The organism is Dyella sp. 333MFSha, from assembly GCF_900102405.1.
Classification (GTDB): Bacteria; Pseudomonadota; Gammaproteobacteria; order Xanthomonadales; family Rhodanobacteraceae; genus Luteibacter; species Luteibacter mycovicinus.
The window spans coordinates 172063-627587 of record NZ_FNBR01000001.1; the positions used below are offsets into that span (position 1 = coordinate 172063).

The 455525-nt window shown below is 65.0% G+C and carries 418 protein-coding genes, 15 tRNA genes, 1 other RNA gene and 2 pseudogenes (2 of these 436 only partly in view); 249 read left to right on the plus strand and 187 right to left on the minus strand.

The window, feature by feature from the left end:
• Both BLT40_RS00745 and BLT40_RS00750 read right to left on the minus strand, forming a co-directional pair.
• On the minus strand, positions 1-600 hold the 5' portion of the coding sequence (locus BLT40_RS00745) for an ABC transporter permease (protein WP_090350760.1). The gene continues 1884 nt to the left of window position 1, outside the view; 600 of the gene's 2484 nt are visible here — the first part of the coding sequence; its start codon is at positions 598-600; the stop codon falls past the left edge of the window.
• Complete coding sequence (locus BLT40_RS00750; protein WP_079521106.1) at positions 597-1283, minus strand: ABC transporter ATP-binding protein; 687 nt, start codon at positions 1281-1283, stop codon at positions 597-599. Before BLT40_RS00750 ends, BLT40_RS00745 begins: the two co-directional genes overlap by 4 nt.
• Here BLT40_RS00750 and BLT40_RS00755 point away from each other — a divergent pair.
• From BLT40_RS00755 to BLT40_RS00765, 3 genes are all read left to right on the plus strand, one after another.
• Positions 1282-1893: an arylesterase gene (locus tag BLT40_RS00755; RefSeq protein ID WP_090350761.1), complete on the plus strand. Its 612-nt coding sequence runs from the start codon at positions 1282-1284 to the stop codon at positions 1891-1893. The genes BLT40_RS00750 and BLT40_RS00755 overlap by 2 nt on opposite strands.
• Positions 1894-2011: 118 nt before the next feature.
• Positions 2012-2740, plus strand: coding sequence for a response regulator transcription factor (locus BLT40_RS00760; RefSeq protein ID WP_036111366.1), 729 nt, complete (start codon positions 2012-2014; stop codon positions 2738-2740).
• A gap of 26 nt (positions 2741-2766) precedes the next feature.
• On the plus strand, positions 2767-3759 hold the full coding sequence (locus tag BLT40_RS00765) for a sensor histidine kinase (RefSeq protein ID WP_090350763.1): 993 nt from the start codon (positions 2767-2769) through the stop codon (positions 3757-3759).
• A gap of 46 nt (positions 3760-3805) precedes the next feature.
• Here the strand turns inward: BLT40_RS00765 and BLT40_RS00770 are convergent, their stop codons facing one another.
• Genes BLT40_RS00770 through BLT40_RS00780 form a run of 3 tightly spaced genes read right to left on the minus strand, consistent with a single transcriptional unit; the run spans position 3806 to position 7258 of the window.
• Positions 3806-4387, minus strand: a complete 582-nt coding sequence (locus tag BLT40_RS00770) for a response regulator transcription factor (protein WP_079521108.1) — start codon at positions 4385-4387, stop codon at positions 3806-3808.
• Positions 4384-5664, minus strand: a complete 1281-nt coding sequence (locus BLT40_RS00775) for an ATP-binding protein (RefSeq protein WP_239709097.1) — start codon at positions 5662-5664, stop codon at positions 4384-4386. Before BLT40_RS00775 ends, BLT40_RS00770 begins: the two co-directional genes overlap by 4 nt.
• 58 nt (positions 5665-5722) lie before the next feature.
• Entirely contained in the window at positions 5723-7258 is a 1536-nt protein-coding gene (locus BLT40_RS00780) for a peptide MFS transporter (protein WP_090350764.1), read from the minus strand.
• A 285-nt stretch (positions 7259-7543) separates the two neighbouring features.
• Between BLT40_RS00780 and BLT40_RS00785 the strand changes: the two genes are divergently transcribed.
• From BLT40_RS00785 to BLT40_RS00800, 4 genes are all read left to right on the plus strand, one after another.
• Positions 7544-7918 carry a diacylglycerol kinase gene (locus tag BLT40_RS00785; RefSeq protein ID WP_036111379.1) on the plus strand — a complete coding sequence of 125 codons (375 nt, stop codon included), beginning with the start codon at positions 7544-7546 and terminating at the stop codon, positions 7916-7918.
• Positions 7919-7986: 68 nt separating this feature from the next.
• Positions 7987-8637, plus strand: coding sequence for a LemA family protein (locus tag BLT40_RS00790; RefSeq protein ID WP_036111381.1), 651 nt, complete (start codon positions 7987-7989; stop codon positions 8635-8637).
• Entirely contained in the window at positions 8637-9539 is a 903-nt protein-coding gene (locus tag BLT40_RS00795; protein WP_079521111.1) for a TPM domain-containing protein, read from the plus strand. The genes BLT40_RS00790 and BLT40_RS00795 overlap by 1 nt, the downstream gene beginning before the upstream one ends.
• 5 nt (positions 9540-9544) lie before the next feature.
• Positions 9545-10039, plus strand: a complete 495-nt coding sequence (locus BLT40_RS00800; protein WP_343123886.1) for a TPM domain-containing protein — start codon at positions 9545-9547, stop codon at positions 10037-10039.
• Positions 10040-10310: 271 nt separating this feature from the next.
• Here BLT40_RS00800 and BLT40_RS00805 read toward each other — a convergent pair whose 3' ends face one another.
• Entirely contained in the window at positions 10311-10571 is a 261-nt protein-coding gene (locus BLT40_RS00805; RefSeq protein WP_090350768.1) for a hypothetical protein, read from the minus strand.
• Between the two features lie 682 nt (positions 10572-11253).
• Here BLT40_RS00805 and BLT40_RS00810 point away from each other — a divergent pair.
• Positions 11254-11484: a hypothetical protein gene (locus BLT40_RS00810; RefSeq protein ID WP_090350770.1), complete on the plus strand. Its 231-nt coding sequence runs from the start codon at positions 11254-11256 to the stop codon at positions 11482-11484.
• Positions 11481-14390: an N-acetylmuramidase domain-containing protein gene (locus BLT40_RS00815; RefSeq protein ID WP_090350772.1), complete on the plus strand. Its 2910-nt coding sequence runs from the start codon at positions 11481-11483 to the stop codon at positions 14388-14390. The genes BLT40_RS00810 and BLT40_RS00815 overlap by 4 nt, the downstream gene beginning before the upstream one ends.
• A 757-nt stretch (positions 14391-15147) precedes the next feature.
• Here BLT40_RS00815 and BLT40_RS00820 read toward each other — a convergent pair.
• The 4 genes from BLT40_RS00820 to BLT40_RS00835 form a co-directional block, all read right to left on the minus strand.
• Entirely contained in the window at positions 15148-15906 is a 759-nt protein-coding gene (locus BLT40_RS00820; RefSeq protein WP_090350773.1) for a hypothetical protein, read from the minus strand.
• A gap of 378 nt (positions 15907-16284) precedes the next feature.
• Positions 16285-19317: a TonB-dependent receptor gene (locus BLT40_RS00825; RefSeq protein WP_090350775.1), complete on the minus strand. Its 3033-nt coding sequence runs from the start codon at positions 19315-19317 to the stop codon at positions 16285-16287.
• Positions 19318-19573: 256 nt separating this feature from the next.
• Positions 19574-22453, minus strand: a complete 2880-nt coding sequence (locus BLT40_RS20710) for a TonB-dependent receptor plug domain-containing protein (protein WP_090350777.1) — start codon at positions 22451-22453, stop codon at positions 19574-19576.
• Between the two features lie 95 nt (positions 22454-22548).
• Positions 22549-24498 carry an alpha/beta hydrolase family protein gene (locus BLT40_RS00835; protein ID WP_079522246.1) on the minus strand — a complete coding sequence of 650 codons (1950 nt, stop codon included), beginning with the start codon at positions 24496-24498 and terminating at the stop codon, positions 22549-22551.
• 131 nt (positions 24499-24629) lie between these two features.
• Between BLT40_RS00835 and lgt the strand changes: the two genes are divergently transcribed.
• Together lgt and BLT40_RS00845 are read left to right on the plus strand one after the other, a co-directional pair.
• A complete protein-coding gene (lgt, locus tag BLT40_RS00840) occupies positions 24630-25457 on the plus strand; it encodes a prolipoprotein diacylglyceryl transferase (RefSeq protein ID WP_036111397.1) in 828 nt (275 codons plus the stop codon).
• A gap of 13 nt (positions 25458-25470) precedes the next feature.
• Positions 25471-26265 (plus strand): thymidylate synthase, encoded by a 795-nt coding sequence (locus tag BLT40_RS00845; protein ID WP_079522244.1) that lies wholly within the window; start codon positions 25471-25473, stop codon positions 26263-26265.
• A 32-nt stretch (positions 26266-26297) separates the two neighbouring features.
• Here BLT40_RS00845 and BLT40_RS00850 read toward each other — a convergent pair whose 3' ends face one another.
• Entirely contained in the window at positions 26298-27206 is a 909-nt protein-coding gene (locus BLT40_RS00850; RefSeq protein ID WP_143025808.1) for a hypothetical protein, read from the minus strand.
• A gap of 133 nt (positions 27207-27339) precedes the next feature.
• Here BLT40_RS00850 and BLT40_RS00855 point away from each other — a divergent pair, with 133 nt between their 5' ends.
• Positions 27340-29460: a TonB-dependent receptor gene (locus BLT40_RS00855; protein ID WP_218124506.1), complete on the plus strand. Its 2121-nt coding sequence runs from the start codon at positions 27340-27342 to the stop codon at positions 29458-29460.
• 87 nt (positions 29461-29547) lie between these two features.
• Positions 29548-29763: a hypervirulence associated TUDOR domain-containing protein gene (locus BLT40_RS00860; RefSeq protein WP_079522240.1), complete on the plus strand. Its 216-nt coding sequence runs from the start codon at positions 29548-29550 to the stop codon at positions 29761-29763.
• Positions 29764-29872: 109 nt separating this feature from the next.
• Here BLT40_RS00860 and BLT40_RS00865 read toward each other — a convergent pair whose 3' ends face one another.
• Positions 29873-30931 carry an SDR family oxidoreductase gene (locus BLT40_RS00865; RefSeq protein ID WP_079522238.1) on the minus strand — a complete coding sequence of 353 codons (1059 nt, stop codon included), beginning with the start codon at positions 30929-30931 and terminating at the stop codon, positions 29873-29875.
• An 83-nt stretch (positions 30932-31014) separates the two neighbouring features.
• Between BLT40_RS00865 and BLT40_RS00870 the strand changes: the two genes are divergently transcribed.
• The 3 genes from BLT40_RS00870 (at position 31015) to BLT40_RS00880 (ending at position 32927) form a co-directional block, all read left to right on the plus strand.
• Entirely contained in the window at positions 31015-31398 is a 384-nt protein-coding gene (locus BLT40_RS00870) for a winged helix-turn-helix transcriptional regulator (protein ID WP_036111412.1), read from the plus strand.
• Between the two features lie 108 nt (positions 31399-31506).
• Entirely contained in the window at positions 31507-31995 is a 489-nt protein-coding gene (locus tag BLT40_RS00875) for a dihydrofolate reductase (protein ID WP_079522236.1), read from the plus strand.
• Entirely contained in the window at positions 31995-32927 is a 933-nt protein-coding gene (locus BLT40_RS00880; protein WP_079522235.1) for a Nudix family hydrolase, read from the plus strand. The genes BLT40_RS00875 and BLT40_RS00880 overlap by 1 nt, the downstream gene beginning before the upstream one ends.
• An 86-nt stretch (positions 32928-33013) precedes the next feature.
• Here BLT40_RS00880 and BLT40_RS00885 read toward each other — a convergent pair whose 3' ends face one another.
• From BLT40_RS00885 to uvrA, 4 genes are all read right to left on the minus strand, one after another.
• A complete protein-coding gene (locus BLT40_RS00885; protein WP_079522233.1) occupies positions 33014-33769 on the minus strand; it encodes an enoyl-CoA hydratase/isomerase family protein in 756 nt (251 codons plus the stop codon).
• A 14-nt stretch (positions 33770-33783) separates the two neighbouring features.
• The gene (locus tag BLT40_RS00890) at positions 33784-35244 is read right to left on the minus strand and encodes a DUF4139 domain-containing protein (protein ID WP_090350780.1); all 1461 of its coding nucleotides are present in this window, start codon (positions 35242-35244) and stop codon (positions 33784-33786) included.
• Between the two features lie 65 nt (positions 35245-35309).
• A complete protein-coding gene (locus tag BLT40_RS00895; RefSeq protein WP_090350781.1) occupies positions 35310-35735 on the minus strand; it encodes an acyl-CoA thioesterase in 426 nt (141 codons plus the stop codon).
• The gene (gene uvrA, locus BLT40_RS00900) at positions 35732-38719 is read right to left on the minus strand and encodes an excinuclease ABC subunit UvrA (protein ID WP_090350783.1); all 2988 of its coding nucleotides are present in this window, start codon (positions 38717-38719) and stop codon (positions 35732-35734) included. The genes BLT40_RS00895 and uvrA overlap by 4 nt, the downstream gene beginning before the upstream one ends.
• 201 nt (positions 38720-38920) lie before the next feature.
• Between uvrA and BLT40_RS00905 the strand changes: the two genes are divergently transcribed.
• The 4 genes from BLT40_RS00905 (at position 38921) to cgtA (ending at position 41546) form a co-directional block, all read left to right on the plus strand.
• On the plus strand, positions 38921-39439 hold the full coding sequence (locus tag BLT40_RS00905; RefSeq protein WP_036111435.1) for a DUF2059 domain-containing protein: 519 nt from the start codon (positions 38921-38923) through the stop codon (positions 39437-39439).
• 356 nt (positions 39440-39795) lie between these two features.
• Complete coding sequence (gene rplU, locus BLT40_RS00910) at positions 39796-40110, plus strand: 50S ribosomal protein L21 (protein WP_036111437.1); 315 nt, start codon at positions 39796-39798, stop codon at positions 40108-40110.
• A 20-nt stretch (positions 40111-40130) separates the two neighbouring features.
• Positions 40131-40388 (plus strand): 50S ribosomal protein L27, encoded by a 258-nt coding sequence (gene rpmA, locus BLT40_RS00915; protein WP_036111438.1) that lies wholly within the window; start codon positions 40131-40133, stop codon positions 40386-40388.
• Positions 40389-40478: 90 nt separating this feature from the next.
• Positions 40479-41546: an Obg family GTPase CgtA gene (gene cgtA / locus BLT40_RS00920; RefSeq protein ID WP_090350786.1), complete on the plus strand. Its 1068-nt coding sequence runs from the start codon at positions 40479-40481 to the stop codon at positions 41544-41546.
• A 214-nt stretch (positions 41547-41760) separates the two neighbouring features.
• Here cgtA and rpsT read toward each other — a convergent pair whose 3' ends face one another.
• Positions 41761-42024, minus strand: a complete 264-nt coding sequence (gene rpsT / locus BLT40_RS00925; RefSeq protein WP_036111443.1) for a 30S ribosomal protein S20 — start codon at positions 42022-42024, stop codon at positions 41761-41763.
• A gap of 210 nt (positions 42025-42234) precedes the next feature.
• Here rpsT and murJ point away from each other — a divergent pair, with 210 nt between their 5' ends.
• The 6 genes from murJ (at position 42235) to BLT40_RS00955 (ending at position 49497) form a co-directional block, all read left to right on the plus strand.
• Positions 42235-43842, plus strand: a complete 1608-nt coding sequence (gene murJ / locus BLT40_RS00930) for a murein biosynthesis integral membrane protein MurJ (protein WP_090350788.1) — start codon at positions 42235-42237, stop codon at positions 43840-43842.
• Between the two features lie 100 nt (positions 43843-43942).
• Entirely contained in the window at positions 43943-44899 is a 957-nt protein-coding gene (locus BLT40_RS00935; protein ID WP_090350789.1) for a bifunctional riboflavin kinase/FAD synthetase, read from the plus strand.
• A gap of 48 nt (positions 44900-44947) precedes the next feature.
• Positions 44948-47806, plus strand: a complete 2859-nt coding sequence (gene ileS / locus BLT40_RS00940) for an isoleucine--tRNA ligase (RefSeq protein ID WP_090350791.1) — start codon at positions 44948-44950, stop codon at positions 47804-47806.
• Positions 47807-47881: 75 nt separating this feature from the next.
• The gene (lspA, locus tag BLT40_RS00945) at positions 47882-48388 is read left to right on the plus strand and encodes a signal peptidase II (protein WP_036111449.1); all 507 of its coding nucleotides are present in this window, start codon (positions 47882-47884) and stop codon (positions 48386-48388) included.
• 48 nt (positions 48389-48436) lie between these two features.
• On the plus strand, positions 48437-49378 hold the full coding sequence (gene ispH, locus BLT40_RS00950; protein WP_036111451.1) for a 4-hydroxy-3-methylbut-2-enyl diphosphate reductase: 942 nt from the start codon (positions 48437-48439) through the stop codon (positions 49376-49378).
• Between the two features lie 43 nt (positions 49379-49421).
• Positions 49422-49497 (plus strand) — tRNA-Thr (locus BLT40_RS00955).
• 101 nt (positions 49498-49598) lie between these two features.
• On the opposite strand, the gene BLT40_RS00960 is transcribed toward BLT40_RS00955, so the two are convergent.
• A complete protein-coding gene (locus BLT40_RS00960; RefSeq protein ID WP_090350792.1) occupies positions 49599-50036 on the minus strand; it encodes a hypothetical protein in 438 nt (145 codons plus the stop codon).
• Positions 50037-50132: 96 nt separating this feature from the next.
• Entirely contained in the window at positions 50133-50897 is a 765-nt protein-coding gene (locus BLT40_RS00965) for an SDR family oxidoreductase (RefSeq protein WP_090350794.1), read from the minus strand.
• 113 nt (positions 50898-51010) lie between these two features.
• Between BLT40_RS00965 and BLT40_RS00970 the strand changes: the two genes are divergently transcribed.
• Together BLT40_RS00970 and BLT40_RS00975 are read left to right on the plus strand one after the other, a co-directional pair.
• Entirely contained in the window at positions 51011-51436 is a 426-nt protein-coding gene (locus BLT40_RS00970; RefSeq protein ID WP_090350796.1) for a winged helix-turn-helix transcriptional regulator, read from the plus strand.
• A gap of 37 nt (positions 51437-51473) precedes the next feature.
• Positions 51474-52022, plus strand: coding sequence for a GNAT family N-acetyltransferase (locus BLT40_RS00975; RefSeq protein WP_090350797.1), 549 nt, complete (start codon positions 51474-51476; stop codon positions 52020-52022).
• Positions 52023-52180: 158 nt separating this feature from the next.
• Here the strand turns inward: BLT40_RS00975 and BLT40_RS00980 are convergent, their stop codons facing one another.
• Entirely contained in the window at positions 52181-52441 is a 261-nt protein-coding gene (locus BLT40_RS00980; protein WP_051943396.1) for a hypothetical protein, read from the minus strand.
• Positions 52442-52554: 113 nt separating this feature from the next.
• Positions 52555-52737: a hypothetical protein gene (locus BLT40_RS00985; RefSeq protein ID WP_036111460.1), complete on the minus strand. Its 183-nt coding sequence runs from the start codon at positions 52735-52737 to the stop codon at positions 52555-52557.
• Between the two features lie 207 nt (positions 52738-52944).
• Here BLT40_RS00985 and pilV point away from each other — a divergent pair, with 207 nt between their 5' ends.
• From pilV to BLT40_RS01030, 9 genes are all read left to right on the plus strand, one after another.
• Complete coding sequence (gene pilV / locus BLT40_RS00990; protein WP_255363906.1) at positions 52945-53427, plus strand: type IV pilus modification protein PilV; 483 nt, start codon at positions 52945-52947, stop codon at positions 53425-53427.
• An 11-nt stretch (positions 53428-53438) separates the two neighbouring features.
• On the plus strand, positions 53439-54563 hold the full coding sequence (locus BLT40_RS00995) for a PilW family protein (protein WP_079522209.1): 1125 nt from the start codon (positions 53439-53441) through the stop codon (positions 54561-54563).
• 5 nt (positions 54564-54568) lie between these two features.
• The gene (locus BLT40_RS01000) at positions 54569-55249 is read left to right on the plus strand and encodes a pilus assembly PilX family protein (RefSeq protein WP_079522207.1); all 681 of its coding nucleotides are present in this window, start codon (positions 54569-54571) and stop codon (positions 55247-55249) included.
• Between the two features lie 20 nt (positions 55250-55269).
• Entirely contained in the window at positions 55270-60816 is a 5547-nt protein-coding gene (locus tag BLT40_RS01005) for a pilus assembly protein (protein WP_143025809.1), read from the plus strand.
• A gap of 5 nt (positions 60817-60821) precedes the next feature.
• Positions 60822-61241, plus strand: coding sequence for a type IV pilin protein (locus BLT40_RS01010; RefSeq protein WP_079522203.1), 420 nt, complete (start codon positions 60822-60824; stop codon positions 61239-61241).
• 20 nt (positions 61242-61261) lie between these two features.
• Positions 61262-61678: a DUF4124 domain-containing protein gene (locus BLT40_RS01015; RefSeq protein WP_176167844.1), complete on the plus strand. Its 417-nt coding sequence runs from the start codon at positions 61262-61264 to the stop codon at positions 61676-61678.
• Positions 61679-61692: 14 nt separating this feature from the next.
• Positions 61693-62280 carry a GspH/FimT family pseudopilin gene (locus tag BLT40_RS01020; protein WP_079522199.1) on the plus strand — a complete coding sequence of 196 codons (588 nt, stop codon included), beginning with the start codon at positions 61693-61695 and terminating at the stop codon, positions 62278-62280.
• A 48-nt stretch (positions 62281-62328) separates the two neighbouring features.
• Positions 62329-62403: transfer RNA gene (locus BLT40_RS01025), tRNA-Val, on the plus strand.
• A 98-nt stretch (positions 62404-62501) separates the two neighbouring features.
• Positions 62502-62834: a lipid-A-disaccharide synthase N-terminal domain-containing protein gene (locus BLT40_RS01030; protein WP_036111467.1), complete on the plus strand. Its 333-nt coding sequence runs from the start codon at positions 62502-62504 to the stop codon at positions 62832-62834.
• Between the two features lie 24 nt (positions 62835-62858).
• On the opposite strand, the gene metH is transcribed toward BLT40_RS01030, so the two are convergent.
• The 3 genes from metH to BLT40_RS01045 are packed head-to-tail and all read right to left on the minus strand — an operon-like array spanning position 62859 to position 67572.
• Complete coding sequence (metH, locus tag BLT40_RS01035) at positions 62859-65558, minus strand: methionine synthase (protein WP_090350801.1); 2700 nt, start codon at positions 65556-65558, stop codon at positions 62859-62861.
• Positions 65555-66637 (minus strand): homocysteine S-methyltransferase family protein, encoded by a 1083-nt coding sequence (locus tag BLT40_RS01040; RefSeq protein WP_090350803.1) that lies wholly within the window; start codon positions 66635-66637, stop codon positions 65555-65557. Before BLT40_RS01040 ends, metH begins: the two co-directional genes overlap by 4 nt.
• The gene (locus tag BLT40_RS01045; RefSeq protein ID WP_090350805.1) at positions 66634-67572 is read right to left on the minus strand and encodes an ArsR/SmtB family transcription factor; all 939 of its coding nucleotides are present in this window, start codon (positions 67570-67572) and stop codon (positions 66634-66636) included. The genes BLT40_RS01040 and BLT40_RS01045 overlap by 4 nt, the downstream gene beginning before the upstream one ends.
• A gap of 165 nt (positions 67573-67737) precedes the next feature.
• Between BLT40_RS01045 and BLT40_RS01050 the strand changes: the two genes are divergently transcribed.
• Positions 67738-68904, plus strand: a complete 1167-nt coding sequence (locus BLT40_RS01050) for an acyl-CoA dehydrogenase family protein (RefSeq protein ID WP_309868540.1) — start codon at positions 67738-67740, stop codon at positions 68902-68904.
• Positions 68905-69031: 127 nt separating this feature from the next.
• Here BLT40_RS01050 and BLT40_RS01055 read toward each other — a convergent pair whose 3' ends face one another.
• Genes BLT40_RS01055 through BLT40_RS01065 form a run of 3 tightly spaced genes read right to left on the minus strand, consistent with a single transcriptional unit; the run spans position 69032 to position 74244 of the window.
• Positions 69032-72358, minus strand: a complete 3327-nt coding sequence (locus tag BLT40_RS01055; RefSeq protein WP_090350807.1) for a multidrug efflux RND transporter permease subunit — start codon at positions 72356-72358, stop codon at positions 69032-69034.
• 12 nt (positions 72359-72370) lie between these two features.
• Entirely contained in the window at positions 72371-73591 is a 1221-nt protein-coding gene (locus BLT40_RS01060) for an efflux RND transporter periplasmic adaptor subunit (RefSeq protein WP_090350808.1), read from the minus strand.
• Positions 73588-74244 carry a TetR/AcrR family transcriptional regulator gene (locus tag BLT40_RS01065; RefSeq protein WP_090350810.1) on the minus strand — a complete coding sequence of 219 codons (657 nt, stop codon included), beginning with the start codon at positions 74242-74244 and terminating at the stop codon, positions 73588-73590. Before BLT40_RS01065 ends, BLT40_RS01060 begins: the two co-directional genes overlap by 4 nt.
• Before the next feature lie 270 nt (positions 74245-74514).
• Between BLT40_RS01065 and BLT40_RS01070 the strand changes: the two genes are divergently transcribed.
• The 3 genes from BLT40_RS01070 (at position 74515) to BLT40_RS01080 (ending at position 81394) form a co-directional block, all read left to right on the plus strand.
• Positions 74515-79434: an NAD-glutamate dehydrogenase gene (locus BLT40_RS01070; RefSeq protein WP_079522189.1), complete on the plus strand. Its 4920-nt coding sequence runs from the start codon at positions 74515-74517 to the stop codon at positions 79432-79434.
• Positions 79435-79636: 202 nt separating this feature from the next.
• Complete coding sequence (locus BLT40_RS01075) at positions 79637-80395, plus strand: NAD kinase (protein WP_036111490.1); 759 nt, start codon at positions 79637-79639, stop codon at positions 80393-80395.
• Between the two features lie 63 nt (positions 80396-80458).
• Positions 80459-81394, plus strand: a complete 936-nt coding sequence (locus tag BLT40_RS01080) for a 5'-nucleotidase (RefSeq protein WP_090352485.1) — start codon at positions 80459-80461, stop codon at positions 81392-81394.
• A gap of 24 nt (positions 81395-81418) precedes the next feature.
• Here the strand turns inward: BLT40_RS01080 and BLT40_RS01085 are convergent, their stop codons facing one another.
• From BLT40_RS01085 to BLT40_RS01110, 7 genes and pseudogenes are all read right to left on the minus strand, one after another.
• The gene (locus BLT40_RS01085; RefSeq protein WP_090350812.1) at positions 81419-81730 is read right to left on the minus strand and encodes a hypothetical protein; all 312 of its coding nucleotides are present in this window, start codon (positions 81728-81730) and stop codon (positions 81419-81421) included.
• 170 nt (positions 81731-81900) lie between these two features.
• Positions 81901-82722, minus strand: coding sequence for a hypothetical protein (locus BLT40_RS01090; RefSeq protein WP_143025810.1), 822 nt, complete (start codon positions 82720-82722; stop codon positions 81901-81903).
• A gap of 125 nt (positions 82723-82847) precedes the next feature.
• Positions 82848-83024: pseudogene (locus tag BLT40_RS20485) on the minus strand (hemolysin); the annotation flags it as partial.
• The gene (locus BLT40_RS01095) at positions 83024-83836 is read right to left on the minus strand and encodes a hypothetical protein (RefSeq protein WP_090350816.1); all 813 of its coding nucleotides are present in this window, start codon (positions 83834-83836) and stop codon (positions 83024-83026) included. The gene BLT40_RS01095 and the pseudogene BLT40_RS20485, both read right to left, overlap by 1 nt.
• 289 nt (positions 83837-84125) lie before the next feature.
• Complete coding sequence (locus BLT40_RS01100; protein WP_090350818.1) at positions 84126-85364, minus strand: hypothetical protein; 1239 nt, start codon at positions 85362-85364, stop codon at positions 84126-84128.
• Positions 85364-87730 (minus strand): type IV secretory system conjugative DNA transfer family protein, encoded by a 2367-nt coding sequence (locus BLT40_RS01105; protein ID WP_090350820.1) that lies wholly within the window; start codon positions 87728-87730, stop codon positions 85364-85366. The genes BLT40_RS01100 and BLT40_RS01105 overlap by 1 nt, the downstream gene beginning before the upstream one ends.
• A gap of 73 nt (positions 87731-87803) precedes the next feature.
• Positions 87804-88679, minus strand: coding sequence for a DMT family transporter (locus BLT40_RS01110; RefSeq protein ID WP_036111503.1), 876 nt, complete (start codon positions 88677-88679; stop codon positions 87804-87806).
• Between the two features lie 139 nt (positions 88680-88818).
• On the opposite strand from BLT40_RS01110, the gene BLT40_RS01115 reads away from it, so the two are divergent.
• The 3 genes from BLT40_RS01115 to BLT40_RS01125 all read left to right on the plus strand — a co-directional run bounded on the left by BLT40_RS01115 (position 88819) and on the right by BLT40_RS01125 (position 92872).
• Positions 88819-89988 carry an acyl-CoA dehydrogenase family protein gene (locus BLT40_RS01115; RefSeq protein ID WP_079522183.1) on the plus strand — a complete coding sequence of 390 codons (1170 nt, stop codon included), beginning with the start codon at positions 88819-88821 and terminating at the stop codon, positions 89986-89988.
• A gap of 10 nt (positions 89989-89998) precedes the next feature.
• Complete coding sequence (locus BLT40_RS01120) at positions 89999-90535, plus strand: GNAT family N-acetyltransferase (protein WP_090350822.1); 537 nt, start codon at positions 89999-90001, stop codon at positions 90533-90535.
• Between the two features lie 63 nt (positions 90536-90598).
• On the plus strand, positions 90599-92872 hold the full coding sequence (locus BLT40_RS01125; protein ID WP_090350823.1) for a thiamine pyrophosphate-dependent enzyme: 2274 nt from the start codon (positions 90599-90601) through the stop codon (positions 92870-92872).
• 13 nt (positions 92873-92885) lie between these two features.
• On the opposite strand, the gene BLT40_RS01130 is transcribed toward BLT40_RS01125, so the two are convergent.
• The 6 genes from BLT40_RS01130 to BLT40_RS01155 form a co-directional block, all read right to left on the minus strand.
• A complete protein-coding gene (locus BLT40_RS01130) occupies positions 92886-94607 on the minus strand; it encodes a sensor domain-containing diguanylate cyclase (RefSeq protein ID WP_079522178.1) in 1722 nt (573 codons plus the stop codon).
• 156 nt (positions 94608-94763) lie between these two features.
• Positions 94764-96923: a polyphosphate kinase 1 gene (gene ppk1, locus BLT40_RS01135; RefSeq protein ID WP_090350825.1), complete on the minus strand. Its 2160-nt coding sequence runs from the start codon at positions 96921-96923 to the stop codon at positions 94764-94766.
• A 99-nt stretch (positions 96924-97022) separates the two neighbouring features.
• Complete coding sequence (gene murB, locus BLT40_RS01140; protein ID WP_255363907.1) at positions 97023-98063, minus strand: UDP-N-acetylmuramate dehydrogenase; 1041 nt, start codon at positions 98061-98063, stop codon at positions 97023-97025.
• Positions 98060-99088 (minus strand): quinone-dependent dihydroorotate dehydrogenase, encoded by a 1029-nt coding sequence (locus tag BLT40_RS01145; protein ID WP_090350827.1) that lies wholly within the window; start codon positions 99086-99088, stop codon positions 98060-98062. The genes murB and BLT40_RS01145 overlap by 4 nt, the downstream gene beginning before the upstream one ends.
• Positions 99088-99855: a class I SAM-dependent methyltransferase gene (locus tag BLT40_RS01150; protein WP_090350829.1), complete on the minus strand. Its 768-nt coding sequence runs from the start codon at positions 99853-99855 to the stop codon at positions 99088-99090. The genes BLT40_RS01145 and BLT40_RS01150 overlap by 1 nt, the downstream gene beginning before the upstream one ends.
• Before the next feature lie 15 nt (positions 99856-99870).
• A complete protein-coding gene (locus BLT40_RS01155) occupies positions 99871-101406 on the minus strand; it encodes an L-piperidine-6-carboxylate dehydrogenase (RefSeq protein WP_090350831.1) in 1536 nt (511 codons plus the stop codon).
• Between the two features lie 176 nt (positions 101407-101582).
• Here BLT40_RS01155 and BLT40_RS01160 point away from each other — a divergent pair, with 176 nt between their 5' ends.
• Positions 101583-101846 carry a DUF2188 domain-containing protein gene (locus BLT40_RS01160; RefSeq protein ID WP_090350833.1) on the plus strand — a complete coding sequence of 88 codons (264 nt, stop codon included), beginning with the start codon at positions 101583-101585 and terminating at the stop codon, positions 101844-101846.
• An 11-nt stretch (positions 101847-101857) separates the two neighbouring features.
• Here BLT40_RS01160 and BLT40_RS01165 read toward each other — a convergent pair whose 3' ends face one another.
• The 6 genes from BLT40_RS01165 to BLT40_RS01190 form a co-directional block, all read right to left on the minus strand.
• Entirely contained in the window at positions 101858-102406 is a 549-nt protein-coding gene (locus BLT40_RS01165) for a hypothetical protein (protein ID WP_079522167.1), read from the minus strand.
• A 10-nt stretch (positions 102407-102416) separates the two neighbouring features.
• Positions 102417-103610 carry a hypothetical protein gene (locus BLT40_RS01170; protein ID WP_079522166.1) on the minus strand — a complete coding sequence of 398 codons (1194 nt, stop codon included), beginning with the start codon at positions 103608-103610 and terminating at the stop codon, positions 102417-102419.
• Positions 103611-103686: 76 nt separating this feature from the next.
• Positions 103687-108648 carry an RHS repeat-associated core domain-containing protein gene (locus tag BLT40_RS01175; protein ID WP_176809064.1) on the minus strand — a complete coding sequence of 1654 codons (4962 nt, stop codon included), beginning with the start codon at positions 108646-108648 and terminating at the stop codon, positions 103687-103689.
• A gap of 289 nt (positions 108649-108937) precedes the next feature.
• Positions 108938-109957, minus strand: coding sequence for a hypothetical protein (locus BLT40_RS01180; protein ID WP_090350837.1), 1020 nt, complete (start codon positions 109955-109957; stop codon positions 108938-108940).
• A 200-nt stretch (positions 109958-110157) separates the two neighbouring features.
• Positions 110158-115368, minus strand: a complete 5211-nt coding sequence (locus BLT40_RS01185; RefSeq protein ID WP_090350839.1) for an RHS repeat-associated core domain-containing protein — start codon at positions 115366-115368, stop codon at positions 110158-110160.
• Between the two features lie 56 nt (positions 115369-115424).
• Positions 115425-116441 carry a hypothetical protein gene (locus BLT40_RS01190; protein ID WP_090350841.1) on the minus strand — a complete coding sequence of 339 codons (1017 nt, stop codon included), beginning with the start codon at positions 116439-116441 and terminating at the stop codon, positions 115425-115427.
• A 200-nt stretch (positions 116442-116641) separates the two neighbouring features.
• On the opposite strand from BLT40_RS01190, the gene BLT40_RS01195 reads away from it, so the two are divergent.
• Both BLT40_RS01195 and BLT40_RS01200 read left to right on the plus strand, forming a co-directional pair.
• Positions 116642-116718 (plus strand) — tRNA-Arg (locus tag BLT40_RS01195).
• A gap of 27 nt (positions 116719-116745) precedes the next feature.
• Positions 116746-118122 carry an FAD-containing oxidoreductase gene (locus BLT40_RS01200; RefSeq protein WP_090350843.1) on the plus strand — a complete coding sequence of 459 codons (1377 nt, stop codon included), beginning with the start codon at positions 116746-116748 and terminating at the stop codon, positions 118120-118122.
• Positions 118123-118127: 5 nt separating this feature from the next.
• Here the strand turns inward: BLT40_RS01200 and BLT40_RS01205 are convergent, their stop codons facing one another.
• The 5 genes from BLT40_RS01205 to BLT40_RS01225 all read right to left on the minus strand — a co-directional run bounded on the left by BLT40_RS01205 (position 118128) and on the right by BLT40_RS01225 (position 124514).
• The gene (locus BLT40_RS01205; protein ID WP_090350845.1) at positions 118128-119558 is read right to left on the minus strand and encodes an esterase/lipase family protein; all 1431 of its coding nucleotides are present in this window, start codon (positions 119556-119558) and stop codon (positions 118128-118130) included.
• A 54-nt stretch (positions 119559-119612) separates the two neighbouring features.
• Positions 119613-120959 carry an exodeoxyribonuclease VII large subunit gene (gene xseA, locus BLT40_RS01210; protein WP_090350846.1) on the minus strand — a complete coding sequence of 449 codons (1347 nt, stop codon included), beginning with the start codon at positions 120957-120959 and terminating at the stop codon, positions 119613-119615.
• Positions 120960-121057: 98 nt separating this feature from the next.
• Positions 121058-122665 (minus strand): carboxyl transferase domain-containing protein, encoded by a 1608-nt coding sequence (locus BLT40_RS01215; RefSeq protein WP_090350848.1) that lies wholly within the window; start codon positions 122663-122665, stop codon positions 121058-121060.
• 124 nt (positions 122666-122789) lie between these two features.
• Positions 122790-123176 carry a hypothetical protein gene (locus BLT40_RS01220; RefSeq protein ID WP_079522154.1) on the minus strand — a complete coding sequence of 129 codons (387 nt, stop codon included), beginning with the start codon at positions 123174-123176 and terminating at the stop codon, positions 122790-122792.
• 162 nt (positions 123177-123338) lie between these two features.
• The gene (locus tag BLT40_RS01225; protein ID WP_079522152.1) at positions 123339-124514 is read right to left on the minus strand and encodes a thiolase family protein; all 1176 of its coding nucleotides are present in this window, start codon (positions 124512-124514) and stop codon (positions 123339-123341) included.
• 263 nt (positions 124515-124777) lie between these two features.
• Between BLT40_RS01225 and BLT40_RS01230 the strand changes: the two genes are divergently transcribed.
• Entirely contained in the window at positions 124778-127612 is a 2835-nt protein-coding gene (locus BLT40_RS01230) for a S8 family peptidase (protein WP_090350850.1), read from the plus strand.
• Between the two features lie 9 nt (positions 127613-127621).
• Here BLT40_RS01230 and BLT40_RS01235 read toward each other — a convergent pair whose 3' ends face one another.
• The 18 genes from BLT40_RS01235 to BLT40_RS01320 form a co-directional block, all read right to left on the minus strand.
• Positions 127622-128779, minus strand: a complete 1158-nt coding sequence (locus BLT40_RS01235; protein ID WP_079522149.1) for an isovaleryl-CoA dehydrogenase — start codon at positions 128777-128779, stop codon at positions 127622-127624.
• An 80-nt stretch (positions 128780-128859) separates the two neighbouring features.
• Positions 128860-130974, minus strand: a complete 2115-nt coding sequence (gene yccS, locus BLT40_RS01240; protein WP_090350851.1) for a YccS family putative transporter — start codon at positions 130972-130974, stop codon at positions 128860-128862.
• A 70-nt stretch (positions 130975-131044) separates the two neighbouring features.
• A complete protein-coding gene (gene fabG, locus BLT40_RS01245; RefSeq protein ID WP_090350853.1) occupies positions 131045-131773 on the minus strand; it encodes a 3-oxoacyl-ACP reductase FabG in 729 nt (242 codons plus the stop codon).
• On the minus strand, positions 131770-132246 hold the full coding sequence (locus BLT40_RS01250; RefSeq protein WP_090350855.1) for a hotdog family protein: 477 nt from the start codon (positions 132244-132246) through the stop codon (positions 131770-131772). Before BLT40_RS01250 ends, fabG (BLT40_RS01245) begins: the two co-directional genes overlap by 4 nt.
• Complete coding sequence (locus BLT40_RS01255) at positions 132243-133421, minus strand: beta-ketoacyl-ACP synthase (protein ID WP_090350857.1); 1179 nt, start codon at positions 133419-133421, stop codon at positions 132243-132245. Before BLT40_RS01255 ends, BLT40_RS01250 begins: the two co-directional genes overlap by 4 nt.
• A complete protein-coding gene (locus tag BLT40_RS01260) occupies positions 133418-134140 on the minus strand; it encodes a class I SAM-dependent methyltransferase (RefSeq protein WP_079522141.1) in 723 nt (240 codons plus the stop codon). Before BLT40_RS01260 ends, BLT40_RS01255 begins: the two co-directional genes overlap by 4 nt.
• Positions 134141-134158: 18 nt before the next feature.
• On the minus strand, positions 134159-134599 hold the full coding sequence (locus tag BLT40_RS01265; RefSeq protein ID WP_079522140.1) for an acyl-CoA thioesterase: 441 nt from the start codon (positions 134597-134599) through the stop codon (positions 134159-134161).
• Positions 134589-135542, minus strand: a complete 954-nt coding sequence (locus BLT40_RS01270; protein ID WP_079522139.1) for an LpxL/LpxP family acyltransferase — start codon at positions 135540-135542, stop codon at positions 134589-134591. Before BLT40_RS01270 ends, BLT40_RS01265 begins: the two co-directional genes overlap by 11 nt.
• A complete protein-coding gene (locus BLT40_RS20490; RefSeq protein ID WP_254857297.1) occupies positions 135535-136707 on the minus strand; it encodes an ApeI family dehydratase in 1173 nt (390 codons plus the stop codon). Before BLT40_RS20490 ends, BLT40_RS01270 begins: the two co-directional genes overlap by 8 nt.
• The gene (locus BLT40_RS01280; protein ID WP_079522138.1) at positions 136695-136964 is read right to left on the minus strand and encodes a phosphopantetheine-binding protein; all 270 of its coding nucleotides are present in this window, start codon (positions 136962-136964) and stop codon (positions 136695-136697) included. The genes BLT40_RS20490 and BLT40_RS01280 overlap by 13 nt, the downstream gene beginning before the upstream one ends.
• A complete protein-coding gene (locus BLT40_RS01285; protein ID WP_343123888.1) occupies positions 136961-137728 on the minus strand; it encodes a lysophospholipid acyltransferase family protein in 768 nt (255 codons plus the stop codon). Before BLT40_RS01285 ends, BLT40_RS01280 begins: the two co-directional genes overlap by 4 nt.
• Positions 137725-138459 carry a beta-ketoacyl synthase chain length factor gene (locus BLT40_RS01290; RefSeq protein ID WP_079522260.1) on the minus strand — a complete coding sequence of 245 codons (735 nt, stop codon included), beginning with the start codon at positions 138457-138459 and terminating at the stop codon, positions 137725-137727. The genes BLT40_RS01285 and BLT40_RS01290 overlap by 4 nt, the downstream gene beginning before the upstream one ends.
• Positions 138456-139682 carry a beta-ketoacyl-[acyl-carrier-protein] synthase family protein gene (locus tag BLT40_RS01295; protein WP_090350860.1) on the minus strand — a complete coding sequence of 409 codons (1227 nt, stop codon included), beginning with the start codon at positions 139680-139682 and terminating at the stop codon, positions 138456-138458. Before BLT40_RS01295 ends, BLT40_RS01290 begins: the two co-directional genes overlap by 4 nt.
• The gene (locus tag BLT40_RS01300; RefSeq protein WP_090350861.1) at positions 139682-140944 is read right to left on the minus strand and encodes a beta-ketoacyl-ACP synthase; all 1263 of its coding nucleotides are present in this window, start codon (positions 140942-140944) and stop codon (positions 139682-139684) included. The genes BLT40_RS01295 and BLT40_RS01300 overlap by 1 nt, the downstream gene beginning before the upstream one ends.
• Positions 140941-143292 (minus strand): MMPL family transporter, encoded by a 2352-nt coding sequence (locus BLT40_RS01305; RefSeq protein ID WP_090350863.1) that lies wholly within the window; start codon positions 143290-143292, stop codon positions 140941-140943. Before BLT40_RS01305 ends, BLT40_RS01300 begins: the two co-directional genes overlap by 4 nt.
• Positions 143289-143897, minus strand: coding sequence for a LolA family protein (locus BLT40_RS01310; RefSeq protein ID WP_090350865.1), 609 nt, complete (start codon positions 143895-143897; stop codon positions 143289-143291). Before BLT40_RS01310 ends, BLT40_RS01305 begins: the two co-directional genes overlap by 4 nt.
• A complete protein-coding gene (locus BLT40_RS01315; RefSeq protein ID WP_079522130.1) occupies positions 143897-144682 on the minus strand; it encodes a glycosyltransferase family 2 protein in 786 nt (261 codons plus the stop codon). Before BLT40_RS01315 ends, BLT40_RS01310 begins: the two co-directional genes overlap by 1 nt.
• An 8-nt stretch (positions 144683-144690) precedes the next feature.
• On the minus strand, positions 144691-144960 hold the full coding sequence (locus BLT40_RS01320; RefSeq protein WP_051943409.1) for an acyl carrier protein: 270 nt from the start codon (positions 144958-144960) through the stop codon (positions 144691-144693).
• Between the two features lie 494 nt (positions 144961-145454).
• Between BLT40_RS01320 and BLT40_RS20495 the strand changes: the two genes are divergently transcribed.
• Positions 145455-145586, plus strand: a complete 132-nt coding sequence (locus BLT40_RS20495) for a hypothetical protein (protein WP_255349722.1) — start codon at positions 145455-145457, stop codon at positions 145584-145586.
• Positions 145587-145617: 31 nt separating this feature from the next.
• Here BLT40_RS20495 and BLT40_RS01325 read toward each other — a convergent pair whose 3' ends face one another.
• The 3 genes from BLT40_RS01325 to BLT40_RS01335 all read right to left on the minus strand — a co-directional run bounded on the left by BLT40_RS01325 (position 145618) and on the right by BLT40_RS01335 (position 148224).
• Positions 145618-146292: a hypothetical protein gene (locus BLT40_RS01325; RefSeq protein ID WP_143025811.1), complete on the minus strand. Its 675-nt coding sequence runs from the start codon at positions 146290-146292 to the stop codon at positions 145618-145620.
• 295 nt (positions 146293-146587) lie between these two features.
• Entirely contained in the window at positions 146588-147691 is a 1104-nt protein-coding gene (locus BLT40_RS01330) for a Glu/Leu/Phe/Val dehydrogenase dimerization domain-containing protein (protein WP_036111602.1), read from the minus strand.
• Between the two features lie 191 nt (positions 147692-147882).
• Complete coding sequence (locus BLT40_RS01335; protein ID WP_051943411.1) at positions 147883-148224, minus strand: YXWGXW repeat-containing protein; 342 nt, start codon at positions 148222-148224, stop codon at positions 147883-147885.
• 154 nt (positions 148225-148378) lie between these two features.
• On the opposite strand from BLT40_RS01335, the gene BLT40_RS01340 reads away from it, so the two are divergent.
• The 4 genes from BLT40_RS01340 (at position 148379) to BLT40_RS01355 (ending at position 154284) form a co-directional block, all read left to right on the plus strand.
• Entirely contained in the window at positions 148379-149293 is a 915-nt protein-coding gene (locus tag BLT40_RS01340) for an alpha/beta hydrolase (protein WP_255363908.1), read from the plus strand.
• A 37-nt stretch (positions 149294-149330) separates the two neighbouring features.
• The gene (locus BLT40_RS01345) at positions 149331-149828 is read left to right on the plus strand and encodes a DUF2199 domain-containing protein (RefSeq protein ID WP_176809065.1); all 498 of its coding nucleotides are present in this window, start codon (positions 149331-149333) and stop codon (positions 149826-149828) included.
• Between the two features lie 110 nt (positions 149829-149938).
• Entirely contained in the window at positions 149939-153391 is a 3453-nt protein-coding gene (locus tag BLT40_RS01350) for a methylmalonyl-CoA mutase family protein (protein ID WP_090350873.1), read from the plus strand.
• Positions 153392-153474: 83 nt separating this feature from the next.
• Complete coding sequence (locus BLT40_RS01355) at positions 153475-154284, plus strand: alpha/beta hydrolase (protein WP_090350875.1); 810 nt, start codon at positions 153475-153477, stop codon at positions 154282-154284.
• Here BLT40_RS01355 and BLT40_RS01360 read toward each other — a convergent pair.
• Positions 154281-154688, minus strand: coding sequence for an ExbD/TolR family protein (locus BLT40_RS01360; RefSeq protein ID WP_090350877.1), 408 nt, complete (start codon positions 154686-154688; stop codon positions 154281-154283). The two genes, BLT40_RS01355 and BLT40_RS01360, sit on opposite strands and share 4 nt — an antisense overlap.
• 221 nt (positions 154689-154909) lie before the next feature.
• Here BLT40_RS01360 and BLT40_RS01365 point away from each other — a divergent pair, with 221 nt between their 5' ends.
• A complete protein-coding gene (locus BLT40_RS01365) occupies positions 154910-155749 on the plus strand; it encodes a DUF3014 domain-containing protein (RefSeq protein ID WP_176809066.1) in 840 nt (279 codons plus the stop codon).
• A 106-nt stretch (positions 155750-155855) separates the two neighbouring features.
• Here the strand turns inward: BLT40_RS01365 and BLT40_RS01370 are convergent, their stop codons facing one another.
• Positions 155856-156776: a peptidylprolyl isomerase gene (locus BLT40_RS01370; protein WP_090350879.1), complete on the minus strand. Its 921-nt coding sequence runs from the start codon at positions 156774-156776 to the stop codon at positions 155856-155858.
• A gap of 88 nt (positions 156777-156864) precedes the next feature.
• On the minus strand, positions 156865-158289 hold the full coding sequence (locus tag BLT40_RS01375) for an aldehyde dehydrogenase family protein (protein ID WP_090350881.1): 1425 nt from the start codon (positions 158287-158289) through the stop codon (positions 156865-156867).
• A gap of 98 nt (positions 158290-158387) precedes the next feature.
• On the opposite strand from BLT40_RS01375, the gene BLT40_RS01380 reads away from it, so the two are divergent.
• The 3 genes from BLT40_RS01380 to BLT40_RS01390 all read left to right on the plus strand — a co-directional run bounded on the left by BLT40_RS01380 (position 158388) and on the right by BLT40_RS01390 (position 163463).
• Positions 158388-159275, plus strand: coding sequence for a LysR family transcriptional regulator (locus BLT40_RS01380; RefSeq protein ID WP_090350883.1), 888 nt, complete (start codon positions 158388-158390; stop codon positions 159273-159275).
• An 81-nt stretch (positions 159276-159356) separates the two neighbouring features.
• Complete coding sequence (locus BLT40_RS01385) at positions 159357-161585, plus strand: DUF5916 domain-containing protein (protein WP_255363909.1); 2229 nt, start codon at positions 159357-159359, stop codon at positions 161583-161585.
• Between the two features lie 36 nt (positions 161586-161621).
• A complete protein-coding gene (locus BLT40_RS01390; protein WP_090350885.1) occupies positions 161622-163463 on the plus strand; it encodes a glycoside hydrolase family 15 protein in 1842 nt (613 codons plus the stop codon).
• Here BLT40_RS01390 and BLT40_RS01395 read toward each other — a convergent pair.
• The 3 genes from BLT40_RS01395 to BLT40_RS01405 all read right to left on the minus strand — a co-directional run bounded on the left by BLT40_RS01395 (position 163460) and on the right by BLT40_RS01405 (position 166567).
• Positions 163460-164650 (minus strand): DUF1501 domain-containing protein, encoded by a 1191-nt coding sequence (locus BLT40_RS01395; protein WP_090350887.1) that lies wholly within the window; start codon positions 164648-164650, stop codon positions 163460-163462. The genes BLT40_RS01390 and BLT40_RS01395 overlap by 4 nt on opposite strands.
• A gap of 8 nt (positions 164651-164658) precedes the next feature.
• Positions 164659-166167, minus strand: coding sequence for a DUF1800 domain-containing protein (locus tag BLT40_RS01400; protein WP_255363910.1), 1509 nt, complete (start codon positions 166165-166167; stop codon positions 164659-164661).
• Between the two features lie 100 nt (positions 166168-166267).
• Entirely contained in the window at positions 166268-166567 is a 300-nt protein-coding gene (locus tag BLT40_RS01405; protein WP_036111635.1) for a hypothetical protein, read from the minus strand.
• 98 nt (positions 166568-166665) lie between these two features.
• Between BLT40_RS01405 and BLT40_RS01410 the strand changes: the two genes are divergently transcribed.
• A complete protein-coding gene (locus BLT40_RS01410) occupies positions 166666-167262 on the plus strand; it encodes a class I SAM-dependent DNA methyltransferase (protein ID WP_036117284.1) in 597 nt (198 codons plus the stop codon).
• On the opposite strand, the gene BLT40_RS01415 is transcribed toward BLT40_RS01410, so the two are convergent.
• Positions 167259-168038, minus strand: a complete 780-nt coding sequence (locus tag BLT40_RS01415) for a CPBP family intramembrane glutamic endopeptidase (RefSeq protein WP_176809067.1) — start codon at positions 168036-168038, stop codon at positions 167259-167261. The two genes, BLT40_RS01410 and BLT40_RS01415, sit on opposite strands and share 4 nt — an antisense overlap.
• A gap of 122 nt (positions 168039-168160) precedes the next feature.
• On the opposite strand from BLT40_RS01415, the gene BLT40_RS01420 reads away from it, so the two are divergent.
• Positions 168161-169738 (plus strand): hemolysin family protein, encoded by a 1578-nt coding sequence (locus BLT40_RS01420; protein ID WP_036111640.1) that lies wholly within the window; start codon positions 168161-168163, stop codon positions 169736-169738.
• A gap of 45 nt (positions 169739-169783) precedes the next feature.
• Here BLT40_RS01420 and BLT40_RS01425 read toward each other — a convergent pair whose 3' ends face one another.
• Positions 169784-170215 (minus strand): MAPEG family protein, encoded by a 432-nt coding sequence (locus BLT40_RS01425; protein ID WP_090350890.1) that lies wholly within the window; start codon positions 170213-170215, stop codon positions 169784-169786.
• A 103-nt stretch (positions 170216-170318) separates the two neighbouring features.
• Here BLT40_RS01425 and BLT40_RS01430 point away from each other — a divergent pair, with 103 nt between their 5' ends.
• Complete coding sequence (locus BLT40_RS01430; RefSeq protein ID WP_090350893.1) at positions 170319-171209, plus strand: KPN_02809 family neutral zinc metallopeptidase; 891 nt, start codon at positions 170319-170321, stop codon at positions 171207-171209.
• 10 nt (positions 171210-171219) lie between these two features.
• Positions 171220-171564, plus strand: a complete 345-nt coding sequence (locus BLT40_RS01435) for a YkgJ family cysteine cluster protein (RefSeq protein WP_090350895.1) — start codon at positions 171220-171222, stop codon at positions 171562-171564.
• A 69-nt stretch (positions 171565-171633) separates the two neighbouring features.
• On the opposite strand, the gene BLT40_RS01440 is transcribed toward BLT40_RS01435, so the two are convergent.
• Positions 171634-173499: a DEAD/DEAH box helicase gene (locus BLT40_RS01440; protein WP_090352489.1), complete on the minus strand. Its 1866-nt coding sequence runs from the start codon at positions 173497-173499 to the stop codon at positions 171634-171636.
• A gap of 148 nt (positions 173500-173647) precedes the next feature.
• On the opposite strand from BLT40_RS01440, the gene fghA reads away from it, so the two are divergent.
• Together fghA and rimJ are read left to right on the plus strand one after the other, a co-directional pair.
• Positions 173648-174496: an S-formylglutathione hydrolase gene (gene fghA, locus BLT40_RS01445; RefSeq protein WP_090350897.1), complete on the plus strand. Its 849-nt coding sequence runs from the start codon at positions 173648-173650 to the stop codon at positions 174494-174496.
• Positions 174493-175047 carry a ribosomal protein S5-alanine N-acetyltransferase gene (gene rimJ, locus BLT40_RS01450; RefSeq protein ID WP_090350900.1) on the plus strand — a complete coding sequence of 185 codons (555 nt, stop codon included), beginning with the start codon at positions 174493-174495 and terminating at the stop codon, positions 175045-175047. Before fghA ends, rimJ begins: the two co-directional genes overlap by 4 nt.
• Positions 175048-175089: 42 nt before the next feature.
• Here the strand turns inward: rimJ and BLT40_RS01455 are convergent, their stop codons facing one another.
• From BLT40_RS01455 to BLT40_RS01465, 3 genes are all read right to left on the minus strand, one after another.
• Complete coding sequence (locus BLT40_RS01455; protein WP_079522113.1) at positions 175090-176502, minus strand: DEAD/DEAH box helicase; 1413 nt, start codon at positions 176500-176502, stop codon at positions 175090-175092.
• Between the two features lie 228 nt (positions 176503-176730).
• On the minus strand, positions 176731-177393 hold the full coding sequence (locus tag BLT40_RS01460) for a class I SAM-dependent methyltransferase (protein WP_090350902.1): 663 nt from the start codon (positions 177391-177393) through the stop codon (positions 176731-176733).
• 62 nt (positions 177394-177455) lie between these two features.
• A complete protein-coding gene (locus BLT40_RS01465) occupies positions 177456-177731 on the minus strand; it encodes a hypothetical protein (protein WP_079522111.1) in 276 nt (91 codons plus the stop codon).
• A gap of 128 nt (positions 177732-177859) precedes the next feature.
• Here BLT40_RS01465 and BLT40_RS01470 point away from each other — a divergent pair, with 128 nt between their 5' ends.
• The gene (locus tag BLT40_RS01470; protein ID WP_079522110.1) at positions 177860-179095 is read left to right on the plus strand and encodes an MFS transporter; all 1236 of its coding nucleotides are present in this window, start codon (positions 177860-177862) and stop codon (positions 179093-179095) included.
• 53 nt (positions 179096-179148) lie between these two features.
• Positions 179149-179637 (plus strand): FKBP-type peptidyl-prolyl cis-trans isomerase, encoded by a 489-nt coding sequence (locus BLT40_RS01475; RefSeq protein ID WP_036117288.1) that lies wholly within the window; start codon positions 179149-179151, stop codon positions 179635-179637.
• Positions 179638-179777: 140 nt separating this feature from the next.
• Here the strand turns inward: BLT40_RS01475 and BLT40_RS01480 are convergent, their stop codons facing one another.
• Positions 179778-180230: an organic hydroperoxide resistance protein gene (locus tag BLT40_RS01480; protein WP_079522109.1), complete on the minus strand. Its 453-nt coding sequence runs from the start codon at positions 180228-180230 to the stop codon at positions 179778-179780.
• 126 nt (positions 180231-180356) lie between these two features.
• Positions 180357-180878 (minus strand): C40 family peptidase, encoded by a 522-nt coding sequence (locus BLT40_RS01485; RefSeq protein WP_090350904.1) that lies wholly within the window; start codon positions 180876-180878, stop codon positions 180357-180359.
• A 188-nt stretch (positions 180879-181066) separates the two neighbouring features.
• Here BLT40_RS01485 and BLT40_RS01490 point away from each other — a divergent pair, with 188 nt between their 5' ends.
• From BLT40_RS01490 to hutG, 3 genes are all read left to right on the plus strand, one after another.
• Positions 181067-182326 (plus strand): NAD(P)/FAD-dependent oxidoreductase, encoded by a 1260-nt coding sequence (locus BLT40_RS01490; protein ID WP_090350906.1) that lies wholly within the window; start codon positions 181067-181069, stop codon positions 182324-182326.
• 67 nt (positions 182327-182393) lie between these two features.
• Complete coding sequence (gene gorA / locus BLT40_RS01495) at positions 182394-183755, plus strand: glutathione-disulfide reductase (protein ID WP_218124508.1); 1362 nt, start codon at positions 182394-182396, stop codon at positions 183753-183755.
• 16 nt (positions 183756-183771) lie between these two features.
• Entirely contained in the window at positions 183772-184566 is a 795-nt protein-coding gene (hutG, locus tag BLT40_RS01500; protein ID WP_090350909.1) for an N-formylglutamate deformylase, read from the plus strand.
• A 16-nt stretch (positions 184567-184582) separates the two neighbouring features.
• Here hutG and BLT40_RS01505 read toward each other — a convergent pair whose 3' ends face one another.
• Genes BLT40_RS01505 through asnS form a run of 6 tightly spaced genes read right to left on the minus strand, consistent with a single transcriptional unit; the run spans position 184583 to position 189847 of the window.
• On the minus strand, positions 184583-185005 hold the full coding sequence (locus BLT40_RS01505; RefSeq protein WP_090350911.1) for a RidA family protein: 423 nt from the start codon (positions 185003-185005) through the stop codon (positions 184583-184585).
• The gene (locus BLT40_RS01510) at positions 184995-186446 is read right to left on the minus strand and encodes an aldehyde dehydrogenase (RefSeq protein WP_090350913.1); all 1452 of its coding nucleotides are present in this window, start codon (positions 186444-186446) and stop codon (positions 184995-184997) included. Before BLT40_RS01510 ends, BLT40_RS01505 begins: the two co-directional genes overlap by 11 nt.
• A 7-nt stretch (positions 186447-186453) precedes the next feature.
• Positions 186454-187242: an SDR family oxidoreductase gene (locus BLT40_RS01515; protein WP_090350915.1), complete on the minus strand. Its 789-nt coding sequence runs from the start codon at positions 187240-187242 to the stop codon at positions 186454-186456.
• Positions 187243-187270: 28 nt separating this feature from the next.
• Positions 187271-187603, minus strand: a complete 333-nt coding sequence (locus BLT40_RS01520; RefSeq protein WP_090350917.1) for a hypothetical protein — start codon at positions 187601-187603, stop codon at positions 187271-187273.
• Between the two features lie 7 nt (positions 187604-187610).
• On the minus strand, positions 187611-188423 hold the full coding sequence (locus BLT40_RS01525; protein ID WP_051943425.1) for a MalM family protein: 813 nt from the start codon (positions 188421-188423) through the stop codon (positions 187611-187613).
• A 20-nt stretch (positions 188424-188443) separates the two neighbouring features.
• Positions 188444-189847, minus strand: a complete 1404-nt coding sequence (gene asnS / locus BLT40_RS01530; RefSeq protein WP_079522101.1) for an asparagine--tRNA ligase — start codon at positions 189845-189847, stop codon at positions 188444-188446.
• A 124-nt stretch (positions 189848-189971) separates the two neighbouring features.
• Between asnS and BLT40_RS01535 the strand changes: the two genes are divergently transcribed.
• From BLT40_RS01535 to radA, 10 genes are all read left to right on the plus strand, one after another.
• The gene (locus tag BLT40_RS01535; protein WP_079522100.1) at positions 189972-190298 is read left to right on the plus strand and encodes a HesB/IscA family protein; all 327 of its coding nucleotides are present in this window, start codon (positions 189972-189974) and stop codon (positions 190296-190298) included.
• Between the two features lie 136 nt (positions 190299-190434).
• Positions 190435-190857: a 30S ribosomal protein S6 gene (gene rpsF / locus BLT40_RS01540; protein WP_036111682.1), complete on the plus strand. Its 423-nt coding sequence runs from the start codon at positions 190435-190437 to the stop codon at positions 190855-190857.
• 15 nt (positions 190858-190872) lie between these two features.
• Positions 190873-191103, plus strand: a complete 231-nt coding sequence (gene rpsR, locus BLT40_RS01545) for a 30S ribosomal protein S18 (RefSeq protein WP_029214018.1) — start codon at positions 190873-190875, stop codon at positions 191101-191103.
• Between the two features lie 78 nt (positions 191104-191181).
• Entirely contained in the window at positions 191182-191628 is a 447-nt protein-coding gene (rplI, locus tag BLT40_RS01550) for a 50S ribosomal protein L9 (RefSeq protein ID WP_036111689.1), read from the plus strand.
• A 422-nt stretch (positions 191629-192050) separates the two neighbouring features.
• The gene (locus tag BLT40_RS01555) at positions 192051-193277 is read left to right on the plus strand and encodes an alginate export family protein (protein WP_143025812.1); all 1227 of its coding nucleotides are present in this window, start codon (positions 192051-192053) and stop codon (positions 193275-193277) included.
• A gap of 120 nt (positions 193278-193397) precedes the next feature.
• Positions 193398-194828, plus strand: a complete 1431-nt coding sequence (locus BLT40_RS01560; protein WP_036111694.1) for a replicative DNA helicase — start codon at positions 193398-193400, stop codon at positions 194826-194828.
• Positions 194829-194869: 41 nt separating this feature from the next.
• Entirely contained in the window at positions 194870-195628 is a 759-nt protein-coding gene (locus BLT40_RS01565; RefSeq protein WP_090350920.1) for an SGNH/GDSL hydrolase family protein, read from the plus strand.
• A 157-nt stretch (positions 195629-195785) separates the two neighbouring features.
• Positions 195786-196754, plus strand: a complete 969-nt coding sequence (locus BLT40_RS01570; protein ID WP_043694981.1) for a CsgG/HfaB family protein — start codon at positions 195786-195788, stop codon at positions 196752-196754.
• A gap of 95 nt (positions 196755-196849) precedes the next feature.
• Positions 196850-197938 (plus strand): alanine racemase, encoded by a 1089-nt coding sequence (gene alr, locus BLT40_RS01575; RefSeq protein WP_090350923.1) that lies wholly within the window; start codon positions 196850-196852, stop codon positions 197936-197938.
• Positions 197939-198016: 78 nt separating this feature from the next.
• A complete protein-coding gene (radA, locus tag BLT40_RS01580; RefSeq protein WP_090350925.1) occupies positions 198017-199411 on the plus strand; it encodes a DNA repair protein RadA in 1395 nt (464 codons plus the stop codon).
• Positions 199412-199438: 27 nt separating this feature from the next.
• Here the strand turns inward: radA and ccsA are convergent, their stop codons facing one another.
• Complete coding sequence (gene ccsA / locus BLT40_RS01585) at positions 199439-200236, minus strand: cytochrome C assembly family protein (RefSeq protein WP_036111707.1); 798 nt, start codon at positions 200234-200236, stop codon at positions 199439-199441.
• Positions 200237-200364: 128 nt separating this feature from the next.
• Here ccsA and ffh point away from each other — a divergent pair, with 128 nt between their 5' ends.
• The 5 genes from ffh to rplS all read left to right on the plus strand — a co-directional run bounded on the left by ffh (position 200365) and on the right by rplS (position 203828).
• Complete coding sequence (gene ffh / locus BLT40_RS01590) at positions 200365-201747, plus strand: signal recognition particle protein (protein WP_036111710.1); 1383 nt, start codon at positions 200365-200367, stop codon at positions 201745-201747.
• A 99-nt stretch (positions 201748-201846) separates the two neighbouring features.
• Entirely contained in the window at positions 201847-202098 is a 252-nt protein-coding gene (rpsP, locus tag BLT40_RS01595) for a 30S ribosomal protein S16 (protein ID WP_036111712.1), read from the plus strand.
• On the plus strand, positions 202098-202613 hold the full coding sequence (rimM, locus tag BLT40_RS01600; RefSeq protein WP_036111715.1) for a ribosome maturation factor RimM: 516 nt from the start codon (positions 202098-202100) through the stop codon (positions 202611-202613). Before rpsP ends, rimM begins: the two co-directional genes overlap by 1 nt.
• 17 nt (positions 202614-202630) lie before the next feature.
• The gene (gene trmD / locus BLT40_RS01605; protein WP_036111718.1) at positions 202631-203413 is read left to right on the plus strand and encodes a tRNA (guanosine(37)-N1)-methyltransferase TrmD; all 783 of its coding nucleotides are present in this window, start codon (positions 202631-202633) and stop codon (positions 203411-203413) included.
• Between the two features lie 10 nt (positions 203414-203423).
• Entirely contained in the window at positions 203424-203828 is a 405-nt protein-coding gene (rplS, locus tag BLT40_RS01610; protein ID WP_036111719.1) for a 50S ribosomal protein L19, read from the plus strand.
• A 56-nt stretch (positions 203829-203884) separates the two neighbouring features.
• On the opposite strand, the gene BLT40_RS01615 is transcribed toward rplS, so the two are convergent.
• The gene (locus BLT40_RS01615; RefSeq protein ID WP_043694971.1) at positions 203885-205948 is read right to left on the minus strand and encodes an EAL domain-containing response regulator; all 2064 of its coding nucleotides are present in this window, start codon (positions 205946-205948) and stop codon (positions 203885-203887) included.
• A 98-nt stretch (positions 205949-206046) separates the two neighbouring features.
• Positions 206047-207072 (minus strand): EF-P beta-lysylation protein EpmB, encoded by a 1026-nt coding sequence (epmB, locus tag BLT40_RS01620; protein ID WP_090350927.1) that lies wholly within the window; start codon positions 207070-207072, stop codon positions 206047-206049.
• An 87-nt stretch (positions 207073-207159) separates the two neighbouring features.
• On the opposite strand from epmB, the gene efp reads away from it, so the two are divergent.
• From efp to folE2, 7 genes are all read left to right on the plus strand, one after another.
• Complete coding sequence (gene efp / locus BLT40_RS01625; protein ID WP_036111726.1) at positions 207160-207738, plus strand: elongation factor P; 579 nt, start codon at positions 207160-207162, stop codon at positions 207736-207738.
• 120 nt (positions 207739-207858) lie between these two features.
• On the plus strand, positions 207859-209202 hold the full coding sequence (locus tag BLT40_RS01630; RefSeq protein ID WP_036111728.1) for a TRZ/ATZ family hydrolase: 1344 nt from the start codon (positions 207859-207861) through the stop codon (positions 209200-209202).
• Positions 209195-209476 carry a YciI family protein gene (locus BLT40_RS01635; protein WP_090350930.1) on the plus strand — a complete coding sequence of 94 codons (282 nt, stop codon included), beginning with the start codon at positions 209195-209197 and terminating at the stop codon, positions 209474-209476. Before BLT40_RS01630 ends, BLT40_RS01635 begins: the two co-directional genes overlap by 8 nt.
• Positions 209477-209479: 3 nt before the next feature.
• Complete coding sequence (gene ubiG, locus BLT40_RS01640; protein ID WP_090350933.1) at positions 209480-210193, plus strand: bifunctional 2-polyprenyl-6-hydroxyphenol methylase/3-demethylubiquinol 3-O-methyltransferase UbiG; 714 nt, start codon at positions 209480-209482, stop codon at positions 210191-210193.
• Positions 210190-210870: an HAD family hydrolase gene (locus tag BLT40_RS01645; RefSeq protein ID WP_079522923.1), complete on the plus strand. Its 681-nt coding sequence runs from the start codon at positions 210190-210192 to the stop codon at positions 210868-210870. The genes ubiG and BLT40_RS01645 overlap by 4 nt, the downstream gene beginning before the upstream one ends.
• Positions 210867-211703: a squalene/phytoene synthase family protein gene (locus BLT40_RS01650; RefSeq protein WP_090350937.1), complete on the plus strand. Its 837-nt coding sequence runs from the start codon at positions 210867-210869 to the stop codon at positions 211701-211703. The genes BLT40_RS01645 and BLT40_RS01650 overlap by 4 nt, the downstream gene beginning before the upstream one ends.
• A gap of 97 nt (positions 211704-211800) precedes the next feature.
• Positions 211801-212724, plus strand: a complete 924-nt coding sequence (folE2, locus tag BLT40_RS01655) for a GTP cyclohydrolase FolE2 (RefSeq protein WP_090350940.1) — start codon at positions 211801-211803, stop codon at positions 212722-212724.
• A 122-nt stretch (positions 212725-212846) separates the two neighbouring features.
• Here folE2 and BLT40_RS01660 read toward each other — a convergent pair whose 3' ends face one another.
• The 4 genes from BLT40_RS01660 to BLT40_RS20155 form a co-directional block, all read right to left on the minus strand.
• Positions 212847-213602, minus strand: coding sequence for a M23 family metallopeptidase (locus BLT40_RS01660; RefSeq protein WP_255363968.1), 756 nt, complete (start codon positions 213600-213602; stop codon positions 212847-212849).
• A 32-nt stretch (positions 213603-213634) separates the two neighbouring features.
• Positions 213635-214999 carry a dihydroorotase gene (locus BLT40_RS01665; RefSeq protein WP_090350945.1) on the minus strand — a complete coding sequence of 455 codons (1365 nt, stop codon included), beginning with the start codon at positions 214997-214999 and terminating at the stop codon, positions 213635-213637.
• A complete protein-coding gene (yidD, locus tag BLT40_RS01670; RefSeq protein WP_239709171.1) occupies positions 214992-215255 on the minus strand; it encodes a membrane protein insertion efficiency factor YidD in 264 nt (87 codons plus the stop codon). The genes BLT40_RS01665 and yidD overlap by 8 nt, the downstream gene beginning before the upstream one ends.
• Before the next feature lie 73 nt (positions 215256-215328).
• Positions 215329-215910 (minus strand): hypothetical protein, encoded by a 582-nt coding sequence (locus BLT40_RS20155; protein WP_176809068.1) that lies wholly within the window; start codon positions 215908-215910, stop codon positions 215329-215331.
• Here BLT40_RS20155 and dksA point away from each other — a divergent pair.
• Complete coding sequence (gene dksA / locus BLT40_RS01680; RefSeq protein WP_079522918.1) at positions 215897-216385, plus strand: RNA polymerase-binding protein DksA; 489 nt, start codon at positions 215897-215899, stop codon at positions 216383-216385. The genes BLT40_RS20155 and dksA overlap by 14 nt on opposite strands.
• A gap of 183 nt (positions 216386-216568) precedes the next feature.
• Here the strand turns inward: dksA and BLT40_RS01685 are convergent, their stop codons facing one another.
• On the minus strand, positions 216569-217000 hold the full coding sequence (locus tag BLT40_RS01685) for a SufE family protein (RefSeq protein WP_036111755.1): 432 nt from the start codon (positions 216998-217000) through the stop codon (positions 216569-216571).
• Complete coding sequence (cysS, locus tag BLT40_RS01690; RefSeq protein ID WP_090350950.1) at positions 216997-218376, minus strand: cysteine--tRNA ligase; 1380 nt, start codon at positions 218374-218376, stop codon at positions 216997-216999. The genes BLT40_RS01685 and cysS overlap by 4 nt, the downstream gene beginning before the upstream one ends.
• Positions 218377-218580: 204 nt before the next feature.
• Between cysS and BLT40_RS01695 the strand changes: the two genes are divergently transcribed.
• The 11 genes from BLT40_RS01695 (at position 218581) to BLT40_RS01750 (ending at position 230549) form a co-directional block, all read left to right on the plus strand.
• Positions 218581-219141, plus strand: a complete 561-nt coding sequence (locus BLT40_RS01695; RefSeq protein WP_036111763.1) for a glycine zipper 2TM domain-containing protein — start codon at positions 218581-218583, stop codon at positions 219139-219141.
• A 754-nt stretch (positions 219142-219895) separates the two neighbouring features.
• The gene (locus BLT40_RS01700; RefSeq protein ID WP_090350952.1) at positions 219896-220930 is read left to right on the plus strand and encodes an N-acetylornithine carbamoyltransferase; all 1035 of its coding nucleotides are present in this window, start codon (positions 219896-219898) and stop codon (positions 220928-220930) included.
• Positions 220931-220967: 37 nt separating this feature from the next.
• Complete coding sequence (locus tag BLT40_RS01705) at positions 220968-222173, plus strand: argininosuccinate synthase (protein ID WP_090350954.1); 1206 nt, start codon at positions 220968-220970, stop codon at positions 222171-222173.
• 9 nt (positions 222174-222182) lie between these two features.
• Positions 222183-223280 (plus strand): acetylornithine deacetylase, encoded by a 1098-nt coding sequence (locus tag BLT40_RS01710; RefSeq protein ID WP_090350956.1) that lies wholly within the window; start codon positions 222183-222185, stop codon positions 223278-223280.
• Positions 223270-224586, plus strand: coding sequence for an acetylglutamate kinase (locus BLT40_RS01715; protein WP_079522914.1), 1317 nt, complete (start codon positions 223270-223272; stop codon positions 224584-224586). Before BLT40_RS01710 ends, BLT40_RS01715 begins: the two co-directional genes overlap by 11 nt.
• A gap of 6 nt (positions 224587-224592) precedes the next feature.
• Positions 224593-225540 (plus strand): N-acetyl-gamma-glutamyl-phosphate reductase, encoded by a 948-nt coding sequence (argC, locus tag BLT40_RS01720; RefSeq protein ID WP_079522913.1) that lies wholly within the window; start codon positions 224593-224595, stop codon positions 225538-225540.
• Between the two features lie 10 nt (positions 225541-225550).
• Positions 225551-226843 (plus strand): argininosuccinate lyase, encoded by a 1293-nt coding sequence (locus BLT40_RS01725; protein ID WP_079522912.1) that lies wholly within the window; start codon positions 225551-225553, stop codon positions 226841-226843.
• 113 nt (positions 226844-226956) lie between these two features.
• Positions 226957-228072: a glutamate 5-kinase gene (gene proB / locus BLT40_RS01730; RefSeq protein ID WP_090350958.1), complete on the plus strand. Its 1116-nt coding sequence runs from the start codon at positions 226957-226959 to the stop codon at positions 228070-228072.
• Between the two features lie 11 nt (positions 228073-228083).
• Entirely contained in the window at positions 228084-229349 is a 1266-nt protein-coding gene (locus BLT40_RS01735) for a glutamate-5-semialdehyde dehydrogenase (protein WP_090350960.1), read from the plus strand.
• A gap of 431 nt (positions 229350-229780) precedes the next feature.
• On the plus strand, positions 229781-230137 hold the full coding sequence (locus BLT40_RS01745) for a hypothetical protein (RefSeq protein ID WP_036111787.1): 357 nt from the start codon (positions 229781-229783) through the stop codon (positions 230135-230137).
• Between the two features lie 73 nt (positions 230138-230210).
• Entirely contained in the window at positions 230211-230549 is a 339-nt protein-coding gene (locus tag BLT40_RS01750) for a hypothetical protein (protein ID WP_036111789.1), read from the plus strand.
• 150 nt (positions 230550-230699) lie between these two features.
• Here BLT40_RS01750 and BLT40_RS01755 read toward each other — a convergent pair whose 3' ends face one another.
• The 12 genes and pseudogenes from BLT40_RS01755 to BLT40_RS01805 all read right to left on the minus strand — a co-directional run bounded on the left by BLT40_RS01755 (position 230700) and on the right by BLT40_RS01805 (position 242667).
• Entirely contained in the window at positions 230700-231401 is a 702-nt protein-coding gene (locus BLT40_RS01755; RefSeq protein ID WP_090350962.1) for a hypothetical protein, read from the minus strand.
• Positions 231398-232678 (minus strand): kynureninase, encoded by a 1281-nt coding sequence (gene kynU, locus BLT40_RS01760; RefSeq protein WP_090350965.1) that lies wholly within the window; start codon positions 232676-232678, stop codon positions 231398-231400. The genes BLT40_RS01755 and kynU overlap by 4 nt, the downstream gene beginning before the upstream one ends.
• An 18-nt stretch (positions 232679-232696) precedes the next feature.
• Positions 232697-233194: a hypothetical protein gene (locus tag BLT40_RS01765; RefSeq protein WP_139382846.1), complete on the minus strand. Its 498-nt coding sequence runs from the start codon at positions 233192-233194 to the stop codon at positions 232697-232699.
• A gap of 105 nt (positions 233195-233299) precedes the next feature.
• The gene (locus BLT40_RS01770; protein WP_036111806.1) at positions 233300-234325 is read right to left on the minus strand and encodes an amidohydrolase family protein; all 1026 of its coding nucleotides are present in this window, start codon (positions 234323-234325) and stop codon (positions 233300-233302) included.
• Positions 234326-234508: 183 nt separating this feature from the next.
• Positions 234509-236578, minus strand: coding sequence for an FUSC family protein (locus BLT40_RS01775; RefSeq protein ID WP_079522905.1), 2070 nt, complete (start codon positions 236576-236578; stop codon positions 234509-234511).
• A 115-nt stretch (positions 236579-236693) separates the two neighbouring features.
• Positions 236694-237257: an elongation factor P-like protein EfpL gene (gene yeiP, locus BLT40_RS01780; RefSeq protein WP_090350967.1), complete on the minus strand. Its 564-nt coding sequence runs from the start codon at positions 237255-237257 to the stop codon at positions 236694-236696.
• Positions 237258-237280: 23 nt separating this feature from the next.
• Positions 237281-238048, minus strand: coding sequence for an SDR family oxidoreductase (locus BLT40_RS01785; protein ID WP_090350969.1), 768 nt, complete (start codon positions 238046-238048; stop codon positions 237281-237283).
• A 96-nt stretch (positions 238049-238144) separates the two neighbouring features.
• Positions 238145-238714, minus strand: coding sequence for a GNAT family N-acetyltransferase (locus BLT40_RS01790; protein WP_090350971.1), 570 nt, complete (start codon positions 238712-238714; stop codon positions 238145-238147).
• Positions 238711-239154 carry a GNAT family N-acetyltransferase gene (locus BLT40_RS01795; RefSeq protein ID WP_255358871.1) on the minus strand — a complete coding sequence of 148 codons (444 nt, stop codon included), beginning with the start codon at positions 239152-239154 and terminating at the stop codon, positions 238711-238713. The genes BLT40_RS01790 and BLT40_RS01795 overlap by 4 nt, the downstream gene beginning before the upstream one ends.
• Before the next feature lie 42 nt (positions 239155-239196).
• Positions 239197-239682 (minus strand): annotated as a pseudogene (locus tag BLT40_RS20500) (GNAT family N-acetyltransferase); the annotation flags it as partial.
• A 79-nt stretch (positions 239683-239761) separates the two neighbouring features.
• Positions 239762-240661: a hydroxymethylglutaryl-CoA lyase gene (locus tag BLT40_RS01800; RefSeq protein WP_090350973.1), complete on the minus strand. Its 900-nt coding sequence runs from the start codon at positions 240659-240661 to the stop codon at positions 239762-239764.
• Between the two features lie 11 nt (positions 240662-240672).
• Positions 240673-242667 (minus strand): acetyl/propionyl/methylcrotonyl-CoA carboxylase subunit alpha, encoded by a 1995-nt coding sequence (locus tag BLT40_RS01805; RefSeq protein WP_090350975.1) that lies wholly within the window; start codon positions 242665-242667, stop codon positions 240673-240675.
• Positions 242668-242856: 189 nt separating this feature from the next.
• Here BLT40_RS01805 and BLT40_RS01810 point away from each other — a divergent pair, with 189 nt between their 5' ends.
• Entirely contained in the window at positions 242857-243339 is a 483-nt protein-coding gene (locus BLT40_RS01810; protein ID WP_036111821.1) for an FKBP-type peptidyl-prolyl cis-trans isomerase, read from the plus strand.
• Between the two features lie 130 nt (positions 243340-243469).
• Here BLT40_RS01810 and BLT40_RS01815 read toward each other — a convergent pair whose 3' ends face one another.
• Together BLT40_RS01815 and BLT40_RS20165 are read right to left on the minus strand one after the other, a co-directional pair.
• A complete protein-coding gene (locus BLT40_RS01815) occupies positions 243470-244537 on the minus strand; it encodes a phospholipase A (protein WP_036111825.1) in 1068 nt (355 codons plus the stop codon).
• Positions 244538-244757: 220 nt separating this feature from the next.
• Positions 244758-245258 carry an EF-hand domain-containing protein gene (locus BLT40_RS20165; RefSeq protein ID WP_090350977.1) on the minus strand — a complete coding sequence of 167 codons (501 nt, stop codon included), beginning with the start codon at positions 245256-245258 and terminating at the stop codon, positions 244758-244760.
• A gap of 156 nt (positions 245259-245414) precedes the next feature.
• On the opposite strand from BLT40_RS20165, the gene BLT40_RS01825 reads away from it, so the two are divergent.
• A complete protein-coding gene (locus BLT40_RS01825; protein WP_090350979.1) occupies positions 245415-246641 on the plus strand; it encodes a winged helix-turn-helix domain-containing protein in 1227 nt (408 codons plus the stop codon).
• Here BLT40_RS01825 and BLT40_RS01830 read toward each other — a convergent pair whose 3' ends face one another.
• Complete coding sequence (locus BLT40_RS01830; protein WP_079522900.1) at positions 246642-247124, minus strand: hypothetical protein; 483 nt, start codon at positions 247122-247124, stop codon at positions 246642-246644.
• A gap of 329 nt (positions 247125-247453) precedes the next feature.
• On the opposite strand from BLT40_RS01830, the gene BLT40_RS01835 reads away from it, so the two are divergent.
• From BLT40_RS01835 to BLT40_RS01850, 4 genes are all read left to right on the plus strand, one after another.
• On the plus strand, positions 247454-247663 hold the full coding sequence (locus BLT40_RS01835) for a cold-shock protein (RefSeq protein WP_036111834.1): 210 nt from the start codon (positions 247454-247456) through the stop codon (positions 247661-247663).
• Positions 247664-247967: 304 nt separating this feature from the next.
• Positions 247968-248171: a transcription antiterminator/RNA stability regulator CspE gene (locus BLT40_RS01840; protein WP_036111837.1), complete on the plus strand. Its 204-nt coding sequence runs from the start codon at positions 247968-247970 to the stop codon at positions 248169-248171.
• A gap of 97 nt (positions 248172-248268) precedes the next feature.
• On the plus strand, positions 248269-249132 hold the full coding sequence (locus tag BLT40_RS01845; protein ID WP_090350981.1) for an alpha/beta hydrolase family protein: 864 nt from the start codon (positions 248269-248271) through the stop codon (positions 249130-249132).
• Between the two features lie 10 nt (positions 249133-249142).
• A complete protein-coding gene (locus tag BLT40_RS01850; protein ID WP_090350983.1) occupies positions 249143-250012 on the plus strand; it encodes a pirin family protein in 870 nt (289 codons plus the stop codon).
• Positions 250013-250022: 10 nt separating this feature from the next.
• Here the strand turns inward: BLT40_RS01850 and cqsA are convergent, their stop codons facing one another.
• The 4 genes from cqsA to BLT40_RS01870 all read right to left on the minus strand — a co-directional run bounded on the left by cqsA (position 250023) and on the right by BLT40_RS01870 (position 254381).
• A complete protein-coding gene (gene cqsA / locus BLT40_RS01855) occupies positions 250023-251348 on the minus strand; it encodes an alpha-hydroxyketone-type quorum-sensing autoinducer synthase (RefSeq protein WP_217699795.1) in 1326 nt (441 codons plus the stop codon).
• A 205-nt stretch (positions 251349-251553) separates the two neighbouring features.
• Positions 251554-252594 (minus strand): response regulator, encoded by a 1041-nt coding sequence (locus tag BLT40_RS01860; RefSeq protein ID WP_051943431.1) that lies wholly within the window; start codon positions 252592-252594, stop codon positions 251554-251556.
• Positions 252591-253988, minus strand: coding sequence for a sensor histidine kinase (locus BLT40_RS01865; RefSeq protein ID WP_051943433.1), 1398 nt, complete (start codon positions 253986-253988; stop codon positions 252591-252593). Before BLT40_RS01865 ends, BLT40_RS01860 begins: the two co-directional genes overlap by 4 nt.
• Before the next feature lie 3 nt (positions 253989-253991).
• The gene (locus BLT40_RS01870; protein ID WP_176809069.1) at positions 253992-254381 is read right to left on the minus strand and encodes a cytochrome c; all 390 of its coding nucleotides are present in this window, start codon (positions 254379-254381) and stop codon (positions 253992-253994) included.
• A gap of 95 nt (positions 254382-254476) precedes the next feature.
• On the opposite strand from BLT40_RS01870, the gene BLT40_RS01875 reads away from it, so the two are divergent.
• On the plus strand, positions 254477-255268 hold the full coding sequence (locus BLT40_RS01875) for a tRNA threonylcarbamoyladenosine dehydratase (protein WP_255363911.1): 792 nt from the start codon (positions 254477-254479) through the stop codon (positions 255266-255268).
• 44 nt (positions 255269-255312) lie between these two features.
• Positions 255313-255555: a GIY-YIG nuclease family protein gene (locus BLT40_RS01880; protein ID WP_036111852.1), complete on the plus strand. Its 243-nt coding sequence runs from the start codon at positions 255313-255315 to the stop codon at positions 255553-255555.
• Here BLT40_RS01880 and BLT40_RS01885 read toward each other — a convergent pair.
• Positions 255552-255953, minus strand: a complete 402-nt coding sequence (locus tag BLT40_RS01885; RefSeq protein WP_079522895.1) for a DUF3224 domain-containing protein — start codon at positions 255951-255953, stop codon at positions 255552-255554. The genes BLT40_RS01880 and BLT40_RS01885 overlap by 4 nt on opposite strands.
• A gap of 89 nt (positions 255954-256042) precedes the next feature.
• On the opposite strand from BLT40_RS01885, the gene BLT40_RS01890 reads away from it, so the two are divergent.
• The 3 genes from BLT40_RS01890 to BLT40_RS01900 all read left to right on the plus strand — a co-directional run bounded on the left by BLT40_RS01890 (position 256043) and on the right by BLT40_RS01900 (position 260120).
• Entirely contained in the window at positions 256043-256894 is an 852-nt protein-coding gene (locus BLT40_RS01890; protein WP_079522894.1) for a 2OG-Fe(II) oxygenase, read from the plus strand.
• Positions 256895-256983: 89 nt separating this feature from the next.
• Positions 256984-259215: a M1 family metallopeptidase gene (locus tag BLT40_RS01895; RefSeq protein WP_176809070.1), complete on the plus strand. Its 2232-nt coding sequence runs from the start codon at positions 256984-256986 to the stop codon at positions 259213-259215.
• On the plus strand, positions 259212-260120 hold the full coding sequence (locus tag BLT40_RS01900; RefSeq protein ID WP_090350990.1) for a hypothetical protein: 909 nt from the start codon (positions 259212-259214) through the stop codon (positions 260118-260120). The genes BLT40_RS01895 and BLT40_RS01900 overlap by 4 nt, the downstream gene beginning before the upstream one ends.
• A gap of 10 nt (positions 260121-260130) precedes the next feature.
• On the opposite strand, the gene BLT40_RS01905 is transcribed toward BLT40_RS01900, so the two are convergent.
• The 3 genes from BLT40_RS01905 to BLT40_RS01915 all read right to left on the minus strand — a co-directional run bounded on the left by BLT40_RS01905 (position 260131) and on the right by BLT40_RS01915 (position 261591).
• A complete protein-coding gene (locus BLT40_RS01905) occupies positions 260131-260673 on the minus strand; it encodes a GNAT family N-acetyltransferase (RefSeq protein ID WP_036111861.1) in 543 nt (180 codons plus the stop codon).
• Positions 260674-260689: 16 nt separating this feature from the next.
• Positions 260690-261151, minus strand: a complete 462-nt coding sequence (locus BLT40_RS01910) for an SET domain-containing protein-lysine N-methyltransferase (protein ID WP_043694877.1) — start codon at positions 261149-261151, stop codon at positions 260690-260692.
• A 98-nt stretch (positions 261152-261249) separates the two neighbouring features.
• Positions 261250-261591 (minus strand): ComEA family DNA-binding protein, encoded by a 342-nt coding sequence (locus BLT40_RS01915; protein ID WP_090350993.1) that lies wholly within the window; start codon positions 261589-261591, stop codon positions 261250-261252.
• A 196-nt stretch (positions 261592-261787) separates the two neighbouring features.
• On the opposite strand from BLT40_RS01915, the gene BLT40_RS01920 reads away from it, so the two are divergent.
• From BLT40_RS01920 to BLT40_RS01935, 4 genes are all read left to right on the plus strand, one after another.
• Complete coding sequence (locus BLT40_RS01920; protein ID WP_036111867.1) at positions 261788-263230, plus strand: M20 family metallopeptidase; 1443 nt, start codon at positions 261788-261790, stop codon at positions 263228-263230.
• Positions 263227-263940, plus strand: a complete 714-nt coding sequence (locus BLT40_RS01925) for a YggS family pyridoxal phosphate-dependent enzyme (RefSeq protein ID WP_090350995.1) — start codon at positions 263227-263229, stop codon at positions 263938-263940. The genes BLT40_RS01920 and BLT40_RS01925 overlap by 4 nt, the downstream gene beginning before the upstream one ends.
• Before the next feature lie 276 nt (positions 263941-264216).
• The gene (locus BLT40_RS01930; protein WP_090350997.1) at positions 264217-264933 is read left to right on the plus strand and encodes a C40 family peptidase; all 717 of its coding nucleotides are present in this window, start codon (positions 264217-264219) and stop codon (positions 264931-264933) included.
• A gap of 972 nt (positions 264934-265905) precedes the next feature.
• Complete coding sequence (locus tag BLT40_RS01935) at positions 265906-266673, plus strand: pseudouridine synthase (protein ID WP_079523040.1); 768 nt, start codon at positions 265906-265908, stop codon at positions 266671-266673.
• Between the two features lie 51 nt (positions 266674-266724).
• On the opposite strand, the gene kbl is transcribed toward BLT40_RS01935, so the two are convergent.
• Positions 266725-267930, minus strand: a complete 1206-nt coding sequence (kbl, locus tag BLT40_RS01940; RefSeq protein WP_176809071.1) for a glycine C-acetyltransferase — start codon at positions 267928-267930, stop codon at positions 266725-266727.
• Positions 267921-268943: an L-threonine 3-dehydrogenase gene (tdh, locus tag BLT40_RS01945; protein WP_090352495.1), complete on the minus strand. Its 1023-nt coding sequence runs from the start codon at positions 268941-268943 to the stop codon at positions 267921-267923. The genes kbl and tdh overlap by 10 nt, the downstream gene beginning before the upstream one ends.
• Positions 268944-269113: 170 nt before the next feature.
• Between tdh and BLT40_RS01950 the strand changes: the two genes are divergently transcribed.
• Positions 269114-271267: a S46 family peptidase gene (locus BLT40_RS01950; protein WP_090351000.1), complete on the plus strand. Its 2154-nt coding sequence runs from the start codon at positions 269114-269116 to the stop codon at positions 271265-271267.
• 83 nt (positions 271268-271350) lie between these two features.
• Complete coding sequence (locus tag BLT40_RS01955) at positions 271351-273513, plus strand: S46 family peptidase (RefSeq protein ID WP_079523038.1); 2163 nt, start codon at positions 271351-271353, stop codon at positions 273511-273513.
• Positions 273514-274082: 569 nt separating this feature from the next.
• On the opposite strand, the gene BLT40_RS01960 is transcribed toward BLT40_RS01955, so the two are convergent.
• Positions 274083-275066, minus strand: a complete 984-nt coding sequence (locus tag BLT40_RS01960; RefSeq protein ID WP_090351002.1) for a hypothetical protein — start codon at positions 275064-275066, stop codon at positions 274083-274085.
• Positions 275067-275146: 80 nt separating this feature from the next.
• Between BLT40_RS01960 and miaA the strand changes: the two genes are divergently transcribed.
• The 6 genes from miaA to BLT40_RS01990 all read left to right on the plus strand — a co-directional run bounded on the left by miaA (position 275147) and on the right by BLT40_RS01990 (position 281410).
• The gene (miaA, locus tag BLT40_RS01965; protein WP_090351005.1) at positions 275147-276127 is read left to right on the plus strand and encodes a tRNA (adenosine(37)-N6)-dimethylallyltransferase MiaA; all 981 of its coding nucleotides are present in this window, start codon (positions 275147-275149) and stop codon (positions 276125-276127) included.
• A gap of 90 nt (positions 276128-276217) precedes the next feature.
• Positions 276218-276478: an RNA chaperone Hfq gene (hfq, locus tag BLT40_RS01970; protein ID WP_036111888.1), complete on the plus strand. Its 261-nt coding sequence runs from the start codon at positions 276218-276220 to the stop codon at positions 276476-276478.
• Between the two features lie 94 nt (positions 276479-276572).
• Positions 276573-277880 (plus strand): ribosome rescue GTPase HflX, encoded by a 1308-nt coding sequence (gene hflX, locus BLT40_RS01975; protein WP_043694853.1) that lies wholly within the window; start codon positions 276573-276575, stop codon positions 277878-277880.
• Between the two features lie 161 nt (positions 277881-278041).
• Complete coding sequence (locus BLT40_RS01980) at positions 278042-279184, plus strand: protease modulator HflK (protein WP_052191338.1); 1143 nt, start codon at positions 278042-278044, stop codon at positions 279182-279184.
• Complete coding sequence (gene hflC, locus BLT40_RS01985) at positions 279181-280050, plus strand: protease modulator HflC (RefSeq protein ID WP_036111893.1); 870 nt, start codon at positions 279181-279183, stop codon at positions 280048-280050. The genes BLT40_RS01980 and hflC overlap by 4 nt, the downstream gene beginning before the upstream one ends.
• Positions 280051-280102: 52 nt before the next feature.
• On the plus strand, positions 280103-281410 hold the full coding sequence (locus BLT40_RS01990) for an adenylosuccinate synthase (protein WP_036111897.1): 1308 nt from the start codon (positions 280103-280105) through the stop codon (positions 281408-281410).
• 61 nt (positions 281411-281471) lie between these two features.
• Here the strand turns inward: BLT40_RS01990 and BLT40_RS01995 are convergent, their stop codons facing one another.
• The gene (locus BLT40_RS01995) at positions 281472-282527 is read right to left on the minus strand and encodes a sterol desaturase family protein (protein ID WP_090352496.1); all 1056 of its coding nucleotides are present in this window, start codon (positions 282525-282527) and stop codon (positions 281472-281474) included.
• Positions 282528-282611: 84 nt separating this feature from the next.
• Here BLT40_RS01995 and BLT40_RS02000 point away from each other — a divergent pair, with 84 nt between their 5' ends.
• From BLT40_RS02000 to BLT40_RS02025, 6 genes are all read left to right on the plus strand, one after another.
• Positions 282612-283238 carry a GNAT family N-acetyltransferase gene (locus BLT40_RS02000; protein WP_090351007.1) on the plus strand — a complete coding sequence of 209 codons (627 nt, stop codon included), beginning with the start codon at positions 282612-282614 and terminating at the stop codon, positions 283236-283238.
• A complete protein-coding gene (folC, locus tag BLT40_RS02005; RefSeq protein ID WP_090351009.1) occupies positions 283235-284512 on the plus strand; it encodes a bifunctional tetrahydrofolate synthase/dihydrofolate synthase in 1278 nt (425 codons plus the stop codon). The genes BLT40_RS02000 and folC overlap by 4 nt, the downstream gene beginning before the upstream one ends.
• A gap of 87 nt (positions 284513-284599) precedes the next feature.
• Entirely contained in the window at positions 284600-285655 is a 1056-nt protein-coding gene (locus tag BLT40_RS02010; protein WP_090351011.1) for an SPOR domain-containing protein, read from the plus strand.
• A 39-nt stretch (positions 285656-285694) separates the two neighbouring features.
• The gene (locus tag BLT40_RS02015) at positions 285695-286330 is read left to right on the plus strand and encodes a CvpA family protein (protein ID WP_036111908.1); all 636 of its coding nucleotides are present in this window, start codon (positions 285695-285697) and stop codon (positions 286328-286330) included.
• An 11-nt stretch (positions 286331-286341) separates the two neighbouring features.
• Positions 286342-287820 carry an amidophosphoribosyltransferase gene (purF, locus tag BLT40_RS02020; protein WP_036111911.1) on the plus strand — a complete coding sequence of 493 codons (1479 nt, stop codon included), beginning with the start codon at positions 286342-286344 and terminating at the stop codon, positions 287818-287820.
• A gap of 6 nt (positions 287821-287826) precedes the next feature.
• On the plus strand, positions 287827-288669 hold the full coding sequence (locus BLT40_RS02025; RefSeq protein WP_255363912.1) for a ferritin-like domain-containing protein: 843 nt from the start codon (positions 287827-287829) through the stop codon (positions 288667-288669).
• A 31-nt stretch (positions 288670-288700) separates the two neighbouring features.
• Here the strand turns inward: BLT40_RS02025 and BLT40_RS02030 are convergent, their stop codons facing one another.
• The 9 genes from BLT40_RS02030 to BLT40_RS02070 form a co-directional block, all read right to left on the minus strand.
• A complete protein-coding gene (locus tag BLT40_RS02030; RefSeq protein ID WP_090351014.1) occupies positions 288701-289429 on the minus strand; it encodes a UDP-2,3-diacylglucosamine diphosphatase in 729 nt (242 codons plus the stop codon).
• Positions 289426-290163, minus strand: coding sequence for a peptidylprolyl isomerase (locus BLT40_RS02035; RefSeq protein WP_079523041.1), 738 nt, complete (start codon positions 290161-290163; stop codon positions 289426-289428). The genes BLT40_RS02030 and BLT40_RS02035 overlap by 4 nt, the downstream gene beginning before the upstream one ends.
• Positions 290164-290213: 50 nt before the next feature.
• A complete protein-coding gene (locus BLT40_RS02040) occupies positions 290214-291731 on the minus strand; it encodes a Ppx/GppA phosphatase family protein (RefSeq protein WP_090351017.1) in 1518 nt (505 codons plus the stop codon).
• A 105-nt stretch (positions 291732-291836) separates the two neighbouring features.
• Positions 291837-292340 carry a hypothetical protein gene (locus tag BLT40_RS02045; RefSeq protein ID WP_090351020.1) on the minus strand — a complete coding sequence of 168 codons (504 nt, stop codon included), beginning with the start codon at positions 292338-292340 and terminating at the stop codon, positions 291837-291839.
• Entirely contained in the window at positions 292337-293434 is a 1098-nt protein-coding gene (locus BLT40_RS02050) for an MGDG synthase family glycosyltransferase (protein ID WP_079523029.1), read from the minus strand. Before BLT40_RS02050 ends, BLT40_RS02045 begins: the two co-directional genes overlap by 4 nt.
• A gap of 44 nt (positions 293435-293478) precedes the next feature.
• Positions 293479-295554 (minus strand): polyphosphate kinase 1, encoded by a 2076-nt coding sequence (gene ppk1 / locus BLT40_RS02055; protein ID WP_079523028.1) that lies wholly within the window; start codon positions 295552-295554, stop codon positions 293479-293481.
• Between the two features lie 99 nt (positions 295555-295653).
• Positions 295654-296931: a phosphate regulon sensor histidine kinase PhoR gene (gene phoR, locus BLT40_RS02060; protein ID WP_043694837.1), complete on the minus strand. Its 1278-nt coding sequence runs from the start codon at positions 296929-296931 to the stop codon at positions 295654-295656.
• Positions 296932-296990: 59 nt separating this feature from the next.
• The gene (phoB, locus tag BLT40_RS02065; RefSeq protein ID WP_036111931.1) at positions 296991-297680 is read right to left on the minus strand and encodes a phosphate regulon transcriptional regulator PhoB; all 690 of its coding nucleotides are present in this window, start codon (positions 297678-297680) and stop codon (positions 296991-296993) included.
• 68 nt (positions 297681-297748) lie between these two features.
• Positions 297749-299401, minus strand: coding sequence for a M48 family metalloprotease (locus tag BLT40_RS02070; protein WP_090351026.1), 1653 nt, complete (start codon positions 299399-299401; stop codon positions 297749-297751).
• Between the two features lie 159 nt (positions 299402-299560).
• Between BLT40_RS02070 and grxC the strand changes: the two genes are divergently transcribed.
• The 4 genes from grxC (at position 299561) to BLT40_RS02090 (ending at position 302464) form a co-directional block, all read left to right on the plus strand.
• A complete protein-coding gene (gene grxC, locus BLT40_RS02075) occupies positions 299561-299830 on the plus strand; it encodes a glutaredoxin 3 (protein WP_036111935.1) in 270 nt (89 codons plus the stop codon).
• Entirely contained in the window at positions 299830-300234 is a 405-nt protein-coding gene (locus BLT40_RS02080; RefSeq protein ID WP_090351028.1) for a carboxymuconolactone decarboxylase family protein, read from the plus strand. The genes grxC and BLT40_RS02080 overlap by 1 nt, the downstream gene beginning before the upstream one ends.
• A gap of 132 nt (positions 300235-300366) precedes the next feature.
• Positions 300367-301389: an isocitrate dehydrogenase gene (locus tag BLT40_RS02085; protein WP_036111939.1), complete on the plus strand. Its 1023-nt coding sequence runs from the start codon at positions 300367-300369 to the stop codon at positions 301387-301389.
• Positions 301390-302113: 724 nt separating this feature from the next.
• The gene (locus BLT40_RS02090) at positions 302114-302464 is read left to right on the plus strand and encodes a hypothetical protein (RefSeq protein WP_090351031.1); all 351 of its coding nucleotides are present in this window, start codon (positions 302114-302116) and stop codon (positions 302462-302464) included.
• A 293-nt stretch (positions 302465-302757) separates the two neighbouring features.
• Here the strand turns inward: BLT40_RS02090 and BLT40_RS02095 are convergent, their stop codons facing one another.
• The 6 genes from BLT40_RS02095 to BLT40_RS02120 all read right to left on the minus strand — a co-directional run bounded on the left by BLT40_RS02095 (position 302758) and on the right by BLT40_RS02120 (position 307864).
• Positions 302758-303216 (minus strand): hypothetical protein, encoded by a 459-nt coding sequence (locus BLT40_RS02095; protein ID WP_090351033.1) that lies wholly within the window; start codon positions 303214-303216, stop codon positions 302758-302760.
• Positions 303217-303288: 72 nt separating this feature from the next.
• The gene (locus tag BLT40_RS02100) at positions 303289-304236 is read right to left on the minus strand and encodes an aspartyl/asparaginyl beta-hydroxylase domain-containing protein (RefSeq protein ID WP_036111945.1); all 948 of its coding nucleotides are present in this window, start codon (positions 304234-304236) and stop codon (positions 303289-303291) included.
• A 76-nt stretch (positions 304237-304312) separates the two neighbouring features.
• Positions 304313-305107, minus strand: coding sequence for a bifunctional hydroxymethylpyrimidine kinase/phosphomethylpyrimidine kinase (gene thiD, locus BLT40_RS02105; protein WP_079521134.1), 795 nt, complete (start codon positions 305105-305107; stop codon positions 304313-304315).
• A 241-nt stretch (positions 305108-305348) separates the two neighbouring features.
• Positions 305349-306737 (minus strand): PhoH family protein, encoded by a 1389-nt coding sequence (locus tag BLT40_RS02110; RefSeq protein ID WP_090351036.1) that lies wholly within the window; start codon positions 306735-306737, stop codon positions 305349-305351.
• Between the two features lie 82 nt (positions 306738-306819).
• A complete protein-coding gene (locus BLT40_RS02115; protein WP_090351039.1) occupies positions 306820-307281 on the minus strand; it encodes a peroxiredoxin in 462 nt (153 codons plus the stop codon).
• 22 nt (positions 307282-307303) lie between these two features.
• Positions 307304-307864, minus strand: coding sequence for a glycine cleavage system transcriptional repressor (locus tag BLT40_RS02120; RefSeq protein ID WP_036111955.1), 561 nt, complete (start codon positions 307862-307864; stop codon positions 307304-307306).
• A gap of 180 nt (positions 307865-308044) precedes the next feature.
• Between BLT40_RS02120 and dapA the strand changes: the two genes are divergently transcribed.
• The 3 genes from dapA to BLT40_RS02135 all read left to right on the plus strand — a co-directional run bounded on the left by dapA (position 308045) and on the right by BLT40_RS02135 (position 310723).
• On the plus strand, positions 308045-308938 hold the full coding sequence (dapA, locus tag BLT40_RS02125; RefSeq protein ID WP_079521096.1) for a 4-hydroxy-tetrahydrodipicolinate synthase: 894 nt from the start codon (positions 308045-308047) through the stop codon (positions 308936-308938).
• A 29-nt stretch (positions 308939-308967) separates the two neighbouring features.
• Positions 308968-309552: a hypothetical protein gene (locus BLT40_RS02130; RefSeq protein ID WP_079521095.1), complete on the plus strand. Its 585-nt coding sequence runs from the start codon at positions 308968-308970 to the stop codon at positions 309550-309552.
• Between the two features lie 208 nt (positions 309553-309760).
• Positions 309761-310723 (plus strand): hypothetical protein, encoded by a 963-nt coding sequence (locus tag BLT40_RS02135; RefSeq protein WP_079521094.1) that lies wholly within the window; start codon positions 309761-309763, stop codon positions 310721-310723.
• Between the two features lie 122 nt (positions 310724-310845).
• On the opposite strand, the gene BLT40_RS02140 is transcribed toward BLT40_RS02135, so the two are convergent.
• Positions 310846-311130: a hypothetical protein gene (locus BLT40_RS02140; RefSeq protein ID WP_090351042.1), complete on the minus strand. Its 285-nt coding sequence runs from the start codon at positions 311128-311130 to the stop codon at positions 310846-310848.
• A gap of 38 nt (positions 311131-311168) precedes the next feature.
• Between BLT40_RS02140 and BLT40_RS20170 the strand changes: the two genes are divergently transcribed.
• The 3 genes from BLT40_RS20170 to BLT40_RS02155 all read left to right on the plus strand — a co-directional run bounded on the left by BLT40_RS20170 (position 311169) and on the right by BLT40_RS02155 (position 313479).
• The gene (locus tag BLT40_RS20170; protein WP_176809073.1) at positions 311169-311423 is read left to right on the plus strand and encodes a hypothetical protein; all 255 of its coding nucleotides are present in this window, start codon (positions 311169-311171) and stop codon (positions 311421-311423) included.
• A 100-nt stretch (positions 311424-311523) separates the two neighbouring features.
• Positions 311524-312447, plus strand: a complete 924-nt coding sequence (locus BLT40_RS02150; protein WP_139382688.1) for a hypothetical protein — start codon at positions 311524-311526, stop codon at positions 312445-312447.
• 216 nt (positions 312448-312663) lie between these two features.
• A complete protein-coding gene (locus BLT40_RS02155) occupies positions 312664-313479 on the plus strand; it encodes a hypothetical protein (RefSeq protein WP_090351045.1) in 816 nt (271 codons plus the stop codon).
• 355 nt (positions 313480-313834) lie between these two features.
• On the opposite strand, the gene fdxA is transcribed toward BLT40_RS02155, so the two are convergent.
• Together fdxA and BLT40_RS02165 are read right to left on the minus strand one after the other, a co-directional pair.
• Entirely contained in the window at positions 313835-314158 is a 324-nt protein-coding gene (fdxA, locus tag BLT40_RS02160) for a ferredoxin FdxA (protein WP_090351047.1), read from the minus strand.
• 29 nt (positions 314159-314187) lie between these two features.
• Positions 314188-314263: transfer RNA gene (locus tag BLT40_RS02165), tRNA-Glu, on the minus strand.
• A gap of 183 nt (positions 314264-314446) precedes the next feature.
• Here BLT40_RS02165 and pcnB point away from each other — a divergent pair.
• The 7 genes from pcnB to BLT40_RS02200 all read left to right on the plus strand — a co-directional run bounded on the left by pcnB (position 314447) and on the right by BLT40_RS02200 (position 321468).
• Positions 314447-315811 (plus strand): polynucleotide adenylyltransferase PcnB, encoded by a 1365-nt coding sequence (pcnB, locus tag BLT40_RS02170; RefSeq protein ID WP_079521091.1) that lies wholly within the window; start codon positions 314447-314449, stop codon positions 315809-315811.
• Positions 315808-316293 (plus strand): 2-amino-4-hydroxy-6-hydroxymethyldihydropteridine diphosphokinase, encoded by a 486-nt coding sequence (gene folK / locus BLT40_RS02175; protein WP_255363913.1) that lies wholly within the window; start codon positions 315808-315810, stop codon positions 316291-316293. Before pcnB ends, folK begins: the two co-directional genes overlap by 4 nt.
• Positions 316294-316362: 69 nt before the next feature.
• Entirely contained in the window at positions 316363-317190 is an 828-nt protein-coding gene (gene panB / locus BLT40_RS02180; protein ID WP_090351050.1) for a 3-methyl-2-oxobutanoate hydroxymethyltransferase, read from the plus strand.
• A 10-nt stretch (positions 317191-317200) separates the two neighbouring features.
• Positions 317201-318046, plus strand: coding sequence for a pantoate--beta-alanine ligase (panC, locus tag BLT40_RS02185; RefSeq protein ID WP_036111978.1), 846 nt, complete (start codon positions 317201-317203; stop codon positions 318044-318046).
• A 137-nt stretch (positions 318047-318183) separates the two neighbouring features.
• Complete coding sequence (panD, locus tag BLT40_RS02190) at positions 318184-318564, plus strand: aspartate 1-decarboxylase (protein ID WP_036111981.1); 381 nt, start codon at positions 318184-318186, stop codon at positions 318562-318564.
• Positions 318565-318818: 254 nt separating this feature from the next.
• The gene (gene pgi, locus BLT40_RS02195; protein ID WP_090351052.1) at positions 318819-320453 is read left to right on the plus strand and encodes a glucose-6-phosphate isomerase; all 1635 of its coding nucleotides are present in this window, start codon (positions 318819-318821) and stop codon (positions 320451-320453) included.
• A gap of 157 nt (positions 320454-320610) precedes the next feature.
• Positions 320611-321468 carry a hypothetical protein gene (locus BLT40_RS02200; protein ID WP_143025813.1) on the plus strand — a complete coding sequence of 286 codons (858 nt, stop codon included), beginning with the start codon at positions 320611-320613 and terminating at the stop codon, positions 321466-321468.
• 13 nt (positions 321469-321481) lie between these two features.
• Here the strand turns inward: BLT40_RS02200 and parE are convergent, their stop codons facing one another.
• Both parE and BLT40_RS02210 read right to left on the minus strand, forming a co-directional pair.
• The gene (parE, locus tag BLT40_RS02205) at positions 321482-323371 is read right to left on the minus strand and encodes a DNA topoisomerase IV subunit B (RefSeq protein WP_090351057.1); all 1890 of its coding nucleotides are present in this window, start codon (positions 323369-323371) and stop codon (positions 321482-321484) included.
• A gap of 124 nt (positions 323372-323495) precedes the next feature.
• Positions 323496-325295 carry an aminopeptidase P family protein gene (locus BLT40_RS02210; protein WP_090351060.1) on the minus strand — a complete coding sequence of 600 codons (1800 nt, stop codon included), beginning with the start codon at positions 325293-325295 and terminating at the stop codon, positions 323496-323498.
• 104 nt (positions 325296-325399) lie between these two features.
• Between BLT40_RS02210 and BLT40_RS02215 the strand changes: the two genes are divergently transcribed.
• The 8 genes from BLT40_RS02215 (at position 325400) to truD (ending at position 332850) form a co-directional block, all read left to right on the plus strand.
• Positions 325400-327091, plus strand: a complete 1692-nt coding sequence (locus BLT40_RS02215; RefSeq protein ID WP_036111996.1) for a CTP synthase — start codon at positions 325400-325402, stop codon at positions 327089-327091.
• Positions 327092-327188: 97 nt separating this feature from the next.
• Positions 327189-327572: a hypothetical protein gene (locus BLT40_RS02220; RefSeq protein ID WP_036111998.1), complete on the plus strand. Its 384-nt coding sequence runs from the start codon at positions 327189-327191 to the stop codon at positions 327570-327572.
• Positions 327573-327582: 10 nt separating this feature from the next.
• Positions 327583-328881: a phosphopyruvate hydratase gene (gene eno / locus BLT40_RS02225; RefSeq protein WP_043694793.1), complete on the plus strand. Its 1299-nt coding sequence runs from the start codon at positions 327583-327585 to the stop codon at positions 328879-328881.
• A gap of 23 nt (positions 328882-328904) precedes the next feature.
• Positions 328905-329234, plus strand: a complete 330-nt coding sequence (ftsB, locus tag BLT40_RS02230) for a cell division protein FtsB (protein WP_036117324.1) — start codon at positions 328905-328907, stop codon at positions 329232-329234.
• A complete protein-coding gene (gene ispD / locus BLT40_RS02235; protein WP_090351063.1) occupies positions 329234-329923 on the plus strand; it encodes a 2-C-methyl-D-erythritol 4-phosphate cytidylyltransferase in 690 nt (229 codons plus the stop codon). Before ftsB ends, ispD begins: the two co-directional genes overlap by 1 nt.
• Positions 329923-330396, plus strand: a complete 474-nt coding sequence (gene ispF, locus BLT40_RS02240) for a 2-C-methyl-D-erythritol 2,4-cyclodiphosphate synthase (RefSeq protein WP_090351066.1) — start codon at positions 329923-329925, stop codon at positions 330394-330396. The genes ispD and ispF overlap by 1 nt, the downstream gene beginning before the upstream one ends.
• Positions 330393-331820 (plus strand): magnesium transporter, encoded by a 1428-nt coding sequence (gene mgtE / locus BLT40_RS02245; RefSeq protein WP_079521084.1) that lies wholly within the window; start codon positions 330393-330395, stop codon positions 331818-331820. The genes ispF and mgtE overlap by 4 nt, the downstream gene beginning before the upstream one ends.
• 10 nt (positions 331821-331830) lie before the next feature.
• The gene (gene truD / locus BLT40_RS02250; RefSeq protein WP_090351069.1) at positions 331831-332850 is read left to right on the plus strand and encodes a tRNA pseudouridine(13) synthase TruD; all 1020 of its coding nucleotides are present in this window, start codon (positions 331831-331833) and stop codon (positions 332848-332850) included.
• A 6-nt stretch (positions 332851-332856) separates the two neighbouring features.
• Here truD and BLT40_RS02255 read toward each other — a convergent pair whose 3' ends face one another.
• Entirely contained in the window at positions 332857-333399 is a 543-nt protein-coding gene (locus BLT40_RS02255; protein ID WP_090351074.1) for a Smr/MutS family protein, read from the minus strand.
• Between the two features lie 116 nt (positions 333400-333515).
• Between BLT40_RS02255 and surE the strand changes: the two genes are divergently transcribed.
• The 4 genes from surE to BLT40_RS02275 are packed head-to-tail and all read left to right on the plus strand — an operon-like array spanning position 333516 to position 336644.
• Positions 333516-334298: a 5'/3'-nucleotidase SurE gene (gene surE / locus BLT40_RS02260; RefSeq protein WP_090351076.1), complete on the plus strand. Its 783-nt coding sequence runs from the start codon at positions 333516-333518 to the stop codon at positions 334296-334298.
• Positions 334298-334981, plus strand: coding sequence for a protein-L-isoaspartate(D-aspartate) O-methyltransferase (locus BLT40_RS02265; RefSeq protein ID WP_036112029.1), 684 nt, complete (start codon positions 334298-334300; stop codon positions 334979-334981). Before surE ends, BLT40_RS02265 begins: the two co-directional genes overlap by 1 nt.
• 29 nt (positions 334982-335010) lie before the next feature.
• Positions 335011-335619, plus strand: coding sequence for a YqaA family protein (locus BLT40_RS02270; RefSeq protein WP_036112032.1), 609 nt, complete (start codon positions 335011-335013; stop codon positions 335617-335619).
• A gap of 29 nt (positions 335620-335648) precedes the next feature.
• On the plus strand, positions 335649-336644 hold the full coding sequence (locus BLT40_RS02275) for a peptidoglycan DD-metalloendopeptidase family protein (RefSeq protein WP_090352502.1): 996 nt from the start codon (positions 335649-335651) through the stop codon (positions 336642-336644).
• Here BLT40_RS02275 and panE read toward each other — a convergent pair.
• Genes panE through BLT40_RS02290 form a run of 3 tightly spaced genes read right to left on the minus strand, consistent with a single transcriptional unit; the run spans position 336637 to position 338251 of the window.
• Complete coding sequence (gene panE, locus BLT40_RS02280; RefSeq protein WP_090351078.1) at positions 336637-337566, minus strand: 2-dehydropantoate 2-reductase; 930 nt, start codon at positions 337564-337566, stop codon at positions 336637-336639. The genes BLT40_RS02275 and panE overlap by 8 nt on opposite strands.
• A gap of 5 nt (positions 337567-337571) precedes the next feature.
• Positions 337572-337949, minus strand: a complete 378-nt coding sequence (locus BLT40_RS02285; protein WP_090351081.1) for an Mth938-like domain-containing protein — start codon at positions 337947-337949, stop codon at positions 337572-337574.
• A gap of 5 nt (positions 337950-337954) precedes the next feature.
• Positions 337955-338251 carry a YhbY family RNA-binding protein gene (locus tag BLT40_RS02290; protein ID WP_036112039.1) on the minus strand — a complete coding sequence of 99 codons (297 nt, stop codon included), beginning with the start codon at positions 338249-338251 and terminating at the stop codon, positions 337955-337957.
• Between the two features lie 84 nt (positions 338252-338335).
• On the opposite strand from BLT40_RS02290, the gene rlmE reads away from it, so the two are divergent.
• The 9 genes from rlmE to BLT40_RS02335 all read left to right on the plus strand — a co-directional run bounded on the left by rlmE (position 338336) and on the right by BLT40_RS02335 (position 343567).
• On the plus strand, positions 338336-338986 hold the full coding sequence (gene rlmE / locus BLT40_RS02295) for a 23S rRNA (uridine(2552)-2'-O)-methyltransferase RlmE (RefSeq protein ID WP_036112043.1): 651 nt from the start codon (positions 338336-338338) through the stop codon (positions 338984-338986).
• Positions 338983-340911 (plus strand): ATP-dependent zinc metalloprotease FtsH, encoded by a 1929-nt coding sequence (ftsH, locus tag BLT40_RS02300; RefSeq protein WP_176167763.1) that lies wholly within the window; start codon positions 338983-338985, stop codon positions 340909-340911. Before rlmE ends, ftsH begins: the two co-directional genes overlap by 4 nt.
• 185 nt (positions 340912-341096) lie before the next feature.
• Positions 341097-341173 (plus strand) — tRNA-Arg (locus tag BLT40_RS02305).
• Positions 341174-341318: 145 nt separating this feature from the next.
• Positions 341319-341395: transfer RNA gene (locus BLT40_RS02310), tRNA-Pro, on the plus strand.
• A gap of 24 nt (positions 341396-341419) precedes the next feature.
• Positions 341420-341496 (plus strand) — tRNA-Arg (locus tag BLT40_RS02315).
• A 14-nt stretch (positions 341497-341510) separates the two neighbouring features.
• Positions 341511-341587: transfer RNA gene (locus BLT40_RS02320), tRNA-His, on the plus strand.
• Between the two features lie 28 nt (positions 341588-341615).
• Positions 341616-341691, plus strand: a tRNA-Lys gene (locus tag BLT40_RS02325).
• A gap of 94 nt (positions 341692-341785) precedes the next feature.
• On the plus strand, positions 341786-343438 hold the full coding sequence (locus BLT40_RS02330; RefSeq protein ID WP_090351084.1) for a phosphoethanolamine transferase: 1653 nt from the start codon (positions 341786-341788) through the stop codon (positions 343436-343438).
• 44 nt (positions 343439-343482) lie between these two features.
• Positions 343483-343567, plus strand: a tRNA-Leu gene (locus tag BLT40_RS02335).
• 73 nt (positions 343568-343640) lie between these two features.
• Here the strand turns inward: BLT40_RS02335 and BLT40_RS02340 are convergent.
• Complete coding sequence (locus BLT40_RS02340; protein WP_255363969.1) at positions 343641-344927, minus strand: MFS transporter; 1287 nt, start codon at positions 344925-344927, stop codon at positions 343641-343643.
• Between the two features lie 192 nt (positions 344928-345119).
• Here BLT40_RS02340 and soxR point away from each other — a divergent pair, with 192 nt between their 5' ends.
• From soxR to fabV, 10 genes are all read left to right on the plus strand, one after another.
• Positions 345120-345554 carry a redox-sensitive transcriptional activator SoxR gene (gene soxR, locus BLT40_RS02345; RefSeq protein WP_036112049.1) on the plus strand — a complete coding sequence of 145 codons (435 nt, stop codon included), beginning with the start codon at positions 345120-345122 and terminating at the stop codon, positions 345552-345554.
• A gap of 141 nt (positions 345555-345695) precedes the next feature.
• Entirely contained in the window at positions 345696-346988 is a 1293-nt protein-coding gene (gene tig, locus BLT40_RS02350) for a trigger factor (protein ID WP_036112052.1), read from the plus strand.
• 49 nt (positions 346989-347037) lie between these two features.
• Entirely contained in the window at positions 347038-347670 is a 633-nt protein-coding gene (clpP, locus tag BLT40_RS02355; protein WP_036112054.1) for an ATP-dependent Clp endopeptidase proteolytic subunit ClpP, read from the plus strand.
• A gap of 105 nt (positions 347671-347775) precedes the next feature.
• On the plus strand, positions 347776-349071 hold the full coding sequence (clpX, locus tag BLT40_RS02360) for an ATP-dependent Clp protease ATP-binding subunit ClpX (RefSeq protein WP_036112057.1): 1296 nt from the start codon (positions 347776-347778) through the stop codon (positions 349069-349071).
• A 171-nt stretch (positions 349072-349242) separates the two neighbouring features.
• Positions 349243-351753 carry an endopeptidase La gene (gene lon / locus BLT40_RS02365; RefSeq protein ID WP_036112059.1) on the plus strand — a complete coding sequence of 837 codons (2511 nt, stop codon included), beginning with the start codon at positions 349243-349245 and terminating at the stop codon, positions 351751-351753.
• A 311-nt stretch (positions 351754-352064) separates the two neighbouring features.
• Positions 352065-352337: an HU family DNA-binding protein gene (locus tag BLT40_RS02370; RefSeq protein ID WP_036112061.1), complete on the plus strand. Its 273-nt coding sequence runs from the start codon at positions 352065-352067 to the stop codon at positions 352335-352337.
• A gap of 18 nt (positions 352338-352355) precedes the next feature.
• Positions 352356-352430: transfer RNA gene (locus BLT40_RS02375), tRNA-Val, on the plus strand.
• Between the two features lie 9 nt (positions 352431-352439).
• Positions 352440-352516: transfer RNA gene (locus BLT40_RS02380), tRNA-Asp, on the plus strand.
• 86 nt (positions 352517-352602) lie between these two features.
• On the plus strand, positions 352603-354513 hold the full coding sequence (locus BLT40_RS02385; protein ID WP_090352503.1) for a SurA N-terminal domain-containing protein: 1911 nt from the start codon (positions 352603-352605) through the stop codon (positions 354511-354513).
• A 146-nt stretch (positions 354514-354659) separates the two neighbouring features.
• On the plus strand, positions 354660-355865 hold the full coding sequence (gene fabV, locus BLT40_RS02390) for an enoyl-ACP reductase FabV (protein ID WP_036112063.1): 1206 nt from the start codon (positions 354660-354662) through the stop codon (positions 355863-355865).
• 48 nt (positions 355866-355913) lie between these two features.
• Here fabV and BLT40_RS02395 read toward each other — a convergent pair whose 3' ends face one another.
• Positions 355914-357206, minus strand: coding sequence for a lytic transglycosylase domain-containing protein (locus BLT40_RS02395; protein ID WP_090351089.1), 1293 nt, complete (start codon positions 357204-357206; stop codon positions 355914-355916).
• Positions 357203-357970, minus strand: coding sequence for a hydroxyacylglutathione hydrolase (gene gloB, locus BLT40_RS02400; RefSeq protein WP_090351092.1), 768 nt, complete (start codon positions 357968-357970; stop codon positions 357203-357205). The genes BLT40_RS02395 and gloB overlap by 4 nt, the downstream gene beginning before the upstream one ends.
• 141 nt (positions 357971-358111) lie before the next feature.
• Here gloB and BLT40_RS02405 point away from each other — a divergent pair, with 141 nt between their 5' ends.
• Genes BLT40_RS02405 through dnaQ form a run of 3 tightly spaced genes read left to right on the plus strand, consistent with a single transcriptional unit; the run spans position 358112 to position 359999 of the window.
• Positions 358112-358804 carry a methyltransferase domain-containing protein gene (locus BLT40_RS02405; protein WP_036112069.1) on the plus strand — a complete coding sequence of 231 codons (693 nt, stop codon included), beginning with the start codon at positions 358112-358114 and terminating at the stop codon, positions 358802-358804.
• A 26-nt stretch (positions 358805-358830) separates the two neighbouring features.
• On the plus strand, positions 358831-359280 hold the full coding sequence (rnhA, locus tag BLT40_RS02410; RefSeq protein WP_090352504.1) for a ribonuclease HI: 450 nt from the start codon (positions 358831-358833) through the stop codon (positions 359278-359280).
• Entirely contained in the window at positions 359277-359999 is a 723-nt protein-coding gene (gene dnaQ, locus BLT40_RS02415) for a DNA polymerase III subunit epsilon (RefSeq protein WP_090351095.1), read from the plus strand. The genes rnhA and dnaQ overlap by 4 nt, the downstream gene beginning before the upstream one ends.
• Before the next feature lie 84 nt (positions 360000-360083).
• Here dnaQ and BLT40_RS02420 read toward each other — a convergent pair whose 3' ends face one another.
• Positions 360084-360791, minus strand: a complete 708-nt coding sequence (locus BLT40_RS02420; protein ID WP_079521024.1) for a PP2C family protein-serine/threonine phosphatase — start codon at positions 360789-360791, stop codon at positions 360084-360086.
• A 144-nt stretch (positions 360792-360935) separates the two neighbouring features.
• Between BLT40_RS02420 and BLT40_RS02425 the strand changes: the two genes are divergently transcribed.
• The 3 genes from BLT40_RS02425 (at position 360936) to BLT40_RS02435 (ending at position 362664) form a co-directional block, all read left to right on the plus strand.
• A tRNA-Ser gene (locus tag BLT40_RS02425) sits at positions 360936-361025 on the plus strand.
• Between the two features lie 289 nt (positions 361026-361314).
• Complete coding sequence (locus tag BLT40_RS02430) at positions 361315-361665, plus strand: hypothetical protein (protein ID WP_090351097.1); 351 nt, start codon at positions 361315-361317, stop codon at positions 361663-361665.
• Between the two features lie 114 nt (positions 361666-361779).
• Positions 361780-362664 carry a hypothetical protein gene (locus BLT40_RS02435; RefSeq protein WP_090351101.1) on the plus strand — a complete coding sequence of 295 codons (885 nt, stop codon included), beginning with the start codon at positions 361780-361782 and terminating at the stop codon, positions 362662-362664.
• Between the two features lie 46 nt (positions 362665-362710).
• Here BLT40_RS02435 and BLT40_RS02440 read toward each other — a convergent pair whose 3' ends face one another.
• The 4 genes from BLT40_RS02440 to BLT40_RS02455 all read right to left on the minus strand — a co-directional run bounded on the left by BLT40_RS02440 (position 362711) and on the right by BLT40_RS02455 (position 366241).
• Positions 362711-363646, minus strand: coding sequence for a DUF6236 family protein (locus BLT40_RS02440; RefSeq protein WP_090351103.1), 936 nt, complete (start codon positions 363644-363646; stop codon positions 362711-362713).
• Positions 363647-364021: 375 nt separating this feature from the next.
• On the minus strand, positions 364022-364774 hold the full coding sequence (locus BLT40_RS02445; RefSeq protein WP_176809074.1) for an ATP-binding protein: 753 nt from the start codon (positions 364772-364774) through the stop codon (positions 364022-364024).
• A complete protein-coding gene (locus BLT40_RS20175; protein WP_176809075.1) occupies positions 364767-365402 on the minus strand; it encodes a Mu transposase domain-containing protein in 636 nt (211 codons plus the stop codon). The genes BLT40_RS02445 and BLT40_RS20175 overlap by 8 nt, the downstream gene beginning before the upstream one ends.
• A gap of 230 nt (positions 365403-365632) precedes the next feature.
• On the minus strand, positions 365633-366241 hold the full coding sequence (locus tag BLT40_RS02455; protein ID WP_090351112.1) for a hypothetical protein: 609 nt from the start codon (positions 366239-366241) through the stop codon (positions 365633-365635).
• A 438-nt stretch (positions 366242-366679) separates the two neighbouring features.
• On the opposite strand from BLT40_RS02455, the gene BLT40_RS02460 reads away from it, so the two are divergent.
• Positions 366680-367384: a hypothetical protein gene (locus BLT40_RS02460; protein ID WP_143025815.1), complete on the plus strand. Its 705-nt coding sequence runs from the start codon at positions 366680-366682 to the stop codon at positions 367382-367384.
• Positions 367385-367731: 347 nt separating this feature from the next.
• Positions 367732-370341: an AAA family ATPase gene (locus tag BLT40_RS02470; protein WP_090351119.1), complete on the plus strand. Its 2610-nt coding sequence runs from the start codon at positions 367732-367734 to the stop codon at positions 370339-370341.
• Between the two features lie 25 nt (positions 370342-370366).
• Here BLT40_RS02470 and BLT40_RS02475 read toward each other — a convergent pair whose 3' ends face one another.
• Together BLT40_RS02475 and BLT40_RS02480 are read right to left on the minus strand one after the other, a co-directional pair.
• Positions 370367-371113 carry a hypothetical protein gene (locus BLT40_RS02475; protein ID WP_090351122.1) on the minus strand — a complete coding sequence of 249 codons (747 nt, stop codon included), beginning with the start codon at positions 371111-371113 and terminating at the stop codon, positions 370367-370369.
• A gap of 162 nt (positions 371114-371275) precedes the next feature.
• Positions 371276-371917 carry a hypothetical protein gene (locus BLT40_RS02480; protein WP_090351124.1) on the minus strand — a complete coding sequence of 214 codons (642 nt, stop codon included), beginning with the start codon at positions 371915-371917 and terminating at the stop codon, positions 371276-371278.
• 125 nt (positions 371918-372042) lie between these two features.
• On the opposite strand from BLT40_RS02480, the gene BLT40_RS02485 reads away from it, so the two are divergent.
• Positions 372043-372342, plus strand: coding sequence for a helix-turn-helix domain-containing protein (locus BLT40_RS02485; RefSeq protein ID WP_090351127.1), 300 nt, complete (start codon positions 372043-372045; stop codon positions 372340-372342).
• Positions 372343-372373: 31 nt separating this feature from the next.
• Entirely contained in the window at positions 372374-372970 is a 597-nt protein-coding gene (locus BLT40_RS02490; protein WP_090351129.1) for a hypothetical protein, read from the plus strand.
• A 77-nt stretch (positions 372971-373047) separates the two neighbouring features.
• Here the strand turns inward: BLT40_RS02490 and BLT40_RS02495 are convergent, their stop codons facing one another.
• The 4 genes from BLT40_RS02495 to BLT40_RS02510 form a co-directional block, all read right to left on the minus strand.
• Complete coding sequence (locus BLT40_RS02495) at positions 373048-373452, minus strand: hypothetical protein (protein WP_090351132.1); 405 nt, start codon at positions 373450-373452, stop codon at positions 373048-373050.
• 29 nt (positions 373453-373481) lie between these two features.
• The gene (locus BLT40_RS19875) at positions 373482-374084 is read right to left on the minus strand and encodes a hypothetical protein (protein WP_143025816.1); all 603 of its coding nucleotides are present in this window, start codon (positions 374082-374084) and stop codon (positions 373482-373484) included.
• A 99-nt stretch (positions 374085-374183) separates the two neighbouring features.
• The gene (locus BLT40_RS20180) at positions 374184-374357 is read right to left on the minus strand and encodes a hypothetical protein (RefSeq protein ID WP_176809076.1); all 174 of its coding nucleotides are present in this window, start codon (positions 374355-374357) and stop codon (positions 374184-374186) included.
• Positions 374358-374708: 351 nt separating this feature from the next.
• Positions 374709-375572 carry a hypothetical protein gene (locus tag BLT40_RS02510; protein WP_090351138.1) on the minus strand — a complete coding sequence of 288 codons (864 nt, stop codon included), beginning with the start codon at positions 375570-375572 and terminating at the stop codon, positions 374709-374711.
• Between the two features lie 420 nt (positions 375573-375992).
• Here BLT40_RS02510 and imm40 point away from each other — a divergent pair, with 420 nt between their 5' ends.
• Entirely contained in the window at positions 375993-376337 is a 345-nt protein-coding gene (gene imm40, locus BLT40_RS02515; protein ID WP_090351141.1) for an Imm40 family immunity protein, read from the plus strand.
• A 76-nt stretch (positions 376338-376413) separates the two neighbouring features.
• On the opposite strand, the gene BLT40_RS02520 is transcribed toward imm40, so the two are convergent.
• From BLT40_RS02520 to BLT40_RS02530, 3 genes are read right to left on the minus strand one after another with little or no spacing between them, the layout of a single operon-like run.
• Complete coding sequence (locus BLT40_RS02520) at positions 376414-377043, minus strand: TetR/AcrR family transcriptional regulator (protein WP_090351144.1); 630 nt, start codon at positions 377041-377043, stop codon at positions 376414-376416.
• On the minus strand, positions 377040-378578 hold the full coding sequence (locus tag BLT40_RS02525; RefSeq protein WP_090351149.1) for an FAD-dependent oxidoreductase: 1539 nt from the start codon (positions 378576-378578) through the stop codon (positions 377040-377042). Before BLT40_RS02525 ends, BLT40_RS02520 begins: the two co-directional genes overlap by 4 nt.
• A gap of 58 nt (positions 378579-378636) precedes the next feature.
• A complete protein-coding gene (locus tag BLT40_RS02530; RefSeq protein ID WP_090351152.1) occupies positions 378637-379308 on the minus strand; it encodes an LAPAL motif-containing putative phage structural protein in 672 nt (223 codons plus the stop codon).
• A 191-nt stretch (positions 379309-379499) separates the two neighbouring features.
• Here BLT40_RS02530 and BLT40_RS02535 point away from each other — a divergent pair, with 191 nt between their 5' ends.
• The 3 genes from BLT40_RS02535 to BLT40_RS02545 all read left to right on the plus strand — a co-directional run bounded on the left by BLT40_RS02535 (position 379500) and on the right by BLT40_RS02545 (position 380213).
• Positions 379500-379748 (plus strand): hypothetical protein, encoded by a 249-nt coding sequence (locus BLT40_RS02535; protein ID WP_139382678.1) that lies wholly within the window; start codon positions 379500-379502, stop codon positions 379746-379748.
• A gap of 73 nt (positions 379749-379821) precedes the next feature.
• Positions 379822-380001, plus strand: a complete 180-nt coding sequence (locus BLT40_RS02540; RefSeq protein ID WP_090351155.1) for a DUF3606 domain-containing protein — start codon at positions 379822-379824, stop codon at positions 379999-380001.
• On the plus strand, positions 379998-380213 hold the full coding sequence (locus BLT40_RS02545; protein WP_036112102.1) for a hypothetical protein: 216 nt from the start codon (positions 379998-380000) through the stop codon (positions 380211-380213). Before BLT40_RS02540 ends, BLT40_RS02545 begins: the two co-directional genes overlap by 4 nt.
• A gap of 127 nt (positions 380214-380340) precedes the next feature.
• Here the strand turns inward: BLT40_RS02545 and BLT40_RS02550 are convergent, their stop codons facing one another.
• Entirely contained in the window at positions 380341-381216 is an 876-nt protein-coding gene (locus BLT40_RS02550) for a hypothetical protein (protein WP_143025817.1), read from the minus strand.
• Positions 381217-381352: 136 nt separating this feature from the next.
• Positions 381353-381595, minus strand: coding sequence for a hypothetical protein (locus tag BLT40_RS02555; protein WP_036112106.1), 243 nt, complete (start codon positions 381593-381595; stop codon positions 381353-381355).
• A 158-nt stretch (positions 381596-381753) separates the two neighbouring features.
• Between BLT40_RS02555 and BLT40_RS02560 the strand changes: the two genes are divergently transcribed.
• Positions 381754-382461 carry a methyltransferase domain-containing protein gene (locus BLT40_RS02560; RefSeq protein WP_052191327.1) on the plus strand — a complete coding sequence of 236 codons (708 nt, stop codon included), beginning with the start codon at positions 381754-381756 and terminating at the stop codon, positions 382459-382461.
• On the opposite strand, the gene BLT40_RS02565 is transcribed toward BLT40_RS02560, so the two are convergent.
• From BLT40_RS02565 to BLT40_RS02575, 3 genes are read right to left on the minus strand one after another with little or no spacing between them, the layout of a single operon-like run.
• Positions 382446-383960: a porin gene (locus tag BLT40_RS02565; RefSeq protein WP_090351160.1), complete on the minus strand. Its 1515-nt coding sequence runs from the start codon at positions 383958-383960 to the stop codon at positions 382446-382448. The genes BLT40_RS02560 and BLT40_RS02565 overlap by 16 nt on opposite strands.
• A 26-nt stretch (positions 383961-383986) precedes the next feature.
• Entirely contained in the window at positions 383987-385015 is a 1029-nt protein-coding gene (locus BLT40_RS02570) for an alpha/beta hydrolase (RefSeq protein ID WP_090351162.1), read from the minus strand.
• Positions 385012-386340 (minus strand): dicarboxylate/amino acid:cation symporter, encoded by a 1329-nt coding sequence (locus tag BLT40_RS02575; RefSeq protein WP_090351164.1) that lies wholly within the window; start codon positions 386338-386340, stop codon positions 385012-385014. Before BLT40_RS02575 ends, BLT40_RS02570 begins: the two co-directional genes overlap by 4 nt.
• Positions 386341-386455: 115 nt before the next feature.
• Here BLT40_RS02575 and BLT40_RS02580 point away from each other — a divergent pair, with 115 nt between their 5' ends.
• Positions 386456-389089, plus strand: a complete 2634-nt coding sequence (locus BLT40_RS02580) for a hybrid sensor histidine kinase/response regulator (RefSeq protein WP_090351167.1) — start codon at positions 386456-386458, stop codon at positions 389087-389089.
• 9 nt (positions 389090-389098) lie between these two features.
• Here the strand turns inward: BLT40_RS02580 and BLT40_RS02585 are convergent, their stop codons facing one another.
• Positions 389099-389752: a response regulator gene (locus BLT40_RS02585; RefSeq protein WP_043694740.1), complete on the minus strand. Its 654-nt coding sequence runs from the start codon at positions 389750-389752 to the stop codon at positions 389099-389101.
• 102 nt (positions 389753-389854) lie between these two features.
• Here BLT40_RS02585 and BLT40_RS02590 point away from each other — a divergent pair, with 102 nt between their 5' ends.
• A complete protein-coding gene (locus BLT40_RS02590) occupies positions 389855-390871 on the plus strand; it encodes a YihY/virulence factor BrkB family protein (protein ID WP_079521009.1) in 1017 nt (338 codons plus the stop codon).
• An 83-nt stretch (positions 390872-390954) separates the two neighbouring features.
• Positions 390955-392238, plus strand: coding sequence for an Nramp family divalent metal transporter (locus tag BLT40_RS02595; RefSeq protein ID WP_043694737.1), 1284 nt, complete (start codon positions 390955-390957; stop codon positions 392236-392238).
• Positions 392239-392252: 14 nt separating this feature from the next.
• On the opposite strand, the gene BLT40_RS02600 is transcribed toward BLT40_RS02595, so the two are convergent.
• Entirely contained in the window at positions 392253-393206 is a 954-nt protein-coding gene (locus BLT40_RS02600) for an NAD-dependent epimerase/dehydratase family protein (protein WP_090351169.1), read from the minus strand.
• 90 nt (positions 393207-393296) lie between these two features.
• Here BLT40_RS02600 and BLT40_RS02605 point away from each other — a divergent pair, with 90 nt between their 5' ends.
• Together BLT40_RS02605 and BLT40_RS02610 are read left to right on the plus strand one after the other, a co-directional pair.
• Positions 393297-394220, plus strand: a complete 924-nt coding sequence (locus BLT40_RS02605) for a LysR family transcriptional regulator (RefSeq protein ID WP_090351172.1) — start codon at positions 393297-393299, stop codon at positions 394218-394220.
• Between the two features lie 17 nt (positions 394221-394237).
• A complete protein-coding gene (locus tag BLT40_RS02610) occupies positions 394238-394642 on the plus strand; it encodes a DUF6165 family protein (RefSeq protein WP_090351177.1) in 405 nt (134 codons plus the stop codon).
• Here BLT40_RS02610 and BLT40_RS02615 read toward each other — a convergent pair whose 3' ends face one another.
• Positions 394643-395719, minus strand: coding sequence for a glycosyltransferase family 9 protein (locus tag BLT40_RS02615; protein ID WP_255363915.1), 1077 nt, complete (start codon positions 395717-395719; stop codon positions 394643-394645).
• Between the two features lie 43 nt (positions 395720-395762).
• On the opposite strand from BLT40_RS02615, the gene BLT40_RS02620 reads away from it, so the two are divergent.
• The 8 genes from BLT40_RS02620 (at position 395763) to BLT40_RS02655 (ending at position 400824) form a co-directional block, all read left to right on the plus strand.
• Positions 395763-396491: a 3-deoxy-D-manno-octulosonic acid kinase gene (locus BLT40_RS02620; protein ID WP_043694727.1), complete on the plus strand. Its 729-nt coding sequence runs from the start codon at positions 395763-395765 to the stop codon at positions 396489-396491.
• Complete coding sequence (locus tag BLT40_RS02625) at positions 396488-397246, plus strand: MBL fold metallo-hydrolase (protein ID WP_079521004.1); 759 nt, start codon at positions 396488-396490, stop codon at positions 397244-397246. The genes BLT40_RS02620 and BLT40_RS02625 overlap by 4 nt, the downstream gene beginning before the upstream one ends.
• A gap of 80 nt (positions 397247-397326) precedes the next feature.
• Positions 397327-397417: transfer RNA gene (locus tag BLT40_RS02630), tRNA-Ser, on the plus strand.
• A 230-nt stretch (positions 397418-397647) separates the two neighbouring features.
• Positions 397648-397744: signal recognition particle sRNA small type (ffs, locus tag BLT40_RS02635), an RNA gene on the plus strand.
• 76 nt (positions 397745-397820) lie between these two features.
• Complete coding sequence (gene dnaX, locus BLT40_RS02640; protein WP_090351179.1) at positions 397821-399521, plus strand: DNA polymerase III subunit gamma/tau; 1701 nt, start codon at positions 397821-397823, stop codon at positions 399519-399521.
• A complete protein-coding gene (locus BLT40_RS02645) occupies positions 399518-399841 on the plus strand; it encodes a YbaB/EbfC family nucleoid-associated protein (RefSeq protein WP_036112141.1) in 324 nt (107 codons plus the stop codon). The genes dnaX and BLT40_RS02645 overlap by 4 nt, the downstream gene beginning before the upstream one ends.
• 19 nt (positions 399842-399860) lie before the next feature.
• Entirely contained in the window at positions 399861-400463 is a 603-nt protein-coding gene (gene recR / locus BLT40_RS02650) for a recombination mediator RecR (protein WP_036112145.1), read from the plus strand.
• A 16-nt stretch (positions 400464-400479) separates the two neighbouring features.
• Entirely contained in the window at positions 400480-400824 is a 345-nt protein-coding gene (locus BLT40_RS02655) for a histidine triad nucleotide-binding protein (RefSeq protein WP_036112147.1), read from the plus strand.
• Between the two features lie 59 nt (positions 400825-400883).
• Here the strand turns inward: BLT40_RS02655 and BLT40_RS02660 are convergent, their stop codons facing one another.
• From BLT40_RS02660 to BLT40_RS02675, 4 genes are read right to left on the minus strand one after another with little or no spacing between them, the layout of a single operon-like run.
• Positions 400884-401480, minus strand: coding sequence for a Slp family lipoprotein (locus BLT40_RS02660; RefSeq protein WP_043694719.1), 597 nt, complete (start codon positions 401478-401480; stop codon positions 400884-400886).
• Positions 401481-401522: 42 nt separating this feature from the next.
• Positions 401523-403514: a transglutaminase TgpA family protein gene (locus tag BLT40_RS02665; protein ID WP_090351182.1), complete on the minus strand. Its 1992-nt coding sequence runs from the start codon at positions 403512-403514 to the stop codon at positions 401523-401525.
• The gene (locus BLT40_RS02670; protein ID WP_090351185.1) at positions 403511-404467 is read right to left on the minus strand and encodes a DUF58 domain-containing protein; all 957 of its coding nucleotides are present in this window, start codon (positions 404465-404467) and stop codon (positions 403511-403513) included. The genes BLT40_RS02665 and BLT40_RS02670 overlap by 4 nt, the downstream gene beginning before the upstream one ends.
• Entirely contained in the window at positions 404467-405408 is a 942-nt protein-coding gene (locus tag BLT40_RS02675) for an AAA family ATPase (RefSeq protein WP_079520999.1), read from the minus strand. The genes BLT40_RS02670 and BLT40_RS02675 overlap by 1 nt, the downstream gene beginning before the upstream one ends.
• Positions 405409-405413: 5 nt before the next feature.
• On the opposite strand from BLT40_RS02675, the gene BLT40_RS02680 reads away from it, so the two are divergent.
• The gene (locus BLT40_RS02680) at positions 405414-407033 is read left to right on the plus strand and encodes an ArnT family glycosyltransferase (RefSeq protein WP_255363916.1); all 1620 of its coding nucleotides are present in this window, start codon (positions 405414-405416) and stop codon (positions 407031-407033) included.
• Positions 407034-407037: 4 nt separating this feature from the next.
• Here BLT40_RS02680 and BLT40_RS02685 read toward each other — a convergent pair whose 3' ends face one another.
• Positions 407038-407607 carry a Maf family protein gene (locus tag BLT40_RS02685; RefSeq protein WP_255363970.1) on the minus strand — a complete coding sequence of 190 codons (570 nt, stop codon included), beginning with the start codon at positions 407605-407607 and terminating at the stop codon, positions 407038-407040.
• A gap of 13 nt (positions 407608-407620) precedes the next feature.
• Entirely contained in the window at positions 407621-408067 is a 447-nt protein-coding gene (locus BLT40_RS02690; RefSeq protein ID WP_090351190.1) for a hypothetical protein, read from the minus strand.
• A gap of 235 nt (positions 408068-408302) precedes the next feature.
• Between BLT40_RS02690 and BLT40_RS02695 the strand changes: the two genes are divergently transcribed.
• From BLT40_RS02695 to BLT40_RS02830, 28 genes are all read left to right on the plus strand, one after another.
• Positions 408303-408740, plus strand: a complete 438-nt coding sequence (locus tag BLT40_RS02695; RefSeq protein WP_308847004.1) for a YceD family protein — start codon at positions 408303-408305, stop codon at positions 408738-408740.
• Positions 408741-408758: 18 nt separating this feature from the next.
• Entirely contained in the window at positions 408759-408953 is a 195-nt protein-coding gene (rpmF, locus tag BLT40_RS02700; protein WP_036112167.1) for a 50S ribosomal protein L32, read from the plus strand.
• Positions 408954-409042: 89 nt separating this feature from the next.
• A complete protein-coding gene (locus BLT40_RS02705) occupies positions 409043-410011 on the plus strand; it encodes a beta-ketoacyl-ACP synthase III (protein ID WP_090351193.1) in 969 nt (322 codons plus the stop codon).
• 211 nt (positions 410012-410222) lie between these two features.
• Positions 410223-411173 carry an ACP S-malonyltransferase gene (gene fabD / locus BLT40_RS02710; RefSeq protein WP_090351195.1) on the plus strand — a complete coding sequence of 317 codons (951 nt, stop codon included), beginning with the start codon at positions 410223-410225 and terminating at the stop codon, positions 411171-411173.
• Between the two features lie 43 nt (positions 411174-411216).
• The gene (gene fabG, locus BLT40_RS02715) at positions 411217-411960 is read left to right on the plus strand and encodes a 3-oxoacyl-ACP reductase FabG (protein ID WP_090351197.1); all 744 of its coding nucleotides are present in this window, start codon (positions 411217-411219) and stop codon (positions 411958-411960) included.
• A gap of 170 nt (positions 411961-412130) precedes the next feature.
• Positions 412131-412370 (plus strand): acyl carrier protein, encoded by a 240-nt coding sequence (gene acpP, locus BLT40_RS02720; RefSeq protein ID WP_029213434.1) that lies wholly within the window; start codon positions 412131-412133, stop codon positions 412368-412370.
• A 155-nt stretch (positions 412371-412525) separates the two neighbouring features.
• Positions 412526-413815, plus strand: a complete 1290-nt coding sequence (gene fabF, locus BLT40_RS02725) for a beta-ketoacyl-ACP synthase II (RefSeq protein WP_090351200.1) — start codon at positions 412526-412528, stop codon at positions 413813-413815.
• Between the two features lie 25 nt (positions 413816-413840).
• Positions 413841-415166, plus strand: coding sequence for an aminodeoxychorismate synthase component I (locus tag BLT40_RS02730; RefSeq protein WP_090352507.1), 1326 nt, complete (start codon positions 413841-413843; stop codon positions 415164-415166).
• On the plus strand, positions 415163-415999 hold the full coding sequence (pabC, locus tag BLT40_RS02735; RefSeq protein ID WP_090351202.1) for an aminodeoxychorismate lyase: 837 nt from the start codon (positions 415163-415165) through the stop codon (positions 415997-415999). The genes BLT40_RS02730 and pabC overlap by 4 nt, the downstream gene beginning before the upstream one ends.
• The gene (mltG, locus tag BLT40_RS02740; RefSeq protein ID WP_090351205.1) at positions 415996-417027 is read left to right on the plus strand and encodes an endolytic transglycosylase MltG; all 1032 of its coding nucleotides are present in this window, start codon (positions 415996-415998) and stop codon (positions 417025-417027) included. The genes pabC and mltG overlap by 4 nt, the downstream gene beginning before the upstream one ends.
• Positions 417028-417082: 55 nt before the next feature.
• Positions 417083-418018 (plus strand): DNA polymerase III subunit delta', encoded by a 936-nt coding sequence (holB, locus tag BLT40_RS02745; RefSeq protein ID WP_090351207.1) that lies wholly within the window; start codon positions 417083-417085, stop codon positions 418016-418018.
• Between the two features lie 63 nt (positions 418019-418081).
• The gene (locus BLT40_RS02750; protein ID WP_176809077.1) at positions 418082-419044 is read left to right on the plus strand and encodes a PIG-L deacetylase family protein; all 963 of its coding nucleotides are present in this window, start codon (positions 418082-418084) and stop codon (positions 419042-419044) included.
• A gap of 34 nt (positions 419045-419078) precedes the next feature.
• Positions 419079-419438 (plus strand): PilZ domain-containing protein, encoded by a 360-nt coding sequence (locus BLT40_RS02755; RefSeq protein WP_036112194.1) that lies wholly within the window; start codon positions 419079-419081, stop codon positions 419436-419438.
• 320 nt (positions 419439-419758) lie between these two features.
• Positions 419759-420115, plus strand: coding sequence for an NADH-quinone oxidoreductase subunit A (locus BLT40_RS02760; RefSeq protein ID WP_036112196.1), 357 nt, complete (start codon positions 419759-419761; stop codon positions 420113-420115).
• Positions 420106-420660 carry a NuoB/complex I 20 kDa subunit family protein gene (locus tag BLT40_RS02765; RefSeq protein WP_036112197.1) on the plus strand — a complete coding sequence of 185 codons (555 nt, stop codon included), beginning with the start codon at positions 420106-420108 and terminating at the stop codon, positions 420658-420660. The genes BLT40_RS02760 and BLT40_RS02765 overlap by 10 nt, the downstream gene beginning before the upstream one ends.
• 14 nt (positions 420661-420674) lie before the next feature.
• Positions 420675-421403 (plus strand): NADH-quinone oxidoreductase subunit C, encoded by a 729-nt coding sequence (locus tag BLT40_RS02770; RefSeq protein WP_079520989.1) that lies wholly within the window; start codon positions 420675-420677, stop codon positions 421401-421403.
• Positions 421404-421430: 27 nt separating this feature from the next.
• Positions 421431-422660, plus strand: coding sequence for an NADH-quinone oxidoreductase subunit D (locus tag BLT40_RS02775; protein ID WP_239709167.1), 1230 nt, complete (start codon positions 421431-421433; stop codon positions 422658-422660).
• A gap of 21 nt (positions 422661-422681) precedes the next feature.
• Entirely contained in the window at positions 422682-423209 is a 528-nt protein-coding gene (nuoE, locus tag BLT40_RS02780; RefSeq protein WP_036112204.1) for an NADH-quinone oxidoreductase subunit NuoE, read from the plus strand.
• Between the two features lie 10 nt (positions 423210-423219).
• Positions 423220-424563 carry an NADH-quinone oxidoreductase subunit NuoF gene (nuoF, locus tag BLT40_RS02785; RefSeq protein ID WP_036112206.1) on the plus strand — a complete coding sequence of 448 codons (1344 nt, stop codon included), beginning with the start codon at positions 423220-423222 and terminating at the stop codon, positions 424561-424563.
• Complete coding sequence (gene nuoG / locus BLT40_RS02790; protein WP_090351212.1) at positions 424560-426872, plus strand: NADH-quinone oxidoreductase subunit NuoG; 2313 nt, start codon at positions 424560-424562, stop codon at positions 426870-426872. The genes nuoF and nuoG overlap by 4 nt, the downstream gene beginning before the upstream one ends.
• 3 nt (positions 426873-426875) lie before the next feature.
• On the plus strand, positions 426876-427898 hold the full coding sequence (nuoH, locus tag BLT40_RS02795; RefSeq protein ID WP_036112211.1) for an NADH-quinone oxidoreductase subunit NuoH: 1023 nt from the start codon (positions 426876-426878) through the stop codon (positions 427896-427898).
• Between the two features lie 5 nt (positions 427899-427903).
• Entirely contained in the window at positions 427904-428395 is a 492-nt protein-coding gene (nuoI, locus tag BLT40_RS02800; protein ID WP_036112213.1) for an NADH-quinone oxidoreductase subunit NuoI, read from the plus strand.
• A gap of 19 nt (positions 428396-428414) precedes the next feature.
• A complete protein-coding gene (locus BLT40_RS02805) occupies positions 428415-429074 on the plus strand; it encodes an NADH-quinone oxidoreductase subunit J (protein WP_090351215.1) in 660 nt (219 codons plus the stop codon).
• On the plus strand, positions 429071-429376 hold the full coding sequence (gene nuoK / locus BLT40_RS02810; RefSeq protein WP_036112219.1) for an NADH-quinone oxidoreductase subunit NuoK: 306 nt from the start codon (positions 429071-429073) through the stop codon (positions 429374-429376). The genes BLT40_RS02805 and nuoK overlap by 4 nt, the downstream gene beginning before the upstream one ends.
• A 4-nt stretch (positions 429377-429380) precedes the next feature.
• Complete coding sequence (gene nuoL / locus BLT40_RS02815) at positions 429381-431435, plus strand: NADH-quinone oxidoreductase subunit L (protein WP_036112222.1); 2055 nt, start codon at positions 429381-429383, stop codon at positions 431433-431435.
• 14 nt (positions 431436-431449) lie between these two features.
• Entirely contained in the window at positions 431450-432961 is a 1512-nt protein-coding gene (locus BLT40_RS02820) for an NADH-quinone oxidoreductase subunit M (RefSeq protein WP_090351218.1), read from the plus strand.
• Positions 432962-432974: 13 nt separating this feature from the next.
• Positions 432975-434435: an NADH-quinone oxidoreductase subunit NuoN gene (gene nuoN, locus BLT40_RS02825; RefSeq protein ID WP_036112228.1), complete on the plus strand. Its 1461-nt coding sequence runs from the start codon at positions 432975-432977 to the stop codon at positions 434433-434435.
• A 240-nt stretch (positions 434436-434675) separates the two neighbouring features.
• A tRNA-Met gene (locus BLT40_RS02830) sits at positions 434676-434752 on the plus strand.
• Positions 434753-435034: 282 nt separating this feature from the next.
• Here the strand turns inward: BLT40_RS02830 and BLT40_RS02835 are convergent.
• On the minus strand, positions 435035-436780 hold the full coding sequence (locus BLT40_RS02835) for an FAD-dependent oxidoreductase (RefSeq protein ID WP_090351221.1): 1746 nt from the start codon (positions 436778-436780) through the stop codon (positions 435035-435037).
• A 391-nt stretch (positions 436781-437171) separates the two neighbouring features.
• Entirely contained in the window at positions 437172-438395 is a 1224-nt protein-coding gene (locus tag BLT40_RS02840; RefSeq protein ID WP_090351224.1) for an MFS transporter, read from the minus strand.
• A gap of 499 nt (positions 438396-438894) precedes the next feature.
• Between BLT40_RS02840 and BLT40_RS02845 the strand changes: the two genes are divergently transcribed.
• From BLT40_RS02845 to BLT40_RS02860, 4 genes are all read left to right on the plus strand, one after another.
• Positions 438895-440256, plus strand: a complete 1362-nt coding sequence (locus tag BLT40_RS02845) for an ankyrin repeat domain-containing protein (RefSeq protein WP_090351226.1) — start codon at positions 438895-438897, stop codon at positions 440254-440256.
• A 154-nt stretch (positions 440257-440410) separates the two neighbouring features.
• Positions 440411-440872 carry a YccF domain-containing protein gene (locus BLT40_RS02850; protein ID WP_036112241.1) on the plus strand — a complete coding sequence of 154 codons (462 nt, stop codon included), beginning with the start codon at positions 440411-440413 and terminating at the stop codon, positions 440870-440872.
• A gap of 70 nt (positions 440873-440942) precedes the next feature.
• A complete protein-coding gene (locus tag BLT40_RS02855) occupies positions 440943-441725 on the plus strand; it encodes a hypothetical protein (protein WP_090351229.1) in 783 nt (260 codons plus the stop codon).
• A 33-nt stretch (positions 441726-441758) separates the two neighbouring features.
• Positions 441759-442715 carry a PKD domain-containing protein gene (locus tag BLT40_RS02860; RefSeq protein ID WP_090351232.1) on the plus strand — a complete coding sequence of 319 codons (957 nt, stop codon included), beginning with the start codon at positions 441759-441761 and terminating at the stop codon, positions 442713-442715.
• A 132-nt stretch (positions 442716-442847) separates the two neighbouring features.
• On the opposite strand, the gene BLT40_RS02865 is transcribed toward BLT40_RS02860, so the two are convergent.
• Positions 442848-444698 (minus strand): glycoside hydrolase family 35 protein, encoded by a 1851-nt coding sequence (locus BLT40_RS02865; protein WP_090351235.1) that lies wholly within the window; start codon positions 444696-444698, stop codon positions 442848-442850.
• A gap of 142 nt (positions 444699-444840) precedes the next feature.
• On the opposite strand from BLT40_RS02865, the gene BLT40_RS02870 reads away from it, so the two are divergent.
• The 6 genes from BLT40_RS02870 (at position 444841) to BLT40_RS02895 (ending at position 450949) form a co-directional block, all read left to right on the plus strand.
• Positions 444841-445308 carry an antitoxin Xre/MbcA/ParS toxin-binding domain-containing protein gene (locus BLT40_RS02870; RefSeq protein ID WP_036112250.1) on the plus strand — a complete coding sequence of 156 codons (468 nt, stop codon included), beginning with the start codon at positions 444841-444843 and terminating at the stop codon, positions 445306-445308.
• A gap of 363 nt (positions 445309-445671) precedes the next feature.
• Positions 445672-448155, plus strand: coding sequence for a protease pro-enzyme activation domain-containing protein (locus BLT40_RS02875; RefSeq protein ID WP_090351238.1), 2484 nt, complete (start codon positions 445672-445674; stop codon positions 448153-448155).
• A 165-nt stretch (positions 448156-448320) separates the two neighbouring features.
• Positions 448321-448845 carry a 2'-5' RNA ligase family protein gene (locus tag BLT40_RS02880; RefSeq protein WP_176809078.1) on the plus strand — a complete coding sequence of 175 codons (525 nt, stop codon included), beginning with the start codon at positions 448321-448323 and terminating at the stop codon, positions 448843-448845.
• Between the two features lie 255 nt (positions 448846-449100).
• Complete coding sequence (locus BLT40_RS20430) at positions 449101-449304, plus strand: hypothetical protein (protein WP_218124510.1); 204 nt, start codon at positions 449101-449103, stop codon at positions 449302-449304.
• Between the two features lie 86 nt (positions 449305-449390).
• Positions 449391-449954: an isochorismatase family protein gene (locus BLT40_RS02890; protein WP_043694666.1), complete on the plus strand. Its 564-nt coding sequence runs from the start codon at positions 449391-449393 to the stop codon at positions 449952-449954.
• Complete coding sequence (locus BLT40_RS02895; RefSeq protein ID WP_090352508.1) at positions 449954-450949, plus strand: GlxA family transcriptional regulator; 996 nt, start codon at positions 449954-449956, stop codon at positions 450947-450949. The genes BLT40_RS02890 and BLT40_RS02895 overlap by 1 nt, the downstream gene beginning before the upstream one ends.
• Before the next feature lie 7 nt (positions 450950-450956).
• Here BLT40_RS02895 and BLT40_RS02900 read toward each other — a convergent pair whose 3' ends face one another.
• A complete protein-coding gene (locus tag BLT40_RS02900; protein ID WP_079520975.1) occupies positions 450957-451586 on the minus strand; it encodes a GIY-YIG nuclease family protein in 630 nt (209 codons plus the stop codon).
• Positions 451587-452084: 498 nt separating this feature from the next.
• Between BLT40_RS02900 and rimP the strand changes: the two genes are divergently transcribed.
• The 3 genes from rimP to infB form a co-directional block, all read left to right on the plus strand.
• Positions 452085-452630: a ribosome maturation factor RimP gene (gene rimP / locus BLT40_RS02905; protein ID WP_036117358.1), complete on the plus strand. Its 546-nt coding sequence runs from the start codon at positions 452085-452087 to the stop codon at positions 452628-452630.
• Positions 452631-452674: 44 nt separating this feature from the next.
• The gene (gene nusA / locus BLT40_RS02910) at positions 452675-454189 is read left to right on the plus strand and encodes a transcription termination factor NusA (protein ID WP_036112267.1); all 1515 of its coding nucleotides are present in this window, start codon (positions 452675-452677) and stop codon (positions 454187-454189) included.
• Between the two features lie 133 nt (positions 454190-454322).
• A protein-coding gene (gene infB, locus BLT40_RS02915) for a translation initiation factor IF-2 (RefSeq protein WP_090351246.1) crosses the window boundary here: on the plus strand, positions 454323-455525 show its 5' end (the start). The gene runs 1719 nt beyond the window's last position; only the first 1203 of its 2922 coding nucleotides appear in the window; its start codon is at positions 454323-454325; its stop codon lies off the right edge, out of view.

Sequence of the window (455525 nt, forward strand, 5' to 3'; positions counted from 1 at the left end):
GCCGACGGACAGGAGCCCGGCCTCCGTCGCGTCGTCGAGATTCATCAGCGCACGCGGCGCGAGAGCGAACAGCTCACCGCCGTCGGGCTGGCGGACGAGTTCGGCGCTGACGCGAAGGTCGCGTCCCCCCACCTGGACGGTCTGGCCGGCGTGAATGCCGAGGCCGACCATGGCCCGATGATCGAGGAAGAGTTCGCCGCGTCCGGGACCGTGGGCACTGCGGTCCTTGCCGTCGGCACCGCGGACTTCCAGCGTGCCGCGCAGCGGGTAAGCCGCATCCGTCGCCTGGACATCGAGCAACTGGCTGTGTTCGCCTACGAAAGCCACGCTGCGAAAGGCCGCGCCGCGCGATGCCGTGAGTCCGTCGTCCTGTGCCGAACGAAGCATGGGCTCAGGCAGTGGCGCAGGCGCGGATACGCCCAGATCGCCACCGATCAGTTCGGCGGCGCTCGCGAGGATGCCCCGTTCGATACGGGTGGACAGCGTGGCGACCACGCCGAGCGCGATGACGGCAAGCACCAGCGACGCGGCGAGCGTGCGCAGTTCGACCAGATGCCATTCGCGGCGCAGCGTACGCAGGGCGAGCCGTGCGACGTTCATGCAGGAACTCCGAGGCGGCCTTCATGCAGTTCCGCCGAGCGGGCGCAGCGCGCCGCCAGGCGAGGGTCGTGGGTGACGAGGATGAGCGTGGTCGCATGCTGCCGGTTCATTTCGAAGAGCAGGTCGCCGATGTGTTCGCCCGTGTGCTGGTCGAGATTGCCGGTGGGCTCGTCGGCAAACAGGATTCGCGGCCGGTGGACGAACGCGCGCGCGAGCGCCACGCGCTGCTGCTCGCCGCCTGACAGCTGCGCGGGATAATGCCGGCGCCGTGCAGCCAGGCCCACCGAGTCGAGCGCGGCGTGGGCGCGTTCCCGCGCCGAGTCGTCGCCTTCGAGCTCCAGCGGCAGCATCACGTTCTCTTCGGCCGTCAGCGCCGGGAGCAGATGGAACGACTGGAACACGAAACCGACCAGACGTCGGCGGATGGCGGCGCGAGCTTCTTCGTCGACCGCCTCCAGTGCCTGACCGTCGATCCGCACGCTGCCGGATGTCGCCACATCGAGGCCGGCCAGCAGGCCGAGCAGGGTGGTCTTTCCGGAACCGGACGCGCCCACGATGGCGAAGCTCTCACCGGCGGCCACGCGGAGGTTGACGCCGGAGAGGATGTCGAGTCGTCCCTCCGGGCCGAAAACCGACTTGCTAACATCGGTCACTTCGAGAAGAACACGGGAAGAATCGCTCATGCGTCGTTGCCTGGTCCTGTTGCTATGGGTTTGCTGCGCCATCGCCTCCGCGGCGGATGCGCCACGTAAGGTGCTGGTGCTCGGGGACTCGTTGTCGGCGGCACACAACATTCCGGTGGATGCCGGATGGGTGCGCCTGCTCGACGCTCGCACATCGAAGATGGCGACGCCGTGGACGATGGTCAATGCCAGCATCAGCGGCGAAACCTCGCTTAGCGGCCGGAACCGTCTGCCCGGCCTGCTCAAGACTCAGCGTCCCGGGGTGGTGGTGATCGAACTGGGCGCGAACGATGGGCTGCAGGGATTGCCCCTGGGTCAGCTGGCGGCCAACCTCGACGTCATGATCGATGCGGCAAAGGGGGCGGGCGCCAATGTCCTCCTGCTGGGGATCGAACTCCCGGTCAACTACGGCCCGCAGTACCGCGACGGCTTGCGGAAGGTTTATGCCGACGCCGCCGCGAAGCATAAGGTGCCTCTGCTTCCCTTCCTGCTCGACGGCGTGGCGCTGGATCCCGGCCTGATGCAGGACGATGGCCTGCATCCGACAGCCAGGGGCGAGCCCCGTGTCGCGGAGAATGTGTGGAAAGTGCTTACGCCGCTACTTAGGTAGACGACGCCACGTGCACGTCCTCGTACGCAGAATGAATGCTCAATTTCGGTCTTCACACGGTACTCACTGGTCCGGCCGTTAACTCTTCACATTTGTGAATCAGCGTAGGAGTGGAGCGATGAGCAACCGCGATGAACAGGCAGGCCTGATCCTTCTGGTCGAAGACAACCGCCAGATTGCCGAGATGGTCGGCGAGTTTCTGGAGCGCAGGGGCTATTCGGTCGACTACGCCGCGGATGGCGTCAGTGGCCTGCACCTGGCCGTTTCGAACAGCTACGACGTCATCGTGCTGGACCTGATGCTCCCGGGCATGGACGGTCTGGATGTGTGCCGCAAGCTGCGCAAGGACGGCAAGAAGTCCACGCCGGTCCTGATGCTGACGGCTCGCGACACCCTGGAAGACAAGCTGGTCGGCCTCGAGGCTGGCGCCGACGATTATCTGGTCAAGCCGTTCGAGGTCCGCGAGCTGGAAGCCCGTCTTCGCGCGCTGATCCGTCGCGACCGTCGTCAGGTTTCGTCCGAGGTTCTCAACGTGGGCGACATGACGCTGGACACCGCCACGCTGCGCCTCACCCGCGGCGGGCAGGAACTGACCGTCTCGCCGATCGGCCTCAAGCTGCTCGCCATCCTCATGCGCGAATCGCCGCGCGTGGTCAGCCGCCGTGACATCGAGCGCGAGATCTGGGGCGACACGCTGCCCGATTCCGACACCCTGCGTTCGCACCTGTACAACCTGCGCCGCGTGATCGACAAGCCGTTCGACCGTCCGCTGCTGCACACGATCCACTCGGCGGGCTACCGTCTGGCCGATCTGGATTCCGAAGTCGCCGCGTCGCAGACGGCATGAGGAACATGCAGGACCAGGCATAGTCGATGGAAGGCAGCAAATCGCGGGGGACCACCCGACGGGGCTCGTTCAAGGCCCGTATCGCGGTGGTCTTCACTCTGCAGACCCTCGTCGTGGTCATCGCTTCGGTGATGGCTGCGAACAACGTCGCGCCCATCGGCGCGGCGATCGCCATCATGCTCTCCTCGGGCGGGCTGGCGTGGCTGGCCGTGTCCCGCGAATGGCTGCCAGTGGCGGCCCTTGCCAAACTGCTCGATGGCTGGGATTCCGAACGGCCGGACATGGCGGCGCTGGACGAGCAGAAGGGCAGGAAAGCGGACGGCGACATCTCCAAGCTTCTGCGCGGACTGCACGGTCTTGCCTCCCGCATCGAAGGCTACAGCGAACGCGAGCGCAACTTCACCCGTGACGCCAGCCACGAACTGCGCAGCCCGCTGACCGTCATCAAGATGTCCTCGGACATGCTGGCCGACGAAACCGATCTGTCGGATTTCGGCCACCGGTCGCTGGAGCGCATCCGCCGCTCGACCCGCGAACTCGAAGCGCTGGTCGAGGCTTTTCTGATCCTCTCGCGCGAGTCGGATCAGGGGCTGGCCGAGGAAGATTTCATCGTCAACACCGTGCTTCGCCAGGAAGTGGACTACGCGCGGGAGCTCATCGCGGGGCGTCCGGTGGAACTGATCCTCGACGAGCCGGCGACGTTCGCCCTGCATGCGTCGCCGCGGGTCTTCGCGGTGCTCTGCGGACAGCTGATCCGGCACGCGCTTCAGCAGACGGACCAGGGCACGATCGTGGTCACCGTCATGCCGGGCAGTGTCAGCGTGATCAATCCCGCCGTCGACACGACCCCCGATCCGGGGACACGTCGACATGCTTCGGTGAATCCGCACGGTTTCGACCTGGCGATCGCCCGGCGTCTGTCCGACCGCTTCGAATGGCCCCTCGAAACCCGCGCGTTGCCGGGTGCGAGCCGTGTCTCGAGCGTCCGCTTCCCGAACCCGCAAGCGGTCGAAGCGTAAGGCGCGGGCAGGCGTTGCCGCCGCGCCACGATCTTCCTGCGTTAAATCACGACTCGTCCGGCCGCTCACGCACGGGGTGCTTGCTCAGCTTGCGCTGCAGCGTGCGTCGATGCATGCCCAGACGACGCGCCGTTTCAGAGATGTTCCCTTCGCACTCGGTCAGCACGCGCTGGATGTGTTCCCACTCCAGACGACGCAGCGGCAGCGGCGCGTCCGGCGCGTCGACCAGATCGTCGGCATCCATCGGACCCGAATCGCCGTCCAGCAACGCGCGAACGACGGCGTCCGCATCCACCGGCTTGGCAAGGTAGTCATGCGCGCCCCGCTTGATCGCCTCCACCGCCGTGGCGATGGACGCGTAGCCGGTCAGCAACAGCACGCGGATGTCCGGAACCAGCGACTGAAGTTCGGGAATCAGGCGCAGGCCGTTCTCGTCACCCAGCTTGAGGTCGAGCACGCAGTAGCGAGGCTGGTGGCGGCGGGTGAGCGCGCGCGCATCGTCCACGTTGTCCGTGGCGATGACCTCGAAACCGCGCGAGGTGAGCGCACGCCCGAGCACGCGGGCGAACGTCGCGTCGTCATCGACGATCAGCAGGGGGCGGCCGCCGGGTTGGGCGATATCGTTCATGTATGGTCTCCGATGACCGAAAGGGGAAGGCGCAGGCGCATCTGCGCGCCGTGGCCAGTGTTGCTTGCGGCAAGCTCGCCGTCGAGGCGTTCCGCGGTGGCTTCCGCCAGCGCGAGCCCGATGCCGAGACCGGTATCCTTCTGCGACAGGCCGAGCGTACCCAGTTCGTCGAACTCGTCAAATCCCGGACCCTCGTCCGTGACGACCAGCTCCAGCCAGGGGCCGACGATGCCGATCGCCAGCGAGACCGCCGTACTCTCGTTCATGGCGGAGGCGTCGGCGGCGTTGTTGAGCAGGTTGATCAAGGCGTGGCGTAGCCCGGGCGGCGAGCGCAGCGCGACACGCCCGGCCCCGGGTTCGACGGACAGGCTGACTTCGGCCTCCGGACGGAGCAGCTGAAAGCGCTCCATGACGCCGTGGATAAACTGGTCGAGGGTGATCCGTTCCGGCACCTGGGACAGCTGCGCCTGGCCGAAAGCGACCATTTCGCGAAGGATGGTCCGGCAGCGTTCGACCTGGCCGTCGAGCAGGTCGAGGTCGTCACCCAGCGCGTTGTCGCCCGCATGCTCGCGGCGGATCTCCGGAAGCAGGGTGCGCATGGTCGACAGCGGCGTATTCAGTTCGTGCGCGGCACCTGCTGCCTGCGTGGCGATGGCGAGGATGCCCTCGTCGCGCAGGGCACGTTCGCGTACGCGCTGCACTTCGCCTTGCTGCACGCGGATCGCCTTGGCCAGATTGCTGATGAAGACGCCGAGCAGGACCGCCATGATCACGAAGTTGACGCCCATACCCGCGACGTACAGGTCGAAATCCTGGGCTTTATCGCCCAGCGTCGGCAGCGGCAGGTGATAGGGCACCAGCAGCACATAGGCCACACCGGTCAGGATCGCCACAAGCGACACGCCGGCGATGGACAAGGCGGCCGCGGACAGCGCGATCGGTACCAGCAGCAGCGCGACGAACGGATTCGAGGCGCCACCGGTGAAAAAGAGCAGGTAACCCAGCACCAGCGTATCGGCGGCGATGTGCACGATGGCCTCGCCCTCGCTCACCTTCCACGGCATACCGAGGCGGAACGCGGCGGTGGCGGCGAAAACGGCCAGGATGCAGACACCGATCATCAACGGCAGCAGCGGCACGTCGAGGCGGAGCAGGGTGACGCAGGAGAGGATGGCCACGCTCTGGCCCGCGATGGCGCAAAGGCGGAGCCAGGCGAGCGTACGCGCTAGTGCGAAGGGACCGGAGCGGGACGATGGCGAATGCAGGGTGTCGCTCACGGGTTATCGATCTCGTTGCAGGAAGGAGGGCCGCCCGCGTGGGGCGGCCCTCACCGTTTTACAGGTCTTCGTTGTGAACCGGCGGAACCGGCGGCACGTTGGCCAGCGCGTGGTTCAACGACAGCTTTTTCATCAGCGGCAGCATGGCCACGGCGATGGCGACGCAACCCACGCCCACGAAGCCCAGCTTGTTGAACAGGCTGGTGTAGATGCGCAGCGATTCCAATGGGTCGGAGATGTTGTCCGGGATGGCGGCATAGTTGGCCACCACGCTGCCCATGTACTGGGCCACGCCGGAGGCGACGTAGTAGGCGCCCATCATGAAACCGCCCATGCGTGCCGGCACGTAGCGCGCGATCATGGCGAGGCCGAGGCCGCTGACCAGGATTTCGCCCAGCGAATAGAACCCGTAGCCCCACACCATGTACCAGGACGAGATCTTGCCGGCGATCGCGGTGGTGGCGCCCAGACCGTACATGAAGAAGCCGACGGCCACGGCGACGAAACCCAGGGCGAACTTGGCGGCGACCGGAAAGTCCTTCCCGCGACGACCGAGGGCGTTGTAGATCCAGACCAGGATCGGCGACAGAACCACGATCCAGATGGCGTTGAGCGACTGGAACTGCTCGGGGATCCACGTGAGGATGTGCAGGCCGAACAGGCTGAAGTCGAGGTCGACGTTGCGCTGCGCGAACAGGTTCAGCGAGGTCGACATCTGCTGGTAGAAGATGAAGAAGAAAATCGTCTGGATGGTCAGCACCAGTGCGGCGATGAGGCCGGCGCGCTCGCCGGTTTCGCTGGCGTAGATGAGGTACGCGAAAATGCCGAGGATGACGACGCCCGCGATATAGACGCAGGCCTGCGCGACGCTCTGGTTCTGCAGGATGTACGACGACGCGGCGATGATCAGGATGCCCGCGCCGATGATGCCGAGCACGTTCTTCGCCACCGGCGGGTGTTCGTCCGGTGCCGAGCCGACGTGGGCCAGGGTGCGGCGCATGAAGAAGTAATTGATCAGACCGAGGATCAGGCCGATGGAGCAGACGCCGAACGCGGTGTGCCAGCCCAGTGCGTCGCCGTAGTGCTCGCCGACGTAGTCGCGGATCCAGGGCGTCAGGATCATCGAGATGGTCGAGCCGACGTTCACCGCCATGTAGTAGATGGTGAATGCGCTGTCGATCTTGACCTCGTCGCCTTCGTAGATCTTACGTACGAGGTTGCCGGCGTTGGGCTTGAACAGGCCGTTGCCGAGGATGATCACGCCGAGAGCGACGTACAGGAAATAGGTGTTGTTGGTCGGAATCCACAGCAACGCGTAGCCGACCATGAGCACGACGGCACCGGTCAGCATGGTGCGGCGGGTGCCGAGGAATTTGTCGCCGATCCAGCCGCCGATGGCGGGGGTCGCGTAGATCAGGGCGGAAGCCGCGCCCCAGACGAGATTGGCGTCGACATCGGGGAAGCCGAGCTTTTTCACCATATAGGTGACCATCAGCACCTGCATGCCGTAGAAGCCGAAGCGCTCCCACATCTCGATGAGGAAGACGGTGCTGAATGACTTGGTCTGTGAAACGGGCGGGTTCTGGGTTGCCATGTATTTTCCGGACGCATTGGAAACAGCGAACGGGCCCGTAGGCCCGCTCCCATCGCCGTGACCCTGAACGGAGTCACAACCGTTCAAGCGTAATACAAATGGTCCGCCCCGTTGTGTTGCAGCGCCAGAGGGGCGCGGCGATTCGCCACGGAAAAGTCGTCCCCCGCCCCACCTAAGCCGGCCCGAAGCCGGGCTGTGGCATCATACGAGGCTGACTCACAGCCCCAGGCCGGCTCCGTGCTCCCGACCCTCATCCTTCCGTCCGTTTTCGGAGCCTGACCCGTCATGGCGACCACCGTCCCGCGCGGGCCGCGGCAGATCTTCGCGGCTTTCCAGTGGTCCATGAAGGGCCTGAAAGCCTGCTACAAGCACGAGGCCTCGTTCCGGCTTGAGGTTTTTCTCGCCGTTGTGGTCATCCCTCTGGGCCTGTGGCTGGGTCAGGGCGGCGTGGAAAAGATCGTCCTGATCACCTTCCCGATCCTCGTCCTGTCGGCGGAGTTGCTCAATTCGGCCATCGAGGCCGTGGTCGACAAGGTCAGCCCGGAATTCCACGAACTGGCCGGGCGAGCCAAGGACATGGGGTCGGCCGCGGTGTTCCTGCTGCTGGTCATGGTCGCCGTCAGCTGGGCTCTGGTCCTGGTACCGCGCTACCTCGGCTGACTCGTCCACGCTTTTTCTTGCGGCTTTGGGTTAAGTTGTGCCCCGCACACCCCAAGGAATCCACCGCCATGAAAAACATTCTCCGCGCATTCGCCCTCGTCACCCTGGCCGGATTCCTGTCCGGGTGCGGCTACAACGCCATCCAGCGTGAAGACGAAGGCGTCAAGGCGGCCTGGTCCGAGGTACTCAACCAGTACCAGCGTCGCGCCGACCTCGTCCCCAACCTCGTCAACACCGTGAAGGGCTACGCCCAGCACGAAGAGCGCGTACTCACCGAGGTGACCAACGCCCGTGCGAAGGTCGGCTCGACCCAGATCACCCCCGAACTGGCCAACGACCCGGAAGCTCTGGCCAAGTTCCAGGCCGCGCAGGGCCAGCTCTCCGGCGCGCTCTCGCGCCTGATGGTCGTCAGCGAAAACTACCCGCAGCTCAAGGCGGACGGTTCGTTCCGCGATCTGCAGGCCCAGCTGGAAGGCACCGAGAACCGTATCACCGTGGCGCGCAACCGCTACGTGCAGGCGGTGCAGTCGTATAACGTGCTGATCCGTTCGTTCCCGAACAACCTCACGGCCAAGGTCATGGGTTACAAGGTCAAGCCGAACTTCAGCGTCGAGAACGAGAAGGCCATTTCCACGGCGCCGACGGTCGACTTCAACGCGGCACCGGCTCCCACGCCCGCCCAGCAGAACCCGGCCCCGGCAGCCTCGGCCGCCCACTGATGCGGCGGTTCGCGGCGCGGCTCCTGCTCGCCGTCTCCCTGCTGGCGCCGTCTTTCGCGGCGCTGGCGGCGGACGACCCGGCGGTGCCTACCCTGTCGAAGCACGTCACGGACCTGACCGGCACGCTTTCCGCCGATCAGGTCTCGCAACTCGATGCGCGTCTGACCGACCTAGAAAAACAGAAGGGTGCGCAGGTCGTCGTGCTGATGGTGCCGACGACCCAGCCGGACGACCTCGAGAGTTATTCGCTCAAGGTCGCCGAGACGAACAAGGTAGGACGTAAAGGCACCGACGACGGTGTGCTGCTCCTGCTCGCCAAGAACGACCGGCGCGTGCGCATCGAAGTCGGCTACGGGCTGGAAGGCGCGCTGCCCGATGCCATCGCATCGCGGATCATCCGCGAGTACATGGCGCCGAAGTTGCGTACGAACGATTACTACGGTGGCATCACCGAAGCGCTCAACGCGATCACGCAGATCGTGCAGGGCGAAGCGTTGCCCGCGCCGGTCGCGCCGGATGAAAGCCACGAGCGACGTCGCGGTGGCGGCGGCAGCCTGTTGCTGCCATTGCTGTTCGGCGTGCTGTTTCTTCGCGGCATCCTGGGCCGCGCGTCACTCGGCGTGCGCGCGCCGGTGGGCGGCGTGATCACGGGGGGCCTCGCGTGGCTGTTGCTTGGCTCACTCCTCGGTGGCGTCATCGGCCTCGTCGCCGGCGCGCTGTTCATGGCCGTGCCCCTCGGTGGCGGCCGTGACATCGGCGGCGGTGGCTGGGGCGGTTTCGGCGGCTGGGGCGGCGGCGGTGGATTTGGCGGTGGTGGCTTCGGCGGGGGTGGCGGCGGAGGCGGCGGCTTCAGCGGAGGCGGCGGCAGTTTCGGTGGCGGCGGATCGTCGGGGAGTTGGTGATGGACATGCAACGTATCTTTACCAACATCTTCGGCGCGTGGTTCCAGATCGGGCGGCAGTTTCCGGCGTCCGCGCTGGATGCGATCGCGAAGACGGTCGCGGCGGGTGAGGGCATGCATCGCGGCGAGTTGCGTGTGGTGATCGAGTCGCGCCTGCCGGTGTCGGCGGTCGCCTCCGGTGTCACGGCACGCGCACGTGCCGCGATGTTGTTCTCGCACCTGCGCGTATGGGACACCGAAGACAATTCGGGTGTCCTGCTTTACGTCCTGCTGGCCGAGCACCGCATCGAGATCGTCGCCGACCGCGGCATCGCACGCGTGGTCGCGCCCGGCGAGTGGGATGCCATCACCGCGCACATGCGCGATGAGTTCGCCAGAGGCCACTACCGCGAGGCCGTACAAACCGGCGTCGCCGAAGCCGGCGCACTCCTCACCCGCCACTTCCCCAGCGACGGCAAACCCCGCGAAAACCAGCTCCCCGACCGCCCGTTGGTCCTGTGACCAAACGTTCGAAGATGCCGTACCTGTAGGAGCCCGCCCTGCGGGCGAAAAGCTTGCCTCGTGGCAAGGGGCGTCGCCGCCTGCCATTCCTGTCGCTAAGTCCTCCTCCGGCCTTCGCCTACGTGCGGAATCGCTCCAGGAACGCCAGACGCCGACGCCCCTCCGAACGCTGACGCCACCTGGCTCATGTAGGAGCGAGCCTGCTCGCGACCCCTCAGCGCTCAACAAGGCGAACGAAGCACTGCCTCCACCGATGCCGGCGGTTCCAACATCAAACCCTGTCCCACTCCATCTTCACGTGAGCCTGCGCCGCGCACTGCACACCCATCGTAATCAACGCACCGACACCTCCCAGCGCAAGCAACGTGCGCTGTCGCTCGGGAATTTCGTCCTCCTGCAGCGACTCCACGAGCAAATCCGTGATGCCCCGCGCGTACTGCAACAACTCGTTAGCGTCATTCAACAATGCGTTGACGCTCGCCTCGGGGTCGATACAAAAACTTCCTTCGCCAACCGTTCCAAACTTTTCCATAGTCATCTCCATGCATGCCGCACAAAGCCCCGCTCTGGTAGGAGCCAGCCCTGTTGGCGATTCACCCCGCCCCGAGTTGTGGCACGCCAAAACGCAAAGGCGTGCCACCATCGCTCGCACGATGAGCCTCATCGGCCTGTCCGTGACCGGACGCCGGGCGGTGTGTTCAAGAAGTGGTTCGCAACGCCAGTCGCTGTCTTGCGGCCACACGGCAACGCGCCGGATAGCTACGGCAAGAAAAAACTCAACCAGCAACGGCCGGCGCCGCGGTTCTTCAACCGTGTCTGCGAGATCGGCAGACGGCCCGGTAACCGTTGAGGGGAGTGCCGCCGGGAAGCGACACGCGTGAGAATGCCTTAGTATTTGGCATAGCCATGGTCAACCTTCGTCGTTGATTAGGGTCAGCGGACCTTGTGGTGCGTCAACACCCTAGGTCCGCGCTCACCGCTCTGAGCGATGGTTGCCTGCGATGCGTGGATTGCGATCCCGCAGGCAACGTGTACAAACTAGCAAATCTTTCGGTGATTTGTCCTGAAAGCTTTGCCCTACAAGCGAGCGACGTTGCAACGTCGCAACGCAAGTTGATTGCCGCGAAACATAGTTTGATTTTTCAGAATTCTTCTAGAGCCAAGCGCGTCCTTTGCTTGTTAGCGTGACGTCCCCTTTTCGTGCGGGCGTCAACATGCATCTCGGCTCGGACATCGGCGACTACTTCATCTCGCGCTTCAAAATCGCTGATCGGCGTTCGCACGCGCACTTCGCAAACCGTCGCGAACGCGCCCGGGACAGCTCTGGGCAGAAGGTCCACTCCATCAGCAACGAGTGCAACGCTCACATCGATACGCCGAGACCGTGCATGACCTTCGTCGACACGACGACGCCGAATTTGCACAGAATGGAATCCACCTCATGACGACGCCTCATCACCCGCGCACCACTCCGGCAGCTGCGGTGGAGCACCCAACTACCGCGACGAAGCACTGGGCCTATCCATTCGCCCTTCGCGACGCTTCCGCGCCCAACGACCTGCATCACCATTTTCAGGCCGTCTCCGCCATGCCGGTCGGCATGTTTCCCATCGCGTGCTCGGGCTTCCTCAACGGCAGCGTATTTTTCGGTGAGGAATGTACCGGTCTCACGATCGACGAGGGATTTCGTTGCCTCGCCGATGGCGAGGTCGTGGCGTACCGACTCGACCGCACGTTGCACACACTCACCTACGACCCCGCGCACGTCGTCCTGTATTCGCTCGGCTTTGTACTGGTAAGACATCGCATGGACTTGCCGCCGGGGCCACCGCGCGAGCCAGCGCCGCAAGGCAACCCGCCGATCCATCCCCGGGTAAATCCCCCGGTGGAGGAAGCGATGAGCGGGATCGACATCTACAGCCTCTATTCGTACAACCGACCGCTGGACCGTTACGAGGAAGATGCAGACGGCTTCCTGAAGGTCGTGCTCCCCTTCTGGAAGGGATCCCACAAGTACCGCGTCGGCAGCCGTGCGAGAGATTCGCAGCTTCTTCCACCGGTGGTGGAGAGGTATCCCCGTATCTATGGCGCCCCGCCGCCGGCGCCCGATCCGGATGCCCCGGTTCGGGAGCGCGCCATCGGTCTACGTGTACGCCAGGAAAGCAATAGTCGTGGCGCCGTCATCGGCTTGCTCCCACGTGGCTGCATCCTCACCGTGCGCGGCGAGGCGACGAGCGGCTGGGCACAGATCGCCGAAATCGAACGGGGCTCGGCCTTGCCTTACACGCTCGACGAGCGCGTCGACGAGCGCGCCGTCGCCAATGGCTGGGTCTACCTGGGTGAACTGGAGCGCACCGTCACGCCCTCGCCCGTCGATGAGGTCGTCGTCCTCGACCCGCCTTGCCCGGTCAAGGCGGGTGATCTACTGGGGTTTCTCGGAGAAAATCCGGGCAAGCATCAGGCCGAACCGCAGGGCGGGGTGCCTCGCCTGAAAGCGCGTGTGGCGATCGAGGTCTTTGCCGGTGCGGAATTCCCTGATTATCTGGCTGAAGCACGACGGCGAGTGGCGGCGCTTCCCGAAGCCGAGAAGCCCATGTTGATTGTCGAAAAGGGTGCGAAGCTGTGTCGGGGTCCGCGAGCTGCCGAGATGACGCTTACCCCGGGTTATGTCCTGGTTCCCCCGGCCGGCGTATCGACGACGGGGAGCTTCGTTTACGGCTCCATTCATCGCATCGAACGGGTGCCGGTGCATTCCGCAGTTCCGCGCGATGCGATGATCCGAGGCTACACAAAAGCGGACGGCACCGACTGCATCGGCAGCGCTCACTACGATCGATTGAGCCAGGCGAAAAAAGCGCTGTACACCCAGCGCGAGATCCTGATACCCGACGGGGATACCGCGCCGCGCTGGGCACTCCGGGATCGGCCGGCCAATGCCAATATGGCCATCTGGGACGCGCCGCCCCTCAGTAAGGACGACGCCACGCTTACCGTGGGTTTCCAGCTTTCGTGTAACCGTGGCCAGTTGAACAGCCTGGACGCTTCGCGCCGCTTCATCGACATCGATGGCTCCCATTGGTGGCAGATCGAGGTCGGTGACGAGGAGAACTCATGCTTACTGGGCTGGGTGTGTTCAAAAGATCACCCGGGGACGCGCTGGGAGAGCCCGCACGCGTGGCCCGGATTCCATATTACGGACGCGACGATGTTCGAGCCGATGGCCGCACTTCAGCGAAACGTTTGCCTGATGGGCGACGTGCTCGACGAACACCGGGAGGAGTTTGAACCGGTGATGACGGCACTCGGCGCCAGCAACTTCATCACGAACCTGGAGCAGATCATCGGTCTGGTCGGGACGCGCAAAGGGTCGGTTGTCTCGTCGGATATCGGCGAGGCTCAGCAACGTCCGTGGATCGCTCATCGCGTCAGCCGTCAGATCGTACGCTTCGAGAGTCAGTGGAGCAGTGGTATCGATCGATGGACGCAGTTGAACCCGTACATGAATGCCGATTGGCATGTGGATATGGAGCGGCAGGAGAAGAGTGGTTGGTGGAATGAGGTGGCGGGGAAGCTGGCGGGGTTTCCCTCGGACGCGACAGTGCACCACATACATCCGTTTGGGTGGGTTGATAATTTTTCGAAGCCCATCAGTCGCTACCCCCAAATAACGATCAATGGCGAAAAGGTCGTTTTACCATTTCTAGAAATGTGCGTCGGCAGCGAGCTCTCCAATCAAGACTTTATTGATGCGGCGGAGTTTCTCGCGTGCGAACCGGAAGTCATTCAGGCAATCGCCAAAGTCGAGACCGGCGAAACCGGCTCCTTCTTCTTACCAGGTAGATCACTAGCTGCGGACGACGACATAGTTCCGACCATACTCTACGAGCGACACATCTTTCATAAGCTAACAGGCGGGTCCTATGACCGGATCGATCCGGAGATAAGTGACGCTGCAAGATACGTGAAGCAACTAGCGGATGGCGAGCACGAGTCGCCGAAAAGGATGCGCTATGGACCTAGTTCGGGACAATACGCGCGACTCATGAGGGCATACGCATTAGCGCCGGACGCTGCCCTAATGTCAGCATCATGGGGTCGATTCCAGTTGATGGGTTTTAATCACCTGGCGTGCGGACACGATGCAGTCACTGCGTTTGTTGGGGCATTGAGCAGAAGTGAATCAAGTCATCTGCGGGCTGCTGTGTCGTTCATGAAGCAAAATCCCCTTCTATTAGATGCTATCCGAAGGAAGGATTGGGTCGCTATTGCAAGACAATACAATGGCAGGTATTACGACGATTATGACGTACGAATGTCAAGGGCGTATGACGCCATCAAAGCGAAAAAATAAACTGATTCCCACGCTACTTTTAGGTTTGCACGTTATGCATGTTGCGCATGCTGGCGACAATTTCTGTCGCACAGACGAAGCGGAAATATTCTCGTGTGGACTGCAGAACGAGAAAAAGGCATCGCTTTGCAAGAGTGTCGGAGCTACAAATGAATCGCTTACTTATCGCTATGGCAAGTTTCCGCTTGTTGAGATGGAGTTCTCAGGGCAAATATCAAAGAATGGCCCGTTTTTCTACTCCGAGCTTCAGCAGCGACTATCCTCGTATTTTGAGCTTGGATTCACGAACGGCGACTACCGTTACAGGTTGGTGCGTGAGTGGGATGAAAATGATGAAAGGCCGACGTATCACCTATTCGTAGGATCGCTCAAGAAGGAGAGTAAGAATCTGCATCTTCGCTGTGTAAGGGACATCGTCGACAAGGGTCTTCGAGACCAAACGGGCGTCTCGTGTGACCCAGGCATGATTGTAGGTTGCAGCTACATTGATCGAAAAGATGCGGGTTATGCGATGTAGCTATGCAAAAGAAGAGCCATCCAAAGCCACGCCGACGTCCGACGATATCAAGCCCGTTGCCACGGGGGAGCCCATCTGCGAACCATGCCTTCGTGAAGCAGCGGCCAAATGAAAAGGGCTTATCGAGCGCGAATAGTTCAAGCGAGGCCCTCAGATGGCTGAGTTCGGCAAGGTGCGTCTGTGTGTGTATACAGCCGGCGTCAAAACGGAAGCTTCAGGCTTGGTGCGCGTTGTGGTCTGTCAGCGACCGGGGGGCAGGGCGTATATGGATTTCGTGGTATCGAAGGCGACATCGAATGCTTCGGTTTTGCCGTTCGCAAAGGTCTTCACGACGTGCAGCGGGAAAAAGTCTTTAGCAGCCGCGTCTTCCTTCACGCTGATGTCGTATTTGACGCCTTGCGCCTTTTCGGTCACCTGCGGAATCTTGCTGATGTCTGTTATGCGGCCTTTGATGGCGGCAATGATGCTGTAATCCGCCACAGTTACGCCTTGCCAGGTGCCCCCGCTAGTGAAGAGCCAGCCGTAATCACCCGAGTTGCTCAGCTTGATCAGTCGCGCCCGCGTGCACCCACAATCACCGGCGCTGCCGTAATCCGTGCCGCTGTCATTTGCCTCGTAGATCCATCCCTGCTTGCCACCAACTTTAATCTTGAAGGCACCCATCAGCCCGGGCTCGACCTGGCTGTAACCGTACCGGGCGTCGCCGCGAATATCGGTCGCGCTGAACGTGTTCAGGTACAGGGTTTTTCCAGGAGGGCCCTCGACGATCTGTGGCGTGCCGGGCCGCATGCAGTAGTCGGCCGATTCGCCCTGGTCATCCTTCCAGGTAAAGGCCCAGCAAGCGTTCTTCGCGTCGTAGTTTTGACCGTAGGTCGCGTCCATCACGGACTTGACGAGCTTGGCGACGTCATCCTTGCCAGCTTGTTGCGCCGAAGCGCTTGCAGCGACACCGAACGTGCCAAGCGCCAGTGCAGCCGCGATTGTCGTATTGAAGTTCATCCAGTGCCCCTCCTTTTTCCATGCCCGTCTACACGCAGGGCGACGGGCACAAGCTAGCAAAAATAGGTAGATCACGTGGCGAGGTGTTGGGCAAACTTGCGATCCGATTCGACCCGGAGCGCAGCCACTTGCTCGTCCCTCAATTCAACGCACCGTCCGAAGGGAGCCGTCGGCTGCCGTGCCTGGAGCGTTTCCGCACGAAGGCGAAGGCCGTAGGAGGACGTAGCGACAGGCATGGCAGCCGACGGCTCCCTCGCTACAGCGCGCAAAGGCAAAAGCGACGGCGAAGCCGAGCCCGCCAGACCACAAAAAAAGGGCCGCCCAACCGGACGGCCCTTCTTCATAACGCGTCACCGAAGCGGCGACGCAACCCAACCCTTACAGGCTGAAGTCGTACTGCACCATCAGACGGAAGTAACGCGGCGTCTGGTAGTAGCTCGGCACACGATAGGTCGACGAATAGAACGTCTGACCCGCGCTCTCGCCGATCTCGTTGATCGCCGTCGGCTTGTCGTTGTTGAGCAGGTTGATCATGTCCAGCTGAACCGTCAGACCCTTGGCCGCGGCCGGGGTGTAGACGACGTTCGGGCTGAGCGTCCAGGTCCAGGGCAGACGCTTGGCGCGACCGCGGCCCGAGATCTTGCCTTCGCAGTAGAAGAACTCGGAGTTGTAGCCCGGGATGCCGCCGACGGTTTCATCGCCGCCGCCGAAGCAGCTGGTCGGACGACCGGACTCGAGCAGACCGTTCACGCCCACCGACCATTCCGGGGTGATCTTGTAGCCGCCGTAGATCTTGAAGCTGTGGCGACGATCGTTCGGCAGGTAACCGGTCGCGCCGGTCATCAGTTCCGGGTAATCGAACGCGCTGGTCGTGCCGGTGTCCATCTGGCCGTTGTCCGAGTTCACCAGACCTTCGGTGTTGCCACGGTTCTTCGACCAGGTGTACGACGCGTTGACGTACCACTTGTCCGACGCCTTCTCGGCCGACAGGGTCACCGACTCGTACGTGCGCTTCGCCTTCGTGCCGAACGCCGTGCCCGGGAGCGTGACGTTACGCAGCTGGCCGCTGCCGTCGAGATCGACGTCCACGGAGACCTTGCTGCCCGGGTTGTAGATGAAGCAGCCCGGCATCGTCGACGGCGGGGTGAACTGGTCGCCGTTGGCGTCCATGTTCAGGCCGAGCGACTGACCGTACGCGTAGAACGGACGCCAGTCGCACGTGTCGTCGATCGCGTTGTTGAGCTTGCGCCACGTCGCCTTCGCGCCGACGACCCAGTCGTTGAAGAAGTCGTTGTCGCTGGTGATGCGGTGCTGAAAGCCGAGGATGTACTCATCCTGCGAGTACGGCTTCAGGTCCTTCGTGGCGACCGAGCGCGGGTCCGGCGTGCTGCCGTTCTCGCCATTGACGATCTGCTGCGGGCCGAGGGCGGCACCCAGGGTCGGCACACCCGTCACGCTGTCGACACCCGAATAAGCGAACGGCTGCGAGGTGTAGTACGAGGCGGTAGCGGCGCGCAGGGCGACGTTGGCGGCGATCGGCAGCGAGTAGCGACCGGCGGTACCGAACACCTTGGTGGTCGAATCGCCGAAGACGTCCCACGAGAAGCCGAGGCGCGGCTGCCAGATGTTGCCCTGACGGACGAAGTTCTCGCCGGCGCCGTTCTTGTTGTTGAACGAGTCGTTGCGCACGCCGATGTATGCGAGGACCTTGTCGCTCACCTGCCAGTTGTCCTGCAGGAACCAGGACTTCTGGTCGATCGCGACGGAGCCGCCGGTGCGGTAGTTGTACACCGAGACGTAGTCGTTACCGGCCGGGCCGAGGTTGCCGGCGGTGTCGGTGCGGTAGTAGTACAGCGCGCCGCCCGCATAGCTCTGGCCGGAGTCGGACTTCCACTTCTCGCGCGAGAAACCGCCGGAGAGGTCGTGGTCGCCGATCTTCCAGTCGAGGTCGACGCGGTAGGCCGTGCGCTGGTCCTCGCCGTTGAACCGGTCGATGGTGCTGGACAGGTAGCACGACGCGTACGGATCGGTCACGCCGCTGGCCGTGCTCGTGCGACGGTCGATGACGTACGGGCAGCCGGTGTTGGCGCCGTTGATGTTGCCGTCATACGTGGTGCGCGTGCCGTCGGCGCTGACATAGTCCGAAGAGTTCTTGCTCTTCATCTTGCCCCACTGCGCGGACAGCGTCAGGTCGTCGGTGAGGTAGCTGGTGTACTTGAAGACGTTGACCGCACCGCCGGTCTTGACGTTGCGACGACCGAGGAAATCCGTGGTGGACGGCTTGCCGTCGTCACCGATGGCCTGGTTGTAGTACTGGTTCGTCGTGTGCTTCGTATTGTTCATCCCCGTCCACTCGAGGATGTTCGAATCATTGATGTTCCAGTCCATCTTGATCAGATAGAACGGATCGCTGTACGTATTGCGCTCGGCCGGCTTGGTCGAGGTGGTCGCCTGGTAATTGGTTTCCGTCTCGCGATGCGACTGGAAAATGCCGTAGAAGAACAGCTTGTCCTTGATCAGCGCGCCGCCCAGCCATGCCGAGTAGACGTTGTCGTTGTCGCTGTTCTTCTGGTACGTGCGATACAGCGCACCGTCCTTGGTGTACGTGGTCGGCTGCTGCTCGCGGCCGAATGCCGGGGTGTACACCCAGCTGGCGCCGCCCTTCCACTCGTTGGTGCCACGCTTGGTGATCACCGAGGTGACGCCGCCGGTCGAGAAACCGTACTGCGCGCCGTAGCCACCGGTCTGCACGTCGAGCTGCTGGATGGCCTGGAACGGCACTTCCGAGAACGACAGGTTGTTGTACAGGTTGGTGACGTTGAAGCCGTTGACGTAGTAGCTGTTCTCGGCGACCGAGGCGCCACCGAACGACGGCAGGTTGCCGAACGCGGAGTCGCCCTTGACGGTGCCCGGGGTCAGCGCGGCCACGTCGACGACGTTGCGCGGGACCGGCAGCGAGTTCAGCTGGTCGGCCGTGAAGCTGGTGCGCGACTCGACCGAGGCCACGTCGATGGCCGACAGGGCGTTGGCGGACACGGTGACCGTGTCCAGCGCGGCGGCGCTGGTGTCGGCCGACGGCGCGTTGAAGTTCACCTGCGCGGACTGGCCGGCGACGACGTTGATGTCGCGCGTCGAGACGGTCTGGCCGTTCTGCTGCACGTTGATGCGGTAGCTGCCGATCGGCAGCGACGACGCGCGATAGCGGCCGTCTTCGCCCACGACCACGGTGCGCGAGGCGCCGGAGCCGAGGTTCTGGATCTGGATGGTCTGCGAGGCCGCGGCGCTGCCGTAGATGTCGCCGACGGTGCTCTGCGCGTGGGCCGAACCGGCCAGCAGGCAGGCGCCGAGCGCCGAGACAAGCGCCGTGCGCTTCAGCACGCCGGAGCGCGCGAACAGGGTGTTGCTTTTCATGAGGTAAAACTCTCCCTGGCCCTGCTTTGCGGCAAGGCTGAACAGCTTGTAGAAGCGCCGCTGACGGCACTCGTTGATGGGGGTATCGAAGGGCCTGGAGTGTGGGGACACTCACGTCGCGCCGACCCTGGGCGCTATGCGACGTAACGGGAACATAACGCGGCTGTCATATGACCGCAAGGATTTGAGAACGATTCCTATCCGAAATTACGGATGCGATTGGATCGTTCGAAATGGGGTGGATCTTGCGAGTGGCTCAGAACCGCTGCTGGTAACCCACGTAGAAATAACGGTCGACATCGTATGCCGGGTTGTACGGCGGGCTGCCGCCGCCGGCCGCGGAGACGTTGTAGAACAACGGTCCCTTGCGGGCGAAAACGTTATTGATGCCGACGCGGAAACTGCCATTCCACGGTGCCTGCCAGCGTAGCTGCGCATCGTGGAACGCGACGCCGCCCTTATGGCTGATTCCGGTGGCGCCCGTCAGTGCGTTGACCTTCTCGGGGCGATTGCACTCGACATCGGCCGACCAGCAACTGTCGTTGAGTCCGGAGAAATATCGCACCGTCCACGTGGCGCCGAAGCGCTTCAGCGACCAGTCCAGCGACAGGTTGGAACGCACGCGGTAGAGGCCCTGCACCCCATCCATGTACCCGGCCAGGTGGCGCGGCGCGGCGCCGGGGCTGCTGACCTGCGTGTAGTCCTTCAGATAGGTGCTGTCCGAAAGCAGGGCGAATTCGCCGAAGTGGGTGACGGGGAACCGGTAATGCAGGCCCAGATCGTAGCCTTCCGTGCGCAGCGAGCCGAGGTTGGCCAGGCTTTCGTCGAGCGAGGTGATGGTCCCGTTCGTCGCCCTCGTGAAGCGGCCGCAGTACGCCGGGTCGTTACCGACGTAGCAGAAATTGAGGATGTCACCGGCCAGGATCGGGGTGATGACGTCCTCGATGTCGACCTTGTAGTAATCGAGCGTGACATCCAGACCGTCGATCTGGCTGGGGCTGTAGACCAGTCCGGCGGTGCGGGTGATCGACGACTCGGGCTTGAGCGCGGGATTGGCGCCAGCGCTGAACGCGTTCGGGTTCTGCCCGCCGGTCGCCGAGTTGATCTGCGCGCCCGACTGATCGGTCTGGCGATAGCTGGCCGGGACGCCCGAGGCGACACAACGCGCGGCGACGGCGGCGTTGCCCGCGGCGGCACCGTACGCGCTGTCGCACGGATCGAGAAAGCTCTCGAAGCTCTCGCTGGTGCCGGCGTAGAGATCGGCCACCGTCGGCGCACGGAATCCTTCCGCATACGTCCCGCGCAGCAGGAGATCGTCGAACGGCTTCCAGCGGAAGCTGTACTTGTCGTTGGTCCGGCCGCCGAACGCGGAGTAATGCGAGTAGCGCGACGACACGTTGACCGCCAGCTCATGGGCAAGCGGCAGGTCGGCGAGCAGCGGCACGTCGAGCTCGACGTAGGCTTCGTTGGCGATGTAGCCGCCCGCCGTGGGCGCGCTGGCCAGTTGCGTGGTCAGCCCGGCGGAGTCGGCGGGGTAGGGCGTGTACCGGCCGGTCTCGTTGCGGTGCTCGATGCCGCCCGCGACACGCAGGGTGCCTGCCGGAAGGTCGAGCACGCCACCGGTGAGGTTGGCGATGACGTCGTTGGTGCGCGTGGTCTGGTGTGACGTGCCGGTGGAGGTCACGTAGTTCCATGCGGCGTCCGGCGTGCCGCCGGGCCCCGCCAGAATGTTCCAGGGCACGCAGCCGGCCGCGCGATCGGCGGCTTCCGCGCAGGCGAGCCGACCATCGACCGTCGTCGTCGCGCCGAGTGCCTTGCGCGCATGGTCGAGGTCGATGTTGCCGCTGGTGGTCCGGCTGGCACGCGCTTCGGAGTAGGCATAGGTCACGTCCCAGTTCCAGGTGTGCTCACCCCACTGGAACGTGCCTTCGGCGCCACCGTCCAGGTGCATCGTCTTGCTTTTCGCCCAGGTGATCCGGGGGATTTCCGTCAGGCGGCGGAAGAAAGACGTGTCGTAGCCTGGAAACGGGTTATAGGCGTTGTTCGCGTCGATGACCAGCGGTTCGCCGCGACCCGAGCCGCTTTCCAGCGGATAGCCCGCAGCCTGCCAATGCGTGTCGCGCACGCCGTAGCTGGCCATGCCGCGCAGGGTGATGTCGTCGGTCAGGTTGTAGCGACCCGTGCCGAACAGGTTGCGCAACTTGCTGCCGGCCCGGAACGTCATGTCGCGCGTGGTGGCGTATTTGTCCGCATTGCTGTCGACGTCGTACGGGTGGTAGTTGGCCAGGTTCGCGGTATCGCCGACCACACCGCCGGCGTGGTTGATCACATACGCGGTGCCGGGCGAACGCGGGTCGATCACGCCTCCATAGGGACCCATGCCGAAGCCGCTGTCGGCATGGCGGGGGCCGTCCGGCGAGGCGGTGAGCGAACGCTTGGCATCTCTGAGATCGTCGCCGTCTTCGTAGCTGGCGCCGAGGATGATCGAAGCGTTCTGCGTGCTCTTGCCCCAGGTGAAGGTGCCGTTCTTCTGCGCGCCGTCGCCATGACCGTTGACGCCGTACTGCACGTCGGCCGTGGCGCCTTCGAAGCGGTCCGTGGTGATGATATTGACCACGCCACCGATCGCGTCGGACCCGTAGATCGACGACGCGCCGTCCTTGAGCACTTCGATGCGCTCGACGATCGACACCGGGATGGTGGAGATGTCGGTGAGGCCACCGAGGCTGGTCGTCCAGCGCCGGCCGTTGACGAGCACCAGGGTGCGCACGGCGCCGAGGTTGCGCAGGTTTGCATAGCGACCACCGGCGTCACCGCTGGAGGACAGGGTGTCCTGCGGGGTGACTTCGGGGGTGCCCGCCGAGGGCAGCCGGGCAATGATGTCGCTGAGGCTGGTGAGCCCCGTGGCGCGGATGGCCTGGCGGTCGAGGGTGAAGACAGGTTGCGCGGTCTCGACGTCGGTACCGCGGATACGCGAACCGGTCACCGTCACATTGACCGGTGCCAGCAGTTCCGCCGAGGACGGCGAGCTTTGTTGTGCGCTGGCGGCCGGAGCGAGCAGGCAGGCCCCGAGCGCGATGGCGAGCGCCGCGTGTCGACCTGCGACGTGGCGCCTCTGCCCGGAACTCACTTGCATACCCTGAAGCCTCCCAAGCCCCCGTCACACCCCACTCGGGCCGGACGATCACGCGAAGATAACGCGTGCGACGTGACGGGGGCAACCGGCGGAAGTCACGACCCTATGTTCTTCGCCAGGAACGCCTGCAGGCGGTTGTAGAACTCCTCGATGTTCTCGGGCTTGACGAAACCATGCTTCTCGTCCGGCTTGGTCAGCGTTTCATACGGTTTGTGTGCCGCGTCGAGGGCGGCCTTCATGGCCTTGAACTGGGCGAAAGGCGCGCGTTCGTCGTCTTCGCCGTGGACGAGGAAGACGGGCACGTCGATCTTGTCGGCCAGGTGCGTCGGCGAATTGGCGGCAAGGTCGGCCTGATCGCGGCCGATCACCGTGGTGAGGTAGCTGCGGCCGGATTTTTCGGTTTTGATGTCGCCCTTGTTGTACATCATGTCGAGGTCGTAGACGCCGTCGTAGGCGACCGCGCACTTGAAGACCCCCGGCGCGCGTATGGGCGTCATCAGGGCCGAATAGCCGCCGAAGCTGGCGCCGAACACGCAGACGCGGGCGGGGTCGGCGAAGTGCTGGCCGATCGCCCACTTCACGCCGTCGATCAGATCCTCCTGAATGCGGGTGCCCCACTTCAGGAAGCCGGCTTTTTCGAAGTCGCTGCCGCGCCCGCCCGAGCCGCGATAGTTGACCTGCAGGACGAGGTAGCCCCGGTTGGCGAGAAACTGCGCGTCCGTATCGTAATACCAGTCGTCCGAGATGCCGTGCGGGCCGCCGTGGGGCAGCAGGACCATCGGCAGGTTCGCTTCCGGACGGCCCTTGGGGAAGGTGAGGATCGCCTCGAGTTCCATGCCGTCGCTGGCCTTGAAACGCAACGGGCGGCGTTCCGCCATCTGCGCGGGATCGATCCACGGCTTGGCGTCGAACAGCTTGCTGACCTTGTACGTCTTCGTGTCGATCAGCATGTAGCGGCCGGGCTCGCGATCGCTGACGACGGCAAACATCAGCTGGCCGCCGTCGCGGCTGAAGTCGACGAACTTGACGAAGCTGCCGGGGAATTTCTGCGACAGGGCCAGATGGAGCTTGGCGATGGGCGCCTGCGGGTCGATGTATTCGGCCTTCGGGATGCCGGTGTCGGTCACGGTACCGAAGGGGCGGAGCGGGGCGGGCGTCCACAGGCCATTGGCGGAGACCCAGCCGAAGTCGTCCTTGCGGATCACCTTCAGGTTGCCGCCATCCTCGTCCTGTTCGACGAATTCACCGCCCTGGCCACCGGGGCTGTACTCGGCATAGATGCGGTTGCTGCTGTTCGCGACGGATGCGACGGGCAGGAACGCGTGATGGTCCGGGTTACGAGCCACTTTCGCCCAGCCCGTGCCCTCGCGGTGGTACACGGTCCACTTGAAGTCGTCGCCCGTGCCGAAGGCGTAGTGTGCCGTGCCATCGGGCGCGATCATGAAACGCATGTCGCGGTCGCCGATGTCGGCCATCAGCCGGCGTGCGCTCGATTGCGCGTCCACGTCGTAAAGCGTGCTGTGGCCCTGATCGTTCCAGAGGGTGGCGCGCATGTAGAAATGGCCGTTCGCTTCGATGGGCGCACCTTCGATGGTGCCCCAGCCGCGATCCAGCGAGCGCGTGCCGGCGCGCTTTCCGTAATTCTCGTAGCCGAACAGATAGTCGGCATTCTTGCCGTCGACGTCGATCGCCATCAGTTCGCCCGTGTACGAGGCGGCGCCGATGGAACCGTCCACCTTGCCCCGCGCCACCACGAGCCGGGTGTTGCTAGCCCAGATCATGCCGGCGGGCATTTCGTACGGCGGCATGCGGATCAGCGTGACGGGCTTGCCCATCTCGCCCACGCGATAGATCGCCAGGCCATGATTCTTGCCATCGGGATCGTGATACGCCATCGAGACATACTGCCCGTCCGGAGACAGGCTGGGCTCGGTCAGCGGCATGCGGCGCGCGAAGTCCGCTACCGGAATCAGATTCGCGGCGCTGGCGGCGGTCGTGGCGAGGCAAAGCGCGGCCAGCAGCGGCCGCACGAAACGGTGGTTCATCGGAATCTCCCCTGGTGATGCATCCATGTCGGCACCATCCCCCCGGACGATGCCCCGCGCCGGGATATAGCCCATTCGCGCCGGTACGGCAAGGCGGTACACTTGGCGTCTGCGTTTGACCCAGGCCGTCCATGAGCACTCCGTTCGTCGTCAATTTCGATCCCGTCGCCCTCTCGCTGGGCCCTCTTCAGGTCCACTGGTACGGTCTGATGTACCTGGGAGGCTTTCTCGGTGGCTGGTCGCTGGGTGAGTACCGCCGTCGCCAGGGCCGTCTGCCGGTCAGCTCGGAGCGCCTGGGCGACCTCATGTTCTATCTGATGATGGGCGTGGTGCTGGGCGGACGCGTCGGCTACATGCTGTTCTACACGCCGATCAACTGGATCTGGACCGACCCGGTGGCGCTGTTCCGCGTCTGGGACGGCGGTATGTCGTTTCACGGCGGTCTGATCGGCGTGGTGCTGGCCGGTCTTTTCTGGTCGCGACGCAACGGCATCAAGCTCTTCGACACCATCGACTTCGTGGCGCCGCTGGTGCCGCTGGGACTGGGTCTCGGCCGTCTGGGCAACTTCATCAACGGTGAGTTGTGGGGCAAGCCGACCGACCTGCCGATCGGCATGATCTTTCCGCATGCGCCCGACGCCTTGCCGCGGCATCCGAATCCGCTGTACGAATTCGCGCTCGAGGGCGTGGTGATGTTCGTGGTGCTGTGGATCTTTTCGATGAAGCCGCGCCCGCGCTATGCGGTCTCCGGCATGTTCGGCCTGCTTTACGGTTGCTTCCGCTTCATCATCGAATTCGTGCGCGTACCGGACGCACAGCTGGGTTACCTCGCCTTCGGCTGGGTGACCATGGGCCAGATCCTCTCGCTGCCGCTGATCGCGCTCGGCATCCTGCTGCTGGCGCTCTCGCGCCGCGCACCGTACGCGCCTGTCGCGCCGGTGGCGGCGACAGCCACCTGATACCCTCGACGCCATGCAGCCTTACCTCGAACTCCTCCGCCATGTCCTCGACCACGGCGCCGAGAAATCCGACCGTACCGGCACAGGCACGCGCAGCGTGTTCGGCTGGCAGATGCGCTACGACCTGTCGAAGGGCTTTCCCCTCGTCACGACGAAGAAACTGCACATCAAGTCGATCGTCCACGAGCTGATCTGGTTTCTGCAGGGCGATACCAACATCGGTTACCTGAAGGACAACGGCGTCCGTATCTGGGACGAATGGGCGGATGCCAACGGCGACCTCGGTCCCGTCTACGGGCGCCAGTGGCGCGCGTGGCCGACGGCCGACGGCAAGGTGGTCGACCAGATCGCCTGGGTCGTGGAAGAGATCAAGCGCAATCCCGACTCGCGCCGGCTGATCGTCTCGGCGTGGAACGTCGGCGAATTGCCGAATATGGCGCTGATGCCGTGCCACACGATGTTTCAGTTCTACGTGGCCAATGGCAAGTTGTCGTGCCAGCTGTATCAGCGTTCGGGCGATATCTTCCTCGGCATTCCGTTCAACATCGCGAGCTACGCATTGCTGACCCACATGATCGCCCAGGTCACCGGGCTGGAAGTGGGCGACTTCGTGCACACGCTGGGCGATGCGCATCTGTATTCGAATCATCTCGAGCAGGCGACGACGCAGCTGGCGCGTGAGCCGCGTGCCTTGCCGAAGCTGGTGCTGAACCCGGAGGTGAAGTCGATCTTCGACTTCCGCTTCGAGGACGTCGCGATTGCGGATTACGATCCGCATCCGGCGATCAAGGCGCCTGTGGCGGTCTGAGCGGTTCGCCGATCGCGCGTCGCCGCATGGGTCTAGCGCTTCGCGGGCGGTAGCTTCGCGATCAGCCTGGCGCGGAAGATTCCGGCGAGCCGGTGAAAGCCGGCCTCGGTCGGATGCATTTCGTCGTGCCACAACGCGGGATCCGTCAGGTTGCCTCGCAGGTCCACGTAGTCGAAGGCGCCACCCAGCGCCGCATCCTGTTTCACCGGCTCCAGTACCCGCTCGACGAAGCCGTCGATCAGCAATCGCGCGAACTGCTGCCACTCGGGTAATCCACCGACGATGACGTTGGCGACGTTCGGCCCGATCCACGGTCCGGTCGATTTCTTCAGGACACCCGCCGCGCCGATATCCAGTCCGAGCGTCGCCTCGACGCCGATCTTTATCGGGTAATCGTAGGTGTGCGCGAGGATGGGAATGTTGGGGCGTGCGGCGTGGAAGGCTCCGACGAAGTACGCGTAGGCCTTGCGTACCTCTTCGAAACGGCCGGTCTGCGCGACGACGTCGTATGCGGCTTTGGCGCTCAGGTTCGATTTGCCGGCGAGCGCGGCATGCAGCCAGGTGTCGACGAAATCGTTGCCGCCCGCACTGAGCAACACCATGTCGAACTCATAGTGCCTGAACCAGCCGAGAAGATCGCTGACGTTGTCCTCGGTGAACATCGAGCGTCCTGGATGCGCCGTCTGCGGTGCGGCCTGATCGCCGCTGCGCTCCACACGGAAGAACAGGCCGCCCTGACCCAGTAGCGGTACGCCATTCGCCGCGTCCGCCGGGGCGGGCGAAACGATCCAGTCCAGCAGGTTCATGGCCAGTGGCGTGGCGAACCACGAGTCTCCCTCGCACAGGATGACCGGGATCCTGTCGAGGCGATGCTGGGCCTTGAGTCCCATGTACATCTGGCGGAACTGACCCCGTTGGGACAGTGCGGACGACTGCGACATGGTCGATGTCTCGGGCAAGGGTGCCTGCATTTATACGCCGCTCGATCCTGTGTAGCGGTGCTGCACCGCAGCGGTTGCCCTGACGCCACGGTTTACATATGCTATTGCGAATTATTCGCATTTAGAGATTGCCGTGACCTGTTACCGCCTGGCGCCCCGTCGCGCCCGTTTTCTGCTGGGCGCGTTTTGCCTCACCACGGCGTTTCATGCAAGCGGCGCGCCGGACGAGGACACGCCAGATACGTCTGCAGACAAGACGACCACCCAACTCACCGCCGTGAGCGTCGTGGGCCAGTCAGGGGGCTTTCGCAACCCATCGCCGCCCGGGATCGACAAATCGTCGCTCACCATCGAGCAGACGCCGCGTACGGTGACGGTCGTCACGCGCGAACTGCTCGACGTACAACAGGCGCAGACGCTTGCCGACGCGCTTCACAACGTTCCCGGTGTCGTCAGCAACAACTTCGGCCGCCGCGGCTGGGACGACCTGATCATTCGTGGCCAGACCGCGTCGGACTCCCTGTTCGTCGACGGGCTGCGCACGGCGGCCTCCAATCGCGTAGCCGAGCAGCTGTTCGGGTACGAACAGGTTGAAGTCCTCAAGGGCCCCGCATCGCTGGTGTATGGCCTCGTGCTTCCCGGCGGCGTGGTGAACATGGTCAGCAGGCGACCGCAGCCGGATGCCTTTGGCAGCGTCGACGTCACCGCAGGGAGCGACGGGCTGCGGCAGGCCAGCTTCGACGTCGGAGCGCCACTATCCGCCAACGGACGTAGCGCCGTGCGCGTGAATGGCCTTGCGATGAACTCCGACGATGCCACGCAGCATGTGTGGTTCCGGAATCGATGGATCGCGCCATCGCTGTCTCTCGATCTGGGCGAGGACACCGACTTCGTGCTTCTGACGAGTCTGCAGGAGCGCCATTACGTCCGGCAGCAGGGGCTTCCGCTCGTGGGCTCGATAAAGGCCGATAAGTACGGCGCCATCCCGCGCGACACCTTCATGGGCGAGCCCGGTCAGGAGCCTTACGACGGGCGTCAGACGCGGGTCGGCTACGCGTTGACGCACCGCTTCAGCGACGGATGGACATTGACCAACAACCTGCGCGTGCAGGACTTCACCCTCGACGGCCAGCTCGTGGCCAACGGCGCGATGAACGCCGACCAGCGCACGGTGAAACGGACGGGCACGGACCAGCATTACAGCGGCAGGACGCTCGTCGTCGATTCCCGTCTGATGCGTTCCTTCGAAACGGCACATGTGTCGCACGAGGTCACTCTGGGCGTGGATTACATGGACTCTCGCGAGGACGCTGTATCGCGCACCTGCACGGTCGCCGCCCTCGATGCCTACCTGCCTGTCTACGGTGCCCCGATCGTGTGCCCGGCGAAACCGCGTACCGACACGCGTACCGACGTCAACATGGTCGGCGTGTATGCACGGGATCAGCTCACGGTGGGCGAGGCGTGGCACGTTACCGCGGGTCTGCGTCGCGACCGTACCTGGACGGCGACCGACAACCATCTCACCGGTACGCACGAGAACGACCCCGCGAGTGCCAACACCGGCTCACTCGCCGTGATGTATGACCTGGCCTCGTCCGTCCATCCGTATCTGAGCTACGCCACGTCGTTTTATCCGAACACCGGCACGAACGTGCAGGCTCGGCCCTTCGCTCCTGAGAAAGGCAAGCAGTGGGAGCTGGGCCTGAAGTTCGATCTGATGCAGGGCCGGATGCTCGTGACGACGGCGCTATACGATCTCCGCCGCCAGAATGTGCTGCAGGACGACCCGGTGAACGAAGGCTATTCCATCGCCATCGGGGAGCAGCGCACGCGCGGCGCCGAACTCGGCGTCACGGCCGATCTGGGCGGTGGCCTCAGCCTCAACGGTGGCTATGCGTATACGCAGGGGCTGATTACGGACGACGGCGGCGAAGTGCCTTCGACCGACGGGGAGCGCATCAACAATGTGCCGCGTCATAGCGCCACGTTGTTCGCGCGGTACCAGTCGCCCGGCTCGCCCTGGTCCTTCAATGGAGGCTTCCGGGGTGAAAGCTCACGGTTCGCCTACTCGTACACGCTGCCGGGCTATGTCGTTGCCGATGCCGGCATCGCCTGGGATGCGCAGCGCTGGCATCTCGCCTTGTCGCTGAAGAACGTCTTCGACAAGCATTATTACGCCGGCGGTCTTGCGGCCGCGGTCGCGCTGGGCGACGACCGCAGCACGATGTTCAATGTGGGCTATCGGTTCTGACGTTTCAGGCATAAATCATGGCGTGATGACGCGCAATCCACACGGCCGCGGGGATCGTTGTCGCACCGAACCGATCAGGAGTGGCGCATGGCTTCTCTCAAGCGTGGCGACAACGTGCAATGGGACACCTCTCAGGGTAAGACGAAAGGCAAAATCGTTCGCAAACTGACCAGCCCCTCGAACATCAAGGGGCATAAGGTCGCCGCCTCGCCCGATAATCCGGAATACCTGGTAGCAAGCGACAAAACGGGTGCGAAGGCGGCGCATAAACCGGGCGCGCTGAAGAAGGTGCGCGATTCCTGAGCGAGCCCTGCTCACGTTACTTCTGTCGTCATACGATCCTCCCGCGCGGCGATGCGACGATGTATCGCCACCGTCGGCGCGGGAGGTTGAGGGCCGTCGCACACGGGGCTCAGGGAATGAACCGCTCCGCCCGCAACCGCGCGAACGCATCGAAGAACGCGTCGTCGGTCGGCTGATAGTCCAGAAAGCCCATGCGCCGGCTCTTCGACATATCCGTGACCACTTCGATGGGACGACCCAGGTCGGCGTCGCTGTGCCACGCGGACACGAGACGATGCATGTCCGGTTCGGCGAGGCCATGCTCAGCCACGATGCGCTCCCAGACCGGCGCATCCGCTTCCATCTGTTGTTCCAGCGGAACGACAGTGCCGTCGAACGGCGCCGCCTCGATGCCGAACCATGCCGCGATCCGCGACCACATCCAGCTCCAGCGGAAGACGTCCCCGTTGACCACGTTGAAGGCTTCGTCGGCGGCGGCAGGCGTCGTCGACGCCCACAGCAGGTGCCGGGCGAGCTGGCGCGCGTCGGTCATGTCGGTGAGGCTCTGCCATTGCGCGGCCGATCCCGGAAAGCGGAACGGACGACCGGTGGCTTTGCAGATCGACGCGTACACGGCAAGCGTGGTGGCCATGTTCATGGCATTGCCGACGGCGACGCCGATGACGGTATGCGGACGGTGCACGCTCCAGTGGAAGCCGTCCCGCTTCGCGGCGGTAAATACCTCGTCTTCCTGGGCGTAGTAGAAATTGTCGACATCGAGACGGCCCTGTTCCTCACGGAACGGTGTCTCGGGCAGCACGCCCTTGCCATAGGCCTCGAACGGTCCGAGATAGTGCTTCAGGCCGGTCACGAGGGCGACGTGCTTCACGCTGCCGGCCGGACGCAGTCCGTCGAGCAGATGTCGGACCATCGCGCTGTTGACCCGGATGTTCTCCAGTTCGTTGGCCTGACGTGCCCAGGTGGCGATGAATACATGCGTGGGTGTCACACCTTCCAGCGCGGCGCGCGTCGCGTCCGCATCGGTCAGGTCGGCCGCGATGGGCGTGACACCGTCACGAGCGCCCGGGCGGCGGGCGAGGGCGGAGACCTTCCAGCCGTTCGCCACGAGGAGTTCGGTCAGGGCGCTGCCGATGATGCCGCTGGCGCCGACGACGAGTGCATGGTTCATGGGGTTACTCTATGCAGGGACATCCCCCCACCATAAAGGCGCGGATGTCCCCTTCCAAGAAGGCACCAAAAGGTAACCCGCTGATGAAACCCGGCTCCCCCGACAGTGAGTGGCTCGAAGACTGCGCCCCCCGGCGCGTACTCGAGCTTTTCGCGACCAAGTGGACCAGCATGATTCTGCATGCGCTGCACGCAAGGCACGGCGGCAGCGCACGTTCGGGGGTGTTGCTGCGCAGCCTGCCCGGCATCTCGAAGAAGATGCTCACGCAAACGTTGCGCGAGCTGGCCGATAGTGGGCTGGTCAACCGTGAGGTTGAGGAGGCGGTCGTGCCGCCCAGTGTGATGTATTCGCTGACGCCGCTTGGCCAGCGGCTGGTCGAGCCGATCGAAATGATCTACGACTGGGCCCGGGCCAACGAAGGCGCCCTCGACGCGCTGCGGCCCCGGGCCACGTCCCGACGCCGTTAGCCTCGCGGAATCAAACGAGCGTTAGTTCCCCCCTTCGCCGGGGAGGACTACCATTCGCACCGCACGGGCGCCGTCGCCCGCCGTTTCCCCATTTTTGAAGGATGCTCCATGGCTGTTCACCTGGTTGCCGCGCTCGACGAAAACTTTGCCATCGGCAAGCAGGGAGGCCTTCCCTGGCACCTCCCCGACGACCTGCGCTATTTCAAGAAGCTGACAACGGACAAGGCTGTCCTGATGGGTCGCAAGACGGCGGAATCGATCGGCAAGGCGCTGCCCGATCGCGTCAATTACGTGCTGTCGCGCAAGGGCGAGGCGCCGTTCCCGGGCCAGATCACCGTGCGCTCCGTGCAGGAGGCCCAGGCCAGCTGCAATCATTCGGGCCTGATGGTGATCGGTGGCGGTGAAGTCTTCCGCGAGGCGCTGCCGTACGCGCGCACGCTGTACCTGACCTGGGTCTACGCCGCCGTGGACGGCGCCGATGTGTTCTTCCCGGGCATCGATTTCAAGGAATGGGCTGAAGTGTCCCGCGTGCATCACGCCGCGGACAAGGAGCATGCGTTCCCCTTCGACATGGTCGAATACGTCAGGAACGTCTGATGCACGTCGTCGCCGGCGTCCTCGTCGATGGCGCCGGACGGATCCTCATCGCCCAGCGTCCGCCGGGTAAACATCTGGCGGGTATGTGGGAGTTTCCCGGCGGCAAGCTGGAAGCCGGCGAAACGCCCGCTGTCGCCCTGGCGCGGGAGCTGGACGAGGAGCTGGGTATCGCGGCGGATCCGCTGTCCTTCGAGGCGCTGATCCGCGTTCCCTGGCGCTACGGCGATCGGGACATGCTGCTGGAAGCGATCCGCGTTTACGCCTGGACGGGTGGGCCGCAGGCGCTGGATGCTTCCGCGATCGAATGGGTCGATCCGCATCGGCTGGATGAGGCGCGTCTGGCGCCCGCCGATCGTCCTGTCCTCGCGGCCGTCCGGTTGCCCGCGCACTATCCGGTCACACCGGCGGATGCATCGGTGGCCGTAGCGTCCGCGGCGCTGCATGCCGCCCTGGCGCGCGGAGAGCGGCTGTTGCAGCTTCGGTTGACAGACGAGCCCGTCGAGGCGACGCGCGGGCTGGCTGCATCGATACAGGACGATCTGCGCCGCTTCGGCGCCACGCTGCTGCTCAATCGCGATATCGAGGGTGCGCTGCGGCTGGGATCGGGCGTGGGTGTGCACCTCTCGTCCGCCCAGTTGCGCTCGCTGCCCGAGCGACCGTTGCCGCTGGGGCAGGTCGTCGGTGCTTCCTGCCACGACGCCGAAGAGCTGACGCTGGCCTCCCGGCTGGGATGCGACTTCGCGACGCTGTCGCCGGTCTTGCCGACGCGCAGTCATCCGGATGCCGAACCGATGGGCTGGCCGCGGTTTGCGCGGCTCGCGGAAGCCGCTTCGTTACCGGTTTATGCCTTGGGTGGGCTGGGACCGGATGATGTGGCCGACGCTCGGATGCATGCGGGGCAGGGTGTAGCGGGGATTCGCGGGTTTTTGTGATTGCGGCATCGGGCGTTCTTGCCCGCAGCCACATCGCGCGCAAGGCGCGCTCCTACAGGTAGGAGCGCGCCTTGCGCGCGATGCTGTTATTTCGATTTCAGCCGAGCCACGAGGGCCTGCAGCACCGCCTGCGTCTCATCACCAAAGAAGTCGTCGATAAACCCCGGATCGAGCAGATCGGTGGTGTCGCCCCATACCTCCAGCAGATCCGCCCGCGCAATGGCACGCGTGCGCAGCATCGCCTTCGGCGGCAGCTTCAATAGCTCGCCAAGCCAGATCACGGCACGCTGCACGACCTGCTCGACCGCGGAAAGCTCGTCCACCAGGCCGATCGCATGGGCCTCCTCCGCATCCACCATCGTGCCGGATACCAGCAAGCGCTCCGCACGATACGTGCCGACGATGCGCCGCATCGCGAACTGAATCGGCTCGGGCACGGACAGGCCGACCTGAACCTCGTTCAGACCGATCTTGTAGATGCCATGCGCCATGATCCGGTAGTCGCAGAACAGCGCGAGCACCGCGCCGCCCGCCGGGCTGTGGCCGGTGATCGCCGCCACGGTCGGCACCGGCGAGGACGCGATGGCGCCGCAGAGGGCGAAAAACGCGTTCCAGAAATCGGTGACACCCGCGCGATCGCGCTGAAGCAGGGAAGGGACGTCGACGCCCGCCGAAAAGATGCCCTGCGCGCCGGACAGCACGATGCCGCGCGCACCGTTGCCGGGCGCGGCGGCGACGGCCTCGTGCAAGGCCTGCACGAGGCCGGTGTCGAGCGCATTGACCGGCGCGCGCGCCAGGCGGATCTCGTGGATACCGCCGTCGTGCGGAAGAATATCGAGCATCGTCGTATCTCCTCTTACTTCACGTCGCCGGGCGACCAGGTGTAGCGCAGCGTGTAATCGAGCGTGGCTGAACCGTTCGCCGGCACGTCCACGTCGAACTCGAGCCCGTCGGGCGTGTTCTTCGTCGGCTTGACGGACGACGATACGACCGTCCATGCGCGCCAGCGGGCGGGGTGCTCGCGCAGGGTCACGGTGCGTTTCGTATCGCCCGCATTGGTCAGGACGATCCGTGTGCCCTCGTCGATCCGACGCTCCGTGTCACTTGCGGTGAACGAGGTTTGTTCGCGCTTTGCCGTCAGGTCGAAAGCATTGCCGAGGGTGATGGTTGCATCCTTGTTTTTCGGCGTGTCGTCCAGCCGGCCCTCGCCCAGCAATTCGGCGTTGCCATCGCGGTCGACGGTGAGCACACGGACGTACCCGGCCGGCAGCGCGTCGAACGCCTTGAAGCCCACGGTTGATACGATCGGCGTGCCTTCCGGCGGCTGGCCGATATCGCGTTCCAGGCGAGGACGTGAGTTGTAATAGCGTATGCCCGTGTCGTAGACCGCCTTGCGCTCGCACGCCAGCGTGCGACTGTCGTAGAGCGGAGTCTGCGTGACGCTGCCAACGGGCAGATCCACTGCCGCCGGCAGCGTGTACGTGCGCAGGTCGCCGAGCGTAGCCTGCTGGGGCGCGGCATCCATCATGGCCATGGGAGCCGGTGCCGCGGCGGCGCGGGCCATGAACATCTTCGGCTGAGGCGCGGATTTCGCCCGGTTGGCGTCGCCGGAGACGAGCTTGAGCGAGACGTCCTTCCAGTCGCGTCCGCTTCGGTTCGCGATGCTGGCGGCGGCGTCGAAAGTCATCTTGCAGGTGTCGCCCGGTGCCAGGGTCGCGACATAGGCGCCGCGCCAGCCCAGTCCGGAGGTGGGGTAGTCGAGATGGGCGGTGCTGCTGCCCGCCGCCGACCCCGCAACGCGCACCTGCAGGGTCGAGCCGCGGGCGAAGTCGGTAGCGTCGGCGGCACGCAGGGCGGCGTAGTTCCGGATCAGGCTGGCCTGCCCGCTGGCTTCGCGGATGACCAGCGCATCGCCGCCGCGGACGAGAACGCCGCTGGCGATGGTCTGGCCGCCGTCACCGATGGCGGTGACGTTGCGGCCCACGAGGCCGGCGACCGCACCGTCGAAGCCCTGACCCAGGAGCAGGCGCTGCGAGACCACGCGGGTGTCCTTGTCGGGGAAGCGCAGGGAAAGCGCTTCGCTGTCGAGGGCGGAGGGCAGCCCGTCGATGGCGAGATCCTGCGTGCCACCCTTCAGGTCGAAGACGCGACGTTCGTGGACGACGGCATAACCTTCGGCGGACACGGCATCGCCGTTGGTCGCGAATAACTGGTCGCCATCGGCGCGGTACAGCGTGAGCGAGGTGCGCTCACCCGCGGCGAAGGCGGGGAAGGCGACAGCACTGGCGATCGCCAGGACAAGGATGCGACGCGACATGATTCATTCTCTCCATGATTGCCCACGCGGATCATACTGGGGAGAAGTGAACCAGGGCTGCTACATCACCCCGCGGCATCCCGGACCGCCTGCGGAATCGGCACCGGCCGACCGGTCTTCGGATTGATCCAGACCATGGTGACGCTGCCGTCGCAATGGATCTTCGTCGCGTCGTCGCTGGTCACGATGCGGTGCCCCACCGTCATGGAACTGGTACCGATCCGGTTGACGTACAGCTCGACCTGGATGTCCGCCGGCCATTCGATCGGCAGGCGGTAGTTGAGTTCGCTGTGTGCCATCACCGGCGCGCCGTCCTCGCCGTACCACTTATCAGGGAGCTGCTGCAGCCACTTGATGCGGGCCTCCTGCAGATAGACCAGATAATTGGCGTTGTTGACGTGGTTGTACGCGTCCAGATCCTGCCAACGGACTTCCATCGGTGTGATGAAGAGTGGCGTCGGTGCGGGCGGGTTCGAGGCTTCGGTGGTCATGCGCGTTTCTTCTTTTTCGCCGCCGGGGCGGTCTTTGCCGTGGAGGTCTTGGCAGGTGCTTTCGTGGCGGCGGTTTTCGCAGGGGCCTTGGCGGGCGCCTTGCCGGCAGGAACCTTGCCGGCCGCTGGCTTCGCCGTGGCTGGTTTCGCCGTGGTGCGCGCCGGTTTGAGGTGTGTCTTGAGGAACCGTCCCGTGTGCGACTCCGCTGTCGCGGCCACCGTTTCAGGCGTGCCGCTCACCAGGATGCGTCCACCGCCGGCACCCCCTTCGGGACCGAGGTCAACCAGCCAGTCGGCCGTCTTGATCACGTCGAGGTTGTGCTCGATGACCACCACGGTGTTGCCGTGGTCGACCAGCTTGTGCAGCACGTCGAGCAGCTGTTCGATGTCGTGGAAATGCAGGCCCGTGGTCGGTTCGTCGAGGATGTACAGCGTGCTGCCCGTGTCGCGCTTGGACAGCTCCTTCGACAGTTTGACGCGCTGCGCTTCACCACCGGAGAGCGTGGTCGCGCTCTGGCCGAGCTTGATGTAATCCAGGCCCACCGCGCGCAGGGTTTCGAGCTTGCGCGCGATCACCGGCACGTTCTCGAACAGCTTGAACGCGTCTTCCACCGTCATGCCGAGAACGTCGGCGATGGTGTGGCCCTTGTAGAGGACCTCCAGCGTCTCGCGGTTGTAGCGCTTGCCGTGGCAGACGTCGCAGGGCACATACACGTCCGGCAGGAAGTGCATCTCGACCTTGATCATGCCGTCGCCTTCGCAGGCTTCGCAGCGGCCACCGCGGACATTGAAGCTGAAACGGCCCGCCTGGTAACCGCGCTGACGCGACTCCGGCACCTGCGCATAGAGCTCGCGCAGCGGCGTGAACAGCCCGGTATACGTCGCCGGGTTGGACCGCGGCGTGCGGCCGATCGGTGACTGGTCGATATCGACGACCTTGTCGAACAGCTCCAGGCCCTCGATGGACTCGTGCGCTGCCGGCTGCTCGCCCGCACCGTTGAGTTCCATCGCGGCAAGGCGATAGAGCGTGTCGTTGATCAGCGTCGACTTGCCCGAGCCGGACACGCCTGTAACGCACGTAAACGTACCGACGGGGATGCGCACATCCACGTCCTTGAGGTTGTTACCGGTCGCGCCCTTGAGTTCGAGCCACTTGTCGTCGCGCGCTTCGCGGCGCTTCTTAGGGACGTCGATACCGCGCTCGCCCGTGAGGTACTTCGCCGTCACCGACGCCGGGTTGGCGAGCACCTGCTCGAGCGTGCCTTCGGCGACGATGTGACCGCCATGCACGCCGGCACCGGGGCCGATGTCGAGCAGGTGGTCGGCCGCGCGGATCGCGTCCTCGTCATGTTCGACGACGATCACGGTATTGCCCAGGTCGCGGAGGCGGGTCAGGGTGCCCAGCAGGCGTTCGTTGTCGCGCTGATGCAGACCGATCGACGGCTCGTCGAGCACGTACATCACGCCCACGAGCCCGGCGCCGATCTGGCTGGCCAGTCGGATGCGCTGGGCTTCACCGCCGGACAGGGAATCGGCCTGACGGTCGAGCGTGAGGTAGTTGAGGCCGACGTCGTTGAGGAAGGTCAGCCGCTCGCGGATTTCCTTCACGATCTTGACCGCGATCTCGCCGCGCCAGCCGGGCAGCTTGAGGCCTTCGAAGAAGGCCAGCGCACGGTCGATCGCAAGCGAGGTCAGCTCGGGAATCGCGTGGTCCGCGACGAACACGTTGCGCGCCGAGGGATTCAGACGCTGCCCGCCGCAATCCGGGCAGGGGTGATCGGCGATGTAACGCGCCAGTTCCTCGCGGACGGCGGCGGACTCGGTCTCGCGATACCGGCGCTCGAGATTCGGCAGGATGCCCTCGAACTTGTGCTCGCGGGTGACCTTGCCGCCACGCTCGGTGATATAGCGGAACGGAATGACTTCCTTGCCCGAGCCGTTGAGTACGGCGTTCTGCACCGACTTCGGCAGCTCGCGCCACGGCGTCTCGGGATCGAAGCCGTAGTGCTTGGCTAGCGAGACGATCAGCTGGAAGTAATGCGCATTGCGGCGGTCCCAGCCACGCACGGCACCGCCGGCCAGACTGAGCTCCGGATGGCCGACCACGCGCGTGCCGTCGAACACCTGGGTCACGCCCAGGCCGTCGCAGGTCGGGCAGGCGCCGACGGGCGAATTGAACGAGAACAGGCGCGGCTCGAGCTCCGGCAGCGAGTAGTCGCACATCGGGCAGGAGAAGCGCGACGAGAACAGCTGCTCGTCGGCTTTCTTGTCGTCCATGTCGACGAGGACGACGATGCCGTCGCCCAGGCGCAGGGCGGTCTCGAACGACTCCGCGAGGCGCTGCTTGATGTCGTCGCGCGGACGGAAGCGGTCGATCACGGCTTCGATGGTGTGCTTCTGACGCAGCGTCAGCGGCGGCACGGCGTCGAGGTCGTAGACCTCACCGTCCACGCGGGCACGGACGAAGCCCTGGGCGCGCAACTGGTCGAAGACCTGCACATGCTCGCCCTTGCGCTCGCGGATGACCGGGGCCAGCAACATCCAGCGCTTCTCGGGATCGAGCGCCATGGCCGTGTCCACCATCTGGCTGACCGTCTGGGCCTCCAGCGGAATGCCGTGATTCGGGCAGCGGGGCGTACCGACCCGCGCGTAGAGCAGGCGCAGATAGTCGTACACCTCGGTGATCGTACCGACGGTGGATCGGGGGTTGTGGGAGGTCGACTTCTGCTCGATCGAGATGGCCGGAGAGAGGCCTTCGATCGTGTCCACGTCGGGCTTTTCCATCATCGAGAGGAACTGCCGCGCATAGGCGGACAGTGACTCGACGTAGCGACGCTGGCCTTCGGCATAGATCGTGTCGAAAGCCAGCGAGGATTTACCCGAACCGGACAGCCCCGTGATGACAATGAGCTTGTCACGGGGCAGGTCGAGGTCGATGTTCTTGAGATTGTGCGTGCGGGCGCCGCGGATGCGTATGCTGTCCATGTGCCGACATAAATGGGGGAAGCCCCCGACTATACCAAGGGTTTTTCGCCTTCATTCGGCGTCGACTTTTGACGGTTCATCACATTTGTTATTCCCAACGGGTCGGGGCTGCCGAAGGTGGGTCTGCACGATGGCGGAGGTCGGCTACCATGGCCTCCACCCCGGGGAGGGGCGAGTCACCCATCCGAAGAGGAAACACGCATGCGTAAGTGGACAGGGATCGCGGCCGGCCTGATGCTGGCGGCTTGTACGGGTCAGGCGTTCGCCGCGGCGCCGACCGAGCAGCAGGTGCGCCAGCTGATGGACGTGGTCGGCATGGGCCGGATGCTCAGCCAGATGAACAGCCAGATGGCGGGCGTGATGCAGAGCGCCCTTCCGTGCGTGCCGGCCAGCTACTGGCAGGGCTTTGTCGACGCCAACGCGACCAACCAGCTGATCGGCCGCATGGTGCCGGTCTATCAGAAGCACTTCACTTCCGAAGATATCGACGGCCTGCTCAAGTTCTACCGTTCGCCGCTCGGTCAGAAGGTGATCACGCAGATGCCGGCGACCATGGCCGAGGGCATGCAGATCGGTAAGCAGTGGGGTCAGGAGCGAGGCCAGCAGATGATCGCCCAGCTGCAGACGCAGGGCACCCTGAATCCGCAGGGCCAGTGCCCGGCCAGCGGTGCGGCCGCCAAGCCCGCGCCCGCACCGCCCGCCGCCACAAAGAAAAAATAAGCCCCCTACGCCGTAGGAGCGCGCCCCGTTAAGCGGTAGGAGCGCGCCCCGCGCGCGAACCCTCAGGCCCACCCCGGCGAACGATGCCTTGCGCACCATCAAGCCGGCTGTCCGGCCTCACGAAGCGGCTTCGGCTTCGAGCCGGACGTTCCCGGCGGGTCGCGCACGGGGTGCGCTCCTACAGTAAGTGTATGCCAGGCAAGGTTTTTTCGATTTTGCTGCCGATCAGGCCCTGCTGCACCCTTTCTCCCTTAACCACCTGATTGACCTTGCCTTTTCCCCTTGGCTATAATTCGCAGTTCGCACGACCCGTAACACCCTAAAAAGAACTACATAAACAGCAACAGGAAATAACCATGAGCTACGCAGTCATCAAGACCGGTGGCAAGCAGTATCGTGTGATGGCGGGCGAAATCCTGCGCGTCGAACTGCTCACCGCTGAAGTCGATTCCACCGTCCAGTTCGACCAGGTCCTCCTGGTGGGCGAAGGCGAGTCGATCACCGTCGGCGCCCCGCTGGTCGCCGGTGCCACCGTCAGCGCGAAGATTCGCGCCCACGGCCGCGCGGATAAAATCCGCATCGTCAAGTTCCGTCGTCGTAAGCACTACAAGCGTACGCAGGGACATCGTCAGCATTACACCGAAATCGAGATCACGGGCATCAACGCCTGATCTGCCGGAGGATATGAGTCATGGCACATAAAAAAGGCGTAGGTTCCAGCCGTAACGGTCGCGATTCGAACCCGAAGTATCTCGGTGTGAAGATCTATGGCGGCCAGGCTGTTGAAGCCGGCAACATCATCGTTCGTCAGCGCGGTACCAAGTTCCACGCTGGCGTGGGCGTCGGCCTCGGCCGCGACCACACCCTGTTCGCGCTGGTCGATGGCACGGTTGCCTTCAAGACCCGTGGCGACAAGGGTCGCAAGTTCGTCGACGTCGTCCAGGCGTAAGCCTTCCCCGACGCGATAACGAAGGCCCCGCCCACGGCGGGGCTTTTCGTTTGTAAAGCGGCATCACTTCTTCACCCAGGTTCCCCTTCCATGAAATTCGTCGACGAAGCGCAAATCAGAGTCTCGGCCGGTGACGGCGGCAACGGCTGCGTCAGCTTCCGTCGAGAGAAATTCATTCCCTTTGGTGGGCCGGATGGCGGTGACGGTGGCAGCGGCGGTTCCGTCTGGCTGGTGGCCGACGAGGGCCTCAACACCCTGGTCGACTTCCGTCACATGCGTTCGTTCAAGGCCAAGCGCGGTCAGGCGGGCATGGGTAGTCAGATGTACGGTAAGGGCGCCGACGATGTCGATGTCCGCGTGCCTGTCGGCACCATCATCATCAACGTCGACACCGACGAAGTCATTGGCGATCTCACGGCTCATGGCCAGCGTCTGAAGGTGGCGCAGGGTGGTCGTGGCGGTCTGGGCAATATCCATTTCAAGAGCTCGGTCAACCGTGCTCCGCGCAAGTTCACGCCAGGTACGCCGGGTGAGGTTCGCGACATCAAGCTCGAGCTGCGTCTGCTCGCGGATGTCGGCCTGCTGGGCTTCCCCAACGCTGGCAAGAGCACCTTCATCCGTGCGGTATCGGCGGCTACGCCGCGCGTGGCGGATTATCCGTTCACGACGCTGCACCCGAACCTGGGTGTCGTGCGCATCGGTACCGACCAGAGCTTCGTGATCGCCGATATTCCCGGCATCATCGAGGGTGCGGCCGACGGCGCCGGCCTCGGTATCCAGTTCCTGCGTCACGTATCGCGTACCAGCCTGCTGCTGCATGTGGTCGACATCCAGCCGATCGACGGCTCGGATCCGGTGGAGCAGGTGCGTACGATCGAAAAAGAACTCGCCAATTTCGATGCCGAGCTGGTCGAGCGCCCGCGCTGGCTGGTGATCAACAAGTCGGACGTCATTGATGACGAGGACGAGCTGAAGGCGAAAGTCGACGAGATCATCGCGCGTCTGGAATGGACGGCGCCGTGGTTCGTGGTCTCGGCAGCTGGCGAGATCGGTACGCGTGATGTGTGCCTGCAGGTGCAGCAGTTCTTCGATGCCGAGCGGGCGAAGCAGCGCGATCGCAGCGAAGAGCGCGATGACGTGAGGCTGCGCAGGGAATAAAAGGCAATGCGGGCTTAATGAGCCCGCCCGACCTGTAGGAGCGCGCCCTGCGCGCGAGCTCTTCACCGGGCGCCGGAAGATTGCACGCCGGCGCCCGGCGTTCGGCCTCAAAAGATGTCGCGCGCGGGGCGCGCTCCTACGGGAAACAAGAAACGGGGAAACAAAAAAGCCGGCGTAAGCCGGCTTTTCTGCAAACAGCGATGTCGCGCAGGCTTTATGCCAGGTCGCGGATCTTCGCGTTCAGGCGGCTCTTATGGCGAGCAGCCTTGTTCTTGTGGATCAGGCCGCGGGCAGCGTAACGATCCATCACCGGCACGGCGATGGCGTACGCGCTGACTGCGCCAGCCTTATCCTTGGCGTCGATCGCCTTGACGACCTTCTTCAGTGCGGAACGCACCATGGAACGCGCGCTGACGTTGCGCAGACGGCGCTGCTCCGACTGACGCGCACGCTTCTTCGCGGACTTGATGTTGGCCAAGGTGAAGCTCCAGAGTTCGGTTGGTTTTAAGAAAGACGCCCATTTTGATGCCAAACGCCGGGCGCGTCAATAGCTTAGAGCCCGCACGGGCGTACCCGACGGGTGATCGGGCGAGGCGCCCGGGAATTTCCAGACTGCGGACTGTCCTCCGCCGGGGGCGCGCTGTCAAACTAGGGGTTTGGTCCAGCCTCCAAGGCAGCCCCTCCCCGGATGAAAACCCCCAGCCTTCTTCGCGGCATGCTCTCCTTCAGCAGCATGACCATGGTGTCCCGCGTGCTCGGCCTGGTGCGCGATATGGCGATCAGCCATTCCTTCGGCGCCAATGCCGCGACCGACGCCTTCTGGGTCGCGTTCCGCATCCCGAACTTCATGCGCCGCCTGTTCGCCGAGGGCTCCTTCTCGACCGCGTTCGTGCCGGTTTTCACCGAGGTCAAGGAGACACGTACGCATGAGGACCTGAAAGACCTCATGGCGAAAACGTCCGGCACGCTGGGCGGCATTCTGCTCATCGTGGTGGCGCTGGGTGTGATCTTCGCGCCTCAGGTGACGGCGTTGTTTTCGCCGGGCGCGGTGGACGACCCCGCGAAATTCGGCCTCACCGTCGACCTCCTGCGGCTGACGTTTCCGTTCCTCCTGTTCGTCTCGCTGACGGCGTTGAGCGGCGGCGCGCTCAACAGCTTCCATCGTTTCGGCCTGCCGGCCCTGACGCCGGTAATTCTCAACTTGTGCATGATCGGCGGTGCCCTCTGGCTGGCGCCGCATCTGCATACGCCGATCATGGCGATGGGCTGGGCGATCCTGATCGCGGGCTTCCTGCAGCTGGTGTTCCAGTTGCCGACGCTGCGCCGCCTGGATCTGTTGTCCATGCCGCGCTGGGGCTGGAAGTCGCCGGATGTGCGCCGGATCATGACCCTGATGGTGCCGACGCTGTTCGGCTCGTCGGTGGCGCAGATCAATCTTCTGCTGGACACCGTGATCGCGTCGCTGCTGATCGCCGGTTCGCAGAGCTGGTTGTCCCAGGCCGACCGGTTTCTCGAGCTTCCCCTGGGCGTTTTCGGCGTGGCGCTGGGCACGGTCATCCTGCCTTCGCTGTCACGCCACCATGTCGCCACCGACAAGGATGGCTTCTCCCGGGCACTGGACTGGGGTCTGCGTACGACGCTGCTGATCGCGGTGCCGGCCATGTTCGCGTTGATGCTCCTGTCGTTCCCCCTCGTGGCGACGCTGTTCCAGAACGGCCGTTTCACCGCCTTCGATACCAAGATGGCCTCGATGTCGATCACCGCGCTGAGCTTCGGCCTGCCGGCCTTCGCCCTGGTCAAGGTGGTGCTGCCCGCGTTCTACGCGCGCAAGGACACGAAGACACCCGTCCGCGCGGGCGTCGCGTCGCTCGTTGCCAACATGGTCTTCAATGTCGGCTTCCTTGCCCTCCTGTTCTTCCTCTGGGCCACGCCGGAGCAGAAGGCCGGGTCGTGGATGGCGGCGCTCGCCGCCATCCCGGGTCTGCACATGGCGCTGGGCATGGCCAGCGCTCTGGCCAGCTACCTCAACCTTGCGCTGCTCTGGCGCTGGCTGGGTAAGGCCGGCGTATACACCCGCCAGTCGGGATGGGGCCGGCATATCGCGCGGCTGGCCCTCGCCTGCGGGGTGATGATCGCGGTGCTGCTGACCGGCCTGCATATCTGGCCGGAATGGAGTGGCGTGGAGAAGTGGGTGCGCGTCTGGCGCCTGGCCATCCTGGTGGTGGCAGGGGGCGGGGCCTACGTGGCGGCCTTGTTCGCCCTCGGATTCCGTCTGCGCGACCTGCGCGCGCGTTGAGCGGTTCGTCCGGGGTCTCCGCGTCGCATTGTGCGGCGCAATGGGGCCGCTATACTGGCCCGATGGCTTTTATTCCGCATCGATTCCAGGGCGCTCACGCATGACGCTGCGACTGCACCGCGACATCGACGGACCGTGCCTCGCCCCCCAGGGCAGCGTGGTTGCGATCGGCGCGTTCGACGGCCTTCATCTGGGCCACCAGGCCATTCTCGCCGAGGTCCGGACACGGGCGGAGGCGAAGGGCCTCACGCCAGCCGTCATCTCGTTCGAGCCGCTGCCGCGCGCCTTCTTTTCGAAGGAGCCGGTGCCACGTCTGTCCGGCGTCCGCGAAAAAGCGGAGGGCATGACCGCCGCCGGCATCGCCGAACTTCTGTCCCTTCGCTTTGACGAAGCGCTGACCCAGATGTCCGCCGAGGATTTTGTCCGCCGCGTCATCGTCGGCCGGCTGGCTGCCCGTGAAGTCTGGGTGGGCGAAGACTTCCGCTTCGGTCACCGCCGCGGCGGCGACTTCGCCCTCCTGCGGTCGATGGGTGACGAACTCGGCTTTACCGCGCACGCGGTCTCGCCGGTGATGGTCGAGGGCGAACGCGTGTCTTCCAGCAAGGTGCGCACCCTGCTGGCGGAAAGCCGCTTCGCCGACGCCGCGACTCTGCTCGGACGGCCCTTCATCATCGAAGGCCATGTCGAGCACGGTAAGCAGCTGGGCCGTACGCTCGGTTATCCCACCGCCAACGTGCACCTGCCCGAGCGGGTCAGTCCCGTGCGCGGCATTTTCGCCGTGCGTATCGGTGTGGGCGAGGGCCCTTGCAGCTGGCCCGGCGTGGCCAGCCTGGGTGTCCGCCCGACCGTGAACGAGGTGGCGGAGCCGTTGCTCGAAGCGCATCTGTTCGACTTTTCCGGCGACCTCTACGGTATGCGCATCGCGGTGGAGTTCGTCCGGAAACTGCGTGACGAAGAAAAATTCGACGGCCTCGACGCCCTGACCGCGCAAATGCGCCAGGACGAGATCGCCGCCCGGCAGGCCCTTGGCATGAACCCCATACTTGTCGATGCATGACGGAACGCGCCTGACGCGCGTCCGCCCCGAAACCCACGGTTGCCAGCGATGACCCAGGATTACAAAAACACCATCAACCTGCCGCAGACGGACTTCCCGATGCGCGGCGACCTGCCCAAGCGCGAGCCGACCTGGCTCGCCACGTGGGAGCGTGTGGGCCGCTATGCGCAGATCCAGGCGAAGGCCGCGGGTCGTGACAAGGTGTTCGTGCTGCACGACGGCCCGCCGTATGCCAACGGCGCCATTCACCTCGGCCACGCGGTCAACAAGGTGCTGAAGGACGTCGTCGTCAAGTCGAAGCTGATGGCCGGCTACCGCGCACCGTACGTGCCGGGCTGGGACTGCCACGGCCTGCCGATCGAAATCGCCATCGAGAAGAAGTTCGGCAAGGCGGGCGATAAGCTCGACGCCGCCGCGTTCCGGCAGAAATGCCGCGAGTACGCGATGGCGCAGATCGACCTGCAGCGCGCCGACTTCAAGCGTCTGGGTGTGCTTGGCGACTGGGAAAAGCCGTACCGCACCCTCGACTTCACCTATGAGGCCGACATGATCCGCGCGCTGGCGCGGATCGTCGATAACGGCCATGTCGTGCGCGGCGCCAAGCCCGTGTACTGGTGCTTCGACTGCGGTTCCGCACTGGCCGAGGCGGAGATCGAATACGCCGAGCGCACGTCGCCGGCCGTCGATGTCGCCTACGACGCCGTGTACCCGAAAGACCTCGGTGCCGAGTTTGGCGTCGACGTGGACGACGCCATCGTCGCCGTGCCCATCTGGACGACGACGCCGTGGACGCTGCCGTCCAGCCAGGCCGTGTCGCTGGGTGGCGAGATCGAATACTCGCTGGTCGAAGGCCCGTCGCGCGATGGCAAGCGGGTGCTGCTGGTGATCGCCTCGGCGCTCGCCGCGAAGGCGCTCGCCCGTTATGGCATCGAAACCGCCACCGTGCTCGGCCACGTCCAGGGCGCGGTGCTCGAGAACAAGCCGCTGCGTCATCCGTTTTACGACAAGCAGGTGCCGGTCATCCTCGGCGATCACGTGTCGGACGAAGACGGTACCGGTGCGGTGCACACCTCGCCCGATCACGGTGCGGAGGACTTCGCCGTCGGCCAGAACTACGGCATCGGCACGCTCAATTACGTCGACGGTCGCGGCGTCTATCGCGCCGACCTGCCGTTGATCGGCGACGTGTCGCTCGCCGGCACGCACATCTGGAAGGCCAACGACCAGATCGTCGAGCTGCTGCGCGGCCATGGCATCCTGCTCGCTTTCGCCAAACTCACGCACAGCTATCCGCATTGCTGGCGCCACAAGACGCCGGTGATCTATCGCGCCACCCCGCAGTGGTTCATCGGTATGGAAACGGCCGGCCTGCGGAAGACCGCGCTGAGCTCGATCAAGTCCGTGCGCTGGGTACCGGGCTGGGGTGAAGAACGCATCGCTGGCATGGTCGAGGGCCGTCCCGACTGGTGCATCTCGCGTCAGCGCACGTGGGGCGTGCCGATCACGCTGTTCATCGACAAGAACACGCATGAGCCGCATCCGGACTCCGTCGCGCTGATGGAGAAAGTCGCGAAGAAGGTCGCGCAGGAGGGTATCGACTGCTGGTTCACGCTGGATCCGCGCGAGCTGATCGGCGACGACGCGGACAACTACGAGAAAGTGACCGACGTGCTCGACGTCTGGTTCGACTCGGGTACGAGCCACTTCGCCGTGATCGGCGCGCGTCCTGAGCTGCAGGCGGGTGACGCGAGCGAATACAAGGTCATGTATCTCGAGGGCTCGGATCAGCATCGCGGCTGGTTCCAGTCGTCGCTGCTCACGTCGGCGGCCATCCACGGCCGCGCGCCATACGATCATGTGCTCACCCACGGCTTCACCGTGGACGCGCAGGGCCGCAAGATGTCCAAGTCACTGGGCAACGGCATCGAGCCGCAGGACATCATGAAGACCCTCGGCGCGGACATCCTGCGTCTGTGGATCTGCTCGACCGATTACCGCAACGAGATGTCGCTGTCGGACGAGATCCTGAAGCGCGTGGCGGACACGTATCGTCGCATCCGCAACACGGTCCGTTTTCTGCTCGGCAACCTCGATGGCTTCGATCCGGACAAGCACCTGCTTGCCACGGACGCGTGCCTCGATCTGGATCGCTGGGCGGTGCAGCAGGCGGCCGATACGCAGGCGGCGATCGTGGCCGCGTACGAGCGCTACGACTTCCCGGAGATCGTGCAGCGCGTGCAGAACTTCTGCACCACCGAGCTGGGCGCGCTTTATCTGGACATCACCAAGGACCGGCTCTACACGATGCCGACCGACAGTCGCGGTCGCCGCAGCGCACAGAGTGCGATGTATCGCATCGCCGAGGCGATGGTCCGCTGGCTGGCGCCGATCATGACCTTCACGGCGGAAGAGGCGTGGGTCCTGCTGCCCGGAACGCGTGATGAATCGCCGCTGTTCGAGACCTGGTACGAGGGTCTGGACACGCATCAGGACGGTGAAACGCGCGGCTGGTGGGGCAAGCTGCTCGCCATTCGCGAGACCGCGTCGCGCGCGCTCGAGGGCATGCGTAAGGCCGGCCAGATCGGCGCGTCGCTGGACGCGACCCTGACGCTGCACGCGGACAAGGAAACCCAGGTCGCTCTGGCCGCGTCCGCTCCGGAGCTGCGGTTCTTCTTCATCACCTCGGCGGTCACGCTGGCGGACCTCGAGGGTCGGCCGGCCTCGGCCGAGCGCGTCGAGCTCGAGGGGGCGGAGGTGTATGTCGCCGCCGCGGTCAGCGAGGACGTGAAGTGCATCCGTTGCTGGCACCATCGTCCCGACGTCGGTGTCGACCCGGCTCACCCGGAGATCTGCGGTCGCTGCGTCGAGAACGTCACGGGGCAGGGCGAAGATCGCCGCTGGTTCTGACGAGCCCGTCCGACCCGAACCACCCGTGCCGCCACCCTGGCGGCGCGGGACGCTCCGCTTCACATGGCTGAATGCATGACTGTACGTCCCAAACCGAACGCCTTGTCCTGGCTCTGGCTAGCCGCCGCCATGATCGTGCTCGACCAGCTGAGCAAGTGGTGGGCCCTTACGGCTCTGCAGCCGGCCGAGACACCGCATCCGGTGATCCCCGGCATCCTGAACTGGACGCTGACCTTCAACACAGGCGCCGCATTCAGTTTCCTGGCGGACAGCGCCGGGTGGCAGCGCTGGTTCTTCGTCGTCCTGGCCGCCGTCATCAGCGGCACGCTGGGCGTCTGGCTGTCGCGTACGCCGCGGAACGACTGGCGCACGGCGCTGCCGTTGGCCCTGATCGTCGGTGGGGCGCTCGGTAACGTCATCGACCGCCTCCATGCGGCCAAGGTCACCGATTTCATCCAGGTATTCATCGGCAGCTATCCCTTTCCGGTCTTCAACGTCGCGGATTCGTCCATCTGCGTGGGCGCGGCGGCCCTGATCGTGTTCAGCCTGTTCAGCGGCCCGCAGAAGCCCGACGTGCGATAATCGCGGGGTCCGGCGGCTTCGGCCGCCACCGCTCATCTCGAGGTCCCCTTGGACATCCTTCTCGCCAATCCCCGTGGTTTCTGCGCCGGCGTCGATCGTGCCATCGCGATCGTGGAGCGCGCCCTGGAGTCATACGGCGCCCCGATCTACGTCCGCCATGAAGTCGTCCACAATCGGTTCGTGGTCGAGCGCCTGCGCGCCGATGGCGCCGTGTTCGTGGAAGAGCTGGACGAAGTGCCCGACGGCTCAACGGTGATCTTCAGCGCGCACGGCGTGCCCAAGGCCGTCCGTGAAGAAGCCGACCGCCGCGCCCTGAATGTCTTCGACGCCACATGCCCCCTGGTTACCAAGGTGCACATGGAGGTGGCGCGGCTCGGCCGCGCCGGTCACGACGTCATCCTGATCGGCCACGCCGGTCACCCGGAAGTGCAGGGCACGATGGGCCAGTGGAACCGCGCGAATGCGGGTCGTATCTATCTGGTCGAATCGGTCGAGGATGTCGCCGATCTCTCGCCGTCGCAGCCCGACAAGCTCGCCTTCGTCACGCAGACCACGCTCTCGGTGGACGACACCATCGCCATCATCGCGGCGCTGCGTGCGAAGTTCGTCGCCATCGAAGGTCCGCGCAAGGACGACATCTGTTACGCGACGCAGAACCGGCAGGACGCCGTGCGCCGTCTCGCCGACGCCGTGGACCTGGTGCTGGTGGTCGGTTCGATCAACAGCTCCAACTCCAATCGGCTGAAAGAGCTGGCGGAGAAGCAGGGCGTCACCTCCTATCTGATCGACGGCGCCGAGCACATCGATCGCCAGTGGCTCGAGGGCACGACCCGCATCGGTGTCACCGCGGGCGCGTCCGCGCCCGAGAAACTGGTGCAGGAAGTGATCGCGCGGCTGCAGTCGTGGGGCGCGGGCAGCGTGCGTGAGCTGGACGGTGAAGCCGAAAACATCACCTTCGCGCTGCCCAAGGAACTGCGTCTGGCCAGTTGAGGGCTTGCGCCTCGGGCCAAGCTTCCCTAGAATTCCGCTTCTCGCCGGAATAGCTCAGTTGGTAGAGCGCGTCATTCGTAATGATGAGGTCGTAGGTTCGATTCCTATTTCCGGCACCATGATTTCTCCCGAACTGCCGCCGAGCGGTTCCGGGGACAGCAAAAAACCCGCTGATGCGGGTTTTTTTGTGCCTGCGTGACCCGCGCCGCCTGCGCGGGGCTTATGCGGCGAGGCGCGGTTCGTTCGAGAGGTAGCGCAGACCGATCGCCAGCGCCATGTCATAGCTGGCCATGGTGTTGCCCGGTACCACGACGCTTGCCAGGCAGGGATGGCCGGGGACGAGTTCCGACGCATCCGATGCATCGCTGTCGTCGTGCACCTCGATGTAGGGCACGGGTAACGCGGCGAGCGCATCGCGCAGCTGGGCGACATCGCCGTCGGGTACATCGTTGGCGTCGACATCGATCAGCACCAGGTCCGCATGGTCGGATGCCGATCGCCCGATATGACCCGTCAGCTCGGGAAAGTCGCTGCACGGACGCCACAGCAGGTCGACGCCCGAAGCCTGAGCACGCTCCCACAAACGCCACATGGCGTTCTCGGCGCATGTGGCGCTTGTGGGCCCGTGACGCGGTGCGGTGATCACGACGATCGACATCGGTGGCGACTCCATGGAGGGGAGGCCAGTATCCGGGCGTCGTGCGTAAAAACGCTGCGCAAGCGAGGCGCTTTTCGGGTAACGACGTCGTAAATATTACGTCCGCTGCCTGACCATCTCGTCATTGAACTGCTTGAAGAAGCCGTCGAACTTGCCGCTTGCTTCGGCGAACCGCAACGGCTTGACCCGCTCGACCAGGATCTCGTGCGCGTCCGGCTGCGATTCGATCAGCGTCATGACTTCGGCGATGAATTCGTCCAGCGGCATCGCGTGCGGATCGTTCTTCTGGTGTTCGCCCATCAGTTCGGTCTGGACATAAGGCGGCACGATCTCCAGCACCGTCACGCTCGTGTCTTTCAGCTGATAGCGCAGGGAATTCGTATACGAATGGATCGCAGCCTTCGTGGCGCAGTACGTCGGCGTCAGCGACAGGGGCATGAACGCGAGGCCCGACGACACGGTGACGACGGTCGCTTTCGGCTGCGCCAGCAGGTGGTCGATCAGCGCGGCGTTGAGCCGGATGGGGCCGAGCAGGTTGGTGGTGATCGTCGACTCGGCGGTATCCGTCACACCGGACTTCGTGTCCTCGGGACGCATGATGCCGGCGTTGTGGATGACGACATTGAGGGCCGGATGCTCGCGCTTCACCTGTTCGGCGAAACGCACGATCGCCGCGGGGTCCTCGATGTCGAGAAGGGCGGATGCCATGCCCGGGTTCGCCGCCGTGGTCTCGTCGAGTACCGACTGGCGCCGCCCGGCGATGATGACCTCATTGCCATGCGCATGGAACGCTTCCGCCAGCGCACGGCCAATGCCCGAGCCGCCGCCGGTGATGAGGATCGTATTGCCCTTGATGTCCATGAGTTTCTCGCTGGTGGGAAGAGAGTTGGCAGGCTAGACTCGTTACGAACCAATGGAAAGTAGGATCCCTAAAGTTCCATACTTACCATCCGGTAACCATGAGGAATGGCGCCATGTCCGCGACATCGAAATCGAAGCCACGCTACGACGAACCCTGTCGTGCGTTGGGTGAAGAGCGCACCGAGCCCGAACTCGATGCGCTGGTGAGGGACATCATCGGGCGGGTCGCCGACCGCTGGACCATGATCTGCCTGGAGGTCCTTGCCGACCATGGCCGTCTGCGGTTTGGGCGCCTCGCCGATGTTATGGGTGACGTCAGCCAGAAGATGCTGACCAAGACCCTGCGCCAGATGGAGGCCGATGGCCTGGTGACTCGCACTGTCTACCCCGTCGTGCCGCCACGCGTCGAATACGAGTTGACGCCGATCGGTCTGAGCCTGGGCGCCGCGTTCTGCAGCGTCTGGTTATGGGCGGAAGAGCATCACGACGCGATCGTCGCCTCTCGAGCCGCTTTCCAGGCGCGCGAATCGGACGGCTGATCGACTACGCTTGGCTTTCCACAGAGGGGGCGAAGTCATGGAAGGCAGGTTCGAAACCGCGCGGTTGTACGTCGATGGCCTGACATCCGGCGATGCCGCCCTACTGTTTGCCTATCGTGGCGACGAGGCCGTCGCGCGTTACCAGGGCTGGCGGCCTGCGGACGAAGCCGAGGCGGCGGACTTCATCCGCAGCCAAGCGGCTCAGGTGTTCGGTGAGCCTGGCAGCTGGTGCCAGCTGGCCATCCGCGATCGTGTCACCCAAGAGCTTCTTGGCGACCTCGGCGTGCATTTTCCCGCGGGAACGGACGATCCGATCGAGTTCGGCATATCGCTCCGGCGCGAAAAACAGGGCATGGGCTACGCACGCGAAGCCATGGCAGCCGCCCTCGATCGTGCCTTCCGGGAGTGGGGCTACCGCCGTGTCATCGGCTCGGTCGATCCTCGTAACGTCAGCAGCATTGCCTTGCTGCAGTCACTAGGATTTCGCCAGGAGGCCCATCACGTGGAAAGCTACCGTTTCCGCGGCGAGTGGGTCGATGACGTCATCTACGCGCTGCTGGCGCGCGAGTGGTTCGGACGACCCTGACCCGGCGCTCAGTCGCGCATCAGGCCGGGCAAGTCGTTTGGGTCCCTGGGCGGGGCGCGCGTCTACCGTTCTATAGCCGGAGGCCATGCATTTTTGCGCCTGAACGGCAGTGCGATATGCACTTTCGGGAGCCCGTGGGCTCCCACGACCCGGACGAATCAGGCAGCGGCGAGCCGAGCCAGCACGGCAGCGCTCGGCGGCGCGAGATGACCCAGGGCGGCAGGCGGGAGAAAACGCCAGTCCGTCAGGCGGCGAGGCAGGCGTGCATCCCGCCAGGCGTCGCGCAGGCTCAGCGCGGCCGCCTCAGCGGTGTCGAAGCGACCGATTTCCGTCGTGTCGCGCAGGGCACGCCAGCGGTGCCCATGGCGGACGATGCGAAAGACGGCATTGGCGGCGGTGAATACGTATTGCGCGAGCACAGGAACACTCCAGGTGGACCAGCGGTATTGTGGCCGCCGGTCCGTGACCGCTTTGTTATCCCGAGGCTACGTCGCGGTGTCGGCGCGTAACCCGTTGTGAACCGCGGTCGGGCCTACTTCGGTGCCTTCGCGGGGACGAACGGCGACACCGGATCGCTGCCATCCATACTTTCCTCGAGGGCGTGGTCGAGGTTGTCGCTGGCCTTGTCCTTGCGCGACTGCTTCTCGGCCGCGGTTTCCTTGTGGTCAGGCTGGCCGTGGTCCGGATGGGTGACGTCCTGGCGGTCGTGGGTCATGGCGTGGATCCTCTGCAGGTGATGTCCCCATGGAGCGCCGATCGGCGTGAACACCGCGTCGGGCGGCCGTCGAGATGCCGCTTATCGGCAATTTCTGACCGCGTGTCGGCGATAACTTGCAGCCGGAAGTGGCTCGACTAGTCTGCAAAGTGCCGGATAGGGTCCAGCAGGGGGTTCAGGGTGAGGAAGTCGCCGTCGCGTCGCGCCGTGGAAGGCGTGTCGCTTATCGAAGTCATGGTCGCGATCCTGGTGTTCAGCATCGGGTTGCTGGGTATCGCCATGCTCCAGATGCGCGGAGCGCAGTTCACTAAGGAGTCGGGCTCGCGCACGAGCGCGATCATCCTGGCGCGTAGCCTGGCGGACGCGATGCGGGCCAATCCCGGCGGGGCTCACCCGGCGGGTGGGGTGGCTAACAGCGCCTACTTGTACGACGGTTCGACGGCCTATACCGCGAAGGATTGTGCCAGCACGACACTCGGCACGCCCTCGGATATTGCAAAGCGTGACATTGCCTGTTGGCGTGTCGCGTTGGGCAACGCGCTGCCTGCGCCCGCGGACGATAAGCCGCTTGCTGCGGTCACGGCGAACAAAGATCTCGGTACGTTGATCATTACCGTGTCCTGGACCGGGGTCGCCGACGATAAAACATCGGACCCCAACCAGTCCTACTCTTTCAGTTACCTGCAGTGACAGGCCGCCCGATGCGTATGACTGCTCGCCGCTCCGAGGGCTTTTCACTCGTCGAGCTGATGATCTCCATGGTCCTTGGTCTCATCGTCGTGGCCGGCCTCGTCAGTGTCCTGATGGGGAGTCGGCAAGCCTATGGACTTCAGCAGGGCAACAACTTCAACCAGGAGAACATCCGATTCGCCGCCGCCCGCCTGGCATGGTCGCTGCGAATGGCCGACTTCTGGGGAGGCGTCAAGCCATCGGCTATCGCCCCGACCACAAATCGCGATGGCATCGGCAACAGTGGCTGCACCGCTGACTGGGTGCTCAGCGTAGGGGATTCAGGTTCGCACCAGAACGGGATTCACGGCTACGACGGTGGCGACAAGTTTCCCATCAGCGACTGTGTTCCCGACCAAAATTACGTGAAGGGATCGGACGTCGTCGTGCTGCGCTACGCCGACACTCATGGTTATGATCCTGAGAAGGGAGCCGATACGCCCCGTTTCGACTCCACCGACCCGGCGGTCGTACCGAATCAGACAAGCATTTTCGTCGTTTCGGGCGTGGGTCAGCAGGCGTCGTTGCTTCGTCGGGACGACGCGGTTCCTAAAAGCACGTTACCTACCGCGACAGGGCGTTACGTCTACCCCTATCAGCTCGAGATGTACTACCTGCGGCCTTGTGCTGACCCCGGCGACGATGGCCTGTGCGGCACCAACGACGACGGAGACCGGGACGCGCGTTCGCCCTCACTGGTGCGGATGCGCCTCGATGCGACGGGCGGGCTCGTCTCCGAAGTCGTCGTCGATGGGATCGAGCAATTGAGTTTCGAGTACGCCGCCGCGGCGGGTTCCAATCCAGGACGATTCACGATGGCCAGTGTAGCCGACTGGGCATCGGTGACTCAGGTCCGGGCCACCTTCGTGGCTCGCTCGACCGTTCGCGATGTCCGTATGCCCCACAGTGCAACCCTGCTTCTCAGCCCTCACTGTGCTTACTCCGTTGCCAATGACGGGTCGATCGACTACCCGGAAGTCGCCGATACCAATGTCTGCAAGAAAGCGCCGGCAGGGGCGTACGGTGACCATCCGCAACAATACGTGCGAAGCCTCAACACGCAGGTCGTGTTGCTTCGCAACCGCGTCCGAGGCTGATTCCGATGTCGATACGTTCTCCTGGCTCCCAGCGTGGCATAGCCCTGTTCGTCGGCATGGTGTTTCTGGTCGTGCTATCGATCGTCGCTGTTGTAGCGATGCGCGGTACCCTGGTTGAAATGCGAATGGTGACTAATACCGCGCGACATGAGACTGCCTTCGAGGCGTCTGAAGCCTTGCGCAGTGTCCCTGTGTCGCTGTTTGACGAGCACGTCTATGCACGCGGCTGGCCCGCTTCGTTCAACGGCGATGTTCCCGACTCGGAATTTACGTATTCGACGGATATTCCTGCCAGCCTGCTGGCGGAAGCGAAGTCTGCCTTGCAGACGGACTGCTCAACGAATAAGCCATCGTTGTTCTATGGGCAGCTTCAGCCGGCCTGCGGCGATCAGCCTAAAGAGACGCTGTACAACCCTGCCACCTGGCGGCCCGACATGATCATCGCCATCTGCGACACCGGAACGAAATCGTGCTCCGGGGACGTGAAGGCATCCGTCGCGATCGTCCCAGACGGCACAACGCTCGGCGAAGGTGCGGGCGGTGCACAGGCCGCCGGATATCGCGGCCTCGGAATCGGAGCCGCGAACGGCGGCGCCGAAATGTATTTCGAAGTTCGTAGCATTGCGACGGCTCCAGGTGACGGCGCGGCCACGACGCACACTCAATATCACCAGATGATTCACTGATGGATTCCAGGATCCCGCCGATGAAAAGCTTTAGTTCCGGCCGCCATGGCTTACTGCTCGGCCTGCTCGTTTGGGTGTCGGCGATCGGCGGTGCATCTCTCGTGCACGCCGACGCGCTGTCGGACGCTACCAGACAGCGTGCCGCGAACTACGCGATCGACCCGCCACTGGGTGTTGCCGGCGCGGCTCCGCTGGTGATGATCAATCTGTCTCGCGATCATCAGCTGTTCTACAAGGCCTATAACGACTTCACCGATCTCGATAACGACGGAACGCTGGATACGACGTATAAAAATGCGTTGACCTATGCCGGTTACTTCGACTCGAAGAAGTGCTACATCTACAATACGGATGGTTATTTCACCCCGGATACGGCCGTCGACAAGACCACGGGCTATTGCACCAAGCAATGGTCGGGAAATTTTCTGAACTGGGTGTCCATGACGCGTATGGACGAAGTTCGCAAAATTCTCTACGGCGGCCTGCGGTCCACCGACGACACCAACAAGACCATCCTTGAGCGCGCGTTCCTGCCCGCCGACGCGCATTCGTTTGCCAAATATTACAACGGCAGCGATATCGCAAAACTCACTCCGTACGATCCGATTACCGCGGCTCCGATGCTCAAGGCATCGTCAGGGTCGGTGTTCAGCAGTCAAAGTGCGGTACAGGGGGTCTATAGCGTTGACGTCTGGGGCGTGGTCATCAAGATCGGTAACGCCATGGATCCGCGCGTCGGCGATCAGATCAGAATCGAGACCAGCGACAATCAGGTGCTTGAAGCACCCGTGCGTGCGGTGACTGTCAACGGAACCACGGCGAGCGTTACGCTTCATGTGGAAGATGGCATGATCTGGTCCATGGCAAGCGGGTCGAAGGTGAATATGGCCTGCGCCCATGGCACTCGTACCGCGTCGGGCAAGACGTACCCCACGACGGATTGCACGACATCGGTAAACAAGCTGGTGAGCGCATCGACGTGGACAGTCTCAAACCTGAGCCGGGCAGGCATTTCGTTTTGCAACTCGTCTCCCGTGCCAAGCAACATCGAGGTCTCACAGAAGTCGACCGCACTTCCCCTGATCCGCGTCGCATTCGGAAACTATGCATTGTGGGCGGCGAACGAAAAGCGTCAATGCCGCTGGAGCGGTGAAGCAAGCAGTAGCGACCTTCAGAGCGGCTTTGTCGATGGATTTCGTAGTAACGGTAACCGCTCCGCTTACTCGGGTCTGGGCGCATCCGCCGAGAACGCCACGAAGTCTGGCGACAATACCGAGTTCGTCGCACGTGTGCAGGTTTGTGTGAGCAAGGACAAGCTTGGCTCCGAGAACTGCAAGCAGTATCCCGACGCGTTGACTGCCAGCAATGCCTACAAGCCGGTCGGTTTGTTGCAGAAATACGCGGAAACCGGAAACATCAAGTTCGGTCTCGTTACGCCAACGTTCGATCACAATGCGTCAGGTGGCGTGGTCCGCGCGGCGTTGCCAGGCCCGGGTACGAACGACGGCGACTTCATCAGCAATGAGATCGATCCCAAAACCGGTCAGTTCCTCACTGGAACCGCGGCGTCGAAGGGGATCATCTCGAATATCAACGCGCTTCGTATCTACGGCTATATCTACAATATCGATAACAATTACGGTGCCGGTTACACAAGTGGCGACAAAACGGTAACGATTCCGTCGAACAACTGCACGTTCCAGTACATCGGGATCGGTAAGGCGAAGGACGACACGAACCGTATCGTCGCCGAGGGGAGCTGCTCTTCCTGGGGCAATCCGATGGCGGAGAGCTACATTGAAACCTTGCGGTATCTCGCTGGAAAACAGCCGAACTCGGCGTTCGCCAGTGGAAGTGAGGACAAGGACCTTGGCATGTCCGTGGTCGCCACGTGGAATGATCCGATCAGTGCGGCGAATTTTTGTGCGGCACTGAATGTCATCAATTTCAACGCCAGCTCGCTCAGCTACGACACCGATGATGTCGCTGGGTTCAGCGATCTGGGTAGCGGAAAGACAGCAGTTCAATGGACGGATGCGATCGGTAGCGCCGAAGGCATCACCGGTAAGCCATGGTTCGTCGGTAACTCGGGAACCGCGGGTGAGGCGGGTGCGGATCTGTGCTCAGCGAAAACTGTCACCAGCTTCGCCTCGCTCACGGGTGTGTGCCCCGAAGTGCCTGCGCTGAAGGGGGGCTATCTGATGGCTGGCGCCGCTTACGGCGCGCATGTCATGCCCATCCGGAAACTGGGCAAGGACGCGTCGGGAAACGACGTCGTTCCGGCGGATGACCGCACATCGCTGAAGGTCACAACGTTCGGCGTTCAGCTGGCCACCAATACGCCACAGATCCGCGTGACGGTGCCGGGAACGACCAAGTCCGTGACTATCATCCCGGCGTATCGACTGACGTATCCGAGCGGCGGCAAAACGCTGATCGGCGGTGGTGCACTTGTCGATTTCAAGGTTATCAGCCAGACAGCCACGGCTACGAAGGCGACCGGTACGTTCTACGCCGTGTGGGAGGATAGCTTCGCAGGCGGCGACTACGATCAGGACATGTGGGGCATCATCAGTTACGAGATTACGGCTACGCAGGTGAAGATCACCACGAAGGCCGTGGCAGCGTCGACGAACCAGGGCCAGGGCTTCGGCTATATCGTATCCGGCACCAGCCAGGACGGACCCCATTTCCACACGGGTATTTACGGCTTCAACTACGACGATGCACAGAAGCCGAAGATCTACGACGCGACAGGCACTACCTTGCTTAACGGCAGCGGCTCGGTTGCGGCCGGTGGCGGCTGCAATAACTGTCAGCTGAGCGATCAGGCGACCATGGCGGTCTATCCGATCGGCACAACCAATGCCGGTACGTTGAGCGACCCGTTGCTGTACGCATCCAAATGGGGCGGCTTCCGTGCCGATCCCTCCAAGGCGGATGGTACCGATACGCCGGCGAACGATCTGAATCCCCTCGATACCAGCAAGTGGGACACGGCCGGCAAGGGCACGCCGGACAATTATTTCCTCGTCAGCGATCCCGGAAAGCTGGAGGCATCGCTGGACGCGCTGTTCCGCAAGATCCTGGCGAAAATTTCGTCGGGCACGGCGGCCGCGACTGTGGCGACGAGTGCCAATGGTACGGGCGTGACATACACCGCACTGTATGAGGCGGAGCGGACCGACTCCGCGGGCAGGCGCGCCACCTGGATCGGCGCGCTGTCCGGGTTGTGGACGGATCAGTACGGTCTGCTTCGTGAGGACGGCAACCATAACGGCATGCTCGATGACTACAACACGGACCCTGTCATCACCGAACAGTACCTGGCCAGCGGGCAGCGTACCGTGGCGACACGCTACACCAGTCTGAAGAAGGATACGTACGAGCCAGGTACCGGCACGCAGGTTGAGCTGTCGGACCTCAATTATCTCTGGAATGCGCGCGCCACATTGTGGGATCCGACGCTCAATACGGCTACTCAGCGGAAATATTCCGATCCGTTCGGCCTCACGACGGGGCGATATATCTTCACCTGGATCGATGTCAACGGTGATGGTGTGGCGGATGCCAGCGAGATCATTCCCTTCACGTGGGATACGAGTGGCAAGACCGGTATCAACACGACCAACTATCGCTACCTGAACAGCGGTGATACGACCGAGGCAAAAAATATCGTCAGCTGGATTCGGGGCACCGAAATCTCGACGATGCGCAATCGGACCGTGGATTACGGCACAACCTCCGATCTGACGAAGCGTGTCACGCGCCTCGGCGACATCATCAATTCCACGCCACTGGTGGTGAGCGAGCCGGCTGAGTCGTACGACCTGCTTTACAACGACACCACCTACGCCTCCTATCGCGCCGCCTATCGCAATCGGCGACAGATGGTTTACGTCGGAGCCAATGACGGCATGTTGCATGCCTTCAACGGTGGTTTTTACAACACCAGCTGCCGCGCATTCACCACGCAGCCCAACAATAAGGTTTGCACGGCGACCGATCGCGACCTGTCTGGTGGCACCGTGACCTCGCGTACGGCTCATCCGCTCGGCGGCGAAGTCTGGGCGTACGTTCCCGCTAACCTTCTGCCACATCTACGCTGGTTGACCGACCCGAACTATCGGCACACGTACTACGTCGACGGCACTCCGATCGCGTTCGATGCCAAGGTGTTCAAGGGCGGAGACGACGATGCGACGCACGTGGGCGGCTGGGGCACGATCCTCGTCGTGCCGTTCCGGCTGGGCGGCGGCAAGATTGACGTCAATACGTCCACGGACAGTACGAAGACGACGACGAAGACTTTCGATTCCTCATTCGTGGTGATGGATATCACGGATCCGGAAATTCCGCCGACGGTGCTCGGCGAGCTTAATTTCCCTGGGGAGCGGGCGCTTTCGACCCCTGCCGTCGCGATGATCCGCGATGTCACGTCCGGTACGCCTAACAAGTTTTTCCTCGCCGTCGGTTCAGGGCCGACCGATCCTTCGCGGGTCGCGTCGGCGGACAACCTCACGGTGAAAATCTATGATGTAGCCACCTTGGCTACGTCGCATTCGGCGGTCGCGCTCAAGACGTTCGACCTGGGTAGTGCTGACGACGCCGGTAAGAAGAGCTTTGCCGGCGATCTGATCGCTTCCGATTTCAATCTGGACGGTAAGGCGGAGGGTCTTTACTTCGGCAGCGTCCTGGACACCGGGTCGGACGATTTCGGCGGGCAGCTCTGGAAAGTGACGATCAACGGCGAGCAGGATCCGACGAAGTGGTCCGCTGGCAAGATGTTCGACATTACGGGTGGTACAGGTAACGGCTATCCCATCACTGTCCGTCCGACACTAGGCCGCAACGACCGCGGCGCGCCGATGGTCTTCTTCGGCACGGGGCGCATGTACACGACGCGTGACAAGGCGACATCGGCGCAGCAGCGTATCTACGGCGTTATCGACACCACGCTTCTGGCGGCCGGCGATCCTCAGGCCAAAACGAAACTCGGCGTTTCGACACTGGTCGATGTCACGGCGCTGAACGTCTACGGTGACAAAGCCCAGACGGTGGACAATGTTCCTAAGGACGGACTGATCCCGAAGGACACCAATAACTTCAAGTCCCTTGAGGCGGTTTTCGACGACCCGAAGGTTGCGGGCTGGTACCGGAATCTCTCGACGGCGCCCAGCAGTCCCTCGGAACGTGTGGTTAGCGCGCAAGCGCTCCTCGGTGGGCTTCTGCTGACATCGACCTACGTGCCGGGTACCTCCATCTGCACCGGTCTGGGCACCGCTAATCTTTTCGGTCTCAATTACAAGACGGGGACGGCGGACCCAGCGGCATTCTTTGGTACGACGGGCGGTAATCAGCTTGCATCACCGTCGCTGCCCCTCGGGCAGGGCATGCCTGCGCCGCCAAGTCTCCATGCCGGCGATACGACGAACGACCGTAACGGAAGCAAGAAAGTGACTGCGTGCACGCAGACCTCGACGGGCGCGATCATCTGCAAGGATGTGACGACTCTTAATCCTGTGACCAGCGGCGAGACGTCCTGGCGCGAGCCTCTTGGGAAATAACGATCATGGTCAGATCCGGGAAAACCCGTGGCTTCACGCTCATCGAACTGGTGATTGTCGTCCTCATCGTCGCCATCCTCGCGGCGGTCGCGATACCGTCCTACCGGCGTTACGTCGTGCGCTCCCACCGGGTGGATGCAAAGACGGCGCTGGTGGACCTGGCAGCCCGCCAGGAGCGTTTCTATTATTCGAACAACAAGTACTCAGGTAGCCTCAGCGACTTGAATGCCAACGGAACGATGGCGGGCTCGCTATACGAGGTGAGTATCGCCAGCGCATCGACAAGTGCTTACCTGGTTCAGGCCAAGGCACTAGGCACGCAGGCCAAGGGGGATACTACGTGTGCGACCCTTACCCTGAACAATCTCGGCGCGCAGGGATCGACGGGCGATACGGCAAACGATCCGCAGTGCTGGAGTAAGTGACGATGCGACCCCGGGTTTTCATGTTCATCGCGTTTGTCACCGTTTCGTGCGGCGCGACTGCCCAGAGCGTCTATAAATGGACCGATCCGCAGGGGGTCGCGCACTACACGGATCAACCGCCACCCTCCGGCAACGCCGCGCGCATTCAGTTGAAGACCCGGAGCGAGCCGGTGTCGCCTGCCGATGCGGGGGGCGGACCCGGGGCCGGAATCACGTCATCGGCGACTCCGTCGGCGCTTGCGACCGCCGAAGCAGCGGCCCAAAAGCGGAATTGCGAGCGTTCGCGAAATAATCTGTCGACGCTGTCGAGCGGCGCGATGCTGGTGGACAGCAGCAATCCCAATACCGCGAAGCGCCTGGACGAGGCGCAGATCGCGGAGGCGAAGCGTGCTGCGGAGGCCGATGTGGCCGCCTATTGTGGGGCGGGCAACAAGTGACCAGGGTGCCGGCAATGAAGAAGCGAAAAGGATTTACCCTCATAGAGCTGATGGTGACGGTGCTGGTGCTCGCCATTCTGGTGGGCATCGCGGCTCCCTCGTTCGTCGACTTCATGCGTCGCAACCAGGTGACATCCCAGGCGAACGAGTTTCTTGGTGCGCTCCGCCTTGCGCGTGCTTCGGCGATCGGTCAGAACGGCTTCGTTTCGATTTGTCCGAGCAACAATCCCAGTGACGCTAATCCGTCATGCCTGGATAGCGACGACTTCAGCGTAGGCTGGATCATGTATTCGTCCACGGCGGCCAAGAAAGTCTACGAGAGCACCGACAAGCTATTGCGCGTCGCTCAGGCGGTACCGGCGGTCTCGCTCCGTGTGCCGACGGGTGCGAAGGTGATCACGTTCGATGCGCGGGGCGCGTCATCGGTCGGGACGTTCCGGGCCTTGCTTTGTGCCCGCCACGGGTCCGGTGAGCCCGGGCAGAGCACAGTCCGTGTTACGGGGCGCCGATTCGACGTTCAGGCATCGGGCCGCGCGGGTGTCGCACCTTTGGACGGCTCCGCGTCCTCCGATCAGGCCGAGGCCTACTGCAAACCCGCATAGGCCCGTTGACGACGGACACTTCGATCCGTAGAATCCCCGGCTCGCGATGGGCGGTTAGCTCAGCGGTAGAGCACTGCCTTCACACGGCAGGTGTCACAAGTTCGATCCTTGTACCGCCCACCATCGGATACTGAAAAACCCGGCCTCGCGCCGGGTTTTTTTTGGCTTTCTCTGTGCTTCCCGCCAGTACAATGCGCCGGTTGCCGCCCCTGGATCCCGCCATGCACGAAGCCCTCGCCGATCTGCACCTGCTGACCCTGACGCCCTGGAAGATCATCGGCCTTCTGGGCACGATCCTGTTCACGGCCCGGTGGTTCGTCCAGTTTTACGCCACCAGGAAGAACAAGCAGGTCACCGTGCCCATGTCCTTCTGGTACCTGTCGGTCAGCGGCAGCATCCTTACCCTGGCGTACTTCATCTGGGGCAAGAACGACTCGGTTGGTATCATCCAGACCGCGTTCCCCATGCTCGTCTCGTTCTACAACGTCTTCGCGCATCTCAGGAACCGCGATACGAAGGAACGAGTCAAGCCCGGCGGCGCCGAGGACAACTGACGCGGCGGCAGTCGCGCCGCCCTTTCAGTCGGGGTCGTAGTCCAGATACGGGGCCAGCCAGCGCTCCGCTTCGGTCCGGTCCCAGCCTTTGCGCTTCGCATAGTCGTCGACCTGCTCGCGGGTGAGGCGGCCCACCACGAAGTACTGGCTGGCCGGATGCGAGAAGTACCAGCCCGATACCGCCGCGGTGGGATACATCGCAAAGCTGTCGGTGAGCTGCACGGTGGTGTGCGTCGTCGCGTCCAGCAGATCGAACAGTGTGCGCTTCTCGCTGTGCTCGGGGCACGCGGGATAGCCGGGGGCAGGGCGGATGCCCCGGTAGGCTTCGGCGATCAGGGAGTCGTTGTCCAGCGACTCCTCGGGCTCGTAGCCCCAGAACTCCTTGCGGACGCGTTCATGCAGGCGTTCGGCGAAGGCTTCCGCCAGCCGGTCGGCCAGCGCCTTGAGCAGGATCGACGAATAGTCGTCGTGACTGGCCTCGAAGCGCGCCACGTGTTCATCGATGCCGATGCCGGCCGTGACGGCGAAGCCGCCGACCCAGTCCTGTACGCCGCTGTCCTTAGGTGCGACGAAGTCGGCCAGACAGAAGTCGGGACGCTCCACCGGCTTGTCGACCTGCTGGCGCAGGTGGTGCAGCATCGCTACCGGCTTGCGCTTGCCCACGCCGGGATCGGCGTAAACCTCGATGCTGTCGCCGCTCTGCGCCGCCGGCCAGAAACCGATGACACCCTTGGCGGTGAGCCATTTCTCAGCGATCAGCCTATCGAGCATCGCCTGCGCGTCGTCGTAGAGCTCCGTCGCCTGGGTGCCGACGATTTCGTCGGTGAGGATGGCGGGGAACTTGCCGGCGAGTTCCCATGCGTTGAAGAACGGCGACCAGTCGATGTAACGGCGCAACTCGGCAAGGTCGTAGTCGTCGAAGACGGTGATACCGGGCGCACGCGGCGTCGGTGGCGTGTACGTCTCCCAGTCGCCCTGAAAGCGTTGCGCGCGTGCCTTGGTCAGGGGTACCAGCTGCTTACCCGTCCCGCGGCCCCTGTGGCGCTCACGGACCTCGGCGTATTCGGAGCGCACCTTGGCCATGAAATCGTCGACGAGGTCCTTGCTGACCAGCGACTGTGCGACGCCGACGGCGCGCGAGGCGTCTTTCACCCACACGGTGGGCGATTTGTAGTGCGGTTCGATACGCAACGCCGTGTGGGCGCGTGAGGTCGTGGCACCGCCGATCATCAGCGGCACATGAAAATCCTGGCGCTGCATCTCGCGCGCGACCTGGCTCATCTCTTCAAGCGACGGCGTAATCAGTCCTGAGAGGCCAATGATGTCGGCGTTCTCGGCACGCGCGACGTCGAGAATTTTCTGCGTCGGCACCATCACGCCAAGATCGATGACCTCGAAGTTGTTGCACTGGAGCACCACGCCGACGATGTTCTTGCCGATGTCGTGGACATCGCCCTTGACCGTCGCCAGCACGATCTTGCCGTTGTTCTTCGTCGCGTTCCCCGAGATCTTCTTTTCTTCTTCGATGTACGGGATGAGGTGAGCTACCGCGCGCTTCATGACACGTGCCGACTTCACCACCTGGGGCAGGAACATCTTGCCCGCACCGAACAGGTCGCCGACGACATTCATGCCGGTCATCAGCGGACCTTCGATGACGTCGAGCGGACGTGCCGACAGCTGCCGCGCCTCTTCGGTGTCCTCCACGACGTACTGGTCGATGCCATGCACGAGGGCATGAGTCAGGCGTTCGATGACGGGCTTTTCGCGCCAGGCCGCCGTCTCCACGGCGACTTCCCCCTTGCCGCCTTTGTACTTGTCGGCAACCTCGAGCAGGCGCTCCGTGGCATCGGCGCGGCGATTGAGTACGACGTCCTCGACGCGCTCGCGCAATTCCTCCGGCAGGTCGTCGTAGATCGACAGGCCGCCGGCGTTGACGATACCCATGTCCATGCCCGCGGCGATCGCGTGATACAGGAAAACGGAGTGGATGGCCTCACGGACCGGGTTGTTGCCGCGGAACGAGAACGACACATTGGAGACGCCGCCGGAAATATGCGACGCGGGGAATCGTTTTTTCAGTTCGCGCGTGGCCTCGATGAAGTCCACCGCGTAGTTGTTGTGTTCCTCGATGCCGGTCGCCACGGCGAAGATGTTGGGATCGAAAATGATGTCTTCCGGCGGGAAGTTCACCTCGTTCACCAGCAACTCGTAGGCGCGCGAGCAGATCTCGATCTTGCGCTCCTTCGTGTCGGCCTGGCCGACTTCGTCGAAGGCCATGACCACGACGGCGGCGCCGTACTGGCGCACCTTGCGCGCATGCTCGAGAAACGCGTCGACACCTTCCTTCATCGAGATGGAATTGACGATGCCCTTGCCCTGCATGCAGCGCAGGCCGGCCTCGATCACGCTCCACTTGGAGGAGTCGACCATGATCGGTACGCGTGCGATGTCCGGCTCGGAAGAGATCAGGTTCACGAAGCGCGTCATCGCGGCTTCGGAATCGATCAGGCCTTCGTCCATGTTGATGTCGATGATCTGCGCACCGTTTTCGACCTGCTGACGCGCGACATCCACCGCTTCTTCGTAGCGGCCCTCCTTGATCAGCTTGCGAAACTGCGCCGAACCGGTGACGTTGGTACGTTCACCGACGTTGATAAAGTTCAGGTCCGGCGTGAGGACCAGCGGTTCGAGGCCGGAAAGGCGGGTGTATCGAATGCTCATGCGGCTTGCGCGGTATCCCTGGGCTGACGCGGCGGATACGGCGCGACAGCGGCTGCGATGGCGGCGATATGCGCCGGCGTGGTGCCACAACAGCCACCGATGATGTTGATCAGGCCTTCCTCGGCGAACCCGCGGATCGTTTCGGCCATGCTCTCGGGGCTTTCGTCGTATTCGCCGAACGCATTGGGCAGGCCCGCGTTCGGATGGGTGCTGATGGCGCTGCCGGCAATGCGCGAGAGCATCTGCACATGCGGGCGCAGATCTTCCGCGCCGAGTGCGCAGTTCAGGCCGACGGACAGCGGCTGGATGTGTTCGACCGAGTAAAAGAACGCCTCAGCCGTCTGTCCCGAGAGCGTGCGGCCGGAGCGGTCGGTGATGGTGCCCGAGATCATGACGGGGACGCGCGCGCCGAGCGTGTCGAACAATTCGCTCAGGGCGAACAGCGCGGCTTTCGCGTTGAGCGTGTCGAAGATCGTCTCGACCATGATCGTATCGGCGCCGCCTTCGATGAGCGCGCGCGCGGCTTCCACGTAGTTGGCCTTGAGCGACTCGAAGTCGATGTTGCGAAAGCCCGGGTCGTTCACGTCGGGAGAGATCGACGCGGTACGGCTGGTCGGCCCGAGTACGCCGATGACGAAGCGCGGACGGTCCGGCGTGATCGCGGTCATCGCGTCGCAGGCTTCGCGGGCGATCCGCGCGCCTTCGCGGTTCAGTTCGGGCACGAGGTGTTCGAGATGATAGTCGGCCTGACTCACGCGCGTGGCGTTGAAGGTATTGGTCTCGACGAAGTCCGCTCCCGCTTCGAGATACGCGGTGTGCACGCCGCGGATGATGTCCGGCTGCGTCAGCAGGAGCAGGTCGTTGTTGCCCTTCAGATCGCATTCGCCCGGGTGGTCGTGATCGTGCGTGTGCGCGCTGTCGAGGCCGCCGGCGAAGCGATCGCCGCGATAGCCGGCCTCGTCAAGCTGGTGTCCCTGCAACATGGTGCCCATGCCGCCGTCGAGGATCATGATGCGTTCCGCGAGTCCCTTCTGAATCAGGGCGACACGATCGGGATGGAGCCAGGGCAGGGTGCTCATGGGGTGCCTCCGGGCTTGCGCGCAAGCAGGCTGATGACTTCGAAATGGGGTGAACGGCGCTCGCGGCTCAGGCGCTCGCAGCTGACCACGTCCAGACCGGCTTTCCGCGCCAGGGCCGTCAGGGCGTCGCAGGTGAAGCCGAGGTTGCGATGATCGAACGGCTCGACCACCGCGCGGTGGTCGTGTTCGCCAAGGGTGGACGCCAGCACGCGGCCTCCGGGCTTCAGCACCCGCGCCACCTCGCTGAATACGGCGTCGGGACGCTCCGAATAGGTGAGGGCGTGCAGCAGCAGGACAAGGTCGAAGCGACCGTCCTCGAGGTCCAGCGCGTGCATGTCGCCCGTACGCACGTCGACATTGCGGAAGGCGGTCAGCCGCTGCCGAGCGGCGTCGACGACGCGTTCCGAACTGTCGATGCAGACGATCGAGTGGGCATGCGGTGCGAGCAGCTCCGCCGTGACGCCGTCGCCGGAGGCGATATCCAGGACATCGCCGGTCGCCAGTAACTGCAACAGCGAGCGCGCCAGGGTTTCCCAGGTGCGACCCGGCGAATAATGACGCTCCATGTCGCCGGCGACGGTATCCGCCCAGCCTTCGGCCCGGGCCCGTTGGGCGAGAACCGCGGGAAGCCGTTCCGCATCCTCCTTGAGCAGGGCATCGCTCAGTGTGTCACGCAGGGAGGCCACCAGGGCGGCCAGCGTGGGATCCGCCTCGGCATTGGCCCGATAATAGGCCGACACGCCGGCTCGGCGGTCACGCACCAACTCGGCCTCCTTGAGCTTGGCCAGATGGGTCGACACGCGCGGCTGGGCCAGGTGCAGCACCGCCGCCAGCTCGGCGACGGTCAGTTCCTCGCGGTCCAGAAGGGCGAGCAGGCGGACGCGGGTCGGGTCGGCCAGGAGTCGGAGCACCGTGGAGGCCGTCGACAGATCCATCCTGCATCCTTATATCGCGATAGAAAGATGCGTAAGGATGAGGCCCGCCCCGGCCAGCGTCAAGGCCGCATGTTGCAGTGCAGAGCGGCAAGCTCTCGAACGACCGTTAGAATGACCGGCTAGTCCCCACCCCAAGACTTGCCGTCCTTCCGGCCGGCGCGAGGAATGTCCATGGATTTCCGCTTTACCGACGACCAGCTGTCGATTCAGTCCATTGCCCGCGACTTCGCTCAGAAGCGCATCGCCCCGGTCGCCGCCGAGTTCGACGCGAAGGGTGAGTTTCCCCTGGAGAACATCCAGGAAATGGGTCAGCTGGGCCTGATGGGCATCGAAGTGCCCGAGGAATACGGCGGCGCCGGCATGGATCCCGTGTCCTACGTGCTGGCCATGGTCGAGATCGCCGCGGCCGATGCCGCCACCTCGACGATCATGTCGGTCAACAATTCGCTGTTCTGCAACGGGATCCTCAAGAACGGCACGGAAGACCAGAAGCAGAAGTACGTGCGCGCCATCGCCTCCGGCGAGGCCATTGGCGCCTATGCCCTGACCGAACCGCAGTCCGGCTCCGACGCGTCCAACATGCACACGCGCGCGGTGAAGAATGCCGACGGCGACTGGGTCATCAACGGCAAGAAGAGCTGGATCACCTCCGGTCCGGTCGCCCGCTACATCGTGCTGTTCGCGGTGACGACGCCCGGTATGGGTGCGCGTGGCGTGTCGGCCTTCATCATCGACACGAAGCGGGCGGGTTTTCTCGCCGGCAAGACGGAGCCGAAGCTCGGCATCCGCGCCTCGGCCACCTGCGAGATCGAGTTTCACGACTACATCTGCCCGCAGGAAGACATGCTCGGTGAAGAGGGCAAGGGGTTCGGTATCGCCATGGGCGTGCTGGATGCCGGTCGCATCGGTATCGCATCGCAGGCGGTGGGCATCGCGCGTGCCGCGTACGAAGCCACCCTGCAGTGGTCGCGGGACCGCAAGGCGTTCGGTCACCCGATCGGCACGTTCCAAATGACTCAGGCCAAGATCGCCGACATGAAGTGCAAGCTGGATGCGGCGCTGCTGCTGACCCTGCGTGCTGCGTGGACCAAGGCCCAGACCGATAAGAACGGCGGCCGTTTCGGTACCGAGGCTTCTATGGCCAAGCTGGTGGCGTCGGAGGCGGCGATGTGGATTACCCATCAGGCCGTGCAGATCCACGGTGGCATGGGCTACTCGAAAGAAATGCCGCTGGAGCGTTATTTCCGCGATGCCAAGATCACGGAGATCTACGAGGGTACGAGTGAGATTCAGCGGCTGGTGATTGCGCGCTCGGAGACGGGGTTGCGCTGAGCAATCATCGACTCGAGCGGACACGAAGGGGCCCCGGTTATGCCGGGGCTTTTTTTTTAAGGCCGCCGCGGCGACGAAAAAAAGCCCGGCTTTCGCCGGGCTTTTCATAGGTACTTGCCTTCCGACCTTACGGTCGATCGGTGCCGCGTCGCGGATCCGAATCGAAGGCCCGGACATCGCCGACGTTCGGAGCATGCGGATGGAGGTTGGTCGGGCCATTCGGGCCGTCGCCACCACCGTTGCCGCCGCCGTGCGGATCGTGGTCGTCGTCATGACCGGCGTGCGGCATCTTGTGGGACACCTCATCCAGCTTGTCACCCAGCATGCGGCGAACCGAGGTGTAGAACACCGGGATCAGCAGGAGGCCGAAGATGGTGGCGAACAGCATGCCGCCGATCACGCCGGTACCGATGGCGTGGCGGGAGTTGGCGCCCGCACCGGTGGAAATGGCCAGCGGCAACACGCCGAGGATGAAGGCCAGCGAGGTCATCAGGATGGGGCGCAGTCGCAGGCGGGAGGCTTCCACCACCGCGTCGCGAAGCGTCTTGCCGGCCTGCTGCTGTTCGACCGCGAACTCGACGATCAGGATGGCGTTCTTCGCGGCCAGGCCGATCACGGTGATCATGCCGATCTTGAAGAAGATGTCGTTCGGCAGGCCGCGCAACATCGAGAACACCACCACACCGAGAAGGCCAAGCGGCACCACCAGCAGCACGGCCACCGGAATGGACCAGCTTTCGTACAGGGCGGCAAGGCAGAGGAACACGATGACGATGGACAGCACCATCAGCGCGGTGGCCGAATTACCCGCCAGGATTTCCTGGTAGGACTGGCCGCTCCAGTCGTAACCGATGCCCTTGCCGAGCTTGTCGTTGACGATTTTCTCCATGGTCGCCATGGCCTGACCCGTCGACGAGCCCGGCGCGTTGTTACCTACGATCTCCACGGCCGAGTACCCGTTGTAGCGGGTCAGCGTCGGTGCGGCCATCGTCCACTTCGAGTGAACCACGGTGGACAGCGGGATCATCCTGCTGTCGGTGGCCGTCGATGCGCTGGCGACCGTGCTCGTCGTCGAGGACGTGCTGCCGGTGGAGGAGGTCAGCGTGCTCGGGGTGTAGATGTGTGCGAACGCGTCCGTACCCATGCGGTAGGGGGCGTCGGCCTGCATCATCACGCGCTTCACGCGGCCGCCGTACTGGAAGTCGTTGACATAGACCGGCGCCAGCGTGAGCTGGATGGCCGTGTAGATGTCGCTGACCGACAGACCCATCGTCTGAGCCTGCGTACGGTCCACGTTGAGCTGCAGCAGCGGAGCGTCTTCCAGCGTGTTCGGACGGACACCCACCAGGGATTTGTCCTGCGCCGCGGCACCGAGCAGCTGGTTACGCGCCTGGGTCAGCTCGGCACGATCCTGGCCGGCACGGGCCTGCAGGAACATGTCGACGCCGCCGAACTGCGACAGACCGCGGATGGTGGGCAGGTTGACCACGAAGATCGTGGCATCGCTCACCGCCTGCATCTGGCCGTTCGCTTTGCCGAGGAACTCCGGCACGGTGATGTCGCGATCGGCCCAGTCCTTCATGCGAATGAAGACCATGCCGACGTTTTCACCCTGACCCACGAAGCTGAAGCCGGAAATCTGGAAGACACCCTCGACTTCCGGGTTCTTCAGCATGATGTTGCGGATCTGCTCCTGCACCTTCTGCGTACGGGCAAGACTCGAGCCCGGCGGGAGCTGCACGATCGCCAGCGCATAACCCTGGTCTTCGTCGGGGACGAAGCTCGACGGCAGCCTGGTGAACAGGAAGCCGGCCAGCGCCGCGATCAGCACGAACACGATCATCCAGCGCGGACCATGGCGCACGGCGGAGTCGATGTGACCCGAGTACGTATGCGTGGTCCAGTCGAAGACCTGGTTGAACTTGCGGTAGACGACGTTCTTGCGCTTGTCCGGCTCATGCTTGAGCAGGGTGGCGCAGAGGGCCGGCGTGAAGGTGACGGCGAGGAACGCCGAGAAGCCCATCGAGACCGCGATGGTCAGTGCGAACTGCTTGTAGATGATGCCGGAAGCGCCGGGCTGCAGCGCGGACGGAATGAACACCGCCGCCAGCACCACGGTGATCGCCACGATGGCGCCGGTGATCTGGCCCATCGCCTTGCGCGTGGCTTCCTTCGGAGGCAGGTGCTCCTCCGTCATGATGCGCTCGACGTTCTCGATCACGACGATCGCGTCGTCGACCACGATACCGATGGCCAGCACCATGCCGAACAGGGTCAGCTGGTTGATCGTGAAGCCCAGCGGCGAGAGGCCGATGAACGTACCGAGCAGGGCGACCGGGATGACCAGCGTGGGGATGATCGTCGCGCGGAAGTTCTGCAGGAAGATCAGCATCACCAGGAAGACGAGGATGATCGCCTCGACCAGGGTATGCACGACTTCCTCGATCGAGATCACCACGAACTTGGTGGACTCGTACGGGGCGAACCACGTCACGCCGTCCGGGAAGCTCTTGGACAGGTCGTCCATCTTCGCGCGAACCGCCTTGGCGACGTCCAGCGCGTTGGCGCCGGGCAGCAGCTGCACACCGAAGGCGCCGGTGGGGATGCCGTTGTAGTCGGTGGCGAATCCGTAGGTCTGCGGTCCGAGCTCCACGCGCGCCACGTCCTTCAGGCGGACGACCGTACCGTCGTTGTTCGCACGGAGGATCACGTTGGAGAACTCTTCGGCCGAGGTGAAGCGGCCTTCCGCCGAGACGGTGGCACTGAAGCCCTGACCGTCGGTCGCCGGATCGGTACCGAGCGAACCCGCCGCGAACTGCACGTTCTGCGCGGCCAGTGCCGACTGCAGGTCGGTGGCCGACATGCCGTAGCCGCGGAGCTTGTCGGGGTTGAGCCAGACGCGCATGCCGTACTCGGCACCCAGCTGGCGGGTGCTGCCCACGCCGGGAATACGAGCGACCTGGTCGAGCACCTGCGAGGACACGATATCCATCAGGCGATGGCTGTCGATGGCCTTGTTGGTCGAGGTCAGAGCGATGAACATCAGGAAGTCGGGATTGGCCTTGGCCACCACGACGCCCTGCTGGGTCACTTCCGACGGGAGGCGCGGCGTCGCCAGCGACACCTTGTTCTGCACCTGCACCTGCGCGATGTCAGGGTCGGTACCGGTGTCGAAGGTCAGCGTGACCGTGGCCGTGCCCGACGAACTGGACTGCGAGCTGAAGTAGATCAGGTGGTCGATACCCGTCAGCTGCTGCTCGATCACCTGTGTCACGGTTTTTTCGGTCGTATCCGCGCTCGCACCCGGGTAGGTCGCCGTGACGGTGACCTGCGGGGGAGCGATGTTCGGATACGACTCGATACCCATGTTCAACAGGGAGATCGTGCCGCAGAGGCTGATCAGGATCGCCAGCACCCACGCGAAGATGGGGCGGTCGATGAAGAAACTCGGCATGACGAAACTCCCTTACTGCTGGCCGGCCGGCGCGGCGGGGGCGCCCGCCTGAGCCGGTGCAGCAGCTTGCTGGGCGGGGCTGGCCTTCACGGGCGAGTTTTCCTTCGCCTTGGGCACGCCCTGAACGATGACCCTGTCGCCCGGCTTCAGTCCGCCGGTGACGACCCAGTTGCTGCCCGAGATGCGATCGGTCTGGACCGGGCGACGGACGGCGGCGGAATCGATGGTCTGCTCCTTGCCGTCCGCGTCCTTCACCGTGGCCTTGTCGACGACCATCACATAGGCCGAGTTGGCGTCGCGCAGAACGCCGGCCTGGGGCACCAGGTAGACGTTGTGCAGGCTGCCGAGGTTGGCCTTGACCGTCACGAACTGGCCCGGGAGCAGGCGCGTGCCGGTGTTGGTGACCAGGGCGCGCAGGTCGACGGTGCCGGTCTGCGGGTTCACGGTGGCGGACGAGAAGTCCATCGCGCCCTGCTCACCGAAATCGGAACCGTCGGGAAGCTGGATGCGGACCGTGGACTGGCTGGTGTCGCTGAGCGTGACATTGCCCTTGGCGGCGGCCCCGCGCATCGTGTCGAGGTCGCTGACGGACATGTTGAAGTTCACGTAGACCTTGTCGATTTCGTCGACCTGGGTCAGCAGCGTGGTGTCGCTCTGGCCGACGAGTGCGCCTTCCGTGACCTGCTGGCGGCCCGCACGACCGTCGATCGGCGAGACCACATCGGTGAAGCCGAGGTTGATCCGGGCCGACTGGACGTTGGCTTCGGCCTGCTTGACCGAGGCGTTGCCGGTGCGCTCGTTGGCTTCGGCCGTATCCAGATCCTGACGGGAGATGTAGTTCTTGCCGATCAGCCCGCGCGAACGGTCGGCCGTGGCCTTGTAGTTGGCCGCGGCGGCCTTGGCGGAAGCCAGGGCGGCAAGCTGGGCGTTGAGTTCGGCGGTCAGCGGCTGCGGATCGATCTGGAACAGCTTCTGGCCGGCCTTCACGTCCGTGCCTTCGTCATACAGGCGCTTCAGCAGGATGCCCGGCACGCGAGCGCGCACATCGGCGGTGCGGAAGGACGAGACGCGACCGACCTGATCCTGGACGAGGGGAACGTCCTGAGGCTGAACGGTGACGACGCCGACTTCGGGCGGAGGCGGCTGCTGGGGCGCCTCCTGCTTGTGGCAGGCGGCAAGCGCCGCGGTGAGGCCGAGGGCCATCAGGGACGTGCGCAGAGGCAGGGGATTCATGAAAACTCCGTTCCTATTCCAGGTTTCTTAATCTTTCGCGGCCGGTCATCCGTGGGGATGTCGTACGCGTGCATAAATACGGTTACCGCATGTCTCGCCCACTCGTCCTGCGCCTTCTGGCCCCTCGCCCGCATGCCGAAGAGGCGACGATCCCCCTCGAGCCCATGCAACATGGCCAGGAACAGCTCGGCGGCCACCTCCGGGTCGTCCCGGCGCATCTCTCCCGCATCCATCGCTTCAGCCATGCAACGCGACAAACGCACCGCGACCGTACCGATCGCCGTGCGGAAGAACGTCTTCGCAGCGGCCGGGAAGCGCGGTGCTTCCGCGATCAGCATCCGGCCCAGCGCGACGTGCTCGTGATCCATCACGTAGGTATGGTGCGCCTGTGCCAACGCATACAGCGTGTCGGCCAGGCCGCGGCTCTCGGGTGCGAGGCTCGCGTGCAAAGGGTGGGCGAGTTGTTGGACGGCGGCGTGAAACAGGGTGTCCTTGTTCTCGAAATGCGCGTACACGGTCTGCTTGGACACGCCCGCCTCGCGTGCCACCGCCACCATGCTGACGCGGTAACCGTCGCGCAGGAAAAGGGCGCACGCCGCCTGAAGCACCCGCTGCTGGTGATCCGAAGCGGGGCGTGACTCCAGGTGCGACATTAACTTTACCTGCTGGACTATACCGTCCAGTTTAGAATCTCCCTCGGACCAGCGTCAACGGGCAATAGCGCCATTCGCGCGCGAATTGTTGCGTTGCAGCTTCGAGTCGGCACGAAGCCATGCTGTCCGTTTCCCGAAACAGTGCACGGATAATGTCGCGGCGCAGTGAAAACGCACCGTATCCGTTATGTCTGACGGTGTGGCTACATGCCACGTGTGGGAGCTATGCTTTCACGGATTTCTTTCCCGTCCCCACATCGATATCCGCCCATGAATGCGATTCGCACCGCCGAAAGCGGCCAGTTCGAAGCCCTCGTCTTCGATGAACTGAAAAAGATCGACTACCCCGCGGAGCGCCTCAACGAGGCGCGCTTTTTTATCCAGGCCTTCTTCGAGCGCATCGCGCCGGCCGATCACGCGCTGCACGCTCCCGACCGCTGGGCCGCCCTGATCGCCGACCTGCTGACCTTCGCGCGTGAGCGCACGCCGGGCAAAGCGAAGGTCCGTGTCTACAACCCGGGCCTGTCCGGCACCCGCGCCGTGGTCGAGGTCGTCACCGACGACATGCCCTTCCTGGTCGACACCGTATCGATGGTGGCCGCCGCGCACGCCGACGTGCACGCGATCATCCACCCGGTCGTGCCGGTGGTCCGGTCCGCCGCCGGGGTGCTCGAGTCGATCGGCGCCGGCGAGAAGACCGAGTCGCTCATGCGTTTCGAAATCGACCGCATCGACGACACCGAACTGGAGACCCTCAGGGCCAACGTCGAGACCGCGCTCCACGACGTGCGCGAGGCCGTCGACGACTGGCGTGCCATGCGCGGCAAGATGAACGAGATCGCCGACGATCTTGGCAGGCGCTCCCTGCCGTACACCGCCGACGAGGTCCGCGAGGCCAGCGACTTCCTGCGCTGGGTCGCCGACGACCATTTCACCTTCATGGGCTACCGCGAGTACGAAGTGGCGCCGGGGCAGGGCGACGAGGTGCTCAAGACCGTCGAGGGCTCGGGCCTGGGCATTCTTCGTGCCGCCGAGCGCTCGCTGGCGCCGCGATCGCTGCGCACCCTGGTGGCCAGCGAACTGCCGCGCTCGGGTTCCACCGACGCGATCATCCTGACCAAGACCAATGCCCGTTCGCCGATTCATCGCGCGGGCTACATGGATTACATCGGCGTCCTCAAGTTCGACGACACGGGGCGCCCGGTCGCCGAACAGCGTTTTCTCGGCCTGTTCTCGTCCAACGCGTACATGGCCCACCCGCAGCATGTGCCTCTGGTGCGCGACAAGTGCGAAGCGGTGATGAACCGTTCGGGCCTGAAGCGCGATTCGCATTCGGGCAAGGCGCTGCGGCACATCCTCGATACCCTGCCGCGCGAGGAGCTTTTCCAGTGCAGCACGGACGAGCTCTACGCGCTGGCCACCGGGCTGCTCGAGCTGGCGCAGCGCACGCGCACGCGCCTGTTCATCCGCCGCGACAGCTACGGCCGGTTCTTCTCGTGCCTGGTGTTCATCCCGCGCGACCGGTTCAACACGACGGTTCGCGAACGGGTCGAGAACGTCCTGCGCGACGCGTTCCACGGTGAACACGTGGATTCCGCCGTGCTCATGGGCGAAGCCGCGCTGGTTCGCCTGCACGTGGTGGTTCGTCCGCGCATCGGCGACCACCCGGTTTACGACGCCGTCAGCATCGAGTCGCAGATCGCGTCGATCGCGCGCAACTGGTACGACGACCTGCGCGATCGTCTGATCGCGACGGTGGGCGAGCAGGAAGGCATCATCCTGGCCAACCGCTACGGCAAGCTGCTGCCGGCCGGCTACGTGGACGAGGTGTCGCCGCAGGTCGCCGCGGCCGACGTGCGCGCCCTGGCCGGCCTCGACGGCCCCGATGCCATCAGCATGTCGTTCTACCATCCGTCGCACCGTCCGGAAGAACTCCGCTTCAAGGTGTATCGCTCGGGTTCCGATATCGCGCTGTCGGAGGTCCTCCCGCAGCTGGAAAACCTCGGCCTGCGCGTGCTCACCGAGCACATGTATGAAGTGAAGGCCGGCGACAGCCGCCTGTACATCCAGGATTTCGAAGTGCAGCCGGTGGGTCGTCTCGCCTTCGAGGTCGAGCAGGTCGGCACCTTGTTCGAAGACGCCTTCGAGCAGATCTGGCGCGGCAACGCGGAGAACGACGGCTTCAACCGTCTCGTGCTGGGCGCGAAGCTCGGCTGGCGCCAGGTCGCCGTGTTGCGCAGCTATACCAAGTACCTGCAGCAGGCGGGTGTCGCGTTCTCGCAGGCGTACATGGAAGACGCGCTCAATCGCTATCCAGCCATCGCGGGTCTGATCGTCGAGCTGTTCAACGCACGCTTCGACCCACGCCGCGAAAGCCTCGACGCCACGGAGCGCGCGTGGGCCGAGAGCATGTTGTCGCACGAGATGCACACGCTGATCGGCGCGGAGATCCTGTCGGCCCAGCCAGGTCTCATCGGCAACCTCATCGCATCGCTGTCGCGTCCGCGCGACGAGCAGGTGGCGGCGGTCGAAGAAGCGATCAACGCGCTGCTCGACAACGTGTCCAGCCTCGACGAAGACCGCATCCTGCGCAGTTACATCGCGCTGGTGCACGCCACGCTGCGTACCAGCTTTTTCCAGGCCTGGGACGGGGTGTTCCGCCCGTACATCAGCTTCAAGTTCGATTCGCACCAGGTGCCGGATCTGCCCAAGCCGGTGCCGTTCCGCGAGATCTTCGTCTACGCGCCGCGTGTCGAGGGTATCCATCTGCGCTTCGGTGCGGTGGCACGTGGTGGCCTGCGCTGGTCCGACCGTCGCGAGGACTTCCGTACCGAAGTCCTCGGTCTGGTGAAGGCTCAGATGGTGAAGAACACGGTCATCGTGCCCGTGGGTTCCAAGGGCGGCTTCTTCGTGAAGCGTCCGCCCGTCGGTGGCGATCGCGATGCGCAGCTCGCCGAGGGCATCGCCTGCTATCGCATGTTCATCAACGGCCTGCTCGACATCACCGACAACCTCGTCGAGGGTGCGGTGGTACCGCCGCATGACGTGATCCGTCACGACAACGACGATCCGTATCTGGTCGTCGCCGCGGACAAGGGCACGGCCACGTTCTCCGATATCGCCAACGCGATCTCGACCGAACACGGCTTCTGGCTCGACGACGCCTTCGCCTCGGGCGGCTCCAACGGCTATGACCACAAGGGCATGGGCATCACGGCGAAGGGTGCGTGGGAGTCGGTCAAGCGCCACTTCCGTGCGCTGGGTCGTGACTGCCAGACCGAAGATTTCACGGTGGTCGGCGTGGGCGACATGTCGGGCGACGTGTTCGGCAACGGTATGCTGCTCTCGGAGAAGATCCGCCTGCTGGCCGCCTTCGACCATCGCCATATCTTCCTCGACCCCAACCCGGACTCGGCGACGTCCTTCGCCGAGCGTGCGCGCATGTTCGCGCTGCCGCGCTCGTCGTGGGAGGACTATGACAAGTCGCTGATCTCGGCCGGTGGCGGCATCTGGCCGCGTACGGCGAAGTCGATCCCGGTGTCGCCGGAAATCAAGGCCGTGCTGGGCATTCGCAGCGACGCGACGCACATGGCGCCGACCGACCTGCTCTCGGCGATCCTCAAGGCGCCGGTGGATCTGCTCTGGAACGGCGGTATCGGCACCTACGTCAAGGCGACCAGCGAAACGCACGCGGACGTCGGCGACCGCGCCAACAACGCGCTGCGCGTGAACGGCAACGAGCTGCGCTGCAAGGTGGTGGGCGAGGGCGGCAACCTGGGTATGACCCAGAAGGGTCGCATCGAAGCCGGCCAGGCCGGGGTGCTCCTCAATACCGATTTCATCGACAACTCGGCTGGCGTGGATACCTCGGATCACGAGGTCAACATCAAGATCCTGCTCAACGATGCCGTCCAGCGCGGCGAGCTGACCTTCGAGGGCCGCAACAAGCAGCTGGCCGAGATGACCGATGAAGTCGGCCGCCTCGTGCTGTGGGACAACTATCGTCAGAACCAGGCCATCACCGTGATGGAGCACCAGTCGGTGCGTCGTCTCGGCTCGATGGCTCACTTCATCAGCACGCTCGAAGCCGAAGGCATGCTCGACCGTGCGGTGGAATCGCTGCCGACGGCCGCCGAACTGGCGGAGCGCAAGCTGCGCGGTCAGGGCCTGACCCGTCCGGAACTGTCCGTGCTGCTGTCGTACGACAAGATCCGGCTGTTCCAGCAGCTGCTGGATTCGGACGTGCCGGAAGATCCGTATCTTTCGCGCGAACTGGTCCGCTACTTCCCCGTGCCGCTGCACGAGAAGTACGCCGAGCACATGCAGCGCCATCGCCTGAAGCGCGAGATCATCGCCACTGCGGTGACCAACTCGACGATCAACCGCATGGGCGCGACGTTCATGATGCGCATGCAGGAAGACACGGGCCACGGTCCGGCGTCGATCGCCAAGGCGTACACCGCCGCACGCGAAATCCTCGATGCGCGCGAACTGTGGGCCGAGATCGAGAAGCTCGACGGCAAGGTCGCGGAAGACACCCAGATCGACGCGATCCTACAGATCTGGTCGTTGCTGCGTCACCTGACCCGCTGGCTGCTCAACCGTCCGGGCGGCACGCTCGACATCGCCGCCAACGTCGATCGTTTCGCCAGCGAAGTGACCGTCTTGCGCAAGGCGCTGCCCGATGCCCTGACCGATACCGGCCGTGGCGACTTTGGCGCGAGCCAGGAGAAGTGGGAAGGCCTCGGCGTCCCCGGTGAACTGGCGGTCCGTCTTGCCCGCGTACCGGTGCTGCGTGCGGCGCTGGACATGGTCGAAGTGTCGAAGCAGAGCGGCAAGGACATGGCGACGGTCGCCCGTGTGTTCTACGAGCTGGCCGAGGCACTGGACCTCGACTGGCTGCGTGGGCAGATCGAGGCCCTGCCGGTCGAAGGTGCCTGGCACGCGCAGGCGCGTGGTTCGCTGCTGGACGAGCTCAACGCCCAGCATCGCGCCCTGGCCCTGCAGGTGCTTTCGGTCGCCGGCGACCGCACGGACATCAGCCCGGTCAAGGCCTGGCTGGAGCGGGACGATGCCACGCTGAAGTACACCCGCGCGATGCTGGCCGAGATCCTGACCCAGAATGCGGACTACCCGATCGCCTCCGTCGCGGTCCGTCGTCTGGCACAGCTGGCGCAGATTCCGGTGTAAAAAGGCGGGCTCCCATCAGGGCGAGGCATCGCCTTCCTGGTGGGAGCCACATCGCCGGGGGAGAGCCCCGGTCTTGTGGGAGCCGGCCTGCTGGCGATCCCGCGGCAGCGGGCAACCCCACAGGAAGCTGCGGCAACTTCAGCCTATCCGACTCCGCCATTTAAGGACTAAGCTCCGGACTGGATCCGGAAGCCCACACCTCATGCGCCTAGCCTTTGTCGCCAGCGAAACCGAAGTGGCCCAACGCGCCCGTGCGGCGCTAGTCAAACGCTACAAGGGCGTCGAACCCGAAGACGCCGAGATCGTCGTTTCTCTCGGGGGCGACGGCTTCATGCTTCGCACCCTCCACGCCCACCGCACCCTCGGCCTGCCGTTCTACGGCATGAAGCTGGGTCGCCTGGGTTTTCTGATGAACCAGCACGACCTCGACCACCTGCCCGAACGTATCGAGCGGGCCCATCCGGCCGTGCTGCATCCGCTGGAGATGCATAGCGTCTGCTGCGACGGTGTCGAACACCGCGCGCTGGCCTTCAACGAAGTCGCGCTGCTACGTCAGAGCAACCAGGCGGCTCATCTGACGGTCAGCCTCAACGGCGAGATGAAGCTCGACGAGCTTGTCTGCGATGGCGTCCTGGTTTGCACCCCGGCCGGCTCCACCGCGTATAACCTGTCCGCCCATGGTCCCATCCTCCCCCTGGACGCCAACGTGCTGGCCATGACGCCGATCAGCCCGTTCCGGCCGCGGCGCTGGCGCGGCGCGATCCTGCCCCACGCCACCCGCGTCACGTTGCACACCAAGGATCCGAACAAGCGCCCGATCAGCGCCACGGCGGATTTCCACGAAGTGCGCGACGTCCGCTCGGTCGAGATCAAGCAGTCGCGCCGGAACGCGGTCCGCCTCCTGTTCGATCCGGAGCACAATCTCCAGCAACGCATCCTCGACGAACAATTCGCCCCCTGACCGGAGGCGAACCTGTAGGAGCGCGCCTTGCGCGCGATGGCCTTTAGCCCCAACCTCCATCCCATGAACGCCCCCGAAGAAAGCCAGAACGCCCACAACGACGCCTCAGTCAGCGACAACCGCCTCGTCGTCGCCATCTCCTCGCGAGCGCTCTTCGACATGGAAGACAGCCACGACCTGTTTGAGCGCGACGGCCTCGATGCCTACCGCGCCTTCCAGATCGAGCACGAGAACGACCTGCTGAAGCCTGGCGTGGCTTTTCCACTGGTGCAGAAGCTTCTCGGCCTGAACGCGTTGTCCGGCGACGTTCCGCCGGTCGAGGTGATTCTCCTGTCGCGCAACTCCGGCGACACGGGTCTGCGGATCTTCAACGCGATACAGCATTACAAGCTGGGTATCTCGCGGGCGGCGTTCACCAGCGGAGCGCCGACCTCCGATTACATCGCCCCGTTCCGGGCGGATCTGTTCCTCTCAGCCAATGCGGAAGATGTGGGCCGCGCGTTGCGGGCGGGCGTCGCCGCCGCGACGATCCTCCCGTCGACGGCGCCGCAGCGTTCCAGCGAACAGCTTCGCATCGCCTTCGATGGTGACGCCGTGATCTTTGGCGACGAAGGCGAGCGTGTCTCGAAGGAGCAGGGCCTGGATGCGTTTCATCGCAGTGAGTCGGAGCTTTGGGCCGAGCCACTGTCGGGCGGCCCGTTCCGTGGTTTCCTGGCCGCGCTGCATCGCCTGCAGGCGGCGTTCCCGGCGGAGACCTCGCCGATTCGTACGGCGCTGGTGACGGCGCGTTCCGCCCCGGCGCACAAGCGCGTGATTCTTACGCTTCGCCGCTGGGGTGTTCGCATCGACGAGGCGTTGTTCCTCGGTGGTCGTGACAAGGGGCCGTTCCTCGATGCCTTTGGCGCCGATATCTTTTTCGACGACTCCCCGGCCAACGTGGAGTCGGCCCGCCGGCATGTGGCGACGGGGCATGTGCCGCATGGGGTGTCGAACAGCTGAGGCCGCTTGGTCCCGCTAGTGAGATCAGAGGCCCATCACAGGCCCTTTCTGAGTCACCGCGGCCTGCTGGCTCGCTTGCTGCATGGAGGCATCGAGGGCTTGCTGTTGTAGGGTGGCATCCCATTGCTGTCCTTGGGCGAGACTCCGCTCCATAGGCGGTGCGGGTGAGGCCAGGTCGAGTGTGGCGATAGACCCCGGGCGGATCCCCGTGCACACGATGCTCCGCCCCTGAACATCGACGTCACACAACTCACTTGCGTCGCGTATGTTCGATTGACGCGCGACAAGCGCCATCTGTGCCGCCTTATCGTTCGGAACTTCCATGGGGAGCTGCATCGGTGACGTCCTTCATCTCGGTAAACGACAGGGTCGTGCTAACTGTCCGTAGCCGTCGTTCCCTGGAAGCTGGGCAAGATAATTCCGATACAGCTCGCGGTTGCCTTGCACGGCGTGGCTTCTGAGACTCTCGAGGTCGGAGCTGTCGAGTGTGTGCGGTTGCTGCGACATTAGCGAACCTCTCGGTCTTTGAGTGTTTTTCTGACGAACGCCTCGAGGCGTTGCCAGTTCGGCATCACGACCCTCAGGTAGCTGAGAGTCACCACGACGCGATACTCGGGCATGAGGAACTGGTGCCTGCAAGTCGATCGGCTGCCTCCGTCTCGTGCATCGACAATACGGCCGTTTTCGATCCCCGCGCCGTCCTGGATCAAATGAGAGGAACATTCAATGAAGGTGGTCGGCACTCCATTCGGCCCCATGCGGACGAACCAGTCCGCATTCTGGCTCGGCGTTGGCGGCCGCGCTCGCTCTCCATACCGCTTCATGTAGTAAGTGCGGAATTTGTCGAAGTCGACATAATAGGGAGTCAGCCCGTAGATGGGGTTTTGTTCGATCCGTTGATCGAGATTCGTCGCCGGATGCATGCGCTGGCGTGGATCACCCGGATCCACAGGTTCGACAGACCTGCGGAGGTGCGTCTGATACTCGGCGTCGGTAAGTTGCTTCACCGGGTCGAGGTCGATGGCGATGTTGTTGAGGAAGTACTCTGGTGTGTCGTGATAGTCGATGCCCATGGGAAGTGGCTGCAAAGAAGGCCACTGCACGTTCAACATTAGCCCACCATCGGAATCCGGCCCCGATTGCTGGTAGTACATGCTTTTCGGAAAACGAAAGCGGTGAGGCCCGAGCTTCGCGTCAACAGTCGGTACGGCCGCTTCGGTTTCATCGGGGGGAGCTAGCGGAGCAAGCGATGATGGCGAATCTCCGGGATGCACAGGGGCCGCGCTGAGCGCCGCAAGAAACGCAATCAAAGACTTGGAAACAGGCATGGCCCCTCCTTGGTCGATCGTCTGGGGTGGCGGCGTGTTCGGCTTCCGCGATGAGGTCAAGGTATGGCGAATGACGGGCGTCGGCACCGACGGGGTCGCCACGATCTGCTCGCCCGCGGGCGGTGCGCATATGCGTTTGCTGTGGCGCCGGGCATGTTGTCATTCCTCACAACACCAAGTGCAAGCCGCCGCTACCCGTCATTTCCGGGAAGCTCGGCGAGGTACTTCCAATAAAGCTCACGATTTCCCATATTGGCGTATATGGGTAGGACGTCGAGATCTTTATTCGTCAGCCCATTCATTATTTCGCCTTCGTTGCTTTCAACGTCTTACGCACAAACATCTCCATTGTTTGCCACTCGGGCAAGATCACCCGAGGGTAGCTGAGGGAAACGAGCAGTCCGTACTCAGGCACCAGAAATTGATGCCTACACGTCGCGCGGCGCGAACGGCCTGGGATGTCGACAATTCTCCCGGATTCGATCCGCACTCCATCCGTTTGAGCGACCGGGGTGCACTTGATTACCGTTGTCGGGATGCCATCCACGCCTATGTGAACATACCAGTCGTCATTCTGTATGGGGTCGGGAGGTCTGACGTGAGTGCCGTAGGTCGTGATGTAGAAGTCTCGAAATTTCTCGAAATCCACCGAATAGCGTGTCAGGCCGTGAGATGTATCGCCTTGTATTCGTGCGCTGAGATCGTCAAGGACCTTTTCGCTCGGTGTGGGTTTCTCCGGGTCTAATGGCTCGATCATTCGGCGGAGTAGTGCGCGGTACTGGTCATCTGAAAGATGCTCCACCGTCGATAGATCAATGCTTATGTGGTTGATGAAATTGTCGTTGCTGTCGTGATAGTCGACGCCGAGGGGGAGCGGTCGCAGATGAGGCCACTGTACGTTGAGCATCACCCCGCCATCCGCATCGGGTCCCGATTGCTGGTAGTACAGGTTTTTCGGAAAACGAAAGCGGTGAGGCCCGAGCTTCGCGTCAACGGTCGCTTCGGTTTTATCGGGGGGAGCTAGCGGAGCAAGCGACGATGTCGACTCTCCGGCATGCACGGAAACCGCGCTGAGCGCTGCAAGAAACGTAATCAAAGACTTGGAAACGGGCATGGCCTCTCCTTGGTCGATCGTCTGGCGCGGCGGCGTGTTCGGCTTCCGCGATGAGGCTGGTCGGCGATGCGGGTATCGACGCGAGGTGGCCGTCGTCGCGATGGGCGGCAACGAACTGCTTCAATGCATCGGACTCATGCCTCGCCAGCGCTTCATCGCGTGGCGCATGGACGACGCAGACTGTGAAACGGCGGTCGAGCGTGAGGTCGTTGTTGCCGCAGCGATGCGATGGGGCACGTGCCGCACCGCGTGTCGAACAGCTGAATCGGCTCGCTCCCGGACGCCGGGATCAGAGGCCCATCACGGGCCCTGTCCGGGTAACGGACGCCTGCTGACTTGCTTGCTGCATGGAGGCATCGAGGGCTTGCTGTTGTAAGGCGGCATCCCATTGCTGTCCTTGGGCAAGGCTCCGCTCCATAGGCGGTGCGGGTGAGGTCAGGTCGAGCGTGGCGACAGACCCCGGACGGATCCCCGTGCACACGATGCTCCGCCCCTGAACCTCGACGTCACACAACTCACTTGCGTCGCGTATGTTCGATTGACGCGCGACAAGCGCCATCTGTGCCGCTTTATCGTTTGAAATCTCCATGGGGAGCTGCATGCGAAGTGATGCGTAGAGCGGGTCCGAATGGGCGCCCGGCAGACTTGTTCGCGGGTGGGCGTCTGCCATCGGATGAGGCGATCCGATCAGCCGGCCGGGGTCGTCGGGATGGAAGTCCTTACGAGCGGCCTCCCTTTCCAGGCGAAGACTCCGCGTATCCTCCAGCTCCCGCAGCAGCCTGGGATCGGTAACGTCCTTCATCTCGGTAAACGACACGGTCGTGGTCGGTTGCGCACTGGTGAATTCGCTCCAGTCGCCGTTGCGGTCGCGCCCGAAGAAATGATCGTTCCGCCCGATGACGTTGGGGTCCATGTGAGACCTGTCGCCGATGGCCGAGGTCCAGGCTGCGGCCATGTCTGCGCCGTATGAGGCGCGCTCCGCTGTTGACATGCCTGCCGCGCGCGCCATGTCACCTAGTGTGGCTGCGCCACGGCGGGTTCCCATGAGATCGTTGTCCAGCATGGTCTTCCAGATCTTCTCGGACTCTTCCAGCCCATTCGCGCCGTGATGGCGAGCGGCTTCGAGCAGCTTGCGCGGCGTCCATGCATTGGGATCGATATGAATTGCGTTAAATGACAGGTCGTGAGCGTCCTGCACGAGCTTGCCGGAAAGGTTGAGTGCTCCTTGAACGTCACCTATTTCCATTCTTTCCTGACGGATGTTGAAATCGTTCTGGATCAGTTTTACACCGAAGTCATCCCACTCTCGCTCGCTCAGCACTCTTCCGCCGTGCTGCTGCGCGTAGTGCTGAGCGTACGCATTGGCTGTGGCGCCGGGCATGTTGTCGTTGCGAACTACGCCTAACGCTAAGCGCCCATAGCCATCGTTTCCGGGTAGTTCTGCAAGATAGTTCCAGTACAGCTCACGGTTTCCCGCGGCCGCGTACCCGGACAGAACATCGAGATTTTTTTCCGTCAAGCCGGTCATCACTTCACCTCACGCGCTTTCAATGTCTCGCGCACGAATGTTTCCATTCGCTGCCACTCGGGCATGACTACTCTGAGATAGCTTAAGGTCACTGACAGCCGGTACTCGGGCACCAGGAATCGATGTCTACATGTCGCGCGGTGCGAACGATCTGAGATATCGACGATTCGCCCCGACTCGATTCGCACGCCATCCGGATGCGGCGCGGGTGTGCAGGTGATGACCGTCGTGGGAATTCCGTCTGCCCCCATGCGGACGTACCAGTCGTCGTTCTGCATGGGGTCGGGCGGCCTGACGTTGGTTCCGTAATTCTTTATGTAGAAATCACGGAACTTGCCGAAATCTACGGAATACCTCGTCAGGCCGTATGAGGTTTCTCCTTCGATTCGTGCATGGAGATCTTTGACGATACGCTCACGCTCGGTTGGATTGCCTGGATCCATTGGTTCGATCGCGCGACGCAGCAGGGCGCGATACTGCGCGTCAGACAGCCGGTCGGCTGTGGACAAGTCAATACTGATGTGATTGATGAAATTATCGTTTGTGTCGTGGTAATCGACGCCGAGCGGCAGCGGCTGCAGAGAGGGCCACTGCACGTCGAGCATCACTCCACCATCTGGATCAGGTCCAGACTGTTGGTAGTACATGCTCTTCGGAAAGCGGAAGCGGTAGGGTCCGAGTTTTGCCTCGACGGTTGGTCCGACGTCCCTAGCTTTGTCGGCGGGAGCTGGCGGCGAAAGCGATGTTGCTGCCGCGCCGACTACGACGGGAGCCGCCGCAAGCGCCGCAAGAAACGCAATCAAAGACTTGGAAACAGGCATGGCCTCTCCTTGGTCGATCGTCTGGGGCGGCGGCGTGTTCGGCTTCCGCGATGAGGTCAAGGTACGGCAAATGACGGGTGTCGGCACCGACGGGGTCACCACGATCTGCTCGCCCGCCCGCAGGGACATGAGGCTGGTCGGCGATGCGGGTGTCGACGCGAGGTGGCTGTCGTCGCGATGGGCGGCAACGAACTGCTTCAATGCATCGGACTCACGCCTCGCCAGCGCTTCATCCCTTGGCGCATGGACGACGCAGGCCGTGAAACGGCGGTCGAGCATAATGGCGTTGTTGCCGTAGCGGTCGTGCAGGGCGCTCAGGCCCCGCGTCGTGGCAAGACATCGCCACGGCGATTCCGCGTCGGTCAGCGCGGCGATGGGCGGAAGCGTGTCGAGGGCATGGGCCAGCAGTAACGACGACTCGCCCTCGTCCAGCGCCGCCTGCCACTGGCGTATGGCCGATTCGATAAAGGGGCCGGACGCGGTGCGCCACCGATCGGGCACATCCAGGTACACAGTCGCTCGCCGCCAGGATGCCGGTGCCAGCCTTTCGCTCCGCGTGGCGGCATCCACGATCGGGTCCGCAAAAGGCGCCAGAACGTCGGAGACACGCTTCCAAACGATATCGATACCGGCATCATCAAGCCCCAGCCACCCACGAAGTCCTCCCCTGGCCTGGAAACCGACTTCAGGACGCTCTGCCAGCGTCTGCAGGAAGGCGCGTCGGGATACGTAGTGGACGGCCTGTGCGCAAAGCCGGTGGATATCGCCCGGGGCGGCCGGCGGCGCATCGTTGTGCGCAGACCGCAGCACGTCGGCGACCACATGCGCCAGGCTGACGAACGCGTTCCGCGTGTGACTGACGATGAATCGTTCGTGTCGGTTCGCTTCGGGGAACCACGCCGCAGCAAGGTGTCGAAGCTCATCGGCCGACAAACCTTGCGGTCCCCACGCGCCGGCCAACGGATTCCAGGCAGGGCCGCCTCCGAAAGGGTTCAGCCGAAGGACGGTCCTCCCGGGTGCCGCGTGTGCGAAGGCAAGGCTGCGGGAGCCGCAGTCGATGACGAGGGTGGACCCGTCTGCGTGTCGCAGCGACGCAAGGACGACGGCGTGCGCCTCAGGGTAATACGGAGCGGACACGAGGACCGACGCGGCATCGGGTGCGCCCAGCGTGCGCCCACGCTCTTTCGTTACGTGAATTGCACCGGGCTTGATCGCGGTAAGCAGGAGGGACGAGGCTGATAAGCGGTCGAATGGGCCGGACACCGGGACCGAGGGAGCCCAGCGCCGCAAAAACACGATACCCAGGCACCACAGCAATAGCGGCAGCACCAGCCCCGCGCCCGCGCAGATCGCGATGCGCGTTGCATACGGCCGGTAAGCCGGCTGATCGAGCACCTGCCAATAGTCGTGCCACAGGCCGGGTGCGAAGGCCGACATCGGCAGGCCTAGTGAGAAAAGGATCAATCCGCTCGCGAGGGAGGGGGCGATCGCACACGCGCCGAGGGCCGAAACAGCCGCGCCGACGCGCCAGAACCATGGCTCCATGCCATTCCTTGGTGATTGTTTTCCGGGTCGAATTATCGCATGGGTGCGGCCACGGCCAACCTGCCGACGCGACTCAGACGATGTTGGTCCACCGCCACCAGTCGGTCTTCTTCTCTTCGCGCACGAAGGTGAAAAGTCCCGCACCGAGAATCAGCACGATGCCCACGAGCATCGGCCAGTCGAGATGGTCGTGGAAGATCAGATACCCGAACAGGATCGCCCACAACATCTGGCTGTACTGGGTCGGTGCCACGCGCGCCGCCGGGGCGTTCTGAGTGGCAAGCATCAGCAGCACCGCGCCCGCCGCCGCGAGCAGCCCGTAGCCAAGCACCAGGAACCACTGGTGCAGGTCCGGCCACACGAAGTGCGGCAGCATCATGATGAAGCCGGCGATCATCGGCCCGATCACGCCCGCGCCGTAGAGGGTGATGCGCTTCTCGGTGGCTCCGGCCATGCGTAGGGCGATGATCGACAAGGCACCGGTGATTCCGCAGATGATCGCCGCGACGTGGCCCTGGCCCAGGTGACGGAATCCGGGCCGCAGAACGACCAGCACGCCGAGAAATCCCACGACCACGGCGGACCAGCGTCGCCAGCCCACGTGCTCGCGGAGGAACACCACCGAGAGAATCGTCACGAAGATCGGCAGCAGGAAGATCAGTGAGAACGCCTCCGCCATCGGCAGGGCGGTAAAAGCCATGACGGCGGTGATGTTGCCGATGGCGCCGGCCATGGCGCGCAGCAGCCAGAGGCCGGGCATCTTCGACACCACGACCTCGCTCCAGCGGTCCCCCGGCTTCTTCAGGAACGGAAAGGCCGCCATGGCGAGGACGGCGCCGAAGAACACCGCTTCATACGGCGGCAGGGAGCCCTCGAGGGACTTCACGAAGGCATCGCTCCACGCGTAAGCCGCGTAGCAGGCGAAACCGAGCAGGACGCCTTTGAACATGGGGAAAATCCTGAAGGCGGGGGCATCCCATTATGCAAACGTTTGCAGCCCTTGTATGCATGTTGCGGGACGCCATGACCCCGGCCCCGCGCGGGTCTACAATCGAGGGCTTTCCGGCTGCCCACGTACGAGTACCCGCATGGCTCACCGTCTCGACCCGCTCGATCTTTACGACGTCCGCTCGCTGCTTACCGATGAGGAGCGCGCCGTGCAGGACGCCGTTGGCCGTTTTGTCGACGAAAAGGTGTTGCCGATCATCGGCGACGCGTTCGAGCAGGGGCGTTTCCCGGCGGAACTGGTCTCCGAGATCGCCTCTCTGGGCCTGCTCGGCGCCACGTTGCCCGAGGAATACGGCTGTGCCGGCATGAACGCCGTGAGCTATGGCCTGATCTGCCAGGAGCTGGAGCGGGGCGATTCGGGTCTGCGCAGCTTCGCTTCGGTGCAGAGCTCGCTGTGCATGTATCCGATCTTCGCCTACGGCTCCGAGGAACAGAAACGCGAGTACCTCCCGCGTATGGCCGCGGGCGAGGTGATCGGGTGCTTCGGTCTGACCGAGCCGCACGGTGGGTCGGACCCAGCCAACATGAAAACCGTGGCTCGCCAGGACGGCGGCGACTGGGTGATCAACGGCGCCAAGATGTGGATCACCAACGGCAACCTGGCGCACATCGCCATCGTCTGGGCGCAGACCGACGACGGCATCCAGGGCTTCATCGTGCCGACGGACACCAGGGGTTTCGCCGCGCAGGAAGTCCACAAGAAGATGAGTCTGCGCGCCTCGGTGACGTCGGGTCTGTTCTTCGACGACGTACGTGTGCCCGACAGCGCGCGGCTGCCCAACGTCAAGGGTCTGAAGGGCCCGCTGGGTTGCCTCAACCAGGCGCGCTACGGCATCACCTGGGGCCCGATCGGCGCCGCGCAGGCCTGCCTGAAGGAAGTGCTCGACTACGCCTCGCAGCGCATCCTGTTCGGCCGCCCGCTGGCCGCCAACCAGGCCGTGCAGATCCGCGTCGCCGACATGGCACGCCGCATCACGACGGCGCAGCTGCTTTCGTTGCAGCTCGGTCGCCTGAAGGATGCCGGCCGTCTGCAGCCGACGCAGGTGTCGCTGGCGAAGTGGAACAACGTGCGCATGGCGATCGATATCGCGCGTGACTGCCGCGACATCCTCGGTGGCGCGGGTATCACGACCGAGCATTCGGCGATCCGCCACGCGCTGAACCTGGAATCGGTCATCACCTATGAAGGCACCGAGACCGTTCACCAGCTGGTGGTCGGTCGGGAGCTCACCGGCATCAACGCATTCTGAGGCACGTGCCATGCACGGCCCGCGTATCGAGACCGACCGGCTGATCCTGCGCCCCACCGCGGCGGAGGATTTCGAGGCGTGGGCCGCGTGCATGGGCGATCCGGAAGTGAATCGCTTCCTGGGCGGCCCTCAGCCACGCGCCGTGGCCTGGCGCAACTTCATGACCATGGCCGGCTGCTGGAGCATCAACGGCTTCGGCATGTTCTCCGTCATCGAGCGCGCGAGCGGTCGCTGGATCGGTCGTCTGGGTCCCTGGCAGCCCGAGGGCTGGCCGGGCCACGAGATCGGCTGGGGCATGGCGTGGGATACCTGGGGCAAGGGCTACGCGACCGAAGGCGCCGCCGCGTCGATGGACTGGGCGTTCGACCATCTCGGCTGGAGCCAGGTGATTCATTCGATCGCGCCGACAAATATCGCGTCCATCGCCGTGGCGAAGAAGCTCGGTTCTCGCTGGCAGGGGCCCGGCGCGCTGCCCGCGCCCTCCAAGGATGCTGTCGTCGACCTCTGGGGCCAGACGCGCGAGCAGTGGCTCGCCCGGCGTCGCTGACGTATACGCCGGGCGGGCTCGTGTGTGGCCTCGCCCGGCTCTCTCTCTTACGAGTATTTCGCCATGTCCGTCCCACATCCCATTCCCGCCCGGCACAAGGGCTTCAATCGCGCCGAGATCGTCGACCAGAACTTCGTCGAGTACGTGCAGTTCTGGCAGGGCGACGTCGCGCGCGCGCCGCAGGACGATGAACCGGTATTGCCGGGCAGCGCGCTGGATGCACGCGGTTTTCGCGAACTGCTCGAGTCGCAGCTGATCAGCCGCCATCTCGATCTGATGGCACGGGTGCTGCGCGTACAGAACAAGGTGTTCTATACGATCGGCTCGTCGGGGCACGAGGGCAACGCGATGGTGGCGCGGCTGACGCGGCACACCGATCCGGCCTTTCTGCATTACCGCAGCGGCGGTTTCATGGCCGAGCGGTTCCGCAAGCTGCCGGGCATGGATCCGGTGATGGATTCCGCGCTGTCATTCGCGGCGAGCCGCGAAGATCCCGCCTCGGGTGGGCGGCACAAGGTGTGGGGCAGCAAACCGTTATGGGTCTTGCCGCAGACCTCCACCATCGCATCGCACCTGCCCAAGGCGCTGGGCACGGCCATTGCGATCGAGCAAGGACGCCGCATCGGGCATGCCCTGCCGATCCCTCAGGATTCGATCGCGGTGTGTTCGTTCGGCGATGCATCCTCGAACCACGCGACCGCGCAGACGGCCTTCAATGCGGCGGCGTGGACCGCGTACCAGAAGCTGCCCGCCCCGGTGCTGTTCGTCTGCGAGGACAACGGCATCGGCATCTCGGTGAAGACGCCGGGCGGCTGGGTCGCCAACAACTTCCGTCACCGCCCCGACCTGGATTACTTCCATGCCGACGGGCTGGACCTGGCGGGCGGTTACGCCGATGTCCAGCGCGCCGTCGAACACTGCCGACGCACGCGGCGTCCGACCTTCCTGCACCTGACCACCACGCGCGTCATGGGCCATGCCGGCACCGACTTCGAGATCGAGTGGCGCTCGATCGACGAGCTGGTGGCTCTCGAAGCGACCGATCCGTTGCTGCGCAGCGCGGCGATCGCACTGGCCTCGGGTCTGTACGACAAAGACAGCTTGCTCAATCTTTACAACGCCACGCGCAACCGCTGTTTCGAAGCGGCCGAGGACGCCGATCGCCGCCCGCGGCTCGCGTCGCTCGAGGAAGTCATGGCGCCGCTGGCGCCGTACACGCCGGACGCGGTTCGTGCGGAAGCGGAACGCGCCGCCGATGCCGCCGAGCGGGAGCGTGTGTTCGGCGGCGCCGACAAGCTCCCCGAGGCGCAGCCGCCGAAGCATCTGGCCGTCCAGATCGGTCAGGCCCTGCACGATCTGATGGCGAAGTATCCGGAAAGCCTGCTGTTCGGCGAGGACGTCGCGCAAAAGGGTGGTGTGTATACGGTCACCAAGGGTCTTCATAAGGCGTTCCGCAACACGCGGGTGTTCAACACGCTGCTCGACGAAACGATGATCCTCGGCCTCGCGCAGGGCTATGCCAACATGGGCATGCTGCCGCTGCCGGAGATCCAGTACCTGGCGTACTTCCATAACGCCTGCGATCAGATCCGCGGTGAAGCGGCTTCCTTGCAGTTCTTCTCGAACGACCAGTATCGGAATCCGATGTTGATGCGCGTGGCCTCGCTGGGTTATCAGCGCGGCTTCGGCGGTCACTTCCACAACGACAATTCGATCACCGCGCTGCGCGACATCCCCGGCCTCGTCGTGGGCTGCCCGAGTCGCGGGGACGATGCTGCGACGATGCTGCGCACGATGGCGGCTCTGGCGAAGGTGGACGGCCGCGTGACGGCCTTCCTCGAACCGATCGCGCTGTACATGACCAAGGACCTCCACGAAGCCGGCGACGGTCGGTGGCAGTTTCCCTATCCGGCACCTGGTGAGGCCATGCCGCTGGGCGAGGGGCGGGTTTATGGCGACGACGCCGACGACCTCGTGGTGTTCACGTTCGGCAACGGCGTGCCGATGAGTCTGCGTGCCGCGAAGCGTATCGAGGCGGAGCAGGGCTGGAAGGTGCGCGTGGTCGATCTGCGCTGGCTGGTGCCACTGAACGATGGTTTCATCGCGACGCAGGCGGCGAACGCCAGGCGGATCCTCGTCGTGGACGAGGGGCGCAAGAGCGCGGGCGTCGGCGAGGGAGTGATCACGGCGATCGTCGAGGCAGGCCTCGGGCACGTGCCGTTGCGCCGGGTCGTCGGTGCGGACACGTTCACACCGCTGGCGGGGGCGGCGTTTCTGGTATTGCCGGGGGACGACGATATCGTGGCCGCGGCGGAATCGATGCGGGAGCGCACGTAGACCGCAGCGCGGCCTAGTTGGCCACCTTACCCTCGCGCCGCACCAGGGCCGGCCCCGCCGGCCCCGAGCACACCACCCGGTTGCGACCCGCCAGCTTGGCCGCGTACATCGCCGCGTCGGCGCGTTCGATCAACGATTGCAACGTATCCGCCGGCGTGCGCAACGCCACGCCGATGGACACCGTGAGCGGTTCGCTGTTCTCGCCCAGGTGAGCATCCAGTCGTGTGATGCGGCGGCACAACCGTGTGGCAACCTGCATGGCGTTCTCGCGATCCACGCCCTGCAGCATGGCGACGAACTCCTCACCGCCGAAACGACCGAGCAGATCCGAAGGCCTCAGTTCGTCTCGCAGTGCCGCCGCCACCGCCACGAGCGCACGGTCGCCCGCGGCGTGACCGAAGCGGTCGTTGAGTTCCTTGAAATGGTCCAGGTCGAGGAAGAGCAGGGCGATCGGACGCGACAAGCCTTGCTCCAGACGCTCCAGCGCGGCATCCGTCCAGGCGCGGCGGTTGTGCACCCCGGTCAGCGGGTCGCTGTCGGCCAGCTGCCGGGCGCGATCGCGATCGTGGCGGATGGTGAGTGCGCGATCCGACAAGCCGATCGACAGTACGATGGCTTCGAAGGCGCCGAAGGCGATCGCCGCGTTGGGCAGCCACGGGGCGTCGGCAAGCATGCCCTGTGTCTGCGCACCGCATAACGCGGTCAGCAACAGCAACGGTGTCCAGCCCACGAGGAAGAACCAGGCGTGTCGCGAGCCGCGGGCCGCGGCGATGGCGCCGGCGACCAGCAGCAACGATGCGCCGATCAGAAGCAATGGCTGCAGCAGCAAGGCCGCCGTCTGCACGAGCACCTCGATACCCGTCGCACGCAACACGATCAGCACGGGCATGCCGACGGCGAACGCCAGTACCGGCATGCGCAACAGCGGTGCGTAGTCATCGATCTTGGCGAAGCGCAGCACGAACAGCGCCGAGAACGAGACCGAAAGCGACGTCGCCGCGGCGCCGAGCGTATCGCCCATGCCCGCCAGCGACTCGAACTCCAGGGGATGGAAGATGTAGCCCGTCTTTACACCCTGGATCAGCGCGTAGCAGACCAGATAAGCCGCGTACCAGCCGAAGGTCATGTCACGCAGGATGGCGGCGAAGCACATCGCCATCAGTGCCATCGTCAGGATGACCGCGAAACAGGCCGTCGCGAAAGCGACCCAGCCACTGTCGTCGCGCAGATAGTCGGCCCACGAACTGGTCGACAGCGTGACCGCGCCGGCGGGCATCGTCGTCGGCTCGAACTTGAGCAGGATCGTGTGCGATGCGGGCATTGACGCGGGCAGGCTGAACATCAGGCGCCCATGTCCATGCACGCCGGGGCCGAAGTCTTCGAGCGACGTGGAGACCGCGCGCCCGTGTTCGTCGTAGAGGGACACGGCACCGAGACCGGGCGTGTTGATGCTCAGCACGCGTTCGCCGGCGGTCCAGGGCGGAAGTTGTCGCAGGATGACCCACGTGCCGTTGGCCGACGCCGGGAAGACCTGCATACGCGCCGGATCGAACGAGGCGAGCGGCCGGTTGTAGGCTTCGAGCAGGACGTCCGCCGGGACGTCACCGGGATGGGCCTCACGCCAGTTGCCGGTGAGAGTGGCCGCAGGTGCCGCCATGACGGTGAAGAGAAGGCAGGTGAGTGCCGCCTGGAACAGGCGACGTATCCACTGCCACTGTCTTTCCCTCGAGCTCATGCCAGTCCTGCATCCGACGTACGGCGGCGCGCCAGCCGGGCGCGCGACGTGGATCCGGCGGCATTCCAAGGAAAGCCCGTCTCCCCTTACCAGCGGCCATATTGTGCCGCTATTCGGCAAGCATGTCGCCTTGACCGTTGGAGGTAGGTGAAGGGCCTAGGCCGTCGCCGGAGCGGCCAGACCGCCGAATCGCTCCAGCAGCTGGGTCTGCGCGTCCCGTACCGGCTGCCCGGCCGCCGGCTGGAGCAGCGCGTAACCGCCATCGGCCTGCTGGACCCACGCCGAGTGGTTGTCGGTCAGGTAGAGCTCGAGCTCGCGGCGCACACGCTGGCATAGCTTCTTGCCCTCGATGGGGAAGCAGGTCTCGACACGGCGGTCGAGGTTGCGCTCCATCAGGTCGGCACTGGCCAGGAAAAGTTCGGGCTCGCCATCGTTGTGGAACCAGTAGACGCGGCTGTGCTCCAGGAACCGGCCGACCACCGAGCGCACGCGGATGTTCTGCGACACCCCCGGAATGCCGGGCCTCAGGCAGCACATGCCGCGAACGATGAGCTCGACGCGGACGCCTGCCTGGCTCGCCCGGTACAACGCGCGGATGAGCTTGGGGTCCGTGACCGCATTGATCTTGAAGACCAGTTCCGCCTTTTTGCCGGCGGCGGCATTCGTCGCCTCGCGGGCGATCAGGTCGAGCAGGCCCTTTTTCAGGGTGAACGGCGCATACAGCATGCGCTTCATCTTCAGCGCCTTGCCCATGCCCGTGAGCAGACGGAAGAGGCGATGCACGTCGTCGCACAAGGCCTCGTCCGAGGTCAGCAGGCTGTAATCGGTGTAGAGGCGCGCGTTGCCCGAGTGATAGTTACCCGTGCCGAGGTGGGCGTAGCTCACCAGTTTTCCGTTCTCGCGGCGCTGCACGAGCATGAGCTTGGCATGCGTCTTCACGCCGACGACGCCATAGGTGACCACCGCACCGGCCTGTTGCAGGCGTGACGCGAGGCTGAGATTGGATTCCTCGTCGAACCGCGCCCGCAGCTCGACCACGGCGGTGACTTCCTTGCCCGACCGTGCGGCGTCCACGAGCGCGTCGACGATTTCCGAATTGGCGCCGCTCCGGTACAGCGTCTGCTTGATCGTCAGCACCTGCGGGTCCTTCGCCGCCTGGCGCAGGAAGTCGACGACGGGCGAGAACGACTCGAACGGGTGGTGCAGCAATACGTCCTGTTTGCCGATGACCGCGAACATGTCCTCGGCCGCGGCCAGCACCTTGGGCAGTGCCGGGATGAAGGTCGGGAACTGCAGGCGTGCGTACTGCGGCTGCAGGGTCATCTCGAAAAGGCGAGCCAGGTTGACCGGGCCGTTGACTTCGTAAAGGGAGTCGGCCTCGAGCGAATACTGCTTCAGCAGATAGTCGACCAGCGGCTTGGGACAGTTATCCGCGACTTCCAGGCGCACGGCGTCGCCGTAGCGTCGTGAGAAGAGCTCGCCGCGCAGCGTGCGCGCGAGATCTTCCACGTCTTCCGGATCGATCGTGAGATCCGCGTTGCGGGTCAGGCGGAACTGATACGAGCCCAGCACGCGCATGCCGGGGAAAAGATCGTCGGCGTGCGCATGGATGATCGAAGAGAGCAGGACGTAGTTGTCGCCGCCCTCGCAGATCTCCGGGGGCATGCGGATCAGACGCGGCAGGATGCGCGGGGCGGGAACGATGGCGAGGCCCGAATCCCGGCCGAACGCATCGGTGCCTTCCAGCTGCACGATGAAGTTGAGGCTCTTGTTGACCAGGCGCGGGAACGGATGGGTCGGATCGAGGCCGATCGGCGTGACCAGGGGCGCCACTTCATGGCGGAAATATCGGCGTACCCAGAGCTTCTGCTTATGCGTCCACTGGTTGCGCCGGACGATGGCGATACCCTCGGCGGCCAGGGCCGGAAGGATTTTCTCGTTGAGGATCTGGTACTGCCGGTCGATCTGGCGATGAGCGACCTCGGCGATCTCGGCGAGCACGCGGCGTGGCGGAATGCCGTCGGCGCCGATCACTTCGTGGTCGAACGCGATCTGCTGCTTGAGGCCGGCGACGCGGATCTCGAAGAACTCGTCCATGTTGGACGAGAAGATCAGCAGGAATTTGAGGCGTTCGATCAGCGGTTTGGATTCGTCCAGCGCCTGATCGAGGACGCGGATGTTGAACTGCAGCTGCGACAGTTCGCGATGCACGTAGAGGCTGCTGTCGCCGAGGTCGATTTCCGGCAGATCCGGCGGCGCCACCGCTTTGCTGGCGGGGCTCTTGGGTGCCGTCGGCGTCTCGTTGGGTGGCGTCATCGTGTCCAGGGCGTCGTCCTCGTCGCGAATTACGACGACCCCATGGTACGCCGCCCGGGGAGGATATGACCGGGCTCTTACATCACCGTGACACGCAGTTCAGATGACGAGCGGCTCGGGTTCGAGGGTGACGCCGAACATGGCCTCGACGCCCGCGATCACTTTCTGCGCGAAGCTCCACAGCTGGGGGCCGCTGGCCTTGCCGTGGTTCACGAGAACCAGTGCGTGCCGATTGGACATGCCGGCATCGCCGTCGCGTGCGCCCTTGAAGCCCGCCGTTTCGATCAGCCACCCGGCGGAAAGCTTGGCCGTGCCGCCCGCATGCGGCCACACCGGCAGGCCAGGGTGGGCGAGCGCCAGGGCGTCGGCCTGATGGGCGCCGACGATGGGGTTCTTGAAGAAGCTGCCCGCATTGCCGATCACGGCCGGGTCGGGAAGTTTGCGCGAGCGCAGCCTGACGACGGCTTCGGCCACGTGATACGGGGTGGCGCGCTGCGCGCCCATCTTTTCCATTTCTTCGCGGATGCCCGCGTAGTCGAGCGACAGCGGCCTTTCACGCGGGAGATCGAAGGTCACCGCCACGACGATCCAGCGTCCCGGTTGCCGCTTGAACGCGGAGTCTCGATAGGAGAACGCACAGGCGGCCTTGTCGAGCAGGACGAACTCGCCCTTGTGCGTATCCCAGGCCTCGACCGTGTCGATGAACTCCGCCACTTCGACGCCGTACGCACCGATATTCTGAATGGGCGAGGCACCCACGGTGCCGGGGATCAGGATCAGATTCTCGAGGCCTGCGTAGCCCTGGCCCAGCGACCACCGCACGAAGTCATCCCAGCGTTCACCGGCGGCGACACGGATCAGTACGCGATCGTCGCGCTGAAACGTTTCGACGCCCCGGTTGGCGATGGCAACGACGGTCGCGTCGATGTCGCCCCTGATCAGCATGTTGCTGCCCTCGCCCAGGACCAGCACCTTGCCGTCGCGAACGGCAGGGTAGGCAAGCAGCCCGGGCAGCTTGCCGACGTCGTGCACCTCGGCCAGCAGCCGCGCCCGGGCATCCACGCGCAGCGTGTTCCGTCCGGCGAGCGATGCGTCGCTGGTGAGCAGGAAGCCACCCATGTCGATGGGATCGTTGTTCATGCCACGATCCCGCGGCGACGGATTTCGGTGACGGCCTCGGCGATCAGCTTCGGGCCGCGGTAGACCAGGCCCGAATAGACCTGCACCAGGGATGCGCCGGCCTCGATCTTTTCGGCGGCGGTGTCGCCGTCGAGAATGCCGCCCACGCCGATGATGGGCAGCCGGTCGCCCACGCGGGCCTTCATGCCGCGCAGTACGCGCGTGGACTTTTCGAACAATGGCCGTCCCGACAGGCCGCCCACTTCGTCGGCATGCGGATCGCCGGCGACGGTGTCGCGGTCGATCGTGGTGTTGGTGCAGATGACCCCGTCGATACCGGAAGCGAGCAATACGTCGGCGATGGCGTCGAGTTCGCCTTCCGAGAGATCGGGAGCGATCTTCAGCAGCATCGGCTTGCGTGCCCCGTGTTTCGCGGCAAGGCTCTCCTGCGACTCGCGCAGCGTGCCGATGAATCGGCGCAACGTCTCTTCTTCCTGAAGGTCGCGCAGGCCCTGTGTATTCGGGGAGGAAATGTTGACCGTGATGTAGCTGGCCAGCGGGTAGGCGCGCTCGAGGCAGATCAGGTAATCGTCGATGGCACGCTCGTTGGGCGTGTCCTTGTTCTTGCCGATGTTGATGCCGAGCACGCCGCGGAAGGATGCTTTCCGTACGTTGCGTACCAGCGCATCGATGCCGCCGTTGTTGAAGCCGAGCCGGTTGATCACCGCCTCGTGATTCGGCAGCCGGAACATGCGCGGCTTGTCGTTGCCGGCCTGCGGACGTGGCGTCACGGTGCCGATCTCGACGAAGCCGAAGCCCATGGCCGCGAGGCCGTCGAGGTGCTCACCGTTCTTGTCGAGGCCGGCGGCGAGACCGACGGGGTTCGGGAAGTCGATACCGAACACCTTCACCGGCAAGTCGGCCGGCGGTTTCGCTATCAGGCCGGAAAGGCCGCTGCGTTGCGCGACATCGGACGCGTAGAGCGTAAGGCCGTGCGCGGTCTCGGCGTCGAGGGCGAACAGCAGGGGGCGGATCAGGTCGTACATCAGGCGTCCGGGTGTCCCGCGAAAATACGGGTGTCGTAATCGAAATCGATGGTATCGCCGTCCTGCGTGGCGTCGAACAGCGAGCGCAGGGCGAACAACAGCGGTTCGTGGTTGGGGTGGCCGGGTTTCGGCATGTACGACGACGACATGGTCCGGCCGAGCAGCCCCTCGTAGTCCAGCTTCTGGCCGTGCGGAAACGACGCCATGCCGCGGTAGCCATGGCCGAACCACCGCGCCATGGCTTCGTCATCGGCGTAGCGCCCGGCCACGCTGACATAGTCGATGCCGTACTCGTGCAGCAGACGCTCGTAGCCTTCGAGGAACGGCGTGCCGATGAGCCGGCGCGTGTTCCAGAACACCGCCACCAGACCGCGGTCACTGAGCACGCGGGTGAACTCGGTGCGTACCTTTTCCTTGTCGAACCAGTGAAACGCCTGCCCCGCGATGATCAGGTCGACCGACCCGTCGGCCAGGCCGGTCGCTTCCGCAGTCCCGTCATGCGACCGGAAGCGCCCTTCGGTGCCCAGCCATTGCTCGGCCGCGGCGCGCATGGATGCGTTCGGTTCGACGCCGGTCACGCGGTGCCCGGCGTCGAGGAACAGCTTGCTGGAGATGCCCGTACCGGCGCCGATGTCGGCGACGCTCCAGTCCGGCCGCACGCCTTGTTCGTGAAGCCAGCCGACGAGCGCCCGGGGGTAGTCCGGCCGGAAGCGGACATAGTCCGCCACGCGGTCGGAGAAGCGATCCGTGGAGCGCAGGTCGGTCATGTCGTTATCCGTGGGTCAGAACTCGAACTTGATGCCCTGGGCCAGCGGCAGCGAATCGGAGTAGTTGATGGTGTTGGTCTGGCGGCGCATGTAGACCTTCCAGGCATCCGAACCCGACTCGCGACCGCCGCCGGTCTCCTTCTCACCGCCGAAGGCGCCGCCGATTTCCGCGCCGGAGGTGCCGATGTTGACGTTGGCGATGCCGCAATCCGAGCCGGCGGCCGACAGATACTGTTCGGCGGCCTTCAAATCCTGCGTGAACAGCGCCGAGGACAGGCCCTGCGGCACGGCGTTCTGCTCCGCGATCGCCTCGTCCAGCGTGTCGAACGGCATCACGTACAGGATCGGCGCGAAGGTCTCGGTCTGCACGACCTCGTCGGTATTGCTCAGGCCGGTGATGATCGTCGGCAGGACGAAGTTGCCCTTGCGGTCGGTGAGTGCCTTGCCGCCCGTACGCACCGTGCCGCCGGAGGCTTTGGCCTTCTCGACGGCGGCGACGAAGGTCTGCACGGCCTCGGGGCTGTTCAGCGGACCCATCAGGGTGGTCGCCAGCGTGGGATCGCCGATCTTCTGCTCGACCTGGCCGTAGGCCTTGACGAGGGTGTCGACGACCTGATCGTGGATGGAACGATGCACCAGGACGCGGCGCGTGCTGGTGCAGCGCTGACCGGCGGTGCCCACGGCGCCGAAGACGATGCCGGGAATGGCCAGCTTCAGATCGGCCGACTGGTCGAGGATGATGGCGTTGTTTCCGCCCAGTTCCAGCAGGCTGCGGCCCATGCGCTTCGCGACGCGCTCGCCGACCATGCGACCGACCCGGGTCGAACCGGTGAAGCTGATCAGCGGAACGCGCTTGTCGTCGACGAAAGTCTGCGCCAGATCGGTGCCCGCATCGTTGAACAGGAAGAAAATGTCCGGGAAGCCGGCTTCCTTGAGCGCCGCGTTGCAGATCTTCATGGTGGCGATGGCCGAGAGCGGCGTCTTCGGCGAAGGCTTCCAGATGCTGATGTCGCCGCAGATAGCCGCCAGGAAGGCGTTCCAGGCCCAGACGGCCACCGGAAAGTTGAACGCGCTGACGATGCCGACCAGCCCGATCGGGTGCCACTGCTCGTACATGCGATGGCCCGGGCGCTCCGAATGCATCGTGTAGCCGTAGAGCATGCGGCTCTGACCCACCGCGAAATCGGCGATGTCGATCATTTCCTGAACTTCGCCGTCGCCTTCCGGCTTGATCTTGCCCATTTCGAGCGCGACCAGCGAACCCAGCGCATCCTTGTGCTGGCGCAGGGCCTCGCCGCAAAGGCGTACAGCCTCGCCCCGGCGGGGGGCGGGCGTGGTTCGCCATACCGTGAAGGCTTCCTGGGCGCGCTGCACGATCGCCTCGTAATCCGCGGCGCTCGTGGCGTGCACCGTCGCGACCGCCTCACCGTTGGCCGGATTCACGGGCGTGATGGTGCCGGCATCCGTGGTGGCGGCCCATTCGCCGCGACCGAGGTAGGTGCCCGATTCAGTGGCGTTGAGATTCAGCGCTGCGAGGATCTTCGAGGACATGACGGACTCCGGGAGCTAAAACCGCGATTCTAGCAAACGAGTCCTTCACACCCTGTTGTGCGGCGCGGGACGGATGTCGCGGGCGCGTCACGGTCGTCCGAACTTGCGAGCACCCTGCAAAGACACCGGCAAGTCTATGGTCTCTCTAACAATCCTTTAAGGGTCGGAGGCCGCACATGCCGCATATTTATGAGGTTCCCTATCTGCCCGACGCGTCCGGTGCCTGGACCGTCCGCACCCATGGGCGCATCGTGGAGCGCTTCAACTCGCGCGTTGAGGCCCTGCGGGCAGCGGTCGATCACGCGTCGGCCGACGGTGGCGACACCGCCATCGCCGTGGAGGGGGCCGACGGCATCTGGCGACCGTTCGGAGCCGATTTTAAACGCCCCGTGACGATCCCCAGACTGCCGATCCAGAGGCATCTTTCCGCCGTGCGATGACCTGCGCGGCTTCAGTGCTCGGGAGGTACGTTGATGATCATGCATGACACCTTGCCGTCGAGACCGTTGTCTTTATGGTAAACCTTTGAGTAGACCACCTCGCCATCACCGTAATCCTTGTCCTCAAGGTCGTATTCGAAACCCCAGGCCCAGGTGCGGGGTACCAGCTTCCGGAAGGTGAAGGACACCCAGTCATCGCCTTTGCCGCACTTCGGGTCGTCGAACAGTTCGACAACGGTTCCGGCGGGAATTCGCTCGAACTCGATCGACTTCGCTTCATCGTTGGCGCAATGGCCTTCCTTCTCCTGGAAGTGGTACTGCTTGTGTTCGCCCACGGCGAGTGGGACGGAACAAACGGTGTCCTGCGTGAGCTTGTGTCCCTCGTAGAGACGAACATAAGGAGGCATGACCTTGGTGCCGCTCGTGCCGTCGGCATCCTGCCGCACTGACGCGAACCCGCTGGCCTGTTGAAGGGGATCTGCACATCCGGCGCTGGCGGCAAAAAGCATCGACAAGGCGACCGGCAAGCGGACGAGCAACGTCGTGTCGTCATATTTCATGGCACTTCTCCTAGACCTTGGCGATGGTGAGTTCATTGACCTTCGCAACGAACGACAGGGTAAGTGCGTGGTCGTTGCCGTAAGCGTCCAGGATGTGGATCGGCGTGCTTCTCACCGGGGCGACTGGCTTCTTCTCCTTGTCAAGGAGTCGGCCTGCCAAATTGCCCATGAGTAGCCCGACGACCACGCGTGTTGGCGACGCGCCTTCGATCCTGCCCACGCATCGGTTGAACATTTCCACAGGCGTGTACGACGCGGGCGGCGCTGCATTCCCGCCGCTTTCGGTGGCACGCGACGGCACCTCGATGGTTGCAAGGGGAGGAAGCGGAAAGTTTTCCGGCTTGTCGGCGCCGGGCTGGGCGTAATAGGCGACGCTCCATTGCACCTGATCGTTGAGGCTGCCGTTGCCGTAGACCGAAAAACCCTCTTGCGCAACGGCGCTTCTGCTGACGGATCGCAGGCCCAGTTCGCGGCCGTTGTAAGAGACGTAAATGTAGTGCTCGTTGACCCAATAAAAGTAATCCGGGCTGCCGACTTTTACCGGCGCAAGGCGGCCGTCGCCCGAGGTGGCCCCGTAGCTGGTGATGGGCAGCGTCGGGAAAGCGGCAGGCGTGACGGTCACCGAGGAATTGAACAGGCCGTCTTCGCCTCTGCCCGCCGGGTCGTCGACCCAGACGCTGTTCGTGGTGATGTAGACCGGCGTCGCGGTGCGTGTGTCCGATGACGGGATCGGAATGCGCGCGGCGATCTGGCGCGACGACAGCGCCGAGGTGGACACGTAAAGCGTGACGACACTCTGGTGAGGAGCGGGGCGCTGGACGTCCGCCGATGGCGGACGGGTACTCTCCAGGGACGCAGCCGCGTCGTTCTGCGTCGCGCCGATAAGCGACTCGTCCCAGAGGTAGCCTTCATCGTGGGTCGAAAAGGCCCAGTCAGGATGCGGCTGGCCCGCATCGCGCCGGGGCAGGGCTTCGCCGCTGCCGTAGTCGATCAGTTCGATCGTATCGAGGTCCGCCTGCGTGAGATCGACCGGATTGTGTTCGCTGTCGACCGCCTGCAGCATGACCCTCACGGCGCATTGCTGTCGCGTATTGTTGAACAGCTTCAGTGTGGGGCCGTTGCCGGGAAACGTATCCTTGTAGATCCTGAACAGCACGAGCTCCACCCAGCGACCCGCCTCTGGTGTCGTGACGTGTTTTTTCATCGGAACACTCCTGTTGTGGTGGCAAAGCCGAGCGAGTTACAGCCGGCCCGGTGATCCATATGCGTCCGAAAAACGGTTAAAAGGTATAAACAGTGACTTCCTTCAAGTTGAGCACTTCCATAACAATCGGGTCGGCGGCGGAATAGCAGTGCCCGACGATGATGTCGCCGGGCTGGGAAAGCCACTTTCGAATCTTGGCCGGACTTTTCCCAGCGATATTTTTGGTCCTGATTTTCAGGCCGGGGTTGCCATATTTGAAGAAAGCATTAGCTGCCGAGAAGTTGTCTTCCGGTTGAAAACGGCTGTCAGCATGAACTCTGATCCCATTTTTATAATTGTCTCCGAGCGCGTTTCCGTGACCGCCAGTAAGGCCGATAATTTTATGCTTGCTCTTCTGAGCTGCCCTTTTTTTCGCGATCGCATCCATCACTTCGCCGACGATTGTGCCGTTCGTCATGGTGTCCGTGAAATAAACAGTGCCCCCAGCGGCGTTCTTAGCTTTGAACCATTGGGGGGCGATGTTTATCTTGTCCGGATCGTTAAGAATAATTCGGTTCGGTATTTGAGCACTTACGGCGGGCGCGCCCACGTAATGGTTAACCTTTCCCCCAAGGGGATGGACGGCCTCAATTAAGCCTGAGTTGGTACTTCCTGGATGGAGGGTGGTCGCTGTCACGGTCGGTGTTCGCCCGGTGGCCCCTTGCGTCGCTGACCGCCGGGCGCCCACGAATCGCCCAGGCGTCGCTCCCATTTTTGGTGCCACCGACATCGCACCCGACGCCAGCCCCGTTCCGAACGCTATCCATCCCAGGATGCCGGCGGTTTGTTCATCGCCGGTCGCCGCCGAGGCCAGGGCGCCGACCTCCACGGCCACGGACGTGACCTCGAGTACTGCGGCGGCAGCCATGACCATCATGGTCGGTGTCGATACCGCCGCGGTAAGGCTTCCGGCGGCGGCCGCGGCGACGACGCCGAGCAGGGCGCCGCCGGTCGCAACCACCGCGACGGCGGCACCGATGGCTCCCAGCGCGAAGCCAAGCCAGTCCCACCACGCGCGCCCCGTGGGATCGATGCGGTTGATCGGATCGCCCGCGCAATAGGCGTAGCGATTGACGCCTCCCGCGCCGAAGGGGCTCGCGCGATCGGGGCTGAGGAAACGCCGCAGTGCCGGCGAATACGGGCGCTCACCCAGCAGATACCAGCCGGTAGCTGTGTCGCAGACCTCCCCGGCGAAGCCGGACCGCGCCGCGTCGGACGTCGCGTTGCGATCGCCGTAGGCCCCGTAGGTGCGTGTCGCGACGGCATCGCCGGTCTCGAGAATCACCGAACCCTGCGGGTCGTTACCCAGCAGCCATGTCTTGCGCAGGTCACGGCTGAGGACGGACTCGGCGACGACCGTGCCGCCGGAACGCAGGAAACGCCTCTGCTCGTCGTCGTCGAATTCGCCGTAAAGTTGTCCATCGTCGTAATAGCGGAGGGTGCTGCGTCCCTGCTGGACGACCTGTCCTATCCGGCCGTCAGGACCGTAGGCGTAATCGGCGCGAACGTTGTTGGCGGATGTGACCGAGGCGAGCCGGCTCGCCGCATCCCACGTCAGCACATTGCCCAACCCGTCTTCGATCACGTTGCCGTTGTCGTCGTAGCGCACGACGAGCGGGGTGCCGTAGCCGGGGTAACCCGCGAGGCTGCTCTCCACGCCGACGAGGCGGTCGAGGTCGATGGCGTCGTAGCCGTAGGTGGTCCGGTTGAGGCGGCCATCGACGAGCGTGGTCTCGACGCTGCGCAGATTGTCGATGCTGTCGTAGTCGAAGCGTTGCACGCGATAGGCATGGCCTGCTTCGTCGACGGGATATTCCCCGTCGATGGCGTCGATAGCGTGGACGACGAGCCGGCCCCGGCGGTCGTATTCCATGGTTTCTTCGCGCAGGCGCGATACATCGTCGTTTCCGAACCACCGCTTGCCGGCCACCTTGCCGTCCTTGCGCCACTCCAGGACCAGTTTCCGCCGTGTGCGCTCGCCGGCGCGCTCGGCCAGCCAGGTAGTGCCGACCACACGGCCGAGATCGTCGTATTCAAGGCTCTCGGTCACCGATCCGCCCGCGTCGGTCGTCGCGGTGCGTGAGGTCGGGCGTGAAAGACCGTCGTAGGCAAAGGTCACATCGACGAGCCCAAGACCTTCTTTCGTCATGTGCTGGATACGCTCGGTACGCCCGCAGTCGTCATAGTGAAAAACCTGGGTGGCCCCGTCGATCCCGCTTTTGACCAGTTCGACCCCACACGGTGAAACGCTCACCTCGCTCGAGCGGGACGTGCCGCCCATGGTCACCGTCTGCTCGGTCATCCGGCCCAGGTAGTCGGTGTCAATCCGCATCTCGCCGCTCTCGCTCCTGATCGACTTAGGCATACCGGCGATCGCATCGTAGGCCGCCGTTCTGAGCACGACCGGCGGCTCGGATGCGAGCGTTTCCGTCAATACCGCCTCGTTGAGCCAGGGATCGTAAGTCCGGCGGATCTCACCGCCCGCGGGCAAGTGCTCGCTGGCGGCGTTGAACTGGTCGGGCCCGTAGTCGTAACGTCGCGTCAGGCTGCCGGAGGTTTCGCTGAGGAGACGGCCCAGGCCGTCCCAGTCCTGACGGCCGAGGCGCAGGGCAGGGGCGCCGTCCGCGGGCGTCACGGACATGCTGGTAGGTAGTGCCTCTTCGTGCCCGGCCGCGAAGGTGTAAGCGACCGCCGTTCCGTCGGAAAGCGTCGTCTCGGTCAACCTTCCGAGAACGTCCCAGTGCTGCGCCGTCACCAGGCCCACCGGATCGATGGTCTCGATGCAACGACCCAGGCCGTCGTAGCGCCATTGGGTCATGGCCACTTCGCGGGCCGCGCCTTCGTCGTCCCAGATGCCGTATGCCGCCCGCCGTTGTCGACCGGCCGCGTCGGTGTCGGTCGACTGCCAGCCACCGATACGCCGTCCATCGGCTTCCTGCCATGCTGTCGTGCGGGTGACGATCTCACCGTTCACCTCGACGAGAGCCGTCTCGCTCCGGGCATGACTTCCGTCCGGTGCCGTCCGGTCGCTGCATCGGCCCCAGTCGTCGTACTTGAATTCCGTGCGAAGCCGTAGTGGCGCATCGCTCGCCAGGCGATCGTAAAGGACCTCGTCCAGCACCTGACCGAAGTGATCGTAGGTCACCTCGCGGACGGTCATCATGCTTCCGTCGGGCAGCGGCTCTTCCTCGACGGTGACCCGTCCCTGTTCGTCCAGCCACGTCCGGTGTGGCAGGCCGGTCACTCCCCTGCGTTCCACCCAGCGGCTGGTCGTCGACACCTGGTATCGCCACTCGCTCGTGATCACTTCCTGTTCCCGACCGCGTGCGCGGCTTTGTGTTTTCGGCCGGGAGAGATGGTCGTAGATGGTGTAAGTGTGATTGCCCAGCGCGTCCATGCTGCCGCGGAGCTGACCGCCGACAAGGGCGACCTCTTCTTCGGTGGTACTGATCACGCCGTCGAAGGTGGTTTCGGTAACCCTTGTGACGATGGTCTGCCTGCCTGTATCGGTTCGGTACTCGAAATCGCGGGTCAGGGTCAGGCCGTCCTGCGTGCGCGATTCCTGTGACAACGCGCCATGGCGCTCGCCCTGATCCACGATGAAACGCTGCTCGCTGTGGGACAGCGGGTCGTCGCGGTCTTCTTCAGACAGGGTTTCCGCGCAAGCCTGGACGTAGACCGTCCGCGCGCGAGGGGATGCCTCGAAGCGCGTTGCGCCGGCCGCGACCCGCACAGGCAATTCACAGTACCGGTAACGCGTCGTGAGCACCGGACCGCCGCCCGGTCCCGGCTCGACGGTTTCGCTCTTCAGTCGATACGCCAGCCCGAGCGGATCCGGTGGGCAGAGGCCGCTTTCACCGTCCAGGGGAAAATACGCCGAGCGCTCGACGATACCGGTGGCGCCATCCCGGTGCGAGATCAGGTTGCCGTCGTCATCGTAGGTGTTATCGGCGATGGTTACCTGTTTCAGGGTCGGGTCGCGCTTGTCGTACAGCGTGGTAACGATCGAATGCGGTAGCTGGAAGCTCTTCTTCTGTCGGACGAACGGGACGCCGCGCTCCTCGCCATAGACCGTCTCCACCTCCTGGACCACCGTGCCCCGGGTCGTGGTTTCGCGGGCGATCAGATGGAAGTGGTTGTAGGTGCGTTCGATCGTGCAAAGCGTGTCGCCGTTGCTGGCGACCTGGGTTTCCCGCGACCCGTACACGAATCCTTCGGCGTTGCCGTGGTGCAGCAACTGATCGTTTCGGTTTTCCCATGCCGTGACCAGGGGATGGCCGAGGTAATTGTTGTCACCATGCGTGTTGTAGGCATACCGGCTGGTTTGCAGCACCGTCGTGCGCTCGGCGTCGAGTACACGGCGGCGTTCGGCGACGGCGGGCATGTAGCGTCGCCCCGCACCCGGCGGAAGCCGAATGGACTCCTCGGCGTAGCTCACGACATCGTGGATGCCGTCAGGCGACGTGACCGAGTTCAACAGGGCGAGATAGGGCGGTTCCAGGCTGTTCTTGTAACCGAAAGCCCACACGGCTTCTTCTTCGTCGCGAACGGGCTGAGCGTTGAGTTCCGTGAGTGCGGGAATGCGAACGCGCTGCAGCGTGTCGCCCAGCCGCGAAAAATGCAGTTCCACCGGCGCTGTCAGCCCGGTGAAGATGGTCAGATGAATGTTGCCTCGATCCGGGTAAGAAAGTATGAGCAAGGGCTGCCCCTCGTCATCGCCAACCCGTGTCAGGACAGGCGTGCCGTGTGGCCCGCTTTCCCATGTCAGGTGAATCGCGTCGCCACTGGGGTTGACGATACGCTGGGGACGCAGACTGCTCGAAGAGCCGGCGGCGGGGGCGAGATATTCGATGACACCCGTGGCGTGCTCGAGTACCGCGGTACCGTTATTGCCAGCGGTGAGTCGAAAGCTCTCCAGCTTACGGTCGGGAAAGGCCGAAGGAATCCCGGGGAACAGACGGTCGAAACGATGACTGTCGCCGCTGCCGAGCACCAGCATGCCGATGTCCCGCTCCAGCCGGGTGATACCCAGAAGCCAACCCGTGCCGAAACCATCGTCACTGCTGCTCAGCGCATCGTAGTTGAGGCGGAATTCGAACGACGGGCCGCGTAGCTGGTTGCCCTTGCCTGTGGTCAGATCGATGCCTGCCGAGTACATCCCGGTGCGAGGGTCGACGTCACCACTGACGTGACTGTAGAAGCTGAAGGCACCGGAGTAGAAGTCGTCATTGGCGAGGGCGCCTTGTGTTTCGGGAGACCGACCGGTCATGAACGTGTACTCCTTCGCGTCAGAGAAACCTCAGTTGATCGCGCGTTCCGGTGACGAATTCGAGTCGGCACGTATGCTTGTTGCCGTACATGTCGATCACCTCGATGTCCACCGGGCCACGCGGAACGCGCTCGTCGTCGGCTTGCGGCACATCGTCGTCGCTGGGTTGCGGGATATCGATGCGTCCACAAAGCATGATGACCCCTTGTTCGGGATACACCTTATCGAGCAGGGGAAGCGGCTGGCTTCCCTGAGGAACTCTGTCGTCCCAGTGAATGTCGTTTTCTCCCGGACTTGCGTAGCCCGTGAAACAAGGGTTCTCCGTAGAAGGGAGTGCGTCTTTCCAGTGGATCATTCCCGCCGGGCTGCAACGCATGGACCTGATGGTCGGCCCGGGTGAGGCATTGGGCTGCAGGAAGAGCAGGTGGACATCATTGAAGATGCCCGCTCGCAAGGACCCGGTTCCCCGGGTACCGGCCGGGCCGAGGCGGAACTCGGCCGGGGTATAGACGGGCGGAGTCATGGGTCGGACCGACTTGTCCGCACCCGTGTCGTATTGGTTGTTGTAAGCGCCTGCCTGGCCGTTCTGATCGAATACGTAGCCATCGGTCCGATACGTCCACTTGTTGTCGCCGGTAACGCGGAAGGCGAGTGCAAGAGGCGCACGCAAGGCGTCGGCGGTCGCATCGACGTAGAACTCCAGATAGTCCCCACCCGCCAATGTCGTGTCGGGTCGGCGACCAAGGCCGGGGTGGGGCTCGTAGCCTCGGAAATCGCGTTGCGCTGACCAGCCCCGATATCGCTCGTCGCCATCTTCCGAGAAGGGGATATCGATTTCCGGATTCGTGTAATCGATCAGGCGCACGCTGTCCTTCTCGCTCTGCGTCAGCTTCACCGGTTCGAAATCGGACTCGGCCTCAATGTAGAGGCGGACGTACGCCTGTTGTCGGCCGTTGGTGTAGACAAGGCTGTCGACATGGAGCGAAACCCGGGCGATCCTCCATCCGTCATCCACTGCGATGGGTGTCTGCGCGTTCATTGCTATTCCTTTTGCAAGTCCGTCCCTTGGCGGTCGCGTCGTACGGTCACGAGCGAGCGCCTTGTCACAGTTCACGGCTTACTGGCCGTGCTGTCGATATGGCATGGGTTGTAAGCCTGCCCCGTGCTTAATCGGCAGGATCGATGCAAGTCGCCGTCGGCATGGCGTCAGTGGCATCCACGGTGCGCGAGGCAGCCCCCTCACACGCCATAGAGGGTGATTGAAAAGATGTTGAACCGTTTCATCAGGAACCGGTCGGCGCCGCTGAAGCAGTACGCGTTGATGATGTGTGCATCTTTCATGTTCCAGTACTTTTCGATTTCGGATTTCGACATCCCCGATATATCGACGACGGAGATGTTGCTCTGGCTGTTTCCCGTGATAAGCGACATTTTCGGGATGCGAGCCTTGTCGTCCCAAAAAAATTGCCTCTTCCCCCAGAGGCGCCAGCCGGCGAGCCAGTTGAATCCCGCGAAGTCGCCATGGACTCCGGTCAATACGATGATTTTCTTCGAGTCGTTCAGCTTGCCGATGTTCCGTATGACGCCATCGGTGACGTCGTTCGCATCGATGGGGGAGTCGTTGAAATGCACGATGCCACCGTTGCCGTTCGGTCTGCTCGACCATCGAGGTACGACTTCACGGCGTCCTTTATAGCCCCTCCGGATGAGTCGACCGTCAGGTAACTGGCCCCTGCGTCCTCTTTTTGCGACGTGATACGTGACCGAGCGTTCATCGTAATCGAATTGAAAGGTCGAGTGCCCGGCGCCGCTCCTTCGCCATGTGGGGAGCGGCAAGCGACGTGCGCCTGGCGCTTCCGCGGCATGCTTCGTGCCGACAAATCGAGTCGCGGCGCGTCCCGCCGCAGGTCCCACGGACAGCGCGCCGGAGGCCACGCCGGTGCCGAAGGCGACCCAGCCCAGAATGGAGGCGGTTTCCTCGTCGCCGGCGGCGACCGTGGCGAGCGAGGCGATCTCGACAGCGGCCGAGGTGACCTCCAGGATCGTGGCGGTGGCCATGACGACCATCGTTGGGGTGGACACGGCAGCGGTGAGGCTTCCGGCGGCGGCTGCTCCGACCACGCCTAGCAGTGCGCCGCCGGTGGCGACGGTGGCTACGACCGCGCCGATGATACCCAGGGCCGCGCCCAGCCAGTCCCACCAGGCGTTGCCACCGGGATCGATCCGGTTGACCGGATCGCCCGCGCAATAGGCGTAGCGATTGAGGCCGCCGGCGCCGAAGGGGCTGGCCCGGTCGGGGCAGAGGAAGCGTTGCAGCCTGGGCGAATACGGTCGGTCGCCGAGCATGTACCCGTCGATGTCCTCGTCGCGGGTTTCGCCCGCGAAGCCGGTGCGCGCACCGTCGTCGGTCGTATCCCGGTAGCCGAACGCGCCATAGGTACGCATCGTCGTCGCGTTCGCGCCGCTTTCGACGATGGCCGAGCCTTGCGGATCGCTGCCGACGAGCCAGGTGGTGCGCAGGGCACCCGAGAGCACGCTCTCGGCGACCACGGTACCTCCGGCACGCAGGTAGCGACGTTGATCGGTCTCGTTGAACTCGCCGTAGACCAGGCCGTCGTCGAAGTAGCGGTAGGTGGTTTGTCCCGCCCGTCGTATCCGCCCGATCCGGGCGTCGGGCCCATAGCCGTAGTCGGTCCGGACGCCGTCGGCCTGGCGTACGCCGATCAGCCGGCCGGCGCCATCCCAGTCGATGCCGCGGCCCATGCCATCATCGACGAGGTGGCCGTTGGCGTCGTAGCCAAGGCGGAGCGCCGTGCCGTATCCGGGATACCCGGCGAGCGTGCTGTGGACACCGACCAGACGATCGCGGTCGATCGTGTCGTAAGCGTAACCGGTGCGGTTGACGCGTCCGTCGACGAGCGTGGTCTCCACCGCAAGCAGGTTGTCGATGTCGTCGTGAGTGAAATGTTGGGTGCGATACGCGTTGCCTGCCTCGTCGACCGGGTATTCACCGGCGAGGGCCATGGCGATGCTATGGGTCTCGAGCCGGCCCCGGAGGTCATAGTCCATGGCTTCCTCGCGTAGCAGTCGATCCTCGGCGTCGTACCACCGTCTGGCCGCCAGTTTGTCGTCGTCGCGCCAGTGCAGGGTGAGCGCGCGTCGCGTCGCTCCGGCCTCGTTGTCGATGAGCCAGGTCGTGCCCGACACGCGGCCGCGCCCGTCGTAGGTCACGCGCTCGGTCAGCGAGCCGCGGGCATCGGCGATCGTGCATGTCGACGGTCGTGACAGCGCGTCGTAGTCGAAGGTGATCCCGACGATCGGCAAGCCGTCATCGGCGAGGTGGTCCATCCGGACGACGCGCCCCAGGTCGTCGTAGACGGACACCCGACGCACGCCGTCGACGCCGGTCCTGGCCAGCTCCAGGCCACCCGGGGATACCTCGACGTTGCAGGAACGCGTGGAGTCGTCCATGCGTATGTCCTGTCCGGTCATGCGACCGAGATAGTCGGTCCGGATCCCCATGACGCCGGTGTCGCTGCTGAGTGACACCGGCACGCCGACGCGTGGATCGTAATGGGCCTTTTTCAGCGGTACGGGTGGATCGGTCAGCAGCGTTTCGGTCAGCAGGGCCTCGTTGAGCCAGGGTTCGTAGGTACGCTGGATCTCGCCGCCGGCTGGCAGGTACTCCCGCTCGGGGTTGAACTGACCCGGCACATAGGCATACCGACGGGTCAGGCTGCCGGCGGTTTCGTGTGTGAGCCGACCCCATCCGTCCCAGTCCCGGCTGCCCAGCGGTATCGTATCGCCGCCCCCGGCAGGTACGATGCCGATCGTGGCGAGCAAGTCACCCTCGTGCCCGGGAGCGTAGGTACGCCGGACGATCGCGCCATCGGGCAGCGTGGTGTCGAGTTCGCGGTCGAAGGCATCCCAGCTTTGCCCGGTGACCCGGCCGAGCGCGTCGACCGTCCGGACACAGCGCCCCAGGCCGTCGTAGTGCCACTGCGCGAAGGGACCTTCGACGGCCTTGCCGTGCCCGTCCCACTCGCCCACCTGACTGCGGCGTTGCCGCCCGGCGGCGTCGGTGTCGGTCGACTGCCAGCCACCTATGCGCTCGCCGTTCGCTTCCCGCCACACGGTTGTCCGGGTGAATACCTCGCCGTCGTGCCGGACCAGCACGGTCTCGCTCCGGACATCACTGCCATCGGGGGATGTCACCGTGGCGCACTGGCCCCAGTCGTCGTAGGCGTAGCACGTCGTCAGCTCCAGCGTCCTGTCGTCGGCGAGGCGGTCGTACCGGGTCTCCCCGGCGACCTCGCCGAGGGGATCGTAGGTCAGCGTGTGCACCGTCACCAGCCGACCGTCGGCCAGCGGTTCTTCTTCCTTGACGACGCGCCCCAGCTCGTCCATCCACGACCTGTGCGGCAGGCCGGTGGTGCCGATGCGCTCAACCCAGCGCTCCCGGGTCGACAGCTGGAACCGCCAGCGCGTCACCGAAAATTCGTCGGATCTGTCCCGGTATCGGAGCGCTTCGGTCATGCGTCCCAGCCGGTCGTAGCGGACGTTCGTATATATGCCGTTGCCTTCCATGTTGCTCAGAACGAAGCCGCTGAGCAGCATGCGGGTCTCCCGCTCGATCTGGACGATGCCGTCGTGCGTGGTCCGCTTCGTCTGGGTGGTCAGCGTCCTCATGGCCGTGTCGAGTTCATAGCTGTAGTCGACGCGTGCCATCAGGTTGTCCTGAACGCGCGTTTCCCAGAGGATTGCCCCATGCTGTTCGCCCTGGTCGACGATGAACGCCTGCTCGCTTTCCCATAGCGGCTCGGCGACGCCCTCGATATGCACGGCTTCGGCGCACGCTTGCACGTAGACCTCTGGCGTGTACGCCGGCACGGCGTTCCTTTGGCGGACGGGCAGCGCCGTATACCGGTATCGCGTGATCAGCGTGGGGCCACCGCCCGGGCCGGGTATCGCGACCTCGCTCGCGATCCGGCGCGTGAGCCGTAAGGGATCGGGTGGACAACGGTCGCCATCGCCGTCGAGCGGGTAATACTCGAATCGCTCCGTGACGCCCGTGCCATCGTCATGACGGTAAACGACGTCGCCGTCGGTGTCGTAACGGCTCTCGACAGCGACGGTCCGGCGGACGTCATCGTGGCGCGCGTCGTAAAGCGTGGTGACGACCTTGTGCGGCAGCTGAAAGCTTTTGGGCTGGCGCGCGAACGGCTCGCCCGGGACCTCGCCGTATTCCGTGGCGACGTCCTGCACCACATGGCCCCGGGTGGTCACCTCGCGTACCAACAGGTGGAAATGGTTATACGTGCGCTCGATGGTACACAGGGCAACGCCATGGTCGTCCAGTTGCGTTTCCTTCGAGCCGTAAAAGAAGGAACTGGCAGCGCCATGGTGCAGTAGCTGGTCGTTACGGTTCTCCCATATCGACACCAGCCCGAAGCCGTAAAAATTTTTGTCGCCATGCACGTCGTAGGTGTAGCGACTGGTCTGCAACACGCGGCCGCGATCGGCGTCGAGCACGCGCCTGCGTTCGGAGACAGCGGGCATGTAAGTCCTGGGTGCGCCTGTCGGCAGGCGCAGCGCGGTTTCCGTGTATTCCACCTGATCGCGTACGCCATCGGGCGAGGTCACCGCGGCGAGCAGGGGCAGGTAGGGCGGATCGAGACTGTTGCGATACTCGAACGCCCAGACCGGCTCTTCCTCGTCGCGGACCGGCGTCGCGTTCAATTCCATGAGCGCGGGAATGCGAACGCGATCCAGCTGGCTGCCGGTGCGCTCGAAGTTCATCTCCAGCGGCGCCGACGGTCCGGTGGCGATAACGAGCTGGACGCGCGAGGGATCCGGATAGATCAGACGAAGCAGGTCGACACCATCGTCGTCGACGACCCGGGACAGTACGGGCGTGCCGTTGGGTCCGAGTAGCCAGACGAAATGGATGGCGTTGCCGCCAGGATTGACGATATAGGCGGGACGCAGGACCGACGGGCGGTCGTCCAGTGGCCTGAGGTACTCCACCACGCCGGTCGCGTGTTCGAGCACGGCGGAGCCGTCCCAGGCCGGGGTCAGCCGGAAACTGTCGAGTTTGCGGTCGGGAAAGGTGGCCTCATGCCCAGGGTAATACCATTCGATGCGGTGACTGTCGCCGCTGCCCAGCGTCAGTATGCCGCTGTCCGTATCGAGCTCGGTGATAGCCAGCCGCCAGCCGACACCGAAGCCATCGTCGTTCATGCCGAGCGCGTCGTAGTGGAGACGAAATTCGAAATGCGGGCCGCGCAGGAGGTTGCCCTTACCGGTGGGCAGGTCGATCGCGGCCGAGTACATGCCGGTGCGGGGATCGACATCCCCGCTGACGTGGCTGTAGAAGCTGAAGGCGCTGGAGTAGAAGTCACCGCTGGCGAACGGCGAGGCATGGCGGTCGGTTCCGTTCCGTTCCTTCATGACGAGACTTCCTGTTGAACGTGCCGCGCAAAAAAACCGGGCGTGCCGCCGCGCTGTCAGCTGACCTTCAACGTGTCGCGCTCGCCGGCGACGAACCCGATATGGCAATGTTGTTCGCTGCCGTAGGTATCGCGCAGCGTCACCTTGACGGGCTCCTGCGGCGCTCCTTCGTGGCCGGCGCGGGGGATATCGTTCCGGCCACACAGCATGATCGTTCCCTTGCCGGGTATGGCGACGCTGAGTGTCGGCCTCGGGAGGCTGCCCACGGGTACGTCGTCATCCCATGTGATCGCGGTGCCGCCCGGCTCGGCATAGCCCGTGTAGCATGGGTTGTGGGTGTCCGGAAGCTCATTGATCCAGTGGATCATCCCCGCCCGCTTACATTGCATGCTGCGCAACGCCACGACGCGCCCACCGTTGACGATGGACACGGTGACGATGTCGTCGAAAATGGTGGCAGCGGGTGTGTCGCCGTAACGGTAGCCCGCCTGTCTGTCGAGGACGAATTCCGAGTTGGCGTAAACGATCGGCGGCTCGGCGCGAACGGCCTTGTCCGGTCCGGTGTCGTAAAGGGTGTTGAATGCGCCTTTGTCACTGCCGGGCTCGAAGACATAACCGTCCGTGCGATACCGCCAGCCATTATCCCCGGTGATGGTGAAGCCAAGCATCAGTGGGCCGGCCAGTGCTTCGGCGTCGGCCGAAAGGTAGAGTTCGACGTAATCGCCTCCCGCGCCGGGTGTGGAAGGCGAGTGGCCGTCCCGCGCGGCGGCCGGGTGATAGGCGTACTCATTGTAGACGCGCTGCGCCGACCAGCCTTTCCAGGCCGTGGCACGAGCCTGCGTCGAGAACGGTATGGCGTTCCGCGGCGCGTTGTAATCGATGAGGCTGACGCTCGCTCTTTCGGCCGGGGTCAGGGGCACGGGATCGCCGTTGTTTTCTGCCTCGATATAGGCGCGAACACGCACCTGCTGATGCTCGTTGGCATAGAGCACATCGTGATCGACGTAGAGGGCGACACGGGTGACTTTCCAGTCGGGAGCAGCGGTGGTCGAGGTGGCTTTGCTGCGTTTCATGGCACATCCTTGTGCAGAGCTGCGTGCTTCGGACCCATTCAACGATCAGGCCCTCCGGATGTCGATAGGACGTGCGTCGTAGGCGCATGCGGCGCCTAATCGGCAGGCCGGGCGCATATCGTTCTTCCGATGCGGTGTTTCGCTGTGGGCGTGCGGGTGCTTTCGCCGGAAGGGCGGCCTCAGGTATCCTGATGAATGTTGGCCCCGTAGCTCAGCTGGATAGAGCGTCCCCCTCCTAAGGGGAAGGTCGCCCGTTCGAATCGGGCCGGGGTCACCATCATTCTCAGCGCCCCCGGAGTTCCCCATGAGCCGTTCCTTCGACGCCATCATCGTGGGGGCCGGTCAGGCCGGACCCGCGCTCGCCGCCCGCCTTACCGCCGCCGGCAAGACCGTCGCCATCATCGAACGGCATCTGGTCGGCGGAACCTGCGTCAATACCGGCTGCAAACCGACCAAGACCCTCGTGGCCAGCGCCTATGCCGCGCATCTGGCGCGTCGCGGTGCCGAATATGGCGTGGGCGTGGGCCACGTCAGCATCGACATGCCGGTGGTCGCGGCACGGGCGCGCAAGGTGATCCTGGACTCGCGCAAAGGCAACGAGGACTGGCTGGCCTCCATGCCGGGGCTCGAGCTCATCCGTGGGCACGCACGTTTCGTCGGGCCGCGCCGGATCGAGGTCAACGGTGAAACCCTCGAAGCGCCCCAGGTTTTCCTCAACGTCGGCGGTCGGGCAAGGGTGCCTGACTTCCCCGGTCTGGACGAGGTGGACTACCTTACCAACAGCACGATCATCCCGCTGGAATCGCTGCCCAGGCACCTGGTCGTGGTCGGTGGCAGCTACATCGGTCTGGAGTTCGCGCAGATGTACCGTCGCTTCGGTTGTGAGGTGACGGTGGTCGAGCTGGGTCCGCGGTTGATCGGTCGCGAAGACGAAGACGTGTCGGCTGAAGTCCGGTCGTTCCTGGAGAACGAAGGCATCACGGTGCGCACGGGCGCATGCTGCATCACCGTGCATAAGGACCCCGCCGGCGTGCGCGTGGGCGTCGATTGTTCGGAAGGCGCGCCTCAGGTGGTCGGCAGCCACGTGCTGCTCGCCGTGGGTCGCCGTCCCAACACCGACGATCTCGGGCTCGACGCGGCGGGCATCGCAACGGATGAGCACGGATACATCGAGGTCGACGATCACCTGAAAACCAGCGCCGACGGCGTCTGGGCCATGGGCGACTGCAATGGCAAGGGCGCCTTCACCCACACGGCGTGGAACGATTACGAGATCGTCGCTGCGAATCTGTTCGATGGGGAAGAGCGCAAAGTCAGCGACCGCATCGCCGGCTATGCGCTCTACGTCGATCCGCCGCTGGGTCGGGTGGGTATGACGGAAACGCAGGCCCGTCAGTCGGGCCGGCCGTTGCTGGTGTCGAAACGCATGATGACCCGCGTCGGGCGTGCCGTGGAGAAGGGCGAAACGCGTGGCTTCATGAAGATGGTCGCCGATGCGGAAACGAAGCAGATCCTTGGCGCGGCGATCCTCGGTGTCGGCGGGGATGAGGTCGTGCACGGTGTGCTGGACATGATGAATGCGAAGGCGGACATCGATACCTATCGGTGGGCCGTGCCGATTCATCCGACGGTGTCGGAATTGATTCCGACCCTGATCGGGGATCTCAAGGCGGCGGACTGAGGCGGTTACACGATATCCATGCCGGACACCGGCTGGCTGAAATCCACAGCCTGCAGATTCTGCGTCAGCCGAAATACACCTTCCGCCACGCGGCGCGACAGCACCACATCGAGGATCGTCGTCTCATGCGGACCCAGCGCGTCGAGCAGGTCGTCGTCCTGCGCCGTGGCGGCGACGATGTGCCGGATCAGCCCGGTGACATCGGCGGGCTGGATGCGCACGCCATAGGGCCGGTGCGACGGCTGCGCCGGGCGCAGGACGCCGCCGGGCTGGCGCGGATCGGGCACGGGGTCGTCACCGGCGAACAAGGCGTAGTTGAGGAACATCGTGACCGTCGCCGCGCTGCGCGAACTGGCCTGTCGGTCGGTCGAAAAGCCCGGTGGCAGATCGTTTGGCGACGCGGTGGGCCCGGCGGTCAGGAGGAACCGCGCATCGCGCAGCGGTTCACCGCGATCGTCCAGCAGGCGAAATATCAGCAGGCTCCGCGGATCGTGGATGTGCGTGCGTGAGGTGAGCAGCTTTTGTTCCGTCTCGACCTTGTCGCGGTCGCGCAGCGCGTTCTCCGTGCCGAAGGCGTCGCACAATGCCGCGTACGATGCCGCCGAACTGACGGCGAGGCAGCGCAGGATCGCGTCGATCGTCACGGTGGAAGGAGGCTCAGACGCCATGACGCCGTGCTCGTCGCCGGAATGAGCGAGCCCGGGCAACAGCTTGAACGCACTGCGCGGCGCCTTGCTGATCGTCATGTCGAGCGTCGCCGTGTGGCCTCGCTGCGTAAGCACGCAGTGCCGCGCGTTGAGATTGGCGGCCGCTATGCGCACCACACCGTCCGACCCGTCTTCGCCGGTATATGAGTTGACGAAGTCGTAGAACTTACGGTCGGGTCGATCGCCTGTCAGGTTGAACAACCACGTGCCGTGCGCGGCCGGGTCCGGGCCATGGATCACGTCGAGCGCCTGCGCCACGGATTCCGGACTGCCGTGTTCCAGCCAGTCGAGAATGCGCTGGCCCGGCTCGACACCGTCGAACCAGGCCTTGAGGTGGCCGACGACGCTCTTCCCCAGCGTTGCCAGCGCGGATCCGAAGTGTGGCGGCGCCAGCATCACCAGATGCCGTAACCGGATCGGAGCGAACAGGGTAGGGCGGTCACGCTGAGCGTGCAGCCAGGCGACGGCTACCGGCCCCCCGGTGGAATGGGTGATGCAGTCGAACGTCCCGTCAGGCAGCGAAAGCCCGCGTAACGCGTGGTCGAAGGCGCGGACGATATCGTCCATCGTCACGGCGTCGTCGAAGGTGACGTACTCGGACAGGTGGACGTCGAGAACGCGGAGCGTCGATCCCGCCTGGGCGGCGCGGTCAGCCAGTGCCTTCGGCAGGCTGCCGTAGGTCGACGTGTTGGTGACGCTCCAGCCATGCACGAAAACCAGCGCGCTCATGCCCCGTTCCTCGATTACCGGATGAGCCGAGCATAGCCGGGGTGGCCGGGCGAATCAGTCCTCGCGACGGACGTTGAGCTCGCCATCGCCGAGCATCACGCGCAGACGGTCGCCGACGGCGACGTCTCCCGCGCGGCGCACCACCGCGTCGCGCTCGTCGAAGACGATCGCGTAGCCACGTTCTAGCGTCGCCAGAGGACTGACCGCGTGCAGCGTGCGCGCCTGCTCGGTGACGCGTGCGCGATCGCGTTCGATGCGGTGTGCCATCGATGTCGTCAGGCGCAGGCGCAGATCCGCGATGCGGCGCTGCGAGGGGGCGAGGCGGAGGCGCGGATGCTGGGCGGCCAGGCGCGCCTGCAGGCGGTCGAGGCGGGCACGGCGAAGCGCGTTCGCCTGGGCGGTCGCCATGACGAGGCGCCGACGAAGTGCCTCGAGCCGCTGGCCATCCCGCGCAAGGCGAGCCTGCGGGCGTTGCGCGTTGAGGCGTGCCTGCCAGTGATCCGCACGCTGGGCGGCCGCCTGAAGGCGACGTGCCATCAAGGTGGCCATACGCTGGCGCAGGCGGTCGAGGCGACGTTCGAGGTCGCCGGCGTCCGGTACGAGGAGCTCGGCGGCAGCCGATGGCGTGGCGGCGCGCAGGTCGGCGACGAAGTCCGCGATGGTGAAATCCACCTCGTGCCCGACGGCCGAAACGACCGGCACGGCACTGGCGTGGATGGCGCGCGCCACGGCTTCGTCATTGAAGGCCCAGAGGTCCTCCAGCGAACCACCGCCGCGGGTCACCAGCAGCACATCGTAGCGTCCGCTGGCTGATGCCCGCCGCAGCATGGCCGCGATGGCGGGCGGTGCCTCACGCCCCTGTACAGGCACGGGCAACACGTCCACGTCGGCGAGGCCGAAGCGACGGCCGAGTACGCTGAGGACGTCGCGGACCGCCGCGCCCGAGGGCGAGGTAATGACGCCGATACGCTTCGGATAGGCAGGCAGCGCGCGCTTGCGCTCCGCGTCGAACAGACCTTCGGCGCCGAGGCGCGCCTTCAGCTGCTCGAACTCGCGCTGCAGGGCACCTTCGCCTGCCGGCTCCATGTGGTCGGCCACCAGCTGGAACTCGCCGCGCGCCTCATACAGCCCGACCTTGGCCCGCATCAGCACGTGCATGCCGTCCGTGGGACGAAAGCGGAGCCGCGATGCGGCCGTGCGGAACATGGCGCAGCGCACCTGGGCGCCCGCGTCTTTCAGCGTGAAATAGACATGGCCCGACGCGGGGCGAGCGACGTTGGACAGCTCGCCTTCGATCCAGACGCCCATGGGCAGGGCGTCTTCCAGCAGATCGCGCACCAGCCGGTTCAGACCGGATGGGGTGAATATCTCGGGAGGGGCGCGGTCGTCGAAGGCGGGCATGGACCGGGAAGCGTAAAGCGTAACGGGCCAACCGTAAACCCGGAACCGTGAACAGGAATGCCTTTTCGGTTAGCGCTTTACGCTCGACGGTTAACCCATTACATGCGAAACACGCCGAACCGGCCCTGTTCGATCGGAGCATTGAGCGAGGCGGAGATGGCCAGGCCCAGTACCCGACGCGTGTCGGCCGGATCGATGATGCCGTCGTCCCAGAGCCGTGCGCTGGCATAGTAGGGATGACCCTGACGTTCGTACTGGTCACGTACGGGCGCCTTGAACGCCTCTTCGTCGTCCGCGCTCCACGAGCCGCCGCCGGCTTCGATGCCATCGCGGCGTACGGTGGCAAGCACGGACGCCGCCTGTTCGCCGCCCATGACGCTGATGCGCGCGTTGGGCCACATCCAGAGGAAGCGCGCGCCGTACGCGCGACCGCACATCGCATAGTTGCCCGCGCCGAAGCTGCCGCCGATGACCACGGTGAACTTGGGCACGTGCGAGCAGGCCACCGCGGTGACCATCTTCGCGCCGTCTTTAGCGATACCTGCGTTCTCGTACTTGCGGCCCACCATGAATCCGGTGATGTTCTGCAGAAACACGAGAGGTACGTTGCGCTGGTTGCACAGTTCGATGAAGTGGGCGCCCTTCTGCGCGGATTCGCCGAACAGAATGCCGTTGTTGGCGATGATGCCCACGGGATAACCGTGGATATGCGCAAAGCCCGTGACCAGCGTCTTGCCGTAGCGTGCCTTGAATTCGTGGAACTCGGAATCGTCCACGATGCGTGCGATGACTTCATGGATATCGAACGGGCGCCGCGTGTCTTCCGGAATGACCCCGTACAGTTCGTCGGCGGCGAAGCGCGGCTCGACAGGCGTGCGCACGGCCAGCGGCTGCTTCTTCACCCGGTTCAGCGATCCGACGATGTCGCGCGCGATAGCCAGGGCGTGCGCGTCGTTCTCGGCGAAGTGATCCGCGACGCCGGACACGGCCGTGTGAACGTCCGCGCCGCCCAGCGCCTCGGCGTCGACCACCTCACCGGTGGCGGCTTTGACCAGCGGCGGGCCGCCGAGAAAGATGGTGCCTTGCTCGCGAACGATGATGGTCTCGTCGCTCATCGCGGGCACATAGGCGCCACCCGCGGTGCATGAGCCCATCACGACGGCGATCTGCGGAATACCCTGCGCGCTCATGCGCGCCTGGTTGTAGAAGATGCGACCGAAGTGTTCGCGGTCGGGAAACACTTCGTCCTGCAGCGGCAGGAAGGCTCCGCCGGAATCGACGAGGTAAATGCAGGGAAGGCGATTCTCCATCGCGATTTCCTGGGCTCGGAGGTGTTTTTTCACCGTCATCGGGAAATAGGTGCCGCCTTTGACCGTCGCGTCGTTGGCCAGTACGACGACCTCCTGTCCCATGACCCGGCCTATTCCCGCGATGACGCCCGCCGCCGGTGCGGCATCGTCATACATGCCGTGCGCCGCCAGCGGAGCGATTTCGAGAAAAGGAGAGCCGGGGTCGAGCAGGGCGCGGATGCGCTCCCGGGGCAGCAGCTTGCCGCGCGCCACGTGTTTTTCGCGCGCCTTCGCGCCACCCCCCTCCGCCGTCCGCTTCAGCGTGTCACGCAGGTCGTCGGTCAGTGCGCGCAAGCGATGGCTTGCCGCCTGGAACTCGGGAGAACGGGTATCGAGCTGCGAATCGAGAATGGGCATGGGGACGTTCGCGCGAGGACTAAACGAACATCATAACGGGGCGGCCGCGAAGGAAAACGCTGCAACGCGCCAAGAAAAAAGGGCCGCCCGAAGGCGACCCTTTTTAGTCCATAAGCCGGAAGGCTTACTTCTTGGTGCTGTCATCCTTTGCGCTGTCAGCGTTGGAAGCAGCGTCCTTCGCCTGGTCAGCCGACTTCTCGGCCTGATCCGCAGCGTTGGAAGCGGCGTCCTTGGCAGCCTCGGAAGCACCACCGGCGGTCGAGGCCGAAGCGGCCTGCGAAGCCTGAGCGGCAGCGTCCTTGGCCTGGTCAGCGGACTGCTGAGCCTGGTCGGCAGCCTGCGACGTGGCGGCATTGGCCGACTGGTCGGCAGCCTGCTGAGCCTTGTCGGCCTGCTGCTGTGCGTCGGAAGCCGACTTCTGGGCGTCCTGCGCGGAATCCTGCGCGCCGTTGCTGCAAGCTGCCAGAAGCGCGACGAGCGCAGAGGCGAGAAGGGTACGCGTCAAATTCATTATGTTTCTCCTTAGCCGTGGAATGCCGTTAGGCGGGCGTATTAATAGCCCACTTGTCTTAACTTAGCTACAAATCTCATCGTGCCGCTTCAGTGGGCATTAAAGCCCATGCATTTGGCGTGATTACGATACGACGCCAGATCTATCTCGTCGACGCCGGGTTCACACCAGTTCGATGGCGATCGCCGTTGCCTCGCCGCCACCGATACACAGCGCAGCGACACCCCTTTTTGCGCCACGGGCCGTCAACGCATTGAGAAGGGTGACCACGATGCGGGCGCCGCTGGCACCGATGGGGTGGCCCAGCGCGCACGCGCCGCCATGGACGTTGACCTTGTCGTGCGGCACGTCCAGCTCGCGCATGACCGCCATCGGCACGACCGCGAATGCCTCGTTGATTTCAAACAGATCGACGTCGCCGACGGACCAGCCCGCCTTCGCGAGCACCTTCGAAATGGCGCCGACCGGGGCCGTCGTGAACCACTCCGGCTCCTGCGAGTGCGTGGCGTGGGCGACGATGCGAGCCAGCGCGGTGACGCCGCGCGCCTTCGCTTCATCGGCGGAAAGCAGCACGAGCGCGGCGGCGCCATCGGAGATGCTGGAGGAGCTGGCGGCGGTGATCGTGCCGTTTTCCTTGCGGAAGGCGGCGCGCAGGGTCGGGATTTTCGCGGTATCGGAGCGGCCCGGCTGTTCGTCCTCGGCGAAATCCTGCGAGCCCTTGCGGCCCTGCACGGTGACCGGAACGATCTCGCCGGCGAACGCGTCGGCCTTCTGTGCCGCCTGCGCGCGCTCGACCGAAGCGATTGCGAAGGCGTCCTGCTCTTCGCGCGTAAAATGGTATTTGTCCGCGCACTGTTCGCCGAAGACGCCCATCGCCTGACCGTCGTAAGGGTTGGTCAGCCCGTCCCACGCCATGTGGTCGACCAGCTGGCCGTCGCCGTAGCGGATGCCTGTGCGCGCATTGACCATGTGCGGGGCATTGGTCATGGACTCCATGCCACCCGCGACGACGATGGAAGCCGACCCGGCCTTGATCAGGTCGTGGGCCAGCATCATGGCCTTCATGCCGGAACCGCACACCTTGTTGATGGTGGTGCAGCCCACCGAGGTCGGCAGGCCGGCCTTGAGCGATGCCTGGCGCGCGGGCGCCTGGCCGAGATTCGCGGGCAGCACGCAGCCCATGATCACTTCACTGACATCGGCCGGCGCGATGCCGGACTGTTCGAGCGCCGCCTTGATGGCGACCGAGCCGAGCGTGGGCGTGGGGACGCCGGTGAACTGACCGAGGAAAGAACCGATGGCGGTGCGCTTGGCACCCGCGATGACGATCTCAGACATGGGGACTCCGTGGGACATCGTATGGCCGCCCTGGGGAGGACGGAAACCGGTCGAGTATCGCAGTGGCGGCAGGGGAGGGGCAATCTGCGCTGCGACACGCCCGTGGGCGGCCGCCGCGATGCCGTGCCGGCGGCAGTTTTCACGGACGGGTTCAACATTTTGCCGACTGGATGAGATTTTTCGCAAAGTCGTGTGGCACCATCCGTTCCACACGTCCGCCAGAGTCGGCGTGGGACATTGACGTCTGAAATCAGGGGTATAACGTGAATACGACGAATCTGCTGCGTCAGCGCGAGCTTGCGCTGGCCGTGTGCGTGAGCCTGGGTCTGACCGCCTGCGGTGGCGGCGGCAGCAGTGCGCCGAGCCGCAACATTCCACAGGTGGTGGCGCCCCAGACGCCGCAGACGCCGAGCCCCCCGGTCGACCAGCCACCGGTGGATATCCAGCTGACCGCGACAGGTGCGAACGCCGCGCATGCCGCGGGGCTGACCGGTTCGGGCGTCGCCATCGGCATCGTCGACAGCGGCGTCACGGCGGCAAGCCCGGCGCTTTCCGGCCGGGTGACCAACAAGTTCACTTACGTCGATCCGGGCACAAACAACCTGAAGGTGGACGATGTCGTCGGACACGGCACCGCCGTGGCCGAAATCGCCGCGGGCAAGCCGTTCGGCCAGTTCGCCGGGGGCATCGCTCCCGATGCGACGATCGTCTCCGCGCGTATCGTCAGCGATACGACGCCGAAGGACGACGGTTCGGGCAAGGGCAACAAGGTGACTTCGGCGGATCCGCTCGGCACGGTCAACGAAGCCGTGTTCCAGGCGGGAGCGCGTATCTCCAACAACTCGTGGGGCGGCTTGTACTGGGACGCGTCCGATGCGGCCACCACGGCCAGCTTTGCCGATGCGTATAAACACGCCGTGCTTTCCTCCAGCGGAACGGTCTATGTGTTCGCGGCCGGAAACGACGGCGCGGCGAATCCGTCCGACATCGCGGCGTTGCCGCTTCGCGCGCCTTCCGTGGCGGGCGGCTGGATCGCCGTCGTCGCCCTCGACAGCCACGACACGAGCCGGATCGCCTCGTATTCGAACCGCTGCGGAGACGCGAAGGCTTTCTGCATCGCGGCGCCGGGTGAGGTGCTGACACTGGCCGCGTCGTCGACCGCCGCCAAGCCGGCCTACCAGGTGTGGACCGGTACGTCGCTCGCCGCCCCCCAGGTCGCCGGCGCGGCGGCCGTCCTCCTGCAGACCTTTCCGCACTTCGACAACGAAGCCCTGGCCGACCTCATGTTCAGCACGGCCGACGATCTGGGCGATCCCGGTGTCGACGCCATTTATGGGCACGGCCGGCTCAACCTCGGCAAGGCGATGCTTGGCCCGGCGAGGCTCGATCATGCCTTCCGCGCGGACATCGGCTCGGCCAACGTAACGTTTTCGAACGACATTTCCGGCGACGGCCTCAACGTCTACGGTAGCGGCAAGCTGACCATCACGGGCACGAATACGTTCTCCGCGTTGAATGCCGAAGACACGACGACCGTAGAGGTCATGAAAGACCTTCCCGCGGCGCGAATCATCGTGCAGGACGTGGGAGCGAAGCTCATCGTTCACGGCGATCTCGGACAGGGTCAGACCAACGGCCTCCGCGACAGCGTGGACGTCAACGGCACTCTGGAGCTGACGGCGCATCCCACCCAGATAAAGGCCGATCTCGGGCTCTATGGGCCGTCGCGTCTCTCGGTGCTGCTCGGCGCTCCCGTAAACGTCGCGGGCGCCGTACGGATTTTTGGCGGCGATCTGTACGTCGCCGGCGCCGTGCCCGGCTACACGGTGACCAGTCACCAGTCCCTGGTCACCGCTGAGTCGGTGACCGGCACGTTCACCAGCACGACGTTCGCGCAAGGCGTGTTCCTGTCATCGACGGTCCAGTACGCACCTAAGGAAATCTGGCTCGACACGACCAGCCTGAGCGTGACCGCCGTGGCGAACTCGAATGCGGTGATGGCGCGCTCGGCCGCGGCGACGACCTCGGCGACGCGCCTTGACGGAGCCTTCCAGCAGATCGAGGGTTCGCTGGCTGGCCCGGTGGCGGCAGCATCCGCGCCGCCCGTGACGACGCTCGTCGCCGCCGGCCAGATCCAGCAGTCGCGCACGGACGCGGTGGCGAGGGCCTCCCTGGAGTCGCTCTCCGGCCAGCTGTATGCCGCTGGCACCGCCGTGACGCTCGCCGGTATCGACGCCAGCAACGATGCGCTGATCTCACACCTGGATCAGCAAGGCTCCGGTGCCTGGACGCAGTCCCTCGATTCCCGCGGCGGCATGAGCCGCGGCGGGTTCGGCAACGTCGGTTTCAACCTCAACGGTGGCCTGGTCGGCAACGACATCCGTCTCGGTCTCAACGGCTTCGCCGGCGTCGCCGTCGCGCAGATGTCGAGCCACGGCCAGCTCGACGGCAGCTTCGATCGCCAGCGCAGCCGTTCCACCGCCGGCATGTTCTATGCCGGCTCGCGTGGCGCCAACTGGTACGGGGTGGGTCAGTTCGGTTTCGGCAGTTTCCGTGGCGACATGCGCCGCCTGCTGCGTTTCGGCGACCAGGCCGCGTTCGCGGGCAGCGACCAGAACGGCAGCTACCAGTCCGCTTACGGCGAAGTCGGCTTCCGCAGCCATGCGGGCGCGTTCACGCTCACCCCGTTCGCCAACGTCGAGTACGCGAGCATCCGCCGCGATGGTTTCTCGGAAACCGGTGGCGACGGCTTCGGACTGACCGCCGATGGCCACACCACCTCGCGCTGGCAGGCGGGGTTCGGGCTTCGCGCGGGCAGTTCATGGCTGACCACGCGCGGTGCGCTGCACCTGGATGCGAAGCTGGGTTGGCAGAATGCGTTCGCCACGAAGGGCGAGGTCTTCGCGGCACGCTACACGGGCTTTTCGCAGTGGGCGCCGGTCGACGGCATCGGCCTGTCGCGCCGGGCCGGCACGGCAGGCGTGTCGCTCGGCTGGGACATGACGGCCAGCACCCAGCTGGGCTTCAACGTCGACCAGCGGTTCGCGGACCGCGATCACTCGCGTTCGGCGAACGCGAGTTTCCGGATGAACTGGTAGGCCGGCGGATTACGACTTGCCGTGGAACAGTTCACGGCCGATCAGCATGCGACGGATCTCGTTGGTGCCGGCGCCGATCTCGTAGAGCTTGGCGTCGCGCAGCAACCGGCCCGCCGGGAATTCGTTGATGTAGCCGTTTCCGCCCAGTGACTGGATCGCTTCCAGCGCGACCTTCACCGCGTTGGTCGAGGCATTGAGCAGGCAGGCGGCGGGGTCGATGCGCGACTTCACCCCGTTATCGAACTGCTGGGCCACCATGTAAGCGAACCCGCGCGACGACTGCAGCGCGGTGTACATGTCCGCGACCTTGCCCTGCATCATGCCGAACGTACCGATGGGCGCGTTGAACTGCTTGCGCTCGCGGACATAGGGCAGCACGAGATCGACCGCCGCCTGCATGATGCCGATGGGACCGCCGGACAGCACCAGGCGTTCGGTGTCCAGACCGCCCATCAGCACGCGCACGCCTTCGTTCACTTCGCCGACGATGTTTTCCGCGGGAATCTCGCAGTTGTCGAACACCAGTTCGCAGGTGTTGGAGCCGCGCATGCCCAGCTTGTCGAGTTTCTGCGCCGTCGAGAAACCCTTCATGCCCTTTTCGACGATGAACGCGGTCATGCAGCGGCTGCCCGCGGGGCGCGGGGCGGTGCGCATGTAGACCAGCAACACGTCGGCATCGGGTCCGTTGGTGATCCACATCTTGGTGCCGTTGGCCACCCACTTGCCGTCGATCAGTTCGGCCTTGCAGCTCATCGAGCCGACGACGTCCGAACCGGCGCCCGGCTCGCTCATCGCCAGCGCGCCGACCCACTCGCCGCTCGCGAGTTTCGGAAGGTACTTGCGACGCTGTTCGTCGTTGCCGTTGTGGTAGATGTTCTGCACGCAGAGATTGGAGTGCGCACCGTAGGACAGACCGACCGAGGCCGACGCGCGCGAGATCTCCTCCATCGCGATCATGTGCGCAAGAAAGCCAAGGCCGGAGCCGCCGTATTCCTCGGGAATGGTGATGCCGAGCAGGCCCATCTCGCCGAACTTGCGCCAGAGGTCTTCGGGAAACACGTTTTCGCGATCGATGCGATCCGCGCGCGGTGCGATTTCCTTGTCGGCGAACGCGCGGACGCTTTCACGCAGGAGGTCGAGGTCGTCGCCGAGGGAGAACGGGCGCATGGTGCAACTCCGGAAAAGGGATGGGGAAACCTCCCCATCGTAGCGTGCGCATGCCGTCAAGCCACGGCGCGACGCAGCAATCAGGCCTTCGCGATGGCCGCGATACGGTCGTGTACGCGGATCAGCAACAGGCACTGGCGATCGACCAGGCGTACCGTTTCGGCGCCCACCGTGCCGCGCGTCGTGCTGCCGGCAAGGAGCGCTGGCGTGTCCAGCGGCGATGCGGCAGTGCCGGCGCGGATATGCCCGGCCAGGGTGTCGAAGCCGTGGGTCATGTGGCGGGCCAGTGTCTGCAGCGCCAGCGCGTCGTCCGTCGGCAGGGATTGCCGGTGCGAACCGAGGGTCGACAGGTGGGACAGTCCCGCCTGAAGCGCCGTGAGCAGGCGAAGGGCGCGCTCGCCGAGATCGCGGGAATGCCCGGGTTCGCCCAGCAGTTCCGCCACGTTCCCGGCCACGGCGGCCTGTGCCGCGTGCGCATCCCGTCGGGCGATGCGATAGGCCAGATCGTCCGCCTTGCCGTGGGCGTACTGGTCGGCGATCCGCTCCAGATAGCGTCCATAGGCCAGCAAGGCATCGGCCACGATGTCGTCGAGCCGGCGCACCCGCCAGTCGGGCAGCACGAAGCGAATGGCCGCGGCGGCGACCACCGCGCCGAGCAAGGTATCGAGCAGTCGCGGACCGATGGCGTCGTACCCGGCACCGACGCGATCGAAGCAGAGCAGCACGAACAGCGTGATGACGCCGGTCGCCAGCGCATAACGGCGCAGCCGGAAGGCGAAGAACGCGGCACCTGTCGCCACGAGCACCGGCAGCCGCCAGTCGCCCGGCGGCAACAGACGCAGCAGCGCCCAGCCGACGATCAGCCCGGCCGTGGTGCCGGCGATACGCTGGACCATGCGACGTCGCGTGGCGCCATAGCTGGGCTGGCAGACGAACAGCGTCGTCAGGAGAATCCAGTAGCCGTGCGTCGGATGCAGGGCAAGCATCAACGCGTAACCCGCGAGCATGCCGATCGCCAGGCGCATCGCATGGCGAAAATGCATCGAGCGCCGGTTCAGACGGAGGCGCACCCTGCCCAATGCTTCGCGAATGGACGCCGGCTCGTTGTCCTGCAGCGAGATGTCGGCGTCGTCGCGCAGGCTGCCTTCGTCTTCGATGCCGGCCTGCAGGCGCTCCATGTTGTCCAGCAGGGCGGACAACGCGTCGTCGATCGCTTCGTCCGGCGGGTCGCTGCGGCGGCGATAGGCCAGCGCCTCGCGGAGGTCGTCGAGCGCGGCGCGCGGCAGGGCGATGGTTCGCAGCGGAGCGACCTCGCGAATCGCATCGGCCCGCTCGCGACAGGCGATGGCCTGCAATCGCAGAAGTCGTCCGAAGCGGAACATGAGGTCGCTGTGGTAGAGCGCGCCTGCCAGTTCGTCGTACGGGTAATGCGATGAGCTGATCCGCTCGTGGATGTCCTGGGCGACGAAGAACATGCCCAGACGAGCCGCGGAACGCCCGCGCGGCTGGCGGCGTCCGATGCGATCGAGCAGCGCGACGCGCGCGGCGGTCAGCGCTTCCACCGTGCGCAGGTTGCGCTTCGAGAACTCGATGTGCAGTGCGTCGAGATCGAGGCCGCGCACCGGTTCGAACAAGGCCGCCTTTGCCTCGATCAACGCGGCCAGCGATTCGAACAGGCGGGCGAGTGCATGGCGGACCGCACGCTGGGGTGCGAGCGCGCTCCACAGCAGCGAGAGCGATCCGTACCACGCCGCGCCGGCGAGGATCGCCAGCGTGCCATGCCAGCCGCCGGCTGCCGTGCCGGCACTGTCCGTGGCGATCATGGTGTAGACCGAGAGGATCAGCGTGGCCGTGGCGATCGTGGCGTATCGCCCGCTGGCGGCACCGAGCATGACCAGAAGAAACGTGCCCACCGGCAGCAGCACCGCGAACAGCGGCGGCGTGCCGATGCAGGCCTTCACCGCGACCGCGGCGAGCGCGAAGCACAGCAAGGTCACGATCAGCCCGCGCAGGCGGCCCCGCCAGGCGTCATCGGTTTCGGCCAGGGCGCAGGCGATAGCGCCAAGCAGCGCGGGGACGATCGCGTCGGCTGGTCCGGCGAGCGTGGACCAGGCGGCGATACCGGTCAGTGCGAGGAGCACCCGCATGACATCGGCGAAGCGGTCGGATTCTGCCAGATGGCGTAGGGAAAGCATGGCCTTAGCTTAGCCCGCTACCACGCTGATGAGAGGCGGCCCCGATGGCGATCTTTTGTCGCGGGCTTTCTCAGCAAAGCCCGCCATTCACCGCCAGCACCTGCCGCGTGATGTAACCCGCTTCCGGGCTGAGCAGAAAGCGTACCGCCGCCGCCACTTCTTCCGGGGTACCCGTACGCTCCATGGGAATCACCTTGAGAATCTGCTCCACCGGCACCTCGGGGTCGAGCATGTCCGTATCGATCAGGCCCGGCGCCACGCAGTTCACCGTGATCTTGCGCTTGGCCAGTTCGACGGCCAGTGCCTTCGCCGCGCCGATGACTCCGGCCTTGGATGCGCTGTAGTTCACCTGTCCCCGGTTGCCGATGATGCCCGAGACCGACGTGATGCAGACGATACGGCCCGGCTTGCGCCGACGGATCATCGGCATCACCAGCGGGTGCAGTACGTTGTAGAACCCATCGAGGTTGGTCCGCAGCACCTGGTCCCAGTCGTCGGAGGTCAGGCCGGGGAACGCGCCGTCACGGGTGAGGCCGGCGTTGCAGACCACGCCGTAATACGCGCCGTGCCCGGCGACGTCCGCCTCGAGCGCGGCGGCGGATGCCGCGCGGTCCGAGATGTCGAACTGCACGACGCGGGCGTTGCGGCCCCTGGCGACGATCTCCGCGACGACGGCGTCGGCTTCCTCGCGGCGTGAGCGGCAATGCACCACGAGGTCGTAACCGGCGTCCGCGAGATTCAACGCGATCGCGCGGCCGATGCCACGGCTGGAGCCTGTGACGAAGATGGTGTCGGTCATGGTGGAGCACCTCTGGAGTCGAGACGATTATGGCGAGGATCGAGAAAGGGTGTCGGGTCCGGCGGGCTGAACACGGTCAGGCGTGCCTCGGCATGCAGACCTTCCGCGTCGATACGGCAGGCGAACGCACCCATGCCTTCCTCATCATGAAAGTGGCGTACGGCTTCGATGCGCAGCAGTGCCCCGGTCGCGAACGTATCGACATCCGCGCGGTAGGCCCGTGTGCCCAGGAGAAAGCCGGGCCTGACCTGACCTCCGGCCGTCAGCACCTGGCAGCCGTTCCACGCGGCGATGGTCTGAGCCATCAACTCGACGCCCGCCCACGCGGGGAGACCGGTCGCTTCGACAAAGGCATCGCCGCGTCGGACCAGACGTTCGCAGACGATGCGTTCGGCATCCCATTCCAGGACACGGTCGAGCAGGATCATGCGACCGGCGTGCGGCAGCAGGGTTTCGACAGGCCAGATCGTCATGTCGCGTCCGCCAGGATCAGGCTCGCGTTGTTACCGCCGAACGCGAAGGAGTTGCTCATAAGATGACGTTTGCCCGCGGGCGACCGGTCGCCGACCGCGGTGAAATGCAACGGGGGCAGGGCGGGATCCGTCGCGCCGTCCCATACGTGCGGCGGCATCCGGCGTTCCGCATCGGCCAGTGCCAGCCAGCAGAAGGCGGCTTCGAGGGCGCCGGCGGCGCCGAGCGTGTGGCCGGTCATGGCCTTGGTCGAGGAGCATGGCACCGGTCGCGCGAACGTAGCCGCGATGGCGTGGCTCTCCATCGCGTCGTTATGTTCGGTCGCCGTGCCGTGCAGGTTGACGTAATCGATGGCGCTCGCCTCGATGCCGGCCGCCGCGAGCGCGCGATGCATCGCTTCGGCCGCGCCACGGCCGTCAGGTGCCGGCGACGACATGTGGTACGCGTCCGAGCTGGCGCCGCCGCCGACGAATTCGACCTCGGCGGCGTCCCGGGTCATGAGAAACAGCGCGGCGGCCTCACCGATGTTGATACCGCGCCGTGAAAGCGAGAAGGGTACGCAACGCTGTCCGTCGGTGGCTTCGAGCGCATGGAAGCCGTGCGTCGCCAGACGGCACAGCGTGTCGGCACCGCCGCAGATCACGGCGTCGCACAGGCCGAGGCGCAACAGGCGTCGCGCGCTGAGCAGCGCGCGGGCGCCTGACGTACATGCCGTCGAAATGCCGTAGGCGGGACCGGCGATGCCGAGCCATTCGGCGAGAAAGGCCGCGGGTGCGCCCAGTTCCTGATCGGAATAACGGTAGGCGTCGGGCCACGCGCCGTTACGCCCGCGCGTGGCGATATGGCCGGTCGCCTCCTCGATCCCCGTGGTGCTCGTGCCGATCACGACGCCGATGCGGTCGGCACCGTAGCGGGCGATGGCGTCACGCAGTTCGGTTTCGATTTCCTGTGCGGCGAGCAGCAGGAGGCGGTTGTTGCGCGTGTCATGCGCCTCCATGCCCCGCGGCATCGAGGGCAGAGCATCGACGACTTCGCCAAGAGGAAGCGTCCGTCCGGGCGCCCAGCCATCGATATCGCGCAACCCGCGCTTGTCTCCGGCAAACAGCGCTTCCGCGACGGCGGCCTTGCCGGCGCCCAGCGAGCAGGTCACGCCCAGTGCGTTGAGATAGGTCTTCATGCGGCGTCGAGCGGCTTCCACGCGGCGACGTTGACCAGCGTTTCCTCGCGCTTGCCCGGCGGTGGCGGATTCCTGATACCCCAGCGCTCCAGCAGGCCGAAGTCCTTCGACCGGCTCCACCACAGGTACGGCAACGAGACGTTGCGTGGCTCGAAGCGGAACCCACGCCCGCGGATCATCGCAAGGTATTCGTCGGCGGTCTTCTGCACGTGCATCGGGTGGCGGAAGAACCAGCGGATCACCCAGGTATCGATGTACGCCTTGGTCGACTCCGCGAACAGCAGGAGGCCGCCGGGCTTCAGTACGCGCCAGAATTCATCGAGAGCGCGTTCCTGCTCCACCAGATGATGAAACGTCTGGTGGCAGAACAGCACGTCCACGCTGGCGTCGGGCAGATCGATGCGCGCGCAGTCGGCGACCATCAGCGTGACGTCGATGCCTTCGCGTCGGGCCTCCGCCCTCGACAGCTCGATGCTGTGCGGGTCGGCATCGAGGCCCAGCATGCGCGCCGGGCGGAACGCGTCCCGGAGATATCGGAACGAGCGTCCCTGGCCACAGCCGACGTCGAGCAGTGTGCCGCCCTGCGGCAGCGGCTCGCCGATCAGGCGCTTGTGATCGTTGATGGCGACACGCAGCACGTGGTGCTGCCAGGTATGGGTGCGCAGGAAGACGAAACCGATCCGGGTTTCTTCGACGTACGTGGCGCTGGCGTATTTCATGACAGGCATTCCGTTCGATCAGGGTGACGACGTGCGGGCCAGCCGGCGTTCGACGTCGTCGGTAAAGACGCGGGGAGAGACGAGCTGCATTTCGCCAGCGGGGACGCTGACCGCGACCTGGATGGTGCTGGCGCGCGTGAGCCGCGCACCGGTGACGGCGTCGCTGAGCGTGTAGTGGATCTTGAGCCGGTTCTGCCACTCGATCAGGTCGGCGCGCACGGTGAGCTTCTGGCCGAAGCGTGCGGCCTGCGCGTAGCGCAGCTGGAGGTCGATGATGGGCCAGGCGAAGCCGGTTTCCTTCATGCGCACGTAGTTGTGGCCGACGTCGTCGAGCAGGGCGCAGCGCGCCACCTCGAGGTACTTCACGTAGTGGCCGTGCCAGACCACCTCCATCGAATCGACGTCGAAGAAGGGCACGATGACCTCGATCTCGGTCGCGAGCACACCGTTAGCGCGCATGGGGAGCTCCGTTCGTACCTTGCCAGTACGGGTGAAAATTGAACCATTGAAGCGGCGCGTCGAGGCAACGGGCGGCCAGCCAGTCGGCATAGCGCGCCACCGCATCCTGAATGAAGCTGCCGCGGCGGCCACGATCCCAGCCGCTGGCGTCCCCGAAGCGACGCAGGTGGATGCGATAGCGTGGGCCGTACTTGAGGCAGCAGACCACGTTGACCGGGCAGCGCAGCATGGCGGCCATCAGCCACGGGCCCTGAGGGAAGCGGGCTGGCGCGCCGAGGAAATCGGCCTCGACCGTGCGGGCACCGTGTGGGGGCACGCGGTCGCCGGCGATGGCGATCCACTCACCGCGATCCAGCCGTTGCGACAGATCCATCATGGTGGCGGTGTCCAGGTCGCCCACATGCATCAGCCGCAGTCGCCGATCGCCGGACTCGCCGAGCAGCCGGTTGAAGTGCGCCGCGTTGGGCAGATACATCAGCACGTTGAGCGCCACGCCCTCGCCGATCTCGGCCATGGCGCGGCACACGTCGAGGTTGCCCAGATGGGTGCAGATGAGGATCTGGCCGCGCCCGCCGCCGATCAGCGCGTTGCGTACGCCGTCCGGATCGTCCATGTCCACGGACGACAGGCGGAGCTTGCCGCGCCACACGTCGAAACGGTCGAGCATGCAGTCACCGAAAGCACGGTACTGTGCGAAGGCCGCGCGTCGACGCGGGAAGAGATCCGTACGACCGCTCCAGGCGGCGAGGCGGCGCTGGTAGTCGACCACGTTGCGTCGCGTGGTTCGCCCCGTCACGTAGAAATAAAGCACCACCAGCCAGATGACCGGCGTGGCGAGGCCACGACCCAGCAGGCGCACCGCGATCGCGGTGAGCTTGAGGCCGAGGAAACTGCCGCGCTCCTTCTGCGCGGTCCAGTGTCCGCTGGCAGCCGAATCAGACATGCGCGCCGTCCAGGCGCAGATACGCGGATGAGACGGGCTCCCCGTTCATGCGATACGCGAACTGCAGGCGACCGCGCTCCTTATCGTGACGGAGCAGCAGTTGTGGCCGGTCGCCCGGTCGAAGCAGGCGCTGGAACTTCAGTGCGTCCATGCCGCGACACGTGGTCGGCGTATCCAGGCGAAGCGAAGCGAACGACAAGGCCCAGCCGACCTGCAACACGCCCGGCACGACCGGTGCCTCGGGAAAGTGTTCCGCGAAGCAGGCCAGATCGATCGGAAGTTCCAGATCGATGACCACGCCCTCATCGTCACGATGCTCGCCGAGCACGACGGGCTCCGTCGGAAGCCCGGCCCGCAGCGTGTCGTCGACGTGCTGCGCGTCGGGCAAATCGGCAACGAAGCGCCAGACCAGCGGCGTCGACAGGGCGTCGTCTCCGGCGGCCTGCTGGCCCAGTTCGTTGAGCAGGCCGGTGCGTCCGTGGCGAAGCAGGGCGGTGCGGCCCGCGGCACTCAGGGCGACGACCATGCCCGGGCCTTTCTTGCCGGCGTAGCCACCCGCCGCACCGTCCACCCAGGGATGGGAACGCAGCCGTGAGGCGGCGGCATCCATGGGCGCCTTGTTGATCCGCCGACGCAGGCGCTGGCGCAGGATCCACTCGCCGAGGAAAAGCGCACCCATCACCGAGTAAGCCAGGATGCCGTTGTAGAAAGTCCACCACGACAGCGGCCCCCATCCCGCCAGCAGCGCGGAGGCGGTGCCATTGAGAAAGAAAAACCCCACCCATACCCACGTGACCTTGCGCGTATAGGCGATGGCCACCGGCGGCAGGTCGGGCTCGGCGACTCGCGCGATGCGCTCGATCATCGGCGGCCCGAACTTCAGGCTGAGGCCGAACGCGCCGAACAGCAACGCGCAGATCAGGCTCGGATACCAGCGCAGCAGGCGCTCTTCACCTCCGAAGGCGAGTACGGTGCAATAGATCAGCGTGATGCCGAGCATCCACCCGCCGCCAGGTTGACGCAGAAGCGCCGGCGCTCGGATCAGCCACAAGCCGCCCAGGATCAGGCCGAAGACCGGTGTGGACACGTGGTCCATGCCGAAATAGACGATGAACGGAAAAAGGATGCCGACAACGACCAGCACCATGTCGCTCAGTTTACGCATGGCTCGCCGTTCGCTTTGACGTAGAGGGCCAGGTTGTGGACCGTTTCGAAATGGCGGCGCGCGTCGCGCGAATCCGAGGCGATCTTCAGCCCATATCGGGTCTGCAGGGCGAGTGCGAGTTCGAGCGCATCGACGGAATCGAGGCCGAGCCCCTGCCCGAACAGGGGCTGGTCCGCCGCGATGTCGTTCACCGTCAGGTGATCGAGTGCGAGTGTCTCGATGATGAGGCGGGCGATATCCCGCTCCAGGTCGTTCATGGCTTCCGTTCCCTGGCGTAGAGGCTGTGGAGGTGTTCGTTGAGACGGCGCGAGGCTATCGGCGCCGGGGTGCCTTCGCTGAAGGCTCGCACATCGAGGTCGTCGCCGACGCGTATACGAACGTGCACGCGCCGGTCCGGCACGTGATACCAGCGGTCCGCCTTGGTCAGCGTGGTCGGCTCGACGGTGATATAGACGGGCGTGACGATCCGCGCGCCCCGTACGGCGATGGCCGCCGCGCCGCGATGGAAGACAGGATCCTGCCCGGGCGTGGTACGCGTGCCCTCGGGGAAGACGATGAGGGTCTGGCCCTCGCGCAACACGCCCGCGGCCCTTTCCAGCATCTCGGCGCTGCCGTCGTTGCTGATGTACTGGGCAACCGTCACCGGTCCGCGCATGTACGGGTTCTTCCACAAGCTGTGTTTCACGATGCAGTTGGCATCGGGCACGTGGCCGAGCAGATACACGACGTCGATCAGCGACGGATGGTTGGCGACGATCATCTGGCCGGGCTTTCCCAGCCGCTCGCAGCCCTCGAAGTGAAAATCGACGACGCCCATGCGGCACATGAACCGCGAGTGCAGCCAGAAGGCGCGACCGACGGTGCGCCGCGCACGGCGGCGTCGAACCGACGCTTCGCCGGGCCAGCGCAGGACCACGGGCAGGATGATCCCGCGGAGCAGGAGACCGCCGATGCCGAACAACGCGAAGCTGAGCGCGGTGCCGATGAAGCGCCACGCCCAGGCGTCCCGACGTCGGTTCACGCTATCGGCTGCCAGGTCCATCGTCGTGTCTTCCACGGGTGGTCGAGGGAGGCGCCATGGTGCAGCGCCCGGATGAAGTGCAGGGCATGCTGGCCGTCCACCGGCGCGGACGCGTCCGTGTTACCGCGCAGGGACAGCTGCCAGCGCGCGCCGGCACCGGGCATGCCTGCCCGGGACACGCGCAACGCGACGGCGTACGAGAACGGTACGTCGTCTATCCAGCCGTCGTAGGCGACCGGTGGCCGTTCTTCCGCGACGACGACGATGACCGTCGGGGCGCCGTCATCGAGCAGGGCCGCGGCTTCCACCATGGCGTGCTCGAACGTATCGCCCTCACCCGCGATGGCGACGGATTCGTCGCGCTGGCCGCGCAGGATGGACCACTGCCCGGCGATCGCGTTGTGGACGGAAAGTCCGAAGCGGGTCGGCGACAGGGGAGCGTCGCGCCCGATCTCCTCGAGCATGGCGAGCGTGTGCGTGGTTTCGCCGTGCCGCGAGGCGTAGACGAAGGGCAACTGCTCGTCGTCGGCGCATAACGGCCAGGCGGTGTGCATGACGATGCGCGCAAGGCGGCTGAGTCGCCGACGCTGCATCGGCGGCACGAAATCGCAGGCGGGCTGCTGGCCCGTATCGGCGGGCACATGCGGGGCCGAGGCCCAGCGTGCCCACGCATCGCCGTCCTCGATACCGGGCGCCCACGCGCGCCAGTCGTCGATGCGCAGGGCGATCATGCGCCGGCCCCGTCGAACCGTCGCACGACCAGCGCCGCACAACTGCCGCCGAAGCCGAACGTGTTCGACAGGAAGCTGCCGATGCGCGCGGCGCGCTCTCCTTCGATCAGGGGCGCGTCGGCGAAGGCCTCGTCGAGTTCGCGCACGGGAGCGCCGCCCAGCAGCACGCCGGCTTCCATCATCGCGATGCCCGCGATCGTGTCGAGCGCGCCGGCCGCGGCCGGTGCGTGCCCGATCAGCCCCTTGACCGAGGACATCCACGGCACGGCGCACCCGCGGTCGCCGAACACGCGGCACAGCGCGTGCCATTCGGCGAGGTCGCCCTGGACCGTGGCGCAGGCGTGGGTGTTGATGTAGTCGGGGATCGTTCCCGCCAGGTCGATGGCCTGATGCATGGCCTCGGCCATGCCACCGGCCTCCGGGCTGATCATGCCGTCCGGATCGGAGGCGGCGCCGTAGCCCGCCATTTCGGCGAGGATCGTGGCGCCACGCGCTTGCGCATGTTCCAGAGATTCGAGCACGAGTACACCCGCGCCACCACCCAGCAGGATGCCGTCGCGGTCGGCCTCGTAAGGGGCGGACACGCGCTCGCCCGGAGCACTCGTCGTCGACAGCGCATTCATGACGTCGAAGCACATCGCGGCTTTGTCGTGCAGTTCTTCCGCGCCACCGCAGATGACGACGTCCTGCCGGCCCAGCTGAATCAACTCCATCGCCTGGCCGATCGCATGCGTGGCGCTGGTGCACGCCGAGCTGACGGTAAAGGCACGACCGCCGAACCCGAACGCGTGCGTGAGGGTTGCCGCGACCGCGCTGCCCATGCTGCGTGGAACGATGAAGGGCGACAGACGCGAGATGCCGCGCGCGTGGAACATGTCGAGACCGGCTTCGTATTCGCTCAGCGCGGCGGAGCCGCCCATGACGATACCGACATCGCGTTCGCGCAGCCGGTCCTCGTCGAGGCCGGCTTCGGCAAGGGCTTCGCGCGCCGCATGCCACGCGTACTCGGCCGCTTGCGGCAGATAACGACGCAGTTTGCGATGCGGTGGTTCCAGCGCGGCGACATCCGCCGGCGCGCCCACCCGGCAGCGCATGCCCAGCGTCGCGAAGTCGGGCATCTCGCGGAAACCCGCGCGCTGCGCACGCAACCCGTCGAACAGCGCGCGACGGTCCGGTCCCAGACAGGACACCGCGCCCATGCCGGTGACGACGACGCGTCTCATCAATCGACCGCCCTGAAGATCAGCGACGTATTGATGCCGCCGAAGGCGAAGTTGTTGTTCATCACGTAACCCGTGCGGATCTCGCGACCCTGGCCCGTGACGAAATCGAGCGCCGCGCACTCGGGGTCCGGGGTGTCGAGATTGATGGTCGGCGCGAACCAGCCGCGACGCATCATCTCGATCGCCCACCACGATTCGAGCGCGCCGCACGCGCCGAGCGTATGGCCGACGTAGCTCTTCATCGAGCTGATCGGTACGCCGCCGCCAAGCACGTCGGCGGTGGCATGGGTTTCGGCCACGTCGCCGCGATCGGTGGCGGTGCCGTGCGCGCTGACGTAACCGATCGCGTCGGGCGTGAGGCCCGCATCGGCCAGTGCCATGCGCATGGCGGCAGCCATCGTTTCGCGCGTGGGCTGCGTAATGTGCTGGCCATCGGAATTGGTGCCGAAGCCGACCACCTCGGCGTAGATCGTCGCGCCGCGAGCCATCGCGTGTTCGTATTCTTCGAGGATCAGCGTCGTCGCACCTTCACCGACCACCAGGCCGTCGCGCCGGGCATCGAACGGGCGAGGCGTGAGTTCGGGTGAATCGTTGCGCGTGCTCGTGGCGAACAGGGTGTCGAACACCGCCGCCCCGGGGCCGGAGAGTTCCTCGGCACCGCCACAGAGCATCAGCGTCTGCTTGCCCTGCTGGATCGCCTCGTAACCGTAGCCGATGGCCTGACTGCCGGAGGTGCATGCACTGGAGGTGGTGATGATGCGACCGCGCAGGCCGAAGAACACGCCCACGTTGACCGCAGTGGTGTGCGCCATCATCTGGATGTAGCTGGTCGCGGTGACGCCCTGCATCGAACCGGTCTCGAGCATGCGCCCGATGGTCTTGGCCGGCGCGATGCTGCCGCCCGACGAGCCATAGGCGACACCCATGCGGCCGTCGGTGATGGAGGGATCGTTGATCAGTCCCGCGTCGATCAGTGCGCGTTCGCTGGCCGCGACGGCCAGCTGGGCCACGCGGCCCATCGAGCGCACGTGTTTGCGTGACCAGTGCACGGGCATCGCGAAGTCATCGACCGGGCAACCCAGCCGACCGTTGAGCGCGTCGAAATAATCCCATTCGCCCATGCGGCGGACGGCATTGTGGAAACCGCGAAGCCGCGCCTCGATGGCATGCCAGTCGTGGCCCAGCGGCGTGATGCCGCCGAAGCCGGTGACGACGACGCGTTTGAGGGTGCGCGCTCCCGGAGCGTGTACGGCGGTGTTCATGCGGATGACTTCTTCGGTGCGGGGACGCTCACCGGCGCGATCAACGCCGTGAAACCGATCCCGAGGAGCAGGGTGAGGCCGAAATGTTGCAGCGCCGGCATCGTGCTGAGCGCGAGCAGACCGAACGAGAGCAGCGCGGTCACGGCGGACAGCAGGACACCGGCATAGGCGGCGCCGGGGATGTGCGCGGCATGCGGTTCGCCTTCGCGCAGGAATACCGCGTAATTGGCGCCGACGCCGAGGACGAGCATCAGCGCCATGATGTGGAACAGCGTCAGCGGCTGGCCCAGGTAGCCCAGTGCCGCGACACTGAAGACGATGCCGGCCAGCGGCGGCAGCAAGACGCGGCCCACCGCGCGTGGCCCATACCGCCACAGGAAGGCGAGACCGACGAGAGCGAGCGCGCCCCCGAGCCACACGTCCGCATAACCACGGTAGCGGCCGAACAGGGCGGAAATGCTGGCCGGCTTGTCGACCAGCGACACGCCGGGCAGCCCCTCGGACGCCTGGCGCAGCAGGGCGACGTCGTCCTGGTCTTGCGGCACGACGATACTGCCGGTGCCGTGCGAACCGCTCAGCCACAGGTAGCGGAAGGGCGTGTACGCCGGCATCGCAAGCCAGTCATCGAGCGTGAAGGCGCGCCCGGGGTACGCGGTGACGAACGATGCCATGCCCTCGGGCCTGAAACCGGCAGCGGCGAGCCATGCGTTCATACGGTCGGCCGGTGTGAACAACGGGGCGACCGCCGCGATGTTTTCCGCCTGTCGCTTCGCCGACGGCAGCATCGCGGTGATGCCCGTGAAACCGGTGAGCTTGCCGTCCGCGATCCATGTCCGCAGTCGATCGGTCAGCGCTTCTTCGCGCTGGAGCACTTCCTCGGCGCTCGTACCCTCGACCAGCCAGAACTGCGTCCCGCCACCGAAGCCGGCGACGTCTCGGATCGAGGCCGTCTGTGCTTCGAGTGTCTTCGGCGGGGAGATCAGCAGATGGATATCGTCATCGTGGCCGAGGCGCAGCCAGCCGGGAATCGCGGCGACAGCGAGCACCGCGAGCACGACCAGGGCGCGCCGGCCGGACGCGGCGCGCTGCCAGCCCAGTGCCAGCCGGACCAGCGCGGGCGACAGCGGTGCACGCGCGGGTTTCTGTGCCAGTGCGGGAAGCAGCCAGAAGACGCTTGCGCATGCCACCGCCATGCCGGCCATGGCGAACACGGCCATCTGTTGCAGGGCAGGGAAGGGCACGATGCCGAGCAAGGCGTAGCCCAGCAGCGACGTGGCCAGCGCGAGCAACAGCGCGGGGCGCACCTGGCGCACGCCACGCTCGGCGTTCCACGCGGCGCCGGTGTTGGCCCGCGCACACAGGTACTGGATCGAATAATCGACGGCCTCACCCAGCAAAGCGGCGCCGAAGACCAGCGTCAGCAGGTGCAGCTGACCGAACACCAGCACGGTGGCGACGATCGCACCGACCACGCCCAGCGCGGTGGAAAGAAAGGCGATCAGCAGCGGGCGCAGCGAGCGGAACACGAGCAGCAACAGCACCGCGATACCCACCGACGAAGCGATGCCGACCACATGCGTGTCGCGCTCGGCACCCGCACGGGCGGCGGCGGCGTAGAAGATCGCGCCCGTGCGCTGCAGCGTGGTGCCGGGGTGCTTCGCGAGCATGGCGGACTCCGCCTTCGCCAGCGTGGCCACGGCCTGCCGCTGCACCACGTCGTCATACGAGGAGCCCTTCAGCGTGGCAATCACCAGCACATAGGTGGTGTCACCCTGGTGCGCCGTGAGCATGTCGTCCTCGGGGACGAGGGTGGAGCGGTTCCACGGCTGGCGATCGAGCCAGTGCTGCATCCAGCCGAACGGATCGTCGGTCAGTTTCGCGCCGACGTTCGCGCCGAACGGCTCGTTGAGCCGGCGCCTGAGCGCGGCGACCGCATCGAAGCCCGGGCTGGTAAGGGCGGCCCGGTCTTCGGGGGTGAGCAGGTGGAAGCGGAACGGGAGGAACGGCGTGACCAGCTGATCGAGATCGAACGGCGGCAGTTCGGCGATCACCGAAGCGAATACCGGATCCTTGCCCAGGGCCTCACCGAGTTCGCGCGCCGCGGTCTTGGCCGCGTCGTCGTCATCGTTCGACACCAGCAGGATCATGCGGTCGCCGCTGGCGCGGGCCAGTCGCTCGACGGCGTCCTCCGCCAGCGGGTGGCGTTCCGTCGCGGGCAGGATCGTCATGATGTCGCTCTGGAGCGGCGAGGTGCCGCGACCGAACAGGAGCCACGCGCAGAACAGGCAGATGCCCAGCGCTACGAGCGTGAAGAGCCCGGCCCGCAGCGTTGTCGGGGACGGCCTCATGGAACGCCGAGGACCTTCGCTTCGACCGGGGTCAGCGAGTCGGCGTCCCGCGTATTCGTGAACGTGATCAGGGTGCGCTCGCCGCTGGCGAGGTTCACTTCGATGGACTCGAGGAACGCGTCGCCCTTCAGTGTGATGCCGGCCAGGACGCGTGCCACGCGTGCCTGCCGCGGCACGAAGGTCAGGGTCCAGCGGTCGATGCTGCCGTCGGCCGTGATGGTGAACTGGCGAGCGGCTTCCTCGGACTTACCGGCGAGCAGCGACTGCAGCATGCCCGAGACCTGGCTCACCCCACGGTTGCCGTCACGGACCCGCTCCAGCTTGCCCTGCGCGCTCAGGCGGCGCGTATCGCCGGACGTGAGTACGAGGGTGTCCTCGAACGGATCGCGTGTGTGCCAGACCATGCCGTGTCCGATGACGAACAGCAGGTCGCCCTTGCTGACCTGCGGCTCCGCCAGGGCGGGGTTTTCGCGGCTCTGGCTGAATTCGGCGCGCACCTGGGGGTGCTTGGCCAGACTGCCGAGGATCTCGTTGGCGAGCGATGGCGCCTGGGCATGGACGGAGGTGACGAAGAGCAGGGCGATCAGGGTAAGCAGACGGTGCATCAGGGGGATCCGTGGCGGAACTTGCGAATGAGGAGGCGCGGTGCACGTGGCAGCATGCCGAGAAGGAGTCGCGTGTGCATCGCCGTGATACGCGCGTTGTCGCGCCACATGCGGAAATGCGAGAGTCCGTTCTCCGGGTAGATTACCCGCGTTGGCAGGTTGCGTACCGGTACACCCCGCCAGTACAGGCGCACCGCGATCTCGGTGTCGAAATCCATCCGCGTCGGCAGCGGCTTGCGGGCGATTTCGGCACGCGTCTCGGCAAGCGGATACAGGCGGTAGCCGCACATGGAGTCCTGGATGTCGAAGGACAGCGTTTCCGCCCAGACACAGACGTGCGTGAGGTATCGACCGTAAAGGCGCGCGCGGGGCACCGAATCGTCGTAGATCGGCTTGCCGCAGATCATGGCTTCGGGTGCGGCTTCCGCCGCCGCGAGAAAACGAGGCACATCGGCCGTGTCGTGCTGGCCGTCGGCGTCGATCTGCAGCACATGGCTGTAGCCCGCGTCGTGCGCGGCAACGAAACCCGCCGTCAATGCGGCGCCTTTGCCACCGTTCTCCGGCAGGCGGATGAGGCGAAGGTCGTCGCGACCGCCGACAAGCGCGTCGAGGATCGTCCGCGTCTCTTCGTTCGAACCATCGTCCACGATCAGCACGGGCACGCCATGGGCCGCGAGCGCATTGGCCGTCGCGGCGATGGTGTGTCCGTGGTTGTAGATCGGTACGACCGCGCAGGGCGCGAAGGATCGCGCCGCGTCGTCGCGCGGTCCGGGCCTGCCCCCCATCGGTCGGCTCAGCGAGCGACCAGCGTCTGCACGGTGGCGACGACGTCGCCGACCGTACGCACGCTCTTGAAGTCCTCGGGCTTGATCCGGGTGCCGGTCATGTCCTGCACCTGGATCGCCAGATCGATCGCGTCGATGCTGTCCAGTTCCAGGTCGGTGAAGAGGTTGGCGTCGGGCGTCACCTTGGCCGGGTCGATCTCGAACGTCTCCTGCAGCACGGTGCGCAGGCGATCGAGTACATCGTCGAAGGTGAAGGTTTCAGCTGGGATCGCGCTCATAGCTCGGTAAGTCCATTTCATCCCCGGACGGGCGATCCACCGGTTGCGCGGGCAAGCGGGAGGCGGCGCCATCACCGAGGCGATGAAGGTGATCGGAAGTCTCTGGTTGTCGCCGCCCCTCGGACGGCATCCCCTGGGCCCCAAAAGCGCCGTGTAGGCAAAGCCTTACAAGATCCCCAGGGGCGACAAAAGTGTAACAGATCGCGCCCCTGAGCCAAGGCCGATCGTGTGAAATCGTGGGAATCGGCGGGCGCGTCGCGCCGATTCCCCGGCAGCCGTTGGCGCAGGCCCTTCGCGACGTATAGGCGGGTGGCGTCCGGCGCGTCCGCCCGGACACGGTGCCGGCGGACACCCCACGTCCGCGGACACGGAAATTTTTCTGTCACATCGTGCGAAATGGCGCCGCAGGGCGGTCTGGCAGGTAAATCGGTCGTTGGCACGACCGATGCACTCTCCCTGGTGAAAGCACTTCCCATCGTCCAAGGAGAACGACCATGAAATTCGAAACGATCCTGCTCAAGGGCTTTTTTGTCGCCGCCGTCCTGACCTGCCTGCTGACCTTCGGCGCCATGGTCGGCACCAGCACCCCGATCGCCAGCCCGACGCTGGTGGCGTCGGGGCGCTGAATTCGCCGATCCTGGCCTGTGGTACGGGCACTCAGGGCGAACGGTGGATGTCGCCTATGGTCGCCTGTACGTCGTAACGAGGCGAGAGAATGCCTGCCCCCAACGTGCCGGTCAGGGTCAGCAATGCCGCTCGGGTGCCCGGGTCGTTGTTCGCATCGAAGGCCAGGCACGGGTCGTTGAGGACTAGGTTGCCGCTGAAGGAAAGCCATTCGTCCACGACGACGAGCCCGCCCAGGCCAACGACTTCATGTGGAACCTTTCCACTGATGGGGATCGAGGTGCCCGGCGACGTGTCCCCGGGGCGGTAAGGGCAGTGCGAAGTGACGGGAAACGCGCCTGCGCCGGTCACGATCGTCGCGTCGAAGCTCAAATCGCCGAGTCCTGGCAGCGATGTCCACTCGATCGCACCCGTTGCGCTCATGGATGCCACGTTCATCACCTGAAGGTCGGCGAGCGTGAACACATTGCTCGCGATCACGGGGCAAGCTTGCCCCTGGCAAACGGAAGCCGTGTTGGTCGCATGTGCCACTTCGATCACCGGAATGCCTCCGATGAAGTGCTTCTCGTGGTCCGATGCGACCGTGACGCTGCCGCCCTCCAGGGCATCCGCCTCGTCGATCCGGATATCCGATGGCAAGGGCGGACCCAGAAGCGGGTGGGCAGTCAACCTCATCGATACGAGACGGGAGTCCACCTCGGCAGGCAAGGCGGCCTGAGCCTGGCTGGCAGACGCGCAAAAAACGCTCCCGCCGACGAGAGCGAGCAACGAGCGATGGATGCAACGCGGGATTTTCACGGGACGACCTCCTGTCGACATGATCGTGGTCTCAGGCGCTTACCGCGATGCCGAATGCATCGACGATCGCCGTCGATGATTCCATCGCCTGCTTCACTTTAGTCCGCGCGCGCGCTGAGGCAACGCACCGAAGGTGGTAGTCCCGAAATGAAAAAAGCCGCCGGATCATCCCAGCGGCTTTCGTGTTGCCAGTTTCGCGTAGCGATTACTGACCGCGCATGCGGCCCTGGAAACGCGGCGCGCCGTTGCCCATGTGGGGCAGGCGGATCTTGCCGATGGCGCTGATGCGCTCTTCCGCCATGCGATCCGCGGCCTTGTAGGTCGGGATGTTGTCGCGCGAGGAGATTTCGAAAATGCGACCGACGTTGTAGTAGATCGTGCGCATCATGCGCATGGCGCGCTCGCGGTTGTAACCGTCGATCTCGAGCGAGACGTTCATCACGCCGCCGGCGTTGACCGCATAGTCCGGTGCGTAGACGATGCCGCGACGGGCGAGTTCGTCACCGATCGCGTCGGTGGCCAGCTGGTTGTTGGCCGCGCCGCAGATGATCTTCGCCTTGATGCGGTCGATGGTCTGCTCGTTGACCGTGCCGCCCAGCGCGCAGGGGCTGTACACATCGGCGTCGACGTCGTAGATCTCGTCGAGACCCACGGCTTCGCAGCCCAGTTCGTCGACGCAACGCTGCACGGCATCCTTGTTGATGTCGGTGACGAACACCTTGGCGCCCTGCTCGCGGAGCAGCTTGATGAACTCGCTGCCGACGTGGCCGCAGCCCTGCACGGCGTAGCTGTACTTACCCACGTCTTCGTTGCCGTGCTTGGACTGCAGCGCGGCCATCAGGCCCTGCAGCGTACCGAACGCGGTGAACGGCGAAGGGTCGCCCGAACCGCCGTGCACCTGATGCACGCCGGTGACGTACTCGGTTTCACGGTAGACGTATTCCATGTCGTTGACGTCGATGCCCACGTCTTCGGCCGTGATGTAGCGACCGTTGAGCGAGTTGACGAAACGGCCGAAGGCGCGGAACAGCGCTTCGGACTTGTCCCTGGAGGGATCGCCGATGATCACGGCCTTGCCGCCGCCGAGGTTCAGGCCGGCCACGGCATTCTTGTACGTCATGCCGCGCGACAGGCGCAGCACGTCGTTGACGGCATCCTGCTCGGTCTTGTAAGGCCACATGCGCAGGCCGCCGAGGGAAGGACCCAGCACGGTATTGTGGATCGCGATGATGGCCTTCAGGCCCGCGTCCTTGTTATGGCAGAAGACGACTTCTTCGTGGCCCGTGTTGGCGATGGTTTCGAAAATCATCGAACGCAAACTCCAGTGACAAGCGGCAGCAGCACCGCCTCTAGGTGATGACCGGCGGTGGGGACCACCGGTCGATAATGACGTTCCAAAAAAATCGCCCCGGCCTGGAAGGGCGGGGGCGATCTGTCGTGTCAGGTGCCTAGTTTAAACCGTTGTGAGCGTCCGTGTAGGTGCGGCGCAGCAGATGAGGCTCAGCGGTGCCAGTGAGGGTCGCGGACCCAGGTCTCACGCTCGACGCGCCAGCCCCGGCCATAGGGGTGCCACACAGGCGGGCGGTAGACGTAGCCGGGACGTACCGTGGCCCAGCGGCCGCCGACCCACACGTAGCGGCCGCCGTACCAGTTCCAGTAGCCAGGCGCCCAGACATAGCCGGCGCGCGGGGGCGGGACGCGCTCGAAGCGCGGCGGCGGCGGACGGGTGCCGACGGTGACCTCGACATACTCCCGTGCCGCGACCGGCGGGGTGTAGCTTGCGGCGCCGGCGGCCAGGCCCATGACGGCGACGGCGGCGAGGGTACGGGTCAGCTTGGTCATCGGTGTTCTCCTTCGCGAGGTTCCGCGGATGCGGATTCGGGGGCCAGAACGCGGGTTCCTTCGAGCGGGTTGACCCGCCGGGGCGCGTAATGTTCAGCTTCGCGAAAGCTTCCCGTGGGGGAACCTTGCGACGCTCCGCTGCTCCAAGACCCACATGCCCACTCTTACCGCCACCGGCCCGTTCCCGCCCATGAAGCCTCCCCGCCGTTTTGGCGTGCGCACCATCGCGACCCTGCTGGGCATCCGTTTCGCATACCGGCTGGGCAGTCGCCTGGCACCTGCGCGCACGGTGGCCCACGCGGCGCGAACCTTCCAGACGCCGCTGCCGAGCAGCCGGGTTCGCGCCGCCTACGCCGCGACCACGATGTCGGCGCGGCGTGAGACGGTGCGACTGGGCGGGGAATCGATCGAAACCTACATCTGGGGCGACCCTGCGACTCAGCCTTACATCCTGCTGGCTCACGGCTGGTCGAGTCTGGGCTTGCGCTGGGAGTCCTGGGCACCGTGGCTCCTCGCCAAGGGCTGGGCCGCGGTGTCCTTCGACCAGCCCGGTCACGGTCACAGTGGCGGCGATCTGTGCACGCTGCCCGATTTCGTCAGGACGCTGGCCGCGGTGGGCTGTCACTACGGTGACGCGCACGGCGTCGTCGCCCATTCACTGGGCGGCGCGGCCGCGACGCTGGCGCTGGAGGACGGGTGGACGGCGAAGCGGGTGGTGCTGATCGCTCCCGCGGCGGACCCCCAGGGCGCCACGCGGCGCTTCTCGCGCTTCGTCCGCCTCGCCGAGCATCTGCGTCCGTCGCTACATGCGGCTCTGACCGAGCGCACCGGCATACTCATCGACGATCTGCATATCGGGCATCACGCGCCGAAGCGGACCCAGCCCGCCTTGATCTTCCACGATTTCTTCGACCGCGATGTCCCGGTGGAAGAGGGGGAGCTCTACGCGCGGCTGTGGCCCGATGCTACCTTGCTGAAAACCCGCCGGCTGGGCCATCGCCGGATCGTCGATGACGAAAGCGTCATGACCGCGGCGATAGCCTTTCTGGATGGCGTGGAGCTTCGCTGAGCCCGCCACCGAGTCCCCCCCCTTCGAGGAGCGAGCCATGACGACCACCTGTGCGGTGTGTGGAACGGAGCACGACGAAGAGGCACTGGAACTGGGCTACCGCCGGCCGGACGCCGTGATCGATCTCGATGCCGCGACGCGAGCCGCGGGTGTGTTCGAGAACGACGACCTCTGTGTCATCGATGCGAAGCGTTTTTTCGTCCGCGCGACGTTGCCGCTGCCGGTTAACGGACGTGGCGGAAATTATCAGATCGGTGTCTGGGTCGAAGTCGCTTCTTCCGACTTCGACCGGATCGGCAAACTCTGGACCGACCCGGGTCAGGCGGCCGAGCCTCCGATGTCGGCGACCCTGGCGAACGAGGTGCGTCTGCATCCGGAAAGCCTCGGGCAGGCCTTGCTGCTGCAGCTCACAGGACCGAAGACACGCCCCCAGGTGTTCGTGCGTGACGCGACGTATTCGCTGGGTGCCGAGCAGCGGCACGGCATCAGCGCGCACCGGGCGAGCGAATACTCGGTCGGACTCAGGGCGGCGTAGCCCTTACGCAGTGCGGCGGCGTATCGCTGCACTGCGTCAGAGGTCCCGGCGCGGGCGGGGATAGAATCGACCGGTTCCCTCCCCAGACGTCGCGTTTTCCCGGAGTTTTCATGAGCTCGCAGCCCAAGCACATCCCCGCCAGCCACACCGACGCGGAGGCCACGCCGCTGCGCTTCGTCACGGCGGCCAGCCTGTTCGACGGCCATGACGCGGCGATCAACATCATGCGCCGGATCATCCAGAGCCAGGGCGCGGAGGTGATTCATCTCGGCCACAACCGCTCGGTGGAAGACGTGGTGCGGGCCGCTCTCCAGGAAGACGCGGATGCCATCGCGCTGTCCTCCTACCAGGGCGGGCACGTCGAGTATTTCAAATACATGGTCGACATGCTGCGCGAGCGGGGCGCGGGTCATGTACGCGTGTTCGGCGGCGGTGGCGGGACGATCACGCCGGAAGAGATTCGCGAGCTGCAGGATTACGGCGTCGAGCGCATCTATCACCCGAACGACGGTATGAAGCTCGGTCTCACCGAGATGATCGAGGACGTGATGGCGCGAACGCGCAGCGCCGTTCAGTCGCGCGTCGAAGCGGCGCCGGCCGACGTTGCCGTCGAGAACGAGATTTCCATCGGTGCGATGCTTTCGGCCATCGAAGAAGATTCGCTTCCCGAAGCCGAACTCGCCCGCCTGCGCAAGGAATGGCAGCTGGCGGGTAACAAGACCCCGGTGCTTGGCCTGACCGGTACGGGTGGCGCGGGTAAGTCGTCCGTGGTGGACGAACTGTTGCTGCGGTTCCTGCACGCGTTTCCGCAGATGCGGATTGCCGTGCTCGCGGTCGATCCGACCCGTCGCCGCAGCGGCGGCGCGTTACTCGGCGACCGCATCCGCATGAACTCGCTGCGCAGCCCGCGCGTATACATGCGCTCGATGGCCACGCGTCGCCAGCACGCCGCCACCTCGATCGTGCTGCACGACTGCATCGACTTTCTCAAGGCCCAGGCTTACGACCTGGTGATCGTCGAAACGGCGGGTATCGGCCAGAGCGACTCCGAGATCGTCGACCTCGTCGATTTCCCGGTCTACGTGATGACCAGCGAATACGGTGCCGCCAGCCAGCTCGAGAAAATCGACATGCTGGACTTCGCCGAACTGGTCGTGCTCAACAAATACGACAAGCGCGGGGCCGAGGACGCCCTGCGCGACGTGCGCAAGCAGTGGAAGCGCAACCGCACCGCGTTCCAGATGGCCGACGAGAACGTGCCGGTCTATCCGACCATCGCCAGCCAGTTCAACGATCCGGGCGTCACCTGGATGTTCGACAACCTGTGCCGTCTGCTGCGCGAGAAGCTCTCGTTGCCCGACGCGGTCTGGACGCCCGATGTCGACACGACATTGCGCGAACCGCGTGCCACGGTGCTGATTCCGGGCAATCGCGTGCGTTATCTGGCGGAGATCGCGGAGCAGGGGAGAGGCGTCAACGGCGGCATCGCGAAGCAGGCCGAGGCGGCCAGCAAAGCGCAGCACTACTATGAATCGCTGAAGGATATCGGCGACGACTCCCTGCCGCGTGCGTTCGATCTTTACGAGCATGCCTTGCTCGCGGTCGACGGCGACCGTTCGCTGGCCACCCTGCGTCAGCGCTACAACGAGGCCGTGCGCGAGCTCACCAGCGAAGCGATCCACCTGCTGCGCGAGTGGCCGTCGCGCTTTGAAGCCGTCACCGCGGAGTTCAACGAATACCAGGTGCGCGACAAGGTCATTCGCGTCGAGAACTACCGCGAGTCGCTCAGCCACCAGAAGATTCCGAAGGTCTGTCCGCCGAAGACGAAAGACTGGGGGGAGCTGCTTTCGTTCCTCATGCGCGAGAACCTGCCGGGGCACTATCCGTACACGGGGGGCGTGTTCCCATACCGGCGCGCCGGCGAGGATCCGACCCGCATGTTCGCGGGCGAGGGTACGCCGGAGCGCACCAATCGTCGCTTCCACTACCTCTCGCTGGGTGGCGCGGCCGCGCGTCTTTCGACCGCCTTCGACTCGGTCACGCTGTACGGTGAAGATCCCGCGCCGCGTCCCGATATCTACGGCAAGATCGGCAATTCCGGCGTCTCCATCGCCACGCTCGACGACATGAAGAAGCTTTATTCCGGCTTCGACCTCTCCGCGCCTTCGACGTCGGTGTCGATGACGATCAACGGTCCGGCCCCGATCATCCTCGCCATGTTCATGAATACGGCGATCGATCAGAACATCGAGAAGTACCTCAACGAGGACGTCTCCCGCTGGGAGGTCGCCAACGCGCACATCGCCCGGCTGTATCCGCACGGCGACCGGCCGCGCTACCACGGCGAACTGCCCCAGGGTAACGACGGCCTCGGTCTCGGCCTGCTTGGCGTGTCCGGCGAAGAAGTGGTCGATGCTGAGACCTACGCGCGGATCAAGGCCTGGACCCTGGCCAACGTGCGCGGCACCGTGCAGGCGGACATCCTCAAGGAGGATCAGGCCCAGAACACCTGCATCTTCAGCACGGAGTTCGCCCTGCGCATGATGGGCGATATCCAGCAATACTTCGTCGATCACAAGGTGCGCAATTTCTACTCGGTGTCGATCTCCGGGTACCACATCGCGGAAGCGGGTGCGAACCCGATCAGCCAGCTCGCCTTCACGCTGTCCAACGGCTTCACCATCGTCGAGTACTACCTCGCCCGTGGCATGAAGATCGACGACTTCGCGCCCAACCTGTCGTTTTTCTTCTCCAACGGCATGGACCCGGAATACACGGTGATCGGCCGCGTCGCCCGTCGCATCTGGGCCCGCGCCATGCGCGAGCGTTACGGTGCCAGTGCGCGCAGCCAGATGCTGAAGTACCACATTCAGACGTCGGGGCGTTCGCTGCACGCGCAGGAGATCCAGTTCAACGACATTCGCACCACCTTGCAGGCGCTGTATGCGCTGTTCGACAACTGCAACAGCCTGCACACCAACGCGTATGACGAGGCGATCACCACACCGACGGAAGAGAGCGTTCGTCGGGCGGTCGCCATCCAGCTGATCATCAACCGCGAGCTCGGCCTCAACTTCAACGAGAATCCGTGGCAGGGCAGCTACGTCGTGGACGAGCTCACCGATCTGGTGGAAGAGGCCGTGTACAAGGAGTTCGAGGCGATCAGCGAACGCGGCGGCGTGCTCGGCGCGATGGACACGATGTACCAGCGCGGGAAGATCCAGGAAGAATCGATGTACTACGAGCACAAAAAGCACGACGGCTCGCTTCCCCTCATCGGCGTCAACACCTTTCTGCCCCGGGATCACGGCGGCGAGATCGCCACGGAGATCGAACTCATCCGCTCGACGGAAGAAGAAAAGGGCCAGCAGATCGATAACGTGCTGCTCTACGGCAAGGCCCGCAACGGCCTGGCCCCGGACAGCCTGACCACCTTGCAGAAGACCGCTCGCGATCGCCGCAACGTCTTCGAACAGTTGATGGACGCGGTGAAGAACAACTCACTCGGCCAGATCAGCCACGCGTTGTATGACGTAGGCGGCGAGTATCGGCGGAATATGTAAGGCAGGGACCCATCGCCAACCGGATCGGCTCCCACCAGAGCCGCTCTGCGGTTAAGCTCCGGGTTCACCCGGGGAGCTTTTCAATGCGTCGGATCGTCTTCTTCCTCAGTCTGGCCGCACTCGCCTTCCAGGCGCGCGCGGCAGACGATGTCCCTCCGCACGACAGCTTCACCATGCCCGGGGTAACTGCCGCCGAAACGCGGCACATCAACGTCTACACACCTTCCGGCTACGCCACCTCGAAAGCCCGCTACCCCGTCCTCTACATGCCCGATGGCGGCCTGGAAGAAGACTTTCCGCACGTGGCCAGGGCGCTCGACGAGGGTATCCGCAAGGGCGAAATCCAGCCGCTGATTCTCGTCGGCATCGAAAACACCGAACGTCGTCGCGACATGACCGGACCGACTTCGGTCGCGTCGGACAGGCGGATCGCACCCCGCGTGGGCGGGTCGGCCGGCTTTCGAGCCTTCATCGCGACGAAGCTGGTGTCCGAAGTCGGCAAGCGATATCGCGTCGACGGCCACAGAGGTGTCATCGGTGAGTCGCTGGCCGGACTTTTCGCGCTGGAGTCGCTTCAGCGGGAGCCGAAGCTGTTCGACACGGTGATCGCCATCAGCCCCAGTGTATGGTGGAACGCGGGTGCCTTGATTCGTGATCTGCCGGTTGCGATGGCGGAGGGCGATCCATCGCCCCACCGCATCTACCTGACGTCAGCCGACGAGGAAAACATCGCTCCCGGTGTGGAGCAGCTCGTCAGGACGTTGCGTTCCAGCTTGCCCAGGCGCGCGGCGACGATCGAATACGTGCCTCGTCCTTCAGCGCATCACGATACGATCTACCGCGAGTCGGAGGCGCAGGCGTTGCGCTGGGCGTATCCGCCGATGGATAACTAGTCCGTCGCCTGGCGGCTTCCGAAGTCGATCTTCGTAAGACCACGAACTTTTGCTTCCGTCAGTACCTTGGTGACGTCCTCGTAGCTTGCGTTGTCAGCCGCGGCGATGACAAGGCGGGGCGGCTGCGCCGAGGCGGCGGCGATATCGATCTGCCTTTCGAGTGCCGCATCGGTGACGAGGGTCCCGTTCCAGAAAATCGAACCGTCGGCGTCGATCGTGACGCGTGCCGGGTCGGGCTCAAGGTCCGTCGATGACCCGGGAGCGGGGAGGTCGACACGTGCCTTATGCGCCACCACTGGCGCGGAGATCATGAAAATGATCAGCAGTACGAGAAGCACGTCGACGAGCGGGGTGACATTGATGCCCGAAATCGGGGCGGCGTCGTTCCTTGCAGAGAAAGCCATGGTTCTTCCTCCAAACGTTATCGATGTGGGTGTGCCCTGGTGCCGGGCCATAGGGGGATGCCCGGCAGGGCCAGACTAGGTGTCGGATGGGGCTTCCCACAAGACCGCCGTCGGGTTCATGATGGCCGGATCGCCGACGATCGCCGCCATTCCGGTTCGAGGCTTGAACCAACCGCACCGTTCGTAGTCCCATGGAGACGTTTTTTCGTGGGAGCGTTACGTTGAGCAGTCAGTCGTCGGGTTCGAAGTGGGTCGCAGGTTTGTTGATCGTGGCGATCCTCGTGGTAGCGGGTATTTTCGTCTGGCGCGAGAAGCAGGCGCGCGATGCCGTCACCGCGCCACCTTTCGCCTCCGCGTCCTCGACGGCATCCGCTCCCGCTACGTCCGTGCACGACGCCGCGCTGCCGGAGCATCCGATCGATCCCGCCCGTGGTTCGACGTCCGCCCTTCCCGCGCTCGATCAGAGCGACGACGAGGTGCTGGCCGGGTTGCTCGCGCTCACCGGCGACGAAGCGTTAAAGTCGCTGCTGAAGTCGGATGCGATCGTGTCGCGGATGGTTTCCACCATCGATGCGTTACCGAAGCAGACTGTCGGTATGAACGTCCTTCCCTTGCGTACGCCGACAGGCCGGTTCCAGGTCGTTTCCGACGACGGCAATTTCGTCGCGTCGAAAAAGAATGCGGATCGCTATGCGACCTACATGTATGTCGCCGACCGTGTGAGCCCGAAGGCCGCTGCCGCCTGGTACAAGCACAACTACCCGTTATTCCAGCAGGCGTATCGTGACCTCGGAACGGGCGGCTATTTCAACGATCGCCTCGTCCAGGTGATCGACCACCTGTTGGCTGCGCCGGAGCCGAAGGGTAATCAGCAGCTACTTCCGGAGAAGGTGGGGTATGTCTACGCCAATCCCGCGCTGGAGCAGCTGTCGGTCGGGCAGAAGTTCATGATTCGCGTCGGTCCGGAGAATGAGGCGAAGTTGAAAGCGAAGCTGCGGGCGCTGCGTGCTGAAGTGGTCACTGAGAAGGATGGGGCAGGGGATTCGGCAGCTCGGAACTGAGGCGGGTTGAATCGCCAGCGGGCTGGCTCCTACCCGAGCAGGCAGGGCTGGCTCGGGTGGGAGCCAACCCTGTCGGCGATGCTCGTCGATCAGACCTGCCGATCGGTCAAGGCGCCTTCTGCGTCGGATCCCGCACCGGCACGCTGATATTGCAGAGATCGATCTTCCCCGCCGGGCGCGTGTAGAAATCGTCCTTGCGATTGCGCTTGGCCTCGATCACCGCCGAGAACGTCTTGCTGTCCGTACGCAGCACCTGGATCGGCGTGCGCTCGGCTTCCGGAACGTCCGCCGCGAGGCGAACGCTCTTGATGGTCACGCGCTGCCCGGGCTTGTCGTAGAAGCCCATCGGCTCGCCGCCACGCGGGTAGGCGGCCAGCAGCTCCATTCCCTTGATGACCTTGCCCGCTACCGCGAGGTTGCGGTCGAGGTTGCGCGGGGCCTGGCCGATGATCGCGTAGAGCGAGCTGCCGTTACCCGTCTCGGCGCCGACGTCGCGTGCGACGCCCACGGTGCCGTAGCAGTGCGTGATCCAGGCCTCGCCCTTGTCGCGTGCGACCGGGAAGCCCTCGGAGAAACCGACTTCCGGTGCGTAGACATCGCCATCGGGAAGCGTCGTGAACGGAAACGCCTTGCCGTCCTTGCGGGTGAACTCGGGCGGCAGGGTTTCCTTCGCCGTACCGAGCGATTTGGCCTTCTTCTTGTCGTCGCCGTCGGGATCGCCCCACTGCGTAACGAAGTTGTCCTGAACGCGGATCACCTGGGTGCCGTCGAAATAGTGTTCGCGAATCAGCGTGCGGATGTTCGCGGCATGCAGCGGCGACCAGTCCTGGGCCAGTTCAATGACCACACGGCCCTGCGGCAGGTCCATGTAGACCAGATTCTCGGGGTCGGGCGTGCGCCATTCCGCCGGGGTGGACTTCGCCAGGAGTTCCTTCGGCGTGGGGGTATGGGCCTTCTTGGCCTCATCGGCAGCCATCGCGGGCAGGGCGATGGTGAGGGCGAGCGCGAGGCAGGTACGAGCGAGCATGGGTTCCCCGTCAGTGATTGCTAACGGGGTGAAAGTAGCAGAGCCCGGCGAGTTCCGCTTATCGCCGTCGATATCGCGGAAAAGGGCTTCAGCCCGACAATCCCAACAGGGCCTTCGGCTCCAGATAGGCCTCCAGTCCGAGCACGCCGTACTCCCGTCCCCAGCCCGATTGCTTGAACCCACCGAACGGCGCCTTCGGATCGTGCTTCAGCGAATTGATCGCGACACGACCCGCGTCGATGCGTTCCGCCACGCGGCGTGCGCGTGCCTCATCCGCGGAAAAGACGTATGCCTGCAATCCATACGGCGTGTCATTGGCGATGGCGATTGCATCCTCGTCGCCGTCATACGCGATGATCGAGAGCACCGGTCCGAAGATCTCCTCGCGGGCAATGGCCATGTCGTTGCGGACATCGGCGAACACGGTCGGTTTCACCAGCCAGCCACGCTCGTAGCCGTCCGGCCGTCCCTCACCGCCGACGATCAGACGCGCACCGTCGGCGTTGCCGCGGCGTATATAGTCCTGCACGCGATCCCACTGCTTGCGGCTGACCATGGGTCCGACCGTCGTGGCCGGATCGGACGGATCGCCTGACTTGATATCGTCGATTGCCGCTACGGCCATTGCTTCGAACTCGGCAAGACGCGCCCGCGGAACCAGCAGACGTGTGCCAGCGATACACGCCTGCCCACTGTTGTTGAAACCCGCCATGACGGCGAGCGGCAACGCGACCGCGAAGTCCGCGTCATCGAGAAAGATCGACGGCGACTTGCCACCGAGTTCCAGCGTGACGCGCTTCAGCGTATCCGCCGCCGCCCGCACGATGCCTTTGCCGACGGCGGTCGAACCGGTGAACGACACCTTGGCGATATCCGGACTGCCGACGATCTCGGCACCGACGGTGTCGCCGCGTCCCGTGACGATGTTGAACACACCCGCTGGCGCGCCGGCTTCATGCAGCGCTTCGGTGACGATGCGTGTCTGCAGCGCGCTCATCTCGCTGGGTTTGATGACGGCGGTGCAACCCGCGGCGAGCGCCGACGCCAGCTTGCCGCAGATGAAACCCGCATTGCTGTTCCAGGGCGTGATCAGTCCCGCCACACCGACAGGCTGCATGCGCACGGTGGCGCTGCCCATGCGCGGTTCGAAGTCGTACTCCCGGAGCGTCGCGATGACGTCCAGAAAGACGCTGGACGCGTGCCCGGTCATCCAGCGTCCGCGTGATACGGGTGCGCCGTACTCCTCGACGATCGCGGCGAAGAGGTCGTCCTCCCGCGCCACGATCGCGTCATGCATGCGCTGAAGCAGGGCGATGCGCTCCTCGATCGTCGTCCGCGAGAACGCGGGGAAAGCCCGCTTCGCCGCCGCAATGGCCCGCCGGGCGTCCTCGGCATCGGCCAGACGTACCGTCCCGATGACTTCCTCGGTCGCCGGATTGAACAGTTCGAAACGTTCTTCACCGTGGGGAGTGACAAACGCGCCATCGATATAAATGTGGTCGATCGTGTGCATGAGAGGCTTCCGTCGGGGGGACGGTTCCCAGCATGCGCCCGACCCATTAGTCTGATAAGACGGACAACGGCGGATGGGTCATTAAGCGGGAGAGGACAATGCGTACCGGTCTTACGGAATTCGAAGCCGTGCTGGCGGTCGCGCGGCACCGTAGCTTTCGCGCCGCGGCGGGTGAGCTGAATCTCTCGACCTCAGCCCTTAGCCAGTCCGTCGCCTCGCTGGAGGCCCGGCTGGGCACGCGGCTTTTCCACCGGACGACACGCAGTGTCCGGCTGACCGAAGCCGGCGAGCGCTTCGTGGCCGATGTGGCCCCCGCCATCGCAAGCCTCGGTGTGGCGATCGAGCGGGCCAGCGACGAGGGCGATGCACCGCGCGGGACGCTGAGGATCAATACGTCTACCGGGGCCGCCCGGCGTGTGATGGCGCCGCTGCTGGTGCCCTATCTGACGCGCTATCCCGACGTGCGGCTCGATCTGGTCACCGACGACAGGCTTACCGACATCGTGCGTGATGGGTTCGATGCGGGCTTCCGCACCGCGGACATCGTGCCGGCCGACATGATCGCCGTCCCCTTCGGGGAGCCGATCCGGTTCGCCGTGGTCGGCTCACCCGGCTACCTCGCGGCGAAGGGCACGCCGCGCAATCCGTCGGATCTCGCCAGCCACCGCTGTATCCGGGCGCGTATGCGCTCCGGCCATATCTACCACTGGGAATTCGAGCGGCACGGTGAAGCGATCGAGGTCGACGTGCCGGGCGTGCTGACGCTCGACGAGCCGAACCTCATGCTCGAAGCGGCCCGCGCCGGCCTGGGCCTGACTTACCTCACCGAGTTCAACGTGGCGGAAGATCTTGCGTCCGGCAGCCTGGTGAGGGTTCTCGAGGACTGGACCCCGCCGTTCGACCGGCTGTGCCTGTATTACTCCGGCAGGCGCCACGTACCCGGCGCGCTGCGCGCGCTGATCGACCTCATCAGGGAAACCGGCTGAGCGCATGGGCCAGGGGTCACGGCAAACCTTTGCGACGCGGGCGGCATCCTATGCCGCAAGATGTCACGATCCGGACCCCGCATGCACCGTCGCCTCGCCCTGTTTGCCACGCTCCTCTTCGCTGCGGCGGCCGTCCATGCCGAGGTGACGATCGACGGTCATATCGACCCTGCCGAATGGGCGGGGGCGAAGCGGATCACGGATTTCCGCGACACCCAGCCGATGAACGGCAAGCCGGGCAGCCAGCCGACCGAAGCCTGGGTGATGTCGACGCCCAAAGGACTGGCCGTGGCGATCCGGGTCACCCAGTCCGCCGATATCCCACGCTCGCGCCAACAGACCCGGCGCGACGAGGATGCGATGGTCGATCGCGTCAATGTCATGGTCGACTTCGACGCGGACGGCCGTGTCGGTTACGACTTCGAGGTGCGGTCGCAGGGCGGCGTGGCCGACGAGGTGATCACCAACGAATCCGATTTCAGTTACGACTGGGACGGACGCTGGGATCACGCGGTCAGTGAGGACGCGGACGGTTATTCGGTGGAGATCCTCATCCCCTGGTACATCGCGCCGATGCGCAAGGCGAGCGGCGATACGCGCACGATCGGTCTGTATGTCGACCGTGTGATCGCCGCCACGGGAGAGCGCATGGCATGGCCGGCGATCGCGTTCGATCGCGGCAGGTTTCTCTCCAGTTTTCAGCGCATCGAAGTGCCGGCATATTCGCAGTCGCTGTTCGCCATCACGCCTTACGTGGTCGGCAAGGTGGATCGCGCGCACGGCGGCACGTCGTTCGAGCAAGGCGCGGACATCCTCTGGAAACCCAATGGCCAGACGCAGCTTACGGCCACGATCAACCCCGATTTCGGCCAGGTCGAGAGCGACGACCTGGTGGTCAACTTCTCGCCCGAAGAAACCTTCTTCACCGACAAACGTCCGTTCTTCACCGAGAACCAGGGCATCTTCGACTTCAGCCTGCTCGACGACTATTCGCAGTTGGTCTACACGCGCCGGGTGGGTGGTGCGGCGGATGACGGTAACGGTGCGGCCGATATTTCCTCGGCGGTGAAGGTGAACGGCAGCGTGGGTTCGACCAGTTACGGCATCCTCGCCGCGCAGGAAAAAGGCGACGCGGGCCGCACGTTCGGTGCTTTCCGTCTGTTGCAGAATGCGGGTACCCAGTCATTCGGTCTGCTCGCCACGCGGGTCAACCACCCGTATCTCGACCGCGACGCCAACGTGCTTGGCCTGGATCATCGCTGGCAGCCGAACGAGCGTTTCACCATCACCAGCAACGTGGTCGGCAGCAAGATCGACCAGCCGCGCAACAACAGCGACGGCGTGGGCGCGACCAGTATCGCGTTCTGGGAAATGAACGATGTCTGGAGCCAGCAGTGGCTGGGTATGTACTTCGGCAAGCGACTGGACATCGACGACTTCGGCTACCTGCCACGCAGCGACATGAAGTATCTGCATTGGGAAGTAAGGCAGCGTCAGGCCAATCTGCCGGCCGACTCGGCCTATGCCTCGCATCTGTGGCGGTATCGCGTCTCCGAGCAGAAAAACACCGAGGGCGTGGTCGTGCGGCAGCGTCTTCGCATTCAGCGCAACAGCCAGCGTCGCGATGGCGGCGACGAACTGTGGCGGCTCGATGCCTTCACGGCCGCGTATGACGACCTGCTTACCCGCGGTGGCAACAACCAGCACACGCCGCCGACCGCGAAGCTGACCTACGATCGCACCCGCCCGCGTATCGGTCGCTGGGCGTGGGAAGCGGAGGGCTTCGTCAGCGGAAACCAGCTCACCGGCTATCACCGGCTGGGCTACTACTTCAAGTTCACGCCGACGTACTTCGTCACCGATGCGTTCAGCGTGTTCGCTGGCGCGAGTTACGAATGGGACCCGAACTGGCTGATCTGGCAACACGACAACCTCGTCGGCGCGTATGACGGCCGTACCGTCGGCCTCGACAGCGGCCTCAACTGGAATCTCGGTAACAAGCAGGAGCTCCGCGTCAAACTGCAGACCCTGGCGGTGGGCGCCAAGCTTCGTCGTCGCCTGGAGATCACACCCACCGGCGCGGCGGTCGACAGTGATGAACCGGTCGACGGGCTCGGCGTGGCCAACCTCGGCTTCCAGATCCGCTATCGCTACGAGATCGCGCCGCTGTCGAACCTCTACGTCGTCTACAACCGCGGCGGCTACGCCGAGGATACGGATGACGAACTCGACGGGCAGTTTCGTCGTAGTTTCGGCCTCAAGGACGTTGAGGAAGGGCTGATCAAGGTGGCTTACCGCCTCGAGTTCTGAGCCTCGCCTTCACATGGGTTGTGGCCTCCTCCGGCTATGCCACGACACACGACCCCATCCGAGTCACTCAATCCCGTGCCCGGCCGGACCATCGGCGAGCACGGTATCGTCGGGAACCTCGATACCACCGCGCTGGTCGCCAGCGACGGCACCATCGACTTCATGTGCTGGCCGCATATGGACAGTCCCACCGTGTTCGCCGGACTGCTCGATCCGGAGAAGGGTGGTGAGTTCACCGTGACACCCGACCTTCCCGATGCGCGCACGATTCAGCTCTACGTTCCGGAAACGAACATCCTGATCACGCGCTGGATGGCGGAAGCGGGAAGCGTCGAGCTTACGGATTTCATGCCGCACCCGGACACGCAGCCGCGCGTGGCCAACTGCCTCCTGCGATGCATCCGTGTGCCTCGGGGCAAGGTGGTGATCCGTGTGCGCTGCCGGCCGCGCCTTGCGTATGCGAAGCGTGTTCCGGAGGTCTCGGAATACGGTGACTCCGTGGTGTTTCACGATGGGCCTCAGTCGCTGCGCCTCGCCGCGAGCGTGCCGCTTCTGATCGAAGAGGGCGAGGGCGCCGTGCACGCCGAGTTCGAGCTGAACCCCGGCGAAGAAGTCTGGTTCATGCTGGGCGACGAAGCCCATGACCCCTACGATGAAGCCGAGTGCCGCGCCGCCTTCGACAGCACGGCGGAGGCCTGGCGCCGATGGACGCGTCGCTCGACGTATCGTGGCCGCTGGCGCGAGCGCGTCGACCGTTCAGCCCTGGTGCTCAAGTTGCTGACGTCGCACCGGCATGGTTCCGTTGCCGCCGCGGCCACGTTCGGCCTGCCGGAAGCCACCGGCGCCGGGCGCAACTGGGACTACCGCGCGACGTGGATACGCGACGCGTCTTTCACCGTGTACGCCTTCATGCGCCTCGGCTACATCGACGAGGCCGAGCACTTCCGCCGCTGGATGGAAGCGCGGCTGGCCGATCTGGATCGGCATTCGGCGTTGCGCATCATGTATGCCATCAACGGCGAGGAAGCCGAGGACGAGGACGTGCTCGACCACCTCGCAGGGTATGCGGGGTCGCAACCGGTGCGCATCGGCAACGCCGCGCGCACGCAGACCCAGCTGGATATCTTCGGCGAGCTGATGGACAGCCTCTATCTGGCCAACAAGTACGGCCGCGCCATCAGTCGTACCGGCTGGCTGCACGTCGTCAGCATGGTCGACCATGTCAGCCGTCACTGGAAGGATACCGATGAGGGTATCTGGGAAATGCGGGGCGGAAAGCAGCATTTCCTGCATTCGCGGCTGATGTGCTGGGTCGCGCTGGATCGCGCCGTGCGCCTGGCCGGTAAACGTTCGCTGCCGGGTCCCATAGTCGAATGGGCGACGGAGCGGGACCGTATTGCCGAGGATATCTGGAACAATTTCCGGCATCCCGAGCATGGCTACTTCGTGCAGACCAAGGGCGGTACGGATCTCGATGCCGCGCTGCTGATGATGCCGCTGGTCCGCTTCGTCTCGGCGACCGATCCGGTGTGGCTGGCGACGCTGGATGCGATTCGCGACCAGCTGACCGACGATGGCCTGGTCTTCCGCTATCGCAATGCCGACGGCCTGGAAGGGGGAGAAGGCGCGTTCACGACGTGCACCTTCTGGTACGTCGAGTGCCTCGCACGTGCCGGCCGTCTGCACGAAGCGCGCGAGGTCATGGCGCGCGGGGTGCTGTATTCGAACCACCTCGGACTGTTCTCGGAAGAACTGAGCCTCCGGGCGGAGCAGCTGGGCAATTTTCCTCAGGCGCTCACGCATCTGGCTTTCATCAGCGCGGCGTATTATCTCGACCGCCAGCTGACCGATCCGGACGGCCAGGTCTGGCAGCCCTAGACCAGATGCAGATCCCGGGGCTTCGCACCGGGGAAGACCCGTGCGAGGTCGGTATCGGATAAGGCATACATGCGACGCAGCATGCCGCCGAGTACGTCGCGATAGTTGTTGAGCACCGGGTAGTCGCGATTCTGCAGAAGGCTGTGTGCGTTGACCGCTACCTGCTGGCCCGCGATCCGCCCACCGTGCACCTTCCCGCCGAGCACCCAGTACGTCGTACCGTGGCCGTGATCGGTGCCCTTGTTGCCGTTCTCGCGAAACGTGCGGCCGAACTCCGACACGACCACCACGACGGTGTTGTTCCATTCCGCCTCGCCCAGTCCTTCGGCGAATGCCGCCAGACCCTGGCCGAGGTTGTCGAGGTTGTTTGCGAGCTGGCCATCCGCGCCGCCCTGGTTGACATGCGTGTCCCAGCCGCCGACATCGACGAAGCCGAGTCGGTAGCGGTCACGCATCAGCGTGGCCATTCGCTGGCCCTGCTGCGCGAACCCACGTGCATTCACGGCGCCCCGGCTAGCCGCGACCATCTCCGATTGCAGGTCCTGGGCCACCTGCTGGCGCAGCTGCAGCCCGTCCGTCGCGGCGGCCTGCAGAGGTGTGCCCTGATACATGCCGGCGAGGATCTTCGACTGCCTGTCGTCGAACACCGCCTTGCTGTCGCCCTTGAGCGAGATGTTGGGCACGTCGCCCGCGCCGCGGAACGACAGGGGCAGGGCGTCAGTGAACGCGATGGGCGGTATGCCGCGCAGGACGGTCGAGAGCCGGCCCATGAATCCGGAGCCGTAGTCCCGGGCGTCGCCCGATTCGCCGGATTCGATGTTGTCCTGCGTTTCGAAGTGGCTTCGCGAAAGATCGTCGGTGCCGGCGAACGGAATGAAAGCCAGCTGGCGCTGGTCCCACAGCGGTCCCATGCTCTGCGCGACAGCGGGTGCCAGGCCCCAGTTCGCGTCCAGGGCACGCACCGACTTCGGATCGCCCGCCGTGGGTCGTGCCAGCGCGATGGTCGCGCGCGACTCGTAGTAAAAGTCGCTGGAATACGGCACGAGAAGGTTGTTGGCGTCGTACCCGCCGCGTAGAAACACGAGCAGAAAGCGTGGTGAACTGGCCGGAGCCGCGAAAACCTTGCCGCCCAGCGTAAGCGCGGGCGCGGTGGCGGCGAGAGCGAGGAGGAACTGGCGGCGATCCATGGGAGGCCTCAGCGGTAGTTGAAGTCGGGGGAGGAGAGCAGGAAGGTATTCCACTCCTGTTGCGAGGTGGCCTGGGCCAGCGCGTCGCGTGTCTTCTGACCGAGCCACGGCTCGATCGTGGTGTAGTACGTCGGCGTCGTCAGCTGGGGGAAGCCACCGCGCTGCACCTTGCCATCCTCGTCGACGTCGAACAGATGGTTGGCGCCACTGCCGATCGAACGCGCGATCTCGAAACGCTTCGCCAGCTGACCGGAACTGGACCATTCGGAATCCGAGGTTGGCCAGCCATCGGGGGTGATGCGGCCGAACGGTGCCTGGCCCAGTTGGTTGATCCAGTTCACCAGCGGGCGCGGATTGGCCACCGGTTTTCCGTCGTAGGCGAGACGCATCGTGGAGACGAGGAACTGTGTGGGGTCCTTGTAGCGTTTGCCCAGCGACGCGTTGAACTCCTTCGATTCGAGCATGGTTTTCATCACCGCGGCGATGTCGCCATCGGTATGGCTGAACGTCTTCGCCATGGCCTTGACCAGCGCCGGCGGCGGGTCGTCGGCGACGAAATATCTGGCCAGCTTCGTCGATACGAAGGTCGCGCAGGCCGGCTGGCTGACGATCAGATCGACGGCTCTCTCCACTTCGTCGAAACCGCCGCCCGCTATGTTCCTGCCGAGCAGCTTCTGGTCGCCGAAGTCGTGTCGGTTCGGATTGAATTCGAACACGCCGTCCTGGACGTAATACCGCTGCAGGTCTTTCCTCATCTTGCGCGGCTGTCCGTCGAAATTGACTCCCACGCCGGTCAGGACGCGGGCGAGGTTCTGTACGTCGTCCTGCGTGTATCCCGAACCCACACCCAGCGTGTGCAGCTCCATCAGCTCGCGCGCATAGTTCTCGTTGATCTTGTCGCGCGCGTTCTGCGCGTTGTCCAGGTATTCGAGCATCGCCGGGCTCTTGAGCGTGGCGATGACCAGATCGCGGAACTTGCCCAGCGCATGCGGACGGATCGTGTCCTGTTCATAACTGGCCACCAGCCAGCGCACGCGTCCCTTGTTCTGGAACACGCTGAAATGGTTCATCCAGAACCACACGAGTTGCTCACGCAGCTGGTTTTCGTCATAGACCGCACGCAGCAACTCGGCGGCCTGGGCCTGCTGAGCGTACTGGTTACCCTGCTTCTGGAGCGCTTTCCTGGAGGTCTCCTTCGCATCGCCATCGGGCAGGTCCTTGATATCGCGATACTGATCGCGAACCTGCGCCAGCAGCGCGGGGGCAGGGGTTTTCATGACGTCGAATGAGGCGATCTGCGCCGCGATGACCGGCGGCATACCATCGGCCTTCGGATGTAGCTGTTCGTCGAGGAAGCGGCGTCTGCCAACATCGCGAAAGTGCGCCACCGTCGCGGAATCCACGCCGAAGGTCACCCGGTTCAGCCAGGCGACATCGTCTTTCGAAAGCGTGCCGTCGCGTGCCATGGCAGGCAGCGTGACGAGAGCGAGCAGGACGGCCGCGGCCATGGATCGCATGAAACCTCCGTTCTCGGTGCGCATGTCACCTTAAACGGGGAGCCTTTCATGGGGTTTACGCATGAACGTCGCGGTGTCGTCCAACGTTCATGTTCGTGATTCAGATCTCGCTTTCGTCCGGACCGATGAACTCGATGGCCGCTTCGCGGGTGCCCGCGGTTTCTTCGGCGATCTCACGCACGCGCTCACCGACCTTCTCATTGGGCACTTCCACCTCCAGGGTGAAGGTGCGCGAGCCGACGTCGTCGGACAATTCGCTGGAGCTGGAATCATCGCGGACGCCCATCATCAGGTCGTCGATTTCCTCGACGCGCTCGACGCGGTCGACGCCGTGGATGGCGTTCATCACGTCGTCGAAGATGTCGCGGTCGCCGGTAATGCGAAGCTGGATACGGGGCATGGGAGTCTCCTTTTCGATAAGGTCCGATGCTGCGGCGAGGCATGTATGCCCGAAGTGTACGGCGGGCTACCATGGGCGTTTTACGCGGCGCCTCGCCCATGACCAAGACCTACGACCAGGCCTATTTCGACAAGTGGTACCGCAGCGCGGAGCACGCCGTGCGCTCGCCGGCCGAGCTCACGCGCAAAGTGTCGATGGTGCTGGGACAGGCGGAGTTCTACCTGGGACGGCCGGTGCGCAACGTCCTCGACGTCGGCTGCGGCGAGGCCCCGTGGCGGGCGGTCCTGCGGCGCCTGCGTCCAGGCATCGAGTACCGGGGGCTCGAGGCCAGTGAATACGCCGTGGCCCGTTATGGCCGGACCCGCAATATCGGGCTGGCGCGATTCGGCCAGCTCGCCGAGTTGCGCTTCGACACGCGTTTCGACCTGATCGTCTGCACCGACGTGCTGCACTACCTGAAGCCCGCCGAGATCCGCGCGGGGCTGACCGGCATCGGGGAGATGGCCGAAGGGCTCGTCTTCCTCGAGGTCTATACCCGCGAGGACGATCCCGGCGGTGACCGGGTCGGCTTCCATGGGCGTCCCGCCCGCTTCTACCGGGACGCGTTCAACGAGGTCGGGCTGATTCCGGTCGGCTCGCAGTGCTACGCCAGCCCGCGTCTGGCCCGGCACGTGGCGGCTCTGGAGACGCTTTAACTACCGGTCGAGGCCGAAAACCAGGCCATGACGGCCAGCCCGTTGTTGGCCGCATGCGCGATATAGGACGGCCAGATCGAGCCGCTGCGCACGCGCAGCCACGCGCAGAAAATACCCACGAGCACGAGGTTGGGCACGGCATACCAGAGCCAGCCCAGGTCGGGCAGATGCACGGCGCCGAAAAGGACACCGGATATTCCAATGGCCCAGCCGTCGCCTGTCAGGTGGCGCAGCCGGGCAAGCAATGCGCCTCGGAACAGCACTTCCTCGACCAGGGGGCCCGCAAGGACCGCGACGGGAACGAGGGCGACGCGCATGCCGAAGTGCGCCTTGTCCGCGATTTCGGAAACGGTCTGCGAGACGGCATGATCGCCCGCCAGCCACTGGGTGAGCAGCCCGCCCAGCAGCGGTGCGACGAGGCCCAGTACGGTGCCCGCGGCGATAAAGCGCCCGGCCGGCTCGGTGAAGCCCAGCCCGAGTACGCCGCCTGAGCGCGTGAGGCTTCCCCAGCGGCGAACCACCACATGGATCGTCAGCCAGGCCGAGGCGAGGACGGTGAGCATCACCACCACGATGATCCGGTCGGGAGCGTCGGGGACGCCGTCCGGGAACCAGCGGGCCAGGGCATCGGCGAGCAGCTTGAAGCCCATCCCGAAGCCCAGCTGCAGGATGAAATAACCGAGGATCGTGAGAACCGCCTCAAGCAGGCCGGGGGCCCGGGTGGGACTGGCGGGAAGGACGGCCGGCGCGGCGGAAGAGGGGAAGTCGTGAGGCATGCGGCACCCTAGCGGACGCCCCGCGACAAAAGCAACGGCGCTTCCGGCACAGACCGTCACGTGGCACCTGTATAGTGTTTCGTCCCTAAAGGAGGAAAACTGGCGCCTCGACGCGCCGTCCCATGTTCGCATTCGACTGGCTTGCCGACCCTTCGGCCTGGGCGGGTCTTCTCACGTTGATCGTGCTGGAGATCGTGCTCGGTATCGACAACCTCGTCTTTGTCGCGATCCTCGCCGACAAACTGCCCGCCCGCCAGCGCGACCACGCGCGTCTGTTGGGTCTTGGCCTCGCGCTGGTGATGCGCCTGTGCCTGCTCGCCGCCATGTCCTGGCTGGTGACGCTGACAACACCCCTCTTCAACTGGAACGGTTTCGGCCTGTCCTGGCGGGATCTGATCCTGGTGATCGGCGGCGCCTTCCTGTTGTTCAAGGCGACGCTGGAGCTGCATGAACGGCTCGAGGCCGACGACGACGACGGCGGCAAGGCCGGTCGTCGGGCCAGCTTCTGGCTGGTCGTGGCGCAGATCGTCATCCTCGACGCCGTGTTCTCACTGGATTCCGTGATCACCGCCGTCGGCATGGTCGACCATCTGTCGATCATGATGGTCGGTGTGGTCATCGCCATGGCCCTGATGATCACCGCCAGCAAGCCGCTGACCACCTTCGTCAACGCGCGTCCGACGGTGGTGATCCTGTGCCTGTCCTTCCTGTTGATGATCGGTTTCAGCCTGATCGCGGAAGGCTTCGGCTTCCACATTCCCAAGGGTTACCTGTACGCCGCGATCGGTTTCTCGATCATGATCGAGGTGTTCAATCAGACGATGCGGCGCAATCGTCATCGTTCCCTCCTGGTCGGCGGGCGCGCCATGCGCGACCGCACCGCCAAGGCGGTCCTGCGCCTGCTCGGGGGGCGGTCGGACGAGGAAGGCGAGAACGGCAAGCACGAGGCGCGCACGGAGGCGTCCGAGGCGGCGGTGTTCGGTCAGGACGAACTGGAAATGGTCCAGGGCGTACTCGACCTGTCCCAGCGACCGGTGCGTTCGATCATGACGCCGCGTACCGAGATCGTCTGGGTCGACCCGGGCGAAGACCTGACGACACTGCTCACCGAGGCGCGCGAGTCCGCGCACCACTGGATGCTGGTGGCGGAGGGCGATCTCGACCAGCTCGTGGGCGTGGTTTCCTCCCGCGACCTGCTGGCCAGTCTGGCCGATCACGGGCGACTCGAGACGGCGCAGTTCGTCCGCAAGCCGATCACGGTGCTGGAATCGCTGAGCGTGCTCCGCCTGATCGACGAGTTCCGTCGCGCGCCGCTCCAGATGGCGCTGGTCGTCGATGAGTACGGCAGCATCCTCGGCCTCGTGACCCCGGCCGACGTCCTCGAGGTGATCGCCGGTGAATTCCCGGACGAGACCCGCGAGGGCGATCCCTCCGCGGTAAGCGAGCCGGACGGGGCGTGGCTGCTCGACGCCAGTCTCGACGTGCGTCGGGTCGAGCACCTGCTCAGCCATCGCTTGCCGGGTTCGGCCGACGGCAACTTTTCCACGCTGGCCGGCTTCGTGCTGTCGCAGCTGGGCCGCCTGCCGGCCGCCGGCGACCGCTTCGAGGTCGACGGCTTCGAGTTCGAGGTGACCGCGATGGAAGGTGCCCGCATCCAGCGCGTCCGGGTGCTGGCGCTGGCCCGGGACGACGAAGACTGAGCAGCGCGTCCGGGAACGGATCCTGTCCCTTCCCGGATTTGCCGTTTATGCGCCCGTCGTGTCGTCCACCGGCGGCGACGCGTTGTTCTCCATGATCGCCATGCCCATGCCACCGGCCGCCATCAGCATCAGCGCGGCCCAGGCGACCATCGAGACCAGGTAGCCCGGGCCACGGCGCGAGGCATCGCGTACGTACGCCACCGCATACCACACGCGGCCGGCGAGCCAGACCAGGCCGGCGATGCCCGCCCACAAGGGATCGACGTACTGGGCGGCGAGCCACAGCGCCGGGATGAACATCACGGCGTTCTCGAGCGTGTTCATCTGGACCCGCCAGGCCCGCTCGAACGCCGGGTCGCCGGAGATGGACGGCGCCTTGATGCCATAGCGTTCACGCGCGCGGCCTACCATCCATACCGTATAGAACATCAGTAGCAGGGTGAGCAGGGTGACGACGGCAGGAAGCTGGCTTGTCATGAAGCGATCCGGGGACTGAATAACCCGCAAGTTTACCGGCAATGGTCCATGCGATCATGCCGACCGCGTCTCGCTGGAGACGCTTTCAACCGAGGAGATGCCCATGCTCTGGCAAAAAGGCCGTAGAAGCGACAACGTGGAAGACGCCGGCCAGGGCAGTGGTGGCGGTGGAGGTGGCTTCGGAGGCCGCGGCTTGGGTATCGGCGGCATCATCATCCTGGCCATCATCGGCATGGTGTTCTTCAAGGATCCGACGGCCCTGCTCGGCGGCCAGGGCGACCCGGGGACGACGTCCCAGCAGCAGACCCGGCAGGAACCGGCCCATCAGGTGGGCGACCAGGCCGCGGCCAATGACCCGCAGGTGGACTTCGTCCGCGCCATTCTGGGCGAGACCGAGGACACCTGGGGCGAGGTATTCGCCGCCAACGGTCAGCAGTACGAGCGGCCGAAGCTGGTGCTGTTCCGCGATGGCGTGCGCACGGCCTGCGGTTCGGCGTCATCGGCGGTAGGACCGTTCTATTGCCCCGGTGACCATAAGGTCTATCTGGATCTCGGCTTTTTCCAGACGATGCAACAGCGCTTTCATTCGGCCGGCGACTTCGCCCGTGCCTATGTCATCGCGCACGAAGTCGGCCACCATGTGCAGAACCTCGTGGGCGTGTTCGACAAGGTCAGCGACGCACGCCGCCGCGGTGCCGCCATGGAAGGTGCCAACGGCTTGTCCGTTCGTCAGGAGCTGCAGGCCGACTGCTTCGCCGGTGTATGGGCGAACCGGTCCAACCAGCGTCAGCAGTGGCTGCAGCCGGGCGATGTGGAGTCGGCGATCAACGCGGCCTCGGCCATCGGTGACGACACCTTGCAGGAACAGTCGCAGGGGCGCGTCGTGCCCGATTCGTTCACGCACGGCACCTCGGCGCAGCGTGTGAAGTGGTTCAGGACGGGCCTCGAATCCGGTGACATCGGCAAGTGCAACACCTTCTCCGGAACGATCTGACCGTCCTCACATGACGCACCCCTGTCTTCTCTGCGGCGCCTGCTGCGCGACCTTCCGCGTGGCCTTCCATTGGATGGAAACCGATCTCGCCGGCGGCATCGTGCCGTCGGCGCTGACCGAGCATCTCGATCCGCACCGGGTGAACATGCACGGCACCAATGCCTATGAACCGCGCTGCAAATCGCTCGTGGGCGAGGTCGGCGTTGCCGCGCATTGCGGTGTGTATGAGGTGCGGCCGTCGCCATGCCACGACCTGCAGCCGGCGTGGGAAAACGGGCAGCCCAGTCCGCAATGCGACAAGGCGCGGGTGAAGCATGGAATGTCGCCGCTGACGCCGGCGGACTTCGGGCACTGAACGATTCGCTGAAGCAGTCGCTGGAGAAACACCATAAAAAAGGCCCCGTCTCCGGGGCCTTTTCATTCATCAGAAATCGCGCTTCTTCCGCGGCGGCTTACCGCCGCTAGGCCGGTTGCCCTGCGGACGGAAGTTGCCACCGCGCGGCGGCGGACGCGAAGCGCCACCGGCGCCGGCACCACCACCGCTCTGCGGGGTTTCCTTGCCGTCCCACTCGGCGATCTTCAGCTGCTGCTGGGCGACCCACACCTTCTTGAGGTGCGTGAAGGTCTCGGCCGGCATGCCGTCCGGGAGGTCGATCAGGCTGTAGTCGTCACGGATGCTGACGCGGCCGATGAACCTGGCCTCGACACCGCCTTCGTTGGCGATGGCGCCGACGATGTTGCCCGGCTTCACGCCGTGCTCGTGGCCCACTTCGATGCGGTACGTACGCTTGCCGGCTTCCGTGGTATGCGGGCGTGGCTGGCGCATGCCTTCGCGGACCGGGCGACGGTCGCTGAAGTCGCCGCCGTCGCGGGACGGACGGTCGTCACGCGAGGGGCGCTCACGATCGAAGTCGCGGGGCGGGCGCTCGGTGTACTCGCGTTTGGCGGGCGGCTCGAGCAGCAGCGGCTGGTCGCCCTGGGCGATCTTGGCCAGCGCGGCGGCGATCTCGATCGCCGGCACGTTGTGCTCCTGCTCGTATTTTTCTACGAGCTGCTGGAACAGGCCGAGGTCGCCGGTAGCCAGCGTGTCGGAGATCTTCTGGTTGAACTTGTTGACGCGCGTGTCGTTGACCGCTTCGATGGTCGGAAGCTGCATCTGCTCGATCGGCTGGCGCGTGGCGCGCTCGATCTGGCGGAGCAGGTTCTTTTCACGCGGGGTGACGAACAGGATCGCCTCGCCGCTGCGACCGGCACGGCCGGTACGGCCGATGCGGTGCACGTACGACTCGGTGTCGTGCGGGATGTCGTAGTTCAGCACGTGGCTGATGCGTTCGACGTCGAGACCGCGCGCCGCGACGTCGGTCGCGATCAGGATGTCGAGCTTGCCGGTCTTGAGCTGGTCGATCACGCGCTCACGCTGGGCCTGCGCGATATCGCCGTTGATCGCCGCAGCGGCGAAACCACGCGCCTGCAGTTTGCTGGCGAGTTCTTCGGTGGCCGACTTGGTACGGGTGAACACGATCATGGCGTCGAAGCTTTCGGCTTCGAGGATGCGGGTGAGCGCGTCCAGCTTGTGCACGCCGCTGACCCACCAGTAACGCTGGCGGATGTTGGCCGCGGTGGTGGTCTTGTTCTTGATCGTGACTTCGACCGGGTCCTTCAGGTAGGTCTGCGCGATGCGGCGGATGGGCGCCGGCATGGTCGCGGAGAACAGGGCGACCTGACGGCCCTCCGGGGTCGCCTGAAGCAGCTTCTCGACGTCGTCGATGAAGCCCATGCGGAGCATTTCGTCCGCTTCGTCCAGCACGAGGAAGCGCAGCGCGGAAAGATCCAGCGTGCCCTTGTCGAGGTGGTCGATGACGCGGCCGGGGGTGCCGACGACGATCTGGGCACCGCGCTTCAGACCCTGCAGCTGCGGCCCGTAGCTCTGGCCGCCGTAGATCGGCAGGACCTGGAAGCCAGGCAGGTAGGTGGCGTACTTCTGGAACGCCTCGGCCACCTGGATGGCCAGTTCGCGCGTGGGGGCGAGCACCAGCGCCTGCGGCTTGTTGCCCGCCCGCAGGTCGATACGCGACAGCACCGGCAGCGCGAACGCCGCGGTCTTGCCGGTACCGGTCTGGGCCTGGCCGATGACATCACGGCCTTCGAGCAGGGCCGGAATGGTCGCGGCCTGGATGGGGGAGGGGGTTTCATAGCCCACCTCGGTCAGGGCGCGCACGACGTTAGCGTCGAGCGCGAGCGCGCTGAAGCCGGGCGATGCCGGAGCGTTGTCTGTTTCAGGGGATGACATGGCGACCTCGAAGAGGGGGCGCGACGGCGACATTCGCGCGCCGGCAGTAGCGTTATTGTAGCAGCGATGTGCGCTGTTCGTTGTGGTATGTGGCCACTTGTCACGCCGGCGTTACACTTCCCGGTCAGTTTTCGGATAGGAGAGATGCATGTCGGCGATCGAAACGGTGTCGGAGCAGCGCTGCTTCGGTGGATTGCAGGGCTTCTATTCGCATGAATCCGAGGCGTGCGGCGGCCCCATGCGCTTTGCGGTTTATCTGCCGCCGGCTGCCGAAAACGGGCCGGTGCCGGTGGTCTGTTTTCTTGCCGGGCTCACGTGCACGGCCGAAACCTTCACGATCAAGGCCGGTGCCCAGCGCATCGCCGCGGAACTCGGCCTTGCGCTGGTCATGCCCGATACCAGTCCGCGCGATACCGGCATCGCCGGCGCCACCGGCGACTGGGAATTCGGCGAAGGCGCAGGCTTCTATCTCGATGCGACGGAGGCACCCTGGTCGTCCCGCTTCCGCATGTACACCTATGTCGTGGACGAACTGCCGCGCCTTCTGGCGGAACGATTCGCATTCGACATGGGCAGGCAAGGCATCTTCGGTCATTCCATGGGTGGTCACGGCGCGCTGACCATCGCGCTGCGCAATCCGGGCCGTTATCGCTCGGTTTCCGCATTCGCTCCGATCGTCGCCCCGGGCTCCGTGCCCTGGGGTGAGAAGGCGTTCCCTCGCTACCTCGGCGCCGACCGCAAGGCCTGGGCGAAGCACGATGCCACCGAACTGGTCGCCGCCGGCGCGCGCTTCGACGGCACGATCCTCATCGATCAGGGCGAAGCCGATGGCTTCCTCGTCAGCCAGCTCCAGCCGCAGCGCTTCGAAGCCGCCTGCGAAGAGGCCGGTCAGAAACTGAAGCTGCGCATGCAGCCGGGTTACGACCACAGCTACTACTTCATCCAGACCTTCGTCGAAGACCACCTCCGTCACCACGCGAAAGCACTGACCGCATGAGCGAGCCGATCCGCATGCGCACGTCGCGTACGGTGATCCGCCTGCTCGATGTCGAGGAGGCTGACGTGTTGCGACGCTACCGGACCGAGAACCGCGAGCACCTGGCTCCCTGGGAGCCCCTGCGCACGGAGGCGCATTACACGCTCGACGGATGCCGGCTGGCGATCGAAGCCGGGCTGGAAGCGGCCCGTGCCGACCGCGGTTATCCCTTCGCGGTACTGACCCCGGATGGCGCGGAGATGATCGCGAGTTTCACGTTCGCGAACGTCGTCCGTGGCGTGTTTCAGGCGTGTCACCTGGGGTATGGCATCGCCCGGCGCCACGAGGGGCAGGGCCTGATGTTCGAAGCACTGGATGCGGCTATCCGCTATGCGTTTGGCCCTCTGGACTTCCATCGGGTGATGGCCAACCACATGCCGCGCAACGAGCGAAGCGGACGCCTTCTGCAGCGCCTGGGTTTCGAGAAAGAGGGTTATGCGAAGCGTTACCTGAAGATCGATGGCCTGTGGGAAGACCATGTCCTGACCGCGAAGGTCAGGGCGCAGGGATAAGCAGGACCGGCTGTCCGGCCAGGCTTATCCCCGCGCGACCGGTCAGGCCTTGTTGGTCGCCGGACGGCCACCGCGGCCCTGACGGCGACGCTTGTGGCTGCCGGTGTTCTCACCGGTGCCGGCAGCCGAATGACCATGCGGACGATGCGACGGCGGACGACCGCCACCGTTGCCACCACCCGTACCGCCGCCGCCCTGACGTGCCTGGCCGTTGCCGGCCGGGCGGCCGCCACCGTTGCCGCCGCTCTGCGCACGCGGCTGGCGCTGCTGGCCGCCACCCTGCTTCGGACGCGGCGCACCTGCGTCGAGGCGAAGCGGGGTGCTCGGCTCGAAGCCGGCGATGTTGGCGATCTCGAGGTCCGTCTTGAGCAGGCGGCCGATATCGCGCAGCAGGCCCGACTCATCGTGGCTGACCAGCGAGATGGCTTCGCCCGTCGCGCCGGCGCGGCCGGTACGGCCGATGCGGTGCACGTAATCCTCGGCGACCATGGGCAGGTCGAAGTTGATCACGACCGGCAACTGATCGATGTCGATACCGCGGGCGGCGATGTCCGTCGCGACCAGCACCGTGATGCGGTTGGTCTTGAAGTCGGACAGGGCGCGGGTGCGGGCATTCTGGCTCTTGTTGCCGTGGATCGCGGCGGACTTGATGCCGAACTGCTCCAGGTGACGGACCAGCTTGTCGGCGCCATGCTTGGTGCGGCTGAAGACCAGCGTCTGGCGACGGCTGTCCTGCGAGAGGATGTGCAGCAGCAGGTCGCGCTTCTTCGCGGCGTCGACCGGGTGCACACGGTGCGTGACCGTGTTGGCGACGGTATTGGCCGGAGCGGTCGAAATCTCGCGCGGGCTGCGCATGAACTGCTGGGCGAGCGCCTTGATCTCCGGCGCGAAGGTGGCCGAGAACAGCAGCGTCTGACGCTCCTTCGGCACGGCGGCGAGGATGCGCTTGAGCGCCGGCAGGAAGCCCATGTCGAGCATGCGGTCGGCTTCGTCGAGCACCAGCACGTCGACCTTGGACAGGTTCACCGAGCGCTGCTGCATGTGGTCGATCAGGCGGCCGGGCGTTGCCACGACGATGTCGACGCCGCGACGCAGGGCGTGCAGCTGGTTGCCCATGCCGACGCCGCCGAAGATGACGGTGCTGGAGAGCGGAAGATATTTGCCGTAGTCACGCAGGTTGTCCTGCACCTGGGCGGCCAGCTCGCGGGTCGGGGTGAGGATCAGCGCGCGGATCGGGCGCGCCTTCTCGCCACGCACTTCGTTGGCGATGCGCTGCAGAAGCGGCAGAGCGAATGCGGCGGTCTTGCCGGTACCCGTCTGGGCGGCGGCCATGAGGTCGTGGCCGGCGATGACCTGGGGAATGGCGGCTGCCTGGATCGGCGTCGGCTTCTCGTAGCCGGCTTCGGAAAGGGCACGCAGCAACGCGGGCGCGAGGCCCAGCGAATCGAAAGACATGGGGTGGAGCTCCTGCTTGACTCGAGCGTTCCCTGGAACCGCGCTGCGAGTTATGGATTGGCGGCCGCTAACCATGACGAAGACAGCAGGCTGGCCGGTGTCGAGCGCGCTTCCGGGGGTGGGGGAACGGGCGGGAGAATCTCCACGCCGGGGGTCCGCAAGGGAGTCGGAGCGCTTCTCGACTCGCGCAGTATACCTTATTGCGGTGCACAAATGGGGATCGGCGATTCAGCTCCGCCGCGAGGCCGTCATCAGGTAGCTGTTGTAGGGCGTCCGCCCGAACAAGGGGCGGAAATCCACCCGGATCCCCCTGGGCTCCAGCACCCCGCGGATATCCGCCTCGGTCGGGAAGTACTGAGCCCCACCGGGAATCCAGCCGACCGCCTTGATGAATTTCTCCTCCAGCACGGTAGCCCGGTATCGCCACGTGCCGTCCCGGATGACGTTGCGCAGGATCAGCACGCCATCTTCGGCGAGGTGGTCGACGGCGAACGACAAAAGGTCCGCCTGGCGTTCCCTGGGCAGGTAGTGCAGCACGTCGAGCATGGCGACGTGTCCGCGCAGGGGATGTGCCGCCGTGGCATCGGCTTCGCGCAGCGCGATGGCTTCGCCGAGTCCGGCCCGTTCCGCCGCTTCGCGGCCCATAGCGATCTTGCGCGGGTCGTGGTCGATGCCGACATAACCATCGAGCGCGTCACAGGCATGGAGATAGTGGCCGAGGAGGCCAAGCCCGCAACCGATATCCAGCATCGGCAGGCGACGTCCCGAGATGGCCTGGGCGGTAGCCGCATAGACGGGATCGCTGGCCAGCTTGCCGTGAATGTAGAGGCGGTCGCCACGGCGGCTGAAACGTGAAGCGATCCGGCGTCGGATCCGGGTATCGGAACTCATGCGGCGAGGTGTCCTTTCCTGAAGGAGGACCGGGCACCATACGCGGCACCCGGTCGTGACGGCTAGTTCTGCTGAGGTCGCTGGCTGCCCTTGGCGATGTAGGCGTCGTATTCGCCCTTATCGACCTTGCCGTCATGGTTGGTGTCGGCCTCGTTGAAATGGGCCCGCATTTCCTTCAGCGCATCGTTGTCCTTGGGCAGGTCGCTGCGCTTGATGGATTTGCCGTCTTTCGAGAGATCGGCGAACGAGGGCGCGCCGCTGTCGGTCTGCGCCATGGCGGTACCGGCGCAGAACGCGGTCAGAACGGCAAATGAAACGATGGATCGCGAGTACTTCATGAGTCCTCCGTCTGTCGTGGCGAAAGCACCAGTTTTAGCGATGACCCGTCGCCGGATCGTGAGGTGCCCGTTGGATTTTCGCGCTGTGCTAGCCTCGGCGCGGCCCGAATCTCGATGAGGAAATTCTCATGCCGCTCCCCGCCGCCCTGCGCGATCTGGACCATACACAGCGACACACCGTGTTGGCCAGCTTCCTGGGCTGGACGCTCGATGCGTTCGACTATTTCCTGCTGACCTTCGTGATCCTTGCCGTCGCTCACGAGTTCAACGTGCCGAAGCAGGAGGTCACCTACGGATTGTTCCTCACACTGGCCGCGCGTCCGATCGGGGCGCTGATCTTCGGACGACTGGCCGACCGTTACGGTCGCCGTCCTGTCCTGATGTTCGACATCGTCCTGTTTTCGGTGCTCGAGGTCGCCTGCGCCTTCGCGCCCAGTCTGGGCATCCTGCTTGGCCTGCGCTTTCTGTTCGGAATCGCCATGGGCGGTGAGTGGGGCATCGGCGCCTCGCTGGCCATGGAGTCCATTCCCGCCAGGTCGCGAGGCTTCGTATCAGGGCTGCTGCAAAGTGGCTACCCGTGCGGGTTCTTTCTCGCCGCGCTGGTCAACTGGCTGCTGGTCGACCACATCGGCTGGCGCGGGCTGTTCATCGTGGGGGCCCTTCCTGCCTTCCTCGTGCTGTACATACGCCGCAAGGTGCCCGAGTCCCCGGTCTGGGAAGGTCGCCGGTCGAAGGCCCGGGAGAGCGTGTTCGTCTCCATGCGCGGTCACTGGAAGCTCTTCATCTATCTGATGCTTCTTATGGCGGCGTTCAACATGTTCAGTCACGGCTCGCAGGACATGTATCCGACCTTCGTGCAGGAGACGCTGAGGATTCCGGCGGGCTCCGGCACCGCCTTCATGCTGACGGCGCTGCTCAACCTCGGCGCCTTGTTCGGTGGCCTGACCTTCGGCTCGTTGTCGGAGCGGATCGGGCGACGCAAGGCGATCATCATCGCGGCGGTGCTGGCCATCCCGGTCATTCCGTTGTGGACCTACGGAGGCTCCTTGCTGCTGCTGGGCCTCGGCGCGTTCCTTATTCAGGTGATGGTGCAGGGCGCCTGGGGTGTCGTTCCTACCCACCTCAACGAGCTCTCGCCCGACGCCGTCCGCGGGACCTTGCCGGGCTTTGCCTATCAGATGGGCAATCTGCTCGCGGCGATCACCGCCACCGCGCAGACCTGGCTGGCCGAGCAGCGTGGGGGCGATTTCGCGTTCGCCATGTCGACCTGGATCGCCGTCGTGGCGGCCCTGCTGGCCCTGCTGACGTGGCTGGGACCCGAAGCGCGAGGTGTCGGCTTCGGCAAGGACCGTGACGCCGCGTGACGCCGGGGCCCGCGGCCGGTAAAATGCCGCGTTTTCATCCGGTAGAAACCAACATGCAGGCTGGTAAGGACAAGGTCATCTCGTTCCACTACACGCTCACCGTCGACGGCGAGAAAGTCGAAAGCTCGGTCGAGGGCGGCGAACCGTTGTGGATCCTGCTGGGCCATGGCCAGCTCATCCCGGGCCTGGAAGCGGGCCTCGAGGGCAAGTCGGTGGGTGATACGTTCGACATCGAAATCGCCCCGGAGCAGGGTTACGGCCCGCGTCAGGAAGGCATGACCCAGCGCGTGCCGAAGAAGTACTTCCCTCAGCAGGGCAAGGGCCTCAAGGTCGGCGATTCGACCGTGCTCTCCCTCAAGGAAGGCGGCAACCGTGTCGTCGTGGTCCAGAAGATCGGCTCCAGCGTGGTCGACATCGACCTCAACCATCCGATGGCCGGCAAGCACCTGACCTTCAACGTCGACGTGCAGGTCGTCCGCGACGCGACCGAAGAAGAACTGGCCCATGGCCACGCCCACCCGAAGGGTGACGGCGAGCACTGAGCCTTTGCTTCAGTGCGTTACGACGAAAGCGCCTTCGGGCGCTTTTTTCTTGCCTGAAGGTAGGCCAGGTTCTCCGGAGAACGAAAAAAGACGGCGCCCTATGCAGGCGCCGTCTTTTTTCGATCACGTCCGCGCGGCGATTACGCCAGCGACTTGCCGTTCACCGACACGTCCACATCGACGTTGCCGCGGGTGGCGTGCGAATACGGGCAGACATCTTCGTGCGCGGTCTTGACGATGTCCTGCGCGGTGGCGTCGTCGACACCCGGCAGGCTCACCTCGAGCTTGACCTGGATGGCGAAGCCGGAGCCTTCACGCGGGCCGATCCCGACGCTGCTGGCGACCGACGCGCCGTCGACCTTGACCTTCTTCTGGCCGGCGACGAAGCGGACCGCGCCCTCGAAGCAGGCGGCATAGCCGGCTGCGAACAGCTGCTCCGGATTGCTGCCGCCACCGTTGCCACCCATTTCCTTCGGCAGGCGGAGGTCGAGCTTGATCAGGCCGTCGTCGCTCTCGACGTGACCTTCGCGGCCGCCGGCGACCTTGGCGTGGGCGGTGTAAAGAATCTTCTGCACTTTCGAGAGGTTGCTCATGGCGTTGTCCTTTGTGTGTAGGGGAGTCAGGGGCCCGGAGCTGCCGGGCGTGGAACGTATATAAGCACGCAATTAAATCGCGCGCAATATAATTAACCGAGGCGTACCGGGTTCGTTGCCATTCGTTCAGTTAAGGACGCGACGCCCGTAGACGAAGTTCTGCTTCCAGTAAGCGCCATCCAGATCGTCCAACCGTACCGTGCCGCCGGAGTTTGGGGCGTGGACGAAACGACCCTTGCCGACGTAGACGCCCACGTGGGTGACATGACCACGGCCGAAAAACACGAGGTCACCGCTGGCGAGGGCCGACTCGTCGACCTTGGGCTTGTCCAGCGCCGCCATTTCCTGGGAGGTGCGCGGCAGGCGGAGGCCGGTCGAGGTCAGATAGATGTAGTTGATCAGGCCGCTGCAGTCGAAGCCGCCCTGCGGCGTGTTTCCGCCCCAGCGGTAAGGCGTGCCTACGAGCCCGATCGCACGGAACAGGACGTCGTTGGCGGCATCGGCCGGCGGCGCGTCGGCGGGGCGCGTCGACCATTCGAGGTTCTTCGCCAGCGGTACCGCGGAGGCGGGATTGCGCTGCTGGGACGACGAGCGCTTGTGTGGGGCACTGCCGCAGGCGGCCAGCAGGCTGAGGCAAACGCCAAGCATGACCGGGCCAAGAAAGCGCGATGGGCGGGGTGATGCGGGTAACGCGGGATGCACGGGCATATCCCCTGTAAGGATCGGCATGAGTCAGACTAGCAAAACCAATGGCTTACAGGGAATACCTGTTAAAGCGCACGAGTTTATGTTCCGGACAGGCCGGCCGCGGCCATTCACACCGTTAAACTACGTGCATGGATAGATCCCGAAGCGATGTGCTGGTCATGGGCGGCGGCGTGATCGGCCTGGCCTGCGCGCTGTACCTGCTGAAGGCCGGAGCCAGCGTGCGGGTGCTCGAACAGGGGCTGCCGGGCAGCGGCAGCTCCCACGGCAACTGCGGCACGATCACCCCCAGCCATGCGGGCCCTCTGACCATGCCGGGCATGGTCGGCACCGCGTTGCGTTCGCTCTGGCACCGCGATGCGCCGCTCTACGTGAGCCCCCGGCCGGACATCGCGCGCGCGCGGTGGCTGCTGGGCTTCGCGCGGCGCTGTACGTGGCGCGACTATCAGCAGGCCGGGGAAGCGCGTGGCGCCATCCTGGCCCGATCTCGCGCGCTGCTGGCCGATCTGGTCGGGAGCGAGGGGATGGCCTGCGAGTTCGAGGAGGTCGGCGAACTCTATGTCTATCGCCACGAGCGGAGCGTGCAGGCGGACCGGCCCCATGTGGAACTGCTGCGGCGCCTGGGCATGGACGTCCGCGTGCTGTTGGGCGACGACGTGCTCGCGCTGGAGCCTTCCCTGCGTGACGGCGTGGTGGGCGGCCTGCTGCATCCGGGCGATGCGCGTCTGCGACCCGACCGCTTCGTCGCCGAACTCGCACGGCGCGTGCGCGAACTCGGCGGCGCGATCGAGACGGGCGCGCGCGTGGACGAGTTCGGCTTCGATGGGGCCCGCATTTCACACGTCAGGACCACGCGTGGTGTTTTCTACGCGGATCGCGTGGTGATGGCGCTGGGCGCGTGGTCGCCGTTGCTCGGCAGACTGCTCGATATCCGTCTGCCGATGCAGCCCGGCAAGGGATACTCGCTGACCTGGGACACGCCGCCCGCGCAGTCGCCCACGCATTCGCTCGTGCTACGTGAGGCGGCGGTGTGCGTCACCCCCTGGGCGACCGGCTTCCGGCTCGGTAGCACCATGGAGTTTTCGGGCTTCGACGAAGGGCTCAATCCGGTTCGCATCGACGCGCTGCGTCGTGGCGCGGCCGCCTACCTGCGCGAGCCTGAAGGACGCGGTGAAGTGACACCCTGGTGGGGCTGGCGGCCCATGAGCGTCGACGAGCTGCCGATCATCGGTCCGAGTTCGCGCTGGTCCAATCTGGTTTACGCCACGGGGCACGGCATGCTCGGAATCAGCATGTCGGCCGCCACAGGCGAGCTGGTGGCGAACCTCCTCTCCGGACCGGCGCCGTCACTCGATCCGACACCCTATGCGCCCTCGCGTTTCGACCTGTGAACCGCCGCGCAGTCGTCGGCTTCACTCGCGCGGCGTTAGCCTCCCCATTTGATATCTGGAAGCTCTTATGACTGTGGAAGCCTTCGACCTCATCGTGATCGGCGGCGGATCGGGCGGCCTCGCGGCGGCGATACGCGCGGCGAAACATGGCGCGAAGGTGGCGCTCGTCGAACCGTCGGAGCTGGGCGGCACGTGCGTCAACGCGGGCTGCGTGCCCAAAAAGGCCATGTGGTACGCGGCGCAGATGTCCGAGGCCCAGTACATCGCGGTGGACTATGGTTTCCATGAGAAGCCCGGCAGTCTCGACTGGCCTCGCTTCATCGACCGGCGCGATGACTATATCGAGCATATCCACGCCAGTTATCGTCAGTCGCTCGACAAGGCACACGTCACGCTGGTTCACGAGCGCGCACGCTTCGTCGCGCCGGATCGCGTCCGCGCGGGCGAACGGGAACTCACCGCGCCGCACATCGTTATCGCCACAGGCTCGACACCGAAGAAGCTCGATAAGCCCGGCTTCGACCTCGGTGTGACATCGGACGGGTTCTTCCAGCTGCGCGAATGCCCGAAACGTACGGCGATCGTCGGCGGTGGCTATGTCGCCGTCGAGCTCGCGGGTGTGCTTCGCGCTCTGGGCAGCGAGGTCGACCTGTTCGTCCGCGGCAGGCTGATGGGTGGCTTCGACGAGGAGATCTCGTACCAGCTGGGTGAGGAGATGCAGAAGCATGGCATCGGTATCCATTACACGTGCCAGATCGACGCCGTCCACGAAAAAGACGGCGTCCTTTTGCTCGACTGCGACAAGGGCAGTCATCCCGGTCCGTACGATCTGCTGGTCTGGGCGGTGGGTCGCGAGGCGAATACCGAGTCGCTCGATATCGGCTCCATCGGTCTGGCGACCGATGACGAGGGTCACATCGAAGTCGACGATTTTCAGAACACCAACGTGCCCGGGATCTATGCGGTGGGCGACGTGACCCAGCGGCTGGCGCTGACCCCGGTGGCCGTGTCCGCCGGGCGCAAGCTGGCCGACCGGTTGTTCGGAGGCAAACCGAACGCGCGGCTCGACTACCGGAACGTTCCTACCGTCGTGTTCTCGCATCCGCCACTGGGCACCGTCGGCATGTCCGAGGAACAGGCCCGGGAGGCCTATGGCGCGGACGTGCACCTGTACAAGCAATCGTTCGTGCCCATGCAGCTCGCGCTGGCGCAGCGACCGATGAAGGTCCGCTTCAAGCTGATCTGCACCGGCGAAGACTCGCGCATCGTCGGCATGCAGATGCTGGGCCCCGGCGTGGACGAGATCCTCCAGGGCTTCGCCGTGGCCATCAAGATGGGTGCCACCAAGGAGGATTTCGACGCCACCCTGGCCGTGCATCCGACATCGGCCGAAGAGATGGTGACCATGGGCGATCGCGTGCCCGGTTGAGCGCTACACTGAGCCCATGATTCCGTACACCCTTCATCGCGGCAACGCGCCGCTCCTGATCAGCCTGCCGCACAACGGCAGCGCCATTCCCGACGATATCGGCGCCCGCATGAAGCGCCGGGCACGCCGTTCGGTGGACACCGACTGGCACGTGGCCGAGCTATATGACTTCGCCCGGAGCATGGGCGCCAGCGTCATCAAGCCTTTCGCGTCCCGCTACGTGGTCGATCTCAACCGTCCCTCTGACGGGCATGCCCTGTATCCCGGGCAGGCCGAGACCGGCCTGGCGCCGACGGTCATGTTCGACGGCAGCCCGATCTACCGGCCGGGTGCCGAGCCCGACGCGGCCGAGATCGCCGATCGCGTGACGCGTTGGTGGAAACCGTACCACCAGGCTCTGGGCGACGAGATCGCCCGCCTGCGCAAGCAGTTTGGACGTGTCGTGCTGTGGGAAGGCCATTCGATCCGCAGTGAAGTGCCGATGCTGTTCGACGGTCGCCTGCCGGATTTCAATATCGGTACGGCGGATGGCGCCAGTTGCTCGCCCGGGTTGCAGGAGGCGCTGGTCGGCGTGCTCGAGGGGCAGGGCGACTACAGCTTTGCCGTCAACGGGCGCTTCAAGGGCGGGCATATCACCCGTCATTACGGACGACCGGACAAGGGTATCGACGCGATCCAGCTCGAGCTGTCGCAGATCAACTACATGGACGAGGAGTCGTTCGAGTATCTGCCCAGGAAGGCGGCCGGGGTGCAGGCGTTGATCGGCGACATGCTGAAGGTGTGTCTGGCGTCGGTTCCCGCGGTTTCCTGAGCGTTCTGGCGAACGCCTACGAAGTGAATGCGGCCACACACTTCAGCTCGATCGCGATCGCCGTAGGCAACGCATTCACCTCCACGGTGGTGCGGCACGCATCCACCCCCGCGAACGCCTCCGCGTAAAGCCGGTTATACGCTTCAAAATCGCCCGCCATATCGGTCAGGTAAACCGTCACATCGACCAGGTCCTCGAACCGGGCGCCGCTGGCTTCGAGCACCGCGCGAACATTGGCGAACACCTGGCGGCACTGCGCTTCGATGTCGTGGCTGACGAGCGTTCCGTCCGCATCGACCACGTTGCCGGGGATCGAATTGTCCGCGGGTACACGCGGGCCGATGCCTGAGAGGAAGAGCAACGAACCCACCCGCCGGGCGTGCGGATAAGCGCCGACGGGCTTCGGTGCGCCCCCGACACGGATGACGTCATGACCCATGGTCGATGCAGACATTTCTGGCCTCGGTGAAAAAACGCATGGCTTCGACGCCGCCTTCGCGGCCGATACCCGACTGACCCGAGCCGCCGAAAGGCGTGCGCAGGTCGCGCAGCATCCAGCAGTTGACCCAGACGATGCCGAACCGCAGGCGCGCCGAAAACCGGTGTGCCCGCGAGACATCCCGCGTCCACACCGAGGCGGCCAGCCCGTAATTCGTACCGTTGGCGATCGCCAGGGCGTCGTCCTCGCTGTCGAAGGGGATCAGCGTAACGACCGGGCCGAAGATTTCGTCCTGATTGGTCGCCGCCTCCGGCGGCAGCCCTTCGATGACCGTGGGTGCGACGAACCAGCCCTCTGCGCAGCGACCGTCCACCTGCACGCGCTCTCCTCCTGTCAGCAGACGTCCGCCTTCCTGGCGCGCACGTTCGATGCATCCCATGACCTTGTCGAAGTGCGCCCGCGAGACCAGCGCGCCGAGATCGCTCGTCGCGTCGTTTGGATCGCCGGTACGCAGTGCGCCGACACGCTCCAGGTAGGCCGAGCGAAAACGCTCGTAGATGCTTCGCTGCACCAGCAGGCGCGATCCGCAGAGGCAGATTTCACCCTGGTTCGCGAAGCCCGAACGGACGATCGTGCTCATCGCCGCGTCGGAAAAATCGAAATCGTCGAAGACGACAGTGGGATTCTTGCCGCCGAGCTCCAGCGACACCTTCTTGAGCTGCGCCGCCGCCGCGGAGGCGATGGCGATACCCGTGCGCGTGCTGCCCGTGAACGAGACGGCCTTGACGCCCTCGTGCGTGACGACCGCCTCGCCGACGGCGGGCCCCGTCCCGTGGACGATGTTGAGGACGCCAGGCGGGAAGCCCGCGTCGCAGGCCAGCGTGCCGAGCAGCCATGCGGTATACGGCGTCACTTCCGAAGGCTTGGCCACCACGGTGTTGCCGGCGGCCAGCGCGGGGGCGATCTTCCACGTGAACAGATAGAGCGGAAGATTCCACGGACTGATGCAGCCGACGACGCCCAGGGGAAGCCGTAGCGTGTAATTGATGGCGCCGCGCTCCATCGCGTGCGACTCGCTGCTCCATTGCGTCGCGGCGGCCGCGAAGAAACGAAGGTTGGCGATCGCACGAGGGATATCCAGCGTGCGTGCGAGAGCGAGCGGCTTGCCGCTGTCCTGCGACTCCGCCGCGGCGAAGGCGGCGAGGCGCGCTTCGATCCGATCGGCAAGACGGGACAGGCACGCGGCGCGCGCGTCGGCCGGGGTCGACGCCCATCCGGCGGCGGCCTGTGAGGCGGCGCTCAGGGCGTCCGCGACGTCGGCCGCATCGGAATCGGGGCACCGGGCAAAGACGTGGCTCGTGGCCGGGTCGATGACGTCGAGATAGCGATCGCCCCGTGGCGCGCGTGCCTTCCCGTCGATGAGGTTGGCGAGAACGATCATGGCTGCCTCAGTTGAGGTTTCGGGTGCGCCCGCCGTCGACAGCCAGGCTCACGCCATTGACGTAGCCGGCGGCCGGACTGGCCAGGAAGGCGATCGCGGCGGCCACCTCGGCCGGTTCGCCGAAGCGCGCCGCGGGAACGCTGGCAAGCAGATCGCGCTCCACGTCCTCGCGGCTGCGACCGTTCCCGCGCCTGGCCTCGATCAGTTCCTCGGTGCGCGAGGTGCGCGTATAGCCCGGCAGCACGTTGTTCACCGTGATGCCGTCGGCGGCCACTTCCGATGCGAGCGTCTTGGCCCAGCCGGCCGTGGCGGCACGTACGGTATTGGACACGCCCAGGTTCGGGATCGGCGCCTTGACCGAGGTGGAGACCACATTGATCACGCGGCCGTAGTGCGCCCCGCGCATGCCGGGAAGGCAGGCCTGGGTAATGACCTGGGCCGCCAGCACGTGCTGGCGAAAGGCCGTCAGGTAGTCGTCCGGCGCGGCGGACCATGCGGGACCTGGCGGTGGCCCGCCGCTGTTGTTCACCACGATATGCACGGCATGCAGGCTGACCACTCGCGCGATAGCCGTGGTCAGGCCGGCGGTGTCGAGCATGTCGACGGCGAGGTGGTCGTGGGACTGGCCGGCATGCCGGGCGGGCAGCTCGCGGGCGAGGGCGGCGAGCGCATCCGCGGAGCGGGATAACAGGGTGACGCTGGCGCCCAGTTCGGCCAGCTCGAAGGCGGTGGCGCGGCCGATGCCTTGCGATGCGCCGCAGATCAGCGCGTGTCGACCGGTGAGGCGAAGATCCATGCGAGCTCCCTGCGGCGGGTGAACGGAATCAGTGTTGCTTCATCGCCCACCACTGTAACGCCATCGCGGCCAACCAGCACGGCCACGCGAGCCAGGGGGCACGTCGCCACAAGGCCTGCCAGCGGTTGAGCTGGTCATCGTTGAACAGGGCAGGAGCGTCCGAGCGCAGGACGCGGCGCACGCGCAGCCAGTTGGACAAGCCGTTCGGGCGACCGGAGTCGGCCTCGACGATGGTTTTCCACTGGTCCGGATAGCGCTTGCGCAGTGTCGCCGTGAAGCGCCACTGCGCAACGATGTGCAGGACGAAGAACGCGACCGCGCCCAGCAAGAGAAGAAGATAGAGGAGAACCGCGGTCTGCATGATCGGGTCAGCTGTCCTTGTCTTTTTTCTTCGCGTCGGTGCCGAGAAGATCGGTGGTCACCACATCGCGAATGGTCGAGATGACGCCGTTACCCTGCGACGCCTTCGAGCAGACGGCGTTGCCGATCGCCTTCTTGTACGTATCGTTCTGCATGCCCAGGAACAGCACGCCGTCCGGGCCGTGCGGGATCTTGAAGCTTCCCGCCGAGCTCATCTTGACGGGCGCTTCCGCCGAGAAGCTGCTGGGCGACTGCTCCCAGTAGGTCTGGCTCTTCTGCTGCTTGGCCGACGAATACACGACCAGGTAGCGCGCCTTGTCGTCTTCGACCTTGAACTTGCCGAAGGCGCCGGTCGTCTCGTTGGTCCAGCCCATGTACTCGCAGAGCTGGATGTCTTCCGCGTGCAGCGGCTGGAAGGCATCGTCCAGCAGCACCATGGTCGGGGCGAAGAGGTAGCTGGAGCTGAGCCAGCGACCGTTGAGTTCGGCTTTCAGCGCGATCGTGTACGGCATCTGCGCGCCCGCCGGCAGGCGGAACGCGAGGAAGTAGCTGCGGTCGCCGTTGAGATTGGCGACCGGGCTGTCCTTCGTCAGTTCGAACCGCTGCGGCTGCCAGGGCAGCATGTCCTGGTAGGAGAGGTCGGCGAAGCTGCCACAGCACGGCGAGGCGTCTTCGAGCGACTTGCGTGCGGCGTCGATCGCGGCCGTCGTTTTTTCCGGCGGACGGAAGTTCGGCGGCACGATCGCGCCCATCGTATGGCAGGCGGCGAGGCCCAGCAGGGCCACGGCGATCAACAGGGGACGTACGACGTGTGGGGGCATGGTCTTCAGTCGGGGAATGATCAGAACTCGGCGCTCCCTGCCGCGCGAGGGTAGGGGATAGCGTCACGGATGTTGGCCAGACCGCAGACGTAGACCAGCAGGCGCTCGAAGCCCAGACCGAAGCCGGCATGCGGCACGGTGCCGTAGCGGCGCAGGTCGCGGTACCAGTTGTAGGTGTCCTTATCGAGCTTGAACTGGTCCATGCGGCGGTCGAGGTAGTCCAGGCGTTCCTCGCGCTGAGCACCGCCGATGATCTCGCCGATGCCGGGTGCGAGGACGTCCATGGCCGCCACAGTCTTGCCGTCGTCGTTGAGGCGCATATAGAACGCCTTGATCTCTTCGGGGTAGTTCATGACGACCACGGGACGGCCGATATGTTCCTCGGCGAGGTAGCGCTCGTGCTCGGTCTGCAGGTCGATACCCCAGGCGACCGGGTGTTCGAATTTTTTTCCGGACTTCTGCAGGATCTCGACGGCCTCGGTGTACTGGATGCGCTCGAACGGCTTGGCGATGAACGCTTCCAGGCGCGTGATGGCGTCCGGCTGCACGCGTTCGGCGAAGAACGCCATGTCGTCCTGGCGCTCGTCCAGCACGGCCTTGAAGATGCCCTTGAGGAACAGCTCGGCCAGATCGGCGTTGTCGTTCAGGTCGGCGAAGGCCACTTCGGGCTCGACCATCCAGAACTCGGCCAGATGGCGCGTGGTGTTGGAGTTTTCGGCGCGGAAGGTGGGGCCGAACGTGTACACCTTGCTCATCGCCATGGCATAGCCTTCGACGTTGAGCTGGCCGGACACGGTGAGGAAGGCCTCGCGACCGAAGAAGTCCTTCTTCCAGTCGATCCCGCCCTTGTCGTCGCGCGGCAGGTTTGCCAGGTCGAGCGTGGAAAGGCGGAACATGTCGCCGGCGCCTTCGGCGTCGGAGGTGGTGATGATCGGCGTGTTGATCCAGAAGAAGCCCTGCTCCGTCAGGATCCGGTGGATCGCCATCATCATGGTGTGGCGGACGCGGGTGACGGCCCCGAACAGGTTGGTGCGCGGGCGCAGGTGGGCGACCTCGCGCAGGAACTCCATCGAGTGCTGCTTGGGCTGGATGGGGTAGGTAAGCGGGTTCTCGACGAAGCCGGTGACCTCGATGCGGGTGGCCTGGATCTCGAAGGCCTGGCCCTTGCCCTGCGACGGCACAAGCTTGCCGGTGGCGATCACGCCGGCGCCGGCGGAGAGGTGCTTTACGTCGGTCTCGTAGTTGGCGAGATCCGAGGTGGCGACCACCTGGATGGGGGCGAAGCAGGAGCCATCGCTCACGTTAACGAAGGAGAGGCCACCCTTGGACTCGCGCAGGGTGCGCACCCAGCCGCGGACCGTGACTTCGTGTTCGCCTGCGGTCGTACCGCCGGCGAGGGCCTGCTTGACGCTTACCACCGTCATCGATTGAAACTCCAGAAAAGGCGCCGCACATAAGGAGGGCGCGTGGGACGCGACCTTGCATGATAATGTAAGGGTCACGTGAACGGCACCGTTCCCGGGTATATCACGGTAATAAAACGATTTCATGAGCATCCAGATCACTCCCGCCGCCTCCGACCGCATGCGCGCCTTCCTGTCCCGGGCACCTGAGGCCGCGGGCGTGCGTTTTTCCGTCAAGCGAATGGGCTGCTCGGGCTTCGGCTACGTGGTCGACCTGGCCGGCGCCATCGCCGACGAGGATCAGGTGCTCGATATCGACGGGATCCGCGTCGTGGTCGACCCGAAGAGCCTGCCCCTGGTCGACGGCACCCTGATCGACTTTCAGCGTCAGGGCCTGAACGCCTCCTTCGTTTTCCACAACCCCAACGCCACCGGCGAATGCGGCTGTGGCGAGAGCTTCACCGTCTCGTAAGCCTCGCCGCTTGCGATAACCTCCCGAATCTCCTTACAATGCGCGGCTGGCTCTCCCCAAACGAGGGTCTTCTTGCCTCACCGCACGTCGCGGGAGGCTGCCATCCCCGGAAGGGGTGCATCCACAAGGAGTCACCATGCGTCATTACGAAGTCGTGTTCCTGGTCCATCCGGACCAGAGCGAACAGGTGCCCGCCATGATCGAGCGCTACAAGGCGCTGATCGAAGGCGACAACGGCACGATCCACCGTCTGGAAGACTGGGGCCGCCGTCAGCTGGCTTACCCGATCGCCAACCTCGCCAAGGCTCACTACGTGATGCTGAACATCGAGGTTTCGCAGAACGCCCTCAACGAGCTCGAGACGGGCTTCCGTTTCAACGACGCTGTCCTGCGCCACCTCGTGGTCCGCCGCGACGAAGCCGACACCGAGCCGTCCTTCATCCTGAAGAGCAAGGAAAAGGATGAGCAGAAGGGTTCGCGTCGCCGTGACGACGACAGCGACGGCGACGACCGCCGTGGTGGTCGCGACAACGACAACGATCGCGACAGCGACGACTAATCGGGGATCACAGACATGTCCAAGTTCTTCCGCCGCCGTAAGTTCTGCCGCTTCACCGCTGAAGGCGTGAAAGAGATCGATTACAAGGATCTCAACACCCTGCGTCAGTACGTGACCGAGAACGGCAAGATCGTCCCGAGCCGCATCACCGGCACGAAGGCCCGCTACCAGCGTCAGCTGGCGACCGCGATCAAGCGCGCTCGCTTCCTCTCGCTGCTGCCGTACACCGACAACCACGACGTCTGATTTTTCAGGCGTCTCATTTCGGACAACCGTCCTGGCTGCATGGGGCCCAACCCGTGCTAACGAAAGTAAGGAATATTTATGGAACTCATTCTCCTCGAGAAGGTGAAGAACCTCGGCAACCTCGGCGACAAGGTCAGCGTCAAGCCGGGTTACGGTCGTAACTTCCTCCTCCCGACCGGCAAGGCCGCTCGCGCGACCGCCGCCAACCTCGAAGCGTTCGAAGCACGTCGTGCCGAGTACGAAGCCAAGGCCAAGGAACAACTGGCCGGCGCCGAGGGTCGTGCCGCCAAGCTCGACGGCGCGGAAGTCACCATCGAAGTCAACGCTTCGCCGGAAGGCAAGCTGTTCGGCTCGGTGACCCCGCGTGACGTGGCCGAGGCATTCGTCGCCAAGGGCTACGAAGTCGACAAGAGCGAAGTGATCCAGGCCGAAGGCCCGTTCCGCAACACCGGCGAATACGATGTCACCATCGTGCTCCACGCCGATATCCAGCAGACGGTCAAGGTCAAGGTCGTCGGCGCGTAAGCACCGGCTACCGGCAACACCGAAGCGGGCGCCCTTGTGGCGCCCGTTTTTTTTGCCTCGCGCCGATGGACTCGGTCATGCCGCGCTCCGGCAGGAGCCAGCCCTTCCGTGCCCCGGCAGGAGCCGCCGTTCCGTGCTCCGGCAGGCGCCAGTCCTTCCGCGCTCCTGTAGGAGCCAGCCCGTCCGTGCTCCTGTAGGAGCCAGCCCTGCTGGCGACAGCCAACGAAGCGGCGAAGCGGCAACCCTCAATTTGCGTAACATCTCACAAGCCAACGCAGCATCCGTCATCGTCGAGCGTCCGCCCGCCCCAGCCAAAGCCCCGCCCAGCGCGGCTTCCGCCAGACCCCGTCCACCTCGCATTGGCTCCAGCCAACTCCCCCACCTAAAGTCACGCCCTTTGCGCAGTCAGCAAGCGAGCGGTCATGGGCAAGTGGTGGTGGCGGTCATGCATGGGCGTGGCTGGCGGTTCGATCATGGGAATGTCGGCCTGGGCTGCCGATGCACCGGCAGAGGCGGAAAGCGCGCCCTACATCGAGGCACGCTACCGTTACAGCAATCTCCATTCCGACGGTGCGCCTAAGCGAGGTCACGCCAACACGTTGCGCACGCAGCTTGGCTATCACTGGGTGATCGGCAACGGCTGGAGCGTCTACGGCGAAGGCACCCGCACGTGGGCGCTGTTCGGTCAGCAATACGATGATGGCTCGGCCCGTATCACCCCCTATCCAACCGAAGCGGATCCCGCCTCCACTGGCGTGACCAATGCGTGGGCGGAGTATCGCGACGACGCGTTCGCCGTGCGCGCCGGACGTCAGTACGTGCTTCTCGATGCCGGCCGTTTCATAAGCAACAACCCATGGCGGCAGAACCTGCAATCCTACGACGGTGTGCAGCTGTCCTGGAAAGCGTGGCAGGGAGCCGACCTGCGCTACTTCTGGCTGGGCCGCGCGAACCGTACGCCTGGGTTCGATTTTCACGACCGTGACCAGCGTCGGTGGAAGCTCGCAGCGCACCTGCTGCACCTGGATCAGGCATTGTCGGTGGGTAAGCTGGCCGCCTACGGCTATTTCATCCGCAACGACACGGTGGCCGCCAACTCAACGAAGACGGCCGGCGCCCGCTGGACGGGCTCCTACCAGCCTGCTGCCAGCGCGGCGAAACTGGGCTGGACCGTGGACGTGGCCCGTCAGTACGACTACGCGAATAACCCCGCGCGGTTCAGTCTGGGCTACCACCTGTTCGAGGTGAGCTACGGCCTGCCAGCACTTTCCGGGCGCGCCGGTGAGGAGAAGCTTGACGGCAACGGGCGCAACGCGGTCAACGTCGCCTACGGCGTGGCTCGCGCCTTCAACGGCTGGGTGGTGGCTTTCCGCATTCCCCGCACCGGTTTACGCGAACGCTACGTCGGTGTCCTCGGCAGCGTCGATGCGGGCCGCAAGATAAGCTGGCAGGTCACGTCGCGGCATTTCCGGGCAGAGAAGGGCGGTGCGCTGCTGGGCCGTGAACTGGATGCGGGCGTGCTGGTAGGGCTGGCCAGGGGCCTGACGCTGGACATCCAATATGGCGATTACCGTGCCTCATCCCACGGCGTCGATGAGCGAAAACTGTGGCTCATCGGCGAATACCGCTTCGGCCAGGCGCCGCGCTGATGGGATAACCCACAAGTTATCCACAGACTTATCCTCTCAAGGTTTGCGACAGGGGCGCGTATCATGGCGTCACGGCGACCCGGGCCCGGGTCATCAGCCGACGGCATGACGAGGTAAACGATGTCCTTCAATCCAGAGCGTGGCGAGCGCGGTGAGCGCGGCGACCGCAAGCGCCGCCGCGAGCGCGAGCCCAGCGCTTTCGAGTCCCTTCGCATCCCGCCGCACTCCATCGAGGCGGAACAGGCCGTCCTGGGCGGCCTGATGTTGTCTCCGGACTCGCTGGACAAGGTGGCCGACAAGCTGACCGACGACGACTTCTACCGCAAGGACCATCGTCTGATCTGGCGCGCCATCAACGAGCTGGCCAACAAGGGCATGCCCTGCGACGCCATCACGCTGGGCGACTGGTTCGTCGCCAACGAAATGGCCGAGATGGTCGGTGGTGCCAGCTACCTGATGGAACTGGCCAACTCCACGCCCAGCGCAGCCAATATCGCCGCTTATGGCGATATCGTGCGCGAAAAGTCGGTACTGCGCATGCTGATCGACGCGGGTACGTCGATCACCGAGGACGGTTTCCGTCCCGAAGGCAAAAGCGTTCAGGAGGTGATGGAGCTCGCCGAGCAGCGCGTGTTCCGTATCGCGGAATCGGGCGCGCGCGGTAAGAAAGACATCGTCTCCGTACGCGAAGCCGTGGGTGAGGCCTTCCGCATGCTGACAGAGCGCTATGAAAAGCGCGGCCAGCTCACCGGTCTGTCCACCGGCTTTACCGATCTCGACGAACTGACCTCGGGCTTGCAGCCGTCCGACCTGGTCATCATCGCGGCTCGTCCGTCGATGGGTAAGACGGCGTTCGCACTCAACCTCGCCGAAGCGGCGGCGATGCGCGGCAAGAAGGCCGTGGCGGTGTTCTCGATGGAAATGTCGGCCTCACAGCTGGCCTTCCGTCTGATCTCGTCGCTCGGTCGCGTGCACGCGCAGCACCTGCGAAACGGCGATCTGGCCGAAGAAGACTGGCCGCGCGTCACGTCGGCGATCACCATGCTCTCCGATGCGAAGATCTTCATCGACGACACGCCAGCCATGTCGCCGGTGGAAATGCGCTCGCGTTCGCGTCGTCTGCAGCGCGAACACGGGCTGGGCCTCATCGTGATCGATTACCTGCAGCTGATGCAGGTGCCCGGCAACAGCGAAAACCGCGCGACGGAGATCTCGGAAATTTCCCGCGGCCTCAAGGCGCTGGCGAAGGAACTCAATGTGCCGGTGATCGCGCTGTCGCAGCTGAACCGTTCATTGGAGCAGCGCGCCGACAAGCGTCCGATGATGTCCGATCTTCGCGAGTCCGGCGCTATCGAGCAGGATGCCGACGTCATCATGTTCATCTACCGCGACGAGTACTACAACAAGGAATCGCCCGATAAGGGCCTGGCCGAAATCATCATCGGCAAGCAGCGTAACGGTCCGACGGACACGGTGAAACTGGCCTTCCTCGGTCACTACACCAAGTTCGAGAACTGGACGCCGGAATCCTACGTGGGGTCGTTCGACTAGCTTGCCGCTTTGATTGTCTTTCATGTGTCGGGGATGGAGTCATGAGGCTCAGGTTCTGGGGAATGTCGCTGCTCATGCTCGCCACCGACGTGTCGGCGGCCGAACGTATCGCGCTGCCCGACCACCCCACGGCCGACCAGCGCGCGGACATCGAGCAGCGCCTCAACGACTGGCCGCTGCTGGCGCGGTTCGCGAAGGACAACGCAACCTATCCGCCGCCCAGAGTCGGGGAGAAGCGCGTCATCTTCTTCGGCGACTCGATCACCGATTTCTGGGGCCGGCCCATCGGCGAGTTCTTCCCGGGGCGTGGCTACATCAACCGCGGGATCAGCGGCCAGACGACGGCGCAGATGCTGGTTCGCTTTCGCGCCGACGTGATCGCCCTGAAGCCGGCGGTCGTGGTGATCCTCGCCGGGACGAACGACATCGCGGGGAACACCGGCGCGTCGTCGCTGGGCATGATCGAGGACAATCTGTCGTCGATGACCGAGCTGGCCCGGGCGCATGGTATCCATGTCGTCCTCGCTTCGTTGCTGCCCGTCAGCGATGCGGTCATCAAGGATCAGACGGTGCGCCGGCCGCCCTCGGCGATTCTCGCCCTGAATGCATGGATCCGTCAGTACGCGGGAGCGGAGCATCTCGTGTTGCTCGATTACGCGCCGGCGATGTCGGACGGCGCGGGCGCCCTGAAGGTCGACTTGACGGACGATGGGTTGCATCCGAACGCGAAGGGCTACGCCGTGATGGCGCCGCTTGCTCAGAAAGCCGTCGATGCCGCTTTGGCGGCGGCGACTGATTAACGCGTTGGCAAATTCCTACAGCATTTTAGGACAACGCCCAACAGACGCATGTCTGCCTGATCGCTAGCATCGTCCGCTCATTCGACGGCCTTTTCCCGCGTGCGTCCGGGCAGGGTCAAGGTCGTTCAGGGCCGGACGCATCAGGACAGAATCCATCATGGAAATTACCTTCAGGCACGCCGGTGTGGCGTCGCTTGCGCTTGGCCTCACCCTTACGCTTTCCGCGTGCGCCGCCACCAACCCGCTCGTCGCCAAAACCCAGAAGGAGCACGAAGCGAAGGTCGCCGCCATTCCCAAATGCGCACGCAAGCTCGGAAGCATCTCGGTGCTCGAGCCCGAGGGCGACGTGCACTGGTGGACGCAGCAGCAGCTGCCGTCGCCGACCAAACTTATCAAGGTGTTCGTCAACAAGTCCGGCTGCTTCACACTGGTGGATCGCGGCACGGGCATGAGCGCGGCGATGCGCGAGCGTGCGCTTGCGGCCGGAGGTGAACTCCGTGGTGGCGCCAACGTCGGCAAGGGGCAGGTCAAGGCGGCGGACTATGTCATGGTCCCCGATCTGGTTTCGGCCAATGGCAATGCCGGCGGCAGCGCGCTGGGAGCGCTGGCGGGTGGTCTGATCGGGGGCGGTGCCGGGCGCCTCGTCGGTTCCATCAACATCAGTTCCAAAACGTCGGACGTGGTGCTCACCGTCACCGATGTGCGCTCGTCCGAGCAGGTCGCGATGGCGGAAGGCCATGGCGAGAAGAATGACATCGGCCTCGGGGCCCGCGGCTCGTTCTTCGGCAGTCAGGGCATGGGCGGCGCCGGCATCGGTGGCTACGCCAACACCACGATCGGCCAGGTCATCACCATGGCCTATCTCGACGCCTACACCAAGCTGGTCAACGAAATGGGCGGCATGCCGGGCAACGCGTCCGCAGCGAATGCGCGGCAGTCCGGCACGGTTCGCGTGGCGACGCGCATGTTCGCCACCTCCAGCATGAAGGGCAAGGCCGTGCGCTCGCTCGAGCCCGGCATGACGGTCTATCCGACGGGCGACAAGGTCGGAGTCATCTGGGAGGTCGAGGACGAGCACGGCAACCGAGGCTGGATCTCGTCGGAAAACTTCGACCTGGCGCGCTGACCGGCCGGTAACCGCCACCCTCGCGCCACACGGCTGCCCGGTCGATCCGGCTAGACTGGGCAGTCTTCTTCGTCAGCGTTGCCGCATTCAAGCCCATGAGCCGTACCACCGTCGCCACCATCCATCTCGGTGCCCTGCGCCATAACCTCGCTCGCGTGCGTGCACTGGCGGGCACCGCGAAAGTCATGGCGGTGGTGAAGGCCGACGCGTACGGGCATGGCCTCGAGCGCGTGGCCCGCGCACTGGATGGCGAGGCCGAGGCCTTTGCGGTCGCGGCCATTGCGGATGGTCTGCGGCTTCGCGCGGCCGGGCACCGGCAGCGCATCGTCGTTCTCTCCGGCCCCGACACGTCGTCCGATATCGCGGAAATGCAGCGCCTCCGGCTGGACGCGCTGATTCATCACGATGCCCAGCTCCCCTGGCTGGCGAAGGCCGATCCTTCGCGAGGTCCGCTGCGGGTCTGGATCAAGGTCGACACGGGCATGCACCGGCTCGGTTTCGATCCGGTGCGTGCACGTGAGGTGCATGCGGCTCTCTCGGCCATGCCAGCCATCGACCCCGAGCTGGGACTGATGACGCACTTCGCCTCGTCGGAGGAATTCGAGGGGAGCGAGACCGCCCTGCAGATCGCCCGGTTCCGCGCGGCGACCGAAGGACTCCACGGCCCGCGAGCGTTGTCCAACTCCGCCGCGGTGCTCGGCTGGCCGGATGCGCGCGCCGACTGGGTTCGCACGGGCGGCCTGCTCTACGGACTGTCCGTGGTCGAGGGCAAATCCGGTAGCGATTTCGGCTTCCGTCCCGTCATGACCCTCGCCACCCGTCTCGTAGCGATCAATCGCCTCGCAAAGGGGGAGCGCGTCGGCTACAACGGCACCTACGAGTGCCCTGAAGACATGCCGGTCGGCGTGGCCGCCATCGGCTACGGGGATGGTTATCCACGCAGTGCCGCCCCCGGCACGCCGGTGTCGATCGATGGCCGCCTGGCGCCGCTGATCGGCCGGGTCTCCATGGACCTCATCACGATCGACCTGCGCGGCATACCCGAAGCGCGTACCGGCGACCGCGTGACGTTGTGGGGTGAGGAGCTTCCGGTCGAGACGGTGGCGGCGTCGGCGGGTACGATCTCGTATGACCTGACCTGTGGCATGACCCGTCGCGTACTGTTCGTCGAAGACGAAACCTGAGCGAGCGTCACCCGCGTATCGGTCCCTGCGACAGCGCTGTGCGATACAGCCTCATCCACTTCACGGAATTTCCCGACGATGGCCAAGGCCAAGACCGCTTACGTGTGCACCCAGTGCGGTGCCGAGCACAGCAAATGGCAGGGCCAGTGCGCTGAATGCAACGAATGGAACGTCCTCACCGAATTCGTCGTGCAGCCCGCCAAGCCCGCGGCGGTGTCATCGCCGGGTGCCCGGCGCGGCGGTTATGCGGGGGATGCCGCGGGCGCGCCGAGGATCACGCCGCTCACCGAGGTCCTGCTGACAGCCGAAGCCCGCACGAATACCGGCATAGGCGAGCTCGATCGCGTGCTCGGCGGCGGTCTGGTCGATGGCTCGGTGGTGCTTATCGGCGGCGATCCGGGGATCGGCAAGTCGACCCTGTTGCTGCAGATGCTCGGCACGCTGGGTGCCGTGTTGCCAAGCCTGTATGTCACGGGCGAAGAATCGCTGAGTCAGGTGGCGAGCCGCGCGCAGCGCCTTGACTTGCCGCTGGCGCCTTTGCATGCGCTGGCGGAAACCTGCATCGAGCGGATTCTCGAGCAGGCGGTGACTGCGCGGCCGCGCGTACTGGTGATCGACTCGATCCAGACGATCTGGACCGAGATGCTCACCGCCGCACCGGGGTCCGTCAGTCAGGTGCGCGAGTCCGCCGCCAAGCTCACGCGGTTCGCCAAGGAAACCGGCACCTCGGTCTTTCTGGTCGGCCATGTGACGAAAGAGGGCGGCATCGCCGGACCGCGCGTGCTTGAGCATATGGTCGACGCCGTCCTGTATTTCGAGGGTGAGTCGGGCAGCCGTTTCCGTGTGCTGCGCGCGTTCAAGAACCGCTTCGGCGCTGTCAACGAGCTGGGCGTGTTCGCCATGTCCGAGAAAGGTCTGCGCGAAGTCCCGAACCCCTCGGCCATTTTTCTTTCCGCCCACTCGGGCCCCACGCCCGGCAGTGCGGTCATGGTGACGCGCGAAGGCACGCGGCCGTTGCTGGTCGAGGTCCAGGCGCTGGTCGATCAGTCGTCACTGGGTAACCCCCGGCGTGTGGTGCTGGGGCTGGAGCAGAACCGTCTCGCCATGTTGCTCGCCGTCCTTCATCGCCACGGCGGTGTGGCGGCATATGACCAGGACGTCTTCGTCAACGTGGTCGGCGGTATTCGTGTTCAGGAGACGGCATCCGATGTTCCGGTGATCATGGCGGTGCTGTCCAGCCTGCGCGATCGTCCCCTGCCCGAAAAGACCATCGCCTTTGGTGAAGTCGGTCTGTCCGGTGAGATCCGCCCGGTGCCCAATGGCGAGGAGCGGCTGAAGGAAGCGGCGACGCACGGTTTTCGTCGTGCCATCGTGCCGGCCGCCAACGCGCCCAGGCGTGGTCGCGTTGGCGACATGGAAGTCATCGGGGTCGAGCGGTTGTCACAGGCCCTGGACGCGAGCCGGGACGCGTAAGCCGCAAGGGCGCAAGGACGCGCGCGCTTATGCCGTGCGGTGCAGGATGAGCTCCAGCACCGCCTTGGTGCCGAAGAATGCCAGCAGCAGGAACGCCATGCCGGCCAGCGTCCAGTACACGGCACGAATGCCGCGCCAGCCGTAGCGCCACCGTCCCCAGAGCAGGACCCCGAAGACGATCCAGGCGATGATCGAGAGCACCGTCTTATGGACGAGGTGCTGCCCGAACAGGTCGCCGACGAACAGGGCGCCGGTCACCAGAGTCAGCGTGAGCAGCACGAAGCCGACCGCGATCAGACGGAACAGCAGTACTTCGGTCAGCGTGAGCGGGGGCAGGGCGCGCAGCCAGTGGCCGAACTTGCTCCGGCGCAGTGCGCGCTCCTGAATCGCCAGCAGGATGGCCAGGGCGGCGGCGATCGACAGGATGCCGAAGGCCAGCACGGCGATGGTGACGTGCAGCTCGATCTGCCAGGTCATGATGCCGGGCGCGGTGTGAGGCGCCAGAAACGTGTCGACCGCCAGGAAGATCGCGGAGAGCGGGAAGATCAGGATGCCCAGCCCCGCGACCGGCCGGGACAGGTTGACCGCCAGCGTCAGTGCCGAGGCGATCCAGGCGACCAGCGACAGGGCGGCGAAGAAATGCAGATCCAGCGTGCCGCGGTGGGCACTGAGCAGGACGGCGCCGTGGGCAAGGGCGGCGACGGTCGCCAGCAGGGCGCCCGCACGGGCGAGCGGCTGCCCGCCCGTGACCAGTGGCCGCGCGAGGACACCGGCGGCGGACAGGTAGAGGGCGATGGCGGCCAGCGTAAGGGCGGTGACGATCATGACTGCGGAGTGTGGCATAGCCGCCCGGGGTCGTGAATGCGACACAGTGGCATTTGCTCGCCCAAGCCCTTTGCGCGTCCCGCGTCAGCTATAATTCGTCGTTTACAGCATCGCCGACCCGACTCGTCATGTTCGAATCGCTCAGTAATCGCCTCTCCGATACCGTCAACCGCCTGCGTGGTCGCGGCCGGCTGACCGAGGAAAACATTCGCGAAACCCTGCGCGAAGTCCGCATCGCCCTGCTCGAGGCCGACGTGGCCCTGCCGGTGGTGAAGGCGCTGATCGAGCGAGTCAAGGTCCGCGCCGTCGGCCAGGACGTGCTGAAGAGCCTGTCGCCGGGCCAGGCGCTGATCAAGGTCGTCAGCGACGAGCTGACCGCGGTTATGGGTCAGGCCAACACCGAGCTGAACCTCGCCGCCACGCCTCCCGCCATCGTTCTGATGGCCGGTCTGCAGGGTGCGGGTAAGACCACCACGGTCGGCAAGCTGGCCCGTTTCCTCAGGGAGCGGAAGAAGAAGCGCGTCATGGTGGTCAGCTGCGACGTGTATCGTCCCGCCGCCATCGAGCAGCTGCGCACGCTGGCCGAGCAGGTCGACGTCACCTTCTTCCCGTCGGAAGCCGGCCAGAATCCGGTCGATATCGCGAAGGCCGCGGTTGCCGCCGCCCGTCGCGAAGTGATGGACGTGCTGCTGGTCGATACCGCGGGCCGTCTGCATATCGACGACGCGATGATGGACGAGATCAAGGCGCTGCACGGTGCCCTGAACCCCATCGAGACCCTGTTCGTGGTCGACTCGATGACCGGTCAGGATGCGGCCAATGTGGCCAAGGCGTTCTCCGACGCCTTGCCGCTGACCGGTGTGATCCTGACCAAAACGGACGGTGACGCCCGTGGCGGCGCCGCCCTTTCGGTGCGCTACATCACGGGTCGCCCGATCAAGTTCCTCGGTGCGGGCGAGAAGTCCGACGCCCTCGAGCCGTTCCATCCCGATCGCCTCGCGCAGCGCATCCTCGGCATGGGCGACGTCCTGTCGCTGGTCGAGGAAGTCGAGCGCAAGGTCGACCAGGAAAAAGCCCAGAAGCTGGCCGAGAAGGTCATCAAGGGCAAGCGTTTCGATCTGAACGACATGCGCGACCAGCTCGAGCAGATGTCGAACATGGGCGGCCTGGCCGGTCTCATGGACAAACTGCCCGGCATGGGCAACATCCCGGACAGCGTCAAGTCCAAGGTCAACGACAACGAGCTGAAGCGCATGGTCGCTATCATCGGCTCGATGACGAAGAAGGAGCGTCGGCACCCCGATCTCCTGAACGGATCGCGCAAAGCCCGTGTGGCGCGTGGTTCGGGCACGCAGCCGGCGGACGTCAACCGCCTGCTGAAGCAGTACATGCAGATGGAAAAGATGATGTCCAAGCTGTCCAAGGGCGGCAGCAAGGGTCTCCTCCGTCAGATGCGTGGGGCGATGAAGGGTATGGGCGGTATGGGCGGCGGTTTGCCGCCGATGCGCTAAACCCCTTCCATTTTCTACAACTTTCGCTAAAATGCCGGGTTTACCGCGCCCGCTTCTCGCGCGCGCCTTGCCGGCACACGGCATTCTGGAGCTCGTAATATGGTTAAGATTCGTCTTTCGCGCGGTGGCGCCAAGGGCCGTCCGTTTTATCACATCGTTGTGACCGACCAGCGCAGCCCGCGCGACGGTCGTAACATCGAGCGTGTCGGCTACTACAACCCGGTCGCTTCGGGCGCTGATAAGCGTCTCGAGCTCGACGTCGCCAAGGTCCAGGCCTGGGTCGGCAAGGGTGCGCAGCTGACCGACAAGGTCCGTGCCCTCGTGAAGGAAGCCGGCAAGCTGGCTGCTTGATGTCGACGGAGTCCGGTAAGCGCGTCCGTCTGGGGCGCATTGTCGGGCTCTACGGTGTGCAGGGCCAGGTCAAGCTCGAAAGCTGGACCGAGCCCCGCATCCAGATCTTCCGCTACCAGCCATGGCTGCTCACCGCGCCGGGTGTGGAAAAGGAAATCGGCGGAGTCCGTGGACGCGCGCAGGGCAAAGGTCTCGTGGCCAGCCTTCCGGGCGTCGAGGATCGCGATCAGGCGACAGCCCTCATCGGTTGTGAGATCACGGTCTCGCGCGATGTGCTGCCGCCTCCCGCTCCGGGCGAGTTCTACTGGACCGACCTTGAAGGCCTCGAGGTCGTTACCACGGAAAACGTCGTTCTCGGTCGGGTGAATCATCTGTTCGCCACCGGCGCCAACGACGTCATGGTGGTGAAGGATGGTGACAAGGAACGCCTGATTCCGTTCGTCCAGGGCCCTTACGTGCACGCTATCGATTTCGACAGCGCCCGCATCGTGGTGGACTGGGACCCCGAGTTCTAAGGCGACGAATCCAGGTCATGCGTATCGATGTGGTTTCGTTGTTTCCCGATTTCGTCCGCCAGTCGGCCGCGGTCGGGGTGGTCGGAAGGGCGCAGCAACGCGAGTTGTTACAGGTGGAAACCTGGAACCCTCGCGATTTCGCTCCCGACAGGCATCGCACCGTGGACGGCCGCCCTTTTGGCGGTGGGCCGGGCATGGTGATGCTGATCGACCCTCTGCGAGCGGCGCTCGCAGCGGTTCGTGAGGCGGCACCGGAACCGGTGCACGTGATTTATCTCAGCCCGCAAGGTGCGCGGCTGACGCAGAAGAGGACCGAGGCGCTGGCAAACATGCCGCGAATCGCCCTGATCTGCGGACGTTACGAGGGCGTGGACGAACGCCTGCTGGAGCACGAGGTCGACGAAGAGCTTTCAATCGGCGATTATGTGCTGTCTGGCGGGGAGCTTGCCGCAGCGGTGGTTATCGACGCGGTGGGTCGTCTTCAGGAAGGTGCGTTGAACGACGCGCAATCCGCCCAGCAGGACTCCTTCTCGGATGGTCTGCTGGATTGCCCGCATTACACCCGTCCCGAGCATCACGATGCCTGGGGCGGCGTGCCGGAGGTGCTGCTTTCCGGCGATCACGCGGCTATTCGCCGCTGGCGTCGAAAACAGTCGCTGGGTCGTACCTGGCTGCGCCGGCCGGATCTGCTAACGCAGCGTGCGCTCGATGATGAATCGAGGGCATTGCTTGATGAATTCCGCCGTGAATACGAACGGCCAAACGGTGCGGCCGGAAACGACCGCCGTAACAAAAATTGACAGGTGTGCCATGAACAAACTCCTCCAACAGTTCGAAGCCGAGCAGATCACCCGCCAGCTGCCGGATTTCGGTCCTGGCGACACCGTGATCGTCAACGTCAAGGTGAAGGAAGGTAACCGCGAGCGCGTACAGGCGTTCGAAGGTATCGTCATCGCCAAGCGCAGCCGCGGCCTGCACTCCGCCTTCACCGTGCGCAAGATCTCGCACGGCACCGGCGTGGAGCGCGTGTTCCAGTCGCATAGCCGCGCCATCGACTCGGTCGAAGTGAAGCGCAAGGGTAAGGTCCGCGGCGCCAAGCTGTACTACCTGCGTGGTCTCGAAGGTAAGGCTGCCCGCATCAAGGAAGACATCGCCGCCGCCGCCGCTGCGAAGGTCGCCAAGAAGGCCGCTGCCGCCGCTGCCGCCGCCGAGTAATCGGCTGCCGCAAGGCACACGAAAAAGCCCGCGAGCGATCGCGGGCTTTTTCGTTGTCAGACCGGCATGTATTCCTCGGCCAGCACCTTGGCGGGCTCCTGCAGGAAGTTGCCCTGCACGAAGTCCACGCCGCAGGCGAACAGCAGCGATGTGCTCACCGCATCCTCGACCCATTCGGCGATGGTCTGCTTGCCCGAAGTGTGGCCTTCCTTGCAGATCTCCGCGATCTTCTTCTGATTTTCCGGATGCTGCGGGAGATCCGTCATGAAGCTGCGGTCGATCTTGAGGAAGTCGGCTTCGATGTGATTGAGCATCTGGAACGAGTTGAGGCCGGAGCCGAACTGTTCGATGCCGAACTTGCCGCCCGCCTTGCGCCACGTCGAGACGAATTCCTGGGTCGGGCGCAGGCTGGTGAGCACCTTGGATTCCGGCATCTCGATGACCAGCGTGCTGCGACGCAGCCTGGCCGTATCCAGACGCCGACAGAGCCAGGGCAGCAGATCGCGGTCTTCCAGCGACTGCTGGGTCATCTTCACGAAATACGTGGTCGTCAGACCGTCGTTTTCGCGATGCACCAGCGCGTCGATGGCGTGCCCCAGAACCCAGCGGTCGATCGCGGGCAGCAGGCCGTTACGTTCCGCCACCGGGAAGAAATACGACGGCAGGACATCGCCCTTGGGCCCGCGCATGCGGACCAGGATCTCGTAGAACTCGCCGGCGGCATCCTGCAGGCTGATGATCTGCTGGTGATAGAGGCGCAGGCCGTCTTTCGCCAGCGCGTCGCGGACGAGGTCCAGCCAGTACTGCTCGCGCTCGGCGTCGGCCTTCTCGCGTGCGCTCGGGTCGTGCAGTTCGACCCTGTTGCCGCCCTGGTTCTGGGCGTTGCGAAGCGCTGCGCTGGCCTGGTCGAGCACGGTGTCGCTGTTGGCGTTCTTCTCGGCCAGCAGGGTGCCGCCGATGGTGATCGTGACGGTCAGCGAGCGGGAGCCCGCATCGAAGATGTGCTCGGAGATCGCGGTGCGCAGGCGCTCGGTGAGAGCCGCGTGTTCCAGATCGCCGCGCGGCCCGAGGATCAGGCCGAGCGTGTGGTCGCCAAGGACGCCCGCGACGTCCTCGTCGTCGATGGATTCCGCGATGCGCGTGGCGATGGCGGCCAGCAGGGAATCCGCGTTGCCGATGCCGGCGCTGGTGACGATGTCCTTCCAGTTGTCCGGCTCGATGAGCAGGACGGCCTGGCCCTCGCGGCCGGCGGCCGCGGCAGCCACGGCTTCATCCACGTGCTCCAGGGTGCGCGCGCGATTGAACAGGCCGGTGACCGGGTCGCGTTGCAGCTGGGCGACCAGTGCGGCGTCGACGATCTGCTGACGGAAGACGATCTGCAGGCAGGCTTCGCTTTCGAAGGTGGCGTGGGCGAATTCCACCATCGCGGTGAAGGTGCTGCCGTCATCGCGGCGCGCCAGCAGTTCGATCGGCGGGGGCGACTTGTCGCCCCTGGAAAGGCCGCGCAGCGTCGTCTTGAAGTCGTCCGCGTGCGTACCGGCGATCAGGTCGAGGATGGGCAGGCCCAGGATATCGTCGAAGTCGGCAAAGCCGAAGGCATCGAGGTAGGCCTGATTCACACGCACGTGCATGCCTTCGTGCACGTAGGCGATGGCATCGCGCGACGAATCGAGCAGGGAGTCGCAGCGTCGCTCGGTCTCACGCAGCGACGTCTCGAGGCGACGCACCTGGCGCCGCGTCGAGAGCGACTCGAACTCACGCAGGACGATCGCAAGGATCTGGTCCGGGCGCTTGCGCAACGCCACGCCGCGGCAGCCGTTGGCGAAGAGATCGGCGACCGCATCGTCCTGCAGGCCATCGACGATGGCGATGAGCGCGAGGTCGCGGCCGCTGGCATCGAGCTGGCGCATGACGGCACCGGCATCGATGCCGGGCACGTTCGGATTCAGAAGCACCAGGTCGGGCACGAGCTCGTCGAGCGAGGCCTGGATGCCCGCCGCGTCGACCGCCCGGGCGGGGCGCACGGCGATGCCGCCATTGCGCAGTACGTTGATCAAAAGCTCGGCGTCTTCCACCGAGTCTTCGATGAAGAGGATCCTGATGACGTTGTCGTGTTTCATGCCGTTCCGCTTACCGCTGTTCCACCCGACGAACCCGTGAACCGGCCCGCTCCCCCCTTGTCGCGGCCCGGTCACTCTCGTACCGGGTAGGGGACATACTAGCGCGCGAAATCGGCAATGGGGCGCTTCGAAGGGTCGCCCTGCAATTCACGCACGAGTTTTGGGACGAGGTACCCGGGGAGCCTTGCACGCAGGGCGTCGACGAGGCGCAGAGCCGTCTCATCGTCGACCTCGAAATGGGCGGCCCCCGCCACCTTGTCCAGCTGGTGCAGGTAATAGGGCAGCACCCCGGCGGCGAAGGACCGCTCACACAGGTCAGTGAGAATATCCGCATCGTCATTGATGCCGCGAAGCAGGACCGACTGGTTGAGCAGGGTGGCGCCAGCATCGCGAAGGCGTGCGCAGGCGGCATCGACCGAGGCGTCGAACTCGTTGGCGTGGTTGGCGTGCAGGACCACGACCTTCTGCAGCGGCAGGCTGGACAGCCAGGTCGTGAACTCGTCGTCCACCCGCTCCGGCAACACGACCGGCAGGCGCGTGTGGATGCGCAGGCGGATGACGTGAGGCATTTCCGCCAGGCCCCGGGTGAGTTCGGCGAGCTTGTGCGTGGCCAGTGACAGGGGATCGCCGCCGGACAGGATCAGCTCCCGGATCGACGTGTCGGCCTTCACATGCGTGAGGGCCTCCCGCCACTGGGCGGCGGCGGCGATTTCTTCTCCGTACGGGAAGTGCCGGCGAAAGCAGTACCGGCAATTGATCGCGCAGCTGCCGCTGGCGATCAGCAGGGCCCGTCCATCGTACTTGTGCAGCACCCCGTGGCCCGTCCGGGAGGCCATGTCGCCCACGGCGTCCACGGTAAAGCCCTCGGCCATGTCGTGCTCGGCGCGGCGCGGGAGCACCTGGAGCAGGAGGGGGTCGCTGGCGTCCCCCTGACGCATCCGGGCCGCGAAACCGCGGGGCACACGCAGGGGAAACCCGGCGTCATCGGGGGGCAGGAGGTCGGTGCGTGCGTCCAGGCCGACGGCCCGCAGGAGCTCGCCGGCGTCCGTGATGGCGTCCCGCCACAGCTCGCGCCAGCCCGGGGAAGGCGACGATAGGCGGGAAGTGGGGCTTGCGGTTATCATTGTGGACCTTGGATCGGGCGCTGTGGCCCGTGACAGACCCTATTTTAGCCGCCCAGCGGGGCGGATATAACTCTGGAGCAGATACAGATGGGCATGCTGGGCCTCAACGACGTCAAAACGGGCAAGAAGATCATCCACAACGGCGATCCCTGGATCATCACCGAAGCGGACTTCATCAAGCCGGGTAAGGGCCAGGCGTTTACCCGTATCCGTATCCGCAACCTCAAGGACGGTCGCACCACCGAGCAGACGCTCAAGTCGAGCGACTCGTACGAAGAGGCCGATGCCGTCGATACGGATGCCAGCTTCTCGTACGTCGAGGGCACCGGCAACGATCGCGAATGGATCTTCATGCAGAGCGAGACCTACGACCAGCACCGCGCCAGCCTGGCGGCGATGGGCGACGCGTGGAAATGGCTCAAGGGCGACGAAGAGTGCGTCATCACCCTCTTCAACGGCAACATCATCGCCGTGCAGGCGCCGAAGTTCGTCGAGCTGAAGATCACCGAGACCGATCCGGGCGTCCGTGGCGATACCTCGGGCGGCGGCGGCAAGCCGGCCACGCTCGAGACCGGTGCCGTGGTCCGCGTGCCGCTGTTCGTCAATCAGGACGAAATCATCAAGGTCGATACCCGCACCGGCGAGTACGACAGCCGCGTCAAGTAAGGCTCGGCGTCTGTTGGTCGAATCGGCACGGCTGCCTTCCAGGCGCCGTGCCGATTTGTTTATGGGGTTTGCGCCCGATATGTTCCGAGAGTCCTGGTACCCCGCATCCCTGAGGCAGAAATGACTTCCAGCCCCACACCGATCGACCTTCTTATCGAAGCCCGCTGGGTCGTTCCCATCGAGCCGCATGGCGTGGTCCTCGATGACCATGCCGTCGCTGTGCACGGCGGCGAGATCGTCGCGATCCTGCCTGCCGACGAGGCCCGCGCGGCGTACGCGCCCGAAGAGCGCGTCATCCTCGAAGAACACGCGCTGATCCCCGGCCTGATCAACGCCCACACGCACAACCCCATGACTCTGCTGCGCGGTCTGGCCGACGACCTGCCGCTGATGACGTGGCTGCAGGAGCACATCTGGCCGGCCGAAGCGCGCGTCATGGGACACGACTTCATCCGTGACGGCGTGGAACTGGCCGTGGCCGAAATGATCCGCGGCGGCACCACCTGCGCCAACGAAAACTATTTCTTCCCCGACGTGATCGCCGCGACCTATCGCAAGATGGGCTTTCGCGCCGTCATCGGCCTGCCGGTCATCGATTTCCCGACGCCCTGGGCGAAGACCTCCGATGAATACTTCAGTCGCGCGGTCGAGGTCCACGATTCCCTGCAAGGCGAGCCGCTGCTGACCACGGCCTTCGTGCCGCACGCGCCGTATACGGTGTCGGACGAGAATTTCGAGCGCATCCGCGTGCTGTCCGACCAGCTCGATATCCCGGTGCATCTGCATACGCACGAGACCGCGCAGGAAGTGGAGGAGGCCGTCGCGAAGGACGGCATGCGTCCGTTCGAACGTCTGCGTAAGCTCGGCATCGTCAACGAGCGGCTGGTCGCCGTGCATATGACCCAGCTGACCGATGGTGAGATCGCGGCGTGTGCCGCGGCGGGCGTGTCGGTCGTGCATTGTCCGGAGTCCAACCTCAAGCTGGCATCCGGCTTCTGCCCGGCGGAGAAGCTGCGCACCGCGGGCGTCAACGTCTGCATCGGCACCGATGGCTGCGCGTCCAACAACGATCTCGACATGTTCGGCGAGATGCGCACGGCGGCGATGCTGGCCAAGGCCGTCGCGCAGGACGCCGCGGCGTTCGACGCCGCCTTCGCGCTTCGCGCCGCGACGCTCAACGGCGCAAAGGCCATCGGCCTCGGCGACCGCGTCGGCTCCATCGAGCCGGGCAAGCGCGCCGACCTGACCGCGGTTCGCCTGGATGCCCTCGAGACGCAGCCGCTTTACCACGTGGCCTCGCAGCTCGTGTACGCCACCGGCCGTCATCAGGTGAGCGACGTGTGGATCGACGGCCAGCGCAAGCTCGTCGCCGGCGAGCTCGTCGGCATCGATACCGCCGCGATCCGCGAAAAAGCGCGTTTCTGGCGCCAGCGTATCGCCGCCGGGGATCAGCCCGATGAGTGAGGCGACCCACCTCTACCTCGTAATGGCGATGCGCAACCCGACCTTTCAGGCGGAGGCGGGGCAGGCGCACCAGACGTTTCTCGCCGGACTGATCGAGCGCGGCGAACTCGACATGACCGGCCCGTTCACCGACGGGTCCGGCGGAGCCTACCTGCTGCGTGCCGCCAGCCTCGACGAGGCGACGCGCATCGCGCACGCCGACCCGTTGCACATCACGGGTTCTTCCGCGCTCACCGTCCACGAATGGCGTTTCCGCCGTTTTCCGGAGCCTTGAATCATGCAAACCGAAACCACCGCCAACGTCAGTCCGGAAGAGATCGCCCGCTTCGAAAAGCTCGCTGCGCGCTGGTGGGATCCCGACGGTGAATCGCGCCCGCTGCACGACCTCAACCCGGTGCGTGCCGCGTATGTCGGTGGCCGTGCGAACCTGCGCGGCGCGAAGGTCGCCGACGTGGGCTGCGGTGGCGGATTGCTCAGCGAAGCGCTGGCGCGCGCGGGAGCCCATGTCACCGCGATCGATCTCGGCGCGAAGCTGATCGAGATTGCGAAGCTGCACCTCTTCGAGTCCAGCCTTCAGGTCGATTATCGCGTGCAGTCGTCCGATGCCCTGGCCGCGGCCGAACCTGCCTCGTTCGACGTGGTCTGCTGCATGGAGATGATCGAGCACGTGCCCGATCCGCTGGTGCTGATCCGGGACCTCGCCGGCATGCTCAAGCCGGGCGGCCAGCTCTTTCTGTCGACGCTCAATCGCACGCCGGCCGCATTCGGCGCGGCGATCGTCGGCGCGGAATACCTCATGCGTCTGCTGCCGCGCGGTACGCATCACTACGCGCAGTTCCTCAAGCCGTCGGAAGTCGCGGGCATGCTGCGCCGCTTCGACCTCGAGCTCGAAGACCTGCGTGGCCTCGCTTACAACCCGCTCACGCGCAACGCGAGTCTGTCGTCCAATACGTCGGTGAACTACGTGCTGGCGGCGAGGAAGGTCGCGTGAGCGGACTGCCGTTCAAGCCGGAAGGTGTGTTCTTCGATCTGGATGGCACCTTGCTCGACAGCGCGCGCGATCTGTACGCCGCCGCCGTCGATCTGTGTGCGGAGCAGGGCGTGACGCCACCGTCTTACGACGACGTCCGCCCGGTGGTGTCGCGTGGATCGCGCGCGATCATCGCGGTGGCTTTTCCGGAGCTCGACGCCGACGCGATCATGCGGCTCGTGCCGCGTTACCTCGCGATCTACGAAGCGAACATGGCCCGCCACACGATTCCGTTCGACGGCGTCGAACCGCTGCTCGCCGGTATCGACGCGGCCGGTATCCGCTGGGGCGTCGTGACCAACAAGCCCGGGTTCCTGACGGATGCGCTGCTGCCTCAGGCGGTACCGCACTGGAAGCCCGCCGCGGTGGTCTCCGGCGATACGCTGCCGGTGAAGAAGCCCGACCCGGCGCCCGTCTTGCACGCGTATGCGATCGCCGGCTGCGATCCCGCCCGTTCGGTGTTCGTCGGCGACGATCGTCGCGACATCCTTGCCGGCAAAGCGGCCGGCTCGTTCACCGTGGCTGTGCGCTGGGGCTACCTCGATGGTGGCGATCCCGACAGCTGGGGTGCGGACGCGGTCATCGATCACCCGGGCGAACTGGCCGCGCTGCTGGGCGTCGGGGAGGCGGTGGCGTGAGCGACGGCGCGACCCAGAGCTATATCGACAAGTGGCTGGCGGTGCAGCCGCAGCAGCGCATCGCGCTCGGTTTCGTCGACGAGCGCGTGCGGGATGAGCACGTGGCGCTTGCCGCCTTCGAACAGGAACTGATCGCGTCCGCTTATGGCATCCGGGAGCCGCAGGTGGCTGCGGCCAAGCTGCAGTGGTGGGCCGAAGAACTCTCCGGCGCGCCCGCCAGTGGCGGCCGGCATCCGCTGACCAAGCAACTGTTCGCGAGCGAGCGTGCGCGTCGTATACCCGCGTCGGTCTGGATCGCTCCCGTGCTGGCCGCGATGGCCCAGCTTGAGCAGGGCACCTCGTCGGACTTCAGTGCCCAGGTGACAGCGGCCAGCGGACTGCATGGTGCGCTGGCGACGCTCGAGACCGCATGGTGGTTCGGGCTCGACGCGCCTGCCGAGGCGGCGACACGCGTGGCCACGCTGTCGCATCTGGTCTTCGCACTGTCGCGCCTGGAGCTCGATGCCGAGCGCGAGCGCCTGCCGTTGCCGATGTCGCGCCTGGCGCGGCACAGCCTGTCGCGAGGTCAGCTGAAAGACGATACGCCGGCCCGGCGCGACGCCATCCGAGCCCAGCTGACCGAACTCGCCGCCGGCCTGAAGGCCGCGCTGGCGCTTAATCAGCCGCTGAGCACCTTCCGTGGCCTCGAGGGCCGTACGGCCCTGGCGACCGCCCGAGGCGCGGCCAAAGCCGCCGAACCGTTCGCCGAACTGCACCGTCGGCAGTCGCGCACGGGGCCGGCGACGGCTCTGCGGGCCTGGCGCGCGGCCCGTCGCGCGGGTCGGTTGGGCTGAACGCACCGTTTCCCGGCACGCACCATTGAGCCCGTGAGTCGGGCCCCCATCTCGGCACGGTAGGCCGGATACGACTGGCCCCCTAGGATATTCCCCGATGTACATCCACGATTCCCCCGCCCGCCTGCTGCCTGACGTCGCCTCTCAGGAACACGCGCTCGCCCTCGGTACGCTCGACTGGGTGGGTATGGACGGCATGGAAATGCCGGTCGCGTTCGATGCCGGTGACGGCGACGTGCGGTCCACCGGCGCCCGCGTCGGTGCCTTCGTCAATCTCACCAAGGCTGAGGCGCGCGGCATCCACATGTCACGCCTCTACCTGCTGGTCTCCGACGCTCTATCGGCCGGACCGCTGACGATCGACGGCATCAGGCGTCTGCTGAACGATTTCCTGAGCTCGCATGAGGGGCTGTCGGACCACGCGCGGATCACGATCGGCTTCGACCACCTCGTCCGTCGCCATGCGTTGCGCAGCGACAACAGCGGCTGGCGCTCCTATCCGATCACGATCGATGCGACGCTCACGGGAGAGACCTTCCGCCTCGAGATCGTCACCGACGTGGTCTACTCGTCGACCTGTCCCGCCTCCGCCGCGCTGTCACGCCAGCTTATCCAGGACAATTTCGCCAGCACGTTCGCGGCCGGTCAGCCGCTGGACCGGGAAACGATCCTCGCCTGGCTGGGCACGGAGAAGGGCATCGTGGCGACCCCGCATGCCCAGCGCAGCACGGCCACGATCCGCGTGCGTCCCGCCGGCGACGGCGTCTTCCCGCTGATCACGCTGATCGACAACGTGGAGGCCGCGCTCGGGACTCCCGTCCAGACGGCGGTCAAGCGTGCGGACGAGCAGGCGTTCGCACTGGCCAATGGCCAGAACCTGATGTTCTGCGAAGACGCCGCCCGTCGTATCCAGAAGACGCTGGAGGCCGACCGCAATGTCGCCGACTTCCACGTCCGCGTGGCCCATCACGAGAGCCTGCACCCGCACGACGCCGTGGCGTTTGCCAGCAAGGCGCGCTAGCGCCTTGCGTTGTAGGAGCGAGCCCTGCTCGCGAAGCTCTTTGCCCCGCCCGCGCAGACCCGCGCGAACGTCGGTCGCGAGCAGGGCTCGCTCCTGCAATGGACGCGGCTACAGGCGACCTGTCAGTGAATCCCAGGCAGCAGCAACGGATCCAGCCGCGTTCCGAACCAGTTGAAGCCCCAGTGCACATGGGGTCCCGTCGCGCGTCCGGTCTTCCCGGCCGCACCGATGATCTGCCCCTGACGCACATGCTCACCGACCCGCACGTCGATCCGTGACAGGTGCAGGAAGTTCGACGACAGGCCGAAGCCGTGGTCGAGCAGCACGGTGCCGCCGGTGAGATAGAGATCCGGGCTGGCGAACGTGATGATGCCGTCCGCGGGTGCTTTCACCGGCGTGCCTTCAGGTACGGCGATGTCCATGCCCGAGTGTGGCGCCTTCGGGTCACCGTTATAGATGCGCTGATTGCCGAAGCGCCCGCTGATACGACCCGTCACCGGCCAGATGAAGCCGTGGGCGAAGTCCTCGCGCGTATCGTCACGGTTACGTGCCGCGACCACCCCGGCCTGCTCGCGTTCGATGCGCGCCGCGATGTCCGGCGGCGGGTTCACCGTCTTCGGCGGCACACCCTCGACGCGCTCGATCGGCCAGTCGCGAGGGGTGACCTCGACCACCCGTTTCTCCGTGCCGACAGTGACGACGATGGGACCTTTCTCATCCCGTCCGGCACCGAAGACGAAGATGCCGTCGTCGCCGACATGCACGGGCTTGCCGGCGACGGTGACGTGAGAGCCCCGGGGCGCGTGGCCGATGACCAGCCCACCCTGCGACACCGTCGAGGGCAGGTCGGGGACCGCGGCCGCGGCGGCCGCGCTCATCCACAGAGCGAGTGCAGCGCTTGCGATTTTCCTCATGCCTTGGCCGCACCACTCGCCGGTCGGTCGAACGTCAGGCGCTGGCCACGGACATCGCCGTCGACGGTCTTGCCGTCGAAAACACGCTGTCCATTGACGAAGGTCGACACGATGCTGCTCGAGAACGTCTCACCCTCGAACGGCGACCAGCCGCACTTCGAGAGAACTTCCTCGCGTGTCACCGTGTGCTTTTTCTTCGGGTCGACCAGGACCAGATCGGCCGCGTAGCCCTCGCGCAGGAAGCCGCGCTTCTCGACGTCGAACAGCTTGGCCGGTGCGTGACAAACCGCCTCGACCACACGCTCGAGCGTGAGCTTGCCTTCATGCACGCGCTCGAGAGCGGCCTGCAGCGCGAACTGCACGAGCGGCAGGCCCGACGGCGCCTTGTCGTACTTCTGTGCCTTTTCTTCCAGCAGATGCGGCGCGTGGTCGGTGGCCAGGACGTCGAGTCGGCCTTCGGCGAGAGCTTTGGTAATCGCGTCGCGATCGGCCTCGTCCTTGATCGCGGGGTTGCACTTGATGAAAGAACCCTTCGCGTCATAGTCGGCCTTGCCGCCGAAGTGCAGGAAGTGCACGCAGGTTTCCGCCGTGATGCGCTTGCCCTCGATCGGGCCCGGCTCGAACAGCGCCAGTTCGTCGGCCGTGGAGATATGCAGCACGTGCAGGCGGGTGTTGTGCTTTTTCGCCAGGGAAATCGCCAGACGGGTGGACTTGATGCAAGCCTCACGCGAGCGGATGTGCGGGTGCTCCCACATCGGGATGTCGTCGCCGTACTGTTCGTGCGCCCTGGCGAGGTTCTCGTCGATCATCGGCGTGTCTTCGCAGTGCGTGATGATCGGCACCGGGGTGTCGCGGAAGATACCGTCGAGGGTCTCCGGGTTATCCACCAGCATGTTGCCGGTCGACGCACCCATGAAAACCTTCACGCCGGGTGCGGCCTTCGGATCGAGCGCGCGGATCGCCTCGAGGTTGTCGTTACTGGCGCCCATGTAGAAGGCGTAGTTGACCACGGAGGACCTGGCGGCGAGCTCGTACTTGTATTCCAGCGAATCGCGGTCCAGTGCGGGCGGCTTGGTGTTGGGCATTTCCATGAAGCTGGTGATGCCGCCTGCCGCGCAGGCGCGCGACTCGTGCGCCAGGTCCGCCTTCTGCGTGAGACCCGGCTCACGGAAGTGCACCTGATCGTCGATCATTCCGGGCAGCAGCCAGAGGCCCGTGGCGTCGATAACCTGTTCGTCACGTTCCGTTGCCAGATGCTGCGCAATCGTCGCGATTTTTCCGTCACGGACACGTAAGTCGGCGGTGAACCGGCGGCCTTCGTTGATCAGTTCGGCGTTCTTGATGAGCCAGGCATCAGTCATGGGTATCAGCTCCTTGGGCGCCACATCGGCGCAGGACGAATTGGTCGGGGACGGGGTCGTGGCCGCCTTCACACAGCGGCTGGCAGCGCAGGATGCGCCAGGTTCCCAGAACCGTGCCACGTGCCGGCCCGAAACGGGCTATGGCGACGCGGGCATAATCGGAACAGGATGGATGGAAGCGGCATCGGGCCCCGAGGAGGGGACTGAGCCACCGTTTGTAGAAGGAAATCAGGATTAAGAGGAGGCGGGTCACTATGAGTCCGGTGTCGACCGGCGTAAGCCAGAAGACAGTATCCCAGAAGAGAGGTTGCTGGGGTAACGCTTCTGGGCTATAACACCCCGCCGCCACGGCCACCGAGGTGAAGGATTATGGCGAAAAACGCTAGCAGTTCCGCAGCCGCCAAGGGCGCCGCCAAGAAGGGCGGCGCGGGCGACGTGAAGACGGCCAAAACGGTTGTGGCCGGGGTAAAGGCGGCCAAGGCGCCGGCGAAGAAGGCAGCGGTCAAGGCCGCGCCGGTGAAATCCGCCGCGCCCGCGAAAAAGGCCGTGGCGAAGACACCCGCCAAGGCCGCGCCCGTCAAGAACGCCAAGCCGGCGGCAAAGGCGCCCGTTAAAACGGCGACAAAACCAGCGGCTTCCCATGCGGCTCCCGCCGCGACGAAATCCACCGCTCCCGCCGTAAGTAAGGCGGCAGCGGCCAAGACCAAGCCGACGCCGGCCAAGGCCGCGCCGGCTCCCGCTCCAACGCCGGCGGCGAAGTCATCCGCCCCGGCCCACGATGTACCGACGCCCGCCCAGGGCAGGACGGCATCGGCCGTTGCCGCTACACCGCCGCGGAGTGCCTCCGCGGTGGGTAGCGCTACCTCATCCAGTAACGAGAATTCCACGCACTCCAGCATGAACAGCACCACTTCCCACACCGCCGACAACGGCATCACGCGCGAAGACGGCCGCTATGCGCTGCCGGCTTCGACTGTCATCGACCTGCCGAAAGGTTACAAGCCGGGTCCCGACGAGGAGTACATGAGTCCTCGTCACCTGGCCTATTTCCGCAACAAGCTGAAGGACTGGCGCGACCAGCTGGTCGAAGAATCCCGCCAGACCATGGACAACCTCCGTGAGGAAGTCCGCGACGTGGGTGACGAAGCGGAGCGCGCCACGCGCGAGACCGAGAACTCGCTCGAGCTGCGCACCCGCGACCGCTACCGCAAGCTGATCTCCAAGATCGACAAGGCCCTGCGCCGGATCGAAGAAGGCCGCTACGGTTTCTGCGAAGAGACCGACGAGGAAATCGGCGTGGAGCGTCTCGACGCCCGCCCGATCGCCACGCTGACGCTCGATGCACAGGAGCGCCGCGAGCACCTGCAGAAGCAGATGGGCGACTGATTGCCTGTTTTGCCGCGGTAAAAAAAACCCTCGCGAGCGATCGCGAGGGTTTTTTCTTGCCTGCTGTCGTAGGAGCGCGCCCTGCGCGCGAAAGGCATCGCGCGCAGGGCGCGCTCCTACAGGTGACGTCAGCGTCGCGCGGCCGCGTGCAAGTCACGTCAGCGTCGCGCGGACGCGTACAGGTCACGCCAGCGTTGCGGCCGCGTAGGCCTTCAGTTTGACCAGCATCGCCGCCAGACCATTCGACCGGGTGGGCGACAGATGCTTGGCCAGCCCGATGTCCTGGATGAAGCTCGGCTCGGTGTCCACGATCTCGCGGGCCGACCGGTCGGAGTACACGCGCAGCACCAGCGCGATGAGGCCCGAGACGATCGCCGAATCGCTGGCGGCGTCGAAATGCATCTTCGAGGCATCGCCCGAGGGAATCAGCCAGACCATGGACTGGCAGCCGTGGACCCGGTTCTCTTCTGTCTTGCGCTCATCGGGAAAGGCGGGCAGCTGGCGACCGAGGTCGATCAGGTACTGGTAGCGTTCCGTCCAGTCGCTGAAAAAGGCGAACTCTTCGGCGATGGCCGCCTGGGCCTCGAGGGCTGTGGATTCGATCGGCTCGCTCATGCTTTCACCACACTCCACCGCGTGCCCTGTGCGCTGTCTTCAATGGCGATGCCCAGTTCCCTGAGCTGGTCGCGGATGGCGTCCGAGCGCGCGAAGTCCTTCGCGGCGCGAGCGGCCCGGCGCTCCTCCAGCAAGGCCTCGATGGCGGCCTCGTCGATGCATTCGCCCGGGTTGCCCTGACGGAACCAGGTTTCCGGGTCTTCCTGCAGCAAACCGAGCAGGCCGGCGCCGCCCAGCAGCGCCGCCTTGGCGGCGGCACGCTGGTCGCCCGTGGCGCGGCGAGCCGCGTCGGCGAGCTGGGAGATCTCGGCCAGGGCCTGCGGGGTGTTGAGGTCGTCGCACAGGGCCGCTTCGACGGCCGCCGGCACGACCGCATCGCTGGCGTCGACATCCGCCATGTCGCGCAGGGCGCCGTACCAGCCGTCCAGCGTACGCACGGACTGGGTAAGTGCGCTTTCCGACCAGTCGAGCGGCTGGCGGTAATGCCCGCGCAGGAGCATCAGGCGCAGCGCTTCGCCGGGGTGTCTGCCCAGCAGTTCGTGCAGCTGAAGCACGTTACCCAGCGACTTCGACATCTTGCGACCGTCGAAGGTCAGCATGCCGTTATGCAGCCAGTAGCGCGCAAAGGTCTTGCCGCCGTGGGCGCAGACGCTCTGGGCGATTTCGTTTTCGTGGTGCGGGAACGTCAGGTCGACACCGCCGGCATGGATGTCGATGGTCTCACCCAGATGGGCTTCGCTCATGGCCGAGCACTCGATGTGCCAGCCCGGACGGCCACGGCCCCAGGGACTGTCCCAGCCGGGCAGGGTGGCGTCGGAGGGCTTCCAGAGCACGAAGTCACCGGGGCTCTTCTTGTAAGGGGCCACCTCGACACGGGCGCCGGCGATCAGGTCCTCCGGGTCGCGACCGGAAAGGGCGCCGTACTCGGCATACGACTCCACATGGAAGAGGACATGCCCCTCGGCCTCGTAGGCGTGGCCGGAGGCGATCAGACGCTCGATCATCGCCACGATCTGTGGAATGTGGTCCGTGGCGTGGGGTTCGACGTCCGGCGCCGCGACGCCCAGCCGGGCCATATCCTCACGATAGGCCTGAGTGAATCGCTCGGTGATCTGGCCGATCGGCACGCCCGCGGCGGACGCGGCGGCGTTGATCTTGTCGTCGACGTCGGTGATGTTCCGCGCGTACACGAGATTCGGGTAGTGGCGGCGGATCAGCCGCGCCAGCACGTCGAACACGACAGGCGGCCGGGCATTGCCGATATGAATGTAGTTGTAGACGGTCGGCCCACAGACGTACATCGTCACCCGGTTCGGATCGATCGGGGTGAACGCCTCCGTGCGGCGCGACAAGGTGTTGTAGAGCGAGATCGGCATCGTGGATCCGTGGACGGGCGCGGCGGGCGGCCGGTCGCAGATAGTAACAAGCCCGCCGCCTTCCCGGGCGCACGCACGTGCCGCGAATCGGTTGACATCGTGCGTGAATTCGCCCGCGCGAGGTTCTAAGCGTGGATTCAGCGTGAACTTGATGAAATGCGTACCAGTAGGCGCGCCCGTGCGCCTGGCTGGAGGTTTTCCTACATGTCTCGCCTGCTTATCCCTGCGCTCATCCTCGCCGTTTTCGCCTCTGGCGCCAGCGCCCAGGACGGCCGCTATGCACCACCGCCGCCACCCCCGGGTGCCGTGGGTCCGGACGACAACACCCATTTCGGCTGGGCCGACGTGCTGCGCGTGGACCCCGTCTACGGCGTCGCGCGTGTCGAGACGCCGCGTCAGGAGTGCTACGACCAGCCAGTCGTCCGTCGTGAGTCCAGCGGTAACAGCACCGCCGGGACCATCCTCGGCGCGGTGGTCGGTGGTGTCCTGGGCAACACCGTCGGCAAGGGCGACGGCCGCAAGGCCGCCACCGTGGTCGGCGCGGTGGCCGGCGGCGCCGTGGGCAACAACATTTCCCACAACGGCGACCGCACTTACGAGAGCACCGAAACCCGCTGCCGCGACGTCAGCTCGGTCTCCGAGCAGCGCCGCATCGCCGGCTACGATGTCGAATACCGCTACCGCGGTGAGGTCTACGTCTCGCGCCTGAACTACGACCCGGGCGAGCGTCTACGCGTCCGCGTCAACGTAGCGCCGGCGGACTGACCGTCTCGCCATGATGTCGAGAAAGGCCGCGAGCGATCGCGGCCTTTTTTTGGGCGCGCGTTGGGGCACGGGCGGGGGCACGGGGGGCGGGGGCGGGGGCGGGTGCCATTCTCGTCGCTAAGTCCTCCTCCGGCCTTCGCCTACGTGCGGAAGCGCTCCGAGAACGACACCCGCCCCCACCCTCCGAACCGAGAGGTTGCGGGTGGGGAAAGCGGCGAGCACGAGCATGAGGCGTGATCCGTGCGTGCGGCGCTGCCCACGATGTCGATCAGCGTGGCGCGCAGGTTCCGCGATTTGCTCGTCTTCCATTCGCGCCGTCGCGTTGGAAGGGAGCGGTCGGCTGCCGTTCTTGGAGCGCTTCCGCACGAAGGCGAAGGCCGTAGGAGGACTTAGCGACAAGAATGGCAGCCGACCGCTCCCGTGCCTCAGTGCGAGCACTCCCACGGCGATGGCGAAGCCGAGCCCGAAGCCATGTTGCGCAACGCACCAAATCCCGGCATGATCGGGGTTCTGCCTTTGCCGACCCTGCCGTGTCCCATACCGTCTACACCGCCGTTGTCTTCACTAGCGCCCGCATGGCCGCTGGAATGACGTCGCGTGCTCGTCGACCGTACATCGGACATTCGGCCGGGTAGGCTGTCGCGCGCATTTCATTCGCATCGACTAAAAAACCCGGCCCCGTGCCGGGTTTTTTCGTTTCCGATTCCTGATATTCCACCCACGGCCCCCGGGCCACCGACCGATCTGGACCGCCATGACCGTTCGCCACTTCCTCAATACCCAGGACTACAGCCGCGCCGAGATCGACGCCCTGCTCGAGCAGGCCGCCGAATTCAAGCGCTCGCCGCAGGGTCAGCAGCTGGCTGGCAAGTCGATCGCGCTGATGTTCTTCAACCCCTCCATGCGGACCCGGACCAGCTTCGAGCTGGGCGCGTTCCATCTGGGCGGGCACGCCGTGGTGCTCTCCCCGGGCAAGGACGCGTGGCCGATCGAGTTCGAGGTCGGTACGGTGATGGACGGCGATACGGAAGAGCACATCGCCGAGGTTGCCCAGGTGCTGTCGCGCTACGCGGACATCATCGCCGTGCGCGCCTTCCCCAAATTCGTCGACTGGCAGGTGGATCGTCAGGACATCGTGCTGAAGGCGTTCGCGCGCTATGCCACGGTGCCGGTGATCAACATGGAGACGATCACCCATCCCTGCCAGGAGCTGGCCCATGCGCTGGCCATGAAGGAGCATCTGGGGGATCTCCAGAACAAGAAATACGTGCTGACGTGGACCTATCATCCGAAGCCGCTGAACACGGCGGTGGCCAACTCGGCGCTGATGATCGCGACCAGGATGGGTATGGACGTGACCCTGCTGTGCCCGACGCCGGAATACATCCTCGACGAGCGCTACATGGAATTCGCGAAGCAGAACGCGGCCGAGAACGGCGGCTCGCTGCAGGTGTCCCATGACATCGAATCGGCGTACAGCGGCGCGCACGTGATCTACGCGAAGAGCTGGGGCGCGATCCCGTATTTCGGTCGCTGGGACGAAGAGAAGGCGATCCGTGACGCCAACAAGCACTTCATCGTCGACGAGGCCAAGATGGCCCTCACCGACAACGGCCTGTTCAGCCACTGCCTCCCGCTGCGCCGGAACATCAAGGCGACGGACGCGGTGATGGACTCGCCGGCGTGCATCGCCATCGACGAAGCCGAAAACCGCCTGCACGTGCAGAAGGCGGTGATGGCTTCGCTCATCTCGCACGCGTCGGGCGCGAAGTCCGGCCTCGGTTTCTGATTCGCTCTTTCCCTTTTTCCTTATTTTTGGAGCCAGCATGTCCAGCAAAGATATCGTTCTCGCGTTTTCCGGCGGCCTCGACACCAGCTTCTGCGTCCCGTACCTGAGGGAGCGCGGCTATGCCGTGCACACCGTGTTCGTCGACACCGGCGGCGTTTCGGCGGAAGAGCGTGAGTACATCGAGCAGCGCGCGACCGAACTGGGCGCCGCCTCGCACCGCACCGTCGATGCCTCGCAGGCGATCTGGGACACCTTCGTCACCCCGCTGATCTGGGCCGGCGAGTTCTATCAGGGCCAGTACCCGCTGCTGGTGTCCGATCGCTACCTCATCGTGAAGGCCTCGCTGGAGCGTTGCGACGAGCTCGGCACCAAGCTGTTCGCTCACGGCTGCACGGGCATGGGCAACGACCAGGTGCGCTTCGACCTGACCGTTCGCGCCCTTGGCGATTACACGATCGTCGCGCCGATCCGCGAGATCCAGCGCGAGCACACCCAGGTCCGCGCTTACGAGCAGAAGTACCTGGAAGACAAGGGCTTCGAAGTCCGCGCCAAAACCAAGCACTACACGATCAACGAGAACGTGCTGGGCGTGACCATCTCCGGCGGCGAGATCGACGCCTGGGAAATTCCTGGCGAAGGCGCGATCGGCTGGTGCGCGCCGCGCGCCGAATGGCCGTCCGAACCGCTGCGTATCGAACTCGGCTTCGAGAAGGGTGTAGCCACCTCGCTCAACGGTAAGGCCGCCACCGGTCCCGAGATTCTCGCCTTCCTCAACCGCGAACTGGCGAAGTACGGCGTGGGTCGCAGCCTGTACACCGGCGACACCAACATCGGCCTGAAGGGCCGCATCGTGTTCGAGGCGCCGGCACTGACCGCGCTGCTCACCGCGCACCGCGCGCTGGAAGAAACCGTGCTGTCGAAGCAGCAGAACCGCTTCAAGCCGGAGATTGGCCGCAAGTGGACGGAAGTCGCGTATGAAGGCTTTTTCAACGATCCGATCAAGGCCGACCTCGAGGCTTACCTCGTGTCGACGCAGCGCAAGGTCGACGGTAAGGTCATCGTCGAGACCCGCGGCGGTTCCATCTACGCCGTGAAGGTCGAATCGAAGAACCTGCTGCACTCGTCCAAGGCGACGTACGCGCAGGCTGCCGACTGGGGCGTCGCCGAGGCCGAGGGCTTCATCAAGCTCTACGGCATGAGCTCGACGATCTGGGCGGAAGTCGACCGCGCCAACGGGAACTGATCCAGGCTCATGGAAAAGCTTCTCAAAGACACCCTGACCCATCTGCGTGCGCTGGTCGGTTTCGACACGCGCAATCCACCACGAACCATCGGTACCGACGGTATTTTCGATTACCTGCGCGCGAACCTTCCCGGGTTCGACGTGCAGGTGACCGACTTCGGCGCCGGTGCCGTCAATCTTTACGCCGTGCGCGGCAAGCCGAAGTACCTGTTCAACGTGCATATGGACACCGTGCCCGATTCCCCGCACTGGACCGCCAACCCGCACGAACTGCGGGTGACGGAAGACCGTGCGATCGGCCTCGGCGCCTGCGACATCAAGGGTGCCGCAGCGGCGCTCGTCGCCGTGGCCAATGCGACGCAGGGTGACATGGCGTTGCTGCTCTCGACCGATGAAGAGGCCAACGATGCGCGTTGCATCGACGGCTTCCTAAAGACGCCGCGCGACTACGAGGCGATCATCGTCGCCGAGCCGACCAGGGGTGAGGCGGTGCTGGCGCATCGCGGCATCCATTCGGTGCAGATGCGTTTCCTCGGCCGGGCAGGGCATGCCTCGGGCGAGCAGAAGCCGTCGGACAGCGCGTTGCACCAGGCGATTCGCTGGGGCGCGGCCGCGCTCGATCACGTGCAGGCCCTGTCGCATGAGCGTTTCGGTGGTCTGACCGGTCTGCGTTTCAACATCGGCAAGGTCGAGGGCGGGATCAAGGCCAACATGGTCGCGCCCACCGCGGATGTCCGTTTCGGCTTCCGTCCGCTGCCGTCGATGGACGCGGATCGGCTGCTCGAGACGTTCCGCACGCTGGTCGAGCCGGCACCGGTCGAGTACGGCGAAACCTTCCGTGGCGATTCCCTGCCGGCGGGCGACACCGCCACGGCGGAGACGCGTCGCCTTGCCGCGCGCGACCTCGCCGATGAACTCGGTATCCCGGTGGGCAACGCCGTGGACTTCTGGACCGAAGCGGCGCTGTTCTCCAAGGCGGGCTACAACACCTTCGTCTACGGCCCCGGTGACATCGCTCAGGCGCACAGCGCCGACGAGTGGGTCCTTCTCGAACAACTGGCGGATTACGCCAGGACCATCCATCGGATCGTCGACAGTGGAATCTAACAAGCACACCCGCAAGACCATCGTGCGCCTGCTGTCCTCGATGGGCAGCGCGCGCGAAATTCAGCAATACCTCAAGCGCTTTTCGCAGCTCGACGCGGCGCGCTTCGCCGTGGTCAAGGTCGGTGGCGCCGTGCTGCGCGACGACCTGCCGGCACTGACCTCGTCGCTATCTTTCCTGCAGCAGGTCGGCCTGACGCCGATCGTGCTGCACGGCGCGGGTCCGCAGCTGGACGAAGAGCTCTCGGCCGCCGGTATCGAGAAGAAGACGGTGAACGGCCTGCGCGTGACCTCGCCCGAAGCCCTGGCGATCGTCCGCAAGGTGTTCCAGGCACAGAACCTGCGTCTGGTCGAAGCCCTGCAGGAAGCCGATACGCGTGCCACGTCGGTGCCCTCGGGCGTGTTCACCGCCGAATTCCTCGATCAGGAAGTCTTCGGTCTTGTTGGCCGCGTGCGCGAAATCAACCTCGCGCCGATCGAAGCCAGCCTGCGCGCGGGATCGATCCCGGTCATCGCCAGCCTGGGCGAGACCGAATCGGGTCAGATCCTCAACATCAACGCCGACTTCGCCGCGAACGAACTGGTTCGCGTGCTGCAGCCGTACAAGATCGTCTTCCTCACCGGCACGGGCGGTCTGCTCGATGGCGACGGCAAGGTCATCGACTCGATCAACCTGTCGACCGAGTACGACCAGCTGCTCAAGCAGCCGTGGCTGCATTCGGGCATGCGGCTAAAAATCGAGCAGATCAAGGATCTGCTGGACGACCTGCCGCTCACTTCGTCGGTCTCGATCACGCGTCCTTCGGAACTGGCCAAGGAGCTGTTTACCCACAAGGGTTCGGGCACGCTCGTTCGTCGCGGCGAGCGCGTGCTGCGGTTCGATTCGTGGGAAGGCGTCGACAAGGAGCGCCTGCGTGAGCTGATCGAGTCCAGCTTCGGCCGCAAGACCGTGCCGGACTACTTCGACCGTACCGATCTCTACCGGTTGTACGTGTCGGAGAACTATCGCGCCGCGATGGTGCTCACGCAGGAAGAAGGCTTCGCGTACCTCGACAAGTTCGCCGTGCTGGACGACGCCCAGGGCGAAGGCCTCGGGCGTGCGGTGTGGCAGGTGATGCGCGACGAGAATCCGAAACTGTTCTGGCGTTCGCGCCACGGCAACGTCATCAATCATTTCTATTACGCGGAGTCGGACGGCTGCTTCAAGCAGTCGCTCTGGAAGGTGTTCTGGTACGGCCTGGACAACTTCGCGGATATCGAACGCTGCGTCACGCATAGCGCGTCGCGCGTTCCCACCCTGCAGGACTGAGCGGTCATGGCAAGCAAGACCATCGGCATCGTCGGCGCACGTGGACACACGGGCGCCGAACTGATCAAACTCATCGCCGGTCATCCGGACCTGGAACTGGCGTTCGTCTCGTCGCGTGAGCTCGACGGCCAGCGACTGGCCGATCACAGCGACGCGTACAGCGGCGACCTGACGTACAGCAACCTCGATCCGTCCGCCGTGGCGGAGCAGGGTGCCGACGTCGTGATCCTCGCCTTGCCCAACGGCAAAGCGGCACCGTACGTCGAAGCGATCGACAAGGCGGCCGGATCGACGGTGATCGTCGACCTCTCGGCCGACTACCGTTTCGACGAGCGCTGGTACTACGGCCTGCCCGAGCTCTATCGCGATCGCTGGCGCGGTGAGAAGCGCATCAGCAATCCGGGCTGCTATGCCACGGCCATCCAGGTGTCGATCGCACCGATCAAGGACCTGCTGGCGGCGCCGCCGGTGTCGTTCGGCGTGTCCGGTTACTCGGGCGCGGGCACGACGCCGTCCGACCGCAACAATCCGGAAAAGCTGCGCGACAACCTCATGCCGTATTCTCTCACCGGGCATATGCACGAGAAGGAAGCCAGCCGTCATCTGGGCATGCCCGTGGAATTCATGCCGCATGTCGCGCCGCATTTCCGCGGTCTGACCGTGACCACCAATCTCTATCTGGCCAAGCAGGCCAAGCGTGAGGACATCGTCCGTCGCTTCGAAGCGCGTTTCGAGAAAGAGAAGCTCATCCATGTCGTGGACGAGGCGCCGTGGGTCAGCCGGATCGCCAACCAGCATCACCTGGACGTGGGCGGCTTCGCGCTGTCCGTGGACGGTCGTCGCGTGGTTGTCGTCGCCACCCTGGACAACCTGCTTAAGGGCGCGGCCACCCAGGCCATGCAGAACGTCAACCGTGCGCTCGGCTTCGACGAGCTGACCGCCATCCCGCTTTAAGGACCTGACGATGACCCAGCCGCTCTGGCAGAAATCCGGTATTCAGGTCGACGCGAAAATCATGCGTTTCCTCGCCGGGAACGACGTGGTGCTCGACCGCGAATTCTTCCTGCACGACATCACCGCCAGCAAGGCGCACGTCGAAGGCCTCGCCAATATCGGCGTGGTGTCCATCGATGAGCGCGACGCGCTGTTGCGCGAACTCGATGCGCTGGCCGCTGACTTTTCGGTCGGTGTGTTCGTGCTCGACGATCGCTTCGAAGACGGCCACTCGGCGATCGAGGCACGTCTCACCGAGCGTCTCGGCGATGCCGGCCGCCGCGTGCACACGGGGCGTAGCCGCAACGACCAGATCCTCGTGGCGACGCGTCTTTGGCTGAAGGAAAAGCTTTCGACGCTCGAGACGCTGTGCCGCGAGATCGCCGAGGTCTGCCTCCAGCGTGCGGCCAGCGACGCATTGCCGATGCCGGGCTACACGCACATTCAGCGTGCCGTCGTGTCCTCGACGGGCATGTGGTTCGCGGCGTTCGCCGAGGCCTTCATCGACAACACGCTGCGTGCGCGCCAGGCGCTCGAGCTGATCGATGCGAATCCGCTCGGTACGGCCGCGGGCTATGGCGTCAATGTGCCACTCGACCGCGCGCATACGACAGCGGCACTCGGCTTTTCGCGTATGCAGGTCTCGCCGATCTACGCGCAGCTGTCGCGCGGCAAGTTCGAGATGGCCGCGCTGGATGCTGTCGGCACCGCGCTGCTCGATACGCGTCGTCTGGCGTGGGATCTCTCGTTGTTCACCACGGCCGAATTCGACTTCGTGAAGCTGCCGGCGGAGTACACCACCGGTTCGTCGATCATGCCGAACAAGCGCAACCCGGACGTCGTCGAGTTGCTCCGCGCGAGCTACGCCAGCGTCGCGGCCGCGCGCACCGAGATCGAGCAGCTGCTGTCGCTGCCGTCGGGTTATCAGCGCGATCTGCAGTTCTCGAAGGGTTCGCTGTTCCATGGCTTCTCCATGGGTCTCGGTGCGCTTGAACTGCTGCCTGACATGCTCGCCCGTTTCGAGTGGAAGGCCGAGAAGATGCGCGCCGCCATCGAGCCGGCGATGTATGCCACGGACGTGGCGATCGAGCAGGCCGTCGCGGGCGTGCCGTTCCGTGACGCGTACCGTGCGGCGGCGGAGACGGCGGCCTCGGCGGGTGAGGGGCGTTCGCCGGAGTCGAGCCTGGCTGCTCGTACATCGCCGGGATCGGGCCACGATCTGATGCTGGATACGTTGCGGGCCAGGCTCACAGACCTGACCTGACCATTGCCAGCAAGGCTGGCTCCTACACGAGTGCGGACACCGTAACGCTCCCGCTCCTGCAGGAGCCAGCCCTGCTGGCGACCCCAGATGCACGAAAGCCAGGGGTAACACCAATGCGCTTCACGCCCCAACCGCTCCCAGACTGGCACCGCGCCGTCCTCAAAGTCGGCAGCAGCCTCCTCACTACCGCCACAGGCGCCCTGACCGACGAACACGCCGATGGCCTCGCCGCCTTCGTCCGCGCGAGCCGCAGCGCCGGCCGTGAAGTCATCATCGTTTCCTCGGGCGCCGTCGCCGCCGGCAGGGGCTTCGCCGCGCCCGAGCGCGCCGCCGGCCTCACCGGTCGCCAGGCACTCGCCGCGCTCGGCCAGACCCGCCTCATCGGCCTCTGGCAAAGCTTCTTCGACTCCCCGGTCGCCCAGGTGCTGCTCACCCACGACGACCTCCGCAACCGACGTCGCTACCTCAACGCACGCTCGACTCTGCGCGAATTACTCGCACTGGGCGCAATCCCGGTCATCAACGAGAATGACACCGTCGCCGTCGACGAACTGAAGCTCGGCGACAACGACAACCTTGCCGCCATCGTCGCGGCGCTGGTCGATGCCGACGTTCTGTTCATCGCCTCGGATATCGGGGGCCTCTATACGGCCAATCCGCGTACCGATCCGCAGGCACGGCCCCTCGATACCGTCGATGTCGTCACGCCCGAACATCTGGCCAGTGCGGGAGGGGCGGGCACCGCCGCCGGCACGGGCGGCATGCGCACGAAGCTCGAAGCGGCAAGCAAGGCGGCCGCCGCGGGTATCGAAACCGTACTGTTCGACGGTCGCGACAGCGCCTGCGTCGCCCGGTTGGGCGAGGGCAGCCTGACCGGCACGCGCCTCAAGGCCCCCAGCACGCGCCTCGCCGCCCGTAAGTACTGGCTCCGACACGCGCCGCCGGCAGGCCGCATCGTCGTCGACGACGGCGCCGCCAACGCGGTGCGCGGCAAGGGTGCCTCGCTGCTTCCCGGCGGCGTGTCGGCGGCCGAAGGCGACTTCGCCCGCGGCGACGTCATCGAGATCGCCGATGGCGACGCCGTCTTCGCACGAGGCATCGCGCAATACGCCGCCGTCGACGTCCGCCGGATAGCGCGCCGTCATACGCGCGATATCGAGGCGGCGCTGGGCTACAGTTATGGCGAAAACGTCGTCCACCGCGACGACCTGGTCGTCCTTCCCGAATAAACGAGGCCACGATGACGGTTACCCTGCGCGAACGTGCCCTGGCCTGCCGCGACGCATCGACGGCCGTGTCCTCTCTCGATACAGCGGCGAAGCAACGCCTGCTGCGTGCCATGGCCGACGCGCTGGATGCCGACGTCTCCGCCGTGCTCGAAGCGAACGCCGTCGATATGGCGGCAGCGCGGGATAACGGCACCAGCGCCGCCATGCTCGACCGCCTTCGTCTGGACGACGCGCGTGTCGCGGCGATCGCCAACGCCATCCGCGAGGTCGCCACGTTGCCGGATCCCGTGGGCATCGTTACGCGGCGCGAGGTCCGACCCAACGGCATCGACGTGGAGCGCGTACGCATCCCGCTCGGCGTCATCGCGATGATCTACGAGGCGCGTCCGAACGTGACCGCCGATGCGGCTGCGTTGTGTCTGATGGCTGGGAACGCCGTGATCCTGCGTGGAGGTTCCGATGCTATGCATTCGAACGTTGCCATCGCGACGGCTTTGCGTCGTGCGATGCGTGAGCAGGGCGTGCCGGAAGCGGCGTTGACGCTGATCGACGATCCGCGCCGTGACACGATGGTCGAGTTGCTGCAGCTGGTCGATATCGTCGATCTAGCCATTCCTCGCGGCGGGGAGGGGCTGATTCGCTTTGTCACTGAACATGCGCGCGTGCCGGTGATCAAACACTACAAGGGTGTCTGCCACCTCTACGTGGATCGTGACGCCGATCATGATCTCGCGTTGCGCCTGCTGATCGACGGCAAGACCAGTCGTCCGGGTGTGTGCAATGCGCTCGAGACGTTGCTTGTTCATCGGGATGCTTCAGCCGCCTTTCTTCCACGGGCCATTGCACGCCTGCGAGAACTTGGGGTCGACGTGCGCGGTGATGAAGGGACGCGTGCGCTGGTCGGTGATGTGACGCTTGCGAGTGAAGATGACTATGCGGCGGAGTTTCTCGATCTCGTGATCGCGGTGCGCGTGGTCCACGACATCGACGTGGCGATTGCTCATATTCGGCGGTTTGGTTCTGACCATACTGAGGTCATCGCGACGCGTGACGCGGCTGCTGCGGATCGCTTCATTCGCGCGATTCGTTCCGCCGTGGTCATGGTCAATGCCTCATCGCGCTTCAGCGATGGTGGTGAACTGGGTCTTGGCACTGAAATCGGGATATCGACGACGCGACTGCATGCCTACGGGCCGATGGGCGCCGAGTCGCTGACGGTGGAGCGCTTCGTCGTGCGTGGCAACGGTCAGGTGCGTCATCCTCATCCTGCTGAATGATCGCCAGGACACGAGCTCTGTCCGTACAGTCAGAAGCGACCAATGCAGAATTTTCTATGGATTGTCTTGTGGCTTCCCATGATTGCGTTGGGTCACACGTTGTCGACCATCCTGTTCAAAACAGGGTCACCGGCAAGCTATGCGTTTTTCATGGTGTGGCCCTTTGCGAATTTTTATCTCGCTTACAAACTTTGCAAGAAAGGTGACGATGTCCTGGTTATTCGACTAATTTCCTTTTTCCTGACAGAGTTGGCGATCCTTGCTGTTGTGCTTCTCTACTTTGGCTAGGTCCACCTGATTGCTGTCAACCTGTCGCACAGAGAAATCAGGCGCGAGCAAGTGCGGTAGATATTGTTGAAGGCGCTCGTATGAGCCCCGTCGAATCGTTGCTCGTCGCCGTATTGTCGTAGCTTTACAGGTGGAGGCTATCAGTGGGTGCCGGTGAAAATAGAAGCATTGCACCCGCGATCGCTGCGCTGCTCGGCGCATTGGTAGTCCATTACCTTGGCTACGCCTATCGCTTCATGTGGTATCTCGATAACGCCAACTTCGCCAAGCTGGTGTCGGCATACGCGGTCTTTCTTGCGGCAATTATCTTTGCCTTCGTGGTCGTTCCGAGGTGGTGGGTCATGGGGCCGCTTGCGCTGGCCGCCATGTTCGCACCGGCCCTCGTGGGAGTGCACTATGTGCTGCCGATCGGGGCAGCCTTTGTCTTGGTTGCCGTCGTGTGCGCGTCTCTCTTTGCGGGTGTCGCCGTATTGAGGTCTCGTGGACGAAATGCCCCCTAACGGGTCGGCTTTTGCAGGCTTCAGGTTGGTGCCAGAGACTTAGAGCGTGTATGGGAGGCGGAGGAATCGAGCCATGGTCAGAATCCTCTCGTTCCTACCCCTCGGAGCATCGATCGGTGTACTGATCTTTCAGATGTTCTCTTTCACGACCACCACTGAGCAAGTCATGGGATCGATTGCGGGTATTGCCGCGTATGGCTTCGTTGCGAGGGTCGCACGCCGGCCGTCCGCCTCGATGGGGTGGTCGTTTGCCGGGGTCGTTGTCATTGGTGTATTTCTCGGCCTGCTTCCGCCGCGCCTCCGCCTTGGCGGGGATGTCGATGCGTTCGTGCTGTTTTATCCCGTGGTGCATGCCGCGTTGCTTACGGGCTTCCTCACGCTTTACCGGTGCCGCTTCGCCAGCAAGAGGTAATCATGAGTTATCAACTCGTTCTTCAGTGGTGGCAACCGAACCTTCCAAACTTCGATCAATTGCCTGCGATGGACTCCGACGTATTCACGCCGGTATGGCCTGAATCGATACCCTCATTCTCGGTCTCTTGACGCCTTCAGAGATGTCCGCTCAGGCTGGCCGCGCGAGCCCCGTGCGGATTTGCTCGGCGACGTGGATCATCGCGTACCACGCGCGTTCGATCGCGTCCGCGAGCGCATCCCGATCCAGCGCGACGGTTTCGCTTCGGCCGCCTTCGTCCGGTTCGTACTCGATCAACACCCGGTTCCCGTCGATCCAGGCCTGATTTCCTGCAAGGAAGAGAGGATCCTCAAAACTTCCCATCCCCGGCTCGGGTGGCATCGCGAATGGCGTGCGGCCATCGCGCGGCGCGTGACGAAGTAGCTCGATCACCCGCTCGTAAGACCCGTCCTCATCATCGAGTTCGAAATCCACGGCGTCCATCGCAGGCCCCGCATACAGCTCAACAGAACCCGTAAAAATGACCTGCGTAGCGTAGCCATCGAGACGGGCATGCGGATTCTTCAGCACGTCGCGCAACGAGGCGACATAGCGCGATGTGACCTCCGGATGCTCACGCAGCCACACACTGCTGACATCTTCAACCGCCGTAACGTGCCCATCGGTTCTTGCTTCGACACCACGATGCGAAACGGTCGCCGGGCGATCCGGCAGGACCACAGGCAGTCCGCCAGCCTTGAGGCCGAACATCACGCGCCCCGGCGCGGTGCGCAGCCAGTGCGTAACGGCCTGCACGACGAACCCGTCGCCGCGTTCGCTATAGGGCGCGGGAAACAGCTCCTGCGTGCTCATGCCTGCGCCCCGCGCCAGGCTTCGATCGCCTCGACGGCACCGAAACAATCAGCAAAGCGGTTGTAGAGCGGCGTCGGCGAAAGGCGGATCACATCGGGCTCGCGCCAGTCGCCGATCACGCCATGCTGCTCCAGATGAGCGAACAGCGCGCGCCCCGCATCGCGACCGGCGCGCACGCGGATCGACAACTGCGCGCCACGTTGTAGCGGATCGTTGGGCGTGACGATATCCAGTGCGTCGTCGAGCCGCGTGCGGATCAGCCAGTCGAGATAGCCGGTAAGGCGGCGGCTCTTCGCCACGAGAGAAGGCATGCCAGCCTGGGTAAAGATATCGAGCGACGCACGTAACGGAGCCAGCGCGAGGATCGGCGGATTGGAAAGCTGCCAGCCGTCCGCACCGGGCGTCGGCACGAACTCCGGACCCATCTGAAACCGCGTGCTCTTGTCGTGGCCCCACCAGCCGGCGAAGCGCGGCACGTCGGCGCGCGCGTGACGGTCGTGCACGAAACAACCGGCAACGGCGCCAGGGCCGGCATTGAGATATTTGTACGTGCACCAGACCGCGAAGTCCGCGCCGCTGTCGTGCAGCGCGAGAGGCAGGTTGCCGACGGCGTGGGCGAGGTCGAAGCCGACCAGGGAGCCCTGCGCATGGCCGAGACGGACGATCTCCGCCAGGTCGAACACTTGTCCGGTGCGGTATTGCACGCCCGGCAGCATGATCAGCGCCAGGCGATGGCCGTGTTCGGCGATGGCCCGTTCGATGGCAGCCATCGACAACGTGCCGCCCGGACCGTCCGGCTGAAGTTCGATCAGATCGGTCGCCGGATCGAAGCCATGGAAACGCACCTGCGACTCGAGGGCATAACGGTCGGTGGGAAAGGCGCCGGCTTCCATCAGGATGGCCGGGCGCTCGGCGGTCGGGCGGTAGAAGCTGACCATCATCAGGTGCAGGTTCACGCCCAGCGTGTTCATCGCCACCACTTCGTGCGGCTCGGCGCCGACGACCAGCGCCATCGCGTCCCGGACGTACTCGTGGTAGTGCATCCATGGTGAGCGGCCGCGGAAGTGGGCCTCCACCGCGAGGTCGGCCCAGTCACCCAGTTCGGCTTCGATCGCCGCGCGCACGCTCGTCGGTTGCAGGCCGAGCGAGTTGCCGCAGAAATACAGGCTGTCACGGCCCTCGTGCGGCGGGATGTGGAATGCATTGCGGAACGCGCGCAGCGGATCCACGGCGTCCTGAGCTTCGGCCCATGCGCGCGTCGCTTCGAAACCGGTCATACATAGAGCCTTGCGAAATCAGGAGGGCATGCGGGCCGCCAGATCCGCGCAGCCCTTGTCGAACGCCGCGCTCCACTTCGCGTCACCGCCGGGGCGGATGCAGCGCAGCTGGATCGCATACCCGCCACTGTAGAAATAACGCTCGTAGTAGTCGAGCGTTACCGTACCTTCCTTGGCCTTGTAGACGTTTTCGGTCGGGCTGTTCGCCTTGCCGGCCGCGTATTCCGTCAGGCCCGAGGCGCGGCTGCGCATGTTGCCGGAGAACTGCTGGAAGCCGTTGAGATTGGGCACTTTCTGCAGCGTGACGGATACGCGGGCGAGGGTGGCATTGGCCGCGTTGGCGCCCGGTACCTGAAAGATCTGCGTTTCCGTTTCGCCCTGCGACTGCATGATCGGCACCCAGTTGTCGGGCACCGGGAAGCGGATCGCGCCATCGGCCATGGAAATATCGGCAGCGCCAGCGACAGGGCTGGCCAGCAGAAGGCCGAGCAGAAAGGCATGCACAGAGCGGTTCACGATTCGGATTCCCCTGGTCCAGCGGCGGTGCCGCGCTATCCCGCCATTTTTGCACAGTGCCGGTGCGCTTATGACGAGGGCCGCTGTGCGCTGCGTCACGTCACGTCACGCCACGGCAGCGACCGCCTGGAAACGGGACAGCGGCACGCCGAGCCATTCCAGGGCCGTACCGTGGAACAGGCGCGCCCGCTCGGTGTCGCCGAGGCCAAGCGCGTCGATACCGCTGCCGGGTTCCTGCTCTCCCAGGGGGAACGGGTAGTCCGTGCCGAGCATGACGCGGTCCGTGCCTGCGGTCGCCAGCAGATAGCGGAGTGCCGCGTCGTCGTGCACGCAGGAATCGAAGAACAGGCGGGAGAGGTATTCGCGCGGGTTTCGCGCGTTGTCGGTCGCGACAAGGTCCGGGCGCATGCGGAAGCCGTGCTCGATACGACCGATGGAGTAGGGAAAGCTGCCGCCACCGTGCGCCAGCATTACCCTTAACGCGGGCAGTCGTTCGAGCACTCCGCCGAAGATCAGGGCGCAGGCCGCGCGCGCCTGCTCGGCCGGCATGCCGACCAGCCAGGGCAGCCAGTACTTGGGCATGCTCTCGCTGCCCATCATGTCCCAGGGGTGCACCAGCACGGCGGCGCCGAGGTCGGCGGCGGCCTCGAAAAACGGGAACAGTTCCGGGGCGTCGAGATTCCAGGCGTTGCAGTGCGAGCCGATCTGCACCCCCTGAAGGCCGAGTTCGTCGATGCAGCGTTCGAGTTCACGTACCGCCAGGTCGGGCGCTTGCAGGGGGACGGTACCGATGCCGGCGTAGTGGCGACGATGGGTTTCGCACACGCGTGCCATGTCGTCGTTCAGGTGGGTATGCAGCTCCAGCGCCTGATGCCCCTTGGCCCAGTACGAAAACATCACCGGCACGGTGGAGACGACCTGCACACCGACGCCGAAGCGGGCGTAGTCGGCGATGCGTACCTCGGGGTCGAAAGCCGAGTCCCAGACTTCGCGGAAGAATTTGCCGTCTTTGTAGATGCGGTGGTGGCCGCTGCTATGGGTCATGACCGGGAAACGGTCATCGCCGTAGCGGGCCGCCAGATCGGGCCAGTCACGAGGCAGGATATGCGCGTGCGTGTCGATCTTGAGCATAGCCCGAGTGTATCCCCGCCGCAGGCCCGGGGCTTCTGGCGGTGCAACAACGGTGCCGCGCTGCCGCGCGGTAGGAGCGCGCCCTGCGCGCGAAAAGCCTGTGGAGCGGCGACGCGGAAAGGGGAGCCGTTGCCCGCTGTAGGCTTTTCGCGCGCAGGGCGCGCTCCTACAGGCGGTTTGAGGTCAGGCGGGCGTCACCGACCGCCTCGTCACCACGTGCGCGATCGTATCCACGTTGTCGGTCAGGCGGTCGGTCAGGCGCTCCACCGCCTCGGCCAGCTCGCGATCGGTCGACCGCGCCAGCGACGCCATCAAGCCGCGCTGGTGGTCGCGCAGCAACGGCGGTACGGCGATGCCTTCGGTCCGGGTGAGTGCCTCAGCCTGGGCCCGCAACGCGACCGCCGCCTCGTGAATGAACGGTCCCACGTGCGTCCATGCCTGAGGCACCTCATCGACATCGATCAACGACTCCAGCGCCATCGCCGTGCGGGCGAGGCGGTTGCCGTTGGCGAACAGGGTCTCCGCGAGCTCGAGGAGGATGGCCGGCGTGCCCGGTTCGGCGCGCATGCGGTCGACCGAGGCCTGCGCGTTGGTCCGCGCCGTACGCGTGGCGGTGCGTACCTCGTGTCGCGTGCGACGGTCGGCCGGCGCGACCAGGGCATCGAGGTAATCCGCGTACGCGCAGAGCATCGTGGACAGGGCGTTGCGTGCCTGATGGCGTTCCCACGACGGCCATAGCAGATACGCCAGCAGGGCGAGCCCGCTGCCCAGCGCCGTGTTGAGCACGCGGTCGGTCATGGCCGCGTTCGGGTCCACGCCCTCGAACGACAGCAGGACGACGACCGTGCCGGTCAGTGCGGCGACGGCGATACCGTAGTGCGCCACGGCGAGGTAACGGAAGGCGACGCACAGCACGCCCATCACGGCCAGGTGCGCCCACGGCACGTCGGGCGTCAGGCGCAGCACGAAGGTCGTCAGCAACAGGCCGAGCACGGTACCGACCACGCGTAACAAACCGAAATTGAACGTAGCCGCGAAGTCGGGGCGCAGCACGATCGCCGCCGTCATCGGCAGCCAGTAACCGTGGGGCAGGGCGAAGTAGCGTGAGAGCGCGAAGGCGAGGGTGAGGACGACGGCGCAGCGCACCGCGTGGCGGAACGCGACCGAGCCAGGCGTAAGGTTGGCGCGAAGGGTGGACAGCGCCGAGCTGCTGCGCAGCGTTTCGGGCAGCGCGGTTTCGGCGCGCTGGGCGCGTTCTTCACCGCGCGAGCCCGCCCAGTTCGTGTTGCGGACGACGGCGGCCAGCTGACCGGACAGGGCGCGGATATGACCGCTCAGGCCCATGCCACTGGAGCCGGCAAGCAACGCGCGCTCGCTGGCCTGCAAGGTGGCCAGCGCACGCTCGGCCCGCTGCGGCGGTTCGGCGGCGTCGAGTGCGTCGGCCGTCGCATCGAGCACGCGCGCGGCATCGGCGCGGAACATCTCGCTCATGCCGTCCTTCCGTGTGTCGAGCTCGGCCATGGCGATCAGTTCGAGACGCAGTCGTTCGGCCAGTTCGAGCAACACGCGGAACGCTTCCATGGCGCGGCCACGCGCGTGATGACGGCCGAGCAGGGTGTTCTGCAACGTGTTCATCGCGTCGGCGAGGCCGGGGGCTTCGCCATCCTTCTGCGGCTTGCGTGCGAGATCCGCCAGCCCGCGGTAGACGACCGCGAGCGCCAGGCGCTCCGGGCGATAACGTTGCAGCGGCCACGCCGCGACCGAGAAGGCGGCCAGCAGCATGCCGCCGGCAAAGATGAGGGCGCCACCGCTCAGGGCGTCGACCAGCCCTTTCGGCGTCGCCGCCGTAATCACGAGCAGCAGCATGCTGGTCATGCCCACGCGCGCGATATCGGGGCCGAACACCACGAGCATGCCGCCGAAGAAACCGCAGACCAGGCAGGCGACGCACATCGGCAGGATCCAGTCGCCGATAAGGAACCCGACGAGCGATGCGGCACCGGCGGCCAGCGCGGCGAGAAACAAACGGCTGAGTCGCTGCTGATAGGGCCCGGGCTGGTCGGAGAACATCGTGTCGAGCGCGCCGGCCGCGATGCCGAGGCCGATCTGCGGATAGCCCAGCAAAATGCCGAGCGCCATCGGCAGCACCACGGCCGCGGTATTGCGCAGGGCGACGCGCACGGGCACGTCGGGTCGCTTCGTCCGGATCAGCGTGTCGATGACGCTGGCGCGAAGCGAGTAGCCGTTGTTCATGGGGTGGGTTTGCTCATCCGTTGAGCGGGCGATTGTGCCGCAGCCTTGCTGACTGGACGGCGAGCGAAAACGCGGAACGGCATCGATACCGCGCGATGCCGCCCCGCGACGCGCATTAAGCGCGGCCGGCGAATTCGCCGGTCAGCGTGTTGACGGTGACCTTTTCGCCCGTCGTGATGTACTCGGGCACCTGGATCTCGATGCCGGTCTGCAGCGTGGCGGGCTTCGACCGCTTGGTCGCGCTGGCGCCCTTCATTTCAGGGGCGGTGTCCGTGACGGTCAGCACGACCGACGTGGGCACCTGCAGGCCGACCGGTGCATCGTCGATCACCTGGATGTAGTAACCCTCGAGGTCCTCCACGACGTAGCCGGCGTTGTCGCCGACGACGCTCGCGTCCAGCGTGTACTGGGTGTAGTCCTCGTCGTCCATGAAGACGAACGCGTCGTCGTCCATGTACGAGAACTTCGCCTGGCGGCGCTCGAGGGCGACTTCCTTGATTTCGTCATCGGCGCGCACGCTGAGATCGAACTTTCGGTTGCCCGGGATCGAGTACAGGGTGAAACGATAGGTGACGTTGCCGCCGCGCGCGGAAGGCGCGCTGCGTTCGATATCGCGGACCTGGTAGACGGTGCCGTCGTTTTCGACGACGTTACCCTTTTTGACTTCGGATGCTTTCATGGCGTTCGGTGTCGTGGCTTGGATTACTTGGGAGCGAGACGGACGCCGCCGTCGAGGCGGATCGTCTCGCCGTTGATATAACGGCTGGTGAGGAGGAAGGCCACCGTGTCGGCGAACTCCTCGGGCTTGCCCAGGCGCGACGGGAACGGAATCGACGCGGACAGCGATTCCTGCACCTGCGGTGGCATGCCGTCGACCATCGGCGTCCAGAAGATGCCCGGCGCGATCGTGTTCACGCGGATGCCGAAGCGCGCGAGCTCGCGCGCCATCGGCAGCGTCATGCCGACCACGCCGCCCTTGGACGCGGAGTAGGCGGCCTGTCCGATCTGGCCTTCATAGGCGGCGACCGATGCGGTGTTGACGATGACGCCGCGCTCGCCGTCCTCGCCCGCCGCGTTGCCCTGCATCAGCTGGGCACCGGCCTTGGCGACGTTGAAGCTGCCGACCAGGTTGACCAGCACGGTGGTGCTGAAGTTGGCCAGCGGCATCGGGCCTTCCTTGCCCAGCACGCGACCCGCGCCGAGGATGCCGGCGCAGTTGATCACGGCGTTGAGGCCACCCATGGCGTCCTGCGCGGCGGTGACGTTGGCGGTCACGCCTTCTTCGGAAGTGACGTCGGTGCGGTAAAACGAAGCGTGCGAGCCGAGGGCGGCCACGGCGGCCTGGCCCTTCTCTTCGTTGACGTCGAAGAGCGCGACTTTCGCGCCGGCGGCGACGAGTCGCCCGGCGACGGCGTGACCGAGACCGGATGCGCCGCCGGTGATGACGGCCCTGACCTGTTCGAGCTGCATGAAAACTCCGCGGTGCGACTGGCAAAGAGGCCCATCTTAGCCGAGGCATCGGGGATTGGCTTTGTGCGGGAGCACACGCTCCCGCGTCGCCGACGCTCAGGCCTCGGCGAGGAAGGCCTGAATACGACCGGACGCGACCAGCTGCGCGAACGGAATGACGGCGGTCGGTGGATTCTGCGGCTCACTCAGGAACCGGCTGAAGACGCCGACGTCCCACCACTCGCCCAGTTTGTAGCCGGCCTTGGGCCACACGCCGGCGGCCCGGAAGCCCATGGCTTCGTGAATGGCGACGCTGGTCGCGCCCGGCAGCGTGATGACGCCGACCGCCTGATTGATTCCCTGCAGACGCAGCGCCTCCAGCAGTACGCCATAGAGTCGCCGGGCGATGCCGCGACGGCGCGCTTTTTCGTGCACGTAGATCGACGTCTCGGCGACCCAGTCATACGCGGCGCGCTCGCGGAAGCGCCCCGCATACGCATACGCCAGAACGTCGCCGTTTTCTTCCCACACCAGCCACGGATGGTGCGCCATGCGCGCGACGATGCGCTCACGCATGACATCGTCACCCGGCAGGTCGGTCTCGAAGGTGATCGCGCTGGTTTTCACCACGGGCGCGTAGATGGCGTGGCAGGCGGCGGCGTCGGCCTCGACGGCGATACGGATCACAGGGGTTTTTCCATGAAGATGCTGGACGGATTGGCGTGATGATCGCCGAAGGGCGGGCAGCGGTGGTAGCCCGATCGCTCGTAGAGTTCGATCGACTCCGTCTGTGCGGTGCCGGTCTCCAGTCTCACCTTCGTCCCACCGCCCGCGCGCACCTGGCGTTCGAGGGCCTCCAGCATCTGCTTGCCCAGGCCCATGCCGCGGCAGGCGGGCACGACGTACATGTATTTCAGCTCGACGTAATCGCCGTGGTCGACACCGGCACCGCAGGCCAGCGGCTGGCCGTCCACACGGGCCGTCATGAAGGTGGTGTCGGATCGGCGCAGGTTCTCCACGCCGATCGCCTGCGGCAGGGGATGGCGGTAGAGGTCGGACAGGTACCCGTGCAGCTGCTCGATCAGCGGCAGGACGTCTTCCTTGCCGGGGTCGTCGATGCCGAACACCAGCGAGGGCGGTTTGGGCGCGACGATCAGGTCGCCGTCATTGAGGCTGCGCAGGAAAAAGCGATCGCAGCTGAAATGGCCCGTGCCACCCATCGGAGCGTCGATCCGGGTGAAGCCATGCCGGAAGTACACGGCCTGCGCCGCGTCCATCCCCGTCAGCGTTTCCAGGTAGCAACGTGAGAAACCGGCGCGCCGGGCCGCGTCCAGACAGGCACGCATCACCTTCGAGGCGGCGCCGATGCCACGGGCCTCGGGCAGGAAATACATCTTGCGAAGTTCGCAGGTCTCGTCATCGCCGCCGTCCAGCGGCGCGATGCCCGCCCCGCCGATGGCACGGCCGTCCTTCTCGACGACGAAATACGCCGCACGTGGGCGGGCGTAGGCAGAGGACATGGCGTCGACTTCGGCGTCGTGGATCGCGAAGCCCGGGCCGTCGGCGCCGAACTCCGGCATGACATGGCGTATGACCGCGGCGATGTCGGCATCGTCGCGGGGCTCGATGGGGCGGATCAGATAATCGGCAGGCATACGCCCGATGCTGCCAGCTTGGATGGGGAATGGCCAACTGCCCGGGCAGGAGCCAGTCCTGCTGGCGATGGGGGCCGCCTCAGCCCGCCATACGCGCCCGCGTCACCCGGCTCGCCGTTTCCTTCCCCAACTGCCCGGCCAGCCAGGCTCCCGTCTCTACCAGCCGGTCCAGATCGACGCCGGTCTCCATGCCCATGCCGTGCAGCATGTACACCACGTCCTCGCTGGCCACGTTGCCCGTGGCTCCCCTGGCATACGGGCAGCCACCCGTCCCCGAGACGGCGCTGTCGACGACGCGGACGCCTTCTTCCAGACAGGCGAGGATGTTCGCCAGCGCCTGGCCGTACGTGTCGTGAAAATGCACGGCCAGCGCAGGCATCGGCACTTCCGACGCGACGGCGCGGAGCATCGCGCGCGCCTTCGCGGGCGTACCGACCCCGATCGTGTCGCCAAGCGAAATCTCGTGACAGCCCAGTTCATGCAGGCGGCGGGCGACACGCACCACGTCGGCCACCGGCACCTCGCCCTGATAAGGGCATCCGAGCACGGTCGACACATAGCCGCGTACCGCGACGCCATCGGCCCGCGCACGTTCCATCACCGGCACGAAACGATCGATCGACGCGTCGATGGAGGCATTGATGTTCTTCTGGTTGAACGCTTCCGACGCGGCCGTGAACACGGCGACCTCGGTGGCACCGACCTCGCGTGCACGCTCGTAGCCCTGCAGGTTGGGCACCAGCACGGGGTAGACCACGCCGGCCGCCTTGCGGATACCGAGGAAGACCTCGGCGGCATCGGCAAGCTGCGGTACCCATTTCGGGCTGACGAAGCTGGTCGCTTCGATCGTCGCCAGGCCTGTCGCCGACAGCCGGTCGATCAGTTCGATCTTCACAGCGGCGGGGAGCATGGCCTTCTCGTTCTGCAAGCCGTCGCGTGGGCCGACCTCGACGATGCGAACGTGGTTCGATGCATTCATGGAAGCTCCGGTCAGGCGGTTTCGGCGAAGCGGACGAGGATCGCATCCGCGTCGACGAAATCGCCCTGTACCGCGGATACGCTCTCGATGGTGCCGCCGCGAGGTGCCTTCAAGGCGAGCTCCATCTTCATCGCTTCCATCACCATCAGTTCCTGCCCTTCTTCGACCACGTCGCCCGCCGCGACGCGCACCAGCACGACGCGGCCCGGCATGGGGGCGGCGAGGTGACGTGCGTTGCCCGACTCGACGCCGGCCCACGCGTAAGCGGGAGCGCGGGTGAACGACCAGCGACGTCCCAGAGCGTCGTGTACACGGACGAACCGCCCGTCGATCGCCAGCGGCAAGCGGCGTGCCTCGTCGTCGAAACGGGCGGACAACGCGCCGTCGACGAGACGCGCCCCGGCCACGGTGCAGGACACGTCACCTTCGCGGAGAACGTAGGCGCCGCCGTGTCCATGCGCATCGATCTCATGGCGGACGTCGCCCTGCATCAGCGCGACGACGCGTTTGCCGTGATGACCGATGCGCCACGCGTCGGCACCGGCCCAGGGTGAATGCGGGTCGCCGGGCACGCCACGGTCCTGCGCTTCATCGGCGAGAAGCACCGCCACGGCGGCGGCGAAGCGCTCCACGTGGCCCGCCTGCGTGTCGCCGGCCAGAAACTCGTCAAGGTGACGATCGAGATAGCCCGTATCGATGCGGCCTTCCACCACCGCCGGGTGGCGTGCGAGGCGTTCGAGAAACGCGACATTGGATTTCGGGCCGACGATATCGGTCCGCGCCAGGGCTTCGCGCAACCGTTCCAGCGCCTGCGCGCGGTTCCGGTCGTGGACGATGAGCTTGGCGATCATCGGGTCGTAGAAGATGGTCACGGTGTCGCCGGCAATCACACCGCCGTCGAGGCGGACATGCCGCGACGGCGGCGGCAAGGTCAGCGACACCAGCTTGCCGGAGCCCGGCAGGAAATTCGCCTCCGGATCTTCCGCATACAGGCGGACCTCGATGGCGTGGCCGGTGGCGCGGATGTCGTCCTGTGTCAGAGGCAAGGTCTCGCCGCCCGCCACCCGCAGCTGCCACTCGACCAGATCCAGTCCGAGCGTCTCTTCGGTGACCGGGTGCTCGACCTGCAGGCGCGTGTTCATCTCCATGAAGAAGAATTCGCCGTCCTGGGCGACGATGAATTCCACGGTGCCCGCACCGACGTAATCCACGGCGCGCGCGGCAGCGACGGCTGCGGCGCCCATGCGGGCGCGTCGGGCCCCGTCGAGGAAGGGGGAGGGCGTTTCTTCCAGCACCTTCTGGTAACGACGCTGCGCGGAACACTCGCGCTCGTTCAGATGGATGATGTTGCCGTGGGTGTCGCCGAAGACCTGGAACTCGATATGGCGCGGATGCTCGACGTAACGCTCGAGGATCACCCGCGTATCGCCGAAGGCATTCGCGGCCTCCCGTTGCGCGGAAGCCAGGGCTTCGGCAAAGGCGCCCGCGTCGCGCACGATACGCATGCCCTTGCCGCCGCCGCCTGAGGCCGCCTTGATCATCAGCGGAAAGCCCGTGCGGGTGGCTTCGGTTGCCAGATGGGTGGGATCCTGGTCGGCGCCGTGATACCCGGGCACCAACGGGACCGCATGGCGCTCCATCAGCGCCTTGGCGGCCGCTTTGGAGCCCATCGCGTCGATGCTTTCCGGGCGCGGCCCGATGAAGACGATGCCGGCCGCGGCGCAGGCGCGCGCGAAATCCGTATTTTCGGAGAGGAAGCCGTAACCCGGGTGGATCGCCTGCGCGCCGCTGCGCCGGGCCACTTCGATGATCGCGTCGCCACGCAGATAGGACTCGGCCGGGCGTGGGCCGCCGATGGGCCAGGCTTCGTCGGCCAGGCGTACGTGCTGGGCGTCGGCGTCCGCGCTGGAGTAGACGGCGACCGTGCGGATGCCCAGACGGCGGCAGGTCCGGATCACGCGGCAGGCGATCTCACCACGGTTGGCGATCAGAATGCAGTCGAACATGCGGCTCCCGGCGGGGTCTGGATGGGGTGGGGAAAACCCGAAAAACTAGCAGATCGCGACGACCCGGAGGGTTGCGGCGCAGCATGCCCGGTTCCGCCGATTTGCACCGGGGCGGCGTGTCGCCTAGCCTTGTGGGTCCGGGAAGGCGCCTTCATGTCTTTCCATTCCCCCTCCCAGCGAGAGAATTTCATGCAGATCGCCAACCGCCACGCCGTTTCCTTCCATTACACGCTGACCGACGACCAGGGCAACGTCATCGACAGCTCGGACGGTCGCGAGCCGCTGGCTTACATCCATGGCGAAGGCCACATCGTCCCGGGTCTGGAGAAGGCGCTCGAAGGCCGCTCGGTGGGTGACCAGTTCAAGGTCGACGTCGCCGCCGAAGAGGGCTACGGCCCGCGTCACGAAGAACTGATCCAGGTGGTGCCGCGCGCCGCGTTCCAGGGCGTGGAAGACCTCCAGCCGGGCATGCAGTTCCAGGGTCGTAACGACCAGGGCAGCATCAACGTCACCGTCAGCAAGATCGAAGGCGACAACGTCACCGTCGACGGCAACCACCCGCTGGCCGGTCAGACCCTGCACTTCGCCGTCGAGATTACCGACGTGCGTGACGCCACCGAAGAAGAGCTGGCGCACGGCCACGTGCACGGCGCCGGCGGTCATCATCATTAAGCGGTTGGCTTCGCCGACGTGACCTTATTCGCGCGCAGGGCGCGCTCCTACGACGCCGCTGTGGTAGGAGCGCGCCCCGCGCGCGAAAAGCCAACGCAGCGGTGATGCCGCTGCGCAGGTTCCTAAGAGATCAATACCAATCCAGCAACGACACACCGATGCCCAGATACGTCGCACGGTGGTTGTAGTCGATCATGCTCTCGCCATAACCGTTGAACGCTTCCACGTAGCCACGCAGGTTGTTGACCACCGGGAAGCTCCAGGTGCCACGCAGCGAGCCATGCGAGCGGTCACCCGTACGGAACGAATGACGCCCCGTCAGTGAGAACTCCTGACGCCCCACTTCGTGCACGACCGTGATTTCGCCACGGCCCATATAGTCCTTGATGTCCGGATTGTCGTCGTCCTTGCGTGCTTCCGGGATACGCCACCACGGACGCAGCATGATGGTCCAGCCTTCGCGTTCCAGGCCGATATCCGCGACGACGCGGTTCCAGCTGCGCGACAGGGGATCGGCGCGTCCATTGGACTGATGGTTGATGCCGATGCTGGCCAGACGGCCGTTCCAGCCGAAGATGTTGTAGTTGGTGTTGAACACCAGCAACGCTTCCGGCTCGTAGTTGGTCTCGCGGAACGGACGCGAGTTGTCCTTGTTGTACACCTGCCAGCGGGACGACTGCGTATAGCCGACCCACACGTCGCCGTTGTCGCCGAAGAGGTTCTCGGCGACCTTGGTCTTCAGGCTGATCTGGAACTTCGCCTCGACGTTGTCGAGATCCTGCGGCGTCGTGACGGTGTGGTCCGGCGCGGGCGTGTGCGGCGTCGTGTTCTGTTTGTTGGTGCCGAAGAACGGCAATACGTAGGTCGGCTTGTAACCGCGCAGATTGAACGTACCGAGTTTGCTCTCGGGCGAGAGCTCCCAGCGGCTGTCGAGCAGCGACAGCGGACGCCCCACGTCGGCCGAGTTGCGGGTCGCCAGGTCGACGCTGAGCGAATTGCCCTTCGGGTCTTCTTTCTTCGCCGCCGTCATCATGTTCGGGCGACCGACGGCCTTGTCATAGCAAAGCAGTCGCTGCGAGTCGGTTTCGATCGCCGAGCAGGCACGGATGTCGATCGGGCTCGGATTCTGCGCGAGCGCGAGGCCCGCATGCAGACAGGCGTAGACGCCGAAGGCGCCGGCGGCGTGGATTCGTTTCATGGCACGGACACTCCCTGAGCCGGCGACTGTCCGGCAGGCGCGAAGTGTATCCGTGACAAATGTGAAGACCCTGCATGGAAACTTGCGAACGTATGCACGATCTCGTCGTCCTCCCCGGGGAGTGGGGCGGTTCGCGCATGACGCCGGGATCCGGGTAAGGTCGCGCTAAAAAAAGACGGCCCGCGAATGCGGGCCGTCGAGAGACATCGGAGCGAACGCCTTACTGACCGCTGGCGCCGGACTTGGTCACCCACTTCTGGTACTCGGCCTTCGAAATATGGCCATCGCGGTTCGAGTCGGCGTACTGGAAGTCGTTCGCCAGCAGCGGAAACGCCGAGGCCTGTTCTGGCGTGATCGACTTCTTACCGCCCGAGAGCGTCGTGAAATCCGGTGCGGGACCGGACGGCTTGGCCGGGGCCGGGCCGCTGTTGACCGTGACCTGACCACCCGGGGGTGGCGTCGATGCGCCCGGCATCCCCGGTGCGCCACCCGGCGGCGGGGGCGGAGGCGGTGCATCGGCGGCCGGCGGCGGCATGGCCGGATCCGGCGCCTGCTGCATCGAACCCGGTGCCGTGTCCGACGGCGGCGGAGGCGGCGGAGGCGTGGCCTCACCCGGCGGCGGAGGCGGGACGCGGGCGGGCGGTGGAACGTCCTGGGCGAATGCGGCGCCAGCCAGCAGCAGGGATGCGCCAAGCGCGGCAGCGCGAATGTTCTTCTTCATGTAAGCCTCCGTGGTCGGGGGTGGCAGGGGTCGCAAGCCCTCGGCTTGCGACATCGTTGCCGACGCTAGCAAGGCACGATTTAATGGCGGCCCAACTGCGGAAAGGCCTTTACCGTGCCGTCACGCGTATCCGACAGGTCCTCCACGGACGCCGTGATGGAGCTGTCCCATCGTTCGGCGCAGCTGCTGCATCTGGCCGCGCAGGGCCTCGCTAAACGTGTGACGCGGCGAGCGCGCAAGGCGGACGTCCTGACCGCGATCTCACGTATGGGCATGCTGCAGATCGATACGATCAGCGTCGTCGCGCGAAGCCCTTACATGGTGCTTTTCTCGCGACTGGGTGCCTATCGCACCGAGTGGCTCGACGAATCGCTCGCCGACGGCCTGCTCGCCGAATGCTGGGCGCACGAGGCCTGTTTCGTGCCAGCGCAGGACTATCGCTTCCACCGCGACTACCGCAGTGGGCGGGCGGGGCACTGGGCGCATAAAAACGCGCTGCGCGTACACGCCGAGGCCCGTGGCGACATGGATGCTCTGATCGACCGCATCCGTAAGGAAGGCCCCTTGCGCGCGGCGGACTTCGAGCGTGAATCGACCGGAACGAAGGGCTGGTGGGGCTGGAAACCCGAAAAGCGCTGGCTGGAGGCGTGGTTTGCCCTCGGCGACCTGATGGTCGCCCGGCGCGATCGTTTCCAGCGCGTCTACGATCTCGCCGAGCGGGTCACGGCACGCTGGCCGGAGCCGCCGCCAGCGGACTCCCTCGACGAATCGGCGGTGCGTCGTCATTTCATCCTGCGCAGCGTGGCGGCGCTGGGCATCGCCCGGGCGCGCTGGATCGCCGACTACTACCGCCTGCGTCCGCGCGTGACCGACGAGGAGCTGGCGTCGCTGGTGGCGGAGGGATCGCTCATCGAGGTTGCCGTCACCGGGTGGAGCGACAGGGCATACGTCCACCGCGAGCACGCGGGATCGCTCGCCGACGCCGCACGCAACGGTTTGAGGGCCACGCGTACCGTTCTCCTGTCGCCTTTCGATCCCGTCGTCTGGGATCGGGCACGCGCGCTGGAACTGTTCGGTTTCGAATACACCATCGAGTGCTACACGCCCGCGCCCCGACGAAAGTACGGCTACTACGCGCTGCCGATCCTGCATCGCGGTCGCCTGGTCGGCCGGCTCGACGCCAAGGCTCATCGTCAGGAAGGGTTTTTCCAGGTACTGGGCGTCTGGCTGGAGGAGGGTGTCGTCCTGTCTCCGGCGCTGGTCGGGGACCTGGCGGAGGCCCTGCATGAGTGCGCGGCGTGGCATGGCACGCCGCGTATTGTCATAGAAAAAGGCCAGCCGCGAGGGCTGGCCGGTCTGCTGCGCGAAGCGCTCGCGGATTGATCAGCGCGTGGAGGCCGGTGCCGGGGTATCGGCACACGACTTGCCGTGCAACGCATCCTTCAGCTGACCCGCAAGCGATGCGCAACGGGCGCCGAGCTGGCCACGCATATCCGGATCCTGCGACTGGCGGAGCAGGCTGGTGCGCATCATGTCGTAGCGGCTGTCGATCTGGTCGCGGGCGAAGATACCCGCCGCGAGGTGGCAGCTCTTGTAGCTCGCCAGATACTCATCGCATGCCGCGATGCCGGTGCTGTCCGGCAGCGGGCCCGCGGCAGCGGCGGCGCGGCCGCCCGTCTTGCTTGCGGGAACGTTGGTCACGGTCGTGGTCGCGGTGCGCTGCTTGACGACGCTCTTGCCCGTCGCCGTGGATGAACTGGTCGTCCGGGTGGTGCTGGGCTGCGGCTTGGTGTTGTGGTCCGCGCACGCGGCGAGGGCGAGGGCGCCCATGAGAAGCGGAACGAGTCGGAAGCTGGAGTGGTTCATGAGGCGGTCCCCCTTGGGCTGAGCGTGGATCGGATGGTAGGTCAATTCGCATGAACGTTGCGACGGGTCGCAAGCATGTGCGCGGAATGAGTGAACGCGGCGTCAGTGGCGACGGGGCGAGGCGGCGTATCGCGCCATCGCAATTTGGTTTCCGGGCCTGTATAGTCGCCGGACTGTGTTTGCCGGGGTCATAGAGTTAGTTTGACCCGATGCAGCTGATCACGTATCCGCAACATCGCTTCGCTCCTCGCGTTTCCTTGCACACCAGTTAGGCGGCAACTATTCAAGTTGCTGGTTTTATTCGTAAAAAATCGTATTGGAGTGTTTCTATGTCGGATCGTGAAATCGGCACCGTCAAGTGGTTCAACGACGCCAAGGGCTTTGGCTTCATCTCGCGCGAGAATGGCCCGGACGTGTTCGTGCACTTCCGCGCCATCCAGGGCAACGGCTTCAAGTCGCTCGCCGAAGGCGAGAAGGTCTCCTTCAAGGTCGTGAACGGCCAGAAGGGCCTGCAGGCTGAGGAAGTCCAGAAGGCCTAAGCCTTCGGACTGACCGAGCTTCGAAAAGGCCGGGCGGCGACGCCCGGCCTTTTTTTGCTCGTCATTTCCGGTTTTTCTGTCCGAATCGCGTGATCCGTGTCAAAAAAACGGCTGATGTAGGGGATCCCCTACAGAACTTCCGGAAAATACGGTTATGATCGACCCTACTGTGTCTGCGCGGTCACGCGAGTGACCCGATGTAAGCGCGAAGTTAACGCTCCATCGCCTCACCCGGTCCTGCAAGCTCAGTAAGTCGCCGGCTCGTCGAGCCGGGTTTTTAGTGTGTTGGATAGAGGTGTGTGTGATGGCAACTGGTACTGTGAAGTGGTTCAACGACGCCAAGGGCTTTGGCTTCATCACTCAGGATGAGGGTGGTCCGGACGTGTTCGTGCATTTCCGTTCCATCCAGGGCAACGGCTTCAAGTCGCTTGCCGAGGGTCAGAAGGTGGAATACACCGTGACCCAGGGCCAGAAAGGTCCGCAGGCTGACAACGTCGTTCCGAAGTAATGCCCCAGGGCTGGCTCGCGCCGCCCGTTTTGCATGACTTTAGCCCTCCCGGCGCCCTGTGCCGGGAGGGTTTTTGCGTTTCGGGGAAGCTGAATCGATGACGGAACCCACGCGCGATGCGATCGTGCGCAGCGCAGCGCCACTGCGCATGGCGGACGGGGCATCGTCGGATCTGCTGCTTTACCTGCCAACGGGCGAGATCGCCGCGACGCTGCTCTGGCTGCCCGCCATGGGCGTCGGCGCCCGTCACTATGAATCGCTTGCTCTCGCGCTGAGCGCGCGAGGTATCGCCGTCGCCATCCACGAGTGGCGAGGCATCGGCTCCAGCGACCGGCGCGCCTCGCGTCGAGTCAACTGGGGCTATCGCGAACTCCTGCATGACGACCTGCCGGCCAGCCTCTACCGCCTTGGTCAGGCCGCGCCGGGCGCGCCGCTGTATGTGGGAGGGCACAGTCTCGGCGGGCAACTCGCCTCCTTGCTCGCGGCGACGACGGCAATGCCGGTTTCCGGTCTGGTGCTGGTCGCCAGTGGGGCACCGTACTGGCGCCGCTTCAGTCCCTGGGTCGGTCTCGCCTACGTGGCGGCTCCGTTACTCGCGGCTGTGGCCGGTCGGCTTCCCGGTCGCCGGATCGGCTTCGGTGGCAATGAGGCCCGTGGCGTGATCGCGGACTGGTCGCGCAGCGGTCGCACCGGGCGTTACGCCGCCCGTGGCATGGACGTCGACCTCGAGGCCGCACTGCGCCACCAGAAAGCACCCGTCCTGGCCCAGCGTCTACGGGACGACTGGTTGGGGCCCGCGCCCTCGCTGGCATTCCTGCTGGATAAGATGCCCGACGCGCCGCGCGAGGTCTCGGTCGTCGTGCCTGACGACCTCGACGGGGCGCCCGCGGATCATTTCGCGTGGATGAAAGCGCCCGGCGCAGTCGCCAGACGCATCGCGGATTGGGTGCACGCGCGCTAGTCTGTGCGCCATGACCATCACGCCCATCGACGGCAAGCAGCGCGACCTCGGCGACGGATTCGTCGTACGGCGCATGCTGCCGCATCTCAAGGCCCGACACGTCGGCCCCTTCGTCTTCTTCGATCAGATGGGACCTGTCTCCTTCGGTGAGGACAAGGGCATGGATGTCCGCCCGCATCCGCACATCGGCCTCGCCACGGCGACTTGGCTGTTTCAGGGGGCGATCCGCCATCGCGACAGTCTCGGCACCGCGGTGGATATCCATCCCGGTGACGTCAACTGGATGACGGCCGGTCGCGGTATCGCGCATTCCGAACGCACCCCGCCGGACGAACGTCACAGCGGACAGGATCTCCACGGCATACAGGTCTGGGTGGCGTTGCCGAAGACCCATGAACGCATCGATCCCGAATTTCACCACCATCCGGCGAGCACGTTGCCCGTGGTGGAGCGCGAGGGTACGCGACTGGTCGTCATCGCCGGTGAGGCTTTCGGTGTGTCGTCGCCCGTACGCGTGTTCGCACCCATGTTTTTCGTCGAGGCGCGGCTGGAAGCGGGCGCACGTGTGACGATGCCTGAGCAGCACGCGGAGTGGGGCGCCTACGTGGTGGAAGGTGCCGCGCGCTTCGGCGACCTTCCGCTGGGGGCGCTGGACATGGCCGTGGCCCACGAAGGCGAAGCTCCGGTGCTCGAGGCCACGCAACCGTCGTTGATCATGTTGTTCGGCGGCGCCCCACTCGATGGGGAGCGCCACCTCTGGTGGAATTTCGTCGCCAGTTCGAAAGAGCTGATCGAAGCGGCGAAGGTCGAGTGGGCCGAAGGACGTTTCCCACTCGTACCGGGGGACGAAAGCGAGCGAATCCCGCTGCCGTCCTACTGAGCCGGAGCCCTCACGCCACTTCGGCGGCCGCCGATTCCCGCTCGCCGTCGCGGCGCGCCCGACGCGTGGCGCTCCATGACGGCAACGCCATGGCATCGCGCGCGACGCGGCACACGTCGATCAGTCGTGTCACGTCATCGTCGCTCATGCCAGCGTTCAGTGTCAGGCGCAGCAACGAGCGGTTGACCGTGGTGGCAGGTGCGCTGAACACGGAACCGAAGACGCCGTGCTGTTCCATCACGTCACGTACCTTGCCGGTGAGGATCTCCTGGCCGGCTTCGAAGGCGATGATCTGCTCGGTTCCATCCGCGATCGGATAGCCCAGTTCCGTCAGTTCCGCGCGTACCCGGCGCGTCACCTGGCGCAGGCGCTGGCGCCTCCAGCCCTCGGTCTGGATGACCCGATGGGCCGCCGACATGCCCGCGAGTTCGTGTGGCAGCAAGGACGAGCTGAAGATGGCGGGCAGGGCTTCGCAACCGAAATAATCCTTGAAACGTGTGGTGCACGCGATGAAGCCCGCGCGCGAGCAATACGCCTTGGCCAGGCTCGCCGTGATGAAATGCACGCGGTCGTTGAGGCCCAGGCTGGCAACCAGTCCTTCCCCGCGCACGCCGTGCGTACCCAGCGAGTGCGACTCGTCGACAACGAGGACGCAGCCGTGCTCCCGGGACAGGTTGGCGATGGCCTCGAGGGGAGCGAGGCTGCCGTTGGTGCTGTAGACCGCATCCACGACGATCACGCCCGGGCCGTTGCGCAGCACCTGTCGCTCCAGATGCGTCACGTCGTTGTGCAATACGGACACCGCTCTGGCCCCGGCGCTGCGAATGCCTTCCCATAGCGACGCGTGCGCGAGCATGTCGACGTAGACGGGGATGCGGTCGCCGGCGATGGACTGAATGAGGCCGACGTTGGCGGCGAAACCGGATTGCGCGAGGATGCCGTCCTCACTCCCTACCGCGCGCGCCAGCTCGGCCTCCACACGATGCAGCGGCTGATCCGCGTCCTGCTGAAACAGCGCCGACATCATCATGCCAAGGCCGCCTTCGGCCAGTGCCTCACGCTGTGCTTCGACGATGGCGGGATGTCCCGCGATCGCAAGGTAATCGTTGCTCTGGAGCATCAGGTCGCCGCCGGCGGGGCGACGCCCGCGCAAAATGTGACGGCCACCCCAGTCGATCGCCACGCGTTCGTTGTGGAATCGATCCACGCGGGTCGCAACGAAGCCAGGCAGCGCAGGGGCGGTAACGACACGGTGCAGAACGGAAACATTTTCCATGGACATCTCTCTCTCGATGGCATGGGCGATGGACACGTTGCCGTTCACCACGAACGGCACGCGCGCGCCAACCTCGCCCGGGCGGGCGCGAAAACGAGAAAGGCCAGGGGTGGGTCGCGAACGACCCTGCGGCCTTACGCAATACCTGGAGAGAAGCGTCGGCGGGTCGGAAGACCCGCGACCGCACCGCATGTTTTGGGCAACACAACGCCACGCGCCGGGTGCTGGGCGCGATGGCGTGTCCGGAAGGGCGAAGGTAACCCGTTTAGATGAATCGTGGTCGGCTGTCGGCGGCCAGACTCAGATCCTGCTCCCGGAGCCAGGTGCGGTACGACTTGACGTGCTGAAGCCGGAAGCGCTCCACGTCGTCGATCAGGGCGTAGTAGTACCACTGCTCGCCGGAAACGGCGGTGGCGGCATACATGTGTTCTTCAGGCCGCTCCACGCCTTTGTGATAGAAGCCGTCACGGGAGTTGAACCAGGGCAGGGCTTCGCCACTCCGCAGAGACTCCAGTACGGCGCCGGGGGCCCCCAGATCTGCCGCAATTTCATAGTGGGTGCGCAGGTCCTCGTCCGTCTGGACCAGCAGGAACCGGCCGATCCCCCAGGCGTCGACCAGCAACAGGCCCGTCGGGTTGCAGTGCACGTAGCACTCCACGGGCTGGAACGTGGCGGTGACGCTCTGCAGGACCTCGCGGAAGGCGGGGTCGCGCAGGAAGCGGAAGTTGCCCAGGGCCAGCGTTTCGGCGACGAAGGCGCTGGCGCGGTCGAAGTACCGGCGCTGCAGTTCGGAGATGGCGGTCTGCAGCTTCTCGATGGCCAGCGGGTCGTTCTTGCGGATGAAGCGGTCGATCACGCCCGAATTGAAGGCATCGATCGCCGTGGCGTCATCGGCCCGGCCGGTCAGCAGGATCTTGCCGATATGCGGATTCGGCAGGCGCTTGCAGAACGTGATGCCGTCCATCTCGGGCATGGCCTGATCCACCACCACCACCGAAATCTCCGCGAAGCGCTCCGGGTCGTAGACCACCCGATGGATCGAATCGATGTCGAGGGCCACCAGCTCCTGGGTCTCCGAAGGGCGGTCCTTCCAGCGGTAGAGCCAGCCGCCGCCCGGCACCGGACGGCTGCCGTTGTTGCCCAGCGTGGCCAGCGCGCTGCGCGGTGAACTGAAGGTGCGGACCCGGACCATGGGATCGAGCAGCAACGGGACGACGTCGAGGTATTCCTCGTGGTCGTCGACCAGCACCGTGGTGGTCGGGAAATGGAAAGGCTGGATGTCGCCCTGCGCGTTCAACGTCGTCACTGCCGGCCCCCGGTGTTCGAATGCGGGAAGGTCAGAGTGAATTCGGTGAATTCACCCAGGTCGGTACGGCATGCGATGCCACCGCCCATATGCTCCATCGCCGCGCGGCAAAAAGCGAGTCCTATTCCCAGTCCGGTGATGGTGCCGGTGCCGGCGCTGTCGCTGGAATAGGAATAAAACCGGTTGAAAATGCGGGGCAGGACATCCGCGGGGATGCCCGGACCGGTGTCGTGGACCCGGATCCGGTTGCCACCGTCGGCGGGCTCGATGAAGACCCGGATCTCGCCCTTGCCGGCGCGATCTGTATGAAAAAGTGCATTGCGCAGAAGATTGAACAGCACGTGGACCACCAGGCTTTCCTCGCCCATGAGCGAGAAGTCGCCGGTCGGCGACAGGGTGATGCGGTCTCGTTCGGCGCGCGAGCCATAGGGAAACCGGCGTAGCGCCTGCTCCACGCACTCGCGGGCCTGGAGCAGGGACAGCGGCACCTCGCCGATCGGACGTGCCGAAAGCAGCAGCATGTCGATGATCGTGTTGGCGTAGGTGACCTCGCGCTCCATCACACCGATGCTGCGCTCCAGAGCATGCAGGTTCTGCGCGCGCATTTCGGGGACGGCCAGGCCCTCGCTCTCGGCGAGCCGGTGACTGCGGATCAGATCGGGCATGAAGCGGGCGACGGCGCGCGCGGCGATGCGCAGTGACCCCAATGGCGTGCGCAGCTCGTGGGCGATGTTGTTGGACGCCGCGGTCAGGGCGTCGATCCGCGATTGCTCGGCCATGTTCGACGACACCGTGCAGGTGGCGCCACCGACCATGCCGAACATCAGCAAGGGGATGTACTCCAGCATCGTCCGGGTATGCAGGTGGGCTTCCGGGGACAGCACGAACACCAGGCCCGCGAGCAGGCTGCCCAGCGAGAACACCAGCAGGAAGCTGACCAGGTCGAACAGCATCATCAGCAGCATGACGCAGGCAAGATGGGTCATCAACCACGCGGGAGTGGCGTTGCGCAAGGTCATGTAGCCGACGAAAAACGGCATCGCGACCGTCATCGCGAAATACCAGTATGTCGGCAGATGCGTTCGCAGACGACGCGGCCACCAGGGCAGCAGGGCGAGCGGGATGAAGGTCGCGCTACAGACCAGCCGCATCGGCAGGTTCTCGTAGGGCTGCGGGAACAGGTAGGCCCAGACCGGGTAATACACCGCCAGGCAGAAGCTGCCGACGACGCCGATCGCCACCATCTTCGGCTGCGAATAGCGCGTACGCAGGAACATGGTCGTTTCAAAGCGCGCCATGGCGCGCACCAGCAGCCACCAGCGCATGCGCAGGAAGCCGAGCGGACCGGTGGGCTTGTCCGAAGGCGAGGCGACAGAGGGGCCGGCGTCGTTCATGGGTCAGCGATACTGCTGATGGCAGGACTGGCAGGCATCGCCTACGGGTTTCAGCGCGACGGCAAGGGCGTCGCAGCTGGCGGGCGCCGCCGCGACGGCCGCATCCAGTGCGGCATCCAGCGTGGCGCCGGCTCTGGCGAACCCCGCGTCCATATCCGGGAACGCCTCACGAATGTCGCCGGCCGTCAGGCGCAGGCGCGCCAGCCGCTCGGCCGAGACCTTGGCATCGCACTGTTTCGCCCGCACGTTGGCTCGCAGCGCACCCATGTGGTGCTGCATCACGGCCATCACGCCGTCATGGAATGGCGTGCCCTGGCGCAGGGCGGACAGCGCGAAAGTCGCGCCCATCGCGCCGACCGCGAGGCCGAGGATGACGAAGAGCAGCGCACGCATTGGTGTTCCATGGCTTGGCACGGCCGTCAGCATAGCGGACGGCCCCATTCTTTCAATATGAGACAATGAGCACAGTCCTTTCCTCCGAGAGTCATGTGAGCACCGCACAGGCGGAACGCTTCGCCGGTATCGAGCGCCTCTACGGGCGCGGCAGCCTGGACCGCCTCGCCCATGCGCATGTCTGCGTCATCGGTGTCGGTGGCGTCGGCTCGTGGGCGGCGGAAGCCCTGGCGCGCAGCGGTGTGGGGCGCCTGACCCTGATCGATGGCGACGACGTCTGCCTGTCCAATACCAATCGTCAGCTGCATGCACTCGACGGTCAGTACGGCAAACCCAAGGTCGGCGTCATCGCCGAGCGGGCTCATGCGATCAGTCCGACCCTCCGGCTCGAGGCCATGGAACGCTTCCTTACGCCATCCACACTCGATGAACTGCTCGACCGCAACTACGATGTGGTGATCGACGCGTGCGACGCGCTCAAGGTCAAGCTGGAGACGATCGTCTGGTGTCGTCGGCGAAAGGTCCCGCTGGTCACGGTAGGCGCGGCCGGCGGTCGCACCGATCCGACGCAGGTCCGCGTGCGCGACCTGTCGCGTACCGAGCACGACGCCATGCTCAGCATGATCCGGAAAAAGCTTCGCCAGGAGCACGGTTTTCCCCGCAACCCCGATCGCTTCTTCGGCGTTTCGGCGGTGTACTCGTTGCAGAACGTCCAGTACCCGCAGGCGGACGGCAGCGTGTGTGGCGTGCGCCCGCCCGGTAGCGACGCGCTCAAGCTGGACTGCGGCGGTGGGCTTGGTGCGGCCACGCACGTCACCGGCGCGTTCGCGTTCGCCGCCGTGGGTAAGGCACTCGAAAAACTCACGGCACCAGCAAAGGCGGGCTGATCCTGCGTGTCGCCCGTCACGGGGCGGCGGGTTACGCTACGTCCATGTGGTGCGTCTATCTCATCGAATGTCGGAACGGCGCCTGGTACGCGGGGATAACCAACGACCTCGACGCGCGCTATGCGGCTCATGTGGCAGGGAAGGGTGCGCGCTATACGCGGGCCAATCCGCCGGTACGGTTGCTGGGCTCACGGCCATTCGCGGACCGGTCGGAGGCGTCGCGGGCCGAGTGGGCGGTGAAGCGGCTGCCTAAGGCGAAGAAGCTGGCGTGGTTGTTGGCCACCTAAGGCAGCGTATACGCCAGGTCGTAGGTGTGCCCACCCGCGTTATCGATCGTGATCGAAAAGGTTCCGGTGATGCCCGTGAGTTCGCGGCTGCCGGTATCCGGGACGATCGTGATGAGCAGTTCCTGTCCGGCCGCGGACATCACCCCTCGGTGGACGAGCGCAAAGCTGCCGGCTCGCCCGTTGACCGAGCCCGTGAATCGCTCCACGGCCGCGTAGGCAGCCGAACCCTGCACGCTCGTACTTCCGGCGGTGAGCATGGTTCCTTTGGAGGTACCCTCCATCCCTCCGTAAAACGTCTTCTCCAGACTCATCCGGCCGAGTGCCGATCCATCATCCGCGTCAACGGCCCCGTCGGGGGCGATCTTTACTTCGAAACTGCCATGTGCGTGCTGCGTCATGCGGCCTCCCCGGGCGTTTCAGTGACTCACCGTGTCGGTGTAGGATGTCAATTAGTACGGTTCAATGCCCCGGAGCGAGGCTAGCGCATATGGATACGCGACGGCACACCAGGATCACCCCCGAATGGCACACGTGGATCGGTGAGGCGCTGGCGGCAGGGTCGGCGCCGGCCGAGCTGCTCACCACGATGCGGGAAAACGATTTCGACGAGGCCGCCGCGCGTACGGCCATCGCCGATGCGCTGTTCGGCGGGCCCGCGACCCGCGCCGCGCCAGCCTGGCATACCCCGGGCTCCCGCCTGGCGGAGGGGCATGTACTACGGACCTCCGACCGTGACATCCGCGTTCTTCTGCGTATCGCCAGGCCGACGATCGCCGTTCTCGATGGTGTCCTCGACGACGCCGAGTGCGAGGGGATGATCGAACAGGCCAGATCGCGACTGGCACGCTCGGCCGTGGTGTCGCCCGAGTCGGGCGCCAATACCGTCATGGGTATCCGTACGAGCGAAGGCGCGTTTTTCCAGCGGGGCGAGAACCCGCTGGTACTGCGCATCGACCGGCGGGCCGCCGAGATCATGCGGTTACCCCATGAGCACGGCGAAGGCCTGCAGGTGATGCGCTATGGCGTCGGCGGCGAGTACGTACCGCACTTCGATTACTTCCCGCCCGACCAGAAAGGCAGCGAGCCCCATCTGGCCCAGGGCGGTCAGCGTGTCTCCACGCTGATCATGTACCTGGCCGATGTCGAGGCCGGCGGCGAAACCATCTTTCCCCGCATCGATTTCAGCTACGTGCCGCGCAAGGGGCAGGCGCTGTACTTCGAATACACCGACGCCGACGGCTCGCTGGACGTGCTTTCTCTGCACGGCGGGGCGCCCGTCACCCAGGGTGAGAAGTGGATTGTCACGAAATGGATGCGCCAGCGATCCTTCGTGGGATGAGTCATGGCAGGCGGGCCGTGACCTCTGGCCTATATCGGCGCGAAGTCTGAGCCAGCAATCATCGCCGGATGACAGGGGGAGGGGGTTCGATGCGCCGACAGGCAGGCAGGTTGGTTCGTTTCGTCGCCGCGGGGTTGCTGCTTTGCGTCGGTAGTGTGTGGGGGCAAGCGGCCGCGCCCGCTCTTCCCGCGCCGGCAGGGGCCAGCACCGTGGCGCCGCCTGCGGTCCCTGTCGAAATCCCCTTCGCCTCGCCGCATGCCGGCTCGGTACGCACACCCAGTGCGCCGGACGCCTGGGGCGGCCCGCGTAACGGTCAGGAAGCGACCCTCTCGGATCGCGTGGTGTCGTATCGCATCCAGGCGCGCCTCGATCCCGACAAGCACACCGTGGACGGCCAGCAGCAGCTGACCTGGCATAACCGCAGCGACCGTCCCGTGTCGGCGGTCTTCCTGCACATGTACCTCAACGCGTTCGAAGGCGAGGGCAGCACCTTTTTCACCGAGCGCGCGCTCCTCGCCGCCGCCGGTGGCGCGCGCGGCACCGCCGAGGTGAAGAAGGGCGAATGGGGCTACATCGACCTTGGTAACGTCGAGCAGGACGGTGCCGCCCTGAAGTGGAGTTATGTCCATCCCGACGGCGGCCCTGCGACGGATCACACCGTGATTCGCGTGGATCTGGCGCAGCCCGTGCCGGCCGGGGGCAACGTGACCCTGGATATGAATTTTCACAGCCAGCTACCGCGCGTGATCGAGCGCACGGGCTACGTGGGTCAATTCCATCTGGTCGCCCAGTGGTTCCCGAAGATCGGCGTGCTCGAGCTTCCGGGCGAGCGCGGTGCGACCGAGCCGCGGTGGAACGTGCACGAGTTCCACTTCAGCAGCGAGTTCTATGCCGACTTCGCCGAGTACGACGTGCGCATGACCGTGCCGAAAGGCTACGTCGTCGGTGCGGTCGGCGAGCAGCAGGGTGAGCCGGTTCCGGAAGGAAATGAGCTGACCTGGCATTTCATCCAGGGCGACGTCCACGATTTTGCGTGGATGGCCGCCCCCGGCTACAAGACACTGGACAGTGACTGGAACGGGCCCGGCAGCCCGAAGGTCAGGGTGCGGGTGATCTATCCGCCCGAATACGCGGCCAGCGCGAAACCGGTGCTCAAAGCGACGCTCGATTCGCTGAGTTACTTCTCCGACACGCTGGGTCCGTACCCCTATAAGACGGTGACCGCGGTCGTGCCGCCGTTCAACGCGTCCGAAGCCGGCGGGATGGAGTACCCGACCTTCTTCACGGCGGAGGCGTACGACAACGTCAAGCCGAAGACGATGGACGAGTACATGCTCGACTTCGTCACGATCCACGAATTCGGCCATGGTTATTTCTACGGACTGCTGGCCTCGAACGAGTTCGAGGAGCCGATGCTGGACGAGGGCCTCAACGAGTACTGGGACGAACGCATGCTGCGCGAGCGCGGCCAGCCGTTGTATCTCACGCAGCCGCTCTGGCAGTTCTTCGGCGTCCAGCCGGCGATGCCTGTCTTCATGCTCGAGCGCATGTTCGCCACGCTTTCCCGTCCATCCGACCCGCTCGGGCAAAACGCATGGGACCGCCTGTCGAGCGGCGATTACGTGACGGTCTATACGCGTACCGCGACGGCGATGCACGATCTGGAGGAGCGTCTCGGCAAGGATGTGATGGAAAAGGCCTTCAAGGACTACTACGCCCGGTGGCACTTCCGTCATCCGTCCATTGCCGACCTTCAGGCCTCGCTTTCCGAATCGTCCGGCAAGCCTGACGTCGTCGCGCAGGTGTTCAACCAATACGTCTTCGGCACCGATCGTATCGACGACCGTGTCAGCGACATAACCAGTGACGAAGTGCTCCCACTGGCTGGCACCGTCATGAAGGACGGCAGGCGGGTCGAGACGAGCAGCGAGGAGAACGAGGCGGCGATCGACAAGCAACGTGAGGCCTGGAACAAGGCGCATCCGGACGCGAAAAAAGGTACGGGGCCGTTTCCGTGGAAGACCGTGGTCACGGTCTGGCGTGATGGTTCGTCGGTACCGCAGACGCTGAAGGTGAGCTTCGCCGACGGCTCAACGGAAACCGTGCGCTGGGACGATCAGCGACGCTGGGCGCGCTTCGCGTTCACGAAGCCCGCGAAGGGCGTTTCCGCCGAACTCGATCCGGCGCAGAAGATTTATCTCGATGCGAACAAGCTCAACGACAGTCGCACCGTCGAGTCGAATCACGCCGCTTCCAACCGCTGGGGCGCCGACTTCGCTGCGCTGATCCAGGGTATCTACGCTTTCCTGGGGACGCTATGAACGCGCGCACCAAACGTTCGGCCGCTTCGGCTCTGGGTCTCGGCATGCTCGGAGGCCTGCAATGGCGGCTGATGCTGCTGTGGGTGTTCATCACGTTACTGCCGACCCTCGTCGTGGCGTTGCCGCTCTGGCGCGTGCTCGACGGCCTGTTGGGTCACTCCGTGCACGCGGAGGAATGGGCGCGTCACTTCAACGGTCTTTTCCTGGGCGATGTGTCGTCCGCGTTGCAAGCCAGCCCGTGGATCGGTTCGGCGTTCGTCGCGGGGGCGGTGCTGACGCTTGCCATCTCGCCGTTTCTTTCCGGCATGGCCGTTGCCGGCGGTCGGGCGAATCGCGCCCTGAGTTTTGGCGGGCTGTTGCAAGGCGGTGCGACCGAGTACGGACGCATGCTGCGCCTGCTCCCGCTCTCGCTGATTCCCTACGGCCTCGTCGTCCTTGCCGCGAAAGGTGTTTCGTCCCTCGTCGACGATAAGGTCGACGCCGCCTTGCTGCCGTCGACCGCCGATATGTACCAGCATGGGTCGCTCGTGGTGATCGCACTGTGCTTCGTCGTCGCCCAGGCGATCGTCGAGTCGGCGCGTGCACAGTTCATCGCGGACATCACCTTGCGCTCGGCATGGCGTGCGTTCGGACGCGGCGTGGTGCAGGTGGTGCGTCGACCCGTCGCCAGCCTGTTCGCCTATGTCGTCATTACGGCGGTCGGCCTGGGTCTGACCGTGTTGATCGCATCCTGGCGCGGTCATTCGGTCGCGGTCGGCGGCGAATGGTTCGCCGCGTTTCTGATCGTGCAGCTTGGCGTGGCGGTCGTGGCATGGATGCGCACCGCACGGCTGCTGGCGCTCGCCGGTCTCGCCAGCTCGACACAGCAGCGCCGGCGCCGTTCAGATTTCGCGCCGGCGATGTGAGCCCTGTGAGTCAGCCCGCCCGGCGGACTTCGCGGTGCGGCGGGTAATAGGCGAACAGATGCGTCGCGCCGCCAAGGAAGTCGATGTTGTCGATGTGCTCGCCGCCCAGGCGCTCGGCGACGTGGTCGGAGGCTTCGTTGCCGATGCGCACGAGGCTGATCACACGCTGCGCGTGCATCTCTTTCCAGGCAAAGGCGAGGATGGCCTCACCGGCTTCGGTGGCATAACCGTGGTGGCGGTGTTCGGGCTTCAGCATCCAGCCCAGTTCGAGGTCGGGCCAGCCTTCGGGTTTCATGAGGCCGGCACGGCCGATGAATTCACCGGTGTCCTTCAGTTCCATGGCCCACATGCCGCAGCCACGTAACGCCCAGTGGCCGAGCAGCATGGCCATGGATCGCCAGGCATTCATGCGGTCGAGCGGCTGGCCGTCACCGATCCAGCGCGTGCTCTCCGCGTCCGCGAGCATCCTCGCGTAGTCGTCGAAGTGATGTTCGGTAAGAGCGGTGAGCCGCAGGCGCGGCGTTTCCAGAACGGGGATATCGGATAGTGACATCGAGGTGACCAAGGGTTCAGCCGAGCAGAGCTGCCAGGGCGCGCGTGGACTGCGCGAGGCTTTCCTGCCAGGGCAAGCCGGTTATTTTCTCACCACTTGCCGCGTCATTAAAGCTCTCTTCCTGGCCCGGCGCGAGAAGGTGTCGGTAATCGACAGTGATTTCAGTGCCTTGCGCGAGATCCTTCGCCGCAAAGATGAAGCCCAGGTGCCAGAGGCCGGTGGGCTCGAAGCTGTGATTCACGTAGCACTCGTCCGGCCAGTCGGGCGACACCGTGTAGCGGTCCTCGAACCAGCGCGCGGCGGCGTGAAGGTCGGCGGACAGGGCGGGGGACGCCATGATGTCGTCCCAGCGGTGCGTCTGGTCGATCGCGTCGGGCGCGGTGACGATACGGCCCGCGGCGACGAATTCATCGACGAACAGGCCTTTGCCTGCGCCGGGGATGGCGGAAGCGGCGATGCGGTAACGCGGCAGGATCATTGCTTTCGTCTGGCCCCTGGTCACGTCGGCAGGGCAGAAGCGCCGCCGGCATGGGGCGCGAGTGTAGCGCGTTCCGCCGGCGGCGAAAGGGGGAGGGGTCACTCGTCCGCGTCGGCCGCCTTCGCCCTGGCCTTCGCTTTGGCGGCGCGGGGCGGCTTGGCGCTCTTTGCGGTTTTGGCACCCCCGTCCACCTGGATGGCGTCCCGGTTGCGGTCGACGAGGGACTGGCCGATGCCCTTGACCTCGACGAGCTGGTCGGCGGATTCGAAGCTGCCATTGGCTTCCCGCCACGCCACGATCGCCTGAGCCTTGGCGAGGCCGACGCCGTCGAGTGACTGCGCGAGGGTAGGAGCGTCGGCCGTGTTCACGTTGACGGGGGTGGAGGCGAAGGCGGGCAGACAGGTGAGAAGGCCGGCGAAGGCGAACAGACGGTAGTTCACGGTGAAACCTCCTGGGTAGGCGCGTCGGATGACGCCCGGGCACTCTGCGCTGCGCAAACGGCGTCGCGTACCGGCGCGGCGGCGTTGTCAGCGTGCGTCGCGCGCATCACGGCGCGACGGAGCCGGACCACGGTGTGAAGGTCACCCCTGTCGGCGCTGTTACAATCGTCCTTTGCCCCACAGAGTCGTGCCCGCCATGGATACCTCGCGCATTTCTTCCTTCGTCAGCGGCCTCTGGGACGCGGAAATCGTCCCGCAGCTGGTCGAGTACATCCGTATTCCGAACAAGTCGCCCATGTTCGATGCGCAGTGGCGCGAGCACGGGTACATGGATCAGGCCGTGACGCTGATGGAAACGTGGGCGCGCTCCAAGCTGCCGGCGTTCGAGGGTGCCACGCTCGAGGTGGTCCGCCTCGAGGGCCGTACGCCGCTGATCTACATCGACGTGCCGGCGCAGGGCGTGACCGGCAAGGGCACCGACGAGACCGTCGTGCTCTATGGCCACCTCGACAAGCAGCCGGAGATGACGGGCTGGGCCGAGGACCTCGGTCCGTGGACGCCGGTGATCAAGGGCGACAAGCTTTACGGTCGTGGCGGCGCGGATGATGGCTACGCGATCTTCGGCTCGCTGGCGGCGCTGCTGGCGCTGCGCGAGCAGGGCGTGCCGCACGCGCGCTGCGTAATCATGATCGAGGCCTGCGAAGAGTCGGGCAGCTACGATCTGCCTTACTACGTGGACCACCTGGCCGACCGCATCGGCAACCCGGCCCTCGTGGTCTGCCTCGACTCCGGCTGCGGCAACTACGACCAGCTCTGGCTGACCACGTCGCTGCGCGGCATGACCGGCGGCAACCTCACCGTGCAGGTGCTCGAAGAGGGTGTGCATTCCGGCGACGCGTCGGGCGTCGTGCCTTCCAGCTTCCGTATTTTGCGCGACATCCTCAGCCGTCTGGAGAACCCGCAGACCGGCGAGATCGTGCCGAAGGAACTGTACGTCGAGATCCCCGCGCAGCGCATCGAGCAGGCGCGTCGCTCGGCCGACGTGCTGGGCACGGACATTTACGACAAGTTCCCGTTTGTCGAAGGTATGAAGCCCACCACCAGCGATCTGACCGAGCTCGTGCTCAACCGCACCTGGCGTCCGCAGCTGGCCGTGACCGGTGTGGGCGGCATGCCGCCGCTGGACAGCGCCGGCAACGTGCTGCGCCCGAAGACCGCGGTCAAGCTCAGCCTGCGCGTACCGCCGACACTGTCGGGTGCCGAAGCCGGCAAGTTCCTCAAGGAGCTGCTCGAGAAGGATCCCCCGTACGGCGCGAAAGTCAGCTTCGCCCTCGAGAAGGACGGTAGCGGCTGGAACGCGCCGGCGCTGTCGCCGTGGCTGGAAGAGGCCGTCGCGAAGGCATCCGAGCACTACTTCGGTGCTCCGGCCGCCTACATGGGTGAGGGCGGCAGCATTCCTTTCATGGGCATGCTGGGCGAGAAATTCCCGCAGGCCCAGTTCCTCATCACCGGCGTGCTTGGGCCGCATTCCAACGCGCACGGCCCGAACGAGTTCCTGCACATCCCGACGGGCAAGCGCGTAAGCATGGTGGTGGCCGACGTCGTCGCCCGGCACTTCCAGGAAGCGTCGAAGGCATGACCGCTGGTGCCGGTACGACCGCAGATGCCGATACGCTCGCCGGTCGCGTCGCGATCGTGCGGGGCCGGATCGCCGCGGCCTGCGTCAGCGTGGGGCGCGATCCCTCCGAAGTGACGTTGTTACCGGTCAGCAAGACCTTCGGCAGTGACGTGGTCCGTGAGGCGGTCGGCCTCGGCCTGCGGCGTTTCGGCGAGAACAAGGTGCAGGAGATTCAGGCGAAGGCCGCCGACCTGGCGGCCGAGGCGCTGGACTGGGTGGTCATCGGGCACCTGCAGACGAACAAGGCCAGGGCCGTTGCCCGGCTCGCGTCCGAGGTCCAGTCGCTGGACCGGCTGGATCTGGCCGTCGCGCTGGACAAGGCGCTGCAGGCCGAAGGCAGGGCGATCGATGTCCTCATCCAGGTCAAGACCTCCCGCGAGGACAGCAAGTTCGGGCTCGCCCCGGACATGCTTCCCGCGTTTCTCGATCAGCTCCGTGCGTTCTCGTCGCTGCGGGTGCGTGGGTTGATGACGCTGGCTGAGGCATCCGAAGACGAGGGCATCGTCAGCGGCTGCTTCCGGACCCTGTATCAATGTCGTAACACCGCCCGCGACGCCGGCCACACGGTCGATCGCCTGTCGATGGGCATGAGCGGTGACTTCGCCCTGGCCATTGCCGAGGGCAGCACCGAGGTGAGGGTAGGCAGCGCCTTGTTTGGCGCCAGGGCGTAAAACGCCTGACGTGACCGGATGCACGTTTTCGGCTGCCCGCCGCCCGCGACGGGCTATCCGGGCCATCACATATGTGAATCCAAGTGCTTATATCGGTTCAGGTTTCCGGCCTGTTTTCCGCGCTTTCCTGCGACTTGTATGAATGTTTCCTAGGACAGGCGTTTTTTAACTTTATGCCAACAACTAGGGCGAGGGGGTTTGGTAACTTCACCACTCGTTCACGGTCGTCTCACCTTCACGGCGGCTTAACTTCACGATGAATAGGCCTTATCGCTCATGCATTTAAAGCGACTGACCGCTCTCGCGTTAGCCTCCTGCTGTTTCGCTGCTGTCACACCCGTTATCGCCGACACGGTCACCGCTCCACAGGGTCTTGACCAGTCCGCGACGCTTCTTCTCACTGATCTTCCGGTCTTCGCCCCGGCGAATGCCCTGGCCCAGTCGGCCATCCCTGACGTCGCTTCTCTGGTTGCCCCCAAGGCGCCGGTTGCCTCCGCCAAGGTTGCCGCTCCGGCCGCCAGCGACGACGACACACTGGGTGACGATGACGACGACAGCCTCGTCGCCGCCGCCACCGACAAGCTGGCCGGTCACGTCGACGGTCATGCCCGCGAGGCCCTCCTGGCCTTCGCCATGAAGCTCCGCGATATCCGTTACCACCGCGGTGGCCGCGCCCCGTCCACCGGCTTCGACTGCAGCGGTTTTGTCCGGTATGTCTTTTCGCACAGCATCGGCCTCGACCTCCCGACCAACTCGGCCAGCCAGTTCCTCGCCGGCCTGAAGGTCAAGCGCAACGAGATGAAGACGGGTGACCTGGTCTTCTTCCGCACACGCGGCAAGGCCATCTCGCACGTCGGCATCTACATCGACAACGGCCAGTTCATCCATTCTCCGTCGGCAGGCAAGACGGTGCGCGTGGATAACCTCAACGAGGCTTACTGGTCCAAGCACTTCGCCGGCGCCAAGCGCCCCGAAGGTATCGCGAAGATCTGACGGGAACCCTTCAACGTATTTTCCGAAACGGCATGCTCCGGCATGCCGTTTTTTTTGCGTTTTTTGGGGAGGTGTCGGGCTCGGCTTGCGCCATCGCGTTTGGCTTTGTCGCGGTGTGTCGTGTCGTGTTGGAGAGACGGCGGGGGTGACCCTCGAGGCCACGCCTGCGGCGACCCCTCAAGGAAAGGCCGCTACCGCCGCCGTATATCAATGGCCTTCGGCCGGGTCGGGCTTCGCCTGGGGGTTTTCGAGTCGGCTGTCCCCGCCTCCCCGAAAACGGCCGGTCATCCCTGACCGGCCCCGCCTGCGCGGCCTTGTCCAGTCGAAGCCCTCGCCTGCGGCTACCGGCCTCGAGGGTCACCCCCGCCGTCTCTTTGGTGTACCGAGGTGGGTTGGTGGTCGAGCGGGGTGTGGCTTCTTCGCTTCGTTGGCTTTTCGCGCGCAGGGCGCGCTCCTACAGGCCGCCATGTATCCCACCATTGCGCTCGCCGCGCGGGGTAGGAGCGAACCCCGTTCGCGAACCCTCAGCCCCACTAAGGCGAACGAGGCCATGCACCCCAGGCAAGCGAGCGGTCCCAGCCAACAAAGCGAGCCGCCGCTCGACCCCACGCTGCCTCAGTCCCCCAAAGAGCCGGCGGGTGCCACCCTCGCGTCCGGTAGCCGCAGGCGAGGGCTCCGACTGGAAGAGGCCCGCAGGGGGCCGGTCAGGGATGACCGGCCGTTTTCGGGGAGGCAGGGACAGCCGACTCGAAAACCCCCAGTCGGAGCCCGACCCGGCCGAAGGCCATTGAAATACGGCCGCGGAGCGGCCCTTCCCTGAGGGGTCGCCGCAGGCGTGGACGCGAGGGTGGCACCCGCCGGCTCTCCAACGCGACACCACACGCTGCGACAAAGCTAAACGCGACGGCGCAAGCCGAGCCCCCCCCAAGGACATCCGCCCGCCAGAAGAACCGCTTCCACTATCCTAGGCATATGCCTCGCCCTCCTGTCAGAACGCCGTCGCCGCTGCGCGCCAGACGGCCATCTCAGCCCACCTTCGGGGTCGCGCGCGTGTTGTCCAAACGCGGTGTCTGCTCACGTAGCCAGGCGGAAAAGGCCGCGCGCGAGGGGCGGGTTAAAGTGGATGGAAAGATCGTGCGCGATCCCGAATTCCGGATCACGGGGAGCGAGCGGATCGAGCTGGATGGTGCGGGGGCGGTCGCCGCCGCGCCGGTGTATCTCGTCATGAACAAACCCCGAGGCGTGGTGGTCTCCGCATCCGACGATCGCGGGCGGGATACGGTCTATGGGCTGCTCGAAGGTGCCGGGTTGCCCTGGGTCGGGCCGGTGGGTCGGCTCGACAAGGCGAGCGAAGGCTTGCTGCTGCTGTCGAACGACACCGTCTGGGCGGCTGGGATCACCGAGCCGGCGACGCACGTGCCGAAGACCTATCACGTGCAGGTGGCGGGACAACCGGACGAGTCGACCATCGCGGCGATGCTCGGTGGCGTCATCGATGAAGGCGAGCCGCTGCGTGCGGGTGCGGCGGCATTGTTGCGGCAGGGCGAGAAGACGGCCTGGCTCGAGGTCACGCTCGACGAGGGACGCAACCGGCATATCCGCCGGTTGATGGCGGCGCTGGGGTTCGAGGTGCAGCGACTGGTGCGGGTGGCGATCGGTGACTTGCCCCTTGGCGAACTGGCCAAGGGGCAGTGGCGGCATTTGAGTGAGGCTGAGGTGTCCGGCCTGCGGAGGCGGTGAGGCCAGCGCCCTTCGTTAGCGGGCTGGCTCTCACCGGTGTGAGGAAGACCCTCAGCCCTTCAACACGCCCAGCTTCTTTCCCACCCGGATGAACGCCGCGATCGCGTGGTCCAGATGTTCCCGTGTATGCGCCGCGCTCATCTGCGTGCGGATACGTGCCTTGCCTTGCGGCACGACGGGGAAGAAGAAGCCCGTGACGTAGATGCCTTCCTCGAGCAACTCGGTAGCCATGGCCTGCGCCTGCTTCGCGTCGTAAATCATCACCGGTACGATCGGGTGCTGACCCGGGCGGATGTCGAAACCGGCTTCGGTCATCTTCTCGCGGAAATAGCGGGTGTTCTCCTTCACTTTCTCGCGCAGGTCGCCGGCGGCATCCAGCATGTCGAAGACCTTGGTACCGGCTGCGACGACGTGCGGCGGCAACGAGTTGGAGAACAGGTACGGACGCGAGCGCTGGCGCAGCAGTTCGATGACTTCACGGCGGCCGGTGGTGAAACCGCCCAGGGCGCCACCGAGTGCCTTGCCCAGCGTGCCGGTGATGATGTCGATCTTGTCGAGCACGCCGTGCAGTTCGGCCGAGCCGCGGCCGGTATCGCCCAGGAAGCCGGTGCAGTGGCACTCGTCGATGTGGACCAGCGCGTCGTACTTCTTCGCCAGCGCGGTGATCTCGGCCAGCGGGGCGACGAAGCCGTCCATCGAAAACGCGCCGTCGGTGGTGATCAGCTTGGTGCGTGCGCCCGCCGCATCGGCGGCCTGCAGCTGGGCTTCGAGATCGGCCATGTCGCAGTTGGCGTAGCGGAAACGCTTTGCCTTGCACAGGCGGATGCCATCGATGATCGAGGCGTGGTTGAGCGAGTCGGAAATGACCGCGTCTTCCTCGCCCAGCAGCGGCTCGAACAGACCGCCGTTGGCGTCGAAGCAGGCGGCGTAGAGGATCGTGTCCTCCTTGCCGAAGAACGTGGCGATCTTCGCCTCCAGTTCCTTGTGCAGATCCTGCGTGCCGCAGATGAAGCGCACACTGGCCATGCCGAAGCCGTGCGTGTCGAGCGCGTCCTTGGCCGCCTGGATCACGTCGGGGTGATCGGCCAGGCCGAGGTAGTTGTTCGCACAGAAATTGAGGACCTTGCGGCCACCTTCCAGTTCGATCTCGGCCGACTGCGGCGAGACGATGATGCGCTCTTTCTTGAACAAGCCCTGTTCGCGGATGGCGTCGAGCTCGCTGGCGAAACGGGTCTGGCCGGGGTAGGTCACGTCCATGAGCAGACCACCTTGCCGCAGTGACCGGCATCCATCAGATCGAAGCCCTTCTGGAAATCGTCGATCGCGATCTGATGCGTCAGCACCTTCTGCAACGGGAAGCCCGTGAGCACCATCTGGGTCATCTTGTACCAGGTCTCGTACATCTTCCGGCCGTAGATGCCCTGCAGGGTGAGCCCCTTGAAGATGACCTTGTCCCAGTCAATACCGGCGCCACGCGGCATGATGCCGAGCATGGCGATCTTGCCGCCGTGGTACATGCAGTCGAGCATGTCGCCGAAGGCGCGGGGGTTGCCGCTCATCTCCAGACCTACGTCGAAGCCTTCGATGTGCAGGTCCTTCACGGTGTCCTTGAGCGACTGCTTGGACACGTTGACCACGCGCGTGGCGCCCATGTCGGCGGCGAGCTTCAGGCGGTAGTCGTTGACATCGGTGACGACGACGTTGCGCGCGCCGACGTGCTTGGCGATGCCTGCGGCGATGATGCCGATCGGACCGGCGCCGGTGATCAGGACATCTTCACCGATCAGGTCGAACTCGAGTGCGCAGTGCGCGGCGTTGCCATACGGGTCGAAGAAAGCGGCCAGCTCGGACGGAATCTGGTCCGGGATCGGCCACAGGTTGGACGCCGGCACGGTCATGTATTCGGCGAAGGCACCGTTGCGGTTCACGCCGATGCCCGTGGTGTTCGGGCACAGGTGCTGACGGCCGGCGCGACAGTTGCGGCAATGGCCGCAGACGATGTGGCCTTCGGCCGAGACGCGGTCGCCGATGTTGTAGCCGGTGACGCCCGGGCCGATCTCGGCGATGCGACCGACGAACTCGTGGCCGATGGTGAGGCCCGGCGTGATGGTGCGCTGGGACCACTCGTCCCACTTGTAGATGTGCAGGTCCGTTCCGCAGATGGCTGTTTTTTCGATCTTGATCAGGACTTCGTTCGGGCCGACCTGCGGCACCGGCACTTCTTCCATCCAGATGCCTTGCTCGGGCTTACGCTTCACGAGCGCTTTCATCGTCTGCTGCATGGGCTCAAAGGTTCCGTGCGGGGAAGGTCCGGGGCTGGACCCAAACCGCCATTATAGGCCCGTCCATCCCCCGTTCGTGATGCGGCGCGGCATTGCCAGCGAGGGCCCGGGGCCTCTATGGTCGGGTCCGCTTTGCAAGACCGACAGGGGCAACGAAAATGCGAATCCGATCGATGATGCTGGGAGCCGCCATGGCGCTGGCGCTGGATGCGAAGGCCGATGAAGGCATGTGGCTGCCGTCGCAGCTGCCTTCGATTGCGAAGAATCTCAAGGATGCCGGCTTTAGGGGCGATCCCAAGGACCTGGCCGACCTGACGAAAGCGCCCCTGAATGCGGTCGTCCGCATTGGCGGTGGCACGGGCTCGTTCGTGTCATCCGATGGTCTTGTCGTGACCAATCACCACGTTGCCTTCGGTGTCATCCAGTACAACACCCGGCCGGACCGCGATCTCATCAACGAGGGCTTCGTGGCGCCGGACCGCGCTGGCGAGCTGCCGGCCAACCCGGATTACCGCCTGCGCGTGACCGTAGGTTTCGACAAGGTCACCGACCGCATCCTGGCGGACGCGAGAGGCAAGACGGGAAGGGCTTACTACGATGCCGTCGATGCGGCGAGTAAGGCACTGGTCGCGGAGTGCGAGAAGCAGCCCGGCATCCGGTGCAGTGTCGCCAACATGTTCTACGGTCGCGACTTCTACCTGGTGCGTCAGCTGGAACTGCGTGACATCCGTCTGGTGTATGCACCGCCCCGGGCGATCGGTAACTACGGCGACGAGATCGACAACTTCGTCTGGCCGCGCCACGCGGGTGACTTCACCATCCTCCGCGCCTATGTCGGCAAGGACGGCAAGCCGGCCGACTTCTCACCGGACAACGTGCCCTATCACCCGCCGTCGCATCTGAAGCTGGCGACGGAAGGCGTGGCCGAGGGCGACTTCGTCATGTTGGCCGGTTACCCCGGCACCACCTACCGTCATCGCACGGCGGCGGAGTTCGCGGACCAGATCGAGTGGCGCCTGCCGACGTCGGTCGCCGTGCTCAAGGGCTTGCAGGACGTGATCGAGGCCCAGGGCAAGGCGGACAAGGAGGCCGGTATCCGGTACGCCTCGCAGCTGCAGTCGCTCAAAAACAACATCAAACGGTTCAGCGGTGAGCTGGAAGGTCTGAAGCGCAGCGACGCCGTGGCGGTTCGCCGTGAGGACGAGGCAGCAATGCTGGTGTGGCTGGCGACCCAGTCCGACGCCGCTGCGCTCAAACCGTCGATCGATCAGGCCATGGCACTGATCGCGCAGGGCAAGGACGTGCGCGACCGCGACCTGCTCGTGGGCCTCCTGACGTCGCAGACCCAGCTGATGCGCGGCGCGCTGTCGATCGATCGTCTGTCGGCGGAGCGCCTCAAGGCCGACGCCGAGCGCGAATCCGGCTACCAGAAACGCGACGAGGAACTGATCCAGAGTCAGCTGACACAGATTCAGCGCCGCTACGACCCGCGCGTGGAGAAAGCGCTGGTGACCTCGGTGCTCACGCGCTACCAGCGGTTGCCGGACGCGCAGCGTCTGCCGGAAGTCGACAAGGTGTTCGGTCGTACACCGGCCGAGCTGACCAGGGCGCTCGACAGCATCTACGGCGCGACGACGTTCGCCGACGAGGCGGAACGCACGCGTCTGTTCGCCGCCGCGCCTGCCGACGTTGCGAAAAGCAACGACGCCCTGCTGGTCGTCGCCCGCACGCTTCGGCCTGCTCTGCTGCGCATCGAGGAAGAAAAGAAGGCGCGGGAAGGCGATCTCCTTCGCCTGCGCCCGGCTTACATGCAGGCGCTGATCGCTTACCGCGAAAAGCAGGGTAAGGCGGTCTATCCCGACGCGAACTCCACGCTGCGTGTCAGCTACGGCAAGGTCACGCCACTGGCCGCACGCGACGCGGTCAGCTACGCGCCACTGACCACGGTGCAGGGCATCGTCGAGAAGAACACGGGGGCGTTCCCGTTCGATGCGCCCGTACCGCTGATCGATGCGATCCACAAAGGCGACTTCGCGGGCTACACCGATGCGAAGACCGGCGCGATGCCTGTGGACTTCCTCAGCAACCTGGATACGACCGGCGGTAACTCGGGCTCGCCGGTGCTGAACGCCAGGGGCGAACTCGTCGGCCTCAACTTCGACAGCAACTGGGAGGCCGTCAGCGCCAGCTGGATGTACGACTCCCGCTACAAGCGGGCCATCCATGTGGACATGCGCTACATGCGCTGGCTGATGGACAAGGTCTATCCGTCGCACGCCCTGCTGCGTGAACTCGGCGTTCCCGCGAAGTAAGGCGTTCCATGACCTCCGGCACGTACCGCCGGAAGTCGTCTCGTTCATTGTTACTTTATAACAACTTCAGGGAGCATCACCTCATGCGTCGTCTCGCCCTTGCTGCCGCCCTCGCGGCCGGTCTCGTCCCCGCCGCGCACGCCGTCGAAGGCATGTGGCAGCCTGCCCAGCTGCCGAAGATCGCAGGTACCCTCAGGCAGCACGGGCTCAAGCTCGATCCGGCCTCGCTGACGGATCTGACCGCTTATCCGATGGGCGCCATCGTCAGTCTCGGCGGCTGCACGGCGTCGTTCGTGTCGACGGACGGCCTGGTCGTGACCAACCATCACTGTGGTTACGGCGCGCTCCAGTACAACTCGACCAGGGACAAGAACCTCATCGAGCAGGGCTTCCTGGCGAAGAACTTCGGCGAAGAGCTGCCGGGCTCGCCCGACATGCGCGTCTTCGTCACCGAGGAGATCCGGGATGTCACGAAGGACGTCACCGGCAAGCTGACGGCGACGATGACCGGCCAGCAGCGCTACGACGCGATCGACCGCGCGAAGAAGGAGCTGGTGAAGGCGTGCGAGACCGACGGCTACCGCTGCGACGTCTACACCTTCCACGGCGGCTACAGCTATCAGCTGATCAGACAGCTCGAGATCAAGGACGTACGCCTGGTTTACGCGCCGCCCGAGTCCATCGGCAAGTTCGGCGGTGACGTCGACAACTGGATGTGGCCGCGCCACACCGGCGACTTCAGCTACCTGCGTGCGTATGTGTCGAAGGACGGTAAGTCGGCCACGTATTCGAAGGACAACGTGCCCTATCACCCGAAGCACGTGATCAAGGTGAATCCGCAGGGTGTGGAGGAGGGCGACTACGTGATGGTCGTCGGCTACCCGGGTCGTACCAACCGTTATCGGCTGGCCCAGGAGGTGCAGAGTGCCATCGACTGGAGCTACCCGACGCAGATCAAGCTGTATCAGGAGCAGCTCGACACGATCGCCACCAATGGCAAGCGCGATCCCGAGGTCACGGTGAAGTACGCCAGTCTCGTCGCTGGCCTCAACAATTATCTGAAAAATTTTGGCGGCCAGCTCGAGGGCCTGCGTCGTGCGGACGCGGTGGCAGTGAAGCGCAAGCAGGAAGCCGATCTCACCGCCTGGCTCGCAAAGCAGGGCGGCGCGGAAAATCAGGCCCTCGCCGGCGACATCGCCCAGCTCAAGGCAAAACTCACCGAATATCAGGCCACGCGCGAGCGCGATCTCGACCTGATGCTGATCCAGCGGACACAGCTGTTTTCCGCAGGCGTGCGTCTTGCGCGCCTCGCCGAGGAGCGCGCCAAGCCGGACATGGAGCGTGAGGCTGGCTTCCAGCAGCGTGACGAGGTGCGTATCGAAGGCGCGCTGAAGCAGATGGAGCGTCGCTACGACGCGCAGACCGATCAGGATCTGCTGACGAACGCCCTCGTCCGTTATGCCGCGCTGCCGAAGGATCAGCATCTCGCCGGTCTCGACACCTGGCTCGCTGGCGCGAACACGCGACCGGCCATCCAGGCGAAGGTCGCTTCGCTCTACAAGGGCAGCAAGCTGGGCGACACCGCAGAGCGGATGAAATGGTTCAAGGCCGATGCGAAGGCCGTCGCCGCCAGCGACGACAGCATGCTCAAGCTGGCGCATGCCCTGCTGCCGGAACTGAAGGCGATTCAGGATCAGGACGATGCCCGCGACGGTGAACTGGCGAAGCTTCGTCCGCGCTACATGCAGGCGATCATCGCGTGGAAGGAATCGCAGGGCCTGCCGGTGTATCCCGATGCCAACAGCTCGCTTCGCGTCACCTTCGGCAATGTGCAGGGCGTCGCGCCGCGCGACGGCGTGAGCTACGCGCCGTTCACCACCGCCGAGGGCATCGTGCAGAAGGATACGGGTATCGAACCGTTCAATGCGCCCAAGGCTGAGACCGACGCGATCAGGGCAAAGGCCTACGACGGCTACGCGTCGAAAAAACTGGGCACGCTACCCGTCGACTTTCTCGCGGACCTCGACATCACCGGTGGTAACTCGGGTTCGCCGTCACTGGATGCAAAGGGCCAGCTCGTGGGCCTCGCGTTCGACGGTAACTGGGAGTCGGTAAGTGGCGACTGGCTGTTCAACCCGAAACTCAATCGCTCCATCCAGGTGGATGTGCGCTACATGCTGTGGGTGATGCATCACCTGGACCATGCCGACAATCTGCTGAAGGAGATGGGCGTGCCGGCGAAGTGACGTCGGCGGTTCGTCGCTTCAGGTGAGAAGCTTCAGCAGGCCGAGAGCCGCTGCGAAGAGACCCGCCGCTGTAACGAACGGATACCACCTTGCCTCAGCGTTGATCTTCGCGGTCTCGGGAGCGGCATGGGTTGTCCACAGGGTATGTGGATACGGGTTGCATAACCGTGTGGATAAGTCGGCATATCGCTTTGCCGACAAACACTTCGGTTTGTCTGATCACTTAATGATCAGCGCGGTGCTCAGTGCTCCACCGTCGATGCTGCTTTTTCGTCTGAGGTGCTGATGCCTGGTTGAGGAGCCTAGCCCACCCTGCGAAGAAAGCCAGGTCGGATGTTCCCGATTCTCAATGCAGTCTTATCCACACCCTGTGTGGATACCGACTGCATAACCGTGTGGACAAGTCTGATTCAGGCTTACATAGCAACGACTTGGGTTGTGCTGGTCAATCGTTGCTCACCGCCGCCGGAAGCCACTCGCGATATCCACAGCCAATGTGGATACCGCATGCATAACCGTGTGGATAAGTCGGGTTTGGTGTTGCGCGACAGTCACTTGTCTTGCGCTGGTCAATAAACAGCCGGTGGCGACGCCTTGCATCGCCCGATGCACTCGAGCCATGCGGTTCTGTTGCCGTAGTCCAGGGTCATGCGAAACGGCGAGAGCGCGTTTCCGCCGAGTGCGCCATGAACGGGCCTGTCCATCATGTCGGACATCCACGTGAACGCCCTGTCCGGGCGTTCCGTGAACCAGATGGGGCCTACGATAAAGGAGCCGATCGTGATCTCGGGGACGCGGATGGCGCGCGTGGTTTGCTTGGGGCCGAACAGATCATCGGCGCCGGCGACGACTGGCCAGTCAGGGTGGCTATCGTGCCAGGCCTCGAAAACCAGATGATCGACGTAGCTGGTCACCCCTTTGCCATTGACGACAGGCGTGTGCATTTCCGCAAGACCTTTTTTTGTCGGGTGGGCTGTAGCTCCCGTATCGAGGAGCAGATCCACGGTTTCGCCCGCGACACCGATGGTCACTCGCGGGAAGGCCTGGTAGACGGCGCCCTTCCTTCGGGCAGGGAGTCCCATGACTAACGGGTGTGCGTCCCGGGCGGGCTTCCAGTCAGCTCCCTGGATCGTCAGCGTTTCTGCCGGGTAGTCGAATGTCCACACGTATTCGGGGAAGAACGATGAGCCGATCATGCCGTCGTACCCGAGGCCGCCCTCCTCTGGAGCGATGGCCCCCACGCCGCCACAATACCTGGTGGGCCGGGGAAGGCCGTGCCCTGGCGCATAGACCGGAGGCATCACCAGCGCCGCGTCGGGGGCCGAAGGACAACTGATGGGTTTCAGGCCCAGGCGGGTGGCGACGTCCTTGAGCAACCAATAACTGACGCCGCCGCCGCCCGTGTCCGCCAGCAAGCGCAGCTTTGTTCCGTCGGCCAGCGTGGGTGTGGCAACAAAATGGCCGGCTTCATATGTTGTGGGCACAACCGTCGCGGCATCCGCCGCAGTGATAACCCCCACCATGGCGGCAAGCGCCAGCGCAACACGCAACATGCTTCCGTTCTCCCTTTGAGTGCCCGCCGATCTTACCGGCTGCGGTACCCTTGCGATCGTTTGCTTCGTCGTACCCTGGCATGACCCTCGATCACCGTCCTCTCGCCGTTTTTCTGATGGGCCCGACCGCCTCGGGCAAGACGGCGCTTGCCTGTTCGCTGGCCGACCGCTACCCGATGGGCCTGATCAGCGTCGATTCGGCCCTCGTCTACCGCGGGCTGGATATCGGTTCGGCGAAACCCGACGCGGCGACGCTGGCGCGTTACCCGCACGAGCTCGTCGACATTCGCGATCCGGCTCAGCCGTATTCCGCGGCAGACTTTCGCTCCGACGCCCTGGCGGCGATGGACCGGGTGCGAAAGGCGGGCAGGGTGCCGCTGCTCGTCGGCGGCACGGGCCTTTACTTCCGGGCGCTGCAGCAGGGGCTGTCGGATCTGCCCGAGGCCGATCCGGCCGTGCGGGAGCGGATCGGCGCCGAGGCGGCGCGGGTCGGCTGGGCCACCATGCACGAGCGGATGGCCGAACGCGACCCGGTGGCCGGTGCACGTATCCGGCCGGGCGATGCCCAGCGCGTCCAGCGCGCCCTCGAGGTCATGGAGCTGACCGGCCGGACACTCACCGAGCTCCAGCAGGGCGGTAGCCGTGAGCCGTTTCCCTGGCGGGTGCTCAAGCTGGCGTTGCTGCCGGATGACCGCAAGCTGCTCCACGAGCGGATAGCCGCCCGCTTCGACACCATGATCGCCGGTGGTTTTCTCGATGAAGTGAAGCGACTCCGCGCCCGCGGCGACCTGCATGCCGAGCTTCCGGCCATCCGTGCGGTGGGTTACCGCCAGGCCTGGGAGTACCTCGATGGTCAGGGAGACGCCACGAACTTCCGCGACCGTGGTATCTATGCAACGCGGCAACTCGCCAAGCGCCAGATCACCTGGTTGCGCGGCGAGCTCGACGCACGCACGTTCGACCCGGACCGGGGGGATCCGCTGCCGGGGGCCGACGTGGCACTTCAGCAGTTCCTGGGGGTGCCGCGGGCTTCACGCACGGCGCTTCCAGCCGGTATTTAAAAGCAGTTAAGATTCAAATCACTTGGACCGGGGCGCCGTCAGGCGTTCTTTTTACCCGGTCCCGTACGAAGGCGTAGGGGAGAAGAAGAAATGTCCAAAGGGCAATCGTTGCAGGATCCGTTTCTCAATGCGCTTCGTCGCGAACGCGTGCCGGTCGCCATCTATCTGGTGAACGGCATCAAGCTGCAGGGCACGATCGAGTCCTTCGACCAGTTCGTGGTGCTGCTGCGCAATCAGGTGAGCCAGATGGTGTACAAGCACGCCATCTCTACGGTCGTGCCCAGCCGCAACGTGCGGGTTGGTGGCCACGAGAACCACGCGGAAGCCGGTGCGGGCGACGTCGAGGGTTGAGGGGCCCCCGTCGGCGACCCATATGTAAAAGAGCGGGTGCGCGTATCCTTGGGTACGCGCACCCCTTCCTTTTTTGATGAGGTCATCCCCCTAAGTGTTCGACAGGCAAAAGAAAGGCGATCGCGCGGTGCTGGTGCTGCCGCATTCCCGCGGCGAAGGCGACGCCATTCGTCGCGGCGAGGAATTCGCCGAGCTGGTGGCTTCCGCCGGTGCCGAGGTCCTTGCGACCATCTCCGCCCGCGTGGAGAAGCCCAACCCCCGTTTCTATATCGGTACCGGTAAGGCCGAAGAGGTCGCCGAAGCCGTGCGCGCGCTGGAGGCGGACGTGGTTCTCGTCGACCACGAGCTGACCCCGGTGCAGGAGCGCAACCTCGAAAAGCAGCTGCAGACCCGCGTGGTCGACCGCGCCGGCCTGATCCTGGACATCTTCGCCCAGCGTGCCCGCTCCCACGAAGGCAAGCTCGAGGTCGAGCTGGCTCAGCTCAAGCATCTGGCGACCCGGCTGGTCCGGGGCTGGACCCATCTTGACGCCCAGCGTGGCGGTGCCATCGGCAACCGCGGCCCGGGTGAAACCCAGCTCGAGACCGATCGCCGGCTGCTGGCCGAGCGCGTGAAGATGCTGAGCAAGCGTCTCGAGAAAGTAGGGACCCAGCGCGACCAGCAGCGCCGCTCGCGGCTGCGAAATACGGTGCCCCGGGTCGCCCTGGTGGGCTATACCAACGCCGGCAAATCCACGCTGTTCAACGCGCTGACCACCGGGGGCGTCTACGCGGCGGATCAGCTGTTCGCTACGCTGGACCCCACGGTGCGCAAGATCGACGGCCTCGCGTGCGGGCCCGCGGTAATCGCCGACACGGTGGGTTTCATCCGCGAGCTCCCGCATGACCTCGTGGCGGCCTTCCGCGCCACACTGGCCGAGGCGCGCGACGCCGACCTGCTCATTCATCTCAGCGACGCCGCGGACGAAGAGCGCGAGCTGCTCCGTCGCGTCGTCGACGAGGTGCTGGACGAGATCGGGGCGGGGGACGTCCCCCAGCTGTCGGTGATGAACAAGGTCGACCTGATCGACGTCGAGCCACGGGTGGATCGCGGGGACGACGGCAAGCCGCGTCAGGTCTGGCTCTCCGCCGCCACGGGACAGGGTATCGAAGGGCTGCGCGAGGCGTTGGGCGAACTGCTCGGCGGTGACCGCATCCGCACGGGTCTTGAGCTTCCGCTCACGGCGGGTCGGTTGCATGCCCGCCTCAAGGCGGCGGGCGCGATCGCCGGTGAGGCCATCGACGAGCACGGCTGGCATCTCGATATCGACGCGCCGCGATCCGTTCTGGCGCCGTTGCTGGGCGACGATGTGCATGCCGGGCCGCTCCGCGAGCTGATCGATCCGCCGCATCCCGCGTTCTGAGCGAGCATCCGCCTTACCCTATCTGATAGAATTCACGTCGTTTGCGTGCCCGATCGGCGTGGCGACGGGCCTTCGCGTGCCCGGCGCCGCTTCCCCGCCGCCCGGGCCACCTCATGGCTTGCCAGCCGCCCACCCTCGGTCCCCGAAGGAGACTGTCGCCCATGGCTTGGAACGAACCCGGTAACGGCCAGAAGGATCCCTGGAACCGCAACCGGTCGAGCGGGCGGAAGCCCGATCTCGACGGTGCGCTGAAGAGCCTGAAGGCGCGCTTTGGCAAGTTCGGCGCCGGCAGCGGCGGCGTAACCGCCATCGTGCTGGTGTTCATCGTGGCCTGGCTGCTGGTCAGCAGCTACACGGTCATCGATGCGCGTCAGGTCGGCGTGGTGCTGCGCTTCGGCCAGTTCTCGCGCATTCTGCCGCCCGGCTTTCATCTGAAGGCGCCCAGCCCGGTCGAGACGGTGACCAAGGTCGAGACGACCCAGATCCGCTCGGTGTCGGACAACGTGTCCATGCTGACGCGGGACGAGAACATCATCGCGATCGACTTCAACGTGCAGTATCAGGTCTCCGATGCGCGCAAGTTCCTGTATTCGAACGCGGACCGCGAAGAAAACACCATCCACAACGCGGCCGAGGCGGCCGTGCGTTCCGTGGTCGGCGCCAACATCATGGATAACATCCTGACCACGCCGGGCGTCGACACGCCGGCGCCGGATCAGGCGCCGGCCGCCGGTGTCGCGCCCGCCGCGAAGGAAACCCTGCAGCAGCAGACCCGCGACATCCTCCAGGCCACGCTCGACAAGTACGACGCCGGCATCCTGGTGACGGGGGTCAGCTTCCAGAACGTTTCGCCGCCCAAGGAAGTGAAGGACGCCTTCGACGACGTCAACGCCGCGCGCGAAGACAAGCAGAGCGAAGAGAACAACGCCCGCGCCTACGAGAGCCGCGTCGTGCCGCTGGCCCGTGGCGACGCCGGTCGTATCTCGGCCGTCGCGGAAGGCGATCGCGTGGAGCGCATCGCACGCGCCAACGGCGAGGCCGAGCGCTTCAATCTGTTGCTCAAGGAATACCGCGCCGCTCCCGAAGTGACGCGCCGCCGCCTGTGGCTGGAAACCGTCGAAGAGGTCATGGCCGGCAATCCCAAGATCGTCGACGGCAGCAACGGCAAGAACATCATCCAGCTGCCGGTGGAAGCGCCGAACAGCTCGATTCGCAACGTACCCGGTGTCGGTACCGTCGTGCAGTCGGCCACCACCGACGCCAACCCGACGCCGAACCAGCCGCAGCAGGGGAGCGCCCAGTGAAGATCGTTTCCGGCCTCATCGTCGTCCTCATCGTCCTGCTGGGCTTCAACAGCGCTTTTGTCGTCAGGGAAGGCGAAAACGCCTTGCTGTTGCAGTTCGGCCGTATCGTCCGCGCGGATTACCAGCCGGGTCTGCACTTCAAGATTCCCGTCGTGCAGCAGGTCATGCGTTTCGATAACCGCATCCTGGGGCTCGATGCCCAGCCCGAGCGTTATTTCACGCTCGAGAAGAAGAGCGTCAACGTCGACTTCTACGTGAAGTGGCGCATCGCCGATAACGCGGCGTATTACCGCGCCACGTCGGGCGACGACACCCAGGCGATCCAGCGCCTCACGCCCATCGTGAAGGATGCCCTGCGTCACGAGTTCAATTCGCGCAAGCTGGAAGACCTGATCGCCGGCGGCCGTGAAGACATCACCGGCCAGGTGCGTAAGGACACCGATGCCGCCGCACGCCAGAACCTCGGCATCTCGGTGGTCGACGTACGCATCAAGCGCATCGACCTGCCCGACGAAGTCAGTGGCTCGGTCTACAAGCGTATGCGCGCCGAGCGCCTGCAGCTGGCCAACGAGCTCCGTTATACCGGCCAGGAAAGCGCGGCGAAGATCCGCGCCGACGCCGACCGTCAGAAGTCGGTGCTGGTGGCCGATGCGGAGCGTGACGCGACCAAGGTCAAGGGTGATGGCGACGCTCAGGCAGCCGCTATCTACGCCCAGGCGTACAGCCAGGATCCCGAGTTCTTCGCTTTCTATCGCAGCCTGGCGGCTTATCGTAAGTCGTTCGCCGATGGCAAGGGCGTGCTCGTCCTCAAGCCCGATTCCGAATTCCTGCGCTATCTCAACGACGGCCCCGGCCGTCAGCGCTGATCCCTATACACATCGCCCATCCGGGCAACGTCACTTAGAGAGAACCGTCAACATGGGTAAGTCAGTCGTTATTCTGGGCGCGCAATGGGGCGACGAGGGCAAGGGCAAGATCGTCGATCTTCTCACCGAGCGCGTCGGTGCCGTCGCACGTTTCCAGGGTGGCCACAACGCCGGCCATACGCTGGTGATCAAGGGCAAGAAGACCGTCCTTCACCTGATCCCCTCGGGCATTCTGCGCGACGACGCGCTCTGCCTGATCGGTAACGGCGTCGTGCTGTCGCCGGCCGCGCTGATGAGCGAAGTCGCCGAGCTCGAGGCCCAGGGCGTCGACGTGCGTCCGCGCCTGAAGATCTCGCCGGCCACCCCGCTGATCATGCCGTACCACATCGCCGTCGATAAGGCGCGCGAAGTCGCCTCCGGCGCCAAGGCCATCGGCACGACCGGTCGTGGCATCGGCCCCGCGTACGAGGACAAGGTCGCCCGCCGCTCCATCCGCGTCGCCGATCTGATGTACCCGCACGAGCTGCCGGAGAAAGTGCAGGCCGCCGTCGAGTATCACAACTTCGTGCTGACCCAGTGGCTTAAGGCCGAGCCGGTCGACTACCAGACCGTCCTCGACGAAGCCCTGACCTGGGGCGAATACCTGCGTCCGATGGTCGACGACGTCGCCACCATCCTGCACGACGTGCGCAAGGAAGGCGGCAATATCCTGTTCGAAGGTGCGCAGGGCGCGCTGCTCGACATCGACCATGGCACCTATCCGTACGTCACTTCGTCGAACACGACGGTGGGCGGCGCGCTCGCCGGCACCGGCGTCGGCGCACGTGACATCGATTACGTGCTCGGTATCTGCAAGGCCTACGCCACGCGCGTCGGCGGCGGTCCGTTCCCGACCGAGCTCAACGACGAGATGGGCGAGCTGCTGCGCAAGAAGGGCAACGAGTTCGGCGCCAGCACGGGTCGTCCGCGTCGCTGCGGCTGGATCGATCTGGTCGCGCTCAAGCGCGCCGTGCAGATCAACGGCATCGACGGCCTGGCGATCACCAAGCTCGACGTGCTCGACGGCCTGGAAAGCATCAAGGTCTGCATTGCGTACGAGTACCGCGGCAAGCGCCGCGAACTCGCTCCGCTGGACGCGGACGGCTGGGCCGAGTGCAAGCCGGTCTACCTCGAGTTCCCGGGCTGGGAAGAGTCCACCGCGGGCATCCGCGACTGGAACAAGCTGCCGCCCGCCGCTCGCGCCTACCTGCGCGCGGTTGAGGAACTCTCGGGCTGCAAGCTGGCGCTGGTCGCCACGGGCGCCGATCGCGATGACACGATCATCCTCGACGACCCGTTCGGCGGTGCCGACAACTGCTGACCCGATGCAGTGATGCGATACGAAAAACGCCAGCCGTGAGGCTGGCGTTTTTCGTGGACGGCTACGGATGCTCGCCCGGGCGCCCTGCTTCCAGGGCATGCAGATCGATGTCCTTCACCGACACCGGCCGATACCGCTCATCGAACGCCACATCGCCCAGCGTCCATCCGGCCTTGCAGCGCACCGCGCCCCAGAACCGCCGGAACGCGTTCCAGTGCAGCCCTACGAGGCCTTTCCCGTTATCGGCATTCACCATCGGATCGCCCACGCCGGTCGGCCGGATCGGCTCGCCGTACAGGGCCGTGCCAAACACCACGTCCCACACTGAAAACACCTGCCCGAAATTGCAGTTATGCAGCGTCGGCCGATCCGGATCCACCAGCATGTGATGCAGGCGATGGAACACCGGTGACACGAACAGCCGGTCCAATACCGGCCCGAAACGAACGCGTACATTCGCATGCGAAAAATTCTGCACGAGCTCACCCAGCAGCATGAGCCAGGCGAAATCGGTCGGCGCCACGCCGATCACCAGGCCGACACCGGCCAGTACCATCGACTGCAGAAAACCGTCGACGAGGCTGCCGCGATCGTTGGTCCAGCAGCTCATCTGTCGGGTGCTGTGGTGCATGCTGTGCAGCGCCCACCACCAGGGCAGCGCGTGCTGCAGGCGATGCATCCAGTAATAGACCAGGTCGTAGATGACGTAATAGACCAGGAACAGCGCCAGCGGATGTCCGTCGAGTGCCGGGATCCAGTGCGTGATGCCCAGCAGTGAGTCGTCGCCTGCCTGGCCGTTGTCCGTACCGCCGAAGGCATTGCCGATGGGTGTCAGGACCAGATAGCTGAACATCGGGAAGATGCCGAGCAGCATCATCAGCGTGTACTGCCGGTCGACCCGTGTCAGCCTGCGGTCCGTCCAGCGCTCGGCCGGAATCACCGACTCCAGCGGACGGAACAGGAAGCCGATGATCGCCACTTGCAGGATGGAGATGAGGATGGCCTCGGCGATCTCACGCGGGTCGCCGGCCAGGCCGTTCAGATGGAGAAAGGTCAGGAACGGGACGATGGCGTGGAGACTCGTCCAGTCGACCAGTGAGGACCAAACCGCGAACATGCCGCCTACCTTCGCCGGTGCCGCGGAGGTGCACGCGGCCGATCCGGCCATTAAGCTTCACGCCTCTTTCGTCGGGCTTTCCGCATGCGTGACATTCCCGGTATCCGTCTCGACGTCCATGTGGGGCAGGGCATCCTGCCGGTCGTGGACGAGCTGGCCGGCCTCCGTATCGCCGTGTTTCATGACTGGCCCTATCTGTACGAGGGCGACCGCGATTACGAGCGTGGCTACCTTGCCTCGTACGCCGCGTCGCCGCGCAGTGTGTGCGTCGTGGCTCGCGAGGCGTCGGGGCGGGTGATCGGTGCGTCGACCGGGGTGCCGCTCGCCGATGATGGCGAGGCGTTTCATGCGCCTTTCCTGGCGTGTGGCATTCTGCTCGAGGACGTCTTCTATTTCGGTGAATCCGTTTTGCTGTCGCCGTGGCGCGGGCGCGGGATCGGGCACGCCTTCTTCGACGCTCGTGAGGCGCATGCCCGCACCGTCGGTGAATTTAGCTGGACGGCCTTCTGTTCGGTCCGGCGCGAGGCGACCGATCCGCGTGCGCCGGACGGCCATCGCGGCAACGATGCGTTCTGGCGGGGCCGTGGCTACGCGCCCGTGGACGGTATGTTCTGCACGCTCTCGTGGAAGGAGCGGGGCGATGACACCGCGACACCGCACACTCTCGATTTCTGGATGCGCCAACTCGATCGCGCAAAGGTTTCCCAATGACTCGCTCGCTCGCCGACTGGCTCACCTATCAGGAAAGCACGCACCCGCGTGACATCGCACTGGGACTCGATCGCGTCCGTGCCGTCTGGACCGCGATGGGCTCGCCGCGCCCCGCGCCGAAGGTGATCACCGTGGGCGGCACCAACGGCAAAGGCTCGACGGTCGCTCTCATCGAGGGCATGCTCCGTGCCGCCGGCTATCGCGTGGGTTGCTACACGTCGCCGCATCTCATCCGCTACAACGAGCGCATCCGCATCGATGGCATCGACGCCGGCGACGAGGCCATCGTGGCCTCTTTCGAGCGGATCGAAGGCGCGCGAGGCACCATCCCGCAGACGTACTTCGAGTTCGGCACGCTGGCGGCGATCGACCTGATGTCCCGCGCGTCGCTGGATGTCGCGGTGCTCGAAGTCGGGCTCGGCGGACGACTGGATGCCGTGAACATCATCGACGCCGATGTGGCGGTGATCACCACGATCGATCTCGATCACCAGGACTGGCTGGGCGGGGACCGCGACAGTATCGGCCGCGAAAAGGCGGGGATCGCCCGCGCCGGGCGCCCGGCGATCGTGGGCGAGCACGCACCTCCCGAGGGCCTGCTCACCGCCCTGGCAGGCCTCGGCGCGCGCGTGATGCGAGCCGGCGACAGCTTCCGGGTCAGCCGGTACCCGGGCGCCGGGACACGCGGCTGGACCTGGACCCACGCCGACGGCACCGTCCTCGATCTGCCGGCACCCGCACTGGATGCGCCGGTCCAGATCGATAACGCGGCCACCGCCATCGCGGCCATACACGCACTCGGCCCCGAGCGGGATGTCCCGCCCGGAGCGATACGCCACGCGCTGGCCAGTGTGCGGGTACCGGGGCGCTTGCAGAAAATCGCCGACCGGCCCGCGACGCTGGTCGACGTCGGACACAATCCGCAGGCGGCCAGGGCGCTGGCCGAGTGGATCGACGCGCAGCCGGGTCCCGTGAGGGTGCTCGCCGTCTACGGCGCACTGTCGGACAAGGACACCCATGGGGTGATCGCGGCGCTGGGGGATCGCGTCAACCGTTGGTACGTCGCCGGACTGGATCGCGATACGCCTCGCGGGCTGACAGCTGACGCATTGGCGGCGAGCCTCGTCGCGACCTTGCCGGGGGCGGTACACGCCAGTTTCGCCAGCGTGGAAGCGGCCTGGGCCGCGGCGCGAGCCGACGCGGGTGACGAGGACATCGTGCTGTTGTTCGGCTCATTCTTCGTCGCGAGCGTCGCCCTGGCCGCCGCGAGGTGAACGCCGCGCGGGGAAGGGCGTCGGGGGCACCCCTTTGCCGGTTATAATCGCTGCGATTCGCTTTGCGCCGGTCGTATGGAGCCTTCCTTGAAAACACGCCTGCTGGGTGCCGCGGTACTGATCGCGTTGCTGGTCCTGTTCGTGCCGATGATGTTCTCCAGCGCGCCGCCGAAGTCCGACGCCGACCAGACGGTCAGCCTCGAGATTCCGCCGGCCCCGGATCGCGAGCTGCAGACCCGTACGCTCGATGTGGCGCCGAATGGCTCGCCGGCGTCCGCCAGCGGCTCGCAGCCCGCCGCCGGCGCCCCGGCCTCTGGTACGCCGTCGGCTGTCGCCGCGCCCGCGCCCAGCCCCGCCGCGGTTACGCCGGGTGGCGGAAGCAAGCTGGCTTCGGTCGACATCGCCTCGCGCAAGCCTGCCGATGCACTGCCCGAAGACTTCGCGCCAGCGAGCAAGCCCGCGACCACCCCGGCCGCTCCCGCGCCGGCCGCCCGGCCACCGAAGCCGGTGGCCGCGACCCCGCCGCCTGCCGCAGAGGCCCTGCCCGCCGGTACGGCCGGGCGTGGCAGCTACACGATCAACCTCAGTGCCTACGCCGATCATGCCAAGGCCGACGCCCTGGTCCAGAAGGTGAAGGCCCTGGGTTACCCGGTCAGCACATCCGCGTCGAATCAGGCGGGCAAGGCGCTGACGCGCGTCTCCGCCGGCCCGTTCGAGACGCGTGCCGCCGCCGAGGCCGCTCGTCTCAAGATCACGGCCGCCGTACCGGGCGCTCCCGCGTCGCTGTCCTCCAGGCCGGAGACGCAGACGGCTGACGCACCCGCCCCGGTGCGGGCTGCCGCCGCTCCCACGCCCGCCGCACCCGCCGCCGTACCGGCCGCTGTGCCGACCCCGTCGCCACGAGCCGGCGGTTTCGCCGTTCAGGTTGCCGCGGTCAGCAGCGAGGCGGAAGCCACGCGACTGCGCGACAAGCTGCGTGGCGCGGGCATCGCCGGCTACATCGACAGCGTCGCGTCCAGCTCGGGTGCGAAGCTCTGGCGCGTGCGCGCTGGCCCGCAGACGCAGCGTGACGATGCGGCGCGTCTCAAAGATCAGATCAAGGCCAAGGTCGGCCTCGATGGCGTCATCGTACCGGCCCCGTAACGGGCACTCCCGGATGACAACGACAGCAGGGGGCGGCCGGTGAGCTGGGTGGACTACGTCATCATCGGCGTGCTGTTCATCTCGGCCTTGATCGGCCTGGTGCGCGGCCTCATTTCCGAGGTGTTGTCGCTCGTGGTGTGGGTTTGCGCGTTCTGGGCGGCGTGGACGTTCGGGCCGCTTATCGCACAGCGGCTCGAAAGCAGCATTTCGCTGCCGATGGCGCGGATCGGCATCGGTTACGGCGTGTGTTTCATGGGGGTCCTGCTCGTGGGCGGGATCTTTCGCTTCCTGATTTCCCGACTGGTCGCCAGCACCGGCGTGGGTGGACCGGATCGGCTGTTCGGCATGGTGTTCGGCGCCGTGCGCGGCGTGCTGATTGTCAGCCTGGTGGTGTTCGCGCTCGGTTTCACGCCGCTGCCGAACGAACCCATCTGGCGGGAATCGGCCCTGCTGCCGCAGTTCGCCGCGCCTGCCGCATGGCTCGGTCAGCAGGTGCCGGCCAACGTGCGTCAGTACCTGCATCCGCCAGCGGCGCTGCAGGACATGAAAATGCCCAACGTCTCCTTGCCGAGCAAGGATGAACTGATGAAACTTCGCGACCTGACGATGCCAGGGCAGGCCTCGAAGAACGATAATGCTCACCCTGCCGCCGCGACCACGACGGCCACTCAGTAGAAGGCAACACCATGTGCGGAATCATCGGCATCGTCGGTACCACGGAAGTGGCATCGGCCCTGTATGACGGCCTGACCGTCCTGCAACATCGCGGGCAGGATGCCGCCGGTATCGCCACCGTGGACGGCGCGCGCCTGCGCCTGCACAAGGGCAACGGCCTGGTGCGCGATGTCTTCAACTCCGCCGGCGTCAGCAAGCTGCGCGGCCGTATCGGGATCGGCCACTGCCGTTACCCCACCGCCGGCTCCGAAGGCACGGAGGAGGCGCAGCCTTTCTACGTGAATTCGCCTTACGGCATCGCCTTCGCGCACAACGGTAACCTCGTCAACACCGAGGCGCTGCGCAAGGAAATGTTCGAAGACGACCGTCGTCACATCGACACGGACTCCGACTCCGAAGTGCTGCTCAACGTCCTCGCCCACGAGCTGCAGGTCGACGACCGCGGCGCGCTCACGCCGGAGCATGTGTTCAAGGCGATCACCAACGTGCACGCCCGTGCGCGCGGTGGTTATGCCTGTATCGCGCTGGTGCTGGGCTACGGCCTGATCGCCTTCCGCGACCCCAACGGCATCCGTCCGCTCGTTCTCGGCGAGCGCGTCTCGGCGGAAGGCCGCGAATACGCGGTCGCTTCCGAGTCGGTCGCGCTCGACGTGCTCGGTTTCAAGCGCGTGCGCGATATCGAGCCGGGCGAAGCCGTCATCATCACCGAGGGCGGTGAACTCCACGCCCAGCGTTGCGCCGAGGGCGCGGTGCATGCCCCGTGCATCTTCGAATACGTCTATCTGGCCCGTCCGGACTCGATGATCGAAGACGTCTCGGTCTACAAGGCGCGCCTGCGCATGGGCGAGAAACTCGCCGAGAAGATCCTGCGCGAGCGCGGCCCGGATCACGGTATCGACGCGGTCATCCCGATTCCCGACACCTCGCGCACGGCGGCCAGTTCGCTGGCGCAGGCGCTGGGCGTGCCGATGCGCGAAGGCCTGGTCAAGAACCACTACATCGGTCGCACCTTCATCATGCCGGGGCAGGGCGAGCGCGTGAAATCCGTGCGCCGCAAGCTCAACACGGTCGAGCTCGAATTCCGCAAGAAGAACGTGCTGCTGGTGGATGACTCGATCGTCCGCGGTACCACCTCGCGCCAGATCATCCAGATGGCGCGCGACGCCGGGGCGAAGAACGTCTATTTCGCATCCGCCGCGCCGCCCGTGCGTTACCCGAACATCTATGGCATCGACATGCCGGCCGCTTCCGAGCTGGTCGCCGCCGGCCGTACGGTGGAGGAAGTCGAGAAGGCGCTGGGTGCCGACTGGCTGATCTATCAGGACCTGGAAGACCTGGTCTGGGCGGTCAACGACGGCAACGAAGACCTCAAGCAGTTCGACACGTCGTGCTTCTCGGGCGAGTACGTGACCGGTGTGGACGAGGGCTTCCTCGAGCAGCAGGAAGCGATGCGCTCGGACTCGGCCAAGAACGAACGCCGTACCGCCTGACGACTGATGGCGGCACGGGATCGTGCCGCCAGTCCCGCGATGAACGACGCCCACGATCTGCACGCGGCCGCGCGGCGCTGCCTTGAAGCCGCCGCCCCCGCGGAAAAGTTGCGACTCAGCTTCGAGACGTTCGCCGCGCTCGATCGCGGTGAACTGCGTCCCGATGCGGGATCGCCGCCGCCGCTGCCCATCGGCCTGCCCGGGCGTCCCGAGCGTCCGCGCCTCGTCCCGTCGCGCGAGCTTTCACAGCGTGGCCTGGGTTCCGCGGAAGGGCGCGCCGCGCTGGTTCACGCCATCGCGCACATCGAGTTCAATGCGATCGATCTCGCCTGGGACGCGGTCTATCGCTTTCGTGGCAAGCCTGAGGCCTACTACCGCGACTGGGCGTCCTGCGCCAACGACGAGGCACGTCATTTCACGATGCTGTCGGGTCGTCTGGCCGAACTCGGCTACGCCTATGGCGATTTCGATGCGCACAACGGTTTGTGGGAAATGGCGGAGAAGACCGCGCACAGCGATACAGCGCGCATGGCTCTCGTACCGCGTGTGCTCGAAGCGCGTGGGCTCGACGTCACGCCGGGGATGATGGAGCGTCTTCGTCGGCAGCAGGATGAACGCACCGTCGCCATCCTCGAGGTCATCCTTCGCGAAGAGGTGGCGCACGTCGCTGCCGGCACGCGTTGGTTTCACTGGTGCTGCGAGCGCGACGGTATCGAGCCGGAGGCGACGTTCGCCCGGTTGCTCGATGAATACATGAACGGGTCGCTGCGCGGGCCGTTCAATCTGGATGCGCGTCGAGCGGCGGGGTTTTCCGAAAGCGAGCTGGTCTGGCTGGCGACGCTGAGCTGACCGATTTTCGGCAGTCAGCCCACTTGTCGATTCAACCCGCCGACAAGCCTCGGAGTTCGACGCGATCCCCATCGATCGCCAGCACCGACCCATGGTCGTACCAGTCGCCCAGCACAATCCGCTGCGCGGCGTCGCCGTCGAGCGTGAAGTCGTGAACGGCGGGACGATGCGTATGCCCATGCACGAGCCGACGCACGCCGGCGTCGCGCATCGCGCTTTCGACGGCGTTCTGATTCACGTCCATGATCGTCTCGTCGATACGCCCCGTGCGTGACTTGCTGTCGCTGCGCGCCTGCGCGGCGAACGCACGGCGTGCGGCAAGCGGCATCGACAGCACCTGGGCCTTCCACGCCTCCGTACGAACCTGCGCACGTACCGTCTGGTATTCGACGTCGTCGGTGCACAGCACGTCACCGTGCATCAGCAGCGTCCGCGTACCTTCGATGTCGTGAACGGTGCCATCCTCGAGCAGGGTCATGCCTGCACGCGCGCCGAAGGTCTCTCCCAGCAGGAAATCGCGATTGCCCGCCATGAAATAGACGGGCACACCGGCGTCGCGCAGCGCGCGGGTGGCGTTGGCGATGCGGTCCGGGAGCCCGGCATCGTCGTCGTCGCCAATCCATGCCTCGACCAGATCGCCGAGGATGTAGAAGGCCGACGCCGATCGCGCTTCGTCCGACGCCAGAAACTGTTCGAAGAGAGTAGTGATACCGGGGCGTGCATCGTCCAGATGCAGGTCGGCGATGAACAGCGTGCTCATGCGGCCTTCGGCGTTGCGGACTTCTTTTCGGTTTTCTTCGTCGCGGGCCTGGCCGGCTCAGCGGCGGCAGGCTTGGCTGCCGGCGCGGCGGGAGCCGATGACGACGCGGCCGGGGCGGCTTTCTCCTCGCCCACCACGCTGGCCGTATCGATGATCACCAGCGGGTTGGGCACGTCGCCGACGAAGGGGCCCTGCGCGCGGGTAGGCAGGCCGGCGATCTTGTCGACGACGTCCATGCCGCTCACGATCTTGCCGAACACGGCGAAGCCCCAGGTCAGGCCGCTCTGGTTGCTGACGTAGTCGAGCCGGCGGTTGTCGACCAGGTTGACGAAGAACTGCGACGTACCCGAATTGGCGTCCGCACCGCGGGCGACCGCGACGGTGCCGCGCAGATTGGACAGACCGTTGTCGGCCTCGCTGGGAATGGCCGCGCGCGTGCGACGCTGGGTCAGGTCGCGGCTGTAAAGGCCGCCCTGGACCAGATAGCCGTTGACCACGCGATGGAACACGGTGCCGTCATAGAAGCCGTCACGCACGTACTGCAGGAAGTTGGCGACGCTCTTGGGCGCCTTTTCCGGGTACAGCTCGAGTGTGAAGTCGCCTTGCGTCGTGTGCATCACGACCCTGGGATGCTCCGCCGAGCCGGTGGGCGGAGCCGACGGTTTGGCGGGCTGCTGGGCCAGCGCCGCGACGGGCAGGGCGAGAAGGACGCTGGCGAAGACGGCTTTGAACATGGGTGACCGGTCGTGGCGGTGGAACAAGCTGGTCATGATACGCCCCTTGGTCATTCCGTCACGATTTCCAGTTCGAGGCCGAGCTCGGCCAGCGGTTCGCGCTCCTGATCGAGATCGGCCTCGGTCAGTGGATGCTGGTCCAGCCAGTCGGCGGGCAGGGTGAGACGAAGGCGCTGGCGCGTGGCGACGGCGCGGATGCGCGGCAGGGCCTCGGCGCGCCGGGCGCGTCGGAACAGCACGCCCAGACGGAGGATGGCGGTGATGTGCCGCGCGAGAAGCCGGTAACGCACCGGGAGCGCCGTGATGACGGACTTCTCCGGCTTGCGCCGGTGCGATTCGACGATGGCCGCCAGCAACTGCTGCTCCTGGCGCGAGAAACCCGCCAGGTCGGCATGGCGCAGGATGTAGGCGCCGTGTCGCTGATGCTGGCTGTGGGCGATGGCGAGACCCAGCTCGTGCACACGGGCCGCCCAGGACAGCCATTCGCGGGCATCGTCGTCCAGCTTCCAGACCTTGGCCAGCTGATCGAACAGGCTCAGCGCGGTGGTTTCCACGCGACGCGACTGCGCCTTGTCGACACCATAGCGCGCGGCCAGCGAATCGATGCTCGCCATGCGGGGATCGGTACCCGCCGAACGGCCGATCAGGTCCCAGAGCAGGCCCTCGCGCATCGAACTTTCCGATACGCGCAGGCGTTCGATGCCCAGGGCCTCGAAGGCGGCTTCGAAGATGGCGACGCCGCCGGCGAACACTTCCGCACGGTCGTCGGCCAGGCCGGGCAGCTTGAGCGCGCCCGATGAGCCTTGCTCGATGATCGCCTCGCGCACGGCGGCCAGGGCCTCCGGTGTGACGCCGTCGTCGGAGAGTTTCATCGCGCGCACGACGGAACCGATGGCTTTGGAGGTGCCCGACGAGCCGTAGGCGTCGGCCCAGCCGGCTTCGCGGTAATCCTCGGAAAATTGCTGCAGGAGGACGCCGATTTCACGGCGCGCCTTCTGCCAGCGCTTGCGGGTGATCTTGCCGCCGGGAAAAAACCGCAGCGTGCTCGCGATACAGCCGACCTGCACGCTCTCGGTCAGCAGCGGCGCGGTGCCGCGGCCGATGATGAACTCCGTACTTCCACCGCCGATATCGATCACCAGCCGGTGATCGCGCGATGCCGGCAGATCGTGGGCGGCGCCAAGAAAAATCAGACGACCTTCTTCACGGCCCGAAACGATCTCCACCGGATGCCCGAGTGCGGCTTCCGCCGCCGACAGGAACGCGTGCGGCGACGCGAGGCGACGCACCGTGTTGGTGGCGACCGCGCGCACATGCAGCGCCGGAATGCCGGCGATGCGCTGACCGAAGCGCGCCAGGCTGGCGAGCGCGGCGGCGCGGTGTCCCGCGTCGAGCGTGCCGTCCGGACGCAGGCCGATCGCCATGCGCACGGAATCGCGCAGGCGGTCGATCACGCGGGGCTCACCGTGTTCGTACCGCGCTACCACCATGTGGAAGCTGTTGGAGCCCAGGTCGACGGCGGCAAGCAGTTCACCGTCGTTGATCTGCGATTTACCTGTAGAGGCCAAAGGTGCATTCCGCAGTGGCGTATCGGTGGATTCTGGCATGGTGCTGCGCGCGAGGGTAGGAGCGCACCCTGCGCGCGACATGGAAATCGCGCGCAGACCGCGCTCCTACGCGGTTTTCGCCTCACGCGATTTCGGCAGCGCGGAGAGGATGAACAGCACGACGCAGAGAAAACCGAACACCCAGTAGTCGGTTGGCGCGGGGCCCCACCAGTGCCGGTGCCACGGCACGTCCACGGGGTCGAAGCGCGCCAGACCGAATGCGGGGTTCAGAACGAACCAGAGGCCGTCCTCGGCCACCCAGAACAGCATCACACAGGCGATCGTCCGCACCTGCGCACGCCAGCTCCAGTACCCCTGGAAGACCACCGGAAAATGAAAGAACAGCGCGATGAACGGAAACACGTAAGCGTGGTAACCCGTCATCGCGCGCCCGCCCCAGAACAGGTCGAGCAACCAGTGGTTCTCGATACGCCACGTGGGCAGGCTGGTCGCCCAGCCATGCGAGCCTTCGATTTCGATCTCGACATGGGCGAACAGAAAGGCGAGCAGAAGGGTAAACAGCGCGGTCGTCAGCACGGCGACGACGCGACGGCGGGGCGAATGACTCATGGACCGTCCGGATGGGAGAGCACGGCGGCGATCACGTCGCGCGCCGCATGCGGGCGTCCGATGGCGCGCGCGGAAGCCGCCATGGCGGCGAGACGATCTGGCTCGTCACTCAGCAGGCGGACACGCCACGCCAGCGCGACGGCGTCGATCGCCTTCCACGCGGCGCCCTGTTCGAGCAGGTAATCGGCATTGCGTTCTTCCTGACCGGGGATGGGCGCATTCACGATCATCGGCAGGCCCATGGCCAGGCACTCCGAGCTGGTCAGTCCCCCGGGTTTGGTAATCGCGAGATCGCAGCAGGCCATGACGTCCTCGACCTGACGCGTGAAACCCAGCGGAATGAGGCGCCCGGCGTGCTTCGATGCCGCGATGCCGCGCAGCCGCTCCAGTGTCACGGCGTTGCGGCCGGCGAGCACCACCAGCTGGAAGTCGCCACCGGTGGACAGCAGCGTGTCGGCCAGCTGGTCCAGATCGCCGACTCCGGCACCGCCACCCATCACCAGGTAGGCCGGCCGGTCGGGGTCGATACCGAGCGTGGCACTCAGGGCCTGTCTGTCGTGCGCGCGCGCAAAGGCGGGCATGATCGGGATACCGGTCGTATGCACGCGCGACGCCGGCAGACCGACAGCGCGCATGCGGTGCGCGATTTCCGGACTGGCGGCGAAATAGCCGGCCATACCCTGCACGACCCAGAGCCGGTGCAGGTCGAAGTCGGTCACCTGCAGCCAGACGGGCACGGTGACGCGACCCTTGCGGATCTGTCGTGCCAGCATCTCGGCCGGGAGGAAATGCGTACACACGATGGCGTCGGGCGCGAATGCCGCGATGGCCGCACGCAGCCGTCGCGTATTCAGGCGCTCGATCGTACGCCGCATGCGCTCGGTCACCGCGTCGGGATGCGTATCGTCGGTGATGCGATAGAGCATGCCCCACAGCCGCGGGTAGCGGGTGATCAGGCTGAGATAGAAGTCCGCGTAGATCCGCCGGAACGTGGACGGCACGTAGTTCATGACATCGAGGTGCTTCGCCTCGACATCGTGTCCCTCGGCGGCGAACGCGGCCACCGTGGCTTCGAGCGCCTCCGCGGCGCGCACGTGTCCCGCTCCCGCGGATACCGACAGGAGCAGGACGCGCCGTGTCACCCGCAATACGCCGAGAGCAGCGCCTGCTGCGCGCTATGCGGCGCTTCGCCCTGCGACGGGTGGCTGCGCGTGTAGCGGCCATCGGTGCCGAGCAGCCACGCCTGCGTGTTGTCGCGCAGATAGTTGTCCAGCGTCTCGGCGTAAACGCGCGAGGCGAGGTCGGGCTCCATGATCGGCACGGCGACTTCGATGCGGCGCATGAGGTTGCGTTCCATCCAGTCCGCGCTGGCACAGTAGAGCTCCGGCTCGCCATCGTTACCGAACCAGTACACGCGGCTGTGCTCGAGGAAACGGCCGATGATCGAGCGCACGCGGATGTTCTCCGACACGCCCGGGATGCCCGGACGCAACGTGCAGGCGCCGCGGATGATCAGGTCGATGCTGACGCCGGCGATCGAGGCGCGATACAGCGCCTCGACCACATGCGCTTCGTTGAGCGCGTTGAGTTTGGCGACGATGCGTGCGGGACGGCCGTTGCGCGCGTGTTCGATCTCGCGTTCGATCTTGCCCATGACGCTGCTGTACAGCGTGAACGGCGAATGCAGCAGACGCTTCAGCTGGATCATCGGCCCCAGACCGGACAGCTGCTGGAAGACCTTGTGGATGTCTTCGCCGATGTCCGCGTTCGAGGTCATCAGGCCGATGTCGGTGTAGCCGCGGCTGTTGCCCTGATGGTAGTTACCGGTGGACAGATGCACGTAACGGCGCAGGCCGCCGGCTTCGCGCCTCACGATCAACAGCATCTTGGCGTGCGTCTTGTAGCCCACCACGCCGTAAACGACCTGCACGCCCGCTTCCTGCAGGCGCGTCGCGAGGCCGATGTTGGCTTCCTCGTCGAAACGCGCGCGGAGCTCGATCACCACGGTGACGTCCTTGCCGTTGCGTGCCGCCTCGACCAGCAGGTCGACCAGCGGGGAATCCTTACCGGCCCGGTAAAGCGTCTGCTTGATTGCCAGTACGCCCGCATCCTGCGAGGCGCGGCGAAGCAGTTCGACCACGGCGGCGAACGATTCGTACGGGTGATGCAGCAGCACGTCGCGCACACCGAGGACGTCGAATTCGTTGACGCCCTTGCCGAAGGCCGGCGAAAGGCGCGGTGTGAAGCGCGGAAATTTCAGCTCCGGACGGTCGACCTGATCGTAGATCAGGCCCGAGCGGATGATGTTGACCGGACCGTCGCAACGGTATACGTCGGCATCCTCGAGCTGGAAGTTCGCGATCAGCATTTCCGTGATCGCGCGCGGACAGTCCGCGCCGACTTCGAGACGCACGGGCCGGGCATAACCGCGACCGACCAGCTCTTCGCTCAGGGCGCGGGCGAGGTTCTCGACCTCCGCTTCCTCGACCACCAGCTCGCTGTTGCGGGTGACGCGGAACTGATACGCCGCACACACGCGAAAGCCCGGGAAGATCTCGTCCGCGAAGGCCTGAAGCACCTCGGCCAGGAAGACGAAGTCTCCCTCGCTGCCGTCCACTTCGCCCGGGATATGGATGATGCGGGGCAGGGAACGGGGCGCACGCACCAGCGCCATGTGTCCTTCGCGACCGAAGGCGTCGCGGCCTTCGAGCACGACAGCGAGGTTGAGGGTCTTGTTGAGGATGCGCGGGAAGGGGTGCGCGGGGTCGAGACCCAGCGGCGACAGCACCGGCATGATCTCGTTCTGGAAATACCCCTGCAGCCAGCGTCGCTGGCGGTCGCTCCAGGCGCCGCGGGTCAGGAAGCGGATGCCTTCGGCTTCCAGTGATGGCAGCAGTTCTTCGTGCCAGATGGCGTAGAGCTCACTGACCAGCTCGAGCGTGCGCTGGCGGATCCGCGCGAGGATCTCGGTCGACGACAGTCCATCGGCACCCGGCATCGCCGCCCCCAGCGCGTGCTTATGCTTGAGCACGGCGACGCGGACCTCGAAGTATTCGTCGAGGTTGTTGCTGACGATGGTCAGGTAGCGCAGTCGCTCCAGGGCCGGAACGTCCGGGTCGCGGGCCTGGGCGAGCACGCGGAAGTTGAACTCCAGCGCCGCCAGTTCGCGGTTGATGTAGAGGTCGGGGTTGCCGAGGTCGACGGGCTCGCTCATTCGTTCCGGTAATCCTTTCATGACGTCCGATGGTGGCGCATGGACGATCATGCCGGAAAGCGGCGTCGCAGCAACCCGTCTACGCGTGCCTGCCATCGATCAGCCGTGCAGGCCGGCCGTTTCGTGCACGCGGGTGCTGTCCAGCAGCCGGTCGCTGACGAACACGCAGGCGAACACGGAGCCCTTGCCCGTCTCACTCTCGATCACCAGGCGCGCCTGGTGCAGGTTGAGCACGTGCTTGACGATCGACAGGCCCAGGCCGGTGCCGCCGGAGTCGCGCGAGCGGCTCGACGACACGCGGTAGAAGCGTTCGGTCAGCCGTGCGATGTGCGCGGCGGGAATACCGAAGCCGGAGTCGTGTACCGAAAAGCGCGCGCCGTCTTCCGTATCGGCCCAGCGGATGGCGATCTTGCCGCCCGTGGGCGTATAGCGAACCGCGTTGCTGACCAGGTTGGAGAACGCGCTGTGCAGATCCTTGGGCGAGCCCAGCAGGTCGTGCGCCGTGGCGACGTCCAGGGAGATGGTATGGCGACCCTGGCTCAGGGCCTCGGCTTCCTTGCGGAGGCTGGCGAGCAGCGGGGCCATCTGCACCTGCTCGTCGGCCACATGCTCCTGGGTTTCCAGGCGCGACAGGGTCAGCAGGTCTTCCACGATCTGGCCCATGCGCTTGGACTGCGCGCGCATCTCGTCCAGCACCGGCGCGAGTTCGGGCACATCTTCCGGATCGAGCAATTCCAGGTAGCCGTGGATCACCGTCAGCGGCGTGCGCAACTCGTGCGAGACGTTGGCCACGAAATCGCGACGGATCTGTTCGAGGCGGGTGAGGTGGCTGGTGTCGCGGGCCAGCAGCAGGCGCTGGCGGCTGCCGAACGGCAGCAGCGTCGCCGTGACATGGCGGTTAGGGTGGCCCGGTGCGGTCACGTCGTTGAGCGGCTCGCGGGCGCCCTCGGCCAGCCAGTCCGACAGGTCGGTGTTGCGCATCAGATCGGCCAGCACGCGGCCACGATCGCGCGGTCGCTTCAGACCGAGCAGATCCTCCGCCGCGTGATTGAACCAGCGCACATGGTGCGAGTGATCCAGCAGGACCACGGCGTCGGGCAGGGTTCCCGCCGCGCTGCGCAGGTCACGCAGGCGGGAGGCGATTCGGCGGGTGCGAGTCATGAGACGGTCATGGTCAGGATGGGGCGTGGCGGACGATTGCAACATTGGCCCCGACTTGTGACGGAACAGCGACAACAGCACGACGGTTTCCCCCAGCGCGACCACCGTCACGCAAGGCCATACCGCACCCGTCAGCCAGCCCACCGCGCCACCCAGCAGAAGCAGGGCGGCGCAGCTGGCAGGCAATCGCCAGGAAGTCAGGAAGCGTTGTGGCATGGCGGGCACGGCCGGTGTCGGTCTCAGGAAGGGACCATAGCGCGGCTACCCGCGCAAGCCTAGGTATTCGCGGAGAAGCGGTAGCCCGCGCCGCGCACGGTCTGCACCATGTCGTCGAGCTTCCACGGCTCCAGTGTCTTGCGCAGGCGGCGGATATGCACGTCGACCGTGCGCTCCTCCACGTACACGCTGCCGCCCCAGACATGGTCCAGCAGCTGGGCGCGCGAGTAGACGCGCTCAGGATGGGTCATGAAGAAGAACAGCAGGCGGTATTCGGTCGGGCCGATCGGCACGGCTTCCTCGCCGGCGAACACGCGATGCGCGGGCCCATCGATGCGCAGGCCGCCGAGTTCCACCACGCCGGAGCCGTCGTCGCCCTGACTGCGGCGGAGCACCGCCTTGATCCGGGCGATCAGCTCACGGGTGGAGAACGGCTTGATGACGTAGTCGTCGACGCCGGCCTCGAGTCCGTTCACCCGGTCCATCTCCTCACCGCGCGCGGTGAGCATGATGATCGGGATCTCGCGCGAGAGTTCTTCCCGGCGGAGGCGACGGGCCAGTTCCAGTCCACTGGTGCCCGGGAGCATCCAGTCGAGCAGGATCAGGTCCGGTACCCGCTCCGAGATCGCCATCTGTGCGGCGCGGGCGTCGGCGGCGTGAGCCGCGTCCATACCCGCCTTACGAAGCGCGAATGCGACCATGTCGCGGATCGATGCTTCGTCTTCTACGATGAGAATGCGCTTATGCACGCGTGGGCCGCTCGTTGGCTATGACGGTCATATTGCAGCCATGCTGTGTTACACGCTAATGACAACGGTCACAATCCGGTTCTCAGACCGAACTGAGACCGCACGTATTGACTGCGCCCGTCCGGGTTGTCGTCGGTCGTGATGCGTCGTTTGCGCAGTTCCAGCAGCAGTGGGGTGAGGTCGCCGATCCGGGCCTGGATGCGCGACCGCTGGTAATAATCGAGGTCGTCCCGTTTCAGCAGCCGCTTGAGCTGCTCCATGGCGTCGAACGGCCGGCCGGCGAGGTAGGCGCTGTCCGCATACGCCTCCGCGGCCCGGATCCCGTCGCCGGACCGCTCGCTGGCCCGTGCGAAGGTGAGGAAGATGTCCGGGTCGTCGCTGTCGTCGAGCATCGGCTTCAACATGGTCGAAGCGAGCCGGGCGTCTTCCACGCGCCCGCTGTTGGCCAGCGCCCGCGCGTAGCCCAGAGCCACGGCGCGGTTGCGCGGCGAGTTGTCGTGCAGCGCCTTGTAGATCGCCATGGCGTCGCCGTGGCGGCCGGCGTTCTCGTAGGCGTCGGCCATGGCCAGGCGCAGCACCACGCTGGAGGGCAGGCTGGCCAGCAGCGGCTGGAGTTGTTCGACCGCCTGGGCGCCGTGGTCTGTGCGCAGCAGGCACAGCGCGTAGCCGTACCGGTTGGCCGCGGTGTCGAAATCCTTGCGCTTGAGGTTCGTGGCATAGAAGGACGTCAGCTGACGGGCATCCCCGGAGAGGACGCGCACCCGCTCGCGCATCAGCGCATAGGTGTCGCTGACGCTGTCCTTTGCGACCTTGCCGGAGGGGGTGATCAGCGCGGTGGGATCCTTCACGTAGAGCACCGGCGCCGTGCTCTTCTCCCAGCTGGCTTTGTCCAGCGTGGGCTGGCGCGGCTTGTTGGCCTGGGCCTCCTCGAGCGTACGGGCGCGCGCCTTGGCCTCGCTGATACGGGCCAGGGTCACCGGGTGGGTCTGCAGGAGGGCGGGCAGCGCCTCTTCGCCCTGGCCGACGCGCAGCGTGTCCTGCATGCGGCCGAAGAAGTCGCCCATCGCCTCGGGGTCGTAACCGGCCCGCGACAGGGTCTGGATGCCGACGCGGTCTGCTTCGACCTCGTCCTTGCGCGTGAAGTTGATCTGCCGCTGCATGAGCAGCCCCTGGCCACCCATGAGCACGGCGGGCGCGGCGTCGCCCGCGCCGCCACCGGCACCGGCGGCGATCGCGCCCAGCAGCACCAGGGCCATCAGCGGGGCGTTCTTCTTCGAATCCTCGAAGGCGCGGTACAGGTGGTTCTGGGTGATGTGGCCGATCTCGTGGGCCATAACGCCCGCGAGTTCGCTCTCGTTGTCGGTGATGTTGATCAGGCCGGCGTTGACGCCGATGTAGCCGCCGGGGGCCGCGAACGCGTTGATCTGCGTGTCGCGCACGATGAAGAACTGGAAGTGATCCTTCGGCCGGTCGCTGGCCGCCACCAGACGGTAGCCGAGGTCGTTGATGTACTGGTCCAGCAGGGCGTCGTCCACCGTGAGGTCGAGCGCGTGCATCTGGCGCAGCATCATGGCCCCGTACTCGTCGGCCTCGCGCGGGCTGATCAGGGCGTTGGCCGAGCTACCCAGATCCGGCAGGCGGACGTTGTCCTGCGCGCCCACGGCGAAGGTGGCGAGGGCGCTGGCGGCGATCAGGGACAGGCGGAGAAATGGGGTGCGCATAAGTGCGAGGACGATACCATCACCAAACGACGAAGGACCCTCCACGCCGCGCGCGGTGGGGCCGGTTTGACCCCGGAGGCCGCGCGGGGTTCGATTGCCTTGTAAAATAGGCGCCAGATCGCCATTTTGTAGTCATTCCGGTTCGGAGCCCAATCTCCCATGTCCACCCCCGATATCACCATCTACTCGACCGCCGTCTGCCCGTACTGCGTCGCCGCCAAGAACCTGCTCAAGGCCAAGGGCCTGGCGTGGGACGAGGTGCGCATCGACACCGATCCGGCGCAGCGCGACATCATGCTGGAGAAGAGCGGCGGTCGCCGCACGGTCCCGCAGATCTTCATCAACGGCACCCACGTGGGTGGTTTCGACGACCTCGCCGCCGCCGACCGCAGCGGCCGTCTGGCCGACATCCTCGGGGCGACGAACTGATGTCCGGCACGCCGACCGAAGGTAACCGCGTGGAAGAGTTCACCGCGTTCCGCAAGCGGATGAACGAGCGCATCCTTGGCGAGGACAACCAGGTCGTCCGTCGCTTCTTCGCGCTGGACACCCAGACCTACCGCGCTGGCGCGCTGGATGTGAAGACCAAGGAGATGCTGGGCCTGGTCGCCTCGATGGTGCTGCGCTGCGACGACTGCATCAGCTACCACGTCGCCCAGTGCAAGGAAGCGGGGGTCAATCGCGACGAGTTCTTCGAGGTATTCAGCGTCGGCCTCGTCGTCGGCGGCTCCATCGTGATTCCGCACCTGCGTCGCGCCGTGGACTTCCTCGACTCCCTCGAGACCGAGGCTCCGGCCGAGGCGGAGGTCTGCGCGGACCATCCCGCGGCCTGACGAGGGCATGGCGCCCCACCCGGGGCGCCAAACTTGAAGGAAGAGGGCGAGATCGCCGATAATTGGGCGATTTTTCTCCCCACACGCGCCCTTGTGCGTGTGTCATGCGACGCATCCTTCAGGAGTAACCCCATGAGCAAGACGATTGCCGTGATTCCCGGCGACGGCATCGGCCCCGAGATCATGGACGCGACCATCCGCGTCCTCGATGCTCTCGACTGCGGTCTGTCCTACGACTACGTGGACGCGGGCGTGGTCGCGCTCGAGAAGCACGGCGATCTGCTCCCGCAGGCCACGCTGGATGCGATCGAGAAGCACAAGGTCGCTCTGAAGGGTCCGCTGACCACCCCGATCGGCGGTGGCTTCACCTCGATCAACGTCACCCTGCGTCGCAAGTTCGACCTGTACGCCAACGTGCGTCCGGCGATCAGCTTCCCGGGCACCAAGGCGCGCTTCGAGAACATCGACATCATCACGGTGCGTGAAAACACCATGGGTGCGTACATGGCCGAAGGCCAGACGCGCGAAGGCACCGGCGAGAACGAGGTGGCTGTCTCGGTCATCCGCAACACGCGTCCGGGCATGGAGCGGATCTGCCGCTACGGCTTCGAGATGGCGAAGCAGAAGGGCCGCAAGAAGGTCACGGCCGTGCACAAGGCCAACATCATGAAGACCTCGTCAGGCCTGTTCCTCGACGTGGCGCGTGAAGTCGCGAAAGATTACCCGGAGCTCGAATTCCAGGAAATGATCGTCGACAACGCCTGCATGCAGCTGGTGATGAACCCGTACCAGTTCGACGTGATCGTCACCACCAATCTCTTCGGTGACATCCTGTCCGACCTGTGCGCCGGCCTCGTCGGCGGCCTGGGCCTCGCCCCGGGTGCGAACATCGGTAAGGACGCGGCGATCTTCGAAGCCGTCCACGGTTCGGCGCCGGATATCGCGGGTCAGAAGAAGGCCAACCCGTGCGCGCTGCTGCTCGCCGCGGCCGACATGCTCGATCACCTCGACATGGTCGCCAAGGCGACGCGTCTGCGCGCCGCCATCAGCGACGTGATGAACGCGCGTGATCGTACGACGCCGGACGTCGGTGGTACGGGCACGACGGATACCTTCGGCGATGCGATCGTCGAGCGGATTCGCGCTACGGCTTAAGCGTTACGGTTCGATCGGATTGTCGCTTTTGGAAAAGGCCTCGCGAGTGATCGTGGGGTCTTTTTTTTGATCGCGTTGGAGGGCTCGGCTGCGCCATCGCTTTTGTTCTTGCGCGTCGTAGCTAGGGAGCCGTCGGCTGCCATGCCTGTCGCTAGGTCCTCCTACGGCCTTCGCCTTCGTGCGGAAGCGCTCCACGCACGGCAGCCGACGACTCCCTTCGGACGGTGCGGTTCGTTGTGTGGAGAGCGGAGAGCAGAGCGGGAGCGGCGTCTGGGTAAGCTTGCGGTGACGCGCGAATGGGTCGCGAATTGACGCAGATTCTCATGACACGACGTCGCGTTTTTTGCTAGCTTGTGTTCGTTGCCTGCGGGATCGCATTCCACGCATCGCAGGCAACCATCGCTCAAAGCGGTGAGCGCGGACCTAGGGTGTACCACCACCACAAGGTCCGCTGACCCTAATCAACGACGAAGGTTGACCATGGCTATGCCAAATACTAAGGCATTCTCACGCGTGCCGCTTCCCGGCGGCACTTCCCTCAACGGTTACCGGGCCGTCTGCCGACCTCGCAGACACGATTGAAGAACCGCGGCGCCTGCCGTTGTCAGTTGAGTTTTTTCTTGCCGTAGCTATCCGGCGCGTTGCCGTGTGGCCGCAAGACAGCGACTGGCGTTGCGAACCACTTCTTGAACACACCGCCCGGCGTCCGGTCACGGACAGGCCGATGAGGCTCATCGTGCGAGCGATGGTGGCACGCCTTTGCGTTTTGGCGTGCCACAACTCGGGGCTACGTGCGGCACGCATGGAGATGACTATGGAAAAGTTTGGAACGGTTGGCGAAGGAAGTTTTTGTATCGACCCCGAGGCGAGCGTCAACGCGTTGTTGAATGACGCTACCGAGTTGTTGCAATACGCGCGCGGCATGACCGATTTGCTCGCTGAGTCGCTGCAGGAAGACGAAATTCCCGAGCGTCAGCGAACGTTGCTTGCGCTGGGTGGCGTCGGTGCATTGATTACGATGGGTGTGCAGTGCGCCGCGCGGGCGCACGCGAAGATGGAGTGGGACAAGGTTTGATATTGGGGAACACCCGCCACGGATGGGTGCACCGCATCTTTCGATTTACCTCACGCTGAGGGTTCGCGAGCAGGCTCGCTCCTACAATGAGCCGGGGTGCGTCAGCGTTCGGAGGGGCGTCGGCGTCTGGCGTTCCTGGAGCGATTCCGCACGGAGGCGAAGGCCGGAGGAGGACTTAGCGACAGGAATGGCAGGCGGCGGCGCCCTTGCCCCGAGGCGAGGCTTCAAGACAAATGCGATGGCGAAGCCGAGCCCGGACGCGGCGCTTTGACCTGAGCAGCGAACGCCGTCGATTAGTCGCGTGAGCCGCTCCGGCAAACCGAAGCCTGCGCCGGATAATGATCGACACACCACTCCACCCACTTGCGTGTGTTCTTCTCACGCTGACTCGGCAACAGATGCCCGTTTTGCGGACCGAAAGCCCGCCCAGTCACCACCTTCAACACGAACTCGAGCCCGTCATGGACGTACCAGGGCTGCCCTTGCCGATCGCGTGAGCCCTGACGGCGCACCCAGATCGACTGCTCGGGAAGGCGACGACCGTCGCCCAGGTGACTGACGATATACGGCACGCCCGCGCTGCCGAGATTCATCAGCGCATCGAACGCACGACGTTCGCTGTCCGAATCCCTTGCCGTGTCGTCCACCAGCTTCGAGACCAGAGGCGCCAGGTCGGGCGCGGGCGGTGGCGCGGCAGAGGCCGCCGCGGCGATGGGCATCAATAACGCAAGGCAGAACGCTCGCTGGCTCATAACCTGTACTCCGTTCAGGCTCACCCCGCCCGGAGTATCGCGCCACGCGCGCGGCGCGATGTTAAGACCCGATCAGCGGTAGAACGGGTAGGGCGCCAGGAAGATCAGCCAGATCATCAGCACGATGCCGACGTACTTGATCAGGCGGAACAGCTTCGGGTTCGCCTTCTTGAATTTGCGCGTGCGCTCGCGGCCACGCTTGTTCAGGGCGAACATGCGATTGACGAAGCCGACCTGCTCATTGCCGTCGTCGCTGTTGGGCGAGGCGGTGATCGAACCCATGAAAGCGCCGACGCGCTTGTTGATGCCCGTCATCAGGCGGCTCTTCAGCGGACGCTCGACGTCGGCGAAGAGGATCACGCGGGTCTGGTCCGTGCGGTTCTCGGCCCAGTGCACGTAGGTCTCGTCGAAGACGACGTCTTTCCCGTCGCGCCAGGCGTGCATTTCACCGTCGACGAAAATGCGGCAGTCGTCGGAGTTGGGCGTGATCAGACCGAGGTGGTAGCGCAGCGAACCCGCGAACGGGTCGCGGTGCGCGTTGAGCTTGCTGCCCGGCGGGAGCAGGGCGAACATTGCGGCCTTGACGCTCGGGATCGAGTTGAGCAGCTTGACCGTCTCGGGGCAGAGCGCCTCGGCCGAGGACAGCGGTTCGCCGTACCACTTGAGGTAGAAACGCTTCCAGCCCTGCTTGAAGAACGAGTTGAACGACGCGTCGTTGTGCTTCTCCGCCGAGCGGATGAAGCCCTCGTCGAACAGGTGCATCGCCTCCGCACGAATCGCCTGCCAGTTGTTCTGCAGCAGGTCGAGCTGCGGGAAGCCGCGCCGATCGAGGATCGGCCGCGCCGGCACGGCCGAGAAAGCGTACATGAGCAGGTTGTACGGCGCGAAGATCGCCGAGTGATCCACCAGCTGGCGATCGAAGCGCAAGCGCGAACGGCCGCGCAGATGCACCAGCAGCACGCAAAGCGTGAACAGGATCAGGAGGTACAGGACGATGAAGCGTGGCCCGAGGAAATTCATGCGCGTGGACTCGACAAGGACGAGCGATACATGTGGCCGAAGCGGCCCGTATCAACGCGCATAGGATACTCCCCCCTCAGTGCCCCAGCACGTGCACCGTGCCCCGGCCCGGCCGCCAGGACCGCTGGAAGGCCTTGTTAACCCACGCAATTGCCTCGCGGACAGCCGATTGCGGCGATTTGCCCCGAGCCAGCCCCGCCGCCACCGCCGACGCCAGCGTGCAGCCGCTTCCATGCCCTTCGAAGGGGAGGCGCGGATTCCGGACCTCGATAACCCCACTGGCGTCGTAATAGCGATCGACGACTTCGCGCCCCTTTCCGTGGCCGCCTTTGAGCAGCACTCCAGCAGCTCCCAAGGCCAACAAGTCGGCCCCCGCGGCATCCATATCGCGCCCCAGCGGCCGACCCAGCAGGGCCTCGGCCTCAGGAAGATTCGGCGTCAGCACGTCGGCAAGAGGAATCAGCCGCGTCACCAGCGCCTCAAGCGCATCCTCATCCAGCAATCGTGCCCCGCTGGTGGCGATCATCACCGGATCCACCACCAGCCACGCCGGCTGCCGCCGCCGCATTTCCTTCGCCACAAGTCGTGTGACGGCCGCACTCCCCAGCATCCCGGTTTTTACGGCGGCGATGGAAAAATCGTCGAACACCGCATCGATCTGGCTACGCACATGCGCCAACGGCAACGTGTGCACCGCAGTCACCCCACGCGTGTTCTGCGACGTCACCGCGGTAATGGCCGTCAGGCCGTGCGTACCCCTCGCGTGGAATGTCTTCAGGTCAGCCTGAATACCCGCGCCACCCCCGGAGTCGGAGCCAGCAATGGTGAGCGTGTTAGGGCGCATCGTCATAACCGAAGGATAGCGGCGCATCCAGGCTTGCGGGTATCGCTCGGCCCACAACCCGACGTCACGTTCGTGGGGAGCCGCCGGTTGCCATTATTGGAGCGCTTCCGCACGTAGGCGACGGCCGAAGGAGGACTTAGCGACAAGAATGGCAACCGGCGGCTCGCCTGCCGAAACGCGGCAAGAGCCCGCGATGGCGAAGCCGAGCCCCGCCAGGCAAAAGAAAAGGCACGAGCCACGACCCGTGCCTTTTCTTATAGCAGCTTACTTAAAGCGCTTCAGAAGCGAAGTCAGCCAACCTCGACCTCTCACCGCGTTTCAGCGTGATGTGCCCCGAATGAGCCCACATCTTGAACCGGTCAACGGCATAGGTAAGTCCCGACGTCGTCTCCGTCAGATACGGCGTATCGATCTGCTCCACGTTACCCAGGCAGACGATCTTCGTCCCCGGCCCCGCACGCGTAATCAACGTCTTCATCTGCTTCGGCGTCAGGTTCTGCGCCTCGTCGATGATCAGATAACGGCTGAGGAACGTACGACCGCGCATGAAGTTCAGCGAGCGGATCTTCACCCGCGACGCGAGCAGATCGTTCGTCGCCTGACGTCCCCACGACCCACCCTCCTCAGGATTGGCCAGCACTTCGAGGTTATCGGTCAGCGCACCCATCCACGGGGTCATCTTCTCCTCCTCCGTACCCGGAAGGAAACCGATGTCCTCGCCGACGGAAACCGTCGCGCGAGTCATGATGATCTCGCGGTAACGCTGCTGGTCCATGACCTGGGCCAGACCGGCGGCAAGCGCGAGGAGCGTCTTACCCGTGCCGGCGGTGCCGAGCAGGGTGACGAAGTCGACGTCCGGATCCATCAGCAGGTTGAGCGCGAAGTTCTGCTCACGGTTGCGTGCCGCGATGCCCCAGACGCCATGCGCGGCATGCGTGTGGTCGTCCAGCAATACGAGCTTTGCCTTGCGATCGTCCTCGTCGCCGGTGATTTCCAGGACGCGCAGTTCGACGTCGTTCTCACCCGGCATGTAGAGGCATTCGTTGGCGTACCACGCCTCGTCCTCGTGCATGCTCACTTCGTAGAACGTGCGGCCGCGCTCGTTCCACGAACGAAGCTCGGGATGCCGGCTCCAGAAGTCTTCCGGCAGTGCGTCGGAGCCCGTGAAGAGCAGGGCGAAATCGTCCAGCGCACGGTCGTTCTCGTAGTCTTCCGCGTCGATCCCGTAGATCGACGCCTTGATCCGGAGGTTGATGTCCTTGCTGACGAGAATGACCGGGCGATCGGGGTACTGATCGCGCAGATCGAGCACCGCGGCGAGGATCTGGTTGTCGGCCTTGCCGTTCCCGTGCCCGGCGCGCTGCTGGAAGAACAGCCGGCCGACCGCGGTGCGCTGGAGCTTGATGCCCTGAGGATTGGAAAGCTCGATGCCTCCGCGGATGCCTTCGCCGCCGCCGCGTTCGATGAGCTCGTTGATGAATCGACTGACCTGCCGTCCGTTACGCGAAACTTCCGAACCACCTTTCTTTTTCTCGTCCAGTTCCTCCAGCACCGTCATCGGTATGAAGACATCGTGTTCCTCGAAGCGGAACAGCGAGGTCGGATCGTGCAGCAGCACGTTGGTGTCGAGGGCGTAGATGCGCTTGCTTCCGGTCATACGGAAGTCACCTCATGTGGAGGTTGCGAAGACCGGCCGCACGGCGACGGCCGGGGATGGGAGCCGCATGACGCGGAATCCGTCACGCGGTGGGAACACGCTCTAGCACGGCCTGCGCATGACCCGGGATTTTCACCCCGCGCCACTCGGCCGCGATCTTGCCGTTGGGATCGATCAGGAAGGTGCTGCGGACCACGCCGAGATAGCGCTTACCGTAAAGCACCTTTTCGTGGATGACGTCGAACGCGTTGCACCAGGTTTCGTCGGCGTCGGAAACGAGGGGGAAGGGCAGTTCCTGCCTGGCCGCGAAGTTGGCGTGCGAGCGCACCGAGTCGCGGGATACGCCGATCACTTCGGCACCGCGCGCCTGGAATTCGCTGTAAAGGTCGCGGAAGTCTTTCGCTTCGTTGGTACAGCCGGGCGTGCTGTCCTTCGGGTAGAAGAACACCACGACCCACTTGCCTTTCAACGAGGCCAGCGAGAGCGACGAGCCGTCGCCGAGGGTGCCTTCGAGTCTGGGAAGTTTCGTGGTCTTGCCGGTCATGCGTGGGTCTTCAATCCTTCGGTCAGAACTTCACGGGATCCATGATGGCGTCGAGATTGAGGCCATCGCACAACTCGAGGAAGTCGTCGCGCAGGGCGGCGATGTGGGTTTCGGACGGAATGCCGATGGTGATCTGCGCCTGGAACATCTCGGCGCCGGTCTGCATCGCCTGGTAGCGCATGGAGGACAGCTGCTCGACGCTGATGTCGCGCCGGGAGAAGAATTCGATGATCTTGACCAGGATGCCCGGACGATCGGCGGCGATCACTTCGACCAGGTAGGGCAGCAGGTGCGCCGTCGGTTCGCGCGGCGTGGTGCGGTAATGGACGATCTGCAGTTCTTCGTCCCGGGCCAGCTTGCCCAGCGAGGTTTCCAGCTTGGCCACGGCATCCCAGGCGCCCGAAGCCAGCAGCATCACGGACGTGTCGTTGCCGATCGTGGAGACGCGGGCGTCGGCGAGATTGCAGCCGGAATCCGCGATGCGCTTGGCCAGCGCGAGGATCGGGGCGCGGTGCGCCGGCGACAGCGTCGAGATGAGGAGCTGGTTATCGGTGGTGGCGCTACGTGCTGCGGAACGATTCAAGGCGGAATTTACCCGTGGCGCGTCCCGCGGGGCGCGGAACCATCGCTTTGGGAGCAGCTTACTTGGCCCTGTCGCACGCTAGCAAGACACGCTGCGTCGTTCAGGCGGGGATTGGCTGAATGGACTCGCCGGAACCGCCCCGGTAACATGCGAAGGGCTGATTACTCAACGGGTTCCACCTTGGACATCTCAGGAAGCATCACCGCGCTGGCAACGCCCTTTGCCGCCGACGGTTCCCTCGACCTCGACGCTTTCGGTCGCCTGCTCGACCAGCAGATCGCGGGCGGCACGCAGGGCGTGGTCGTGGCCGGCTCCACGGGCGAGTCGCATTTCCTCGAGCATGACGAATTCGAGCGCCTGCTCGCCTTCGCGGTGAAACACGTCGACAAACGCATCCCCGTCATCGCCGGCACCGGGGAAGCTGGTACGGCCAAAACCATCGTCACCACGCGCCGCGCGAAGGCGCTGGGCGCGGACGCGGCGCTGGTCGTGGCGCCGTTCTACGTGCGGCCCACCCAGGAAGGCCTCCGTCAGCATTTCCTTGCGGTAGCCGATCAGGGCGGCCTGCCGGTCATCCTTTACAACGTGCCGCCGCGCACCGGCTGCGATATCGCGCCGGCCACCGTGGCGGTGCTGCGCGACCACCCGGGCATCATCGGGATCAAGGAAGCCCGGGGCGATGCGGAACGCATTCGCGCGCTGGCGGAACTTATCCGCCCGGATTTCGTCTACCTCAGCGGCGACGACGGTTCGGCTCACGAGGCCATGCTGGCGGGCGCCGCGGGGACGATCTCGGTCGTGGCCAACCTCGTGCCGGACGCTTTTCGTGCCTTCTGCGATGCCGCCCGTTCGGGCGATGCCGCGCGGGCCGCGAAAGAAACCGCACGTCTGGCACCACTGATCGACGCGCTTAACTGCGCACCGAACCCGATCCCGGTCAAGGCGGGGCTGAGCGCGCTGGGGCTCGGTTCCGCCGCGCCGCGGCTGCCGCTGGTCGAGCTGGAATCCGGCCCCGAACTGGCGAAGCTGCGCGAAACGCTCTCCGCTCTGGCACCATTGGCGTCTGCCGCCTGAAGCATCTCATTTCAACGGAACCCCGATTCATGAAGAAAACCTCGTACGCGCTGGTCGTCCCGGCACTGCTCCTGTCCGCCCTGCTGGTGTCGGGCTGTGGCGCGTTCCGCTCCACCAAGGAGTGGCAGAAGGCCCAGCAGGAGGCCCCGCTCGAGATCCCGCCGGGTCTCGATACGCCGTCGACGAGCGCTGCGCTGGTTGTGCCGGACGTCGGTTCGGGCGCTGCGGATGCCAAGGCGGCCGCGATCGCCGCACCGGTCTCCGACGGCTTCATCCTCTCGGATGATCCGGAAGCCGCCTACCGCCGCATCGGCGAGCTGCTGAGCGTGGGTGACCTTGGCAAGGTCGTGTCCCACGACGATGCGAACCACACCTATCAGATCGCCGCGACCACCAGCGCGCCGGAGAACCGCCCGGGTCTGTTCAAGCGCATGTTCGGTGGCGGCAAGAAGGACGACGCGCAGGACGCTCCGGCGTCGGCGCAGGGTGGTAACCACACGGTCGTGCTGGCGGTGACCGCCAGCGGCACCGGCAGCGAAGTCCGCGCGCAGGGTGACGCCGGTGGCGTTCGCCGCGTGGTCGACTCGCTGAAATCGCGGATGGGCAGCAAATAACCTCGCTCATCAGCGTATTCCGCAAAACGCCGCCTTCGGGCGGCGTTTTGCGTTGGGGCGGCACCTGTTACCCGTCGACGTGCCGAAAATCGCCTCGCGCCGCCTACAGCGAAAGGCGGATGGCCCCGGATCGACACCCGCATTAGCGTATCGGGTGAGGGCGAGGCAGCCCGCCACGATGGCGATCGATCCAGGGAAGGACAGGGACATGAAGCACGGGAAAGCGTTGCTGCGTACGGCTTTGGTCACGAGTTGGCTGGTCCTGCTCCTCGCGTGTGCACCGGCCGTGCGGCAGCCGCCGTCGCCGGAGGCGTCCCGGACCCGTGCGGGCATGGTGGTCCAGGGAGCGCATGACAGCGATGGGCAGGCCGTCGCGCGCCACCTGCAAGATCGCTACGACGACACGGCGGCGGATTGCCGAAAAAACGCGAGCGATCCCAATCCGCTGCCAGCGGTGCTCTGCTCGGGCATTCTGCTGCGCACGACCGTGCGCGGGAACTACGATGTCTGGAACCCCAACCCCGCGTCGCCCCTGAAGTACGGGGTATCGTTCTCCTGGCTACGCAGGGATTCCGCGTTCGGCGGCCTGGTTTTCAACTACGACAACGGCTTCATCATCCTGCCGCACTTCTTCGCGGATTCGCCGTCGGATGGTTATACCCAGCTCGCCGTGTTGTGCATCTTTCCTTTTGACGCGGATACGCTGAATCGGATAGGGGATAAAAACGACGGCTGCGGTCAGCATGGGACGACGGCGGGTACGGGTCCCTGCCAGGCGCAGAAGATTGAAACAGCGGCCCAATGGCTGGCTAAGTTTGGCGCGGCGGCAAATCGCTATCGCGATCAATGCGGGTTCACGCTGACGGCCGGGACGCCTGGCGCTTCTCTCTCGTTTCAGGCGCAGGCGAGCATTCGGACACAACTGGCGCAGTTCTTCGGGACACATAACGAAGTCATGGTGGGGAAGTGGGCGCAAAACGATGCACACATCCCTCTTGAGGCCTTCTTTTACGACGACCGGGGCACAGGGCTGGCCAATGCGCGACTGAATCAATGGGACTTCCAGGCCGCCACTCGTCGGTGGGTGCCGATCATCAAGGTAACGATGCCGACGGTCATCAATGGGCCGGCTGCATTCACGTACGTGGTTGCCGATCAGCAGATTCCCTGAGCCTTGAGGGCGTAGTCAAAAACGAGGCGGGGCAAGCTGGCCGCCATGGATAACGTATCGTCGGGAAGGAGACCGTCATGACCCAAAGAAGCGATGCGACCGAGCGGTTGCGGGTGGCGCTGTTAGGCCTGCTCGATGAACTCGACGCGCGAACGGATGTGGGTGGCGCGCAGCTCAGTGCTGCCGGATCGATAAACGACGAGGTGGGGGAGGACGCGGATGCGGAATCGCATCCGGAGGTCAGTGCCGCCCGTTGGGGGCAGTATCTTCTGAAAAGGCAGCACGATCTGCTCGCCACGTCGCGGGACCGGAACGTGGTCGATGAGGCTCGCGGCCCGCTTGCGCGGCGGCATGCCTTGTTGGCATCGGAATACCTCCAGACGATCCTGGAGGGGCAGATCGAGCATTTTTCCGGTGGCATCTCGACCAATCAGGTCTGGATCCCGTGTCCGTGTTTTGGGACGGTGCCGCCACCGCCACCGCCACCGCCACCGCCACCGCCACCGCCACCGCCACCGCCACCACCACCGCCACCACCGCCACCGCCACCGCCCCCTCCTGTGCCGGTGCCGCCGCCCCCGGGGCCGTATCCACCGCCTCCGTCACCGCCGCCACGGCCGCCGGAAGGGGGGAGCGCCTGCAGGACGTGTGGGAGCACGGTGAATCCTCAGGGGGCGCGTTACTGCATGACCTGCGGTAACGCGTTATGAGGTAGCGCGGCACCGCACAGCGATCCGCGGTTTTTGCGGTTTGTGCGGTGTCGCCTTTAGCGGTCCCGGGTTGCCAGGGAAGGATTCGTCATGGAACGGCGTGTTTCGGAAGGGTTGCGTGCCGGTGGGCTGGGGCTGTGTTGCCTCCTGGCCTCCTGTAGTCACACCGTTCGCCATCCTGCGCCGATGGCGCATGACGGCGACGGTCTCAGGGTCGCCCGCGCTATCCAGGCCAGGTACGACGACTCGACGAATGTCCGCTGCAACGGTTCGGCCACCGCTCCCTCGTTTCTCTGCTCCGGCGTCATGCTCCGCAGTACGGGCTACCCGGCCAGCGGTCACGCCTGGGACCCCAAGGGCGCAACCAATCCCAAGCCGGGGGGTATCTCGTTCTCCTGGATGCGACGTGACGCGCAGTTCAACAAAGTGGCACACGGGTACACGCAGGGTTTCGTGCTGATTCCCGTGCTGCTTTATGACGGCCGGCCGTTCCGGAACATGGAGGTCCTCTGTGCGTATGCCATCGACGGTGCATCCGATGAGCGCGCCAGTCGCGGGTGTGGGGCCCACCGCAAGTACCTTTCCGACAGTGGACCGTGCCAGTCGCAAGGCATCGTGACGGCAGCGGCGTGGCTGCTTCACTACGTCAAGGTGTCAGGCGAATACGAGCAGCGCAACCATCAGTGCGGCTTTGCCGTGATGTCCGCCACACCGAACTCGTCGGCCATCTTTCAGGAAGCTCTCGGCGCCATGCGTGTCATCAAGCAGCAGTCGTTCCGTGAGCAGAACGAACTGGTCGTGGAGGAGTGGTCGTTTGGCGATGACGCCCGGTTGCCGATCGAGGCGTTCTTTTACATCTCGGGGCAGGACGGTCCGCGCGGGGCGATGGCCTACCAGCGTGATTTTCAGGCAGTTGCCGGCCGTTGGGTGCCAGTGATTCGCCTGACGCTGGCGCCGTCGGCGGGAGACCGAGCCACATTCACGTATCGCCCGCAGGATCAGGCCATTCCCTGATCGGAGCTATTCAGCCAAGGAAGGTGAGTCATGAAGCATGTATGGATTCGACGCTACCGGGCGTGGGGTGTGGCCTTCGCGATAGCGACGGTGGCCGCCTGCTCAAGTGTGCCCGGCACTCGTCCGGCCTCCCCTGAGCGGGCGACAGTGGTCGCGTCGCATCGGGCGGACGTCCCGCCGCTGGTTGCTCATGACAGTCGGGGAGCCGGGCCCGGGATGACGTACTCCGTCGGTGTCCAGGATGCTGACGGACCCTCGGTGGCGGCGGCCCTGCAGGCGCGCTACGCCAGCGCCGTCACCGCGTGTCCTGGCGGCCTGCCGGCCGTGTCATGTTCCGGTGTGCTGATGCGGGCGACGGTGCGGGGTGCCTATCGCGTCTGGAATCCCAATCCGGTAAGCCGCACGCCGCGGGGAGTGCCTTTCTCCTGGCTGCGCCGGGACGCGGCGTTCAGCGGGATGGTCTTCAATTACACCAATGGCTTCATCGTGGTGCCCTATCAGACGGCGCTGGGTTTGCCAGGCCGATACACGGCACTGGAAGTGCAGTGCGTGTATGCCTATGACGCCGATACGTACAACCGCACCACCGGCCTGCGCGACGGATGCTCTCCCCATGACACCGAGAAAAGCACCAACACGGCGCCGTGCCAGTCGCAGGACATTTTCAATGCCGACCAGTGGCTCCGCCGGTTTGAATACGCCACCAATCGCTACACCATGCAATGCGGCTTCCGGGTCAGCGCCGGCACGCCGAACGCGGCTGCCGTTTTCATGGCGCTGCCAGCGATACGAGCGAAGCTGCCGAACGAGATGTGGCTGCACGACGAGCTGATGGTCGCCACGTGGGGTCAGGACGACCCCCGCGTCCCTGTCGAAGCGTTCTTCTTTCTTGCTGGCAGCGCTGCCGGTCTGGCGGAAGCGCGCGCGAATCAGACCGACTTCCAGGCCGTCACCGGGCATTGGGTGCCGGTCATTCAGTTGACCCTGCCGACCAGTCCGAATGGCCCGGCCTCATTCACTTACACGCCCTGAGGCGGGGCGTGGGATCACTGCGACGGAGGTCTCCTCGCGAGACTCCGCGCATCAACGCGGGAGAGCGGATATGAGTGATCGATGGAGCGAGCTGGCGACGAAGCTGACAGAGGTGGTGAAGCTGATCGAGCTGCTTCAGCAGCCGGTTACACCGGAGGGTGGCATTGAACCCAGTGCTGTCCACTATCCGGGGGGAGGGACGCCCCCGCCTCCGCCTCCGCCGCCACCGCCGGGTCCGGCACCGACCCCGCCAGGAGGTGGCGGAATCTACTGCAAGGCATGCGGAACGTATAACGTCTTCTGACAGTTCTGGCGGGGCGGCACGGACACGTCCGCCCGTCCCTTGCCCGGCGCCTCAGCACTCGATCAGATCGATCTTGCCCGGCTTGCCTTCCCAGTCCTTCGCGTCGGGGAGGCCGTCCTTGCGCTCGGTGATCACCTTCCACTCTTTCGAGAGTTCGGCATTCAGCGCCACGAACGCTTCCTGGCCCGCGGGGACGTCGTCCTCGGGGTAGATGGCGTTGATCGGGCATTCCGGCTCGCAGAGGGTGCAGTCGATGCACTCGTCCGGATTGATCACGAGGAAATTCGGGCCCTCATGGAAGGCATCCACGGGGCAGACTTCGACGCAGTCCGTATACTTGCACTTGATGCAGTTGTCGGTAACGACAAAGGTCATGCGGACTATTTATGCGCCGAAGAGGAAAGTGGTGCTCCCTACGAGGTTCGAACTCGTGTTCCCGCCTTGAGAGGGCAGTGTCCTAGACCACTAGACGAAGGGAGCAGGTCGTACCCGGGGTACGAAGCGCGCTAGTATAGCCAAAATCCGGTGGCCAGCAACGCTTTTTTTGCCCGCTCGTCGGATCGGGTCAGATTCGTTACATTTGACCCATTCATCCCGACACCGGCTGCCGGTGGGGGCAGCCACTTGAACGGACGCGGACGCGCCCGCCAGGACCAAGACCGCTTGAATCCCGAAACCAGGAATGAGGTTCCGCCGACGCTCCGCGTCATCCCGCGCGAACAGCACTCCATTTCCCGCAAGAACATCAGTAAAGCCGCCCTGCGCGTGCTGTACCGGCTGCACGACGCCGGCTTCGCCGCCTATCTGGTCGGAGGCGCGGTACGCGACCTGCTGCTGGGCGGCCATCCCAAGGACTTCGACGTGGCGACGGACGCCACCCCCGACGAGGTCAAGGGGCTGTTTCGCAACTGCCGCCTGATCGGCCGACGCTTCCGTCTGGCCCACGTCGTGTTCGGCCCCGAGATCATCGAGGTAGCGACCTTCCGTGGCACGGGCGAGGAAGGCGGCGAGGGCGACCGGCACATCGCCACCGACGGCCGCATCGTCCGCGACAACATATGGGGCACGATCGAGGAAGACGCCGTGCGCCGCGACTTCAGGGTCAACGCGCTTTACTACGACATCGCCGATTTCAGCGTGCGCGATTTCGTCGGCGGCATGCAGGACCTCGAAGACCGCACCATGCGGTTGATCGGCGACCCCGATCAGCGCTATCGCGAAGACCCGGTGCGCATGCTGCGCGCCGCCCGCCTTGCCGCGAAGCTCGGCTTCACCATCGATGCCGCCGCCTCCGCGCCCTTCGCGACGCTGGGTCATCTGCTGACCGAGGCGGCACCCGCCCGCCTGTTCGACGAGTCGCTCAAGCTTTTCCTGGGCGGTCACGGCCTGAAGAGCTTCAAGATGCTCGAGGCGTGCGGTCTGCTGAAATTCCTGTTTCCCGCCACCGCGCGGGCGCTCGAGCGGGGCGACAACGCCCTTCGTGCGCTCGTTGAGCAGGGGCTCGCCAACACCGATGCACGCATCGCCGAGGGTAAGTCGGTTACGCCGGCCTTCCTGTATGCGGTGCTGTTGTGGGGCGAAGTGCGCGACCAGGCCCAGGGCTGGATCGCTCAGGGCTATGACGCCAACGAAGCATGGCAGCACGCCGCGGTGCGTGTCGTCGGCGAGCAGTGCCAGCGTGTGGCGATCCCGCGCCGCTTCACTTTCACGATGGAAGAGATCTGGTCGCTGCAGCCGCGGTTCGAGCAGATCCACCGTAAGCGCGTGTTCCGTCTGATGTCGCACCCGCGCTTCCGGGCCGCGTTCGATTTCCTTCTCCTGCGTGCCCCGGAATCGGATGGCATGCGCGAGCTGGGCGAGTGGTGGGCGCATGCCCAGCAGTTGCCTCCCGAGATGCTCGCCGCCGCCCTCGGTGGCGGTGGCGTGCCGGTGCACGAGCCTTCCACCTCGTCGTCGGCGCCCGCGCGTAAGCGTCGCCGTCGCCGCAAGCCGACGGGTCGCGGTAAGGGCGGTTCGGGCGACGCGTGAGCGTGACCGCGCTGATCGGCCTGGGTGGCAACCTGGGTGACGTGCGTGCGCGGCTCGCGACCGCCATCGACGCGCTCGGCCGGGTGCCGGGTGTTTCGGTGGGGGCTCGCTCGCGGTTCTACCGTACGCCGCCCTGGGGCAACGTCGACCAGCCGGACTTCGTCAATGCGGCGGTCGCGATCGATACCACCATGGGCCCGCATGACCTCCTCGATGTCCTGCTTGCCACCGAGCGCGACTTCGGGCGTGTTCGCGATGGCGAGCGCTGGGGGCCGCGCACGCTCGATCTGGACCTGCTGGCGTACGGCGATCGCACGATCGACGACGAGCGGCTTACCGTGCCACATCCCCGCATCGCTGAGCGAGCCTTCGTGCTGCTGCCCCTCGCGGACATCGCTCCCACGCTGACCTTGCCCGGGATCGGGCGGGTCGACGCGTTGCTTGGTCGGATCGACGCGGCCGGCTGCGTCTTGCTGGGCTGATGTCATCTCCTTGAGATGCCGCTCGTGTAGGCGGACAATTCCCGTTTCACCCAATCTGGCGAGAAGAGCGTGTACGTCGAAAAAACGAGTGCGCCGGCGCGTAAGCCGGTGACCGTGCCGGGCCTCAAGGCGATGAAAGCCGACGGCCGGAAGATCGTGATGCTCACCGCCTACGATGCGAGTTTCGCCGCGCAGCTGGAGTTTGCCGGGGTAGATATCGCCCTGGTCGGCGATTCGCTGGGCATGGTGGTACAGGGTCGTTCCAGCACGCTGCCGGTCACGGTCGACGAGATGGTCTATCACACCGCCGCGACCGCGCGCGGGCTGTCGGCGACCCTGCTGGTGGCCGACCTGCCGTTCATGAGCGATCGCGACGTGGCGACCGCCATGGACGCAGCCGCGCGACTGGTGGGGCAGGCGGGTGCCGCCATGGTCAAGATCGAGGGCGCCGGGCGTATCTGCGAGGTCATCGCCGCGCTTGCCGAACGCGACATTCCGGTCTGCGGCCATCTGGGTCTGACGCCGCAGTCGGTCAACAAGTTCGGCGGCTACAAGGTGCAGGGCAAGACGCAGGACGCCGCCGACAAGCTGCTGGCCGACGCGAAGGCGGTGGAAGCCGCCGGTGCCGACCTGCTGGTGCTCGAGTGCGTGCCGTCCGCGCTGGCAAAACGCATCACCGCCGAGCTGTCCATTCCCGTGATCGGGATCGGCGCGGGCGTCGATTGCGACGGTCAGGTACTGGTCGTCTACGACCTGCTCGGCCTCACCCCCGGCAAGCGCCCGAAGTTCTCGAAGGACTTCCTCGCCGGCCGCGATTCCATTCAGGGCGCGATCGCCGCCTATGTCGAGGACGTGCGCGAACAGCGCTTCCCCGGCGCCGAACACAGCTTCACCTGAGGACCACCCGATGCAGACCGTTACCGATGCCGCCGCGCTCCGCGCCACCGTCCGTGGCTGGCGCGCCGCCGGCCACAACGTCGGCTTCGTGCCCACGATGGGCAACCTGCACGCCGGCCACCATTCGCTGCTGAAGCTGGCGCGTGCCCGCGCTGACCGCGTGGTCGCCAGCGTGTTCGTCAACCCGACCCAGTTCGGTCCGGGCGAGGACTTCGAGCGCTACCCGCGTACCCTGGCTCAGGATCAGGCTGGCCTGGCCGAGGCAGGGTGCGACATCCTCTTCGCCCCCGAGGTGTCGACGATGTATCCGTTCGGTCCGGCCGCCAGTGTCAGCATCCACGTGCCGGTCATCACCGACACGCTCGAGGGGGCGCATCGCCCGGGACACTTCGACGGCGTCGCCACCGTGGTGGCCAAGCTGTTCAGTCTGGTCCAGCCGGACCTCGCCGTGTTCGGCCAGAAAGACTTTCAGCAGCTCAAGGTGATCGAGCGGATGGTTGCCGACCTCTCGCTGTCGGTGAAGGTCATGTCCGCGCCCACCCTGCGTGACGAGGATGGCCTGGCCAAGAGCTCTCGCAACCAGTATCTGTCGACCCAGGAGCGCGCCCGCGCGCCGCAGATCTACGCCACCTTGACACAGATGCGCGATCTGTTCGGTCAGGGTCACAGCTGGCAGGCGCTGGAGCAGGCCGCCAGGGCCCGTCTGGAGCGGGCCGGCTTCGTGCCCGACTACGTGGCGATTCGCCGTGCTGACGACCTTACGGAGCCGACGGCGGAGCAGCGCGACGGCCTCGTCGCCCTCGTGGCTGCCCGGCTGGGCAATACCCGCCTGATCGACAACCTGCCGTTCGACTGAATCCCTTCACAAACGGGGACTTGCGTTTCGAGGCGCTGTCCCCCATAAAGCGCACCGACAGAGGAAGCCCACGCGACGGACGGGCAACCCTCCGTTAGAATGGGCGTTTTTGTAACCGCCAATACCCAGAGACCGCCATGCAGCTCAACATGCTCAAGTGCAAGATCCACCGCGCCACGGTGACTCACGCCGAGCTGAACTACGAAGGTTCGATCGCCATCGACGGCAACCTGCTCGACGCCGCGGGTATCCGCGAGTACGAGCAGATCCATGCCTGGAACATCAGCAACGGCGAACGCTTCGTCACCTACGCGCTGCGCGCGGATGAGGGCTCGGGCATCATTTCCGTCAATGGCAGTGCCGCCCGTCGCGTCTCCGTGGGCGACCTCGTGATCATCGCCGCGTTCGCCACCCTGTCCGAGGCCGAAATGGCCAAGTACCAGCCGGACCTGGTCTACGTCGACGCGAACAACCGCATCACGCATACGAATCATTCGATTCCGAAGCAGGCGGCGTAGCCGCCTGCTGTGTAGGAGCGCGCCTCGCGCGCGAAAAGCCAAGAAAGCGATGAAGCGGCACCCCATCATCGCCCTGTAGGCTTTTCGCGCGCAGGGCGCGCTCCTACATCAGCGGGGTGGCCAGCCGCAGCGTGGCCACATCCGCCGCATGGCCGCACGATCTCGCGAGTCCCCGGAGCGACATCCATACAATCCACTTACGCTGCACTGCGGTAACATCGGGATTCCCTATCCGTTGCAGCCAAGTGGAAGCCATGGAATCACAGCACGACCGTCTGCCCTCGTTCGAGGAGCACGCCTCCCGCCTTGCCAGGACCACGCTTCGCGAACTCGTCCAGGACGATGCCCGCGGTGAGCGCCTGCGTCGCCGTATGGGCCCCATCCTTCTCGACGTGTCCCGCCAGAAGCTCGACGTCGCGGCGCTCGACGCCGTCGGCGAGTACATCGAAAGCACCGGCTGGAAAGCCGCGCGCGACGCGATGTACGAAGGCAAGCACATCAATACCTCCGAAGACCGCGCGGTGCTGCACACCGCGTTGCGCGGCGGTGCCTCGCGACATCCTGCGGCGCCCGCCGACGTCCGTAAGGAAGTCGCCGATGCGCTCGACAAGATGGAAACCCTGGTCAATGCCGTCCACAAGGGCGAAGGCGAGTCGGTCGGCCTGATCGGTCGCGTCACCGACGTGGTCAACATCGGTATCGGCGGTTCGGACCTCGGTCCCCGTCTGGCCGTGCACGCGCTCGAACAGTTCCATGTCGACGGCATCCGCAGCCACTTCCTGACCAATGTCGACGGCCAGGCAGCGACGGACCTGATGAAGGTGCTGGACCCGGCGCACACGCTGGTGATTCTCGTCTCCAAGAGCTTCAACACGCAGGAGACGCTGCTCAACGGTGGCGTGTTCCGCAACTGGATTCTCAAGGCCAACGACGGCGACGAGGCGAAGACCACCAGGCACTTCATCGCCGTCAGTTCCAACGACGAAGCCGTGCACAAGTGGGGCGCCTCGCAGGTGCTCCCGATGTGGGACTACGTCGGCGGCCGTTTCTCGCTCTGGTCGGCGGTCGGCGCGTCGATTGCCTTCGCCATCGGCATGAAGGGCTTCCGCGACTTGCTCGCGGGCGCTGCCGAGGCCGACGATCATTTCCGCAGCGCGGAGTGGAAGGACAACCTTCCGGTCCTGCTGACCATCGCCGAAGTCTGGAACCGCAACGTCCTCGGCCGCAGTAGCCGTGCCGTCGTGCCGTACGTGGATTCCCTCGCCGACCTGCCGTCCTACCTGCAGCAGCTCGAGATGGAAAGCCTCGGCAAGCACGTGCATCCGGGCGACGGCAGCGAAGTGACGGGCAAGACCGTCCCGGTGGTCTGGGGCAGCATCGGCACCAACGCGCAGCACGCCTATTTTCAGGCGCTGCACCAGGGCACCGATATCGTGCCGCTGGAGTTCATCGGTCTGGTCAAGCCGGCGCACCCGCTGCGCGAGAACCACGACGTGCTGCTGTCCAACCTGCTGGCGCAGGCCGCTGCGCTGTCGCTGGGCAAGACCTTCGAAGAGGCCCTGGCCGAAGCGAAGACCGGCACGGAAGAAGAGCGTCGCGTCCTGGCTGCGCAGCGCACCTTCAAGGGCGATCGCCCGAGCACCGTGTTCATGCTCGACTCGCTCACCCCGCATTCGCTGGGTGCGCTGATCGCGCTGTACGAGCACAAGGTGTTCCTGCTCGGCCACCTGTGGGGCGTCAACGCGTTCGACCAGTGGGGCGTGGAGCTGGGCAAGGTGATTGCGAAGCAGATCTATCCGTCGCTCGCCAGCGATAAGGACGTCGGCGATCTGTCGCAGTTCGATGGCGCGACACGTGCATTGATCGGGGCGATTCGCGGGCGTCGATAACGAGCATCGCTAACACACGAAGAGCCCGGCATATGCCGGGCTTTTCGTTTTTATATGCCGGAAAAACACAGGTCGCGCCTACAGCCAATGGCCTATCGCGGTGCTGTTGCCATCGGGCGCACAGTGAGCGCGAAGTTCCCAAGGATGGAGACGCGTCATGACGACACGACACACTGGAATGTGGAAGGTTTTCGCCCTTCTGCTGTTGCTTGCCGGCTGCGCCACGGAGTCGCCCCGCCGACTCACGCCACATGCCTCGACGCAGGAAGACGGTGCCACGGTGGCGCAGCACATCCAGGATCGGTACGACCAGCTCTACACGGAATGTCGGCCCAGCTATACGCCCGCGGTGCTGTGCACGGGGGTTCTTATGCGCGGGACGATATGGTCGACGGGCTACCATTCGTGGATTCCGAACCCGGCAAACGCGAATGGTGGCGTGTCCTTCTCGTGGCTGCGGCAGGACTCGAATTTCGGCCTCTCGGCCTATCCGAACGGGTTTATCGTGTATCCGCATTTCTACTCGGACACACCCAACTTCTACCAGCTGACGGTGAACTGCGGCTACGTCATCAACGCCGGAACGAACGGCCTCCCTGACAAGTGCCGGTCTCCGTGTCACGCGCAAGGGGTGCTCACCGCCGCCCAGTGGCAGGCAAAGTACGGCGCGGGGTCTTATGGCTGTGCATTCAAGATCGCCCCCGGGGACGCCGCTCCGGATGCCGCCGTCGCATGGATGCAGATCGTCGAGGTCCGCAAGGCGCGGAGCATCTTTACGTGGAACGAAATCATGGTGGAGGCATGGCCTCAGAACACCTACGCAAACATGCCCCTCGAGGCGTTTTTCTATATCTCAGGGAATGCATCCGGCCTCGCCAGCGCGAAGCTGGATCAGCAGGATTTCAGGACGACAGCGGGTCGCTGGGTTCCGGTGATCCGGTGGACACCCGCGACGTCGATCGGTGGCCGCGCGACCTTTGCGTACAACGCGGCCGACCAGGCCATCCTCAACTGAAGCAAGGCGACGCTCAAACCTCGAGCGTCGCCATATCACCCTTTTCTTCCAGCCACTGCTTGCGATCGCTCGCACGCTTCTTGGCCAGCAGCATATCCATCAGCTTCGCCGTGCCGTCTTCCGCTTCGATGGTCAGCTGCACCAGACGACGCGTATCGGGATGCACGGTCGACTCGCGCAGCTGCGCCGGGTTCATCTCGCCCAGGCCCTTGAAGCGCGTCACGCTGACGGCACCCTTCATCTTCTCGCGCTCGACCTTCTCCAGCATCAGACGCTTCTCTTCCTCGTCCAGGCAATAGAACACCTGCTTGCCCACGTCGACACGGAACAGCGGCGGCATGGCGACGAAGACGTGGCCCTGGCTGACAAGGGTCGGGAAGTGACGCAGGAACAGGGCGGCGAGCAGGGTGGCGATGTGCAGGCCATCGGAATCCGCGTCGGCCAGGATCACCACCTTGCCGTAGCGCAGACCGGACAGGTCGTCCTTGCCGGGATCGCAACCGATGGCGACCGCCAGGTCGTGCACTTCCTGCGATGCAAGCACGGCGGTCGACTCGACTTCCCAGGTGTTCAGGATCTTGCCGCGCAACGGCATGATCGCCTGGAAATCCTTGTCGCGCGCCTGCTTTGCCGAGCCACCCGCCGAGTCACCCTCGACCAGGAAGATCTCGGTGCGGGTGAGGTCGGTGGAGGCGCAGTCGGCCAGCTTGCCGGGCAGGGCGGGTCCCGCGGTGATCTTCTTGCGGACGACCTGCTTGGCCGCCTTGAGACGCGCGCTGGCGCGTTCGATGGCGAGCTGGGCGATCTTCTCGCCGAGGTCCACATGCTGGTTCAGCCAGAGACTGAAAGCGTCGTGCACCACGCCTTCGACGATGCCGGCGGCGGCACGCGAGGACAGGCGCTCCTTGGTCTGGCCGGCGAACTGGGCGTCCTGCAGCTTGACGCTGAGCACGAAGGCCAGCCGCTCCCAGACGTCTTCCGGTGCCAGCTTGACGCCACGCGGCAGCAGGTTGCGCAGGTCGCAGAACTCGCGGATGGCGTTGGTCAGGCCCGAACGCAGACCGTTGACGTGCGTGCCGCCCTGCGCGGTCGGAATCAGGTTGACGTAGCTTTCCTGCACAAGGTCGCCTTCCGGCAGCCAGGCCAGGGCGACGTCGAGTGCATCGGTCTCGCGTGAGAAATGCTTGACGAACAGCTCCGACGGCAGCGCTTCGGCGCCCTGCAGTTCGGCGCGCAGGTAATCGGACAGGCCGTCCTCGAAGTACCACTCGGTGGTTTCGCCGGAGCTTTCGTCCGTCAGACGCACGGTAAGGCCGGCGCACAGCACCGCCTTGGCGCGCAGCAGGTGCTTGAGCTTGGAAACGAGGATCTTCGGCGTGTCGAAGTACTTCGGGTCGGGCCAGAAGCGCAGCGTGGTGCCGGTCTTCTTCCTGGGCACCGTGCCGATGACTTCGAGGTCGCTCGCACGGTCGCCGTCGGCGAAGCTCATGCGGTATTCCTGACCCTCGCGGCGGATCGTGACGTCCACGCGCGTCGACAGCGCATTGACCACCGACACGCCCACGCCATGCAGGCCGCCCGAGAACGCGTAATTCTTGTTCGAGAACTTGCCGCCCGCATGGAGGCGGGTAAGGATCAGTTCGATACCCGGCACCTTCTCTTCCGGGTGGATGTCCACGGGCATACCGCGGCCGTCGTCGGTGACTTCGACCGAGCCGTCCTCGAAGACGGTGACATCGATGGTTTTCGCATGGCCGGCGAGGGCTTCGTCGACCGAGTTGTCGATGACTTCCTGGGCCAGATGGTTCGGCCGCGAGGTGTCGGTGTACATGCCGGGACGGCGCTTGACGGGATCGAGACCGCTGAGGACTTCGATGTCTGAGGCGTTGTAGCGAGTATTCATTAGGTATCGAGGCCGTTCGTAGCCGGGCAGGATGGGGTGAGTGCCCCGGAATGGTCAAGCGTGGGACCGCCGTGTATCAGAGGATGAGATCGGCCTTGCGAAAGCACACGCTGTGGGCGATGACTCACAACGGCGCGCAATGCCACTCCAGCCATTCGCGATCCGCCCCGTCCAGCAACGGTGACAGCGCCGCGCGTACGGTGGCGTGATAGTCGTCGAGCCAGGCGCGCTCCGAGGGCTCCAGCAGGCGCGGTTCCAGCCCCCGACGATCGAACGGACAGAGTGTCAGCGTCTCGAAGGCGAAGAATTCGCCGAACTCGGTGCTGTCCGCCTGCGTCACCACCGCCAGGTTTTCGTGGCGGATACCGTAACGGCCGGGCTTGTACAGGCCCGGCTCGATCGAGGTGATCATCCCGGTCTCCAGCGGTACCAGCGCGCCACCGGTCACCGGAGGGCGAATGCCATGCGGGCCCTCGTGCACATTCAGGAAATACCCGACGCCGTGGCCGGTGCCGTGGCCGAAGTCCATGCCGGCCGCCCACAGCGGCGCACGGGCGAGTGCGTCCAGCTGCGGGCCGCTGGCGCCTTTGGGGAAACGGGCGCGGGACAGGCCGATCATGCCCTTGAGCACGAGGGTCGAGTCGCGGCGCTGCTCGTCGGTCACGGGGCCGAGGGCGAGGACGCGGGTGATGTCGGTCGTGCCGCCCAGGTACTGGCCGCCGGAATCGATCAGCAGCAGGCCTTTGGCGGCCAGCGGGCTGAACTGGCCTTCGGTGGCCCGGTAATGGGGCAGGGCGCCGTTGGCCTGATACCCGGCGATGGTCGAGAAGCTCTCGCCGACGAAGCCGGTCTGGGCGCTGCGTGCGTCGCGGACGATCGTGTCGACATCGAGTTCGGTCAGCGGCTCACCGGCGGCGAGACCGGTCTCGATACGGCGGAAGGCCCGGGCCAGCGCGGCACCGTCGCGACGCATGACGTCGCGGATGTGGTCGAGTTCCTCGGGTGTCTTGCGCGCTTTCTGCGCCGTGGACGGCGCGGCGGCATGAACCTGCTTCACCGTCGGGGGCAGACCCTCCAGAACGGAGACGACGACACGGGCCGGATCGATCAGCAGCACGGCCTCGTCGGGCAGGGCGGCCAGCGCGGAGGCGGCCGTGGCGTAATCGGCGACTGAGATGCCATCCGCGGCGAGCGCCGCTTTGACCTCGCCCGGCACCTTGGCCGCATCGACGAACAGGGTGGCCCGATCCTCCGCGATCAGCAGATGCGCCAGGAACACCGGGTTGTAGTCGACGTCCGCACCGCGGAGGTTGGTCAGCCAGGCGATGTCGTCCAGGCTGGACAGAAAGTGATGCGTGGCGCCCGCGCGGCGCATCGCCGTGCGCACATGGCGCAGCTTGTCCGCGCGATCGACCGCGGCAAACGGAGCCAGATGGGCGAACACCGGTGCATCGGGCCTGCCCGGACGATCAGGCCAGGCGGCAGCGGGAAGGTCGAGGTCGGTGCGCAGCGAGGCGCCGGCGGCGGCCAGCCGTTTGCCCAGGCTTTCGGCACCCGAGAGCGACACGCTGTCGCCGGCGACGGCGACGGTATCGCCTTCACCCACCTGCCCGGCCAGCCAGCTGACGTGCTCCGCCGTGTGCGCCACGTTCAGCTTCATGAGGGGCAGGCCGCTGCCCGCGAGCTCGGTTTCCGCCTGCGAGAAATAGCGGGAATCGGTCCACAGCCCGCCGCCGGTCGCCGTCACGATCAGCGTGCCGGACGAGCCGGTGAAGCCGGAAAACCACTCGCGGCCCTGCCAGCGGGGCGGCAGGTACTCGGAAAGGTGCGGATCGGCCGTGGGAACGACGACGGCGGCGATGCCTTCGCGGGCCATGGCGGCGCGAAGGGCCTGGAGACGGGCGGGGATGGAGGTAGCGGTCATTTCACCATGGTAAAACGAAGGCGCCCGTCCGGCACGTTCATCATGCCCCTCGCGAGTAGGGATGCACTCGGGTAAAATACCGATTTCCAGCACTGGCTGCTCGCATGACTCCCCTGATTTTCGTCACCGGCGGTGTGGTGTCTTCCCTCGGGAAGGGCATCGCAGCGGCGTCGCTCGCGTCCATTCTCGAGGCGCGGGGTCTCTCCGTCACCATGATGAAGCTCGATCCGTATATCAACGTGGATCCGGGCACCATGAGTCCCTTCCAGCACGGCGAGGTCTACGTCACCGACGACGGTGCCGAGACCGACCTCGACCTGGGCCATTACGAGCGCTTCGTCCGCACGCGCCTAACCGGCAAGAATTCGATCACCGCCGGCAAGATCTACGAGTCGGTGATCCGCAAGGAGCGCCGCGGCGACTACCTCGGCGCCACCGTGCAGGTCATCCCGCACATCACCGACGAGATCAAGCACTCCATCCACGAAGCGACGCGCGGTTACGACGTGGCGCTCGTGGAGGTCGGCGGCACCGTGGGCGATATCGAATCCCTGCCGTTCCTCGAGGCCATCCGCCAGCTGCGTATCGAGCACGGCGCCGAGAAGTGCATGTTCGTGCATCTCACGCTGGTGCCTTACATCAAGGCCGCGGGCGAGATCAAAACCAAGCCGACCCAGCACTCGGTGAAGGAGCTTCGCTCCATCGGTATCCAGGCCGACGTGCTGCTCTGCCGCTGCGAGGAGCCGCTGCCGGACGCCGAGCGCCACAAGATCGCCCTGTTCACCAACGTGCCGAAGAACGCCGTCATCAGCACGATCGACGTCGACGTCATCTACAAGCTGCCGATGTGGCTGCACGAGCAGGGTCTGGACGAACTGGTCATCAAGCGCCTCGGCCTCGACGCCGGTCCGGCGGACCTCTCCAGCTGGGTGCGCACGGTCGAAGCCGTCGAGCACCCGCGCGACGAGATCAACATCGCCATCGTCGGCAAGTACGTCGAGCACAAGGACGCCTACAAGTCCCTGGCCGAAGCGCTGCGTCACGGCGGCATCAACCAGTCCACGCGGGTCAACCTGCACTGGGTCGATTCCGAGGACGTGGAAGCGCGTGGCGCGCGCACCGTGCTGGGCGACTCGGACGCCATCCTCGTGCCCGGCGGCTTCGGCAAGCGCGGGTTCGAGGGCAAGATCCTGGCCGCGCAGTTCGCCCGCGAAGCCGGCGTGCCGTACTTCGGCATCTGCTACGGGATGCATGCGGCGGTGGTCGAGTTCGCCCGTAATACGGCGGGCCTCACCCAGGCCGACTCCAGCGAGAACGACCGCAACACGCCGGATCCGGTCATCGGCCTGATCACCGAGTGGACCACCGCCACTGGTGAAATCGAGCAGCGCAGCGAGCGCTCCGACCTGGGCGGCACCATGCGCCTGGGCGCGCAGGAGTGCCGCCTCAAGGCCGGTACGCTGGCCCGCGAGCTCTACGGCGAAGACGTGGTGCGCGAGCGCCATCGTCACCGTTACGAGTTCAACAACCGCTATCGCCAGTCGTTCGAAGACCTCGGCCTGGTGATCTCGGGCAAGTCGATGGACGATCTCCTGGTCGAAATCGTCGAGCTTCCGCGCCATGTGCATCCGTGGTTCCTGGGCTGCCAGGCGCACCCGGAATTCACCTCGACGCCGCGCGAAGGCCATCCGCTGTTCATCGGATTCGTCCGCGCCGCCCGCGAGTACAAGGCTGTCCGTGAGGGTGAAAAGCTCGCCGTCCGTTCCGAGGCGCCGGCGGCATCGAGCCACGCCTGATCGTTTCCCTGAAACGGTATGATTGACGGGATGCCGGCGCGAGGTGCGCCGGCGATGCCAACGCTGGGGCCGCAAAGGGTCCGGGGAGACAGGCTGGATGACTGAGGACAACGGGATCCCTACCGCCGGTGAAGGTCGCCAGCGTGCGGCACGTCTGCCGCAGTCGGGTCACGGCATCGCCTCGTTCGTCCTAGCCATCGTCTCCGGTCTCGCCATCGCTTTCGGCATCTCGCTCGCCGCCTCCCTGATGATGGCCGGTAACCCGGAAGAGCACCTCGCGGTGTTCGGCACCATCGGCTTCATCCTCATCGCCTTTCTCGTCCTCGCCCTCGTCGGCGTCGTGCTCGGCTTCATCGCCTTGCGCCGCCAGGACCGCCGCCGCACGTTCGGCGCGATCGGGCTCGGACTCAACGTTTTCATCCTGATCGGTACCGGCGGCCTCATGCTGCTCGGTACTGTCCTGCGTCATTCCAACTCGTAACGGGAACAGCATGAGCACTTCGATCACCAAAATTCACGCCCGCGAAATCCTCGATTCCCGCGGCAACCCGACCCTCGAAGCCGAAGTCACCCTGGCCGACGGTTCGTTCGGCCGCGCGGCCGTGCCCAGCGGCGCCTCCACCGGCACCCGCGAAGCCGTGGAACTGCGTGACGGCGACACGTCCCGTTACGGCGGCAAAGGCGTCACGAAGGCCGTCGCCAACGTCAATGGCGACATCGCCAGGGCGCTGGCCGGCTACGACGCGCTCGACCAGAAAGGTCTCGACGACAAGCTGATCGCACTCGACGGTACCGACAACAAGGGCAAGCTGGGCGCCAACGCGCTGCTCGGCGTTTCCATGGCCGCCGCTCACGCCGCTGCCGCCTCGAAGAAGCAGGCCCTGTGGCAGTACCTGATGGTCGACGGCGGCGGCACGCTGCCGGTGCCGATGATGAACATCATCAACGGTGGCGCCCACGCCGACAACAACGTCGACGTGCAGGAGTTCATGGTCCTGCCGGTCGGCGCGCCCAGCTTCGCCGAAGCGCTGCGTTATGGCGCCGAGATCTTCCACGCGCTGAAGTCGGTGCTGAAGGGTCGCGGGCTGAACACGTCGGTGGGCGACGAGGGTGGCTTCGCGCCGAACCTCAAGTCCAACGTCGAAGCGCTCGACACGATCCTGGAAGCCGTCAACAAGACCGGCTTCAAGGTCGGCAGCGAGATCCTCCTCGGCCTCGACGTCGCCAGCTCGGAGTTCTTCAAGAACGGCAAATACGACCTCGAAGGCGAAGGCAAGGTGTTCACGCCGGAGCAGTGGGTCGACACGCTGGCCTCGTGGTCGAAGCAGTACCCGATCGTCACCATCGAAGACGGCATGGGTGAAGGCGACTGGGAAGGCTGGGCACACCTGACGCGCGCGATCGGCGAGGGCATCCAGCTGGTCGGTGACGACCTGTTCGTGACCAACCCGAAGATCTTCCAGGAAGGCATCGACAAGAAGATCGCCAACGCCATCCTGATCAAGGTCAACCAGATCGGTACGCTGTCCGAGACGCTCGAAGCCATCGCCATGGCCGACCGCGCGAAGTACGCGGCCATCGTCTCGCACCGCTCGGGTGAAACCGAAGACACCACGATCTCCGATATCGCCGTGGCCACCACGGCGACGCAGATCAAGACCGGTTCGCTGTGCCGCACGGATCGCGTGGCCAAGTACAACCAGCTGCTGCGTATCGAGGAAGCTCTCGGCGCATCGGCGAAGTACGCGGGTCGCCATGCGTTCCCGAGCCTGTCCAAGCTGCCGGGCTGAGTCGTCACTTGAGCAATGCGGCAATCCTGCGGTGGATCGGCCTGATCCTCGTCATCATCCTCATCGCGCTGCAGCTGAAGCTGTGGGTCGGCGGTGGGGGGATGGCCGAGGTCGATTCGCTGCGCGCGTCGGTCGCCAAACAGACCGAAGACAATGCCGCCTTGCAGAAGCGCAACCAGGCGCTGGCGGCGGACGTGGAAGACCTCAAGCACGGCGAGCAGGCCACCGAGGCGCGTGCGCGTCAGGAACTGGGTCTGGTCAAGCCGGGCGAAACGTTCTACCAGGTCGTCGAGCCGGGGGCCGCGACCAGCGCGCCGCCGGCTCCGCCGCCCGTCGCGCCCGGCGGCCAGTAATGGACGCGCTTTGGTGTGTGATTCCCGCCGCCGGTAAGGGCGTCCGGGCCGGCGGTGATCGACCCAAGCAATACCAGCCTATCGCCGGCAGGCCGATGCTCGACCGCACCCTCGAACGCCTTGCTGCGCATCCGCGCATCGCTGGCTTCGTGGTGGTCATCGCGGCCGACGATGGGCACTTTTCTTCCGTGGACACGGTGGGCGGCAAGCCGCTGATCGTGGCCACGGGTGGTGGCGAACGCAGCGATTCCGTTCTCGCGGGCCTGCTGGCCCTGCCGCCGTCGGTCGGTGAGGGTGACTTCGTGCTCGTGCATGACGCGGCCCGGCCGTGCGTGCGCGCCGCCGACATCTCCCGCCTGATCGAGCTCGCCTCGACGGGTGAGGGTGGCCTGCTTGCCGCGCCCCTGCGTGACACGCTGAAACGGGCGGATGGGCAGGATCGCAGCGTGGCGACCGAGCCGCGCGACGGTCGCTGGCGTGCGTTCACCCCGCAGATGTTCCGGCGCGGCGCGCTGGCGCGTGCACTTCGCCTTGCCGCCGACGCGGGTATCGTCGTCAGCGATGAGGCGATGGCGATGGAGCGGACCGGTGTTTCGCCGCTGTTGGTCGAAGGTTCGGAAGACAATATCAAGGTAACGACGCCGGCCGACTTCGCCCTGGCGGAGTTCCTGTCAGGGAGAACTCGGTGATGCGTATTGGCCAGGGCTTCGACGTCCACGCGTTTGGCGACGGCGACCATGTGATGCTCGGTGGCGTGCGCGTGCCGCACCGTCAGGGCGTGCTTGCGCATTCCGATGGCGACGTCGTGCTGCATGCGCTCTGCGATGCCTTGCTCGGTGCGCTGGCGCTCGGCGATATCGGCAAGCATTTCCCGCCGTCCGACGAGAAGTGGCGGGGTGCGGACAGCCGTTCGTTCGTTCGTGCCGTGCGCGATCTTCTCGCCGAGCGCGGTTACGAGCTCGGCAACGCCGACATGACCGTGATCTGCGAAGCGCCGAAGGTCGGTCCGCACGCGGAGGCCATGCGGGCGATCATCGCCGAGGATCTCGGTGTCGACATCGACCGCATCAGCATCAAGGCGACGACGACGGAAACCCTCGGTTTCACCGGTCGTCGCGAAGGCATCGCGGCGCTGGCCACCGTGCTGGTGCTGCGCGCATGAGCGAGGCCGAACCGCGCACCTCGACGCCGCGCCTGCACGACAGGCTCGAGGCGATCACCGAGTTGCTGCGGCGCCGGGAAGGCCTGCTCGAGTACGCGGGTGCGGCACCCAACGACGACGAGACCGCGCTCGGCGCGACCGATGCGGAGCTCCAGTCACGCCTGGATGAACTGCATCCGGCGGATCTCGCCGACGTGCTCGAATCGCTGCCGCTGGAAGATCGCCTCGCGGTCTGGCAGCGCGTGCGTTCGGACCGGGACGGCGAGATCCTGCTGGAAGTCTCCGACTCGGTGCGCGAAGCGCTGATCGCGGACATGGACGACAGCGAGATTCTCGCCGCCGTCGAGCCGCTCGACGCGGACGAACTCGCCGACCTCGTCGACGACCTGCCGACCGATGTGCTGCCCGAACTCATGGCCAGCCTCGACGCGCAGGAGCGCGAGCGCGTGCAGGCGGCCATGTCCTTCGAGGACGACCAGGTCGGCGCGTTGATGGACTTCGACATGGTCACCATCCGCGAGGACATCAGCCTCGAGGTGGTGCTGCGCTACCTGCGTCGGTTCGAAGAACTGCCCGCGCAGACGGACAAGCTGTTCGTCGTCAATTCGGAGAACGTGCTTACCGGCGTGCTGCCCTTGCACTGGCTGCTGGTGAACTCGCCGGACAAGATGGTTCACGAGATCATGGCGCCCGACGTCAATACGTTTCGTCCCGAAGACGACGCGTATGACGTCGCCCAGGCGTTCGAGCGCTACGACCTCGTCACGGCGCCGGTCATCGATCATCAGCAGCGCCTGATCGGCCGTATCGCCGTGGACGCGATGCTCGACTTCATCCGCGAGGAAAGCGAGACCGAAGCCCTGTCGCGCGGCGGTCTGCGCGAAGAGGAAGACATCTTCGCCTCGGTATGGAAGTCCGTGCGCAATCGCTGGGCGTGGCTGGCTATCAACCTGATCACGGCCTTCATCGCCTCCCGGGTGATCGGCCTGTTCGAACACTCGATCGAAAAGCTCGTCGCGCTCGCGGCACTGATGCCGATCGTCGCGGGCATCGGCGGCAATTCCGGCAACCAGACCATCACCATGATCGTCCGCGCCATGGCGCTGGAGCAGGTGGGTCCGTCGCAGGCCAAGCGCCTGTGGCGCAAGGAACTCGGCGTCTCGCTGATCAATGGTGTCGTCTGGGGCGGGTGCATCGGCGTGGTCGCGTGGCTGCTCTACGGCAGCGTGTCGCTCGGTCTGGTGATGACCTCGGCCATGACACTCAACCTTCTTCTCGCCGCGTTCATGGGGGTCGGTATTCCGATGCTCATGACCCGACTCGGCCGCGATCCGGCGCTGGGCTCCAGCGTGCTGATCACGGCGGTGACCGACAGCGGCGGCTTTTTCATTTTCCTGGGGCTGGCGACGATTTTCCTGCTCTGAAGGCCCGAACATGACAGACCATAACGAACTTCCCTACGCCTTCGGCGAACCGCCGTTGCGCGGTCGCCTGCGTTCCGCGCCCGAGGATTTCTTCGTCGAGGAAATTCTCGGTTACGAAGCCGACGGAGCCGGCGAGCATGCGTTTCTCCTCGTCGAGAAACGCGGTCAGAATACCGAGTGGGTAGCGCGCGAGCTGGCGAAGTTCGCCGGTATCCAGGCGATGAACGTCGGCTATGCCGGCATGAAGGACCGTCACGCCGTGACGCGCCAGGTGTTCACGGCACATCTGCCGGGCAAGGCCGATCCGGACTGGTCGGCGTTTCCGCATGAGGACGTGACGATCGTCTCGGCCGCGCGTCACTCGCGCAAGATCAAGCGCGGTGCCCTGCGTGGAAACCGCTTTGTCCTTGTGCTGCGCGAAATCGAGGGCGATCGCGCGGCCGCCGATGCGCGTCTGACGGAGATCGCCGCGCGTGGCGTGCCCAATTACTTTGGTGAGCAGCGTTTCGGCCTGGGTGGCAACAACGTCGAGCAGGCGAAGGCGATGTTCGGCGGTCGCCGCGTGGATCGCGACAAACGGTCGATCCTGCTTTCCGCCGCACGCTCGCACATCTATAACGGCGTGCTCGCCGAGCGTGTCCGCACAGGGCAGTGGGACACGCCGATGGGCGGCGAGATCTGGTCCCTCGATGGCTCGCGCTCGTGGTTCGGGCCGGAGCCGTTCAACGAGACGCTGGCCGAGCGGTTGGGACGTTTCGACATCCATCCGTCCGGACCGTTGTGGGGCGATGGTGAGCCGCCGACCACCGAGGCGGTCGGTGAGCTGGAGCGTTCGGTCGCCGCGCGGGATGACGTCCTCGTCAGGGGACTTGCGGGTGCGCGCATGGACCAGGAGCGCCGGGCGCTGCGTCTGATGCCGCGCGACCTGGCGTGGCGCTGGCTGGACGACGGCGCGCTGGAAGTGTCGTTCGGGCTGCCGGGCGGGGCGTATGCGACCACCGTGCTTCGGGAAGTAGCGGTGACCTCGTAACCAGGGTCACCCCTTCAAAAGCACCACCACCGCGCCGGTCCCGCCCTGTGCCGGCCTCGCCGAAGCGAACGCCACCACATCGTCCCGTCGCCGCAGCAGCCGGTCGGTCAGCCCCTTGAGCACGGGCCCCGCCGCCTTCGACCGCAGTCCCTTCCCATGAATGATCCGCACACAGCGGATTCCGTCATGCCGGCACTCGGCCAGAAACTCGGCAATGGTCAGCTGCGCAGCGGCGGCGTTCATCTGGTGCAGGTCCACCTCCGCCTGGATGCTGAATTGCCCGCGCTTCAGTTGCTTCAGCAGTTTCGGTGGATAGCCGTCGCGAAGGTAGGAGAGTTCCTCACCTACCTCCAGGTCCGCCGGGTCGTAATCGAACAGCATCGAATCCGCGGGCACCGCGGCTTCGTCCGCGTCGCGCATGTGCGGATGCGGCGCCGGCCGGGGGCGCTGTGGCACGGGCTCGACGGGCGCCATGGGTCGAACGTCGCCGATCGCCTCGCGAAACAGCTGGCTGTCGTCCTCATTGACCGTGGGCGAGCGTCGCTTCATGTCTCACATCCTAGCGGCCTTTCGTGAATCCCGCTGCCCGGTCCGGTAGACTTGGGCGGTCGGGCGGCTCTTGTTTCAGCTGTGGCCGCCGTACCCGTTTTTCGATCTGGATCAGCATGCAAGTTCTGGTTAGCAACGACGACGGCGTGGAGGCTCCGGGCATCCGGGTCCTCGCCGGGCGTCTGGGCGAGTTCGGCGCGGTGACGGTCGTCGCGCCCGACCGCGATCGCTCCGGGGCGAGCAATTCGCTCACCCTCGATGCGCCGATCCGTGCGCAGCGTCTCGAAAATGGCTTCTACCGTGTCTCCGGCACGCCGACCGATTGCGTGCATCTGGCGCTCTCGGGTCTGCTCGATCATGAGACCGACATCGTCGTCTCGGGCATCAACAACGTCGCCAATCTGGGCGACGACGTCATCTACTCCGGTACCGTCTCCGCGGCGATGGAGGGGCGCTTCCTTGGCTTGCCCGCCATCGCGGTCTCCCTGGTGACGGGCGAGGGCACCGGCCGCCATTTCGATTCGGCCGCGAGCGCCGTGCTCATGCTGATGCAGCGCCTGATCGTCGATCCGCTGCCTGCCGACACCATTCTCAACGTCAACGTCCCCGATCTCCCCTGGGAAGCCATCCGGGGTTTCGAAGTGACCCGCCTCGGCCGTCGCCATCGCGCCGCTCCGGCGATCCGCGGCGAGGATCCGCGTGGTCGCACCCTGTGGTGGATCGGTCCGCCGGGAGAAATCGACGATGCCGGTCCGGGCACCGATTTCGACGCCGTGCGCCGGGGCTTCGTTTCGGTGACGCCGATCCACACCGACCTGACGCGCTTTCAGGCACTGGAGAAAGTGAGCAGCTGGATGCTGTCGCTCTCCTCGGCGATGGACAGCGAGGAGGCGGCCTGATGGTGAACCTGCACGCCCTTCCTCCTTCCGCGCTGCGCGGCGAAGGCATGACCTCGCAACGGGCGCGCGATCGCCTCGTCGCCAGGCTGGTGGAGGAGGGCATTCGCGACGAGCGCGTCCTGGAAGTAATCCGCCAGCTCCCGCGTCATCACTTCATCGATCAGGCGTTGCACTCGCGCGCCTACGAGAACACCGCGCTGCCCATCGGCCACGGCCAGACGATTTCGCAGCCGTGGATCGTCGCGCGCATGACGGAAGCGCTGATCGAGCACGGCGTCCCCGAACGCGTGCTCGAGATCGGCACCGGCTCGGGTTACCAGGCCGCCGTGCTCGCCGGCATCGTGCCGACCGTCTATACCGTCGAGCGGATCGAAGAGCTGCTGCGTCAGGCGCGCCGCCGGTTCCGCCAGCTGGGTATCGAGAACCTCCGCTCGCGCCACGACGACGGCAAGCTGGGCTGGGAGTCCGACGCACCGTTCGACGCCATCATCCTGACCGCCGCGGGCGATCGCGTACCGGCGAAGCTGCTCGATCAGCTCAAGCCGGGCGGGGTACTGGTCGCGCCGGTCGGTAGTCCGAGCCAGCAGCTGCTGCTCCGCCTGCGCAAGGGCGACGACGGTGAGGTCGTGCGCGAAGAACTCGGCGCGGTGAGTTTCGTTCCGCTGCTCGGCGGCATCGGCTGATGCCCTCACACCATAAGGGAAACCGCTGAATGCGGATGTTTTCATCGCTCTACGAGCGCGCCATCGTCTGGGCACGCCATCGTCACGCGGTCCGCTACCTCGCGGGACTTTCGTTCGTCGAGGCCTTCATCTTTCCGGTGATGCCCGAGGTGATGCTCGCGCCGATGATGCTGGCCGAGCCGCGCAAGGCTTTCCGCCTCGCTAACTGGAGCCTGCTGTTTTCGCTGCTGGGTTCGCTGGTCGGCTACATGCTCGGCCACTACGCCTTCGAAGCGCTGAAGCCGCTGCTCGAGTCGATGCACCTCCTGGCGCCCATCATGACGGGCGTGGGCAACCTGCAGAAGGACATGGAGGCACACTCGTTCGGGCTATACATCGTGCTCGCCATGGCCGCGTTGCAGCCCGTGGTGCCGATGAAGTTCGTCACCTGGGCCTCGGGCATCGTCGGCGTGCCCCTGCTGCCTTTTCTGCTGTGCATGCTGATCGGTCGCGGCAAGCGCGTCTGGCTGCTGGCGCTGCTGATCCGCATCTTCGGCGAGCGTGCCGAAAAGATGCTCCGCAAACACATCGAGTGGATAGGTTGGGCTGTTATCGTGGCGGTCGTCCTCCTGGCCGTCTGGTGGTTCCTGTTGCGATGAGTGACCGAGAAAGGAAATCCGCGATGCTCATGACCCGTCCGCTGGCCCTGGCCGTCGTGCTGGGCATGGCTGTGGCTCTTTCCGCCTGCGCGCCGACCCGTACCGTGGTCGTGACCCGCTCACCGGGTGGTTACGGTCCGGCGCACGCCGCCACGTCGCCGTCGCCGCCTCCGGGTGGGAGCTACCGCGTCGTCAAGGGCGATACGCTTTACAGCATCGCATTCCGGAACAAGGTCGATTTCCGCGATCTGGCCGGCTGGAACGGTATCGCTTCGCCGTACACCATCTGGCCGGGGCAGGATCTTCGCCTGTCGCCGCCAGGCCATGAGAATGCACCGGCTCCGTCGCACGCCGCTCCGCCGGTGGTCGTTGCCGTGCCGCCGCCTGCCGGGCATCCGGCGCCGGCTTCACCGCCACCGCCCGTGCAGCCGACCAGGCCCGCCTTCGAGAATGTGACCGCCGCCGAGTCGGCTCCGCCGTCCGTGCCGGCGCCGGCGACGACCACCAATACGCCGGTGGTCGTGGCGGGTAAGCCTGGTGAGTCGCTCGTGCCTCCGGCGCCGACGCCTTCCGCTCCCGCTGCCGCTCCGGCGCCGGTCGAAAACCCGCCGGCGGCCACGCCGATCGTCACCAGCGGCGCGACGCGCAGTGCGGGCGGCATCAACTGGCGCTGGCCTGCCGACGGCATGCTGATCAAGAAATTCGCGTCGGGCGATGCCATCCCCGGCATCGAGGTCGCCGGCAAGTCGGGCGATCCGGTGCGCGCGGCCGCCGACGGTGTCGTGGTGTACAGCGGTAATGGACTGGTCGGTTACGGCGAACTCGTCATCATCAAACACAGCGACAGCTTCCTCTCCGCCTATGGGCACAACCGGAAGCGGTTGGTGAAGGAAGGCGAGAAGGTGAAGGCGGGGCAGTCGGTGGCCGAGATGGGCTCGTCGGGTGCGACGCGCGACGAACTGCAGTTCCAGATCCGGCGGGATGGCAACCCGGTCGATCCGTTGCAGTATCTGCCGGCTAAGTAGGGCGCCTGACCTCGTACGCCTGAAGGTGAGCGAATGCCACCTCCAGCATCGGCGCGGCGATGCCCGCATCCCGCGCCCGCGTCAGCATGTCGCCGACGATGTGATCCGCTTCGACCCGCTGCCCCGACTCCAGGTCGCGCAGCATCGACGCCGTCAGCGGTGAGCCCTCCTGCGTGAGCGTCTTCCAGGCGAACGAGCGTGCGGTGTCGGGCACGGCATGGCCCGAGGCGCGCGCCACCATCAGGCACTCCTCGTACATGCGCTCGATCAGCTGGCGGCCGTCGTTGGTGGCGACGATGTCGCCGATGCTTGCGCGGAACAGGCAGGTCGCGCCGGCGAGCGTCGTCAGGAAGGAGAACTTCGCCCACATGTCGCGGTGGATGTCCGTCGAGTGAGCGTGGTCGACCCCGGCGGCGGTAAAGGCCTGCGCCACGGCATCGCAACGGTTGTCATGCGCCTGGCCGTCACGTTCGCCGAAGGTGACCGAGGCGGCGTTGCCGAAGTGCAGAACCTCGCCGTGCGGACCCTTCGCCGCGCTGATGAAGCAAAGTCCGCCAATGACGGCGTCCGGCCCGAAGCGCCGGTCGAGCGTCGGGTAGTGCGCCAGACCGTTCAGGATCGGAAGGAGGGCGGTCCGGGGACCCACGGCCGGATCGATGGCCTCGATGGCGGAATGCAGGTCGTACGCCTTGCAGGAAAGCAGGACGATATCGAATGCGCCCGCGTTGCCGACCGTTTCGGCGGTGACCGTTGCGACGTTCACCGTCGCGTCGCCGAGCGGGCTGCGAATCACCAGTCCCTGTTCGCCCAGTACGCGCTCGCGCTCGGGGCGGACGAGAAAAGTGACATCGGCGCCGGCCTGTGCGAGCCGACCCCCGAAGTAACCGCCGGTCCCGCCGGCGCCGAGGACCAGGAGTCGCATGAGGTTCAGACCTTGGGAAGGATGAAGGCGGCCAGGACCTTGCGGCCCTCGCCAGCCAGCAGGCTGTAAGTGCGGGCGGCCGATCCGTTGGTCATGGCTTCGACGCCGATACCCTTCTTCAGCAGTCCCGCCATGAAGGCGGCCGGCGGAAACACCTGGCGCTCGCCGGTACCGAGCAGGACGAGTTCGGGGCCGAGGGCGACGAAGGTCTCGACATCGTCGGCGCCGAGCTGGCTCGCGTCGCTCACGGCCCAGTCCTCGACCACCCGTTCTGGCGTCAGCAGGAGGCTCGTACGGAAGTCGCGGTCGACTACGGTGACCGTGTCGGGGCCAACCCGGCGCACGAACAGGTACTCACCCGGGTGTTCGAACGAGAGATCCATGCGGGTTACCGGGGCAGGGCGAGCTTCGGATCCTGTTCGTTACGGCGGAACAGGACGACGATATGGCCGATTTCCTGGACGTTCTCGGCACCGGTCTGGCCCGACAGGAAGGCGATCTGAGCCTGGCGCTCGTCCTTGTCGCCGCCGGAAAGCTTCACTTTCACGAGCTCATGGATATCCAGGGCCTGGGCCAGTTCCTTGGCGACGGCTTCGGTCGCGCCCTTGTTGCCGAGCAGGATGACCGGCCGCAGGTCGTGGGCGAGACTACGGAGATATCGGCGCTGTGTAGGGGAAAGCGACATTGCGTTCAGGTTCGATGTGCGGCGGATAGGCGGCAAAGGGTATCATGCAAGGCCCGCTCCTTATTAAGAATCCGGCAAAAGCCCATGGCACGCAGCAAGACCAGCTCCCGTTGGCTTAAAGAGCACTTCGACGATCCGTACGTCAAGAAGGCTCAGGCCGAGGGGGCGCGTTCGCGCGCCATCTACAAGCTCGAAGAACTGATCGAGCGCGACCGCCTGATCAAGCCCGGCATGACCGTGGTCGATCTCGGCGCCGCCCCGGGCGGCTGGTCGCAGCTGGCCCGCCAGCGCCTGGGCGACACCGGCAAGGTCATCGCCATGGACATCCTGCCGATGGCCAGCCTGGCCGGGGTCGAGTTCATGCAGGGCGATTTCCGTGAGGAATCGGTCCTGCGCGAGCTGGAATCCATGCTTGGCGGCCAGAAGGTCGATCTTGTCCTGTCGGACATGGCCCCCAATATGTCCGGTGTGGCACTGGCGGATCAGATCCGCGCGATGGACCTTTGCGATCTCGCTCGTGAGTTCAGCCTCGAATGGCTGAAGCCGGGCGGGTCGTTTCTCGTGAAGCTGTTCCAGGGCGTGGGATTCGACGAGTACCTCAAGACCTTGCGCGCTGACTTCAGTCGCGTGACGATGCGTAAACCGAAAGCCTCCCGCGCACGTTCGCCGGAGGTGTATGCACTGGCGACCGGACTGAAGTCCGCGACCCGGCAACCAGGCGAGAACCGCGCATGAATGAGATGGCAAAAAATCTGTTGCTCTGGCTGATCATCGCGGTGGTCCTCCTGACCGTGTTCCAGACCTTCAACCCGCACGGCGGATCGTCGCAGGACATGTCCTACACGACCTTCGCCCAGCAGGTCGATAACGGGAACGTCGCCAGCGGCACCATTACGTCGACGGCACCTCCGACCATCACCGGCAAACTGAAAGACGGCGGTTCCTACCGCACCGTCGTGCCGGTGGTCGGCCTGTCGACCAGCGACCTGGTCAAGCAGATGCGCGACAAGGGCGTCGAGCTGCGCCAGGAGCCGGCCGATAACGGCTTCTCCCTTCTGGGGCTGGTCTTCAACTGGCTGCCCATCATCATCTTCGTCGCCGTCCTGATCTGGTTCATGCGACAGATGCAGGCCGGCTCGGGCGGTCGCGGTGCCATGAGCTTCGGGCGCTCCCGCGCCAAGCTTCAGGGCGAGGACCAGGTCAAGGTCAACTTCACCGACGTCGCTGGCTGCGACGAAGCGAAAGAAGAGGTGGGCGAACTGGTCGAGTTCCTCCGCGACCCCGGCAAGTTCCAGAAGCTGGGCGGCAAGATCCCCCGCGGCGTGCTGATGGTGGGTCCGCCCGGTACCGGTAAGACGCTGCTGGCGAAGGCCATCGCGGGCGAAGCCAAGGTGCCGTTCTTCTCGATCTCCGGCTCGGACTTCGTCGAGATGTTCGTCGGTGTCGGCGCGAGCCGCGTGCGCGACATGTTCGAGCAGGCCAAGAAGCACGCTCCCTGCATCATCTTCATCGACGAGATCGACGCCGTCGGTCGCCATCGCGGCGCCGGCATGGGTGGCGGTCACGACGAGCGCGAGCAGACCCTCAACCAGCTGCTGGTCGAGATGGATGGCTTCGAGGGTACGGAAGGCATCATCGTCATCGCCGCCACGAACCGTCCCGACGTCCTCGATCCCGCGCTGCTGCGTCCGGGCCGCTTCGACCGCCAGGTGGTGGTCGGCCTGCCGGACGTGAAGGGGCGTGAGCAGATCCTCAAGGTCCACATGCGCAAGGTGCCGACAGCGGCCGATGTCGAAGCGATGGTCATCGCGCGCGGCACGCCCGGGTTCTCCGGCGCCGACCTGGCCAACCTGGTTAACGAGGCCGCCCTGTTCGCGGCGCGCGAGAATGCGCGCGAAGTCCGCATGAGCCACCTCGATCGTGCGCGCGACAAGATCCTCATGGGCTCCGAGCGCCGCTCGATGGCCATGAACGACGAAGAGAAGAAGCTGACCGCTTACCACGAGGCCGGCCACGCCATCATCGGCCGCCTGGTGCCCGAGCACGATCCGGTCTACAAGGTCACCATCATTCCGCGCGGTCGCGCGCTCGGTGTGACCATGTATCTGCCGGAAGGCGATCGCTACAGCATGAACAAGGTCGCGATCGAATCGCAGCTGTGCTCGCTGTACGGCGGCCGCGTCGCGGAAGAGGTCATCTTCGGCCACGACAAGATCACTACCGGTGCCTCCAACGACATCGAACGCGCCACCAAGATGGCCCGCAACATGGCCACCAAGTGGGGCTTGTCGGACGAACTCGGTCCGGTGATGTACGGCGAGGAGGAGGACGAGGTCTTCATCGGTCGCTCCGTCACGCAGCACAAGAGCGTCTCCAACGAGACCGCGCGCAAGATCGACGAAGTGGTCAGGACGATCCTGGATCGCGCTTACGCGCGCAGCAAGGACCTCCTGACGACGAACATCGACAAGCTGCACCGTATGGCCGAAGCACTGTTGCTCTACGAGACCATCGATGCGCGCCAGATCGACGACATCATGAACGGTCGTGAGCCGGGTCCGCCGGCCGACTGGCAGAAGCCGGGTTCGACCCCGCCGCCGCCGCCGCGCGACACGGGTCCGGCGCCGGACAAAGTCGGTAAACCAGCGACACAGCTGTAAAAGAGAAGGGCGGCCCATGGCCGCCCTTCTTCATTCGGACGGCTATTTGAACTGCGTGTTACCGATTCGAGAAAAAAAGATGCAGAAAAGGGTTGACGCACAGCTCCGATATCTGAATAATTCCGCTTCTCGACACGGCGCCAACGCTTCGCAGCGGAAGTCGCCGGGTTAAAGGTTTAAAGTGTGCGCCCGTAGCTCAGTTGGATAGAGTACCAGGCTACGAACTTGGTGGTCGGGAGTTCGAATCTCTCCGGGCGCACCATCTTTAAGCGGTAAGCCGGCGCGGTACATGCGCGACGGTAGCGGTAGTTGAAAGTGTGGTGTGTTCATACGGATTGACGGGCTTGAGTTAGACCCGTAACATTTGACGGCTTCACCCCGGGTCATCGGGATGCAGCTTAGAAGTTCGGGGTATAGCTCAGTCTGGTAGAGCGCCAGCTTTGGGAGCTGGATGTCGGGGGTTCGAATCCCTCTGCCCCGACCAATTGGCGTTCTACGTACAGTGCCTGCGCCTGTAGCTCAACCGGATAGAGCATCGGCCTTCTAAGCCGACGGTTGCAGGTTCGATTCCTGTCGGGCGCGCCAGATCGTGTTTTATGGTGGGCGTAGCTCAGCTGGTTAGAGTACCGGATTGTGATTCCGGATGTCGTGGGTTCGAGTCCCATCGTCCACCCCACTTTTAGTGTGGTTTGCAAGTTTAAAACGGGCCGTTAGCTCAGTTGGTAGAGCAGTTGACTCTTAATCAATTGGTCGTAAGTTCGAATCTTACACGGCCCACCAATTTGAATCAGGCACTTAGAGAAATCTAGGTGCCTTTTTCTTATGTGCGATATTTCATGTGCTCGCGACTGTCTCGGGCCAGGATGGATACCCGATGATCATTCAAGACCAGTCGTCTCAGCGCCGCGCCCGGCGAGCGCTACCGGCATGGGCGCTCGGCGCCGTGGTCGCCGTGTACATCCTCGCCGTGCTGAATCGTGGCTTGTGGACGGAGCTGCACGCGGCTCTGGCAGCATCGCAGGGCATACAAGGATTCTGGGGTCTCAGCGTGACAGTTTGCTGTCGGCTGGTTGGCAATCTGGTTCTGACGCTCGCCCTGGTCACGTGGCCGCGTATCGGTAAAGCGCTGCTGGCCGTGCTGATCGTTGTCTCCGCCGCGAGCGCCTTCTACGCCGACACCTTCGGCGTGCGCCTCAACCAAGAAATCATCCAGAGCATTTTCGAGACGCAGCGCGCCGAAGCGATGGCGATGATCACGACCGGATCGGTGACATGGATCGCGCTGTTCGGCGTGCTGCCCGCCGTCCTCGTTCTGCTCGTGCCCGTGCGTTTCATGCCTTTCTGGCGAAGCCTCAGCTGGCGTGCCGTCATTGTGCTGGTCGCGGCCGCGCTGATGCTCGTGCCGCCCATGTTGATGGGTCGCACCTACGTCTACTTCGAGCGCAATCACCGCACGATGTACGAGGTCTTCAATCCCTATGCGGCGCTCAGCGGCACGTTTCACTACCTGCAGCGCGATGTGTTCCGTCGCAAGAGGGTGATGGTGCCGATCGGCACCGACGCGACGCTGCCGCCAACGGATGCGTCCGTCGCTCCGCGCAAGCGTGTTGTCGTGCTGGTGGTGGGTGAGACGGCGCGCGCGGAAAATCAGTCGCTGCAGGGTTATGCGCGCGACACCAATCCCGAGATGAAGCGGGCGGGCGCGATCTATTTCAGCGATGCTTGGTCGTGCGGCACGGCGACGACGGTGTCGGTCCCCTGCATGTTCTCGGACATGACGCGCGCGAAGTTCGATAAGCCGGTCGCCAAGTCGCACTGGAATGCGCTGGATGTGCTTCAGCACGCCGGCGTGGACGTGTTCTGGCGTGACAACGATGAAGGCTGCAAGGACGTCTGCGCCCGAGTGCCCAACGATGACCTGACCAATGCCAGGGTCGCGGGTCTGTGCGACGCGGATGGTTGCGTCGACGAAGTGTTGCTGGCGGACCTGCCTGAGCGTCTGGCGAAGATGCGCTCACCCGCGTTGCTGGTGCTGCACATCAAGGGTAGCCACGGGCCGTCTTACTTCCAGCGTTATCCGTCCGCCTTCAATGTCTTCAAACCCGGCTGCGAGACCGCCGAAGTGCAGACGTGCACCTATGCGCAGACCGTGGCCAGCTACGACAACACCATTCTCTACACCGACCATATCCTTGGCCGGGTCGTGGATACGCTGAAGGCCGCGCCCGACATCGACAGCGCGATGATGTACCTGTCCGATCACGGCGAGTCGCTGGGTGAGCACGACATCTATCTCCATGGCGCGGACTGGGATACGGCCCCCACACAGCAGAAGCACATCCCGATGCTGATGTGGTTCTCTCCGGGCTGGGTAAGCGACACGGGCATGCGGCTGGAGTGCCTCAATCAGCGACGCGTGCAGCCGGCCAGTCAGGACAACCTGTTCCATACCTTGCTGGGCTTCTTCGGCACGCGCACGTCGGTGTACAAGCCGGAGCTCGACCTGCTTTCCGGCTGCCGCGGCTGAGTCGGTAGACCTGCGTCCTGCGGGCGCCTAGAATGGCGCCGCGAGCGAGAGTGGCGGAATTGGTAGACGCACCAGATTTAGGTTCTGACGGGGTAACCCGTGGGGGTTCGAGTCCCCCCTCTCGCACCAGTCCGAAATTCGTTGATTCACCGGCTGGCACGATGATGGGCGATGGTTCCGCACCGATCAATGACGCCCGGGTTCATGCGTCGGCGCGCGTACGCCGCGCAACCACCGTTCCCAGCACCGCCAACACCACCGTAATCGCGAAGTTCGCCGCAAACGCCGCCACGTGCGAGACGTTGAGCAGCGCCGCGAACAGCGTACCTCCGACCGCCAGCGTCGTCGCCACCATCAACGACTCGCACAGCTGCAACGCCGAACTGTTCTTTCCCTGCTCGTGCTCCGCGGACATCGACAACGCGAGCACGGAAACCGTCCCGTAAAGCATTCCCATGCCCAACCCGGTAATCAGCCATCCGGCAACGGCGGCAGGCACAGGCATCCACTCGAAGATACCGAGCGACGCGACGATGCTGCCGATCACCATCAGCGCAGTGCCGCGAGTGAGTAAAGTCTGTCGCGAAATTTTCGCGTAGTGGCCCTGGTACCACGAACCGGAAAACCAGCCGATCGCGCCGACACTGATCGCAAGCCCGGACCACATCGGTGACAGCCCATGCTGCTGCGAGAACACGAGCGGAAGGAATGCCTCGGCGCCGAAGAACGCCGACGCGGCAATGCCACGCAAGGCGACGACCGCAGGCAACCCTCTCGCAGCCCGCAAGGTGCCGGGTGGCAAGAGGCGGCGCCCGCAGAAGAAGAGCAGTGCGAGTGACGGCAACATCAGCGCGACAGCGAGCAGGCCGTGCTCCTGACCCGACACGAACAGCAGGCACGCACCCAGGGACGCCCCGACCGCATTGAGCATGCGTCCCGAGGTATCCGATGGTGTGCCGGACGGCGCCGGCAGCGAGCGCAAGGCGCCGCGTAACCCGAGGGCGGCCGGTAATGCGAGCAGCGGCACGGCGAGGAACACCCAGCGCCAGCCGATGTGCTCGACGATCGCTCCGCTCACCGCCGGACCGATGAGCGCAGGCACGACCCAGCCCGCGGAGAACGAGGCAAACACTTTCGCTCGCATCGACTCCGGATAAAGGCGGCCGACGATGACGTAAAGGGCAGGGGACAGGCAGCCGGCACCCAGTCCCTGGACGAGTCGTCCGACAAGGAGCATCGGCATGTTCTGCGCCGATCCGGCGATGAGCAGCCCGATCACGAACCCGACCAGGCCCGTCCACATGGCGGGCGCCGGCCCACGCCGATCGCTCCAGCGGCCCGACAGCGTCATGCCGATGACGCTGGTCGCCAGAACGCCGCCGAAGGCGAGGGCATAGGCGCGAAGTCCGTCCAGTTCGCGGGCGACCGTAGGCATCGCGGTCGTGACGGCCAGCGCCTCGAAGGCGATCAGCGAAATCAGGCAGACCATGCCGAGCGTGGCGGCGCGGTATCGCGGACTGAGGATGCCGTCGACCTGGGGAAGGGTTTCGGCGGGAGTGAGATGGGGGTCGGAGGTTCCCACGTGCATGCTGGCTTCCTTGGGGTGGGGAGTGTCGCACGCTTGCGCGGCGGTCCCGGAGAGGCGCAGGATGCGACCTCAACTAACGTTTAGGTCAAGCGGATGCGCGAGCTGAGTGTGGGGGAGGTGGCCAGGCGCGGCGGTGTCGCGGTGTCGGCCCTGCATTTCTATGAGCGGAAAGGGCTGATCCGGAGCCTGCGTACCTCGGGCAACCAGCGCCGGTTTTCCGCGGACGTCCTGCGCCGGATCGCGGTCATTCGGGTCGCCCAGCGCGTAGGCATCCCCCTGGAGGCCGTCCGTCAGGCCTTTGCGACACTCCCCGATGAGCGAACGCCGACGCGCGACGAGTGGGCGACGATGTCGGCCGCCTGGCGTGAGGAACTGGAGGGAAGAATCTCGCAACTGCTTAATCTGAAAGACAAACTGGCGGACTGTATCGGCTGCGGCTGTCTTTCGCTGACGGCATGCGCTCTCGCCAATCCGGGAGACTCGCTGGCCTCGGAAGGCGGCGGCCCGAGGCGCTGGAGCCCCGGCTGACGCAGGTTGCGGCGGTGTAAGGGCAAAACGTAGAATGGGCAGTCATTTGCGGGGTTTTTCGCCGCCGGGGATCAAAGTCGCGGCGACGAGCCCGACATTCGCGGTGAATCCCATATCGTTTTAGTGGTTTCAGGAGAGGTCATGCAGGTTTCGGTTGAGAATGTCGGCAAGCTCGGGCGCAAGCTCACGGTGAAGTTCCCGGCGGAGCGCCTCGAGTCGCAGGTCAGCGAGCGCATCGCGGAGATGGGTCGCACGGTGCGTCTGAAGGGCTTCCGTCCGGGCAAGGTGCCCACCAACGTGATCAAGCAGCGCTTCGGCGCGCAGGTCCGTGGTGAGGCGCTGTCCGAGCTGATCGGCAGCACCCTGCGCCAGGCCGTCGAGCAGGAGAAGCTCCAGCCGATCGCCAATCCGTCGGTCGACACCACGGGCAACCCCGAGAACGGCGAGATCGCCTACACGGCCACGTTCGAAGTGATGCCGGAGTTCCCGGCCATCGACGTCTCGACGATCGAAATCGCCCGCCCCAAGGCGGAGGTCAAGGACGCCGACATCGACAAGATGATCGAAACCCTGCGCACCCAGCGTCGCAGCTTTGACGAAGTCTCGCGCGCCTCGAAAGACGGCGACTTCGTGATGTTCGAATACGCCGCCGAAGCCGGTGACTACCGCTTCCCGGCCGAAGGTCTCGAGCGTGCCGGCAGCGTGCTGGGCTCGGGCACCCTGTTCAAGGCGCTCGACGAAGCGCTGACCGGCCGTTCGGCTGACGAAGAGCTGGTCCAGGACGTCGCCTTCCCGGAAGACTTCCGTAACCCGGAGCTCGCCGGCAAGACCGCGAAGGTCACCTTCAAGATCATCAAGGTGCAGGAAGCCAACCTCCCGGCCGTCGACGCCGACTTCGTCAAGCTGTTCGGTGTGGCCGACGGGGACCTGGAAACCTTCCGTAAGGAAGTTCGCGCCAACCTCGAGCGCGAGCTCAAGGCGACGCTCATGGCCCGTCTCAAGTCCGAAGTGGCCGAGAAGCTGGCCGGTGCCTACCCGGACCTCGACGTGCCGGAACTGATGTCCGACGCCGAAGCCCGCAGCCTCGCCGCCGGCAACCTGCCGCGTGGCCAGGAGCCGAGCCCGCAGATGGTCGCCGAGGCCACTCCGTTTGCTCGCAAGCGCGTCGCCGCCGCCCTGCTCATGGGCGAAATCGCACGCAAGAACGAGATCCGGATCGATCGCAAGCGCATGGCTGAAATGCTCACGGCGATTGCCTCGACCTATGAAGAACCGGAAAAGGTCATTGAACTGTATAACGGTGATCCCCAACTGATGTCGGGACTGCAGAACCGCGTGATGGAGGATCAGGTGGCCGAGTGGGTGGCTGACAACGCCAAGTCCACCGACCAGGAACTGAGCTTCGACGAGGTGATGCGACCGATCGGCGCGTAAGTACCGATCTTCTTGCAACAGCCGGGCCCCACACGTTAGGAGAGACCACATGTCCATGGCTCCGATCCAGAATCTCAACCTGGTGCCCATCGTTGTCGAGCAGACCTCGCGTGGCGAGCGTTCGTACGACATCTATTCGCGTCTCCTCAAGGAGCGCATCATCTTCGCGGTCGGCCCGGTCGACGACTACATGGCCAATGTCATCGTCGCCCAGTTGCTGTTCCTGGAGTCCGAAAACCCGGACAAGGACATCAACCTGTATATCAACAGCCCCGGTGGTTCCGTCACCGCGGGTATGGCGATCTACGACACGATGCAGTTCGTGAAGCCGGACGTCAGTACCATGTGCATCGGCCAGGCCGCCTCCATGGGTGCCCTGTTGCTGGCGGCGGGTGCGGCGGGCAAGCGTTACTCGCTGCCGCATTCGCGCATCATGATCCACCAGCCCTGGGCTGGCGGCATCTCGGGGCAGGCCACGGACATCGAGATTCACGCCCGTGAAATCCTGACCATGCGTGAGCGTCTCAACGCCATCCTTGCCCACCACAGTGGCAAGACGGTCGAAGAGATCGCCCGTGACACCGAGCGCGACCGCTTCATGAGCGGCGCCGAAGCCCAGGCCTATGGCCTGATCGACTCGGTGCCCGATAAGCGTACCGTCGACACCGTCCGTTCGGCTTGATTTGAACGTATACGCTTGTGAAAACCGGCACTTCGCCCCTGATTCCAGGGGCGGAGTGCTGTGCTATTCTCAAAGCGCACCTGGATTCTCAGTAGGGCCCAAAGCATGAGCGACGAGCGGCAGAGCCGTTCCAACGACGGCGGAAAGATTCTTTATTGCTCCTTCTGCGGCAAGAGCCAGCATGAAGTGCGCAAGTTGATCGCCGGCCCCAGCGTGTTCATCTGCGACGAATGCGTTGAGCTGTGCAACGACATCATTCGCGAGGAGCTGGAAGAAAAGGCGGCCTCCGGCCGGACCCAGCTTCCCAAGCCTCGCGAAATCATGGAAGCCCTCGACCAGTACGTGGTCGGCCAGACACGCGCCAAGAAAGCGCTCTCCGTCGCGGTCTACAACCACTACAAGCGCATGGAATCGCGCCAGAAGAACGACGATGTCGAGCTGGGCAAGTCCAACATCCTCCTGATTGGTCCGACCGGTTCGGGCAAGACGCTGCTGGCGGAAACGCTGGCTCGCCTGCTCAACGTGCCGTTCACCATCGCGGATGCCACGACGCTGACCGAAGCCGGCTATGTCGGTGAAGATGTCGAAAACATCATCCAGAAGCTCCTGCAGAAGTGCGACTACGACGTCGAGAAGGCGCAGAGCGGCATCGTCTACATCGACGAAATCGACAAGATCTCGCGTAAGAGCGAGAACCCGTCGATCACCCGCGACGTGTCCGGCGAAGGCGTTCAGCAGGCTCTGCTCAAGCTCATCGAGGGCACGCTCGCCTCGGTGCCGCCGCAGGGTGGTCGCAAGCATCCGCAGCAGGAATTCCTGCAGGTCGACACGCGCAATATCCTGTTCATCTGCGGCGGCGCCTTCGCCGGGCTGGACAAGGTGATTCAGCAGCGTTCGGAGACCACGGGTATCGGCTTCAAGGCCGAAGTCCGCTCCAAGGAACGCACCGAGAACGTCGGCAAGACGCTGTCGGAAGTCGAGCCGGCGGATCTGGTCCGTTTCGGTCTGATTCCCGAATTCGTCGGTCGCCTCCCGGTCGTGGCAACGCTCGACGAGCTCGATGAGGCTGCCCTGGTGCAGATTCTCACCGAGCCGAAGAACGCGGTCACCAAGCAGTTCCGCAAGCTGTTCGATATGGAAGGCGCCGAGCTCGAGTTCCGCCCGGAAGCCTTGTCCGCCATTGCCCGTCGCGCGCTCAAGCGTAAGACCGGCGCACGTGGACTGCGAACCATTCTCGAACAGGTGCTGCTTGACACGATGTTCGAACTGCCGTCGCTGGAGCACGTCAGCAAGGTGGTGGTCGACGACGCCGTGATCGATGGCCAGGCCGAGCCGTACCTTATCTACCGCGGGAACCTGCAGCAGCAGAGGATCGCGGGCGAGGGTGGCGACGCCGCCTGACGTAACGGGCGTTACGTACACCGACGGCCCCGGCGTCACTGACGCCGGGGCCGTTTTTCTTTCGGCGTGCCGCTCTTGATCGGTCCTCCGCGAACCACCACTTGACGTGTATGGCGGCTCCGGCGCAGTGTCGGGGCGAGCCCAAAAAACTCTGAGGGAAACCCTAAGCACATGGCGAAGAATCGCAACCAGACCACGAGCGGATCCGAGCTGGACCTATTGCCGGTCCTGCCCTTGCGTGACGTTGTCGTCTACCCGCACATGGTCATCCCGCTCTTCGTGGGACGCGACAAATCGATGCGTGCGCTCGAGCGGGCAATGGAAGGCGAACGGCAGATCCTGCTCGTCGCCCAGAAGAGCCCCGACATCGACGATCCCTCGATCGGCGACCTGCATCAGGTGGGTACGCTCGCGGGCGTCCTGCAGCTGCTGAAGCTCCCCGACGGCACCGTGAAGGTGCTGGTCGAAGGGCAGTCGCGCGTGCAGATCGACGCCTTCGAGGACGAGGCCGGGATGATGAGCGGCCGCGCCCGCGTCATCGAGCCGATCTACAGCAAGAACGAGCGCGAGCTCGACGTCGTGTCGCGCTCGCTGGTCTCGCTGTTCGAACAGCTGGTCAAGCAGAGCCGCAAGCTGCCGCCGGAGATTCTGGCGACGCTCTCGGGCATCGACGATCCGTCGCGTCTGGCCGACTCCATCGCCGCGCATCTTTCCGTGCGCATGGCGGACAAGCAGCGTGTGCTCGAAACGTCCGATGTCGGTGAGCGTCTCGAACTCCTCATCGGCCTCGTAGATGGTGAGATGGACTTGCAGCAGGTCGAAAAGCGCATCCGCGGTCGCGTCAAGTCGCAGATGGAAAAGAGCCAGCGCGAGTACTACCTCAACGAACAGATGAAGGCCATCCAGAAGGAACTGGGTGAAGGCGACGAGGGCGTCAACGAAATCGAAGAGCTGCAGAAGAAGATCGACGCGGCGGGCATGCCCAAGGCCGTGCTCGCGAAAGCGCGCCAGGAATTCAACAAGCTCAAGCAGATGTCGCCGATGTCGGCCGAGGCCACCGTGGTGCGCAACTACCTCGACTGGGTGGTGGGCGTGCCGTGGAAGAAGCGCAGCAAGGTCCTCAAGGATCTGGCGCTCGCGCAGGAAACGCTGGACGCCGATCACTTCGGTCTGGAGAAGGTCAAGGACCGCATCCTCGAGTATCTCGCGGTGCAGCAGCGCGTGAACACGATGAAGGGCCCGATTCTCTGTCTCGTCGGTCCGCCCGGCGTCGGCAAGACCTCGCTCGGCCAGTCCATCGCCAAGGCGACGAACCGCAAGTTCGTCCGCATGAGCCTGGGTGGCGTTCGTGACGAAGCCGAGATTCGCGGCCATCGTCGTACGTACATCGGTTCGATGCCGGGGCGCATCGTGCAGAACCTCAACAAGGTCGGCACGAAGAATCCGCTGTTCGTCCTCGACGAAATCGACAAGATGTCGATGGACTTCCGTGGCGATCCGTCGTCGGCGTTGCTCGAAGTGCTCGATCCGGAGCAGAACAGCGCGTTCAACGATCACTATCTCGAAGTCGATCTCGACCTCTCGGAAGTCATGTGGATCGCGACCGCGAACTCGCTGAACATCCCGGGTCCGCTGCTCGATCGTATGGAGGTGATCCGTATTCCCGGTTACACCGAAGACGAGAAGCTCAACATCGCGCAGAAGTACCTGCTGCCGAAGCAGCTGAAGGCGAACGGCCTGAAGTCCGAGGAACTGGGTATCGACGAAAGCGCCTTGCGCGGCATCGTGCGTTACTACACGCGCGAGTCGGGCGTGCGTAATCTCGAGCGCGAGATCTCCAAGATCTGCCGCAAGGTGGTGAAGGAAATCGCCTTGGGTACGGTCCCGGCCAAGGCGAAGGCCAAGGTGCAGAAGGCGGCCGGCAAGGCGGCGAAGGGTAAGGCGCTTGCGCCGGATCTGGTTCGCGTCGATGCCGAAAACCTCGACCATTACCTCGGTGTGCGTCGCTTCGACTTCGGTCGTGCCGAGCAGCAGAACGAAGTCGGCCTGGTTACGGGTCTGGCCTGGACGCAGGTCGGCGGCGACCTGCTCAGCATCGAAGCATCCGTCGTACCGGGCAAGGGCCGACTGGTCCATACCGGTCAGCTCGGTGACGTGATGAAGGAATCGATCCAGGCGGCGCTCAGCGTCGTACGCGCACGCGTCGCGGGTCTGGGTATCGAACCCGACTTCCACGAGAAGCTCGATATCCACATCCACGTTCCCGAAGGCGCGACGCCCAAGGACGGTCCGAGTGCAGGTATCGCCATGGCGACGTCGCTCGTGTCGGCGCTGACAAAGGTGCCGGTGCGCTCCGAAGTGGCGATGACCGGTGAGATCACGCTGCGCGGTCGCGTGCTGCCCATCGGTGGGCTCAAGGAGAAGCTGCTTGCGGCGCATCGCGGCGGCATCACCACCGTGATCATTCCGGACGAGAACAAGAAAGATCTTGTCGACCTGCCGGAAAACATCACGAGCTCGCTGGACATCCACGCCGTCAAGTGGATCGACGAAGTGCTTGATCTCGCACTCGAACGTCCGATCGGGCCCAGCAAGAAGGGCGCGGGCGAGGCCGGTGTCGACGTGGCACCCGCGCCGGGTCGCAAGGGTAAGGGCAAAGGTTCGCCGTCGCTTACTCACTGATCGCCGGAGTGTTTCATCGCATACGAAAAGGGGGCGCGGGTCACCGTGCTCCCTTTTCTTTTTCGTCGTCCTGTCACGATCGCTTCGCGATAATCTTTTTTATGCATACCCGCTGAAAGCGTTGGTATTGCTCGTATTGCGGTAGGGGTAGGGCACTGGTATAAAGTCCGCTCCGCCATCGCCCGCGCCGCAAGGGCGCCCTGGATCGCGGGGTTGCTGAGTCATGCCACATGGTGAGATTCGTAACCTGACGTCTTCTCGCCAAGGATCGCCGTCCGGCGATTCGAATTACCTTTGAAGGGAGTTACGTAATGAATAAAACCGACCTGATCGCCGCCATTGCTGAAAAGGCTGAACTGTCGAAGGCCGACGCCGGCAAGGCGCTCGAAGGCCTGATCGAAGCGGTGAAGGACACCCTCAAGAAGGGTGAAGACGTTGCCCTCGTCGGCTTCGGCACCTTCAAGCTGCGCAGCCGCGCCGCTCGCACGGGCCGCAACCCGCGCACGAACGAAGAGATCAAGATCCCGGCGTCGAAGGTCCCGGCCTTCACCGCTGGCAAGGCGCTCAAGGATCACGTAAACTAAGCAGTCTTCCCCGTAAGGGGGTGCTTAGCTCAGCGGTAGAGCGTCGCCTTTACACGGCGCTGGTCGGGGGTTCGATCCCCTCAGCACCCACCAACGGGAAGTGGAGTGGTAGTTCAGTCGGTTAGAATGCTGGCCTGTCACGCCGGAGGTCGCGGGTTCGAGTCCCGTCCACTCCGCCATTGTCCGCAAAGGCGCCCGCGTGGCGCCTTTGCTTTATCTATCCGCCGGTGAGGACTTTTCCGGCGTAAACCTTGCGAGTCGCATCATGCTGCAAGCCCTGCGTAACAAGATCCATGGCTGGCCCGCCGCCATCGTCCTCGGTGTCTGCGTCTTCGCCGTCGCGTTCTTCGGTATCGAGTCGTACTTCGTCTCGCGCGTCGATACGTACGTCGCGAAGGTCGGTGACCACGAGATCTCGCAGCAGGAGTGGCAGGACCGCCTCAATGGTCTTCGCCAGCAGGCCGCACAGGATCCGAACTCGCCGTTCACCGCAGCGGATCTCGAGAAGCCCGAGCTCAAGCAGAAGGTGCTCGACGGCATGATCAGCCAGGCGCTGCTGCAGCAGGCCAACACCGATCTCGGCCTGACCGTCTCCGACGCTGCCGTGCGCACCACCATCGCCACCGATCCCGGCTTTCAGGTCAACGGGCAGTTCAGTCCCGAAGCCTATCGCGCGATCCTCTCGATGCAGGGCATGAGCCCCGCCATGTACGAGAGCAAGGTCCGTACGTCGCTCGCCACGCAGATGATCCCGGAAGCGATTTCCGCAACCACGATCGTCAGCGAAGCCGACGTCGACAACTTCTTCCGTCTGCACGGCCAGCAGCGCGATCTGCGCTACGCCGTGCTGCCGCGTCCGTCCCTGACCGACGCCACCGTCGCGGATGCGGACATCGACGCGTTCTACAAGTCGCACATCGCCGACTACACCACGCCCGAGCAGGTCTCGGTGCAGTACATCGAAGTGAAGCAGGCCGACCTCAAGATCGGCGAGCCGACCGACGAGCAGCTCCACGAGCAGTACGACAAGAACAAGCAGCGTTACGCGCAGCCGGAGCAGCGCGAAGCGTCGCACATTCTCATCGACGTTCCGAAGAACGCCACGCCCGAGCAGCAGAAGGCCGCGCTCGACAAGGCGAAAAAGATCGCCGCCGAAGCCACCCCGGAAAACTTCGCCAGGCTCGCCGCAGAGAACTCGGACGATCTGGGCTCGAAGCGCACCGGTGGCGATCTGGGCTGGCTGGAAAAGGGCGTCGCCAACGCGGCGTTCGATACCGCCCTGTTCGGCCTGAAGAAGGGCGAGATCACCAAAGAGCCGATTCTCTCGCCGGAAGAGGGCTATCACATCATCTGGGTGCGCGATGCGCGCGAGGGTGATGCCAAGCCGTTCGCCGAGGTTCGCGGGCAGCTGGCCGGCGACTGGGCCAAGAGCGAAGGCGAGCGCCTCTACAACGAGCGCGCCGGTAAGCTGGCCGATCTGGCTGAGCGCAACCCGGGTTCGCTCGAGCCTGCCGCGAAGGAACTCGGCGTCGAGATCAAGACGACCCCGATGTTCGGTCGCCAGGGTGGTGAAGGCGTCGCCGCGGACCCGAAGTTCGTGACGGCCGCCTTCGGCGACGACGTGGTGAACCAGGGCAACAACTCCTCGCTGGTACAGGTGCAGCAGGGCGATGCGGTCCTCATGCATCTGGACAAGCATGCGGCAGCGGCGCCCAGGGCGCTGGCCGACGTGACCGATGCGGTGCGCCAGCGCATCCTCGACGAGCGCGTCGATGCCGCCGCGAAGAAGCAGGCCGATGACCTCGCCGCGCAGCTGAGCAAGGGTGGCGATGTCGCCAGCCTCGTGAAGGCACCGGTGCAGACCCTGACCGGGCTGGAGCGCAGCAGGCTCGCGACGATCAAGGACGCGCCGCCGGCCGTCCTGCAGCAGGCGTTTTCGCTGCCGCATCCGGTCGATGGCAAGAGCGCCTGGAGCAGCGTGGCGACCGGTAACGGTACCTACGCGCTCGTGGCGGTCGACAAGGTCACCGATGGCGACCCGTCCAAGGTCGAGAAGGCACAGCGCGTCGCGCTGCGCGGTCAGATGATGGACGCGATGGCTCAGGCCGCCACGATCGAATACATCGACGCCCTGAAGGCGAAGGGCGAGATCAAGGTCGCCACCGATCGGATGTAACGCTTACGGCTATCCCAAGGAAGGCCTCTCTCCGGAGAGGCCTTTTTTTTGTTTCTCGCCGACCGGGCTGGCTGCCGTCCATGCGGAAGCGCATGGTGGGTCGCCCGATTTACAATGGGCGCCTTATCGCGTCAAAGGGACAACCCGTGATCATTCAACCCAAGGTTCGTGGCTTCATCTGCACTACCGCCCACCCGGTCGGCTGTGCGAAGAATGTGGAAGAGCAAATCGCCATCACCAGGGCCAGCGGCGCGTTCGCCGACGGCCCGAAGCGTGTGCTGGTCATCGGTGCTTCCACCGGTTATGGCCTGGCCTCGCGGATCACCGCGGCCTTCGGTCATGGCGCCGCCACGCTGGGTGTGTTTTTCGAAAAGCCGTCGAGCGACACCAAGACCGGCACCGCCGGCTGGTACAACTCGGCCGCGTTCGACAAGCTCGCCGCCGATGCAGGCCTTTACAGCCGCTCGGTCAACGGTGACGCCTTCGCTGACGAAACCCGCGCGAAGGTCATCGAGCTGATCCGGGCCGAGATGGGCGGCACCGTCGACCTCGTCGTCTATTCGCTCGCGTCGCCCGTGCGCAAGCTGCCGAAGACCGGTGAAGTGGTGCGCTCCGCGTTGAAGACCATCGGCGAGACGTTCACCGCCTCGTCCGTGGATACGAATAAGGACGCCGTGATCCAGGCATCCGTCGAGCCCGCCACCGAGCAGGAGATCAAGGACACGGTCACCGTCATGGGTGGCGAGGACTGGGCGCTCTGGATCGATGCACTGAGCGAAGCCGGCGTGCTCGCCGACAACGCCACCACGGTGGCATACAGCTATGTGGGCACCGAGATCACCTGGCCGATCTACTGGCACGGCACGCTGGGTCAGGCCAAGCAGCATCTCGATCGCACGGCGAAGGAGCTCGGCACGCGCTATGCGTCGAAGGGGCTGCGCTCGTACGTCGGTGTGATGAAGTCGGTGGTAACGCAGGCGAGCTCGGCGATTCCGGTGATTCCGCTCTACGTGTCGATGGTCTTCAAGATCATGAAGGCGAAGGGCATTCACGAAGGCACGATCGAGCAGATCAACCGTCTGTTCCACGACCGTCTGTATCGCGCGGATGGCCAGGCGGCGGAGACGGATGCCGAGGGCCGTCTGCGTCTGGACGACTGGGAACTGCGCGATGACGTGCAGACCGAGTGCAAGGCGCTCTGGCCGAACGTCACGACCGAGAATCTGCGTGAGGTGACCGACTATGCCGGTTACAAGCACGACTTCATCAAGCTGTTCGGCTTCGAGGTGAAGGGTGTCGATTACGACGCCGAGACCCATCCGGACGTGCAGTGGGATGTCGTGCAGCTTTGAGGTCTGGCCGGGACCTCGGGCGTGTCCGAGGTCCCCTCTCCGTCCGGCTTATTTGGAAGCCGTAAGCCGCAACACCTGGCCCGGCTTCACGGCCTGCGTCTGCAGCCCGTTCCACTTCATCAGCTGGTCGACGCTGACCTGATGACGGCGCGCGATCGTCCAGAGCGACTCCCCGTTATCCACCTTGTGGATCACGACATCGTTCTTTACGGGCGCATCGGACGGTGCCTTCGTCTTCGTGTTCTTCGAAGCCTTCGCCGTAGCCGCTTTCGACACTTTCGCCGCCGCCTTGCCCTTGCGCGAGCTCTTCGCCGGCACATCCGCCGCAGCCACGTCCGCGTCATCCGCTATCGGGTCCGGCACGTCGGCGTCGGCCACCGGATCCACCGGGCCTAGCTTGTACTGATCCGCCGCCGATTTCGGCAGCAGCAGCGACGACGACACCGTAGCCTTCGTCGTGCGGAACGCCGGATTGAAGTCGCGCAGATCGCCCATCGACAGACCGGACTGCTTCGCCGCCTGCGCGAGGGATTGCGGGTTCGATACCTGGACGACCTGCAAGCTGTCCTGGTTGTCCTGCCTGGGCAGCTGCACGTTGAAGCGCGCCGGGTCACGCACGATGCACGCGATCGCCATCAGCTTGACCAGATGCTCGCGCGTGTTCGCCTTCATCGGGACGTCGGGGATGCCGTCGTCATCGCTCGGGCCGCCGTGCTTGTCGATGGTCCTCTTCAGACCGAACTCGCCGGCGTTGTAAGCGACATCCACGAGACGCCAGTCGCCCAGGTCGTCGTAGTAGCGGCGCATCATCGACATCACCGACTCGGTGGACTTGGTGATGTCCAGTCGCTCGTCGTAATTCTTGTCCACGCGCAGGCCCAGCGTATGCGCCGTCTGCGGCATGATCTGCCACATGCCAGCCGGGCGGTTCTTCGCGCCGGGCACGTGGCGATACTGGCTCTCGACCCAGGGCAGCAGCGCGAACTCGCCGGCCACGCTGTGCTGCATCGCCGACTTGTGCGCGTATACGATCAGCGGCAGCACTTCGTTGACCTGCTGCTCGAAGCGGTTGGGCATTTTCGTATACGTGCGAGCCCAGGCCATCACCTGCGGGTCCGCTTCACAGCCGGGCATGGCGAAGCTGTCGCGCATGCTGCCCCAGAAGTCGGCGGGCGGGGCGGGGCGCATCAGCTTCGGCGACATCGTCACGTCGTTCACCGGCGCCGTCTGCGGTGCCGCCGCCAGTGGCGTGGTCGGCACACGCGGCGTCATGGTCGATGCGCATGCCGTGAGGAACAAGGGCATGAGCGAAGGTAACAGGCGCCGGCGTAGGGAATTCATGCTGAGAAGCTGTCCTTGGCACGTCTCAGAGCGGCGAACCGCTCTATCCGTGTGGCGTGGGCTCCACCTTGCGCTTCGCACCAGCGGACGACGGCCTCGCTGTCCACGCGCAGGAAGGGATTGGTGGCGTACTCGTCGGCGAGGCGGCTCGGCACACTCGGCCGGCCCTCCTCGCGCAGGCGCGCTACCTCGTCACGACGGAGGCGCAAGGGTATGTTGTCCGGTTCCACCGTGAGGGCGAAACGGATATTGGACGCGGTGTACTCATGCGCGCAGCAGACCAGGGTCTCCGGCGGCAGATCGGCGAACTTGTCCAGCGACGCGAGCATCTGCTCCGGCGTGCCTTCGAACAGCCGGCCGCAGCCGACGCTGAAGAGGGTGTCGCCACAGAACAGGAAGCCCTCACCGAAGTACGCCACGTGCGAGCTGGTGTGCCCCGGCACGGCGATGACCTTGAAGGTCGCCTTCGGCGCATCCAGAGTGATGGTGTCGCCGTCTTCCACGAAGTGGTTCTTCGGCTGGATGCGAGGATCCGCCGTGGCGTACACGTCCACGTCGTGATTGCGCACGAGGTCCGATACGCCGCCGATGTGATCGTTATGGTGGTGCGTCAGCAGGATGGCCGTCAGCGTCCAGCCTCGCTCTTTCAGCGCGGCTTCGACGGGGGCGGCTTCACCGGGATCCACGACGAAGGCATTGCCCTCGTCATCGGCGACCAGCCAGATGTAGTTGTCGCTCAGAGCCGCGACGGGAACCCAATGCATCGGGCGAACTCCCAGAAAATGGCCGCCCGGGCGATGGACTGTCGGGCGGGGAGGCCGGAATATATCAGCCGGGTATATCCCGCTCGTTAGCCATTTGTTAACCGGTGCGAGCCTCGAACAACCCCACTACACTCGATACCCATGGCTCCATTCGCCCCCGACATCTACGCGACGCCGCAGGTCCGCAAGCTGCTGGCCGACGAAGCGCGCGTGCTGGCGCCCCTGCTGGCGCGCTGCACGGGCGACCACGGGCTGCACCTGACGACCTCGGCGAAGGCCGAGCCGCCCGCGATCCCCCTGCTGGGCCACTGGGCGACCGTGCGGGTCGCCGGGGCGGAACTGGGTGGGGACATCCGCGCGAGCGGCCTGGAGGCCCTCCCGTTCGCCGACGAGGCATTCGGGGTGGTGCTGCTGCGCCATGCCCTCGAGACCACCGCCCGGCAGGACAACCTGCTCGACGAAGCGATCCGCGTCCTCGCCCCGGGCGGCATGCTGGCGATCACCGGCATCCATCCGCTGGGACTGTGGTCGCCATGGGTGGCCCGGCAGAGCCGCGGCCCGAGGCCGCGCCTCACCTGGCCGTGGTGGTGGAGCCAGCGTCTGGTACGCGACGAGTTCGAGCTGTCGATGCCACGCCGCCTCGGCAGCGCCTGGCCACGTGCTGGCGGCGCCCCCGCGCACGGCTCGTTCGTCGGCGGCGGATATTTCCTGGTGGCGCGCAAAAAGCGGCCGTCGGCTGTACCCTTGCGCCCCCGCATGGCGGCGGTGCCCGCACCGATGCCTGGCACGCTCGCCTCCGGCGCGCGTCGCAACGCCCGTGAATCCATAAGCTGAGTTCCATGACCGATACCGTGACCGACATCGATAGAGTTGAAGCCTTCACCGATGGCGCCTGCCTGGGTAATCCCGGCCCGGGTGGCTGGGCCGCGCTGCTGCGCGCCAAGGGCATCGAGAAGATGCTTTCCGGCGGCGAGCGCGACACCACCAACAATCGCATGGAAATGATGGGCGCGATCGCCGCTTTCGAAGCGCTGACCCGTCGCTGCAACGTGCACCTCATGACGGACTCCAAGTACGTCATGCAGGGTGTCCAGGAGTGGGTGCCGAAGTGGCGCCGCAACGGCTGGAAAACCGCCGACAAGAAGCCGGTTAAAAACCAGGATCTCTGGATTCGTCTGGACGCCGCCGCCGCCGCGCACAACGTCACCTGGGAATGGGTGAAGGGGCATAACGGCCATGTGGAAAACGAGCGCGTCGACGTCGCCGCCCGCGATCAGGCCATTCTCTACAAGGAAGGGAAGGTCGCATGAGGCAGGTCGTTCTCGATACGGAAACCACCGGCCTCGAAGCCCACCTCGGTCACCGCCTGGTGGAAATCGGTGCGGTCGAGATGATCGGCCGCCGCCCGACCGGTCGCAACTTCCATACGTATCTCAACCCTGAGCGGAAGATCGACGAAGAGGCGAGCAAGGTCACGGGCATCAAGGACGAAGACCTCGTCGACCAGCCGCTCTTCCGCGACAAGGTGGATGAGTTTCTGGAATTCATCCGCGGCGCGGAACTGATCATCCACAACGCGGTGTTCGACGTCGGATTCATCGACGCGGAGCTGAAGCGCCTCGGGCCGAATTACGGCAGCACCACCGACTACGCCAGCGTTCTCGATACGCTGACCATGGCCCGCACCATGTATCCGGGGCAGCGCAACAGCCTCGATGCGCTGTGTAAGCGCCTCGGCGTCGACAACTCGCGCCGCGATGTCCACGGCGGCCTGCTCGATGCCCAGCTGCTCGCCGACGTCTACGTCGCGATGACCTCCGGCCAGGTCGTGCTCGATCTCGCCTTCGACGCCTCCGCCGATCACGGCCGCACCAACGTCCTCGGCGACATCGTCATCACCCGTCGCCCGGTCGTCCGCCGCGCCACCGCCGAAGAGCTCGAACTGCACGCCAGCCGCCTCGACGCCCTCGACAAAGCCGCCGGCGGCCAAAGCGTCTGGCGCAAACTGGAGTCCGAAACGATCCACTAAACAGTCAAGCCACGTCAGGCGCACCCAGTAGGAGCGCGCCCCGCGCGCGACAAACCCGCCCCCTCAGCGCCCAAGCTGCGAGCTCTACCCGGCAGCCCGCAACAAAATAGCCGTCACATTGTCCCGCCCCGTCCCACCCAGCGCCTCGAGAATCAGGTGATCCACCGCCTCCTGAGCCGCGATATCCGTCCGCCCGACGATCTCTCCGATCCGCGCGTCGACGACTTCGTCAGTCAGGCCGTCGGTACACAGCAGCAACCGCGCCCCCGACGAAAGCTCGCCGCGAGCCAGTCCGATATGCAACTGCTCCGGCGCCGTGATTCCCAGCGCCTGCGTCAGCACGCTGCGCTGAGGATGCGTCCGCGCCTGCGCCTCGGTCAGCTCGCCCGCCTCGACCAGCGCTTCGACGATGGAATGGTCATGCGAGAGGCGCTCCAGCGAGCCGTGCTGCCAGCGATAGATCCGGCTGTCGCCGACCCAGGCAGCCTCGTAGGACCGACCGACGATCCTGATCGCGGCGATGGTCGTCCCCATCGGCCGCGACTCCGACAGCCCGCTGGAGCGAGCGATCAGCGCCTCATTCACCCGCTGGATCGCGTCGACCAGCGACTGACCGGCCGTCACCTGAGCGACCACGCCATCGCGCGCCGTGGCCGACGCCACCTCGCCATGCTGATGACCGCCCATGCCATCCACGACCAGGAACAACCCCAGGCCGGCATCGGCGTAATAGGTGTCCTCGTTGCGCGTGCGGCGCAGTCCCGTATGGGTGCCGTGTCCAAACTCGATCATGTGGGCCTTGGGAAAGCGGAGGAGGGGGCCTAGGGCCCGGGTTTCTCAGGCAGGATGCCGTATGAAAAGGCTGTTGTCACGGCGGGGAAGAGCCACTATCATTGCGGGCCCGGCAGAGCGAAAGCCCTGCCGTCGACCGTTCACGGAGAGGTGGCAGAGTGGTCGAATGTACCTGACTCGAAATCAGGCGTACGTGTAAGCGTACCGAGGGTTCGAATCCCTCCCTCTCCGCCAGTAATAAGCGACCGTTGAGCGCCCGGGGTTCCCACGAACCCCGGGCGTTTTTCGTTAGGTCATTCGGGTAGGTCAGAAGCATATGCATCTACCCCACCACCTGCTCCGTCATAAGAGTGGAGCCTGGTATTCCCGGGTCGTCGTCCCTCGGGACCTCCACGACCACTTTGGCAAGAAAATCCTTAAGCGAAGCCTTGGCACCCGAGATGTTCGAGTGGCTCGTGCATATGCGTATGAGCTGGGCGCGCAGTATGCTCAAGCCGTCGCGCAGGCACGAGGGAAGGGGAGCATGGGACACGGATCGAAGGACCCCGGCCGGTTCTCAACGTTTGAGATCACGCACAATGAGAACGGCCCGCCGTCCGTGAACACCAACGGCACGGTTGAGGATAACGGCGCCGCTTTGGAGGCGCTGCGTTTGCTGGCGGCGCTCCGGAGCGGAGCCGGCCTTACTTCTGCGGCTACCTCTGCGATTACCTCGGCGCCGTCCCCGCCCGATCAGCGTGTTTCGACCGCGCCCACGTTGCGAGAGGCCTTCGAGCGCTTCCGGGCCGCGGAGGCACCGGAAGCCAAAGCGGACACCTGGACCCTGCTTATTATAGGAAAAACGACGAAGAAGATTTTCTGCTGTCGCGCATAAGCAGAAGAAACTAACCTACTGGACCAGGGCGGACACTACGCAATGCGAAGCCGGCCACCGGCCGCGGTCGCGGCTTCGGCTATCCTAGCGCCACCATCCCGAAGGTCCGTTGCGTTGGATACTGCCGCCATCTATGGATTCGAGTTCACCCGGCCGTTCGACGCCGGGGGCTTCCATTTCGAGCCGGTCTCCACCAATCAACAAGAAATCCATGGGTTGGCCCGCGATCTGGAGCGGCACCATCTTACCGGGACCGTTTCTGCCCCCACGCTCTCACGGGAAGCGCTGTTCGATCTGACCGCCATTTTATCTTTTATTGAACACCTCGACGTGAGGCTGTCGCTTCCTATCACCATGGACGACACGCCCGCACTCCCGGAGCGGTTCTTTGATCTGGCCCTACCGGCCGCACATCGGAACAATGGCGGCGGCGCGGTCGTCGGTTGCGACGCATTCAACCCCTGGAAGCAGTCGCGTCATCAGTTCATCGAAAGGGCGCTGCTCGCCGTGACGAAGCGAAAAAGTCCACGTCCGTCGGGTCCACCCCTGCTGCTTTACAAGTGTGTGGAGACCTTCCGGCAGCGATCGCCATTCGTAGAGATCACCTACTTTCTCCTGATTTCGGCCCTCGAAGCGTTCTGTCGAGCGGAGCAAAACGACTTTGAGACCAAGTCCGGCGTCGAACCTATCGTCAAGACGTTGAGGGCCTACGGCTTCGATGTGGAAAACAACCGGCCTACGAGGCCCGAGCGTTCCATGGTCAACTACTTCCACCTGCGAAATGCGCTGTTTCACGAGGGCCGATTTACCCGGACGGTGAACGTCGACGGCATGGACCGGGTGCTCAACTGTTCGGACTACCTTTTCCATCTGTCCATGTTGGTGTCGCTGACGGTTATGAAGGCGGTCGGGTTTGACGACGGTCAGACCAACTGGGATTGCTGGATCGATCGACAATTATGGAAGCCGAGTCCTTTGCGCCCATTGGTCGCCGGCTAACTTGCTGCGTGCGGATGACGCCCGATAAAAATCTCATGCCTCGATGTTATTGGCCAAGCCCGTGCTCAGACGAAAGGCTCAGCAGATAGGCGAAGCTTTTGTTTGCGTCCGATAGACCCTTGGGAGCGAACAACTTCTTGAAGTCGATTTTGACTTTGTCGGTGGCGACTGCCAACGCCGCAAGCTTCAATGCGACGGGTGTTGCCGGAGCCAAAGTATCAATGATCTGATCGATGCCCGTTAGCATTGCCACCGTTTTGAGTGAGAGCGTGCGATCGAGTGTCACCGCAGATTTTGCTCGGGTCATCCAGTTCGCGCTCGCGACAGCGCGGACTTCGTCGATCGCCGCTTCGAGCCGCTTGAGCTCATAGGCCTGAGTGCGCAACGGAGTGGCTGAGGATTCAATGGTGGCGTGGATCTGGTCGATTGCCGCTCTGAACTCTTTGAACTTCGACTTGTGACGGTCTTTGAAGTCGATGGCGTCGGCGATGGGCAAATCTTCGGGAGGCATCGGCAGAGTGGCGTTGATTCGCATCTCGGACACGAATCTCATATCTGAGACAGATGCTGGTGCCTCCCACATCGGAGCATGCCCGCCCATTGTCCAAACTTCTGGTTCGGCCTGATCAAGAGCCAGAAAAGTCTCGGCTTGCGCTTTGAAATAAGCAGCAGCTATATCGTCCGGCCAGGGAAATGGATATGCGCCACCTCGCCGTATCGTTTCGAACCACGGCTCATCCACGATTCTCGGCCCCTCGTCCGTGACGCTCGTTGGGCGCGCATCCGCAATCCCAGCGTCGTAAAGCGTGATGATGTCGGCGGGAACTCCTCCCATCATGAAGGAATTTTGCGCCCAGTGGATTTTGTCGAAGTAAAGCACCGCGTGTCGGAGCAACGTAGCGTCCGCATTCGGGTGAATTCGAAAACCACCCTCAGAGCGCAAAAAATTCGGGCCAAGGATGACCCCTCGTTCGAAGTCCATATGAATTCCCACTGGCGCCATACCCTGTAATCAGCATACATCGAGGCCGTCTCTCGGCAAGAGTGACATCACCATCAGCATGGGTCGGGCCTCAGTGCTGGGCTCGCCGGTAAGGACAGTGGTTCCAGGGCACTGTTCCTACTCCATGCTTGGGCAATGGCTCCGCCGTTTGATGAGCGCGGCGCCTTTGTTCCGGAGTTGACGAGCCTGGTCGGGCAGTCTGCGATAGGCGAAGGCAAAGCCGGATGATAGGGCGGTGCGTTTTCGGCATTTCGGCGGCTGTGGCGGTTATTCGTCCGCCGCTTGCGCGAAACTTGGGTTGTCCTAGCCCCAAGCGCGCTCGGGGCACAGGCCGCACGACCATCGCTCGCCCAATTATGAGGATTTTAGTCCGGCCTTCTTCGGCGACCACGGCCGCAATGTAATCTCGTGTGCGCCCATGAGTAATCGGCCAAAGATGCCACTGGCGATCGTGGGATCGGCGAAGCGGTCGTCCCACTCATCCACGGCCCGGGGCGATGCGACGATGGTAGCGCGCTGCCATCGCTCACGACGGTCGACGACCTGCCACAGCAGGAAGGTGGCTTCTGCTGTGGCGGGCTCCAAGGCGAAATCATCCAGGATTACTAGGTCGTAGCGCCCGAGCTGGCGAAAGGTGCGTTCGCGGTTGGCCGCCGATTGCTGCTCTAGTGTCGTCAGTAACTCCGGCACGCGCGCAAAGTGGACCGACCGACCTTGATTGACAGCGCGGCGTGCCAAACCGCACACGAGATGGGTCTTACCCGACCGGGTGGGCCCGGTAATGACCAGATTCTGGCACCGGTCGAGCCATGCCAGGGTTTCCAGATGGCGCAGCCGGGCAGGCGGCAATCCGCGCATTTCGCTGGGCTGCCAGCTATCGATCACCAGACCATCGGGTAACACCGCCTTGCGCCGGAACCGCTCAGTGCGCACCGCCGCGGAAACGTTTTGCTGGCCAGAAATCAGTGCTGCGACACACTCCAGCGAACATCGTCCAGCGTTTTTGGGTTCGGAAACCCATTGCTCCAACGCCAGAGCCATACCAGGCAGGCGTAGGCTCCGGAGCGACGCCAGCAGCTCATCCATACGGAGGTTGACCTCAGTCATGGCGGCGCTCCCGAAGTGCGCTGGCGCTGAGATCAAGTCGGGATCGCGCGACAACCTTGTCCTGGCGCTCCGCCACCGCCAACACCCGCTTGATGGCCGAGACATTCGCCGTGCCATGGTTGTAGGCCCAGCCGATCGCGCTCTCCACGGCCGGCCCGCCGTGGGCGCTGGCGAGGCGTTTGATCGCATCCGCAGGCTTCCACCCGAGCATCCGGCGCTCCTGTGCGAACTGCTCGCGAACAAAACGGAAGGTGTTGGGTCCCGTCTCTTTGGCCCACTCCAACAGCAGCTCAGGCTTCCGGCCGGCTTGCGCGCGGTGCGCGCCGGTCATATGCGTCGGGTCGGTCGTCGAACCACCTAGCGCGTGACTACGGATGTGACGAGCCACCGTCTTACGCTTATGGATCAGCTCCACGTGCGTATGCGTCACGCGGGCGGTGATCGCTTCGCCCACGAGAGTATTTGGCACAGAGTAGAAATGCCGGTGGATGGGCACGTGGTAATCCGCGCCCGTTTTCTTGATCTCGATCCACTCGGCGTAGCGATAGGGGACGTCTGGCAGCGGACGCAGCGCATGGCGCTCTTCGGCGTCGAAGCGAGCACGGCGACTCGGAAAGCCGCCCGTCATTGGGTCTTGGTTGAGCCGATCAAGCAGAGGACGTATTGCTGCGTTGATGTCGTCGATCGAACCGAAGGCCTCACGCCGAAGGCGGGAAAGGATGTCGTCTTGAACGCACTGGACTGCGCCTCGGCCTTGGCCTTGTCTTTGGGACGGAAGGGGCGGGTGTGCTGAAGCACCGTGCCGTAGTGACGGGCCAGGTCTTCATAAGCCAGTGTGTGCGACGCTTTCAGGTTGTCTCAGACCAACAACTGCGCGACCCCGCCGAAATAATCGAACATCGGCACATGCGCACCGACGAAGTCGGGCGTGCTTTGAGAGGCGGTGGCCCAGGCGAAGGTCAGTGAGGTGGCGCCGGTGACGGCGACGAAGATTTGCGCGCGCGCGGTTTTGCCCGTGACCCGGTCGGTATACGGAATCGTGTCGCCGGCGAAATCGTTCAAGATATCTTCGCCGGAGTAATGCGTCTGTCGCATTGAAGTTGGCTGGCGTTTCAGGTGGTCGCGCAGCAACCGCGCCAGATATGGGTAAGAGGGCGTGGTGGCGGGGTATTGCTCCTTCTGGTCCTTCCACCAGACCGTCAGCGGCATTTTCCATTCCCGCAGGTTGGCGTGGAGGGTCGGCAGGTCGGGCAGGTCAGCGGACTTGATCCGTGGCACGCGTTTGTTGAAGAGGGCATCGAAGGCCTCGACGGGGAGGTCGTTTAGCTGAGCGGCTGTGTATCCGCGCTCACCGGCGATCTTGCGATAGCGGCGCACCGTGGATTCCGCCATGCCTGTGGCGGCGGCAATCCGGTAGTTGTTGAGGCGGGTGGTCAGGACGAGATGGACGGCATCGATTTGTCGCATTGGGGAAATCCTTGTTGGATGGGGTTTTAAGCCACACTTGCCCGTGCCGCTCCGGTCGTCCGGGCAGCGCTTGACAGCTATGGGGTTTGGCTCTAAACCGCATCCCAGCAGGCTGATCACGCTGCAGGATCGAATGGGGCCGGGAAGTTGGTGCTTCCTGGCCCTTTTCCGTGGGCAAGTAGTCCAAGGGATTGCGTTACATGGAGCACCTCCAAATCGACGGGCAGAGGTCACCAGCAGCAGAGCCGCAGATGACGAAGGGGGCAGAACGACCGTCGTTGTAAGGGAATCTCGGTAACTGTCAATCGACCAGGGCGAAATTTGTTCGGAGCCGTGATCGATGTGCGTGCGCGCTGGCACAGGAGCGGCGTCAGGTCTGGGCTCAAGTCTCTGGCGCGGCGGCCGCTACAGCAGCGCCCCCCCTTCTTTGGCGCCACGATGTCCCATGCCGCCCCCCTGCTTTCCGAACTTCTTGCTGCGCGCAAACGGCCGCAGTGGGCACCCCTGACCTGGTTTGAACAAAAGCTGGAGCGCGCAGGGCATCACGCGTTCCGAGCGGTTGTTGCGACCATCGCGGCATTCCTGGTGGTGGCATTCGTCGCGTTTTGGTTTCGTCCCCTAGGCGATTCCGGCAAGCAGGGCATCTTTCTGCTGTTCCTGGTCAACGTATTCGTCGGCTATATCTTCCTGGTGATCAATGCCGTCCAGGTCGCAGCGATGTTCTATGTGCCGAACGTTCGTCGCGCGCACGGGCTCCATCGGTTCGCGCACCAGCGGGCGTTGGCCGTGCGGGTGGCTGAGTTCTCCATCACCGAGGTCAACGAAGCTGAGCTCTGGTTAAAACAACAGGCGAAGAGAATCCGCGTGGTCGGCGCGGTGGTCGGTGGCGGACCGTTGACCCTGGCCACCGTCGTGACCCTGTTCCAAAACACCAACTTTCAGAGCGCCGTTCAGGCGGTGGCCGACGTGGTCGGTTCGGTATTTCATGTTTCGGTGGCGACGGCGAAAGTTGCGTTGGAAGTCGGCACCTTTGCTGCAATTTGCCAGTTGGGATTTAGCCTACTCATCGCTGCGCGCTACGACTGGCTGACGGGGGTGATCGAACACTCACGCCTGATCCGCCCTGCGCTGCCAGCAAACTAGGTGTTCAAAAACGGAAGGACGGCATGCATATAGGATGGCTGATCGTCGCTGCCCTGGCCTGTGTCACGGGCCTGAGGGCAGCTTGTCTGTGGTGGCAGGCCAGCCGGATTGTGGCGAATCCGGTGTGGGTCGCCGAACCAGGAGAGGCGATGGCCTCTCTACAAGGGTGGGTTTTTGCCATGCTGGAAGCGTCCTCCCGGTCCAGTCGGAAGAACGCGCGTGCCGCCATCTGGACGGGCATATCCGTTGGATTGTCCAGTTTGACGGCCTTGTCCGGTGCGATGAACCTTTAGCCGCTGCGTGCGTCAGGCACGCAGCCCGATGCGAAAGAAATCAGGGGAAGAATCATGGCAAAGCAGGGACAAGGGCAGGCGCCGGAGACGCTTGAAGAATGGCTGAGCGCACGGCCGAGCTGGCTCCGCGCCGCAGCTCAGGGACTGCTGGGGGCAGGGCGCAAGTTGAGCGACGACGAGGTTGATGCCTTGGCCTCCCATTGCCTGGATGAGGCTGGGGATCGTTTGGCTGAAGGCCACGCCCCGATTGCTCCGGGGGCGGTCCTAGGGACTTCATCCGGGGTCAATCTTCGAATCAATCGGATTCACGACATTCACGGCGTCAACGCGCTCAGTTCTCGGGCTGAGCTCAACCTGGCGCAGGCCGACCTCACCGTGGTGTATGGCGGCAATGGTTCGGGAAAATCGGGCTACGCACGTCTGGTCAAGCACATCTGTGGTGCGCGCGCGGCCGAACCGATCCACGGTAACGTTTTTTCCAATGCCTCCGAGCCGGTGTCGGCGCGTGTCGTCGTGAGCCGAGAAGTCATCAAAGACGGGCAAACTGTGGTCAAGCCGTTCGAAGTGGAATGGCACGGTGCGACGGGGCCTGTCCCCTGGCTCAACGCCATCCATGTGTTCGATACCGCGACGGCCACCGAGATGGGGCACGGCCCGCACAACGCTTCTCATCTTCCACGTGCCTTGCGTTTCATCGAAGCATTGATCGCGACGTCCGATCGGGTGGCTGGAAACCTGAAAGTTCGTGCCAGCCAGCTCGTTAAGCAGCTTCCCACCATGCCTCCGGCGTTCGCGGGAACTGCGGCGGCCACGTTCTACGGAGGGCTTGCTTCAACCATGGCGGTGCGCGCGATCAACGAGGGGTGTCACATCTCCGATGATCAGCGCGCTGAGCGTGTCGCCCTGGAGGCGGCTCTGGCCCAAGCTGATCCTGCGGCTGGCTACGCCAAAGTGATTCGGGAACTCGAACGAGTTACCAAACTTGTTACGGATATGGGCCCGTGGGCCGCATCATTCGACGATGTTAGGGCCAGGTCCATCGTGGCCGCGCGCGAAGCTGCGGTGGCGAAACGGGGTGCCGCTCAGCAGTATGCCGACCGCTTCTTTGAAAGCATGCCATTACCGGGTGTCGGCGAAGAAGCTTGGCGCTATCTGTGGGGTGCGGCGGCCCGATACGCGCAAGAGCGCGCCTATCCAGGTCATGCGCATCCCAATCTCGATGAAGGCGCGCGTTGCGTTCTTTGCCAGCAGCACCTGGCGCCCGATGCGAACCTGCGCATGGCGAACTTCGCCGACTACGTGGCGAACCATCTTGAAGCTGACGCGGTCGCCGCCGAGCGCGCCCTGGGTGAGTGGGTAGCCTCTGTTCCGGAGACGCCTAACTCGGACTATTGGGCCTCCGTTGGCGCTTCGATCGGACTCGGTCCAGAAGCGGTGACTGCGCTTGGCCGACAGGTCGCCGACCGCTTGGCCGCTCTACGGGGTGTCCGAGCAGTGGCCCAGGCACCCCTCGTGGCTTGGGAGGACTTCAACGCGGCGGCAGAAGATCGTCTTCGTACGCTTGCCGCCGAACGTGACGCGCTGGCTGGGCTCATGGACCCGGCAGGACGGCAGCAGAGGCAGACCCGGCTAATAGAGCTCCAGGCCCAGGAATGGCTCGCCCAGACGCGCGATGCGGTGGCTGCGGAAGTGGAACGACTGAAACTCCAGGCAGTGATCGAAAAGGCAGTGCGGTTGACACACACCGCGACCCTGACGACCCGAGCCAACGAAATCGCCGAAGCCGAACTCGCGGGCGGATTCCGAGAGCGATTCCACGCGGAGTTGGCCCGCTTGGGTGGCGGCACCATTCCGGTTGAGATGAACTACAAGCTTGAGGGCAAAGGCAAGGTCACGTTCTCTGTGGCGCTCGCGGGTGCCGGTAAAATCAAGAACAGGGAGGTGCTGAGTGAAGGCGAGCAGCGCATTGTGGCCTTGTCGGCGTTCTTCGCCGATGTGAGTGCCAGCGACCGGGAGCTGCCCGTGATCTTTGACGATCCGATTTCTTCGCTCGATCAGCGCTATGAGGAGGCTGTGGCCGGACGTCTGGTGGAGCTCGCCGCGAGCCGACAGGTCATCGTGTTTACCCATCGCATCTCGCTGGGAGTGTTGATCTCAGGTGCGGCCGAACAGCGGAAAGATGACGGCGGCAGCAAGGTTTCGGTTCACATTGCTTCGATTGACCGCGATGGGAACGAAGCGGGTGTGCCTGCGTCCATAGATGTCTTCGCCGTGCGCCCCAAGACAGGATTGGATGAACTTCTCAAGCGTGTGACTGAGAGCAAAGCCCTCGATCTTGATTTGAGAAAACTGGTGCTGAAGGCATCGTGTAGCAACTTCCGAATACTTGTCGAGCGATCCATCGAAGATCACCTCTGTTCGAAAGTTATCGTTCGGTTTCGCCGGTCCATCACCACCCTAGAACGGCTTCCGAAGCTCGCTGCTATCGACATCGGTGACTGCCGAGTGCTCGATCACATGATGACGAAATATTCGGCCTTCGAGCACTCCCAGGCGTATGAAACACCAGTGTGGCTTCCGGATGCGGATGAGCTAATCACCGACATCCAGGCCATGACGCTTTGGATCGCGGACTTCGACAAGCGAGCCAAAGCGATGGTGTGACAGCGGTCCTTGGCTGAGACCCCGCTTATTCCAACGCCGGCATCAAGCGAAGCACTTCCGCTGCGACCGCCCTTGCTTGCGGCTCCGTCAGGCCACCGGAAAGCGCGCTCGAACGTCCGTCGTGGTCCAGGTCCACGCGGTAGGCCACCACGGCCAGTTGCTTGGCGGCGTGTGCCGAGCGGATGCTGCCGAGCCCGCCGATCGTGGAGTTGGTTACGACGAGCGCAACATGGCCATCCAACGCGTTTCGCATCGTCAGCGAATAGATCCGGCCCACTGCAACCTCGGTTCCATCAGGTAGGCGCACGGCATCGGCCCGGACGGCGAATGGGGTCGCCTGAACCTGACGCCTGCTGTTTTGGAACGCGCGCACGAACACCGCGAGTAGGCCACCGACCAATGCCCACGCGATGGCCATCGAGGTCAGCATGGCCGCCAAGCTTCGCCACGGGCCACCCAAGTTTCCGACCGCAATCACCGCCACGAAGCGGGCAAGAACGGGAAGGACAGTGAACACAGAGGGCAGCGGGGCAGGGTTGACGTCAATGACAGCCCAACCGTCGTCCTGAGGCGTGACGGTGAGTGGCGCGGATCCCCTCGCGCCAGTTTTCCGACGTTGGCCTCGGCCGCGAAGCATTGCCCAGCGTGCGCCGCCAACGATCATGGCAGGCAGCAGGCCCATCACTGCTGAGACGGGAAGGCTTCCGATTTCATGCTCGAAGAACGCAGTGGAAAGGACCCACGCGATCAGGAATACGTTTCTTACCGACATGATGTGATCTCTCGGATAGCAGGCGCCGGTTGCCAGGGCCCGCGTGGATTAGCGGTTGGATTCGTCGCGGTTACCGCCGGGTGCGAACCCGCCAACCCAAAACAGGGGCTCATGCGCATTGCTTCCGTATCCGGAGATCACGATCACGCGAGCCAAGATCGCTCAGTATTGGCCGCGCAGTTGCGTCGGATTTGGTGCCCTGCGGAAATCCATGAGGAACGGAACACGCGGAGGATTCGGGCCCACCGTTCGATCGGGTGCGATGGGGACGCCTGGCGCAAACGTGGTGCGGGACATCATCCCCAGATACGTCGTGGTCGCGTCGGACATAACCGTCTCGTTGCCCAAATCATCCTTGGTTGCGATTGGGGCATTACACAGGTCAAACGTTTCCTCGCGGTGCGCTTGCTCGCTCGTCCAAATCGTTGCTCGGGTTCGCCAGCAGGCTTCGGATGCGCCAAACGTTTCGAAATAAAGGCTGACTCGGGGAAACTTGCCCGGATTGCTTACAGGCGTATACGTGCGGAAGATGCCACTGAAGGTGGATCCATACGTCGGCGAGATCGGCCGATAAGCTGCTCCTTCGGTAATTGCTCCTCCGCGGCTATTCGTGCCGGCATCGGTCGACCCGCTGGCGGCCGGACGACCCATCACGGCGCCGGCCGTGCGCTGAAGAAACCCCTTGGAGCCGCCATCGGTCGTTTGGGCCGAAACGACGGTCGCCCTTCCCGCAAGCAGCAAAGCACAAGTGGACACGACCGCGACGCGGCCGCCCCGCCGCCGGAGGCTCGTCACAAGCTTCATTTCCCTGGTCCTTGATGCGCCGTCACCGACGCGGGTCGAAGCATATACCTGAAAAACGGGTTTGCACCTGAAAATAGTGTAAACAAGGGTATGCTCTAGCGTGCGTGGGCCATCCGAGGGTCCGCATGCGAAAGCCCGTCCCAAAACTCAAGAGTGTCCACAAGACCGAGCAGTTAGTGCTGTGCGGCCTGTTGAGAGAGCTGCGCTTGGCGACTGGGTTTCGGCAGGATCAGGTTGCTGAGAAGCTTCAAACGAGCCAGACGACCGTTTCCGACTGGGAGTTGGGGGCTAGGGGTGTCGATCTGCTGGTTTGCCGACGCCTAGTCGCCATCTACCGCGTGGAGTGGCCTGCCTTCATCGCTGAGCTCGAACGGCGGCTGAGCGTGCTTCCTACGCCCGCAGCTGAGCTGGTTGGCAAGCAGTAAGCATCAACTGACTTTTCTTCGGGAGGGCGCCGTGAGCCTTGTCCAGACTAACTGGAACGTCATTTCAGCCAACATTTGGCTGTTTCTCAGCTGGACGGTCGCCGTTGGCGCTGCGGTCTGGGCCGCCATCCATTTTCTTTACCGCCACCGTATCGAACAGGACGGCGCCGAGATTCAGCGGCTCCAATCACGGCTGTCAGACCTGAAGGCGGATCAGGCGGCCGGGCCGGCATTAGCCGGCGGACCTGTCCAAGCTGATGTTTACGTTTATCCGGACGCCGGGGACAACGGGCTTAACATCCTAGGGCACTCCGTCACCGACATCGTCGTCGGGCAAACCTATTCCATGGCGGCGACAATCCCCGCTGGAGGTCGCCTGAAACTCCAAATGTCGGGCACCCCGCCAAGGTTTCTGGAGGAAATGCCTGGAGGATGGCATTTCAACGTTTCCATGCGGAACTGGCAGGCCAATCTCTACGACCAGACGGACCACACGCAGTGGTTCACGGCCCGATCGGGGGAAGCCGAGCTGGCATTTATCCCTGCGCGCCCTGGCAAGATCGTCGTGACCGTCTTCGAGGGGAGCCACGAAGCGTCGTGGGAAAAAACATTAAAGGTGGTTGCTTAGCAACCACCGGCCATGTCCATGTCAGAGACGAGCAAAAGCTTCTGACAAGGGCAATTCGTCGATTCTGCAGACGATTTTTATTCGAACAGCTTGCCGTCGGCCTTCAAGGTGGCCAGATGCTTCATGAAGGCGGGGCCGTCCTCGGTCAAATGGCTACCATCATCTTTCCTAATCCCTTCGTTTTCGGTGATCTCGAAGTCATCCCCCGAGTTTGCCCACAGAAAGAAACGCACGGCGCGGGAGCCAATACCTTGGCGCTTATAGGCGCCGCCCTTGCCCTCCAAGAACATGTTGATCAGACGCCACGTCATATCGCCGCCAGGGCCTTCCGCTCCGGCGAACTCAAAATGGCCGATTTCCTCCTCCTGGCTGTTTACCACTCTCACTGACTCACGCTCTAAACGGAGTTCGATGCGTTCACCCGTTGTAAGTGTGAGTTCCAGAATCTCATCATCAATATCTATCTCAGATACGATTGCCATGGATGGCTTGTTCCCTTTTAGGTGAATGGTTATTCGGCTTCATCTTTGGAACCGGATGATGTCAGAACCGGATGGGCGGCCAGGTCGGAGAGGAACTGTTCGATGTCACGCTGCTTCGGCGAATAGCACCGGGCGACATCTATGCCAGCTTTTTCCAGCCGGGGTCGGGCTTGGTTGAGCTTAGATGTCCACCCACGATCCAATAGAATATAGTCGCAATACAGAGCGTTCAATGCGTGTTGGACACCGGAGGCGTCGTTGGCATCCAGTTCTTCCTGGGGGTTGAGCATGGGCGGGCGCACGAGTTCACCCAGCAGGGTCCACATCGGCGAATGCCCCTTCGAAGGATCGAACCTGCGCGCCTTGGCAAGAAATTCGGGGTCTTGGCGAACGTCGTTGAACGCCGTGGCCATGTTTCCTGTCGCCTGATCGAAGGTCTCATTTAGACTTTGGTCGTCAGTGGACGTGACTGTTGCGCTTACATTCCAGTAGGTCCGGAAGTAGCCCGGCTCACCAGGTGGATGAGGTCTTGCGACGTGTTCGGCAAGATTGATGTCTCCGACAACTTGGAAGTCATCCCCGCCGGACCGTTTCAGGTTCTTGTCTGCTCGAAGGAAGAACACTTGGGGCATGACTTGTTCAATCAGGCGATCAACGGCGTCCGCATGGCGTGGGTCACCAACACGACAAAGCTCCGCCGTGTTTACATGACTTAAACAGAGCGTCCCGCCTCATGTTCGGAGTGCGTCGATGAATCGGCGGCCGAGTTCCCCGTTCTCCGAGAAACGCATCAGTGCCCAGTGATCCAGGTAAACGGCAGGACGGATCAGCTCGTTCCGGACGTAGGTCGCCCGGATGCGGTAGGGGCCTTCGATGTAACGCATAGCGCGAATGCGAACGAGCACGGGCATTCCAGGTTCTGGTCAGGCAAACTCGGTCGGCGGGTTGTGATCTCGGACTTTACCTAGGAACGGACATCCGGTGTGGGCAGCCATCTCATCCGTTGACGCTGGCTGAGGTCACGATGTGGAAACAGGCGAAGAGCTCGCCAAGGCGACCACACAGGCATCCGATTTGTCCCACGGTATTCGCTAAGCCAAACATCCTTGACACGCTGTAACTTCGGGCTAGGTTGGCGAAAACTCTGAGGCTAGACCATGAACGACGGGCACACACCTGGCGGGAAAGACGAACTACACGTGCGGATCGCACGCGCGAGCGCTACATTCAGCGTCCTCGGGGCCATCGCACTAGCGTTATTCTTCATCGTGATATGCCCGCATCATCACTAAATCGGTGCCCGTATTTGCGTAGATAACAGTTAGCAAGACTTGAGAAATAACCAAGATTGCTAAAATCCACATCCCCGCTTGGGCCTGTCCGCGCAGACGCTCGAACTTTGCTTGACCTTCGTCCGTTGCGGCCCCCGCAGCGGTGGTCAATGATGAGGGATCGGAAGGGGGCTCAGTTCCCAAACTGGGCGCTGGCGCGGCCCCCTCTTCACCCTCTTCACCTTCATTCCTCTGGGGGGCGTCGTTAGCTGTGTCCTCGACTACCGGATCAGGTGACAAGGGCTTAGCGGCGTCGCCATCCACATCCTCGACCGATTCAGGCAGATATCTCACATAGAGAAGAAGGGCGAGAGCGGTCACGCTCGCGTATATCGTCGCGATCCCGACAGACTGATTAACCAATGGCCGATAGTGCCGGGCCAAGTAACACAGGTAGGCGATGGCTAGAATGACAGCTGAGACGATGTAATAGCGGGCATTCGAGTCGTTACGAAAGTCCCTGCCCCTGTTAGCGCTTCCTACCAGCGCGAAGCCCGCCGCGACGCCAGCGAGGCAGGGCAGAGTAAAGCTCGCGCAATCCATCGCGGCCCTCCATCCCTTGGACGGTCGCAGATCGGCGGAATACGATATGTAGTAGACGAACGGGGTGGCGATGAGTAGCACACTCAGGCCTGCGAGCATGCCTGCCGCTGCGGGCAACGCATACTTCAGGGGCAATGCGCCGCTCGCGCCTATCGCCTTCCACCCTCTACTCCAACTTAAAACGATCCAGCCAAGTAGGAGAGCGTCGGCGAGCCAGCCCCAATATAGAAATGTCGGCAAATCCATGGTGTCCTTTCCTCGGCAACTTTGCACTGCGATGCTGACTGAGAACTGTCAGCGAATCAATCTTGCTCTCCGTCCCACGTTATTCGCCGTGATAGCCTTCCGGCTTGATAGGTCAACTCAGAGAGGTCAATACCTCCCCGAGGAATCTGGCGTGAAACGGATGCTTTAGGCGGTAAAAAACGGGCTCTGGCGGAGATGCAGTCAGAATCCCACCCTCTCCGCCAGTAAAGTAAGTCGTTGAACGCCCAGGACCCTCGTGGTTACTGGCGTTTTTCGTTAGGGCACTGGGGTAGGTCAGAAGCCATGCGTCTACCCACCATCTGCTCCATCATACGAACAACAGTCACAACGGCATCTTTCAGTTCATCAAGGGCGATCAGAACGAAACAACCATCGCCTTTTCATTCCGGATAACCCGCAATGAGTCTTCCATCACCGTTTCTTAATTGGGTTAGGCACCGCGGCGTCTCCGTGATGGACGCGTTCGGCACGGAGGACGTCGCTCTCGATGCCGAGGACGCCATCGAAGCAGCGCAGTTGCTCGCCGACACCGGGGTAGCGGTCCTGGGCGGAGATGTATTCTTTCGGACGGCGCAAGGCTTCGAGCTGGCCTACGCCAACTGGTGCAGCAATCCAAGACCCGGCGAGAATGCGGCCGCCTACGCGGCTCGGTCCATCCGGGAAACCTGTGACTACATCCGAGACTTTCCGATACGTCCCGACCGGACAGCGATCTTCGCTCTAGTCGTTTCCGAGGTCTTTTAAGGCTGCCTTGGCTACGTTGATGAAGACGTCGACGGGCGTGATCTCGCTGGGTTCGGATCCGATTCGGCCGACGGATTCACGTCCGCCTTTGACCCATACCGTGCCTCAGCAAGTCAGCGTGCTGAGCGGCCAGCGCGTTGAGATCGGGGGCTAAGGGACTGTCCGGAAACGTATCCCTGAACAGGACGCCGAGCAGCATCGGGCCCATGATGGAAAAGAGCATCAGCGCAGGATCTCCTTCCCGGATGCTTCCGGTCGACTGGCCTCGCTGGATATTTGCCGTCAAAAACGCTGCGACCTTGCCGATGACCTCGTCATGCCAAACCGCCGCAAGGTCGGGAAACGTCCGGCCCTCGACCAGAACCATGCGCACGATACCGGGAACGCGCGGATCGCTCATCCTGCCGGCGACCTGCGAGAGGATCATTGGCAGGACGGTGTTGACGTCGTTGTCGGCGCTGCTGGACGCGTTTTCGATGGTGCTGAGGTGCTCCGTCACGAGATGCCGGGCGACCGCCCGGAAGACATCCGCTTTCGTTTCGAAATATCGGTAAATCGTCCCTTTCACCACGCCGGCGCGTCGGGCTACGTCGGCCAGCTTTGCATTGGCGTAACCCTTGGCCACGAACTCATCAATAGCGGCTTCGATGATTTCCTGTGGGCGGGCGTCTTTGCGCCGGCTCCATTTAGGTTCCTGTTCTGTCACAAATCCTGCCTGTCGGTTACTCCTGGACGATAAGAACGCGAAGCGAAGTAGGAGTCCAGCGTTTCGACCGAGCCTGCGGGGTCGGCGAGGGCAACCCAGGTGTCGGGACGGAGCAGATAGAGCGCGTCCTGCCGGAGACCCGCTTTTTCATACGCGGATGTCCAGGTGAATTCCCCTAGCACGACCCCGCGCTCGCCACACCATGCTTTGAGGTCTTCCTTCGCGGTGCCGTACACGTGCACCTGCCATCCAATCCTGGCCAACGATTCGAAATTATCGCGTCCATCGATGCTGACCCAGGGGAGGCGCTCGCCGGCGTCGACGTCTCCTGCCGTCCCCTCGCTTAGTGTGCTGTCTTTGTAGGTCAGGGCCGTCTGCGACACCATCTTGAACAGGAGTTCGCGTGCAGGGCCGACCTTGTACACAGCACTGGCAATCAACGGCACGCCGTAGCTGCGCATGATGTCGGCAAGCCCTCCATCCGCCGTGATCAGGCTGAAGACTCGGTCGGTGGTCTTGACCAGCTCGCGTGCAAAGGCCTGCCGCTCGTCGGCATACGTGTCGAGCAGGACGTCCGGCGCCCGGCCGTGGATGACCTCGGCGAGTTTCCAGGCGAGGTTGATGGCATCGAGAATTCCGGTATTCATGCCCTGTCCACCCGCCGGGCTATGGACGTGACCTGCGTCGCCCATCAGAAAAACCCGGCCTTCGCGGAAACGGTCGGCAACACGGTGATGTACGCGGTAATGGGAAAACCAGTTGACCTTCTCGACCTTGATACCGACGCTCGCGATGGCCTCCTGCCCGACATCTTCGAAGGTCAGGCTTTCCGGGTGCTGTGCGCGCTCGTCCTGAACGGTTCCAATGAGCCGCGCCTTCCCGTCATCGCTGTAGGAGAGCACCGCAACGAAGTCCGATCCGTTGAGCGCGATATGCGCCTCGCCCATGTCTTCGAGGCCTGACAACTCGACGTCGGCAACATAGAAGACCTGCCGGTACGTGCCCCCCTCGAAACCTATGCCGAGCTGTTTGCGGACGGTGGAGCTTGCCCCGTCGCAGGCTGACAGATACATGGCCGATGCCGTTTCCTCCGTACCGTCTGCGCTACGAAGACGCGCTTCGACGTGGTCTCCCTTGTCCTGAAAGTCGACCAGCTCGGTCTCCCGTTCGACGTTCACGCCGAGGGAGGCGAGCTTGGCCACCAGCGTCTTTTCGTGGAGGTCCTGGGGATAGACGAGGATGTAGGGGTAGGGGGACAGACCGCTGCCGATGTCTTGCAATGCAACCCGGGCGCGACGCTTTCCGCGCGCCCAGATATTCATGGCCCGGTTCTGGAAGCCCGCGGCAACCACTTCGTCGCTGAGATCCAGCTGCCGGTAGAGCTCCAGTGTCCGGGCCTGCACGGCCATGGCCCGGGACGTGGTCCCTGGCCCGGCTGTTCGGTCGATGATTCGGACCTTCACACCCTGGGCCGTCAGCCAGAGTGCATGCGCCAGGCCAGTGGGGCCTGCACCAACGATAAGAACGTCCGACATGGCTCACCTCGACCGCGTTAATGACTTTCAGGTCATTTTGGCAGGAATGGAGGTGGCGTCAAGCCCAGAGCCGGGCAGACCACCGAGCTCCGCTGATGGGCGCGTGTCGAAGATTCTCAGCGACAGGCGAAACGAAGGATGGGAGGTCACCCGCGTCCACGGTGATATTTACCGACGACCCCTGGCCGAGCGCGACAACGTCGATGCCCGATGTTTCGAGCGGGGCGAGTACCCGCTCCATGGCTTTTCGCACGCCGACATCCCTCAGCAGATCCACGGTCGCGCCCTCGGTGTCGTAGAAATCGTTCCCGACATAGATGCGAGCCCGCGGGCGGTCCCGGCCCACAGGATCGGTCAGTTCAACTTGAGTGATTGGCCTGGCTCGCAGCCATTTCAGCAATGGAATGAGCCCCGTCTTTCCGAGCACGCCCAGTGCGCCAAGAATCGCCGAAGCATTCGCGGTGGCGGTTGCCTCGGAGCCCGCGAAGATGTCGCGAACCGACTGCAGCCACTTGACGCCTGTTACGAAGTCGACGTTGAAGCTGCCCGTCTTGAACGAACCTTTGACGTTGACGTTCACCTTGGCCTTGTCGCCATAGAGAACCTTGGCCGAGGCATCCAGCAGGTCCGCCATGGCAAGAAGTGCCGGCGCGAGTTCGCGCGGATCCATCTCATGGTTTTCGAGAGCCGGGCCATCGTAAGTAACGCGAAACTCGGTCGTGTCGCTCATCGTACCTCCGTGTATTCCACCATCTGAAATGCCGGGGGATTGTATCTCCGCATCCGCTGGCGAGGGCGCCGGTACCGTCCTGGACGAAGCGAAAGGGGTGGAAACCTAGCGAGAGTCGTGGGTGGCACCACACCCCTTCACACAATCGCCGTCCCAACAGAGCAGTATCACGTCTGAAGGGAGGGTCGCACATGCGAGGTATGGTTGCCTGGTACCACCATGAGCTTCGTGTAGCACTCATCGAGCGAATCGCGGGGTTTACCGTCGGTACGCTGGAAGAAGGCCTCATATCGCCGGGCGACGTCCTGTCAGGCGACCTGCGCACGTTTGGCTGCAGCCGTCTCAACAACGAAACAACCGGAAAATCCCTGCTTTTCGACGTCGAGGCCGAAGCGCTGACGGAAGAGGAAGCGACCGATCTCCTTGCCTTCATCCGCTGAGCTTTCGCGCCAGATCCACAAACGCTCGACGTTTCGTCTGCCACGTTTGGCCACCTTCAACGAGGCGCAGGCTATGAGCGACGACACCAGCAAACGCGGCCCCGGCGATGCGCAGCGCATTAATGTCCATGAGGATTACGAGGTCGAATACTGGACCCGGGTTCTCGGCGTGTCGGAAGACAAGCTTCGGGAGACAGTGAAGCGCGTCGGCATCATGACGGACGATGTCCGGAAGGCATCGGGCAAGGCATGACGGAAGAAGTGCTGATCTACATCTCGCCGCCGTCGACGGCGCGAGGCCCATGGCGTGTCCGCTCGGATCATCGTCCGGTGGACGAGGTCCGCTCCGAACGTGAAGCGATCGAGCTTGCCGGCAATTACGCGCGGATGGTCGAGCGCGCCGGTGGCACGGTGGTGGTCAAGGTCGAGCGCCAGGATGGCTGCTGGGAAACGTACAAGGCCTAGCCCTACAGCCAACCGCAAGTTGTTTTTTAGGGGTTACCGCTTTGCCAGCGCGTTGCACTCGCACTGGAAGCGATCGGCGCAAAGACCGGACACTCTCCTGTGTCCGGCATGTTCGCTGCGATGGCGCTTACGGCTCAACCAGCGCCGTCGACCCATATGCCTCGCCGATAGCACGCTGAAACGCATCGATCTGACTGGACGACTCCGGCGACAGGCGCGTCTTGTCGTTGATCGCCATCGCCCCACTGGAGAACGCCATGCTCAGCGTGAAATTTTCCTTCTGCAGGGCCTCCTGGTCTGACGCATCTTTGGCCTTCAGATACGTCGCGTAGTTTTCGCGCAGCGGTTCCGCCAGCTTCTCCAGAGCCGGATCGTCGATCGGCGGCAGAGTCGGGGAGAGGACGGTCAGCTTGTGAACGACAGGCGACGGGTTCTTCGGACGATTCGCTTCGAAGTAGCCCTTCGCGTCCGCATTCTTTTCGAAGAATGCGATGAAGTCCTTCGCACGAAAGACCTTGTTATGCACCGTGTTATTCAGACCGTTGTCGTGCTCGGTCACACTGTCGGGAAGCTCTTCGTCCACGCCATACGTCCAGTCCTTGTCGATGAAGAGGGCGTCCGACTGCTTCATGGTGCCTTCGAACGTCACGCCATCGAGTACGATGGTGTCGAGCTTGCCCTGATACCCGGGCGACTTGGTATTCACCTTCTCGAAGCTCTGGCGATAAATCACATAGTCACCCAGCGTCGGGTTGATGATGCCGCCCCGCCCCCGATAGTACGAGATGAACCGGATGTCGCCGACGACGTCCCCTTTCATGGTGTGTTCTCCCGCGCTGAGCGACACGCTCTCGGCGTCATGCGCGGCGATCTCGTATGCCTTACCGTCGATGGTCAGCGAAAGCGGCTTATCCGTCGGGTTGTCGATGGAGTAGCTGGCGCTGCGGTCGCCGCAACCGGAGAGAAGGGCAACGAGGAGCAACGGGATAAGTCTTTTTTTCACGGAGTTCACTATGGGGACGATCTTTCGATGGGCCGGCGAGGCTAACAAACGTCGCAGGATTTCGCGAGGTCGTCGATACGGTCGATCAGGCACGCTGGCTCAGTCAGCGGCACTAGATCGACGGGACGGATTCCGCTCACGCCTCTAGCGGATCGTCCTCATGCAGTTCGTCCATCCAGCCTTTTCGTCGGTGCAGCACCCACTCGACATGCTGGGAGAACAGCACATCGATGGTGCCGCCCTGGTGCATCGAGGCGAGACGGTGCTCGGTGACGTTGCCGAGGTGCTCCGCCTGTTCGGCATAGCCAACGATACCCTCGCGTTCGAGCTGGGCGAGGACGGCAGTCAGATTGGTGTGGCGGGCGTGCTGGACGGGCATGGTTGGTCGGCTCAGCGTGTTTGTTAGTGAATCGGCGTGGGTCGGCCAGGCTTTAGGGTGCAATTGTGAAAGAGGTGGCGCCGACGTTCCGCTACCCTGCGCACGGATTGCGGTATCGATCCCCTCACATCGCACCCATCCGCGCCCGGAACCCGCCCATGACATTGCAAGAAGACAAGGATTACGACAGCCAGTCCGTCTATTCCCCGTTGACCCTGGCCATTTACGACACGCTCGTCCTGCGTATCTCCAACCCCGCCGTGTGGCGCTGTCCGACCTCACGGATCCTCGGGATCTACGACAGTTACGTAAGTTCTAACCATCTGGATGTAGGTGTCGGCACGGGGTGGTACCTGGATCATTGCCGCTTCCCGGCCGCGCCGCGGCTGGCGCTGATGGACCTCAACCACAATGCCCTGCGCTCGGCGGCGAAGCGGGTGGAGCGCTACGCGCCCGAGAGCCACGTGGCCGACGTGTTGCAGCCGGTGCGACCGGTCGGCGAGCCGTTCGCGTCCATCGGCCTGACCTATCTGCTGCACTGCCTGCCGGGCAACATGCCCGGGAAGGCCCGTGTTTTCGACCACATGCTGCCGTTGCTCGCTCCGGGTGGCGTGATCTTCGGTGCGACCATCCTGGCGGAAGGTGTGGTGCGTAGCGGTGCGGCCGTGCGGCTGATGGCGTTCTATAACCGCAAGGGTATCTTCGGTAACGCGACGGACAGCCTGGATGATCTGCGGGCCGAACTCACGAAGCGTTTCGACAAGGTCGACATCACCGTCGTCGGCTGCGTGGCGCTGTTCGTAGCCTCGGCGCCGCGATCTTTCCGGCCCGTCCTGCAACAGGTGCCGGCTCAGAAGACGACCTGAGCCCGCACCGCCACCGAATTACCGGCGTCAGGCCCGGTAAAACTGCCCACCTGGTTATCCGTATTCCAGTGGACATAGTTGAGCATCAGCCGCGACCAGTCGTTGAGGTACCAGTTCACGCCGAGCGTATAGCTCTTGCCGATACCGCCGCGCGGTGCGTCCGCGTAGTCGTAATGGTCGACACGCCCGGCGAGCTCGAAGGCACCCCAGCCGCCCGACGTCACCGGGTTGTTCACCTTCACCGCTTTCCAGCTGCCCGAACGGCTGGAGAACCCTGGCGCTTCGCCGGTAATCATCCAGCCGGCGGCGAAACTGGACCCGTGCCGCGTGACCGAGTCGGCGGTGCTCGAATCGATGGTTCGCTTGCCGTACTCGGTCATCAGCCAGAAGTTGCGCAGTACCCCGCCCAGTTCATAGCCCTTGCCACGATCCTGCGTGGGATTGGCGATGGAGCTGGCCGATATTGCGAGGTTGTCATTGTAGTCGAGCGCGATGGCCGGCGTGTTGTTGATGCTGGTGACGCCGTCGCTGATCTTCTCGTAGTAGTACCAGCCACCCACATGCAGGAAGCCGTTTTCGGTCTTCCACGGATTCCAGTGCGCGCGGGTGAGGTACGTGGTCGAGTCGGTGCGCGTGCCCGACGTGGAACTGTTCGGGGCGTTGCCGTTGATCGACAGGCTGTAATGCCAGTTGTTGCCGTACATCCGCATCTGTGCGCCCATGCCGAAGTAGCTGACGACGGGCTGGCCCACCGCGGTCGCGGCGTTGCGCAGCATGAAGGGCACGCGCGCCGATTCGGACGAGCCTTCGGTGCCGAGATCCTTGAGGAAGTTGCCGAGATAGAACTTCGTCGTGTTGCCGAACAGCTTCGCGGTGTACGTGAGGTAGGTCTGGCGCAGGGCGACGACGTTATCGGCGAAGTCCGCTTCGACGTGATAACCGAGTGCGCCGATGGTGCCTTCGCCGCCGAGGCGCGCGCTGGTGATCTGTGCCCCGTTGATGTTGCGTGTGTCGTAATTCGATCCGCTGGTACGGGTGAAGTCGATCAGGAGGCGACCGTCGGGCTTGAAGGTGAAGAAGCCATCGTCGCTGCGGAACAGCGGGCCGGCTTCGCCGCCGAGGCCCCAGCGCGTGCTGCCACCGGAGGATTTCGTTGCGCCACCGCGCGCCATGGCGACGGCGATCTCACTCTCGCGCGTATCGGCGATGGCCGCGTCGACCTGCGCCTGACGGCGGTCGTCCTCGCTGGCAGGTGGCTGCGTGTTGGTGGGCGTGACGGGAGTACCGACACCGGCGGAGGCCACGGCGGGAGCATGCGTCTGGCCTTCCACCACGGCAAGGCGCTGCTTCAACGCATCGATCTGCGCGGCCTGCTGCCTGATCAGTTTCAACAACTCGGCGTTGGTCACCTTGTCGGCGGCCATCGACGGCGCGGACATGCCGCTGGCAAAGAGTACGGCGGCGATCGCCGGATAGAGGCGGGACTGGCTTGTCTTCATGGCATGCGTCTCGTCGTCGGTGGCGATCAGTTGTCGTCCGGAATCGCATCGCTGGCCGCGGGCGCGGCATTCGACGGCAATGTGGCGGGCACGGCGAACGGGCCGGTGTCGACGGCGTTGAAGAAGCCTGCGCGACGTGCCCAGGCGGCGAACAAGCGAGGCCATTGCGCCGGCGCCGAGCCGGGATCGCCGAGACCCCACCCATGACCACCCTTGTCGAACACATGCATTTCGGTGTCGACATCGTTCTTGTGCAGGGCGTCGAACATCACCAGGCTGTTACCGATGTTGGCGATCGGGTCGTCGGCGGCCTGCGCGAGAAAGGTCGGCGGCGTGTCGTGCGTCACGTGGAGCTCGACCGAATAGGCCTGCACCGCATCGGACTGCGTGGACAGTTCGCGGCTGGACCGTGTGGTATCGAAGGGCTTCTGCAACGAGATCACCGGGTAGATCAGCCCGGCGAAATCCGGTCGTGCCGACTGTTGGTCCGCCGCGTCGACGGCGGGATAGAACGCATCGGCAAAGCGCGTCTCGGCGATACCGGCAAGATTGCCACCCGCCGAGAACCCGACCACACCCACGCGCTTCGGATCGATGCCGAGCTCGCTGGCATGCGCACGTAAAACGCGGATCGCGCGCTGCGCATCCTGGAATGGCGCGACGGCCGGCCAGTGATCGGCGGGCAGGCGGTAATAAAGCACCACCGGCGTGACGCCCAGCGCCGCCAGCCATTTCGCCGTCGGGATCACTTCATGCCCGATCCCGATACGGAAATAGCCACCGCCGCCGATGAGGATCACCGCCGCGCCATTTGGGCGGGCGGGGCGATATACCTCGATACGCGGGCGGCTGACGTTGGAGACCGCGCCGACACCGGTACCGCTCTGGCCGATCCGCTCCGGCCCTTTCGGACCGCTGCCGCCGCCCGGCGGACTGCCGGGCCACAGATCGATGGAGGTGGGTTTACCGGCATCCGGCGCGGTTTGCGCGGCCGCCTGGCCGGTGCATGCGAGACCGACGGCCGCGGCGAGTAGCGCGACGCGAAGCAAGCTCATGACTGTTTCCCCTGTGAAGCGACGAGCGTGGGCGCGCGGTTCTCCGCGCGAGACGACAGGGCAGCGTCCAGAGCCTTGCGATCCAGCGCGCCTTCCCAGCGTGCGACGACCACGGTAGCCACGGCGTTGCCGATGAAATTGGTGAGCGAGCGGCACTCGCTCATGAACCGATCGACGCCGAGGATCAGCGCCATGCCCGCAACCGGCAGCGAGGGCACCACGGACAGGGTCGCCGCGAGCGTGACGAATCCCGCACCGGTGACGCCCGCTGCGCCCTTCGAGCTGACCATCGCCACCAGCAGCAGGGCGACCTGTTCACCGAGCGTCAGCGGTGTGTTGGTCGCCTGCGCGATAAACAACGCGGCCAGGGTCATGTAGATGTTGGTGCCATCCAGATTGAACGAGTAACCGGTGGGCACGACCAGACCGACGACGGACTTGTCGCAACCGGCACGCTCCATCTTCTCCATCAGTGAGGGAAGCGCGGCCTCCGACGACGAGGTGCCGAGTACCAGCAGCAGCTCCGCCTTGAGATAGCGCAGCAGCCGGAAAATCGAGAAACCCGCCAGTCCGGCGACCGTGCCCAGCACCACCACGATGAACAGGATCGCCGTGCCGTAGAACGTGGCGACCAGAAACAACAGGTTCGACAGCGACTCGATGCCATAGCGCCCGATGGTGAACGCGATGGCGCCGAACGCACCGATGGGTGCGGCCTTCATCAGCAGATGCACCATCGTGAACACCGGCGCGGTCAGCGACTCGAAGAAGGACACGACCGGCTTCGCGCGCTCGCCGGCCATCGTCAGCGAGATGCCGAACAGCACCGCGAACAGCAGCACCTGCAGGATATTGCCGGAGGTGAACGCGCCGACCACCGTGTCCGGAATGATGTCGAGCAGGAAGCCGGTCAGCGAGATATCGTGCGCCTTGGACGCATAGGTCGCGATTTCCTTCGTCGACAGGGTCGCGGGATCGATGTTCAGACCCGCACCCGGCTGCACCACGTTGGCCACGATCAGGCCGACGATCAGCGCGAGGGTCGAGAAGACCAGAAAGTAGATCATCGCCTTCAGCACGACGCGACCGACGGCGTTGAGGTGCGGCATGCCGGCGATGCCGGTGACCACGGTGAGGAAGATCACCGGCGCGATGATCATCTTCACCAGCTTGATGAAGGCATCGCCCAGAGGCTTCAGCGACTGGCCGAACGTCGGCCAGAAGTGGCCGAGCAGGGCACCGAGTGCGATGGCCAGCAGCACCTGGACGTAGGTCTGGCGATAGAAGGGGACAGGTACGAGGGGCGAGGCGGAGCGCAGGGACATGGCACGACAACGGCAGCTGCCCTTTTGAGGGCGGGTGCCGTTTTGTACTCCCTGCGGCCGGAACGACCCATAGCACATTCCGGCTAGAGGTCCCGCGCCTGTGCGAGCATGTCGCATGCCCCGATCGCGTCTTGCCCGCCTCGTTACCCTGCTGATCCTGTTGCTGGCCATGGCCGGGAGCGTGGCGCTGGGCGGCTGGTGGGCCTGGCGGCGGGCGCTCGGCGGCATCGCCGCGCAGTCGGCTGACCGGCTCAATCTGCATGTGCTGGCGGTGCAGCGCCTGATCGATCGCTTTACCGTGCTGCCTGACGTGCTGGCGCTGGATCCCGAGCTCAGGGCCGCGTTGTCCGGTCCGACCGCATCCATCGATACGCCGGCGCTCAACCGCAAACTGGAACAGGCCAACGGCGCGGTGCATGCTTCGACGCTGACTCTGCTGGACCGTGACGGCCACGCCGTGGCCGCCAACAACTGGAACACGCCGGAAAGTAACGTCGGTCTGGATTACCGTTTCCGGCCGTACTTTCAGGACGCGATGCGTGACGGCCACTCCACGTTCTACGCGCTGGGCGTATCCACCAACGTGCCGGGCTACTTCATCACCCGCACCGTCGACGACGATACGGGCCGTCATATCGGTGTGGTCGTGGTCAAGATCACGCTGGACGATGTGCGCCACGACTGGGCGCGCGAAGAGGACATCGTGTTGCTGGCCGACCGGCACGGCGTGGTCTTCCTGGCCAACCGTGGCCCCGAATGGATGTACCGCGCCTTGCACGCGCTCGATCCACGGGACGCCTTGTCCATCGATCGCACGCGCCAGTACGGCGGTCGCACGCTTCCCCTGATCGTACGCACCCGGGTGGGCACCGCCGGGGACGGTGCGGATCAGGTGAGGGTGTCGTCGCCCGAGCTGCCTCATGAGGTCATCTGGCGCAGCCTGCCATTACCGCAGCAGGCCTGGACACTGCACCTGCTGGCCGATGCGCGCCCGGCGACCGTGGCGGCACGTAACGCGGCGCTGATCGTACTGGCAGGCTGGCTGCCTGTGATCCTCTTTGGTCTGTTCCTGCAACAGCGGATCCGCCTTGCACGTCTGCGTCTGCGCAGCCGCGAGGAACTGGAGCGCATGGTGGCGCATCATGCCGCCGCGCTGCGGTCGGCGCAGGACAGCATCGTAGCCGCCGCGCATGAGGCGACCCAGGGGGTGCACGGCAACCTGGAGCACCTGCCGCAAGGCGTGAGCGTCGTCGATGCCTCGCTGCGTCTGGTGGCGTGGAATTCGCGTTACCAGCAGATTTTCGGTTTTCCCGACGACTACATGCGGGTGGGGCGGCCCATCGAGGACATGTTCCGCTTCAACGCACGTCGAGGCCTTCTGGGTCCGGGCGATCCCGAGGAAGCGATTCAGCGTCGTCTCGCCTACCTGCGTGCGGGTAGCCCGCACATGTATGAGCGCGAGCGTCCGGACGGCACGACGTTCGAGATTCGTGGCAACCCGCTGCCGGATGGTGGCTTCGTTACCAGTTATGCCGACATCACCGCGTACAAGGCGGCGGCGCGCGAGTTGCGCTCGCTGGCGACGAGCCTAGAGCAACGCGTCGACGAGCGCACGCGCGATCTCCACGAGGCCAAGGCGGAGGCCGAGCGCGCCAACCGATCCAAGACGCGTTTCATCGCCGCCGCCGTGCATGACCTTCTCCAGCCGTTGAATGCCGCGCGTCTTTTCATCGGTACGCTGGCGGAGGGCCGGCTCGACGCGAACGAGCGCGAACTGGCAGAGCGTGTTCGCAGCGCCCTCGACACGCAGGACGAACTGCTTGCCAGCTTGCTCGACGTGTCCCGTCTGGAGGGCGGTGCGGTCGAGCCCCGTTTCACGGCGGTGGCACTGGGCCCGCTGCTTGCCGATCTGGCCCGCCAGTTTGCCGTGCTGGCCGATTCGCGGGGCCTGCGCCTGCGTTGGGTCGACAGTGCTTTCGTCGTGCGTGCCGATGCCTTGCTGCTTCGCCGCGTGCTACAGAACTTCCTCTCCAACGCGATCCACTACACACCGCGCGGTGGCGTGCTGATTGGTGCGCGGCGGCAGGACGATGCGGTGCGCATCGAGGTCTGGGATACGGGGCTCGGTATTCCGGAGGCGAAAACACGCGCGATCTTCGACGAGTTTCTTCGCCTCGATAACGGGATGGATCGCGATCGTCGCAGTTCGGGGCTCGGTCTCTCCATTGTCGATCGCATCGGTCGGCTGCTTGGAGCGCGTGTCGGCGTGCGCTCCCGGCTGGGGCGCGGCAGCGTGTTCTCCATCGCCGTTCCGGTGTATCGCGGCGATGCCGATGTGGTCGCGCCGGGTGCGAGTGCCGAAGACGAGTCGCCCTTTACGGGGGCGCGTGTGATGCTCGTCGATGCCGACGCCGTCACGCGACAGGCGACGGCCCGGCTGTTGTCTTCGTGGGGCTGCGATGTCGTGGCCGTCCCCGGGGCCAGCGCAGCCATGCGTCATGCCGAGACCGACGAGGCACCGTCGATCGTGTTGCTCGAGGATCCGATCGATGGCATGGCTACCGAAGAGCTTCGCGTAGCGCTCGGTTCGCGATGGGGCAGCCTGCCGCCGGTCGTGCTCATCGCGGAGGCGCCCTCGGCATCGGATGTCGAGCGCGCCGCGGCGGCCGGGCTGCGCTACCTGACCAAGCCGCTGGCGCCCGCACGTCTGCGTGCGGTGATGAGCCGGCTGCTGATGCTCGCCGGCTAGCGGGTCGCGTCAGCCAGGATGCGAGCCATCGACACCCTCGTCGATGTCGAGCGACTTCACCAGCACGGCGGCCTGCGTGCGCGAGCGGCATTCGAGCTTGGACAGCACGGCCGTGACGTGAATCTTCACGGTGTTCTCGGCGAGGCCGAGCTCGGCGGCGATCTGCTTGTTGAGCAGACCTTCGGCCATCAGCATGAGCACGCGGAACTGCGCGGGCGTGAGCCGCGCCAGCCGCGCGGCCAGTTGCGCGTCGTCGTCGCTGCGCTCGGCGCGCGCACCCACGAAAGCCGTGCCGCCCTGCATGACCTCGGCCACCGCCTCGCGCAATACCTCGGCGGGTGCGGACTTGGAGACGAATCCCGCCGCGCCGAACTGCTGGGCCCGGCGCACGTTGCGCGGGTGGTCGTTCGAGGAAACCACCAGCACGGGCACGTCGGGGTGCTCGCCGCGCAACCAGAGCAGGGAGGAGAACCCCATGGCGCCCGGCATGGTCAGGTCGAGCAGGACCAGGTCGACGGATTCCCCGGAGGCGAGCACGGTCTCCATGGCGCTGTGGCTGGCGGCTTCCAGCGCACGGCCGCCGCGGAGGGGTTCGGCCAGCGCGTGCAGCAGGGCGCCGCGGAACATCGGGTGGTCGTCGGCGATCAGCAGGGTCAGAGGCATACGCCGATTCTAGGGCCTTGCTTCCACGTTCACATCACGTGCGCTCGCCCTCCCTGAAGGTATGCCTCTGGTGGAAACGCGTAGAACGATCAGGAGAAGGGCATGACCGGCGGCGCTCTCAAACGAACCATCGTCTCGGCGGTGGACGGTTTCAGCGACGATGAGCTGATGACGCGCGCCGCGGCGCTGGCGTTCTACGCGGCGCTGTCGTTCGCGCCGCTCCTGCTCCTGCTGGTCTGGGTCATTTCGCTGCTTCACCCCGAATGGCGTGACCAGCTGACCGAGGCCCTGTCGGCGGTCGTCGGCAGCCGCGCGGCTGGCGCGATCGATTCGGTGATCAACAGCGCCAGGGCGCATCCGCGAATCGGCGACATCGCGGGCGTTATCGGCATCGGCGTGACACTGTTCGCCGCTTCGGCGGTGTTCGCCCAGTTGCAGGGCACCCTCGATCGGGTGTGGCGGGTGAAGGCCCGGCCGGGCGAGGCCGTGGGCGCCTGGCTGCGCGCGCGCGGCCGCGCCTTCGCGCTGCTCGGCGGCATGGCCTTCATGATGATTGTCTCGTTTATCGTCAGCGCGATCATCCAGACCATGATCCGCGGTGACTCCACCGCCTGGAAGGCGGTGGAATTCGGTATCTCCGTGGTGGTTTTCGTGGTGGCCTTCGGCGCCATGTACAAGGTGCTCCCCGACGCGGTGATCGACTGGAGCGAGGCGCTGATCGGCGCGGTGCTCACCACGGTGCTGTTCATGGTTGGCAAGTACGCTATCGGCCTCTATATCCAGTATTCGGATGTCGGCGGCGCGTACGGACCGGCCGGTGCCTTCGTGGTGTTGCTCACGTGGACCTATTACTCATCGATCATCGTCCTGCTCGGCGCGGAGCTGACCCGTGGCGTTGCCGACGCCCGCGGCAAGCCGATCCGGCCCAGCACGCACGCGGTCGAGATCGAGGCGGCGCCGGCCGAGGTGCAGCACGGGCCGAAGCGGCCGGTGCGCCAGGTCCGGACGCTGAAGGTCTCCTCGCCCGCCGTCGCGGGCTCGCTCATCGCGGCCGGTGTGATCGCCGGACTCGTCTTCGCACCGGGCTCGCGTCGCAAGGCGCGCGGCCGCGGCGTATAACGGGGGCATGCATCCCACGCAGCCTCGCCGCGCGTTCACCGCGCGGCGCTCTCTTTTTGTCGTAAGTCCCGCGGATTCATCGCATGCTTGATCAGGTAAGACAGCAGAATCCCGACCCGGCGATGGTCGACGTCCTTTCCGGGCGCCGCCGTGGCCTGTCCGCGCTGCTGCCGTTCGCGGGGCCGGCGATGGTGGTCTCGGTCGCGTATATCGATCCGGGCAACTTCGCCACGAATATCCAGGCGGGCGCTCGCTACGGCTATGCGTTGCTCTGGGTGGTGCTCCTGGCCAATCTGGTCGCGATGTTGTTCCAGAGCCTCTCCGCCCGGCTGGGAATCGTCACGGGCCGCAATCTCGCGGAGCTCTGTCGGGATCGCCTGCCGAGACCGCTGGTCTATCTGATGTGGGTGGTGAGCGAACTGGCGGCGATGGCTACCGATCTCGCCGAATTCCTCGGCGGGGCGATCGGCCTGAGCCTGTTGTTCCACATGCCGCTGCTGGTGGGCATGGGAATCACCGGCATCGTCACGTACGCGCTGCTGATGCTGGAAGGCAAAGGCTACCGGCGGCTCGAACTGACCATCGGTGCGCTGGTCGGCGTGGTCGGACTGTCGTATCTCGTGGAGCTGTTCATCGCACCGGTGGGCTGGAAGTCGCTGGGCCAGCAGATTTTCGTGCCGAACATTCCGGACAGCGCCGCCATCGCCATCGCCGTGGGCATCATCGGCGCCACGGTGATGCCGCATGCGCTGTTTCTCCACTCGGGGCTGACCGAGCGTCGGGCGCAGCCGAAGAACGACAGCGAGCGCCGGCGGATCATCCGCCTGTCCAACCTCGAGGTGATCCTGGCCCTGGCCGTCGCGGGCCTGATCAACCTCGCCATGGTGGTGATGGCGGCCGGCGCGTTCCACGGCAGCCACCCGGATGTGGCGAAGATCGAAACCGCTTATCAGACACTGGTACCGCTGCTTGGCGGCGCTGCCGCGACGATCTTCCTGGTCTCGCTGGTCGCCTCCGGATTCTCCAGCTCCGTCGTCGGCACCATGGCGGGGCAGATGATCATGCAGGGCTTCGTCGATTTTCGCATCCCGATCTGGCTGCGACGGGCGATCACGATGTTGCCCAGCTTCGCGGTGGTGCTGGCCGGCGTCGATGCGACGCGCGCGCTCGTGCTCAGTCAGGTCGCGCTGAGCATCGCATTGCCGTTCCCGATGATCGCACTGGTGTGGTTCACCAGTCGGCGCGACGTCATGGGTGCCTTCCGCAACGGGATGCTCGTGGTGGGTCTCGCCGCGCTCGCCGCACTGGTGGTGCTCGGGCTCAACGTACTGCTGCTCATGGACGCGTTCGGCGCCGTCTCGCTCTGAATCGGAGGTCCGAATCAGCGCGTCAGAACACCGAGCGCGTCGAGCGTGACCTTCATCGCCACATCGGGCGGCGTGTCACGGTGTTCCGGCAGGAAGGCGCGCAGGCGCTTACCGTCCATCAGCACTTCCTCGTTCCACAGGTAGCGCATCTTGCGCACCTCGCGCATCGTCTCGTGAAGCGGTGCGATGAGGTTCACCATCCACCAGGCAAACGGATGCATCCGCAGCGACGGCTTACCTGACGCACGACGGATAGCGGCGTGCAGTTCGTCGCCGGTGAGGGTGTGTCCCCCGAAGTGGAAGCGTGCAAAGGTTTCGAGTTCGTCCTCGCGATCCAGTAACGCCACCAGGGTCGATGCGACGTCGGGCAGATAGGCCCACGCATGCCGCAGCGCCGGCGGACCGGGATAGCGGATCGCGCGCAGCGGTTTGCCGGGCGTCACGATGCCCTGAGCCAGCCAGTTGTTGCCGCCACCCGGCCCATAGAAGTCACCGCAACGAAGCACGAGGCTGCGTACGCCGTCGCGGGCCGCGCGTTGCAGGTGTCGTTCGACGTCGACGCGGATCTCTCCTTTGCGTGACGGCGGATGCTGCGCGGCGTCCTCGGCGATCATGGGATACACGTCGGGCCCGTAGTTGTAGACCGAGCCGGGCAGCACGATGCGCGCTCCGACGGCATGCGCCGCCGCGATGGTGTTGTCGATCATCGGCAGAACGACGCGCTCCCAGTCCTTGTAGCCGGGCGGGTTCACGGCATGGACGATGACTTGCGCTCCGTCGGCCGCGCGAAGCACGTCGGCGGCGACCATGGCGTCGCCTTCGATCCAGCGGATGCCATCTCCGGTCTTTCCCGTGTGGCGGGTCAGGGCGTTGACGTTCCAGCCCGCGGCGATCAGGGCGCGGGCCGTTTCGCCGCCGACCCCGCCGGTCGCGCCGAGGACGAGGGCAGTGCGCGGGTGCTGGGTCATGGCGGTGCTCCGTTGGGATGGGCAAAGTCTGATGGGTGTGCCCCCTGTTCGGGAATTGCGTATCAGTGAACATCTGTTATACGTTTATGTATGGCCAACACCGAGCCCGCCTGGGATCTTTTCCGCTCCTTTCTCGCCGTATTGCGCGAAGGCAGCCTGTCCGGCGCCGCGCGGTCGCTGGACATGACCCAGCCGAGCATCGGCCGGCATGTGCGGGAGCTGGAGGCGTCGCTTGGCGTTCCGCTGTTCTCCCGCGTATCCCACGGACTCATTCCGACCGACGCGGCGCTGGAGTTGCAGCCTCATGCGGAGGCCATGGCTTCCGCGGCCGCCTCGGTGCTCCGGGTCGCCTCGGGCTCGCGTGAGGCATTGCGCGGCGTGGTGCGCATCACCGCCAGCGAGGTAGTCGGCGTCGAGGTCCTGCCGCCGATGCTTGCCACGTTCCGGCGCGCGCATCCCGGCATCGTCATCGAGCTGTCGACCACCAATCGCACCGAAAATCTGCTGCGTCGGGACGCCGATATCGCCGTTCGCAGCGCGGTGCCCGATCAGGACGCGCTGGTCGCCAGGCATGTCTGCGACATACCGCTGGGCTTATACGGTCACCCTGACTACCTCGCCGTGGCTGGCGCGCCCGAACGCGTCGCCGATATCGTCACGCACGCGCTGATCGGTTACGACGAGGAAAAACCGTATATCCGCGCATTGCGGCCGGCGGGTGTCCCGTATTCGCGCGAGCATTTCGCGCTGCGCACGGATAACGATCTGGCCGCGATGGCGGCGATCCGTGCCGGCTTCGGCATCGGCTTCTGTCAGGTGCCGTTGGCGCACCGCATGGGTCTGGTGCGCGTGCTGCCCGACGAGCTCGAGGTGCGCCTCCCGATCTGGGTCGTCATGCACGAGGACCAGCGCAAGAGCCGTCGTGTCCGGGCTGTATTCGATCATCTCGCCGCCAGCCTCTCCGCCTTCGGGGGCGGCCCTGCGGATGCAAAACTGCTAACCTCCGGCGCCTGACCGACCGGAGATTTGCCATGAGCCTTATCCAGACCCCCGTTTCTTACGGTGAGCTGATCGACAAGATCACGATCCTCCAGATCAAACTGCAGCAGATCAAGGACGCGGCCAAGCTGGCCAATGTGCGCAACGAGCTCGAGCTGCTCGAGGCCACGTGGAAGAACGACAGGGCCTCCGAGACCGACATCACCGACGAGACCTCGCGCCTGCTGGCCGTCAACCAGCGCCTGTGGAAGATCGAAGACGACATCCGCATGAAGGAGCGTGCTCAGGCATTCGACGAGGAATTCATCCAACTCGCCCGTTCGGTGTACATCGAAAACGACGAGCGCGCGGCGATCAAGCGCGAGATCAACACGAAGCTGGGCTCGACGCTGGTCGAAGAAAAGTCGTATCAGGACTACCGCGCGCCGCAGGCCTGATCAGGCGAGCGGCAGTTTCAGGAACGCCGCGCAGGCCTCGAAGCGGTCTTTCATGTCGGCGACCTCGACCAGGTCCATGACGCCGGCTTTCTCGATCTTGGTGCCCCAGGGTATTTCGGACGCCGGCTTGCCGAGGAACTTGCGCGACGCCGCGTCGTATCTGTCCGCGCACCAGCGACGGTCCGAGTAGGGGCCGGAGCGGTGCGGGTTGCTGGCGGCGTGCAGCCCCAGGACCTTCGTGCCCACCGCGTTGGCCATGTGCATCGGGCCCGAATCCGGCGTGAGGATCATGGCGCTGCGTGCCAGCAGAGCCATGAAACGCTTCAGCGTGTCCTTGCCGGTCAGGTCCAGCGGGGCCGCCGCGGTCGCCGCCAGGATGCTGTCCGCCAGCGCGCGCTCGGGGTCCGACGGACCGCCGACCAGCGCGACACGCATGCCGCGCGCCATCGCGTGGTCGATCAGGGCCGCGTAGCGGTCGACCCGCCAGTTACGCACCGTGTGGCTCGACATCGGACTGACCAGCAGGGTCGGCGCGTCGCCGGGCAGCTGTTCGGCGGCCCACTCATGGGCGTCGGCGGGCACGGGAATGTCCCAGCGCACCTCCGTCTGCTTCAGGCCCAGTGGCTCGATGAAGCTGGCCATGGCGTCAAGCACGTGCTCGCCCGTGCGGGCTTCGATGCGTTCGTTGACGAAGAGCCCGTGCAGGTCCTTGGAGCGGGCGTGGTCGTAGCCGATGCGGCGATCGGCTTTTACGGCCAGGCTCAGCAGATTCGAGCGCAATGCCACCTGCATGTGCAGCAGGGCGTCGAACCGGCGTCCGGCCAGCGCCTGGCGTACCTCGCGCATGCCTTCCCGGCCCTTGCCCTTATCGAAGGTAATGAACTCGACGCCCGGAAAATCGCCCACGAGCTTGCGCTCGAGCTTGCCGACGAGCCACGTCAGGCGCGTGCCGGGCGACTTCTCCTGCAGGGTGCGGACCAGCGGAATCACGTGCGTCACGTCGCCGATGGCGGAGGTACGCAGGATGCAGAGGCTGGAATCTCCCGACGGGAGTGGACGGCTTGGTAGACTGGACACGATCGGAGTACCGGATGAGTGGCTGCGTAAGGGCGGCCGACGAATGACAGAGCAACGAGTCAAGGAGAGCGCGGGCGGGACGATTCTGTTCGACGCCACCCGTGTATCTCAAGTCGACGCACCCTGGTTCTCGCCCGACTACTGGCGCGAGCGGGGTGCGCTGCGCACGCAATCGGGTGGGCGGGGCGGTGTCGCGGTAATCGATACCCCGGCCGGCGAAGCCGTGCTTCGGCATTATCGCCGCGGTGGTATGGTCGCCCGTCTGCTCGGCGATCGCTACCTCTTTACCGGCCGCCGCCGCACACGCAGCGACCGCGAGTTCCGTCTGCTGGCCGAACTGGAGCGCCGGGGCCTGCCCGTGTCGCCGCCGGTGGCCTCACGCTTCGTTCGTCAGGGCTTCCGTTACTCGGCCGACCTGATCACCTTGCGCATTCCTGCCGCCGCCACGCTGGCCGAGCGCCTTCAGGATGGCGCCTTCAATGCGGCGCTGGCGGGACGGGTCGGCGAGCTGATCGCCCGGTTCCACCGGGAGGGCGCCTGGCATGCCGACCTCAACGCGCACAACATCCTGGTCAATGCCGATGGTCTCTACCTGATCGATTTCGACCGGGGGCGTCTGCGCCGTCCGTCGCGCGGCTGGCGCCATGCCAATCTGTCCCGCCTGAAGCGCTCGCTGGTGAAGCTCGGCGCGCGCGACGCGGCCGGGGACACCTTCGACGCCGAGCTATGGCCGGCCCTGATCGAACACTACGAACGGAGCCTGCGCGCATGACCTGGGACCTGCATTTCCTCGGAACCGGCGCGGCACACGCGGTCGAGCTCGGTTCGTCGGCCGTGGTCGTCGAGCGGGACGGCAAACCGCTGCTGCTGGTCGACTGCGGCCCCGATACCCTCGATCGCTACGTCGCCGCCTACGGCACGCCGCCACCGGCGCTCTACGTCACGCATGTGCATATGGACCATGTCGCGGGCATGGAAAGGTTGTTCTTCCGCCTGTGGTTCGACGAAGCCCTGCGCGGCCGCACCCGGGTTTACCTGCACGCCGCACTCCTGCCGTGGTTGCAGGGAAGGGTGGCCGACTACCCGGGCGCACTGGCCGAGGGCGGCGTGAATTACTGGGAGGCCTTCCATCTGCTGCCCTGCACCCGCGGGTTCTGGCACGAAGGCCATTGGTTCGACGTCTTTCCCACCCGGCATCACGTGCAGGGCACCTCGTACGGCCTGGCGCTGCGTGGCAGCTTCGTCTACACGGGCGATACGAGGCCGGTGCCGGAGGCCCTGGCGCTGCACGGCGCGGCTGGCGAACTGATCGCCCACGACTGCGGCGTCATCGGCAATCCGTCGCATACCGGCGTGGACGATCTGGAGCGCGAGTACGCGCCCGAGGTCACCGCGCGTATGGCCCTGTATCACTACGGCAGCGCCGAAGACGGTGAAACGCTGGTCTCACGCGGCTACCGGATCGCTCATCCGGGAGAACGCCTGACTCTGCCCGAACCGGAGCCGCCGCGTCCCGGTGCCGGCTGAGGCTTGCCCCGCCGCGGCGGGAACGTTATCCTTCCGCTTCTTTGCCGGACAGGACGCCGGGGAAGAGGATGTGCAAGTGCGGAGAGGTGTCCGAGTGGTTGAAGGAGCACGCCTGGAAAGTGTGTATACCCTAATAAGGTATCGCGGGTTCGAATCCCGCTCTCTCCGCCAAATCTAAAGTGCGACACCGTTAAAGGTGGCGCAGAGACAAACGAAGCGACACCGTGGGAGCGGGATTTGAACCCGCGCGGGTTCGACAAATTTGTCTGGAACAAATTTGGACGGCGCGTAGCGTCGGCCCCGTAGCGAAGCGGAGGGGTGAGGGCAGGAGCCCGAACAATCCCGCCCGCACGGTTGCAACACCCTGCTTTTAAATTGATTTACCGTCTTTATGGTGACCCTGTCGGTCCCCCCGCGACGATAGTCCGTAAACTCCGCCAGGTCCGGAAGGAAGCAACGGTAGCGGACGACTCGGGTGCCGGGGTGTGGCTGGCAGGGTCATCGCCTTTTCGGGGCTGGGGTGCGCCCGACGCGTGTCCTTGGCACAATCCACTGTCGCCCCAAGGTAATACGCATGTCCTATCAGGTCCTCGCACGCAAGTGGCGCCCACGCAAGTTCGCTGAACTCGTGGGACAGGAGCACGTGGTCCGCGCGCTTACCAACGCGCTCGACTCCGGTCGCATGCATCACGCCTATCTGTTCACCGGCACCCGTGGTGTCGGCAAGACCACGATCGCCCGCATCTTCGCCAAGTCGCTCAACTGCGAGCGCGGCGAGTCGGCAGACCCGTGCGGCGAATGCGCGGTCTGCACTGCGGTGGATGCGGGTCGCTTCGTCGACCTGCTCGAGATCGACGCGGCCAGCAACACCGGCGTGGACGATGTCCGCGAGGTGATCGAGAACGCGCAGTACGCACCGTCCCGGGGGCGCTTCAAGGTGTACCTGGTGGATGAGGTGCACATGCTCTCGAAGCCGGCGTTCAACGCGCTGCTGAAAACGCTGGAAGAACCGCCCCCGCACGTCAAATTTCTGCTTGCGACCACGGATCCGCAGAAGCTGCCGGTGACCGTGCTGTCCCGCTGCCTCAAGTTCAACCTGAAGCGGCTGCTGCCGGATCAGATCACGGGCCAGATGCGCCACATCCTCGGTGCCGAAGGTATCGAGTACGACGACGAAGCCATCGGCGAACTCGCGCACGGCGCGGACGGCTCGCTGCGCGACGGTCTGTCGCTGCTCGACCAGGCTATCGCCTACGGCGGCGGCGCGGTGCGTGCGGACGATGTGCGCGCCATGCTCGGCAGCGTCGAGCGCGGCCAGGTGCTGGGTGTCCTCGAAGCGCTGGCGGCCGGCGACGGCGCCGCGTTGATGGGCGAAGCCGAGCGCATCGCGTCGTTCTCTCCGGATTTCGCCGGCGTGCTCGACGATCTGGCGACGGTGCTTCATCGCATTCAGCTGATCCAGCTGGTGCCCGGTTATCGCGAAGAAGAGAGCGATGCCGGCCTCGCCGATATCGCCTCGCGCATCGCGCCTGAAGACGTCCAGCTGTATTACCAGATCGCCACCACCAGTCGCCGCGAGTTGCCGATGGCGCCCGACGCGCGCATCGGTTTCGAGATGGCCTTGCTGCGCATGTTCGCCTTCCGTCCGACCGACGGCGGTGGAACCGTGGCGGCGGCCGCCGTGGCACGTGCACCCGTTTCCGCGCCCGCGGCGCGCCCGTCCGCACCAGCGGCGGCAGCGGCACCGGCTGCGGCGCGCCCTGCGGCTCCGCCTCCGGCCGCCGCTCCGGCCGCCGCGCGGGCTCCGTCGCGTCCGGCCGCAGCGCCAGCGCCTCCGGCGTCGGAACCTGCCGCGCCCCCCCGGCCGATCAGCATCGGCGCCGATGGTCTGCCAGACTGGCACGACATCGTCGAGCGGGCGAACCTGCGTGGTCCGATCGGGCAGCTGGCGCAAAACTGCTCACTGCGTGAGGTGGACGGCGAGAGCATGGTGCTCGCGCTGCAGCCCCAGCACATGCATCTGGCGGTCGAGCCACTGACCAGCCAGATGGAAGAAAAGGTCTCGCGCGCGCTCGACCGCCGCGTGCGCTTCCGCTTCGTCGCCGACCGGGGCAACCTGGGCACGCCGGCGGAGCGCAGGGCGCAGGCGGCCAGCGACGCGCAGGCCAGGGCGGAAGCCTCGATGGATGCCGACCCCCTTGTACAGGCGCTCAAGCGCGACTTCGACGCGCGCGTCATCCCGCAATCGATCAAACCCGTGGAGCCAGGAACGTGAAAGGTCAAATTGGTCAGCTGATGCAGCAAGCGCAGCGCATGCAGGACGAAATGAAGCGTGCGCAGGACGAACTCGCCAAGACGGAAGTCACCGGCTCCGCGGGTGGCGGCCTCGTCACCGTCACGATGACCGGTGGTCACGAAGTGCGCGCCGTCCATATCGATCGCCAGACGTTCGCTGACGATCCGGAGATGGCCGAGGATCTGGTCGCCGCCGCCGTCAACGACGCGGTCAACAAGATCGCCGAGATGAGCCGCACGCGTCTGGGCGGCGTCACCGCCGGCCTGAACCTGCCTCCGGGCATGAAGCTCCCGTTCTGACGGATCGTCCGACGACACGATGAGTAACGGCTCCCGCCTTCTCGGTGAACTGATCGATGCCCTGCGCTGCCTGCCGGGCGTCGGTGCGAAGAGCGCCCAGCGCATGGCCTTCCACCTGCTCGAACGCGAGCGGCAGGGTGGCCTGCGCCTTTCGTCCGCGCTGGAGTCGGCGATGCGCGATGTGGGCAACTGCACGCGCTGCCGCAATTTCAGCGAGACGCCGGTCTGCTCGCTGTGCGCCAGCGCCACGCGCGACAAGCAGGTGCTGTGCATTGTCGAGTCGCCGTCCGATCTCGCGGCCATCGAACAGGCCACCGGCTTTCGCGGCCACTACTTCGTACTGCTGGGACGGCTTTCACCCCTCGACGGGCTGGGTCCCGACGAGCTCGGGCTGCCCTTGCTCGCCGAGCGGCTGGGGGAGGGCGAGATCGAAGAAATGATCATCGCGACCAACCCGACCGTGGAAGGCGAAGCGACCGCCCACTACATCGGGCAGCTGGCGAAGGCCGCGGGTATTCGTGCCACGCGCCTGGCTCATGGCGTGCCGCTGGGTGGTGAACTGGAGTTCGTCGACCGCGGCACGCTCGCTCACGCATTCGGCAGCCGGCAGTCGCTCGGCTGATATCCAGGGAAACCCGATGACCGACACCATTTTCGCCAAGATCGTCCGCCGCGAAATCCCCGCCGATATCGTCTTCGAAGACGATGACGTGCTGGCCTTCCGTGACCTCAACCCGCAGGCGCCGGTGCACGTGCTCTTCATCCCGAAGCGCGCCATCGCCACGCTGGACGATGCGACCGCGGGCGACGCCGAGTTGCTTGGAAAACTGCTGCTCGCCGCGGCGTCCTACGCCCGCGACCAGGGCCTGTCGAAGGACGGCTATCGCACCGTCATCAACACCAACACGCACGGCGGCCAGACGGTCTTCCACATCCACGTCCACCTGCTCGCCGGCCGCCAGATGCACTGGCCGCCGGGCTAAGCCGGACGACAGGCACAAAAAAGCCGGCACATGGCCGGCTTTTTTGTGGGTCGCGATACTCAGCGAGCGCGCGGCGGCGGCGGGGGCCGCACGATGATCGTGCGCGGGCGGTAATAGAACGGATCGCCCCACGGACCGTAGCCGTACGGGCCAAAACCCGGGCCCCAGCCCGGACCCCAGAACGGGTCGTAGAACCCCGGACCGTAGCCACGGTTGATCGGCACGCGCTTCGGCCAGAGGTAGACGACGTCCGCCTCGACGCGGGGATAGGCGTAATCGAAGTCGCCCACCTTCTGCGAGACGGCGCCATGCAGCGTGCCGGTGACGGTGATTTCGCGACCGCGGGTGAACACCTCGGGGTCGTAGAAGCCGTCGCGGCAGGCAACGAAGCGGCCCTGGCTATCGGACTTGCTCGCCGTCGGCCGGGCTTCGCTGTCGAGCGGCTCGGAAAGCACGAAGAAACACGTCTGCTGCGGACCCGGCTCCGTCTTGATGATCTCGCCGCCCCAGCGCACTTTCGCGCCCGGTGCGCCGCCCTGCTGGGCGCCCGAAGTGGATACGTCGTTGAACTGACCCTGCAGCGGCTGCGGCACCGTGGCGCAAGCGCCGAGAGCCAGAGTCGCGGCCGCGATGGCCAGCGGTTTGTACATGGACATGACACATCTCCTGGAAGCGCCGGACACAGTCGGCGCCATGACCTATTTGACCACGCGGCGCGGCCTTAATTCCTTCACCGCACGACTGAATTCACTTACTGATTCAGGCGGCGGTTCGTCATTGGCATAACGCGACCGCAAGTAGACCTCGCTCAACCTTTCCAATGCATTTCGATGGTCGGGCAGCGCGCGGGCCGCGCGAGCCATGAAATGCTTCGGTCCTTCGCCTGCCCGTCGTGTCACGCCGGCCTTTTCGAGTTTCCTCTGTAGCCGGCGCATCCACACATCCAACTCATCGCCTTCACGTCGCTGAAACAGCGCCCATCCCAGGGCGACCACGACCAGCAGGGAGCAACCGATGGCGAGGACGATCGCCAGGTCGCCGACTTCCGCCCGGCGAATGCCGAACGGCTGCAGCAGGCCCTGCTGACGGAGCGAGTCGAATCCGTTAACGGCCTGGTTCCACCATTGGTTGACCACATCCCAGCGATCTCGCGCGCTTCGCCACCACGCCGCATTGAAGAAACTGTCGCCGCCGTCACCTACCGCCGCGGCGGCCGCAGCACCCAGCGTCACGCGTTCGGGGCGCACGGCGCCGGTCGGATCGAAGCGAACCCAGCCGCGTCCTTCGAGCCAGAGTTCCGTCCACGCGTGTGCGTCGGCCCGACGAATCAGGAGGTAGTGTCCGAGCGCATTCCAGTAGCCGCCCTGATAGCCCGTGACCACGCGCGCGGGGATACCCGCTGCGCGCATCAGAAAGGTGAAGGTCGACGAATAGTGCTCGCAGTAACCCTCGCGGGTGCCGAACAGGAAGTCGTCGATGCGGTCGCGTCCCAGTGGCGCCGCGGCCAGCGTGTAGCGGAAGCCGCCGTCGTGAAACATCGCCAGGGCGGCCTGGGCGATCGCGGTGGGATTGCCGCCGAATTGCGCGACCCACGCGGCCGCCTGCGCCCGCGCACGTGGCCCGACGTTCGCCGGAAGCTGCAGGTTGGCGCGACGGGTCTGCGGGTCCAATGTCGCATCGAGACGGTATTCGCCGGTCGCCGTCGCGTCGTACGTATAGGTCTTGTCGAGTCGCTGATTCGCGAGCGCGGTCCGATCGCTACGCATGCTCGCATCGGTGGGCGCGGTCACGGGCATGTCGAGCATGGGCAGCACCCGCTCGCGCGTCGGCTCCAGCGTGACCCGATAGTGGAACCGCGCCGATCCCTCGAGAACGCCGTCATCGCGGCGGAGAAATCCCGGACTCCATGCCTGTCCGTCGAAGCGCGTCATCGTGAAGGCGCGGAAGTAACGCGAGCTGGCAATCGGGACGGGCCCATCGAAGCTGACGCGCATCGCGGGTGTGTCGTCGGTAAGCACCTCGGCCATGTCGCCGGGTGCCATGCGGTCCGACAGTCCGGTCGTGGCGCGGTCCATCGTCGGCGCTCCCCAGAGGGGTGAACTCAGCCGGGGAATGAACAGGAAGGCGAACAGGGCGAGGGGGATCGACACGACCAGAGCCAGAAGCACCGGCATGACCTCGACGCGCAGGCGCATGCGTGCAGGCTCCACTTCCTCCACCGAGCGCAGGGTCATCACGGCGGGCACGATGCCAAGGGCGACGATCAGCGTCGCGACGATGCTCTGGTCGAACAGCAATGCGCTCATCAGTGCGAACGCGGCGAAAGCCACGCCGACGCGCGCGTCGCGCAATCGCTCGCTCTCCATCAGTTTGAGCACCAGCAGGCCCACCGCGAACGCGCTGCCGGGCTCGCGTCCGAACAGGGTGCCGTAGGTGGAAACGATGAGCGCGAGCAGCAGTCCGATCAGCGGGACCTTGATCCAGACCGGTGGATGACGACCGCCTCGGCGACGTTGCTGCCAGCGGGCCACCAAAACCACAGCGAGGCCAGCCGTCAGCCACCAGGGCAGGTGCGGCGCGTGGACGCCGACGACGAACGCCATGGTGAGGCAGAGCAGGTCGAACGATCGGGGCGCGAGGCGGGGCTCGTCCGACGGGCGTGCACGCAGCGAAGGGCGGAAGCCGGTCATGGGCGCAGCGCCAGGGCGGTCATGCAGCGGTGGTAATGCTCGTCACCCTGTGCCACGTCGAAATATCCGTCCGGCAGGCGAAGGCTCCAGCGACGGCCGGATTCGCGAGCCTCGTCCACCCAGCGGGCCAGTCGGGCGATCCGCGACTCGTCGTCGAGTCCGTGCATGCTGTCCCAGTCCAGTCGCCAGTCTTCCTGTGGCGCGGGCTGTTCCAGATCCTTCACCAGCAGGGAGTGGTGCCGGGCACTCAGTTTCCAGGCGATCAGCCGGCGCGGATCGCCGGCACGATATTCGCGCAGCGAAGCGAGTTCGTCGCCGGGGCGGGGGCGACCGCGGTCCGCATCGCCCTGCGGTTCGAAAGGTGTCGGGCCCATGCCTTCGGGGCGCGGATACACGAGCACGGCCCGATCGGGATTGAGCCAGCTCCAGACACGGAACATGCCCAGAGGCCAGCGGCTGTGCAGTCGCATGCGCGGCAGCGGCAACCAGCCGCGGAACTCGGTGGGCAGGTCGAACTCCACCGTCGCCGCTCCGCCTGCCGGTACGACCACCACGTGTTCCCTGCCTTCGACATCGAGGCGCACAGCCATGCGCTCGCGCTGCGATGCTCCGATATCGAGGAAGACACGAACGTTCTCGCCGGCGCGCGCCGTGCCCATTCGCAGACCGCCCACGGTGATGCCGTTGAGCACGCGAAACGCCACCAGCATGCTGCCGGCACTCACCGAGCCGACCAGACAGGTGAGGAGCAGGGCGGCGTTATTGGCGTAGTTCAGCGCGCCGATCAGCATGACGGCCAGCAGCACGGTAAACCCCAGGCCGAAACCCGTCGGCACGATATAGATGCGCCGCCGGTGCAGCACGATGGGCATCGGCTCGCGCTGGCGCATGCGGGTGAGTGACGGCAGTCGTCGCTCCGCCCAGGCGGTGAGTCGCTGCACCGCGTCGGGCATCAGGGCACCGCGGTCTCGGCGAGAATCGCCCGGGCAATGACCTCGCGCTGGCTTCCCCGTCCGGGCACGAGTCGATGCGCGGCGGTGGGGACGAACACGGTCTGGACGTCCTCGGGAATGACGTAGTCACGGCCGCTCAGCAACGCCCACGCGCGCGACGCCGCAAGCAGGGCGAGTCCGGCGCGGGGCGACAGGCCGACCCGCACCTCGTTGTGTTTACGGCTGGCCGTGAGCAGGGCCTGCAGATAGTCGAGCAGGGTGCCGGTGACCTTCACCGCCTGGGATGCCGCATGCAACTGGTCGATCGCCGCGATGTCGAGGCGCGGACTGAGCGAGGCCATCATGTCGCGGCGGTCCTCGCCGATCAGCAGTGCGCGTTCGGCGGCGGGGTCGGGGTAGTCGAGGCTCAGGCGCAGCATGAAGCGATCCAGCTGCGAATCCGGCAGAGGGAACGTGCCGGCGAGATCCAGCGGATTCTGCGTCGCGACGACGAAGAAGGGGCGAGGCAGTTCGTGCGTCACACCGTCCACGGTGACCTGTCCCTCGGCCATGGCCTCGAGCAGGGCGCTCTGCGATTTCGGCGTGGCGCGGTTGATCTCGTCCGCCAGCAGGAGGCTGGTGAAGATCGGGCCGGGATGGAAACGGAACTCGCCGGTCTCGCGCTCGTACACGCTGACCCCGATAATGTCCGAAGGCAGCAGGTCGCTGGTGAACTGGATGCGCTGGAACTCGAGGTCGAAGGTGGCCGCCAGCGCATGAGCGAGCGTGGTCTTGCCGACACCCGGGACGTCTTCGAGTAGCAGGTGTCCCCCGGCGATCAGGCAGGCGAAGGCCAGTTTGACCTGACGCGGTTTGCCGAGCAGTACGCCGTTGACCTGTGCGAGGGCGCCGTCGAGTCGATGGCGCAGCATTTCATCGTTGAGTGGATTCGTTGCGGACATGATCGATGCGTGAGCTCCCCGTCCTGGCCATGTCGATGCGAGATCGTTCGAGTGTAGCGGCGCGCGCGCGATCCTGGCGAGGCACGTTTCTCGTCCTGTTCGTGCTGACGCTGCTGGGCAAGCTTTTCATCGCATGCACCTTGTCGCCCTTCGGTGACGAAGCGTTCTACTGGCAGGAGAGCCTCGCGCCCGCATGGGGCTACAGCGACCTTCCGCCCCTCACGGCGTGGCTGATCGCGGTATCGGAGGCGTGCTTCGGTCACGGCCTTCTGTCGATGCGCCTGCCATTTCTGCTGATCGGCGCCTGTATCCCGTGGCAGGTAGGCGCGATCGCAGGACGCTACGGTGGTGAGATCGCGCGCTGGCAGGCGGCGACCTTCGCCCTGAGCCTTCCGCTGGTCGGATCGCTGGGTGTGCTGGCGTTGCCCGATGTACCGCTGACCTTCGCCATCGTGCTTGCCTCGCAGGGTTTGATCGCCGCGCTTGAGAAAAATCTGTATCGCGACTGGACGCTGCTCGGCGTGGCGCTGGCGGTCGCCTGGATGACTCACTATCGCGCCGCCATGCCGATGCTCGGCGGCCTCGTGTTCCTGGCCGCCACCGCGCGCGGCAGGGCGCAGTGGCGGCGTCCCGGCATCTGGCTTGCGCTGGCTCTGGCGTCGATCGGTCTCGTGCCCATCGTGCTGTACAACATGGCGTCGCGCGGCGCCGGTGTCGCGTTTCAGCTGGTCGACCGGAATCCCTGGCAGTTTCATGCGGATGCGCTGGTGCAGCCGCTGGAGCAGGCCGTGGCCTGCACACCCGTCGCATGGGTGGTGATGCTCTGGGCGCTGTGGCGAAGCTGGCGCCGTCGCGCGGAGGCGCCCTTCGATGTCGTCGCGGCTATCGCGGGCACGTTCGTCCTTGCTTACTTCGTGCTTGGCCTGTTCGCGGACGACGTGCGCTTTCGTGCGCACTGGCCGATGCCCGCTTACACGCTGCTGTGCGCCGCACTACCGTTACTGCTCGAGGATGCCGCGAGCGGATGGCGCAGGGCGGCGCGCGGTGGATTTGCGCTCGCGGCGCTGGGGCTGGTCATCGGGCTGGCCTATCTCGGTCTTGCCGCGTCGCCGTCGGGCGCCCGCATGCTTTCGGGAGCCAAGGCGTTTCCGGCGAATTTCACGGGCTGGCGGGAGTCCTCGGCAGCGGTCGCGAGGGTATTGCGCACGGACCCATCCCTGGTCGTGGTGGCCGACAACTTCATGCTGGCGGCGGAACTGCGTTTCGCACTCGGCGGCGGGCGCGAGATCTATGCGCTCGACAGTCCGCTGAACACGAAGCATGGTCGCGCAAGACAGCTCGCCGACTGGGGTCTGGATGAAAGAGGACTGTCCCTGCATCGGGACGCGCGGTTGCTGCTTGTGGTCGACGAAACCGCGCTGCGTGAGCGTGAGCGGCGCGACTGGCTGGGATCGGTGTGTTCGCGTGTGGCGCTGGGTGAGTCGGTGACTCGTCTCGACCTGTTCGACAAGCGGCGCCGTTTTGGCTTGTATCGTGCCGGGCCGGCGCCGTCGACGGGGTCGACGGGTGTCGCCGACCCCGATGCCTGCCGGGTGTGGACCGCTGCCGCGCGCGCCGGCGGCTGAGGCCTCAGGGGAGTTCGACGCCCGCGGCACGCAGCAGGCGTGACGTCGCGATCAGCGGCAGACCGACCAGCGCCGTGGGGTCTTCGTTGACGATGCGCTCGAACAGGGCGATACCCAGTCCTTCACACTTGAAGCTCCCCGCGCAGTCGAGTGGCCGCTCGCGCTCCACGTAGCGTTCGATGTCCGCCTGGGTGAGGGTTCGGAACGTCACCCGGGTTTCGTCGACGTGGGTCAGTGCGTCGCCTTGCGCATCGATGACGCAGACGGCCGTGTGAAAGACCACGTCATGGCCCGAGCTCGCGGCGAGCTGCCGGTGGGCCTGATGGACGGTGCCGGGCTTGTCCAGCACGGTGCCGTCGAGATCGGCGACCTGATCGGAACCGATCACGACGCTGCCGGGGCGGAGGGCGGCGACCGCGCGCGCTTTCGCCTCCGCCAGGCGGGCTGCGCGGGAGGCGGGGGCTTCGCCGGGAAGGGCTGCTTCGTCCGTACCGGGCGAAACTTGCCCGAAGTCGTCGAGCAGGCGCCGCAGCAGGCCGGCACGGTGGTGGGAGGTCGATGCGAGGACGACCATCGGGGAGGGCACGTCAGAATTCCTTGTGAATGTGTTCGCGCACGGCCGTGTCGAGTGCGGTCTGGGCGTCATCGAGGGCACGCAGGCGAGGCTCCAGCTGCTGGCGGGCGCGGATCAGGGCATCCACCGCCTCATCGAGCTCGCGCTGGCTGGCGTCAGGACCGCGGTCGCGGATCCACAGCCGCTGCTGGAGCAGGGCGCGCAGTCCGGAGTCCACGGCCTGCTGAGCCTCGATCTCGCCTGCCGCGGGCTGGTCGGGGCTGACCGACATCACCGCATGGGCGCGCTGAAGGCGATCCCGGCAATCCTTCAGATCCGCCTCCAGCCGGTCGGCGTTGTCCATCAGGCTCTGCAGGGCGCCGTGGCGTCGGCGCGTCCGCTGGTGGCGGAGCACCCATACGGAGAGCCCGACCGCTAGCGCAAAGACGATGGCAAGTGCATAATATGCAACGGAAAACACGCGACCTCTTCCTTCCTGGGGGCTGGTGGCGGCAATCGGGAACCAGGCATGGCAGTCTGCACGAAAGCCCCGCGACTGCGCAAAACCGCCCTGTGTCCCACATTCGACCGCCTAACCGGTTGACTTCAAGGGTGTTGATGCCTACCATTTCCCGATTATGTCCGTGACTTTGCCATCGTCCGTGGACGCTTGGCGCGAAGTTCGTGCGCGGCGTTCGTTCCAGGGTCAGCTTCCCGTGTCGGTTTTCACCCGTCTCGGAGAAGTCATCGCGTCCACCGAGGGTGACGTGACCTACGAACTGGACTTCGGCACCGACGACTTCGGCACGAAGTACGTAGCCGTCCGTGCGACAGCACCGTTGACACTCATCTGTCAGCGATCGCTCGAGCCGTTCGTGCTGCCGGTCGAAGTCGATACGCGTCTCGGACTGATCGTGCGTGAGAGTGAGGAAGCCGGGCTTCCGCCGGGTTACGAGGCTTTGCTGGTCGAAGACGACGGCAAGCTCAATCCCATCGCGACGATCGAAGATGAACTGCTGTTGGTGCTGCCCCTGGTCCCGGTCAATCCGGACTATGAGTTGCCCGACGACATGCTTGGAGCCGGTGAGGAAGAAGAACCCTTGCCGGAAAAGACCGAAAACCCGTTCGCGGCACTCCGCGGACTCATTAAGTAATTTCGCTGGAGATTCGCCATGGCCGTTGCCAAGAGCCGCAAGACCCCGTCCACCCGCGGCATGCGTCGTTCGCACGATGCGCTGACCACCGTTCAGCTGTCGACCGACCCGACGAGCGGCGAAGTCCACCTGCGTCACCACGTGACCAAGGACGGCTTCTACCGTGGTAAGAAGGTCATCGACACCCGCGGCGCGGTTGAAGTCGAAGACTGATCCGTCCCGCCAGGGATGATCAGAACGCAGGCGGCGCGGCAACGCGCCGTTTTGCGTTTCCGAAACACCATCACGATGGGGATACGGTTCTGAAATACGCCCGCATCATAGGCACCGGCAGCGCACTTCCCGACAGGGTGGTCACCAACGCCGACCTCGAAAAGATCGTCGACACCAGTGACGAATGGATTCGCACGCGCACGGGTATCACCGAGCGCCACATCGCCGCGGACGGCGAAACCACCAGCGATCTCGCCTTCCTTGCCGCGCAGCGTGCGCTCGAGGCGGCTGGCGTCAAGGCCAGTGACATCGACCTGATTGTCGTCGGTACGACGACGCCGGATCTCATCTTTCCGTCCACCGCCTGTCTGGTTCAGCACCGGCTGGGTGCCAACGGCTGTGCCGCGTTCGACGTCAATGCGGCCTGCTCGGGCTTCGTTTACGCCCTGGGCGTGGCCAATGCGTTCATTCGCAGCGGACAGTCGAAGCGCGCGCTGGTGATCGGTGCCGAGACGCTGACGCGCATGGTCGACTGGACCGAGCGCGAGAGTTGCGTTCTCTTCGGTGACGGCGCCGGCGCGGTCGTTCTCGATGCGTCCGACGAGCCGGGCATCTACACGACGCGCATGCGCGCCGACGGTGGATTCAAGCATCTGCTGTTCAACCCGGTCGGTGTTTCCGTCGGGTTCACCGACGCGCCCAACCATGGGGTGAAGATCACCATGCTTGGCCGCGAGGTGTTCAAGGTCGCGGTGAAGACGCTCGACGCGCTGGTCGGTGAAACGCTCGCCGATGCGGGCATGACCGAGGACCAGGTCGACTGGCTGATCCCTCACCAGGCCAACCTGCGGATCATCGAGGCAACGGCCAAGCGGCTGAACATGTCGATGGACCGCGTGATCGTCACGGTCGACAAGCACGCCAACACCTCGTCGGGTTCGGTGCCGCTGGCGCTCGATTACGCCATCCGGTCGGGCAAGGTGAAGCGCGGGCAGAATCTGCTGCTCGAGGCGTTCGGCGGCGGGTTTACCTGGGCGTCCGCGCTTCTGAGGTATTGATCGGGTTGTCGCATCCGCGCCTTGTTGGCGTATCGCGCGCGGGGCGCGCTCCTACGACAACCGCGCTGTAGGAGCGCGCCCCGCGCGCGAATAGCCAACAGCGCGGTGACGCGGTAACGACTGATTCCGGCGTCACCACACGCCTGCGAATGGTGCAATCGCCTCCGGGTTGCTGCACCATTCGCGGTTTGAAGTCCCGGAATCGTCTCGAATGACCTCATCCAGCGCCTCGCTCGCCTTCGTTTTCCCTGGCCAGGGTTCGCAGTCCGTCGGCATGCTTGCCGACCTCGCCACCGCGCATCCTGAAGTCCGTGCCACCTTTGACGAAGCTTCCGCGGGCGCCGGTGTCGATCTGTGGGACATCAGCCAGAACGGCCCGGAAGAAAAGCTCAACAGCACCGAGAACACGCAGCCGGCACTCCTGGCCGCCAGCGTTGCCGTCTGGCGTGTCTGGGTGAAGCAGGGCGGTGTCATGCCGGCCTTCCTCTCCGGCCATAGCCTCGGCGAGTACAGCGCGCTGGTCGCCGCGGGCGCCTTGTCCCTGAAGGATGCCGCCGGGCTGGTCGCCGAGCGTGGCCGCCTGATGCAGGCTGCCGTGCCGGCTGGCGTGGGCGCCATGGCTGCGATCATCGGTGGCGACGACGCCCAGATCGCCGAGGTCTGTGCAGAAGTGGCCCAGGGGCAGGTCGTCGCTCCGGCCAACTTCAACTCGCCGGGCCAGCTGGTGATCGCGGGTCACGCCGAGGCGGTGGACCGCGCTCTGGCGCGCCTTGCCGAGCTCGGCGTGAAGAAGGCCGTGAAGCTGGCCGTTTCCGTGCCGTCGCATTGCATGCTGATGCGCGATGCCGCCGATCGCCTGGGCGAAAAGATGGCCGCCATCGAGTGGTCGATGCCGTCGATTCCGGTGATTCAGAACGCCGACGCCGCGGCGCACACCTCGGTCGAGGACATTCGTGGGGCGCTGATGCGCCAGCTCTACCTGCCGGTACGCTGGACCGAATGCGTCCAGGCGCTGGCTGCCGCCGGGGTGACTCAGACGCTCGAGTGTGGCCCGGGCAAGGTTCTGGCGGGTCTTATCAAGCGTATCGACAAGTCGGTGGAGGCCAAGCCCATCGGCGCGCCTGCCGACCTCGATGCCGCCCTGGCGGCCGTGCAGGGCTGATCCGGCCCTTCTTCTTTCTTAAGTACGACAGGACACGCATTCCATGACCCAGTCCCTGAAGGGTGAAATCGCCCTCGTCACCGGCGCCAGTCGCGGTATCGGCGCGGCGATCGCCGATCGGCTCGCCGCGCTCGGCGCGACCGTTTTCGGTACGGCCACCAGCGAGGCCGGTGCGCAGGCCATCAGCGATCGCCTCGCGCCGCACGGCGGCCACGGCCGCGTGCTCAACGTCACGGACCCTGCCGCGATCGAGGCGCTGATCGACGCGATCGCCAGGGAGACCGGTGCTGTTTCCATCCTGGTGAATAACGCCGGCATAACGCGCGACCAGCTGCTCATGCGCATGAAGGAAGACGACTGGAGCGCGATCATCGAGACCAATCTGACCTCGGTGTTCCGTACGTCCAAGGCCGTCATGCGCGGCATGATGAAGGCACGCAAGGGTCGCATCATCAGCATCGCCTCGGTCGTGGGCGTCACCGGCAACCCCGGTCAGGCCAATTACGCGGCCGCCAAGGCGGGCATCATCGCGTTCTCCAAGTCGCTGGCCCGCGAGATCGGCTCACGTGGCATCACGGTCAACGTGGTGGCGCCGGGCTTCATCGACACCGACATGACCCGCGCCCTGCCGGAGGAGCAGCGCACGGCGCTGCTGGCCGGCATCGCCCTGGGGCACCTGGGTGAATCGGAGGATATCGCCGAAGCCGTGGCCTTCCTGGCCTCGCCCGCGGCGAAATACATCACCGGCGAGACGCTCCACGTCAACGGCGGCATGTACATGCCCTGATGGGGCAGGGCCGGCGGCAGTCGCCACCGGCCCGTTTTTGAGAGACAATCTCTTTTTCGCGTCCGGCTCAGAAACGTCGGACGTTATTCACGTGGCGGCGGTGTGTTGGCGGGCCTGGTCCTTAGCCACTACAATGCCGCCGGATTTTTCCCTCGGGAGGTAAAGGCAACATGAGCACCATCGAAGAGCGCGTCAAGAAAATCGTCGTTGAACAGCTGGGCGTTAAGGAAGACGAAGTCACCACCAACGCTTCGTTCGTGGACGATCTCGGCGCCGATTCGCTCGACACCGTTGAGCTCGTGATGGCCCTCGAAGAAGAGTTCGAGTGCGAGATCCCGGACGAAGAAGCTGAGAAGATCACCACGGTTCAGCAGGCGGTCGATTACGTCAAGGCCCACGTCAAGGCCTGATCCACATCTACCGGCTGGTTGTCGATCGGAGGCGTCGCCTCCCGTCGATCTCCGAGCGACATGGAAGCTGCGCCTTACGGCGCAGTTTTCGTTTGCGGCAAACGCAACCTGCGCCCGCGTATGGTTTGCGCGGGAACAGTTGAGGATGAGAACGCATGAGTAAACGACGTGTGGTAGTGACCGGTATGGGCATCATCTCGCCGGTCGGCAACGATGTCGCCACCGCCTGGAAGAATGTGGTCGAAGGCAATACCGGCATCGGTCCGGTGAGTGAATTCGACGCCAGCGCCTATAGCACCCGTATCGCGGGCGAGGTCAAGGGGTTCGATCCTGTCGACGCCTTCTTCGTCGGTACCGATACGCCGGACGACGAGCGTCGTTCGGTCGCCAAGGATTTCAAGCGGATGGATCCGTTCATCCACTACGGCATCGTCGCCGGCACGCATGCGTTCCGTCAGTCGGGTCTCGTGGTGACCGATGAAAACGCGGGCCGCATCGGTGTCGCGGCAGGCGCCGGTATCGGTGGCCTGCACACGATCGAAGGCACGGCGCTCGAGCTTCACGAGAAGGGGCCCCGCAAGGTGTCGCCGTTCTACGTGCCCAGCTCCATCATCAACATGGTGGCCGGCAACCTGTCGATCTACCACGGCCTGAAGGGCCCGAACATCGCGCTCGTGTCGGCATGCACCACGGCCGCGCACAACATCGGCATGGCCATGCGTCTGATCCAGTACGGCGATGCCGATGCGATGATCGCCGGCGGTGCGGAATTCGCCACGACGCCGACGGCGATGGCGGGTTTCTGCTCGGCCAAGGCCATGTCCACGCGCAACGACGACCCGGCGCACGCCAGCCGTCCTTGGGACACCGGTCGCGACGGCTTCCTGCTGTCCAATGGCGCCGGCATGCTGATGCTCGAGGAATACGAGCACGCCAGGGCGCGCGGTGCCACCATCCTGGCCGAGCTCGTCGGCTTCGGTATGAGCGGCGACGCGTACCACATCACCGCGCCGAGCGGCGACGGTGCGGAACTGGCCATGCGCAACGCACTGCACGACGCCGGCCTGACCGCCGAAGACGTGCGCTACGTCAACGCGCACGGTACCTCCACGCCGGTGGGCGATCTGGGCGAAGCCAGGGCCATCCGCAACGTGTTCGGCGAGCACGCCACGAAGCAGGGCGCGTTCTCGGTCAGCTCGACCAAGTCCGTCACCGGTCATCTGCTGGGTGCCGCGGGTGGTGTCGAAGCCATCTTCTCGATCATGGCGATTCGCGACGGCATCATGCCGCCGACGATGAACCTCGAGAACGTGGATCCGGAAGTCGCCGCGCTCGGCATGGATCTGGTGCCGAACAAAGCGGAGAAGGCCGACATCGACGTCGTCGTATCGAACTCGTTCGGCTTCGGCGGAACCAACGGTACGCTCGTCTTCCGTCGCGTCTGACGCGTTGGCTTTCGTCACGCGAACCCTGGCCGGCCGGCGCGATCTCCTCGCGCCGGCCGCGTCGTATCCGGCGCGCTATCCGGCGTTGCTGGCCAGTGCCGTCACCGGAACGCCGCAATCGCGTTTCGACATCCTGTTTGCCGCGGGCACCGAATCCCTCACGCTGTACGCGGACGGTGTCGTTCGCGATGCACGCGGCGATGTCATCGAGGGAAGCTTTCTCGACGCGCTCGATGCGGCGTGGTCGCGACGTCGCAGGCCGCGTGTCGATGACGGCCTGCCGTTTCACGGCGGCTGGGTCGTGTACCTGGCATACGAACTGGTGGGGCAGATCGAGCCGGGCCTGCATCTGCCGGCATCGAACGGTGCGGCACCGGTGGCCATCGCCTTGCGTGCGCCAGCCGCCGCGGTGGTCGATCACGTCGAGCGGCGCACCGTTCTCGTCGCGGAAGAAAGTGCTCCGGAGTGGCTCGATCGTCTCGAGAACGATCTCGCGCTCGACGCCCCGTCGATGGCGCTGGCGACACCGCTCGCCGTCGACGAAGACGAGCCACGACGTTTCCTCGAAGGCGTCACGCGTATCCACGAGCACCTGAGTGCGGGCGACGTTTTTCAGGTGAATCTTTCACGGCGCTGGTCTGCGCGTTTCGCCCAGGCACCGTTACCGGCCAGCCTGATGCTCGCGCTGCGCAAGGCCAATCCCGCTCCGTTCGCCGGGCTGCTGCAGCAACCCGGCTGGGCCATCGTCAGTTCGTCGCCCGAGCGCCTTGTCGAATCGCGCGGCGGCGTGCTGCAGACGCGGCCGATCGCCGGTACGCGACCGCGTGTCGCCGGCGATGACGACGTGGAGAAGATTCGCGAACTCACCTCGCATCCGAAGGAGCGTGCCGAGCACGTCATGCTGATCGACCTCGAGCGCAACGATCTCGGCCGTGTTTGCGTGCCGGGCAGCGTCCGCGTCGACGAGCTGATGGTGGTGGAGAGCTACGCCCACGTGCATCACATCGTCAGCAACGTGTCGGGTCGTGCACGCGAGGGGATCACGCCCGGACAGATCATCGCGGCGACGTTCCCTGGCGGAACGATCACCGGTTGTCCGAAGGTTCGCTGCATGGAGATCATCGGCGCACTGGAGCAGGAGGCGCGTGGCGCGTACACGGGCGCGCTGGGCTATCTGGATGACCAGGGCGACATGGATCTCAACATCCTGATCCGTACCCTGACCGTCGAAGGGACCGAGGTTTCGTTCCGCGCGGGCGCGGGCATCGTGACCGACTCCGTGCCGGAGAAGGAACTCGACGAGACGCGGGCCAAGGCGCGCGGCTTGCTGCGCGTGTTCGGCGCCGGATGAGCGCACGCGTTTCCGTGGACTTCGTCGATGGCGACCGTATCCCGGCGGCCGACCGGGGTTTTACTTACGGCGACGGGGTGTTTGAAACATTACGCATGGTCGACGGGCAAGTCCCGCTGTGGCCGCGGCACGTGGCCCGGCTGCGCGATGGTTGCACGCGCCTGCGCATGCCCGTGCCGGACGCGGATGCGATCCTCGCTGAAGTGGAGCGCCTTGCCACGGACCTGAGCGATGCGGTGGTCCGCATCACGCTCAGCCGTGGCGATGGCATGCGCGGGTATGCGCCGCCACAGCCGCAACGGCCACGCGTCGTCGTGCAGGTCGCTCCGCTGTCGCTGGATGCCGGCGCCTACGCGGAGGGTGTTTCCGTCCGTCTTTGCGACACCCGCCTCGCCACGCAGCCTCTGCTGGCCGGGATGAAGCATCTCAATCGTCTGGAGCAGGTGCTGGCCCGTGCCGAATGGTCCGATCCGACCTGGACCGAGGGTCTGATGCTCGACGATCGCGGCGACGTCATCTGTGCCACCGCGGCTAACGTGTTCGCCGTCTTCGATGGGCGACTGGTGACGCCGCCGGTGGATCGCTGCGGTGTCGCCGGTGTGGCGCGTGCCGAAGTGCTCGCGATTCGCAACGTCGAAGTAGCTCCGATCAGCCCCTTGCGACTTGCCGAAGCCGACGAGGTCTTCCTCACGTCGGCCGTTCGGGGCATGCTTCCCGTTCGGGTCTTCGCGACCCGGTCGTGGCAGCCCGGTCCCGTCACGCGTGCGCTTCAGGCGCACTGGGGACGTCTGGGCCTGCCGTTGCCTGTCGGCTTTAAGGATTCCGATCGATGAAAGTGCGCGGCATCGCCCTCTGGCGTGTCATTTTGCTGGTGGTGCTGGTCGCGGCGATCGCCGCCGGGTCCTGGCTCTGGTTCGACTGGGCGCGTTTCGCCCGTACCCCGCTGGCGATTCCCGCCGCCGGGCAGAGTATCGACGTAGCACGCGGTGCGTCATTCAGGGACATCGTGCGTGACCTGCGCGACCGCCATGCGACCGCGGCGCCCTCGTTGTACTGGCGCGTGCTCTCCATGGAGATGCACGCCTCGGGCCGCCTGCACGCGGGCGAGTTCGCCCTGCGTCCCGGGATGACGCCGCGCGACCTCATCGGCGACATGGCCAATGGCCGTGTCCTGCAGCGCAACCTGACCATCGTGGATGGCTGGAGCTTTGCCGACCTGCGTCGCACGCTCGCGGCGGTGCCGACGCTGACCCACGACACCGCGGACCTCGACGATGCGGCGATCATGCGCCTGATCGGCGCCCCGGAGGGCGACAACCCGGAAGGGCGCTTCCTCCCCGAGACCTATGCCTATGTGAAAGGCGACAAGGAGTCGAGCATTCTCAAGCGAGCGTATGTGGCGATGGGCAAGACGCTCGATGCCGCGTGGGCCGGTCGCGCGAAGGATCTCCCGCTGGCCAGCGCCTACGAGGCGCTGATCCTCGCCTCGATCGTCGAGAAGGAAACGGGCAGGGCGGATGAGCGTCCGCGAATCGCAGGCGTCTTCGTGCGTCGTCTCGAAGGCCGGATGCTGCTGCAGACGGATCCGACGGTGATCTATGGCATGGGCGCGTCGTACGCCGGCAGCATCCACAAGAGCGACCTCACGACCGACACCCCCTACAATACGTACACGCGGACGGGTCTGCCGCCGACGCCGATCGCGCTGCCAGGGCGCGCGGCGATCCTGGCGGCGGTGCATCCGGCGGACGGCAAGGAGCTGTATTTCGTCGCTAAAGGCGACGGCAGCCACGTCTTCTCGTCGTCCCTCGAAGAACATAACCGGGCTGTGGCCTGCTACCAGTTGAAGCGATGCCAGTGACGACACTCCAGCGCAGCCGGATCCGGGCCATGAACGTCATCGCGGCGGTGACCGCGTGACGTCGCGCCCCTGGCACGAGGACGCCTGGGCTCGCCTGCAGGCCCGCCGCGAGCGGGATGCGCTGCCGCACGCGCTGCTGCTGGCCGGGCCCGCGGGGCTGGGCAAGCGCGATTTTCTGGCGGCATTCGTCAAGGGCCTGCTCTGTCAGCAACCGGTCGATGGCGTACCTTGCGGTGTCTGCCGCAGCTGCCACCTGGTGGCTGCCGGCACCCATCCGGATGTCGTCACGCTGACGTTCGGCCTGCGCAAGGACGGGGTCACCCGAAGCGAGATCGTGGTCGACCAGATTCGCGACCTGTCAGCCCGGCTGGCGATGTCGAGTCAGTTCGGCGGCTGGCAGATCGCCACGGTCGATCCGGCCGACGCGATGAACGCCGCCGCCGCCAACGCCTTGCTGAAGACGTTGGAAGAGCCGACCCCGGCAACGCTGCTGATTCTGGTGGCCGACGAGCCCGCGCGCCTGCCAGCGACGATCCGCAGCCGCTGCCAGCGCATCGATTTCCTCGTTCCCTCGCGCGAGGTGTCGCTGGCCTGGCTACGGGCCGAAGGCGTCGCCGACGCGCCGGCCGCGCTCGAGGCGGCCGGCGGTAACCCGGGCATGGCGCGCGAGTGGTCCGCCGACGGCGCGCTCAAACAGCGCTCCGAGGTACGCAACGATCTGAAGGCGCTTGCCGCGGGCCGTGGCGACGCCATGGAGGTCATCAAGCGTTGGCAGGCCGCGCAGCCAGCGCGCTATCTCTGGTTCGCCGCGCAGGCGGTGACCGACGAGCTGCGCGCGCGCACGGCCGGAAAGCCCGCGCCGCTCGAGAGTCAGCTCGACGACGAGGCACTGGACCACTGGTACGGGCGGGTCAACCGGGCCCGTGACGCCCTGCGCGGTCCGCTGCGCGTCGACCTCATTCTTCTCGAACTGCTTGCCGCCTGGCGTTGACGCGGCCTTACCGGCCATTCGGTCCTAATGGTCGTGCCCGTCACTTGTGTGAGGAAAGACCCTTTGTATCGTGACCCCGTCATCGACGGCGCCACCCGGCTTCTGGTGGTTGCGCCTCACCCCGACGATGAGTCGCTCGCCGCGGGCATGCTGATCCAGCGCACCCTGGCCATGGGCGGGCGGGCCGACGTGCTCCTGCTGACCGATGGCGACGACAACCCCTGGCCGCAGCGCTGGGTCGAGCGGCGCGTGATCATCGATGCGCCGGCGCGTGCCCGCTGGGGTGCGCGACGCCGTCTCGAAGTGGCCGGGGCCCTGGGGCGCCTGGGCGTGCCGCCCGACCAGTTGCATGCGCTGGGCTGGCATGACATGCAGGTGACCGATGAGCTTCGGCGGCGGCATACCGCCGCCGTGACGGCGGTCCGGCGGGTGATCGAGCGGGTCCGGCCGACCCTGTTGGTGATTCCCGATCTGGGCGATACCCACCCGGATCACGGTTCCGCCCACGTTCTTGCCCGGCTGGCGCTGTCGGCTGCCGGTTCGATGGCGGACGTACTCACTTATATGGTGCACGGCACGGAGCGCAGTTCGCCCGACGACCTGTGGGTGCCCGACCTCGATGCCGAGCGGCAGGCCACCAAGCTGGCCGCCGTGCTCGAGCACCACACTCAGATGGCGCTCAGTCGCGAACGCATGCTCGGCGTGGCGTCGCGGCCCGAGCGCTTCGACCGGCCCGCCGCGGCGCCCGGCATCGGATCCCTGCTCCTGCCGTGGCGGCCGGGCGTGCTGGCGCGCCGCCGGTTGCGCGTCGTGCTGGCGGACGGGCAGGGTGTCGTCGCCTGGCCGTGGCGCGAGGCGCCGCTGGAATCCTCGGGTGACGGCTGGCTACTGCGGCTGCGCGATGCGCCGGGTCCGGCTTTCGTGAAGCTCACCGCCGACTTGTCCACGCCCTGGATCTACGACCACTATGGCTGGGCATGCCAGGATCCGGAGCCGGTCGGGCTTGTGGCCCGGCCCATCGGCTAGCTAGGATGGCCGCTATTACAGGGAAACCGCTTGCATGAACGCCAACGTCTCCTCGCCGCGTCAGGGCATCCTTTCGCTGAAGATCAAGGATGTGAACGCGCTCTACGTCGCTTACATGCCGTTCCTCAAGACCGGCGGCCTGTTCGCGCCCACGGCGCAGCGCTACAGCCTGGGCGACGAAGTGGCCCTGTTGGTCACCCTGATCGACGAAAACGAGCGCCTTTCGGTCGCGGGCAAGGTCGTCTGGATCACCCCCGTCGGCGCGCAGGGCAATCGTACGGCCGGCGTCGGCATCCAGTTCAACGAATCGTCTGAGAGCGAAGCCGCCCGTCAGCGTATCGAGGCCCTTCTCGCCGGTAGCCTCGCCTCCGAGCGTCCGACCCAGACCATGTGAGAGGAGGGCGCATCCGGCGCCCTTCCGAGGTCTTCCCGTCGCAAAACGCTGCGATTGCATGCATGGGGTGAGGTTTTTGCCTCACGCGGTGATGTTTTTCCCGCATTAAGGCTTGTAGGTATACCTGCACGCACTGGTACAATAGTTCGGTTCCCCAACGTGAGATTGTGGATATCCGGAGTCGTTGGCGCGCCCGTCGCGTCGGCTCGGATCGATCCATTTGGATCGATCCGAAAAAAACTCCGGCGACCCTAGCCGGACCGCTCGTCCCCGCCGACGGTCACTGATGCGCCCAGTGAGGCGCGGAGGTACGCAGCATCGTGCTTGCCCAATATTGGCCCGTCCTGTTGTTCATTGCCGTGGCCGTTGGCCTAGGTATCGTCCTGATGGCGCTCGGCATGCTTGCCGGTCCCCGCCGTCCCGACGCGGAGAAGCTCTCGCCCTACGAGTGCGGCTTCGAGGCCTTTGAAGATGCGCGCATGAAGTTCGACGTGCGCTACTACCTCATCGCCATCCTCTTCATCATTTTCGATCTCGAAATCGCCTTCCTGTTCCCGTGGGCGGTGGTGTTCGACAAGATCGGCCTGATCGCCCTGGTCGAGATGGCGCTGTTCCTCGCGCTGCTTGTCGTCGGCTTTGCTTACGTCTGGAAGAAGGGAGCACTCGAATGGGAGTGATGACCACCATCGACCGGGTGATGCACAACCCGGCGCCGCTCAACCTCGTCGACGACATCCTGCGCCCCAATGGTGACGCACCGGTCGTCAACCGCGGTTTCGGCGTGACCAGCATCGATGCGCTGATGAACTGGGCCCGCACCGGTTCCATGTGGCCGATGACCTTCGGTCTGGCCTGCTGCGCCGTCGAGATGATGCACGCGGGCGCCGCGCGCCTCGATCTCGATCGCTTCGGCGTCGTCTTCCGTCCCAGCCCGCGCCAGTCCGACGTGATGATCGTCGCCGGTACGCTGGTCAACAAGATGGCCCCCGCGCTGCGCAAGGTCTACGACCAGATGCCCGAGCCGAAGTGGGTCATCTCGATGGGCTCCTGCGCCAATGGCGGCGGCTACTACCACTATTCGTATTCGGTCGTTCGTGGCTGCGATCGCATCGTGCCGGTCGACATCTACGTGCCGGGTTGCCCGCCGACGGCCGAAGCGCTGATCCACGGCATCCTGCAGTTGCAGAAGAAGATCCGTCGCACCCACACGATCGCGCGCTGAACAGGGCTTCGAACATGAGCGTTACTAACGAGACCTCGCTGGTCGAACGGCTCGCCGCGCGTTTCGGCGACATGCTGACGGTGAAGGTCGAACGCAACGAGGTCACCGCCGAGGTGTCTCCGCGCGACCTGACCGCCGTCGCCACCGCGCTGCGCGACGAAGCCGGCTTCCGCTTCACGATCGTCATCGACGTCTGCGGTATCGACTACCTCAGCTACGGCCAGACCGAGTGGGACACCGACACCGCGCACGGCGAAAGCTTCTCGCGCGGCGTCGAAGGGCAGGGCGCAGGCCGCTTCACGTGGGCGGAGCGTCCGCGCAACGTCGAGCAGCCGCGCCGCTACGCCGCGATCATCCACCTGCTGTCGATCGAGCTGAATCAGCGCATTCGCCTGCGCGCGTTCTGCGAAGACGACGCGTTCCCGGTCGTTCCGTCCATCACGCCGATCTTTCCGGGCGCGGACTGGTTCGAGCGTGAGACGTTCGATCTGTTCGGCATCATCTTCGATGGCCACCCCGATCTGCGCCGCATCCTCACCGATTACGGCTTCGTCGGCCATCCGTTCCGCAAGGACTTCCCGCTCATCGGCAACGTCGAAGTTCGCTACGACCCCGAACAGAAGCGTGTCGTCTACGAACCGGTCTCGATCGAACCGCGCGTGCTCGTTCCGCGCACGATCCGTAATGACGCCGATCTCGATCAGGCCAGGGCGGAATCCGCCGATCACTGGCGGGAGAATTAAGCCGTGGAAGAAATTCGCAATTACACGATGAACTTCGGCCCGCAGCATCCCGCTGCGCACGGCGTGCTGCGCCTGGTGCTGGAGATGGACGGCGAGACGATCGTCCGCGCCGATCCGCACATCGGCCTGCTGCACCGTGGCACCGAGAAGCTCGCCGAGTCCAAGCCGTTCAACCAGTCCATCGGTTACATGGACCGCCTCGACTACGTGTCGATGATGTGCAACGAGCACGCTTACGTGCGCGCCATCGAGAACCTGCTGGGTATCGAGGCGCCGGTTCGCGCGCAGTACATCCGCACGATGTTCGACGAGATCACCCGCATCCTCAACCACCTCATGTGGGTAGGTTCGAACGCACTCGATCTCGGCGCCATGGCCGTCTTCCTCTACGCGTTCCGTGAGCGCGAAGAGCTGATGGACGTCTACGAGGCGGTGTCGGGCGCGCGCATGCACGCCACGTATTACCGTCCGGGTGGCGTCTATCGCGACCTGCCGGAGCAGATGTCGAAGTATCGCGAGTCGCCGTGGCACAAGGGCGGCGACCTCAAGCGCCTCAATGCCTGGCGCGAAGGCTCGATGCTCGACTACCTCACCGAGTTCACCAACGACTTCCCGGCGCGCGTCGACGAATACGAGTCGCTGCTGACCAACAACCGTATCTGGAAGCAGCGTACGGTCGGCATCGGCGTGATTCCGCCCGAGAAGGCCCAGGCCTGGGGCATGACCGGCGCCATGCTGCGCGGTTCGGGCATCGCCTGGGATCTGCGCAAGAAGCAGCCGTATGCCGCGTACGCGGACATGGACTTCGACATCCCCGTCGGCGTCAACGGCGACTGCTACGACCGCTACCTGGTTCGCGTCGAGGAGATGCGCCAGTCGAACGCCATCATCAAGCAGTGCGTGGCGTGGCTGAAGGCCAACCCGGGCCCGGTGATGGTGCAGAACTACAAGGTCGCTCCGCCCAGTCGTGAAGAGATGAAAAACGACATGGAAGCGCTGATTCACCACTTCAAGCTCTTCACCGAGGGCTATGGTGTGCCGGCCGGTGAAACCTATGCCGCCGTCGAAGCGCCGAAGGGCGAATTCGGCTGCTACCTCGTGTCCGACGGTGCCAACAAGCCCTTCCGCGTGCATCTGCGCGCGCCCGGCTTTGCGCATCTGTCCTCCATGGACGCGATCGTGAGGGGCCATATGCTCGCCGACGTCGTCGCGATGATCGGCACCTACGATCTCGTTTTCGGCGAAGTCGACCGCTAAGTCGACGGAGTGAACTGAATCATGAAAGCCACCGGTCAATTCGAGCAGGTCAAGGACGTCGATCCCCTCGCCGTGCTCAACGATCACACCCGTCAGCACATCGATCACTGGGTGTCCAAGTTCCCGCCGGATCGCAAGCGTTCCGCGCTGATCCAGTCGCTGATGGCGGCGCAGGAGCAGAACGTCGGTTACCTCACCGACGAGCTGATCACCGCCGTCGCCAAGTACCTCGACCTGCCGCCGATCTGGGCGTACGAAGTCGCGAGCTTCTACTCGATGTTCGAGACGACGCCCGTCGGTCGTAACAACGTCGCCATCTGCACCAACATCTCGTGCTGGTTGAACGGTGCCGAAGGCATCGTGCGCCAGTGCGAGAAGAAGCTGGGCATCAAGACGGGCGAGAGCACCGCCGACGGCCGCATCTACCTCAAGCAGGAAGAGGAATGTCTGGCCGCGTGTGCCGGCGCGCCGATGATGGTGGTCAACGGTCATTACCACGAGAAGCTGACGGCCGAATCGGTCGACGCCATTCTCGACGGTCTGAAGTGAGGTAAGGGCAATGGCTAGCACCACTGGTCCGGTCGGACCCGCACCGCAGGAACACCAGGTCGTCTATACGACGTTGCATTTCGAGAAGCCGTGGGCGCTCGAAAGCTACGAGAAGATGGATGGCTGGAAGGCCTGGCGCAAGATCCTGGCCGAGAAGCCGGATCCCGCCGCGCTGATCGAAGAACTGAAGAAGAGCGCGCTGCGCGGTCGCGGTGGCGCGGGCTTCCCGACCGGCCTGAAGTGGTCGTTCATGCCGCGCACGGCACCCGGCCAGAAGTACATCCTGTGCAACTCGGACGAGTCGGAGCCGGGCACCTGCAAGGACCGCGACATCCTGCGCTTCAACCCGCATGCGGTGCTCGAAGGCCTGGCCATCGCCTGCTACTGCACGGGCTCGACCGTCGCCTACAACTACCTGCGCGGTGAGTTCCATCACGAGCCGTTCGAGCACATCGAAGAAGCCCTGAAGGAAGCCTACGCGGCTGGCCTGCTGGGTAAGGACATCGCCGGCTCCGGCATCGATGTCGACATCTTCAACGCGCTCGGCGCCGGCGCATACATCTGCGGCGAAGAAACCGCGCTGATGGAATCGCTCGAAGGCAAGAAGGGCCAGCCGCGCTTCAAGCCGCCGTTCCCGGCCGGCTTCGGCCTGTACGGTCGTCCGACCACGATCAACAACACCGAGACCTACGCCTCGGTGCCGGCCATCCTGCGCAACGGCGCGGAGTGGTTCCTCAACATCGGCAAGCCGAACAACGGCGGCCCGAAGATCTTCTCGGTGTCCGGCCACGTGGCCAACCCGGGCAACTTCGAGATCAAGCTGGGCACGTCGTTCGCCGACCTGCTGCAGCTGGCCGGTGGCGTGCGCAACGGCAACAAGCTCAAGGCGGTGATCCCGGGCGGCTCCTCGATGAAGGTGCTGCCGGCCGAGAAGATCATGGAATGCACCATGGACTATGACTCGCTGCAGAAGGCGGGTTCGGGTCTGGGTTCCGGTGCCGTGATCGTCATGGACGAGACCACCTGCATGGTCCGCGCCTGCCATCGCATTTCGCGTTTCTACATGGCGGAGTCGTGCGGTCAGTGCACCCCGTGCCGCGAAGGCACCGGCTGGATGCACCGCGTGCTGTCGCGCATCGTCGAAGGCAAGGGTACGGAAGACGACCTGCATCGCCTGAAGGCGATCGCCGGTCAGATCGAAGGTCACACCATCTGCGCCTTCGGTGAAGCCGCGGCGTGGCCGGTGCAGGGCTTCCTGTTCCACTTCTGGCACGAATTCGAATACTACGTGAAGCATGGCCGCTCGATCGTCGACGGTCCGGCTGACACGGTCACCACTGGAGTCGCTGCATGAGTGCGCAGCCCGTAGCCAATGCCGCGCCGGACCTCGTCAACGTCGAGATCGACGGCGTTCCGGTGCAGGTAGCCAAGGGGTCGATGATCATCCAGGCGGCCGACGCCGTCGGTATCGCCATCCCGCGCTTCTGCTACCACCGCAAGCTCCCGATCGCCGCCAACTGCCGCATGTGCCTGGTGGAAATCGAGAAGATGCCGAAACCCGCGCCTGCCTGCGCCACGCCGGTGGGTGAGGGCATGAAGGTCTTCACGCGCTCGGACAAGGCGCTGAAGTCGCAGCGCAACGTGATGGAATTCCTGCTGATCAACCATCCGCTCGACTGCCCGATCTGCGATCAGGGCGGCGAGTGCGAGTTGCAGGACGTCTCGCTGGGCTATGGCCGCTCGGTGTCGCGTTACAACGAGCGTAAGCGCACCGTCGCCGACGAAAACATCGGCCCGCTGATCGCGACCGAGATGACCCGCTGCATCCAGTGCACGCGCTGCGTCCGCTTCACCAGCGAGATCGCCGGCACGTACGAACTGGGTGGCATGAGCCGTGGTGAAAACCTCGAGATCGGCACCTACATCGGTAAGACCATCGAGAGCGAACTGTCGGGCAACATCATCGACGTCTGCCCGGTCGGCGCGCTGACCAACAAGCCGTTCCAGTTCCAGGCCCGCGCGTGGGAGCTGATCGCGCGTCCGTCCATCGCCTACCACGATGCGCTCGGCTCCAACCTGTGGATGCATACGCGCCGCGGCGAAGTGCTGCGCAACGTGCCGCGCGACAACGAGACGATCAACGAGTGCTGGCTCTCGGACCGTGACCGTTACAGCCATCAGGGCCTGTACGCGGCGGACCGCGTCAAGACTCCCATGGTCAAGCGCAACGGCCAGTGGTCGGCGACGACCTGGGACGACGCGCTGGCTGTCGCCGCCGAAGCACTCAGGAGCATCTCCGGCGCCGAGCTCGGCGTGCTGGTCAACGGCGCCACGTCGAACGAGGAGGGCGAGCTGATCGTCCGTCTCGCACGCGGCCTGGGCAGTGCCCACGTCGATCACCGCCTGCGTCAGCTCGACTTCGCGGATAACGCGTTCGCGAAGCCGTTCGCCTCGCCGATCGCTTCGATCGACAAGGTCAAGGCCGCGCTGCTGGTCGGTTCGGACCTGCGCCACGAAGTGCCGCTCCTCAACCATCGCCTGCGTCAGGCGGTTAAGAAGGGCGCCAGGGTGTACGCGGTCAATCCGGCCCACTTCAACTTCAACTACCCGCTGGCCGGTGAATCGGTCGCCGCGCCGCACGCGCTGGTGAACGAACTGCTGATCCTGGCCAAGGCGGCCGGCGAGAACGGCGCTTCGGTGCCGGAGTCGCTGGCGTCCGCGCTGAACGGCGTGGAGACGACCGACGCGCACCGCGACGCCTTCAAGGCGCTCGGCGAGAACGCGGTGGTCATCTTCGGCCACGCCGCGGTCACCCATCCGGAAGCCTCGTGGCTGCGTGCCATCGCTCGCTTCATCGCGCAGGCGGCCGGTGCGGCCTTCAACGAAATCCCGGTCGGCGCCAACGCGCTGGGCCTGTCGTCGGTCGGCGTCCTGCCGACCGCTGGCGGACTGGACGCGCGCGGCATGCTCGCCCAGGCCCGTAAGGGTTACATCCTGTACAACGTCGAGCCGCCGCACGATTTCGCCGATGGCGCACTCGCGCAGCGGGCGATGCATTCGGCGCAGACGGTCGTGGCCTTCGCGGCTTACGCCAGCGACGCCCTGAAGGACTCGGCGGACGTGATCCTGCCGATCGGTCTGACGCCGGAAATCGACGCGACCCTGGTCAACGTCGAAGGTACGGCGCAGACCGTCGTCGCCGGTGCGAAGGCACCGGGCGACGCCCGTCCGGGCTGGAAGGTGCTGCGCGCGCTGGGCGGGATGCTCAACGTGGCGGGCTTCGAGTTCGACGACCTCGCCGGTCTGCGTGAAGGGTTCACCGAACGCGCTTCGGACGTCCGCCAGGTGCTGGGTTCGCGCAGCAACGGCGTCTCGCTCTCGCGTCTGGCCACCACGCCGATCTATCGCGGCGACGCGGTGCTTCGCCGTGCCGGTGCGCTCAATGCGCATCCGCTGAACCGTCCCGCCGCCATCCGCATCGGTGCGGAAGAGGCCGGCAAGCTCGGTCTCTCCGATGGCGCCAACGCGCGCATCGGCGACGTCGTCCTGCCGGTGGCTTTCGACGCGGCGGTGCCTGCCGGCGCCGTCTGGATCGAAGCCGCGCATTCCGAAACCGCCATGCTGCCCCCATACGGCGCGGCCATTACCGTGAGCAAGGCGTAAACCATGGCCGATCAACTCTTCGACCACCTGTTGCTGCCGATCCTCTTCATCCTGGCGATCGTGCTGCCGCTGGTCATCGGCGTCGCACTGTACGTCTGGTGGGAGCGCAAGGTGCTGGGCTGGATGCACGTCCGCATGGGGCCGAACAAGGTCGGTCCCGCCGGTCTGCTTCAGGCCTTCGCCGACGTCGTCAAGCTGCTGCTGAAGGAAGTCATCCTTCCGACCAACGCCAACCGTGTGCTCTATTACCTCGCGCCGCTGCTGGCGCTGGTACCGGCGCTCGCCGCGTGGGCGGTGGTGCCGTTCGGTCCGGAAGTCGTGCTCGCCAACGTCAACGCCGGCGTGCTCTACCTGCTGGCCATGACCTCGATGGGCGTGTACGGCATCATCCTCGCCGGCTGGTCGTCCAACTCGCGTTACGCGATGCTCGGCGCCATGCGCGCGGCGGCTCAGGTCATCTCGTACGAGCTGGCCATGGGCATGTCGATCGTCTGCGTGCTGGTGCTCACCGGTAGCCTGAACCTCTCGGCTATCGTCAACGCGCAGGCGGGCAACTTCTTCACCTGGTACTGGCTGCCGCTGCTGCCGGTGTTCGTCGTCTACTTCGTCTCAGGCGTGGCGGAAACCAACCGCGCACCGTTCGACGTGGCGGAAGGCGAATCGGAAATCGTCGCGGGCTTCCACGTCGAATACTCCGGCTCGCCGTTCGCGCTGTTCTTCCTCGCGGAATACGCCAACATGATCCTGGTCAGCTTCCTGACCTCGATCTTCTTCATGGGTGGCTGGCTGTCGCCGTTCCCGGAATCGTGGGGCCTCCTGGGCCACGGCGGTTTCCACTGGCTGTTCATCAAGGCCTTCATCTTCGCCTTCCTGTTCCTGTGGTTCCGCGCGAGCTTCCCGCGCTACCGCTATGACCAGATCATGCGCCTCGGCTGGAAGGTCTTCATCCCCATCACCATCGTCTGGGTCCTCGTCGCCGGCTGCTTGAAGTATTTCGGCTGGGTCCACCTCGGCACGGGAGCCTGATCGCCATGACCCGCGTTATCCATTACCTGAAGAGCCTCCTGCTCCTCGAGCTGTTCGCCGGCATGGGCCTGACCATGCGCTACATGTTCAGCCCGAAGTACACGATGCGCTACCCGTTCGAGCACATCCCCAAGTCGAACCGCTTCCGTGGACTGCACGCCCTGCGCCGTTACGCCAACGGTGAAGAGCGCTGCATCGCGTGCAAGCTGTGCGAGGCGGTGTGCCCGGCCCTGGCCATCACGATCGACTCGGCTCCGCGGCCGGAAGACGGCCAGCGCCGCACCACGCGTTACGACATCGACCTGTTCAAGTGCATCTTCTGCGGTTTCTGCGAAGAAAGCTGCCCGGTCGACTCCATCGTCGAAACGCACGTGCACGAGTACCACTTCGAACATCGCGGCGAGAACGTGGTGACCAAGGGCCAGCTGCTGGCCATCGGTGACCGCTTCGAGCAGGACATCGCTGCCGCCCGCGCGCAAGACGCGGCTTACCGCTGAGGCGCCCGGAGAACAAGCGATGAATACCGATCTGCTCCAACTCATCTGTTTCTACCTCTTCGCCGGCATATCCGTGATTGCCGCGCTGATGGTCATCACCGTGAAGAACTCGGTCCATGCCGTGCTCTCGCTGGTGCTGACCTTCTTCAGCATGGCCTGCGTCTGGCTGCTGGCCGAAGCGGAGTTCCTCGCCATCGCCCTCGTCGTCGTCTACGTCGGCGCGGTGATGGTGCTGTTCCTCTTCGTCGTCATGATGCTCGACATCAAGCAGGAGGTCGTCCGCGAGGGCTTCATCCGCTACCTGCCGGTCGGCATCATCGTCGCCCTGGTCATGCTGGTCGAAATGCTGGCGATGATCGGCGTCAAGGCCATGCACGCCCATACGCTCGGTCCCAACCCGGCGGGTGAGTCCAACGTCGCCTGGCTGGGCAAGGCCCTGTACACCGACTTCCTGCTTCCGTTCGAGATCGCCGCACTGATCCTGACCGTGGGCGTGGTGGCCGCCGTGGCCCTGACCCTCCGCCAGCGTCTGGGCGTGAAGCATCAGACCGCCTCGCAGCAGGTGGTGGTCCAGGCCACCGACCGCGTCCGCGTGGTCAAGGTCGCCAGCGAAACCATGGCTTCCGTCAGCCCGGCTTCGGCCCCGGTTGTCGATCCGACGCAGGAGAACGCCAAGTGATCACGCTTTCCCATTACATCGTCCTCGGCGCGATCCTCTTCTGCATCGCGGTCGCCGGACTGTTCATCAACCGCAAGAACGTGATCGTGCTGCTCATGGCGATCGAGCTCATGCTCCTGGCGGTGAACACCAACTTCGTCGCCTTCTCGCGCTTTTTCGGCGATGTCGGCGGCCAGGTCTTCGTGTTCTTCATCCTCACCGTGGCCGCGGCGGAATCCGCCATCGGCCTGGCGATCCTGGTCCTGCTGTTCCGTAACCGCAGCACGATCAATGTCGCCGAAATCGACAGCATGAAGGGTTGATCCGATGAGTCTCTCGCTTTCAATCCTGCTGACGATCGCACTGGCGCCGCTGGTGGGCTCGATCCTGGCCGGCCTGTTCGGTCGGGTGATCGGCCGGGCAGGGGCGCACACCGCGACCATCCTCGGTGTCGGCATCTCCTGCGCCCTTTCGTTCTACGTGCTTTACCAGCTGGTCTTCGCCGGTGCGCAGAACTTCAACCAGGACATCTACACCTGGTTCGAGATCGGCAAGTACCACGCGTCGGTCGGCTTCATGGTCGACCGTCTCACCGCCATGATGATGGTGGTGGTGACCTTCGTGTCGCTGCTGGTGCATCTGTACACCATCGGCTACATGGAAGAAGACCCGGGCTATACGCGCTTCTTCAGCTACATCTCCCTGTTCACCTTCTCGATGCTGATGCTCGTCATGAGCAACAACTTCATGCAGCTGTTCTTCGGCTGGGAAGCGGTGGGCCTGGTGTCGTACCTGCTGATCGGCTTCTGGTACAAGCGTCCGACCGCGATCTTCGCGAACCTCAAGGCATTCCTGGTCAACCGCGTCGGTGACTTCGGTTTCCTGCTCGGTATCTCGGCCATCCTGTACTTCATGGGGACGCTGGACTACCAGACCGCCTTCGACCACGCTCCCGAGCTGGTCGGCAAGACCCTGCAGATCACGCAGAACCATGCGTGGGACGCCGCGACCGTGATCGGCATCCTGCTGTTCATCGGTGCGATGGGCAAGTCGGCCCAGGTGCCGCTGCACGTGTGGCTGCCGGACTCGATGGAAGGCCCGACCCCCATCTCCGCGCTGATCCATGCGGCGACGATGGTGACCGCCGGTATCTTCATGGTCGCGCGCATGTCGCCGATCTTCGAACTGACCGAGGGTGCGCTGTCCTTCATCCTGGTGATCGGTTCGACCACGGCCTTCTTCACCGGCCTGATCGGTATCGTGCAGAACGACATCAAGCGCGTTATCGCGTACTCGACGCTCTCGCAGCTCGGTTACATGACCGTCGCACTCGGCGTGTCCGCCTATAGCGGCGCCGTGTTCCACCTGATGACCCACGCCTTCTTCAAGGCGCTGCTGTTCCTCGGCGCGGGTTCGGTGATCATGGGCATGCACCATGAGCAGGACATGCGCTACATGGGCGGCCTGCGCAAGTACATGCCGGTGACGTGGATCACGATGTGGATCGGCTCGCTGGCCCTGGCCGGTACGCCGTTCTTCTCGGGCTTCTATTCGAAGGACGCGATCATCGAGGCCGTCGGCGAGTCGCATCGCTGGGGCGCGACGTACGCTTACTTCTGCGTGATGGGCGGCGTCTTCGTGACCTCGCTGTACAGCTTCCGCCTGCTGTACATGACCTTCCATGGCAAGGAGCGCTTCACCGTCGAGCACAAGGCGCATGGCCACGGTCATGACGCCCATGCCGACCACCACGACGACGCGCACGACGATCACGGCCATCACACGCCGGGCGTTCTCGAGCATGCACCGCACGAGTCGCCGTGGGTGGTCACCGTACCGCTGGTGCTCCTGGCCATTCCGTCCATCCTGATCGGTGCTTTCACCGTCGGTCCGATGCTGTTCGGCGACTGGTTCGGCAAGGCGATCCACGTCAACGAAGCCAACAACGTGCTCGGCGAACTCGGTCACGAGTTCCACGGTGCGCTGGCGGCCGGCCTGCATGGGTTCCTGCAGCCGCCGTTCTGGATCGCGTTCGCGGGCTTCGTCGTCGCCACCTACGTCTACCTGTTCAACCCGTCCGTTGCCGACAAGGCGAAGAACGCGTTGAAGCCGGTGTTCAACCTGCTCGACCACAAGTACTGGATCGATGAACTCTACTTCGCGGTGTTCGCGAAGGGCGGCGTCAAGCTGGGCGAAGGTCTTTCGAAGGTGGGCGATACCGCCATCATCGACGGCGCCATCGTCAACGGCTCGGCCGGCCTCGTACAGCGCATCGCGAGCGGCACCCGTCGCCTGCAATCCGGATTCCTCTTCCACTACGCGTTCGCCATGATCCTCGGTCTTATCCTGCTCCTCGGCGGGTACTGGCTGATCGGGCAATAAGGGAAACGAGCTATATGTCGAATCACTTGCTCAGCCTGCTGATCTGGCTCCCGGTCGTCGGCGCCATTCCGGTGCTGTTGGCCGGCGCCGGTCGTCCGGGTCTCGCCCGCTGGATCTCGCTGCTGGTCGCGGTTGCCACCTTCGCCGCCAGCCTTGCCCTCCTGCCTGCCTACGATGCCTCCACCGGTACGCTTCAGCTCAACGAATCGTTCAGCTGGATTCCGTCACTGGGCATCAACTACTCGCTGGCCATCGACGGCATTTCCGTCGCGCTCATCGTACTGACCACCTTCACCCAGATCCTCGTGATCGTCGGTGCCTGGGAAGTCATCCAGAACAAGCCGCACCAGTACATGGCGGCCATGCTGATCCTCGAAGGTATGATGATCGGCGTGTTCTGCGCGACGGACGCGTTGCTGTTCTACGTGTTCTTCGAAGCCATGCTGATCCCGATGTTCATCCTCATCGGTATCTGGGGTGGTCCGCGCCGTGTGTATGCCACGCTGAAGTTCTTCATCTACACGTTCTTCGGCTCGATCTTCATGCTGATCGGCCTGATCTACCTGTATCACAAGACGGGCGGTAGCTTCGCCATGGCCGACATGGCCAACGTGCACCTGACGATGACCGAGCAGAGCTGGCTGTTCTTCGCCTTCCTGCTGGGCTTCGCCATCAAGGTGCCGATGGTGCCGGTACACACCTGGCTGCCCGATGCCCACGTCGAAGCACCCACCGGCGGTTCGGTGGTGCTGGCGGCGGTCATGCTGAAGATCGGTGGCTACGGCTTCCTCCGCTTCAGCCTGCCGATGGTGCCGGACGCGTCGCATCACTTCGCCTGGCTGGTCATCGTCCTCAGCCTGATCGCGGTCTGCTACATCGGCTACATCGCGCTCGTGCAGCAGGACATGAAGAAGCTGGTGGCGTACTCGTCGATCGCCCACATGGGTTTCGTCACTCTGGGTATCTTCATCGCCTTCCTGCTGGTGCGTGAGTCGAACAATGTTGAGGCCGCGCGCCTGGGCATGCAGGGCGCCATGGTCCAGATGATTTCGCACGGCTTCATCTCCGGCGCGATGTTCAGCTGCATCGGCGTGCTGTACGACCGCATGCATACCCGTCAGATCAAGGACTACGGCGGCGTCATCAACGTGATGCCGATCTTCGCCCCGTTCTACGTGCTGTTCGCCATGGCCAACAGCGGCCTGCCGGGCACCAGCGGTTTCGTCGGCGAGTTCATGGTCATCCTGGCCTCGTTCAGTGCCAACCCGTGGATCGCGCTGTTCGCCGCGTTCACGCTGATCATCGGCGCGGCCTACACGCTGTGGATGGTCAAGCGTGTCCTCTGGGGCGACGTCAAGAACAAGCACGTCGCGGAACTGACGGACGTCAACGGTCGCGAGATCTTCATGCTGAGCGCGTTCGCCGCCGGTGTGCTGGTCTTCGGTATCTGGCCGGAGCCGCTGGTCCACCTGATGGATGCCTCGGTTGCTCGGATCGTCGAGCAGCTGGCCATCACCAAAGTCTGAGCGGGAACTATCCATGCCTGGTATCAACGACATCCTGATCCTGCTCCCCGAGGTTTACCTCGTGCTGGCGGCCTGCGTCCTGCTTCTCATGGACGCGTGGCTCTCGCCGGCACAGAAGGGCGCAGTCCACTGGCTTTCCATCCTGGTCCTGGTGATCGGCGCGTACCTCGTCGTCAGCGGTCAGCCGGACACCAGCATCACCGCCTTCAGCGGCATGTTCATCCGCGACGGCGTTGCCGAAGTGCTGAAGGTGTTTTCGCTGCTGATCACCGCGGTGATCTTCGTCTATGCGCGTCCCTACCTTAAGGCGCGGGCGATTCCGTTCGGCGAGTTCTACACGCTGACCATCTTCGCCACGGTGGGCATCATGTTCCTGGTGTCCGCCGGTAGCCTGGTGACGGTGTACCTCGGTCTCGAACTGCTGACGCTCTCGTCGTATGCGCTGGTCGCGCTGAACCGCGATTCGCAGCTGTCGTCGGAAGCGGCGATCAAGTACTTCGTGCTGGGTGCGCTGGCCTCGGGCATGCTGCTGTACGGCATGTCGATGGTCTACGGTGCGACCCACAGCCTCGACCTGCACACGATCCACGCCGCCATCGTCAACACCGAATGGAAGACCCTGTTGCTGTTCGGCCTGGTCTTCATGATCGTCGGCATCGGCTTCAAGCTGGGCGCGGCTCCGTTCCACATGTGGATCCCGGACGTGTACCAGGGTTCGCCGACCGCCGTGACCATCTTCATCGGTTCGGCGCAGAAGCTGGCGGCGTTCGGTATGGCCTATCGTCTGCTGTCCACCGGCATGGGCGATATCGCCGGTGGCGCGACCGGCCTGGCGCCGCAGTGGCAGATGATGCTGGCGACGCTGGCGGTGCTCTCGCTGGCGATCGGTAATCTCGTCGCCATCGTGCAGACCAACCTCAAGCGGCTGCTGGCCTATTCGACCATCTCGCACATGGGCTATCTGCTGCTGGGTCTGGTCAACGCCGGTCCGGAAGGCTACTCGGCCTCGATGTTCTATGCGGTCAGCTACGCGCTCACCAGCGCCGCCGCCTTCGGCATGATCATCGTGCTGTCGCGTTCGGGCTTCGAGTGCGAAGAGATCGACGACCTCAAGGGGCTCAATCAGCGTTCGCCGTGGTATGCGTTCCTCATGCTGCTGGTGATGTTCTCGCTGGCGGGCGTGCCGCCGCTGTTCGGTTTCTTCGGCAAGCTGCTGGTGCTGAAGGCCGCCGTCGACGCGGGCTTCCTGTGGCTGGCCCTGGTCGGCGCCGTGTTCGCCATCATCGGTCTGTACTACTACCTGCGCGTGGTCAAGATCATGTACTTCGATGCGCCGGTGGAAGGCACCGACGTGCGTGCCGTCGCCGACGCGCCGTCGCGCTGGGTACTCTCGATCAACGCGCTCGCGCTGCTCGTGCTGGGCTTCACCTGGTCGCCGCTGCTGGCCTGGTGCCAGAAGGCGTTCGCCAGCTGAGGCTGACGTCGGTCGATGAATGACGGAAAAGGCGCGGACCTCGGTCCGCGCCTTTTTTATGCGTCTTTCTCCCACAGGATCGGGTCTCATGGCTGGGACCATCGTGGCGTATCGGGCGGGGAGGCTGGCGAATCAGGGCGGGGTGACGGCCCTGAATGGAAGTCGACGCGAACTTTCCCGAATATTTGTTGCAGAACGCTTGCAAGAATCCGGCCATGTCCGTATACTTGCTGACTCTGATGCGGGGTGGAGCAGTCTGGCAGCTCGTCGGGCTCATAACCCGAAGGTCGTAGGTTCGAATCCTACCCCCGCTACCAGCTTTAAAGGAAAAGGCGCGAATCTCGCGATTCGCGCCTTTTTTCTTTGGCGGTTTTCAGCACGTCACGTAGACGCGGCACTCTGCGAGGACTACCTTGCTCTGGCTTAGGGGCCAACTCCAGGGTGCAACCCGATCCAGGCAACAGGGCGCTCAGCGAGAGCAGCCTCGTATAGCGAGCGATGTCATTACGGCCCCGGCCACCCGACATACCGTCGCGACGCAGCTGGACAGCTAACGTGTAAGAAAAGGCGTCAACCATGAGTTGGCGCCTTTTTGAAGCTCAGCCGATCCCGTTTCTCACCGCGAATATTCCTTCGGGATCGTACTTCCGCTTGGCCGCTGCGAGTCGAGGTACGTTCGTCCCCCAGTACGCTTTTTTATAGTCCTTCTGGAAGAAATCGCTTTCGGAAAAATACGCGCCCGCACCCGGCGCGACGCGCGTCAGGCGCGCATACGATTTCCGCGTCGCGTCTTCACCTTGCTGCGCCTTCGCATCGTCCCGATGCATGCCGGGCAGCCCTTCGAAAACCGCCGCACCACCGTTCGCAATGATGGCCAGGGCGAAGGCGTCCAGCACGTCGGGATTCATCGCAGTGTCGCGTGCCTGCGCCAGGGTCTCCGCGGAAGCACCGAACAACCCCTTGTTGAAATGCAGCGAGAAGCCCAGCTCGCGTGATGCCTCGACGATCGCCGTGGCCAGTGTCTCCACCTGATTGTCCTGAAGCAGACGCGAAGGCAGCCATGCCGACGTATAGGCATGGATGTACGTTCCCACCTGTTCCTTATCGCCCGCCCACATCATGTGATGAGCGGGCGCGCCCGGCCTGTCGTCCGGCACAGCGAAGGTCAGGCCGTACTTCTGGTAGAAAGCGAGGTCCCAGAAGTGCCGCGCCGGCATCGCCTTCAGCCAGAACGGCTTGACCCACGTGTAAGCCGGCCGGCGCGCAACCCACTCCAGGAAGGGTTGCCACGCCGCCTTCGCCTCGTCTTCGCTGAGTCCCTGGAACAACATCGAGAGATCGATGTGGCGGTCGCCGTGGAATTCGATCTGCTCACCCCAGTGGGGATTGCAGAGGTTCTCGCGAAAGTGTCGAAGTACCTGCGCGACGAGCGCGACGAAGCTCGCATCGCTATCCGCCTCGATGCGTCCGTGGACCCCGCCGATCTGTTCGGGCAAATCGTGCGTGCGGAAGGTGAGGCGGGTGATGACGCCGAAGCTGCCACCGCCACCGCCTTTCAATGCCCAGAACAGCTCGGGATCCTGGAAAGCGTTGACGATGCGGATCTTTCCGTCCGCCGTGACGACCTCCGCCTCCAGCAGGTTTGACGCACCGGTGCCGAAGCCCTTCGAGAGACTGCCAAAGCCGCCGCCGTTGGTGAAACCGGCGCACCCGACGGTCGTGCAGCCGCCGCCCTGGATGTAGCGACCGCCTACCGTGGTTACCGCGTGGTACGCGTCGATCCACATGGCGCCCGCACCGACGTGGGCTGCGGGTACGCCGATAGATCCGGAAGCAGCCCCCTTGGGCACGAAGCTGTCGACCATCTCGACGGTGTTCATCCGGCGGGTCCAGATGAGCAGGGAGTCCGGTGCGTTGGACGCACCGAGGTAGCTGTGGCCGCCGCCACGAACGACCAGGCGCACCCGGCGCCGACGAGCCCAGGCGATGGCCGTGGCGATGTCCTGGGCGCTCTCGGCTGCCAGGACACGGGCGCTGGGCGTCGACGTCCATGCCCGATAGTAGGCGCCGGTCTGCGTGAGGCCCGGCTGATCGCCGACGTAGAACTGGTTGCCGATGTGGGCGAGCGCGTCTTCGCGGGTGGCAGGATCCAGCAACGGGTTCTTCGGTATCGAGAGACGGCCACCCACCTGACGGTTCAGCGCGTTCCAGTCGGCATCGGTCGGCCAGCCGGATGCTCCGGGTTTCAGCCAGCGACCGCCGCCGGTGACGAAGGCGTCCACCTTGGCCGTGAGGGGCAGCAGGGGCAGGATGAGAGCGGTCTTCAGCAGGGTGCGGCGGTCCATGATCGGTCTCCTTTGGTTGCCGTCGATCCTGCGCCGCGTAGTCCGTGCTGTCGCGCCTGTTGGGATGAATATCTCCGATCCGGGGACGAATCGCGGGGTGGCAGGGACGGGCGGGTGGCCGGATTCGCGTAACCATGCCGGGCGTCGCGGCCCACTATCGGGGTGGCGAAGCAGGGCAGGTCTCTTCTGTGCATCCCGGCACCCTTCACGTAATCGCACGTTACGCCCACCCACCGCAGTGGGCGATCGAACTGGACCGCTGGATTGATCTCGCGTTTCTCGCTCTGTGCGTGGGAGCGCTGACCGGTCTGCTCGTGCACACCTATGCCCTGGTCTGTGCACGATGGCGTCGGGAGGGAATCGACGGGGCGCTCGAACGGGCGAGGGATCGCTATGGGATACGACGGTCTTGACCCCGGGAGCGTCTCATCGATGAAGCAAGTCCCCACGCCGCCAGCGCCGCGATCACCATCCCTCCCACCCAGGGCACATGCACCCCGACAGCAAACAGTGCGGTGCCGGTCGCGGGCCCGACGGTGTCCTTGATGTCGTTCGCAACCGACACAGCGGCCATGTAGGTCGCACGGTTGCCGTCCTGGGCCATGGCATTGACCGCGGCGGGAACGAGCGGCCCGAATAACATGTCGGCGAAAGCGAAGCCGGTCATCGCGACGATCAGTGTGGTCAAACCGGACGACAGCATGAGCGCCACGAACGCCATCGTCAGCACGACGCCACTGGCGACGATCAGTGTCGATTCCGACGCGTTCCGCGTCATGCGGGTAAGCGGAAACTGGAAGACGACTACGAGCAGCGCGCCATAGGTGAACAGGCTGCCGACACCGGATGGCGTCAGCGTGTGCGCGCCGTGCGCATAGAGAGGAAGCACGGCCTCGATCCAGCTGCTCGACATTTCGAGAAGGACGACCCAGGCCAGCAGACCGGCGAGGCGACGATCGTGGAAAGCGGGAAGCAGCGAGGCGAGCCCCTCTTCATCGTCATCGTCCGCCAACGAACCGGCGCGGCGCGTCTCCGGCAACGCCAGGGCGACAAGGCAGGCGCACGCGAACAGGGCAACTGCGGATCCGAGAAACACGCTTCCGAGGGAATGCAGGACCAGAACGGCCCCGACGGCCGGGCCGGCGGCGCGCCCGATGTTCGACATCACTCGCGCCAGGGAGAAGTAGGAACGTGTTTTCTCGCCGGGAATGGTGTCCGCGATAACGGTGGCAATCGTCGGATGCAGGACGCTCTCGCTTACGCCGATGAAGAGCAGGACACACGCGGCCTGGAAAACCCCATGCGAAAAATAAAGCATCGCAAATCCAAGTCCGACGCCCAGTGTCGAGCAAAGCAGTACAGGCCGTCGCCCTATACGGTCGGCGATGCCGCCGATAAAAGGTGTCGCGAGAATCTCTCCGCCCGCGTAGCAGCCGAAGAGCACGCCGATCCACGCCACGGGAATACCGGCTTCGCCCTGCGCCCATAAGGCGAAGAACGGCAGCATGGCGCCATCGGCGAATCCAACGAGAAGGAAAAGAAGCAGGGCGATCGATGCCGGCCGCTTTACAACAGACAGGAACGAGAGGTTCCCGGTGAAGCGTTGGGTAAACATATTCACGTCACACACTCCGCGCAGCGAACAGCCGCTCACGGGGAGCCGGTCTGTCCAGATATGCGCGTTGGTTGACGTAAACGCTTACGGCTACGCCCGACGGGGTAGCGGGGAAAATGCTAGCACCTGGCCGTAAAACCGTGCAAGCGTGGCCTGCGCATGCTCGCAGGATCGTGCGAAGATCGGCAGGTGCGCCACGCGCGGCGCGGGAGAACAACGAATGCACGGACGTATGCGGTACGCGGCGGTTCTGAGTTTCCTTTTCATGTCGGCCACGGTCAGGGCCGCGGCGCCTGGTCCGTGTTCGCCCGAGCAACTGCTTGGCCACCCAGTCGATGAGTCAGACACTGCATCCCATCGCAGGTTTCCCGCGCCCCTGATCGACTATCCCTTCGACACGACAGCGGAGCGATGGGGATTTGATCTGTTGCTCCGGATAGACACGGAAGGGCGCGTAACTTGCTTCAGTACGGGAGCGAATCTGGATGGCGAATCGCCGATGGCGGTTTCCCGGCGCGCGCTCCTGGGGCGACTGGCCCACTGGCGGTATGCGCCCTTCGAAGTCGATGGTGCACCGGTGACCGCCATCGTTTCGGAGACGGTGGCCGAGGTGGAACGTCCTGCCCGTCGCGTTCCGGCTCCGAAAGCGCCACTCGCGGACATTCGAATGTCGCTGTCGCGTGGGCAGTGCTATGGCGCGTGCCCTTCCTATCGGATCGAAGTCCGGGGTGATGGAAGCGTCATCTACGAAGGCGCCGATTACGCCGACGTCTCTGGGCGCCACGCGTATCGCGTGTCACCTGCCGCCGCGGCCGCGCTCGCGCGCCGCATCGAAACGACGAACCTGTGGTCGTTACGACCGGTCTATCATGCACCGGTGACCGACCTTCCGGTCTATAAGGTCACGATCGCCGTGGGTCACGACGTTCATACGGTCGAGGACTTTCTGGGGAGTTACGTGGGCATGCCGCCGGAAGTGGTCGAGTTCGAGCGCGCCATCGACGAGGTCGGGAGGGCGGACAGGTGGATTCATCTCTCCCAGGAAGCGGTCACGACGATGGCGGCGGAGGGCTTCCGTTTCGACTCAGCCGAGGCCGGTGAGATCCTTTTTCGTGCCGTGTCCAATGAGCAATCGCATGATGACGCAGCCATGCGTCGCATGATCGAACTCGGTGCGCCGGTCACGCATACGCTTCCCGACGAAACGCTTGGTTTTCGACCGTATCTGGGTTCCTTGCTGGAGGAAGCCTTGCGTTACGGCCGAATCACTCTGGTGGATCCGTTGATCGCCCGGGGTCTTCTGGACACGGCAGGGCGACGGGATCAGGCAAAGATCGACAGTGCGTTTCGCGCCGCGATCCGCGGTGGCGATCTCGCGTCCGTCAAACGCATCTGGGAAGAGCATGCGACCGAGCCGCATCCCTCGCTGACCTTCAGTGACGACGCGGATCACGACGCGGAGGCACGGCGGGTGCCTGTGACATTGCTGCTCAACCACTTCAGTACCGACAAGCGGCGCTGGCAGGGTGAAGCGATTGCGCGCTGGCTCGTCGAGCGCGGTTGCGATCCCAGGGCCGCGGCAGCCGATGGCAATACGCTGCTGCACATCGCGACGAGTGCCGGGGACATCGGCATGGTGCGGTATGCACTCTCGGTCGGCATCGCCCCATCGACGCCGGGACGTTATGGGCTGCCCGCACTTGGTGGCGTCGACCGCGAAAATATCGCCATGCTTCTCCTTGAGAAAGGTACTGACCTCTCGGCCATGAACGGTGGACCCGCCTCGTTTCGGAAATATGCTGTCGGGCGACATTGGGTGCAGGTCGTTGCGTGGATCGATGCCATGTCCCCGGCGAAGTGACCGACACCGGCTTCCGGATGCCGGGCTGGGTAGCGCCCGGTGAGGCGTGCGAGTGGCTTTGACCGTAGCGAGGCACGCGGGCTATGACGAGTGACACTTGCTCACCCTCGGCGCCCGTCCTAGGTTACTCCCGTACATTCACAAGGAAGACGACATGCGCACCATCTTCAACTTTCTCTGGTTCATCCTCGGCGGCTTCGTCATGGGGCTGGGCTGGTGGCTGGCCGGCCTGATCGCATTCATCACCATCGTCGGCATTCCCTGGGCGCGTGCGTGTTTCGTCATCGGAACGTTCGCCTTCTTCCCGTTCGGCAAGGAGGCGGTCAACCGGCGTGACCTCACCGGGCGCGGCGACATCGGCACCAGCGGCCTCGGCACGATCGGCAACATCATCTGGTTTCTGTTCGCCGGCGTCTGGCTGGCCATCGGACATGTGATGTCCGCGATTGCCTGCTTCGTCACGATCATCGGCATTCCGTTTGCCATCCAGCACCTGAAGCTCGCGGGCATCGCGCTCGCGCCCATCGGTAAGACAGTGGTCAGTATTGAAGTAGCCGATGCATCGAGGCGTGTGCAGGCGGAGGCTTCCGTACTCGGGATGCGCGGCTTCCGCTGAACCGGCGGCTTGCGCCCGGCGTCCTTCGTGCGAATACTCTCCGCCATCAGGGACTCAGGACGGGGACGACATGGTTCGGATGATGCGTTGGATGGGCGCCGTGCTGCTGGCGCTGTGCATGGTGGGATGCAATCAGGATGCGTTGGTCGCGAAGTTCGCGCCCCACCCGCAGTCTGAAATGGCGAAGAAGGCGCTGGACGACTGGCACGCGGGACGCAACGACGCATTGCGTGCCGAGATGGACCCGGCCTTCCGCGATCAGGCGAGCGACAGTGCGCTGACCCGGATGACGGATCAGCTGCCGAAAGGCGAGCCGGATGAGAGCAAGCTGGTCGGCTCGAAGTTCTTCTCGCGGGATGGACAGACCCGCTACGACATCACCTACGAGTATCGATTCGCCGAGCGGCGCATGCTCGCTACGGCGACTCTGATGACCCGTGACGGCAAGACCGCGGTGGTCGGCCTGCATGCGTGGATGATCACGGCTGAGCAGGAGCAAGCCGGTGCGTTCACGTTGACGGGGAAAGGGCCGGCACAACTGGCGATGCTGTTTCTGGCTATCGTGCTTCCGTTGTTCTGCCTGGTTGTTTTCGTCATCTGCGTGCGTACGCCAAAATTTCGCTGGAAGCGGACCTGGGCCGTCTTTACCCTGGTTGGCGCGATGACGCTCCGGATGAACTGGGCCACCGGTGACATCCGTCTCTATCCGTTGTCTTTCCAGTTCTTCAGCGCTTCCGCGTTCAGAGACGGCTACAACCCATGGGTCATCGGAATCTCGTTTCCACTGGGCGCCGTGCTCTTCCTGCTGCGCCGCCGGCGTTTATCGTCGCCGGTTCCCCCCGAGACCTTGTGATAAACGAGCACGACATGCGTAGGAGCGACCTCCATGCGCCGCGACTCGTGGCGACGACGCCTGCCGGCGTCGCCGGGGATCTTCGGGGGAAAAACCGCTGTTGACGCCTTCTTCCGGTCTGCCGCGCTAGCGTCACGCCGAATCGGCAGCTGGCAGGCCGAGGTGGCGCGAGTGGGTTATACCGATGATCCGGCCGGAGACGGCCGAGGGGAGGGGCGAATGGACAGCAACGCACGGATGGGCGGCCGGTCAGGCTTCGTTCTGGGGGCACTCGTCGCGATTTCCGCCTGCGGAAACGTGGGAAAGGAGGCCTCTGTGCCCCCGGAAGTGACGGGAAGCACGACGATGCCGGCGGCCGAGGTGGCGCCGCAGCCCAAGCCTTATGGCGGACCCGTGGCGTTCTCGGTCGTGGCGGAGGGGCTGACGGCCTCCTTCACCGATGAATCCGAGGGCACGGTCCTGAATCGGACATGGGACTTCGGCGACGGCGCAACGTCCGTAGCCGCCGCGCCCATCCACGCGTATTCGCGCGTCGGCGTCTACGAGGTGCGCGAGACCATCGCGGATGGCGAGGGCAAGACGTTCGACCGGACGTTGCCGGTTCGCGTCATGCCTTTCCCGCCGGAGTTGCGCAACGGAACGGCGCGACCGGGCCTGTCGGCCGTTGCGACCTACGAGCTGCATTACTTCGCTCGTCCGCCCCTGGGGGCGTCTCACCTGGACCTCGAATTGACGGGGCCGGCGGGATTGGCTGAGCTCTACGTGAAGTTCGGATCGGTACCCACCGACAGCAGCTATGACTGCCATGTGGCGCTGACCGACGGTGCCGCTCGCTGCACCTTCGATGCACCGCGCGCCGGTCCTTATTACGCCCGTATTCTGGCGACGAAGAACTTTGCCGACGCTTCGCTGAAGGCTTCATGGAACGAGACGGTGGCGGAAGCCGGAGATAAAAAAAGCGGCGCATCGAGCGCCGCTCAAAATCACTGACCAAGTGGGGGGCGGTCAGTGACGTGTTGCGTGACACACGGCTCCGGGAGGGCCGTGCGCGGATGAACAATAAGCGGTATTCGGACGTCCGTCTGTCAGCGCTGGCCTACACATATTCGGTAAAGAACCGTCTCACGGTGCTGGTTTGGTAGAGAAAACCGGGTTCGCCATGCCTGCGATGCTGTGCGAACCGCCGCCCTGCATCTCGAGAACGACCACGTCGTTCCTGCCCTTGTGCAACCACGATGCCGGCACGTACAACGATTGTTGTGGCCCGATTTCCCAGAAGCGGCCCAGATGGTGTCCGTTGATCCAGACGTTGCCCTTATGCCAGCCGCGCATGTCGAGGAACGTGCCGGCCACCGTGGGAACCTCGAGCGTGCCATGCCAGAACGCCGGGCCACCGGGCGCCGCACCCGAGCCGTACTTCAGGCCGGAAAGATCGTTCAGCGGCAGTGGATAGACCGTCCACTGCGTCAGATCCTCTCCAGCTAGCTGGACCGAGAACGTGATCCCCTTGTAGTCGTCTTCCATGCCGGGGCCGATGTTGATACGGCCCATGTTCTCGACGATCAGATCGAGTGTGCTGCCTTTCTTCAGGTCGACGGGCAGGCTGTGTTCGTCCTTGCGCCGGTCCAGCGTTCCGATCGCATGGCCGTCCGTCAGCACGGTGGCGTAGTCGTGGACATCGTTCACGTCCAGCTTGCCCTTTGCGTCGTTGTCGAGCTTCTTGCGGTAGAGGATCAGGCCGTAGTTCTGCCCGAAGCTTTCCATCCCCTGCGGTGTCACTGAGGTCCTGGGCTGTGCCGAAAGCGTCGGCAGGGCATCGAGCAGGCCGACCGACTCACGCAGTTCGACGCGCGCCGTGGCGGTCGTGGGCGACGAAGCCGGCGGCTTCGGCAGATGCTCACCCTTGGGCAGATGCGCGGCGATCGCCTTGCGCAGCGCATCGTATTTGGGCGTGAGCCTGCCCGCTTCATCGATGGGCGAGTCGTAGTCGTAACTCGTGGTGACGGGCAGGTAATGCGCATCGTCGTTGTTGGCGCCGTTCATCCAGCCGAAGTTGGTCCCGCCGTCCACCATGTACAGGTTGAATGAGATGTCGTGGTCGAGCATCCAGCCGAGCGAGCCGGCGACTTCTTCGGTCGAGCGCGTTTTGTGCTCCTCGCCCCAGCGGTCGTACCAGCCACTCCAGTATTCGCCAGCCATCTTCGGCATACCTTCCATCTGTGCTGCCGACCGCCTGAAGGCGCGCTCGGTTTTCGTGGCGTCGCCGGTGAAGTTGATGACCGAAAGCATGCCGGGTAGCGTGCCGCGACTCATCCAGGTCGGACCAGGGCCGTTGGACATGAAGAGGGGGACGTCGAAGCCGGCATCGAGCATCTGCTGGCGGATGGCGGCCATGTAATCGCGATCGTTACCCACGTAACCGTATTCGTTCTCCACCTGCATCATCAGGATGGGACCGCCACGGGTGGATTGCAGCGGAGCCAGTTCCTGTCCCAGTCGTTTGAACCATGCGGCGCTGGCGCTGAGGAAACGCGCGTCGTACGAACGCACGCGGAGACCCGGCGTGCGCAGCAGCCACGCCGGGAAGCCGCCGAATTCCCACTCCGCGCAGACGAACGGACCGGGCCGGACAATCACGTTGAGGCCTTCTTCCTGCGCCGTGCGCACGAAGGTCGCAATGTCGTTGTCGCCGGTGAAGTCGAATTTACCGGGCTCCGGTTCGCTCACATTCCAGAACGCGTAGGTGGTGATGGTATTCAGACCCATCGCCCGGGCCTTGCGCAGGCGGTCACGCCACTCGGCATGGGGGATGCGCGGGTAGTGCATCTCGCCGGAGCGAATCACGTAGGGCTTGCCGTCGAGCAGGAACTGCCCGTTCTCCACCGCGAAGTGGGCGGGCGCCGCGACGGCGGCGAGGGGCAGGGCGGCCGAGGCGGCGAGGCAGGTCGAAAGCAGCAGGGACAGTGGCTTCACGCGTGACTCCGGCGGGTGGAATCTCCCGACGGTACACAGGCTCGTTCCGCGACTGCAAGCGGAAACCGGTCCCGATTCTCAAGTCATGACGCTATGCGCTGTGGCACGTTAGCGGGCCACTGGTTATCCGGAGAGTGACGACATGGTAGTTTCCCCGCGCCGCAAAGGCGTTTCACCGGTCTACGCCGACATGGCACGCGCGACCCCGCTGGAGCGCGTCGAGATGATCCGCCGCGGATTGCCGCCTGAGCTGGTCATGGACCTCGCCTACGATCTGCGCCTGTCCGAAGACAACCTCATGCTTTACCTGGGCCTGCATCGGGTACGCGTTCGCCAGAAGGTGGTGGACGAAGATCGACTGTCGCCCCGCGAATCCGAAGGCGTCATGGCACTCGCGGTCTTCCTGGGCGAAACGCTGCTCGGTCTCGGGGCGGCCGTCGAAGGCGGTCCCGACGTGAATCTCGACGCTGCGGCCTGGCTGGGAAGATGGCTGCGAACCCCCCACGCTGAACTCGAACATCGTGCGCCCCTGCAGTTCATGGATCTCGCGCAAGGGCGCGCTGTCGTTGCCGCGCTGCTCGATCAGGTGCGTGCGCGTCGGTCCACCTGAGGGCGCATGCGGTCGTCCCGTTTTCGGCAAAGACGCAAGATCGTGCGAACGGGTCGGTCGTAACGCATCGGTCCTGCACGCCTGCTCAGAGGCGTGGCGCCCCGCCGCCGTGCCTTATTCTGCGTGGTCCGTCACGTCACGCCGTCATGAGTTTCTGACTTCACCCGGCACGAAAGCTTCGCGAAAGCCTGGACCCGTCATGGCTTCGGGGACAGGGGAAAGACCCGGTGGAACGGTGGGGTATTCGTATTTTCCTGCGTATTCGCGATTTGGGGCAGGGAATCCGAGGTGCCGCCGCAAAGCCGGACGTGTCAGGCCTGTCGCTTCACGGCAGGTCACTTACGGGCAGACGAAGGACCATCCATGAAGATTGAGAAGACCGCATTGACGGTTGCCATCGCCCTGGCGATGTCCTCCCTTTCAGCGCATGCGGAAGACGCCTGGGTCTCGACGCATACACAGGCGGCGATTTCACCGCCCGCCAGCACCCAGGTGCTGGCGGCGAGTTCGACCAGCGCGACGACGACCGGCAATGCTTATACGTTGAACATGACGGGCTCACCGCGGATCGACGGTGCCGCGGTCACGGCACTGGAAGCCGATCATCCGCTGCATGTGGAAGTCGCGCTGAAGTTGCGCAATCCCGATGCGTTGCAGACCTTCCTTGCCGGCGTGACCACGCCGGGTAGCGCACTCTTCGGCAAGTTCCTTACGCCGTCGCAGTTCACCGAACGCTTCGGGCCGACGCAGTCGCAGGTCGACGCCGTCGTAGCCCACCTGCAGCAGGCCGGCTTCACCAACATCGAAGTCGCACCGAACCGTCTGCTGATCTCTGCCGATGGTACGGCGGGTGCCGCGACGAACGGGTTCCGCACGTCGATCAAGCGCTTCAGCGCCAATGGCCGTGAGTTCTTTGCCAACGATGCACCCGCACTGGTCCCGGCGTCGCTTGGTGACAGTGTCAACGCCGTGCTCGGTCTGCAGAACGTGTCCGTCAAGCACACGCTGCACCACGTATACCACCCCGAGGACGTCACGGTTCCCGGACCGAACGTCGGCACGCAGGCTGCCGCCGCCGTCGCTGCGCATCATCCTCAGGATTTCGCCGCTATCTACGGTGGCAGCAGTCTGCCCGCCGCCACGAATACCGCGGTGGGCATCATCACCTGGGGTTCGGTCACGCAGACGGTGACCGATCTGAACAGCTTCACCTCGGGCGCAGGTCTGGCTACCGTGAACTCCACGATCACCAAGGTGGGGAGCGGCACGTTCGCCAACGATCCGGATTCCAACGGCGAATGGTCGCTGGACAGCCAGGACATCGTCGGTATCGCCGGAGGCGTGAAGCAACTGATCTTCTATACCTCGGCCAACGGCGATTCCAGTTCGTCGGGCATCACCGACGCGGGTATCACCGCATCGTATAACCGTGCCGTCACCGACAACATCGCCAAGCTCATCAACGTGTCGCTCGGCGAAGACGAAACCGCCGCGCAGCAGTCGGGTACCCAGGCGGCTGACGACGCGATTTTCCAGCAGGCCGTGGCTCAGGGTCAGACCTTCTCGATCGCTTCCGGCGACGCGGGTGTCTACCAGTGGTCGACCGATCCCACCTCGGGCTCGCCCGGCTACGTGGCGAATTCCGCCGGTACGGTGAAGATCGACCTGACCCACTACTCGGTGAGTGAGCCGGCGAGTTCGCCATACGTCATCCAGGTCGGTGGTACGACGTTGTCCACCAGCGGCACGACGTGGTCGGGCGAAACGGTGTGGAACGAAGGCCTCTCGGCGATCGCGCCGAGCCAGGGTGACAACAACCAGCGCCTGTGGGCGACGGGTGGCGGCGTCAGCCTCTACGAGGCGGCACCGTCATGGCAGTCGTCGGTATCCAGCTCGACCAAGCGCGTCGGTCCGGACCTGGCGTTCGATGCGGCTTCGTCCTCGGGTGCGCTGATCGTCGTCAATGGATCGACCGAACAGGTGGGCGGAACCAGCCTTGCCTCGCCGCTGTTCGTCGGTGCGTTTGCGCGCATCGAATCCGCGGCGAACAATGCGATCGGCTTCCCGGCGTCGAAGTTCTATCAGGCGTTCCCGACGCAGACCTCGCTGCTGCATGACGTGACCTCCGGTAACAACGGTTACCAGAGCCACGGTTACACTGCGACGACCGGCTTCGACGAAGCGACCGGCTTCGGCAGCTTCGATATCGGTAAGCTCAACACGTACGCGCAGGCCAACTGGGTGACCGGAGGCGGCGGTGGCAGCACCAACGCGCCGCCGGTTGCGAACTTCAGTGTCGCGACCAACGGGCTCGTCGCCACCTTTACCGACAGTTCCACCGACAGCGACGGCAGCATCGCGTCGCATGCCTGGACCTTCGGCGATGGCAGCACCTCGACGGCTACCAGCCCGAGCCACACGTACAGCGCCGCAGGCACGTACAGCGTTGCTGAAACCGTGACGGATAATGCGGGCGCCACCAGCACGAAGACCTCGTCGGTGACCGTGAGCTCGTCGGGCGGCACCGGTGGTGGCACCGTGCTGCAGAACGGCGTCGCGGCGACCGGATTGTCGGCGGCGAAGAACGGCCAGCTGAAGTACACCGTGGCGATCCCGGCGGGCGCCAAGAGCCTGAAGATCGCGATCTCGGGTGGCACCGGCGATGCGGATCTTTACGTGAAGTTCGGTTCGGCGCCGACGACGTCGAGCTACGACTGCCGTCCGTACGTGACCGGTAACACCGAAAGCTGCTCGTTTGCCTCGCCGCAGACGGGGACGTACTACGTGCTGCTCAATGGCTATGCCGCGTTCTCGGGCGTGTCGCTGAAGGCTACGTGGACTAACTGATCCGACGTGAGTGATGCTGTGGGGTCCGGTGCCTTTCCTGACGGAGAGGCACCGGATTGTCGCCAGCGGGAATGGTGGGGCAGGGCATGCTCGATGAGCCGGCGTGGTACTGGCCATCGCGATAGCGCTGTTGCGCGATCGGTGAGCGGTGATAACGTAGCCGGCATGAGTCGAACCCTACTCGCCCTGTTGGTGCCCGATGCCGAGCCGCTCGTTGGTGACCTTCGTGCACGACTGGACTCCGCCGCCCGGCTGGGGCTCGGTGCGCACATTACGCTGGTCTATCCCTTTCTCGATAGCGAGGCGATCGACGACGATGTCGCGGAGCGGTTGCGCGATGTCGCGAGGCAGCATGCGCCCGTTTCGTTCGCGCTCGACGAGGTGGGTACGTTTCCCTCTACTGTCTGGCTGGCCCCCCGATCTGCCGAGGCCATCGTCTCGCTCGCCGCCGCGCTCGAATCCGCATTCCCCGACCGTCCGACCGCAGGGCGCGTCTTTGAGCGCTTCGTGCCGCATCTTTCGGTGGCGCGAAACATCCTTGGCGATCGTGATGCGGTGGTGGTGACGCTCGAAGACCGGCTTGGGTCGGCGCATGGCGTGGTGTGTCACTGCGCCGATGTCCATGTCATGACGCGCAGCGACGAGGGCTGGCAAATGCACTCACGGGTGCCTCTCGGCGGCGGCACGTAATCAGGAATCGACGCGATGCTCATTCAGGGTAGTTGTCACTGCGGAAACATCGCATTTGAACTGGACTGGCCCGGCGAGGACGCTTCCGTGCCCGCGCGTGCCTGCACCTGCTCGTTCTGCGTGAAGCACGGTGGTGTATGGACTGCGCATTCCGATGCAAGGCTCAGGATCAGGATCGCCGATGCGGACAGGACGTCGTCGTATGCGTTCGGGACCGGGACCGCGGCGTTTCATGTGTGTACGCGATGCGGGGCCGTGCCGGTGGCCACCAGCGATATCGACGGCGCGCGCTACGCCGTAGTGAACGTCAATGCCTTCGATGACTTCGACCGCAGTCGACTCACCACGGAGACGGTCAGCTTCGACGGTGAGGGGGAGGCCGACCGGCTGACCCGGCGCGCCGCGCGGTGGATCGGCCATGTAGAGATCGATTACCAGGATGCCGCCTTCGTGGCGTGATTTGTCCGCCAGCGGTCCGGGTCGTGACTCGCGCGCTTGCGCTCATGCGCGGAAACTGTCCTCATTCCCACGAGAGGAGCTCCGCCATGTCCGCTTCCGAAACCGCGCTGATCGTCATCGATGCCCAGGAGTCGTTCCGTTCCCGCCCCTACTGGCGGACAGACGACGTCGACGGGTATATCGAGCGTCAGCAGGCTCTCATCGATGGCGCGAAGCGCGCTGGCATCCGTGTGGTCCAGGTGTTCCATGTCGAGGATACCGGTCCGTTCAGCGAGGCATCCGGCCTGGTTATGCCGTTGAAGCCCTTGCGGATCGATGCCGATGCCGTCTTTCGTAAGCGGCGCCACAGTGCGCTGGTCGGGTCCGGCCTCGACGTATGGCTGACCACGAACGCTGTCCGTCGTCTGATCGTCTCGGGCATCCGCACCGAACAGTGCTGTGAGACGACGACCCGCCACGCTTCGGACCTTGGCTACGCTGTCGACTTCGTCGGCGAGGCGACGCTCACGTTCCCGATGGTGGATGTCACGGGTCGCGAGTGGAGCGCGGCCGAGATCCGCGCGCGGACGGAGCTGGTTCTCGCGGACCGCTTCGCCCGCATCGTGACGGTGGATGCCGCGCTCGAAACGCAGGCACTCAGGGCTGCATGATGCAAACGACACCTCGCCGGATCCCCGTCTATGTGGTCGTGCCGCCGCGGGTGCTGCTGCTGGACGTGGCCGGGCCCATTGAGGTGTTGCGCAAGGCCAACCTCGAGCAGAAAGCGGTGCATTTCGATGTGGTCTACATCGGGCCTGCACGGACGCTTGGGAGCTCGGTGGGTATGACGATATCGGGCATCCGGCCCATGCCGGCAAGACTGCCCGACGATACGCTGGTCGTGGTGCCGGGCCACGCGGACCTGCCGCTTGGAGAGCCGGTGACCAGCGACGCGCAGCATGCCGCGCACGAGCAGGCCATCGTCGACTGGCTTCGCCGCTCGGTGCGTCCCGGCATCCGTGTGGCGACGATCTGTTCCGGTGCGATCCTCGCGGCACGGGCCGGCTTGCTCGACGGGCATGCATGTACGACCCACCACGGTTGCACCGATCAACTGGCGCGTGAGGCACCTTCCGCTCACGTCCGCGAAAACCGCCTTTATGTCGTGGATGGCGAGCGCCTCACCAGTGCCGGTATCACCGCTGGAATCGACCTGATGCTGCACGTCGTTGCCGGCCTCGCTGGCGCGGCCGTCGCGGTCGCCGTGGCGCGCTTTCTCGTCGTTTATCTGCGGCGCGCAGGCGACGATCCACAACTGTCACCGTGGCTCGAGGGCCGCAACCACATGCATCCCTCCATCCATCGCGCACAGGACGCCGTGGCCGGCGATCCCGCCCGCGAGTGGACGGTGACGGCGCTGGCGCGCGAAGCGGCTATCAGTCCGCGACACCTGTCCCGGTTGTTCAACGAGCATGCGGGGATGAGCGTCACCGACTACGTAAACCGCATGCGGGTGGCTCTGGCCAGCGAATTGCTGTCAGGTTCGCAGCTGGACATGGAGGCGGTCGCCGAGCGTTCGGGTTTCGGGTCGGCAAGGCAGCTGCGTCGGGCGTGGGGGCGGTGGAACGCGTTGCCGCCGAGCCGGTCGCGCGATCTGGCCTCTTGATGCGCCGTTAACCGAACAGGCGGCGATGCTCGCCGTTGGCGTACCACTCCAGCACGCGATCGGGTACGAGCGCTTCGATCGTCAGTCCCGCGGCGGAGAACATGTCCAGCGTATCCAGCAGTGCGCGGCGCAGTTTCGGCGCTCCCGGGTCCCCGGGCGCGTTGTGCGTTGCCCAGTCGAGCGTATCGACGACGCGCAGTGACCAGTCGTGCAGAAGATCGGCCCGCGCATCCAGGTAGCCGCGCAGCCACGGGCTCAGACTCCGCTCCAGCGAAAGACTCTCCGCTGCGGCGATCCCCTCGAGCAGCGTGCCGACCTCCCCGTGCACGCCGCGATACCATTCGGTATGCCCGGCGGCGGAAACCGGTACGACCAGCGGGGCGTTGGCGCGCTGCCCGGCGAAGGCCTCGATGAGCCGTCGCTCGATACGTCGTGCATGGATGACCCGTTCGGCGTCAAGCAACATCCCGCGATCCAGATCGAAAAAGTCGAAGAACCGACGGTGAAGGGTGCTGAAGCGCGTGAACGGGTCACGCGAGAAGCCGACCTTCAGCAGGTCTTCGTCACGACAGGGCAGCACGTACACATACGCGCGGCCCTGTGAGGCGAAGCGGGGATACGGTGTTTCTTCATGCATGGGGGAAAGGATCGCCTGTCGCTGTCTCGCGACGTGCGATACGGAACCGGCAGCGCGGCCGGCCTCGAACGGACTGGTGTGCGCAACTGCATGAATTTACGGACGAATCGAGTGCGCAGACGCGCGGAGCGCTATGTGACGTTCCCGCCGGCAGCGCTCCGTCCGCATGCTGTCCGACGGGCTCGGGCGGACGCCGGTTCAGGTCCGCGACCTTGCATGACGGCGGTAAAATACGATAGACTCAGTGAATCTTAAGCGCCATTGACATCGGTTACGGCCTTTCGTCGCTGGCTGCTTCAGGAACTTTCTTTTTACAAGAAAGCCTCCTCGTGAGGCTTTTTTGTTGGGCGCACGGAGGCGTCCTGCGACATTTTCGTGAGCGCCGTCAGGGCATCGCGGCGTTCGCTGGAGGAAAGTGTCGGATACATCGGCGACGTAATGGAATGGGCCGCTCGCGCCCTTTTTTTGTTTCTGGCGAATGGAAAAACCGCAGGTAACGTGGATACCAACGCACTTTCACAACGCTTTTCAGACATCGTGGCCGAGCTCGGCCTCGAAGTGCTGGGTATGGAGTTCGGTCCGTCCGACGGACAGATGACGCTGCGCGTCTATCTGGACGTGCTCGAGGCCGAGCGCGAACGTCGCAAGGGCGCGGAGCTCCCCGTCGAGGTCGCCGTCGAGGATTGCGAAGCGGCAAGCCGCGAGTTCTCGGCTTATCTGGACGTTGAAGATCCGATCCCCGGCAACTATGTACTGGAAGTCTCCTCTCCCGGTATCGATCGTCCCCTCTTCACGGCGGAGCAGTTCGCCCGTGTCAGTGGTCAGGAGATCAAGGTGCTGCTCAAAGCCCCGGTCGACGGTCGCCGTCGCCTCAAGGGCAACGTCGTTGAAGTAAACGGCGAGCACATTGTGGTCGAGGGCGAGGCTGGCCGATTCGAATTCGAGCATGCGGACGTCGAAAGCGCCCGCGTGGTTCCCGACTGGGTGGCACTCGGCTATGCGCCGCAGCCGAAGCCCACGCCGGGCGGTAAGAAACCTAAATAACGATTGATGGGGTGCCGCGGGGCATCCTTACGGGAGTAGCGGCAATGAGCAAAGAACTTTTGCTGGTAGTCGACGCGGTCGCCAATGAAAAAGGCGTGCCGCGCGAAGTGATTTTCGACGCCATGGAAGCGGCGCTGGCTTCGGCCGCGAAAAAGCGCTACCCCGAGGAAGATCCGGACATCCGGGTCGAAATCGACCGCAATACGGGCGACTACGAGACCTTCCGTCGCTGGGAGATCATCGAGAACGACGGCGAGATGGAGGATCCCTCCTACCAGATCCGCCTGATGGACGCCGAAGACGAAGCCGGTGAGGGCGAAGTCGCCGAAGTCGGTGGCTGGATCGAGCACCAGATCGAAAACGCCGAGTTCGGCCGCATCGCCGCGCAGGCCGCCAAGCAGGTGATCGTGCAGCGCGTTCGCGAAGCCGAGCGTCAGCAGGTCGTCGATGCCTTCGTCGATCGCGTGGGCGAGCTGGTCACCGGTATCGTCAAGCGCGTCGAGCGCGGCAACGTCTACCTCGACCTGGGCAGCAACGCCGAGGCGTTCATTCCGCGCGACAAGACGATTCCCCGTGAGTCGGCCCGCGTCGGCGACCGCGTCCGCGGTTACCTGTACGAAGTGAAGTCGGAAATCCGTGGTCCGCAGCTGTTCGTCTCGCGCAGCGCGCCGGAGTTCATGATCGAACTGTTCAAGCTCGAGGTGCCGGAAGTCGGTCAGGGCCTCGTCGAAATCAAGGGCTGCGCCCGCGATCCGGGCGACCGCGCCAAGATCGCCGTGGTCGCCCACGACAGCCGCACCGATCCGATCGGCGCCTGCATCGGCATGCGCGGTTCGCGCGTCCAGGCCGTGTCCAACGAGCTCAACGGTGAGCGCGTTGACATCATCCTGTGGCACGAGAATCAGGCTCAGTACGTCATCAATGCGATGGCGCCGGCCGAAGTGCAGTCGATCATCATGGACGAGGAAAAGCACTCCATGGATATCGCCGTCGCCGAGGACAAGCTGTCCCAGGCGATCGGTCGCGGTGGTCAGAACGTCCGCCTGGCGAGCAAGCTCACCGGCTGGCAGCTCAACGTGATGACACAGGATCAGGTCACCGCCAAGAGCGAGGCCGAGCAGGCTGCCGCCCTGGCGCTGTTCCAGGACAAGCTCGAAGTCGACGAAGAAATCGCCAGCATCCTGGTGCAGGAAGGTTTCTCGTCGATCGAAGAAATTGCTTACGTGCCGAGTGCCGAGCTGCTGGCGGTGGAAGGCTTCGACGAAGACATCGTCGAGGAACTCCGTGCCCGTGCCCGTGACGCCCTGCTGACCGAGGCGCTCGCCGCCGAGGAAGGCGTCGAGGAAGTCGCGGTCGACGAAGAACTGCTCGGCCTGGACGGCATGGACGAAACGGTCGCTATCGCGCTGGCGGACCGTGGCATCAAGACGCTCGACGACCTCGGCGATCTCGCCGTCGACGAGCTCATCGATATCGAAGGCATGACGGAGGACCGCGCATCGCAGCTGATCATGGCTGCGCGCGCTCCGATGATCGCCCGCCTGGAGAAAGGTGGTTAAGCGCGAGACCGGAAGCGTCCTGGACGGACGCCTCGAGGGAGGCCATGAGGTCTCCCGCCAGGGATGGAGGCAGCCGTACGGGTCATCGTCGGCACGTAAGGTTACGCGCGGGAAAGGCGGAGAATAAAGAACCATGTCGGACGTCACTATCAAACAACTCGCCCATCAACTGGGCCTACCGGTCGACAAGCTGCTCGGGCAGCTTGGCGAAGCCGGCATGAATTTCTCCGATGCGGAGCAGGTCATCAGCAGCACCGAAAAGGTGAAGCTGCTGGGTTTCCTGCGTCGCACCCACGGCAAGAACGAGGCCGCTCCCGAAGGGGACGCCTCCGCGCCGCGACAGATCACCCTGAAGCGCCGCACGGTCGGCGAGCTGAAGGTGGCGTCCGGTTCCGGTCGTGGTGCCGGTCCGGCCAAGACGGTCAACGTCGAGGTCCGTGCCAAGCGTACGTACGTCAAGCGCAGCGCCATCGCTGAGGATGCGTCGCACGAGCCGGAGCGCGAGGACGCCGTGCGCAAGCTGGCCGAATCGCAGGCTCAGCGCGAGCACGAGGAATCGGAGCGCCGTGAAGAAGCCGAGCGTCGCGATCAGGCCGAAGCGGCCCGTCGCGAAGCCGAGGCCGAAGCACGCCGTCAGGAAGAAGCCGCCGCCGAAGCACGCCGTCAGGCTGAAGAAGCTGCCGAGCAGCATGCACGCGCCGAAGCGGCACGTGCCGCGGCCGCCAGCGCTGAAGCCGCCGCGACGCCGGCCGCCGCGCCTGCGGCCGCGCCGGAAGCGACCCCTGAGGCCCCGGTGTCCACCGCGCCGCTGGGCGACGATGGCCTGCCGACGCACCAGACCGCCAAGCTCGATACGCGTTCGCTCGGCATGATCCTTCCGCGCATTCACGAGCCGCGCAAGCGCGAGCGCGTGGTGTCCAAGCCTGTCCCGCCGCCGGCGCCCGCGCCGGCTCCGGCTCCGGCACCTGTCGCGGCGGCTCCCGCCGCCGCACGTCCGGCCGCGCCGCGTCCGGCGCCCGGTGCCGTGGCTGCCGCCAACGATACGCGCGGCAACGCGCGTCCGAAGCACGGTGGTGGTGGCGGTGCTCCCGGCGGTGGCGGTCGTAACGATCGTGAAGCCGGTGGCAAGCGCTTCGCCGGTGGCGAAATGCATCTTTCCGATGCCGACCGCGCACGCCGCTCGTCCAGCAACAACCGTCGTGGCGGTGGCAAGGACCGTGGCCGCATGACGGCGTCGCGTGGCGCCGCCTCGTCGGGCGGTCCGCACGGCTTCACCCGTCCGACCGCCGCCGTGGTCCGTGACGTCGTGATCGGCGACAACAACCTCGTGACCGAG

Excerpts from the sequence above, each read along its gene's own strand:
- BLT40_RS00755 (WP_090350761.1), top strand. The coding sequence starts at position 1,282 with ATGCGTCGTTGCCTGGTCCTGTTGCTATGGGTTTGCTGCGCCATCGCC.
- BLT40_RS00750 (WP_079521106.1), bottom strand. The coding sequence starts at position 1,283 with ATGAGCGATTCTTCCCGTGTTCTTCTCGAAGTGACCGATGTTAGCAAG.
- BLT40_RS00760 (WP_036111366.1), top strand. The coding sequence starts at position 2,012 with ATGAGCAACCGCGATGAACAGGCAGGCCTGATCCTTCTGGTCGAAGAC.
- BLT40_RS00765 (WP_090350763.1), top strand. The coding sequence starts at position 2,767 with ATGGAAGGCAGCAAATCGCGGGGGACCACCCGACGGGGCTCGTTCAAG.
- BLT40_RS00770 (WP_079521108.1), bottom strand. The coding sequence starts at position 4,387 with ATGAACGATATCGCCCAACCCGGCGGCCGCCCCCTGCTGATCGTCGAT.
- BLT40_RS00780 (WP_090350764.1), bottom strand. The coding sequence starts at position 7,258 with ATGGCAACCCAGAACCCGCCCGTTTCACAGACCAAGTCATTCAGCACC.
- BLT40_RS00785 (WP_036111379.1), top strand. The coding sequence starts at position 7,544 with ATGGCGACCACCGTCCCGCGCGGGCCGCGGCAGATCTTCGCGGCTTTC.
- BLT40_RS00790 (WP_036111381.1), top strand. The coding sequence starts at position 7,987 with ATGAAAAACATTCTCCGCGCATTCGCCCTCGTCACCCTGGCCGGATTC.
- BLT40_RS00795 (WP_079521111.1), top strand. The coding sequence starts at position 8,637 with ATGCGGCGGTTCGCGGCGCGGCTCCTGCTCGCCGTCTCCCTGCTGGCG.
- BLT40_RS00800 (WP_343123886.1), top strand. The coding sequence starts at position 9,545 with ATGCAACGTATCTTTACCAACATCTTCGGCGCGTGGTTCCAGATCGGG.
- BLT40_RS00805 (WP_090350768.1), bottom strand. The coding sequence starts at position 10,571 with ATGGAAAAGTTTGGAACGGTTGGCGAAGGAAGTTTTTGTATCGACCCC.
- BLT40_RS00810 (WP_090350770.1), top strand. The coding sequence starts at position 11,254 with ATGCATCTCGGCTCGGACATCGGCGACTACTTCATCTCGCGCTTCAAA.
- BLT40_RS00815 (WP_090350772.1), top strand. The coding sequence starts at position 11,481 with ATGACGACGCCTCATCACCCGCGCACCACTCCGGCAGCTGCGGTGGAG.
- BLT40_RS00820 (WP_090350773.1), bottom strand. The coding sequence starts at position 15,906 with ATGAACTTCAATACGACAATCGCGGCTGCACTGGCGCTTGGCACGTTC.
- BLT40_RS00825 (WP_090350775.1), bottom strand. The coding sequence starts at position 19,317 with ATGAAAAGCAACACCCTGTTCGCGCGCTCCGGCGTGCTGAAGCGCACG.
- BLT40_RS20710 (WP_090350777.1), bottom strand. The coding sequence starts at position 22,453 with ATGCAAGTGAGTTCCGGGCAGAGGCGCCACGTCGCAGGTCGACACGCG.
- BLT40_RS00835 (WP_079522246.1), bottom strand. The coding sequence starts at position 24,498 with ATGAACCACCGTTTCGTGCGGCCGCTGCTGGCCGCGCTTTGCCTCGCC.
- lgt (WP_036111397.1), top strand. The coding sequence starts at position 24,630 with ATGAGCACTCCGTTCGTCGTCAATTTCGATCCCGTCGCCCTCTCGCTG.
- BLT40_RS00845 (WP_079522244.1), top strand. The coding sequence starts at position 25,471 with ATGCAGCCTTACCTCGAACTCCTCCGCCATGTCCTCGACCACGGCGCC.
- BLT40_RS00850 (WP_143025808.1), bottom strand. The coding sequence starts at position 27,206 with ATGTCGCAGTCGTCCGCACTGTCCCAACGGGGTCAGTTCCGCCAGATG.
- BLT40_RS00860 (WP_079522240.1), top strand. The coding sequence starts at position 29,548 with ATGGCTTCTCTCAAGCGTGGCGACAACGTGCAATGGGACACCTCTCAG.
- BLT40_RS00865 (WP_079522238.1), bottom strand. The coding sequence starts at position 30,931 with ATGAACCATGCACTCGTCGTCGGCGCCAGCGGCATCATCGGCAGCGCC.
- BLT40_RS00870 (WP_036111412.1), top strand. The coding sequence starts at position 31,015 with ATGAAACCCGGCTCCCCCGACAGTGAGTGGCTCGAAGACTGCGCCCCC.
- BLT40_RS00875 (WP_079522236.1), top strand. The coding sequence starts at position 31,507 with ATGGCTGTTCACCTGGTTGCCGCGCTCGACGAAAACTTTGCCATCGGC.
- BLT40_RS00880 (WP_079522235.1), top strand. The coding sequence starts at position 31,995 with ATGCACGTCGTCGCCGGCGTCCTCGTCGATGGCGCCGGACGGATCCTC.
- BLT40_RS00885 (WP_079522233.1), bottom strand. The coding sequence starts at position 33,769 with ATGCTCGATATTCTTCCGCACGACGGCGGTATCCACGAGATCCGCCTG.
- BLT40_RS00890 (WP_090350780.1), bottom strand. The coding sequence starts at position 35,244 with ATGTCGCGTCGCATCCTTGTCCTGGCGATCGCCAGTGCTGTCGCCTTC.
- BLT40_RS00895 (WP_090350781.1), bottom strand. The coding sequence starts at position 35,735 with ATGACCACCGAAGCCTCGAACCCGCCCGCACCGACGCCACTCTTCATC.
- uvrA (WP_090350783.1), bottom strand. The coding sequence starts at position 38,719 with ATGGACAGCATACGCATCCGCGGCGCCCGCACGCACAATCTCAAGAAC.
- BLT40_RS00905 (WP_036111435.1), top strand. The coding sequence starts at position 38,921 with ATGCGTAAGTGGACAGGGATCGCGGCCGGCCTGATGCTGGCGGCTTGT.
- rplU (WP_036111437.1), top strand. The coding sequence starts at position 39,796 with ATGAGCTACGCAGTCATCAAGACCGGTGGCAAGCAGTATCGTGTGATG.
- rpmA (WP_036111438.1), top strand. The coding sequence starts at position 40,131 with ATGGCACATAAAAAAGGCGTAGGTTCCAGCCGTAACGGTCGCGATTCG.
- cgtA (WP_090350786.1), top strand. The coding sequence starts at position 40,479 with ATGAAATTCGTCGACGAAGCGCAAATCAGAGTCTCGGCCGGTGACGGC.
- murJ (WP_090350788.1), top strand. The coding sequence starts at position 42,235 with ATGAAAACCCCCAGCCTTCTTCGCGGCATGCTCTCCTTCAGCAGCATG.
- BLT40_RS00935 (WP_090350789.1), top strand. The coding sequence starts at position 43,943 with ATGACGCTGCGACTGCACCGCGACATCGACGGACCGTGCCTCGCCCCC.
- ileS (WP_090350791.1), top strand. The coding sequence starts at position 44,948 with ATGACCCAGGATTACAAAAACACCATCAACCTGCCGCAGACGGACTTC.
- lspA (WP_036111449.1), top strand. The coding sequence starts at position 47,882 with ATGACTGTACGTCCCAAACCGAACGCCTTGTCCTGGCTCTGGCTAGCC.
- BLT40_RS00960 (WP_090350792.1), bottom strand. The coding sequence starts at position 50,036 with ATGTCGATCGTCGTGATCACCGCACCGCGTCACGGGCCCACAAGCGCC.
- BLT40_RS00965 (WP_090350794.1), bottom strand. The coding sequence starts at position 50,897 with ATGGACATCAAGGGCAATACGATCCTCATCACCGGCGGCGGCTCGGGC.
- BLT40_RS00970 (WP_090350796.1), top strand. The coding sequence starts at position 51,011 with ATGTCCGCGACATCGAAATCGAAGCCACGCTACGACGAACCCTGTCGT.
- BLT40_RS00975 (WP_090350797.1), top strand. The coding sequence starts at position 51,474 with ATGGAAGGCAGGTTCGAAACCGCGCGGTTGTACGTCGATGGCCTGACA.
- BLT40_RS00985 (WP_036111460.1), bottom strand. The coding sequence starts at position 52,737 with ATGACCCACGACCGCCAGGACGTCACCCATCCGGACCACGGCCAGCCT.
- BLT40_RS00995 (WP_079522209.1), top strand. The coding sequence starts at position 53,439 with ATGCGTATGACTGCTCGCCGCTCCGAGGGCTTTTCACTCGTCGAGCTG.
- BLT40_RS01000 (WP_079522207.1), top strand. The coding sequence starts at position 54,569 with ATGTCGATACGTTCTCCTGGCTCCCAGCGTGGCATAGCCCTGTTCGTC.
- BLT40_RS01005 (WP_143025809.1), top strand. The coding sequence starts at position 55,270 with ATGAAAAGCTTTAGTTCCGGCCGCCATGGCTTACTGCTCGGCCTGCTC.
- BLT40_RS01010 (WP_079522203.1), top strand. The coding sequence starts at position 60,822 with ATGGTCAGATCCGGGAAAACCCGTGGCTTCACGCTCATCGAACTGGTG.
- BLT40_RS01015 (WP_176167844.1), top strand. The coding sequence starts at position 61,262 with ATGTTCATCGCGTTTGTCACCGTTTCGTGCGGCGCGACTGCCCAGAGC.
- BLT40_RS01020 (WP_079522199.1), top strand. The coding sequence starts at position 61,693 with ATGAAGAAGCGAAAAGGATTTACCCTCATAGAGCTGATGGTGACGGTG.
- BLT40_RS01030 (WP_036111467.1), top strand. The coding sequence starts at position 62,502 with ATGCACGAAGCCCTCGCCGATCTGCACCTGCTGACCCTGACGCCCTGG.
- metH (WP_090350801.1), bottom strand. The coding sequence starts at position 65,558 with ATGAGCATTCGATACACCCGCCTTTCCGGCCTCGAACCGCTGGTCCTC.
- BLT40_RS01040 (WP_090350803.1), bottom strand. The coding sequence starts at position 66,637 with ATGAGCACCCTGCCCTGGCTCCATCCCGATCGTGTCGCCCTGATTCAG.
- BLT40_RS01045 (WP_090350805.1), bottom strand. The coding sequence starts at position 67,572 with ATGGATCTGTCGACGGCCTCCACGGTGCTCCGACTCCTGGCCGACCCG.
- BLT40_RS01050 (WP_309868540.1), top strand. The coding sequence starts at position 67,738 with ATGTCCATGGATTTCCGCTTTACCGACGACCAGCTGTCGATTCAGTCC.
- BLT40_RS01055 (WP_090350807.1), bottom strand. The coding sequence starts at position 72,358 with ATGCCGAGTTTCTTCATCGACCGCCCCATCTTCGCGTGGGTGCTGGCG.
- BLT40_RS01060 (WP_090350808.1), bottom strand. The coding sequence starts at position 73,591 with ATGAATCCCCTGCCTCTGCGCACGTCCCTGATGGCCCTCGGCCTCACC.
- BLT40_RS01065 (WP_090350810.1), bottom strand. The coding sequence starts at position 74,244 with ATGTCGCACCTGGAGTCACGCCCCGCTTCGGATCACCAGCAGCGGGTG.
- BLT40_RS01070 (WP_079522189.1), top strand. The coding sequence starts at position 74,515 with ATGAATGCGATTCGCACCGCCGAAAGCGGCCAGTTCGAAGCCCTCGTC.
- BLT40_RS01075 (WP_036111490.1), top strand. The coding sequence starts at position 79,637 with ATGCGCCTAGCCTTTGTCGCCAGCGAAACCGAAGTGGCCCAACGCGCC.
- BLT40_RS01080 (WP_090352485.1), top strand. The coding sequence starts at position 80,459 with ATGAACGCCCCCGAAGAAAGCCAGAACGCCCACAACGACGCCTCAGTC.
- BLT40_RS01085 (WP_090350812.1), bottom strand. The coding sequence starts at position 81,730 with ATGCAGCTCCCCATGGAAGTTCCGAACGATAAGGCGGCACAGATGGCG.
- BLT40_RS01090 (WP_143025810.1), bottom strand. The coding sequence starts at position 82,722 with ATGCCTGTTTCCAAGTCTTTGATTGCGTTTCTTGCGGCGCTCAGCGCG.
- BLT40_RS01095 (WP_090350816.1), bottom strand. The coding sequence starts at position 83,836 with ATGCCCGTTTCCAAGTCTTTGATTACGTTTCTTGCAGCGCTCAGCGCG.
- BLT40_RS01100 (WP_090350818.1), bottom strand. The coding sequence starts at position 85,364 with ATGACCGGCTTGACGGAAAAAAATCTCGATGTTCTGTCCGGGTACGCG.
- BLT40_RS01105 (WP_090350820.1), bottom strand. The coding sequence starts at position 87,730 with ATGGAGCCATGGTTCTGGCGCGTCGGCGCGGCTGTTTCGGCCCTCGGC.
- BLT40_RS01110 (WP_036111503.1), bottom strand. The coding sequence starts at position 88,679 with ATGTTCAAAGGCGTCCTGCTCGGTTTCGCCTGCTACGCGGCTTACGCG.
- BLT40_RS01115 (WP_079522183.1), top strand. The coding sequence starts at position 88,819 with ATGGCTCACCGTCTCGACCCGCTCGATCTTTACGACGTCCGCTCGCTG.
- BLT40_RS01120 (WP_090350822.1), top strand. The coding sequence starts at position 89,999 with ATGCACGGCCCGCGTATCGAGACCGACCGGCTGATCCTGCGCCCCACC.
- BLT40_RS01125 (WP_090350823.1), top strand. The coding sequence starts at position 90,599 with ATGTCCGTCCCACATCCCATTCCCGCCCGGCACAAGGGCTTCAATCGC.
- BLT40_RS01130 (WP_079522178.1), bottom strand. The coding sequence starts at position 94,607 with ATGAGCTCGAGGGAAAGACAGTGGCAGTGGATACGTCGCCTGTTCCAG.
- ppk1 (WP_090350825.1), bottom strand. The coding sequence starts at position 96,923 with ATGACGCCACCCAACGAGACGCCGACGGCACCCAAGAGCCCCGCCAGC.
- murB (WP_255363907.1), bottom strand. The coding sequence starts at position 98,063 with ATGAACAACGATCCCATCGACATGGGTGGCTTCCTGCTCACCAGCGAC.
- BLT40_RS01145 (WP_090350827.1), bottom strand. The coding sequence starts at position 99,088 with ATGTACGACCTGATCCGCCCCCTGCTGTTCGCCCTCGACGCCGAGACC.
- BLT40_RS01150 (WP_090350829.1), bottom strand. The coding sequence starts at position 99,855 with ATGACCGACCTGCGCTCCACGGATCGCTTCTCCGACCGCGTGGCGGAC.
- BLT40_RS01155 (WP_090350831.1), bottom strand. The coding sequence starts at position 101,406 with ATGTCCTCGAAGATCCTCGCAGCGCTGAATCTCAACGCCACTGAATCG.
- BLT40_RS01160 (WP_090350833.1), top strand. The coding sequence starts at position 101,583 with ATGCCGCATATTTATGAGGTTCCCTATCTGCCCGACGCGTCCGGTGCC.
- BLT40_RS01165 (WP_079522167.1), bottom strand. The coding sequence starts at position 102,406 with ATGAAATATGACGACACGACGTTGCTCGTCCGCTTGCCGGTCGCCTTG.
- BLT40_RS01170 (WP_079522166.1), bottom strand. The coding sequence starts at position 103,610 with ATGAAAAAACACGTCACGACACCAGAGGCGGGTCGCTGGGTGGAGCTC.
- BLT40_RS01175 (WP_176809064.1), bottom strand. The coding sequence starts at position 108,648 with ATGCTGGTGCTCGGCAGCGGCGACAGTCATCGTTTCGACCGTCTGTTC.
- BLT40_RS01180 (WP_090350837.1), bottom strand. The coding sequence starts at position 109,957 with ATGAACGCGCAGACACCCATCGCAGTGGATGACGGATGGAGGATCGCC.
- BLT40_RS01185 (WP_090350839.1), bottom strand. The coding sequence starts at position 115,368 with ATGAAGGAACGGAACGGAACCGACCGCCATGCCTCGCCGTTCGCCAGC.
- BLT40_RS01190 (WP_090350841.1), bottom strand. The coding sequence starts at position 116,441 with ATGAAACGCAGCAAAGCCACCTCGACCACCGCTGCTCCCGACTGGAAA.
- BLT40_RS01200 (WP_090350843.1), top strand. The coding sequence starts at position 116,746 with ATGAGCCGTTCCTTCGACGCCATCATCGTGGGGGCCGGTCAGGCCGGA.
- BLT40_RS01205 (WP_090350845.1), bottom strand. The coding sequence starts at position 119,558 with ATGAGCGCGCTGGTTTTCGTGCATGGCTGGAGCGTCACCAACACGTCG.
- xseA (WP_090350846.1), bottom strand. The coding sequence starts at position 120,959 with ATGCCCGCCTTCGACGACCGCGCCCCTCCCGAGATATTCACCCCATCC.
- BLT40_RS01215 (WP_090350848.1), bottom strand. The coding sequence starts at position 122,665 with ATGCCCATTCTCGATTCGCAGCTCGATACCCGTTCTCCCGAGTTCCAG.
- BLT40_RS01220 (WP_079522154.1), bottom strand. The coding sequence starts at position 123,176 with ATGAATTTGACGCGTACCCTTCTCGCCTCTGCGCTCGTCGCGCTTCTG.
- BLT40_RS01225 (WP_079522152.1), bottom strand. The coding sequence starts at position 124,514 with ATGTCTGAGATCGTCATCGCGGGTGCCAAGCGCACCGCCATCGGTTCT.
- BLT40_RS01235 (WP_079522149.1), bottom strand. The coding sequence starts at position 128,779 with ATGCGCCCGTTCTCCCTCGGCGACGACCTCGACCTCCTGCGTGAAAGC.
- yccS (WP_090350851.1), bottom strand. The coding sequence starts at position 130,974 with ATGCTTTCCCTACGCCATCTGGCAGAATCCGACCGCTTCGCCGATGTC.
- fabG (WP_090350853.1), bottom strand. The coding sequence starts at position 131,773 with ATGACCGACACCATCTTCGTCACAGGCTCCAGCCGTGGCATCGGCCGC.
- BLT40_RS01250 (WP_090350855.1), bottom strand. The coding sequence starts at position 132,246 with ATGACGATCTGGCCTGTCGAAACCCTGCTGCCGCACGCCGGTCGCATG.
- BLT40_RS01255 (WP_090350857.1), bottom strand. The coding sequence starts at position 133,421 with ATGAAGACCTATCTCAACGCACTGGGCGTGACCTGCTCGCTGGGCGCC.
- BLT40_RS01260 (WP_079522141.1), bottom strand. The coding sequence starts at position 134,140 with ATGAAATACGCCAGCGCCACGTACGTCGAAGAAACCCGGATCGGTTTC.
- BLT40_RS01265 (WP_079522140.1), bottom strand. The coding sequence starts at position 134,599 with ATGCGCGCTAACGGTGTGCTCGCGACCGAGATCGAGGTCATCGTGCCC.
- BLT40_RS01270 (WP_079522139.1), bottom strand. The coding sequence starts at position 135,542 with ATGTCTGATTCGGCTGCCAGCGGACACTGGACCGCGCAGAAGGAGCGC.
- BLT40_RS20490 (WP_254857297.1), bottom strand. The coding sequence starts at position 136,707 with ATGCGTAAACTGAGCGACATGGTGCTGGTCGTTGTCGGCATCCTTTTT.
- BLT40_RS01280 (WP_079522138.1), bottom strand. The coding sequence starts at position 136,964 with ATGAACGACCTGGAGCGGGATATCGCCCGCCTCATCATCGAGACACTC.
- BLT40_RS01290 (WP_079522260.1), bottom strand. The coding sequence starts at position 138,459 with ATGATCGCCCTGCGCATCGACGACTGGCGCGCGTGGGCGCCCGGTATC.
- BLT40_RS01295 (WP_090350860.1), bottom strand. The coding sequence starts at position 139,682 with ATGAGACGCGTCGTCGTCACCGGCATGGGCGCGGTGTCCTGTCTGGGA.
- BLT40_RS01300 (WP_090350861.1), bottom strand. The coding sequence starts at position 140,944 with ATGAACACCGCCGTACACGCTCCGGGAGCGCGCACCCTCAAACGCGTC.
- BLT40_RS01305 (WP_090350863.1), bottom strand. The coding sequence starts at position 143,292 with ATGAGGCCGTCCCCGACAACGCTGCGGGCCGGGCTCTTCACGCTCGTA.
- BLT40_RS01310 (WP_090350865.1), bottom strand. The coding sequence starts at position 143,897 with ATGCACCGTCTGCTTACCCTGATCGCCCTGCTCTTCGTCACCTCCGTC.
- BLT40_RS01315 (WP_079522130.1), bottom strand. The coding sequence starts at position 144,682 with ATGGGGGGCAGGCCCGGACCGCGCGACGACGCGGCGCGATCCTTCGCG.
- BLT40_RS01320 (WP_051943409.1), bottom strand. The coding sequence starts at position 144,960 with ATGAGCGCGATCCCAGCTGAAACCTTCACCTTCGACGATGTACTCGAT.
- BLT40_RS20495 (WP_255349722.1), top strand. The coding sequence starts at position 145,455 with ATGAAATTCGAAACGATCCTGCTCAAGGGCTTTTTTGTCGCCGCCGTC.
- BLT40_RS01330 (WP_036111602.1), bottom strand. The coding sequence starts at position 147,691 with ATGATTTTCGAAACCATCGCCAACACGGGCCACGAAGAAGTCGTCTTC.
- BLT40_RS01335 (WP_051943411.1), bottom strand. The coding sequence starts at position 148,224 with ATGACCAAGCTGACCCGTACCCTCGCCGCCGTCGCCGTCATGGGCCTG.
- BLT40_RS01340 (WP_255363908.1), top strand. The coding sequence starts at position 148,379 with ATGCCCACTCTTACCGCCACCGGCCCGTTCCCGCCCATGAAGCCTCCC.
- BLT40_RS01345 (WP_176809065.1), top strand. The coding sequence starts at position 149,331 with ATGACGACCACCTGTGCGGTGTGTGGAACGGAGCACGACGAAGAGGCA.
- BLT40_RS01350 (WP_090350873.1), top strand. The coding sequence starts at position 149,939 with ATGAGCTCGCAGCCCAAGCACATCCCCGCCAGCCACACCGACGCGGAG.
- BLT40_RS01355 (WP_090350875.1), top strand. The coding sequence starts at position 153,475 with ATGCGTCGGATCGTCTTCTTCCTCAGTCTGGCCGCACTCGCCTTCCAG.
- BLT40_RS01360 (WP_090350877.1), bottom strand. The coding sequence starts at position 154,688 with ATGGCTTTCTCTGCAAGGAACGACGCCGCCCCGATTTCGGGCATCAAT.
- BLT40_RS01370 (WP_090350879.1), bottom strand. The coding sequence starts at position 156,776 with ATGCTCGCTCGTACCTGCCTCGCGCTCGCCCTCACCATCGCCCTGCCC.
- BLT40_RS01375 (WP_090350881.1), bottom strand. The coding sequence starts at position 158,289 with ATGCACACGATCGACCACATTTATATCGATGGCGCGTTTGTCACTCCC.
- BLT40_RS01380 (WP_090350883.1), top strand. The coding sequence starts at position 158,388 with ATGCGTACCGGTCTTACGGAATTCGAAGCCGTGCTGGCGGTCGCGCGG.
- BLT40_RS01385 (WP_255363909.1), top strand. The coding sequence starts at position 159,357 with ATGCACCGTCGCCTCGCCCTGTTTGCCACGCTCCTCTTCGCTGCGGCG.
- BLT40_RS01390 (WP_090350885.1), top strand. The coding sequence starts at position 161,622 with ATGCCACGACACACGACCCCATCCGAGTCACTCAATCCCGTGCCCGGC.
- BLT40_RS01395 (WP_090350887.1), bottom strand. The coding sequence starts at position 164,650 with ATGGATCGCCGCCAGTTCCTCCTCGCTCTCGCCGCCACCGCGCCCGCG.
- BLT40_RS01400 (WP_255363910.1), bottom strand. The coding sequence starts at position 166,167 with ATGCGATCCATGGCCGCGGCCGTCCTGCTCGCTCTCGTCACGCTGCCT.
- BLT40_RS01405 (WP_036111635.1), bottom strand. The coding sequence starts at position 166,567 with ATGCCCCGTATCCAGCTTCGCATTACCGGCGACCGCGACATCTTCGAC.
- BLT40_RS01410 (WP_036117284.1), top strand. The coding sequence starts at position 166,666 with ATGACCAAGACCTACGACCAGGCCTATTTCGACAAGTGGTACCGCAGC.
- BLT40_RS01415 (WP_176809067.1), bottom strand. The coding sequence starts at position 168,038 with ATGCCTCACGACTTCCCCTCTTCCGCCGCGCCGGCCGTCCTTCCCGCC.
- BLT40_RS01420 (WP_036111640.1), top strand. The coding sequence starts at position 168,161 with ATGTTCGCATTCGACTGGCTTGCCGACCCTTCGGCCTGGGCGGGTCTT.
- BLT40_RS01425 (WP_090350890.1), bottom strand. The coding sequence starts at position 170,215 with ATGACAAGCCAGCTTCCTGCCGTCGTCACCCTGCTCACCCTGCTACTG.
- BLT40_RS01430 (WP_090350893.1), top strand. The coding sequence starts at position 170,319 with ATGCTCTGGCAAAAAGGCCGTAGAAGCGACAACGTGGAAGACGCCGGC.
- BLT40_RS01435 (WP_090350895.1), top strand. The coding sequence starts at position 171,220 with ATGACGCACCCCTGTCTTCTCTGCGGCGCCTGCTGCGCGACCTTCCGC.
- BLT40_RS01440 (WP_090352489.1), bottom strand. The coding sequence starts at position 173,499 with ATGTCATCCCCTGAAACAGACAACGCTCCGGCATCGCCCGGCTTCAGC.
- fghA (WP_090350897.1), top strand. The coding sequence starts at position 173,648 with ATGTCGGCGATCGAAACGGTGTCGGAGCAGCGCTGCTTCGGTGGATTG.
- rimJ (WP_090350900.1), top strand. The coding sequence starts at position 174,493 with ATGAGCGAGCCGATCCGCATGCGCACGTCGCGTACGGTGATCCGCCTG.
- BLT40_RS01455 (WP_079522113.1), bottom strand. The coding sequence starts at position 176,502 with ATGTCTTTCGATTCGCTGGGCCTCGCGCCCGCGTTGCTGCGTGCCCTT.
- BLT40_RS01460 (WP_090350902.1), bottom strand. The coding sequence starts at position 177,393 with ATGAGTTCCGATACCCGGATCCGACGCCGGATCGCTTCACGTTTCAGC.
- BLT40_RS01465 (WP_079522111.1), bottom strand. The coding sequence starts at position 177,731 with ATGAAGTACTCGCGATCCATCGTTTCATTTGCCGTTCTGACCGCGTTC.
- BLT40_RS01470 (WP_079522110.1), top strand. The coding sequence starts at position 177,860 with ATGCCGCTCCCCGCCGCCCTGCGCGATCTGGACCATACACAGCGACAC.
- BLT40_RS01475 (WP_036117288.1), top strand. The coding sequence starts at position 179,149 with ATGCAGGCTGGTAAGGACAAGGTCATCTCGTTCCACTACACGCTCACC.
- BLT40_RS01480 (WP_079522109.1), bottom strand. The coding sequence starts at position 180,230 with ATGAGCAACCTCTCGAAAGTGCAGAAGATTCTTTACACCGCCCACGCC.
- BLT40_RS01485 (WP_090350904.1), bottom strand. The coding sequence starts at position 180,878 with ATGCTTGGCGTTTGCCTCAGCCTGCTGGCCGCCTGCGGCAGTGCCCCA.
- BLT40_RS01490 (WP_090350906.1), top strand. The coding sequence starts at position 181,067 with ATGGATAGATCCCGAAGCGATGTGCTGGTCATGGGCGGCGGCGTGATC.
- gorA (WP_218124508.1), top strand. The coding sequence starts at position 182,394 with ATGACTGTGGAAGCCTTCGACCTCATCGTGATCGGCGGCGGATCGGGC.
- hutG (WP_090350909.1), top strand. The coding sequence starts at position 183,772 with ATGATTCCGTACACCCTTCATCGCGGCAACGCGCCGCTCCTGATCAGC.
- BLT40_RS01505 (WP_090350911.1), bottom strand. The coding sequence starts at position 185,005 with ATGGGTCATGACGTCATCCGTGTCGGGGGCGCACCGAAGCCCGTCGGC.
- BLT40_RS01510 (WP_090350913.1), bottom strand. The coding sequence starts at position 186,446 with ATGATCGTTCTCGCCAACCTCATCGACGGGAAGGCACGCGCGCCACGG.
- BLT40_RS01515 (WP_090350915.1), bottom strand. The coding sequence starts at position 187,242 with ATGGATCTTCGCCTCACCGGTCGACACGCGCTGATCTGCGGCGCATCG.
- BLT40_RS01520 (WP_090350917.1), bottom strand. The coding sequence starts at position 187,603 with ATGCAGACCGCGGTTCTCCTCTATCTTCTTCTCTTGCTGGGCGCGGTC.
- BLT40_RS01525 (WP_051943425.1), bottom strand. The coding sequence starts at position 188,423 with ATGCCCCCACACGTCGTACGTCCCCTGTTGATCGCCGTGGCCCTGCTG.
- asnS (WP_079522101.1), bottom strand. The coding sequence starts at position 189,847 with ATGACGGTGGTAAGCGTCAAGCAGGCCCTCGCCGGCGGTACGACCGCA.
- BLT40_RS01535 (WP_079522100.1), top strand. The coding sequence starts at position 189,972 with ATGAGCATCCAGATCACTCCCGCCGCCTCCGACCGCATGCGCGCCTTC.
- rpsF (WP_036111682.1), top strand. The coding sequence starts at position 190,435 with ATGCGTCATTACGAAGTCGTGTTCCTGGTCCATCCGGACCAGAGCGAA.
- rpsR (WP_029214018.1), top strand. The coding sequence starts at position 190,873 with ATGTCCAAGTTCTTCCGCCGCCGTAAGTTCTGCCGCTTCACCGCTGAA.
- rplI (WP_036111689.1), top strand. The coding sequence starts at position 191,182 with ATGGAACTCATTCTCCTCGAGAAGGTGAAGAACCTCGGCAACCTCGGC.
- BLT40_RS01555 (WP_143025812.1), top strand. The coding sequence starts at position 192,051 with ATGGGCAAGTGGTGGTGGCGGTCATGCATGGGCGTGGCTGGCGGTTCG.
- BLT40_RS01560 (WP_036111694.1), top strand. The coding sequence starts at position 193,398 with ATGTCCTTCAATCCAGAGCGTGGCGAGCGCGGTGAGCGCGGCGACCGC.
- BLT40_RS01565 (WP_090350920.1), top strand. The coding sequence starts at position 194,870 with ATGAGGCTCAGGTTCTGGGGAATGTCGCTGCTCATGCTCGCCACCGAC.
- BLT40_RS01570 (WP_043694981.1), top strand. The coding sequence starts at position 195,786 with ATGGAAATTACCTTCAGGCACGCCGGTGTGGCGTCGCTTGCGCTTGGC.
- alr (WP_090350923.1), top strand. The coding sequence starts at position 196,850 with ATGAGCCGTACCACCGTCGCCACCATCCATCTCGGTGCCCTGCGCCAT.
- radA (WP_090350925.1), top strand. The coding sequence starts at position 198,017 with ATGGCCAAGGCCAAGACCGCTTACGTGTGCACCCAGTGCGGTGCCGAG.
- ccsA (WP_036111707.1), bottom strand. The coding sequence starts at position 200,236 with ATGATCGTCACCGCCCTTACGCTGGCCGCCATCGCCCTCTACCTGTCC.
- ffh (WP_036111710.1), top strand. The coding sequence starts at position 200,365 with ATGTTCGAATCGCTCAGTAATCGCCTCTCCGATACCGTCAACCGCCTG.
- rpsP (WP_036111712.1), top strand. The coding sequence starts at position 201,847 with ATGGTTAAGATTCGTCTTTCGCGCGGTGGCGCCAAGGGCCGTCCGTTT.
- rimM (WP_036111715.1), top strand. The coding sequence starts at position 202,098 with ATGTCGACGGAGTCCGGTAAGCGCGTCCGTCTGGGGCGCATTGTCGGG.
- trmD (WP_036111718.1), top strand. The coding sequence starts at position 202,631 with ATGCGTATCGATGTGGTTTCGTTGTTTCCCGATTTCGTCCGCCAGTCG.
- rplS (WP_036111719.1), top strand. The coding sequence starts at position 203,424 with ATGAACAAACTCCTCCAACAGTTCGAAGCCGAGCAGATCACCCGCCAG.
- BLT40_RS01615 (WP_043694971.1), bottom strand. The coding sequence starts at position 205,948 with ATGAAACACGACAACGTCATCAGGATCCTCTTCATCGAAGACTCGGTG.
- epmB (WP_090350927.1), bottom strand. The coding sequence starts at position 207,072 with ATGATAACCGCAAGCCCCACTTCCCGCCTATCGTCGCCTTCCCCGGGC.
- efp (WP_036111726.1), top strand. The coding sequence starts at position 207,160 with ATGGGCATGCTGGGCCTCAACGACGTCAAAACGGGCAAGAAGATCATC.
- BLT40_RS01630 (WP_036111728.1), top strand. The coding sequence starts at position 207,859 with ATGACTTCCAGCCCCACACCGATCGACCTTCTTATCGAAGCCCGCTGG.
- BLT40_RS01635 (WP_090350930.1), top strand. The coding sequence starts at position 209,195 with ATGAGTGAGGCGACCCACCTCTACCTCGTAATGGCGATGCGCAACCCG.
- ubiG (WP_090350933.1), top strand. The coding sequence starts at position 209,480 with ATGCAAACCGAAACCACCGCCAACGTCAGTCCGGAAGAGATCGCCCGC.
- folE2 (WP_090350940.1), top strand. The coding sequence starts at position 211,801 with ATGTACATCCACGATTCCCCCGCCCGCCTGCTGCCTGACGTCGCCTCT.
- BLT40_RS01660 (WP_255363968.1), bottom strand. The coding sequence starts at position 213,602 with ATGAGCGCGGCCGCCGCGGCCGCGGTCCCCGACCTGCCCTCGACGGTG.
- BLT40_RS01665 (WP_090350945.1), bottom strand. The coding sequence starts at position 214,999 with ATGACTGATGCCTGGCTCATCAAGAACGCCGAACTGATCAACGAAGGC.
- dksA (WP_079522918.1), top strand. The coding sequence starts at position 215,897 with ATGAACAGCACCACTTCCCACACCGCCGACAACGGCATCACGCGCGAA.
- BLT40_RS01685 (WP_036111755.1), bottom strand. The coding sequence starts at position 217,000 with ATGAGCGAGCCGATCGAATCCACAGCCCTCGAGGCCCAGGCGGCCATC.
- cysS (WP_090350950.1), bottom strand. The coding sequence starts at position 218,376 with ATGCCGATCTCGCTCTACAACACCTTGTCGCGCCGCACGGAGGCGTTC.
- BLT40_RS01695 (WP_036111763.1), top strand. The coding sequence starts at position 218,581 with ATGTCTCGCCTGCTTATCCCTGCGCTCATCCTCGCCGTTTTCGCCTCT.
- BLT40_RS01700 (WP_090350952.1), top strand. The coding sequence starts at position 219,896 with ATGACCGTTCGCCACTTCCTCAATACCCAGGACTACAGCCGCGCCGAG.
- BLT40_RS01705 (WP_090350954.1), top strand. The coding sequence starts at position 220,968 with ATGTCCAGCAAAGATATCGTTCTCGCGTTTTCCGGCGGCCTCGACACC.
- BLT40_RS01710 (WP_090350956.1), top strand. The coding sequence starts at position 222,183 with ATGGAAAAGCTTCTCAAAGACACCCTGACCCATCTGCGTGCGCTGGTC.
- argC (WP_079522913.1), top strand. The coding sequence starts at position 224,593 with ATGGCAAGCAAGACCATCGGCATCGTCGGCGCACGTGGACACACGGGC.
- BLT40_RS01725 (WP_079522912.1), top strand. The coding sequence starts at position 225,551 with ATGACCCAGCCGCTCTGGCAGAAATCCGGTATTCAGGTCGACGCGAAA.
- proB (WP_090350958.1), top strand. The coding sequence starts at position 226,957 with ATGCGCTTCACGCCCCAACCGCTCCCAGACTGGCACCGCGCCGTCCTC.
- BLT40_RS01735 (WP_090350960.1), top strand. The coding sequence starts at position 228,084 with ATGACGGTTACCCTGCGCGAACGTGCCCTGGCCTGCCGCGACGCATCG.
- BLT40_RS01750 (WP_036111789.1), top strand. The coding sequence starts at position 230,211 with ATGGTCAGAATCCTCTCGTTCCTACCCCTCGGAGCATCGATCGGTGTA.
- BLT40_RS01755 (WP_090350962.1), bottom strand. The coding sequence starts at position 231,401 with ATGAGCACGCAGGAGCTGTTTCCCGCGCCCTATAGCGAACGCGGCGAC.
- kynU (WP_090350965.1), bottom strand. The coding sequence starts at position 232,678 with ATGACCGGTTTCGAAGCGACGCGCGCATGGGCCGAAGCTCAGGACGCC.
- BLT40_RS01770 (WP_036111806.1), bottom strand. The coding sequence starts at position 234,325 with ATGCTCAAGATCGACACGCACGCGCATATCCTGCCTCGTGACTGGCCC.
- BLT40_RS01775 (WP_079522905.1), bottom strand. The coding sequence starts at position 236,578 with ATGAACAACGGCTACTCGCTTCGCGCCAGCGTCATCGACACGCTGATC.
- yeiP (WP_090350967.1), bottom strand. The coding sequence starts at position 237,257 with ATGAAAGCATCCGAAGTCAAAAAGGGTAACGTCGTCGAAAACGACGGC.
- BLT40_RS01785 (WP_090350969.1), bottom strand. The coding sequence starts at position 238,048 with ATGCAGCTCGAACAGGTCAGGGCCGTCATCACCGGCGGCGCATCCGGT.
- BLT40_RS01800 (WP_090350973.1), bottom strand. The coding sequence starts at position 240,661 with ATGAATGCATCGAACCACGTTCGCATCGTCGAGGTCGGCCCACGCGAC.
- BLT40_RS01805 (WP_090350975.1), bottom strand. The coding sequence starts at position 242,667 with ATGTTCGACTGCATTCTGATCGCCAACCGTGGTGAGATCGCCTGCCGC.
- BLT40_RS01810 (WP_036111821.1), top strand. The coding sequence starts at position 242,857 with ATGCAGATCGCCAACCGCCACGCCGTTTCCTTCCATTACACGCTGACC.
- BLT40_RS01815 (WP_036111825.1), bottom strand. The coding sequence starts at position 244,537 with ATGAAACGAATCCACGCCGCCGGCGCCTTCGGCGTCTACGCCTGTCTG.
- BLT40_RS20165 (WP_090350977.1), bottom strand. The coding sequence starts at position 245,258 with ATGAAGAAGAACATTCGCGCTGCCGCGCTTGGCGCATCCCTGCTGCTG.
- BLT40_RS01825 (WP_090350979.1), top strand. The coding sequence starts at position 245,415 with ATGGAGCTGTCCCATCGTTCGGCGCAGCTGCTGCATCTGGCCGCGCAG.
- BLT40_RS01830 (WP_079522900.1), bottom strand. The coding sequence starts at position 247,124 with ATGAACCACTCCAGCTTCCGACTCGTTCCGCTTCTCATGGGCGCCCTC.
- BLT40_RS01835 (WP_036111834.1), top strand. The coding sequence starts at position 247,454 with ATGTCGGATCGTGAAATCGGCACCGTCAAGTGGTTCAACGACGCCAAG.
- BLT40_RS01840 (WP_036111837.1), top strand. The coding sequence starts at position 247,968 with ATGGCAACTGGTACTGTGAAGTGGTTCAACGACGCCAAGGGCTTTGGC.
- BLT40_RS01845 (WP_090350981.1), top strand. The coding sequence starts at position 248,269 with ATGACGGAACCCACGCGCGATGCGATCGTGCGCAGCGCAGCGCCACTG.
- BLT40_RS01850 (WP_090350983.1), top strand. The coding sequence starts at position 249,143 with ATGACCATCACGCCCATCGACGGCAAGCAGCGCGACCTCGGCGACGGA.
- BLT40_RS01865 (WP_051943433.1), bottom strand. The coding sequence starts at position 253,988 with ATGAACGACGCCGGCCCCTCTGTCGCCTCGCCTTCGGACAAGCCCACC.
- BLT40_RS01870 (WP_176809069.1), bottom strand. The coding sequence starts at position 254,381 with ATGCGTGCGCTGCTCTTCGTCATCCTCGGCCTCGCGGTCGGCGCGATG.
- BLT40_RS01880 (WP_036111852.1), top strand. The coding sequence starts at position 255,313 with ATGTGGTGCGTCTATCTCATCGAATGTCGGAACGGCGCCTGGTACGCG.
- BLT40_RS01885 (WP_079522895.1), bottom strand. The coding sequence starts at position 255,953 with ATGACGCAGCACGCACATGGCAGTTTCGAAGTAAAGATCGCCCCCGAC.
- BLT40_RS01890 (WP_079522894.1), top strand. The coding sequence starts at position 256,043 with ATGGATACGCGACGGCACACCAGGATCACCCCCGAATGGCACACGTGG.
- BLT40_RS01895 (WP_176809070.1), top strand. The coding sequence starts at position 256,984 with ATGCGCCGACAGGCAGGCAGGTTGGTTCGTTTCGTCGCCGCGGGGTTG.
- BLT40_RS01900 (WP_090350990.1), top strand. The coding sequence starts at position 259,212 with ATGAACGCGCGCACCAAACGTTCGGCCGCTTCGGCTCTGGGTCTCGGC.
- BLT40_RS01905 (WP_036111861.1), bottom strand. The coding sequence starts at position 260,673 with ATGTCACTATCCGATATCCCCGTTCTGGAAACGCCGCGCCTGCGGCTC.
- BLT40_RS01910 (WP_043694877.1), bottom strand. The coding sequence starts at position 261,151 with ATGATCCTGCCGCGTTACCGCATCGCCGCTTCCGCCATCCCCGGCGCA.
- BLT40_RS01920 (WP_036111867.1), top strand. The coding sequence starts at position 261,788 with ATGGATACCTCGCGCATTTCTTCCTTCGTCAGCGGCCTCTGGGACGCG.
- BLT40_RS01925 (WP_090350995.1), top strand. The coding sequence starts at position 263,227 with ATGACCGCTGGTGCCGGTACGACCGCAGATGCCGATACGCTCGCCGGT.
- BLT40_RS01930 (WP_090350997.1), top strand. The coding sequence starts at position 264,217 with ATGCATTTAAAGCGACTGACCGCTCTCGCGTTAGCCTCCTGCTGTTTC.
- BLT40_RS01935 (WP_079523040.1), top strand. The coding sequence starts at position 265,906 with ATGCCTCGCCCTCCTGTCAGAACGCCGTCGCCGCTGCGCGCCAGACGG.
- kbl (WP_176809071.1), bottom strand. The coding sequence starts at position 267,930 with ATGGACGTGACCTACCCCGGCCAGACCCGTTTCGCCAGCGAGCTCGAC.
- tdh (WP_090352495.1), bottom strand. The coding sequence starts at position 268,943 with ATGAAAGCGCTCGTGAAGCGTAAGCCCGAGCAAGGCATCTGGATGGAA.
- BLT40_RS01950 (WP_090351000.1), top strand. The coding sequence starts at position 269,114 with ATGCGAATCCGATCGATGATGCTGGGAGCCGCCATGGCGCTGGCGCTG.
- BLT40_RS01955 (WP_079523038.1), top strand. The coding sequence starts at position 271,351 with ATGCGTCGTCTCGCCCTTGCTGCCGCCCTCGCGGCCGGTCTCGTCCCC.
- BLT40_RS01960 (WP_090351002.1), bottom strand. The coding sequence starts at position 275,066 with ATGTTGCGTGTTGCGCTGGCGCTTGCCGCCATGGTGGGGGTTATCACT.
- miaA (WP_090351005.1), top strand. The coding sequence starts at position 275,147 with ATGACCCTCGATCACCGTCCTCTCGCCGTTTTTCTGATGGGCCCGACC.
- hfq (WP_036111888.1), top strand. The coding sequence starts at position 276,218 with ATGTCCAAAGGGCAATCGTTGCAGGATCCGTTTCTCAATGCGCTTCGT.
- BLT40_RS01980 (WP_052191338.1), top strand. The coding sequence starts at position 278,042 with ATGGCTTGGAACGAACCCGGTAACGGCCAGAAGGATCCCTGGAACCGC.
- BLT40_RS01990 (WP_036111897.1), top strand. The coding sequence starts at position 280,103 with ATGGGTAAGTCAGTCGTTATTCTGGGCGCGCAATGGGGCGACGAGGGC.
- BLT40_RS01995 (WP_090352496.1), bottom strand. The coding sequence starts at position 282,527 with ATGTTCGCGGTTTGGTCCTCACTGGTCGACTGGACGAGTCTCCACGCC.
- BLT40_RS02000 (WP_090351007.1), top strand. The coding sequence starts at position 282,612 with ATGCGTGACATTCCCGGTATCCGTCTCGACGTCCATGTGGGGCAGGGC.
- folC (WP_090351009.1), top strand. The coding sequence starts at position 283,235 with ATGACTCGCTCGCTCGCCGACTGGCTCACCTATCAGGAAAGCACGCAC.
- purF (WP_036111911.1), top strand. The coding sequence starts at position 286,342 with ATGTGCGGAATCATCGGCATCGTCGGTACCACGGAAGTGGCATCGGCC.
- BLT40_RS02025 (WP_255363912.1), top strand. The coding sequence starts at position 287,827 with ATGGCGGCACGGGATCGTGCCGCCAGTCCCGCGATGAACGACGCCCAC.
- BLT40_RS02030 (WP_090351014.1), bottom strand. The coding sequence starts at position 289,429 with ATGAGCACGCTGTTCATCGCCGACCTGCATCTGGACGATGCACGCCCC.
- BLT40_RS02035 (WP_079523041.1), bottom strand. The coding sequence starts at position 290,163 with ATGTTCAAAGCCGTCTTCGCCAGCGTCCTTCTCGCCCTGCCCGTCGCG.
- BLT40_RS02045 (WP_090351020.1), bottom strand. The coding sequence starts at position 292,340 with ATGAGTCATTCGCCCCGCCGTCGCGTCGTCGCCGTGCTGACGACCGCG.
- ppk1 (WP_079523028.1), bottom strand. The coding sequence starts at position 295,554 with ATGAGCGAGCCCGTCGACCTCGGCAACCCCGACCTCTACATCAACCGC.
- phoR (WP_043694837.1), bottom strand. The coding sequence starts at position 296,931 with ATGCCACAACGCTTCCTGACTTCCTGGCGATTGCCTGCCAGCTGCGCC.
- BLT40_RS02070 (WP_090351026.1), bottom strand. The coding sequence starts at position 299,401 with ATGCGCACCCCATTTCTCCGCCTGTCCCTGATCGCCGCCAGCGCCCTC.
- grxC (WP_036111935.1), top strand. The coding sequence starts at position 299,561 with ATGTCCACCCCCGATATCACCATCTACTCGACCGCCGTCTGCCCGTAC.
- BLT40_RS02080 (WP_090351028.1), top strand. The coding sequence starts at position 299,830 with ATGTCCGGCACGCCGACCGAAGGTAACCGCGTGGAAGAGTTCACCGCG.
- BLT40_RS02085 (WP_036111939.1), top strand. The coding sequence starts at position 300,367 with ATGAGCAAGACGATTGCCGTGATTCCCGGCGACGGCATCGGCCCCGAG.
- BLT40_RS02090 (WP_090351031.1), top strand. The coding sequence starts at position 302,114 with ATGAGGCTCATCGTGCGAGCGATGGTGGCACGCCTTTGCGTTTTGGCG.
- BLT40_RS02095 (WP_090351033.1), bottom strand. The coding sequence starts at position 303,216 with ATGAGCCAGCGAGCGTTCTGCCTTGCGTTATTGATGCCCATCGCCGCG.
- BLT40_RS02100 (WP_036111945.1), bottom strand. The coding sequence starts at position 304,236 with ATGAATTTCCTCGGGCCACGCTTCATCGTCCTGTACCTCCTGATCCTG.
- thiD (WP_079521134.1), bottom strand. The coding sequence starts at position 305,107 with ATGCGCCGCTATCCTTCGGTTATGACGATGCGCCCTAACACGCTCACC.
- BLT40_RS02110 (WP_090351036.1), bottom strand. The coding sequence starts at position 306,737 with ATGACCGGAAGCAAGCGCATCTACGCCCTCGACACCAACGTGCTGCTG.
- BLT40_RS02115 (WP_090351039.1), bottom strand. The coding sequence starts at position 307,281 with ATGACCGGCAAGACCACGAAACTTCCCAGACTCGAAGGCACCCTCGGC.
- BLT40_RS02130 (WP_079521095.1), top strand. The coding sequence starts at position 308,968 with ATGAAGAAAACCTCGTACGCGCTGGTCGTCCCGGCACTGCTCCTGTCC.
- BLT40_RS02135 (WP_079521094.1), top strand. The coding sequence starts at position 309,761 with ATGAAGCACGGGAAAGCGTTGCTGCGTACGGCTTTGGTCACGAGTTGG.
- BLT40_RS02140 (WP_090351042.1), bottom strand. The coding sequence starts at position 311,130 with ATGCTCGATCTGCCCCTCCAGGATCGTCTGGAGGTATTCCGATGCCAA.
- BLT40_RS02150 (WP_139382688.1), top strand. The coding sequence starts at position 311,524 with ATGGAACGGCGTGTTTCGGAAGGGTTGCGTGCCGGTGGGCTGGGGCTG.
- BLT40_RS02155 (WP_090351045.1), top strand. The coding sequence starts at position 312,664 with ATGACGTACTCCGTCGGTGTCCAGGATGCTGACGGACCCTCGGTGGCG.
- fdxA (WP_090351047.1), bottom strand. The coding sequence starts at position 314,158 with ATGACCTTTGTCGTTACCGACAACTGCATCAAGTGCAAGTATACGGAC.
- panC (WP_036111978.1), top strand. The coding sequence starts at position 317,201 with ATGCAGACCGTTACCGATGCCGCCGCGCTCCGCGCCACCGTCCGTGGC.
- panD (WP_036111981.1), top strand. The coding sequence starts at position 318,184 with ATGCAGCTCAACATGCTCAAGTGCAAGATCCACCGCGCCACGGTGACT.
- pgi (WP_090351052.1), top strand. The coding sequence starts at position 318,819 with ATGGAATCACAGCACGACCGTCTGCCCTCGTTCGAGGAGCACGCCTCC.
- BLT40_RS02200 (WP_143025813.1), top strand. The coding sequence starts at position 320,611 with ATGACGACACGACACACTGGAATGTGGAAGGTTTTCGCCCTTCTGCTG.
- parE (WP_090351057.1), bottom strand. The coding sequence starts at position 323,371 with ATGAATACTCGCTACAACGCCTCAGACATCGAAGTCCTCAGCGGTCTC.
- BLT40_RS02210 (WP_090351060.1), bottom strand. The coding sequence starts at position 325,295 with ATGACCGCTACCTCCATCCCCGCCCGTCTCCAGGCCCTTCGCGCCGCC.
- BLT40_RS02215 (WP_036111996.1), top strand. The coding sequence starts at position 325,400 with ATGACTCCCCTGATTTTCGTCACCGGCGGTGTGGTGTCTTCCCTCGGG.
- BLT40_RS02220 (WP_036111998.1), top strand. The coding sequence starts at position 327,189 with ATGACTGAGGACAACGGGATCCCTACCGCCGGTGAAGGTCGCCAGCGT.
- eno (WP_043694793.1), top strand. The coding sequence starts at position 327,583 with ATGAGCACTTCGATCACCAAAATTCACGCCCGCGAAATCCTCGATTCC.
- ispD (WP_090351063.1), top strand. The coding sequence starts at position 329,234 with ATGGACGCGCTTTGGTGTGTGATTCCCGCCGCCGGTAAGGGCGTCCGG.
- ispF (WP_090351066.1), top strand. The coding sequence starts at position 329,923 with ATGCGTATTGGCCAGGGCTTCGACGTCCACGCGTTTGGCGACGGCGAC.
- mgtE (WP_079521084.1), top strand. The coding sequence starts at position 330,393 with ATGAGCGAGGCCGAACCGCGCACCTCGACGCCGCGCCTGCACGACAGG.
- truD (WP_090351069.1), top strand. The coding sequence starts at position 331,831 with ATGACAGACCATAACGAACTTCCCTACGCCTTCGGCGAACCGCCGTTG.
- BLT40_RS02255 (WP_090351074.1), bottom strand. The coding sequence starts at position 333,399 with ATGAAGCGACGCTCGCCCACGGTCAATGAGGACGACAGCCAGCTGTTT.
- surE (WP_090351076.1), top strand. The coding sequence starts at position 333,516 with ATGCAAGTTCTGGTTAGCAACGACGACGGCGTGGAGGCTCCGGGCATC.
- BLT40_RS02265 (WP_036112029.1), top strand. The coding sequence starts at position 334,298 with ATGGTGAACCTGCACGCCCTTCCTCCTTCCGCGCTGCGCGGCGAAGGC.
- BLT40_RS02270 (WP_036112032.1), top strand. The coding sequence starts at position 335,011 with ATGCGGATGTTTTCATCGCTCTACGAGCGCGCCATCGTCTGGGCACGC.
- BLT40_RS02275 (WP_090352502.1), top strand. The coding sequence starts at position 335,649 with ATGACCCGTCCGCTGGCCCTGGCCGTCGTGCTGGGCATGGCTGTGGCT.
- panE (WP_090351078.1), bottom strand. The coding sequence starts at position 337,566 with ATGCGACTCCTGGTCCTCGGCGCCGGCGGGACCGGCGGTTACTTCGGG.
- BLT40_RS02285 (WP_090351081.1), bottom strand. The coding sequence starts at position 337,949 with ATGGATCTCTCGTTCGAACACCCGGGTGAGTACCTGTTCGTGCGCCGG.
- BLT40_RS02290 (WP_036112039.1), bottom strand. The coding sequence starts at position 338,251 with ATGTCGCTTTCCCCTACACAGCGCCGATATCTCCGTAGTCTCGCCCAC.
- rlmE (WP_036112043.1), top strand. The coding sequence starts at position 338,336 with ATGGCACGCAGCAAGACCAGCTCCCGTTGGCTTAAAGAGCACTTCGAC.
- ftsH (WP_176167763.1), top strand. The coding sequence starts at position 338,983 with ATGAATGAGATGGCAAAAAATCTGTTGCTCTGGCTGATCATCGCGGTG.
- BLT40_RS02330 (WP_090351084.1), top strand. The coding sequence starts at position 341,786 with ATGATCATTCAAGACCAGTCGTCTCAGCGCCGCGCCCGGCGAGCGCTA.
- BLT40_RS02340 (WP_255363969.1), bottom strand. The coding sequence starts at position 344,927 with ATGGTCTGCCTGATTTCGCTGATCGCCTTCGAGGCGCTGGCCGTCACG.
- soxR (WP_036112049.1), top strand. The coding sequence starts at position 345,120 with ATGCGCGAGCTGAGTGTGGGGGAGGTGGCCAGGCGCGGCGGTGTCGCG.
- tig (WP_036112052.1), top strand. The coding sequence starts at position 345,696 with ATGCAGGTTTCGGTTGAGAATGTCGGCAAGCTCGGGCGCAAGCTCACG.
- clpP (WP_036112054.1), top strand. The coding sequence starts at position 347,038 with ATGTCCATGGCTCCGATCCAGAATCTCAACCTGGTGCCCATCGTTGTC.
- clpX (WP_036112057.1), top strand. The coding sequence starts at position 347,776 with ATGAGCGACGAGCGGCAGAGCCGTTCCAACGACGGCGGAAAGATTCTT.
- lon (WP_036112059.1), top strand. The coding sequence starts at position 349,243 with ATGGCGAAGAATCGCAACCAGACCACGAGCGGATCCGAGCTGGACCTA.
- BLT40_RS02370 (WP_036112061.1), top strand. The coding sequence starts at position 352,065 with ATGAATAAAACCGACCTGATCGCCGCCATTGCTGAAAAGGCTGAACTG.
- BLT40_RS02385 (WP_090352503.1), top strand. The coding sequence starts at position 352,603 with ATGCTGCAAGCCCTGCGTAACAAGATCCATGGCTGGCCCGCCGCCATC.
- BLT40_RS02395 (WP_090351089.1), bottom strand. The coding sequence starts at position 357,206 with ATGAATTCCCTACGCCGGCGCCTGTTACCTTCGCTCATGCCCTTGTTC.
- gloB (WP_090351092.1), bottom strand. The coding sequence starts at position 357,970 with ATGCATTGGGTTCCCGTCGCGGCTCTGAGCGACAACTACATCTGGCTG.
- BLT40_RS02405 (WP_036112069.1), top strand. The coding sequence starts at position 358,112 with ATGGCTCCATTCGCCCCCGACATCTACGCGACGCCGCAGGTCCGCAAG.
- dnaQ (WP_090351095.1), top strand. The coding sequence starts at position 359,277 with ATGAGGCAGGTCGTTCTCGATACGGAAACCACCGGCCTCGAAGCCCAC.
- BLT40_RS02420 (WP_079521024.1), bottom strand. The coding sequence starts at position 360,791 with ATGATCGAGTTTGGACACGGCACCCATACGGGACTGCGCCGCACGCGC.
- BLT40_RS02430 (WP_090351097.1), top strand. The coding sequence starts at position 361,315 with ATGGGACACGGATCGAAGGACCCCGGCCGGTTCTCAACGTTTGAGATC.
- BLT40_RS02440 (WP_090351103.1), bottom strand. The coding sequence starts at position 363,646 with ATGGACTTCGAACGAGGGGTCATCCTTGGCCCGAATTTTTTGCGCTCT.
- BLT40_RS02445 (WP_176809074.1), bottom strand. The coding sequence starts at position 364,774 with ATGACTGAGGTCAACCTCCGTATGGATGAGCTGCTGGCGTCGCTCCGG.
- BLT40_RS20175 (WP_176809075.1), bottom strand. The coding sequence starts at position 365,402 with ATGACGGGCGGCTTTCCGAGTCGCCGTGCTCGCTTCGACGCCGAAGAG.
- BLT40_RS02455 (WP_090351112.1), bottom strand. The coding sequence starts at position 366,241 with ATGCGACAAATCGATGCCGTCCATCTCGTCCTGACCACCCGCCTCAAC.
- BLT40_RS02460 (WP_143025815.1), top strand. The coding sequence starts at position 366,680 with ATGTCCCATGCCGCCCCCCTGCTTTCCGAACTTCTTGCTGCGCGCAAA.
- BLT40_RS02470 (WP_090351119.1), top strand. The coding sequence starts at position 367,732 with ATGGCAAAGCAGGGACAAGGGCAGGCGCCGGAGACGCTTGAAGAATGG.
- BLT40_RS02475 (WP_090351122.1), bottom strand. The coding sequence starts at position 371,113 with ATGTCGGTAAGAAACGTATTCCTGATCGCGTGGGTCCTTTCCACTGCG.
- BLT40_RS02480 (WP_090351124.1), bottom strand. The coding sequence starts at position 371,917 with ATGAAGCTTGTGACGAGCCTCCGGCGGCGGGGCGGCCGCGTCGCGGTC.
- BLT40_RS02485 (WP_090351127.1), top strand. The coding sequence starts at position 372,043 with ATGCGAAAGCCCGTCCCAAAACTCAAGAGTGTCCACAAGACCGAGCAG.
- BLT40_RS02495 (WP_090351132.1), bottom strand. The coding sequence starts at position 373,452 with ATGGCAATCGTATCTGAGATAGATATTGATGATGAGATTCTGGAACTC.
- BLT40_RS19875 (WP_143025816.1), bottom strand. The coding sequence starts at position 374,084 with ATGCCCCAAGTGTTCTTCCTTCGAGCAGACAAGAACCTGAAACGGTCC.
- BLT40_RS02510 (WP_090351138.1), bottom strand. The coding sequence starts at position 375,572 with ATGGATTTGCCGACATTTCTATATTGGGGCTGGCTCGCCGACGCTCTC.
- imm40 (WP_090351141.1), top strand. The coding sequence starts at position 375,993 with ATGAGTCTTCCATCACCGTTTCTTAATTGGGTTAGGCACCGCGGCGTC.
- BLT40_RS02525 (WP_090351149.1), bottom strand. The coding sequence starts at position 378,578 with ATGTCGGACGTTCTTATCGTTGGTGCAGGCCCCACTGGCCTGGCGCAT.
- BLT40_RS02530 (WP_090351152.1), bottom strand. The coding sequence starts at position 379,308 with ATGAGCGACACGACCGAGTTTCGCGTTACTTACGATGGCCCGGCTCTC.
- BLT40_RS02535 (WP_139382678.1), top strand. The coding sequence starts at position 379,500 with ATGCGAGGTATGGTTGCCTGGTACCACCATGAGCTTCGTGTAGCACTC.
- BLT40_RS02540 (WP_090351155.1), top strand. The coding sequence starts at position 379,822 with ATGAGCGACGACACCAGCAAACGCGGCCCCGGCGATGCGCAGCGCATT.
- BLT40_RS02545 (WP_036112102.1), top strand. The coding sequence starts at position 379,998 with ATGACGGAAGAAGTGCTGATCTACATCTCGCCGCCGTCGACGGCGCGA.
- BLT40_RS02555 (WP_036112106.1), bottom strand. The coding sequence starts at position 381,595 with ATGCCCGTCCAGCACGCCCGCCACACCAATCTGACTGCCGTCCTCGCC.
- BLT40_RS02560 (WP_052191327.1), top strand. The coding sequence starts at position 381,754 with ATGACATTGCAAGAAGACAAGGATTACGACAGCCAGTCCGTCTATTCC.
- BLT40_RS02565 (WP_090351160.1), bottom strand. The coding sequence starts at position 383,960 with ATGAAGACAAGCCAGTCCCGCCTCTATCCGGCGATCGCCGCCGTACTC.
- BLT40_RS02570 (WP_090351162.1), bottom strand. The coding sequence starts at position 385,015 with ATGAGCTTGCTTCGCGTCGCGCTACTCGCCGCGGCCGTCGGTCTCGCA.
- BLT40_RS02575 (WP_090351164.1), bottom strand. The coding sequence starts at position 386,340 with ATGTCCCTGCGCTCCGCCTCGCCCCTCGTACCTGTCCCCTTCTATCGC.
- BLT40_RS02580 (WP_090351167.1), top strand. The coding sequence starts at position 386,456 with ATGCCCCGATCGCGTCTTGCCCGCCTCGTTACCCTGCTGATCCTGTTG.
- BLT40_RS02585 (WP_043694740.1), bottom strand. The coding sequence starts at position 389,752 with ATGCCTCTGACCCTGCTGATCGCCGACGACCACCCGATGTTCCGCGGC.
- BLT40_RS02590 (WP_079521009.1), top strand. The coding sequence starts at position 389,855 with ATGACCGGCGGCGCTCTCAAACGAACCATCGTCTCGGCGGTGGACGGT.
- BLT40_RS02595 (WP_043694737.1), top strand. The coding sequence starts at position 390,955 with ATGCTTGATCAGGTAAGACAGCAGAATCCCGACCCGGCGATGGTCGAC.
- BLT40_RS02600 (WP_090351169.1), bottom strand. The coding sequence starts at position 393,206 with ATGACCCAGCACCCGCGCACTGCCCTCGTCCTCGGCGCGACCGGCGGG.
- BLT40_RS02605 (WP_090351172.1), top strand. The coding sequence starts at position 393,297 with ATGGCCAACACCGAGCCCGCCTGGGATCTTTTCCGCTCCTTTCTCGCC.
- BLT40_RS02610 (WP_090351177.1), top strand. The coding sequence starts at position 394,238 with ATGAGCCTTATCCAGACCCCCGTTTCTTACGGTGAGCTGATCGACAAG.
- BLT40_RS02620 (WP_043694727.1), top strand. The coding sequence starts at position 395,763 with ATGACAGAGCAACGAGTCAAGGAGAGCGCGGGCGGGACGATTCTGTTC.
- BLT40_RS02625 (WP_079521004.1), top strand. The coding sequence starts at position 396,488 with ATGACCTGGGACCTGCATTTCCTCGGAACCGGCGCGGCACACGCGGTC.
- dnaX (WP_090351179.1), top strand. The coding sequence starts at position 397,821 with ATGTCCTATCAGGTCCTCGCACGCAAGTGGCGCCCACGCAAGTTCGCT.
- recR (WP_036112145.1), top strand. The coding sequence starts at position 399,861 with ATGAGTAACGGCTCCCGCCTTCTCGGTGAACTGATCGATGCCCTGCGC.
- BLT40_RS02655 (WP_036112147.1), top strand. The coding sequence starts at position 400,480 with ATGACCGACACCATTTTCGCCAAGATCGTCCGCCGCGAAATCCCCGCC.
- BLT40_RS02660 (WP_043694719.1), bottom strand. The coding sequence starts at position 401,480 with ATGTCCATGTACAAACCGCTGGCCATCGCGGCCGCGACTCTGGCTCTC.
- BLT40_RS02665 (WP_090351182.1), bottom strand. The coding sequence starts at position 403,514 with ATGACCGGCTTCCGCCCTTCGCTGCGTGCACGCCCGTCGGACGAGCCC.
- BLT40_RS02670 (WP_090351185.1), bottom strand. The coding sequence starts at position 404,467 with ATGCCCGACGCGGTGCAGCGACTCACCGCCTGGGCGGAGCGACGACTG.
- BLT40_RS02675 (WP_079520999.1), bottom strand. The coding sequence starts at position 405,408 with ATGTCCGCAACGAATCCACTCAACGATGAAATGCTGCGCCATCGACTC.
- BLT40_RS02680 (WP_255363916.1), top strand. The coding sequence starts at position 405,414 with ATGCGTGAGCTCCCCGTCCTGGCCATGTCGATGCGAGATCGTTCGAGT.
- BLT40_RS02685 (WP_255363970.1), bottom strand. The coding sequence starts at position 407,607 with ATGGTCGTCCTCGCATCGACCTCCCACCACCGTGCCGGCCTGCTGCGG.
- rpmF (WP_036112167.1), top strand. The coding sequence starts at position 408,759 with ATGGCCGTTGCCAAGAGCCGCAAGACCCCGTCCACCCGCGGCATGCGT.
- fabD (WP_090351195.1), top strand. The coding sequence starts at position 410,223 with ATGACCTCATCCAGCGCCTCGCTCGCCTTCGTTTTCCCTGGCCAGGGT.
- fabG (WP_090351197.1), top strand. The coding sequence starts at position 411,217 with ATGACCCAGTCCCTGAAGGGTGAAATCGCCCTCGTCACCGGCGCCAGT.
- acpP (WP_029213434.1), top strand. The coding sequence starts at position 412,131 with ATGAGCACCATCGAAGAGCGCGTCAAGAAAATCGTCGTTGAACAGCTG.
- fabF (WP_090351200.1), top strand. The coding sequence starts at position 412,526 with ATGAGTAAACGACGTGTGGTAGTGACCGGTATGGGCATCATCTCGCCG.
- pabC (WP_090351202.1), top strand. The coding sequence starts at position 415,163 with ATGAGCGCACGCGTTTCCGTGGACTTCGTCGATGGCGACCGTATCCCG.
- mltG (WP_090351205.1), top strand. The coding sequence starts at position 415,996 with ATGAAAGTGCGCGGCATCGCCCTCTGGCGTGTCATTTTGCTGGTGGTG.
- BLT40_RS02755 (WP_036112194.1), top strand. The coding sequence starts at position 419,079 with ATGAACGCCAACGTCTCCTCGCCGCGTCAGGGCATCCTTTCGCTGAAG.
- BLT40_RS02765 (WP_036112197.1), top strand. The coding sequence starts at position 420,106 with ATGGGAGTGATGACCACCATCGACCGGGTGATGCACAACCCGGCGCCG.
- BLT40_RS02770 (WP_079520989.1), top strand. The coding sequence starts at position 420,675 with ATGAGCGTTACTAACGAGACCTCGCTGGTCGAACGGCTCGCCGCGCGT.
- BLT40_RS02775 (WP_239709167.1), top strand. The coding sequence starts at position 421,431 with ATGAACTTCGGCCCGCAGCATCCCGCTGCGCACGGCGTGCTGCGCCTG.
- nuoE (WP_036112204.1), top strand. The coding sequence starts at position 422,682 with ATGAAAGCCACCGGTCAATTCGAGCAGGTCAAGGACGTCGATCCCCTC.
- nuoF (WP_036112206.1), top strand. The coding sequence starts at position 423,220 with ATGGCTAGCACCACTGGTCCGGTCGGACCCGCACCGCAGGAACACCAG.
- nuoG (WP_090351212.1), top strand. The coding sequence starts at position 424,560 with ATGAGTGCGCAGCCCGTAGCCAATGCCGCGCCGGACCTCGTCAACGTC.
- nuoH (WP_036112211.1), top strand. The coding sequence starts at position 426,876 with ATGGCCGATCAACTCTTCGACCACCTGTTGCTGCCGATCCTCTTCATC.
- nuoI (WP_036112213.1), top strand. The coding sequence starts at position 427,904 with ATGACCCGCGTTATCCATTACCTGAAGAGCCTCCTGCTCCTCGAGCTG.
- BLT40_RS02805 (WP_090351215.1), top strand. The coding sequence starts at position 428,415 with ATGAATACCGATCTGCTCCAACTCATCTGTTTCTACCTCTTCGCCGGC.
- nuoL (WP_036112222.1), top strand. The coding sequence starts at position 429,381 with ATGAGTCTCTCGCTTTCAATCCTGCTGACGATCGCACTGGCGCCGCTG.
- BLT40_RS02820 (WP_090351218.1), top strand. The coding sequence starts at position 431,450 with ATGTCGAATCACTTGCTCAGCCTGCTGATCTGGCTCCCGGTCGTCGGC.
- nuoN (WP_036112228.1), top strand. The coding sequence starts at position 432,975 with ATGCCTGGTATCAACGACATCCTGATCCTGCTCCCCGAGGTTTACCTC.
- BLT40_RS02835 (WP_090351221.1), bottom strand. The coding sequence starts at position 436,780 with ATGGACCGCCGCACCCTGCTGAAGACCGCTCTCATCCTGCCCCTGCTG.
- BLT40_RS02840 (WP_090351224.1), bottom strand. The coding sequence starts at position 438,395 with ATGTTTACCCAACGCTTCACCGGGAACCTCTCGTTCCTGTCTGTTGTA.
- BLT40_RS02845 (WP_090351226.1), top strand. The coding sequence starts at position 438,895 with ATGGCGGTTTCCCGGCGCGCGCTCCTGGGGCGACTGGCCCACTGGCGG.
- BLT40_RS02850 (WP_036112241.1), top strand. The coding sequence starts at position 440,411 with ATGCGCACCATCTTCAACTTTCTCTGGTTCATCCTCGGCGGCTTCGTC.
- BLT40_RS02855 (WP_090351229.1), top strand. The coding sequence starts at position 440,943 with ATGGTTCGGATGATGCGTTGGATGGGCGCCGTGCTGCTGGCGCTGTGC.
- BLT40_RS02860 (WP_090351232.1), top strand. The coding sequence starts at position 441,759 with ATGCGCCGCGACTCGTGGCGACGACGCCTGCCGGCGTCGCCGGGGATC.
- BLT40_RS02870 (WP_036112250.1), top strand. The coding sequence starts at position 444,841 with ATGGTAGTTTCCCCGCGCCGCAAAGGCGTTTCACCGGTCTACGCCGAC.
- BLT40_RS02875 (WP_090351238.1), top strand. The coding sequence starts at position 445,672 with ATGAAGATTGAGAAGACCGCATTGACGGTTGCCATCGCCCTGGCGATG.
- BLT40_RS02880 (WP_176809078.1), top strand. The coding sequence starts at position 448,321 with ATGAGTCGAACCCTACTCGCCCTGTTGGTGCCCGATGCCGAGCCGCTC.
- BLT40_RS02890 (WP_043694666.1), top strand. The coding sequence starts at position 449,391 with ATGTCCGCTTCCGAAACCGCGCTGATCGTCATCGATGCCCAGGAGTCG.
- BLT40_RS02895 (WP_090352508.1), top strand. The coding sequence starts at position 449,954 with ATGCAAACGACACCTCGCCGGATCCCCGTCTATGTGGTCGTGCCGCCG.
- BLT40_RS02900 (WP_079520975.1), bottom strand. The coding sequence starts at position 451,586 with ATGCATGAAGAAACACCGTATCCCCGCTTCGCCTCACAGGGCCGCGCG.
- nusA (WP_036112267.1), top strand. The coding sequence starts at position 452,675 with ATGAGCAAAGAACTTTTGCTGGTAGTCGACGCGGTCGCCAATGAAAAA.